This window comes from Methylocella sp. (assembly GCA_037200525.1).
Lineage (GTDB): Bacteria > Pseudomonadota > Alphaproteobacteria > Rhizobiales > Beijerinckiaceae > Methylocapsa.
Genome location: JBBCGG010000001.1, coordinates 4,067,870 through 4,522,461, shown reverse-complemented (window position 1 = coordinate 4,522,461; position 454,592 = coordinate 4,067,870). Strand labels below are relative to the sequence as shown.

Sequence of the window (454,592 nt, the reverse complement as noted above, 5' to 3'; positions counted from 1 at the left end):
CGCGCTCGAGCGGGTGTTCGGCTTCGCCGAATTTCGTCCTGGCCAAAGAGAAGTTCTCGAGGCGGTTTTCGCCGGCGAAGATATTCTGGCGGTGATGCCGACAGGCTCCGGTAAATCGCTGTGCTATCAATTGCCGGCAATCGTGCGCCCTGGCCTCACCATCGTCGTCTCGCCGTTGATCGCTTTGATGCGCGATCAGGTGCAGCAATTGCAAAATCGCGGCGTCGCCGCCGCCGCCTTGAATTCATCGAACACCGGAGCGGATAACGCCGCGATTGAGCGGGGCCTTCGGCAACGCCGTTATCGCCTCGTCTATGTTGCGCCGGAGCGGCTAGTGCGGCCGGATACGCAAGCGCTGTTGCGCGAGGCGGGAGCTAGCGCGCTCGCGATTGACGAAGCTCATTGCGTCTCACAATGGGGTCATGATTTTCGGCCCGAATATCTCGGCCTTGCGCAAGTCGCCAAAGCGATCGGCGATATGCAGCTCATCGCAGTCACCGCAACCGCCGACGCGCCGACCCGCGCGGAAATCATTCGCAAGCTGTTTCCATCCGAGCCCCGCGTTTTCGTCCGCTCTTTCGACCGGCCAAACATTCATCTCTCCATGCGGCGTAAGGGCGATGTCGCGCAACAGATCAAAGCGATGGTCGCGAGCCATAAGGGCCAAAGCGGCATCGTCTATTGCGCCTCCCGCAAGGGAGTCGAAAAGCTCAGCCAGTCGCTGAGCGCGGCCGGCATTGCGGCGCTGCCTTATCATGCCGGATTGGACGCCGGGATTAGATCGGCGCATCAAGACGGGTTCTTGCGCAATGACGGCGTCGTCATCGTCGCGACCATCGCGTTCGGCATGGGGATCGACAAACCCAATGTGCGTTTCGTTTGCCACGCCGATCTGCCGCAAAGCGTCGAGGCCTATTATCAGGAAATCGGCCGCGCCGGCCGCGCCGGTCTGCCGGCCAAGGCGCTGACCCTATTCAGCGACGGCGACGTCAGGTTGCGCGAGCGCCAGATCGCGGACAGCGACGCCGGGCCGGAGCGCAAGCGCGTCGATCGGCGCAAGCTCCACGCCCTGATCGCCTTATGCGAAACGCCGCGCTGCCGCCGCCAGACCCTTCTGGCGGCTTTCGGCGAAGCCTCGAAGCCTTGCGGCAATTGCGATATTTGCGATGGCAAATGGCCGTTCTTCAATGGCGTCATCGCGGCGCAGAAAGTGATGTCGGCGATCCATCGCACCTCGGGGCGGTTTTTCTCCGGCCATCTCGCCAACATTCTTATCGGCAATGCGACGGCGGCGATCACGCGGCATGGCCACGACCTGTTGCCGACCTTCGGCGTCGGCAAAGAGTTTAAGCCGGGCGAGTGGCGCAGCATTTTCTACCAGTTGCACGCCGCGGATCTGATCGCGCAGGATCCAGAGGATCGCGACCGTTGGATATTTACCGAGTCGGGCAGGGCTGTGCTCGCGGGCGAGGCCGATCTAACTTTGCGCGGCGAGATCACATTGCCGAGCGGCCGCGCCGCCGATGTCAGGAAGGCTCTGGGAGAGATTCAGCGCGCTGAGGCGGATGACCCATATGTCGCCGCAACCGGCTTTGAAGCCAAGGCTTCGTCTCGCTCCAAAGGCGCGGGCCTTACGGCGACGCAGAACAGCCTGATGGCGGCGCTAAAAGCCAAACGTCTTGAAATCGCCAGGGCGCAGAGCCATGCGGCGTTCGTTGTCTTTCCAGACAGCGTCCTGATCGAGATCGCTAAAAAGCCTCCCCGGACGCTGCAAGAGTTGCGGCTCATACCGGGCGTCGGACCGATCAAGCTCGAACGTTATGGCGCGATCTTTCTCGAGGTCGTCGCCGCCCATGAGCGCGCCTCGTGAAACTGGGGGGGCGCCCTTCCGGCTCGAAGCCGCCGCGCCATGGCCCTCGCGCTGCTTTGTCTCTTTGCTCCATTCGCGTGCCGCGCCGATTCCTTCCCGCAGCTTGAGTCCGCGCCGATCCTGTCGCAAGCTGGGCGAGTTCTGCCTGTGCTGGCGGAACATGGAATGGTGGTCGCACAGGAAGGAACCGCGGCGAAAGTCGGCGTCGATATTTTGCGCCGCGGCGGTAATGCGGTGGATGCGGCGGTTGCTGTCGCATTGGCCCTGGCGGTCACGCTGCCCCGCGCGGGAAACCTCGGCGGCGGCGGTTTCATGCTGGTGCATCTTGCCAAGTCAAAGCAAACCATCGCCATCGACTATCGCGAGACCGCTCCAAACGATACCCCAAGCGATGTCTTTCTGGATGCATCCGGCGAAGCGAGCCCCGTCAAATCACAGGACACTGGCCTGGCGGTTGGCGTGCCGGGAACCGTCGCCGGGCTCTCTCTCGCCCTCCGCCGTTATGGCTCGGGGAAGTTAACGCTGGCGGCACCCGCCGTGCGCCTTGCCCGCGAAGGCATAGAGGTGCAGCAGGATCTCGCCGATTCATTGCCGCAAGCGCGCGAAAGGCTTGGACGTTGGCCCTCGAGCGCCGAGATCTTCCTGCATCCGGACGGAACGCCGTTGGGCCGCCGCGACCTGTTGAGGCAAGCCGATCTGGCTAAAGTGATCGAGGCGTTCGGCCGCGACGGCGAGCGCGCCTTCTATGAGGGCGAAGTCGCCGAAAAAATTGTCGCGAGCGTCCGCGCCGCCGGCGGCCGCATGACCTTGGTGGACATGAAATCCTATCGCGCAGTCGAGCGCGAACCGGTGCGCGGCTTCTATCGCGGCCATGAAATCGTCTCCATGCCGCCGCCATCATCCGGCGGGGTCCATGTCATCGAGCTTGTCAATATGCTCGAAGGCTTTCCTCTGGCTGACCAAGGCGCGAATTCAGCGGCCGCCATCCATCTTTTGGCCGAAGCGATGAAGCTCGCTTACGCCGATCGCGCGCGCTACCTTGGCGATCCCGACCAGGTTTCCGTTCCGCTACGCGCTCTCGTTTCCAAAGCTTACGCGGCGCTACTGCGGGCGCAAATCTCGACCGAGAAGGCGACGCCCGCCAGCGAGAGCAAGCGGCCCGACCCGATCCCTTATGAGAGCGACCAGACTACGCATTTCTCTATTATCGACGCCGACGGCAATGCCGTCGGCAACACTTACACTTTGAATTTCTCCTATGGCGTCGGGCTCGTCGCGGCAGGGACCGGCGTGCTGCTTAACAATGAGCTCGATGATTTTTCGGCAAAACCCGGCGCGCCCTATGCCTTCGGCCTTCTTGGCGGCGTCGCCAACGCCCCCGCGTCCCGCAAGCGGCCGCTCTCCTCTATGGCCCCGACCATGATGTTTCGCGATGGCGAGCTGGAGCTCGTCACCGGGGCGGCGGGCGGCTCGCGGATCATCACCATCGTCACGCAGATCATTCTCGACCTCGTCGATTTTCACATGAATCCCGCGGAGGCGACTGCGGCGGAGCGCGTTCATCATCAGGGCGCGCCCGACATATTGCAGGCAGAGCGCGGTATCTCCATCGACACGATCCGCCTGCTCGAAGTTCTGGGACACAAGGTCGTCCAGCTTGACGCCTGGGGTTCGGCGCAAAGTATTTTGCGCGCTAACGGCGTCTTGATGGGGGCAGCCGACTCCCGGCAGCGCGGGACGCTTGCGACAGGATATTGAATCGGTTGCTTTCCGGTCAGTCGGCGTCGCACATGCGGCCGTAAGTGACGCCAAGATCCTTCATGATCATCGCAAGCAGCGTACTAGTGCGCTTGTCGTAAGCCTCCTCCAGACATTTGGCGTCCCCCTCGCAGGCGTCGCGCGTTTGCGCGATCCATTGCGCCTGATCATGACGCAGATTGTCGCGAAACTCGCGGTAGGCCATGCCGGCGAACGCGGGATTGACCGTCTCGAGGATCTGGTAATAGGCCGACAGCTTGACGTCCTTGGCGCCGAGGGACGGAGCCTGACAGATGGCGGCTTCGGTCGGACTCTCCGCTTTGGCGCAATCAAAGCTCGCAACCTGAGCGGAAGCCGCAGCGCCCGAGCCAATCAGCCAGGCTGAAACGCAAAATATCCGTAACGCGCGCATGGGAAGTCGCCTCAAGAGGGTAAATGACCGGTCGAAATTGAGAAGATGCAGACAATCCCCTCGGATAGCAACGGACGCAAGGGGTCTGGGGCGAATGTTGCGCGCATTCATCATCGGTTTAAATCAGCGCTATAAAATTCAGCCTGACGCAAGGCTCGCCAGCTAAAGATCTCCGTCAGGTTGTCGGCGGCATGAGGTGAGCCTTGGCGTTTCTAATCGGCATGATCGTCGCGCTCGGATGCATGCTTGGCGGATTTTCCGCGATGGGAGGGCATATAGCGGTTATTTTTCAACCCTATGAATTCATCATCATACTCGGCGTTTCGCTTGGAACGTTCATTATCGCGAACTCGCTGACGACGATCAAGGATACTGGCGGCGCCATCGTAGAGGCGGTCCTTGGCCGCGGACCGACCCAGCGCGACTACCTCGATGTTCTCGGCGTCCTCTACACCTTGATGCGCGAATTGCGCGGCAAGGCGAGGAGCGAGGTCGAGCAGCACGTCGACAATCCTAATGAGTCGACCATCTTCAAGAACTTTCCCAAGGTATTGGCCGATCTCGAGCTGACGAGCTTCATTTGCGATTATTGCCGGCTGATCATTATCGGCAATGCGCGGACGCATGAGATAGAGGCTCTGATGGATGAAGAAATCCAGACGGTTTCCGTCTTTGTTATCTTGCGTGCTTGCAGTGAAGGAGCGAAACGCAGTTCGATGTCGCGGCTTTTTTTGCCAGATGACGAGGGCGTCGGTCAGCCGTTCCGGCGAATCCTCATCAGGCGGATTGAGGTCGGCGTCAAAATATCCGCGAGGAGCCGTATCCGGGCGCCTTGTTCGGACCGATCATAAAGCTGACATTCGATTATAAACGCGTTGTGGCGGTTGAGGATGTTACCGGATCGCGGGCGTGGTCGGAGCCGCCGCATCGATCGCCGCCCGCCGCCATTCGCGGTCTCGATTACACAATAGGTGAATTCAAGCCTCGCTTCACCTTGTCATGGCGATCGACCTTGGCGGCTTGGACAAACAGGTCGCGTATGGCGATATCTTGGCGCACTGGGTCGTCCAAAGCAGAGCTAATTGGCTAGAGCGAACTTCGGTGAAGACGCAAACTCTTCTGATTGGATGACGCCTCGAAGCGCGCCATAGAGCGCATGGTCAATCTAATGTGAGGCGATGAGGCTTTAGGCGACAGATCTTCGCCGCCGCACAATGGAGTCTCACACGACGCTAGCGCATTTGAACGAAATTTAGATGCAAGTTTTGTTGATATAATGCCGCCGTCAGGACGGTGGCGATATCGTCGCGAGGGGAAGCGAGCGTTGACGCGATAGACTAGACACTTATAGTAGCGTTCGAAATGACGCCGGATCAAACCGGATCAAAGGGGCAAGAGCATGGACAAACTCGCAGGCAAAGTCGCGGTCGTGACGGGATCGTCGAAGGGCATCGGAGCGGCCATTACAAAAGCATTGGCGGCGGAGGGCGCTGCTGTTGCGGTGAACTACGCCTCTAGTAAGGAAGGCGCTGACCGTGTGGTCGCCGAGATTGCGGGTAAGGGCGGCAAAGCAATCGCGGTGCAGGGCGATGTTGCGAAGGCCGCCGATGTGCTGCGGATCTTTGCGGAATCGAAGAAGGCGTTTGGACGCCTGGACATATTGGTAAACAACGCAGGCGTCTATAAGTTTGCGGCGCTCGAAGCGGTTACGGAAGAGGAGTTCCATCGCCAATTCAACACCAATGTCCTCGGGCTCATTCTGGCCACGCAGGAGGCGGTGAAGCAGTTCGGCCCCGAGGGCGGCAGCGTCATTAACATCGGCTCGACCGCGAGCCAGGTAAATTTCCCGGAGACGGTCGTCTACACCGCGACCAAGAGTGCGGTTGACGCTGTGACGCATGTGCTCGCCAAAGAACTGGGGCCGCGCAAGATCCGCGTGAATTCGATCAATCCGGGCGGCGTAGAGACCGAGGGCGTCCATACGCTGGGGATTATGGGAACCGATTTCGAAAAGCAGATGGTCGCGCAGACGCCGCTGGGGCGCCTAGGCCAGCCGACAGACATAGCGCCCATCGCAGTCTTTTTGGCCTCGGAAGACTCGGGTTGGCTGACCGGCGAGACGCTGCTGGTCTCGGGCGGCATGCGGTAAGGACGCTAGCCTGGCGGGTATGGCTTAGCGGCGGAGGAGCGCGGACAGAAGCGACGAGCGTTCTCCGCCGTGCGGAGTTTGGATAAACGGCGCCCTCGATGCGGAATATGCTCCCGGAGGATCAGGTTCACCTGATCGCGAAGGCGCTTGCGGATCGACGACGCTACGAGGTCCTGAAGCAGCTCTGCGAGTGCGGGGTGATCTTGGCGTGCGGAACAGTCCGCGATTGCATGGCGATCAGCCCAGCGACGTTCTCCCACCATATGAAGGAGTTGGCGGCGGCGGGCTTGGTCGAGAGGTCCACACGGACGCCAAATTCGTCAGTTTAGGGGCTGCGGCGCGAGGCGCTGGAGGCATCTCTCGACGGTCTTAAGCCGGATTTGCTCTAGTAGGCTTTTTGGCACGATCCGATCAGAATAGCCCGCAGCTCAAAGCGCGCGCCCATATGGTTTCCACTGGCGTCCGCCGAGACCGTACATTCTGGGATAAGCTGCGGTGCTTCGCACCCATTCGACCCGTGGTTCGACCTTCGCCAAGGCGACATAGCCCCAATGATCGCGGCATATGCTTCTCGGCGTTTACCGGCGATAATCGTAAAGAGAATTGTCGCCGCGCCTTGAAGGAAAAATCATGACCTTAATGCGTCAAGTCTATTTTGATGGCCCAGGCGGACCGGAGGTCATCCGCATCGGGGAAGCGCAAATGCCGAGGCCTGGTCGAGGCCAAGCATTGATTGAGGTCGCCGCCGCCGGGGTCAACCGGCCAGATTGCTTGCAGCGCGCGGGCGTATATCCGCCGCCGCCGGGCGAATCCGACATTCCGGGACTGGAGATCGCCGGGCGAGTCATCGAGTTAGGGGCGGGCGTGACCGCGCTGCGCGAGGGCGACGAGATATGCGCGCTCGTCGGCTCGGGCGGCTATGCCGAATACGCCCTGGCCGAAGCGCTGCTGTGTTTGCCGCTTCCCAAAGCTCTGAGCGTCATCGAAGCGGCTGGCGTCCCAGAAACCTTTTTCACCGTCCACGACAATGTGTTTACGCGCGGGGCCCTCAAAGCGGGCGAGACTTTGCTCGTCCATGGAGGCTCGAGCGGGATCGGCTCGACGGCGATTCAGCTTGCCAAACAATTCGGCGCGACCGTAATCGTCACGGCTGGCTCGGACGACAAATGCGCTTTCTGCAGGACGCTGGGCGCCGATCTCGCCATCAATTACAAAAGCCACGACTTCGTCGCAGAGATTGCGCGGTTCACCGGCAAGCGTGGCGTCGATGTCATTCTCGACATGGTCGCTGGTTCCTATTTTCCCAAAAACATATCAATTCTAGCTGTCGAGGGGCGGCTGGTGCAGATTGCCGTGCTAGAGTCGGGCAAGATCGAAAACTTCGATCTGCGGCGGATCATGGTCCGCCGGCTGACCGTAACCGGGTCAACCCTGCGGCCGCGAACTGTGGAGCAGAAAGCGGAGGTCGCCGCGGCCTTGCGCGAAAAAGTCTGGCCGTTGCTTGATAGCGGCGCAGTAAAACCGATCATCCACGCCACTTTCCCGTTGGAGGATGCGAGGCAGGCGCATGAAATGATGGAATCATCTTCCCATCTTGGCAAAATCGTGCTCGTGACGGGGAAATAACAGAGCCCGCGATTGGCTCACAAGGCTCATAAGGGAACGACCATGGACGTGATCATCTATCATAACGTCGCCTGCCGCACGTCGCGAACCACCCTTGGCCTTATTCGCAACGCGGGCGTCGAGCCGCATATCATCGAATATCTCAAGACTCCGCCGACGCGGCTGATGCTGCGCCAGCTCGCGACGCGCACGGGGGAGCCGCTGCGCCATCTTTTGCGCAGCAAGGAAGCGGTTTTCCGCGATCGTGGCCTTGATGACCCGGCTCTGTCCGATGACGCCCTGCTGGACGCCATCGAAGCGCATCCGATCCTGCTCAATCGGCCGATTGTGGTCAGTCCGAAGGGCGTAAGACTATGCCGTCCGGCCGAGCTTGTGCTTGAACTCTTGCCGCCGCAGCAAGGCGAGTTCTTTGGAGAGGACGGCGAGCGCATCATTGACGAGCGCGGCCGACAAGTCGCAACGGCCTGAGGCTTGCGGCTCTCCGGAGCGCCGGTAGCTTGACCCGTCGCCGAAACTCCTCTAACCAAGCCCTCTTGCTGCGTCCCTTGGGCGCGGCGGATTCTTGCGACGGGTTAGTTCCGTCGAAAACGCACCCGCGGCGCCTCCTTCCTAAGACATCGGGTCGCTATGGCTTTACGCCATTGACGGCTTTTTGTTGAAGTTGGCGCCTGTCGGCTCGGCCCCATTTGGGGCTGGGCAGAGGAGGGCGCGTTCCTCCCCCCAAAGCTGGCGGGAGGACGCGGTTTTGCGCGAGCGCTACGCCTCCAGGCGTCGGCGCCTTGCTTCCGCGTCCTCTTCCCCGCGCAATTTTTTAGAGGATACGCGATGACAAAACGCTTGGAAGCCAAGTATAAAATCGACCGCCGCCTAGGCCAGAATATCTGGGGCCGTCCGAAGAGTCCGGTCAACCGGCGCGAATATGGGCCCGGCCAACATGGTCAGCGGCGCAAAGGCAAGCTCTCCGATTACGGCACGCAGCTCAAGGCCAAGCAGAAGCTGAAAGGCTATTACGGCAATATTTCGGAAAGGCAGTTCCGTAAATATTACGCCGAAGCCATTCGCTTGAGGGGCGATTCCGGCGCCCATCTGATCGGGCTTTTGGAGCGTCGCCTCGATGCTGTCGTCTATCGCGCCAAGTTCGTGCCGACGGTTTTCGCCTCGCGCCAATTCATCAACCACGGCCATGTCAAGGTCAACGGCAAACGCGTCAATATCGCGTCCTACCTGGTGAAGGTCGGCGACGTGATCGAGGTGAAGGAATCCTCGCGCGAAATGATCCTCGTCCTCGAGGCTAAAAATCTCGCCGAGCGCGATGTGCCTGATTATTATGAGGTGGATCATAACAAGATGACCGCCAAAATCACTCGGATTCCTGCGCCGGCGGATGTGCCCTATCCGGTCATCATGGAGCCCAATCTGGTGATCGAGTTTTACTCGCGTTGAAACTTCGCGCGCCGCGCCGACCCGAGTTGGGAGCGCGGGCTTAGAAATTGCATCTCCACGGTATGGGTTTCTGCGCCCACCCGTCAGAATCGGAACCAGACAGTTACAACTGTCTGGTTTTTTTATGGGTCGCCTCGGCGGCGACCGGGTCTTTTTCCGCCCGAGGCGACTTGTAGTCTTAGGCCGTGGTGACGAATTCGGCGTTTGGGGGATTCTCGCGAGGATCTTTCCATGATTCAAGGCTGATTTTTGGAGATCAGCCTTGATGATTCGGGATGTCGATGCGCTGCGAGACGATCAATGGGAGCGGCTTTGTGATCTTGTGCCAGGCGGAAGAGCCGGCCAGCGCGTGCCGCGCTGCGACAATCGACGCTTCGTCGACGCGCTGTTATGGATGGCCCGCTCGGGCGGCCGCTGGCGCGATCTGCCCGAACGCTTCGGCGACCATCAGGCGGTGAAACGCCGCTACTATCGCTGGATCGAGCGCGGCGCCTTGGACGGATTTCTTGAGGCATTCACCGCCGAGGCCGATCTCGAATGGCTGATGATCGACTCAACAATCGTGCGCGCCCATCAGCACGCGGCCGGCGCAAGGATCGCCAAAGGGGGGCGGATGCCCAAGGCCTGGGCCGCTCTCGCGGTGGTTTGAGCACCAAAATCCACGCCGCGACAGACGCGCTCGGCAACCCCGTTCGGCTCCTTCTCGGACCTGGGCAGCGCAACGACATCACAAAAGCGCACGCCCTGATCGAAGGCTTTGCGGCCGATGCGATCATCGCCGATAAAGGTTATGACGCCAATCACTTGCGCAAGGCTGTTCTTATGCGTGAGGCTGAGCCGGTGATCCCATCAAAATCCAATCGCCGCGCGCCGCTCCCCTACGACAAGGCGCTCTACAAGGAGCGCAATCTCGTCGAGCGTTTCTTCAATAAACTGAAGCAGTTCCGGCGCGTCGCAACCCGATACGACAAGCTCCTCGCAAACTACCGAGGCTTCGTATTGCTCGCCGCTATTGCTATCATGCTCAGGTAATTCGTCACTACTGCCTAGTATAGTTTCCATTTATTTATTGATTTTAGTCTTGCAAAGTCTCCAGATGTACACAACTATATTTGCACCGAGGCTAAGCGCATTCTTTAAATTATTATAGATATAAAACATCTTTCTTGCAAACAACGCCATTGTCATTTTAAATAGTTATCCGTCCTGAGAACGAGGAGGATAGTATGTGTGACATTAGAATAGAAAGATTTAGAATAAATAAAATATTGAATCAGGCGATTGAAGATGGCTTCGGTCATTGGGCGATGAAGTCCGATGAATTGGTCCACCACTGCTTTCTTGCGCTGCAATATTATTATCATGGCCTATGCGTCGACGAATGCTTGCGCGTCAAGGCGGAGGAGTTCGTCGACTCTTATCTCGCGAGCCGTAAAACGGACGAGGCGGCGGCGACCCTGCGCCGCTCAAAGGCCGCCTGAACCACAACTCTTCGTCAGCGCCGACAAACGGAAGCTCACATGGCCGAGCACCAAAGACCCGCACCGGATATCGCCGCCATTCATGCCGACGCGCCCGCGGAGCACCTGTTTTTCGCCCAATATCGTCATTGGATGGCGGGATACGCGACGCGAGACATGTTCTTTTGGGATTGCGCCTGGGATGCTCTATTGCGCTTCCTCCCGCCAGAATCCGCAAAGGCGCTTTATAGCGAATTTCATCTTTTTACGCGGATTTTGAACCAGCGGACGCAACGCGCGATTGGTTGGCGCCCCGATGTTTGCCGCTGCCTGTGTCACGATGAGTATTGCGTGTTGAAGCTCGTGACGGCGTCCCAGCGGAGCGATGCCGAAAGGGAGTTCTTGGCCGCAGTGGAGATGCTTGGAATAAACGAAGCTCCCGCCCTGTTGAACGCCAGCCGGTCGCTCGCCCAGGCTCTCGAGGCAAGAAATTTCCTGCTGACGCCGGTCGCGCGTTTGTCGAAACTGACGGTTGCGCCTTGCGTTCCGCATACCGTCACTTTGCATTAATTCAACCGGCTTGCGCCTCGGCCTGACTGGTCAGCTCCAGCCATTCTTCCTCAGCCAGAGTCAGCGCCTTCTCCAATTCGCCGCGCTGCGCGGAGAGCTGGGCGGCTTTCGCCTGATCCTTGGCGAAAGTCGCGGGATTGGCGAGAGCCTTGTCGATGCGCTCGACCAGATCCTGGAACTTGCGCATCTTTTCCTCGATCGCCCAGATCCGCTTCTTCAGAGGCGCGGAGTCCTTGCGTCCTTGGCCGTTCTCGCGCGCCGCCGCGCGCTCGGCCTCGACGGCGCGGTCTTTTTTGGCCGCCTTGCCGTTGCCGCCGCCGGCGTGATCGAGAACGTATTTTTTGTAATCATCCATATCGCCTTCGAAGGCCTTGACCGTGCCGTCCTCGACAAGCCAAAGACGGTCGGCGCAAGCCTCCAGCAAATGCCGGTCGTGCGAGACAAGAATGATCGCGCCTTCATATTCATCGATGGCCTCGATCAATGCGGCCCTGCTGTCGATGTCGAGATGGTTCGTCGGCTCGTCGAGAATCATGAGATGAGGGCCGTGGAAGCTCGCAAGCCCCATGAGCAGGCGCGCTTTTTCGCCGCCCGATAATTGCGCGATTCTTGTGTCGGCTTTTATATTTGGGAAGCCGAACTGGGCGCATTTGCCCCGGATCTTCGCTTCGTTCGCATCGCGCATGAGTTCCGCGACGCATTGGTAGGGCGTCGCTTTTTCGTCGAGATCGTCGACTTGATGTTGGGCGAAAAATCCCACTTCCATCTTTGAAGATCGCCGCACCGCGCCCCCCTGCGCCGTGAGGCGTCCGGCGACCAGTTTGGCGAAGGTCGATTTGCCATTGCCGTTCGAGCCGAGGAGACCGATGCGATCATCGTCCGAAATATTCAGCGAGAGCCGCTTCAACACCGGCTTCTCGCCATAGCCGATGCTCGCGTCGTCCATCGCGACGATCGGCGGGCTCAGGGGCTTGGCGGGCGAGGGCAGATGGAACGGCAGGATGTGGCCGTCGACGATGGCGGAGATGGGCTCCATCTTGGCGAGCATTTTGAGGCGCGACTGCGCTTGCGCCGCTTTTGTCGCTTTGGCGCGGAAACGGTCGACGAATGACTGCAGGTGCTTGCGCTGATCGTCCTGCTTTTTCTTGTGCTTCACCAATATGGCTTGCTGCTCGCGTCGCTGCCGCTCAAAGCTGGAATAATTGCCGCGCCAAAGGGTGAGCTTGGACTGATCAAGATGCAGGATGTGATCGGAGACCGCATCGAGCAGATCGCGATCATGGCTAATGACGAAGATGGTCGCCGGATAGCGCTGCAAATAATCAATCAGCCACAGCGTGCCCTCGAGATCGAGATAGTTGGTTGGCTCATCGAGCAGAAGCAGGTCGGGCCCGGAAAACAGCACCGCAGCAAGCGCGACGCGCATTCGCCAACCGCCGGAAAATTCCGAGAGCGACCGGTTCTGCGCCGCCTCGTCAAAGCCAAGACCGGATAGGATGCCTGCGGCGCGCGAGGGCGCGGCGTGCGCGCCGATGTCAACCAGCCGCATCTGAATGTCAGCGATGCGGGCGGGGTCGGTTGCGGTCTCGCTCTCCCGGATCAGCGCGGCCCGCTCAAGGTCCGCCTCAAGAACGAAATCGATCAATTTTTGAGGTCCGCCCGGCGCCTCCTGCTCGACGCGGCCAAGGCGCATCTGGCGCGGGTAGGAGACCGTGCCCGATTCAGGCGCAAGCTCGCCGGAGATTATGCGGAAGAGCGTCGTCTTGCCGGCGCCATTGCGTCCGACGAAGCCGACCCGCGAATTGTCCGGCAGGGCGGCCGTAGCTTTGTCGAAAAGGACCCGGGGCCCGAGCCTGATCGTAATATCGTTGATATGGAGCATGAGGGCTTGTCGCTTGCCTTGTGCTGCATTGCAAGAGACGCCGCGCTCGGAAACGGCAGAAAATCAAGCCGATTGTGCCCCGCACCATTCTTATGCCGCGACGCAATGCCGCGTGGAGCAAGGGAAGCTCAGCGCGTACGCTGATCACATCAGTTAGAAGAATTCTAACCCGTCCGCTTTGCGCAATTCTAGCAGAGGCATATTGTGGACATTGTGCGTTTCCATAGTATCGACCCTCAAACGCGAGGCCGTCGATGGTACTGTTTTGCCGCCTAAGCCTCAATCATAGGCATAGGCTATGGTTTCGATCTATATAATCAATTAGATATCCGGCATATGTCTTTGTATTTCTTGGATCTCAGTCGGATAGGCTGTTAAAGGAGAGTATAAATGGCTGGAATTGGATCGAAAATCCCGAGCTTCTCTGTCACCGGCGTCAAGCCCGGCTTCGAGCATCATGAAGAAAACGGCGTAAGCGCTTTCGAGACGCTCACCGAAAATAGCTTTCCTGGCAAGTGGAAGGTCATTTTCTTCTATCCCAAAGATTTCACCTTCGTTTGCCCGACCGAGATCGCCGAATTCGCCCGGCTGAGCAGCGAATTCGAGGATCGCGACGCCGTCGTGCTTGGCGGCTCGACCGACAATGAATTCGTCAAGCTCGCTTGGCGCCGCGACCACAAGGATCTCGCCAAGCTTCCGATCTGGCAGTTTGGCGACACCAACGGCTCCCTGATCGATGGTCTTGGCGTTAGGTCCCCCGATGGGGTCGCTTATCGCTATACGTTCATCGTCGACCCGGACAACGTCATTCAGCACATCTATGCCAACAATCTCAACGTCGGCCGCGCTCCGAAAGATACGCTGCGCGTTCTCGACGCCTTGCAGACGGATGAATTGTGCCCCTGCAACCGTGAAGTTGGCGGCGACGTCCTCAAGGCCGCGTGAGTTCTCCATGTCGATCGATAGTTTGAAAGCCAAGCTGCCCGATTTCGCCAAGGATGTGCGGCTGAACCTCGGCTCGCTCGCCAATGACGAGAGTCTGGGAACACAGGCCAAATATGGCCTGCTTCTCGCCTGCGCGCTCGCCACGCGGAACGCCGAAGTCGTCGAGGCCTTCGATCGCGAGGCGACGCCGCATCTCTCGCCGGAAGCCCGCGACGCTGCGCGCGCGGCGGCGACCATCATGGCGATGAACAATGTCTATTATCGCTTTGTTCATCTAACCTCGAATCCGACATACCGGACGCTGCCGGCCAAACTCCGCATGTCGGTGATCGGCAATCCCGGCGTCCCAAAGGTCGATTTCGAGCTTTGGTGCCTGGCGGTGTCAGCCATTAACGGCTGCGGCGCCTGCATTGATGCGCATGAAAAGGTCTTGATGGAGGCTGGCGTCACCGAGGAAGCCATTCAGACGGCGGTGCGTTTTGCCGCCATCGTGCAGTCGACGGCCGTCGCGCTTGAGGCGGCGGCGCTCCCCGCCCTCGCTTAAAAAAATAGGATCATCCCGGAGGCTTGTGCAGAGCCTCCGGAATGCACGCTCGGATGAGTTTCGTCAACGCTTCGATCGCCGCGCGGCGCGGATGAGTCGGCCGCGAAATCATGCGAATCAATCGCGACGTATGTGGCCCGCGCAGCCGGCGCGAGATCAGGTCGCCCGGCAACGGATGCTCATCGAGAAGCGCCAGGCCCGGCATCAAGGTGATTCCATAACCGGCGGCGGCCATATGCAGCAAAGTTTGGAGACTCGTCGCGCGCATATCGGCCATGCCGTCTTCGCGCAGATTGGCATGCTGGCATAATTCGAGCGCCTGATCGCGCAGGCAATGCCCGTCGGCCAGCAGCAGAAGCTGATGCGGATCGATTTCGTCGGCATCGACGACAGCAACCTCGCGCAAGGGATGATCGTTCGGCAGAACCAGAAAAAACGGTTCGTCGAACAGCGGCGCAATGTCGAGCGCATCGTTTTCCGGGTCTGAGGCGATGATGGCGGCGTCGAGCTGGCCTTGCAGCACGGGTTCGATCAGCCGGTCGGTCAGATCCTCGACCAGGGCCAGCGGCGTCAGCGGCATCGCGCGCCGCGCCTCTGGCAGAACGAATGGCATGAGATAGGGCGCTAGCGTCGGAATGACGCCAACGCGCAGCGGCCCGAGCATGGGATCGCGACTCGCCTTGGCGCAGATAAGGATATCATCGGCCGCCGCCACCGCGCGTCGCGCGTGAGCCAAAATCATTTCGCCCGCAGCGGTCGTCGTCAGGGATTTCCCGACCCGCTCGAAAATCGCGACGCCGAGTTCTTCCTCCAATTTCAGAATCTGTCCGCTGAGGGTCGGCTGGCTCACGTGGCACGCCGTAGCGGCGCGGCCGAAATGTTTGAGATCGGCAACTTTGATGATGTAACGAAGATCGCGCAAATTCATAGCATAGCAATATCAAGCCTGTTCAAGGAAGCAATCGGCGCTCTACATTAAGGGATTGAGGCGTGAGCGTCGCGGCGGCTTGCCCGCCCGCGTCGAGGCCTCTATAAGCGGCGCACCTCTAGCAATTTCGCATTGAAGGATGACCGCGCCATGGCGATCGAACGCACTTTCTCAATTCTCAAGCCGGACGCAACGCGGCGCAATCTCACCGGCGCGATCAACGCCCTGATCGAGAAGGCTGGCCTGCGCATTGTTGCGCAAAAGCGGGTTCGCATCACGCGCGCCCAGGCTGAAACTTTTTATGCCGTGCACAGCGCGCGTCCGTTCTTCGGCGAGCTCGTCGAGACGATGATCAGCGGCCCCGTCGTCGTGCAGGTGCTTGAAGGCGAAGACGCCATTAAGAAATATCGCGATGTGCTGGGGGCGACGGACCCCGCCAAAGCCGCTCCCGGCACGATCCGCAAGGAATTCGCGCTTTCGGTGGGCGAGAATTCGGGACACGGCTCCGATGCGTCGGAGACCGCGGCGATCGAGATCGCGCAATGGTTTTCCGGCAACGAAATCGTCGGTTAAGGAACTCGCTTGGACGCGGCGCATATTTGCGCCGCGACAATTCTGAACGGATACGCGAAGATATATCTGTAACGCTTTGGTCTTCACCTGAAACTCCGCTTCTTAACGCGGCCTCTCAGGTAACAAGATCGGGCAGAAACTACTCGCCAAGCAGCCGGTCGAGGATGCTTTCCTCGAGCTTCGCCAGCTCCGCCGATCCGCGCCGACGCGGGCGCGGCAGATCTACGATAAGGTCGAGCGAGATGCGGCCGTCCTCGATCATCAAAACGCGATCCGCCAGAGTCAGAGCCTCCATCACGTCATGCGTGACGAGGATGGCGGTGAAACTGTCGCGCAGCCAGATCCGCTCCAAAAGACGCTGCATCTCGATCCGCGTCAGCGCGTCGAGCGCGCCAAGCGGTTCATCGAAAGCCAGCAGGCGCGGCCGGCTGATCAGCGCGCGGGCCAGCGCCACGCGTTGTTTTTGGCCGCCGGACAGCACCGAAGGCCACTCGTCCGCGCGCTCTGCGAGGCCAACGGCCTTAAGCGTTTCAAGCACACGTTGACGCGTCTGCGGCGAGCTGCTGGCCGCGCCAAGCCCAATCTCGACATTGGCCGCGATGCGCGCCCAAGGCAGCAGCCGCGGCTCTTGAAACATGACGCGCACGAGGCTTTGGCTGGTATCTGCCGCAGACCCGTCATCAAAGCGCAACCGCCCTTCGCTCGGCTCGTCGAGGCCGGCGATGAGGCGAAGCAAAGTGCTCTTGCCGCTGCCGCTGCGCCCGACGATGGCGATGAATTGACCGGCCGGCACATCGAGATCGAGGCTGCGCAGGACTTGCGTCGCGCCAAAGCTTTTACCAAGGCCGCGAACGGTCAACGACGCTCCGCCAAAGGATCCTTCGGCCGCTATCGCGCGATCTGGAGAGAGGATAGGCGATGACAAAGCGATCTCAGTCCTGGAAAGCCGGGTGCCAGGCGAGGCATCTCGTTTCAATGAGGCGAGCCGTCGAATCCGCGAGCTTGCCCAGCGCCGCATAGATCAGGATCGAAAAGACGACGATATCGGTCTGCATGAACTCGCGCGCCTGCATCGCCATATAGCCGATGCCAGATTGCGCGGCGATGGTTTCGGCGACGATCAAGGTTAGCCACATGATGCCCAGACCATAACGGAGGCCAACGAGGATCGAGGGCAGGGCGCCGGGAAAAATGACTCGGCGCAGCAGCGCGGGCGTCGTCAGGCCATAGTTGCGGCCCATTTCCACGAGTTGAGGGTCAACATTGCGTATGCCGTGCAGCGTATTGATATAAATCGGGAAAAATACCCCAAGGGCGACGAGGAACAGCTTGGCTTGCTCCTCGATGCCAAACCACAGGATGACCAGAGGGATCAGCGCCAGATGGGGAATGTTGCGCGCCATCTGCAATGTCGTGTCGGTAAGTTTTTCGCTTAGTCTTGATAGACCGTTGGCGAGCCCGAAGGCGAATCCAATCCCGCCGCCAACGACAAGGCCCGCCATCGCGCGCAAAAAACTGATTCCGACGTTTTTGGCGAGCTCTCCCGAGACCGCGAGCTTCCATCCGGCCAACACCACCGCCGCCGGAGCCGGCAGAATATTATTCGCCAGAAAGCCCAATGAAGCGCTCGCCTGCCAGAACGCGAGAAGCAACGCGGGAAGCGCCCAGGCCAACGCGTTGGAACGGCGCAAGCGCGCAAAAAGCTGCGCGCTCTTTCGGGACAGAAAAAGCGGACGGGCTGCCTCGAGGGAGGAAGGCGGATAGCTCATGGTCAGCCGGCTTTCAAACTCGGAGTCCAATTCCAGACGATGTCACGCACAGTGAGCTGGTTCGGGATGAGCCCAAGCTTGTAGAAGCGATCGGCGACTGTCTGCTGGTTGGCGATGATGGCGTCGTTGAGCGGAACGATTGTCAGGCTCGAGCGCTGCTCCGCCTGGAGCAGCGCGTCGAGATCGACGCCGGTCGCCTCGTGGATCGCCTGCGCCAGTTCCGCGCGATGTCCGCGCGCCCATTCGAGTTCCTGCGCGAAAGCGTCGTTGAGTTGCGTCACGAGGTCTGGATGCGATTGCGTGAAACTCTTGCCGGCGAGGAAGAAGCCATTTGGTCGTTCTACGTCAGTATCATAGGCGATGACGCGCACCTTGCCTTTCTGGGCGAGGGCGAGGTAGGGGTCCCATACCGTCCAGGCGTCGATGCTGCCGCGCGCGAAGGCGGCGACCGCGTCGGCGGGCGGCAGGTAGACCGGATTGATGTCACGAAATGAGAGACCCGCCTTTTCGAGCGCCGCAGCCGTGGTGTTATGGGCGCTCGATGCTTTCGCGAGGCCGACCTTCTTGCCTTTCAGGTCGGCGATGGTTTGAATGCTTGAGTCTTCGTGAACAACGATCCCTTCCGCCGCATGATCAGGCAGCGCCGCGACATAGAGCAGATTGGCGCCCGCCGCCTGAGCGAAGATCGGCGGCGCGTCGCCGGTGTAGCCGAAGTCCACATTGCCCGTGGCGATACCTTCGAGGATCGGCGGCCCAAAGGCGAACTCAATCCATTTGATGGCGATATTTTGCGCTTTGAACGCGGCTTCCAAGGTTCCGCGCCGCTTTACGGCGGGAAATATGCCGGACTTTTGGTAGCCTATGCGGATTTCCGTCAGCGCCGCCGCGCTGGCTGCGTTCGCGATGGGAAGGAGGCTTGCGGCGGCGGCGCCGACCACGCTCTTTAGGAAATATCTGCGCCGCATGCTGTGATCCTCGGTCAACGCCCTGCGCACGGCGAACAAAACCCGAAGGATCGAACCCGCACCACGGATTATATTTCTGTTAGTACATAAATCTTGTCAAGTTCTTGGGTGGCTGAACCGGCAGCCGCGAAATTTACGCAGGCGGATTGCGCAATGGGGAAAGCGCGATGGCCGGCTCGTCCGAAAAGACCCGGTTCCCCTGGATGTGCAGGAGGCCGCTGGCGAGGCGTTCGAGCGCCGCGGGATAGATGAGATGTTCCTGCTCCAACACGCGGCGCCCCAGCGAATCCGGGGTGTCGGCGTCCTGCACCGCCACGGCGGCTTGCGCCACGATTGGTCCCTCGTCCATGGCGGGAACGACGAAATGAACTGTGCAGCCGTGAATTTTCACTCCGTCGGCCAAAGCGCGCGCATGAGTATCAAGACCCCGATAGGCGGGAAGGAGAGCCGGGTGGATGTTCAGCATCCGGCCTCGCCATTCGCCGATGAACCAGGGGGTCAGCAAGCGCATGAAGCCGGCGAGGCAGATATACTCGATCCGATGCAGCTCGAGCAGAGCTTGCATCGAGCGCTCGAAATCTTCGCGTCCGGCGTGAATCTTATGATCGACTGCGGCGCAGGCGATGCCGTTTTCGCGCGCAAACGCCAACCCCTGCGCTTCCGGCCGGTTTGATAGGACGAGGGCGATTTCGGCGGGGAAAGTCGGAACCCGCGCGCGCTCGACCAAGGCTTGCATGTTGGAGCCGCGCCCGGAGATCAAAACCGCCGTGCGCTTGCGCCTGAAAGTCACAGGGCTAGCCGCCCAATATAGCTCACTCGCTCGGCCTCGCTCCCTTTGACGATGCGGCCAAGCGCCACCGGTTCTTCGCCGGCGTCGCGCAGAACTTTGACGACTGCGTCGGCGCTCGCGGCGCTGGCGATCAGAATCATGCCGATGCCGCAATTGAATGTGCGCAGCATCTCCGCCTCGCGGACCCCGCCTGTGGCGGCGAGCCAGCTGAACACAGATGGAACTGGGATGGCGGAGAGATCGATTTCCGCGCAAACGTCCGGCGGCAAGACGCGCGGCGCGTTCTCGGGAAATCCGCCTCCGGTGACATGCGCCAAAGCTTTGACGCCATCGCCCGCGGCCAGAACGGCAAGAACCGGCTTCACGTAAATCCGGGTTGGCGTCATTAGCGCCTCGCCAAGGCTCTTGCCTTGCGTAAAGGGCGCCGCCGCGCCCCAGTGGAGGGAGCTGATCTCGACAATTTTGCGGACCAGCGAAAATCCGTTCGAATGCACGCCGGAGGATCGCAATCCAATCAGGCGATCGCCCTCGATGACGTCGGCTCGCGGCAGCACTTTGTCGCGCTCTACGGCGCCGACGGCAAAGCCGGCGAGATCATAATCGGCGCCGGCATAAAGGCCCGGCATTTGGGCGGTTTCGCCGCCGATCAAGGCCGCGCCGGCCTCGATGCAGCCTCGCGCAATGCCTTTGACGACCGTGGCGGCCACGGCGCCGTCCAACTTGCCGCTGGCGTAATAATCGAGGAAAAACAGCGGCTCGGCGCCTTGCACGATGAGATCGTTGACGCACATGGCGACGAGATCGATGCCGATCGTATCGTGAATGCCGGTCTCGACGGCAATCCTGACTTTGGTTCCGACCCCATCATTGGCGGCGACGAGAATGGGATCGACGAAACCCGCCGCTTTGAGGTCGAATAATCCGCCAAAGCCGCCGATTTCGGCGTCGGCTCCGCGCCGCCGCGTCGCGCGCACAAGCGGCTTGATGCTTTCGACCAAGGCGTTGCTGACGTCGATGTCAACGCCCGCATCGGCGTAGGTGAGGCTGCTCTTTTCGGTCATGTTTGTCCCAGCAATAAGACGCCAGGGCTAGCGCCTCTCGCGCGGCAAAGCAAGATCTGCGGCCGGATCGCAGCATCGACGTCAGTTTTTGTCCTGCTGTTTCGCCCTGCGCCTCCGATTTCGCGGCATGCAACGAGCAAGGCCAGCGCTTCGCAAACTTCCCGGCTTTGGCCGCCTGGACGACCGACCAAGGCGAACCCGCCAGCTATGGATTAGGCCTCGCCCATGCTAATTTGACGTGATTCGGAGGCCTCGGACGCAGTAACCCCATCAAAATGGAATGAATTTCTCCCAATATGGCAGTCTTCCGAATCTGATCACGCTGGGGCGTCTTGCGCTCGTCCCGGTCATTATCGCGTTGATCGCCTCGCAACGCTGGAAAGAGGCCTGCGTCTGCTTCATCATCGCCGGGATATCCGACGGTCTCGACGGCTGGATCGCGAAAACCTTCGATCTTCGCACGCAGCTTGGCGCTTATCTCGACCCTTTGGCCGACAAGGCGTTGCTCGTCTCCATTTATGTGGCGCTGGCCATCGTCGGGGTTCTGCCGGCGACGATCGCCATCATCGTCGTCGCGCGCGACATGGTGATCGTTGCCGCCTTCATGATGTCGTGGTTTCTGGACAAGCCGCTGGAGGTCAGGCCGCTGTTGATATCGAAGCTGAACACTTTGGTGCAAATTATTTTCGCGGGCCTCGTTCTCTGCGTCAAAGCCTTCGATTTTCCGATGGGGACATGGTTCGAGATTTCGCTTTACGTCGTCGCCGGGCTGGCGCTGGCGTCGATCGGGGCCTATTTCGGCGAGTGGCTGCGGCACATGAGCGTTTGATTTCAATGCGCGATCTCATCTGGCATGATTTCATCCGGCATGATCTCTTCTGAAAAGCCCGCAACGTTTCAGCATAATGCTTCGGCGCTTTTCCGCTTGGGATTTGCTATGAAAAGCCGAACCGGATCGGCGTCGCCGCGCAAACCTGTTCGGGGCTCGGCCATCGATCCCGCGTTGCGACGAAGCGCCCGATAAAGAGGGAAACGACAAAGATGCGGCTTGAGTGGCAGATCGTCTTCTGGATCGGCGCGCTTCTCTTGCTTGTCCTCGCGCTTTGGCTGGTGAGCGGCGTGCTTTTGCCTTTCGCCGCCGCTGTGGCGCTGTGCTATTTGCTGAACCCAGTCGCCGACCGACTTGAGCATCTGGGGCTCAACAGGCTCGGGGCGACGCTGCTCATCATGGCGGCCTTCATTCTCATTCTTGCCTTGATCGTCATTCTGGTGATCCCAATTCTTTGGCACCAGCTCGCCAGTTTCATCCAGGCCCTGCCGGCCTATGTCGTCAAAATCGAGGAATTGGTCACGAAACTGAGCGAGCGACTGCCGCAAGACAATGGCGCCACGCTTCTGGAAAGGTTTGGTTTCGGCAAAGACGCGTCGGCGGATCTGCGCAATTCCACCAGCGAACTCGTCAATCAGGCGGCGCAATGGGCGGGAACTTTCCTGAAGTCGGTCTGGACCAGCGGGGCGGCGTTGATCGGCGTGCTGTCTTTGCTCGTCGTGACGCCCGTCGTCGCCTTTTACATGCTGCTCGACTGGCGAAAGATGATCGCGACGATCGATGGCCTCGTTCCGCTGCGTTATCGCCAGACCGTGCGGGAGCTTGCGCGCGAAATCGATGCCGCCCTGGCTGGGTTTTTGCGCGGCCAATCGCTCGTTTGCCTGTTTCTTGGCATCTGGTATGGCGCGGGGCTGTCGCTGATCGGGCTCAATTTTGGGCTTCTGATCGGCATTTCGGGCGGCCTGCTCAGCTTTATTCCCTATGTCGGATCGCTGACCGCGCTCGTCCTGTCGGCGACGGTCGCGATCGTGCAGGGCTGGCCGGAATGGAGGTTGCTGGCTCTCGCGCTCGGCGTCGTCCTCAGCGGCCAATTTCTGGAAGGCAATGTATTGTCGCCAAAGCTCGTCGGCGGATCGGTCGGGCTGCACCCGGTCTGGCTCATTTTCGCGCTGCTGGCGTTTGGCAGTCTGTTTGGCTTCACAGGGCTCATCGCCGCCGTTCCGCTCGCCGCTGCCGCGGGCGTGCTTTTGCGATTCGCCGTCAGGCGCTATCGCGAAAGCCATTTTTACTCGGAATTAGGTCAGCCGGGTTCGAAAATACTGATCGAAGCTGCGGCGATTCCCACCGATGAGCGGCGCTGAAATGGCGGGCCAGCGTTCCGGCGATGCGTCGTCCGCCCATCAATTGACCTTGGAGCTGGCTCACCCGCCGGGCTATGGGGCCGAGGATTTCTTCGTCTCCGACTCGAATGAACAGGCCTATGCGATGATCGAGCTTTGGCCGGCATGGCCGGATCAGGTTCTGCTCATTCTGGGGCCGCCCGGTTCGGGCAAAAGCCATCTTGGCGCGATCTGGGCCGCGAGGGCGAAGGCAGGCGTCATGTCCGCCGCGTCGCTCTTCGGCGCGGACATCGAGGCTCTGGCGGGCGCCGGGCCGCTCCTTCTCGAAGATGTCGAGGCGATCGGCGATGCGCAGACGCAGCTTTTCCACCTCATCAATCTAATGCGCGAGCGACGAGCGACGCTCGTTCTCACCGCGCGGCGGCCGCCAGATGTCTGGGGGCTGACGACCGCCGATCTCTTGTCGCGGCTTCGCCTTGCGCCCCGGGTCGAGATCGGCGCGCCGGATGATGCCCTGATGCGCGCGGTTTTGGTCAAGCTTCTGATTGACCGCCAACTCGTCGTCGATATCAATGTCGTGGACTACGCGGCCTTGCGCCTCGATCGTTCGCTCGATGCGGCGCGCTGCTTCATCGATGCGCTCGATCGCGAGGCGCTGTCGCGCCAAAGTCGCATCACGCGATCCATCGCGGCGGATGTGCTGCGCGCCCTATCGGACGAGGGCTTGGCAGATGGCGACGAGCGGGAATAGGCGCGGGTCCAGAATGCGCGTCATTCCTGACGCGCTCCAGAACTGGACGGATTACGGGCCGACGTAGCGGATGTGGCGGCCTTTGGGATCGGTGATGATCGATCCCTCAGAAATGGCGGGGTCGGCGACAGACCGGCCGATGACGACGTCATCCGCGTTAGCTTTCGGCTCGCCCGTCGCCGAAAGATGCGCGTCGAGCGCGACGAGGGCTGCGCGCTGGCGGTTGGATATCCCCTTGATCTCGGACAGTTTGGCGAAATCATCAGCATTGTGATGGCTGCTGCTGGAAAAGCCGGTGAAGATTCGGATGCCATTCTCCGTCATCACAGCATCGCCATTATGCAGACTGTCGTCGTCCATGAAGTCCAGGCCCAAATGAGGCGCGGAAGGGTGGGCTTTCGCCACATCGGTTTTGCGATGCAGCGCGACTGGCCTTGGCTTGTGTTTATGGTAGCCAAACCCACGCGGCATAAATGGGCGCGGGTAGGCGGGAGCCGGCTGAGGAGCAAGCTGCGGAAAAAGGAAGTCGAAAAACCCGGCGTTGGCCGCACTAAGGGGGAAAGTCAGGGCGACGCACGCCGCCGCCGCAACGCTGACATGACGCGCGAAGCCAAGCATCAAGTCCGAACGACATTTCATGACAGGCCCCCAGCGCGCTGTTTCGAAATCCGCGCTTTGTTCGAACGACGCCACAATAATACCGCAATGTTGCATCCTAGGGCAAGGAGAGTTCCGCCTTTTCAGGCTTGCGCCGCCAATCGGTCATATTCGGCCCGCACCACGGCGACGCCATAAAAGCGTTCGAGGCGACGAACCGTGAAATGGCCGCGCGCCAAAGTCTGGAAATGGTCGACGAATGCGTAATTGATCGCCGCGCCGCAGGCCCCGCCGATCACCGGGATGCTTTGCGCCGCGAGCTTTTGCGAGACGACCAGACCAAAACGAGAGCTGATTTGGGCAATCAAACGCACCATGATCGGAGCGGCTTCTTCGGCAAGACCGCGATCGAAAAGATAGCGGGCGGCTTCGCTCACTGATTTCGCCAGAAGGCCGCGCACCGCGAAATAGCCGGTTTCGAGAAAATCTCCTGTCCGAACCGCGCCAGCGGCGTTGGTTGCGCCACCGAGCGCAAAAACCTCGAGGCAGGCCAGGGCCGCGTCAGGCCGCGATAAATCCTCGCCCTCGCCCTGGGCGATGTCGGCGATGGATCGCAACATGATCGTGGTCGTAAAGGGTAGTTCGATCGGCAGGGCGGCAAAACCAAAAGCGCCGCCGGCCGCTCCGGCGAACACGGCGACCGACTTATGCAAACGGCGCCGATCGCGAACGGGCTTGCCCGCCAGGCTGCGCAACGCCATGCGCATCGCGCTCTTGATAGCGGCCTCCGCCGTCTTGGTTATGGCGGCCGAGACTTGAGTCGGAACGATCACCCCAACCATGCCGATCTGACGCCCGATGACGGAAGTAAGGCGCATGGCGAGACTGGAAGTCTCCAGTTCGCGGATCGCTCGTCGCAAAGCGACCTGATCATCCGGCGAAAGGCTCATGGTTTCGGTCGGGACCAACTCGCCGCCTGAAGGGGGTGGTTCAACGTTTATGACAGAGCGCAAAACGCCACCTCGTTAACGATGCTTCAACTAATGGTCCGGAACAGCGCCGACTTGCGATTGACCCTGCGCGCCTCCGCCATTAACGAACTAGAAACGATTTGGGCGGGATTGGGTTCGGCGCTTTTCGCACTCTGGGCTAAATGGAGCTTTCGCGAACAACCCGCGAGCGATCGAAGAAAAAATCCTTAAAGGTGGAACGATTCCTTTAGGAAAAGGGTTAAGCACAAGTTACTCGGTGCCGTTCGATCGCCCCAAACGGTAAATTCCAGTCTTTCTACTTAAGCGCGCGACAAAATCTCGCTGCGACGATTGCCTACGCGAAATGTTGGAGTCGGAAACATGAACGGTAGGGTTTCAGGGGAGGCGCTGACTTCAAGCAACATCGCGTCGTGGGTGGTTTCATTCTGTATCGCCGCGGCTTGCCTCGCGCCTCTACCTGCCGCGGCGGCACGCCTGTTGACAGCGTCTTACGCTACCGTTGGCGATGCAACCACCGTGCCTTACGGATGGGTTGATTTCTGCCGGCGCTATGATGGCGAATGCAATGGAGCAGCTCTCGTCCCGCTGGACATCGTTACGACCTCAAAGACGATTAAAGAGATCGAACGGGTTAACAAGTGGGTCAACACTCACGTCGAGGCGGTTTCCGATAAGGAGCATTGGGGCGTCACCGATCAATGGGATTATCCGATAGACGCTAAGGGCGATTGCGAAGATTATGCGCTGCTGAAACGCAGGATGCTTCTGGAAGAAGGGTTTCCGCGCCAGGCTTTGTTGATGACTGTCGTCAAAGACACAAAAAATGAAGGCCACGCAATACTCACGGTAAAGACGAGCAGCGGCGAGTTTGTGCTCGACAATCTGGTCAATGAAGTAAAGCCGTGGGATCAGACTGGATATCGCTTCGTCAAACGCCAGTCGCAAAGCGATCAAAACGTTTGGGTGCAACTGGGCGACCCGACCCCCGCCCCGGATTACGTGTCTGGACGCTGACCCTCGTCAGTACTGAGGCCTAAACGCCTGTTTCTGGGAGCAATTCGATCCGGAAAGTCCGCGCTTTTCGGATCGCGCTTTTAGCTGGCCCACAATTCGCGCGCAAAGCGGGACCCGGCATTTTCATATTGCGGGACTCGTCCCCGGGGCGCCGGCGAAATGTCGCCAAACCGAATCGACGACGCGAGACGTGCTGCGCGGCGCGGAAAACTAGCCGACGCGAGTTGGTTCGGCGATGCCGTCTTTGTCTTCAGTCTCTTTGACTGTCTTGAGCTTGACCGGACGCAAGAGGAACATGGGAACATGGTCGCCCATGCCGACGACAGGCGCATCGTCCCGGTCGTGGCGATGCGGTTGGCGTTGCTGAGCGGGCGGCGTCGTGACTTTCGCGGGGGGCGAGACCGGATGATCTTCGCTGCGGCGGCGGGAGCGCGGCGGTCTGGCGCTCCTTTCCCGCACATCCTCGCCGGCGTCCTCCGCTGGCCGCGTTTCGGGGCGCGAGGGTTGTTCTGCGCGAGGCGCAGCATGATGCGAGGAAGCGCCGCGACCGCGCCGCGGCGCCGACTCCTCGGCGTCATCTCCTTCTGTCAGATTGGCGAGCGTCTCATCGCCGATCCAATCGATTTTCCGGGCGATCAGCTTTTCGATCTCGACGAGATGTTTCTGATCGGCCCTGGTGACGATCGAAATGGCGACGCCGCTCTTGCCGGCGCGCCCGGTTCGGCCGATGCGGTGGACATAATCCTCCGCATGGGTCGGAACGTCGAAATTGAAGACATGGCTGACATCTGGAATGTCGAGACCGCGCGCGGCTACGTCCGAACAGACGATAAGCGCCACCTCGCCGGACTTGAAAGCGTCAAGCGATGTCGTGCGCGCGCGTTGATCCATGTCGCCGTGCAGCGCGCCCGCATTAAATCCGTGTTTTTGCAGCGATTTATGCAGCAGCGCGACATCGCGCTTGCGATTGCAGAAGATGATGGCGTTCTTGAAGTCCGCCGCGTCGCGGATGAGCCGGCGCAAAGTTTCGCGCTTGGCCGGCCCTGGCGATGAGGCGACGAGTCCTTGCGTGATTGTGGTTGCGGTGGAGGCGGCTCGCGCGACCTCGATCCGCACCGGATTATGCAGGAAGGTCTCGGTAAGGCGGGTGATTTCGGGCGGCATGGTGGCGGAGAAAAACAACGTCTGCCGCGTGAATGGCACCAGCTTGCAGATGCGTTCGATGTCGGGGATGAAACCCATGTCGAGCATGCGGTCGGCTTCGTCGATGACGAGGATTTCGATCGCATTGAGCAGCAGCTTGCCGCGTTCGGAGAAATCGAGGAGACGGCCGGGCGTTGCTATCAGCACATCTGCGCCGCGGGTAATTTTGGTTTCCTGATCGCCAAACGAGACGCCGCCGATCAGGAGAGCGACGTTTATCTTATGATTGACGCCGTAGCGCGCGAAACTCTCCTCGACTTGAGCGGCGAGTTCGCGCGTCGGCTCGAGAATGAGGGTGCGGGGCATGCGCGCCCTGGCGCGGCCTTGCTCGAGTCGCGACAGCATCGGCAATGTGAAGGCGGCGGTCTTGCCCGTGCCGGTCTGGGCGATGCCGAGAATATCGCGGCCGGCGAGGGCATGGGGAATGGCCTGAGCTTGGATGGGCGTCGGCGTCGTATAGCCGGAGGCTTCGACCGCTTGCAAAACCTTCTCGCTGAGACCGAGATCGTTGAATGTCATTCTTATCCTGAAATGGGCTTTGACGCTGGCAATGAAACCGGTCGACGCCTCAAACTCGCCAGCGAGAGGGAGAGGCTACGCCATCAGGCGACGCATTTTGTTTTCGCCGCGATGCTTATGAGACAGAAGCATGAAACGCGCATTGCCCGACGGCGGATTTCCACTTGGGGAGGCTGCGCGACACGACAATAATTCAGGCGATGTCCTGATCACTCTTGCCCGAAAAGCTAGCCAGAAGCAATGAAATTGCAAGGTCCGCGTCATCCACGGTCGGCCAAATCACTAGCTTTCATGCGTTAAATTGCCGCGTCCGCCAGCAAATGGCCGAATTAGCGATAGCAAAAACTTCTATCTGAACGGTCCCTCGTCGCGTCTGTTGCAATGCAATACGCTGTTCGGAAATGTCGCAACGTTCGGGATCGTGCTCTAGTTGGTGGCGAGTCGCGGATTTTGCTTCGCTGGCGGCGACAAAACCTTCATCAAGCCGAACATCACAAGAAGCGTGCCGAGATAGGCGAGAAGCTGCAGTTCCGTTGGCCGGTCGGTATAGCCAAGCAGCGTATGCAAGACCCGGCCCGGAATGCTATTGTCGGGAAGGATCGCCGACGTGTTCCATACGGTCCGGCTAAGGCTTGTTGCAATATCCGCCTGTTCGAGAAGGGCGATGCATTGCGCCGCCATGCCCGCGGCCACGAATGCGATGAGAATGCTGGTGACTTTGAACAGGTGACGCGCCGGGATAGTTACAAGGCCGGTATAGGTTAAGAGGCAGATGGCCGCTCCAAGCAAAAGACCCAAAACGCCGCCAACAAGCAGGCTCAGTCCAGAGTCGTGGCTTGAGATCACCACGCCATAGAGAAACAGAACGACTTCCGAGCCCTCGCGCAGCACCGCGACGCCAATGACCACCGCCAGCGCCATAAGCGAGCGCGAGCCGTTGGTGACCTCGCCGCCGACGCGGCGCAATTCGTCGCTGAGCTCGCGGCCATGACGCGCCATCCACACATTGTGCCAAGTCAGCATGATGACGGCGAGCCCGAGTATGGAGGCGTTGAAGATTTCTTGTCCGACGCCTTCAAATGCATTCGATAAAGCGCCCGCGAAAACTGCGACCAGCGCCGCGCCGAGAAGGCCGGCGGCCAGGCCGCCCCAAATGAAGGGCGTGCGCTGGGGCATTGTCTTGGTTACGGCCAGCACGATGCCGACGATGAGCCCGGCTTCGATTACTTCGCGTAGAACAATGATGAGGGCGCCGATCACGCTGAGCTCCTTCACGTCCCCACAGCCGCCGGGCGCGCTGGGAGGACGCCGTCGTCATGGGCGCTCGCCATTTCGAGCGGCTCGAAAGCTGCCGCGTGATGCGCATCGGCTTCGGCAGTGCGGCTGTACACCACAAAATGACGGCGATCAATCAAGGCCGCATTTTTTAGAACGATTTTAATGAAGATTGGAGATCTGTTCAGCCAGAAAACTCGACTCTATTCGAAACGACGAGTAAAAAGAGAGCCTTTTATTTCAAATAAGCCGGATCTATACCACGAAGGCAAGATAGAGCGCCGCCTCGTCCGCTTTGACCCGGCTTACTTTGACCTCGCGCCGCTATCGCGTTCGCGCAGGGCGACCCAGTACCGCCGGCGGTCGGAGCGACGCAAAACGTCGAGGGGGACAACGCTATTCACCTTCTCGGCGTCAAGAAGACGCACGAGGTCCCCAGCTCCGGTGATCGGCGCGCCGTCGATGGCGAGCACGATGTCGCCGGTGAGCAGGCCGGCATGATCGGCGGGGCTCCCCGCCTCCACCGAGCTGATGACCGCGCCGAATGTTTGCGTGAGGCCGAGCCGCAGCGCGATTCTCCGCGGCAAGGGAATCGTCCCGGCGCCAATGCCGAGATAGGCGCGGCGGACGCGACCGTGCGCCACGAGTTCGCCGAGGACGAAACGGGCGGTATTCGCCGCCACGGCGAAGCAAATGCCCTGCGCGCCGGCGATGATCGCGGTGTTGATTCCGATGACGTCGCCGTTTGATGAAACCAGCGGGCCGCCCGAATTGCCGGGATTGAGCGCTGCGTCGGTCTGGATCACGTCATCGATCAGGCGGCCGTTGTTCGACTGCAAGGACCGGCCAAGAGCCGAGATGACGCCCGCCGTGACCGTGGAATCAAAGCCGAGCGGATTGCCGATCGCGATGGCGATTTCACCCGGCTTCAACCTTTTCGAATCGCCGAGTCGAGCCGCAGGAAGCGTCGCGCTTTCATCAACCCGCACCAAAGCCAAATCAGTATCGGGATCGTCGCCGAGAACGCGCGCAAATAGATTGCGTCCGTCGAGAGTAATCACTTCAGCGCGCTTTGCGCCCTGGACGACGTGGCTATTGGTCAAGATGAGGCCGTCCGGCGAGACAATGACGCCAGATCCGGATCCTGCTTTTTTGCCATCGCCGCGGCGGATGTCGAGGCGCACCACGCTCGGTCCGACCTGCTCGACGACCTTTGTCACGCTTCTTGAATAGGCGTCGAGCAGCGACTCGTCGTTCTGAGTCTCTTGACGGGAATCGTGGCGAAGCCCGGCGTCATCCGCGCCGCGATCCGTCTCGTCGAGAACAAAAGAAGAGAAAGGCTCCAGCATTTGTGAAAATCCTTGAAGGTTCCCATTCATATGGGACCGGATTTTCGAGCCTTAAAGGGGCGAGGGACGAATGGCGGCGCTAAGAGCCCGAGAAGCTGCGGCCGCGATTAACTCGATAAGCTCGGGCTGGCGATCATTCGCCTCGATATTGAGGATTTGGCGAGAAGAATATTATCGAGGAACTGCCGCGCGCTATTCGCCCAAGTGAATGTCAGCGCATGCGCCCTGGCTTTCTCGCGAGGAATGTCGAGCGCTCTGAGGCAAGCCGCGCGCAAATCTTCGTCTAGAACGCCAGCGCCGCTGGAGCCGATGACGTCAAGGGGACCCGGCACGGGCAGGGCGGCGACCGGCAGGCCGCAGGCGAGCGCCTCGAGGATCACCATGCCGAACGTATCGGTGCGGCTCGGAAATACGAAAACATCCGACGAAGCGTAATGAACAGCCAGAGCGTCGCTGGTTTGCGAGCCGAGGAAATGGGCGTCCGGATAGGCCGCCTGCAGGCTGCGGCGCGATGGCCCATCGCCGACGATCACTTTCGAGCCGGGCAGGTTGAGCGCAAGAAAACTTTCGACATTCTTTTCGGGGGCCAAACGGCCGGCGTAGAGGAAGATTGGCCTTGGCAGATTCATCACCGAGGCTTTGGATGGCGCAAATTGGCTGTGATCGACGCCGCGCGACCAATGCATCAACCGTTCAAAACCTCGATTTTGCAGGTCGTTCGCGATTGAGGCAGTCGACACCATGACGCCCGAACCGGCATTATGGAAACGGCGCAGCACCGCATAAGTGACGGCTTCAGGAATGCGCGTCCGGGCCGAAATATATTCGGGAAAGCGGGTGTGATAGCTCGTCGTGAAAGGACGCTTCGAGCGCAGGCAATAGCGCCGCGCGGCATAGCCGACGGGTCCTTCGGTTGCGATGTGAATATGGTCGTAGGAGACGCCTTCGAGCCGTCGGCGGACAGCTCCGGCGGTCGCCAAAGCAAGCTTTATTTCGCTGTAGGTCGGCAGCGGGATGGAAGCAAAGCCTTGGGGAGTTAAAAACTCGATTTCCGCGCCAAATTCGCGCAACGCTTTAGCCACGGACTCGAGCGAGCGGACGACGCCGTTGACCTGAGGCTTCCATGCGTCGGTTGCGATCAGAATCCGCATCAGGCGACGGCCTTCGGAATCATGCGCATCTCGGCCTCAGCGGCGGCCCGACGCTCCGCAGCGGTCAACTGCCAATGCAGGATCTCAAGCCGACCGTCCTGTTGTTCGCCGATGGCGGTGCAAGATTCGACGAAATCGCCGCAATTTACGTACATGACGCCGTCCACATCCCGGATCGCGGCGTGGTGAATATGGCCGCAGACCACGCCATCAGCTTGGTGCCGCCGGGCCGCCTCGGTCAAGGCCTCTTCGAAGGCTCCGATGAAACTTACGGCGTTTTTGACCTTGAGCTTGGCCCAGGCCGACAGCGACCAGTAGGAAAATCCCATCGAGCGCCTAGCCTTGTTGAACCAAAGGTTCGCCCACAGCGCAAATTCATAGGCCCAATCGCCAAGGAAGGCGAGCCAGCGCGCATGTTTCACTACAATATCAAACTGATCGCCGTGGACGATCAGCAAGCGCTTGCCATCGGCGGTCTGATGGTAGGCGTGATCGACGACCTCGACGCCGCCGAAAACGGTCCCGATGAAATCGCGCGCGAATTCATCGTGGTTTCCCGGCACAAAGTACATCTTGGTTCCTTTGCGGACCTGCCGCAGAAGCTTTTGCACGACATCATTATGCGTCTGTGGCCAATACCACCCGCTTTTCAGCCGCCAGCCATCTATGATGTCGCCGACCAGGTAAATCGTATCGGCTTCGTTGTATTTCAGGAAGTCGAGCAGAAGATCGGCCTGGCATCCCCGCGTGCCGAGATGGACGTCGGACAGGAAAAGCGTGCGATAATGGGTCGGTTCTTGATCGTGGCTCACCGTCGCGCCCCCGGCTGAACTTTCCAACTACCTTTGAGATCAAAGCAGAAACAGATTCTCATGGCTTTTGGATGACACCCAACCCCTGCTTAAGGCATTTGCGCCGGTCGCGTCAAACTATCGTTCGATATTCCAAACGAAATCGGCTAGTTTTCCCACACGCAGAATCGCTTTTAGCAGGATCATCGTAGATGGGTGTCGAAGGACGAGACAAGGTCAAGGTTCTGGAGGCCGGCGCGCTCGCGCTGTCGGGCCAGCTTGGCAAGACGGTGCAGCGCTTGCGCAAGGGCTATAATTTATCGCTGTCCGAACTATCGGAACAATCGGGCGTCGCCAAATCGATCATCAGTCAGATCGAGCGCAATGAGACTAATCCCACGCTCGCGACGATTTGGCGTCTTTCGCAGGCGCTTGACGTCTCGATCGAGCGGGTGCTGCAGGCCGCCGACGATGAGCCGTTTCTGGAAAAATCCTCGCGCGGCGATACCCCGATCCTCGTTTCGGACGATGGCAAGTGTCGCCTCGCCATTGTCGGCTGGATAAAGACGGTTGAATGGCTGCAATGGTATGAGTTTGCCGCCCAGCCTGGCGGCGTGCTCGAATCGGAAGCGCATCAGCGCGGCTCGGTCGAGAGCCTTTCGATCAGCGAGGGCGAACTCGAGGTCGAAGTCTGCGGCGCGATCGATCGCGCGAAGGCCGGCGAGACCTTGCGCTACCGCTGCGATCGTCCGCATATCATCCGCAACGTATCGGAAGCGCCGGCGAGCGCCATGATGGTTTGCATTCTCAAGGCGGCGGCGATGGAGTGAGGCCTCGCCGCTTGCCGCATATTTGCAGCTGAACAAGCGGCGGCGTTGCTTTTACGGCTATTCGAGCCATAGGCTGTCTTGTTGGCGTATATCGGTTTCTGCCAGCGGTTTTTCGGCGCGAGGCGGAGTGGAGCGTGGCCCTGGCGAGACCCCGATGGATCGGCGATGAGGCGCGCGACCCGACCGCCTTGCATTTATCGATGCTCGCCGCGCTTTTATTTCTGCCTCTCGGACTTCACTTGCCTTATTTCTCGGTGTGGCTCGCGGCGCGGGGGCTAACGGACGCTCAGATCGCCGCGACCCTCGCGACTCCGCTGGTTTTGCGAGTCGTCACGACGCCGCTCATTGCCGCTATGGCGGACAAACGCGGGATTGGCCTCATTCTGGCGATTTGCGCGGCGATGCTGCTCGCCGGCTATTGCAGCCTCGCTCTCGTCAATGGTTTTGCGCCGATTTTCGCTGGCGCGCTTGTCGTTGCGCTGGCCATGGGCTCGATGCCGTCGCTCGCCGACGCGCTGACTCTGAATGAGGCGCGCCGCGCCGAATTGGCCGGCTCGCGCCGCATCGCCTACGGCCACATCAGGGTTTGGACTTCGATTGGCGTCCTGGCGATGATGCTTCTGTCCGGACGCATCGTTGAAATATTCTCTGGCGATCGCATCATTTTCGCGCTCGCTATCGCGGCGGTCCCATCCTTGTGCGTCGCTGTTCTGACCGCCGCTAAAATGGGCGGGACCGAGATTCATCATAAGCTCAAAGGGAGCGGATTGACCGCCGATCCAGCCCGGCTGCGGCTCGCCATCGTTGGCATTTGCGCGGCGGCGCTGATTCAGTCGAGCCATGCCGAGGTCTATTCCTTCGCAACCATCAATTGGCGGAAGGCAGGCTTCCCGCCCGATCTGATCAGCATCGCATGGGCGCTTGGGGTTGTGTCGGAAAGCGTGGTTTTCGTGGTCGTGGGGCGGTTCTTCCGGACGGACAAAAATGCGATCGCCTTTCTCGTTATCGGCGCGGCGGGGGCTGCGCTGCGGTGGATCGCCATGAGTTTCGATCCGGGCGCTTTTAGCGTCCTTGCGCTGCAAACGATGCATGGCTTGAGCTTCGGCGCGACTACATATGGCGGTGTGCTGCTGCTCGGCGGCCTCGCCCTGCCGACGCATCGGGCGCGGATGCAAGGCTGGCTCGCCGCCGCTTCGTCTTTGAGCCTCGCCGCAGCGACATTCGTCAGCGGCAAATTGACCGGCCAATTCGGCGAAAGGGCCTATCTCGCCATGGCTGGCCTCGCCGGGGCGGGCCTGCTGCTTGCCTTGGCTGCGGGCGCCCTCAAACGGCGCCTGCCAAGCTCCTCATTCGGCGGCTGAGCGATCGGCGGCAAGACCCGGCGGGGGCAGAAACCTGAGCTTTCGCAGCTTGTCCTTTTCATTGGCTTTATTATGGTCCCGCGCGATCAGCGTATACATCGCGGGCGTGACGAAGAGCGTGAAAATCGTGCCGATGCTCATCCCCGACGCGATGACGACGCCGATCGCAAAACGGCTGCGCGCCCCGGCTCCCTCCGCAAGGATCAACGGGATCATGCCGACGACCATGGCCGCCGTTGTCATCAGAATGGGACGCAGCCGGACGCCGGCGGCGTGTTCGATGGCTTCGCGACGGGTCATGCCTTCGCCCTTCTGCATTCGGTTGGCGAATTCCACCATCATGATGCCGTGCTTGGAGATGAGGCCGATGAGGGTGACGAGGCCGATCTGCGAATAGATGTTCATGCTCGCCGCGCCGACGACCCCGAGAATGTTCAAAGGCAACAGCGCGCCGAACATCGAGGTCGGCAATGCGATCAGAATGATCAACGGATCGCGGAAGCTTTCGAACTGCGCCGCAAGCACCAGGAAAATGACGATAAGGGCGAAGACGAAGGTCAGCAGCAGCGTATTGCCTTCCTGAACGAATTGCCGGCTCTCGCCCTGATAGTCGATGGTATAGCCGGAGGGCAGAATCTCATTCGCTTTCCGTTGCAGAAATCCGATCGCCTCTCCGAGCGTATGGCCGGGGAAAGGCACGGCCTGCAGCGTCGCCGAATTCAATTGCTGGAAGGTCGGCAAACCATTCGGCTGCACGCTGTTCGAGATGCTGGCGACAGTGGCCAGCGACACCAATTCGCCGGTGGCGGTGCGCAGCTGGTAGCGGGTCAGCCAATCGGGCGTCAGCCTGAAATCGCGCGGCGCCTGCGCGATGACATGATAGCTGCGCCCGTCCAGATTGAACTGGTTGATGAAATTGCCGCCGAGCAGGGTGGCGAGCGAGGAGCCGATTTCCTGCATGCTGACGCCAAGGCGGTTCGCCTTGTCGGCGTCGATTTTGTATTCGATCTGCGGCAAATCGAATTTGAGATCGCTGTCGGTGAAGATGAACAAGCCGCTTTCGCGCGCGGCAGCCTCCAGCTTCGCCATGACGTCGGCGATCTGCTTGTAGTCGCCGATGCTGCGGATCACGAACTGGACAGGCGGACCGCCCGTCGAGCCGGGCAGCGACGGCGGCGAGAAAGCGATGATTTGGGCGCCGGTGACCGCCGAGAGCTTTGGCTGCAGCTCGGTGATGATCTGTTTCTGATTGCGTTGTCGGTCGCCCCACGGCTTCAAGATTATGCCGCCAAATCCCTGATGCACGCCGGCTGAGCCATTGATGAGGAAGACATGATCTTTCTCGGGGATCTGATCGGCCGCAAGCTGCACTTGCCCGGTGGCCTTCTCCATATAGTCCAGGTTGGCGTATTGCGGCGATTTGATAAGAGCGAAGATCGCGCCTTGATCTTCTTCCGGGGCCAGCTCCTTCGGCGTCGACATGAACATCACGGCGGTGAGCGCAAGGACCCCAATCAGGATCAACACCGTCAGGGCGCGAAAATTCAGGGTTTTATGCAACCGGCTCTGGTAGACGCGACGCAATCCGCCGAACATCCTGTCGAGGAAAGCCGGAAAGCCGCGCGGCGTCGGCGAAGGCGGCTTCAAAAGCAGCGAACACATCATCGGCGACAAGGTGAGGGCGATAACGCCCGACACCACAACCGCGCCGGCGAGAGCGAAGGCAAATTCGCGAAACAGCGCCCCCGTCAGTCCGGAAACGAAACCGATCGGCGCATAAACCGCGGCGAGCGTGATCGTCATCGAAATGACCGGGCCAGTAATTTCGCGTGCGCCTTGCAATGCGGCGCCTCGCGCCGGCATCCCGTCCTCCATATGGCGGTAGATGTTTTCGACGACGACGATGGCGTCGTCGACGACGAGGCCGATCGCGAGCACGAGCGCGAGCAAGGTTAGAAGGTTCAGCGAATAGCCTAACGCCAGAAGAACGATCATCACGCCGACGAGAGACAGCGGGATGGTGACGATCGGGATGATCGTTGAGCGGAAATTGCCGAGGAACAGAAAGATCACGATAACGACGACGATCGCCGCTTCCGCCAGCGTCTTCTCGACCTCGCGGATCGAGGCGCGGATGAACTCGGTCGCGTCATAGGCGATTGAGGCCTCAAGGCCGACAGGGAGCTGCGCCCGCAGCTCCGGAAACGCTGCGCGGACGTCATTGATCACGCTTAGCGGGTTGGCGGTTGGCGTCGGATAAATGCCGATGAAGACGGCTTTGAGACCATCGAAAGCGGAGGAGGAGTCAACCGACTCGGGTCCAAGTTCGATATCGGCTATGGCCCCGAGGCGCGTTAAAGCGTCGCCTCGCGCGGAGACGACCAATTGGCCGAAGGCCTTGGCCGAGTTGAGCGAGGTCTGAGCGTCGATTGAGGTTTGAACGAAGTCGCCTTTGATCTGGCCCGCCGCCGCAGTGAAATTATTTGCCGCCAGAGCCACTCTGACGTCATTGGGCGTCACGCCTTGCGCCGCCATCTTGTTCGGATCGAGCCAAACCCGCATCGCGAATGTCTGGCCGCCAAGGATCTGCGCATTGGCGACGCCATCGATGGTCTGAAGCTTGGGCTGAACGACCCTGGTCAGATAATCGGTGATCTGCGAGGCCGTCATGATTTTCGAATTGAACGACATATAGAGCAGGGCGGTCGCATCGCCGGTCTGCTTCACGACAATAGGGTCCAGCGCGTCGCGAGGAAGCAGATATTTGACCTGATTTACCTTCGAGAGAACATCGGCCACCGCCCGATCGGGATTGGCGTTCAAGAGAAGATTGAGGGTGATCGTCGAGGCGTTCTGCTGCGAGTCCGAAACCAGCGTATCGATGCCTTCGGCGCTTGCGACGGCCTGCGCGATCGGCGTCGTGATGAAACCTTTGACCACATCCGCATTGGCGCCAGGATAGGATGTCATAATGGTGATCGTGGTCGAGGAGAGCTCAGGATATTGACGGACCTGCAGCTTGAATGCGGATTGCAGGCCGACAAGCAGAATCATCAGGCTGACGACGCTGGCGAGAACTGGTCGACGAATAAAAATATCAGTGAATGACATTTTTATTCCTTCGGCCGAACGGCGGGCGGCGTTAGCTTCGCAGTCGGATCGATGCGCACGCGCGCGTCCGGTTGCAGCTTGACCTGGCCTTCGCTGACTACCTTTTCACCTGCTTTCAAGCCTTCGAGAATTGCAACCCGATCGTCGCGCGTGTCGCCGACGCGCACAAAGCGGCGCTCCACCTTTAACGGCGCATCGCCGCCTGCGGGGGCCGCCTGCGCCTCGCCCTCGCCAGCGGACGCGGCCGGGACCACCACAAAAACATTATCGCCATAGAGCGAATAATTGATCGCCGTGCGGGGAAGGGTCACCACCTCGGCAGGATTGCCCGCGATGACGTTCACATTGGCGAACATGCCGGGCAATAATTGCTTATTCTTGTTGTCGAATTGGCCGCGCACCAGAATGTTGCGGCTGTCAGGCGAGATCCGCGCGTCGATGGTGGCGATCACGCCGCGAAAAACCTTGCCGGGATAGGCGTCAACCTGCACCTCTATAGTCTGGCCGGGTTTCAGGACATCCAGCCATTTTTCCGGCGCGGGAAAATCGACGTAAATCGGATCCAATTGCTGCAAAGTGATGAGGCTCGTTCCCGGCGAAACATATTGGCCGAGGTCCATTTTGCGAATGCCGACGCGGCCGGCAAAGGGCGCGGCGATCTTCTTCTCCGTGATGATCGCGCGCACCCGCTCGACGGCGGCGGCGGCGGAATCGCGCGCGGCCTCCGCCGCATCGAAACTGGATTTCGCGGTATTGCCGGTCACCGTCAATTGGCGCTGCCGCTCAAGCACAAAATCGGCGTTCTTCAAGGTCGCCAGATTACTTTTGAGATCGGCTTGCTCGACAAAATTGTCGACCTCGAACAAAGGCTGGCCCTTTTCAACGTCCTGGCCGGACGCGACATTGACCGCAACTAGCGCCCCGCCGATCTGAGGCGCGACATCTATGCCCTCGAATGCCCGGAAGCTGCCGATGGCCGGCAACTTTGGCTCCCAGATATCGGCGGAGGCTTCGGCGACCGCCACGGTGGCGGGCGGCGGCGCGGCCTGAGCGATGAATTGCTTGATCATCTGCGGCTTGATGACGAACTGAAAAAAGCCGAGACCGCCGCTGAGCCCGACCAGAACCAGGAAGACGGCGATTAAAATTATGGCGCGCTTCAATGTGTCGACCAGATCCAGCTCGAGTTGAAACAAATCACCGCATTGCAAAGGCCGATTTTAAAAAAGCTTGCGGCGTCTCGCCGCTAAAAAGTCTGCGACAGTTAAATGCATTTGAAAAAAAAGGACAGTCCACGAAATGGGGATAGAAGCGCTACCCGAGGCGCCTTTCCGGCGCCTTTCTGTCGTCGATCGAAGCCTTGAGTCCTTGGCGAAACTGCGAGAAGCGTTGGCGGTAAACTCATCAATCGACGCGTTGCCAATACAGCGACGCGGGCCTTGCGCTTATGCGAACGATTTCCCGGAAATCAAAATTTTACGAGAAATGCGGCGCTCAACAGAACGCAATAATTATAGCCCGCATTGGCCTCATTTTTCAAGGCAGGCGCACAAAGACAAAGCTTTCAGGCGCCCCGCAATCGCGGAGCGCCTCGCAGAAATCTTGCGTTTTGCGAAGACCAGATTGCAAAGATCAAGGCAGTCCGTCAGGTCAGGACGCCATAGGTCTTGAACCAGGCTTGCATCCTGTTCCAAGCGTCTTTCGCCGCCTCAGGTTGATAAGACTGGCGATGGTCCGCGAAAAAGCCGTGCCCGGCGTTAGGATAGATCTTGAATTCAACGGTTTTGCCCGCGGCTTTCAGCCTTTCCTCCATTTGCTTGACCTGAGCCGGGGGAATGCCCTGATCGTCCGCGCCGTAAAGCCCGAGCACCGGCGACTTAACCTCTTCGGCCAGTTCGAAAGCATTCTTCGGCATCGCCGCGCTCGCCGGATCCATCAGGGTGCCGTAGAAAGCGACCGCCGCCTTGAGGTTCGGATTATGCGTTGAATAAAGCCAAACCGTGCGTCCGCCCCGGCAAAAGCCCACGATGCCGAGACGGTTGAGGTCGCCGCCCTGCGATTTGGCCCAAGCGGCCGTCGCATCGAGATCCGAAAACAACTCCGTATCCGGCTTGGCGTTCACCAAGGGCATCAATTGCTGGATATCCGGGATTTGGGTCAGGTCGCCTTTGCGGAAGTAATAATCCGGGGCGACCGCGAAGGCGCCGAGCTTGGCGAGCCGCCGGGTCACGTCCTTGATGTATTCATGCAGCCCGAAGACCTCGATCGCGACGAGAATGACCGGCGGGTTGGCGACGCCCTTGGGTTTGGCGAAATAGATCGGCATCTCGCCGTCGCTCACCTTCACCTTGGCGTCGCCGACGGTGAGGCCCTCGGCATCGGTCTTGATGGCGTCGGCGAACACAGGACCGGCGGCGAGCGTATATCCCGCCGCCGCGGCGGCCGAGGTCGCCATCATAACGCGGCGCGAGAGGGGCGGCGGCGTGGTCAGTCCTATGACATCGGACATCAGTATTTTGGCGGGCATCGAAATTTCCTTTGCATCTATCTGCGTGGCGGCCACCCTGTACACGAAATTTCGCGACCCTGCAGAGCGCTGCACGCTCCAGGCAAAAATAAGACTATCTCAAGCGTGCCGTAAAGACGGCCCGAAGGCGCCAGCCTATGCGGCTGGGCCGCGCGCCGCCATGCAGATGCAGAGGTCGAAACGCAAGCCTCGATTGGCCTTCCCGCATGCATTAGAGGCGTCGTCCATAATTTTTACATAATGCTATGCATGCCCCGCGATGCTACGTTGCAGGTGGGACGAGGCTTGCGAAGGGGGCGCGTCTTCTCGCCACCCGACGCCGTGCTAACGCCCGATGATTTTTCACAGAGGAATGTTCATCCATCAGAATCTGACAGAGGGGGGTAGCCATGAAAAAATGCTTTTCGCTTATTGGCTTAGCTCTGCTTGCGACGCCGGCTATGGCGTTCGATCAAGGATCGCTGCCTTGCGATATTCCCGATGCGACAGTTTCTAAAATTCAAAAGCAGCTCGCCATCGTCGTTGCATTGCCTGATGCGAACGGCGGCATATTCAAGCCAAATTTGATGTGGTCGGCGATCGTCGATCGCAGGGGGCAGATTTGTTCGGTCATTAGCATCGGCGACGCCTGGCCGGGCAGCCGCGCGATCGCCATCGCCAAAGCCAGCACGGCGAATAGCTTCAGCAACGACAAACTGGCGCTCTCGACTGCAAATTTATACGGCCCTACCCAGCCGGGCGGCTCGCTTTACGGCCTCAATAACTCAAACCCGTTCAATCCGGATTTTCTCGCGCAAAATTCGTTCTCGCCCAGTTATCAGACCGCCGACAACGGCAACAATTGGAGCAATGGGCAAACGCCCAAGGTCCCGGGCGGCATTATCACCTTCGGCGGAGGGGTGGCGCTCTACGTGGGCGGCAAGGTCATCGGCGGACTTGGAGTCAGCGGCGATAGCTCCTGTGCGGACCATGCAATCGCCTATCGGATGCGCAGGAACGCAGGATTTGATAAAATTCCCGCCGGCGTCGCTCCCGGAAACACCGATAATATAATTTATGCGGCCACGGGCACGCCTCCGACCGGCTTCCAGCAACCGCATTGTTTCCCAAGCGACATAACGCCATAAAACAAAAGAGCGGCGCGCTTCCATCGAAACGCGCCGCTTCGCTTCAATTGAAGCGCATGATCTTGAGTTTAGCGCTTGACGCTGTCTGCGACCTTGCGGCCCGCGTCCTTCACATCGCCAACTGACTGGCGGATGGCTCCCTCCGCCTTATCGGCCTTGCCTTCGGCTTCCAGCTTCTTGTTGCCCGTGACGTGACCGGCCGCTTCCTTCACAGATCCTTTGATTTTATCGGCGGCGCCTTTGATATGCTCTTTGTCGACCATTGTGGACTCCCGTTCCGTGTTGGTGTCGCGAGCGGAACGTCGAACCGGCGCCTAGGTTCCCGGCGAAATCCGGGGAGATTCAATCAGATCGCCAAGGTTGAGCCATGAGCCCGCGCGATCATTCCGCCGTTTCGGGGCCTGAAGTCGCCTTGGAAGGCCTGCGTTGACTGACGCGCCTCAAACTGGTCTACATCGCCGCGCATCAAAGACCCAACCATGTCGAGACCGGTTCCGCCGAATGAACGTGCTGACGCCTTTTGAAAACGCCTGGCATTATCGCGAATTGATCAGGGCAGTGGTGCGGCGCGAATTGGCGGTGCGGTTTCGCGGGTCGATTCTTGGCTGGCTTTGGGCCATCTTCGGCCCGCTCTTGATGCTCTCGGCCTATACCGTGATCTTCTCAAACGCGGTTGGCCTTCCGCCTTCCGCCCGCGGCGTCGGGGTCGGCGGCTACGCTTTGTCGATCTTCACCGGATTGATCGTGTTCAATCTTTTCAGCGAACTCGCCTATCGCTCGCCGGGGATGCTCCACGAACAGGCGGCCGTAATCAAAAAATCGATCTTTCCGAGCGAAACCTTGGCCTGGACGGCGTCGATCCGCGCCTCGGTCTATGCCTTGATCAGCCTGGCGGTCCTGATTGTTTTCAAGCTGGCGGTGAGCCGCTGGCTGCCGCCGACGGCTTTGCTCTTGCCTTTTGTCGTCTTTCCCTTCTTCCTGTTTCTGCTCGGCGTGTCCTGGTTTTTGATGGCGCTTGGATCATTCACGCGAGATGTCGCCCATCTCATGATCTCGATTGTGCCGGTATTCATGTTTGCGACGCCGATCTTCTATTCCATCGACGACGTGCCGCCGCACCTGCGTCTTTATGTGCATTTCAATCCGATCGGCAACTATGTTGAAATGATTCGCGACGTTCTCTTGTTCGACCGGCTGCCGAACGCGCTGCTGTATTGCGCGACGGTCGCCGGTTCGCTGCTGGTTTTCTACTTCGCCTATCGTTTTTTCATGCAATACAAGGCCGTGTTCGTCGATGTCATCTGATCTTGTCATCAGTTGCGATAATGTCGGGAAGGCGTTCCAGCTCTATCTGCGCCGGAATGACCAGCTCAAGCAGGCGATTTTCGGTCATTGGAAACAATTCTACCACAAGCATTGGGTGCTGCGGGACGTCACCTTTAAGATCAAACGCGGCGAGCGCGTCGGCATCATTGGCCGCAACGGCGCCGGCAAGACAACTCTACTCCAGATCATCTGCGGCATTTCCCGCCCGACGCAAGGCAGCGTCAACGTCGTTGGGCGGGTGGCGCCGATCCTCGCGCTTGGATCAGGCTTCGATCATGAGTTGACGGGCCGTGAAAACGCGCTGATCGGCGGCGCAATTCTCGGCATGCGCCGGTCGGTCATCGAACAGCGTCTCGATTCCATCGCCGCCTTCGCGGAGATCGGCGAATTTTTCTATCAGCCGCTGAAAATGTATTCGACCGGCATGGCCGCGCGGCTGGCTTTTGCGGTCTGCGCCCATGCCGACGCCGATATTCTGATCGTCGACGAAGCGCTCTCTGTCGGGGACGCCGAGTTTGGCGCCAAATGCGATGCTTTCATTCAAGATTTTGCGAAGAAAGGCACAATTCTCGTCGTCTCGCATGATCTCGAGGCTCTGGCGACCATCTGCGACCGCGTCATCTGGATCGAGGACGGAGCAGTGCGCGAATTTGGAGCGCCAAAAGAGGTGATTGCGGATTATCGCACGGCGATAGAGGGCAAGGCCTTGGCTGCTCAAGCGGCGACGCTTTGAGCCTCAAGGGCGGTCAGCCGCCTCACCCCTCAATAAAGGCGCGCACAACAGCCTTGCGGCGACGTTAAAATCATGAATGAAAGCCTCGCGCGTGGCGCTCGCATACTTCAGCCCGTTCGCTGTCGCATGCAGCGTTCGCGCTAACTGCTCCGCCGTAAGATTTTGGAGGCCGTAGGCGCTGGCCAGACGAGACTCCGCGATTGCGGCGGCGATCGCTTTCGCGAACTGAGCTTCATAGTCGCAGACGATGGGGCCGAGCAGAGTTTTGCTGGCCTCGATCAGATCCGTGGCGTCCGCGCCGATCATCCCAATATGCCGGCCATACCATTGGTCAAATGCGCGAACGAGCCTCAAATCGAGCGGCTGCGTCGCATCGCCAAGAGCTGATCGGGCGCTCCGCAATCCGCCTTCGAGGACGTTGAGGACTACGGCCCGAAGCAACGCCTCCTTGGTGGCGTAGTGCAGATAGAGGCCCTGCCGCGAGATCTGCGCTGCCCGCGCCACTTCCTCCATCGACGTTTTGCGAAATCCATAACGTGCGAACACCCCTAGCGCGGCGTCGAGCAGGGCGTGGCGGCGCGCATCGTCCCCAGGTCTGGCGTCCTCCAAAGCGGCTCTCCTAGTCAGTCAGACTTCTTTAATCAAAATTGACAATAAATGTATATTCTGTCAAGTTTGCGCCCGGCATTACATTAGATGAAACCGATAACGCCTAACTCAAATCGAGAAGGATTTCACCATGTCGCTTCCAGCGTTGTTGAAAGGCAAAGGCCCGAGCGGTTTTGAATATGGGCCCACTGCGGAGCAGGTGACGGCGGGGCTTGATCTCACCGGCCGCACGATTCTGGTGACCGGGGCCAACTCGGGTCTTGGGCTGGAGACCGTCCGCGTTCTTTCCAAGCGAGGCGCCCGCATCATCGCCGCGGCGCGTACGGTCGAAAAAGCGCGCGCCGCTTGCGGCGCGATGGGAGGAGACATCGTTCCGGTCGCGTGCCATCTCTCCGACCCCGCCTCTGTGCGGGCATGCGTTGCGACGGTGAAGGCAAGCGGCGCGAAGCTCGACGCCATCATCTGCAATGCCGGCATCATGGCCTTGTCGAAGCTTGAGCAGGCCCATGGCTATGAGCTGCAGTTCTTCACCAATCACATCGGTCATTTCATTCTAGTCACTGGCCTTATTGACCACCTCGCAGATAAAGGGGTCGTCATGCTCTCGAGTTCAGGGCACCAGTTCGCCCCAAAAGTCGGCATCGAATTCGACAATCTCTCCGGGCAGCGCGGCTACGGACCCTGGCGCGCCTACGGCCAATCCAAGCTGGCCAATCTACTGTTCGCCAAACAACTGGCCAAGCGCCTCGCCGGGACCGGCAAGACCGCCAACGCGCTGCATCCGGGCGGCATCATGACCAATCTCGGCCGCAATCTAGGGCCCAGACCCATAAAATGGTTGGCGTGAGAGGCGGGTTGTGATTCACAGCTTCCGAAAGGAAGCGACTATGAATCGGGATCAATTCTGGCTGACGGACGCGCAGTTCGCGAAGATCGCGCCGCATCTTCCCACGGACACGCGCGGCAAGGCGCGCGTCGATGATCGCCGGGTGATCAGCGGGATCATTCATGTGCTGAAATCTGGCGGACGCTGGATTGACGCGCCGCTGGAGTACGGGCCAAAGAAGACTCTCTACAATCGCTACGTTCGCTGGGCTGCTAAGGGCGTTTGGATCGATCTGTTCCACGCGCTTGCGCAAGCAGGCGGGCCGCCGGCGCAGGTCCTCATCGACTCCTCGGCGGTCAAGGCGCATCGCTCGGCCAGTGGCGGCAAAGGGGGGAGAAGAATCAGGCCATCGGCCGTTCGCGCGGCGGGCGCACAACCAAAATCCACGCATTGACCGATGCGGACTGCCGCCCGCTGTCTTTCATGCTCACCGGCGGCCAAATCGCCGATTGCTCGGCGGGCGCGGAGCTTATCGCGCGACTTCCTCCTTGCGAAATCCTCCATGGCGACAAGGGCTACGACGCAAATGCGATCCGTCGGCAGGTCGAGGAGCGCGGAGCTATGCCGAATATCCCGCCCAAGGCCAATCGCAGGTGGAAGAACTGCTTCTCGCCCTTCCTCTATCGAAACCGCAACGCCATCGAACGCATGTTCTGCCGCCTGAAAGACTTCAGGCGCGTGGCTACGCGCTACGACCGAAACGCCATAAACTTCCTCGCGACAGTCTGCATCGCCGTTACCGTCAGCTACTGGTTGTGAGTCTGGACCCTAAGCGCGCCGCTGCAATTGGTCGGAGCAATCCTCAGCCCTCTTCTCCTGAAGACGATTCCGCAGGGGACAGCGACGCAATGTTATGTTGCAACTCATCCCTCTCTCGATGCCGTCAGCGGCGAATATTTCGCCGATTGCAACATCGCTAAATCGAGCCCTATTTCGCACGATCCCGCCTTGGCGGCGCGGCTGTGGGATGAATCCGAGCGCATCGTGGCGAAGCTTTAGGCCAAAGAATCTAGCCGGCCAGCGCGGCGGCGTGTCCGGCTGTCGTCTTGATCCTGGGAAATCTGGCGTACTGCCGCTGGATCAGGAAAAGGGCGACAATGAACTCCGTAAGAATCGCAAGGCCGACAACAATCACGAGGCGGGGATCCTGACGCACCAGCGTTTCCGCGCAGACGAGGATGCCGACATGGGTCAGCGGGATGATGAGGATGGTCGATGTCGTCGCCGCCGAGCCTCGGCCAGTCGCCGCCGACACAGTCAAAACGAGGCCGATCGCCAGCAGCGTATGCGCGAGCGCCAGTAAAGGGATCGCGAAGCGTTTGGTTCCCTCGCTCACCCATTCCGCGAAGCGGGCGGGGCCATCGACGTTGGCCGGGCGTCCCGCGAAAAACTCGCCCATCGGCAATTCGAAGACGCCGCGCCAATCGCGCTTAGGCAACGCGCCGTTGCCCTGCATATCGACCGGGATGACATATTGATCGAAATTCGCGCTGCGCATGGAGGAGCCTCCTTCCGGGAGCGTCTCGATCGAGCCGTGGTTTAAAATAATGACGACGCCTTGCTGGTCGCGGCGGAACTCCGCTTCATTGGCGTTGATGACTTCTTCTTCGTTCTTGTCGGTCGAGAACTGGTGGATGAACATGCCCGACACGACATCGGCGGACTGCCAGCGCTGAAAGTACATGCTTCGCGCGCCTTTCTCGAAGGTGTAGAAATGCGCCGGCTCCAGCATGCGATGATTGAGCGAATTGCGGATCACATAGAGCACGTCATGCATCTGGCCGACATAGGACGGCGCGAAATAGCACGAAAGCCAATAGCCCGCTCCGACAGCGAGCGTCGCGACGAGAAGCGCCGGAACGCAGATCGACCAGACCGAAAGGCGCAGAGAATAGAGCACTGCGATCATGCCCTCCGACGACATGCGGGCGAATTCGAGCGCGATGGCGACGCCGACCGCCATCGGCAAGGCTATGTAGAGCACAGTCGGCAAGGTCCCAAGCAGGGCGGGGATGAGAAGTCCGCCGCGCAGGGCGGCAGGGGGAAGGTCGTGCAACAGGGAGGTCATAACGAGAGGGACGCATAGCGTCGTCTCGATCAGCAGAGCGGTCAGCGCCATCCGTTTGGCGAGATAAAAGTTAAGCAGCCGAGGCATCAGGTTTTCATGCGCGCTTGAGCCTGTTTCGCATATTCGTGCCAGGCTTTGTCGAAAACGCGGCGGCCGGGCAGCGACACGGCGCCGGCCCAATGCGCGAAGAAAATGCGATTGCCCGCGCCATCGAGCGGCTTGCCGTCGGCATCGAAACTGACATCCTTGGCTTTATAGAAGCTTTCATCCGAGCCGCCCGCGACGCATTCGGTGAGGGAGGCGATCTTCAAACCGCGCCGATGCGTCACGAAATTGCTCAAGGGCTGGGCGAACAGCATGCCATGTTTGCGCACGTCATGGAAAATCGCTTCATCCTGCGCGATCACATCGAAGAAATCCTGCAGCGACAGGATCTTGTTCGAAGTGAGAAAGAAGCCGTCGTTGAACAGTCTTACATCGCGCAGAAAATCGTATTTCGCGCGCTTTTTGTTGTAAACATATTCCTCGCTTGTCGAAGCCATGATGAAATCAACGCTGCCGGGCTTAAGCTTGCCGAAAACCTCGCGAACATCGCGAAAAAGAATCGTGTCGACATCAATATAGAGAACTTCATCGAGCGGCAGCGCGAGGGAGAGAAATTTGCGCAAGCGGAGGCGATGGCCCGGGAACAAAGGATAGAGCTTGCTGGCCAAGGCGTCGAGTTCGCGCGAATCTTCGGTGACGAGGTGAACGCCGTAAATCTCAGCCGCGCGCCGCGTCAAAGCGAGATTGTCGTCATATGGAATAAGATAGAGCGGCGTTTGCTCATTGGTCGCGCGGTAACTCTCCAGAAATGGCAGCAGCCAGTCGGAAATGCGGTCATTGGCGACCACGGCGACGCCGTATGTCTTGGAGGTTTGAGGGACCTTGGACGCTTCTGAAATCTTCAAGACTTCGGAAGCGTCGGCGACCGCAGGCGGATTTGGCGTCATGCCAGTCATATGATTCAGTTCGGACATCGGCTGATTTGGTCGTTCTCGGATTAAACAGACGTGAGCGGTTCAATGAAGATCCGCGCAGCCGGGCGAAGGGCGGTCTCGGCGCAGGAGAGAATGGCGGCGGCTCGGTTTATTCTCGCGGCGGCGGGCTTGATCGGGAGCGTCCTGCGTTATTAATCCCGCCTTGCGGCTCCCATAGCGCAACAATGACGCTCTGTAAAATTCGCCGCGCGAAGACAACTCGCTCGGGCGTCGAAACAGCGCCCGGCTTCGGTGCAATTATCACTTTACGCGCTCAACACAGTTGAGATAGCCGCAGCGTCGCAGAGTTTCGCCTGCGTGACTAAGAAAAACTTTCGCGACCTCCGGCGGCATTTCGTCCTTGTGACTTCCGACCACGCCGCGGCGGAAGAAAAACGGCCCTCCGATAGCGTGGTCAGCGCGGCCGAAGCCCATTTGAGCCTCTTTCTCGCGCAGATTGCGGAATGAGTTGGTTTCCGCCACAGCGAGCAAATGCTCCGCATCCCTAACGATCCCGGCAAAGAGGCAGAAGCGTTCCAGCTGCTTCACTGGTTCGTGGACAAGGTCTTCATATTTGATCAGCAGAATGCGCGCCGCATGGGGGTTCTTGGCCCACGCATCGGCATGCTCGCCCCAATGGCAGGGAAACAAATCGGTCTCAGGACTGACAAATTTGAGAAAGTCTATTTTCGTCTTATCGATCGCCTCGCGATAACGGTGATAGGAAACCATGACGTCGCGGCCATCGCGCAATAGATAAACCACGCGGCGATAATCCGGGCATGGAAGCGCATGCGACTTGAACAACATTGTCGTCGCATAGCGCCGATAATATGCATTGTAATGAACGTCTGGAGTGAGTTCATGCGTCAGCGCAGGGGGGCTGAACTTTGTATTCACTCCGTAAACGACGCCGGCGATCAGATTTTGAAACCAAGTCGCGCCCGATTTTGGGTAACTGACGATGAAGATGTCTTCCGCCTGAAATTGACTTATAGGGCTCCAACCGTCAAAAATCGCTTTCTGCCGCATTCCACGCCAGGATGCGCCGATTCTTCCAAAACGCGACATAACCCAGCTGCCCCCCGGTTGGCCGGTCTTAAGGACTGGCGCCGAGTCGGCGCCTCGTTTAGCTCAAACACTTGCGTTATCGACGCTGTTACTATGCTTTCGCGTATACTTATGGGCAAGATGGATCAAGAGCACCTAGACAACGCCGCGACCAGTCGAACGACGCGAGCATCCAGCATAAGCCAGAGTTTTATCGGCTCGCCGCTCAATGGCGAAACCGTTCTTCTGGTGCACCCGGCTTGGCATTCATGCGGCAGTCATCAAGTTTTCGTGTCGCAGGCGCGGGCCTATCGCAGCCTCGGCGCAAGGGTCTTAACTCTGGCTATCGCCGACGCCCCGGGAGCGACGGAAAACTCGCGCGCCCATAAAACCTACGCTGCGGCGACGCAAGACCTTGAAGCCGAGGCGCGCTTTTATTCGGGCATGCCGTTGTTTTCAGTTTTAAATCCCGATTTTCTGCGGTCGGCGTGGCGATGGCTGCATGGGGATTTTGCCGCCATTCTGGTCGAGAGCGCCAAGTTTGCGCCAATTCCAGCCGGACTCGCCTCGACGCCGCAAATTGATCTCATCCATTGCAATCACTTCTTTTGCATGCCTGCCGCGATGCGTCTGCGCGATAGGCACGGCTGTCCGGTCCTGCTCGACACGCATGATCTGCAAGCGCGCCAATATGCGTTGCGCAATGAGGCGGGCTGGAGCTTGCCGCCGACGGCGCGCTTCGAGGACATGCTGGAGATCGAACTCGCCGCCCTGCGGCAGGCGGACGTGCTGCTGCATCTCAATGACGAAGAAGAGGTGAGTTTCAAACTCCTTCTGCCCGGCAAGCGTCATGAACTGACCTATCCGGCCGTCGCGCCCGTCGCGACTGGCCCTGGCGGATCCGACATCATCATCGTCGCCAGCGCCAATTACGCGAATTATCTGGGAATCGTCTGGTTTCTTGAGGAGGTGCTGCCATTGGCTCCCGGCGTCGAGGTCAAGATCATCGGCAATATCGACGGCGAATTTCGCGCTCGCAATCCCTCGCTGCTGAAGCAGCACGCCCGGCTGTTCCAAGGCCGGATCGCGGATCTTGACGCCGCCTACGCTAAAGCCGCCGCCATCCTGTTGCCGACGACGCAAGGGCACGGCATTTCGATCAAGACTATTGAGGCGATGTCGAGCGGCGCGCCTTTGATCGCCACGCAGCACGCTTTTCGGGGCCTTGGCCTTGATCCGGCGCAGTTGAAAAATGTCGCGCTCGCTGCGGACGCGCCGAGCTTCGCCGCCGCCTTGCGTCGAGCGGACGCTGTCCGGCGTTTGCCGCCGGTCGATCGTCAAAACGCCGATACGCGGCGGATTTATGAGAAATTCTTCGCTTTTGACGCCTATCGCGCGGCGCTTGCGGAGTTGGCCGCCTCGGTTGCGAAGCCGCGGCAGTCCATATAAAGACTTGCTTATATCTTTATTGCGTTTGCCGCGCTGGCCTGTTATAGAGCCGCAATCTCAATTCGGAGCGCCAAGAGGCCATGACCCAATCGTTCAACGACTACGCCATCACTGATATCGGGCTCGCCGCCTGGGGCCGCAAGGAGCTTGCGATCGCCGAAACCGAAATGCCGGGCTTGATGGCGACTCGCGCCGAATTTGGGCCGAGCCAGCCGCTGAAAGGCGCGCGGATCGCCGGATCGCTGCATATGACGATCCAGACGGCGGTGTTGATCGAGACCTTGAAGGCGCTTGGAGCCGACATCCGTTGGGCCTCGTGCAATATTTATTCGACCCAGGATCACGCCGCCGCAGCCATCGCCGCCGCCGGCATCCCGGTCTTCGCCCGCAAGGGAGAGAGCCTTTACGATTATTGGGAATATACCCACAAAATCTTCGAATGGGGCGACGGCGGCGCGCCGAACCTCATCCTCGATGATGGCGGCGACGCCACTATGCTGGTGCATCTTGGCATGCGCGCCGAAGCGGGCGACGCGGCGTTTCTCGATATGCCCGGCAATGAAGAGGAAGAGGTGTTTTTCGCCGCGATCAAGCGACGCCTCGTCTCGCATCCCGGCATCTACACGAAATACGGCAACGCCATCAAAGGCGTCAGCGAAGAGACGACCACGGGCGTGCACCGGCTCTATTTGATGGAGCGCGACGGCAAGCTGCTTTGGCCGGCGATCAACGTCAACGACTCCGTCACCAAGTCGAAGTTCGACAATCTCTACGGCTGCCGCGAATCGCTGGTCGACGGCATTCGCCGCGGCACCGATGTGATGATGTCCGGCAAGGTCGCGATGGTCGCGGGTTTTGGCGATGTCGGCAAAGGTTCGGCCGCGTCCCTGCGCAACGCCGGGGCCCGCGTGCTGGTGTCGGAGGTCGATCCGATCTGCGCCTTGCAGGCGGCGATGGAAGGCTATGAAGTCACGACCATGGAAGACGCGGCCAAGCGCGCCGATATTTTCGTGACCTGCACCGGCAATGTCGACGTCATCACCGTTGATCATATGCGCGTGATGAAAGACCGCGCCATCGTCTGCAACATAGGCCATTTCGACTCTGAAATTCAGGTCGCTGGCTTGCGCAATTTCAAATGGCACAATGTGAAGCCGCAGGTTGACGAGATCGAGTTTCCCGACGGCAAGAGAATCATTCTTTTGTCTGAGGGGCGCCTCGTCAATCTCGGCAATGCGACGGGCCATCCCTCCTTCGTGATGTCGGCCTCGTTCACCAATCAGACCTTGGCGCAGATCGAGCTTTGGACCAAGCAGGGCAAGTATGAGCGCAAGGTTTATACGCTGCCAAAGCATCTCGACGAAAAAGTCGCGATGCTCCATCTCGCCAAGATAGGCGTCAAACTGAGCAAGCTCACCCCGGCGCAGGCGACTTACCTTAACCTGCCGCAGAGCGGGCCGTTCAAGCCGGATCATTATCGGTATTGATGGTTTTGCGCTCGCTCGCTGGTTGCGAGCGAGCGCATCCTCAATGTCTGAATGCGCGGCCGCTCACTTTAAACCCCGCCTTCCGCGCAAATAATTTTCCATTCCGCATCGCTCACCGGCTGCACCGATAGCCGCGAATTATTGACGAGCACCATGTCTTTGAGGCGTGGGTCGGCTTTGATCGCCTCCAAGGTGATGGGGCGCTTCAGAGGCTTGACGGCGCGCACGTCGACCATGCCGAATTTGCCGGTCGGATCGCTCGGATCGGGATAATAAGGCTTTATGATCTCGACGATGCCGACGATCTCCTTGCCTTCGTTCGAGTGATAGAAAAAAGCCTCTTCGCCGACCTTCATCGCCATCAGATTCTGCTTGGCTTGATGATTTCGGACGCCATTCCAGAATGTGCCCTTTTTGCCCGCCGCGACTTGGTCGGTCCAGGACCACGCGTCCGGCTCACTTTTGATCAGAAAATGGGCCATAGCTTTCATCCCCCAAAATAGCTGCAACGGTAATGCGACCGCCCCAAACGCCTCGCTCGCCGAGAGTCTGTTCTCACGCCGGTCCTACCGGGGCGACGCAGACCTTGCAACTTCGCGACCGATCAACCAACCAAGCCATATCATATGGACAGCCCGTTATTTATGCCTCTCTCCCGCCGGTCGCGCGCGCATCGCCGCCGCCGGGCGATTGCGACCGAGCCGCCAGAAGGTCTCGAATTTCCGTAAGGATCTTAACGTCGGCGGGGGGCTCGGCGGCTGCTTCGCTGCGCAGCTTCAATTTGTTCAGACTTCGCACGACGAAGAAGAGCACGATCGCGATAATGATGAAATTGATCGCCACGGTAATGAAATTGCCCCAGCCGAGAACGGCGCCCTGCTTTTTTGCATCGGCATAGGCAAGCCCTTTCTGGACCGCGCCAGACAGCGGGGCGTAATGTCGAGAAATCAAGGCCGCCCGTCACGGCTCCGATCAAGGGCATGAAAATATCGCCGACGATGGATTCGACAATTCGGCCGAAAGCCGCGCCGATGATCACGCCGATGGCTAAATCGACCACGTTGCCCCGCAACGCGAATTTTTTGAACTCCTCCCACATAATGATCCCCCTTTTGCGCCTTGGTCGAGCGGCGGATTCACTATGACAGATCGCATTATGCGCCAGCCGCCGCTGGAGCTGGCGTTGCGAGGGCGAAAAAAGGGCGTCTCCACGTTGATGCGGAAACGCCCTGGCCTGAAACTTTCCGCCAAGATCCAAATGAGCGGCGGATTTAATCGATGACCTGCACGATCCGGCGGGTCAGGGGATCTACCAACACAGCGTGGTCGTTCACGATGGTGTAGCGCAGGTGCGGGTCAACGCCATATTCACGGGGGACCTCATAATAGGTGATCCCGCTTAGCGGTAGACGAGCGCCGGGACGCAACTGCTCGTCATAGCGGTAGGACGAGCGATGCTCGCGGAGCGCGAAATCGTTAAAGCGACGGCTATCGTCGCCGCCCAGCACGGCTCCAACGCCTCCGGCGACGCCGCCGACTACCCCGCCCACAACGCCGCCGACCGGGCCTGCTACCGCGCTGCCTTCATCCGCGCCATTTTGCGCGCCGCCCACGATGCCCTGGGCGTGAACCGAAAAAGGCGCAGCGAGCAAGGCCGCCACCACGGCGATTCCAAATTTCTTTTGCATCGTCATGTCTCCGTCTGCTGTTGAGCGATGGCGACCTAACGCCGCTACTTTGGGGGAAGTTCCCTTGCGCGTTTCCAGTCGAAACGCGGATTTTTGCAGCCTGAAGTGCGGCCGGGGAGGCCACTTTGGCAGACCAGCGCCCTTGCCTAAGCCGCCGATGAATGCTAGGCGCGCCAGATGAAATATCTCCGATCTTTTCGTGGATTTCCCGCGAAGCAGCCAATAGGCCCCGCGCGATGACCATCCGGCTGCATGCAGGCGATCTCCCCGACAACGCCGATTTCGGCGATAGCGTCGCGATCGACACCGAAACCCTCGGCCTCTTGCCGCATCGCGACCGGCTCTGCGTGGTGCAACTGTCGCGAGGAGACGGTTCGGCCGATATCGTGCAGATTGCGCCGGGGCAGCAGCGGGCCCCCAACATCGAGCGGCTGCTCGCCGATCGAAATGTCACCAAACTGTTCCATTTCGCCCGCTTCGATATAGCGGTTTTATTTAACGCCTTCGGCGTGATGGCGGAGCCGATTTACTGCACCAAAATCGCCTCCAAGCTGGCGAGGACCTACACCGATCGGCACGGCTTGAAAGATCTTGTTCGCGAACTTTTGAACGTCGAAATCTCGAAGCAGCAGCAATCCTCGGATTGGGGCGCCGCCACCCTTTCCGAGGCGCAGCTTGCCTACGCCGCCTCCGACGTCCTGCATCTGCACGCGCTGCGCGTCCGGCTCGACGCCATGCTGAAGCGAGAGGGGCGATTTGAGGTGGCGCAGGCCTGCTTTGGGTTTCTTCCCGCCCGCGCCCGCCTCGATTTGCTGGGCTGGGCCGACGTGGACATTTTCTCGCACCAATAGCGCCGGCGTTAACCTCGCCTTGACTTCGCCTTGCTTGCTTGCTGTTGAATAGGATCGCTGCGGCTGTGAACTAGGCCGGTCTCTTTAATTTAGAAACGAAGCCCTCCGAATGACCGAAGTCTCAGGCAATGCGGATTGGTCGGCCGGGACCCCGATCGGGGGCGCTGGGCCTGATGCGACGCCTGAGGGATCGGGGGGCGCCCTTGATGATCTGCTGGGAGCCGGGCGATCGCCTTGGCGCGGCGCGTTCAAAGCGGCTGGCCGGCATTCGGCCCGCGTCCGATTTCTGCGCCGCGCGATCGTCATTGGCTGCGTGATCGCAGTCGCCGTGGTCGGGATCGTCGCCGCGTTCGATCCTTTCCGGCGTCTGCCGCGCAATATTTCGATCGGAGAAGTTCACGTCGACGGCACAAGGATTATGGTGGATTCGCCGAATATCGTCGGTTTTCAGAACAACGGTCGCCCTTATGAAGTCAAGGCGCGGTCCGGCATTCAGGACACCACGACGCCCGATATTGTTGAGCTGCTCGACATTGACGCAAAAATCGGCATGGCGGACGCCTCCACGCTTCAGCTGACCTCGACCCACGGCGTTTATGACAGTCTCCATGACAAATTAGCCCTCGACGGCGCCGCGCGGATCAAAAACGAAGTCGGTTATGATATTTTCATGAAAACGGCGCGCTTGAACTTCAAGACCGGGGACCTTGTAACCGAGGATCCGGTAAACGTTATTCTGAAGAATGGCACTGTCGCCGCGAATCAGATGAACATCAGCGACAATGGCGACAAAATTTCATTCGAGGGCGCTGTCAAATCCATTATCGAGACCGCCGAGAGCGAGAAGGAAACATCGAGCGCGCCGGTGATCGCGGAGTAATGGTTTTGTCGCTGCGGGCTCCATTCGCGCAGGCTCCGGCGTTCGCCTGTCTAGCTCTAACTTTGCTGGGCGTTGGGCTGACGTCGGCGGGTTATTCGCCTGCCCTGGCGCAGAAGACGGCTCCGTCGAGCCCCGCCGCCCCATCGGCAAGCGCTCCCGCTCCCCAGAAAACGCCTGCAACGGGGGCCGTCCTGCCGGGCGGCAATTCCAAAGAGCCAGTCAATATCGAGGCCAGCAAGCTCGATTATTACGATAAAGAACAGAAGATGATCTATACCGGCAATGTCATTGCGACGCAGGGCGAGAGCAAGCTCAAGGCGACGGTATTGGTCATTTTCCTGACGCCGAAAGATGCCGACGCGCCTGGCGGCGTCCCCTCGAACTCGAGCCAGGTGCGCCGCATGGAAGCCACCGGTCCCGTTACCGTCACGTCCAAGGATCAAATTGGAACCGGCGATAACGGATATTATGAAAAATCCGAAAATAAGGTCTATTTGATTGGCAATGTGACATTGACGCAGGGGCCGAATGTCACAAAAGGCGATAAACTGATCTACGATCTGACCACCAGCCAGGCGGCGGTCACGGGCCGAGTTAGAAGCATGTTCCTTCCCAATAGCAGCGCTCCGAACGGGGGATCGGACGACGCCAAAGGGAGGAAGCCGGCGAAAACGCAGTGACGATCGGCAGTCAATGGCTTAAGCTTGTGCGGTCGGAGGCTCCACCGTGCGAAAAAGTTTTAGACCTCGACTTGCTTGTGTGGCAAAAGCCTAGCTCTTTCATCGTGTTTGCTGAAAGCGATGGATCGGTCTGATCTCATGCCAGTTGGGCCATGCGCCAATCGAGAGGCATGCGGCATCAGAATGAAGCCGGAAGCTTCACGGCGACAATTCGACGAAGGATTTCCGTGCTTGTACGCTCGCCTCGCTTTTTTCCGTCGGCGTTCATGATCGGGCTGCGCGGTTTGTTCCAGCGCGGGGCGACTCGCCGGGCGGCGGCGGGACCCGCCGGCTTCAGCGCATTGTTGATCAAAGAGGAGAGCTCCACGACCCTCGCCGATTGGAATGCGGCGGAGTTGGCGCCGACGCCGCGGCAAGCGGCATTAAACCCGCAGAACATGATGTCCGACCTCGAAAGGGAGCCCGAGTCGGCCGCGTTCGCCTCCAAAGCGGCTTTGGACGGCGTTCTCGCTGTTCGTCATTTGCGCAAAGCCTATAAGATGCGCCGCGTCATCGAAGATGTGAGCATGATCGTGCGCCGCGGCGAGGCGGTCGGCCTGCTTGGGCCGAACGGCGCTGGCAAGACGACCCTTTTCTATATGGTCACGGGGCTGATCCGGCCGGACGGCGGCAGCATCGAGCTTGACGGCCACGATGTGACGCGGCTTCCGATGTATCGGCGCGCACGTCTTGGGATCGGTTATTTGCCGCAGGAAGCCTCTATTTTCAGGGGGCTTAGCGTCGAGGACAATATTCGGGCCGTTCTGGAGATTACGCAGCCCGACAAGCGCAAGCGCGTTGTCGAGCTCGAAGCGCTGCTCGAAGAATTTGACATCAAGTCCTTGCGCAAATCGCCGTCGATCGCCCTTTCGGGCGGCGAGCGGCGCCGTTGCGAAATAGCGCGCGCCCTGGCCAGCCGGCCGTCCTTTATCCTGCTCGACGAGCCTTTCGCGGGAATCGACCCGATTGCCGTCGCCGATATTCAAATTCTCGTCCAGCATCTGAAACGGCGCGGCATCGGCGTCCTTATCACTGACCACAATGTTCGCGAAACCTTAGGACTGATCGATCGCGCCTATATCATACACGCGGGCAAGGTGCTGACCCAGGGAACGCCGAGCGACATTGTCGCGGACCCGGACGTCCGCCGGTTCTATCTTGGTGAAGATTTTCAGCTCTGATTGGATGCTTCGTCGAGGGGCTGACATTGGGGCTTCCATCCCTCAATCGCCGCGTGCGCCCGAAAATAGTTGCATCGCTGAGATACAACCACATAACTTGTGCTATAAGCAAGAAACGGGCCGCCATGGCCGTCTGGCGCTCTTGCGATAGCCGATATGGTTCAAAGTCGAGTTTATGATGGCGCTCAGCACCAAGCTCATTATGCGCCAGGGCCAGTCCCTGGTCATGACGCCGCAGCTTTTGCAGGCGATCAAGCTTCTCCAATTCTCCAATATGGAGCTGACCGCCTTCGTCCAGGAAGAACTTGAGCGCAACCCTTTGCTTGAACGCGCCGATGACGCGCCTGACCGGCATGAGCTGATCGCCGGCATTGAAGGCATCGAGACGGCGGAGGCGTCCAGTCAGGATTTTAACGAAGCTGCCGAAGGCGATTGGAATTCGGAGTCCTTCGCGACGGACCGAGGCGCCCTAGAGGCGAGCCTTGGCACCGAATTATCCAATGCTTTCGATGATGACCGGGTGAAGGCTCCGCTTGAGCCTGTCGACCGCCTCGAGGGCTTGGGCCTTTCGGCGACCTCCTGGTCCGGATCGTCTGCGAGCGGCGGGGGCGGCGGCGATGGTGACGCGCCTAATCTCGAAGCCTATGTGGCGGCGGAAATCAATCTCAAGGATCACCTGACGGCGCAGTTGACGCTCGCCACGACGGATCAAATTGACCGCCTGATTGGCCAAATCCTTATCGATTCCATCGACGATGCCGGATATTACGCCGATTCTCTCTCCGAGACGGCCGCGCGCCTGCATACGCCCATCGAGCGCGTCGAGGGGGTTTTGACGCTGATTCAGGCGTTCGATCCCCCAGGCGTCGGCGCGCGCGATCTCGCGGAGTGCCTCGCCATTCAATTGCGCGAGCGCGATCGGTTCGATCCGGCCATGAAGGCGTTGGTCGCCAATCTTGGCCTTTTGGCGAAACGCGATTTTCTTGCCCTGCGCAAGATCTGCAATGTCGATGAAGAAGACGTCGCTGACATGTTTGCTGAGATCCGGCGGCTCAATCCGAAGCCGGGACGGGCCTTCAGCGGCGGCTCGATCCAGCCTCTTGTGCCTGATGTCGTTGTGCGCGCCTTGCCTGACGGCTCATGGCATGTCGAGCTAAACACCGAAGTTTTGCCGCGTCTTCTCGTCAATCATGCTTATGCGACGCGGGTGACTAAAGGCAAACCCAATGATGCAGACAAGACCTTTATGTCAAACTGCCTGCAAACCGCCAACTGGTTGACGAAGAGCCTTGAGCAAAGAGCGCGCACGATCCTTAAAGTCTCAAGCGAGATCGTGCGGCAGCAGGATGCGTTTTTCGTTCGCGGCGTCGAACATCTGCGGCCGCTCAATCTGAAAACCATCGCGGACGCGATTGGCATGCATGAATCGACAGTCTCGCGCGTCACCTCGAATAAATATATGGCGACGCCCCGCGGCCTATTTGAGCTCAAATATTTTTTCACGGCTTCGATCGCCTCGCAGAATGGCGGCGACGCCCATTCCGCCGAATCGGTGCGATTTCGCATCCGGCATATGATCGATCGGGAAAGTCCGAACAGCGTTCTTTCCGACGATGCGATCGTCGCTAAACTCAGGGAAGTCAATGTCGATATCGCGCGCCGCACGGTCGCCAAATATCGTGAAAGTCTGAAAATCCCATCGTCCGTAGAAAGGCGCCGCGAGAAAGCGTAAGTTTCCGCGAGCGGTCGAGACGTTTTGACGCGCGAGCCATCGCAGCAACATGGAATCATTCCAAGTGATGGCGGCAGCGCTGCAATAAAAAAGCGTGAGTAAATGCCCTAAGCCAAGATGGCGCCGCCTCGCTTAAAGTTGAATCGATTGCGCTTTCTATCTATTTGTTTTAACGGGTGATCTCGCTGCGAAGTCTTTCCGTTTTTTCAGCCTCGCGCTCCAAGACTTGGCCGCATGAAAGCAATGTGCGGGACACGAGATTCTTGACTTTGCATCAAGAGACTCTTAACCGTTTGGTAATCGCTACAAAGAGGTGAGGCTCAAAAAATTGCTGTTGCCGCAAAGCGGGGAATGGCTAGGGACATTGCGCGTCTCAGGCAAGAATCGGGGCACCGGCGAGGAGCCTCGCGCCCATGTTCAGGCGCGGATCGAGTCGACCATCTCAAAATATGCGACCGGTCAGATCGTCGCCCAGCGCCCGATCGAGTCAGAAAATTCCGCATTTCCCAATGATCGCACCTTGCGGCGGTCATCGTCGAATACGCTTCATCGTTTAAAGAGATGACTGTTTCCAGCGCCGTCATGGAGCTAGAATTGACACATTCGCCCTTAGTAATTTTTGGCCATGCCAGCGATGGCCGGACCGATGTCGCGCATCGCCGTCACAACGGATGGATCGATCCTCGCCGGGCGTAAGGTCGCGCGAAGACAGCAATAATGGATTGCCGATAGACGCCCGCCATCGATCAACCCAAATTGCCGAATAGCCTAAATTCCCAAGCGGGCGCAGATCAGATTGCTTGAACTTATGTTGTTGACTGAATTGATCAGCCCAGAGGCGATCATCCCCTCGCTCAAAGCGAGCTCGAAGAAGCAGGCGCTGCAGGAACTGAGCGAGAAAGCTGCGGCTCTTTCGCATCTTCCCGCGAGGGAGATCCTTGATGCGCTGGTTCAGCGCGAGCGTCTTGGCTCAACCGGTACCGGCGATGGAATAGCCATTCCTCACGCCAAGCTGGCGAGAGCCAAATCGATTTTCGGAATATTCGCGAGGGTTGCGCGCCCAATTGATTTTGAAGCATTGGATGGGGCCCCCGTCGATCTCATCTTCCTGCTGATCGCCCCGGAATCAGCTGGCGCCGATCATTTGAAAGCGCTGGCGCGCCTTGCGCGCATGCTGCGCGATCCAGCGGTTACGGCCAAGCTTAGAGCCGCCCGCGACGCCAATGCGCTCTATGCGGTCTTGACTGAAGAGACGGCGACCCACGCAGCTTAAACCGTTCAAGATCCGCGACATCGCCGCGCGGCAAACTCATCTCCAGGCGCGCTGGCCATAATCAACGATATAAGCGCTCGGCGCGGCGGCTATAGCCGCCATGCCGGAAAGCACCACATCGTCGGCCACGATCAGGCGGGCGGGAATGCCTCGCATCATCTCGCCGAAGGGCGCCTTATCTTCGAAGCGGGCGCGAAATTTCTGGGGCTCCAGGAAGGCGATGAGCCGCGGCAAAATCCCGCCCGAGAAAGTCACGCCGCCTGTGGCCAGCAAATCAATAGCGAGATCGCCGGCCCGCCTTGCGGCGAGGCTCCAGATCAGCCGCAGCGTTCGCGCTGCTTCGCCATCTGGCTGCGCATGAGCTTGCGCGATCAGCGCAATTTCATCCAATGAGGGCTTAGCTTGACCGGCTGTCGCGCAACGTGCGCGGTGAAGCCGGACGAGACCTTGACCGGACAGAATCGTTTCGGCGCTGACGCGACCGTGCGCCGCTATGTCGATATGAGGCCAGATCGCGGTCTCCTCGGCTCCGACCGGGCCGAAATCGACATGTCCGGGCTCCATCGGCAACGCTAGGTGGCGTCCCTCTACCTCGATCAAGGCGGCTCCGCCGAGCCCAGTCCCGATCCCAATGATAAGCTGGAGGCCGGCCAGCGCGTCTACGGGAGCGCCGATTGGCGTCGTCCAGCCGGGCTGAAGCGCGGGCAAAGCCAGGGCCTGCGCCTCGAAATCATTCAGCAGCAGACCTTGAGCGAGCCCCAGCTCCGCCGCCACATTCGGGCCATCGATAGACCAATTTGCGTTAGTCAGCTTTGTGCTGCGTCCCGCGACGCGCCCGGCGGCGCAGGCGATAAGCGAGCGCGGTTTAGCGCCAAAGCTGGCGAACGCGACAGCCAGCGCGGCCTCGAAGCTCGGATAGGCTGCGGTTTTGAGACGCGGCCCCGGCTGTAGCTTCGCGCCGGGCTCGGGCGCAAGGGCGAAACGCGCATTGGTGCCGCCGATGTCACAAAGGAGAACCGGAAAGGGGAAATCCAAACGATCAGTCTTTCGTGCGTGAGGGCAAGGCGCGAGCCGCGTCCGCGAAAAGGGGAGGACGCGCCGGGCTTGCAAAGGTTTCCTTGGACAGGGGGCCGCCGGCATCTAAAATATCCGATGATTGATGCATGAGGCCAGCAAGATGACGTTCCAATATCACTCGCCGTTCCCGCTCGGCAAGGACAAGACCCCTTTCCGCAAGCTCGCCTGCAATGGCGTGCGGCTTGAATCCTTTGGACTGCGCGAAATTCTCGTGGTTGAGCGAGAAGCGATCCGCGCTCTCGCCGAAGCGGCGATGATCGACATCAATCATTTGCTGCGGCCGGCCCATCTCGCGCAGCTCGCTAAAATTCTCGACGATCCCGAGGCGAGTTCGAACGATAAATTCGTCGCCTATGATCTTCTGAAGAATGCCAATATTGCCGCAGGCGGCGTTTTGCCCATGTGCCAGGATACTGGTACCGCTATCGTCATGGGCAAGAAGGGCAGGCTGGTGTTTACCGACGGCGATGACGCCAGCGCGATCGCCGAGGGCATCAGGGACGCTTATGACAAGAAGAATCTGCGTTATTCGCAGCTGGCTCCCCTCAGCATGTTCGAGGAAATCAACACCAAGACCAATTTGCCGGCGCAGATCGAGATCTATGCCGAGGGCGAAGACGCATATAAATTCCTCTTTGTCGCCAAGGGAGGCGGCTCGGCCAACAAGACCTATTTGTTCCAGGGAACGCCCTCGCTTTTGACGCGGGACCGCCTGCTGGAGTTTCTAAAAGAAAAGGTCCTGACCTTGGGGACGGCCGCGTGCCCGCCCTATCACCTTGCGATCGTCATTGGCGGCACATCGGCTGAGCTGAACCTGAAGACCGTCAAGCTGGCCTCAACGCATTATCTCGATGAATTGCCGACGCAAGGCGGCGAAGACGGCCACGCCTTCCGCGATCTGGAGATGGAGGCCGAAATTTTGCGGATGACCCAGGACTTGCGCGTCGGCGCGCAGTTCGGCGGCAAATATTTTTGCCACGACGTGCGGGTGATCCGCTTGCCGCGCCATGGCGCATCGCTGCCGATCGGATTGGGCGTTTCTTGTTCTGCCGATCGTCAGGCGCTCGGCGAGATCAACCGGCATGGCGTCTTTCTCGAAGAACTCGAACATGATCCGGCGCGCTTCCTGCCGCCGGTTGACGAGGCTGCGTTCGGCGGCTCGGTCGTCGAAGTCGATTTGACCCGGCCAATGCCTGAAATTCTCGCTGAATTGTCGAAACATCCGATCAAGACGCGGCTTTCGCTAACCGGCCCGATGGTCGTCGCTCGCGATCTCGCCCATACCAAAATCCGCGAAAGGCTAGAGCGCGGCGAGGCTCTGCCGGCCTATTTCAAAGATCACCCCGTTTACTACGCCGGCCCTGCGAAAACGCCGCAAGGCTTCGCCTCGGGCTCCTTCGGCCCGACGACGGCCGGCCGCATGGATTCCTACGTCGAGCAGTTTCAAAGCGCCGGCGGCTCGATGGTGATGCTCGCCAAGGGCAACAGATCTGCCCAGGTGCGAAATGCCTGCGCCAAACATCACGGCTTTTACCTCGGCTCGATCGGCGGCGCGGCGGCGCGGCTGGCGCAGGATTGCATCAAGAAGGTCGAGGTTCTGGAATATCCCGAACTCGGGATGGAAGCGGTTTGGCGGATCGAAGTCGAGAAATTTCCGGCCTTCATCGTCATCGACGACAAAGGCAACGACTTTTTCAAAGAGCTGAATTTGGGGTGAAGTCTTAAGGCGTCTCTCTGATCTCTCCTCAAGCGGATCAATATTCGATCTTCACCACTTCGATCCACTCGACGCCTTTAGGCGTGCGCACCTCGACGATATCGCCTTCTTCGGCTTTCAATAGCGCCTTGGCGATCGGAGAGATCCAGCTGACTTCGCCAAGTTCCGACCGCGCTTCATCAATGCCGACGATGCGCAGCGTCTTGGCCTCATTTTGCGATGTCAGATAATCGACTTTGGCGCCGAAAAAGATCCGGTCGCGCGTTTTCTGGCGGGCGGGGTCGACGACTTCGGCGATCTCCATCCGTTTGCGGAGAAAACGCATCCGGCGGTCGATTTCGCGCAGCCGGCGCTTGCCGTAAATATAATCGCCATTTTCGGATCGATCGCCGTTGCCTGCCGCCCAAGACACGGTTTCTACGATTTTGGGCCGCTCGATCTGATGCAATTGATTGAATTCATCGGTCAGCCGCTGCAGACCCTCGGGCGTGATGTAATTCTTGACCCCGACGGGGAGCTCGGGGATCTCATCCTCAAACTCGACTTCGGTCTCGGTCTCCTTGGTGAAAGCTTTGCTCATCAGAGCAAGATGGGCCGCAATTATCGAGGTTTCAATGCTCGGCTTGGGCGACCGAGGAGACCCCGGCCGGCGCATTTCCCATAGCGCCAGTGAGGGGCTTGTCGGCGGCAGGTTCCGTCTGCGGCTTGACGGTCGTCCCGGCAGCCGCCGAGCCTGAAACAGCTGCCTGCGGCTTGGCGGCGAGGCCAACAACGTCGCCGCGGCGAGGCGGCAAAGGCACATCGGCGAATTGGGGAACCAGAGGTTCGTTGATGGCGATGACTGGCGCCGGCGCCTGGTCGACCGCCTTTTCAGCCGGCTTCTCGCCGAAGAAGCGGCTGAAAATGGAGGTTTGCGGCTTTGCCGGCTCCGCGATGGCTCCGGTCACATCCGCAGGATCGCCCTGGTTGCCGTTGATGTCAGGCGCAGCCGGGTTTGGGTTGGCTTTCAGCGCCGCCATTTGCGCCAGCGCCGATGTCTTGCCCTTCTTGCTCTTGTCGTCGCTGGCCTTGCCTTCGTCGAGCGCAATTTCAACCGGGGGGTGCGCCAGAGCTTCGGGGCGGCTTGAAAAGGCCGAGAGCGAGGCAAAACTTGGATGTTGACCGCCATCGACGTAAATCGTGTGCACTGGCCGCACGCCCTGCGCCGCGAGTTCGGCGACTTTGACTTCGTCGCGTTTTTCCTTCTCGGCCACCAGGCCGCGCACTTCGTCGTCGCGTTTCAGTCCAGGGCAGGCGCCCGTGGGGTCGAAACGTTCGCCAGCAACGGGAACTGCGTTGAAGACATAATGCTTGTCGCAAACGCCGACTTTGACTTCTTGCTGCGTCACCTCGAAATTGTCGGATCCCTCCTTCAATTGCTTCCAGAAGGCGATGTTCTGATCAAGCCGGTATTTTGCGAGGTTTTCGGCGGTCATGCGGAACGGATAAGACTGCATCTGGATCTCGCGCTGGCCGCCCGAGAATCCCTCCCGCGTGAGCGCGTAGATCTCGCCGATTTGCGGGTCGGTCATCGAGAAACAGCCGGCCGACGAACAAATGCCATGCACCATGATCGAACCGCCGTCGCGTCCAAGGGCGCGGTCATAGGCATTGGGATAGCCGACGTTGAACGACAGATAATAGGCTGAATTGGGGTTCATCTGCGCCGGCGTGATCGAATAAAAGCCTTCCGGCACCTGGCGATCGCCTTCGTGCGTCTTGGGTCCAAGCTGGCCCGACCAGCGGCACATCGGATAGGTTTTCAAAAGCGCGTAGCGCCCATCCGCCTTCATTTTCCAGATTTCGAGTTCTGACTCTTTCTTATAGGTGCGGATCAGCACCGGGGCGTTCTTCGTCGTGCCTATCTGCTCCATCAGAGCCAAAGTCTGGGGGGCGATGGGCGCGTTGGCTCGCGCGCTGGTCGCGCCGCCGCCAACGCTATCCTCGTTGCAGCCGGCCAGAAACAAAGCCGCGGACGCGAGGAGCGCAAACGCGCCAAAACACCGGCTGGAAGCGCCAAAATGGCGGACGAAAGAAGTGCAGCGCATCTGTTTCTGGCCCGTTGAGCGAAGGGATTTTCGCGACGTCCCTCGCTGGGTTACTAGCGGCAACCTTATCAGCACGTTACCTTAAGCCCGACTTATGTCCGGATTATGCAAACTTTTATCTTAAAATTTAGTGTTGGCGGGAAGCTTGCCCGGGGCCTGCGGACCCGCCCGTTTTTATATCTTTCGCCCCATATTCAAGAACTTATAGGATCGGGACGATCTCAGTTCGTCGACCGACAGATGTCCAAGATCTTTTAGCGCTTCTTCGATCGCATCTCCAACTGTCGCCGCCATCGCGTCTGAATCGCGGTGGGCGCCGCCGACGGGTTCGGTAATGATTCTATCTATGATCCCGAATTTAAGCAGATCTTGGGCAGTGATTTTCATATTTGTCGCCGCGTCTTCGGCCCGCGCGGAATCGCGCCACAGGATCGACGCCGACGCCTCTGGCGACGCCACGGTGTAGATCGCATTCTCGAGCATCAGAACGCGGTTGCAGGTGGCGATGGCGATTGCGCCGCCAGATCCGCCTTCGCCGACGATGACGGCGATATTCGGCACGCCGAGCGCCAATGACGCGTCGGTCGCCCGCGCGATGGCCTCGGCCTGACCGCGCTCCTCGGCGTCGATGCCGGGAAAAGCGCCGGGCGTATCGACGAGCGAGATCACCGGCAGATTGAAACGCTCGGCGAGCAGCATGATGCGAACGGCCTTGCGATAGCCTTCGGGCCGCGCCATGCCAAAATTATGCTTTATGCGCGCCGCGGTGTCCGTGCCCTTCTCCTGGCCCATGATGCAGACGGAGCGCCCGCGAAACCACCCGAAACCGCAAATGATCGCCGCGTCCTCGCCAAATTGGCGATCGCCGGACAAAGGCGTGAAATCGGTGATGAGGGCTTTGACGTAATCGCTGAAATGCGGCCGCTGCGGATGCCGCGCAACCTGGGTTTTCTGCCAGGGCGTCAGATTCGCATAGAGATCGGACAGCGCTTTCTCCGCTTTTCCTTCGAGTCGCGCCAATTCGTCGCCGATGGCGACGGCATCGCCATGCGCCGCGAGAGCGCGCAGTTCTTGGACCTTCGCTTCGAGTTCAGCGACGGGTTTTTCAAAATCGAGATAACTTCGCATCTGCGCCGGATAGGTTAAAGGAGGCCGGAAACTGGCCATTCTGGCGTCTGAAGTCAAGGAACCCTCGCCGGCGGTTCAGCCTTGCGTCAGAGTCGGGTCTCCGCTGCGGGATCTGAGAGGCCCGGAAACACCCGCCGCTGCTGCCGCTTCAACCATAGCCTGAATTCGTCAAGATAGAGATAGAGAATCGGCGTTGTGTAAAGCGTCAAAAGCTGACTGACGATCAGGCCGCCGACGATGGCGATGCCGAGCGGACGCCGGATCTCGCCGCCGTCGCCGAAACTCAGGGCGAGCGGCACGGCCCCAAGCAACGCGGCGGACGTCGTCATCATGATCGGACGGAACCTCAGCATGCAAGCGCGAAAGATCGCGTCATGCGGAGAAAGCCCCTCGCCGCGCTCCGCCTCCAGCGCGAAGTCGATCATCATGATCGCGTTCTTTTTGACGATGCCGATGAGCAATATCACCCCGATGAGAGCGATGATGCTGAATTCGACATGAAACAGCATAAGCGCCATCACCGCCCCGACCCCTGCGGAAGGCAATGTGGAGAGGATCGTGATTGGGTGAATGTAGCTCTCGTAAAGAACGCCCAGAACGATATAGACCGTCGCCAGCGCGGCCAGGATCAGAAAACCTTGGTTGGCGAGCGAGTCCTCAAAAGCCCGCGCATTGCCTTGCATGGTGCCGTGCATCGTGGCTGGCATGTCGATGGCCCGAATTGCGCGCTGGATTTCTGCGGTCGCATCGCTCAGCGAGGCGCCGGGCTGCAGATTGAAAGAAATGGTGCTCGCGACAAAGAGGCCCTGATGGTTGACCGCCAAAGGCGTATGGCCCGGTCCATAATGGGTGAAGGCTGCGAGAGGGACCATTGTTTCTTCGCTGGTGCTGACCGCGGCGCCGGAGGAGGCGCTGCCATGGCCCGTATTGGCCAAAGAGTTCGTCGTCGCATTGCGCGCCGAGTCGCTCGCTCCGGCGGTGGTTGCGGCTTGCACAGCTGTGGCGACAACCGTGCCGCCCGGCGCATTGGTTGTCGCCGTGCCGCTGGGGCTTTGGCCCGAGGTGCTGACGTAGATATCCTTCAGAATCGCCGGATCTTGCCAATAGCGCGGCGCGACTTCCATCACGACATGGTATTGATTGATCGCGCTATAGATGGTTGAGACTTGGCGCTGCCCAAATGCGTCATAGAGCGTATTGTCGATCTGGCTCGCCGTGATCCCAAGGCGGTAGGCGGTGTCGCGATCGATGATAATCTCCGTCTCCAGGCCTTTCTGCTGCTGATCGGAATTGACGTCGGCCAGTACGGGACTGTGCTGCAACGCCTCGACGAGTTTGGGCGTATAGGCGTAGACGTCGCTCGTCGTATCGCCCTGCAGGGTGAACTGATATTGAGCGTTGCTCTGGCGGCCGCCGATGCGAATATCCTGCACGGCCTGCAGGAAGAGCTGTCCGCCCGGCACTTGCGCAAGCTTGCGGCGCAAGCGCGCAATGACCTCGTCGGCGGTTACGTCGCGTCGCTCCGTCGGCTTCAGGCTGACATAGATCGATCCAGTATTTGTCTGCGAGCCGCCGCCGCCGCCGGTGAAGCCGACTACGCTGTCCACCGCCGGGTCGCTGTTCACAATCGACATCAGCTGCGCAAGCTTTTGCCGCATCGATTGAAACGAGATGCTCTGATCGGCCTGAATGCTGCCTGTTATGCGGCCGGTGTCCTGCTGCGGGAAGAAGCCTTTCGGCACGACCCAAAATAGCGCGACGTTGAGGCAAATAGTGGCGAAGAGGACCAGCATTACAATGCTGCCATGGTCCAGCGCCCAGCCAAGGCTTCGCTCATAACCGCGCAGAAGAGCGGCGAATGGGTCGAAGCGGCGCCTCCCTGTTTCCGCGTGCGGCTTCGGCCTCAGAAAAAGCGCACACATCATTGGCGTCAGGGTCAATGATAGCATGAGCGAAACGAGGATGGAGAGCGAGAGCGTGATGACGAACTCGCGAAACAACCTGCCAAGAATTCCGCCCATGAAGAGGATCGGAATGAAGACGGCGATGAGCGAAATGCTGATCGACACCACCGTAAATCCGACCTCGCCGGCGCCGCGCAACGCTGCTTCGACCCGATTCATGCCCCCCTCGACGTGGCGGGTGATATTTTCGAGAACCACAATCGCGTCGTCGACCACGAAGCCTGTGGCGATGGTCAGCGCCATCAAGGACAAATTGTTCAGGCTGAAATCCAGCAAATACATTCCGGCGAACGTGCCGATGATGGAGAGCGGCACCGCAATGCACGGAATGATTGTGGCTCGGATATCGCGCAGAAACAAAAAGACGATGAGCGTGACGAGGATGACCGCGATCACCAAGGTCTTTTCAGTGTCATGCAAGGATGCCCGGATCGTATTGCTGCGATCAGAGGCGAGGGTGATTTCCATATCGCTCGGCATCGCCGCTTGGAGATGCGGCAGCTCGGCTTTCACGCGGTCGACGGCGTCGATGATGTTGGCGCCCGGCGTGCGAAACAAGATGACCAGCACGGATTTTTCGCCGTTGGCCAAGCCTTCATTGCGCAGGTCTTCGACCGAATCCACCACGTCGGCGATGTCGGTAAGGCGGACAGGGGCGCCATTGCGATAAGCGACGACGAGAGGAATATAGTCAGCGGCATGAGCCGCTTGATCATTGGTGTAAATCTGGAAGTGTTTCTGGTCGTTTTCTATCGCGCCTTTCGGGCTGTTGGCGTTGGCGGACGCAAGCGCCGCCCGCACGTCCTCGAGCCCGATGCCATATTTGGACAGCGCATTGGGGTTGATCTCGACGCGGACGCCGGGTAGGGCGGAACCGCCGATGATGACCTGACCAATGCCGTCGAGCTGCGAGATCCTTTGCTGGAGAACATTGCTCGCCGCATCATACATCTGCCCGCGCGTGAGCGTTTTGGACGTGAGCGCGAGGATAAGGATCGGCGCATCGGCCGGATTGACCTTGCGATATGTTGGATTGGTGACGAGATCCGCCGGCAGATCGGCGCGGGCCGCGTTTATCGCCGCCTGAACGTCGCGCGCCGCGCCGTCGATGTCGCGATCAAGATCGAACTGCAGCGTGATGCGCGTCTGGCCGACGCCGCTCTGCGAGGTCATTTCGGTGATGTGGGCGATCTGGCCGAGATGGCGCTCCAGCGGGCTGGCGACGCTCGTCGCCACTGTCTCAGGGCTGGCTCCAGGGAGCGTCGCCTGCACCGAAATCGTGGGAAAATCGACTTGCGGCAACGGCGAAACGGGCAATCTCATGAAAGCGAGACAGCCCGCCAAGGCAATCCCGATCGTAAGCAGCGACGTCGCCACCGGCCGCTTTATGAAAGGGGCGGAAAGGTTCATTCGGCGCTCTCGCCTGCGGCAAGCGGATGGGCGGCCGATCGTCCGAGCAGCCGCATCGCGAGACGATCGAAATACAAATAGATCACCGGCGTCGTGAACAAGGTCAGCACCTGGCTCACGATCAGGCCGCCGACGATGGCGACGCCGAGGGGATGACGCAGCTCTGAGCCGGTTCCGGTTCCAATCATCAAAGGCAAGGCTCCGAGCAGCGCCGCCATGGTCGTCATCAGGATCGGACGAAACCGCAGCAGGCACGCCTGGTAAATGGCTTCCTCGGGCGGAAGTCCCTCGTTGCGCTCAGCGTCGAGCGCAAAATCGATCATCATGATCGCGTTCTTCTTGACGATGCCGATGAGCAAGATGATGCCGATAACGGCGACGACGTCGAGTTCGCCGCCAAAGACCATCAAGGCGAGCAAGGCGCCGACGCCCGCCGAAGGCAGCGTCGAGAGAATCGTAATCGGATGGATGAAGCTCTCGTACAAAACGCCAAGCACGATATACATGGTGACCACGGCGGCGATGATGAGGAAGAGTTCATTCGACATCGACGAGTGGAACGCGGCGGCGGCGCCTTGGAACGAGGTGACGAAGCTCTCCGGCAGGGCGATGTCGACCTTGGCTTGCTCAATGGCGTCGACGGCCGCGCCGAGGGAATAGCCGGGCGCGACGTTGAACGAGATGTTCGTCGCCGGAAACTGGCCAAGATGGCTGATCAACAAAGGACCGGGGCGTTGTTCGACGTGGATGATCGCGGAAAGCGGCACTTGTCCGTTGGTGGCGGACGATGATGACGGCAGATAAAAAGCGGAAAGATTGTCGATCTCGCGCTGCAGGTCTGGAGTCGCCTCCATGATGACGCGATATTGGTTTGATTGCGTGTAGATGGTCGAGACGATGCGCTGACCGAATGCGTCATAAAGCGCATTATCCACGCTGGCCGGCGTTATGCCGAAGCGGGCGGCGGTGGCGCGATCGATGACGAGATCCACGGCTTGGCCTTGCGCCTGCGTGTTGCTTGCAACGTCGGCGAGCGCTGGCATCTGGCGCAGCCGCTCCAGAAGGCGCGGCGTCCAAGTCTCGAATTCGCCAGGATTGGCGTTCTGCAAAATAAAATTATATTGGGCGCGGCTGATATTGGAATCGATCGTCAGGTCCTGCACCGGTTGCATGTAGAGCTCCACGCCGGGGATTCCGGAGACCTCTTTTTGCAGGCGGCGGATGACCTCGGTCGCGCTGACGCCGCGCTCTTCGCGCGGCTCGAGATTGATCAGAAAGCGGCCGCTGTTCAGCGTCGTATTATCACCATCGACGCCGATGAAAGAGCTCAGGCTGACGACCGATTTATCCGCCAGAATAGCGTCGCCGAGCTTATGCTGCAGGGTCGCCATGGCTTCGAAGGAGATGCTTTGCGACGCCTGCGAAATCGCCTGGATCATGCCGGTGTCCTGCACCGGGAAGAAGCCTTTCGGAATGACGACATAAAGCGCAATCGTCACGCCAAGCGTCGCGATTGCAATGAAGAGCGTGAACGGCTGGTGACGCAGCACGACTCGCAGCGCTTTGCCATAGCCGGCCACGATGGAGTCGAAGATGCGCTCAGCGACAATGTCGAAGCGCGTCCGCTGGGACTCCGGGCGATGATGGATCAATCGCGCGCAAAGCATCGGCACGAGGGTCAGCGAGACGATCGCCGAAATCACGATGGTGACGGCCAGAGTGATGGCGAATTCGTGAAACAGACGGCCGATGACATCGCCCATGAAGAGCAGCGGAATCAGCACCGCCAGCAATGAGACGGTGAGCGAAATGATGGTGAATCCGATTTGCTCGGAGCCCTTCAGCGCCGCTTCCAAGGGCGGGTCGCCGTCCTCGACATAGCGGCTGATGTTTTCAATCATGACGATTGCGTCGTCGACGACGAAACCTGTCGAAATGGTCAGCGCCATCAACGAAAGATTGTCGAGGCTGAAGCCCAAAAGATACATGGCGACCAGCGTGCCAACCAGCGACAAAGGCACTGAGAGACTGGGAATGATCGTCGCCGGCAGATTGCGCAGGAACAGGAAAATCACCACGACGACGAGCGCGATGGCGAGCGCAAGCTCAAATTCGACGTCGGCGACGGATGCGCGAATGGTGACGGTGCGATCGCTCAGCACGTTGATGTCGACGGCGGCGGGTAGGCTCGCCTCGAGCGTTGGCAACAGCTTCTTGATGCCGTCCACGACGGCGATCACATTGGCGCCCGGCTGGCGGCGGATGTTGAGGATGATCGCCGGCGCATCGTTCGCCCACGCGCGCAGCTTTGTGTTCTCCGGGCCGTTGATGATCGTCGCTACATCCGACATCCGCACCGGGCCGCTGTCGCGATAAGCGACAATCAAATCGCCATAATCCTTGATGCTGGTGATCTGGTCGTTGGCGTTGATCGTCGAGGCCTGGGCGGGACCGTCGAAATTGCCTTTGGGCGAATTGACGTTGGCGTTGCCGATAATTGTCCGAAGATCGTCGATGTTGAGGCCATAGGCGGCGAGGGCCTGCGGATTGAACTGAATGCGCACGGCGGGCCTCTGGCCGCCGCTGATGTCGACGGCCCCGACGCCCGGCTGCTGCGAAATTTTTTGCGCCAGCCGAGTCTCGCTGAGATCCTCGAGATCGGTCAAAGGCAAGGTCTTCGACGTCACCGAGAGCGTCATGATCGGGGCGTCCGCCGGATTCACCTTGGCGTAGACCGGCGGCGTCGGCAGGTCGGCGGGCAGAAGATTATTCGCGGCGTTGATTGCGGCCTGCACCTCCTGTTCGGCGACATCGAGGCTGAGGTCCAAGCTGAATTGCAGGGTGATGACCGAGGCTCCGCCCGAGCTTGACGAGGTCATCTGGTTGAGGCCCGGCATTTGGCCTAATTGACGCTCCAGCGGCGCCGTCACCGAAGAGGTCATCACTTCCGGACTTGCTCCAGGAAGAAACGTTCGCACCTCGATCGTCGGATAATCTACTTCCGGCAGTGCGGATAGCGGCAGGAATCCATAAGCGACGCCGCCGCCGAGCAGGATCGCCACCATTAACAGCGTCGTCGCGACTGGCCGCAGAATGAACAGCTTTGAGGGATTCATTTAGCCAATCCTGGACCCAACCTTGGACGCAAAGGCGTCGCGCCTGCGATCATGGCGCGCTTTGTTGGCGGGCGCGATCGCCGCGGCGGCCCTTTTCCGGCTTGGCCTCAGCGGGCGCGCCTTGAGCGGAAGCCGCCGCGTCGCCGTTGGCGGCGGGGACGGAGACCTTCGCGCCATCGCGCAGGCGATCGGCGCCATCGACGACGACGCGGTCGCCGGGGACCAATCCCGAGGTAACGGCGGTCATGGCTCCATCCTGTGGGCCGAGCTGGACCGGCCGCACGGAGACTGTGCCGTCAGCGTTGATGAGGTAGACGAAAGTTCCGGGCGCGCCGCGCTGAATGGCGGTCGCTGGGGCCGTAACGACGTTGTTCAAGGTTTTGATCAACAGACGCGCGTTGACGAACTGGTTGGGGAACAGCGCATCGTCGAGATTGTCGAATTCGGCGCGAAGCTTAACTGTGCCGGTCGTCGTGTCGATTTGATTGTCCAGATTCGTGACTTTTCCGACCGCGAGGCGGTTTATATTGGCGCGATCATAAATCGTCACTTCAAGGGACTGCCCGGCTTTCATCTGCGCCATGATCTCCGGCAAGTAATCCTCTGGAACGGTGAAAATCACCGAAATCGGATGCAGCTGGGTCACCACCGCGAGACCGGCATCGGTCGTCTGCACATAATTGCCGGCGTCGACCAAACGCAGCCCGACGCGCCCATCTATTGGCGAGACGATCCGTGCATAGATGAGATTTAGCTTCTGGGTGTCGATTTGGGCCTGATCGCTTTTGACGGAGCCTTCAGATTGCTTCACCAGGAAAGCCTGATCCTCGGCCTGCTGCCGCGCAATCGATTCCTGTTTGACGAGAGTTTGGAAGCGCGTCAGATCCAGTTGCGCCTGATCCAGCAGGCCCTGATCGTGCACGAGCTGCCCTTCCAGCTGCCGCTCGGACAATTGGAATGGGCGCGGATCGATTTGCGCCAGGAAATCGCCTTTCTTAACGATCTGGCCTTCCTTGAATCCGACTTCGAGGAGCTGACCATTGACCTGGGTCTTCACCGTGATGTTGGCAAGCGGGGTCACTGTGCCGAGCTGATTCACGACAACATTTATGTCGCCTTGTCCTATGGTCGCCGCGCCGACGGGCAGAGCCGCGCTGTGCTGCAGAGCGCGAGTCGATTCAGGGGGCGCATGGGGGCTGGTTACAAGACGATAAGTTGCGTAAGCGATCAGAGCCGCGATGATAAGCAAAAGCATCGGCCGCAGCCGTGATTTTGGCCGGGAAGTGGGATTGATCTGCGGGTCGTGCGGCGCAAGCTTCTCGCCAGGCGTGTATTTCTCGCGAAAAGAAAACTCGTTTGTAGCCTCGTTTTCTGTCGTGCGGGGGCGATCATCCATGGTTTTTGGTCCAGTGCCTGCTTCGCTGCGCTTTGGGAGAGTTATCCCAACCAATTATCGCTCAAAACGGATTGCCGTCCGCTTTCCGAGGCATGAGGATTTCGCAACATTGCGTCCAGCCTAAGATCGAAGCGCCGATCAATCATATCGCCAACTGAATGTGATTCAATCTATGCGACAGAAAGGGGCATTTTTTCGAATCAATTCTCCGTTGATTGGAAACTTATTCAATCAGCGGCAAATATGCGTAACTTCTAAACCTAGGGAGCGAGCCCAGGCATCGAAAAATGTCTTTAAAAATGCGGTATCAAGGGATTGGCGACCTCCAATTCCCGGCTGCTCGGCAACTCCTTGACCTCCCAGCCGCCGCCGAGCGCTTCGATCAAGCTCACAGCCGCGAGGAAACGGTCTTGCCTGATCGTCAGCGCCGTCTCCTGGTCAGACAGCAGAGTGGCTTGGGCGACGACGACCGAGGTGAAGGCGACGGTGCCGGCTTGATATTGATTAAGAAAAACGTCGACCTCTGTTTGCGCCGCTTTCACCGCTTGGTCTTCGACCCTGATTTCCTTCGCCAGAATTCGAATGGCCGCAAGCTGGTCCTCCACCTGCTGAAATGCCGTAAGCACAGTCTGTCGGTAATTGGCCACCGCTTGATCATAGGTTGCGCGCGCCGCGTCGACCTCGGCGCTGCGCAATCCTCCATCGAAAACGATTTGCGACGCGGAGACGCCCGCCGACCAAACTTCGTTGGCGAGCGAGATCGCCAGCGGACCGAGGCCTGCGAAACCATATGACGCCGAAAGCGTGACGGCGGGGTAATAGGCGGCGATGGCGACGCCAATCAGAGCGTTCTCCTGCTGCATCTGGCGCTCCGCCGCCGCGATGTCCGGGCGGCGTTCGAGCAGGGTCGAAGGCACGCTAACCGGGATAGTTGGCGGATTAAACGGCAGCGACGTTGGCGGAATCGTCAGCTCGGCCGGCGGTTTGCCGATCAGGGCCGCAATCGCGTGTTCGAATTGCGCGCGGGATACTTGAATGCTGAGCGCGGAAGCTTGCGTGTTGTAAACTTGAGCCTGCGCCGTGGCGACATCCGCTCTCGATGCTGTGCCCGCCTTAAATTGATTCTCAGTGATCACCAGCGTTCGCTTGAAGATCACGACGGTCTGATCGAGCAAGGTCTTGAGTGAGTCAGCCGCCCGAAGATTGAAATAGGCGGTGGCGAGCAAGGACTGAGTGGACAGTTTGGCGTTGGCGAGGTCAGCTGCGGAGACCTGCGCGCCCGCGATATTGCTCTCGATGGAGCGGCGAATTTGCCCCCAAATGTCGAGTTGCCAACTGGCGTTGCCGGACAAATTGGACGTGAAGACCGTGCTCGAGATCCCGCCTCCACTTCCCGACGTCGCGCTGCCATTATGGGTTCCGGTCCCGCTGTAGCTCACATTTACGGTTGGAAACAGGCCGGCCTGCGCCTCCTTGACCGCCGCTTGCGCGAGACGATAGGCGGCCTCGGCGCCAATGACAGTCTGGTTGGAGATGTCTACTTGGCTTTCAAGCCAATCTAGCTTGGGGTCTTTGAATACCGACCACCAGGCGCCGCGGTCGAGGGCATCGCTTGGCGTTGCGACTTTCCAGCCTTTCAGCTCCTTGTATTTCGTCGGCTCTGGCGCCGATGGCCGCTCATAATCTGGACCTACCGTGCAGGCAGCCAGTCCCAAGGCCATAAGCAGCGCCGAAAAGAATCCCCAGGTTCTCACTCTACGTTCGCTCATTGATCCCACGCGAAGCCATCGCCAGCTCAAGTGTAGAGCGCTTGTGTTATATAGCGCTGGGCTTAACCGATGCTGCTCGTTAGCAATTTAAGGAGGTGCTAACAAGGCAATGCGGCGGGATCAAAGCGAGCAAAATGGACGGCGTTACCGTGTTTTGGCGCGGCGCTCTCGGCAGAAAGCTATTTTAACGACAAAACATCACGAGTCAAAAGGGTGTGATGGCGCGCAAACCCCGGCGGACGATGTCATTACGACTTGCCGTGAGCTCGCCGCGCCGGTCGCTATATTTCGAAGCTTCATCCAAATGGCTCGCGGGCGGGGTCTTCATCGAATCGTCGCGGCAGGCATCCATGCTTGAGGAGATGACGCGCGGCTCTCTCCGCCGCCAGAGGATCGGTGAAGCTCTGTCCCTCCATCACGTCGAAAGATTGCGACGCGGCAAAAAAATTGAAGCTGACATCGCGTCCGTCGCGAGCGACGATTCCGGCCGTCCGGCCGCTGATTTGGATGACATAGGCGTCAGGCATCACCAATCTCTCTCCCATCGGCGCGAATGTCTATTTAGTATATAGAATATATATTTTATTGTGCCAAGGGCAATCCGCGAATTTGTGGCTGTTCCGAAAGTCGCCTGCGTTGATAACGCCATGGATGTCGCTTCGATCATCGTCCGAACTTGCGCAAATGACACGCGAAACTGGCGCCAGTCTGATGCTCAACTTTCAATCGAGCCAGCCTGATCGCGTCGCAAAATGCGCGGCGGCGCCGTTGGTTCCAGCTGGTTTGATCTCCAACAGGGCAGGGGCAGTTTCCGGCCTTCACGCGGCACGGGATTTGGGCGCGGCTTTTGGCGAATCAGCGCGAGGATGGGCGGCCCTCTCGAATCGCGAGCGCGACGCAGTGACTGAAGAGAACTCTAAACGCCGATTCGGGTGCCTTCTTGAGGCCGGCGCTGAGCAACAATTTACTCATCGGAAAAACGGGAAGCTTTTCCGATAAGACCACGCCTCAAAATAAAATGAGCGGAGAGCTTTTTATAAGCGGACGAATGAGAAATTTGGAGGCGTTCTCAGGCCTCATTGATCCCCATTTTCAGGAACGCCTTGTTCGTTGCCATAATATTTATAAGGCAGGAACTTCCCTGACATGGAGAGTCTGACGCGATCGCCTTTGGGATTGGCCTCGCGATTGATTTCGAGGTCGAAATCGATGGCGGACATGATTCCGTCGCCGAACTCTTCTTCGATAAGCGCTTTCCACGCCGGGCCGTTGACCATCACCAGTTCATAGAAGCGGTACAGCAACGGGTCCGTTGGCGGCATTGGGCTTCCCCTATAAGGGACCTCGTTGAGCATTCTCTCTTCCACTTCGGAGAGATCGAAGACTTTAGCGGCTGTTTTAGCGAGAGCCTTGGGGAGCCTCATCTGGCCCAGCAATGCTCCAACAATGAGAACCTCAGACAGGCCGCCGATTTCCCCGGTGATGTATTTCCAGGTCCAGCCTCTTTACACGCTTGATGTCGAGAATCTTTTCGGTGAGTTCTTCGCGTTTCATAGTCGATGCTTCCTTGGGCGTTGATCATAAAAAATATGCAGATATTTCGATTAGATCATTGCGTGAAACAATGGCGCCCCATCGTCACCTTGCGCAGCTGTCTATACTATTTAGAAACTCGGCCGCCAATGACAGAAAAAGGCGGCAACCAAATTGCCGCGTGGGGACGTCAGCGTTACGCCGAGGCCTTTAGTCGAACAGGCTTGAAACGCTTTCTTCCTTAGCGATTCGCGCGATGGCTTCGCCGATCAACGGCGCAATCGACACGACGCGAATGTTTTTGGAGACGCGAATGGCTTCTGTCGACCGGATCGTATCGGTGAGCACCAGCTCCTTGAGCTGCGAGGCGGCTATGCGCGCCGCCGCGCCCCCGGACAACACGCCATGGGTGATATAGGCGTAGACCTCGCTGGCGCCTTCGCTGCGCAACGCGTCCGCCGCATTGCATAAAGTGCCGCCGGAATCGACGATGTCGTCGATCAGTATGCAGGTTTTGCCGGCGACATCGCCGATGATGTTCATGACCTCTGACTCGCCAGCGCGTTCGCGACGCTTGTCGACGATGGCGAGCGGCGCGTCGATGCGTTTCGCGAGGGCGCGCGCGCGAACCACGCCGCCGACGTCTGGAGAGACCACCATGAGATTGCCGAGCGGCAGCCGCTCCTTGATGTCGCGCACCATGACCGGCGCCGAAAACAAATTATCGGTCGGAATATCGAAGAAACCTTGAATTTGGCCCGCGTGAAGGTCCACGGTGAGCACACGGTCGGCCCCTGCGCGGGTGATCAGATTGGCGACCAATTTGGCTGAAATCGGCGTGCGCGGACCGGGCTTGCGATCCTGCCGAGCGTAGCCGAAATAGGGAATCACCGCTGTGATCCGCCGCGCCGAAGCGCGCCGCAACGCGTCGGTCATGATCAGCATTTCCATCAAGTGATCATTGGTCGGGTAAGACGTCGACTGGACGATAAACGTGTCCTGGCCGCGGACATTCTCTAAAATCTCGACAAAGATCTCCATGTCCGCAAAACGACGAACCTGGCATTTTGTGAGGGGAACGCCGAGATAGGCGGCAATAGCCTCAGTAAGAGGGTGGTTGGAGTTGCCCGCCAAAATCTTCATTGCACCGATTTCCCATTCGCCGTTCCGATAACGGCGCCGACTATTAACAGCGCCGCCGGGGCGGGACAATCATGCGGGGGCAGATAGTTGGAGTGCGCCTCGTCCGAATGCAACTTTAAATGCATCCGCGTTCGAAGAGGCGCGAAAGTCGAGGCGAGACGCCTTATGCTATTTTACGCGGGTCCAAGTCTCTGAGCCGCAAACCCCGCCATTGGCGCCGCAGCCCTTGATCTGCAAACTCTGATTGCCTTCCTGAGTGACGGTTGCGTTATAAAGCAGCCCATCTTCGGCGTTGTATGTCGTGCCTGTCCAGACATTGTCGCCGGTTGGCCGCAGGTTGATCAAAACCTCGATCCCGATGACCGAACGTCCGCGCTTGCTGGGATCTGGATTCCTTACATCTTTGCCCGGCGCCGTCCGCGTCGTTGCGACGAAGCCACATAGAGCCGCGCCGCATTTTGCGATTCGCACTGTGGCGGTGCCATCGGCGACCCGCCATTCGCCGGTTGGTTCGGCGCTGGCTTGACCAATTGATAGTGCGGTGAGCGCGAATGCGGTTAGGATGATGCGTTTCATAATTCCTCCGGGTGGATTATCAAAATAAGTTTCACGCCTTCCTCATAGCGCCGGCACAGCGGGTGTCGAGCTTTGGCTCAAAACATCTTTGCGTGATTTACGGCGGCGCTTTTCCTCAGTGCAGTGCGGCGATGTTGAGATCGCTCGCCTTTGGCGCGGAAACCGATAGCGTTGGCGATTTCTTTTGAATGGTCGTTTGGCCTTCATCCGGAGCGGATCGCGGCGCGGTTTGGTTTGAAGTGGTCGATGCAAATTGGGCTTCCGCCAGCGCCTCCGGCGTCGTGGCTAGAAAAGCGGCGAGGTCGTCGGCGCTTTTCGCGGCGAGATTGCTGATCGCCGCAGGATCAACGCTCGACCATGGATCGGCGGCCGCCGCGCTCTTGACGACGAAACTGTCCTCGAGCCTCTGGGCGCGGTTCTTTTTCGCGTCGAAAATATCGTAGACTAAGCTGACTTCGGTCCCGGTTTCAGTTGGGTAGGCCGTCACGTAACCTCGGACGAGGTAATTGGCTTTGTTTGCTTCGGCGAGGGTGATGTCGCGCGCGGCCGCTTCTTTAGTGAAGGCGTCCATCATGCGATCTTCTACGGGCTGCGGAACTCCGTTCAAACTCGCCATAGCGACGCTGGCCCCGCGTGGGCTCACGCTATTCTGGGCTACGCGCCCTGAGGTGGAGACTTGTGGCGCTTCGGCTTGAGGAGCCGAGGAGTCGACGCATCCGCTAGCAAGACCAGCCAGCGCAATGCCCCATAGAGCTCCGGCGAGACGCGCCCGAGATTGGCGTTGAGATCTACGCCAGTCGATCGCTGGATCCATTGCTCTTTTCGCCTCTCCAGCTGACCGCTCTCACAGGAGTGCGACCAGTTCGTTTAGCCGATGCGCCGCCCGCGACCGGCAGGGAAACCAATGCGCAAAGTTAACGGACCCCGTAACAATCGCGCAGAGCTAAACTGATTTTTAACCAACGTCCAGAGCATTTTAAGTGTCGCAATGCGGTGGTGAGCATCATCGATCAAAGTGGAAGGGGAGTAGGGCTCAGGAGAGCCTGATAGGCGTGGCCACAGGGTGCGGAGAAATCAGGACCGATTTGAGGCGCGTCAAACTCGATTGAAGCCGGGATGGCAGGCTATTGAGCCCAACGCGACAACATTGCCTTTGGTCAGCCAAGAATCGGTCGGAGAACAAAAAGAATTGGCAACAGTCGGGCAACAATCGAAATCATTCTGCGGGATTTAAGAGAACATTTCGAACGCCATTGACGTAACATCGCCGCGATTAAGGCCTCATCGGCGGAGCGTGGCGTGCGTCAGGCAGCGCCACGACTGCCTGCGCGATTTACTACCTCACATGCAACGTCCGGGAAGACTGGCCATGGCTAGGAGAAGAAGCCCAGCTTTTGCGGAGGCCCGCCAGCACAACTGACGTCTTACTTGAGAGAACTCCTAGGACGTAGCCGAACTGAAGACTCGCAATTAGGACGATGATTTCAAGACAAGCCCGCGCCAAGCTCTGGCCCCCGAGGCCAGGCTGGGCGAGAGCGAGCACGATCGCGGCCCCGCATGCGGGAATGAGAATGTAAACTTTGAAGAATCGCCCAAGGATAGTCCCGAAAAGGACTCCTCCAATCATCAGAATACCCATTTCGATGCCTCCCAATACCTTTATCTTGTTTTATTTTTCTTACGCGGTGCTTTTTTTTTAGTTCGATTTGATGCGATACGCTAAAAATCGCAAACGTTATCTGGTGAAGCAAGCACTAAGTGGTTGTATCGCAGCATCCAAACCAGACAGTTTGACGACGCCATCAATTTCGGTTTTGCCCTCGGAGATTTGAACGAATAACTCGCGAGCTCGCCGCCATGAATTTGTCGCCTTATCCATTGCATCGATGGGCACGCGGACGCCGACGCCAGTTAAAGTCGAGCGGCCTTCAAAATAAGACTCTTGTCCGTCCGCGCGCAAGGTAATTTTCGGGCGCGCCTCAGGGGGAAATGGCTCGATAAGAACGATGATGGTTTCGATGCCCGCGTCGCCGCATCGCAGCATTAAGCCAGCCAACAGAGGGTCCGACCGCTCGAAATCGGCGGTGTGCATAATGGATAAAGCGTCAGGTTTGCCGACGCCGCCAGGCGTTCGCACGAGCCGCCACGCATTCGTCGCGTCAGCCGAGCCCGATGGCGGCTCGCCTGCTTGTGCGGCGCACGCATGGAAACGATCCAAGCCCTCAAAACCGCTTGCAATGAAGACGAGCGCAAGCAGCGCGGACGGGCGAATAAATCTGTTATTAAATGAACAATGTGACAGAAAAGGCACACTTATAAACCGATGATTTGACGCTTCGGCGAAACTGATCGGCCGCATGCGTCAATCATCATGACTTCAAATCCCGCTAGCGGCGGCTGATGCGGCGCACCCGCACGGGCTCCAAACGCCAATTATGAATAAGACTGGAAACCATCCCGGCCATGACAAAAGCGGCCGCAAGCAGAGCGAAAATTCGCATGGAACTCCATCCTTCCCCGGAAAAGACGCATCGCGACGGATCCCGATGCGCATACCTTCCCAACGCCGCGTCGCGGCCAAGGTTCCAATTTAATCGTCAACCCAATGCTTTGCGCGGCGTCGCTCAGAGTCCGTCGAACAATGCGGTAGACAAATAGCGCTCGGCGAATGAAGGTATAATAATGACGATGTTCTTGCCGTCATTCTCCGGCCGCAGACCGACCTCGATGGCGGCTGCGACAGCGGCGCCCGATGAGATGCCGCCGGGAATTCCCTCGAGCCGCGCCAAAAGCCGCGCCGTATCGAAAGATGTCTGATTGCCGACGGTGACCACTTCATCGATCAATGAGCGGTCAAGAACGGCGGGAATGAAGCCCGCGCCTATGCCCTGGATTTTATGTGGGCCAGGTTGCCCGCCGGAGAGCACCGGGGAGTCCTCCGGTTCGACCGCGATGAGCTTCAGGCCCGGACGACGGGGCTTCAGGACTTGCCCGACGCCGGTGATCGTCCCACCGGTGCCAACGCCGGAGACGAAAATGTCGATTTCCCCGGCCGTATCGTTCCAGATCTCTTCGGCTGTGGTGAGGCGATGAATTTCCGGATTGGCGAGATTTTCAAACTGCCTTGGAATAGCGGAGTCCGGGGTCGCCTCAGCAAGTTCCTGCGCCTTGGCAATGGAGCCTTTCATGCCCAGCGGCGCGGGCGTCAAGACAAGCTCCGCGCCGAGCAGCGCAAGCATCTTGCGCCGTTCGAGCGACATTGACTCCGGCATGACGAGAATCAGCTTGTAGCCGCGAGCGGCGGCCACAAACGCCAGGGCGATGCCCGTATTGCCCGATGTCGGCTCGATCAGCGTGGTCTTGCCGGGCGTGATTTTACCAGCAGCCTCCAGCGACGTGATCATATGCTCGCCGATGCGGTCCTTGACGCTGGCCAGCGGGTTGAAGAATTCGAGCTTGGCGAGGAGATTGGCTTTGACGCCTTTCTCTTTCTCGATTTTCCGCAAACGCACGAGCGGCGTATTGCCGATTGTGTCGGTGATCGAATCGTAGATGCGCCCGCGTCCCGGCGCTTGCTTGGGAGCCAAGCCTTTGGCTTGTTGTGCTGCTGTCTGCCCCATGATCCATGCTCCGATTGGTTTGAACCGCGCCGCCGCAGCCCGGGTGTGCAATGTGTTAAGAGACTTGTACGATGCTTTAGGACAACCGTTTTATGGCCGCATGACGAATCCGCGCCGCCATCATCGCCTGCCGGAGGCCGCGCCTTGCTCGTCCGACCTCTGCGACAGACCCTAACCTTCCTTGAACGCGCTCACTCTTGCGGCTGCGGAACAAGTCGCAAATAGGGACGCTGCGCCGTCCATCCTTCCGGATATTTCTTCTTCGCGTCCTCATCGGAAACGGAGGGAGTGATGATGACGTCTTCGCCCGTCTTCCAATTCACAGGCGTCACCACTTGATGTCGCGAGGTCAGCTGCAGGGAATCGACGACCCGCAGCACTTCGTCGAAGTTGCGGCCCGTGCTGGCTGGATAGGTCAGGGTAAGCTTGATCTTCTTGTCTGGCCCAATGACGAAGACCGAACGGACCGTCAGCGTGTCGCTCGCATGGGGATGGATCATGCCATAAAGCTCGGCGACCTTGCGATCTGGATCGGCGATCAGCGGAAAGTTGAGCGCATGGCCCTGCGTTTCCTTGATGTCGTATTCCCATTCGCCGTGCCTCGACAGCTCATCGACGCTGAGGCCGATGGCCTTGACGTTTCGTTTGTCGAACTCAGGTTTCAACTTGGCGGCGTAGCCGAGTTCGGTCGTGCACACGGGAGTGAAATTTTTAGGGTGAGAAAAAAGGATTACCCAGGAATCTCCAGCCCATTGATGGAAACGAATGCGGCCTTTGGTGGTGTCCGCCTCAAAGTCCGGAGCAATATCGCTAAGCTGAAGCGCCATTTCTCGTCTTTCCTCAAACGAGCGTCTGTTCGGCTAGCTGAGAAACTGAACGCCGCTCTGACCGCAAAGTATAAAGTCTAGGCTTTCTGTCAACAATCAAAAACAGAGCGCCGCATCATCGCCGCCCTGTTTAGGGCGCGATTGTTTCCGTATGATTTCAGAATTGAACCGATTAGCGTTCAACATTGATCGCGCAGGACTTGTCACGGCTCAGGCGGCGCGGGCGAGCCCGGTCGCCGCAGCCAGAGCTTGATCGAGGTCCGCGATAATGTCGTCGATATGCTCGATGCCGATGGAGAGGCGCACGTAGCCGGGCGATACGCCGGTCGCGAGCTGCTCTTCGGCCGATAGCTGCGAATGGGTCGTGGTCGCCGGGTGGATCGCGAGGCTGCGCGAGTCTCCGATATTGGCGACATGGTAGAAAAGTTCGAGGCGATCGATGAATTTGCGCCCCGCTTCCGCGTTGGCGAGCTCGAACCCGACGAGGCCGCCATAGCCGCCGGTCAGATATTTATCGGCGCGCTCGCGCGTAACCCCGGTCTGCAGCGAGGGATAAAAGACTTTCGTCACTCCCGGCTTTTGCGTCAGATAATTGACCACCGCCTCGGCGTTCTTGACGTGGCGTTCGATCCTGAGCGCAATGGTCTCGATTCCCTGCAAGAGAAGAAAGGCGTTGAAGGGCGATAGGCACGAGCCGACATCCCGCAAAAGAGTCGTGCGCGCCTTGACGATATAGGCGACCGGACCCAAAGGCTTCACGGCTTCCGTCCAGATCGCGCCGTGATAGCTGGGGTCGGGCGTATTCAGCGCCGGCTGCCGCTCCTTATGCTGCGCCCAATCGAAATTGCCGCCATCGACGATAAGGCCGCCGATCGAGTTGCCGTGGCCGCCGAGATATTTTGTGGCCGAATAGACGACGATCGCGGCGCCATGATCGAGCGGGCGCGAAAGGATCGGCGCAGCCGTATTGTCGACGATGAGCGGGATGCCGAACGCGCGGCCGATGGCGGCGACTTCGGAGATCGGAAAAACCGCGAGCTTCGGATTGGGAAGCGTCTCGGAATAATAGGCGCGCGTGCGCCCGTCTGTGGCCCGGCGAAAGTTCTCCGGATCGATCGGATCGACGAAACGAACTTCGATGCCTTGGTCCTTCAGCGTATTGGCGAAGAGGTTCCAGGTGCCGCCGTAAAGATCCGTGGCGCTGACGATGTTATCGCCGGCGCGCGCGAGATTTTGCACCGCGATGGCCGAAGCGGCCTGACCCGATGCGAGCGCCAATGCTGCGACTCCGCCTTCCAACGCGGCCACGCGTTGCTCCAGCACGTCGGTCGTCGGATTGCCTATGCGCGTATAAATATTGCCGAGCTCTTTCAGCGCGAACAGATCGGCCGCGTGCTGCGTGTCGTGAAATTGAAAGGAAGTCGTCTGATAGATCGGGACGGCGACGGCGCCGGTCGCCGGATCGGCGCGCCACCCGGCGTGGAGGGCGAGGGTCTCCGGCTTTCTCGTTTGCGCCGACATTTGCGTTCTCCCAGTGTTTCGTTGAGCCGGCTATGGGCGCCGGCAGCGTTGCATCAGATCATATAGGTAAATGAATCATAGGCGAGCTGGCTCAGAATCTGATTCATATCGCGCGCGGGCTCGGCGGAGCCGGTGGTTCCAACCGGGCGAGCGGGAACCCCGGCCATAGTGGTGTTTGGCGGAACGTCGCGCAACACGACTGAGCCGGCGGCGATCAGCGAGCGGGCGCCGATTTCGATATTGCCGAGGATTTTCGCTCCCGCACCGATCATGACGCCGCGCCGCACTTTCGGGTGCCGGTCGCCGCGCTCTTTGCCGGTGCCGCCGAGCGTCACGTCCTGCAAAATCGATACGTCATCCTCAATGATGGCGGTCGAACCGACGACGAGCCCGGTGGCGTGATCCAGAAAAACGCCCTTGCCAATGCTCGCCGCAGGATTGATGTCGGTCTGGAACAATTCGGACGAGCGGCTTTGCAAGTAGAGCGCGAAATCAGGCCGGTCATGGTGCCAGAGCCAGTGCGCCAGCCGATGCGTCTCAATGGCGTTAAAGCCCTTGTAGTAAAGGAGAGGTTCGATCAACCGTTCGCTCGCAGGGTCGCGCTCCAGCACCGCCAGAATATCGGCCCGGAATGCGTCCCCGATGCTGGGATCCTCAGTGATCGCCTGCCCGAACGCATCGCTGATCAGATAGGCCGGAACCGTCTCATTGCCGAGCCGCCCCGCGACGCGATGAATGACGGCGTCCTCGAACGACGAACGGTTTAGAATCGAATTGACGAACAGCGGCGCTAGAGTGCGCTCGCGGGCGAACGCTTCTTCGGCTTCCTGGCGCAAGCGCGTCCAAAGCGCGAGAGACGAGGTCTCCGGCGGCATCGCTGCTTCAGAGGGCGCCTCATTGGTAACCAGCGTCATGCGTCCGATCGTCCGTCGGTTCATAGGCAAACACATATATAAGAAATGCACGTGACGCGCGGTCGTTCAAGGCGAAACTCTTCGGCTGCGCCGCCAATAGGCCGGCCTCTCTAGATTCGATCAGCTGACAAATATGGAGAAAATGGATTTGTCGACAGGGAGCGTCGCGGACAATGCGCTGGATTCGGCTCCGAGCCGCATATGCCTCGAGGAATGCCCGTTTCCAGGGTAGCGGTCGCTGGGGCGGAAGCTCAGCTTCGGGCAGGATTTGCGAATAGTCTTTGCGAAGTCGCGGAATTTTCGCGCGGCCCGGGCTTATGACAGTCCAGGCGCCCTCTCAAGCAGACTTTGCTAAAACAGAAATTCCAGCTTCCGGAACACGAAGAAGAGGGTCGCCGACAATGCGATGGCGCAGGGCAAGGTCAGCACCCAGGCGAGGGCAAGGCTGCGGATGGTTGACATCTGCACGCCGGAGCCATTGGCGGCCATCGTCCCTGCGACGCCGGATGAAAGCACATGAGTCGTCGAGACCGGGAGGCCGAAGCTGTCAGCGGCGGCGATCGTGCCCATAGCGACGAGTTCGGCAGCGGCGCCCTGGCCATAAGTCAGGTGCTGCTTGCCGATTTTTTCGCCGACGGTGACGACAATGCGCTTCCATCCGATCATGGTCCCGAGTCCCAGCGCGAGCGCGACCGACACCTTGACCCAGTTGGGAATGAATTTCGTCGCAGCGTCGAGCCCCTTCTTATAGGCCGTGAGCGTTGCGATCTGCGCGCCCGTGAGATCGGCGCCTTTGTCTTTTACGAGGAAGCGGAGGGCCTCAGACGTCAGATACATATCGTTGCGGGCGTTGCCGACGGTCGAGGCCGGCATTTTTGCAATCGAACCATAGGATTTGATCTGGTTTGCGACGTCGCGGATCAGCGCCGCGAGGGCCGGAAACGTTTCTTCGTTGAGTTGATGCGTGGTCACGTAATTGGTGACGATCGGGCGAGGATCGCCGGTGAAATCAGCGCCGCCCGCCTTGGCTTCAATGATTTTGGAGGCGGCGAGCGAATTTTGAACGAAGCTGTCCACTTGCGCGTCCGGCATCGCCCGGTTCAATGCGTAAGTGGTCGGCACCGTGCCAATCAGGATGAGCATGATGAGGCCCATGCCCTTTTGTCCATCGTTCGACCCATGAGCGAAGGAGACGCCGGCCGAAGTGAAGATGAGCAGCCCGCGGATCCAGGCCGGAGGAGCTTTGTTGCCTTTCGGCTCGGAGTAGAGTTCTGGTCTCTTGATCAAGAATTTCATGATCAAGAGCAGACCGGCGGCGCAAAAGAAACCAACCAGCGGCGACAGCAAAAGCGCATAGCCGATCTCGGTCGCCTTGCTCCAGTCGACGCCCGAAGTTCCGTCGCGTCCGCGCATGAGCGCATTGGCGACGCCGACGCCGATGATGGAGCCAATCAGAGTATGCGAGCTCGATGCCGGCAGGCCAAGCCACCACGTGCCAAGGTTCCAGATGATCGCGGCGATCAGCATCGCGAAGACCATGGCGAAACCGGCTTCGGAGCCGACCTGAAGGATTAATTCAACGGGCAAAAGCGAAACGATGCCGAAGGCCACAGCGCCAGTCGAGAAAAGAACGCCGAGGAAATTGAAGCAGCCCGACCAGACCACGGCGACCGGCGGAGCCAGCGAGTGGGTGTAGATGACGGTGGCGACGGCGTTGGCCGTGTCGTGGAAGCCATTTACAAACTCGAAGCCGAGCGCGATGAGCAAGGCCAGGCCGAGCAGAAGGAAAGGCAACACGCCTGGGGAGGCTCCACCGGCGGCGCTCACGTCCCGAAAAATGCTGAAGGCGGTAAAAAACAGGCCAAGCGCGATGACCGCGAAGAAGATCAGTATTGTCCGCAGGCTCATCGGCTGATTGAGATTCGGTTTTGAGTCCTTGCTGGGCGTCGCCAGAATGTCCGGTGAAGACAAGACTGTCATGGATACTCTCCACTGCTTGCGGATACGCGAAGGTCGAGGCTGGCGAAAAGACGAAATCGGGCTCTTTCCACCTATATTCCGCACACGACAGTCTCATGACGAAAGCAGCGACAAGCCCAATAAATGAGAGCTGGTGATGACTGCGAGAAGGTCATATTTGACAGTCGGTTAGGGCATTGCCGGGGCGCCTGACGTTTGTGCGGGTTGCCCCGCCGCTCTAATTCTTGCGGCCGAACGGCGCTTGATTTTCGCCGCGCGAATGTGAAAAGCTCGGACCTCATCAGCAGGAGCAGGGACTCATATGGAAGATTTGGTCGCACGCGTTTCCGCTTCTGCTGGAATTGAACCCGAGACCGCTCAGAAAGCGATTGGCATCATTTTGGCCTTCCTTCGCAAAGAGGGACCAAAGGCGGAAGTCGATGAATTATTCGCGACCATGCCCGGCGCTGCGGAGGCGGCCGCCGCGGCGGAAGAAACAGGCGGCGGCATGTTGAGCGGTTTGATGGGAATGATGGGCGGCGGATTGATGGGTCTTGCCGGACGGTTGACCGGCCTTGGCCTCGGCATGGGACAAATGCAGGCCGTCGGGCGCGGACTCTTCGAATATGTCCGGGAGAAAGCCGGGGATGAACGCGTTGGTCAAGTTGCCGCTGCGATCCCGGGTCTTAGCCAGTTCCTTTGATCGAAGGACGACCTGGCGATTTCGCGATGTGCTATAACTCACATGCCGGATGCATCGCGCGTGTACAAACTTGTAATTTGCTAGATTGATTTACCTCATTTTCGATCGATTTTTGAAACTTTATCAAGATTAGCGCGGTAGTTTCGCGATAGGCGGACAAATCGGGCCCAGCTGGCGACATCATTCGGAGGCAAAGCCGATGGGGGAAGTCTTAGCATTCAGAGTGCCGGAGAAGAACAGGCGTGTGAGCAGGCGGAGCGAACCTGGCGCGGTGGTTATTTTCACAGGCGTCCGGCGCGAGTTGATAGCCGAAGTGTCAGGGACGCCGCCGCGGCGACCGACAAAAAAGCCATCCGGCTTGAAGCGGCGGAAATCGGCGGCGGCTTTCCTAAATGATGCGCTTTAACGGATGATCTCCGAAGAGCGTTTCGCTTTTCGAGATCGTGGTCCAAGCGCTCCTTGGGCGCCGTCCTATTCCTGCGAAACTTCCGGCTCGCATGAGATGGCTTTGACCCGCTGCTCCGCATCCTGTCTTTCGCTCGGGAATGCGCTCAACGCATTGATGAGGACAAACCCTCTTCTCGTCGGGGCGAGGAGCCGCAATTCTTGCGGCGGCTCGTCATCGTCGTCTTCCTCGGCTTGCAGGCTTTCGAGCTGTTCTGGAGTTAGGATCAGCACATCGATCTTGCCGTGCTGCGCCGCTCGGTCCGTCATTGAATAGAAGATTTCCCCGGTGGGCGTGCGAAAGGAAAGGGTCAGCATAGCGTCGCCCTCAATCTCGCCGTGAAGACGCAAGGGATTTTGCGACAGGTCGAACAGGCAGACGCCCTGCGCCAGGGCTGGATCCGAAAAAGGCATGAACGCCTTGCCGGGGCTTGGTCGCGGCAGAAGCGTCAACTCGGCAGGTTTCGCCAAAGCCGAGAGCCGGACAAAGGCGTCTTTTCCTTCAAAGTCAGGCAGCGCGAAAATCGACACGATATGGACGATCCCCGCCGCGAAAATGATCCCAAGCAGCCAGAGCAGGCCGACGAGAAGGCGATCAAGCCGGTTCATCATCGGCAGGCGCCTTTGATGATTGTCGGCAGATTCGCCGCGTCAAGCGCGACTGTGGCGGGGCTCAGTTCCGTCTCATAAAGTCGAAGATCGAGGATGAATGTTTTGGCGGCTCCGATGGGCAGCCAATTGCCGGGCCGGGCGGAGCGCGACAGCGATATTGTAAAGCCGCCGTCGGCCGAGCGGAGAATTTCGCTGGAGGTGAAACCGTTTCGATCCGCGGCGTTGGCCAGCAGAGCGCCTCCCGGAGAGAGCAAAGTTAGCGTCCAGTGGCGGGCTTTCGGCGTCTCGCCGCTCACTGTGTAGTCGCAATTGGCGTCGAAGGCCGCCCCGGCGCTATCGTCGTGAGCAATAAAGCTGACTCCCTCCGACGCGCCCATGGGCAGCTCGCCCGAATGCGCCAGCCCGGCGCGAGCGTAAGGGTCGAAATTCCCCGCGCCGCTCTTTGGCCAAGCGGTCCAGGGGCCCGCCGTCACCGCCCCAAAGCCAAAACCATGCTGGAGCGTCGCAAAAGTGATGCAGAGACCAAGAAGAACGCCAGCGCAGCCGACCAACAGGAATTTGCCGATAAGCGCCACGCTTTCCCGCAATCCGGTTTTGCGATTTTCTCTGCTTGTTTTCGCGTCCTGGCGCGGAAATGACGACAGTTCAACCACCGCCCTGACCTGGCGTAACTGGAGTCTGCCGCGCATCCGACGCGGCGCTAGCCCCGGCGACGGCGTCCGCTCGCTGCTTTTGGGCCGCCGTCATCTCGACCTCGATTGCGCGCAAGGCTTCAGCGGCCCGCGTCGATAGGGTCGCCGGTCGCTGCGGCGCCTCAGTGGAGGCGACGCTCGCGTCGGGCGCGGCTTCTGCGGGAGATGCAACCTCAGGAACCGGGCGTCCCGGCAACGGCTTCAGCTCGATGCCCTGATGTGCGTAGGTCATGACCTCATGCCAGGTCGAGGCGGGTAGGGTGCCCCCGGTCATATTGTCCATAGACGTGTCATCATCATTGCCGAACCAGACCGCGCCGACATAATTGCCGGTGAAGCCGATGAACCAGGCGTCCTTATAGCCGTTCGTCGTGCCGGTCTTGCCGGCGACCTCGATATTGTCGAGCTGCGCGCGGCGGCCGGTGCCGGCGAGAACGACTTGCATCAGCATCCCATCCATCGTTGCGATGGTTTCCGCCGGAATGATCTGGCGCAGCGGCGGCTCATCGCGGTCATGCCTGTAGATCACTTCGCCGCGGCTGTTGCTGATTTCGACCGCGGAATAGGGCGGCGCGCGGAGGCCGCCGTTGGCGAAGGTGCAATAGGCCGAAGCCATATCGATGACGGTGACTTCCGCCGCGCCGATCGGCAGCGAAACCGTATCAGCCAGAGGCGTCGTCAGCCCCATCCGCCGCGCGGTGTCGATGATTTTTGCGCGGCCGGCCTTCGGATTGCCATCGCCGATGGCGATCGACAGCCTCACGGCAACCGTATTCAGCGAATGCGCCAGGGCCGTCACCAGCGGCAGCGAACCGGCGTAGCTGTTCTTATAATTATGCGGGCACCAATTGCCGATGCAGATCGGCGCATCGACCACAATGGTCGTCGGCTTGAATTTTCCGGTCATCAGTGCCGTTAGATAAACGAATGGCTTGAACGATGAGCCAGGTTGACGCAAAGCGTCGGTCGCTCGGTTAAACTGGCTCGCGCCATAATCGCGGCCGCCGCTGATCGCCCGCAAGGCGCCCGTCGGCTCCAGAATCACCATTGCGCTTTGTTTGGCATGATAGCTGGAGCCATATTGGCGCAACTGATCCTCGATTGTCGCGTCAACGCGCCTTTGCAGGTTGGAGTCGAGCGCTGTGCGCACCGTGAGCACGCGGTCATCGCCAATCTTCTTCGCGTCGCTGAGTTTTTTCACCTCATCATAGGCATAATCGAGATACCAATCGGGGCTGACATCCTTGTTGCGATCGACCGCGGTCGCCGGATTGCGCAGCGCCGCGTAGATCTGCCCTTCGGTTAGGTAGCCCGCGTCGACCATATTGTTCAGAACGTCATTGGCTCGCGCCCGCGCGGCCGGCAGATTGACGTGCGGCGCGTATTTCGTCGGCGCCTTAAACAGGCCAGCCATCATAGCGGCTTCGGCAAGCGAGAGATCCCGCACCGATTTGCCGAAATAAAACTCCGACGCGGCCTGCACTCCAAAGGCGCCGCCGCCGAGATAGGCGCGATCGAGATAAAGCCGCAGGATCTCGCGTTTGGACAAACGGAATTCGAGCCAGACCGCAAGATAGGCCTCCTTGATCTTGCGCTCTAAGGTCCGTTTGTTGGACAGGAAGATGTTCTTGGCCAGTTGCTGGGTGATCGACGAGCCGCCTTGCACCACGGTATTGGCGCGGGCGTTGACCGTCAGAGCCCGCAAAGTGCCGATCACGTCGATGCCGAAATGATCGAAGAAGCGCCGATCCTCAGTCGCCAGAACCGCCTCGATCAGATATTCGGGCAGCTGATCGAACGTCACCGAATCATCATGCTTGATGCCGCGTCGCCCAACTTCCTGACCATAACGGTCGAGAAACGTCACGGCGAGGTCTTGTTTCTTCAGCCAATCGTCAGAGGTCTCCTGGAAGGCCGGGACCGCCAGAGTAAGCGCCACGAGGCCGAAGGCGATCGTGATGGTTATTGACTCGCAGGCGATTTCATTGAGGGCGCGACGCCAGCCGGCGATGTGGAACCTGTCCATGAAGGTGGAAAAGGCGGCGTAGCGCTCCTTGGTCCGTTCGCCGCTCGCATAGAGGGAGGAATCGACGAAAGCGTCAAAGGCGAGCAAGGCTCGCGCTATTTTCCGCCAAAGCTGCGTCCTGCGCAGACCGTCGAACACGATTCGATGCTCCAAAGAGATCCGACCCGTATGTCGGAGTCGGCTGCAGTCTAGCAAGGCCCTTGACGATTGTCATAGGGAGGCGCAAGCCCTGCGCGCAACCTTGAGAAGAGGCGTTCCGAGCCTATGGCTCAGTCCTTTCCAAACACTGACAGCATCGCCGCGGGCGGGGGCGAAATTTTGACTGAAGCCAAGGCTAAAGCCAAACCGGTGAAAAGCGCCCGCAAAAATCCATTTTGGAAGGCAAAATCCCTCGAAGCCATGAATGTGGACGAGTGGGAGAGTCTTTGCGACGGTTGCGGCCGCTGTTGCCTCGTTAAACTTGAGGACGAGGATACCGGCCAGATTCACTTCACTGACGTCGCCTGCAAACTTTTCGACGCCGGAACCTGTCGCTGCGCCGATTACGCACATCGCCGCCGCAAAGTGCATGACTGCATCAAATTATCGCCGGAGGCGGTGCGAACCCTCAACTGGCTGCCGCCGTCCTGCGCCTATCGGCTGGTCGCCGAAGGGCGCGACCTCGCGTGGTGGCATCCGCTGATCTCCGGATCGCCCCAAAGCGTGCATGAGGCGGGCGTATCGGCGCGCGGGCGCGTCTCCGCGTTGGAGACCGAGGTTCCCCTCGATGACTATCCGGATCATATTGTCGCATGGCCGGGCAAGCGACCGCGTCCGGCTCAACCGAAAGCGGGCAAGGTCGAGCCCAGTCAGGGCTGAGCTTGCGCCGCTGAGCGTCTCAGGACGCGCTGGCGCGTCGATCTTCCGGCGCGAAGGCATTGCCGACGATCTCGCCAAAGGGGCCGCGATGCGCTGACGCCACCCGCGGCGTAAGAGTTGTGCTGGCGAGCGGCAAGAGCGGCAGCACAAGTTCGGCGAAGCGATAGGCCTCTTCAAGATGCGGATATCCCGAAAGGATGAACGTATCGATGCCGGCGGCCATATATTCGCGCATCCGCTCGGCGACCGTCTCGGGATCGCCGACGAGCGCCGTTCCCGCTCCGCCGCGCACGAGGCCAACGCCCGCCCAAAGATTGGGGCTGATCTCGAGATTGCCGCGCTGGCCTTGATGGAGCGCCGCCATTCTTTGCTGCCCAACTGAATCCATCCGAGCGAAGGCTTTTTGCGCTTCGGCTATCGTCGCGTCATCGACGTGTTCGATCAGCTTGGCGGCGGCGGCCCAGGCCTCGTCCGCGCTCTCGCGTACGATGACATGGAGGCGAATGCCGAAACTGACAGTCCGGCCGACCGCGGCGGCGCGGCTGCGCATGGCGGCGGTTTTTTCTGCGACCTGCGCCGGGGGCTCACCCCAGGTGAGATATTTCTCGATGCTGCGCGCGGCGATGGCCTGACCTGCGGGCGAGGAACCGCCGAAATATAGCGGCGGCCCGCCCTGCTGGATCGGCGGAAACAGCAGTTTGCCCCCCTCGACCTGCAGATGCGCGCCTTTGAACGTGACCTCCTCGCCCGCCAGAAGGCGAGAGTAGATCTGGAGGAATTCGTCGGTAATCTCGTAGCGTTCGTCGTGGCTGAGGAAAATTCCGTCGCCCTTATTCTCGATGGGATCGCCGCCGGTGACGACATTGATCAGCAGTCGTCCCTCTGAGATGCGATCAAGCGTCGCAGTCATCCGAGCGGCGAGGGTCGGCGATTGCAGACCGGGACGCACGGCCACGAGAAAGCGCAGGCGGCGCGTCAGAGGCGCCAGCGCGGAGGCGACGACCCAGGAATCCTCGCAGGAGCGGCCGGTTGGCAAAAGGACACCGAAATATCCGAGTTCATCGGCGGCCTGCGCGATCTGGGCGAGATAGCGCAAGCTGACCTCTCGGGCGCCATGCGAGGTGCCGAGATATCGGCCATCGCCATGGGTCGGCAAAAACCACAAGACATTCGCGGTTGGCTGAAGCGCGGTTTTGGCGGAAGTCTCGCTCATATGCGTCTTTCTTATTTGATGTCGGATCAACTGGTGATCAGGCCGGCGACAGGCTTTCGCAGCCCTCTAAAGTTCATTCATTTTATGGATTGTATATGCTTATGAGTCAATTTTGAAGGTCCCGACCTTGCCGCGATTGCTGAATTGCAACAAGCGATAAACTTGCAACAGCCTAAATAAGATCTATAAACAAAATAGAATTATTCCGTTGGATATGATGAGCGAACCGAAAACCCTGGACTCGATCGACAAACAAATTCTTCGCATCGTCCAAAGGGACGCTTCGCTGTCGATCAATGAAATTGCTGCGCAGGTCGGGCTATCGCAGACGCCGTGTTGGAAAAGGCTGCGGCGGCTCGAGGCCGCGGGCGTGATCCGACGACGCATCGCCCTGTTGGACCCGGCCAAACTCGGCTTGAACGTCACTGTTTTTGTAGAGATCCGGGTCGGCGAACATTCGGGAAAGGCATTGGCGCGATTCGCCAGCGATCTGGCGGCCATGGAAGAGGTCGTGGATCTTTATCGCACCGCCGGCGATGTTGATTACGTCCTGAGGGTCGTCGCGGCCGACGCCTCCGCTTTCGATGAGTTCTATAAACGGTTGATCGAGCTAATTCCGTTGAAGAGCGTGATCTCGCGTTTTGTTCTCGAAGACATCAAGTCGGAGACCGCGTTTCCGATCGCTGGCTGACGCGCCGGTTCGCCAGCTGCAAGAAACGACGCGGCCAAGCCGGCTTCTGTAACTTGCTCTTTTCATTGGCCTTGAATTTCGGCAAATTCATTTTTAATGAAGTGCATAGGGTTTTTCCGAGTCGGCGGGTAGGCGTGGACCATTTATTCAAGATTTTTTTTGACCGATTGATCCGCGCAGGGTCGATCGAGGTAGAGACCGCGGCCGGACATCGGTTCGTCGTTGGCGATGGCGCCGGAAAGACGGTGGTGATACGCTTTGCCGACAGAGCCGCCCAGATTTCGCTCATGCTCGACCCGGAACTTCATTTCGGCGAATTGTTCATGGACGGCCGCATCGAGGTGACGCAAGGCTCTGTCTACGACGTGCTGATGCTCGCCGCCGACAATCTGATGCAGCCGAAAGGTTGGGTGCGCCTGCTGCAAGAGGCGCGTTTGCTCGTGCGTCGCTTTAGCCAGGTTAACGACAAGGTGCGGGCGCGCAACAATGTCGCGCATCACTACGATCTCGATGCCGGCATTTACACGCTGTTCCTCGATTCAGACCTGCAATATTCCTGCGCCTATTTCGAATTTGACGGCCAAAGCCTTGAAGACGCGCAGCTCGCCAAAAAGCGTCACATCGCGGCGAAACTCCTGGTCGAGCCCGGCCAGCGGGTGCTCGACATCGGGAGCGGCTTTGGCGGAACGGCAATTTATCTGGCGCGGTTTTGCGAGGCTTCGGTCACCGGCCTCACTTTATCAAAGGCTCAATTCGCCATCGCCGAAAAGCGCGCCGCCGACCTTGGATTATCGGCGGCGGTCGATTTCCGTCTGCTCGATTATCGCGAGATCGACGAGCGGTTTGATCGCATCGTCTCGACTGGAATGTTCGAGCATGTCGGCCTGCCGAATTACGATGCCTATTTCCAGAAGATCGCGCAGATGCTCGATGAGGATGGGGTGGCTTTCGTGCACACCATCGGTCGAGGGCCGGGACCGGCGGCGACCAACCCGTGGATCGCCAAATATATATTTCCAGGAGGCTATATCCCGGCCTTGTCGGAAATTCTGCCGGCGATAGAACGCGCGGGCCTCATCGTCACGGACATAGAGATGCTGCGGCTTCATTACGCCGAGACCTTGAGGATCTGGCGCGAGCGCTTTATGGCCCGACGCAAAGAGGCCAAAGCGATCTATGACGAACGCTTCTGCCGCATGTGGGAATTTTATCTCGCGGGGTCGGAAACGGCGTTCAGGCGGCAGGGCATCCTCATCTTTCAAATCCAGCTCGCAAAGAAGCTCGATGCGGCTGTCCCGTATACGCGGGACTACATCAGCCGCCGCGAAGCCGATTTGCGGCAGAAGGAAGAGTCTGTAGCGGCGCCGGTTTGATGGGTTTTTCTCCCACGCCGGCGCCGCTTCTAAAACTCAAAGATAGGCGTTCTTGAGCGCCGCTTCCGGGTAGCGTTCGCCAGCGGCGGCGTCGCGAGGAATCATCGTCGCGAGTTCCTCCATTTCGGCGCTGTCCAGTTCGACCGCGAGAGCGCCAATGTTCTCCATGAGCCGCTCTATCTTCTTCGTTCCGGGGATTGGCGTAACGTCGTCGCCTTGCGCCAAAATGAAGGCGAGCGCGAGCTGCGCCGTCGTGCATCCCTTCGCCTTGGCCATCGCTGCGACCCGGTCGGCAAGCCGCCGGTTATGCGCGAAGTTCTCGATATCAAAGCGTGGATGCTCGGCTCGCCGGTCACCGGCGACGTCCTCAGTTGATTGGATCGCGCCAGTGAGAAGACCGCGCCCGAGCGGCGAATAGGCGACGAAGGCGATGCCAAGTTCACGCGTGGTGGCGAGCACTTCCTCCGCTTCGGTTCGATAGAGCAGCGAATATTCCATCTGCACCGCCGTCAGCGGATAGATTTTGTGCGCGCGACGGATGGTTTCCGGTCTTGCCTCCGAGAGGCCGATCGCCCGCACCTTGCCTTTTTTCACCAATTGAGCCATCGCGTCGACCGTCTCGTCGATCGGCACCTGCGGATCGACGCGGTGCTGGTAATAAAGATCGATGTGGTCGACCTTGAGCCTTTGCAAACTGGCGTCGCAGGCGGAGAACACATAATCCGGCCTTCCATTGATGACCGTCTTCCCAGCGGGCGTGCGAACGTGGCCGAACTTCGTCGCGAGAAAAATATCGCGGTTCAGTCCGGCGATCGCAGCGCCGACAAGGCTTTCATTGTGCCCCCAGCCGTACATATCGGCGGTGTCGAAAAAATTTATCCCGGCGTCCAAAGCCGCCTTGATGACCGATGCGCCGTCAACGTCCTCGCACGGCCCATAAACGCCGGAAAACGACATGCAGCCAAGCCCTAGCGCTGAGACGTTGAGATCGCTGGTCCCGAGGCGATGGAAACGGGTTACGGACGGCGAAGACGATTTACCCAATGCGATGCCTTTCAATTGCGTAAGCGTGAGGAGGCATCTCCTATCATATTCGTCGCGGAATTGCTCAGGCTCGGAGCGGCGGCCGAGCGAGCTTCAACATGCAATCAAGTTGACTGGAGAGAGAGATTTCGTTCATGTCGAAGCGTTGAGGATGTCCACGAATGAGCTTCAGTTGACCAAACGTCTTTTGGACGACTCCCGCAGCGATGCGGCGGCGATCGTTCGTCTGCCTCTGGTGAGCGTCGTCGTGGTCAATTTCAACTATGGCCGTTTTCTCCACGCCGCCGTGGATTCGGTCTTTGGGCAAACCTATCCAAATATCGAATGCGTCATTGTGGACAACGCCTCGACCGACGAAAGTCCAGAGGTTCTTCGTGCGATCGAGACGCGCCATCCCGCGGCCAAGATCATCCGCCGCGTTGCAAATGACGGCCAGACAGCCGCCGCTTTAGACGGTCTCGCGGCGTCTTGCGGGCCTTACGTCATATTTCTGGACGCCGACGACATGCTGTTGCTGCATGGCGTCGAAACCCATATTTTTGTCCATCTGTCGCTACGCGTTCATGTCGGCTTCACGTCGGGCGACATGCTCCAGGTCGTCGGCGATCAGGTGGTGCTTGGTTCCGAAGAGGCGTTCAACCGCGTGATTAGCGCCAAGCGCGGCGCCAAAGCGAATGCCGTGCGCCCATATCGCCATGCTTCCGGCGATTCCTGGCCGCCGGACAATTTCGATCGCGGTATCCTTGATCGAATTCGCTTCGTGGAGCCGATGACGAATGAATGGGTCTGGTCGCCGACCTCGGGCAATTGCTTTCGCCGCGATGCGCTCGATCTATTTTCAGCCAATTCGGCGCTCGCCGGCCTCAGGACCGGAACCGATCTCTATTTCTGCCTCGGCGTCAACGCCATCAGCGGCAGCGTCCTCATTGACGATGCGCTCGCGGTGTATCGCCTGCATGGCGGCAATATGTTTTCAAAACGGGCGCAATTGCACAAAGTGCTGTCCTACCAGCCGGGCGGCTCGGGAGACAGCAATGCGCAAGCCAAAGCCATTCTGATCGATCATCTGATTGAGCGCGCTGGATTCTTTTTAGAGCGCGGCTGGACCGCCTTCGATTACGCCCGACTGCTGAGGCGGCTCGATTGCTCGGACCCTGCCGCGAACGCGCGCGCGCCGCGATGGTCGCGCCGATCGCGCGTCGCCAATCAACTCGTCAAGCGCTTCAAAACCATCGCGCCGGTTCTCGGGCCGCTGCACGCGAAGGGCTTGATGTTTGTCAGCGGCGTTCCCTGGAGCGCTATTCTTTTCGCCGGCGCGAACAAGGAAGATGTTTAGCGCGGTCGCATCAGCGTAAAACGATCATGCTTCCATAGCCTTGTCGCAATCGATCGTGGGAACCCTGATGAACGAATTTATAACTAACCGCCGCGACCTCTTGGCGGCGCCCTTGCTGGCTGCTGCGGCCGCGTCCTTCGGCATCGGCTCAGCGCAAGCGGCGGGCGTCGACCCATCAATGACCATCGTCACGCCGCCAGACCAGATACCCTGGCAACCGCTCTATAATTTTCCGCCGGGGATGGCCGAACAGGCGCCGATGTTTGGCGCCATCGGCGAGCCGGGCCAGTATTTCGTGCTGATCCGCTGGCATCCTGGTTATATGAGCGCTCCGCATTATTATGAGACCGACCGCCTGTGCGTCGTTCTTTCCGGCACATGGTATGTGGCCAGCGGCGAGGACTTCGCGCCTGATGCGACTGTGCCGGTCTCGGCGGGGTCCTTTGTGCGGCGCGTCGCCAAGACGGCGCATTATGATGGCGTCAAGAAAGGCGTCGCCGAGCCGGCCATCATCGCCATCACAGGCTTAGGGCCGATCCATTATCATCTGACCGACCCAAGCAAGCCGGGCTGGCGGGAGGTCTGAGAGGCCGCGCCGGCGGCGTTGAGTTGCGGGCGGCGCGGATCTCGCGAACTCCGCCCGCGCTTAGGATCCGGACTTGAAATCCGCGATGCCGCCATGCTCGGCTGACCATTGCGCGGGTTCATTCAAGAATTTCTCAACTTCATCGAGCGTTTCCCGCTTGAAATACTCGTTTTTTCGCGCTGCGGCGAGGATATCCCGCCAGGTGACGAGATAATGCAGGGTGACGCCGAGGTCCGACATGATCGCTTTTGTCTGCGGAAAAATGCCGTAGAAGAAAAAGACGAAGGCATGGTCGCAGCTTTGTCCCGCCTCGCGCAGGGCGTTGCAGAAACTCACTTTGCTGCGCCCGTCGGTGGCGAGATCCTCGACCAGAAGCGCCCGGCCGCCCTCATGCAGGTCGCCCTCGATTCGCGCGTTGCGGCCGAAACCTTTCGGCTTTTTGCGGATATATTGCATCGGCAGCATCAGGCGATCCGCCAGCCATGCGGCGTAAGGAATGCCCGCGGTCTCTCCTCCCGCGATGACGTCGAGGCGCTCATAGCCGATCTCGCGCTCGATCGTCGTCACGGCGAAATCGACGAGGCGCGTGCGCAAACGCGGGTAGGAAATAATTTTGCGCATGTCGGTGTAGACCGGGCTCGCCCAGCCCGAGGTGAAGATGAAGGGCGTTTCCGAATTGAACAGAATCGCCTCGACCTCGATCAGCATTTTTGCAGTTTCGCGGGCGATGATTTCCTTTTCGGGTGAAGGTTCCGTCATCAAAGTCCCATGTCCCTTCCGTCCCATTGCGTCAGATCGCGCCTCGATCCGTCCTGTCCTAATTAATCTGCGCGGATTGGCAAGAGCGCAGCAACTTGCGCTGGCACCATTAGGCGCGGCGTCGCAGCTCATTGCGGCAAGATCACGTGTTGGAACAAATAGTTAGAAACTGTGATCGGCAAAAAGTCATGGACTTTTCGGCTGAAATTATGTGTTGAGTTAAATAGGATTGAAACTCGGCGGCGCTCGCGGGAAGCAGGCGCAGCCTGCTCTCAAAGCCTCAGCCTATCCGCCGAGCCGCCCACGCGCCTCGATCGGTGCCTTCCTCGGCATGAGGATCGAGTTTCGCGGCGGGATTTGCCGAAAACTCTGGCGCGAGGGTATATGGGTGACAGCTTTGCGCTTCGAAAGGTGCTTTTGACGTGGCTGACTTGAACGGCTCTTTGCCCTGGTGGCTCCCGCTTTCGGTTCTAGCCTGCCTCGGCCAGATGGTCATTTATCACTGCGTCGGGCTGGTTTTCGAATGGTGCGACCGCACGGGACGGCTGCGCTCCTTCAAGGTTCGACCGGTCGACCGGCTCGGCTATTTCGAGCTTTTGCCGCGCGTGCTCGCCAATCAGTTTTTCATTATGTTGCCGGCGATGGCGTTGCTGCAGTTTGCCGGGCTCGCTTTCGTCGGCGCGCCGCATATGGGAGCATTGCATTTTCTGATCGCCCTCGCGTTCATGGGCGTCGGGCACGACGTCGTGCAATATGCCTCGCACCGTTTTTTGCTGCACCGGCCGGGCTTGATCCGCAAATTGGGTCATAGCGTGCATCATTCGACAAGCGCCAGCAGGAGCATTAGCGCCTGCTATATGAGCGCCGCCGATTTCTTTCTCGAGATCGTTTTGCCCTATCTCGTTCCGCTGATCCTCGTCGGCGCCGGGGCGGACATTGGGTTTCACCTGCTCGTCGCCGGTCTTGGCGCATTCGGCGGCCTCTACGAACATTCGGGCTATGATTTCTCGGTTCGCCTGCCGCGCGGCGCGACCGGGTTGAAGGGACGCATCATCGGCGCGCTCGCCGCGCTCTTGACCAGCAAGGCGCACGCCGAGCATCACCGCCGCAGCAATGTCAGTTTCAGCGATGGGTTCGGCAGTCCCGGCCTCTGCGACACGGCTTTTTCGACGCGTTGGGATAAGGTCGGCGACCGCGGACAGGCGCGGGCGAAAGCCGGCGCGGTTTCGAACAAGATCGCGCGTTGAGGCGGCCAAAACAATTGTGCGCGAAATATTTTGTCGAATGACAGATGAGCAAAACACCGCCATTTTTTAAAACAAGTTGGCGATGAATTTGTTTGTACTCCGCCGCCCTCTGGAAGCTGAAAGGCTTTGATTGGAACGGACGGCGAATCCGTGAATGACCTAGCTATTGCTTTGCTTCCTACGATTGGATGGCCACCCTACGATATTCGTTTATTGATGTTGTTAGTCTCAATCCTATCGTCATTCATCAGTCAGAACTCTACAAAATAGCTGAGAAATATTATGACGGTACTTCGGAAGCTTTAGTTCAATGCCCATCCTTAGCGCTGAAATAAATAGAGATTCCAAAAAATAATCTTGATTCTCTCGTGCAAAGCGGCAAAGAGACTTGCGGAGGATCGTTTCTTGCAGCCGTAACGTTCGATCAGGGCCCAACTCTTTCGGGCCAGCTTCGGCAAGTAGCATTAGGTGAGGTGCAGATTCCATTTGCTGTATTTTTCCTTACTTCATTTGGCACATCGATCCTTTATTATTTTGGTATTTTTTGTATTTTGATAGGATGTCGTATGTATAGAGTTACAAATATTGTATTTAGTACTTCTTATCTTAAAAGTGATAAATATCAATTTACATTTATATGTTCTATTTTATTTGTTGTAGCAGAGTTAATACGTGTTATTATATTAAATATTTGAGGAAATTTGTGATAAATAAAAATACTTTCACGAGATGTTCTCACTCCAACGACGCCGAGTTGAAGATTCTTCGTGCTGTGGTTTGATGAATATGCCCCGCTTTGCGCGAAGCCTTGGGCTCTTCTGTCTTGTCGTCGTTGTCCTTGTGTCAGCTGTATTGGGGTCCTTCGCAATATGGTTCCAGATGCCGGGCCCCGCAGTCCTGCGAATCGGCGTTGCCGTTCTGCTGGATCTTCTGGCTGTTCTGGCCCTCGTCGGCCTGGGACGGCGCTGGCGCTTGGGCTTTGCCTATGCGCTGGCCTTCGCCACGCTCCTCATTTGGTGGGGAACGATCAAGCCGAGCAATGACCGCGACTGGGCGCCCGACGTCGCTCATGGCGTCACAGGCATAGCGCGCGGCAATGAACTCGCGCTGAAGAATGTGCGCAATTTCAAATGGCGATCGCGCGCGGACTTTACGGAAAATTGGGAAGACCGCAGCTATGATCTTTCGAAAGTAAAATCCGTCGATTTCTATCTCGTGTATTTTATGGGTCCGCTGGTCGCCCACTCGATGGTCAGCTTTGGCTTCGAGGATGGCCGCTATCTTATGTTTTCAATCGAGATCCGAAAAGAAAGAGACGAGGCTTTTTCGGCGATCGCAGGATTTTTCAAGCGGTACGAGCTCGTTTTCCTCGCCGCCGATGAACGCGATTTTCTCTTTTTGCGAAAGGCCGATCACGAGGACGTGCGGCTCTATCGGATTCGAACGACGCCCGAGGCTGCGCGGGGGCTTCTTCTGGAATATATCCAGCAGGCCAGCGATCTCGCCGATCATCCGCAATTCTACAATACTCTCACGACAAACTGCACGACGACCATTTTTGTGATGTTGCGCGCCCTCAGCCCAACGTTCCCGGTGGACTGGCGTGTCGTGCTCAACGGCTTTCTGCCTTCCTATGCCTATGAGAACGGTCTCGTTGATACGTCGCTTCCGCTGGCCAAGCTTATCGAACGATCGGCTGTTTCGGATCGCATCGAAATGGGATTGAGCGAAATAGAATTTGGCGAGAGGATGCGGGCCGGCTTGCCAGCGCCGCATTGAGGCGCTCACTCAGGGACGGAGCAGCGCTATCCTTGTGAATGCACAGCTTTAAAGCAGTCCCTTCACATTTCTGGGATCACTCTCTATTCGCCTTACGAGCTAGCCTCGATCGTTTGAATGACTTCAAACCCTTCAAATTCCGGATGACCGAGCGTCATGGGTTTGCGATCGCCGGCTTGCTTGTGAGAGGCGCGAAATTGTTCGGATTTTGTCCAGGCGAGGAAATCCTCCTGCGTCGCCCAGACCGTATGCGAAGAATAGAGCACGTGATCCTCGCGCTCCGGCCCGCGCAACATATGGAAGGCGACGAAACCCTTGACCTCGTCGAGCCGTGAATCTCGCGTCAGCCAGATATTCTCGAACGCCTTTTGTTCATCCTTGATGACTTTGAAACGGTTCATGGCGATGAACATGGGCTGTCCTCTCGGCTGGGGCGGGATCTCTAATGGAAGCCCGCGACCTATCAAGTCGCGGGCCTTGGAGCTAGGCGAAAGGGGTCAGCCCCACGCGGACGCGTCCTTGACGACGATGGCGAAAAAATCCGCGAGTTCTGTCAAGGCCGTCTGCCGAACGGTTTCGGCTTCGACCACTCCCCCGAGTGGATTTGGCAGATCTCGCGCCGCAGTTGCATCGCCAACAACGGTGACGCGGTAGCCGTATTGCTCAGCGGCCGATCGCGCCGTGGCCGAAACGCAGACATGGGTCATATTTCCCACAATGATCAATTCCTGTCGGCCGGTGGGCCGGATCAACTGATCGAGATCCGTCTTGATGAAGCAATTCGCATGGGGTTTTACGACAACAGTCTCCGAGGCCAAGGGCGCTACTTCCGGAAGGAAAGCGTAGTAAGGGCCGTTTGGGTCAAACACCGGTCCGCCGGGACCGGTCGAGTGCGCGATATGGAAAACCGGGACGTTATGGCGGCGCGCGAGTTCCAGCACTTTTGCGGCCTCGGCCGCGGCTTCATGCACGCGCGCCAAAGGCACGGCGCCGTCGGAATATTCGCGCTGAATATCGATGAGAATGAGCGCCGAGCGCTCAAGCGGTGAAGGATGCGCCGGCGCGCCGACCATTTGCAGGAGCGATTTGGGTGGGCTCATCGATAAACTCCAAGGGTTGCGCACGGGTTTGCGGCGGATGTTCGGAATGGGAAGCTCGTGTTGCGCCCCAGATACAATGATTGGCCGAATTGAGGAAGATACCATTGCAGATCGCGGAAAAACATGCCTGCGAGGCGTCACAGTCCCATCAGGGAGAAGACCGCCTGGCTGACCTCGCTATCGGCCCGGGTCAGTTGCTCGGGCTCTTGGAAATGGTTGGCGTTGAACACGACGGTGCGGTTCGCCAGCCGCCCCATGCCCCTCAGCGCGTCGGCGAAAACGTCTGATTGGCGCTTGAATTCGGGGCTGTCCTGATCGGCGTTGAGGACGGCGACCGGGCAGTTGATGCGGTCCAAATGCCGTATCGGGCTAAACTCCGTCGCCTCTTTCTCCGTGAGATGCAGGAAGCTCCTGCGCGACGAAAGAAGCACCGGATAAAGATCATACATGCCGCTCATTAAGAAAGCGCCTTTGATGAGGTCGGCTGGCAGGCCGCGGGCGGTCCAGTCGGTGGCGAGCGCGCAGGCCGCAAGGTGAGCGCCGGAGGAGTGGCCGGCGAGAAAGATTCGGGTAGCATCGCCGCCGAAGCTGGCGGCATTGCGCGCCGTCCATTCCAGGGCGAGGCGGCATGACTCCACCATCTCCGGCAGGCGCGAAGTCTTGAGGCTCCCGAAATCGGGCGCGAGATAGGCGGCGCCGCGACCGGTCAGGGTAGGGGCCGGATATGAGGCGTCCAGCCTTGTATTGCGGATCCAGGCGCCGCCGTGGATGTAGACGAAGATCGGCGCGTCATGCGCTCCGACCGGCGCGAAAATGTCGATCAGATCGGCCGCATTCGGCCCGTATTGTTCCGTCGAGGGCGGCATCGCTCGGCGCACCGCGACGCTCGCCGCGCTGTCGGTTGCTTCGGACTCCTTCATCTGCGGCGCCCAAAAGGATTGGTCGTAAGCTTTGTCGAGCTGCTCCTGGTCGTAGCCCAAAAATATGGCAGGGGACGCGGCAAACGACTTTGATGCGATTGCAGAGCAAAGAGTCGCGGTTGCGGCGAGGAAAGATCTACGTTTCATGGTTCGACGAACCTTCTACGAATGACATCGAAATTGCGCGCTTCGGACGAGGCGAGCGTTCAGTCGCTGCGCTTTCTAAATGTTTGGCAAGCTCGAATCGCAGCGCGCCGGACCGGCTTCCCTCTGAAGGATCAACGCCGAGCGGCGCGGCCACTGGGGCAAGTAAGGCACCTCTTGTCGATACGCCTCGAACTGGTCCCCGAATAAGCGCTTGAAGCGGGCCTCCTTGAACATCGGTCCGATCAGACAATAGGCCGTCAGAGCCGTCGCAACGACCAGCTGATCCGGCGTCACGGTCGGCGTTGTCCAAAGCGTCAACGCAAACGAAACATAGATAGGCTGTCTGCAAATGCGGAAAAGACCGAGCTTTGGCATCGGAGGATATTTGGGCGCGACATCCTTCGCGACAGCCCGCCAACCCAGCAAGCCGACCTGCATTGCAAAGCCGGCGTCGATGATCGATCTCAAAAGAAGCAGCCAAGCGGTCGCGTAAAGGGAGCTGATAGCGGCTAGCGCGAGACCGCTCGCTTGCCACCATATGATTCCCGAGGGAGACCACAAGACAAACAGCAGCCCCACCTGCACCGACGCAATGAACGCATATGTCGTCGTGGTAAGCCGATCGCCGAGAGCGAACGGGGCCAGACGGCTCAGGAGCGAGCGCCCCGGTCGCGATAGCAGCCATGAATGCAGAATGGGAAATTGGATCAGGAGAAATCCATTGGCCGCAAAACTCCATGGCGCCGAAAGCGCGCCGAGCGAGCGGCTCATGCCGAAGAACATCGCAGCCATCATTGCTCCGACGCCGAGCGCGAAGGCGGCGTGGCAGCAAAGGCCATAGATGATCGCGATCGCCGCGCGCGTCGAACGGGTCGTCACCTTTGAGCGGACCTTTTCGCGAGCAATGCAATCCCCACCAAGCCGATGAGAGAAAAGGCGGCTAGCAGAAGCCAGGCTTCGTTTGCGCTCATCACGAAAGCGCCTCTTTCGACAAAGGGCCGCACATAGGCTTCAGTCGCCGCGTCGATAGGCGCCCCGGCTTTCTGCGCAACTCTGCTTGGCGAAAGTCCGACCGCGAGCGCGGCCGATGCATCGCCCGCCATGAGGCCGACTTTCAACGCCTCGGCATGGATCGGGATGCGTCCATAAAGGACGGTGTCGACAAGGGCGAGGCCGATCGCCCCTCCGAGATTCCGCATCAGATTGAACAGTCCGCTTGCGTCAGGAACTTGCTTTGGCGAAAGGTTGCCGAGCGCGATGCGGGTTGGCGGAAGCAGGCAGAACATGATCGCGACGCCGCGTATGATTTGGGGCCACAACATCTCATCGAAGTCGGCGTCGATCGTGTCGAACGCGGAGGCTCCAAGACCCAGCGCGAACAGGGCAAAGCCCAGCGCCGTCAATAGGCGAGCGTCGATCTTGGTTTCGAGAAAGACTGCAAGCGGCGCCGTCGCCAGTTGGGCCAAGCCGGTCACCAGCATGACCGTGCCGATCTCCAACGAGTCGTGACCGCGGACATAGGCGAGAAACACAGGCATCAGATAGACAGAGCCAAACAGCCCGACGCCAAGACAGAGGCTGAGAACGCAGCCAATCGCAAAAGAGAGGTTTTTCAACGTGGCGAGATCGACGATCTTTTGAGCCGCCCTCAAGGTTTTCTTCGCGAAAAAGGCCCCGGCGAGGACGCTTGCGCCAAGCAGACCCAATGTCGATGCGGCCGTCCAACCCGCCTCCGGCGCCTGCTTCAATCCGATCTCAAGACATGCCAAGGCGATGATCAGCAGGATGAGCGAAAGCCAATCGAGAGTCCTTGCATGGCGTAAATCCGGCCTATCGCGCGGCAGCAACGCCGGGGTCAAGCCGACTGCGATCAGTCCCGGAGCGACATTGATGAGAAACAGCCAGTGCCATGAATAGGTCTCGGTGATCCAGCCGCCGACAATTGGTCCGACGGTTGGGCCAAGCATGGCGAGGACGCCCGCGAGCGTCGTCGCGAGGCCTTCTTGCCGCTTGGGAAACAAGAGAAAGACGGCCGAGAAAACCAAAGGGATCAGGGTTCCGCCCGAAAATCCTTGGATGACGCGGAACGCGACAAGACTCGAGAAGCCGCTGCTGAAGGCGCAGCAGATCGACGCGAAGGTGAAAGCGGCGGTCGCCCCGACGAACAGCCAGCGCATGGTGAACACGCGCATCAGTCCGCCGGTCAGCGGGATCGCAACCACCTCCGCCGTTAAATAGGCTGTTTGAATCCAGCTCATCGCGTCGGGCTTGATGTTGAGTGCGCCCTGAATATTGGGCAGCGATGTCGCCACGACTTGGACGTCGAGGATCGCCATGAACATGCCAAGGCACATCAGGCCGAATCCAAACCATGTGCCGATGCGGGCTCTTTCGAAGGATTGCGCTTCGATATAGGGCGCGCTCTCGGAGGTCATGACCTGACGGACGGAAACAAAGATGAGTTCGCCGCCAGGGCGCGATTCTCGATTGTTATTCGGACGGCGAGGACGAGAGCGTTAAGGATGGAAAACGTGACGGCCACCCAAGGCAGGCCGAAGACCATCGGGAAGACGGCAATTTCCGCGCAGACGACGATGTAATTGGGATGCGATATGAAACGATATGGACCGCTTTTCACGAGATCTGCGCCAGGCAGCACGATGATCCGCGTCGTCCAGCGGCCAGCGAGCGTCGCAATGACCCACGCCCGCAAAACCTGCAGACAGCAAAACAAGGCAAGCCAGAAGAACTGGACCGGTTGGCCGACCCCCAACGCCCAGATCGTCAGCAACCAGGCGGCATGCATGGCGACGAGATAGGGATAATGGGACTTGCCGATTTCGATCGCGCCCCGCGCCACGAGGCGCGCGGTATTGCGCCGCGACAGAAGCAGCTCGCCGACCCGCTGCGCGGTCACCAACGCCAATATGATGGCGGAGAGGCTCATGCGGCCCGCCGCAGGGAGACGCAGCTGGCGGTAAATCCTGGTCCGAGCGCGGTCATAACGGCTCGATTCGGCATTTTGCTCTTCAACATCCGTTCAAGGACGAACAAAACCGTTGGGGCGGACATATTGCCGTGATCGGCCAGAACGCTTCGCTCGTGATCGAGCGAGCCTTGACCCAACGACAACGCAGCCTCAAGCGCCTTGACCACGCGGGCGCCGCCGGGATGACAGATAAATCGTTCGACATCGTCGATTGAGAGGTCGAAGCGCGCTAAAATGTCGCTGACCGCGGTGCGCATATTTTCGTGGACAAACGCAGGAATGGAGCTCTGGAAGATCACGCCAAATCCCTCCGGATCGACGCTCCAGCCCATGATGTCCAACGTGTCCGGCCACAGATACTCGCCTGCGCCCTCGACGAGAACATCGCCGCCATCGCCCGCGCGAACAATGCAGGCGGCGGCGCCGTCGCCGAACAAGCTCGTGGCCACGATATTGGCGGGAGTCAATTCGTCGAGACGAAGCGCCAAGGTGCAGAGTTCGACGGCGACGAACAAAACATTCGTGCCTGGTTGCGCCTGCGCCAAACGCGAAGCGATCGAAAGTCCCGTGACCCCGCCTGCGCAGCCGAGGCCAAAAATAGGAACGCGCGAGATATTTCGCCGGAATCCGACATGAGCCGCCGCGCGCGCTTCGAGGCTCGGCGTCGCAATCCCCGTCGATGAGACAGCGACGACCGTATCGATCTGCGCAGCGGTCAGCCCAGCGCGGCTGAGCGCAAGTTCAGTCGCGGCGACGAATAGATCGCGCGCCCCTTCAAGATAGGCTTGCGTCCGTTCGGGCCAGGCCCGCGGCTCGAGATACCATTCAACGGGTTTCACGCCCTGGCGCTGGACAATGCCGGTGTTCAAAAAGACGCGCGAAAGTCGCTCGAAGTCCGGATAGCGTTCGCCAAAAAGGCTGCGGGCGAGCGAGGCAACATCTCGCTGAAAGAAATTATGCGGGGGCGAGGCGGTTGCGACGGACACCAGCGCGGTTGCATCGTTCATAAAGAGCCTTTCGCGCAAGCCCATGGCGGCGTCAGCGACTAAGAAGGGAGCAGAAATTTGGACAGATGTATAAATTTTATGCAACTATTATCATAGCGCATGAGCGTTGACCGCACTAATCACAATCGATTGCAATGGATCATCATTAAACTCTTCTTATTGAGTGGCTCGTTAGGCATCCGTTGCGCAAGAAGATGTCCTAATGGGCAGGATTTGTATGATTTTATCCTTTAGAAAATTAGCCTGAACTCTCGGACATCGATAAACCTATTCAGTCGGCGGACCTTCGGCTGGGAAATCATCAATCTGCTCTTAAACATGGATCGCAATCGCGCGCAACGATCGTGACTTTGTTGAGCGACCCGCGCCCAAGTTGATAAAAGCTGGGATGATTTCGCTCGGCTAAGCGGGTGCTTATAGCGCGTCTGCGAGACTTACGGCAAGACCAGGTCTCGACCCGCCTGCGCTCCGTATTTTTGGACGCGGATCAACGCCGATTGAAGCTCGCGACGCGGCTTAGGAATGGGATGGCCAAGTCCCGCCGCCGAAGCGGCTTCCGGCCCGCGCATCGCTCGTGCGAAAGGATGGCGGCGGAGAGATGGCCATCGGCTGCTCATAATTGTAAATTTTTAGGTGCTGAAATAGTAGCTCAGGGCTAGCGGACATCATCTTCCGGCGATGTGCGAAATTGCACGCCGGGCTAGCTGACCGCCTCCTGCAAGAAGGCGCGGTCGGCTCCCTGGATCAGAACGTGACTTTCACCCCGGCGTAGAACGATATGGGTTGGGCGACGGTGACGGCTCGAGCGTTGCCGACGCCGCCATTGTCGGGATTGTTGTTGAACAGGGTCTGATTGACGTTGCCAGCGCTTGTTCCGGTATCGAAAAAAGTTCCGAACGTTGCATATTGACGATTGAGCACGTTGTTGATCAGGCCGAACACTTGGACGTGATCATTGACCTGATACGAGCTGTGCAGATTGATGACGTAGTAGAAGGGCAACTGCGGGTTCTGGTTGGCGTCGTCGCCGACGAAATACTGGCTGCCGACGAAGATCGCATCGGCCCCAAACTTCCAATTCGGCGTCAAAGCGTAATCGAAGCCGACTTTGCCGAGGTTTTGCGGAATCCCCGGAATGTGATCGCCGGGATGCACGAAGATGTTTCCGTTCGCGTCGGCAAATGGGTTCATCGGCGAGGAGAACGTCGCGGAGAACTGGTAGGTCGCATCGACGTGGGCGTAGTTGCCGTAAAAACTGAACGCGCCGTAATTATATTGGGCGCCGAACTCGACGCCTTGCCGCAGGGTCTCGGGAACGTTGGTGAAGAACCCCTGTCCCGAGATCTCGCTCGCCTCGCTCACAATGTCGTTCGTGCTGGTGGTGTGGTAGAATCCAACCTTATAGGCCAGCGAGCCGTAGTTGCTCGGCATGGCGAAGGTTCCGCGAACGCCGCCTTCAAAGGTGTGCGAGACGACCTGCTGCAGCGGAGGGTCGGAGACCAGCGCCGTTTCGAGAACGCAGGGCAGGGCGGGATTGGAGCATTGGCTTTCGAGCGGCGTCGGCGCCCTATTCGCCTCGGAGTAGCCGCCATAGAAGGTCAGGGCAGGCGAGACGGTATAGGTGAGGCCGACGACCGGATTGATGCGGCTGTAGGAATTGGTCGAGTTGAGATCTGGGGCCGTGCCGCTGAGATCCTGGAGGTCGATGTTGGCGACGTTGTATCGCGCGCCGGCGGTGATCGCGAGCTCCTTCGTTATGTTGAGGGTATCGAGCGCGAAGACGCCGAAATAGGTGGCTGTCGAATGGACGTAGACCGGCGCGAAACCGACCTGGCCTTCCGTCGCTAGGATCGAGTCCGAGCCGGGGAAGCCGCTGAAGACGTTTTGGAAATTGGGATTGAGTTGGCCGAGCACGGTTGAGGATGAGAAATTGGTCGAGCTGGTGTCGACGCTGCCGCCCATGACGAAATAATTGTCATGGTCGAAGTAGCGATCCTTGTTCGTCGCCTGGATTTGCGTGCCGAAAGTATTGGTGTGCGTCGCGGTATAGGCGGTTGTTCCATAAGGGAAGCTGTCGCCGAGGAAGGGAATCGGCTGCCCGTGGTTGGTAAACTGGAAATCGTTCGGATTGCCGGTAAACGAGCCGCTGGCGGGCAAGCAGGCGTTTCCGGGGGCGCCCCCCTGATCGCCGCAATCTTCGATGTCGGCGTCGTTGCCGTCGACGTGATATTGATCGAATTGGCGGTAGTAGAAGTTGCTCGCGACTGACCATTTCGGCGAAAGGTCGAAGCGGGCCGTGATCTGCGCGAGGCCGGCCTGGTTGTTGGTTGTCTGCGGCGTCGTGAAAACGGCATTATATTGCCGATCGACGAGCGGCTGCGGCGTCACTCCTTGAACGCCGAGCCAGGAGCGGCCGAACGAAGCGATGGCGTGGAACTCAGAGTCTTGCGTGCGGTAGCCGAGATCGGCGTAGGCTCGTTGCAGATTCGAGGATCCGAAGGGGCGGTATCCATCGTCGCGCAGCGCGTCGGCGGCGAAATAGATGCTGTAGTCGCCGATTTGCTTTCCGTATTGGAAATTGCCCCAGACGCGGCCGAAGGATCCGGCGAGCAGCGAGGCCTCGCCGCCTTGATAGGTGAAGCCGTTCTTCATCGTGAAGTTGATTGCGCCGCCCAGAGCATTGAGCCCGAAGATCGGGTTGTTGGTGTAGACGTCGGCGTGATCCACCGCGATCGGCGGCACGAGATCGAGATTGACGCTGTCGCCGAAGGCTTCGTTGATGCGCACGCCGTTTTGGTAGATCGCCAACCCCTGCGCGGTTCCCGATATGCGCGAGGCGTCGAAGCCGCGGTAGAAGAGGTCGGGCGAGAGATCAGTGCCGTCGACGTTGATGGCGATCGCCGCGGGAACATGCGACGTCAATGCATCCGTTACGGCCGGCGAATATCTATCGGCGAATTCCTGCGCCGTTACTGTGGATAGGAAGGCCGGGACCTTGTCGGCGTCGATTGTGCCGCCGCCAGGCACCGGCGTCGGCGACAGGACGACGATCTCAGGCAGGGCGAGAGCGCCGCCGGGATCCTGCGCCAGCGCCGCCGGCCCAAATGCGACGCCCGCCAAAGCCGCACCAGCCACAATCGGCCAAGCCGTTCTTATCCTCATGAAATCCCCCCTCCAGAGCGGCAACCAGATAGAGCGTCGAATCGGCTAGCCGATCTTTGCCGCCGCCGATTCCAATCTTCTGGCGTCTACATTAAGAACGCTATTGGAGAGGGCAATAAACAAAGATACTCTTTAGTAAGAAACTGCCTTCCCGTGGCTCTTATGTTACATAACTGCTCTGGAAAAGGAATTTCATTACTTGAAGAATGAACTTTTCTATCTCTAATCTGATTTTATCATTCGTTTTTGGGGTTTCATGTCACCGGATGGGAGGCCAATCCCCTTCAAACTTCGGGAATTTTTTGCGGCCTCGTCCGCCGTTGATTCCCGAAACGATCCGGTCTCTTTGGGCTTGATTCAAAGAGATTGAGGGCGCGTGCGATTCAAGTTGAAGCAATGGCGCTCTAGCGTCGAAAGGTCACGACAAGCACATCGCGATAGGCCGGGCGCGAGGGGTCGGATGCCTCGACCGGCGTCACGCCGTGATAGACGCGGCTATCATCGACCAGGGCGGCGTCGAGCGGCCGGGTCAGCGTAAAACTGCCGATGGTCTGCCTGTCATTGTCAGCGATGGTCGTCATGCCGCTCGCGATATTTTCCCGCGCCACCAGCAATACGAGCACCCAGTCGACGCCGTCGCGATGAAGGCCCTCTGGCGTTGGAAGTCCCTTCCGCCCCGGACCAGCTTCAATCCGAAACTGATGGACTTCGACATGCCATGCCGGCGGTCTTTGGGTTGCTGGCGTCAGGCCATCAAACAACTCGAAACACATGCTCAATATGGCTTGCATTGCCGGATGGTTCGCAATTGCATCCGTGATCGGGGCGAACCACCGCTCAAGACCGCCGTTCAGCGCATTATAGTCGCGACTTTGATAATGCGGTTGATGCGGCTTCCTCGAAACGCCGGCAGCGGCGCTCGCGAAGGCGGCATGACGGCGCCGCCGGTAGCGGCCGCCATCCGCCATGTAGGTGTCGAGCCCGAGGTCATTCCAGCTTTGCGCAAAGCTATCCCATTCGGCGAGGCCCGACTCTCGCAGCGCGATCTCCATCGTCTGCGCATCGACGAAGGCGAAACCACCTCGCTTAAGCGACTCGGCGATGGGGGGAAGGAATTGGTTCATTTTAAAAATGCTCTCTGCGAGAATGGCTCATATAAGCCTCGTCCGCCGGCCGCCGCTTTATATGTTGCGTTTTTATATGGCCGTTTCAACGCGCAATCCTATCGGAAAAGTTGGCGACTTTCCGGGATCATGCTTTAGCGGAGGTCGGCGGACGGCGGCTCAAGCAGGCCTCGCACGAAGATCCTTACCGCCTCGCGCGCCCGGCGATCGAGCGCTTCCGGCTCCATATGGACGCCAAGCAGCGCTATTCGGGACACGCGGCCGAGAACGATGCTGAGAAAGAGATCCGCGGCAAGCGATAAATCATCGATTGCATAGCGATGCGCGCCGGAAAAGCGGATCAGGATTTTTTCGACGATCTTGATTTGCCGATACAATCCTTCCTGAATGGCAAGCTTGCCGAGTTCAGGAAATCGCGTCCCTTGAGCGGCGAGAATGCGAAAAAGGGCGATAGTGGAGGGGGCCACGCTAAGGTCGGTCATCCGACGCGCCACGATCAGCAAGGTCGCTTCGAGGCCCTTGCCTTTCAGGCCTTTTTCGAATTCCGCCTCCAGCGGCTCATAGATCAGAAGGATGCGCCGGCGCAAAACGTCGGCGAAAAGGGCCGCCTTGTCGGCATAGCGGGCATAGAGCGTCGCCTTCCCAATCATGGCGGTCTCGGCGAGCCGGTCCATCGACGTCGCATCGAAGCCATGCTCCATGAACATCTCGGCCGCGATTTCGAGAAGACGCTCGTCGCGCAGCGCCGCCGCCGCCTTGGTTGGACGGCCGCCGCGCGTCTTCGGCCGCAGCTCCTTCGGCCTGTCCTCGAGGGTCTCGTTCATCGTCTGCCTCAAAATTTTAGCTTGCCATTCAGCGACGCTGAGTATAGAACAGTACCGTTCTGTTTCATAATGGTCGAAAAATGGACGCTTCAGCAAGATCTCATGCTCATCAAACCGGCGCAATGAGCGAAGGCGTGATCGCCAGCGAGACGATCGTTCGTCTCCGTGGGGACGAGCCTCCCGCCGCGAGATTGAGTCCCCCAAAAGCGCCCGATGCTGGAGCTCGCGCTGAAAAGGCGGCCTCGCGATTCTCGCGCAAGCGGGCCATTATCGCGATTGTCGCCTTGCTCGCGGTCGGAGCGGCGGGCCGCTTTGGCTGGCATTGGTGGACGGATGGCCGTTTCGAAGAGACGACCGACAACGCCTACCTGCAGGCCGACAAGGTTGTCGTGGCGCCAAAGGTCGGCGGCTTTATCGCGGAGGTTTTCGCGGGCGACAACCAGCCTGTGAAAGCCGGGCAGGTTCTGGCGCGGATCGATGACCGGGATTTACGGGTCGCGCTTCTCCAGTCCCAGGCCGATCTCGATAAGGCGCGCGCCAGTCTCGATGGCGTTGCAGCCGCGCTCATTCAGCAGCAGGCGAAGATCGAAGAAGCTAAGGCGGATGTGGCCAATGCGGCCGCCTCTCTCGACTTCGCGGCCGAAGAGCAGCAACGTTATGGCAATCTTCTCATCCGCGGCGCGGGGACTGTCCAGCGGTCGCATCAGGCGAGTTCGGATCTCCTCGTTAAGCAGGCGACGCTCGATAAGGCCAACGCGACCTATGACGCCGCGCAAAAGCAGACGGATGGTCTGCTCTCCCTCGAGGGCGCCGCGCGCGCCAGCCTGCAGCGAGCCGAGATCAACCTCGATCAGGCAAAGCTCAATCTCGAGTACACGACGATTTCAGCTCCAATCGATGGGGTGGTCGGCGACAGGGCGTTGCGCAAGGGCCAATTCGTTCAGCCGGGCACGAGCCTTTTGACGATCGTGCCGATGGGAAAGGCTATTTATCTCGTCGCCAACTTTAAAGAGACGCAGCTTGGCTCGATGACCGAAGGGCAAGCCGCCACTTTCACCGTCGACGCTTTCGGCGATCACCTCTTCCACGGCGAGATCGAAAGCTTCGCTCCCGGCACGGGATCGCAATTCGCTCTGCTGCCGCCGGAGAATGCGACGGGCAATTTCACCAAAGTGGTGCAGCGCGTTCCGGTCAAAATCATTTTGGACGATCGTGATCCGCTGATCGCGCGGTTGCGGCCGGGCCTGTCTGCGGAGGCGGCGATCGACACGCGAGGCCGTCCCAAAGAACAGTCCGCCGAGGCAATTCAGCTTGGCGCTCTGAGCTCGCAATGACGATCGGCGAACCCGAAGCGAAAGCCTCCCTCGCCGATTGGCTGGCGGTCGCCGGCGCCATTCTCGGCGCTTTCACCGCCATCCTCGACATTCAGATAACCAACTCCTCGCTCGCCAATATTGAAGGCGCCATCGGCGCCTCGGCGGAGCAGGGGAGCTGGATCTCCACCGCCTATCTGATGGCAGAGATCGTCGTGATCCCGCTGACCGGCTGGCTTGGATCGATCTTTGGCCTCCGCCGCTATCTGTCGGTCAACACCGGCTTGTTCATCGCCTTCTCGATCGCTTGCGCGCTGTCGACGTCGCTGACCCAACTCATCATTTTTCGGGCGGGGCAGGGGTTCACCGGCGGCGTCTTGATCCCGACCGCCGTGACCATCATCCGCACGCGCCTGCCGAAATCACAGCAAGGATTGGGCATCACCTTCTTCGGCTTGACGGCGACGTTTGCTCCAGCCATCGGCCCGACGATAGGAGGCTGGCTCACCGACAATTTCTCCTGGCACTACATTTTCTACCTGAACCTCATTCCAGGCCCGATCGCCGCGATCATTCAATTGATGGCCTTGCCGAAGCAATCTGCGCGATGGGCCGAGCTTCCGAAGGGCGATTGGATCGGGATTGCGGCGATGGCGATCGGCCTCTCCAGCCTGACCTACGTGCTTGAGGAAGGGCAGCGGAAGGAATGGTTCGAGTCGAGCTCAATCAGCCAATTCGCAGTTGTCGCGACGATTGGAATCTTCTGCTTCATCCTGCGCGAGTTCACCGCCGCAAAGCCGTTCATCAATCTGCGCGTCCTTGGCAACAGAACGATCGGCGCGTCCTGCGCGCTGATGACGGTGCTCGGCGCCGTGTCGCTCGGATCGACCTATGTGATTCCGCTCTATGCGCGCAGATCCAAGGCTATAACGCCGAGCAGATCGGCTATGTCGTCATGTGGAGCGGCCTGCCGCAGCTCGTGCTGTTTCCGGCCATGCCCTTTCTCATGAAGCGGTTCGATCCCCGCATTCTCGTGGTTATCGGCACCTTGCTCTTTGCATCGAGCTGCTTCATCAATGTGAACCTGACGCATGACGTTGGCATGGACCAGCTGATCCTGCCGCAGCTTTTGCGCGCGGCGGGTCAACCCCTCTTCTCAATCCCATTGTCGCAACTCGCCACCGCGGGCCTTACCCCGCGCGACACGGCGGACGCATCGGCGCTGTCGAATATGATGCGCAATCTCGGCGGCTCCGTCGGCATCGCAATGCTGGCGACCGTCATCGAGCGGCGCGAGCATTTCCACTTCTCGATGCTGGCCGAAGCCATGACGCAGAACGCCACGCGGACGCAGGAGCGGCTCGCCATGCTCATAGCTGGATTGCGCAACGGCCTCGCTGACCCGGCCATGGCCAAAGCGCAGGCCCTTATGTCGCTGGCGGCTCAGGTCCGGCGGGAGGCTTATGTGTCAGCCTATTCCGACGCCTTCTGGATCGTTGGCGTCGGGCTGATCATCAGCCTTTCCGCAATCGTGTTGCTGAGAAGGCCTCGGCGGAGCGCCGCGCCAGTTGAGGCGCATTAGAGCGTGAACGTCGGGGAGGCGAGTCACGGCAGCGACGATCAGCCGCAATAGACTAAAGTCTCGACTCGATCGACGCCAAAACGCCGTCGCCTATGCTGGGCGAGAGGCAAGCGATCGCCGTGGATGCGGCATCGGCCGGCCGCATCGCGCGAGAAACGAGACCGGGGAAGCATCGTCCTCTGCTTGACGAAGGCCGCCTTTCGCCCGAGACAACCCAACGTCAGTCGCTGGTTTCAGTCTCGCGCGCCAAGGCGGGGTCGTGATCCACAGCCAAAATATGACGTTTCGAATCAACACAAATACCTAGAGGACGCTCGATCCAAATAGGAGCAAGCGCTTGCTAGAGCGGGAAGACATTAAATGCTGAAGGCTTTATCGACGCTCTTCATCTGCCTCGTGGTGGGCAATGCGATTGCGCGGCTGACTGGCTTGCCGTTGCCGGGGCCCGTGATTGGCCTGCTCATCCTGCTCGCGTTGTTGGCGCGGCAAGGCGGGCCGGACCATTCTCTCAGAATGACGGGCGGAACGTTGCTGCAAAACATGTCGATCCTTTTCGTTCCGGCGGGCGTTGGCCTGATCAACGCTCTGCCCATATTGGCGCGGGATGCTTTGCCGATCAGCATATCGATTGTCGTCTCCACTGTTCTTGGCATGATCGTGACGGCAAGCGTGATGCATTATCTCACCCGCGAAAGACAAAGCTGATGGAGACCTCTGGGATCATCGACGCCGCCTTTGTGTCGGACGCCTCCGTCGGTTTGGTCGGCACGCTTTTGGCATATCGGTTCGGCATCTGGATTCAGCGCCGTTGCGGCGGATTCGCGCTCCTCAACCCAGTCCTCGTCTCCGTCGTGATTTTGGTGCTTGCGCTGAAGCTGACTCACGTCTCCTACGCAAACTACATGAAGGGCGGCCAGTTCGTCGGCTTCCTGCTGGGGCCGGCGACCGTCGCCTTGGCGTTGCCCCTCTATGACAATCTTCGCTCGATCCACAAGGCCGTCCATGCCATTCTGCCCGCCGTGATCGCAGGAGCCGTGACAACCTCGTTGACTGCTATGCTGATCAGCCGCGCCATGGGAGCCTCCAAGATCGTCGTCCTTTCGCTTGCGCCGCACTCAGCGACAACGCCCGTCGCAATGGGCATAGCGGATCAGATCGGCGGCAATTCCTCGCTTGCTGCGGCATTTACGCTTATGACAGGCATCGTCGGCGTCATAATTGTGATTCCATTGATGCGGCTGATCCGCGTCAAGGATATGCGCGCGCAAGGGCTCGCGGCGGGCGCGACTGCGCATGGGCTCGCGACCGCGCGGATGATGGAGATCAATGAGACGGCGGGAGCCTATAGTGGAATCGCGATCGGATTGAGCGCTGTCCTCACCGCCATAATAGCGCCGCTGCTGCTGCGTTTGGGCGTTGCGCCCTGAATGACGCGGCCGGCGGCAGGCGCCGAGCCTCGCCACGCGAAACATACGGAGATCATCATATGAGCCAAGATAAAACGGCCTTTGGCCGGTTCGATCTGAACAAAATCGCGAAATCCTTTCCAGAGACGGCCAAGACGCTGTTGCTCGACACCTATTTAACCAATGAGGAGTCGGCCAGCGCGCGCGTCTTCCGCGTCTATCGGGCGACGCCGCCGCACTATCATGCGACATGCGACGAATATCTTTATGTGCTCTCCGGCAAAGGTTCGTTCTGGATGGGGGAGGCCGCCAATGGCGGAGATTTCGCGCCGGGTCATCTTCTGTTCTTCAAACGCGGCACCGTGCACGCGCTCCCCGATATTTATGAAACGCCGGTCGTGTTCCTGTCGCTCGATATCCCGAGACGAGATCCCAAAGACATCATCTTCGTTAATCCCGAGGACGGCACGGCCGAGAGCTTCATACAGGCTGTGAAAAAGTAATCAGCAAAGTTCGTGGGCTGCTTCGCGCGCGATTTCGGGCCGAGCGCAACGGATTAAGATTCTGCGCTGGCCGCGGCGCTTTTCGGGGCTAGGCAACGGGAAAGCGCGGCCATGATTTCGGAGGATGCAAGGGGGCGACGCACGACTTCTGAGATGCCGGCGTTCGCCAGCTCGTCGACGCTGATGTGCTCGGTTGAAGCGGTCGCTAACAAGATAGGCAGACTCGGCGCAATCTCGTGCAGAAAAGCCGCGAGATCGAGCGCCGGCATGTCGAACATCAGATGGCCAATCAACAGCGCCTCGAACCGCTCCGGCGCCGCTCGGCACGCAGCCAATGCATCGGCTGCGCTCGAGAAACCGACCGGCTCATATCCGAGCGCGGCCAGCATGTCCTCATCGGCGAGCAAGCGCTTGCGATCGTCGTCCACGACAAGCAACGTCTCGCCGCGGCCGAGCTGCGGCGTCGGGTCATCTTCTCTCGGCGTCGCCTCCGTCGAAGCGATGCTAGGCAGCCAAACCTCGAAGCGGCTGCCAACGCCTACTTTGCTCGATACGTTAATGGCTCCAGCGTGCTCCTGTATGATCTCGCGGACAGTAGCAAGGCCCAAACCATTGCCTGCCAGGCGCGTTGTGAAAAATGGTTCGAAGATGCGGCCAAGAGACCTCTCGTCCATGCCGCGGCCGGCGTCGCTTACCGTAACGCGCACATAGCGGCCCGACCCAAGCTCGCCATGAGTGAGCGATCTAACTGACTCTATTTCCTGCATCTTCACTTCGATCTCGATGCATCCCTCTTCTTCCATCGCCTGCGCCGCATTGTAGCAAAGGTTGAGGATAACCTGCTGCAGTTGCGCGCCCTCCCCGGACACCACGGCCGCTTGGGGTATGTCCCGGACCACGAGGTCGAGGCGCGAGGGTAACGAGGGACGAAGCAAGGCGGCCGATTCCGAAATCAAGGCTTGCATGCTCACGGGTCTCCGCCGCGAATCACGGCGCCGACCGAATGTGAGAATCTGGTCTACGAGATCGCTCGCCCGTTCCGCGGCGAGGCGGATTGCTTCGATGTGGCGCCTCGGCCGGCTGCCGGGTACGACTTGCTCCTCCGCCATCTCCACATGGCCGAGGATGGCGCCGATAATATTGTTGAAATTATGCGCGATGCCGCTGGCGAGGGCGCCTACGGTTTCCATGCGTCGCGCTTGCTGCAGTCTCGTTTCAAGGCGCGTCCGTTCCTGCTCGAGAACCTCCCGCGCCGCCGCATTGGCGACGGTATCGACGGCGAAGCGAAGTAGGCCTAGCCCTTCCACCTTGTGCGGACGCGGCCTGAGCGCATCGAAACCGAGAACGCCGCTGATGCCGTTCTCGTCTATTGTCGAGACGCATGCCCAACTGCTGACGCCGGCGGCGACAAGCGCGTCTCTGTCGCGACTGGGCGGCAAGCGATCCACAGCCGGAATGTAAACAATTCCGTCCTTGCCCGGCGGAAACCGTGCTGCGAGCGCCGACGCTTGATCTGGCCAGTTTGGCGGGCAGGTGACCATCTGCCGAGACCATGCATGGACCCGGATTGGTTTGCCCGCGAGGACAAAATAGGCGCGGTCTGCGTCGAGAATCTCCGCGAGTTCGCCGAGCGCCTGCTGGAAATAGGCCCCGATTTCGTGCGGCCGCGCGTTGATGAAACGCGTCGAAATTTTGGCGACGACATGTTCGAACGCTGCGCGCCGCTGCATCGCCAACGCCCCCCGACGGACGCGCAATCCAAGATGGACCAACACTCCGAGCAAGAGCACTGATGTCGCGTACAGTAAAACGCGGAAGCGCCGCGCTGTTTCTCTCGAGGCGCTCTGGTGCGTCAGGATCATGGACCGGACGACTTTCCGCTGCGATCCGGTCGGCAGGGCGAACAGCGTCTTCACCAGATTATCAGTTTTCGGCAGCAGATCCTGCAGCAGCCTCCCATGCGCCGACAACGCCTGAATCGCCGGGCCGTCGCCTGTTGGAATGAACTGGCCAGCGAGTCCGTCCAATCGATTTTCGACTTCGCGCACGGCCCTCGCCGACGTGTCAAGAGTGAGGCTGAGCATGGCTGCGGCAAGCGCGCTGACTGCTGTCGCCAAAGGCCCATCCCGCTCGGAAGATCCAAGACGGGAGCTGAACAAGCTAAAATAGGCAAGGGAGTTCTGCAGGAGAGCGTTATCGCTCTTGAACTGCTCCACCAATTCATTCTCTCGACTAACCGACGCGGCGAGTTGGTCGATTGCTTTTGCCGTCTCTGAATCCACGACAGCAGTTTCGCGTAATTGATTGACGCTTTCGGATAGCGCGTTTACCTCCCGCACCAATGGATCGTAGTTTCGCAACATGCCGGTGCGCGCCATGAGGATATCCCGACGCTGCGCATTTTCAGACATCGCAAAACGATCGAGCGCCTCCAGAGCGCGATCGAACGACTCTGCGTCCGGGTTGACGGCTCGCAGCGACAGCCAAGTGAGCAGAAAGAGAAGAAGCGGCACTGCGGCTGCAGCCGGCGTTATTCTCATCGCATTGCGCCGGTCGTTACGGGATGGCCCTGATAGGTTCCAGTCAATGTAGTCAAGAAGGCGACGATCGCCGCGATGTCGGCCTTCGAGAGCGTCCAATCGAGCTGAGCGTTAGCCATCTTCTCCACTGCTTCTTCGAGCGTCGTGGTGCTGCCGTCGTGGAAGTAAGGCGGCGTCGTCGCTACGTTGCGCAGACTCGGCACCCGCAAAATCTCGGTCGTCTGTGAGCCAAGCGGATGAAAGATGCCGCGGCGTTCGAATAAATTGCCGCCGACATTCACGCCTTGATGGCAGGAGATGCAGCCGAGCGACTTGAACAGCTGAAAGCCGTTCTGCTCCTCGGCCGAGAGCGCCGCGCTGTCGCCGCTGAGCCAGCGGTCGAACCGGCTGTCGGGCGTCACAAGAGAGCGCTCATAGGTCGCGATGGCGTCAAGCAGGCTCGCGCGGTCCGGCGCACGGCCGTAGGCCTGGCGAAATTGATCGACCTCACCCGTATCGGCGCTCAGCCTTGCGAGCGCCTCGTCGACGCCTCCTCCCATGATGGCCGGACTTTCCAATGAAGCCTCGGCTTGCGCCTCGAGAGTATGAAACTTGCCTTCCCAATTGAACCGAAAGCTGAGCGCAGCATTGAAGACGGTATTGGTGTTGAACCGAAGCTCCGAGCCATCGGACGCCTTGTTGCGCTGATTCCCGTCTGCTCCGTTGGAGCCGATATTGTGGCAGGACGAGCAGGCCCTCGCTCCATCATACGACAGGCGCGAGTCTTGAAAGAGGCGCTCGCCAAGCGCAAGCTTCAGAGGGTCGAGTGCAGGCGGCGGCGGAATGGGGGTTATACGGTCCTCCGCCGTGGGAATCTCAGCCGCCGGGTATGGGGCCTCCGGAGCCTGCGCAGACGCTCCGCTGACGAGAGGCAGCAGCATGAGGCAACGCCAGACCCAGCGACGATATGATTGGCTATATGATCGTCCGCCGGCAGGCGGCGCGGAATTGGGCGTCAAGCTGAACCTCATTGCGTCGTCGGAGGGGGCGGGCCTCATCGTCGATGCTTGCCCGCTCGCCGCCGGTTGCGCTCGTTGCTGTCCGGGTGAGCAAGCTAGTTTAGATCATCGCCCAAAAGCTTCGCAAATCCGTTCCGGCGCTTAAGCCTAGCGCAGATGGATATATCTTCCAACATTGTTGGGCCATTCAGTTGGGAGCGCTTTCGTCGTGATCCATGTGCTCCCGGTGCGATTTGAGGCAAATTCCGTGGTAGGCTCCGGCGTGTTTCGCAAATCCGTCGAGGCACAAATCCAGCAGGTGGCGCATTGCGACGCCAGCTAAATTCAGAAATCGATGGCCTTGCCGATATCTGTGCGCCTTAGACAGATCAGCATCGATATCAGGGTCCCCGGATGCCAGTTGCGACGGGCCATCGCTCCGAAGGACGAAAAGGAGCGGCTCCTCGCAGGGGTCGCTCGTTCTCCGCCTCTGAGGTTTGATCACAATTTTTAGCCTCCATTGCTGGAATGGAGGCTTTCAAATTCGCATTACGACAGCGCTTCACGGCGAGGCGAACAGGTTACATCCGCAATACAAGATCTTTATATCGCGCGCGATTTTGCCGCACGCCATGGAGCTAGGCGTGGATTCCGCTCAAGCGCTTTCGTCAGAGCCGCTCAACTGTGAGCGCAAACACATAGCCGACGCTGCGCTCGGTCTGGATGATGCGCGGCGCGCTTGGGTCAATCTCCAGTTTGCGGCGGAGCCGCAGGATTTGCACGTCGATGCTGCGGTCGAATATGTCCTCGTGCATGCGCGTGGCCTGAAGGAGGTGTTCGCGCGTCAGCGGTCGCTGCGGCGCGTCCAGAAAGGCGATCAGCAGCGCATATTCGCCTTTGGTCAGCCCGACGGCCTCCCCATTCGGGCTGGTGAGACGCCGGATGCGGCGATCAAGCTGCCAACCGCCGAACGTGCAGCGGCTCCACTCAGGATCCCGATGAAGGATCGCGCGCCCGGTTTCCCATCGCCGAAGCACGGCCCGGATCCGCGCCAGCAATTCCCGCAGGCTGAACGGCTTGGTGAGGTAATCATCGGCGCCGAGCTCGAGCCCGACAACCCGGTCGATTTCATCGCGGCGATGGCCGGTGGCGATGATCACAGGAACGTCGGAGCGCGCGCGGATCTCGCGCAGCAGCTCGAGCCCATCCTCTCGCCCGAGCCGGAGATCCAGCACCACAAGGTCGGGTTCGCCCATGGCGAAATGACGAATCATGTCCTGCCGTCCCGAGGCCGAGATGACGCGCAGGTTATGCTGCTCGAGATAATTGACGATCAACTGCCGTATGGCGGGGTCATCGTCGACGACGAGAACGCGCATCGACGCGGCGCATTGATTTGGCTCGGCTTGATCTTGGGGCGTCATGCTCTTAGCGCGTCTCTGGCCTCATCCGGGGCGCAGCCTCTCAGCAAAAAGGGCGAGACCGCCGATGGGATGCTTGCAACCTTAGTAAAACTATTCATATAGGGCGCTCCCCACTGTTGAGTCTGCCGAGAAAGCCCAACGGCCGTGCTCGTTCTTCGAATGAAGAAACGAGAGAAGTGCATCGTCATTTGTATGCAACTGTCGCTCGCAAGAGCTATTCCAATTATTACAAATCGCCATTTCGCAGGATGCTCCGACGCAGTGCGTTATTTATTCGTGTTCTTATGAACTGTGGCGAGGCATCCGTCGAGAGAGCTAAATTTGTAGGAGAGGGGCTAAAGACATCTGGCCATTTCAAGATCATCAATAAGGCGAAAAGGCGTTTACTTGACGATCAACGCGCAACTCGGGCTGCGTGGGATCTAGGCGCGTTCCTGTGGTCACGATTGCGGGCATCACAGCAGAGGCTCCAGATATTGCTCGAGGCTTGGCGCCGATGACTGCCTCATAGAGCCGTTTGCTTCTTCTTCCAGAGAGCATTCGGGTTTATCGCGTTTCTGCAAGCGATATCCGCCGGGCAGCGTCGCAAGTCCTTCACAATTGATGCCAGGGCATTGAGCAGCGGACGGAGCGTGACCGCTCCCCCCATCGGCTCGCGCGGGCGACGTTGGCGATCATCTCGCGGGTCAATTTCAAATCCGGCGTCGCTCGCTTTCCTCGGAGCGTCGAGACAGGCCGCAAAGGGCTCGCCGGCGGGTGGCGCTTTCATAGGCCGCAGCTCGGGAACCAGCACATCGACCGGCGACTTGTCGCCCGGTTTGGCGCCTCCGATCCCAATCGGAGATCCACGGGATCAAGATAGAACGTCGTGAGGTTTGAACGAAGGCGTGCGCCCATCGAAGCGGCGCAGTTGAGATTGTAGGTCGGCCATGAGCGTCTTCGTCGCGCTCATGGCCGTCATGATGGCGCGCCTACTCTCCGGTTTCGCCTGATGGAGGCGAGTTCTCGCCGAGCAGTACGCCGTTCACCAGCTGGCCATACATCGACATCGGCGTGTCGTGATATTTGGCGCGGGTTTGTTCGACCGATCCGATGAAGCGTGGATCTTGCGGCCGCTCATGACTGTCCATGAACATGGCCACGTCCCAGGCCTCCTGGTCTGTCAGCGTATTGCCCTGGCCGAGCGGCATGTTGGCTTTGATGAACTCGGCCGCATTCTTGACCGACCCCATGCCCGCGCCCCAGTTGAAGGAATCCTTTCCCCACAGCGAGGGAAAGACGGTTTGGCCGTTCGAGGATTGGCCTTCTCCGTTCGCGCCGTGGCAGAGGGCGCATTTCTGCTGATAAATAAGATCGCCCCGAGCAAAGTCAGCCTTTTGCGCGGGTTTCGCAAGTTCAGGATATCCCCGCCCTGGCAATGAGGCGCCGATCGGCGCCCCCTTCGAAAGGAAATAGGAATAGCTCTCCAACGCCACGAGGACGGGATCGCCGAGCGGTGGCGCCTTGCCGTTCATGCTAAACCGGAAGCAGCCCTGGAGACGCTCCTGAAAGGAGTTTACGTGTCCGTTCTTGCTTCGATAGGCGGGGTATTCGCCATAAGCCCCCCACATTGGCGATGCATTGGCGAGCCTGCCGGCTTCAAGGTGGCAATTCGAGCAGCGAAGCGTGTTGCCGACATACTGGCCGGCGTGCGCCACCGGATCGGTGAAGATCGCCTCGCCGGCGCGGACCGCCTTGCCGAACTCATTGTTCGGGATCGCGCTGTCTGGAGGAGGGGTGAACGAGGCCGACGGGGCAGAGGCCGCCGTCACTGACATTTCCGCAACGAGTTGCGGGGCGCCCCGGTCGCCCGCGCCGCTCTGTCGCGGCGCATCGGAACCGGCGATCGCGATCGTCACGGTGACGGCGGCCAGCGCGGTCAGCGCGAACAAGACTGATAAGCGCCCTTTCATTGGACCACCTTCCCATCTGTAGGCGATTTCGACGTAGCGGATGCGTTGGGCGGCCCGGATTGGGCCGAAAGCATCGCGTAATAGGCAGCGACATCTGCAATCTGCGCGTCTGAAAGACGCGTCGCAATGCCATGCATCAACCCCATTGGATCGTTATGTCGCGAACCGTCGCGCCATGCATTGAATTGGCTGACAATATAGGAGGACGGCTGGCCAGCGAGCGGCGGAAAGGATGCGCCGACCCCTTGTCCCTGCGCCCCATGGCACGAGGCGCAAGGCGGTACGCCGACGCCCCAGGCTCCCCGCTGCGCCAGCTCTTGACCGGCCGCATTTACCGGCGTCATCGACGTCGCGAGCTTCGGCGCTGGCAGAGCGGCATAATATTTTGCGACTGCATCGCGATCCGCCGCCGTCAAGTTCGTGACGATGAACTTCATTGTATCGTTGGACCGGCTGCCGTCTTCAAAACTGGCGAACTGTCGCGCGATATAGGCGGCGTCGAGCCCCGCGAGCCGGGGAATCCCCGCCCCATCCTGGCCCTCGCCATTCGCGCCGTGGCAGGCGGAGCAGGCCGGCGCGCCCTTGTTGGTACCCGACGTTGCGATCTGCGCGCCGAGGCCGCCGGCCGCCGGCGCGTCATCCGCCCGAGCTGATCCGCATACGAAGGCCAAGCCGAGCAACGCCAGCCAAGCAAGCGATCCTGCCTCCCGCCGTCCTTGGAGCGTTTGCGACTTTTGCAAGCGAGTCATCGTTGATGTCATGCGGCTCTCCTGCTCGGCGTCGCTTCGTTGATCATTGCCAAAAGGGCTTCGGCGGCGTTGCTCGAAAACCGCTCGCGGTGTCGCAGAACGCGAAATACCCGCTCGGGTAAATCGAGCGCGAGGTGATGCAGCAATCCCGACTCAATGCTGGGCGCAGCGACCGAAGCCGAAAGGGCACCCGCTGCGGCGCCGGCCTCCACCGCAGCGCGTACAGCTTCGTTAGACGGGAGCTCCAATGCGACGCGGAGTTGGCTCGGCGCGAGGCCAAATCCTTCGATCGCCGCCTCGAACGAAGACCTGGTTCCAGAACCCGGTTCTCGCATGATCCAGTCGGACTGAGACAGGTCCTCCGGCTCTATCTTCGCGCGTTCAGCCCATGGGTGCTGCTGACCGACGACGATAATCAGTCGGTCGCGCGCAAGGTCTGTCGCGCTAAGCGCCGAGTCATCGAAGTCGCCTTCGACGAAACTCAGCTCAGCCAGTCCTTCAACGACGGATCTTGCGACTTGCAACGTGTTGCCGACGGACAAGCGGATATCGATCTGCGGATGGGCGCCGTGGAATGCGATCAAGTGGCGCGGCAGCCAGTAGCTCGCGATCGTTTGGCTCGCCTGAATCGAGAGAACGCCTCGCCGCAAGGCCCCCAACTCCGTGAGGGCGAGCTCCGCCATCGCCGCTCGCGCCAGCACGGCTCGGGCTTCTTCCAAAAATATCCGACCCGCAACGGTGAGCTCGATGCCGCGGCCGACCCGATTGAAAAGGCGCGTGTCGTGCTGAGCTTCCAACGCGGCGATGGCGGCGCTCGCCGCGGACTGCGCAAGGTTGAGAGCACGCGCGGCCTGCGTGACATGCTGCCGCTCAGCAACAGCGACGAAAATGCGAAGCTGTTCGAGCGTCATCGCGATTTCCTGCTCAATTCGTAACGAGCGCGGGGAGGGGTGGAGCAGGCGCCGCTCCTCCCGGCGGCGGATCGGCGCGTCTTGCGCCGTTTTTCCAGAATCATGCCAACCGCCAAAAATCTTTCCATTGGATCTTTGATTCTACCTAATCTGAAATCCGCCGGATAGTGGCCAGCCCTCAGCGATGCCTCGGGCAGCTCAACGAAGGGTCTTGGATTGCGAGAGATCTGCCCAGATCTGACCAGGCAGATCTCTCAAGTAACTTCAGTTCTCAGAATTATAAGGTTTGAAGCCATAGCGCTCGAAGATGCTCAGCGCCTCGGGGGAGTGGATGAAGTCGAGCCATGCTTTCGCGGCCTCGGGATGCGCCGCCCCCTTCACTGCGGCGCCGGCGTAGATGGCGGTGGAGTTCTCGGCGACGGGAATATCCACATGCGCGATCGGATGGCCAGCCTGTTCCTGGAACAACGCCTCCGACTGCCAAGTCACGCCGGCGTCGGCGATCCCCTGCATTAGAAACAGCGGCGTTTGGCGATGGTGAATATGCGTCAGAATGGAGCTGCCATCCTTGACCTTGGTCTCGTAGACCGCGCGGACGAGGGACTCGCCGCCGGCCTTTTCAAGCGATGCCTTGATCTGCCGGACGATCCCCTCGAACTCGGGATTGGGCATCGCCAATTTCACGCTCGGCTTGCCAAGATCCGCGAGACCGGTAATGCCCGCCGGATTGCCTTTTGGCACCATGATGGTCAGGGTATTGGTCACGTAGGGCACGGCCGGGCCGGTCAACAGCCCTTGCTCGATCAACTGGTTGACCTTCATCAGCCCGGCGAAATATGCGTCGGGTTTGACGGTCCATGTCATGTTGCCTGACGTGACGGTGCCGCCGGCTTCCATCTGCTTCACCAAGAGCCCTGGCGGTATCGTCTCCCAGAAGATCCGGCCCTTGTACTCTGGGCGCCGCGCCTCAAAAGCCTGCGTCAACGGCGCCATCGCGAAGAAGTAATTGCCGCCGACATAGAGCACCAGCTTAGGATCGGTGAGGTCGCCATGAAAATCGGCAAGGTCGTCCACCTCGGGCACGGTGAACTCGAGGCCGCGGTTTAGCGCGTCATTATTTTGACCATGCTGCCACGGGGGAAAGATATCTTCTTTGTATCGAGGCGCCTCGGCCTTGCCGCTCCATCCCTGATCCTCCGCGAACGTTGTCGCAGATCCCGCCAGAACGGCGGCGGCGAAGATCGCGGACCGTAGCGCAGCACGATATCTGAAATTATGCCGCATTATGATTTCTCTCATTTAGCATAATGGAAGCCGGCCTGCTGCAACTCGGGCGCGGTCCCAACCGCACCAGGAGTGAGCACTACGCCTGGGATCAGATGGTTGGTCAATTCCGCGACCAATGCTTCGTGCGAAAGCTTGTCGGGGTTGACCTCGCTCTCGATCAGCTTGGCGGCCTGTTCCCAGATTGCATTGTGACATGACATAAATACGACGCCGCGGCGCTGCAATGCGGGGATCGAATTGGCGCGCGGGGAGAATGCGCCCTCTGGATCTTCATAATTGGCGGGATCCGAAGAAGCCGCTTTCGGCTCGTTGATCAACGTATTGGTCTTGAACTTGTCGCCGGCAAGCTTGGTAAGTTGGTATTTGTCCCACATTTCTTGATCGTAGAGCGCCAATTGCGGCTGCCATGCGTATTCGAGACCGCCAGAAACTCCGCATGCTTGAACGACCAGATCTGAGCGTTCATGGAGTTGCGCATCAGATTCAGCCAGGGTCCGCCGATGTCGGTATTGTCCCATACCTGTTTCGGAAACGGCTGATATGCGATCACTTCCGAGAGGGCTTCATGATCCCATTGATCTGGCGTCGTCAGGATCATAGGCACGGTCTTGAAATCGCGCCGCCGCGGCGCCTGTGCGAGCCGGTCGGTTAACTCCTGAAGCCGGGTGGCGCCCTTCGGCAGCAAGGAGGTCGAGGCAGTCGGCGCAGCGCTTGCTCCGCCTGCACTCAAGGCCGCGAGGCCGGCGGCGATCCCAAAGCCTTTCAAAGCATTCCGTCGATCAGACAACCCCACCATAATATTTCTCCTTTCGAGTTTTATGCCTTCGAGTATTTAGCGGAGTCGAAACGGCTCTTCCAATTGATTGATGCGTTTAAATCAATTGGAATTAGAGATCGGTCCGTAAATTGCCTAAGGGTTTGCTCGATCAGCATCGCGTTCACCGAAGAAGCGCTGCCGCGTTGCGGTAGAGCATATAGCCGGCAGTCGCCAAAACCACCACTCCGAATATCCGCTTCAACGCCTCGTTCCGCGAGGCGAGGTGGACGCCGAGCCACATCCCGAGAAATCCGCCGAGAACGCCGCCTGAGAGGCATTCGGCGGCGACCTACCAGTCAATCAATCCCGACATGCCGTAGTTCACGGCGGTGACGAGGCCGAAGGCTCCGACAGCCAACAGAGAGGAGCCAATGGCGCAGATCATCGGCGCGCCGGTCGAGAACAGCAGGCTCGGCACGATCAAAAAGCCGCCGCCGATCCCAAAGAAACCGGACAGGCCTCCCACCCCGAGCGCCGTGCCTATCACGAGCAGGTCGCCGTGTCTCGTCGCCGCCGCCTCTGGACCGAAGGCGCTCGTCCTATGGTGGTTGCGCCGCAGCATCAGCGCGCCGACGAAAGCCATGAGGATCGCGAACAGGAAGAGCAGCCGCTGGCCGTCAACGGTCTTGCCGAGCGTCGAGCCGAGCGCTGCGCCGACGATGCCAACGACTGCGAACTCTACCGCGCTGCGCCAGCGCACATTGCCGGCCCGCGCATAGCCGCCAAAATTGACAAAAGCATTGGCGGAAACAGCAAGGGCGCTCGTGCCGATGGCGACATGCGGCTGCAAGCCAACGACGTAGAGCAGCAGCGGCGTCGCGATGATTGACCCCCCGCTCCCGATCAGACCGAGGGTGAAGCCGACGAGGCCGCCAGCCAACACGGCCAGGGTGGAATGCGCCAAGTCCAAGACAAACTCCTATGTCGGCGTCGGGTCTAGCATGGAGAAATAAGGCGAGGCAACGCGACGCCGGATCAGCATGCAGCTCCTATTGAATTCAAAGAACAAAGGGCTTGACGTACCGCCTCCAATAAACATGCTTCACCATCATTCTCTCGCATGAAGCCTCTACCATAATGATTATTCGCACAATTGAGCTTATGGGTAATCCCGTTCTTGCGGCGCGGGCGGCCACGGTCGCCGATCCGACAGCGTCCGAAATCCGCTCGCTCGCAGAGGATATGATTGCGACTATGCGTGACGCGGGCGGGATTGGCATTGCGGCGCCGCAGGTCGACGAGAGTCTCCGCCTGGTCGTGGCGCTGCCGATCGCCTCGCGCGAAGAGGGGCGCGATATCGCCCCCTTAGTGCTCGTAAATCCTGTGCTGGAGCCGATCGGCGGCGAGCGTGAGGACGGCGTCGAGGGCTGTCTCTCGATTCCAGGCATCCGCGGGATCGTGCCGCGCTGGTCGAAGGTCGCTTGGCGCGCGCAAGATCTCGATGGGCAAGCGATCGGCGGCGAAGCGCGAGGACTCTTCGCGCGCGTCCTTCAGCGTGAGGTGGATCACCTCGATGGCGTTCTTTTCCTGAGCCGCATGCCGGACATCACGCTCTTGGCCATGGACGCCGAGGCGCGCCATTTGATGGAGACGATCGGCAATGCTGAAGACGACGCATGACCGCCGTCGTCATCGGCGATGAGTTCCACGCCGGCGGCGACTTCGTCGCGCGTTCTACGTTTCCAAGCGCTGCGAAGCTTCGCGGATCGATCTCAGCACGTTGCGCTGAAGGGCGATGAAAGCCTCGCTCTCGATGATATCAGGGCTTCTGGGGCGAGGCAGATCGACAAGAAATGTCTCCCGGATGCGACCAGGGCCAATTCCCATGACGACGATCTTATCCGATAAAAAGACCGCCTCCTCGACGTCATGCGTGACGAAGAGCACCGTCAGCTTGTGCTCCTCCCAAATCTGCGTGAGCAAATCTTGCATCTGCTGACGCGTCAGCGCGTCGAGCGCGCCGAAAGGCTCATCCATCAGCAATACTTTCGGCCGATACGAAAGCGCGCGGGCGATCGCGACGCGCTGCTTCATGCCGCCGGATAGTTCGCTGGGATAGGCGTCGGCGAATCTCTCAAGTTTGACGAGCTCAATATGCTCGTTGGCGATCCGTTTGCGGGCGGCCGCGTCGTACCCGGCGGCGCGCAGCGCGAATTCCACGTTCTGCCGCGCAGTCAGCCACGGCAGCAGGGTATAGGTCTGGAAGACGACGCCGCGATCAAGCCCTGGACCAAGGATCGCTTCGCCGTCGATCTTCACCGGCGCGTAATCGAAATCCTCGGAAGTCGGGTCGTCGAATGTTTCAAGTCCAGCGACGATGGAAAGCAGGGTGCTCTTGCCGCATCCGGATGTGCCGACCAGCGATACGAATTCATTATTCGCGAGGTCGAGATTGATGTTGCGCAAGATTTCGACCTGACGCGGCCCGCTGCCAAAGCTTTTGTTCAGATGACGAATCTCAAGCTTGGGCGGCGGAGGCTCGCGAACCGGATACGCTGAGGAGAGAGGCGCGATCATTGCGGCCTCGACGAATAGCGAAAGAGCACATTGGCGATGCCCTTCATGATCTGATCGGTGACCAAACCGAGAAAGCCCAAAAGAAGGATGTAGCCGAAGATTGTGTTGGTCTGGAAAAAGCGCTGCGCGACAACAATGCGATAACCAAGGCCCGAGGTCGCGGCGACGAGTTCCGCTACGACGAGCCAAGTCCAGGCCCAGCCGAGGCTGATGCGAAGAGTGTCCCAGATGCCAGGCATTGCGCTGGGAAGAACGATGCGCATAAGGATCTGCCGATCGCTGAGGCCGAGCGTGCGGCCGAGTCCGATGAAGTCGGAAGGCACGCGCTTTACATTGTCCATGATCAACAGCACCTGCTGGAAGAAGGTGCCGATCCAAATGATCAGGAACTTCTGTCCGTCGCCGGTGCCAACCCATAGAATCGAAAGCGGAACGAACGCGACGACAGGCATGTAGCGGATGAAATCGACGAGAGGCTCGATGGCGGCCTCCCAGGTCCGGTAGCTGCCGACGAGCGCTCCGATTGGAATGGCCATGATGGATGCAAGCGCGAAACCGACCACGATCCGATAGACGCTGACCGTGAGATCGGACCAGAGCGTCCCATTGGCGGCGAGCTTGCCGAGCTGCGCCATCACGCTTGACGGAGACGGAAGAAAGATCGGCCGAACCAGATTGGCTTCGCTCGCCGCGAACCATAATACGCCGAGGGCGATGAAAACGAGCGCCGCGAGGCCCAGAAATTGAGAGCGCTCAAGTGGAGCGCCCATGCCGCCGCGCCGTCGTCTCTTGCGGCGGCGCGGGCCTGAATGGATTGCAGAGGCACGCGCCGTCTCAGTGACATTCATAATCTGACCTCGGCGGCGACGGCGCCATTTGGATGTGACTAACGGGCGTTGATAAAGTCCGAGACGATGATGTCCGCGGATGCGACCGGCTTCTCCAGAAGACCCGCCTTCTGCGCTGCATCTCCCACGTCTTTGAGCGTCTTGGTCGAGAAGCTGGTGGTCAAAGTTTCGCGGTTCTGCGCGAGCGAATAGAACTCGACGCCGTCAAACGCGGTCTTCAGTTCTTCTACTGTCGCGCCGACGCCCTTTGCAATGATGTCTCTATCGACGGACATGTTTGCCTTGTAATCCTTAAGCGCCTCATCCCACGCCTTAATCAACGCAAGCACCTGGCCTGGCTTCTTGGCGAGAATATCCTCGCGCACGACCAGAACGTCGCTGATGACGCCCGGGTTGACGCCGGCGGTGTAAAGCAGCTTGATCTTGGAATCTTGCGCCTCCGCGGCGCTGATATACGGTTCGTAGGTCACCGCGACCGGCACCTGTCCCGCGATCAGCGCCGACCCGGCGTTGGCGGCCGGCATCGGCACCTGCTCGATGTCCGCGATCGTCATGCCGTTGGCCTGCAAAGCGTAGTTCAGCAATACGTCGCTCGTGGCGCCTTGCTCGAAAGCGACCTTCTTTCCCTTGAGATCTTTGATGGTCTTGATGTCTGGGCCGCTGATGATAGCGTCCGCCGCCATCGAGAAATCGAGCAGGGCGACGATCTTGATCGGCAGCCCGGCCGCCTTCATGCTGAGCGCCGTGTTCGTTGGCAGGGAAGCGACATCAAGCGAGCCGCTCGCCATCGCGGCATTGATGTCCTTCTGCTCGACGAAGTTCTGGATCTTCACGTCCTGCAAGCCGACCTTCTTGAAGATGCCCTTCGCCTCCGCGACGTACCACTGACCGTAACCGAGCCACGGTTGCACGCCGATCGACACGGAGCCGGATTCAGGCTGCGATGGGATTTCTCCTGCGGATGCAGAAAGAAGAGGTGAAGCAAGAGCGATGAATGCGCCGAGGAGTCCGGCTTTCAGCGTATGGGAAGCAATCATGTAAAGCGCTCCTTGATGCGCAGCGGGCGAGGCCGCCGCGTTGAATGTTCAAAAAGGGAACTGGCGTTGACCCATCTGGATCGTGATCCATTTCTGCTCGGTCAGCTCTTCCCAAGAGGACTGGCCGCCCTCCCGGCCAAAGCCGCTGTTCTTGACGCCCCCGAAGGGCACGTGCGGCTCATCGGAAATCGTGCAGTCGTTTACGTGGACCATTCCGGACTCGAGCCGGAGCGACAGATCGAAAGCCTTCTGCAGATCGTTAGTGATGACTGCAGCCGAGAGCCCATATTGAGTGTCGTTGGCGACTTCGAGCGCTTCTTCGGCGTCTTCGACGCGGATCAACGAAACGACAGGGCCGAAGCTCTCTTCGTGATAGATGCGCATGTCGCGCGTGACATTAGTGAGGACGGTCGGCTGGAAGTAGCGGCCCTTATGGGCGCCTCCGGTCAATACCTTGGCCCCCTTGGTTTTGGCTTCCTCGATTTGTCCGTCGATGAAGGCGCATTGGCTCTCGCGGATCAGCGGTCCGATGACGCTCGCGGACTCTCGCGGGTGCCCGACCGGAATGGTCCTCGCTTTCGCCGTGAAGCGCTCGCAGAATGCATCATAGAGCGGCGCTTCGACGATGACCTTGGAATTGGCCATGCAGACTTGGCCTTGGTGCAGGAACACGCCGAATGCCGCGGCGTTCACTGCATAATCAAGGTCAGCGTCTTTCAGCACAATCAGCGGACTCTTGCCCCCCATTTCGAGCGTGAATTTTTTGAGATGCTTTGCAGCTTCGACGGCAAGATGCCGTCCCGTGCGAGTCGAGCCCGTGAAAGTGATAAGGCGAACGCGGGGATCCGAAATGAGCAGGCTTCCGACTTCGGCTGGAACGCCGGGCGTCACATTCAACACGCCAGCGGGGAGGCCGGCCTCCTCAAACAAATCGGCGATGAGCGCCCCGGATACCGGCGTCTCTTCGGACGGTTTCAGGATGAAGGTGTTGCCGGCGGCGAGGGCAAACGCGATCTTCTTCATCGAAAGGAGAAAGGGTGAGTTGAATGGCGCGATGCCCGCGACGACGCCGAGCGGACGACGCACCGACATTGAGATCTGCCCCGGTTGCGTGACCGGCATCGTCTCGCCCATGACGTGGCGGACATCGCCGGCGGCGCTACGCAGACAATCCGTGACGTATTCAATCTCCCAGAGCGCCTTATTGAAGACCGAACCGCATTCGTCGATGAGCATGTCGCGGATCTCGGGCGTCCGCCGCTCGATGACGCCGCAGGTCTTGAGAAGCATCTTCTCGCGCTCGCTGGCGAGCGATGAGCCCCAACTTGCAAAGGCGCGATGCGCGGCGTCAATCGCGCGCAGAACCTCGTCGGAGCCTGCCTGTTGCACGCGGGCGAAGATGTCTCCATCGGCTGGATTGATGCTATCGGCCGTAATGTTGCGCGAGGAGTTCACCCAAGCGCCATCGATAAACAGCTTATAGGTGCGAACGCTGTCTATGACCTCGTAGGAGGCGGGATTCATGCTTCGGCTCCGTGGAGTTGTGGCTGTCGGCGCGCCGTGCGGCACGCGAGATCGCGCGCGATCAGGTCGGCGGCGCGTTCGCCGATGAGCACGCATGGAGCCATTGTATTCCCGCCGGTGATGGCCGGCATGATCGATCCGTCCGCGACGCGCAGGCCTGCAACGCCATAAACTTTGAGCGATGCGTCGACGACCGACATGCGGTCGTGGCCCATCTTCGCTGTGCAGGTCTCGTGGAAATATGTCCCTGCCGCATTGCGCAGGAACTGCGCCATGGCTTCGCCGTTGAGCGGACCTGGCATGAGCTCGCGCTTCACGAATGGGCGCAGCGCTTCGGAATGCCCGATCTCGCGGCAGATATCGATCGCTCGCAAGAGCGCCTTCACATCCGCTTCGTCGCTGAGAAAATTGGCTTGAATTTTGACAGGGTCTTCTGGCCGACCGCCGGTCAGCTCGACATGGCCGCGGCTTTTGGGACGAATAAGGCCGGGGGCCAAGGTGAAGGCGGCGGCGGGATCGATCGGCAGATCATAGGCCGGCCGGGTGACCTCCGACCCGAACGCGCATTCCTCGAGGATCGGCTGCAGATCGGGCGCGATAAGGCTTGGATCGCTCTTGCAAAAGAAGGTGAACTCGGCCGAATTGTTCCTCGGCAGCTCAGGCGTCCGATATTCGAAGACGCAACCTGCTACAAGAATGTGGTCTTGGAAGTTCTGGCCGACGCCCGGCAGGTGTTGGACGAGCGCAATTTTGTGTCGTTTCAGTTGCGCTTCTTCCCCTATTCCGGACAGCATCAACACCTTTGGCGTGTTGATCGCGCCAAGCGAAAGGACGACCTCGTGCCTCGCCGCAATTGTGCGGATGGCTCCGCCGTATTCGACTTCAACGCCGATTGCGCGGCCGCGTTCGATCAACAGACGGCGCACCTTGGCGCGCGTCAGCACGGTGAGATTCGGTTGACCTGCGCGGGGCGCAAGGTAGGCCGTGGCGGTCGAGATGCGCGTCCCGTCGCGCGCGATATTGATGTTTGTCACCGAGCAGCAGCCATCGCCCGCCGCCGCCTCGGCATTGTGATCTTCAACTTGAGGAATGCCGTGCTGCGACGTTGCTTCGAGCAGGCCCGCGACGACCGGGACCGGATTTTCAGGCAAGGCAATGCGCATTGGACCGCCGCGCCCGCGCAGCGGCGACGGAGGGCCATCCCAATCCTCAACCCGCTTGTAGATTTCGATCGCGGCGGCGTAACCCCAGGCGGGATCGCCGCTCTCCTTTTCCCAAAGGTCGAAATCGGTCTTGTGACCCCTCGCCCAGACAAGACCGTTGATGCTCGATCCGCCTCCGAGCACGCAGCCCATCGGCAACGGCGCGCGTCTGCCGTTTAAAGCCTCGCCGGGCTCCGCCTCAAAGCGCCAGTCGCGCTCCGAGCCGATGTTGTGCATCCATAATTTGGCGTTTCGGATTTCCCGGACGTCATCGCCGCCGCCCGCTTCAAGCAGAAGAACCTTGAGATCCGGATCGGCGGCAAGCTTGCCGGCGATAACGCAGCCAGCCGTTCCGCCGCCGCAGATGACGACATCGTAGTCCCGGTCGAGATCAGACGCGCTTTGCATCATTCGTCCTCAAGAGATCTCTGTGGCGTTCCAACCAATCGTCAGCATACCGCCGACCTGCCATTCACGTTCTATGCCAAGTGGGCTGCGGACTTCTCCGTTGCGCCGGCGCTCATTGGATGCCGACGCTTCGGCAGCGTAGACGATCGCGGCGTAATTCCGTTCCCCGACTGGAATCCATTGGATAATTCATTTGCCGGAGGTAATCGCGCCGGGGATTCAGCAGTTCGAGAGGGTTGTTTCTACCTCGAAGTATGAATCTCCTCGATCAAGGCAGCGACAATCCGCCGCCATTAGACCTTGCTGTTCAGGCCGCGATCGCGTCCGGGATCAGCGGAGAGTCGCTGTCATAACGAACGCCGCCGCGCAGGCAGAAGACCGGACGTATCAATCTGTCCGTGACCACTTCGACCCCGCTGTTGTCCAAAAGTTTGAAACGTCCTTCGGCGATTTCAAGAACGCTGACATCCGCCTCGCGGCCGACTTGGAGAGACCCGATGCTATCTCCCATGCCCACCATTTGCGCTGCATTGGCGGTGACGGTCGCGACGATTTCGGGCAGAGGGAGGCCGAGCGTCATAAGTTCGGTCATGGCGACAGTCAGGCTGAAAGGCGCGATCCCGGAAAATGGATTCGTCTCGCGGTCGCGGGAGCGTTCGCCGGAGGGAACGCGAACATTGTAGCCATGCAGATCGGCTCCAAGCGTAAAAGGCCGAATGCCGGAATCGAGCACTTTCTTCGCGACTTCAAAGCTGAAATGCGAGCCGTGCCCGACATCGACCCGGACGCCCCGCGCGATGGCCTCGAACACGATCGGATGGACTTCGCCCTCACTCGAGACAAAGCCGCCCGGATGGCGCGTGAACGGATGGGCCATCACGTCGCCCGGACGCATGATCGGGCAGAGCTGGCGAATGAGTTCATCGGCATCGGGGACGGGCCCTTCCTCCACGCTTGGCCAAAGCTGGCCAAGATGAATATAGAGCGGAAGCCCTGCAGCGTCGGCAATTTGACGGCCGATCTTGATAACTTCTAGCCCCCAGCGCGACTGGCCGCCAATTTCGGCGTGAGCTTTGATGCCGCGAACGATGTCGAGGTTCTCTTTGGCCACGCGCACCGTATGCTCGGCGTTGACGCCGTTAGGGCCGTAGAGATCGGGGTAGAGATGCCCTTCGAGGCCGCCGACGAGATAGCAGGAGATGAAGCAAAGAAGCCGGGTTTTTGCGGTATCGACAAGGTAATGGCGAAAGCCTCCGAGCGTCATGCAGCTCGGGCCGCCTTGATCAATTAGCGTCGTGACCCCAGAGCGTACGCCGACCATATCGGGGTTGAGGCCGAACCGCCCCGTGACGTGCTCATACACATGGGCGTGGGTGTCGATCATCCCGGCAGAGACGATCATGCCGGAGACATCGGTCTTTTCGCGCGCGGGCGATTGGCCAAGATCAGGCGCGATCGCGGCAATCTTGCCGCCAAGGATTCCAATGTCGTAGCGACCGTTGAGATTCGTGGCCGCATCGATCACTGTGCCGCCGGTTAGGATGAGATCATAAGGAAATTCAAGCGCGCTCATTTATGCGTTCCAGTTTCCGATTGCCGAAGGTCGCGTTCAGCGAGCGAGTCTATCATTCTCTGGCTCATTCGGATATCGTCAGTATAATGACGAATTGTGCAAAGACGAGTGTTCAAATGTCGATCATCGCTGCACGAAGTTGAGGCACGATGCCCGCCGGCGGGACTCTGCGGCGTTGTTGTAAATGCATGCGCGTCGCGTCGCGCAATCGCGAACGTCGGTTTTTTGCAAAGGATTGGACGCGATGTCTCCAATGTCTCCAAACCTGTCGGATAAAACGACCCCGCAGGGGGGCCATGATCGTTTCGGCGCCTTCATGCCGATTGACGTCGAAGCCCTGCCGCGACAAGCCTCGGAGGGACCGCTCTGCGGGCTTGGGTGTGCAGTCAAAGACCTGTTCGATATTGCCGGTTTGGTCACGACGGCAGGGCAGCCGCAATGGGCCGCGGACCATCCGATTCCAGAACGGAGCGCGACCGCCGTCGAGCGCGTTCTCGCCGCCGGCGCCAAGCTTGTCGGCAAGACCGTAACCGACGAACTCGCCTGGAGTTTGAATGGAGAGAACGCGCATTACGGCGCGCCCATCAATCCAAACGCGCCAGGCAGGATAACGGGCGGCTCGTCCGCCGGCTCCGCCGCCGCCGTCGCAGGAAATCTCGCGGATTTCGCACTCGGGACCGACACAGGCGGTTCGGTGCGTCTCCCCGCAAGTTTCTGCGGGATCTGGGGCATGCGGCCTACCCACGGACGCATATCGGTCGAGGGGGTCGTACCCCTCGCGCCAAGCTTTGACGCCGTCGGGTGGTTCGCCTCCGACGCCGTGACCTTGCGCGACGTTGGAATGGTCCTTTTGAACGGCGTGCGAAACGCCGCGGTCCCCCCGCGCCGCATGTTCATTGCAACTGACGCATTCGCGAATGCGGGAGCACAGGTCGAGGAGGCCCTCAAAGCATCGCTTGATTTTCTTCGCGCCCGGTTTTCCTTTGTCGAAGTGGTCGCAATCGGCCCGGACAGCTTAGATGCTTGGCGCACCTGCTTTACGATCTTGCAGGCAGGGGAGGCCTGGGCGGCGCACGGAGCCTGGATCATCAAAGCCCAGCCAGATTTGGGCGTGGGCGTTCGCGAACGCTTCCAAGCTGCGTCGCGGATCGACGCCGCAACGCTTGCATCCGCCGCAGCCGTCCGGCGTTTAATCCGCGAGCGAATGGATTATCTTCTGGGCGATGACGCCTTTCTCGTATTGCCGACTGCGCCTGGCATCGCGCCTTTGCGGGGCGAAAGAGAAAAGGAAAGAGAAGAGTTCCGCAGGCGCGCCCTCAACGGGCTCTGTCCGGCCGGTCTTGCCGGCCTGCCGCAGATCGCGATGCCGCTCGGCGAAATGCAGGGGTGTCCGCTTGGGCTCTCGATCATCGCGCCGCGTTTTCAGGACGAGCGCCTGTTGACGTTCGCGATGACGCTTGAGGGTTTATCATGAGCGCCGAGATCAACCGCGCCGATATCGTCCGCGAAGTCTCAGAAGCGTTTGCGCGCTACGAGGCGGCGCTGGTCTCAAATGACGTCGCAGTGCTCGACGAACTCTTCTGGAACAGCCCGCACGCCATCCGCTATGGCGTGACCGAAAACCTCTATGGCTACGACGAGATCGCCGCCTTTCGCGCGGGGAGACCGGCTGTCGGACTGGCGCGCGATCTGGCGCACCTCGATCATCACCTTCGGGACGGAGTTTGCCGTGGCGAATACGCTTTTCACCCGTAAGGACGGGAGTCGCGTCGGTCGGCAAAGTCAGGCCTGGGCAAGACTGGAGGCCGGCTGGCGCATCGTCGCGGCCCATGTGTCGCTGACCGGCTAGGGCGCGCTCACGGATCCGTCGAGGTCGGGCCAAGGCGCGAGGCCTTGACCGATCAGGCCCTTTTCGCCGCTGGCGTCGAGCATTCCGAGAATGATTCCGCGCGCTGTCCAAGGTCGCGCGAGATCCAGGCCGAGCCGGAGCGCCGGCCCGAATGAGGGGTGCGCCGCCAGGAAGGGCTGAGATGCGCGGTCGTCAAAAAACGCTTCAGAGCAATGGCCTCTCAAGGCGCTGGTGAGATCGGGAGAAGCCCGAACGGCGGCCGCGCCGAAACCGCAGGCGTCGATGACGACGCTATCGCCAATCGCCGGCAGCGCAGGGGCGGTTTCGCATCCCGGCCGACGCGGCCCGCGGGGCGCCTCCGCTGGCGTCGTAATCCACGCGTCGGGAGATCCCGCCACGCTCCAACCGAGCCGCACTCCATTTGCGCCCGCTCGCGTCACCATGCGGCTTCCGGGGATTCCTTCTCCCGCGCCGATCATCATGGCGCAGGCGCTCATCAATGCGTTGAGCACAAAATGCGATGCGCCTGCGACATGATCGCGTGCATCGCCCACGAGTCGAGGGATCAAACAATTCGCCAGAGCGCGGTTTGCGGCGCCGACCCGGCCATGCAGATCGTCGCCGCCCGCGAGACCCGTTTGCATAATCGGCAGCAGAGGAATCGGTCGAGCGAGCGCAGCGTCAAGGGCTGAGCCGATCGACGCCAGCCGCCGCAGCCGTTCGAGCCGACCTTCGCTTTCGTCGCCGAACCGCAGCGCGCCGGGCATCGTTCCATCATTCACGGGCGAGAAGCGCGGGCTTGCAACGCCATTGCGATCTTCGACGCGCAGCACCGGGATTTGCGGCGAGACGACGAAAGCCAGCGGCGTGACGACGCCAAAGTCCTGCGCGGGCCGCAAAATGATGCGGCCGGAGAGGATCATGTCGATGGCTTCCTGTCTCGAGTCGGCCCATTCCTCAAAGAGCGCAGCGGCAACTGCGGAATTGAGCATGGAGGCTGGTAGTTCCTCAGGACCCGCGTAAGGCGGCCCTGCATGGAGCAGCAGCATGCCGGAACTTGCCGGCAGGAGGGCGCCCAATGGTCCGCAGGCGCTCAGCAGCGGCTCCGTAGCGAGCAGGCGCAGAACGGACAGCCAAGTCGGGTCGGTGGACGCAATCGAGTTCATCAGTATACTATCTATTGTGATAAAACATTCCTGTGAAGCCGCAATCTGCCCCCGCTTTGTCAGAGTCGTCAGTCTGAGCGATCTGCCTGACGGAAAAAATCTTGCGCGTCGAGGTGGAAGGGCATGGCGTCGTTCTGGCGCGGACCGGATCCGAGGTCCATGCCTGCGAGGGCCTCTGCCCGCATGAGAAGGCCGACCTCTCGTCCGGGCGGGTCGATAGCGGGCGGCTTGTTTGCCCGCGCCACTTGGCTTCATTCAGTCTGCGCGAAGGCTCCGTCTCCGCAGGATGGAAGGTTGAGGCTCTCCGCCTCTACCCGGTTCGCATCGTCGACGGGGAGATCGCGATTGATGCCGAAGCCGTCGGTCGTAGTCCGCCGGGCGGTGCCAAGATGGTGTGGGATTTCACTTGATCCGGCTGATCGGCGAACGGCTGAGTTCATTGTTGGCCCGAACAAGCTGCCGCATTTGATCGACGAATCGCTCGCGCTGATCCGCCGGCAGCGCTTCGATTGTGCGTTCATGGGCTCGCGCGGCTCCCGCCTCGACCTGCGCAAGCAGCCTCCTTCCGGCTTCGGTGAGAGCGGCAATTTTCGTGCGCCTGTCCTTCGGAGCCACGCGCCGCTTCACAAATTTGCGCCGTTCGAGCCGAGCGATCACATCGGCGATGTTTGTCCTGTCTAGACCTACCGCGCGCGACAAGGCGACTTGTTCGGATGGTCCCATCTGCTCCAGCGCCGTCAGCACGCTGTACTGGACCGGCGTAATGTTTTCGCTCGCGCATTCTTCCGTGAAAAGGGCGACGTGGATTTGGTGAAGGCGGCGAATGAGGAAGCCTGGCCTCTCCTGCAGTCCGCGAAGGCGCCAGTCGTCGGCGGACGAGCCCGTCTCGCCGGAGTCGTCTGGAACAAGTTTTTCATGGACTCTTGATGGCGCAATCGCCGTCATCTTATTCGTCATGGGCGTTACCGATCGCTGCGGCCGACTAGCCGACCGAGGCTTGAAAAGACGGCTCGAAAGACTAGTCCGACTCGTCGATCCGCTTCGCGACCTAGATCGTCAGACGCCTGTCGGCGCCTCGATCGACCGCCTGTGCTGAGTTTCTGCCTACCACGCGCCCGCCGCGCGCGGAAGGAGCAGAATCAACGTCGCGGCCTCGTCAGTCGGTCTCGTTTTAAGGGATTGCTGCTGTCCGAAACCTACAGATTGCGCTTGACCCCACGTTGCAATTCAGATGAATTCACAGCCGTCTCCATTTTAGGATTCCTTTTGGGATCCCAATTATATTGCTCCAAGTGCGGCCCTCTCGATCATGACTGACCACATTGAACAGCTGAACATTGCGGGATTAGCCGCGGCGCTCGCGCCGGGCGGCGAGCGGAGCACATTGGCGAAGGAAGTCTATGAGCGGCTAAAGCTCGATATTTTCGAATTCCGCATGCCGCCGGGCCAGCGCTATTCTGAGCACGAACTCGCGGCCATGCTTCAAGTCTCCCGAACGCCGCTGCGCCTTGCCTTGCATGTCCTCGCCCATGAGGGATTTCTACAGCACGTCAACGGCCACTCCGGCTGGCAGGTCCGTCCTCTGGATCTCAGCTACTACGAGGACCTCTATGATTTCCGCATTGAAATCGAGGCGGTGGCCATCCGACGCCTCTGTGCGAAAAGCGCCAAAATTGACCTGTCTCAACTGATCGCTTTCTGGTGCGCGCCGGCGTCGGAGCAGTCGAGAGATGGCGAGGCGGCGGCGCGCGAGGACGAAGTCTTCCACCGCACGCTTGTCGGCCTCGCCGGCAATGCCGAGATGCTGCGCTGCTATGATCGGCTCGCCGACCGGATTCGCATAATCCGCCGCCTTGATTTTGTCAGCCCCGCGCGGATCGTCGCGACATATGAAGAGCATGGCGCGATTCTGCGCGCCCTTGAGGCGCGCCGGGGAGAGGACGCAGAGCGACTCGTCCGCGCGCATATCGAGACGTCGCGCGTCGAGATTCGCCGGATCACATTCCATCAAATGGCGCTCGCGACCTCAGCCGCCGAGGCTGCGGTCCAGGGGAAATGATCGCGATCCATCGGTCAAGGAGATGAGGCCATGAATTACGTCAAGCCAACCATACCAGCCATTGATGGCTGCCAGGACAGCGTGCTTCTCAACGACTGGCACGTCGTTGGCTTCTCCGAGGATGTAATGCCCGGCGCTCTCGTGCTGGTGACTCTGCTTGAGCGCGATCTGGTCGCATGGCGCGACGCAAACGGCGCGCTCCATGTGTGGGAGGACCTTTGCATCCACCGCGGCGCGCGATTGTCTAAGGGGTCAATTCAGAACGACCGTGTTATTTGTCCTTATCACGGCTGGAATTACGATGGCGCAGGACAATGCGTGCTGATACCGGCCGCCCCCACTGAGCCGCCGATGAAAAAGGCGAAAGCCCTCGTGCATCACGTGCAGGAGCGTTATGGCTTTATCTGGGTTTGCATCGGCGTCCCGGCGCGCGGCGTCCCTGCATTCCCAGAATGGGATGATCAGAGCTACAAGAAGGTCTCTTGCGGGCCCTATAAATTCAGATCAGGCTATCGGGCCGTCGAGAATTTCATTGATCCCAGCCACTTTCCATTTGTCCATGCCGGGGTTAACGGCGTTCTGGATTCGCCAGACCCGATCACTGCTTACGAGGTGCAGGAGAGCGAGGATGGCCTGGCGTCGACCGAAGTGCGCGTGACCCAACCTTACGGGGACCCCCGCGAAGTGCCGGTGATCGCCTTTTACGCCTACAAATGCCTTCGCCCGCTCGTCGCCTATTTCAAAAAGCGCGTCATTATCGCCGATCCCGCCCGCCAATCGGAAGGCAGCGAGAATGATCGGTTCTGCACCTTTCTGACGGCCCAGCTCGTCGATGAGGTGACGAGCATCGTGCGCATCAGTTGCGCGATGAATTTTTCGCCGTCGCCTTCGGACGCCGACGTGCGTCGTCGACAGGATTTAGTTTATGCCCAGGATAGCGCCATCGTCGACACGCAACGTCCTGAGCGCATTCCAGTCGATCTGCGTCAGGAGCTGCACCACCGCAGCGATCTCATGGGCCAGAAATATCGAAGCTGGCTGAAGACGCAAGGCGTGACCTATGGCACGCATTGAAGCTGGTCGCGCGGACGAAAGGATCCTCGTTCGCTTGATGGGCGTCACCTATGGCGCGGCTGATGCGCTGCTCTTTGAGCTGGAGAGGCCCGACGGCAGTCCGCTTCCCGGCGCAAAACCGGGCGCGCACATCGATTTACATCTGCCGATAGGACTAATCCGGCAATATTCGCTGCTTACGCCGCTCGCTACGGCGACCAGCTACGTCATCGCCGTCAAGCGCGAAGCCGACGGCCGCGGCGGCTCCCAGTGGCTTCACGACCAGGCGCGCGTTGGGATGACCTTCACCATCAGCGCTCCGCGCAACGCCTTTCCGTTGAACGAGCGCGCAGCTGCAACTCTGCTGTTGGCCGGCGGCATCGGCATCACGCCGATCTACGCAATGTTCGAGCGGCTGTGCGACCTGGGGCGAGAGGTAAGGCTGATTTACTGGTGCCGTTCCGAAAGTCATGCCTTGTTCCATAAGCAACTCAGCGGCCGGCCGGGCGTGACGCTGCATTATCGAGACGAACCAGGGCGGAAAAGCAGGCCGTCCATCGCCGACGCCCTAAGCTCGGCCTCCCTTGAGACTGAGATTTATTGTTGCGGACCGGATCGGATGGTCGCCGAACTTGAGGCGAACGTCGGCAGCTTGCCGCCGGCTCTGATCCACGTCGAGCGCTTCAAAGGGAACGCCGGCGAACCGTCTGCTGGCGCGTTCACCGTCAAGCTGGCGCGCTCAGGCATCGAGCTCAGCGTGCAGAGCGGCGAGACCATTCTGAACACGCTAATCGCGGCCGGCATCGATGCGCCCTATTCCTGCGAGCAGGGCATTTGCGGGGCTTGCGAGACAATAGTGAAGGCGGGCAGGCCGCTGCACCAGGACGCGGTGCGAAGCCCCGAGGAGCATGACCGGCGCCAGACGATGATGATCTGTTGCTCAGGCAGCCGGTCTGAAACGTTGGTCCTCGATCTTTAAAGCTCTGTCCAGCGGACTGCGCAGAAAGACGATTCGAGAGCGTTCACGCTGCACGCTACGCGCCCCCGCTGGAATCGACGGCGGAAGCGGCAACAGCCCAGCGGAGCGGCGCCTTGTTCGGCAAGGGCGTCGCTTTGAGGCCGCGTCCTATTCGACATATCCGTATTTGGAATAATACTTCCGGTAATAATGATTGCCGTGATAGCGCTCGTATCGACTCTGGGCCGCAGTATCAACCTTGTTGAGGACGACGCCGAGCATGCGATCATATATCCCTTGAGCTTCGGACAACCCGCGCTCTATCACGTCGACCTTCGTCTTTCCCCATTCGATCACATAGACATAAGTATCAATGATATGACCCGTCGCGCGAACGTCAACGATTGGAGCCACGGGCGACAGGTCGACAATGATGTAGTCATATTTGACCCGAAGGGAATCGATGAGATTTTTCATCGCGGCCGATGCGAGGATCTCGTTCGTATGAGGCAACTTCGCCGTCGCGCCCGCCGCCAAAAAGTTCAATCTGGTGGAGGGAAGGGTGGTGACGGCCGCATCGAGCGAAATATTGCCTATCACGACATCGATCAGGCCCGGCGCATCTGAGGCGAGCCAACGCGATAGGGAGGGACTGCGCAGATCGGCGTCAACAAGGATCACATTGCCGCCGGCGTCAGCAATAAGATGCGCGAGATTGGCCGAGAGCGTAGATTTGCCCTCGTTCGGCAGAGTTGACGTAATGCCGATAACCTTGTGCGATTTCAGCGCGCCGTTGAGATCGGCGGCGATCTTGACCGAACGAATGGCCTCGGCGTAACGCGAGAAGGGTGAATCAACTACAAAACGCAGAAAATCAACGTCTGTCGGCGCCATTTTACCTTCGGCGTCGGCGGCTTTGGCCTCGCCTCGGCTCGAAGCGATTTTGAGCGCGGGGGCCATAGCCAAACAATTTACATTCAGGGTGCTCTCGACTTGATCGCTGGTGCGCAGAACGCCATCGGACACTTCCCGCAGATAGGCGATCGCAAAACTCAATATCCCGCCGCCAGCCAACGCCAGCAGCAAAGTGAGAGCTCCTTTGGGCGAGCTTTTCTTCAAGGGGGGATTAGCCGGGCTGATCATGCGGGTTTCGCTGATCGGAACCGTGTCCTGCTGCTGCACCGCTTCCATATAACGCTGCAGGAAGGTGTCATAGAGCGTACGCGCTGCATCCGCGTTGGCCGTGAGCTCCCTCAATTGCGCCCGGGCAGGACCAATGGCTTGCGATTCGGTGACGGCGTTGGCCAGGCTATTTTTGAGGCTTTGTTCGCGCGCGCGGGCGATTTCGTAGTCGCTCTTATAGCTTTCCGCTATCTTGCGCATTTCATCGCTGATGCTGTGTTTGACCTCCTGCATTTGCGTGCGCAAATTAACCGTCGCCAAATGGTTGACGCCATATTTTTGTGCGAAAATCGCTTCGCGTTGAGCGAGATCCAGATATTGCTGCCGCAATTTGACGATTACTTCATTCTTCAGAGCGTCCGCCAATGAGGCGTCCGCAACATCTTGCGACATCACGGTGGTGATGCGGTCAAGGCGCGCTTTTGCTTCCGCGGTCGCCGCGCTGGCGAGGATCAACTGGCTACTGACCTCGGAAAGCTGCTGATCGTTGATCATTCTGGCGGCGTTTGCCGGGCCATTCGCAATGGGGCCAGTATCGACCAGATTGTTTTGCTGCTTGAAATCAATGACGGCGCGCTCGGCCGCCGACGCTTGCGCCCGCAATTCCTTGATGCGTTCGAGCAACCAATTGCCTGCGCGCCGGGCGGCCTGATATTTGGCGTCGAGTTGATCTTCTATGAAGGACTCGACCAGCGTGTTGACGATCCGGGCGGACTTTTCTGCGTTCAGCGACGTGAACCCGAGATCGATGACATAAGTCAGGCCCTCGCGACTGACCGTGAGCCCCCCTTGAAAGGCGGCTAACGCGATTTGCTCGCGTTCGGATTCAGACATTGGCCTTGAAGTCGCCGAAGGGAACAGAAAGCTAAAAAGACCTTTCGTTGGCCCGTTGGCAGGAGGGACGAACTCGGGATCATCAATCAAATGAAGCTTTCGAATGACCGATAGAGCTACATTTTCCGACTTCAACACCTCAACTTGAGTTTGAACCGTCGATGCGTCGATCTGGACGTCGCCTAGCACCGACTGCTGCTGCTGCAGTATTTGAACTTTACGGGTATCGATGACCATCGACCCGGTCGCCGTGAATTTGGGCGGGGTTATGAACAGATAAAGTGCGGCGAGAGCCAGACAACAAAATATAATTACCGATACGATCGGAAGTTGCCGTCTGATAATTCTGGCTGAATTATTAAGCACATCAAGGAACGGAGCCACGTTTTTTTGAGAATCGTGGTTGGAAATGGAAGCCCGTTTGTTGATCTGCAGCATTTTGGTCAACTCACTTAACGGCTTGATCGGATAAATAATGTCCGATATCACATTTACGATTCTAGCATCAAGACACCCAAGCTTTTATCTCGATTGAGATGTGCGATTTAGCACTTAAGCGCTTAAGCTTGCCGCAGCCTGGCCGCGTATGATCAATGTATATTGCATATTGCTTTTGTCGGCAGGACGAAGAGCGCTATTGCCCCCAATCCTTCCCTAAGAATTTCGTTGAAGCCGGAGCGGAGCTAATACGCATGAACACATGTTGAAGAACGGTTTGATGCGCAGTCGAAGTACATAACAGTTCTATGGAATAATTATCAGAAACACATGCGTTCAGAGATAACTCCAAAGAATCTGATTTATTTAATGCCAATTCATGTGACTGGCATTTATTTATTAGGGCAAACTCAAATTAAATAATTTATTTACATCCAATATACTAAAGCAGTGCGCTACCCGCTCGGGTCGGCGGCGATAAATCTCAGCAAAAGCGCATCGGAGATGCAATGTCTCCGAGACAAATTCAAGCATCAAGAAGAATTGAATCCTTCTTGATGCTTGAATCGCTCAATTCAATACCGAGCTGAAACAGGCGATCCGCAGACCCATGTCTGTTCGAGGCGGGGGCCGTCGGGCGTATATACCGGATGAATTTCGTAGCATTCAGCCGGCGGCCGACGATAGACAAATCCGTAAGGGTAGGGGATGCCCCAGAAAGGCATTCCGTCAACCGTTCCAAGTGAGTTGGCATTGCCTGCGCCTGGTAAAGCGACAGCGCCCAAGCACAGTCCCACTACGGCTAGAATAAGCTTGTTGGAGAACATGTCCTGATTACCGCATCTTGAATGAGAACATATAACTCATCGCATAATTCATGCCGTCGAGCAAGCAAATTGGCCGAGTTGCAGCGCTCGAATGTCCAGGAAATAGGCTATGGGGACCATGCGCGTCGGTTGAGCAATGCGCCTAAAAATAGCGCCGTCGCGGCTAAGCCCGTTGCCTATCGATCTCTAGCAGAGCGGCGCCGCACTTGAAGATCTTTCCGTCTCGCCATCTGGGCGAGAAGCGAGCGGGCCTCGGCGACGCATCGCAAAAATTCCTACGTCTCTGAAAACGTAAGATTATTGAGCCGGAGACGGCCTTTCTTGAAGGGGCGCTGGCGTTGCGATGTCCCCATGTTGCTCGGATTGGCGCCGGAATTGCTTTGGTTAGCTAGGTCCAATGACAGGCCCCCGACTTTAGTAACGCCGCAGTCATCCTGCGTCCTTCGGGTCGTATGCGATGCGCGGCGTTTTTTTGTGGGGATGTGGCAGACGGCGCCGAGGATGGCATTCAAACCCTGGCCTCCCTCCATACCGCGCAGCCGCCGCGCCGGACGCGTTGGAACCCAAGGCGTGATTGAGGCGGCGATAAAAGCTGGCTTCAGTGATGTCGGCGCAATCGGCCTCAGAGCTCGTTCCAATGCGGCTCATGCATTCCGGAATTGAAGCGAATGCGGGTGGCTCGTCTCGTCATTGCTTGACGCTTGAAGGCGGATGCGAAACTCTGCCTTTATTCGGATTCGGCGTCTTGCGAGTCGACGGAACGGATACCGCGCTATCTAATCGGCGAGCGCCATTCGCCATGAGGACTCAATGCCGCTGAACATCGCCATTCTCTACGGATCCGTCAGAACGGCGCGTCAGGGCATCAAAGCCGCGCGCTTTATTGAAACGCAGATTACCGCCCGCGGCCATGTGGCGACTTTGATCGACCCGATGGTCTATCAATTGCCTTTGCTCGACCGCATGTACAAGGAGTATGGCGACGACGCGCCGTCCAATTTAAAGGAGCTCGCGGGAATCTACCGAAAAGCCGACGCCTTTGTAATTGTCAGCGGCGAATATAACAACGGCATCCCTCCCGCCTTGAAAAACCTGCTCGATCACTTTCTGGAGGAGTATTTTTGGCGTCCATCCGCGATTCTTTGCTATTCGGCTGGCCCCTACGGCGGCGTCCGGGCGGCGATGCAATTGCGGATGACGCTGAGCGAGCTTGGAATGCCAAGCATCCCAAGCATCCTGCCGGCGCCCAACGTCGGCAATGCGTTTGATGATGAGGGGCATGCTCGAGACCCGGCGTTTGCGCCGCGGGCGGCGCGTTTTCTCGGAGAGCTCGAATGGTATGCGCGCGCCCTCGGCGCGGAGCGCGCCAAAGGCACGCCCTATTGAGCCGCCTCCGCTCGGAGGCCTGGATTGAATGAATTGCTTTTGTTGGAATTACCTATGTGAGCCGCTCCCTCATTAAGCGCGCCGTCCCGCCAATGTTTGTCGCAGGTGGAGAGCCTCTCCGCGATTTCCTTCATCTCGCCGAACAACATTGTGGGGCGTTGGCGCTCTAAAAATTCGGCCGTGGCGTAGCCCCAGGTAACTGCGCCGGAGGCCAATCCCGCGCCAGACGCAGCTTCGATGTCGCGAGCCTCATCGCCAATGCAGATAACTTCCGAGTTGGCGGCTCTTGTCTGCCTGAGCACGCGTCGAAATTTGGACTTCTTGCCGAAGACCGAAGCGCCGCATTCGTAACAGCCAATGAGGGCAGCGCAGTCGCCGCCAAGAATCCGACGCACATTATCCTCGGAGTTGGAACTGACCAGGGCGACCGCGATGCCGCGTTCAACCAGAGACCGAAGCATGGCCTCCGTTCCCTCAAAGAGGGGGATGAAGGGCGTTTCCTCAGCCATTTGACGGCGCATATCTTTGACGATGAACGGCAGCTTCCAAGCGCGAATGCCCAGATACCGCAGCACCGCACGAGTGTCCTGGCCTCTTAGCATCGCGATCTCTTCATCGCTCACGCTGCGAAAGCCGTAGCGAGCGGCCAGCCGATTCAGCGCGCGGGCCGCCCACTCGCCACTGTCGGCCAAGGTGCCGTCAAAATCAAAAATGACGAGCCTGTACATCTTGCGCCTCCGTTGCCAAGCATAGTGGGAGCGGCCGCGTTACGTCGTGGTTACGCCGCATGGCAAGTTTGTTATGATTGTAACAACACCCGCGAGCCCTGAGCGGCAAGCGCTTTAGCGCCAGACGCCGTCCGAGGTGTTTTTAGACTGCGAGGGCGCGCCGCGCGTCAAAGGCGAGCGCTATGGGGCTGAGCCGCGAGAATCAGCGTCGATCATGAGATCCGGCGGCGATCTCGTCCCGCAAAAGGTGCCCAGCCATGGCTTGGACAACTGCTCTGAAGGGTCCGTGATCGCGTTCTTCGCGGAGGTCTGCGGCATAAGCTTCGAGCCAATCCGACACCGCATTAGCGCCCTGGAAATGGTTGGGCGCGAGATCGTCTATGATTACGAGCGAAGGCATCAGGTGAGGGGTCACGGCTGCCGTGTCGCCCTTGTTCCATGCATCTATTGCTTGCCGGACCCGCGCTATGGCATCGTCCTTGTCGGACGCCAGCGCAGGGCTGATTGCGGTGATTATCATGCAAAGTAAAACGAAAACGACGCGCAACATATCAGTCTCCGAAAATGGCCGCGGAACAGCTCGCACATAGCTGACGAACGGTGCGGCCGTTGCCCAGTCGAAAGGCGCTTGGCCGAGGCGCAATCGCGCCGGCCTACTCAGCGATACGCCGATCCTCCTAAACGGGAGCCGCCGGCCCAGAGAGCGGCGGGGGCAGCCAACATCAAAAGCTACCGGATCACGATCGTTGGGCCTTGGACCAAGGGAATTAGTCGATCTGCTCCAAGGGGGTGGCGAAACGGCCGGCTCCCGCGCGGAATGGGGTCCCGCGTCTTTTTGACCGATGAGCCAGGATGCTGCCGGCCAAAATTGTCTATGGAGAGAATCTACGCGCCGCTTGTTACGCGGCGATTTCATCGCGGAGGAAACTTGTTGCGGACGTAGCCCGCACGGTCATGATGACGCCGCGCTCGGCGGAGATGACGCGGGGCGTCGCCACGCGCGCTAGCGGCAGTTGCTGCAGATGCTATTGTCTATGCGTTTGTCTTCGTCGGCGATGTCCCGATCGAGAGGGGTCTCCGCCGAGCCCTGGGGAACGCCCGGATGAGGCACTGTTGCGCCTGTGGCGGTCAGGTAGTCCTGGTTCAACAAAGCTGCGTTTGGATCGGCAGGCGGGGTTGCGGAGTCTTCGCCGGCCGTCTGAGCGTATGCGGATGCGCCCGAAATGACGGCAAATGCGAACAAAGCCGCTGAAATGCGTTTAACCACTGCCATCCCCTCCAGTTGATCAGTCCGAAAGCAACTAAACCTTTTGGCCAGGGTAGACAATGGGGGACGACTTTAGCGTGATCAAGTAGCGTCGCATGCGGTTTTGTGACGCCCTTCCGCCGGGTCGGCCTTGCGTCCATGCGTTACCATTGCCCGGCTTCAGCCCCATTTCGCGCTTAACAAAGTAAACGTTCGGTAATGGGGCGGCGGGGGAGTCAGATGGCGATACAAACCTGGGTAGTAGAGATATATGATGACCTCGAAGCGACGCCGAAATCGAGATTTGGCCCTCTTGATTTCATCAGCGCGACCAAGGCCGTCGAAGAAACTCTGAAGGAAAGAACGGGGGATACTATCAAAGTAAGAGCTCCCCTAAACGCCAAGGACGAAGAATTGAAAGCGCTCCGGGACCTCGGCGCGCTTATAATTTTGCCTCCTGAGTGATGCGAGAATCCGACCCTTGCGGCCGTGAGTTCAAGGGATGCCGGGCGGCGACTTGAGAAACGAAAACGCCGCGACGGAGAACGGGCCGCGCCGGTCTTAAGCCGGACGAAGGCGGACTGAGTTAGCCGCAACATGTTCCCGATATCTATCGACGACGAGAGCAACGGTCCCGCCGGACAGTAGCGTCTCGCGGGCTTCAACAGCGGCGTCGATTTTTTCGCGAAGCATTAGACCGAACTCGTCCCCCGCATCGCTGCCGCCACTCGCCAGCTTAATGAGGCGCAGGCCAATCACGCCATTCGATTCGATCGCAAGCATCATAACTGTGTGCCAGGGGAAAAACATGGGCGCTGCCTCTCAACAGCGTCATGCTGCAGATTTGAAATGTACAGTTCTCGGTAAAGTTCCAGTTGCCGCGGACACAACTGATTCGAGCGGTCGGGATGCCAGCGATCAGTCCGAGGGGAAGTATTCCGCTTATTGTTGCGCCTGCGCCACCGTCCCGACCACCTCGCGTTTTAATGCGGGCATACGTCGGCGACCCGACAAACAGGAAGCGTTTATTGTGCTATGATACATTTGAGTTTTTGACGAACCGGCCAAAGACTCTATCAAGGCGTAATAAGAACCAGGCTCGAAAGCCTGGTCCAAGTCAGAAGAAATCGGAATCGTGCCGTCAGGTAGCCTGATCGGGGAATCCTCTGCTAACTACGACCGCGCAACGGTCCCCACCAGCGCAGTCATAGTCTCAGTTACGGCCACGGTCCCCACTGTGGCTGTAGCCCGCAGTGAGGCCTCACTGCGGTGAGGATTACGTTACCATAATTGTCAATCGTCACAAGTGTCGCAGCTTCCTTCGGTCGGAGGAGGAGCCTCGGATTTCGTGGTTGGGCTTTAGCGCCGGCATTTGGCCGGACGGGGCGCGGCTTAATCCTCTATCGTCGATCTTGACGATGGAACGATTTCCCTCTTACCAGCATCGCTTTCCGCCGTGGCCTCCGATGGGGCCCGCAGCCCATCTATGTGTGCAACCACGATGATGCCAATGGCGGCCATGACCTGACCGATGGCCGCCGAACCCATGTCTCTGGGTTGATGCCTGCGATGACGAAAGCATCGTCAGGCAAAATAGCGCGGCCAAAAATGTAATAAGGAATTTACGCATCAATCCTCCCGTTTTCGTTTTTTAACTACGAGACCATGCTGCGCAATCTGAAGGGCGCAATCAAGAGCTTTGCAAAGCGCCGTTTGGCTGTGCGGTGGGCTTTCCCTTCGCGTCCGGCGCGGCAGAGCGCGCTCGAATCTCGGCGTCATCTGATGCGTCGCGTCGAAAAACAGCGCATGATCGCGATGTGATTACTCCATGCGGAGGCTCGCTGATGAAAGCCATCCTGATCCCGGTCGAGGAGCATGCGCTGATGGACGCGGTCATGGAAACCGCCTTGCTTCTGGCCAGGGAGTTCAACAGCTATGTGGAGGGGGCGGCGATTGGCCCGGACATCGCCGAATTTGTAGCCGCCGATTTCGCTTTGAGCGGAGTTATCCTCGACGATCGAACCCGCCGCGATGTGCTCGACCATAGCCGCCGGGCATTGGAGGCGTTCATGATCGCTCACGGCGTTAGGCGCCATCGAGAGGATGCGGAATCCCCGTCGTTCGGTTGGACGGGGGAAGCGCTCGTGTCAGATAATGGAATCGGCGAATATGGCCGCGTCTTCGATGTCACGGTAGTCGGACGACCGGGATCAGGCCCGCGCCAGCCGCGCAAGTCGACGCTTGAAGCAGCATTGTTCGAAAGCGGCAGGCCAGTCTTGATCGCGCCGCTAAATCCGCCCCAAACGCTTGGCGCGCGCATCGTTATCGCCTGGAACGGAACCACGGATACGGCGCGAACCATAGCTTTCGCCATGCCGCTGCTGGTCCGCGCGGAGGACGTCATTATCTTGACGGTTCCAGGACCGCGGTTGCCGGGCCCGAGCGACGAACAAGTGGCGAAGAGTTTACGGCGCCATGGCGCGCCCGCCCGGGTTGGTCTCGTCGGCCCGACGTCAAACTCTCCCGCAGCCGCGCTGCTTGATGCCGCGGCGACGCTCGGAGCCGATCTCCTCATCAAGGGCGGATATACGCGAAGCCGGTTGCGCCAACTCATCTTTGGCAAGGTGACGAGCGAGATATTGGCCGACGCCAATCTCCCGGTGTTCATGGCCCATTGAGGCCGCATCGGCAACGCGCCAAAGCGGCCTCGAAGCGCTAGAACGTAATCTTGGCGGTCACGATGGCGGATCTGCCGGGGCCTGGCGTCGCGGCGCCAAAGCCTGAAATCGTTTCGAAATTCTTCGTATCGGCGAGATTGATGATATTCGCCTGCAACAAGAAATGCTCGTCGACTCGATAGTATCCGAGCAAATCGAAGCGCCAGTAACCTGGGACGCGGCCAAGATCGGTCGAATTTGTATAGCGCGAACTAACGTAAAAGGCGCTGCCGCCGACGGTCAACGCAGGCGTGATTGCATAAGTGTTAGTCAGCGCGAAGGTGTTGTTCGGCACGTTCTGCAGCTGATTGCCAGGCGTGCTGACGAAAATGCCGGCGTTGTTCGCGCTGGCGAGCACCTTGCCGACCATATAAGTGTAACCGCCGAAGACGCTCCAGGCTTCCGTAACCTTGCCGGCGATCCCGATTTCCGCTCCTCGCACGCGCGTCTGACCGACTTCCGCAAAGAGCCCCTCCGCCGCGTTGATGGTCTCAATGGCGTTGTTCTGAGTGACCTGGAACAAGGCGCTGGTCAGGCTGAGACGACTTTCGAGAAGATCAATCTTACCGCCCAATTCATAATTCTTGTTGGTCGTCGGTTGGAGATCCTGCTGGCCGCCGGTGAGGGTCAGGAACTCGCTCGAGGGATCAAAGGACGTGCCATAGGTGAAATAGACGCTGGCGTTTGGAACCGGATGGAACACGCCGCCGGCGCGCCAGCTGAGGAAATTGGTGTTGCTGGTGGTGTTAAAGGGCGTCGCCGCATTGATCTGAGATACAAACACCTTCTCGCCGGTCGGCACGTTTCCGAAGGATTGCCAGACTTTGAAGAGATCGTAACGCAAGCCGGCGAGGACTTCGAAATACTGATTCAGCTTGATTTGGTCGTTCGCGTAAACGCCGATGGTGCGGCCAAGATCGCCCTGATCGCTGCTGATGGGATTGAGCATTCCCGGATTTTGCGGGAAAGGATTGGGGAAGGCGATATTGACGCGATCGGCGTTGATGATGTTGGTTCGATATTGATCGCGAGTCTCTTGCGAGAGCTCCATCCCCGCCAGCAGAGTATGTTGCAGGAAGCCGGTGTCGAAATGACCGACGAGATCGGTCTGGTTGGTCAGAAGAGAATTCTGCGTGTGATTTTGGAAGTTCTCGGCGCTTTGATAGAAGAGGTTGGTCAGCGGGAACCCAAGTAGTTGAGCGTTCGTAAGCGGAACGCCGCCCACGGCTTGTCCGAACGGCGTTCCATTGTTGGTTTGAACATCGCGGACCCGCACGAAACGATCAATATACGAAAAACGCGTAACGTTGCTGACGTTCCAATTGGCATTGAACTCGTGATCGATCCTCGCCGTTATGATATGCGCCTCAACGTTTTCCTGATCGGAGAAACCTGAATTGACCCTGCCGTAAAACGTATCCTTGTTTACTGGCGCGGGTAGGCCGAAGGTGGTGCCGGTAAAGGCGCCCGGCAATAATGGAATGCCGTAATCGGGTATGTTCTGATCTTTTTGATAGATATAGCTGAGCGTGACCTTCGTGTCGGGCGTCATGTTCATGGCGATCGAAGGAGCGATGCCCGCGCGCTTCGTGTTGGCGAAATCCCGGCCGGCGACGTCGGTATCGTTGCCAAGCAGAACGATGCGAGCCGCCGTATCGCCGAATGTCCTGTTGATGTCCGCCGTCACGCGGCCGCCCGGCGCAGTGTAGCCGGACATTTCGATGGTCGTGAAATTCGCGAAGACCGGCAATTTGCTGGTCATGTTGATGACGCCGCCGGTCGAGCCGCGTCCGAACAGGAACGAGGATGGCCCCTTCAACACTTCTATTTCCTGTATGCTGAAGGTGTCGCGCGTGTACCAACCCGGATCGCGAACCCCGTCGCGATAGAAATCATTGCGGGCCGAATAGCCGTGGATGGCGATATTGTCGCCTTGCGTGCCGCCTTCGCCGCCAAAAAAGGTGACGCCCGGGACATTGTGCAGAGCCTCGACTACTGTCGAGTCTTTCTGATCTTGGATCAGTTGCTGAGGCACCACCGTGATGCTTTGCGCCGTATCGAGGATCGGCGTCGCAATGCGCTGTAGTCCGAGCGTTCGAGGATTGTAGTCGGAGCCTTGATCCTTGCCTTGGCCTTGACTATCGACGTCGATCTGGTCGAGGGCGATAGTAGCATCGTCCGGCGCGGATGCGTCTTTCGCGGCTGCGACGTCGGCGAGCATCACCGAAGCTATGCTGACCGCCGCCCGCGCCATCGGACTTCGAGCCTTGCCTAGAATGAATCTAGAAGCACAGCGGCGCGGAGACTTGAACTCGCTGACCAATACTCCCCCCATTGATGTCTCAACCATAAAATAATTCCCCCATGCGCCTAGTTTATATTTAGTCTAAATAGTATTTAGAAGTTTCAATACTACATGACGGGCTAATTATAGGCAATCGCCTTGAATAATATTCAAATTAGAACAATTATAAACTATCTTTTGCTTGATTTCGGCATCTGGAAGCTGGTAGGGAAGCGCCGTGCTGGTTTTCTAGCGTCGGGCGATATGCGCGTTTCTCATTTCACTTTTAGCCGACGGATATGGCGTCAAATCCACCTCTGGATCGGGCTTGGCTTGGGTATTCTGCTCGTCCCGATGGGCCTTACTGGCGTCACGCTCGTTTTCGGCGGCGAACTCGACAGATTGTTTGCCCCTTCGCGCTATGCCGTAACGGGCAGCGCGGTCGAGCAGCCAGCCGGCGTCTATCTCGCCAATGCGGCGGCGGCGGCCCAAGGCTCGCGCGCGATCGCGCTGCGTTGGCCGCGGGAGACAGGCGCGCCGGTGACTATTGTGTTGCGCGGCGGCGCGGCGCCGGATCAGGCGCGCGTCGCTTATCTCGATCCGCCGACCGGCCGCGTTCTCGACGTCGCCGATCAGCGCGGCGGCTTTGTCGGCATCGCGCATTCGCTGCATGCCAATCTGCTGAGCGCGGATGTCGGCCGGCAGATCGTGGGTTGGATCGGGGTCGGCCTTCTGACGATGGTTTTGACCGGCTTATGGCTATGGTGGCGGCGCTCCGTCAGCCTGCACAAGCTGCTGCGTTGGCGGCGCGGTCCGCAGCTCAGCTTCAATCTGCATCATATGGCAGGCTTCTGGATCGCGGGCCCATTGGCGGTCATGGCTGTGACCGGCATTATTCAAAGCTTTCCGCAGCAGGCGCGCGCGGTGATCGGGTTTTTCGCCGAGGTCTCGCCGCAGCCGGCGCGTCAAGCCTCCGCCGGCGGCGGGATGCGCCAGCCGGCGCTGGATCCGCAGCGCGCTGTTGATCTAGCGTTGCAGAGCGGCGAAGGATTGCAGCCGGTTTCGCTGACGCCGCCAGCGGGGCAGGCGCGGGTCTGGCGCGTTCAAATGGCGAAGCCCGACGGCCAATCGCAGACGGCGCTCATTGACGATGCGACTTCGGCGCTGACCGTTGCGCCCGTCGCCTCCGGCGATGCCTTCACCATCTGGCTGCGCCGCATTCATGAAGGCAAAGATCACGGCCCGCTATGGCGCGCCATCGTTGTTGTCTGCGGGTTCTCGCCGACTCTGTTCTTTCTGACCGGCCTGCTGATATGGCTGCGCCGCCGCCATGGCCTCAAGACATCGGCTTTGCGGTCTCCGACGATGCGAGCAGACCCTCAAACCTTGAGGCAGTTATGATCGTTCACATACCTGATGTCCTCGACAAAGATCAGCTCGCCAAATGCCGCGAGGCGATGCAGCGAGCCGCCTGGGTCGATGGCCGCGCGACGGCCGGGCATCAATCCAAGCAGGTGAAGAACAATTTACAGTTGCCGGAGGGCGGCCCAGAACACCGCAAATTGGGCGAAATGATCGTCCGCGCCTTGCTACGCTCCCCTTTGTTTATTTCAGCGGTTCTGCCCCACACGGTCTTTCCGCCTCTATTCAATCGATATGAGATGGGAATGGGATTTGGGCTGCATGTCGACAATGCCATCCGTCAATCGTTTGATGGGGCGATCCGCATCCGAACCGATGTCTCGGCGACTTTATTCCTCAGCGATCCCGCTGAATATGATGGCGGCGAATTGACCGTCGAGGACACTTACGGTAGCCATTCGGTCAAATTGCCGGCTGGAGATCTTGTGATCTATCCGGCGGACAGTCGGCATGAGGTCGCCCCGATTACGCGGGGCGCGCGCTTGGCGTCGTTTTTTTGGATTCAGAGCCTCGTCGCAGACAAGACCCGGCGCGCCCTGCTGTTTGAGCTCGACGCCGCGATCATGCAATTGACGCGAGATGTTCCAGGAAATCCAGCGCTGGTTTCGCTGACGGCGACTTATCATAATTTGCTGAGGCAATGGGGTCAGGTCTGAATTCGCTCGCATGGGCGGACAAGGAATAGGTGAACCGGCCTTCCTGTTATATTATAACGCCTCCGACAGAACCTGCTGGCTGGGAAAACTGCCCTCTTGAGCCAGCCTTGAGCTAGATGACTTATTGGAAAGGCCTCTTCTATGACGCGCGCGGAAAATGATGTTATGGCCAATCGGCCGGGCGGTCTTGGCGGAACTATCGCCGCGAAAATTCTTGCGGCTGCCGCATTGAGCTTCTGCCTATGCGCGGCTCCGGCGCTGGCGCAGGCCCCCGCAGAGACATCAGTCCCCGTGGCGGCCGCGCCAAATTCCGCTCCGGCCGCCGACGCGCAGGCCATTTCGCCCGCGCCAGCCAATCCAGAGCCGGATGCGATCAAGCCGCCCTCGAACGCCGATGGTTTTCTTCCCTCCGATCTGCCGCACGATCTGTCGCCGTGGGGCATGTTCCTCCACGCAAATCCAATCGTGAAAGCAGTCATGGTGGGATTGGCTTTCGCGTCGTTTGTGACTTGGACTATCTGGCTCGCCAAAAGCCTTGAGCTTTGGGGAGCTCAGCAAGCAGCGCGGCGCGGCCTCAGGCTGCTCGCCGAGGCGCCAAGTCTCCGCGCCGCGGCGGACGCCTTTGGGAAATCGCGCGCGCCAGTGGCGCGTTTGACCGCGGCTGCGGTCGGCGAAGCCGATCGTTCAGCCGGCCTGCCCGCCGATGGCGTCAAGGAGCGCGTCGCGGCTTTATTGTCTCGCATCGAGGCTCATGCTGGTAGAACCATGACGCGGGGGATCGGCACGCTTGCAACGATTGGCTCAACAGCCCCCTTCGTCGGCTTGTTCGGGACCGTCTGGGGCATCATGGACAGCTTCATCGGCATCTCGAAAAGCCATACGACCAATCTCGCCGTTGTGGCGCCGGGCATCGCGGAAGCCTTGCTGGCGACGGCGACGGGCCTTGTCGCGGCCATTCCCGCCGTGATGATCTACAATATGTTCGCCCGCTCCATCGCCGGGTATCGCGCCCGGCTCGGCGACGCCTCGGCCGAGGTGCTTCGCCATATCTCTCGTGACCTCGATCGCGAGGCGATGCCCCGCCGCAAGGATGACGGGCATATCGTCGCGATGCGCAAACCTGCGGAGTGACCGGCGATGGCTGTTCGGCTCTCCTCCGGCGAAGATGATCTCGAGGTCAATCACGAGATCAACGTCACGCCGTTCATCGACGTCATTCTCGTCTTGTTGATTATTTTCATGGTCGCCGCGCCGCTGTCGACCGTCGACGTCAATGTCGACCTTCCGGCTTCTACGGCGCAGCCGGCTCAGCGGCCGGACAAGCCGCTGTTTCTGACGATAAAAGCGGACCGCTCTTTGGCGCTTGGCGAAGACGCGATCAGTCGCGAAGGTCTTGGCGGCGCGCTCGATGCGGCGACGCAGAACGACAAGGAGCAGCGCGTATTCGTTCGGGCCGACAAAACTGTCTCCTATGGCGACGTAATGGAGACGATGAACCTGCTTCGCAGCGCGGGCTATCTGAAAATCGGCCTCGTCGGCCTCGAAGCGGCGGACGCCAAGGCGCCGGATCATCCATGAACGCGAACGTTCATACGATTCTGCCGGACAGTTCAGCGCCATCCTGGCGTCACTGGCTTCCGGCCATCGTCATCGTGCTGCTCATTCATGCCGGACTTCTCTTTTGGCTGATTCACAAGTCGGACACGACGACATCCGCCGGAGCGCCGGAGCCCGTCGTAATGATGGAGCTTCCGCCGCTGGCGGTTGCGCAGCCGCAAGAGAGCGTCGCCGAAGTGACGCCGGGGCCGCAGCAGACGGAGGCCCAGCCCGAGCAGGAGATCGAGCCGCCGCAGGAGATGGCCGTTCCAGATCTGCCGCCGGCGCCGAAGCCTGAAGCTGTCCTCATCGCGGTGCCAAAGCCGAAACCGATCCCAGTGAAGAAAACCGTCAAAGAAGTTCCAAAGCCGGTGGTGAAGAAGGACCGCCAGCCGCCGGCCCCGCGCACCACCGCGCCGCCGCGCCAAGTCGCTGGCGCTCGCGCGGCGGCCCCGGCGCAAGGCGCCTCGGGGGCGGCGTCGGCTTCGAATTGGGGCAGTCTCGTTTCGGCGCAACTCAACCGGAACAAGCGCTATCCTGAATCGGCGCAGGGACAGCAAGGCACCGCTGCGGTCAGCTTCTCGGTCGATCGGGGCGGTCGCGTCGTTTCTGTCCGGCTCGTCCGCAGCTCCGGTTCCTCGGCGCTGGATCAGGAGGCAGTCGCCATGGTGCACCGTTCGAGCCCATTTCCTCCGCCGCCTCCCGAGGTCGCGGGCAATCTAACGGTGCCGGTCAACTTCCGCCCGAGATAGACTTGCGGGCTGGATAGACTTGCAGGCGAGATAGATTTGCAGGAACGGACGGGAATAATTCTATGGAGCCCATGAATTATTTCCTAATACATGGATTAATTATTTTTTGTCCTGTGCGTTATGTAGAATTTTGAGGCGTTTTGGGCTATAATCTAAGCTCTGTTGTCACGGAGTCTCATTATGCTGGACCGTTGTTCGTCTATGGGTAAAATTGGCTTCTATGGCGTTTTGGCTGCGGGGCTGCTGTTGCATTCGGCCCCTGCTGCTTTGGCTGCATCCGACGCGATTTCCGCTTTCGACACGGACGACGACAAAACTCTCGATCTCAACGAGGTCAAGGCGGCCGCTGGAGCCGAATTCGACAAACTTAACAAAGACAGCGACCAGACCCTCGACGCCAAAGAGGTTCAGGGCCGCATTGGCGGTAAGGAATTCAAGGCGGCCGATCCCGATAATGACGGCACCTTGAGCAAAGACGAATATCTGAGCATCGTCGAAAAACTGTTCAATGCAGCTGACGTCGACCACGATGGAACGCTCAACGCCAAAGAGCTTCATCATTCGACTGCAGGGCGCGCGCTGTTGCGGCTGATGCGCTAATTCAATCTCGCTTTTTCGCAGTCGCCGCGCGGATTCATGCATGACCGTTCTAAGTTGGATCGGTCATGCGTTCATCCGACGGTTTTGAATCCGGCTGGTCTGAACGCGCGTCCGCGCGTCTCCAAAATTCTCGCCGGCTTTGGAAACGGAATTTCAAATCTTTTTCTTTAAATCGGAATCGAAGCCGCGATGATCGGCGGAGATCTGAGACGTGAACGCAGGAGTCGCCATCAACGCCCAGCCGCCGGTCTCGCCGGCGGCCTTGATGGCGTGGCTTTTGGGCGACAGCGTTATTCTGTGGGTTGCGCTCCTCTGTCTGGCCGCTGCGCTCGGCTTCATATGCGCCCGCATGGCGTCCAGAGGCGCCCTGTCCACCCTCATTGACGAACGCGAGGCCTTGCGGGACGAAGTCTGGGAACTGAAGGAAGCGGCCGCCTCGGCTGAACGCGCGGAGACGGCGGAGGCGAAAAAGCCCGGCTATGAGATCCTTCTTGCTGAAGACAATGACATCAACGCTTTGCTGACGACGCGACATCTTGAGAGGCTGGGCGGCAGAGTCACGCGCGCCGCCGACGGCCTGACCGCCGTGGCGCGGGCCGAGCGGGCGTTATCGCCATTGGGTGCGAAATTCGATATTATTTTTCTCGATATCAGAATGCCGGGCATCGACGGCATGGAGGCGGCGCGGCGAATCAGGGCGGCGGAGACCGCAACTGGGGCTGTCCCCGTCCGGCTGATTGCGCTGACCGCAAACGCCTTCGACGAACACCGCCGCGCCGCCGAAGCGGTGGGCTTTGACGATTTTCTGACCAAGCCAGTTGATTTCGAGCGCATCCGCCGGGCGTTGCAGTTCGATCTTCAGGCGGAGCCGGAGCATAATCACGAAAAGAGGCAAGGCCTTCGAGCAAAGATTATGCCTTAAATCAGGGCCGTAACCTACTGAAATTGGCTTAAATCGTGCTTTCCGGAATCCATCGCGACTTTGGGCGCAAATGACCTCTGCCCCGAGTCCGAGCGCGACATTGGCGCGGATTTGATTTAAGCTGCCAGCGTTTGGCCTCGAAAACATTCGTCGCTGCAACAATACCGCCGCAGGCGCGTTGGACCGAAAAATCTCAACCTCTGTTCTTGTTCGATCGGATCGACCCATGCCGTCCAAGCTGGACCAATTGAAAGCCATGACCACCGTCGTCGCCGACACAGGCGACATGGAGGCGATTCGCGCCTTCGCTCCGGTGGACGCCACGACAAACCCGACCTTGATTTTGAAAGCCGCGCAATTGCAGACCTATGCGCCGCTGGTTTCCGAAGCGATCGTTTGGGGGCGAAGTCACGACCGTTTGACCAGCGAAGTCGCGGAGCGGCTGGCCGTCAACTTTGGTGAAGAGCTGACCAAAATCGTGCCGGGCCGGGTTTCGACTGAGGTCGACGCTGACCTGTCTTTCGATGTTGATGGAACCGTCGCCAAGGCTCGCTCGATCATCGCCGAATATGAAAGACGCGGCGTCTCCCGCAAGCGCATCCTGATTAAGATCGCCGCGACCTGGGAAGGCGTTCGCGCCGCAGAAATTCTCCAGGGCGAGGGGATAGACTGCAATATGACGTTGGTTTTTTCGCTGGCTCAGGCAGCGGCCAGCGCCGATGCGGGCGCCTTTCTGATTTCGCCTTTCGTCGGCCGCATTCTCGATTGGCACGTCAAAGCGGAAGGCAAAACTTACACGCCGGAAACCGACCCCGGCGTCCTCTCCGTGCGTCAAATCTATGATTATTATAAAGCGTTCGAGATCAAGACCGTGGTCATGGGCGCCTCTTTCCGCAACACGGGCGAGATCGAGGCGCTCGCCGGCTGCGACCGGCTGACCATTTCGCCGCAATTGCTCGACGATCTCGCCAAGGATAACGGCGATTTGCCGCGCCGGCTCGATCCCGCATCAGCGGCGCCCCGCGCCCCGGCGCGCCTGTCTCTCGACGAGAAAACCTTCCGTTTCCTTCTCAACGAGGACGCAATGGCGACCGAAAAGCTCTCCGAGGGGATCAGGTTTTTCGCCCGCGACATACGCGCGCTGCGTGAACTCGTGTCGCAGCGGCTTTTGGCGGCGGCCTGAGCGCGACGCTCATCTCCGAGGCCGCCATCCGCAACTTGCTGGTGCGGTCGCCGGACGCGGCGCGCAGAGCTGATTCTGGCGCGCGGATTATTTATATTTTCGCCTGATGACCGGCGCGCTGTTTCGCAGATCCATCTGACCGGATCAGATCATCGGCTTTACTGCGATCTCCATCAGGCTAAGTCGTTACGCGGGAAACTCGATATCCCCGCGTAAATCCTTACGCTTCCTTGGTCTTCGGCGTAAAAATCTGGCGGCCGCGATACATACCGGTCTTCAGATCGACGTGATGCGGACGGCGCAGCTCGCCGGAATCCTTGTCTTCAACATAGGTCGGAGCCTTCACCGCATCGGCGGAGCGGCGAAATCCGCGCTTCATGGGGGAGGTTTTGCGTTTCGGAACAGCCATATCGATGATCTCAATCAAGAGTTCTCGCGAGGCCTCTCGGCGCCGCGACTTCAAACGTGAACCGGCCTCTTACAATGAAAACTTCGCTCTGGCTAGTTAAAGCGCCTTCGCCTTAGCAAATAAGGGCTTTATCGCGTGCAAGATGTCTCGACGCCTCTCGCGCGAGCCATGATCGTCGCGGCATGCCCCGCGAGCCGCCGCCCTGGCCGCGCTGGATTGCGCAGGCGGGGGTTGGGGAGGGCCGCCGCCAGCAAAGCCGCCTCCCTTGGGTCGAGATGCTCGGCGCTTTTCCGGAAATAGCGCTGTGCGGCCGCCTCGGCCCCAAACATGCCGTCCCCCCATTCCGCAATGTTCAGATAGATTTCAAGAATGCGGCGCTTTGGCCAGGCGAAGTCGATCAGCAGCGCGAGAGGGATTTCGATGCCTTTGCGAATGACCGAACGCGAGGGCCAAAGGAACAGATTTTTGGCGGTCTGCATCGCAATGGTCGAAGCGCCGCGCGAGGGGCCATCTTCATCCGCCGTATCAATCACTTCCCGCAAAGCGCCCCAATCGACGCCATTGTGGCGGCAGAACTGGGCATCTTCCGAAGCAATCACAGCCTCGCGCAGATTGGGCGAAATTCTGTCCAACGGAACATAAAGGCGCTCGACCGATTCGCCCTTGATCCAGCGCGCCAGCATCAGGGTCGAGACAGGACTGATGAAGCGATAGACGAGGATGAGGGCGACGACTGCGAACGCCAGCGCCATGCCAAGGACGAAAATTGCGTGCAGGAGTTTGCCGACGAAACCAGCTCGGCCGGAGCGCGATGACATCAGCGAGCCTTGACCGATCTCGCCCAATCGGGCAAGCCGGGCCTGAACTTTAACGATCACGCTCGGCCCGTCCGCGTCGAGCGACAAGGAATATGCGATTATGACGCAGGGGGCGCCCGGAGCCGAATTCGAGACCCGTTTGAAAACAGTCGCCGAGGCGACCGAGGCCATTCTTGATCGCTTGCTGAGCGCATCGCCTCTTTCGGGCGAGACGGCGCGGCCGCCGCGCTTGCTCGAAGCCATGCGATATTCGACCCTCGGGGGCGGCAAAAGACTGCGCCCATTCCTTCTGATCGAGACGGCGCGGCTATTCGGCCGCGAGGGCGAGGGCATTTTCCGCGCCGCGGCTGCCGTTGAGATGATCCATTGCTATTCGCTCGTACACGATGATCTTCCCGCCCTGGACAATGATGATCTGCGCCGCGGACGGCCGACGACGCATAAGGCTTACGACGAGGCTACCGCGATTCTGGTCGGCGATGGGCTGCTCACCTATGCGTTCGATGTCTCGGCTGATCCTTTGACGCATGAAGACCCGGCGATTCGGGCCGAACTTGTGCTGGCGCTCGCGCGGGCCGCGGGTTTCGGCGGCATGATTGGCGGCCAGGTGCTGGACCTCGAGGCTGAGCGCGCGCAAGGCCGGCATAGCGCCGAAAGCGTCATCAAACTGCAGTCCATGAAAACTGGCGCGCTATTGCATTTCTCGGTCATTGCCGGCGCGCTCCTTGGCGGAGCAGACGCCAAAGCCAAGGGCGCCTTGTCGAATTATGGCCGTGCTTTGGGCGCGGCGTTTCAGGTCGCCGATGATATTCTCGATGTCGAGGCCGACGAAGCCGTGCTTGGCAAGCGGGCCGGCAAGGACGCAGATCGCAATAAAGCAACGCTCGTGGCGGCGTTGGGCCTCGAGGCCGCGCGCGAGCGTCGCGACCGGCTGGCGGCGCAGGCGGTCGCGGCCCTGGATTCATTCCCGGAAGGGGCTGAAGCGACGATTTTGAAGGAAGCCGCGCGCTTTGTAGCCCTGCGCAAAAACTGAAAGCGCGGGGATCCGCCGAGCCGGGACGCAACATGTCTATGATCGGTTATCCCTACCGCACGGTTCTTGGCCATCCGCGCCTCTTTTCGGGTTTGTTCTTCGCTATCGTCGTGGGCTTTTTTCTGCCCCCTGAGGTGCGCCTCGTCACGCGGCTTTTGATTGCGTGGAATGCCGGGACCTGGCTGTATTTTATCCTGGCGGCTTGGCTGATCATCAGAGCGGATGAAGCATCGATGCGGCGGCGCGCCAAGGCGAGCGATGAAGGGAGGCTGCTCGTCCTTGTGCTCACCAGCTTCGCCGCAGTTGCTTCTATCGGCGCGATTGTCGCCGAACTCGCAAGCGTGAAGGACCTGACCGGGTTCCCCAAAGCGGTGCATATCGGGCTCGCCAACGCAACGATCGTCAGCGCCTGGTTTTTCATTCATCTGACCTATGCATTGCATTACGCGCATGAATATTTCGATGAGCTTGACGCTGAACCGGACAAGCCGGCTAAAGTGGCGGGCGGCTTGACGTTTCCTGCAACGCCTCAGCCCGACTATTCTGATTTTCTCTATTTTTCCTTCATTATCGGCGTCGCCTCGCAGACCGCTGACGTGAAAATTACCGCACGGGAAATGCGCCGCGTTTCATTGGCGCACTCCATCCTGGCATTTTTTTTCAATAGCGCTGTTCTGGCGCTGACCATCAATATTGCCGCCGGGCTGATTTAGACAAAACCGGTTGCCGCAGCGCGCCCATGGGGCTTCGGGAGCCGACGCACCTTTGATGAGAAAATCTCCTCTCGAAGCCTAAAACGAGAGAGAGGCGTCGTTATTTCTCGCATTATCGCCGTCAATTCTTGAGAATTTTCGTCAAACGGACAAATGGCCGCTGGCTGAATGTCTGCCGTGCTTCTTGCCCGTTTTTGCGGCGTCCCTGGCACAGACTCTTCCTTACTGCTCACGCGCGTCTGCCGTGTGCTGGCTCTTTTTTACTCAAAAACACGTATGGTTCACATTTTTGACCGGAGTTAAGATCGGAAATTGATCGAGTTCAACGAAAGACTCGGCTCGATTGGCTCTTGCCGGAACGCAAAGCGCGTTGTTCACTGGAGGTTCATTGCAAGCGTACCTAAATAAGAAAGCGTGATGAGTTTGAGGACGGGGGCTTCGGTGTGACTGGCGGACTTTTTTGGCGATCAGTTTTGGGAATTGAACGCCTGAACCGGGCAGGTTCGCATTTTGGCGTCAACTCCGAACCGGCGCTTGTTCCGGGTCGATTGATTGAAGCCGCGAAGGATCTTCAAAAAGGCGGCGAAGGGGGCGGCGCCGGTTTGGGAACAGCCGTCATCACGCGGACGAAAACGCAGACCCGGCGTCCGAGCATGTACCGGGTTCTATTGTTGAATGATGACTACACGCCAATGGAGTTCGTGGTCGCTGTGTTGAAGAAATACTTCAACAAAGGCCCCGAGGAAGCTACCCGCATTATGCTTCATGTGCATCAGCATGGGGTCGGCGAATGCGGCGTCTTTACCTACGAAGTCGCCGAGACCAAGGTAACGCAGGTCATGGATTACGCTCGTAAACACCAGCACCCCCTGCAGTGCATCATGGAAAAGAAATGAGAGGTTGGAGCCTATGCCGTCCTTCTCCCGCAATCTCGAACAATCGCTCCATCGCGCCCTCGCTGTCGCAAACGAGCGCCACCATGAATATGCCACGCTCGAGCACTTGCTGCTGAGCTTGACGGATGATGGCGACGCAGCGGCGGTCCTGCGCGCATGCTCGGTCGACCTCGATCATTTGAAGAAAAATCTTCGCGAATATATTGACCAGGAACTCGATAATCTGGTCAGCGACGGCCGCGAAGACGCCAAGCCCACGGCAGGTTTCCAGCGCGTCATCCAGCGCGCCGTGATCCATGTGCAATCGTCCGGCCGCGAGGAAGTCACCGGGGCCAATGTGCTGGTGGCGATCTTCGCCGAACGCGAGAGCCATGCCGCCTACTTCCTGCAAGAGCAGGATATGACCCGCTACGACGCGGTCAATTACATCAGCCACGGCATCGCCAAACGTCCGGGTCTCTCCGACTCCTCAAAGCCGCCGCGCGGCGTCGACGACGAGTCCGAGGCGCGCGACGCCAAGGAAGGCAAGGACGCGGGCGAATCCCGGAAAAAGGAAGGCGCGCTCGATGCTTATTGCGTCAACCTCAACAAAAAAGCGCGCGAAGGCCGCATCGATCCGCTGATTGGCCGCGAGGCCGAGGTCCAGCGCACGATCCAGGTTCTGTGCCGTCGGCACAAGAACAATCCGCTGTTGGTCGGCGATCCGGGCGTTGGCAAAACAGCCATCGCCGAAGGGCTCGCGCGCAAGATCGTCAAAAGCGAAGTGCCCGAAGTTCTGGCTGAAGCGACGGTCTTTGCGCTCGACATGGGCACCTTGCTCGCCGGCACCCGCTACCGGGGCGACTTTGAAGAGCGCCTGAAGCAGGTCATGAAGGAAATCGAGAACCATAAGAGCGCGATCCTCTTCATCGACGAAATCCACACGGTGATTGGCGCTGGCGCAACCTCCGGCGGAGCTATGGACGCCTCAAATCTTCTGAAGCCGGCTCTGGCGCAGGGCACGCTGCGTTGCATCGGTTCGACGACCTATAAGGAATATCGACAATATTTCGAGAAGGATCGCGCCCTGGTGCGACGCTTCCAAAAGATCGACGTCAACGAACCCTCGGTCCCCGATGCGATCGAAATCATGAAAGGGTTGAAGCCCTATTTCGAGGAATTCCACAAGATCCGCTACACCAATGAAGCGATCAAGGCCGCGGTTGAGCTTTCGGCGCGCTATATTCATGATCGCAAATTGCCCGACAAGGCGATCGACGTGATCGACGAGACGGGCGCCAGCCAAATGCTGCTGCCGGAAAACAAGCGGAAAAAGACGATCGGCATCAAGGAAGTCGAGGCGACCATAGCGACGATGGCGCGGATTCCTCCCAAAACCGTCTCAAAGGACGATGCCGAAGTTCTCGAACATTTGACCGAGACGCTCGGCCGCGTCGTTTACGGCCAGAACAGCGCCATCGCGGCTTTGACTGCGGCGATCAAGCTTGCGAGGGCTGGCTTGCGCGACGGCGAAAAGCCGATCGGCAGCTATTTGTTCTCGGGTCCGACCGGCGTTGGCAAGACGGAGGTTGCGCGTCAGCTCGCCGTCAGCTTGGGCGTCGAGTTGGTCCGTTTCGACATGTCCGAATATATGGAGCGTCACACAGTCTCACGGTTGATCGGCGCGCCTCCCGGCTATGTGGGCTTCGATCAAGGCGGGTTGCTGACGGATTCGATCGATCAGCATCCCCATTGCGTGCTGCTTCTCGACGAAATCGAGAAGGCTCATCCTGACCTCTACAATATCTTGTTGCAGGTGATGGATCACGGCAAGCTGACCGACCATAGCGGCAAGCAGGTCGACTTCCGCAACGTCATCTTGATCATGACGACCAATGCCGGCGCAGCCGACATGCAGCGCGCATCGTTCGGGTTCACCCGGGGCAAGCGCGAAGGCGAGGATGTCGAGGCGATCAATCGCATGTTCGCTCCAGAATTCCGCAATCGTCTCGACGCCGTCGTGACCTTCGGCCATCTGCCGGCCGACGTGATCGTCAAAGTGGTCGATAAGTTCATCATGCAGCTTGAGGCTCAGCTCGCCGATCGCAATGTCACGATTGAACTGAGCGATGAGGCTCGCCATTGGCTGGTTGAGAACGGCTATGACGAGCAGATGGGCGCGCGGCCGATGGCGCGAGTCATCCAGCAGACCATCAAGACGCCGCTGGCCGATGAAGTCTTGTTCGGCCGTCTGAAAAATGGCGGAGCGGTGCGGGTCGTCGTGACGACGGAGGAAGACGGCGTCAAGAAACTCGGCTTCGTTTTCCCCGAAGGTCCGATCCTGCCCCGGCCGGAGCGAGACATTGTCGAGGCGAGCAAAAAGCGCGTCAGGGCGGAGCCGGAAGTGCGCCGCGCCAACAAATCCCGTCGCAAAGCGGGCGAGGATGGTGAAGGCGGTCCGGAAGTGGACACGGAAGATGATGACGCCGAAGGCGTCGCCGGCGCTGAAGAGCCCGACGTAAAGCTGTGAAGCTTTAGCTTCAAGGGCTTCGGATCAGATTGGGAGAGCCGCGGCTATGTCGTGGCTCTTTTCTTTTGGGATGGCGGAGGCGGGTCAAATCCTCGCACTCGATCGAAGTCAATCAACCGGATGCGAGCGCCCCGCAGGACGACGGACGGATTTATCCGACGCCGGGCTTATTCTGCAGCGCTTTTGGTCCCGCCGAATCGGCGTTCGATATAGTTCTCGACGATGGTCTTGAATTCGGCGGCTATGCCTTCGCCGCGCAAGGTCATCGCCTTTTGCCCATCGATGAACACCGGTGCCGCCGGCGTCTCGCCGGTGCCAGGGAGGGAGATCCCGATATCGGCGTGCTTCGATTCGCCCGGCCCATTGACGATGCAGCCCATCACGGCGACGTTGAGCGTTTCGACGCCCGGATAGCGGCCGCGCCAAATTGGCAACTCGTCGCGGATGTATGTCTGGATGTCGCGCGCGAGCTCCTGAAACACTGTTGAAGTCGTGCGGCCGCAGCCGGGGCAGGCGGCGACGAGCGGCACGAAGGTGCGAAAGCCCATGGTCTGCAGGAGTTCCTGGCCGACTTGCACCTCGAGCGTGCGGTCGCCGCCGGGCTCGGGGGTGAGCGAGACGCGGATGGTATCGCCAATGCCGTCCTGCAACAGAATGCCCATGGCGGCGGCCGAAGCGACGATGCCCTTCGAACCCATGCCAGCCTCTGTCAGACCAAGATGCAGCGTATAATCGCTGCGGCGCGCCAGCGTCCGATAGACCGCGATGAGCTGTTGCACGGCGGAAACTTTGGCGGACAAAATGATTTTGTCCCGCGGCAGCCCGATTTCCTCGGCGCGCGCGGCCGACAGAAGCGCTGATTGCACCATGGCCTCGCGCGTCACGGCGCCGGTGGAGGCGGGTTCGGCGGAGCGCGCGTTTTCATCCATCAGCGCGGTGAGCAGCTCTTGATCCAAGGAGCCCCAATTGGCGCCGATCCTGACCGCTTTTTGATGTTTGATAGCCATTTCGACGATGGCGGAAAATTGCCGGTCTTTTTTGTCCTTGAACCCGACATTTCCAGGATTGATCCGGTATTTGGCGAGCGCCTCGGCGCAGCCCGGATGATCGGCAAGGAGCTTGTGGCCAATATAGTGAAAATCGCCGATGAGCGGGACAAAACAACCCCGCCGGGCAAGCTTGTCCCGGATATGCGGCACGGCCGCCGCAGCTTCATCGCGGTCGACGGTGATGCGCACCATTTCTGAGCCGGCGCGGGCCAATGCGGCCACCTGGGCGACCGTGCCGTCAATATCGGCGGTATCCGTGTTGGTCATCGACTGGACGACGATGGGCGCCCCGCCGCCGACCTTGACGGCTCCTTTGCCGGACCCGACTTGAACGCCGACGGAGCGGCGGCGCGGCGAGGGCCCAGCCAATTCGGAATCGGCGAGGTCAAGAGAAGCCGGCGTCTTTTGAGCGATGGTCATGCGCGGTGGTTTTCCGAAGCTTTGAAAATGCCCTTGACCGCAGCGTCCACGGAGCAAGGCGCGATCTTGACCTTATAGGTCGCAATAGTCGTGGCCAAAAACCCGTTTCGCGTCAAGTCGCGATGGGGGACCGAAAGACATGTGGATCAGAGGCCGGAATTCGCACCTCACGCTTCCGCACACGCCTCGCAAACGCCCGTCACTTCGATGACTTGGGCGCGCGGTGAAAATTTCGCTTTCGCCGCAAGGTCGCGGAGACTGGTGCGCAATGCCTCTGAGGTCGTCTCCGTGACGTCGCCGCAAATCTCGCAAATCAGGAATGCAATGGGGATTTCCGGGGCGTGACCGTGGTCGCAAGCGAGAAAGGCGTTGCAGGAGGCGAGGCGGTGAATAAGGCTGTTCTCGAGCAGAAAATCGAGCGCCCGGTAGATCGAAATTGGAGCAGGGCGCTTGCCCGTGGCCTCGCCCACGCGTTCGATCAGCTCATAAGCGCCGAGCGGGCGACCTTCGCGGGAGAGAATCTCGAGAATGCGGCTGCGGCTCGGGGTCAGGGCGATCCCGCCTTCCCGACATAGATTCAATGCTGCCGTGAATGCTGTTTCGCCGTCGGGGTCAGCCGCATGGCCGTGATCGTGAGGTTTTTCCGGACGCGATGCACGTGAATCTGTCATGAGGATATACTATCCCATTTGAAGCGCCAAGGCGATGCCTTGCGGAGGTGAACCTTCGCTGCAGTTTCATGTTTCTTCAGCTAAGTGTAGCATCAATTCGCAGCGCTTGGCTTCCCGCCAGCCTCATTCGCGTCCAAGATCTACGGAGCACAGCATGACCCTTAAAACCCGCAACGCTATCGTAACCGGTTCGACCAGCGGCATCGGGCTCGCAATCGCTCGCGCTTTCGCCAAGGAAGGCGCCAACGTCACGATCAATGGCCTCGGCGATCTCGCGGCGATCGAAGCGGACCGGGCGGGGATCGAGAAAGAGTTTGGCGTCAAGGCTTTCTATTCGCCCGCCAATATGACGAAACCCGACGAAATCCGGGCAATGGTGAAGGAAGCCGAGGCAAAGCTCGGCAGCGTCGATATCCTCGTCAATAACGCCGGAATCCAGCACGTCGCTCCGATCGAAGAATTTCCGATCGAGACCTGGAATTTGATCATCGCCATCAACCTCTCGGCCGCTTTCCATGCGACCGCCGCGGCAATCCCAGGGATGAAAGCGCGTAAATGGGGACGCATCATCAACACCGCATCGGCGCACTCGAAGGTCGCCTCGCCGTTCAAATCGGCTTATGTGTCGGCAAAGCATGGCATCGACGGATTGACCAAGACCGCCGCGCTCGAACTCGCCAAATTCGGCGTCACGGCCAATTGCATTTCGCCCGGCTATGTCTGGACGCCGCTTGTCGAGAAGCAGATTCCAGATACGATGGCGGCGCGGCATATGACTCGCGAACAAGTGATCGACGATGTCCTGCTCACGGCGCAGCCGACCAAGGAATTCGTGACGACGGACCAGGTTGCTGCGCTGGTCGCCTTCCTTTGCACTGACGCCGCGGCGCAGATCACCGGCTCGAATATTTCGATCGACGGCGGCTGGACCGCTGAGTGACCTCATCCAAGGATAACTCATGAACGACGCCAGCGCGCCAATTGATCGGGACGGTCCGAAGAAGATCAGCCTCGCCCTGCAGGGCGGCGGCTCGCACGGCGCCTTCACCTGGGGCGTGCTGGACGCTATCCTTGAGGATCAGCGACTAGATATTGAGGCGATTACGGGAACGAGCGCCGGCGCGATGAACGCCGTCGTTCTTGCGGAAGGCTATCTCGAAGGGGGACGCGAAGGCGCCCGCAAATGCCTCGAGAGATTCTGGCGCTCGATCAGCAATGAAGGGTCGCTAACGACTGAGCAGCAGAAATTCGTCCACGCGTTCTTCGCTGGCTGGCCGTTGCAACGGAGGTTCGCTTATTGGTGGGCGGATTTCCTAACCCACTATGCGAGTCCCTACGACTTTAATCCGCTGGACCTCAATCCCTTGCGTGACCATCTCGTGAAGATGATCGACTTCACGAAAGTGCGCGCATTGACCGAATTCAAATTATTTGTTGCGGCGACGAATGTGCATACCGGGATGGTCAAGGTTTTCGAAGGACCGCAACTCACCGCCGATCATGTGATGGCCTCGGCCTGTCTGCCGTTTTTGTTTCGGGCCGTGGAAATTGAAGGCCTGCCCTATTGGGATGGCGGCTACATGGGCAATCCAGCGCTTTTTCCGTTGTTCTACAAGACCGGTTGTTCCGACATCGTGCTCGTTCAGGTCAATCCCATCGAACGCGACGACACGCCTCATAAAGCGCGCGACATTCAAGACCGGCTCAACGAAGTGACATTCAATGGCGCGCTGATGGGCGAGTTGCGGGCCATGGATTTTGTCAACCGGCTGATCGACTCAGGCAAATTATCGCGTGACGAATATATGCGCACGCGGATGCACAGGATTGACGGCGGACCTTTCCTCGCCTCGTTTTCGGCAGCCTCGAAGCTTGATGCGTCCTGGACCATGATCAAGCAATTGCATGATTTCGGACGCAAGGCCGCGAAACAATGGTTAGACGAGAATTACGACATGATCGGCGTCGAAGGCACGCTTAACTTGCGCATGGCTTATTCCTGAGTCACGGATTCAACGCGGCGATGGCGACGTTTAACGTCATCGCGTAACAAACCCAGACAAGATATGGAATGAGCAGAATTGCGGCGAGACGGTCGGTCTTCGCGCTTTGCAGTATCGTCGCCGCGACGAGGACCACAAGCGCGAGGATAATCGCCAGCCCCGCCGAGATTGCGTGCAGGCCGAAGAAAATGGGCGACCACATCGCATTGAGCGCCAGCTGCGCCATAAAAAGACTAAGCGCTCGCCTGCGCGGGATGGACGGCGTTGCGCGATCCCATAAGCGCCACAGCGATAGGGCCATCAAGAAATAGAGGATGCTCCAGGCGATCGGAAAGACGGAGTTCGGCGGCGTCCAGGGAGGCTTCGCCAAGCCGGCGTACCACCCTCCGATCTGCGGGACGGTCGCAAGGCCGCCGATGGCGGCGACGCCGGCGCAAAGAACGAGACAGGCGCCAAGGCGCGGGATTGATCGCCGCGCATGATTTAAATCGCCGTGGTTCGCCATCAAGCCGGACCCACTTCCCACAGCCGCTGCTGGATCACAGCCGCCGCGCCGCTGCAGCGAAAAGCTCTTGATCGGCGAGGTAGCTATATTTCGCCAACATACCGAATTGGACTTTGAGCACGGATCGCCCCGCCGATCTACGCGGCTTTTGGCGCGTCTGCTTGGGCGAGCGGATGCGCAGCGCTGAACGCCTTCTGCTTCATGCAACGATCGTGGATCGCGGCTATGGTCGGATAGGCGCTGAGCGTTCCGCCAAATAGCTGCTGACCGACGGCGAGGCTGATGACTGAAATATCTGCGATGGTAACGTTGTCGCCGTGGCAGAACAGGCCGGTTTCCGGTTCGCGAGTCAGGTGGTCCTCGATCGCTTGCAGGCCCAAAGCGAGCCAATGGCGCGCCCATTTGATTTGGCCCGCCTCGTCGACGCCGAACTCCGACCCGAGAAATCCCCGCACGCGAGGCGTGAAGAGCGAATGAGCGTCGCTTGCCGCAATATGGGCGAGCGCCCTAACCCTCGCGCGCCCGCGCGGATCCTTGGGCAAAAACGGCGGCTCGGGATGCGTTTCGTCGAGATATTCGAGGATGGCGAGCGACTGCACGAGGGGCGTTCCCTCGCCATCGATCAATGTGGGCAGAACGGCCTGCGGATTGATCGATTTATACGCGTCAGCGTACTGTTGGCCGCAGGGCAGATCGATAAAAACCTGCTCGGCGGCGAGGCCTTTGAGGTTCAACCCGATGCGGACGCGGAAACTCGCCAGTGAACGCCAGAACGTGAACAGCTTCATCAAGAAAATCTCCGCCACAAGGCCTCCATGCTGTCACGAAACAGCATGGATCTCCAGTGGCGCCCTGTCCGCCTGCGACCTTCAGCGGGCCGAGGACGGCGCGCGTCGCGACGGTTCAGATGGCGATCAGGCTGGACGCGAGGCGTCTTGATCCCCGCGGCGACGGTCGCCTTGGGGTTTACCCGCGTTAAGGCGCGGCCCGCTGCGGCGATCCCGCATTTGAGCCCGGCGCGCCGCCTCGTGCTCCAAAACCACGCTCTTGCGAGCGCGGATTGGCGGAATGGTTCGGGCGGCGATTTTGTTGCGGCCGGGGAGCCGGTTCAGTGCGCGCCGGCGCGCGGGACTCGGGCGAGCCGGGAGCTGCGCGCCGATCTTCTGACGGCAAACGCAGACGGGTCAGCTTTTCGATGTTGCGCAACAAATCGCGCTCGGCGCCGTCGCAGAGCGAGATTGCATTCCCCTCGGCCCCAGCCCGCGCCGTGCGTCCGATGCGGTGAACATAGGCTTCGGCCACTTCCGGGAGGTCAAAATTAACGACGTGAGTGACGCCGTCAACATCGATGCCGCGCGCCGCGATATCGGTCGCGACCAAGGCGCGGACATGGCCGGCGCGGAAGGCGGCGAGCGAACGCTCACGCTGGCTTTGGCTCTTGTTGCCGTGGATCGCCAAAGCGGCGATGCCGGCGCCATCGAGATGCTGCGTGACCTTGTCGGCGCCGCGCTTGGTGCGCGTAAAAATGATCGTGCGCGTCATTTCGACGTTGGCGAAGAGTTCGACCAGAACATCGCGCTTGCGGTGCGTCTCGACGAACAGAACCTGCTGGTTTACGCGATCGGCGGTCTTCGCGATCGGGGTGACGGACACCTGAACCGGATTGACGAGAAGATCGGAGGCGAGCTTGGCAATTTCAGTCGGCATCGTCGCCGAGAAAAACAGATTCTGGCGGCGCTTCGGCAGCTCGCCGACGACGCGGCGGATCGCCTTGACGAAACCAAGATCGAGCATCTGATCGACCTCGTCGAGGACGAAGAATTCGGTCTTGCCGAGATGGGCGACGCGGGAGTCGAGATGATCGACGAGACGGCCGGGCGTTGCGACGAGAACGTCGAGGCCGCGTCCCAGCGCCTTGATTTGCGCGCCATGCGGCACGCCGCCGAAGACTACGGCGACGGATAGTTGCATTTCCGAGCCAAGGCTGCGGAAGCTCTCGGCGATCTGGCTCGCCAGTTCACGCGTCGGGCTCAAGACCAGAACGCGGCAGCCGCCGCGCGGGGCTGCTTGCGGATGCGTTGCGAGATAGTGGAGGATTGGCAGGGCGAAAGCGGCGGTCTTGCCGGTGCCGGTTTGAGCGATGCCGACGAGATCGCGGCCCGCCATAATGTTGGGGATGGCTTGCGCCTGGATTGGGGTGGGGGTGGCATAGCCAAGCTTGTTCAGGGCAGCGAGAAGGGGCGCGGCAAGGCCGAGTCCGGAGAATTCTTGCAATTTGGGATCTTTCGATAAGCCTGCTTCTTACCGGATGATCCGGTACGGCGGCTATAATAGGTTGGACGCCCTGCGTGGCCTGGGCTGTCGAGCGAAGTGTGCCAGCAGGCTCGACAGGAGGACGGTAGAACCGTCCTTCACGCAATCGAAGCGCTAACATCCACATTAAAGCAGATAGAACTACATCGTGACTTTACAGAAGAAAGTCAAGCGAAATCCCTTTATAGAGCGGGAGGAGCGCCTGCCGGGCGGATGGAATGGGCGGCCAACGCGAGGGCTCTTTGTCGAGGCGCAAGCACGGCGGTAATGATGGATGATGTCAGAAAATACGATGGAAATCATTTTTCTAGACAATGGGTTGATCGGCAAAGGGGAGCATAGTTACGGACTCGTCAAGAAAGTCGGCGAGGCGTTGTCGGCGCGCGGCCTCCCTCATCGCGTGTTCGGAATGGCCTCCGTCGAGGCGGCGATCATTGCGGAGATCGGCGCGATTCCGCATTTCCGCCGGTCGCTTTACGAAAGCGAAAGCCCAACGCCCAACGAGCGGCGCCTGCTGACCTTTGCGGCGATGATTCGGGGCGCCTCATTCGATCGCTCGCTTCCTTCGGAGCGCACGAGCGGCAGAGTTCTTAATACATCCTTCGAACAGGATCTCCGCGCTCTGCCTTCCGACGTTTGGAATGCGGACAATCTCATTGTCGCGCCCGGCGTTTCGCAAAATCAAATTCTTGGGCTAATCCGCCATTTGTTCGCAAAGCCGGCCGACGAGCGGCCGCGGGTGGTCTGTCAATTGATGTTCGCACCGAGCTGGACGCCGTGGGGGCGCAACGCAAACCTCGGCGACTGGCTGTACAAACGAGCGTTTCACCTCGCAGTCCCGCTCCGAAAAACCTTGTTCTTCACGGCGGAAAACGAAGCGATCGCTGAGATTTATCGCGAACGATACCGGATTGAGCCGGCAATTTTGCCGGTTCCATTTGGAGGAGCTGCGCCCGCCGTCATCCGCGACGGACGGCCCCGGCTGGGGTTTTTCGGCTATTCCAAATGTGACAAGGGATTTCATCTTTTGCCAAATGCAATCGAACTCTGCCGGCAGAAGGGGATTGAGGCCGATTTCACCATTCAAGTGCAGCACGGCGGCTGGGAGGCGGGCGCCATCGCGGCCGAGCGCGATTTGAGAAAAATGGAGAGCGTTCGCTTGATCGAGGGCGTCCTCGACGATCGTGATTATACGGCGGAAACAAGCTGCATCGACGTGATGCTGCTGCCATATGATCCGGTGCTTTTTGGCTTGCGCGGCTCCGGCATTTTTACCCAATCCGTCGCGGCGGGGCGTCCGGTCGTCGCTTCCGCCGGGACATTTGCGGGCCGATGCGTCACGCTAGGGGAGGCGGAGGGCGAGGTTTTTTCGCCCTATGACGCAGCCGCGCTGGCGGAGGCCATCGCTCGCCTCCTGCCGCGTCTCGCCGAGAGCCAAACCCGCGCCGCCGCGCGCGCAAAAACCTTTGCGCAAAGTCATAGCGCCGACGCTTATGTCGATGTGCTTCTCGCCCACGCCAAGCGCTAGATCCAAACGGCGGGACGACAAGTGGCCGGACGACATCCGGCCACCCTATCGATAGCCGATCAGACGTCGGAGCTGCCGTCGTCCGAGTCGTCATCCGAACTGTAATCGGAGGCGTCCTGCGCGTCGTCCTGGTCCTGGTCCGCGTCCTGCTGAGCGTCCGCTTGGCGCACGGCGTCGTCGCCGTAGTAATTGTTGACGACTGTCTCGCGGTCGCCGCCGAGCCCGGTCTGATCGACCCCTGGCACGCCGGCGCCGATTCCTAGCGCATTGGCATGGCCGCCGCCGAAGAGACCCTTGATCGAGTCGGCGAGGAGGACGCCGCCCGCAACGCCAGCCGCGGCGCCAAGCGCCCCTTTGAGGAAACCGCCGCCTTGGCCGCCGATTGGACCACCCATCGGGCCGCCCATGGGACCTCCCTGCGGAGCCCCCCAGGGCCCCGGCTGAGGCTGGCCATAAGGTTGCTGGCCGTAATTCTGCTGCGGCGGTTGCTGCCAACCGCCCTGCTGCGGCGAAGTATTCCAGCCAGGCGACGGGGCGGGGCCGCGCCCTGGAGCAGGAGGCGTTGGGCTGCCGCCTCCAAACAGCGAGCCAAGGCCGCCGAGAAAGCCGCCGCTCCCTTGCTGCTGCTGCGTCGACTGCTGAAGGTCGCGGACTTGGCCTTCGAGCTGCTGCAGGCGATCATTGGCGGCGCGGAGCGCCTGATCCTGGACGATGACGGTTTGGGCCAGGAGATAAGGCGCATAGGGCAGCGCCCTTACGGCATCCTGGATGAAGGCCTCGGCTTCTTTGTCGCGCGGATTGGCGGCCGCGCTTTGGATGCGCTCAAACAGGCCTGTGAGCAACTGGCGTTCCTCGGGTGACATTGCCTTCTCCGGTGCAAGATAGGCGAATCCATTTCGCCGCGTAGAACATAAGGCTTTCGCGGCGCGATCCAAGGGGAGAGTAATCGTCGATTCATCTTTCAGCGTCGCTTGCTGCTTCGCCTCCGCCCTCGTAAGAAGCAAGCTTGTTATGAGGCTGTCCAGATGAATGATGACAAGAAGATTACGCAGCGGGCCGGCGCGAGGTTGCCGCGCGGTTTTGGCGACCGCGGCCCGGCTGAGATCGCCGCGACCGAAAAAATGCTCGCAGCGATCAAGCAATCCTATGAGCTTTATGGGTTCGAGGCGGTCGAGACGCCCTTCATCGAATTTACCGAGGCGCTGGGGAAATTTCTGCCCGATCTCGACCGGCCCAATGAGGGCGTCTTCTCGTTCAAAGACGACGACGAAAGCTGGCTGTCGCTGCGCTATGATCTGACGGCGCCGCTCGCGCGCTATGTAGCCGAAAACTTTGATCAATTGCCAAAGCCCTACCGCAGCTATCGCGCTGGCTACGTTTTCCGCAATGAGAAGCCGGGCCCGGGCCGGTTCCGCCAGTTCATGCAATTTGACGCCGATACGGTTGGCGCAAGCTCGGTCGCGGCCGACGCCGAGATGTGCATGATGGCGGCGGACACTTTGGAGAGGCTCGGCGTCCAGCGCGGCGATTACGTGATCAAGGTCAATAACCGCAAAGTGCTCGATGGCGTGATGGAGGCGATTGGCCTCGGTGGCGAAGAGAACGCCGGGCGAAGGCTGACGGTGCTGCGGGCGATAGACAAGCTGGATAAATTCGGCCCGGAAGGCGTTGCGCTTTTGCTGGGGGCGGGGCGCAAGGACGAGAGCGGCGATTTTACTAAAGGCGCAGGTCTTTCAGACGACGCTATCAATAAGGTGTTGAGCTATACTGCTGCGCAAGGCGTCAATACGCAGCAAACCCTCGATATTCTCCGCAGCGCGGTGGCGGGGCAGGCTGTTGGCGAGGAGGGCGTCATCGAGCTTGAGCAAATAGCGAACCTCATTGACGCCGCTGGCTTCAGCGACCGCATTCGCATCGACCCATCCGTCGTCCGCGGCCTCGAATATTACACCGGGCCTGTCTTCGAGGCCGAACTGACTTTTGAAGTTGCCGGCGACGACGGCAAGCCGATCCGCTTCGGTTCGGTCGGCGGGGGCGGGCGCTATGATGGCCTCGTCGGGCGCTTTCGCGGCGAAAATGTCCCGGCGACGGGATTTTCGATCGGCGTCTCGCGGCTTTATTCGGCTTTGAAGGCTATTAGCTCGCCGATTGTCGCCTCTAAGGCGCAGCGCGGGCCGGTGGTCGTGCTCGTGCTCGATAAGCCTCAGCTCGCCCGCTACCAGGAATTTGTCGCGCAATTGCGAGAGGCCGGCGTCAGGGCCGAACTCTATCTTGGCTCCTCCGGCATGAATGCGCAGCTGAAATATGCCGATAAGCGCGGCTCGATCTGCGCCGTCATTCAGGGCTCCAACGAGCGCGATCATGCGGATGGGCCGCAGGTCATGATCCGGGATCTTGTGCTTGGGGCTGAACTGGCGGGCTCCAGCAAGGACCGCGCGGATTACCTTGAACTTCGCGCGAAGGCGCAGTTTGCAGCGCCGGAATCCGGGCTTGTGGCCGCCGTGCAAGAGGTTTTGGCGCGCCACCGGTGAGGGGGCCAAATTCACCTTTTCGGGCGAAACCTGTCGCGGGCTGCGCTTTCGCCTGCTAAACAGCTTCTCGCTTCCTTAAAAGAAGCAAGTTGCATCATTTTGTGGGTTTCGCTTTGTCTCCGGTCGATCCTTCCAACGCCGTCGCCGCGCATTTGATCCGAGCGGGATATGCGCGGTGCGAGCCGCCGATCCTACAGCCGGCCTCGATCTTCTTCGATTCCGGCGAGGATTTGCGCGGGCAGCTTTATCTGACCAGCGATATTTCCGGCGCGGAATATTGCCTACGGCCGGAATATACAATTCCTGTTTCGCTGCATTATCTCGCCTCGAGCGCAGCCGGGGAAACCGCCGCTTTCTCCTACTGCGGCCGCGTGTTTCGCTTCGCCGCCGGACAGAGTAGCGAGTTCACACAGGCAGGAATCGAGAATTTCGGCCGGCTTGACCGCGAGGCCGCGGACGCCGAAATCTTCACCCTTGCGATCGAGGCCGCGCAAGCTGGCCACAACCTCGATCTCAGCGTGCGGATCGGCGACGCTGGGCTATTTTCGCAACTCCTCAAAGCGCTTGATCTTGCCCCGCAATGGCGTCGCCGCATTGCGAGCGGCCATACGCAAGGCAAGTCGGTAGCCGCAATCCTCAACGCGACCTTGAACGGCTCCAGCCGAGATCATTCCGGCGTGCTCGGCATGCTGGAAGGGGCCGACAAGCAAGGGGCGCGCGCGTTCGTCGAGGATCTTTTGTCGATCGCCGGCATAACTTCCGTCGGCGGCCGCACGCCGGCCGAGATCGCCGATCGTTTTCTGGAGCAGGCCGCGCTCAGGGCGGGAGCAGGCATTTCGGCCGAGAAGGTCGCGATCATCGAGCGATTCTTGAGCGTCGAGGGCAATCCTGATCAGGCCTCCACGCAATTGCGTAAGCTCGCGGCGGAAGCCAATCTCGATCTCTCGGCGATCCTCGATCGCTTTGATATGAGGCTCGGCTTTATCGCGGCTCTCGGCTTTGAAATAGCCGAACTCGGCTTTGAGGCCAGCTTCACCCGCAATCTCGATTATTACACCGGCTTCGTTTTCGAGGCGCATGATCGGGCTCGTCCGGACCAGAAGCCAGTCGCGGGCGGCGGACGCTACGACCTTCTGTTGCAGACGCTTGGCGCCGGTTGCGCCATCCCCGCCGTCGGCGCGGCCATCTGGACCGATCGCCTGCGCCCGGCAGTTGGCGGAGTTTCGGCATGAGCGAAGGGCCCTTGGTTCTTGCGGTCCCCTCGAAAGGACGGCTGCAGCAAAACGCCGCCGCCTTCTTCGCGCGGGCTGGTCTTGATATCGTGCAGAGCGGGGGGGCGCGGGACTATCGCGGCTCCGTCGCGGGCTTGAAGAATATCGAGATCGCGTTTCTCTCTGCGTCCGATATCGTGGCGCAACTCGCCAGCGGATCCGTCCATATGGGCGTTACCGGCGAGGATCTCATTCGCGAGACCTTGGTCGACGCCGACGCCAAAGTCGCATTGCTGACGCCGCTCGGATTTGGCGGCGCCAATGTCGTCGTCGCCGCGCCGCGCGCCTGGATCGACGTCAAGACCATGGCCGATCTCGAGGATGTCGCCGCAAGCTTTCGCGCAAGGCGCGGCGAGCGGATGCGCGTCGCGACGAAATACGTCAATCTGACCCGCCGTTTTTTCGCCGAGCGGCATGTCAGCGATTATCGCATCGTCGAAAGTTCGGGCGCGACCGAAGGCGCTCCCGCTGCGGGGCAGGCCGAACTCATCGTCGACATCACGACGACGGGGGCGACGCTCGCAGCCAATGCGCTAAAAATTTTGGATGATGGCGTCATTCTGCGTTCGCAAGCCAATCTTGTCGCCTCCCTCGCCGCCGATTGGAATTCCGCCGCGCGTGAAAGCGCTCGCGTCATTCTCTCGCGCATCGCCGCCGAGGAAGAAGCGCGCACCACGCGGGAGGTGTCGACCGCGCTCGCCAATCCGGGGGCGGCTTTGCTCGCGGAGGCGGAGGCGCTTTTCTCCGCTAGATTGCGGTTCCAGTCGGGCGATGGCCGGCTAACGCTAAACTGCCCGAACGATAAGGTTGCGCCGCTCGCCGATTGGCTGATCTTGCATGGCGCAGACCATGTTACAGTCGCCGCGCTCGACTATGTATTTTCGGCGGTCAATCCGCTTTACGAAAAACTGATCGGAAGACTGTCCTAGGCCGTGGTGACGAATTCGGCGTTTGGGGGATTCTCGCGAGGATCTTTCCATGATTCAAGGCTGATTTTTGGAGATCAGCCTTGATGATTCGGGATGTCGATGCGCTGCGAGACGATCAATGGGAGCGGCTTTGTGATCTTGTGCCAGGCGGAAGAGCCGGCCAGCGCGGGCCGCGCTGCGACAATCGACGCTTCGTCGACGCGCTGTTATGGATGGCCCGCTCGGGCGGCCGCTGGCGCGATCTGCCCGAACGCTTCGGCGACCATCAGGCGGTGAAACGCCGCTACTATCGCTGGATCGAGCGCGGCGCCTTGGACGGATTTCTTGAGGCATTCACCGCCGAGGCCGATCTCGAATGGCTGATGATCGACTCAACAATCGTGCGCGCCCATCAGCACGCGGCCGGCGCAAGGATCGCCAAAGGGGGGCGGATGCCCAAGGCCTGGGCCGCTCTCGCGGTGGTTTGAGCACCAAAATCCACGCCGCGACAGACGCGCTCGGCAACCCCGTTCGGCTCCTTCTCGGACCTGGGCAGCGCAACGACATCACAAAAGCGCACGCCCTGATCGAAGGCTTTGCGGCCGATGCGATCATCGCCGATAAAGGTTATGACGCCAATCACTTGCGCAAGGCTGTTCTTATGCGTGAGGCTGAGCCGGTGATCCCATCAAAATCCAATCGCCGCGCGCCGCTCCCCTACGACAAGGCGCTCTACAAGGAGCGCAATCTCGTCGAGCGTTTCTTCAATAAACTGAAGCAGTTCCGGCGCGTCGCAACCCGATACGACAAGCTCCTCGCAAACTACCGAGGCTTCGTATTGCTCGCCGCTATTGCTATCATGCTCAGGTAATTCGTCACTACTGCCTAGAGCGGAAAAATCTGCAACCCAGATCAATGTCGCCGTCGGCGACGATATGACGGAGAAACGCGATGCCAGCGCGAATGGTAGTGGATCTGTCGGATGGAAATATTCTCCTGTTCGGGGGCTTCCCCGTGCAGGACGCGCCGGACGCTGGAGTATCGGACGGTTTCACAAGGGCGACGAGCGAGACGTTCAAGGCCGCCCTCAGCTCGATCGGCGATCTTGTGAAAACGCTGGAGGCCTCGATTGAGGCCATGCCGAAACGGCCGGAAAAAATCGAAATCGAATTCGGCGCCACCCTAGCCGCGAATGCGACCTGTGGATTGTCTCGCCGGATGACTCTCCCGAGTTCAAGATCAGGCTTGCCTGGGGCAAAGGGGATTAACAGTCGCGGCGCCTTCGATGAAGCGCCGCGCGACCGCCGGATCGCCCGCCTGACGCTCGCCAATGCGGACAACGCCAATATTCCGGGACAAACTACCCGCGAAGCGGGAGATGCTTCTTTGTGGAAACATCTCTCGCGCGCTCTAAGCCGCGACGACTTTCTCCACGGGCGTGAAAACGCCGTCGCCGGAGGGCTGCATTTCGATCTGGCGCTCGTGCATCGCCCTGAGGCTTGAGCGATGGCCGATCGAAACGATGGTCGTGGTGTGCAACTGCTTGAATAGGATCTCATAGATCCGGCGTTCCAGAGCCTCGTCCATCGCCGTGGTCGCTTCATCGAGGAACAACCAATCGGGTTTGGCCAAAAGCGCGCGGGCGATCGCCAGGCGCTGTTGTTCGCCGCCGGAAAGCCGTTGGCCCCAATTGTCATCAATATGCAGCTGCCCAACCAGGTCGGGAAGGTTTGCCGCCAACAGCGCGGCGCGCACGTCCGCCTCTTCAAAGCTGCCCGGGGTGGCGGGATAGGTCACCGCCGCGAGCAGAGTGCCGATCGGAATATAGGGCTTTTGCGGCAGCAGCATTACTTTTGCATCGGTCGGCACGCTGACGGCGCCTTCGCCGAGCGGCCATATGCCGGAAATCGCCCGGAACAAGGTGGATTTTCCGGAACCCGACGGCCCTGTGAGGAGGGTCGGCTGCTGGGCGGCGAACCGCACGTTCGCATTCTTTATGATGACGCGGCCATCGGGACACCTCAGCGTCAGCGCGTTGAGGTCGATGTCCTGGCGGGCGCCGGGCGCGGCGATCGGGCGGGTTAGCTGGTTGGGAGTCGCCGCGTTCTCGATCGAGGTATCAAAGGAGATCAAACGATCGAGCACGGCTTTGAAGTCGGCGAGCGAGACGTAATAGGTCACGAAAAACGTCAAGGCTTCATTGACGCTGCCGAAAGCCCGCGCGGTCTGCGTCATAACGCCAAGGGTGATCTTGCCGGCAAAATAGAAAGGGGCCGCGACGATATAGGGGATGATCGGGCTGAGCTGACCGTAGGACGCTGTGAAGCCGATCAGATTTTTGCGGACGGCGACGATCTGGAAGTAATTGTTGATGATCGCGCCAAAGCGCGCCTTGAGCGAACCCTTCTCGGCATTTTCGCCGGAGAGCAGCGCGACTTGCTCGGCATATTCGCGCAATCTCGCCAGCGAAAAGCGGAAATCGGCTTCATAGCGTTGGCGGGCGAAGGAGAGCCTGACGAGCGAGCGCCCGATAAGATGCGTCACGAGAGTGCCGATCGCGGCGTAGATCAAGGCGACCCAGAAAAGGAAGCCCGGCACGGCGATCGTCGTATAGGGCAAGGTGAAATTGGCCGAAAGTTCCCAAAGCAGGATTGCAAAAGAGACGAGCGAGCTCAAATTCGAGATCAGCAGGATTGAGAACGTATAGATGCCGTAGCCTTCCTGGCCGCCATTGATGAAGCGGTTGACGTCCTCCGAGATGCGCTGATCCGGGTTATCGGCGACGCCGCCTTCGAGCGAAATGCGATAATGCGTGTGGCGGTCGAGCCAGCGGCTGACATAACTGTCGGTGAGCCAGCGCCTCCAGCGGATGATCAAGGTCGAGGCGACGACGAATTCAAGTATCGCGGAGGCGATATAGACAAAGGCCCAGGGCGTGAAGACGGTGAACAACTGCGACCAGAAAGCGGCCTGATCCTTGTTTTGGATCGCATTGAACCAATCGCGCGAAAAGAACGACAGCCGGACCTGCATGCCGACCTGCGCCTGATTGATGACGACGAGGAAAATGACCATCGCCACCGCGAGCTTGCGCTCGTTTACGCCAAATGAAGGGAAGGGCCAGATGCGCGCCCGGGTCAGCCCGGCCGCGTCGAAATAGCGATCGCCGATGCGGGTCATCGATCGCACGACGGGGATAAAGGAAATCCCGTAGACGAGAATGGCGAAGATTGAGACGGTCAGCGGCAGGCTTTCCGGCAGGGCGTAATCTTCGAGAGAGGCTGGCCAAAGGTCGATCTGCGCGATCAGGAAAATAACGCCGAAGACGACGGTCTCGACCGCGAATATGGCCGCGAAGATTTGCAGAAAGCTCGAGATTTTTGGACTTTGATAGGTCGTGTAGGCGCAAATCAATCCGGTCGCGGCGAGCAGCAAGACCGTCGGGTCTTCATGCTTCAGCCCAATGACTGCGGTGACGAGTGAGAAAACGGCGACGATGGCGGCGAGAAAATGCATGGCTTGCCTTATGTGTCCGGTCGCTGAACCGCGAGTGTGGAAAGCTTCGAACGGAGATTAGATAGATTTCTGCCGGCGTGAAATAAGCGGAGCATTAATTGGAACGCCGCCGGCGTCTTCCGGACTGCTTGAGGGCGGAGGACGCTTTTGCGCAGGATTGCTCGAACTTCAATCGACCTTCATCTCCTATATGCAGTTTTGACGCTATCTCATCTTAAAAGTCTGTAACTTTCCGATCCGCGCGCTTTCAGCGCATAGAAAATCTGTCGCGTTCAGGCGATTTCCTGGCGCGCTCGCCGAGCCTTGATGCCGCGAATGTGATTTATCCGGGCGATGGTCGATCGGTTCAGGGCCTGGAGAAATGCGTCTATTCACCCGTTTCCGGGTCCTCCGCGACCATGCCGTTGACGCAAGCCGCAAGGACAGGCGAGGGCTTGAAGGTAAGCACGCGGCGCGATTTGATCGGCGCCTCGACGCCAGTGCGGGGATTTCGCCCAACCCGCTCGCGTTTGCAGCGAACGGCGAAGAGGCCGAAAGAGCGAAGCTTGACGCTTTCGCCTCGGACCAGGGCGTCGGAAATTTCCTCCAGCGCCATTTCGAAAATGTCACGGGCTTGGGCGCGCGACAGCCCTGGGCAGGCAGCGTAAACAGCATCAAGAAGAGCTGCCCTCGTTGCGGTTCTCCGCATAATGGCCGGATCCGATTGCGGCACTGTTGCTCGTCGCGCCTCCATGGTTCTCCCCTCGCGATCACTCTTTGGTGATCAGCTTAGAGCATTTTCGAAGCTATTGGAAAGATAGGCGGCAAAGGTTTTGCGCAATAACGGGCATTGAGTCGCCAATGCTCCTTTCGACCATGAAAAAAAGGCCTCGGATTTCTCCGAGGCCTTCCAATATAAACGACAGAGCGGGATTTCTTTAGAAATCCATACCGCCCATGCCGCCCATTCCGCCGCCGCCCGGCATAGCCGGCGCGTCTTTCTTCGGCTGCTCGACGACGATCGCCTCGGTGGTGATGATGAGGCCAGCGACCGAGGCCGCGTCCTGCAACGCCGTGCGCACAACCTTGGTCGGATCGATAATGCCGAGCTTGACGAGATCGCCATACTCGCCGGCCTGGGCGTTATAGCCGTAAGCGTAGAGCGAGTTTTCGATCAGCTTGCCGACAATTACTGCGCCGTCGGCGCCGGAGTTGTCGACGATCTGCCGCGCCGGAGTCTGGATCGCCTTGCGGACGATGTCGACGCCGGTCTTCTGATCGGGATTGTCGACCTTGACGTTGTCGAGGGCCGGAATCGCGCGCAGCAGAGCAACGCCGCCGCCGGGAGAAATGCCTTCCTCGACAGCCGCGCGGGTCGCGTTGAGCGCGTCGTCGACGCGATCCTTCTTTTCTTTCACTTCGACTTCCGAAGCGCCACCGACGCGGATAACCGCGACGCCGCCCGCGAGCTTCGCCAGACGCTCCTGGAGCTTCTCGCGGTCATAGTCAGAGGTCGTCTCGGCAACCTGCGCCTTGATCTGGGCGATGCGACCCTCGATCTCGGACTTGGCGCCCGCGCCGTCGATGATCGTGGTCGATTCTTTGTCGATGCGGATCCGCTTGGCGCGGCCGAGCATCTGAAGCGTCACGTTTTCGAGCTTGATGCCGATTTCTTCCGAAATCAGCTGGCCGTTGGTCAGGATCGCGATGTCTTCCAGCATGGCCTTGCGGCGATCGCCGAAGCCCGGAGCCTTTACGGCCGCGACCTTGAGGCCGCCGCGCAGCTTGTTGACGACGAGGGTGGCGAGCGCTTCGCCTTCAACGTCTTCGGCGATGATGACGAGCGGCTTGCCGGCTTGCACCACGGCTTCGAGAACGGGAAGCAGCGCCTGCAGCGAGGAAAGCTTCTTCTCGTGCACGAGAATATAGGGATCCTCGAGCTCGGCGACCATCTTCTCGGCGTTGGTGATGAAGTAGGGCGAGAGATAGCCGCGATCGAACTGCATGCCTTCGACGACGTCGAGTTCGGTCTCGAGGCTCTTGGCCTCTTCAACCGTGATGACGCCTTCATTGCCGACCTTCTGCATCGCGGTCGAGATCATTTCGCCGACCGACTTGTCGCCGTTCGAGGAAATGGTGCCGACCTGGGCGACTTCCCCGTTCGAGGTGACCTTCTTCGAATTAGCCTTGAGATCGGCGACGACGGCCAACACGGCGAGATCGATGCCGCGCTTCAGATCCATCGGGTTAAGGCCCGCTGCGACGGCCTTGATGCCTTCGCGTACGATAGAGGCGGCAAGGATCGTGGCGGTGGTCGTGCCATCGCCCGCGGCGTCGTTCTGCTTGGAGGCGACTTCGCGGATCAGCTGAGCGCCGAGGTTCTCGAACTTGTCGGACAGTTCGATTTCCTTGGCGACCGTCACGCCGTCCTTGGTGATGCGCGGAGCGCCGAAGGACTTTTCGATGACGACGTTGCGGCCTTTGGGACCGAGGGTGACTTTCACCGCATTATTGAGAACGTCGATGCCGCGAAGCATACGGTCGCGGGCATCGGACGAGAAGCGGACGTCTTTGGCTGCCATGTTGCAACTCCTGAAACGATTATAAAAAGGATTAGGCTTCGGCTGCTACGCGACGATGCCCAATATGTCGCTTTCCTTCATGATGAGCAGATCTTGCCCGTCAATCTTGACTTCGGTGCCGGACCATTTGCCGAACAAAACTTTGTCGCCAGCCTTGACGTCGAGGGGCGTCAGCTTGCCGCTGTCGTCGCGGCCGCCGGGGCCAACGGCGACGATCTGGCCTTCCTGGGGCTTCTCCTTGGCGGTATCGGGAATGATGATTCCACCCTTGGTCTTTTCCTCACCTTCGAGACGTCTGACCACGACGCGGTCGTGCAAAGGACGAAAGCTCATGTCTGTTTCCTTGATAGGCCGTCGGGAGCAGCGCCTCGCCGCGCGGGGGACGCCTCCCATGGGGCGGCTGGTTTGAAAACGGCGCTCTGTTAGCAGTCTCATGCATTGAGTGCTAAGAGCGCTTCCTGAATAGGCAAGTCGCCGCCCTCTGTCAAGCGATCTGAGCCTATCAGGGTCGTTAAATGACGACACCGACAAGAAAGCGTGACTGATTGAATTTTCAAGCGCTTTGCGCCGGGAAGGCGCTGCGGCGGCGCAGGACGAGAAGCAAGGGCGCCCGCAATATAATCAAAAAGCTTACGAAAACTGAGCGATGCGATGGTTTGCGCATCGCTCAAAGGAAAGGCGTCAAAATAAATAATCAGGCGGCCAAGGGCGGAATTCTCAGCACCTGTCCCGGGTAGATTTTGTCGGGGTCGGATAGCAAAGGCTTATTGGCCTCAAAGATTGCCGCATATTTGGCGCCGTGGCCGTGGCCATATTCGGTTTCGGCGATCTTCCAAAGCGTATCGCCGGATTTGACCGTATAGAATTTGGACTCTGGCGCGGCCTTGGCCGTGGTCAGATTGTTCTGGACGGTGGAGACGCCGATGGAATTGCCGACAGCGAGGGCGATTTTTTCGGCTTCTTCAGTTGAACCGGCGGAGCCGGAAAGCACGACCTTGTCGCCCTCGACCTTGACGTCAACGTTGGAAACGTCGAGGCCATGCTTCTTCGCATGTTCTTTCAATTCCTCGGCGGGGGCGGCTTTGGCTTCCGACGCGCCGAAAATATGTGAGCCGACGGATTTGGCGAAGTTTAAAAGGCCCATGTCATATCCTCCTCTTCGTAGTGTTTTCGAAATCAGGGGTTCGAAATTTTCTTCGTAGAGCAGTCGGGACAGGACATCGGATGAAGCCGCGGCCCGATCCTTGTCCAGCCAAAACAAAACGCGACGCCGCTTTTGTCGGCTGGTCTGACGCCTTACCGGCGTCGGAAAACTACTGTTTCAATATGCAATGGTCATAACAAGGTAAGCGCAACGCTATGATCAGCGGATCAGAGTCTCGAATTTCGCCCGTGGCTCTCGTCACGGGAGCCGGCAAGCGGATCGGATTGCGAATATCCGAACATCTCGCGCGCGCCGGCTATGCCGTCGTCCTCCATTGCAGCCTGTCAGGCGGCGCGGAGGCCAAGGCCGAAGCCGCGAGGATAGCCTCAAAAGGCGGAAAAGTCGCCGCGCTAAGTCTCGACCTTGCCGATATGGCGGCGCTCCAATGCCTAATCGAAAGGTCGAGATCGATCTTTGGGCCGCTTACGCTCCTTGTCAACAACGCTGCGATTTTCAACGAGGATGAAGCCGGCGATTTCGATTATGACCAGTGGGAGCGGCATTTTGCGGTGAATCTCCGAGCGCCGGCGATCCTCTCGCGCGATTTTGTCCGCCAAGCGCCGGCGGACGCCAACGCCTCCATCGTCAATATCGTCGATCAGAGGGTTTTGCGTCCGACGCCGCAATTCTTCTCTTACAGCTTGAGCAAGGCGGCGTTGTGGACCGCGACCTTGACGATGGCGCAAGCGTTCGCGCCGCGCGGTATTCGGGTCAATGCGGTCGGGCCCGGCCCCGTGCTGCCCAATGACAGCCAGGGCGAAGTGGGATTTGCGCGAGAGGTGGAAGGACTTCCGCTCCGGCGCTCGGTCGATCTCGACGACATCGCCGAGGCGGTGCTCTATCTCGCTAAGGCGCGCAACGTGACCGGCCAGATGATCGCCGTTGACGCCGGTCAGCATCTTGCGTGGCGAACGCCCGATATTGTCGGCTAGACCATCGAGACCGGAGCGGGACCCGGCGCCGCGAACGCAGTTGCATCAGATATTCGTGACCAGCGTAACAAACTAGCGCTTTCTCTCGTATCTGCGGATAGGACATTGCTCGAGCATGTCTGATTGGGAGGTTTGCATCATGATGACAAGGCGATTTCTTCTGGCGGGCGGCGCAGTCGGCCTCGCTGCGGCGGCCGGCTCACCGTGGCTGCTTTCGGCGGCGCGGGCGGCGGAAGCCTTCGAGGTCACTCATAGCGACGAGGAATGGCGCAAGCTCCTGACGCCCGATCAATATACGGTGCTGCGGCGCGAGGGGACAGAACGCCCCTTCACCAGCGCGCTGCTTCATGAGGAACGGCGCGGCAATTTCGCCTGTGCGGGCTGCGATCTCGACCTGTTCTCCTCCGCCACAAAATTCGATAGCCACACCGGTTGGCCAAGTTTCTGGGATCCGTTGGAGAAAGCGGTCGGCTCGACGCGGGATTCCACCTTCGGGATGGTGAGGACGGCCGTCCATTGCAGCCGTTGCGGCGGCCATCTCGGCCACGTCTTCGAAGACGGTCCGAAACCGACCGGGCTTCGCTACTGCATGAACGGCGTTGCGATGACATTTAAGCCCGTAACCGCCTGAAAATAGAAAGTTTTAGGGAATGTTCCTTTTTCTGCTGGCCTATCTTGGCGGCGTTCTGACCATCGTCAGCCCTTGCATTCTGCCGGTTCTGCCTTTCGTGTTCGCCCGCGCGGATCGCCCGTTCATTCGCAGCGGGCTGCCGATGCTCGTCGGCATGGCGGCCAGCTTCGTCGTTATCGCCACATTGGCGGCTGTCGGCGGCGGCTGGGCCGTTGAAGCGAATCAATATGGCCGCCTGGCCGCGATTGCGCTTCTGGCAGTATTCGGCATCACGCTTCTGTTTCCCGAGCTTTCCGATCGGTTGATGAGGCCGCTTGTTTCGCTGGGCGCGCGGCTTTCGCAATCCGCCGACGAAGGCGCCAAGACGAACGGCTCGTCGATCGCTCCGTCGTTCCTGCTCGGCATCGCGACCGGCTTGCTTTGGGCGCCATGCGCAGGTCCGGTGTTAGGGCTTATTCTGACCGGGGCGGCTCTTCAGGGCGCAAACGTCCAGACTTCACTGCTCTTGGCCGCCTACGCGGCGGGCGCCGCCACATCGCTCGCGCTAGCTCTCCTCGTTGGCGGCCGCGTCTTTGCTGTGATGAAGCGCTCTCTTGGCGTTAGCGCATGGGTCCGGCGCGGCTTGGGCGTCGCTGTGCTTTTGGCCGTCGTCGCCATTGCGCTCGGGCTTGACACCGGCTTCCTTACGCGCGTATCTCTGGCGAGCACAGCATCCGTCGAGCAGAACTTGCTCGATAAATTTCATCCTTCGCCAAGCGCCGCCGATGGGCGCCCGTCGTCTTCCGTCGTTATGACGGGCGATTCCACCAAGATGACTGGCGATTCCATGGCGATGAACGGCAATCCGTCGATGATGATGCAGACGAAGCAGGCGCCCCAGGTCTTGGACCTGCCAGTTGAAGATGACATGCCCTCGCTCTCGGGCGCGGTCGAATGGCTGAACTCGCCTCCTCTGACGGCGGAAGGGCTGAAGGGGAAGGTCGTTCTCGTCGACTTCTGGACCTACTCCTGCATCAACTGTCTGCGCGCGATCCCTTATGTCCGAGCCTGGGCTGAAAAGTACAAGGATCAGGGACTGGTCGTGATCGGCGTGCATTCACCCGAATTCGCCTTCGAGAAGAACGTCGACAATGTGAAGAAAGCCGTCGCCGACCTTAAGATCGGCTACCCTGTGGCTATCGACAATGATTACGCGATCTGGCGCGCCTTCAGCAATCAGTATTGGCCGGCGCATTATTTCATCGACGCTCAGGGCCATATCCGCCACCATCATTTCGGCGAAGGCGAATATGACGAATCCGAGCGGGTGATCCAACAGCTTCTCGCGGAAGCCGGCAAGACCGACGTGACGGGCGCCCTGGTTAAAGTGAACGCCTCCGGCGCCGAGGCGGCTCCCGACATGAACGACGTTCAATCGTCGGAGACATATGTCGGCTATGAGAGGGCGGAAAACTTCATCTCGCCGGGAGGCGCGGTTAAAGACGCCCAGCACGTCTATGCGGCGGCGACGCCAAAGCTTAACGAATGGGGATTGTCGGGAGATTGGACGATAGGCGGGGAACATGCCGTTCTGAATGATGCAGGCGGCAGCATCTTCTTCAGGTTCCACGCCCGCGACCTGCACCTCGTGCTCGGACCGTCGCCGGACGGCAAACCGGTCCGGTTCCGCGTCACGATCGACGGCGGGGCCCCCGGCGACAGCCATGGCGCAGACGTCGATGCGGCGGGCGAGGGCGTTGTTACCGGGCAGCAGCTCTACCAACTGATCCGGCAAAGCGGCGCCATCGTCGACCGCACCTTTAAGATCGAGTTCCTCGATCCCGGCGTTGAGGCGTTCGCATTCACTTTCGGCTAATAAGGATTCGGCCCTTAACGTAGCCCAACGGAGCCGAACCTTCGCGTTGATCAACCCATTGATTCTCCTTTACTTTTCGGCACGGATAGGTTAAAAGTTAGGCTGCGTTATAACGCGGCCTATCGGCTCGGAAGCTAACCCAGAAATAGGCCGGGGTTATCTTTAAGGAGGCGATAGTGCGCGCGAAGATGCTGACGGCCCTGGTCGTCAAGAACACCCAGCCCGACCCCCTGAGGCGGCTCGAGATCCCCGACGCAGGCTGCCGAGGGCTGCTGCTCCTGGTCCACCCGAGCGGCAAGAAATCCTGGATCATGCGATTTCGGGGTTCCGACCAAAAGATGGCGAAGCTGACGCTCGGGCCGGTCGACCTCGGGCCGGGGGTGGCCGAGCCCAAGATTGGCGGACCGCTGACGCTGGCGACGGCCCGCAAGCTCGCGGCCGAAGTGCAGCACAAGCGGGCGCAGGGCCTGGACCCCGTCCGCGAGAAGCGCCAGGCGCGCGCGGCTGCCGGGTCGGCCCACACCGCGGAGGCGGCCAGCAGCTTCGGCGTCCTCGCCCGGCTCTTTATTCAGGATTATGCCCGACCGCGAAATCGGCGCTGGGAGCAGACCGCCAAGCTCCTCGGCCTGGACGCGAACCTCGCTCCGATCCCGGATGGGCTCGCCGAGCGCTGGGCCTCCAAGCCGGTCTCCGACATCACCAAGCGCGACATCATAGCGCTGCTCGACGAGTGCCGATTTAACACGTTCCCCGGCGCGATTCGGCAGAGGCCGGGGGGCATGGTCTCCGATGGCATGAGCCGGACCATGTTCGCCGTGCTCTCGACGTTCTTTAAATGGCTCGCGGGCAGCGACCTCGTGGAGCGCTCTCCGATGGCTGGTCTGTCGCGTCCCCCGGCTCCGGCATCGCGGGACAGGTTCCTCAGCGACCAAGAGATTCGGGCATTCTGGACCGCCTGCGGAGAGATCGGCGAGCCCTTCGGCCCCGCCCTGAAGCTGCTACTTTTGACGGGGCAGCGGCTAAACGAGATTGCCGGAATGCGGTGGCCGGAGATCGAAGACGACGGCGCGACGCTCCGTCTCTCGAGGGAAAGAACGAAGAAGGACCGCGCGCACTTCGTCCCTCTCGGCCCGATGGCGCGAGAGATCATTGGCTCCGTGAGCCGCAAGGCGGGGAGCCCATACGTCTTTACGTCGAACGGTCGCGTGGCGATCGCCGGCTTCGCGAACATCAAGCGGCTGCTCGACGCCTCGATGGGCGCGTCGGACTGGCGGCTGCACGATCTGCGACGGACCTTCGCCGAGAGGATGGGGAAGATCGGGGTGGCGATCCACGTCACCGAGAAGATCCTCAACCACGTCTCCGGGACCATGGGAAGCATCGTCGGGGTTTATCAGCGCTACAACTACGCAGACGAGCGGCGGGCTGCGCTGGAGGCCTACGAGGCCTATCTGCGGACCGTGCTGGAGCCGGGGCAGGCGAGGGAGAGGGCTGCGGCTTAGACGCAGAACAAATCGTGAACTTATGGGAGGTCGAACAGATGACGGACTACCGAAACGACACGGGCAGGAACCCTCGCGCCGCGACGCTGAGGCGGGGCGACTATCTCGACGATCCGCAGGCGCGCAGGATCAACAAGGCACTGCTCGCGCGGCGCAGCATGACGCTGGTCGAGATAGGCTTCGGCGAGCACGTGGTGGCGCTGATGCCGCGAAGCGACGCAATGGATGGCCCGAACGGAACTTCGCTGGCCCATTTATATGACGACCATCATCTGAAAGGATAGCACGATGAAGAAGCTCTTGTTGATCCTGATGCTCGGCGCTTCGACCTGGACACGCGCAGTGGTCTGCCCCCTGAAAAGTGATCCTCCGTGAAGTATGGGCTTATGAGCCTGATGGAGGACTGCGCAATGCCGAGGAAAAGACACAAGGCGGAAGAGATCGTCGCGAAGCTACGGCAAGTCGAAGTGCTTAGCGCGCAAGGGCGACCGGTCGCGGAGGCGATCCGCTCGATAGGGGTGACGGAAGTTACATACTATCGATGGCGGTCGGAATACGGCGGCCTGAAGGGCGATCAGGTGAAGCGGCTGAAGGAGCTGGAGGCGGAGAATACGCGGCTCCGTCGAGCGGTGTCCGATTTGACGCTTGAGAAGCTGATCCTGAAAGAGGCTGCCTCGGGAAACTTCTGAGCTCCGCGCGTCGTCGCGCCTGCGTGGAGCATGTGATCGCCGAACATGGCGTTTCCGAGCGGTTCGCTTGCCGGGTTCTCGGTCAGCATCGCTCCACGCAGCGCAAGGTTCCGACCAAGCCCGATGACGAAGCGGCATTGATCGCCGGACATCACGGCGCTCGCCATCCAGTACGGCCGCTATGGCTACCGCCGCATCACGGCGATGTTGTGGGAGCGAGGCTGGAAGGTCAACGTCAAACGGGTCGAGCGGATCTGGCGACGCGAGGGGCTGAAAGTTCCGGCCAGACAACCCAAGCGCGGGCGTCTCTGGCTCAATGACGGCTCGTGCGTCCGGCTGCGCCCGCAATGCCCCAACCACGTCTGGTCCTATGACTTCGTCGAGGACCGCACTCATGATGGCAGGAAATATCGCATGCTGAATATCATCGACGAATTTACCCGCGAATGCATCGCGATCAGGATTAACCGGAAGCTGAAGGCAGCGGACGTCATCGACGTTCTCTCGGACCTCTTCATCTTGCGAGGGGTTCCGATCCACATTCGTTCCGACAACGGCCCGGAGTTCATCGCCAAGGCGTTGCGTGACTGGATTGCCGCCGTCGGCGCGAAGACCGCCTACATCATGCCGGGCAGTCCCTGGGAGAACGGCTATTGCGAGAGCTTCAACTCGAAGCTGCGCGACGAGCTTTTGAATGGTGAAATCTTCTACACTCTCAAGGAGGCGAAGGTCGTCATTGAGCGATGGCGACGCCACTACAACACCGTGCGCCCGCACTCATCGCTGGGCTACAAGCCGCCAGCCCCGGAGACCCTGCAATGGCCGGCTTCGCAATCCGGACCAGCTTCGCCCGCCACGCCAGCAATAGCGCCAGGGCCGACAATGCACTAACATTCAAACTGGATCACCCCATGGGGGCAGGCCACTTACGCTTCCGCGAACGAGTTTGGAGAAATATTGGGTCCCATCGCCTGGGGTCGCCCTAATCGGGTTGTTCCGCTACAGACCGCCGACCTGGTCGCACACGAAATAAGCGTAGATGGGAGGCGGGCGGAATATGACATGCCTACTTGGGCAACGCTCGGACCAAGGCGATTGTTATCCAATTCTGTTGGATTTAACGGAATGACTGTCGGCGGCCGATTCGACCGCTTTGGCGCTCGCGATTTGCCGGTTTTCTGAGACCGGCCCATTCTATGATGACGATTCGGGGGAACAATTTTCTGGTCGAGCCGGCCCTCCGCCAAATGTCGAGGAACTCCCGGCTCTGCCTGTGATTACACTTGGGAGCCAGTGCTCGCGGCCCGCCCCAACTCCGAAGGCTTCTCAGATGCTTACCGAATCGAGACCGATAGAAATCGCCAAGATCGAGAGCCTGGCGGAGCGCCTGTTCCAGGGCGAACTCGATCTGTTCATAACGCGCCGCGATGGCTGGGGTCTCCCCCCGGCCGAGCTTCGCAGGCTCTATAAGGAGGCCAGAGCCGAGGCGAAGGCGAAGAAAACTTGGGAGCACTGCGCTCACTTGGCGTTCGTGATCGTATGGGCCGAGGAGTCCGACCTCGAAGGCGGAACCCAGCGACGGGCCAGGCCGGCTGCTGCGGCCCTCTCGGCCGCCAGATTAGCTAACCCCAGGGATGACCCAGACCCGAAAATGCTGCGGCTCGCGAATACTTAAGACGTTGTTATCGCTCGAGTTTGCCGCCACGAACAAGCGATTATGCGCTAACGGCTAAATCGTCGATTAAACGCATGAAGCGGAGGGGGCGATGTTCAGTCGCTCCCCGTCTAGCGGTCAGGGCCGGCCTCGGGTGCGTTTCAGCCGTGATTAATCGACTAAAACGATTGTGATGATATAAATAATGCGTTTGATAGATTAGTCGCCGCAGCCGCATAAAGCCCAGACGAATTGGAGCTCGGCGATGAACGCAATCACCCGCAACGAATAAAGTTTCTTTCCTTTGAGGATGAGCCGCGCCTTCAAAAGGAAAAGGGCCGGCGCAAGCTCGGCGCCGGCATTTGGCCTAGGTTCTGATGACGGCGACGATCGCCGCCGCATCCTTCGTTCTGCGCGAGGCTCCGGGATTCTCAGAGTTCGGTCCGATGATCTTGGCGATCGTGATGGGAATTGCCTTCCATAATCTGGTCGCGACGCCCGCGCGAGCCAAAGCCGGGGTGACGTCCTCGCTTCGCACATCGCAGTGCCGCAAAGACCAAAACCCTAATCGTCGCGGCGACGACCTTCCTGTGATCGATGGGTCTTGCCGCGATGGGACTCGAAACCGACATCCGGAGGCTTCGCGCCAAAGCGTTAGCCCGTTGATCCTCGGGTGTACGGCGTTCCTTTCATCGCCAGCTTCAGCTTGATGCTGGTGAAGATGACGAGCCGAAAAGCGCGACCGATTTCGGTCTTGCGGCTCATGCTCGCTGTCGAGGTGCGCCATCTGAGCGTTCGCCGGCGGCGGCGCCTTTTGGAACGGCGCGCTCAATCGCGGCCAGAGATCCTCTTTCATCAAGGCGACATCCAGCGCTCCCAACGCCTCAGCGAGTTGATCGCGGCGGCGGGAACCGATGAGCGGTACAATGTCGTCGCCTTGCGCGGCGACCCAGGCGATGGCGATCTGCGCCACGCTGACGTTCCGGGCTTGCGCCAACTCCCTTAGAGCCTCCACGAGCGCGAGGTTTCGATCGACATTCTCAGCTTGGAAGCGCGGGCTATAAGCGCGGAAATCGCCTGCGCCGGCTGCGTCCCTGCGCCAATGCCCGCTGATCAGGCCGCGCGAGAGCACGCCGTAAGGCGTGAGCCCGATCCCGAGCTCGCGGCACGCCGGCAAGATGGCGGCCTCGATCCCACGCGAGATCAGCGAATATTCAATTTGCAAGTCGCAGATCGGATGGACCGCCGCCGCGCGACGGATGGTTTCCACGCCGACCTCCGATAGACCGATGTAGCGCACATATCCCGCCTTCACCATGTCAGCGATGGCGCCAATGGTGTCCTCGATCGGCACATTGGGATCAAGCCGCGCCGGCCGATAGATGTCGATATGGTCGACGCCGAGGCGTTGCAGCGAATAGGCCAGGAAATTCCTCACCGCCTCCGGACGGCAATCAGGGCCCGACCATCCGCCAGTCGGATCGCGCATTGCGCCGAATTTGACGCTGATGATCGCGTGATCTCGGTTCCGGCCTTTCATAGCCTCCGCGATCAGCATCTCATTGTAGCCCATGCCATAGAAATCGCCGGTGTCGAGCAGGGTGACGCCGGCGTCGAGGGCTGCATGGATCGTGGCGATGCTTTCGGCTCTGTCGGCGGGGCCATACATGCCGGACATTCCCATGCAGCCAAGGCCGAGGGCGGAAACGCGCGGGCCGGCGCCCAATTGCAGGTGTCGCATATCAGCTCTCCTTATAGCGGGCGCCGGCGATCAGGGTATTGCGCGTCCCAAATGCGTGAAGGATTAGAGAGCGCCCAAATAGTCAGTCTTGCCGATTTCGAGGCCTTTGTGACGCAGCAGACCGTATGCGGTGGTGACGTGGAAGTAGAAGTTGGGAAGGACGAAGTCGATGACAAAAGACCGGCCATCTAACGACACGGGGCGATCGCGCATCTTAAAATCGACGCGGCGATCCTCCGCCCCTTCGAGCTGCTTTGCAGATATGGGCCGGAGAAGGCCGACCGTCGCGTCGATCCGGGTCTTCAGCTCGGGAAAACTGGTCTCGGTATCGGGAAGGCTGACGTTCTCGATGACGCTAAGGCGCACCATGCAACCCTTTGCGATATCGCTTGCGCGCTGCACCTGAGCGGTCAGCGGAGCCATATCCGGCGCTAGGCGCGCTTCCAAGAATGTCTTTGGATCAAGTCCTGTCGCCTTCGCGTGAGCCTCGGCCTTCGCAAGGATCGCTGCAAGATTCGTAAAGCCTCGAATGAACGCCGGAACGGTGACTTCATAAATCGAGAGTGACATTTTGTGGCGGTTACCTGTTGATGGAAAGCGATCAAACCCGCGGCGGCCCTCTGATTGAGGCAAGGCCGCCGCGGCCGATCGAATCAGCTGGCCTTGGCGGCCGCTTTGCCTTGCTCGTCTAGCACGCGGAACTCTTCGTCGGACAAAGAGATCGACGCAGCCGCGACATTCTCTTCAAGATGCTTGACGCTGCTGGTTCCTGGGATTGGAAGCATAACGGGGCTGCGCTTGAGAACCCAGGCGAGCGCGACCTGGCTCGGGCTTGCGTTCTTCTTGTGCGCAATAGCGTCAAGGATAGAGCCGGGCTTTGCCAGACTGCCCGCCGCCAGCGGAAACCACGGAATGAAGCCGATGCCATTCTTTGTACAATGGTCGAGCACGCCTTCGCTGGTCCGGTTAACGAGGTTGTAGAGGTTTTGCACCGACACCACGCGGAAGAATTTTCCGGCCGCTTCAACCTCCTCAACGCTTACCTCGCTGAGGCCAAGGTGGCGGATGAGTCCCTCTTTCTGCATGTCGCGCATGACGCCAAACTGCTCGTCGCGCGGCACTTTCGGATCGATCCGGTGCAACTGCCAGAGACCGATTTGTTCGACCTTCAGGCGGCGCAAGCTCATCAATACGCATTGACGCAAATATTCCGGCCGTCCGAGCGGCGGCCAGACGTCCGGTCCACGACGGGTGAGCCCGCCTTTGGTTGCGATCAAAGCGCCCTTATACGGATAGAGCGCCTCGGCGATAAGGTCTTCGCTGACGAACGGGCCGTAGCTGTCGGCCGTGTCGATAAAGTTGACCCCAAGTTCGGGGAGGCGGCGCAGCGTGCGCAGACTTTCGGCGCGATCGGCGGGCTCACCCCAAATCCCTTTGCCGGTGATGCGCATGGCGCCGAAGCCCAAACGATGGATTGTGATGTCGCCCAGGACAAAACTGCCTGATGCGGAGGCATTATCATTGCTCATGATCATTCTCGCGGGATGATGCCTGGATTGGCGATGGAGGCGACAGCCTCCAGTTCACGCGACGCGCGGGGCCGCGTTTCCGCGCGTGCCGAGCGTCGATGCCGCATACTTAATATGGCTGGAGATGGCCGGTCAAATTGGCGCGGCGAAGGAGCCCGGCGGATTTCATGCTTCACGGCGCCCCTCGCCACATTTTGACTTGAATCTATTTGCCATCAATATTTTGGGAGCGATCGCTTACGTCTAAGCTTGTTTTGCCGCCGTCAGCCAAAGGGGAAATCGACATGGTCCAGATTTTCAATGGCCGTTATACTGCGCGCTCCGATAAACCTCTCGTTTTGTTCTTGATCGGCATGCGCGTGAATAAGCTGTGGGCGGTGCATAAATGGCTGCCGGTGTTTCTAGCCATGCCGCGCATGCTTGCCGAACTCGCCCGCAAGCCTGAGGCCGGACTATTATCCCATCGGCTGTATTTCTCTGGGCGAATTATCATGGTCCAGCAATATTGGGACTCTTTCGACAAGCTGGTCGCCTATGCGCATGAAGCGACGGGCGAACATTTTCCGGCCTGGGGCGCCTTCAATCGCAGCGTTGGGCAAAGCGGCGTCGTCGGCATTTGGCACGAAACCTACTGCGTCGAACCCGGCAAATTTGAAACCATCTACGCCAATATGCCGATCTTCGGCATCGCCGCCGCGACGACGCATGTGCGAGCGGAAGGCGGCCTCGCCAAAGCCAGGGATCGTCTGCGCGCCGATTAGAACGCGCGATCAGGAATCCCTTAGAAAGTAGAAACCTCCAAGGTGGGTCGCCTTTCCCGCGCGCTCGTGCTAGCTGACGGGGTTCAGGCCCGAAGATCCATCAGCTTAGGCGAAGCCCAAGAGACGCGAATGACTGATTTTTTCCGTGAAGTCGACGAGGACTACCGCCGCGACCGGGCGGTCCAGATCTGGACCAAATATCAATATTGGTTCATTGCCCTTGCGGTTCTGATCGTCGCCGGAACGGCGGCTTGGCGGATCTACCAACATGTTCACAACAGCGCGGCCGAAGCTGCCGGCGCGCAATATGAAGCCGCATTGCTATTATCGAGCGAGGGCAAATCGGCTGAGGCCGAAGCTGCGTTCGGGGCGCTCGCCAAGACCGCGCCCAAGGGCTACGCCGCGCTAGCCAGTCTGCGCGCTGTGGATGAAATCGCCACCCGCGACCCAGCCGCCGCGATCAAGGCCTATGCCGCACTCGGCGCCGACCAGAATTATGATCAAGCCTTCAGGGATGTGGCGCTAGCGCGGGAGGCAATTCTCGGCGTTGACAGCATGGATTCCAAAGAATTCGAGCAAAAATTCGCCTCGCTCGCCGCGCCGGCCTTCACTTACTATAACACCGTGCGCGAATTGCTCGCGCTCGCCGCGCTGAAACGAAATGATTTCGACGCCGCCGGGCGCTGGTTCGATATGATTATCGGCGATCCGCGCGCTCCGCAATCGATGCGCCAGCGGACCGAAGGTTTCCTCGGCCTCGTGCAAGCTGGAAAGTCGGACCCCGAAAAGGCGCCGGCGCAGAAAGCCTCGCCTGATCAGAAAACGCCGGATCCGAAAGCATCTGGAGAAAACCCGCCTGTCGAAACAGCGCCCGGACAAGCGCCGACGGCGGTCGCCGCTCCGGAGTCGGCCGCCCCGGTAGACGCTCCCGCGGAAAATTCGCCAGTTACGGAAGCCGATCCTGAAAAGGCCCCGGTCGACGCCGCCCCCGATAACGTCGCGCCTGAGAAAGCTCCGGCGGCGGAACCATCGGCTGAAGAAGCGCCAGCGAAGTGACGTTCACGATAGCCATCATAGGGCGGCCGAACGTTGGCAAGTCCACCTTGTTCAATCGGCTTGTCGGCAAGAAACTCGCTCTCGTCGATGATCGTCCAGGCGTCACGCGGGACCGGCGCGAGGGCGACGCCAAGCTCGGAGATTTGAACTTCAAGATCATCGACACGGCGGGCCTCGAGGAGGGCGACGACGCGTCTTTGCAGGGGCGGATGCGCGCGCAGACGGAGATGGCGATCGATCTCGCCGACGCAATTTTCTTCGTATTCGATTCGCGCATCGGCTTGACCCCGGATGATCGTTTCTTCGCCAATCTGGTGCGCCGCGCGGACAAGCCTTTAATCCTCATCGCCAACAAGGCGGAGGGGCGGGCGGGCCTTGCTGGCGCCGTTGAAGGGTATGATCTTGGCCTTGGCGATCCGCTGCCGCTTTCGGCCGAACATGGCGAGGGTTTCGCTGAACTCTACGCCGCCGTTCGCGAGGCGCTTCCCGCGCAGACCGAATTACCTTCGGACGATGATGAAGCCGAGACGCGGATCGTTCTAGGCGAGGACGAGGATGGCTCAGAACTCGACATTACGAAGCCGCTGCGCATCGCCGTGATCGGCCGCCCAAACGCCGGCAAGTCGACGTTGCTGAACAGCATCATCGGGCAGAATCGGCTGCTCACTGGCCCGGAGCCAGGGCTGACGCGCGATACGATCGGACTTGATTTCATATGGCGCGATCGCAAGATCAAAATGTTCGATACCGCTGGTCTGCGGCGTCGGGCGAAGGTTGAGGACAAACTCGAAAAGCTCGCAGGGCACGATGCTTTGCGCGCGGCGAAATTCGCCGAAGTCGTGGTGCTGTTGCTGGATGCGACGATCCCTTTCGAGAAGCAGGATTTGACCCTCGCCGATCTTGTCGAACGCGAAGGCAGGGCGCTGGTCATCGGCCTCAACAAATGGGACCTTGTTGAGCATAAGGGAGCGAAGCTGTCCGAATTGCGCGAGGAGGCGTTGCGCCTGTTGCCGCAGGTGAAAGGCGCCCCAGTCGTTCCGCTATCCGGCGCAACGGGCGAAGGCATCGAAAAATTGATGGATGCGATTTTCCGCGTCCACGAAATTTGGAACAAGCGCATTTCAACGGCGCGGCTCAATCGCTGGCTCGCGACGGCGCTTGAGCAAAACCCGCCTCCGGCTATTTCGGGTCGGCGCGTCAAAATCCGCTACATGACGCAACTGCGCGCGCGGCCGCCCTATTTCATCTTGTTCGGCAATCAGCTTGACGCATTGCCCGTTAGCTACGAACGATTTCTGGTCAATGGCCTGCGCCAGACTTTTGACCTGCCGGGCATCCCGATCCGGCTATCGAAAAAGACCAGCGAAAACCCTTTTGCAGGCAGGAAATCACGGCAACGGTAGCCGGATGACGATCCGGCAGGGGAAGATCCGTGCGTGAAAAATGGAGCCGGATAGAAGCAAGGCTCGAACCGAAATCATCGAGCGTCGAGGCTCTCGCGCAACGCGCTTTTCCCGGCGCGAAGATCATCGCGGTCGAGAGCGTCTTAGGCGGTCTCGTCAATACCAATTTTAGGCTGGATCTTTCCACTGCGTTAGGAAGGCGCCAAGTCCTGCTCCGCTACTGGCAGCGAAACGGCGAGCAGGCGGCCAAGGAAACGGCGCTTCTCAATCTCGTCGCAACGCGCGTTCCGGTTCCCATGGTCCTCGCGTCTGGGGACGCCGACCCCGACTTCGGATTGCCTTATGCATTCATTGAATGGATTGCAGGCGAGCGGCTGGAGCTTGTCGCGCAGCGCATTGAAGGCCCCTCGCTCATGGCCCTCGGCCGCGAGGTCGGCGCCGCGTTGGCCGCGATCCATGGGTTCCGCTTCGACAAGCAAGGTTTTTTCGGAGCCGATTTCGTTGTGCCGACCGTCCTCGACACCTCTCTTGAAGGGCTGCTCGAATGGCTCGATAAATGCCTGCGCCAGGGACCGGGAGGCGAACGTATCGGCGCTGCACTCACGGATGAATTATTCACTTTCGTCGAGCGCGAAGGGCATCTCATGAACAGCGCGTGGTCGACGCAACCTTGCTTGACGCATTCCGATTTCAACGGCTCGAATATTCTGGTGCAGGAAGAGGCGGGCGGGGCGTGGCGGGTCGCCGCCATTCTTGATTGGGAGTATGCTTTCGCGGGAGGACCCTCTTACGACTTCGGCAATTTGTTGCGACCGCCGCTCGGCGATCTCGCCGCCTTCATATCGGGCGTTACTGACGGCTATCAATCGAGCGGAGGCGACCTTCCGAAAGGATGGCGCGAGGCCTCGCGCGTTGCCGATCTATTCTCGTGGGTCGATTTTCTATCCCAACCCCATTGCGGGGAGGAGGTGATCAAGTCGGCCCGCTCGATGATCACGCGGCTGATCAAGGGCGACGCGGGAACTCCGTGATTTTGCAGCGGCTCGCATCAGGCTCGTCTGCTATGCTAGGCTTTCGGTATGCTTGGCCTCTGACTGAGATAGGCGCATTCATGTCCCCGAGCGAATCCAACAAAAACCACGTCTTGCGCCGCGTTCTTTTGCTGATCGCTGAGGCGCTGATCGTCGTCTATGTCACTCTCGACGCGCTCGTCACGCCGCTGTTTCGCCCCCTCGTTCGCTGGTTTGCGAAACTTCGTTTCGTCATTCATCTGCAAGAGATCGTCGCGCGTCTGCCGCCGTATGGAATTCTGACGCTTCTGGCGATTCCTTTCGCGATTGCCGAGCCGGCCAAGGTCTATGCCGTTTTTCTATTCGCCACAGGCCATGAGACCATGGGCCTCATTATTTTCGTCGGGGCTTATTTTATCAGCATCGTCGTCATGGAGCGGATCTACAGCACAGGCAGAGACAAGCTGCGCACAATTACTTGGTTCGCCAAGCTGATGGATTTCCTGTTCGCGTTCCGCGATCGGCTCATTGCATGGGCGAAAGCGACGCCAGTCTGGATTTTCACCGCGAGGATCAAGCAACGCGCGGGGGCCATGATCAAACAGCTTCGGCTTCGCTTTGGGCTTGGCTAGATCGGGTTTTGGCTCGCAAACGCGAGTTAACTGATGCTCATATTGCCATCAAATTTTGGCTTGACGCTTTGCTTGTGGCTTTGACGCGCCGCGCCTATGTTGCCGGCCATGACTGGATCATACATCAATAACGGCTCTTCCGGCCCTCGCTACGACCACCGCGCCGAGGCGCCGCCGCTGGGCGACGAGGCGAGCGAGTTCGAGTATCCGCCGCCGCGCAAGCGCCGCTTTCGCGCCGTGCCGCTTCGCGTCATTCTGCCCAATCTCGTCACCTTGTTGGCGCTATGCATGGGCCTCACCGCGATCCGCTTTGCAATCGAGGGCCAGTTTGAGACGGCGATCATCGCCGTAATCGCCGCCGCAATTCTCGATGGCCTGGACGGGCGCATCGCGCGCGCCTTGCGCGGTACCTCGCGTTTTGGCGCCGAACTTGATTCCTTAGCTGATTTCGTCGATTTCGGCGTCGCCCCCGCGTTGATCCTCTATTTCTGGAGCCTGCACGAAATCAAAAGCATCGGCTGGTTCACCGTCCTGGTGTTTGCGATTGCCGCGGCCCTTCGCTTGGCGCGGTTCAACGTGATGGTCGAGGATCCCAACCGTCCGGCTTGGAATGCGCATTTTTTCACCGGAATGCCGGCTCCGGCCGGCGCCATCGTCAGCCTCCTGCCGCTCTACCTCAATCTCTCCGTCCTCGAAGTGCCGAACGCTCGCTTCATGGTTCCTTTCGAGATTATCTATGTGCTGATCGTGGCTTTGCTGATGGCCAGCCGGATTCCGCATTTTTCCGGCAAGAGGATTGGCCGCGTTCCGCGCGAATATGTAATCGTGGTGCTGTTTGGCTTCGTCGCGGGCATTCTTTTGCTGGCCACGTTTCCGATGGAGATGTTGGTCTTCCTCGCTTTGCTTTATCTGGGGACTATCCCTTTTGCGATTCGTCGGTACAAGGCCTATGAGGCGGCCGACGCTGCGTGCGCCAAAGCCGAGGCGCCTTCGCTTTTGCGCCGATGAGGACTGTTTTCGGCGTGGATTTAAGCGAAAACACAGCGCCTGTTCACAAATGCTTGGTTCTCCAGTAGGGTCCGCGCCAATGCTTCCGCTGGATCTTGTAGGGTCTTGCAAAACTTTGCAGGATTTTCGTCTCCCGACGTGCGGGGGGCGCGAAATTCCGTAAGGGGAGTACGTAGTTTTTTTATAATAGACACACCATCACGCGGCAGGGGCCAAGCGACGGCGGCTTAAGTACAAGGAAAGAAATGTCGAAAGAAGAATTGCTTGAATTTCCGGGCGTTGTCGTCGAATTGCTCCCGAATGCGACTTTTCGCGTCAAGCTCGAGAACGAGCACGAGATTATTGCCCATACGGCCGGAAAAATGCGCAAAAACCGCATCCGCGTCCTCACCGGCGATAAGGTTCTGGTGGAGATGACTCCCTACGACCTGACCAAGGGCCGCATCACTTATCGATTTAAGTGAGCCAAACCTTGACGATGGCGAGGCTTGATAAAGGATTGCGGTCGTGACGGGCGAAGACAAGGCGTGGCGCCCAAGGCTGGTTCTGGCTTCAGCGTCGCCGCGTCGCCTCGAATTGCTGCAACAGATCGGCATCGAGCCGGACGCGCTGCTGCCCTGCGATCTTGATGAAACCCCTGGCAAGAATGAATTGCCCCGCGCCCTTGCGGCGCGCCTCGCGCGGGAAAAGGCGCGCGCCGCCGCGAAGGTCGCTGCGGCGAGACCCGAATTGGCCGATTCTTATATTATCGGCGCGGATACGGTCGTCAGCGTCGGGCGGCGCATTCTCCCAAAATGCGAATTGGTGGCCGAGGCGGTGCAATGCTTGCGGCTTTTGTCGGGGCGCGCCCACAGGGTTCACACGGGACTCTATTTGATAACGCCGAAAGGCCACGAGCGGCATAAGCTTGTCGAGACGAGGCTTCGCTTCAAACGCCTGTCGTCAGGCGAAATCGAGGCCTATCTCGGCTCCGGCGAGTGGCGCGGCAAGGCCGGCGGTTACGCGATTCAGGGCCTTGCCGGGGCGTTTGCCTTAAAACTCATCGGCTCTTATTCTTGCGTCGTCGGGCTGCCGCTTTACGAGACAATGGCGCTGCTTGCTGGGGAGGGCTATCCGGCGCAGCTGTCCTGGTTGAACCGAGTTTGAGACAGTCTCCAACACGCCCCGGCTTTTTGGGCGAGACTGACGTTGAAACTGACACGACGGCGTGAAACTTCTCGCCGCAACGTTTTGGGGTTTTTGAACGCTCGATGCACCTAAATAACAGCGAAGATGGCGCGGCGAGTCCGCCCTCCGAAAAGTCCGCGCGGTCTTGTCCCATTTGCGGCAAGCCTTCGATTGCGGCGACGAGGCCGTTCTGTTCAAAGCGTTGCGCCGACGTCGATCTGCATCGTTGGCTCGCGGGCGTTTACGCCATTCCCGTGGCGCCGGATCCCGACGATGAGTTGGATTCAATTGATCGGCGCGAAGATGAAAATGAGGCCTGACTTGACGCTGTGGGCGGCTGAGTTAAGAGCGCCGCCTTTCTGACGCCCCTCCGTTAACAGGCGACCGATGTTTTTTCCTGTCTCCAAGATTTTCTGGTTCATTGTCGAGCCGGTCTCCTTCCTGCTCATTCTCGGCATCTTGGGGGTTTTTCTCGGGTTCACCCGCTTTACGCGGGTGGGACGAGCGCTCGCCGTCGGCGCCATGCTCGCGCTGGCTCTCGGCCTTTATACGCCAATGGCCGTGGCGTTGCTGCGGCCGCTGGAAAACAGATTTCCGCAGCCGCCGGCTGATCTTCCTGCGCCGGCTGGCGTCATCGTGCTCGGCGGCGGCCTCGATCCCCTCAGATCCGAGGCGCGGGGGCAGTCGATCTTGAGCGAGGATGGCGTCCGGCTCACCGCGGCTCTAGAGCTCGCCCGGCGTTATCCCACGGCGCGACTGATCTTTACCGGCGGATCAGGCAATTTTCCTGAGGACGCGGCGTCGGAGGCAACTGGCGTTCGTAAATTCTGGCTTTCCCTTGGCGTCCCGGAAGATCGGATGAGCTTTGAGGGCAAATCCCGCAACACCTGGGAAAACGCCTTGTTTACGCGCGATCTCCTCGCGCCGAAGCCGGGCGAGAAATGGCTGCTTGTGACCTCGGCGTGGCATATGCCGCGCTCCATGGGCATATTCCGGCGCCTTGGGTTTGATGTGATTCCTTACCCGGTCGCCTATCGCAGCTATGGCGATGCGCGGGATTGGACCACGCTCGCCCCATTCCCGGAGCGCGTGTTTGAACTGGATTTCAGCATTCGCGAATGGATCGGTCTTCTCGCTTATCGCCTGACGGGCAAGACGGACGCGCTGTTTCCGGCCCCTTGACCGCGCCTTCGGGGCTTAAGATTCGTCATGCGTCAACGCGCGTCGCGCGACTGAAAAATACTGCCGCCGCACGATGATCAAGAAAATGCAGCTGGTCGTCGCCATCAAGATGAAGGGGCTGAGGAACCAGCCGAGATAGGCGAAGGAAAAGTAAAACGTCCGCAAACCCTTCGCGAAATGGCGCCCAGCTTCAATGGTCATCCGTCCGGCCTGTCGGGCCGCCAGCATGCGGGCGTCGACATCTGGAGACTCGGGACCCGGCGTCGCGCCAAGGAGAATCGCGGCATAGATGAAAAGGCGGTAGGACCAAGCGAATTTGAAGAATGCATAGCCAAAGATGGCGGCAAGACCGAGGACCTTGAGCTCCCAGGTTCCTCGCGCCACCGTCAAGCCGAAGGGCAGGTCGGCGACCGTCCTCAGAACATCGTCAGTCGCCCGCACCATGGCCGCGGCGCCGCCCAGGGCGATCAGCGACGTCGAGGCGAAAAAGGCTGCGCCGTTCTGAAGGCTCGACATGATGCTTGCATCGGCGATCCGCGTGTCGCGAGCGCTCATTGATTGCATCCACGCCATTCGGTGCTCGTTCATGATGACCGATAGGCTTTTGGCTCCTTTGTATCCGTGTTCGTTGAGATGCTGGTAGAAAAACCAGACGCCCAAGAAGAAGGCGACTCCGATGCAATCGGCTATGGAAAGATCAAGCATTCATCCTCACGGTCTGTTTCATCGCGCGCTCTCGAGAGAATCCTCTCGAATGGCGCGCATTCAGCATATCAACTTGCCGGTTGGCCACCGATCGTTTAGTCGCAGTTTGTCTAGCGGTTCCGGGCGTCTGCCGCACAGTGGGACCGCCGCTTCCTAACCTGACTGGTTCGCCGTGACATTTACGCTCATCATCGCCAATAAAGCCTATTCATCCTGGTCGTTTCGGGCGTGGATTTTGATGCGGCATTTCGGCATTTTCTTCGACGAAATAACGGTGCCTCTAGGGCAGGAATCCACCAGGGCGGAAATTCTGCGTTACTCTCCGGCGGCAAAATGCCCCTGTCTTCGCCATGGCGACATTCTGGTTTGGGATTCTTTGGCGATCATCGAATATCTCGCCGAAGCATTTCCGGATCGCGCGATCTGGCCAAGGGCGAGAGCGGCGCGGGCGCAGGCGCGCTCGCTGGCCGCTGAGATGCATTCCGGCTTCACGGGGCTTCGCGCCCATCTGCCGATGAACATGCGCCGACCGGTTCGCAAGCGCGCTCTGACGCCGGAGGCGACGACGGATATCGCCCGCATCGAGGAGGCTTTCGCAGAGGCTCGCGCCTCTTTTGGAGGCGGCGGCGACTTTCTCTTCGGCGATTTCTCAGCCGCCGACGCGATGTTCGCGCCGATCGTCAATCGGTTGCATATATATGATGCGCCGGTCACGCCGGGCACGCGCGCCTATATGGGTGCAATGATGGCGCTGCCGGCGTGGCGCGATTGGAGCGCAGGAGCCTTTGCAGAAAACTGGACAATTGAAAAATACGATTTAATTTGACGGTTTGCAGCCGTGAGGATCATGTGGATCGTTCAGTGGGCAGGGGCGCAGTCGCTGGATCGAAGCCGAGCGCGAGACCTGATATTGACGTCTTTCTCGACGCTGTCGCCAAGCGACCTGCGCCGGTCGCCTCGACGCGGGGAAGGCTGATTTTCGCGCTTGACGCCACAATGAGCCGGCAGCCGACCTGGGATTTGGCGCAAAGCGTCCAGGGCAAAATGTTCGAGGCTGCCGCGGCGCATGGCGGCCTTGAGGTTCAACTCGTCTTTTACCGCGGTTTCGGCGAGTGTAAGGCGTCGCGTTTCATGTCTGGCAGCGAGGGTCTTGGCGGTCTGATGGCAAAAATTTCCGTCGTCGCCGGCGAAACGCAGATCGCGAAAGTATTGCGTCATGTTCTTGATGAAACGCGCAAATCTCCCGTTCGGGCGGTGGTCTTCATCGGCGACGCCATGGAGGAGCGCGTCGACGAAATCGGCAAGCTCGCCGGTGAGATCGGGCTTTTGGGGGCGAAAGCCTTTGTGTTCCAGGAAGGGCGCGACAAAGTCGCGGAGAAAGCTTTCCGCCAGATCGCCTTGCTCACCGGAGGCGCCTATGCGACATTCGATGCATCCGCCCCGCAACGCCTTATAGCGCTGCTGTCGGCGGTGGCGGCATATGCCGCCGGAGGGCGCCCGGCGCTGGAGTCTGAGGCGCGTGCGCGCGGCTCAGCGGCGGACCTTCTTCTAGCGCAAATGCGCTGAAGGGCGGCGCGGAATGCTTTATCTTCTTGTTGGATTTTTGATGTTTTGGCTTGGGATCGCCGCGCTCAAGGCTTTCGCTCGGGCCAATCCGGCGGCGCTCGCGCGGCTGATCAAGCGCTGGGGCGGCGCTGCGGCCCTAGTGCTCGCAGTGTTTTTGATGCTGCGCGGGAGCTTTGCCGTAGCGATTGGACTGGCTGGACTTGGGGCGTGGCTTCTCAGCAAAGACAAGAAGTCGCTGTTTCTCAGTATGTTTAAACGGCCGCCGACCGCTGGAGTCGGCCGGGTCTCCTGCGTCAGATCGGCCATGATCGAGATGGAGCTCGATCATGAAACAGGCAAGCTGCGCGGCATGATTCTGGCGGGTCCGGACGAAGGCAAATCGCTAGACTCGCTGACGCGCCCACAATGCGGGGTCCTCTATGATCTTTGCTGTCGAGACGATCCCGAAGGAGCCCGGCTTCTGGAAGCTTATCTCGACCGCCGGTTTTCCGGATGGCATCCGGCAGGACAAGGCCAGGGCGAGGCGGGGGCCGCTGAGGCGCGGCGACGATCCTCTGGTGCCATGTCCAAAGATGAAGCGTATGAGGTTCTGGGGCTTCAAAAAGGAGCGTCGCGCGAAGAAGTGGTTCGCTCGCATCGTTCTTTGATGAAAAAGCTTCATCCAGATCACGGCGGGACCACGGACCTGGCGGCCCGGGTGAATGAAGCGAAAGAGGTCCTGATGCGGCGTCATCCGTAGCGTCCAGAGGTTTGCGCGCTTTGGCGAATCAGTGGGATTTGCCGAAAATAATTATGCGCGCAAATCCATTAGTTTTTAGTTGCGAAGCATGAAAATCCGGATCGTTTCAGGGTTTTGCACGCGAGTTCAGCGCTATCCTCCTCGAGGCCGGCAAAGCGGGCCCGATAAAGCGTCTCCGATCCTTTTTGCACCTTCTCGGTGAAGGGTTGCGCGGTTGTCAGGATGCGGGCGCCTTCGGATTTGGCCCTGGTCAAAAGCGCGGTTGCTTTGGCGACGTCATCGGTCGCGCCGATTTGAATCATCCAGCCGCTGCGGGCGGCGGGCGGGCGCCGCCCTTCGATGTTTTTGGCGTTGTCGCTTGTGGCGGCTTCGGTCTTTAAGGACGCCATTTTGGCCGAGATCTTGTCGACGCCGCGATCTTTGGCCGGGGCAGGTCCGGTAACCCAACGCATCGTCGACGGCGTCGCGCTCGCGTCAGCCGCGGCGGCCCGGACGGCATGGTTTGTGGAGCCATCGATCGCGGCGTTTTTGGCTGAGGGGTCTTGCGCGGGAATGTCTTTGGCGGCGGCGCGCGCATCGCTGACAGGCTGCGGTTTGGGCGTGCCCGAAACAAAGGCCGGACGCGGCTTGTCGAGTGGAACCTCCGGGTTGATGGAGGCGACGCGAACCGGATCCACCGCCGCTTTAGGGACCACCACGGCCGAAAGGTCGAGCTTAGGCGTCAATCTCGGTCCTTGCAGGGGCGTGGAATCGACATAGGCCAAAGCAGGCCGCGTCGCCTCCTTCTCCGCCGGGCGCTCCTTCTCCTGCGCTTGCTCTTGCTCGCGATGCGGCAGATCGGAGGCCTCGTCTTGCCGCTTGGCGTCTTTGTCCTGCGCCCGCAGCGGCAAATCGGGGGGGGCGTTTTCCGAGATCGCGGAGGCGGTGCGGGTGGTCGCGCCATTGTCGATCTGGTCTTCGATCAAGCCGGCCATGATCCGATCGCGCGAGGCGGCGCTGACGCCTCCGAGAACCGCCGCGACAATATAATGTCCGTTGCGTTTCACCGAGGTCAGAAGATTGAATCCAGAGGAGCGCGTGTAGCCGGTCTTGATCCCATCCATTCCCTCGACGCGATCGAGAAGATGGTTGTGGTTCACGATCGTCTTACCCGCATAATAGAAGGCGTGCGTCGCGAAATAACGATAGTAGCGCGGGAAGCGGTCCTGAATGGCGCGACCGAGAATGGTTAGATCGCGAGCGGTCGTCACCTGGGCGTCGTCCGGCAGCCCCGAGGCATTGACGTAACGGGTGCGGCTCATTCCCAACGCATGCGCCTTCCGGGTCATCAGTTCGGCAAAATGATCTTCATCGCCGCCGATCGCCTCGGCGATGGTGACCGCCATATCATTGGCCGAACGCGTGACGACGGCCTTGATGGCGTCATCGACGCTGATCGTCGCGCCAGGTCTGAGGCCGAGTTTGGTCGGCTTCTGGCTGGCTGCATGGGCTGAGACGCGCAGATTGCTGTCGAGCCGCAAACGGCCCTGTTCAAGCTGTTCGAACAGGAGATAGAGCGTCATGACTTTGGTGATCGAGGCCGGATGCCGCAATTCATTTTCGTTGCGCGCATAAAGGATCTCGCCCGAATTGCCGTCAACGACGATCGCTGCGAAATTCCGGCTCGGCGCGCCGGCGCGCATATATCGAATGGAGCGCACATGGCGCACATGCTCGAAATGGGAGCTTCTGGCGAAATGGCGCCAGTGAGACCGGTGGCGCGCTTCCGCCGGAGGTGCGACGAAGCTCGTCACCGTCACCGCCAACGCAATAGTAAGCCCCATTGGAGCAATGGCGATCTTAAGGCGACGATATATCGCGCGAGACGTCAGCATGTCTGGGTTCCCGGTCTTCAAAAGAAGCGAACTCCCTCTAACGCTAGTTCCGCTCGGTTACCGGCTGGTTAAGGGGAAGGTTCGAAGCAAAAGTGATTATGGTGCGGTGCAATATCAACTTGATTTGATTTGTGCAATGCACTATAAGTATTCTCGCGGGAGGAAGTAAAAGACTCGCGCATTGGGCCGCCTCTCACCGGGAGTCGGCGCACGCTCGATAAAGGAAAGAGCAATGGCTAATAATTTCGAAGATTTTCAGAAATTCGGCAAAGAGCAGCTCGAAACCGCGACCTCGGCGTCGACTACCTTCGCCAAGAGCCTGCAAACGATATCCGCGGAAGCCGCCGATTATTCAAAGAAGTCTCTGGAAAGCAATTCTGCGTTTTTTGAGAAGCTGCTTGGAGCAAAGTCGCTCGACACCGCACTCCAGCTCCAGACGGAATATGCCAAGTCCTCATATGCAAGCTTTGTTGCTCAGGCGACGAAGATGGGCGAGCTCTATACCAATCTCGCCAAAGAGATCTTCAAGCCAATCGAAGCAGCGATGTCCAAAGTGCAGGCCATCAAACTGCAGACCGTTAAGGACTAATTGAAGCTCAACTTAAGCGCCGCGTGCTTCGCGGCCCGCGCCATCAAGTTTGGCGCTCTGCGCTTGGGCGAGTATCTCGAACCAGGCAGGTCGAAGGGTGGTGCAAATCATCCTTCGAGACAAAGCTAGGTCGATGCGCGCTGCGGCGCTGTCGCGCCAATGATCCCCAGCCCTTACTGAGTCAGATAAACGCCGGCGCGACTTAGGCGGGTTCGATCGCCGCGGCGATTTTCTTGGCGAAAGCCGCCAGCACTTTATTCTTTTCCATTACGCCGCTATGGGGCCGCAACGTCACATCGTCCCAGCGCGGAAGAATGTGGAAATGCAGGTGAAAAACAATCTGACCGCCGGCGGATTCGTTGAATTGCTGAATCGTTAGCCCCTCTGCGGCAACCGCCGTTTTGACCCCTCTTGCGACCTTTTGCACGCGCAGCATCAGCGCGCTGAGGACGTGCGGATCGACGTCGAGGATGTTTCGCGCGAACGCCTTTGGGATCACCAACACATGGCCGTCGGCGCGCGGCATGATATCCATGAAGGCCAGCGCAACGTCGTCCTCATAAACTTTGTGGCAAGGCAATTCGCCGCGCAGAATTTTCGCGAAAATATTCGACTGGTCATAAACAGGCGCAGACATTGCCTCAACTCCTTAAAAGGTGACGCTGGCTTTCGCAAAGCTCGCAGCGACGGTCAAGGCCCGACGCTTAAGGCCCCTTCCTGAATGGAGTCAGCTCGGCATAATCTTCCCGCGCCTCAACCATATGAATGCGCTCGCGTTGCAGATATTCATCAATGGCGCGCGCGAAGCGCGGATCGGCTATTTCATGCGCCGAATAGGTCGCGACCGGCCCATAGCCGCGGGAAAGCTTATGTTCGCCCTGAGCGCCTGCCTCGACGCGGGAGAGGCCGCGCGCGATCGCAAATTCGATCGCCTGATAATAACAGACCTCGAAATGCAGGAATGGATGATCCTCGATGGCGCCCCAATTGCGCCCATAGAGGGCGTCCTTGCCGATAAAATTAAGCGCTCCCGCGATGTAGCGGCCTTCGCGCTTCGCCATGACCAGCAGAATATGGTCGGCCATGGTCGCGCCGACGCTCGAGAAAAACGCGCGGGCGAGATAGGGCGTCCCCCATTTGCGCGACCCGGTGTCGGTGTAGAACAGGAAAAACATGTCCCAATGATTTTCCTTGATGGCGGAGCCGGTCAAAACTTCGATCTCGATGCCGTTAGCCAGCGCCTCTTTGCGTTCGCGCCGGATCATCTTGCGCTTGCGGGAGGCGAGATCATCCAGAAAGGCCTCGAAGTCCGCATAGCCCTTATTGACGAAATGGAACTGCTGCCCGGTGCGCTGCAAAAAACCGGCCGAGCCGAGCATCTCCCATTCGGCTTCGGTCGGAAAGGTAATGTGTATCGATGAGGCTTCGATTTTCTCGCGCCATGCGCGGAGCCCGGCGATCAGCATCTGCCGCGCCGCCTCGCCGTGACGCGGCGCGATCAACAGACGGCGGCCTGTGGCGGGCGTAAACGGCACCGCGACCTGAAGCTTTGGGTAATAATTGAGCCCGGCGCGGTCATAGGCGTCGGCCCAGCCAAAGTCGAACACATATTCGCCCATGGAATGGGTTTTCAAATAGGCTGGAGCCGCCGCCGTCAAACGCCCCTCGGCGTCCTTGACGACGATATGAGTGCTCGTCCACCCAGCTTGCGGCGATACCGATTTCGAGGTCTCAAGCGCATTCAGGAAAGCGTGGGTCAGGAATGGGTTGAAACGTTCGCCATCATGAGTCTTGCACCCCGTCGCGTCCCTGCTTGGAAGGATCTGGCCCAACTTTTCCGGGCTGCCAAAATCGGCCTGCGCCTGAGCTTGAGGATTGGCGCAGGCATCCCATTGCGCCGCGTCGATATCCTTGATGGACGTGACGATGCTGACCGTATTGGACGTGGGCATGGAAGACCCCGGTTGCTGTCTGATCGCTCTTCGCAGACGCAACAAAACACTCTGGACCAGGCTTTGGTCAAGGCGCGCCGGCTCACGGTCTTTGCGGGCGCAGCGCGAAAAACTGTTCGGCTGCGTCAATGCCCGAAAGATAGGCGCCGTGAGCCGTCGAAAAGCTATTCGGCGAGCAGGCCTCACCCGCGAAAAATAATCTTCCATCGACTGGGGCCGCGAGCTTCTGTCGCGCATCGACATGGCCCGGCATAGCATGGGAATACGAGCCGCGCGTCAGCGGATCGGCCGCCCAGCCGGTTTCGGCGAGCGGGCGCAGACGCGGAGCTATGGCCGCCCCAAACAGCTGGACCAATTCGCGGGACGCAAAATCAAGAAATGCGCCTGGGCCGGCCGCTTCCAGATCATGAGCGAGACGCCCGCCAAAAAAGCCTTCGATCAGCGGCCGCCCAAACGGGCGCAGGTGATAGCTTCCCGTCGCGGTCTTGCCAGGATCGCCGAAAAGATGGCCATCGATCGGCAAAATCTCCGGCGCGTCGATCGCCATGACGAGCTTGTCCGCAATGCCCAGCGGCAGCAGTTCGGCGGCGTCGATCTTGTCCGGGAGAGCCGGCAGGAATGCGATCGTTTCGGCTGCGATAAGGGTCGGCGGTATGGTCAGGATGACGGCGTCCGCGCTAAAACTTCCATGCGAGGTTTCGACCTTGATGCGTTTTTCGCGGTGGTCGATGCGAGTAACGGCGCAGTTGAGGCGAATGGGCAGCCCGGAGCCATAGGCCTTAATCATCGCGCCATAACCCTCCGTCACGCGCCAATTGACGTGGCTATCGGCATAGCGGTTGAAATCTTGCGCGGAGACGCGGTCCCATTCGACGCCATTTATATAACTGCTCTCGGCGTTGAGCAGGGCGTTCCAGCTGGAGCCGGGAGCAAGGAGCTCCGCCGCCGGAAAATCGCCGGCATCCGGATCAACTGCGCTAAGGCGCGCGTGGAACTGCTCCGAGGCTGCCGCGAAGGACGCCTGATCCTCGCGACTGAACCCGAGATCGAGGCTTTGCGCGGTCCAACCCGGGGCCGTCTTATCGATGGTGAACCCGGTCTCGGCGGCGATCTTGGTCCAAGGGTTGCGGTCGGCCGAATGCAGCCAGCCACAACCGAGATCAAGCGGAAAACCGCCTTCCATTCGCGTCAGCGCCCGGCCGCCAATGCGGTCGCGAGCTTCGAGAACGGCGATGGAAATTCCTTGCGCCGACAGCCGTTTGGCAGCAGCCAGTCCTGCGGCGCCGGCGCCGATGACGATGACTTCAAAATCGCTAGCTAGGTTGGTCATTTGAATTCCGGTTTCGAATATTGTTTGAAGTCTTTTGCGCGAGGCTTGTAACGTGCGACAAAGATTTGGTGACGCGGCCCTTGGTCGTCAGCCGCACAAAGAGGTGAAGATGTCGAGCATTTGGAGACGTAAATCGATAGACGCGCTCAAAATTGAGGCGCATGAGGCGGAGTTTGGAACGACCTCCGGGGCGACTGGGTTGCATAGGACGCTTTCGCTGGCAAGCCTCATTTCGCTCGGCATAGGCGGAGTCATCGGCGCCGGCATTTTCGTGCTGACGGGGCATGCCGCCGCGGCCTATGCCGGCCCGGCGATCTCTTTGTCTTTCATGCTCGCGGGGCTCGTCTCCGCGCTCGCTGGACTTTGCTACGCGGAAATGGCTTCGACGGTTCCCGTCGCGGGCAGCGCCTATACCTACGCCTACGCCACAATGGGCGAGTTCATCGCCTGGATCATCGGTTGGGACCTCATTCTCGAATATGCGTTTGGCGCGACGACCGTCGCCATCGGCTGGTCTGGGTACGTCACCAGCTTTTTGCGCGATCTCCAAATCAATGTCCCCGCCGCTTTCGCCAGCGCGCCGATTGCTTTCGATCCGGCGAGCGGAGATTGGATGCCCACCGGCGCGCTGATCAACGCTCCGGCGGTATTGATCATCTTGGCGTTGACCATATTGCTCGTCGCCGGGATCAGTGAATCGGCGAAGGTGAACAACGTCATCGTCGCCATCAAGCTGGCGATCATCGTCATTTTCATTCTCGCCGGAGTCTGGTCCTTCAGCACCTCGAATTGGGTGACCTCGAGCAATCCCGCCGGGGCCTTTATCCCGCCCAATGCCGGACCCGGCCAATATGGCTGGAGCGGAATCATTCGCGGCGCGGGGGTCATCTTCTTCGCCTACATTGGATTTGACGCCGTTTCGACAGCGGCGCAGGAGGCGAGAAACCCCCAGCGCGATATGCCGATGGGCATTTTAGGATCGCTGCTCATCTGCACCGTTCTCTATGTGCTGGTCAGCCTCGTCATCACCGGGATCATTCCATTCGATCAGCTAAGCGTTCCAGATCCAATCGCGCGCGGCGTCGACGCGATCGGGCTTGGCTGGCTCGCGACGGCGATCAAATTCGGCGCCATTCTCGGCCTTAGCTCAGTGATATTGGTTCTGCTGCTCGGCCAATCGCGCGTTTTCTATTCGATGTCGCGCGATGGCCTTCTGCCCCCGATCGCCGCAAAAGTGCACCCGCGCTTTCGCACGCCCTACATCACGACGCTGGTGACGGGGTCCGTTGTCGCCATCATGGCCGGAATCCTGCCGATCGGCCTCGTCGGCGAATTGGTCAGCATTGGCACTCTATTCGCCTTCACGGTGGTTTGCATCGGCGTGCTGGTTTTGCGCATCACTCATCCCGAGATCTATCGTCCGTTCAAGACGCCTTTGGTCTTTGTCGTCGCGCCTCTCGGCGCCGCTTCGGCAATTTTTCTCATGTTCGGTTTGCCGCCGGATACCTGGGTGCGCCTTGCCGTATGGCTGGCGATTGGCCTTGCGATCTATTTTTGCTATGGGCGCCGCCGCAGCCATGTGGCGCAGCGATTCGCGGAAAGTTGACGCGCGGGGAGGCCTCCGACGTCGGCGACAGATCCGTCACGCGGAAGCGTTGAGCCAGCGGAGCCGGTCCAACGCGCCTTGCAGGATATAGGCGGCCGCCATTTTATCGACGACCTCAGCGCGTTTGGCGCGAGAGGCGTCCTGCAGGATCAACGATCGCGTCACCGCGGCTGTGGAAAGGCGTTCGTCCCAATAAACGCATGGCCGCAGGGTCAGAACGCCAAGATTGCGCACGAAGGCGCGGGTGGCCTGCACGCGCGGGCCTTCCGATCCATCCATGTTTAGCGGCAGGCCGATGATAAGCGCTGCGACGTCAAATTGGTCCGCGAGCTCGATCAGCCGGCCCGCGTCCTTGGTGAATTTCGTCCGGCGGATGGTCTCAAGCGGCGTTGCAATGCTGCGCTCTACGTCCGAGAGCGCGAGGCCGATGGTCTTTGTGCCGAGATCGACGCCGATAAGGCGCTGGCGCGCGCCGATGCGAGCCCGCAATTCGAGGATATCCAAAACTTCGGCCGCCATCAGATCCTGTCCCACACTCTTTCGTGAAGCCGCGTCGAGACCTGTTCATGGCGTCGGCTTCGTCCTAAAAGTCCGTTTGGAAACTCGACCCTCAAGATGAGGGCGGCCAAAGCCTGCGTCGGAAAGACGCCCCTATCGCTTCGAGACGGCATGCGGGTTCGCCTTCGTGTAAGAGTTCCCAAACAGCTCTTAACCCTTTTTGATAGTTCACAGGAGAATATGCATATGAAATTGACCTGGCTTGGCCACTCGGCCTTCCGGATCGAGCTTCCCGGCGCGGTCATCCTGATCGACCCGTTCCTCAGCGGAAATCCGAAATTCACCGGTACGGTGGCGCAAGCGTCGGAAGGGGCGACCCATATCGTCCTCACTCATGGCCATGACGACCATGTCGGCGACACTGTCGAGATCGCCAAGGCGACAGGCGCGCAACTCGTTGCGAACGTCGAAGTCTGCCTGTTCCTCAACGCGCAAGGCGTAAGCAACGTCAACTACGGCAATACCGGCGGCTCAATCGATTGCGGCGCGTTCACGGCGAGCTTCACCCAGGCCATTCATTCATCGAGCACCTTCGTCAACGGCCAGTCGATCTATCTTGGCAACCCGAATGGGATCGTCATCAAGCCGAAATCCGGACCGACCGTCTACGCCATGGGCGACACCGACATTTTCTCGGATATGGCGCTGATCGCGGAAATCCATCAGCCGAAGATTGGCCTCGTCCCGGTCGGCGATCACTTCACCATGGGCGGCAAGACGGCGGCTTTGGCGATGAAGCGCTTCTTCAAATTCGAGACGGTTGTGCCCTGCCATTATGGCACGTTTGATGCGCTGGCCCAGGATCCGAGCGCTTTCGTCGACGCCATGAAGGGCGAACCGACGCGAGTGGCCGTGCCGAAAATCGGCGAGGCGCTGACCTTCTAGAGCGCGGTCAAAGAAAAGTTTAGAGGCTTTTCGGACAAGAGCATGCGCTGAAAGCAGACCATGACCCCGAAGAGCGGAAGACTTTTTTGATAACTGCGCTATATAACAAAGACATAGAGCGCGCGATCGATTCCGTTGGAGATCGCGCTCTCAAGCGTCATCGAACTCGATCTGGTCAAGCTCGGCGCGCGAGCCTATATGAATTTCATCAGCTTTATGCGCCGCAGCTACGCGCCTCGAAGAGAGATCGGCCGCAACATTGCCCACTGCGGCGCGGCGGTGCTATAGGCACAATCTTCGCTTAAACTTCAAAATTCCGAGGAAAACTGATGTCCGTCGATCAGGCGACCGTGCGGCGCATCGCGCATCTTGCGCGGATCAAGGTCAATGATGAAGACGTTCCACACCTGCAAAGCGAGCTCAACGCCATTTTGAGCTTCGTCGAGGAGCTGGCCAGCGTCGATGTCGCCGGGGTCGAGCCGATGACTTCGGTCATGCCGATGCCGATGAAGAAACGCGCCGATGTCGTGACCGACGGCGACATCGCCGACGCCATAATCGCCAACGCGCCGGTAAGCGAGGATCATTTCTTCATAGTGCCGAAAGTCGTCGAATAACGCGGCGCCAACCGCTTCAATCCTTCGAAAACCTTGTCTGGAACGGACGCGACTTTGACTGAACTCACCGACCTCACCCTCGCCGAAGCGCGCGACGCGCTTTTAAAAAAGCAGGCCTCGGCCGTCGAACTCGCCGAGGCGCAGATCGCCGAGATCGAAAAAGCGCGGGCGCTGAACGCCTTCATCACGGAGACCCCCGATAAGGCGCTGGCCATGGCGGCGGCCTCGGACGCGCGGATCGCTCGGGGCGAGGCCGGCGCGCTTGAAGGCATTCCGCTCGGGATCAAGGATCTTTACTGCACCGAAGGCGTGCAGACGACGGCGGCGAGCCATATTCTTGAAGGCTTCACGCCGGCCTATGAATCGACTGTCGGCGCCAATCTCTGGCGCGATGGCGCGGTCATGGTCGGCAAGCTCAATCTCGATGAATTTGCGATGGGCTCCTCAAACGAGACCTCTTATTTCGGCCCGGTGATTTCGCCCTGGCGGCGCAATGGATCTGATGCGCCATTGGTTCCCGGCGGCTCGTCGGGGGGCTCGGCTGCGGCGGTGGCGGCGAAGCTTTGCTTTGGCGCGACGGCGACCGACACCGGCGGTTCGATCCGCCAGCCAGCGGCTTTCACAGGCACCGTTGGCATCAAGCCGACCTATGGCCGCTGCTCGCGTTGGGGGATCGTCGCCTTCGCCTCCTCGCTCGATCAGGCCGGTCCGATCGCGCGGACGGTCCGCGATGCGGCGATCCTTTTGCGCTCGATGGCGGGTCATGATCCAAAGGACACGACCTCGGTCGATGCGCCCGTGCCGAACTATGAGGCCGCAGTTGGACGGTCGATCAAAGGCATGAAGATTGGCATCCCGAAAGAATACCGGCTGGATCGCATGCCGGCCGAAATCGACACTCTATGGCGTCAGGGCGTCGAATGGCTGAAGGCGGCGGGCGCCGTCATCGTCGACATCTCGCTGCCGAACACGCGCTACGCTTTGCCTGCTTATTATATAGTGGCTCCGGCGGAGGCCTCATCGAACCTCGCCCGTTATGATGGCGTTCGCTATGGCCTGCGGGTTCCCGGCAAAGACATCGCCGATATGTATGAGAGCACCCGGGCGGCGGGCTTTGGCAAGGAAGTGCGCCGACGCATCATGATCGGGACCTATGTGCTTTCGGCCGGCTATTACGACGCCTATTATGTGCGGGCGCAAAAAATCCGGACCCTGATCAAGCAGGATTTTGAACGGGCCTATGCAGACGGCATCGATGCGATCCTGACGCCCGCGACGCCTTCAGCCGCGTTTGGCCTCGGCGAGAAAGGCTCCAGCGATCCGATTGAAATGTACCTTAACGACGTCTTCACCGTTACGGTGAACATGGCGGGTCTGCCCGGCATCGCCGTTCCGGCCGGAACGTCGAGCGAGGGCCTGCCGCTTGGCCTGCAGGTGATCGGGCGGCCTTTCGATGAAGAGACCTTGTTCGCGGTTGCGAGCGCAATCGAGCAGGCTGCGCCAAAGGTCGAGCCGCCGCGGAAGTGGTGGGCCAAAACCGAATTGGGCATGGACTAGCTGAGGCGTAAAGGACGGTCATGAACACGCACGCAAAACCATCCAAACTCATCAAGGGCGCAACCGGCGATTGGGAAGTTGTGATCGGGATGGAGATCCATGCCCAGGTCACGTCGCGCTCGAAACTTTTCTCCGGCGCCTCGACTTTGTTCGGCAATGAGCCCAACGCCAACGTCTCGCTCGTCGACGCCGCCATGCCGGGCATGCTGCCGGTCATCAATGAGGAATGCGTGGCGCAGGCGGTGAGGACCGGACTCGGCCTCAAGGCGCAGATCAACCTGCGCTCGGTGTTTGATCGCAAGAATTATTTCTACCCCGATCTGCCGCAGGGATATCAGATCTCGCAGTACAAAAGCCCCATCGTCGGCGAAGGGATCGTCGCCGTCGACATCTCGCCGACCGAGCAGATCGAGGTCGGCATCGAGCGTTTGCATCTGGAGCAGGACGCCGGCAAGTCGCTGCACGACCAGTCGGCGACGGAATCCTTCGTCGATCTCAACCGCTCCGGCGTCGCGCTGATGGAGATCGTGTCGAAGCCTGACATGCGCTCGGCGGAAGAGGCGCGGGCCTATGTCACCAAGCTGCGCACCATTTTGCGCTACATCGGTTCTTGCGACGGCAACATGGAGCAGGGGTCGCTGCGCGCCGACGTCAACGTCTCGGTCCGGCGTCCGGGCGAGCCGCTGGGCACGCGATGCGAAATCAAGAACGTCAACTCGATCCGTTTCATCGGACAGGTGATCGAGGTCGAGGCGCGCCGCCAGATAGGCATCATCGAGGACGGCGGAACGATCGATCAGGAGACGCGGCTGTTTGATCCCGGCCGCGGCGAGACGCGCTCGATGCGCTCCAAGGAGGAAGCGCACGACTATCGCTATTTCCCCGATCCCGATCTGCTGCCGCTCGAATTCGACCAGGCTTATGTCGATGGGCTCAAGGCCGAACTGCCTGAGCTGCCCGACGCCAAGAAGGCGCGCTTCATCAAGGATTACGGGCTGCCGCCCTATGATGCGGGCGTACTCGTCGCCGATAAGGAAACCGCTGACTACTACGAGGCGACGGTTGGCTACGCTGGCGGCCCCCGCGACGCCAAGCTCGTCGCGAACTGGATCAGCGGCGATGTGGCGGCCTACGCCAATTCAGTCGGCCTGCCGCTGCCGCAGACCCATATCAAGCCGCATCAGATCGCCGCGCTCGTCGATCTCATCGCCGACGGCACGATCTCGGGCAAGATCGCCAAGGACATTCTCGCGATCATTATCGCCGAGGATAAGGACGGCGATCCTCGCGCTATCGTCGAAGCGCGGGGCCTGAAGCAGGTCACCGACGTCGGCGCCATCGCGGCCGCAGTCGACGCAATCATCAAGGCCAATCCGGATAAGGTCGCGCAGGCGCAGGCCAAGCCCTCGATGCTTGGCTGGTTCGTCGGGCAGGTGATGAAGCAGACCGGCGGCAAGGCCAATCCGCAAGCCGTCAACGACGAACTGAAATCCAAGCTCGGCATCTAGGGTCGTTTTCGACCAGCCGTTGAATGGCTTTCGGGCGCTCTGCGGCTTTCGTCGGCGGCCGCGCGAGGCTCGTTTGAGGGACGTCAACACGCGCTTGCAATGGCGACGACTCGCGAATCAAATTGGGTGATTCGCGAATCAGATGCGCGATTGAAGCGCTGGCCATGCCGCTGCGCCGCTTTTTTTTCATCATGCACGAATTTTTTTTTGCGTTGAATGCGCGCATGAACTGGCGTCGCGCGTTTTGCTTTTTCATGCCCCGATGCGCGTCCCGATGCTGTGCGCGAACATCATCGATCGATGCGGATGACTGACGTTCGAAACGCTACGAGATCGCGCGAACGGAACAGCGTTTCTTCTCGATGCTCAACATCGCAAAGCGCTCTCAAAGGAGAGTAGAGCCTATAAAAAACAACGGCTTTCGAATCAAACGCGGCTATCGAAGAAGACCCGTAGCGAACGCTTGGCGCATGACGGCTCGTAAGGCGCAGGCATACTTGCATCAAGCAAGAGAGACATCGCTGCGACCTTGATCAAGCCTGATGCGCTGATCATTTCTTGATGTCGATGGACGATCTCGGCAACCATTTCGAACGCAATCTCGTTGCTTTGTTGGCGCTCCATTGTGAATGCGTTGAAGCAACGCCTCTTGCGCGTCTTGTTAACAACGCTACGCTATGTATGCCTCTCGTCGCCGCAATAAATCGGCAGACGAATTTATTGGAGGGGAGTTAAGTCATGGTGAAGGCAACCACCAAGAAAGCGCCAGCGAAGAAGACCGCTGCGAAAAAGACGGTGACGAAGAAGAGCGCGTCGAAAAAGAGCGCCGCGCCGAAGACTGCAGCGCGCAAGGCGGTCACCAAGAAGACCGCTACGAAGAAGACCGCTACAAAGAAGACTGTGACCAAGAAGGCGACGGCGAAGAAAACCGTTGCGAGAAAGGGCGTAGTCAAAAAGGCTGCTGCGAAAAAGTCCACCGCAAAGAAGGCCGTGCGCAGGGCCCCAGTTAAAACCGCAAGCGTCAAGAAAGTCGTCCGCAAGGCCGTTCCCCGGAAGCCCAGGCCATCTGCGCCTGCATCTCCCGAGACTGTCTGACGAACGCTGGCGATGGGCGCGGAAGCAATGGAGACGGCTGGCCTCGCCCTTTCCCGCACTGTTTAAGCGGGGAGGTTTTGTTGAGCCTGGCTGTCCGTTTCCAACTCCCGGCGCGCAGCGCGCGGCAGGCGCTGCGGCGGCGCGAGTCGACGTTCGAACTCGTCGCTGCACCGGCTTCGTCGGCTGTCGTTGAAGCGCGCCGAGGCGATGCCTTGGGCCGTGCTGTTTAGCTGACAGGGGTGCCGAAGTCGGCGATCAAGACCGCTGCGATGGGCGAGCAGCATCCGAGAAGGCTGCGGACATCTCCGATAGCGTCGGCGCCCGGCGATCTATTCGGCGAGACAGACTTGCGCGAAGTCACGCCAGGTTTTGTTCTTCGCCGCTCCCGACAGCTTCATCTTTTGCCACTCGAGTCCGCACGCATGCATCCGTTCGCGCGACGCTGACGGTAATAGATTTGCAGGAGCAGCCGCATTTGCAGCGGAACCCGGCGTTGCGGCGGCAGGCGACGACAAGGCTGGTGGGGCTGGCGTGTCGACGGTCGCGCGGTTGCCGTCGAATTCTGGCGGACGCACCGGCGGCAGCGGCGTGGCGAATGACGGCTTCGGCTTGCCGGACGCTTCTTGTTGAGCGAACGCCGCAGGAGCCAACATGATGCCGAGCCCAAGCGCCAAGCCGACGCAGGCGAGGACTCGACTCGCGCTCGACGGTGGGCACAGGCTTTTAGTTTCCATGATTTGTTCAGTCACATTGACGGCGCATTACATCCGCGTTCGGCGCAGCGTTCCAGCTTAGCCGAGATGCCGGCAAGATCGTCCAATTAAGAAAGTGCGGCAAGAGTCCTCCAAGTGCGGCGAACCCACTTATGGCTTAGCCGGAACCGATTTAGGAATTGCTTGCGTTCTGGTAAAAACGTCCGTCTTGCAGAGAATTTTTAGGATGCACCCTTCGATCTCGGCTTTATCGCCGGGAGTTTTGTCGGTGATGGTTTTGAAGGTGATGTCGTAGGTTTTCCCATCTTCAGGGTTATAGGCCTTGCCGCGCCAATGGTCCTTTTCCGGCGCAAGGTCGATCAACAGCTCGATCCCGATCATCGGCTGTCCGCGCTTGGCCGGATCCTCGTTGTATTTATCGGATCTTGGCTTGCCGTCGGGGTCGTTTGGCTCCTTCAGCCAAACCAGCGCGCCGCAATAAAAGGCGGCGCAGGGGGCAATCTTGATGATCGACCCATTGTTCTTGGTGAACCACAGTCCGGAAGGATCATCGGGCGTCGCCGCCGCCGGCGTGGCGAGCGCCGGCGCAGCGTTTGAGCTGGCGCAAGCGAAGGAAAGGGCGATCGCAGCCATGGCCGAAGCTAGATCGATTCGGCGACGTGACCGTTCGAAACGTGAAGGCGGGAAATGGGTCAGCGGCATCGTGACAATCTCTCATTGGCCGAGAATGGGGCGGCTTCGAATCGAAGGGATCATGGTCCCGATCTGTTTGTTCAATTCAAGATCTTATTCGAAAAGTCGCCAACTCCAGCAAGATCATGAATCACTGTCCACCGGCCGACGGATGTGGCGCGTTACTTTTTGACGGCCTCATAAGTCGATTGGCTGAGGAAAAATCCACCAAAGCAGAATCGTAACTATTTGAAATAGTAGGATATTTGTCCCGGTTGTCGCGTTTCTTCCGCAGTGAGCCGACCAGCGCCAGCAAATTTGTGACTAATGTGGGCGCGAGAGTTCCTTTGGAGCCCAAATATGCCAAGGGCGTTCACTCGGGCCTAGCCGCAGCAATCATGGCGTCAGCCTTGCCGCTCTGCAAGGAGGCTGATTCCGGGGCCTTCAAAGCGCTTTGCCAGCCTGGCGGTTTATCAATCTCGCGCCGAGAATAGTCGACGGCGCATGATGAAATGCAAACCAAATATGTCGCAAGGCTGTGGCCGGGCGCGGGGCGCGTCCATCGCCGCCTCGATGGTTTTGTAAAGATCGAGGCCGCGAACAGCCATGTGGGAAAGCCCACATGGGCATTGGCCGATTGTGCGTAGCTTCCTCTTCGAAAGCTTCACGCTTTTCGTTCGCACGAAGCGAACAAGAGGCCTTTCCACGGAGATTCGAAGATGAAAATGGTCAAACTTACTCTCGTCGCCCTGGGTCTTTTCCTATCTGCCTCAGCCCTTACGGAGGCCCACGCGGCTCTCCCTGCCTCGGTTGGAAGCGTTTTCCCTAACAATGATACAAAGGACTTAATGACCAATCTTGTTCAGCAGAATGAAGGAATCCCCAACCCGGATAGCCGCGGCCGTTGCGAGGTGTTAAATCGCCCGGTCGCTGGCGTTCACGGCAAATTCCTCGGCTATCAGACTGTCACCGCCTGCCGCTGAACCTAGCCGAGCGGCCCTTACTGGGGCCTGCGGAGCATCGACCAGCAGGCAGGACCGCTCTTGACCTTCCACTCATGCGTGACGGCAAAACCGAGCGAGGCGTAAAAGGGAAGATTGGATTCTTCGGCCGTCTCGAGATATGCGGGAACGCCATCGGCGTCGGAGCGGGCGAGTCCCGCCCGAACGACGGCGCTCCCAAAGCCTTTGCGTTGGGCGGAGGGCAGGCATCCCGCCATGTGAAGATACCAATGCGGCTCCGTCGGATGATTATTGTCGCTGGCTGCGCTGAAAGCGAGCGCGCGGCCAATCGCTGTGCCGGAGGCTGCCAGCCACGACCATCCATCCATCATTATCTCCAAAAACGAATGGCGTTCATGACCAGGTGGTCGCCAAATTGCTGCGGCCTCGCCGTTGACCGTCATGAACCGAGCGCCCTTTGGACCGTTGGTGTCGAAGACGACGCCAAAAAATCTTGGAAGCCGCACTCGGCGCACCTCCGGGTCGGGGAAGACAAAGGTCGCTGCCGGGTGTTCTGGAACGCCGCCCCAAGCACGGCCGAAACGCGAGCTTTATCCGCGTCGGCGCATTCCCTTACATCTGGCATGATGTTTCACCCGACGCTCTGATTGTCGAAGTATCGTAGCAATGACAAATCATGTTTCCATGTCGCAATTTCAGCGCAAAACAAAGATGCTACGCCTGTCGCTTCGCGCAAACCGGCGCGCCCTGATCGGCTGGAGCATGCGAGACTTGCTTGATGATCCGCAGAATCTCGCCTCGCGTGTCGATGCTGGCGAACTCCTTGGCCATAGTTGAAGCGCGCGAACGATACTCTGGTTTGTCCAACACGGTGCGGACGGCATCGCGCAGCGCCTCCGGCGTCGGTTCATTGGTCGCAAGATCAATTCCAACCCCAGACCAGCCGACGCGAGCGGTCACTTCCGCCTTGTCTTCGCTCAGTCCCGCAGTGACAAGAGGGACTCCAAAGCTCAGAGCCTGATTGACGCTGCCATAGCCGCCGTTGGTGACCAGGACATCCGCCTTTGGCAGCACCCATTCGAACGGCAAATAACTGGCCGCGCGCGCATTGCCGGGGATCGGACCGGGTATCGCGTCGATGGAGCGGCCGCCCGTCGTGACGATCACCAGCACGCCCGGCTGATTTGCCAGCGCCGCCAGGGTCGGGACGACCAACTTGCCGAAATCGAAATTGGATACGGTCCCTTGGGTCACCAGAACAATCTTGCGCGAGCCATCCAACTCGTGCGCCCACGAAGGCAGCGGGGCTTGTTTCGGGATAATTGGAAGAGTCCCCACGAAATGCACAGAGCTTGGCAATTTCAGGCGCGGATATTCAAAGCTTGGAACTGTCAACTGAAGGTAGGCGTCCGGAAGGGTTACAAGGGCGTCGAGCAAATCGGTTGACGGTGACTGAACGCCAAAGCGAGCGAGGCGCGCATTTAGATAGCGATGGACCGGCGCGGAAAGCGCCGTTTCCATCTTTTGAAAGTGGGCGGCGTATTCCTCGCGCTGCGCGTCATTGGTCGCGGGCGGCAGGCCAAGGCGGTGCGGAGCTCCATCGTCTCGGCGGCAATGCAAATACATCGTGCCGCATAGAATAATGGGAGGCCGCTCCGATCGCGGCCCGAGCAACATTGGAAGAACGCCAAAAAGGAAATTGTCGCCTAGGATGACGTCGGCATCAAAATCGCGCAAAACCTCTTTCAGGCCTTCATATTGGGCGGGAAGAGGATCAATGAACGCTCGCTCTAAGCTATAGCGCGATTGTTCGGGACCAAGAGGGATGTGCTTTCGTTCCGGAAACAGCGCATCCACATCTCGGAAGTCCAAGTCCGCCCCTGCCGGAAAAGCGCGAAACTTGGCTCCGGATGCTTCGATGGGGACCGCATGACGTTCGCCGACAGACCGACAACTTCGTGGCCCGCTTCGACCAGAATGCTCGCAATCGAGAACATCGGATTGATGTGCCCCGTCGCAGGCGTCGAGGCGATTAGAACTTTCATGCGATCCTGCCGCTCAAGGTTGTCGAAAAGCGCAGCGATTACCGTGGCGACTCCCTGGTCGGCTTAATTTCAGCACAAGACGAAGCTGTTACTTTTGCAATGTTGGGTGCGCGGTTGATCGCTTGGCCGAGTCGATGTCGTGATCCGGCCGCGTGGGGCAACTTGCCCAGGACCCGAAGGAATTCGGATCGCGCGTCGATGCCTCTACCGGGGCGTCCATACCCATGTGGCGATGCGCCAATTCTGACGCGCCCTATCGAGGATCACGGTAATGATGCCGTGCGAGACGTTGCTCTGTCCGTTTTGCTCGACCGTCCACTCCCCTGGAACGGCAACGTAAGCGCGCGCGCCCTTTATCTCAACAGTTTGAGGCTCCAGGAAATGTAACGAGGCCTTAGCTCCTTCGCTGCCCTTTGGTTGAGCGTCGCGATAGGCCTTTATCCAGTTTGCTACAGCGTTCCGTCCTTGGAAGAGGTAGGGCGGGGTATCGTCGACGATCGTCAATGAAGGTTCAAAAAAGGCGGCTCCAGGAATATTTCCATGGTCCCAAGCATCGGCGACCCCATGGATGACAGACAACACCCGTTCTTTTTCTTGCTCGGCAGCCCGGGCCGCCGCGCCCGTAAGAAAGAAGCAGGTCAAAAATAAACCTGCCAACGCTGAATTTCTCTGGACCGACATGCAAACCTCATTACTGATTTTTCTTATTCCGGGATTCTCCGGATGATTGATATTGCTGCTCCCTATGTCGGAGTAATTTCAGCACGAAGCAAAGACGTTACGCCGGTAACGCGGTGCGCGCCGGTGTGGAACACGATTTCGCGCTGCCGCTAGGCTGGCGCGCTGCCTCGCCTGCGGACAAGCGCGCCTATCAGCAGGCTGGCCATGCTCGCGAGAAAGCAACCGATGCTGCCTTTGTCGTGTCGAAAGGTTGGGAATAGGCCTTGCTGGAAGCGAAACTCTCCCAAAATAATAGGATAAAATCCATAATTGGGGAGAATAACTGCAAATTCCTATAGAATAATAACTATATGGCATCTGCCTGGCGTCCGTAAGGAATTGATCTCGCCGGTCGGCATCCGCTTCAGTTTGGATGGCAAAACGGCGTTCGTTGCGCTCGGCCGCGCCAACCGGGTCGCCGTCATCGATGTCGCCGCCCTCAAGGTCGTAAGGTCGGTGACGGTCGGGCGTTTGCCTTGGGGTCTTGTGATCAAACCCTGATCAAGCCTACGCTTGATCTCCGCAACATCGGTCAAGACGCGTGCATTTCTACGGCGAGGCGAATCAGATCGCTGGTGCGCTGTACGAGAAGCTTATGCTTTATTCCGGTGCAGGCGTTGGCGACCGTCTTGTACGAAATGCCGAGCGTATCGGCGATCCCGGAAAGGCTCTTGACTTTCGCCAATAACCGCATGATGGCGAGCTCGCGCGCCGAAAAAGTCTTGCCTGGATCGTCGGAGCCAAAGACGTTCAGCGCAAGATCTGCGGCAAGCTCCCGCTCGACATAGCGGCCGCCGCCCATCACCTGGTGAATCGCTTCTACAAGCTCCTCGGCGCTCGCGCTCTTGCTGATGTAGCCTTTTGCGCCTGTCTGAAGCGCGCGAGCAACGTAAAGCGCCGTCGTGTGCATTGAGAAAACCAACACGCGCACGCGCGGGTCCTCGATCAGCAGGCGCTTCAGAAGATCAAGGCCGCCCGCGCCCGGCAAATTGAGGTCTAGGATGACGACGTCGGGATGTTCGGCGCGAAACACCGACAGCGCCTCGAGGATGGTTGCAGCCTCTAGAAAAACGACCGCATCGACGAAGACGGACAGGAGACGCCGCACGCCTTCGCGTACGACCATGTGATCATCGACAAGCAGAATTTTCTTGTCAGAACACTCATCTTACATGGAGCGGCCAGCGATGGTTTGGACGGCAGCGGCAGAATCGCCTCGACGACGACCCCCCGCTGCGGCGATCGGTTGCGGACGCTCACGATGCCGCCAACCGATTGGACGCGCTCCTTCATCCCGGCAAGCCCAAAACCATTTGGCGCGCGGTCCTCTGGAAAGCCGGTTCCGTCATCCTCGATGATAATCGACGCCTGCCACCCTGTCACTGTAATGCAGACGTCGATTGCGGTGGGCGCTCCATGCCGGATTGCGTTGCTGAAGCTTTCCTGAACAACGCGAAATACGACGGCGTCGATTGGCGGATCTATGGGGACTTTGGCGACATTCATGCTGAAAGACACATCGGGCTTTCGGACTTTCCAGAAGGCGATGAGATTGTCGATGGCGCCGGTGAGACCGAGGTCCAAAAGAGCGCCAGGCGCCAGGCGACGCAAAATATTCCGTAGATGCTTCTGCATGTGGCGAACTGCGTCGGATATCGCTTCAGCGCGGGCGCTGACTTTATCGCTCGCTCCCGTCTGGAGAAATTGCCGGATCATTGCGGCGTCCGCCCCAACCGCAAAAAGAAAGGGCGCGACATCATCGTGCAAGTCGCGCGCGAGTTCTGCGCGCTCTTCTTCCTGCAGGCTCAGGACTTGTTCGTGCAGCGCGCGGTTTTGCGCGCCCATCTCTTCAAGCCGCGCCGCCATGCTGTTGAAGCCATAGCGAAGCGGCTCAAGTTCTTTATAGAGCATGGGCGCGATGCGCGTGGCGTAATCGCCTGCGCCGATCCCGGAGAACGCGTCGCACACATCGCGCAGGGGCCGCAGCGCACTTCGGATTGTCCAGAAGACGAGCGCAAGCACCATGCCGAAGAAAACCGCCATGATCGTAAGCGTGAGGCGCAGATCGCTCCAAGCGTCAGCGATCTCATTGTGCGGATCGGCTTCGAGCGTCATTGTCCCGACGGAGCGAAACGCCGCGGGTAAATCGAGATCCGCTTGTAACGGCGGAGCGGCGGCGACAAGACGATAGAACCAGTCAGGCGCTGGATCCTCAGGCGGAAGCAACTGCGATTGCGCGAGGATTTGTCCGTCAGATCTTCGATTGTGTCGGACCTGTCGTATGCTTCTGCGAACGGCTTCCGAAAGGGCGCTGATCAGTCGCCGCCGTCACGCATCACGCCGCGCTTCCATACTCCAAAATGCCCGCCTTCATACAAAGGCTTCGCGCGGCGCCGAGGTCGAGAGTTCTTCGGGAGCTAAGGTGACGAGTGAGGTCTCCGTTCCAGACGGGATCGATACGTTCATCATCGTCGGCGGTCTCGGGATGAAAGATTGCAAGGCGTCGTCCGATACGATCGACTTCATTCGCGCCGCGGCGGCTGCCTCGCGCCGTACCGCCGGCGTCTGCATGGGGGCTTTTCTGCTTGCAGCGAGCGGGCTCCTGGATGGCCGGCGCGCTACGACACATTGGCGTTTTGCCACTAGGGTCCAGACTCACAACCAGTAGCAAACGGTAGCGGCGATGCAGACTGTGGCGAGGAAGTTTAATGCGTTTCGGTCGTAGCGGGTAGCCACGCGCCTGAAGTCTTTCAGGCGGCAGAACATGCGTTCGATGGCGTTGCGGTTTCGATAGAGGAAGGGCGAGAAGCAGTTCTTCCACCTGCGATTGGCCTTGGGCGGGATATTCGGCATAGCTCCGCGCTCCTCGACCTGCCGACGGATCGCATTTGCGTCGTAGCCCTTGTCGCCATGGAGGATTTCGCAAGGAGGAAGTCGCGCGATAAGCTCCGCGCCCGCCGAGCAATCGGCGATTTGGCCGCCGGTGAGCATGAAAGACAGCGGGCGGCAGTCCGCATCGGTCAATGCGTGGATTTTGGTTGTGCGCCCGCCGCGCGAACGGCCGATGGCCTGATTCTTCTCCCCCCTTTGCCGCCACTGGCCGAGCGATGCGCCTTGACCGCCGAGGAGTCGATGAGGACCTGCGCCGGCGGCCCGCCTGCTTGCGCAAGCGCGTGGAACAGATCGATCCAAACGCCCTTAGCAGCCCAGCGAACGTAGCGATTGTAGAGAGTCTTCTTTGGCCCGTACTCCAGCGGCGCGTCAATCCAGCGTCCGCCAGATTTCAGCACATGAATGATCCCGCTGATCACCCGGCGATCATCGACGCGCGCCTTGCCGCGCGTGTCCGTGGGAAGATGCGGCGCGATCTTCGCGAACTGCGCGTCCGTCAGCCAGAATTGATCCCGATTCATAGTCGCTTCCTTTCGGAAGCTGTGAATCACAACCCGCCTCTCACGCCAACCATTTTATGGGTCTGGGCCCTAGGCTCAGGACTCATTGATTGAGATAGAAGAGGACGGCGGCTGCGATGCAGATGGCGGAGAAGAAGGTGTGGGCGCATCGATCATAGCGGGTTGCGATGCGCCGCCAGTCCTTGAGCTTGGCGAACATGTTCTCGATTTTGTGACGCTGGCGGTAGAGCGTCTTGTCATAGGCAATGGGAAGCTTGCGGCTTCTGGTTGGCGGGATGCAGGGCTCGACGCCCCTGGCCTTCAGCGCGGCGCGGAACCAGTTGCTGTCGTAGCCCCTGTCGGCGATCAACATTGAAGCGGGCGGTAAAGCCTTGAGCATCAGCCGCGCGCCCTTGTGGTCGCTCATCTGGCCCTCCGAGAGCAACATGACGAGGGGCTTGCCGGCGCCGTCGCAAACGACGTGGAGCTTCGAGTTCAGTCCGCCTTTCGTGCGCCCGATACGGCGGGGAAGAGCCCCTTTTTGAGCAGGCTCGCCGCTGTGCGATGCGCCTTCAGATGCGTGGCGTCGATCATGATGCGCTCGGGCTTTGGACCTTCGCCAGCGAGCGCGGCGAATATGCGGTCGAAGACGCCGAGCCGGCTCCAGCGGATGAAGCGATTGTAAAGCGTCTTGTGCGGCCCGTAATCCTTGGGCGCATCTTTCCATTGCAGGCCGTTGCGGATCACATAGACGATTCCGCTGACCACCCGACGGTCGTCAACCCGCGGAACGCCATGCGACAGAGGAAAATGCGGCGCAAGCCGCGCCATCTGCCGCTCGCCCAACAAAAACAAATCACTCATCCCAGCCTCCCCATGCGGAGACCAGGAATCACATCTCAGGCAAATTTAATAGGTCCTGAGCCTAGACTGCAGGCAATGTATCCAGCGGTGCGGGTCGAGGGCGATCGAATCTTCCTCAATGAAGGCGGCATTTGGACGTCGGCCGGTATGACGGCAGGCATAGATATGGCGCTGGCAATGATTGAGGAGGATCTCGGCCGAGAGAGATCCCGCGCCGTAGCTCGGTTGCTTGTGGTGTATTATCGGCGCCCTGGCGGCCAGACGCAGTACTCGTCACTTCTCGAACTTGATCCTGGATCGGATCGAATCCGAACGGCGCTCATCTTCGCGCGCGAACATTTGTCCGAACCGTGTCAGTCGAGCAATTAGCCGAAGTGGGTAACCTAAGCGTCCGGCAATTTAGCCGCGCTTTTGTTGCTGGCACGGGAATGACGCCCGCAAAGGCGGTCGAGCGCTTGAGAGTAGAAACTGCGCGTCCGCGCGTAGAGGATGGCCAAGAGACGATCGAGGCAATAGCGCTGGCCGTGGGGTTCGCAGACTCTGAACGCATGCGTCAGAGCTTCATTCGAATTCTTGGCTACCCGCCACGTCAATTGCGTCGCACCGCGCGAAAGGCGGAGTCGCAAGAATAGCTATGCGCGTGAGCGCGAGCCGCTGGATGCAGCCACGCACGGCGATCATGCCGCCCGAAAGCACGACTCGGCGGCATTGCTCGAACACCTTGGTCCAGACCAACAGATTGGCGATGCCGCCTTTGTACTTGAGCGTGATGAATATCACGCCCTTGGCGCTGCCGGGACGCTGTCGGACGAGGACGAAGCCGGCGGCCGTCGCGCGCCTCGATGGCCTATGTGCAGGTGACGATGCGGCGCGGCCTCAAGTCCGCAGATAGACTTTACAGATTACCTGTCGATATGATAGGCCGTTCGGCATGGCCACTGCACGGGACGACCAGCACGTCATGCGCGCCTCAACCTTGGCGCAAGACCTCCGCGCTTTGCTCGGCAAGCTGAAGCGCCGGCTGCGCGAACAGGCGCATGTCGGGGACCTGACGCCTTCCCAAGCGTCGGTGCTGCTTCGTCTGGAGAAGGACGGCCCCGCCACGGCGTCGAACCTCGCTCGAGCCGAGGGGATGCGGCCGCAGTCGATAGCTCCGGTCATCGCCGCGCTGGAGAGCGCTGGCCTGGTAAGCGGAGCGCCAGACCCAGCGGATGGGCGGCAGACCCTCCTTTCGCTCACGGACGCCTGTCGCAAATGGGTCGAGGAAGGGCGCGCGGCGCGCCAGGACTGGCTGACCCGTACTCTCCAGGAGCGTCTGTCGCCGGATGAACAGGACACGCTTGCGGAGGCCGTGGAGCTGCTCAAGCGGCTCGTCGACGATTAACGGAAGTTTGTGAGGCTCACGCCCGATCGAACCCATCTTAAATTTCGAGAGGAGAATCCATGGCGCTGACCACGCTCGATCCGAATACCGCCCTGATTATCGTCGACCTGCAGAAGGGCATCATCGGTCTTCCCGCTATCCACCCGATTGGCGACATCATCGCGCGGGCTCGGGCGCTCGCCGACGCTTTCCGCGAGCGCGACCTGCCGGTGGCGCTCGTCAACGTCGCCGGCGGCGCCCCAGGCCGGACGGAACAGCCTCGTCAAACGAGTCCCCGTCCGGAAGGGTGGACCGACCTCACCCCGGAGCTGAATCAACAACCCAGGGACATTGTGGTGACGAAGGGGACCTGGGGCGCCTTCGCCAGCACGGATCTCGAAGCTCTGTTGAAAGCGCGGGACGTCACCCAGGTGGTGATCGCGGGCGTTTCGACGGGAACCGGCGTCGAGGCGACGGCGCGCCAAGCCTATGAGGCGGGTTTCAATGTCACTCTCGCCCTCGACGCCATTACCGACGTACGTCCAGAGGCCCACGATTATAGCATCAGAAACATCTTTCCGCGGCTGGGCGAGACGGGCTCGAGCCGAGAAATCATCGATCTCCTACTCTCGAGGAGCGCCTGAGATGCCCTGGCTTTCGCTCCTGTCTTACTTCTTCGGCGGCGCCTTCCTGGCGAACGCTATTCCCCATCTCTTCAGCGGCATGATGGGCAGGCCGTTTCAGAGCCCGTTCGCCAAGCCGCCGGGTCAGGGACTCTCGTCGTCGACCGTCAATGTGCTCTGGGGCTTTTTCAATATCGTCGTCGGCTATGTCCTCGTCTGCCGCATCGGCGATTTTGAATTAAGGAACACAGGCGACGTACTTGCATGCGGCGCTGGTGCGCTTCTGATCGCACTTTTTTCCGCTCGGCACTTTGGCCGCTTCCACGGCGGCAATCAGCCGGAGCATCCATGAAGGCTCCCTTTGCGCGTGTCTTTCGGTCTCTGCGAGGGTTCAATTATCGAGTCTGGGTCGTCGGCGCCTTCGTCTCCAATGTCGGCACCTGGGTGCAGCGGACGGCCCAGGATTGGTTGGTGCTGACCCAGCTTACACATCACGACGCTTCCGCCGTTGGCTTGGTCATGGCGCTGCAATTCGGACCGCAGCTCCTCCTGCTGCCCTGGACAGGGTTCGCAGCCGACCACTTCAATCAGCGCAAGCTTCTGATCGCCACCCAGGCGACCATGGGCGCGCTCGCGCTGATGCTGGGGCTTCTCACCGTCGCCGGCGTCGTCCAGCTTTGGCACGTCTACATCTTCGCCTTCCTGTTCGGCAGCGCGGTGGCGTTCGATGCGCCGGTGCGTCAGACCTTCGTCGCGGAACTGGTCGGCGATGAAGACTTGCACAACGCGGTGGCGCTCAACTCCACCTCGTTCAATGCTGCACGGATGATCGGGCCAGCCGTCTCCGGCGTGGTCATCGCCGCGATCGGCGCCGGCTGGGCCTTCTTGATCAATGGCGCCTCCTTCGTCGCGGTGCTGATCTCCCTTGCGTTTCTGCGCGGCGCCGAGCTTCGTCCGAATGCCAGGGCGCACCGGGCCAGGGGCAGCTTCACCGAGGGGTTCCGCTATGTCTGGGGTCGCCCTGATCTCAAAGTAATCCTGGTTATGCTGTTCCTGATCGGGACCTTCGGCCTGAACTTCCCAATTTTCATCTTGACCATGGCCGTCGGCGTCTTCCACACAGACGCCCGCGGATACGGCCTTTTGTCGTCGATAATGGCGATCGGCACGGTGGCGGGCGCGCTTCTGGGCGCTCGCCGTGAGAAGCCCCGGTTCCCGTTGTTGCTGACCGGCGCCGCAGTCTTCGGGCTCGGCTGCACGCTGGCCGCCATCGCGCCGGGCTACTGGTTCTTCGCCGCCGCGCTCGTCGTCATCGGCGCGGCGGCGCTCACCTTCACCAATACGACAAACAGCCTGATGCAGCTTTCGACCGAGCCGGCCATGCGCGGGCGGGTGATGGCGCTCCGCGTCGGCATCGCGCTCGGAGGCACGCCGATCGGCGCGCCGATTGTCGGCTGGGTGGCCAACCATTGCGGGCCACGCTGGGCGCTTGGCGTCGGCGCGGCTTCAGGCTTCGCTGCGGCGATCGTGGCCATTTACGCCTTGGCTTGCCCAAGACCACGACCTTCGGTGTGATCTTCCGCGCTTCGGATTCGAACGTCTGCTATCGGACACGCGCAGTTGTTCGAGATCGGCGATCAACCCAGGTCTAGTCGGTTCCCATCCGAACTTCTCCCGCGTCTGCGTGCTGGACGCGGGCATATGCCGCAAACATGCCGAGCCTGCCAAAAAAGGCCTGGACCTCAAGACGCCGGCGCGTTTCGCGGGCCCGCATATTGATGCCAAAAAAACCGGGTAAATTTGCAACAGTCTCCGAGAAATTCATATTCGCGCGCGCGCGATCTGAGCGCCCAGCGTTCGCTTTTGCTCGGCAGCCGGCTGGTCGACAGGATTCTTTGAAGATGGCCCCACCAAGCGTTTTTTCATATTGCATCTTAAGCGAACACGCTATGGTGGAGCTATATAAAAGATTGCGAGATATGTCATGCCCACGAAAGTTCCACTGAATTACGATAAGGCGATTGGTCAGACCGGGGTAGGCCGCCGAATCTACTCTATTTACAGGAGTGGGAGACCGCAGAAAATAGCTTTACGCGTCAGCGCGGCCTTCGGCGCCTTGTTGTTCGCGAGCGATCTGGCGCAGGCGCAGCAGGCGGATGCTGGAGTGGTCCCACTGGCGCCGGTCAACGTCAGCGGCGGCGCGCCCCAGGCGGCGCCCTCCGCGCCCCCTGCTTATGCCTCAGAGGCGCAGACCCATACGGAGAAGGCAAATTTCGGCCCGCTCGGCAACCGCAGCATCCTCGATACGCCCGAGTCGATCACGGTCGTGCCGGAGGACGTGATCGTCAACCAGCAGGCGCAGCAGGTCAACGACATCCTAAAATATCTCCCCTGCGTAGAGATCCGAGATCAGCAAGGTTTTGACATCTCGCGGCCACAGTGCCGCGGCTTCCAGGGGACGGTCGTTCAGAACACCCGGATGGACGGCCTCAACATCATCGGCACGACAGCGATCGCCGCGGAAAACCTCCAAAGCGTCGAGGTCCTGGGCGGTCTCGCCGGCGCGTTATACGGGCCTCAAACGCCAGCGGGCGTCTTCAACTATATCCTAAAGCGTCCGACTGACGTGCCGATCTTCCGCTACATCGAGAGCTTTGATTCGCAGGGCATCTTCACGGAGCAAGTCGACGCCGGAGGGACCTTCGGCCCCGACAACAGGATAGGCTATCGCATCAACCTCGCCCATGGCCAGGGCGAGAGCTATGCGCAGGATTCCTATGTCAATCGCACGCTCGCCAGCATCGCCCTCGATTATCACATCGATAATCAGACTGTCATCGAGACGAACTTCGATCATTACGCCACCGACGGGACCGGGCTGCCCGGCAGCATCGTATACGATAGCGGCAAGAGCACGATCCTTCCGCAAGCCCCCAGCGCGCTGCAGACCGGCCTAGGCCAGCCAGGGGCGGGCGTGAACTTGCGATCCGACACCGGCCTCGCCAAATTCAAACATGATTTCGACGGTGACTGGCATCTGGAAATCGGCGGCCTCTATGAAAATGCCGTGCGAAATCTTTATGGCATCACCAATGCGCTGACCAACAATAACGGCAACTTTACCGTCACCAAAAACTTCACCGCCGTTCCCCGCTTCACGATCTGGAGCAACAGCGCCTATCTTAACGGACACGTTACGTTCCTTGGCTTCGTAAACGACGTGACCATCGGCACGAACGGCTTCTACAATGGCATGTACAGCTATCGCAATAACATTGCGCAGGTGCTCGGCACGTCGAGCCTCGCCAATTCAATCATCTTCCCGCTGCCTCCGGTTCCGGCGAACGGCGGTCAATTCCTGTCCGGCTATCTGTTCAACCAATCGATCATCACCGGCGATACTATTCACTTTAACGAACAATGGGCGCTCCAAGGCGTCCTCAGCACCTCGTTCTTTAATTCGAAAAGCTACGCGGCGAGCGGCGCCATCACAAGCGCAAATTCAGAAAACGCGGCCCTCAGCCCAACTGTCAGCCTGATCTATAAGCCGATCCCACAGATCACGACCTACTTCACTTACGCCAACAGCGTCGAACAAGGCGACGTCGCCCCGACCAACGCAGCTAATCCCAACTTCATCTTGGCGCCTTATCACGACACCATGTATGAGATTGGCGCAAAATATGCCGTGACCGACAATCTATTGGTGACTCTCGATGCGTTCCGCATGACGCGCCCCTTGGCGATAACGGATCCCGTCACCGAGATTTTCGGGGTCGCGGGCCTGCAACGCAATTACGGCGTCGAGCTCTTCGCGCAAGGCAGCGTGAGGCCAGACCTCAGCGTGCTCGGCGGCATCACCTGGATCGACGCGCGCCTCGCTGGAACGGACAATGCTCTAACCAACGACAAACTGGTGGTCGGCGTCCCACAATTCAAAAGCGACTTCCTCGCCGACTATCATCCGGCCTTTTTCCAGGGCGGCGCTTTGACGGCGGCGGTGCACTACGAAAGCTCCCGCGCCGCGACGAACACGAATAATTCCTTCGCAGATCCCTACGCCACCTTCGATCTCGGCGCGCGTTACTCGACGAGCTTCCAGGGTCATCACGCGACCTTCCGGTTTCAAGTCATCAACGTCGCCAACGCTCAATATTACGTCTCGGTCGCGGATGGCACGATCGTCGGCAGTCCCGGCGCCAACACGGCTTATCTCGGCACTCCCCGGACGTTCGAAGCGAGCCTCGAACTCGATTTCTGACGCTTTGATCCAGTCATATCGGGGCTCGAACGCTTCGCCAGCGCGGGCTCCGTTGCGGCTTACGTTCGGCCGATGTTACGCTTGAGACTGATATGGGAGTAATATGCAAAAAGGGAGTATTCGGATGGAAGCACCTCGATCGAATGCAAAAGCTCGGTCGCGCCTTTGGTTGTCTCTGACGATTGCGGCGGTTGGCGGCGTCGCAATCATCGCTTCCGCCCGAGCTGAAACAATCAGCGTCTATTCCGCCGGCAGTCTCCGGACCGCTGTCGCGGCGTTGATAAAAGAGGCCGGGCTTCCTTCCGACGTCGAGGTTAAGCCGACGTTCGGCGGATCGGGACTGTTGCGTCAGCGCATCGAGGGAGGCGAAAGCGCCGATCTCTTCTTGTCCGCCGACATGGGATCGCCGCGCATGCTCGCCGATGCCAGACGTGCGGTCGCGCCTGCGATTGCTTTCGCGCGGAACGAGATGTGTCTTATTGCGGGGAAATCGGTTGGGGTGACGCAGGACAATCTGGTCGACCGCCTGCTGACGAAGGACCTTCGTCTCGCCGCGTCAACCCCGGTGCAGGACCCGGCGGGAGACTATGCAGTCGCGATTTTCGATCGCATTGATGCTGTGCGCCCCGGCGCTGGGGCTACGCTCCGCGCCAAGGCGCAGCATCTGACGGCAGGGCAAAATCCCGTCCCCCCGGCGCCGGGGCGCGGGGTAGCCGCGTCCCTGTTTCTGAACGACCAGACTGATTTGATGATCTCTTATTGCAGCGGCGCCGCGGCGATCGAAAAAGAAGCGCCGGACGTTGCGGCGATCGAGTTTCCCGCAAGTCTTGATGTTCATCCAATCTACGGCATGGTTGTTTTGTCGATGAACCCTAATGCGCTCCGTCTTGCGCTGTTCATCCTTTCGGAGAAAGGGCAGGCGATTCTCAAGGAATCCGGCTTGCTGCCCGTTCTTGCGATTTCGCAATAGAGCGCGAGGTGGACGTGCTTGGGAGTTGAGAGAGGGCGGCGGGAGCCATAGCTCCGATAAGCGCCAGCATGCGATGTCAACCTCAATCAAGAAGACGGCGGCGTATCGTAGCACAGAAGAAATCACTTTTGCCGTCGCGATCTTTCCGGCCTTGCTTGGCATGACCGCTGCTCAGAAGCATGCCAATGGGGGATCGGTTCGCCTCTGATGCTTTTTGTCGCGCATCCACATCGCAAGCATGGCCAGTTTCGATAGTGTCCAAGGGCGCGTATGTCGATGATAACAAAGGACATTTGCTGAGGCCCCGACATGGATTTGAATTTATTCTAATTGTGGGCGGCCCGTTTCTCAGATAAATTGATATGTTATTGGTCACGAGGCTGAGGTGCGGAGTTTGGCGTTTTCAAGGGAAAGCCGATTTGTGGAAAGCCGATTTGTGAAGGACTCCTCTATGAACGAACAGCGCATGATTCGAAGGCGCGACATGCTTCGCGGAATAACTACCGCTGGCGTCGCGGCGACCGCGATTGCGGCCCCGCTGAGGCCGACCGTGGCCCATGCGGAGTCTCCCATCAATAAGCGGAGAGCGATGTACGAGCCCAATTCGGCCGAAGTGCAGACGTTTTATCGCGTCAATCGTTATCCGACGAAGTGAGGAAGCGATAAATGCTGATCAAGCGGTCGGAACGTCAAGCCCGTCGCAGCCCGCTCGCGGGCTCCTTCGCCAGTCAAATTGACAGCGGCCCCGATCGCCGTAGCTTTCTGCGGCGTTCCGGGCTCGCGGCCGGAGGCTTGGCGGCGCTTGGAGCATTGCCGCTCGGGAGAATACAAAAGGCCGCGGCCGGCCCCCCTCCCGCTCCGGGCGCCAACGTCGAAAAGCGCAAGAATATGTGCACCCATTGCTCCGTCGGCTGCTCGGTTATAGCCGAGGTCTCAAACGGAGTGTGGATCGGCCAGGAACCGGACTTTGACAGCCCGATCAATCGCGGGTCGCATTGCTGCAAAGGCGCCGCGGTCCGCGACGACGTGCTCAACGACCGCAGGCTTCGTTATCCGGTAAAACTTGTTGACGGCCAATGGACCCGGATCTCCTGGGATCAGGCGATCGACGAGATCGGCGACAAATTGCTGGATATCCGCGAGAAGGCGGGGCCGGAGTCTGTCTACTGGCTTGGCTCGGCCAAGTTCACTAATGAGGCCGCTTATCTCAACCGCAAGTTCGCCGCCTTCTGGGGCACGAACAATTCCGATCATCAGGCCCGCATCTGTCACTCCACCACCGTCACCGGCGTCGCCAACACCTGGGGCTATGGCGCGATGACGAACAGCTATAACGACATTCGCAACGCGAAAACCATTCTGGTGATGGGCGGCAATCCAGCCGAAGCGCATCCGGTATCGCTACAGCATATCCTTGAGGGAAAAGAGCTTAACCGCGCCAATATGATCGTCATCGATCCCCGGATGACGCGCACCGCCGCGCACGCGACGGAATACGTCCGGGTGCGTCCTGGGACGCATATTCCGACGATTTATGGGATGCTTTGGCACATTTTCCAGAACGGTTGGGAAGACAGAGAATTCATTCACCAGCGCGTCTACGGCCTTGAGGATGTGCGCAAAGAGATCGACAAATGGACGCCGCAAGAGGTCGAGCGCGTAACCGGCCTTCCCGAGGCGCAGGTGAAGCGCGTTGCCGAGATTTTCGCGACACAGCGGCCGGCGACGTTGATTTGGGCGATGGGGCAGACCCAGTCGACGACAGGAACGGCGAATGTCCGCGCCAGCTGCATTCTTCTGCTCGCCACTGGAAATATGGGCAATTTTGGCAATGGCGCGAATATCTTCCGCGGCCACACCAATGTCCAGGGCGCGACCGATGTCGGCCTCGATGTAACGACCCTGCCGCTTTACTACGGCCTTTCCAAAGAAGCTTGGCAGCATTGGTGCCGGGTCTGGGAAGTCGACTACGACTGGATGCGCTCGCGCTTCGTTAGCGAGACGTTCATGCAGACTCCCGGCATTCCCAGCACGCGTTGGTTTGACGCCACTTTGTTGCCGAAGGAGCAAGTCAGTCAGCCCGACAATGTGAAGGCCATGTTCGTCATGGGACATGGCGCCAACACGATCACCAGAATGCCGGTGTCGGTGAAGGGCATCGAAAAGCTCGATCTCCTCGTTGTTTGCGATCCTTATCCAACCACCTGGTCGGTGCTCTCCGGGCGGAAAGACGGCACTTATTTATTGCCGGCCTGCACCAGTTTCGAAATGCACGGATCGCGCACCGCCTCCAACCGCTCGCTGCAATGGGGCGAGCAGGTGGTGCCGCCGGCCTTCGAATCGAAGAACGACTACGACACGATGTACATGCTGGCTCGCAAACTCGGCTTCGCGGACAAGCTGTTCAAAAACATCAAAGTCGAAAATGGCGCGGTCTCGGCCGAAGACATTCTGCGCGAGATCAATCGCGGCGGCTGGTCGACCGGCTACTGCGGTCAATCGCCGGAGCGGCTCCAGGCTCATATGAGAAACCAGTCGAAATTCGATGTGGTTACAATGCGAGCCCCGAAAGACGCTCCGGAGGTAGGCGGCGAATACTACGGTCTGCCTTGGCCGTGCTGGGGGACGCCAGAATTCAAGCATCCGGGTACGCCTGTGCTTTACAACACCAATCTATCCGTGAAAGAGGGCGGCGGCACCTTCCGCGCCCGCTTCGGCGTCGAGCGTGTGGTCAAACGCAAAGTGATGGTGGATGGAAATGAGGTCGAGCAGGAGATGCATGAGAATCTGCTCTCCGACGGGTCCTATTCGGTCGGTTCGGAAATAAAAGACGGCTATCCCGAGTTCACGCTCGGCGTGCTCAAAAAGCTCAGCTGGGATGGCGACCTCCGCGCAGAGGAATTGGCCACCATCCAGAAAGTGAACGCCGCCAACCCCGATTCCGTTTCCTGGGCGACGGATCTCTCGGGTGGCATTCAGCGCGTTGCGATCGAGCATGGCTGCGTACCCTACGGCAATGGCAAGGCGCGTATGAACGCCTGGAACTTGCCCGATCCCATACCGGTGCACCGCGAGCCAATCTATACGCCGCGTCCCGATCTTGTCGCTCAATTCCCGACGCCGCCGGACGCCCGGCAGTTCCGGATGCCCAATATGGGATTCACTGTGCAACATGCAGCCGTCGACAAAGGCATCGTGAAGAGTTTCCCGCTGATCCTCAGCTCCGGCCGGCTGGTTGAATATGAGGGCGGCGGGGAGGAAACGCGCTCCAACCGCTGGCTGGCTGAATTGAAACAAGACATGTATGTCGAGATCAATCCGGCGGATGCGAGCGAGCGCGGCATCATCAACAACGCTTGGGTATGGGTTACCGGACCTGAAAATAGTTCGAAAGCGCGGATGAAGGCGTTGGTGACGGAGCGGGTCGGCAAGGGCGTAACCTGGATGCCATTCCATTTCGCAGGCTGGTTCCAAGGCGTTGACCAGCGCGACAAATATCCGAAGGGCTCTGATCCGATCGTGCTCGGCGAGAGCATCAATACGCTCTCAACCTACGGTTACGATCCGGCGACGGGCATGCAGGAGCCGAAGGCCACCCTCTGTCAGATCAGAGCAGCGTAAGAGGACGGATTATGGCCCGGATGAAATTTCTCTGCGACGCCGACCGCTGCATCGATTGCAACGCCTGCGCCACCGCCTGCAAGAACGAGAACGAAGTGCCCTGGGGCATCAACCGCCGGCGCGTCGTCACGATCAATGACGGCAAGCCGGGCGAGCGGTCGGTGTCCATGGCTTGCATGCATTGCACCGATTCGCCTTGCGCGGCGGTGTGTCCGGTGACCTGCATATTTCCTACCGAAGAAGGCGTCGTGCTTCACGACAAGGATCTGTGCATCGGCTGCGGCTATTGCTTTTACGCATGCCCATTTGGAGCGCCGCAATATCCGAGCATCGGCAATTTTGGGTCGCGCGGCAAAATGGACAAATGTACGTTCTGCGCGGGTGGCGGGGGAGACGAAGTCACCGGCAGCGCGGAGGAATATGAGAAATATGGCGCCAATCGCCTCGCCGAAGGCAAGTTGCCGCTCTGCGCCGAGATGTGCTCTACGAAATCATTGCTCGCCGGCGACGGCGAGATCATCGCCGAAATCTATAAGCAGCGTGTGCTGACGCGCGGTTATGGTTCTGGCGCGTGGGGTTGGATGACGGCTTATCATGCGGGGGTTTCGGTCCTCGTCGCCGACGCCCTTCATCCTGAAGGAGAAAGACCATGACGCGGGCCCTCGCGCGTCTGCGCGGCGCTCTTGGCGCATTGGCGATTCTAGTCGCGTTCGCCGCCGCGATGCCGGCGTTCGCGCAGCAGCGCAATCCCGACGGTTCGCCTGATCCGACCGCGAGCGTCTCGAGCGAACACACGCTGCTGCAAGAGTTCCCGCGCATCCAGGGCCGCATCGACATTCCCGATCAAAGGGCGAGCGTATTGATGCAGCCGGCAGGGCGTGTGTGGCAATATTTCCACGAAGTCCTCCTGCACTGGCTGGGCGCGATCGTGATCCTCGGCATGATCGCGGTGTTAGCCCTTGGCTATTTGATCCGGGGACAGATCCGGATCGAAAATGGGCGCTCAGGAATAAAGGTGCGCCGCTTCGACGCTTTTGAGCGCTTCGCCCATTGGTTGACGGCGGGGTCGTTCGTGATTCTCGGTTTGACCGGACTGAATATCACCTTCGGCAAGCTGGTGCTGCGCCCGCTTATTGGCCCGGAGGCATTCACCAGCATTGCGGAAGTCGCCAAATACGTCCACAATTTCATCAGCTTCTCGTTCGTAGCCGGCCTCGTTCTGATCATCGCAATGTGGGTCAAGGACAATATTCCGGGCAAGATCGACATCGAGTGGGTGAAGCAGGGCGGGGGCATGCTCAAGTCGAAGCATGCGTCGGCAGGGCGCTTCAACGCTGGCGAAAAAATGGTGTTCTGGTTCGCCTTCTGGGCGGGCATAGCCGTGAGCGTTTCGGGCTATTTGCTGTTGTTCCCGTTTTACGTGACGAATATTTTCGGGATGCAGATCGCGCAGGGCGTGCACGCTGTCGTCGCCGTATTTTTCATCGCCGTGATCCTAGCCCATATCTATATTGGTACGCTTGGGATCGAAGGCGCTTTCGAAGCGATGGGGACAGGCGAAGTCGATCTCAATTGGGCGAAAGAGCATCACGACGTTTGGCTTGACGACCAGCTTGCGAAAGAGCGCCTTGCGAAAGAGCGCGCCGCTATGCCGCCCGGGCAGCCATCCGCCGGTCCGGCGGAGTAAGGGCCGACGCAAGCGATCACGCTCTAGCCTCTGCTTTTCTCGATCCTTTCTTGCTCCTCGCGCTCGCGTAAATAATCATCTGTTGTGCGCGCAAGGGGTCGAGGCGTCCCATAAGGATCGAAGCCTTCTTCGGAAACGAAGCCGACCCGGCAATCGTCGCACATTTTGATGACATCGAGGCGCTTGCTGTCTTTGTACATCCAGTGCTTGCCTTCGAGCTTCGCCACCACGCGCTCGATGGTGCTCTTAACGCCAAACGGCTTGCCGCAGCTGATGCAGCAAAATGGCGGCTCTTCCTTCAGAATGCGCGGCGAGGCCGTGACGGCGCGAAAGTCGATCTGCGGCTTCAGCGTGATGACGTTTTCCGGGCAAGTCTTCTCGCACAGCCCGCACTGCACGCAGGCGTCCTCCGTGAAGCGCAGCATTGGCCGGTCGGGGTTGTCGCTGAGCGCTCCGGTGGGACACGCCGAAACGCAGGACAGGCATAAGGTGCAGCCTCCGACATCGATCTCCACTGACCCGAAAGGCGCGAGTTTGGGCAGCGGCACGATCTCGACAGGTTCTGGCGAGGCCTGATGAAGTTCCGCCAGCGCGAAACGCATTACGCCGCGCTTGGCGCCGGCAGGACGGAACTTTGCCGGACGCGGAGCGGCCTCCATCGGCGCAATTGCGCGCAGCGCGTAGCTGAGCGCGTCGGGATCGTCCGTCTCGATGGCCGCGATCCGCTCGCCGTCGAAGCCGAGGCCTTTGAGAATAGGCTTGGCGAGTGCAAACGTTCCGGTGAGCCCTTGCACATCGTGGCGCGACCGCGCGCGTAAAAGAAAGCGCATCGCCGATGCGCCATAAGCGAAGGCGGCGGCGATGACCTCGAGCCCGACTTGCGTCACCTCGTTCACGGCGAGCGGCAGAACATGCGCAGGCAACCCATCGCCGAAGCGCGCCAGCGCGTCGATCAGCGGCGTCCCATGAACCTCGTCGTGGATGAGCACGATCCCACGCGCGCCGCCCGCCTCGTGATAACCGAGCAGTAAGGCGCGAAGCTTCCGCATCAGCGCATCGGATGGGGGCAGGGCATAGGAAGCGGCTCCTGTGGGGCAGGCGGCGGCGCATTGACCGCAGCCGGCGCAAATGTTCGGATCGATGGCAACATGATCGCCGGCGGGAGCGATGGCGCCGGCGGGGCAAAGATCGAGGCACCGCGTGCAGCCGATGATTTTGGAGCGGGAGTGGGCGCAGAGATGCTCGGTGAAAGCGATATAACGCGGCTTGTCGAAGACGCCGACGAGATCCCGCGCTTTCAATATAGCCCGTAGCATAGCCGCCGGATCGCCGGGATCGGCGCGAAGATAGCCATCGCGAAGATCCTGCGCGGAGAACAGCGCGCCGCCGTTGGAAAGATCGAGGATGATATCGCAACGCGACAGCGCCCCGTTGCGCGAAGGCCCGAACGAAAGCGCGTCGCGCGACGAGGGCGCAGCCTGCGCAAAATCATCGACCACGATCTCGAAGGCGCCAAGATGCCCTTTGGCCGAGCGAACGAGGCCTTTCGCCAAAGGAAAATCATTGACGCGCTGAGGGGCGACATTCGCCGGCGGCTTGATAAGCACCGTGACGTCGAGATGGTCCTTGAGCAGATTGCCTGCTTCGATCGCTTGCTCGTCGCGCCCATAAATGAGAATGACGCCATTGCTTTCCAAAGCGACGGAGGGCGGCGGCGGCATGGGTTCGGCTGCGGCTGCGAGCAGCGCCGCCATCTTCGGCCCCGCCTCGGCGGCTTCGTTGGACCAGCCGGCGCTTTCGCGAATATTGGCATATGCAATGGCCGCGCGCCCGGCCTCGGCCGCCACCTCGGAGAACAGCGCCGCTTCCTGCGTACAGCTCACCACCAGGGGGGCGGGATCCGCTGCGATCGCCTTGAACAATCCCAGTTCCGAGCGGCAAAGATGGCGCGCCGACGTTACCCTCGCGCTGCGGCAGGCGCGACCAACCGCCTCGCGATCGAGCGGCATTGTGTCTTCACAGGAACATATCAAGATGTTCCCGGGGAATTCGGGCATTGGCTATAGGGCTCCTTTGAGGGCTTAAGCGTTGGAGTAGGGGGCGATTTGCGGTTGGATATCAAATGCCCATGAGATTTAAATTAGTCGCAACCTACGCTGCGGGCACGTTCAACTCCACAAGCCCGTTTGCCGCCTCGCAGTGGAAGGTTATAGTCGGTCTAAATTGAAACTGCCAACATTTGGAGGTCGTTTGCCTATTGAGGCTATCAGCCGCACGCGCAAATCTGCTTCGTCTACGCTTGATCTTCCGCCGCCTTTTCGTCTCGTGCCTCTCAGGGAGACAGGAGACGCCTTCGCCCACGCCAGAACCATCGCGGCGGAAGAAGGCGCAGGCGCGCTGATCCGCGTCGGCCGCTTCGATGTCGTTGAATTCGCTGTGGTGCTCGAGCCGGAAGAGCCGTTGCGGCTTGCGCGCCGCGCTTTTTACGCCGGAGTGGTCGCGCTCATGAACGCGTTGGCGGGTTCTGCGCCGCCCCAGCGCCCGATCAGTCTCGTCTGGCCCGACGCCATCCATATCGATGGTCTGCTGATTGGGGGCGCTCGTCTTGCATGGCCGCCGCAGTCCGATGAAGAAGACGCGCCGGAACGGCTCGTCTTCGGCGCCATGCTGCGTAGAGTAGCCATGGCCGAGAGGAAAATGCAGCAAGGCGAGGAGTCCAGCCTCTCGTTCGCCGCATCGCTGGAAGATCAAGGCTTCGAGGAGCCGGGCTCAGATCGGCTCGTCGAGAGTTTTGCGCGCCACCTGATGGCGATCATCGATGCCTGGCAGGCCAATGGATTTGAGATTGTGGCGCAGAACTATCTTACCTATCTGATGCGTGAGAAAAGCGCCTGGCCGACAATCGATGGCAACGGCGATCTCATGCTCCGCTGGATCGGCAAAGAGCAGCCGGATCGCCATTCTTTGGCGCAAGCGCTGGAGCAGCCGACTTGGCTCGATCCCGCAACGGGAGGACCGCGCGGGTGAAACTGCTGCAAACAATCCGGGTCGATCCTTCCGACACTTTCATATTCGAGACGGCGGCGGCGCCCGGCGAATGGGCCGTCTCCGGAGGGTTCATGTTTGCTGGCCAAGATCCGGCGACGTTCGCGGGCAAAGCCCGCGCGGCTTTTCGCGGCGGTTTTCTTGGGCTCGGCTCGTTCGGGTGGTCGACGCTCGTTCAGATCGTGGACGCGAGCGAGGCGGACCGCGCAGCGGCGGTTGAACTGCTCGCCTTGCGCCTTGTCGAACGTTTCGGCGCGCCTGATCTTGCGACCGCGCGTCCCGCCGCGGAAGAGGAGATCGCCTTTGCCGCCTCGCTTTGCGATCACCCGATAGGGAGGCTGGCTGCGGTCTCGCGTCGCGTTGAAGATGGTTCGATCCGCGAGCAGTTCCGCACCCTGCGGCCCGGTCCTTCGCGGGAGCCAACCCGCGTCTTCAGCCTTATTGAGGCGCCGGACGAAGAGGACGCGCCAATGGAGCGCATCGACTTTGCCGCACTGGCCAAGGGGGAGCGCCCGTGAACGCGCCGCGCGACTTCTGGCTCTCTTGCGGCCATCATTTGCTCGATCGCGACGCCGATGGCTGGCTGACGGTGACGGATGAGTTTTTGAAGGCCTATCTCGCGCGTCCCGAGATCGCGCCGCCGGCGGAAGCCTGCGCCGCCGAGCTTGCGTTGCACGCCGCCATGCTTGCCGATCCGCGCCGCCCGGTCTCCCTTGCGCAAATCGCAGCCATCGCCGATCCAGACGCGCGTGAGAACTGGGAGCTGATGATCGGCTGGCGCGATCATCTCGACGAGCATGAGACGCTTGAGGGCGCTTATCTCGACATTGTTCGGCGCGGTCTCAAATTCCCGCATCTCTTCATCAATCAATTGGCGCAGGCGATTTTGCGCAATGCGCTGGACGGCTGCGATGATGCTTTCATGCTTCGCGCGGCTGAAATGCTCTTCCGCCCGCAAAAGTTGACGTTGCATGAAGGCTCCCTCGTTGCCGCAGACGAAGAAGTGATTGCGGGGTTTGGCGCAAAGCCTCTATCGCCGCTTGTTTCGATTCTGGGATTGCCGGCGGCCGCAGAGATTGATGTGCTGAACGAGGACAATGCGCAGGCTTATTTCGAACGCAGCGATTTGTTCGATATCGCGCTCGATCTTACCGCCGGGCGGCGCGGGCTCGCCGCGCTCGGCGATGTCATGGCGCGCTGGATTTTGCATCTGCTCGGAATCGATGTCGAGATCGAGCCTTTGACGGAGCTGCGCGATGCGCCGCTGACTTGGTACGTCGGGCTCGATGTTGAAGCGACGCGCATCGGCGATGCGCTTTGGAATGGCGACGATCTTGATGATTCTACGCGGGGCCGTCTTGTCGGTCTCTATCACCTGACCTTTCGCAACCCTACTTCGGCGCTCGAGAAAATCAGGGGCAAGCCCGTCTATCTGATGAGCGCCATGACGAGCGACAAAATGCTGCGTTTGAAGCCGCAGAACCTCGTGACCGGCTTGCCGGTCCGAAGCCAGGAGACCATAAGTTGAGTGCGACAGCGCTGGTGAGCATTCCGGTCGGCGTCATCGTCGAACGGCGCAAGGCGAAGAGCCCTTGGCTCGATTTCGTCTGGCGCCCGCTTCTCGTGCTCCCCGGCGCGCCCTCGGCGGCGCCCTGGACGCCGATCAGCTCGGAAGGCGAGGCGACGACATTTTACGCAGGAGAGGCGCTGGTCGAGTTGCATCGGACCGAGACGGCGAACTATCGCGACAACATCGCCTCGCGCTCCCCGAGCCTATGGGTGATCCTGCGACCGACCGGTGGGGAGCCGGCGTTCGCTCTCTTGAGCGTCACGGCGGATCCGGCGGAAGGGGAGGCTTTGACGAGCGCAGGCAATGATCTTGTCGAGGCCGTGGCGATGCCGACTGTGATCCGCGAAACCGTCGAGGCCTTCATCGCCAAGCATCATGTCGAGCAATCGCACTTCAAGCGCCAGCGCGACCGCGCCGATCCGCCGACATTGGGACGCGGCCGCAACGGCCCGGAGACCGAGACATGAGCCAGTCCGAAAATTTTGCCGCGCGTTGGTCGCGGTTAAAGCGCCGATCCGAGCGAGAACCCGCGGTCGACCCGGTCGAGCTTCCCGCCGACCCGGCGGGCGCCGATGCCGTCGTGAGCGACGCCTCGTCTCAACCCGTCTTTGATCCGGCAACCTTGCCGCCGATCGACTCGATCACGATCGGCAAGGACATTCGCGCATTCCTGCAATCAGGAGTTCCGGCGGAATTGACCCGGGCGGCGCTGCGCCGCGCCTGGACGAGCGATCCATCCATTCGCGATTTCATTGGGATTGCCGAAAATCAGTGGAATTTTAACGACCCCGCTTCGATTCCAGGCTTTGGTCTGTTTGGGCCCGGCGAAGATGTGAGCGTCCTCGTCGCCGACGCGCTCGGAGCGCTGGACAATGCGGCCGAGCGTGCGGCGAAATTGTCGAATCTTGTCGATCAAGCCGGATCTGCGGTCGCTTATCCGCAGGCCGGGGAGTCCGTCGATGCTCCAACGGAAACATTGTCTGCGGCCGCCGTTGAGCCTGCGGCTGAGGAGAAGACAGCGGATGATGAGGCTGTGCGAGAAGAACCCGCGCAAGCAAGATCTCCCGCGGAGAGCAATCGTCGCACCCATGGAGGCGCTTTACCTCAGTAGTCCAGCATCTCAAGGCGCTCGGCTGTTGACTATTTCATTGCTCGAGCGGTAACTCCTGACAACCGCACGCGAAACGATTGAATAGATGCAAGACGCCGATCCTTTCGATGCAGAGACCGCGAAACGCGTCGTGGATGAGCTGGATCGCGCAAGAGCTGCGGAATATTCGTTGCTCTCGACGCTGCTTGCCGGCAGCCCCGACGCTCAATTGATTGGCCGGATCGCTGGCCTTGGCGAGGATTTAAGCCCACTCGGTCGCGCCCATGCAGCGCTCGGCAAAGCCGCAGCTAGAGCCGACGCCGACAGCGTGGCGAGAGAGTATTTCGATCTCTTCATCGGAGTCGGGCGCGGCGAGCTGCTCCCTTACGCATCCTATTATCAGACGGGCTTTCTCCATTCCCGCCCGCTCGCACGGGTTCGCGAGGCGCTCGCCCGCATCGGCGTTGCGCGCGCGGATGGCGAAACGGAGCCCGAAGATCACGCCGCCATTCTTTTCGAGGTCATGGCGGGGCTCGTGGGAGGCAATATCTCCGCCCCGGCCGGAACCGATCGTGAAATCTTCGAGACCCATCTTGCGCCGTGGATCGGGCGTTTTTTCGCGGATCTCGAGCGCGCGCAGTCGGGTGAATTTTACGCTCGCGTTGGCGCGCTTGGCCGCGTTTTCGTGGAGATCGAAAGCGAAGCTTTCGCGCTTCCAGCATGAGGCTTTTCAAAGCGCGAGACGCCAGCATCCATGTATATAATGCTGACGAACTGGAGATTATTTATGCGCCCTTTCATTACCGCATGCTGCGTCGCAATCATCCTGGCGATTGCCTCCGCGGCCATTCTGATCAATAGCGTGCAGGAGCCGGTCGCCGAGGCGTTCGCCACATCCGGCGTGCGGCTTTAGAGTTGACGTCCTAGCCTTATCGGCTGGCAAGCTCTCCCAATTCCCAAAACTCCAGCTTGCTAATTGCGGTTTGGTCTAAGCCCGCCTGAGAGTTACAGTGGGTATCTCCCAGATCCTTCCGGAAAATCCCTGAGTTCAAATTCCGCGCTGTCAGCGTTCCACGCTCTGAGGCCAGCACCGCGGCGGAACAAAGAGAGCGGCAAGGGCGCCGTTTCCTTTCACTCTTTTCGATCCCCGACGTATTGAAGCAATCGCTGGCGGCCGCGCGCTCACAATCAATGCCGTCGTGCCGGAGCGCCTGTATTTCCTGGCAGCGGCGTGGTCTCATTCCATCCTGCTATGATCCGGCGACCACAGCATCAATGACGCCGTAGCTGGCGTTTCAGTCTGTGCGCATGCTGGAGCTCTGGAACAAGGTGCTCGAAAGGCCGGCGTAACTGGACCGCGAGATGAAGTTGACCTATGTTTGGGCGTGCAGCATATTGGCCGCGTGAATCACTCGCCCGCCAACCCCCGGGTGCAGCGTCTTACCCCATTGACCGATGCGCTCTCGCTCCTGTCCGTGATGGTAGGGCGGTGTCGGACGACAGAATGCTCCCTGACGGACGCCGTTGGTTTCGTGCTCGGCTCCGATCTTAGGGCGTCGGCAAACTTGCCCACGCAGGCAATTGCCCATGCGGACGGCTGGGCGGTGAGCGCCGACGCGGTGCTCGGCGCCAGCGTCTACGGGACCGTGCCGCTAATTCCACCGCCCCCACGGGTCGATGCTGGCGATCCAATGCCGATCGGAGACGCGGTACTGATGCCGGATATTGTGACCTTCGTCGCGCCGGGCGTCGCCGAGGCAATAGGTTCGGCTGTTTCTGGAGAGGGCGTTCGCAGGCGTGGCCAAGACATCGCCGCCGGGGTTAGGATCCTGCCGGAAGGGACGCGTCTGGAACCGCGCCATCTGGGTATCCTCAAAGCGTGCGGGTTCGAGACGGTCCCTGTCCGCGTTCCTCGGATTCGGCTTGTCGTCACAAGCACAGCCGCTGCGGCCCATTCGGACATGGTTCGGGCATGGCTCAACGCGTTCGGCGCCGACGTCACGGAAATCTCGCCGGCGCCCGGGAACCGGGCGGAACTCGCTCTGTGCTTCCGCCGTAGTGCAGACGCGGACCTCATCATTTCCCTCGGCGGCACGGGTCAAGGGCGGAAGGATTGCACCGTGGCGGCGCTCGGGGACGTCGGATCCATCGCTCTTCATGGAGTTGCGTTGCGCCCAGGCGCGGGAATCGCATTCGGGCAGGTTGGGACTACGCCGGTGATGTTGTTTCCCGGCGAGATCGACGGCCTCTTGGCGGCCTTCCTAGTGGTGGCTGTTGAGGCCCTCGGCCTACTAGCAGGAATCCGACCGGGGGTTGCTTCCGCTCCAGTTCGGCTTACCGAGAAGGCGAGCTCCACTGTCGGGTTCCATGAACTCTTCCTCGGCATCCCCGACAACGATGCGATTCGCCCGATACCGCTTGCGGAGGCAGGTTTCGAAGCGTTGGCGCGTGCGACCGGATGGTTTCTCGTTCCGCCCGCATCCGAGGGACTCGCCGCAGGCGAGATCGTACATTTGCGGCTATTTGGGGCTAAATAGGATCTCATGAGCACCCCCTCCGTTCTTGAAAAGATCCGCGGCGCGTCGCGACAGGAGCAGTTCCTCGACGTGGTCTCCCGGGACGAGGCTGAACGGCGTTTCCGCGCTGCAGCGCCGCACCAAGCCCTGGCTACCGAGTGGATCTCCCTGGCGGAGGCGTGCGGCCGGATCATGGCCGAGAATCTTGCTGCGCCGATCGATCTTCCACCCTTCGATCGCTCCTCAGTGGACGGCTTTGCCGTGCGGGCCGCGGATACGGTGGGGGCAACAGACCAATCCAGGCTGCGTCTGCGCCTTAACGCCGAGGTGCTTGCTTGTGGCACGGCCCCTACGATCACGGTGGAGGCCCGCACCGCGACCGTCATTTCCACTGGAGGCGTCGTGCCGCGCGGCGCTGACGCGGTGGTAATGATCGAACAGACCACCTTCGGGGAGGATACGGACGGTCCCTATGTCGATATCCACCGGCCGGTGTCGGGCGGTAGCTTCATCGCCTTCGCCGGGTCGGACATCGGCCGCGGCGAAATCGTGCTGCGGCAGGGCGTGGAACTGACGTCCCGCGAGGTCGGAATTCTCGCCGCATGCGGCTTCTCGCGCGTTCCGGTGGTCCGCCGTCCGCGGGTAGGCATCATCTCGACGGGAGATGAACTGGTTCCACTCGGTTCGGATCTGCCATATGGAGGCATCTACGATTCCAACCACGCGATCCTCGCTGCGGCCGTGCAGGAGAACGGTGGCGTCCCCGTTCCTTTCGGCATCTCGATGGATGACGAACGGGCGATCTCGGCGCTCGTTGAGCGAGCTATCGCTGAAACCGATGTCGTGCTTATGTCCGGCGGCACCTCCAAAGGCGCGGGAGACGTGTCGTATCGCATCCTCTCGGGCCTCGGGCCGCCAGGTATCGTCGTCCATGGTGTTGCCCTTAAGCCGGGCAAGCCCGTTTGCCTGGCGGTCGCGCGCGATAGGCCCGTTATCGTGCTGCCCGGCTTTCCGACCTCGGCGATCTTCACGTTCCACACTTTTGTCGCCCCGCTCATCCGGGCGATGGCGGGCTTGCCGCCGCACGGCAGGGATCTCGTTCAGGCGGGACTTCCGGTTCGCGTGCCGTCTGAGCTCGGCCGCACGGAATACGTGATGGTCTCGCTCAGCGAGGGTAATGCCGGCCTGGCGGCATTCCCGCTTGGCCGTGGCTCCGGCTCCGTCACGGCCTTCTCCCAGGCAGACGGTTTCTTCGCCATCGACGCCCTGACGGATGCTGCGGATGCAGGCTCGCGACAGGATGTCCAATTGATTACCCGGGATCTGCGTTTGCCCGATCTCGTGCTGGCCGGAAGCCAGGACATCGGCCTCGATTCCATCGTCGGCATCCTCGCCCGGCAGGGCCTCGCGGTCCGCACCCTCGCCATCGGCAGCACGGGAGGCCTCGCGGCCCTGAAGCGCGGCGAGTGCGATCTCGCGCCCGCGCATCTGCTGGATCCGACGACCGGCGCCTACAACGTTCCGTTCCTCACGGAGGGTATTTCGCTTGTCCCCGGCTGGCGGCGGCGGCAGGGGGTCGTCTTTCGCAAAGGGGATGCCCGCTTCCAGAAACGGACGGCCAGGGAGGCCATCGCTTCCGTCGTGGCTGATCCCAACGCGGTCCTCGTCAATCGCAATGCCGGATCCGGCACCCGGATCCTGCTGGAGGGCCTGCTCAGTGGCGCCCGCCCCGTGGGCTATGCGAACCAGCCCAAGTCGCACAACGCGGTAGCAGCGGCGGTCGCGCAGGGTCGGGCGGATTGGGGCATGGCAATCGAGAACGTCGCGCGCCTCTACGGCCTCGATTTCCTGCCGATCGCGGATGAACACTACGATTTCTTCCTAGCCGACGCGAGGCGGGACCGTCCTGCGGTTAAGGCGTTCATTGCGGCGCTGATGAGTGCGGAGGCCCGTCACCTCCTGGTGGAACTGGGCTTCTCGCCCAGCTCCGTTCTCTCGAACGAGTGAACGAATGGCGCGGCAAGGCCGCGACGGCGCTTCGCTCCGCCGCGCGGGCGTCGAGCGGATCGATTCCCCGAGCGATTGACCCGCGCATCGTCTTGGCGATCTCTCTCGCTTCGGCGAGCCCCACTGAATTAACCGATCCAAGGCCAGCCTCGCGCTGGCGACCGTCGCGCGCATAGAAAAAAACCCAGCGCTTGGCGCCGATGGGTCGACTCTCACATAAGATTGCCGCCATCTGCGTGGCGACCTGGCTTTGCGAGAGTTGCGACGGCCCGAGCGGTTAACCTGTTGATTCGATTAACCACCGTTTTACGGCAAACAATGAAAAACGGGAAAGCCGACAACGGGTTGATTTCTAACCCGTTTTTTGACTATTCCAAACTGTGACAAACAGGGTGCTGGCGGAGACGGAGTCCGCCGAATTAGCGTTCAAGGCAGTTCAAGGTCATCCACGTTGCCCTCTATGAATCAGCTGGTTACGAGATAAACCGTCTTCCTTCGTCCAGCTTAGTTTGCTACAATTTAGTTTCGCGATTGGGGCCGGAGTTGGGGCCAAGGAGTTGGGCTGAACATGGCGAGACAGCTTCGGAAGCTCTCAGCGCGGACGGTGGCGAGTTTGATGACGCCCGGAAAGCATGGCGATGGCGGCGGTCTCTATTTGGACATCGATAAAGACGGTCGCCGGCGTTGGATCTTTCTTGCCATCGCGAATGGCAAGCGGCGTGAAATGGGCCTCGGCGGCTCCCCCGCCGTCTCGCTCGCCGACGCGCGTGCCAAGGCCGACGAAGCGCGCAAGCTCGTCGCCGCGGGCGTCGATCCGATTGAAGCGCGGCGCGAGGCCGGAAAGCCTGAGGCCGGGAAGCCGACGTTCGGCGAGTACGCTGATAAATTCGTTGAAGCCAAGTCAGCTGAGTGGCGCAACGACAAGCATCGCGCCCAATGGAAAATGACGCTGGAAAAATATGCCGCGCCCCTGCGCCCGCGGCCCGTCGACGAAATAGACACGGCTGCGGTGCTGCCGGTCTTGCGGCCATTGTGGCAGACACGCCCCGAAACTGCCTCGCGGCTTCGAGGACGCATTGAATCGGTTCTCGATGCGGCGAAGGCGGAAGGTCATCGATCGGGAGAGAATCCCGCGCGCTGGAAAGGTCACCTCGATAAGCTCCTGGCAAAGCGTCAGCAGCTCACCCGCGGGCATCACGCCGCCATGCCGTACGCTGACGTACCGAGGTTCATTAGCGAGCTCCGCGCGATGAACGCAATGGCTGCAAAGGCCCTCGAGTTCCTGATTCTGACAGCAGCGCGGTCGGGCGAAGTGCTCGGCGCTCGATGGGATGAAATAGACCTTGAGGCCAAAGTTTGGACGGTTCCGGCGACACGGATGAAAGCCGGGCGCGAACACCGCGTCCCGCTATCCATCCGTGCGATCGAGATCCTTGAAGAACTTGCCCAAGGCAAAACGGGCGATTTCGTCTTTCCAGGGCAGCGATCCGGGCGCCAGCTCTCCAATATGGCAATGGAAATGGCGCTCCGTCGCATGAAAATGGACGCGACCACGCATGGTTTTCGAAGCAGCTTCCGGGATTGGGCGGGCGAAGAGACGCACTTTCCCCGCGAAGTCGCCGAGGCGGCGTTGGCCCATGTCATCGGCGATAAGGCCGAGCAAGCCTATCGGCGCGGCGATGCCTTAGAAAAGCGGCGGGCCTTAATGCAGGCATGGGCGGATTATTGCGCGCCGCGCGCAGACTCGAATGTGGTGCGGTCAGAGATCGCAAGATGACAACATCGAGGAAGCGTCGCAGCTCCACCAAACCTGAGGTGACAAAGGCCGATCATTCGGCCTTCGCGAAAGAAGTCGAGCGTGCTTATAGAATCGCCCGTGGCCTCCAATCGCTGGAAGCCGGCGGCCAGCCCGAAGAGGACGCCAGGCGTGTTGGAACCGGGCTAGCGCTGATTAACGAATTACTCGACGCATATGCGGCGAAAATGAAGCTCAGCGGGGAGCTGCCTGGATCGGGCTTAAGAGACGCCTACGGTATTGTAGAACATCTGACCACAGGCAGAGATCATCCCATCGCGCGGCATATCTTAGGCATTAAGACCGACCAGTTTCGCAGGGGGAAGATGAGACCAACAGGTGAAACTCGGCTTGCACAAATTGTTGCCGTCGCTGCGGTGCGGGGTTACGCGATGAAGGCCGGCGGTCAGCAAGCTCCCGCCCGGCGGGCCGTCATAGCGCAAGCCGCTCTTTACAAGATTGTTTTGACCGCGACCGATCTCAAGAACTGGCACGACGCTTTCCAGGTGGAAAAAGATATCGGCCCGGATGTCTTTGCAAATGAGCTCGTGAACGGATGCAGCGACGCGCAACAGGTTCTTGAACTGGGGGCGACTTGGATCTGGAAATTTTGGGCCGTCCCGTCCCTGCCGGACAAAAAGATAATTAGCCCCCTATCTGGTTAGCGGGCTACCCGAGGTCTTCTCCTGCACGTCCAACGACGTGCAGGAGAAACCGCACAATGTTAGCCGCCGAACCAAACCGCGCCGAACGACGCAAAGCAGCAGTCGCAACAAGGCTTGCCCGAGATCCGTTGCCGCTCGATATCGGCGGAAACTATCCAATCCCGCAGGCGGCCAGAATTATCGGCGTCTCAAGATCCACCATCTACAATCTGATGGCCGCGGAAAAGCTTCGTTCCGTGAAAATCGCTGGTCGCAGGCTGATCACAGCCGACGCAATTCGCGCCCTAATTTCGGGAGGCGAATGAGATGCATCGCCCAAACGAAAACCCCGACCGCGCTGGCGGCGCGGCGGGGTCTATCGAGGTCGTTAGCTGCCAGGCGCGCGACACGGAAAAGATAGCACCGCCTCGCGCTCAATTCAATAACCCCCTCATACCCTCACTGCGCCTGCGTCGGTGCGCCGAGACCATGCATCAGCTCGGGCCGCTCGCGCTCGCGTATTTTGTTGCCGAAGTTCGGGCCGGTGCAGATGTCGACGCGGCGCTCGAGCAATACGTCGCGCTGCCTGCGGATCTCATCGCGGCCTATGGCGCCGATCGAGACACGCCGAGCCTGTTCGCCATTGATGGAGGGCGGTCCTGATGAGCCAGCTCTCTGAACTGGCGCGCGCGCTCGGCGGCAAGGTCCTTGGCGCGCAAGTTCTTTGCCCTGGGCCCGGACACTCGGCGAAGGATCGCTCCCTTTCCGTGCGGCCATCCATGATGTCAGACGACGGATTTGTGGTCTTCTCACATGCAGGCGACGATCCAATCATTTGCAAAAATTTTGTGAGAGCAAAGCTTGGGCGCCCAAACTGGAAAGCCGGCCGCCGCGACGCCAGGCTCGAGAAGCTGATCGCTCGCCGCGACGACAAGCCGGTCCTCGATGAGATTGTCGCGAAGAAAAGGCGGGTGCTGGCGCTCTGGAACGAAGGCCGAGATCCGCGCGGGACGGTCGTCGAAGCCTATCTCCGCTCGCGCCAGCTGGATCTGCCTGGCGACGTGGCAGGCGAAGTCCTTCGCTTTCATCCCGTCTGTCCGTGGATGGATGAGCAATCGGGCGAGATCGTTCGCGTCCCGGCAATGATCGCCGCGATGAGAAATATCTGCACGGACGAGATAACCGGCGCTCACGTTACCGCCTTAACCACAGACGCCAAGAAAATCGATCGCCGGATGCGCGGGATCGCGGCTGGCGCTGCCATAAAACTTACAGCCGACGAAAATGTGACGCTTGGTCTTCATATTGGCGAAGGGATCGAGACTTGCCTCACCGCGCTCCAGATCGGCTTTGTGCCTGTTTGGGCGATGGCCAGCGTCGGGGGCATCGCATCATTTCCGGCCCTCGACGGAATCGAATGTCTGACCATTTTGGCTGAAGCCGGCGAGGCCAGCCGAAAGGCAATCCAGGCCTGCGGTAAGCGCTGGAAGGACGCCGGACGCGAAGTCCTCGTGTGCCGACCTCGAGCTGGTTCGGATCTGAATGACGCGCTCCGGGAGATTGGCAAGTGAACGAGCACAACGTGCCTCGATTCGGGCTACCCGGGCGCAATATGTTTTCCGCGGCGCCATCGCCAGAGGAACAACTCGCTCCTCTCGCGGAAACTTATGAGTTTGAAACAGAGCCCGTGACAATGGACAGCCTTGCAGCGCCACCCGATGATGGATACTCGCCGCCGGGCAAGCCCGTAATGCAGACGCCTGCGCGCCGTGCCCTCAAGATCTTCAGCGGCGCAGACTTTGCCCGCTCACCGCCGCCCGAGCGCCGTTGGCTTGTGAGGGATATGATACCCCAAGGGAAAGTAACTTTGCTTTACGGCAACGGCGGCGATGGAAAGTCGCTGCTCGAATTGCAACTGGCGATCGCCGTCGCCACCGGAAGTGACTGGGTTGGCAAAATGCCGGAACGAGGTCGCGCTCTCATACTTTCCGCAGAAGACGACCACGAAGAAATTCATCGTCGTCACACGGATATCATCGCCGGTCGCGGCGACGATCTAGACCTCGACGATCTCTCTAATTTGATAGTCATCGATCTGGCGGGGGAAGACGCGCTTTTGGCGGCTCCCGACGGCCGAAGCAGCCTGCTCAAGACCTCGCCTCTGTTTGAAGATGTTGAGCGCCTGGTTGAGACGCATCGGCCTATCATGCTCGGGATCGACACGCTTGCGGACGTGTACGGCGGCGATGAAAACGTCAGGCCGCAAGTCCGACAGTTCATCGGTTTTCTTGGCCGCCTAGGCTCAGGACTCATTGATTGAGATAGAAGAGGACGGCGGCTGCGATGCAGATGGCGGAGAAGAAGGTGTGGGCGCATCGATCATAGCGGGTTGCGATGCGCCGCCAGTCCTTGAGCTTGGCGAACATGTTCTCGATTTTGTGACGCTGGCGGTAGAGCGTCTTGTCATAGGCAATGGGAAGCTTGCGGCTTCTGGTTGGCGGGATGCAGGGCTCGACGCCCCTGGCCTTCAGCGCGGCGCGGAACCAGTTGCTGTCGTAGCCCCTGTCGGCGATCAACATTGAAGCGGGCGGTAAAGCCTTGAGCATCAGCCGCGCGCCCTTGTGGTCGCTCATCTGGCCCTCCGAGAGCAACATGACGAGGGGCTTGCCGGCGCCGTCGCAAACGACGTGGAGCTTCGAGTTCAGTCCGCCTTTCGTGCGCCCGATACGGCGGGGAAGAGCCCCTTTTTGAGCAGGCTCGCCGCTGTGCGATGCGCCTTCAGATGCGTGGCGTCGATCATGATGCGCTCGGGCTTTGGACCTTCGCCAGCGAGCGCGGCGAATATGCGGTCGAAGACGCCGAGCCGGCTCCAGCGGATGAAGCGATTGTAAAGCGTCTTGTGCGGCCCGTAATCCTTGGGCGCATCTTTCCATTGCAGGCCGTTGCGGATCACATAGACGATTCCGCTGACCACCCGACGGTCGTCAACCCGCGGAACGCCATGCGACAGAGGAAAATGCGGCGCAAGCCGCGCCATCTGCCGCTCGCCCAACAAAAACAAATCACTCATCCCAGCCTCCCCATGCGGAGACCAGGAATCACATCTCAGGCAAATTTAATAGGTCCTGAGCCTAGCTCTCCGCTATGACATGGCCGTGGTCGTCTTGGCGCACCCCAGCCTCTCCGGAATAATGAGCGGCGCTGGCACAGGCGGCTCGACCGCGTGGCACAATTCTGTCCGCTCCCGGCTCTATCTCGCGCCAGTGAAAGGCCTCGAAGGTGACAGACCTGATCCTGCTCTGAAACAGTTGACGGTTATGAAGGCGAACTATGGACCTACCGGTGAGACGCTCGCACTTCGATGGGACCATGGCCGTTTCGTGCTTGCGGGGCCCGGCAACAAGACGATGAGCTCCGGCGCGGAAATCGATCAGATCTTCATCGACCTTTTGAAGCAATTCGCCCAAGAGGGACGCAACGTCACCGCTAAGAAAGGCCCGTCATTCGCCCCATCCGAATTCGGCTCGCACGCCGACGCAAAAGGCATCAGCAAGCAGGCTTTCCGACAGGCGATGGATCGTCTTCTCAAGGCCGGCAAAATCAGAGAAGAAACATACGGGCCACCGTCGCGGCTCCGGTCACGGCTGACGGTCACGGACGACTAAAATAGAGGCCTTCCAGCCGTAATTCCGATTGGAAAAAGCGCCCTTCCAACTGAGACTTCCAACCGCTTCCAACTCTGAAAATATGCCTTCCAACCGCTTCCAACAGGGTGTGTGTCCTCCCCCCCATACCCCCCGGTGAGTTGGAACTCACCCCGGTTGGAAGCCGGGCTCGTTCCATCACCTCAACGGCTGCGACCGAAAGGCGGCAACCAGTCGACGCTTCATCCTCGCGGCAAGACACTGACGTTGAAGGCATCGTCCACATGCACGCGCGTGGAGGCTAAAATGGACGCTCCCGAGATCGGATTGGCGACCAAAGGTCATGGATTGCGCGCACGCGGGACATCTCCCAGCATTTCAGCAGCGGCGAGATCGCAAGGGGCAATCGAGGAAGGCTATTGCAACGCTTGTGCTCATCCAGACCAGTCGCATCGCACGCTGAACCGACCTTTAGCGGATGCCCTTTCCGCCGCACTCTCCTCTAGGATCAAGCGATTTCACGCGCCGGCCCCAATCTCTGGCCCCAATTGCTCAGCCGGTAGGATCTCCTCGCCGCGCGGATCTCCGGTCGTCGCCGGCGCGCGCATTTGGAAAGGGCTCCCCCGAGGTCGTGAATTTGGCGCGATCGCCTGATGAGGGGGGTACCCGGAAAAACCAAGTCTAGGCAGTAAGCTCCAGGCTCAGCCGCGCGCCTTACCCCTCAAAATCACGCCAACCCAAATTTTTTCAATGGCTGATGATCTCGACGGCAACCCGAGCGGAAACGCGTTGTCCGCCGTTACTGTTGTAGCCCTAGCCATGGCTTTGATCCTCAAGCGCCCTTGCGCAAGGGATAAGTCGTTCCCGACCCCACGTGGAACAGAGATGCAATCACGACCAATGCTACTGATCCGATCAGGACCGGCACGATAATAAAATCAAATCCGGGATGAGTCGCAAAGACCACGATGGGGTCGGCCCCGGCTGGCGGATGCGTGACCCGAAAGGCTCCCATCAGTGAGATTGCAAGGCCGACGGCAAATGCGGCACCCCACCATGTGTCGGGAAGGTACTGGCGCAGCAAGAGGCCGACGAACGTTGCGAGTAGGTGGCCGCCAACAACATTCACCGGCTGGGAGAGCGGACTGTTGGGAACGTAGAAAAGCAAAACGCAGCTCGCCCCGAACGGCGCCATCACGAGTGGCTGTCCCGTGTGGTAGGCGATAAAGCTTAGGAGACCGATCGCGACAGCGCCGCCGCTCCCAGCGAGTAACACGTGGCGAAGCCCACCTGGCGATTGATGTAGGGAGAAATAATGGCGCATAACTAATCCGTTCTGCTAAAAGTGGCGTGCGTCGAGCCGACGCAACAAGATCAAGTCGTCCGCGACATAGCCGAGCATAAATCGTCTTTCCGCGTCACTTCGCGTAAACCGGCGCGTCCCGATCAGCTGGAAGATGCGAGACCTCTGTGAGAATCCGCAGGATTTCGGATCGCGTGTCGATGGCTGCAAATTCCTTGCCCAGGGACGATGCTCGCGCACGGAAATTCGGTTCGTCCAGCACGGCCCGGATGGCCTCGCGGAGGGCTGACGGCGTCGGCTCATTGGTCTTGAGGTCAATGCCGACCCCGGACCATGAGACACGAGCGTTCACGGCAGCTTTATCTTCGCTGATCCCTGCGGTGACGAGCGGAACGCCGAAGCTCAGCGCTTGGTTGACGCTGCCGTAGCCGCCATTGGTGACAAATACATCGGCCTTGGCGAGCGCCCATTCGAACGGCAAATAGCTGGCCACCCGCGCGTTAGCGGGGATTGGGCCAGCTATGGCGTCGACCGGTCGGCCTCCCGCCGTGACCACCACGAGCACATCAGGCTCGTTGGCCAGCGCCGCAAGCGTCGGGGCGACCAACTGGCCGAAATTGAAGTTGGCCACCGTTCCTTGGGTGACGAGAACAACCTTGCGCGAGCCGTCCAACTCGTGCGCCCAGCTCGGCAGCGGAGCTTGGTTTGGTACGATCGAGGGGGCGCCCACAAAATGCACGGAAGGCGGCAGGTCGCGTCGGGGAAATTCGAAGCTCTGAACCGTCAGCTGCAGATAAGCATCCGGGAGATCTACGACGGCGTCAAAAAGAGCCATTGACAGCGACGGGGAGCCAACGCTCGACAAACGTCGATTGAGGTGACGAGTCGCGGGCTCAAAAGCGATCGCGTCGACTTCTTTTGAGATTGCGGCGTATTTTTCGCGCTCGGCGTCATTTTGCGCCGGAGCGAAACCGGTGAGGGCTGGCGCTCCGTCGTCGCGATGCCAAACCAAAACGGAACTGCCCAAAAAGATGATGGGCGGACGCTCTGACCGCGGTCCGAGCAGCATCGGGAAAGTGCCGAAAAGTAGATTGTCAGTGATGACGATGTCGGCTGGAAACTCCCGCAGAACCTGCCGTAGGCCTTCATGCTGCGCTGGCATCGGATCGACGAACACATGCTCGATGTCGAAGCGAACCTGTAGCGGCCCCGCCGGGATACCCTTGCGTTCGGGAAAAGCTGCATCAACATCTCGCAGATCGTGATCAGCTCCTTCCGGAAATGGACGGAATGGGACGCCAATGCCTTCAATGCGGTCGCGCATAATGCTGCCCGACAAGCCGATGACTTCGTGGCCTTCAGCGATCAATATCCGAGCAATCGCGAGCAGCGGATTGAGGTGGCCCGTCGCTGGCGTTGAGGCGATTAGAATTTTCATGCGATTCTGCCACTCACAATTTCGAAAAAGAACAGCGATTCCCATGGCACGTTCTCGTGTCGGCATAATTGCGAAGTTGTTGCATCCGTCATCTCTGACATGAGGTCATCCGGTCAGGCCCCTAGTGGGGCGGTGAGAGTGGCAGCCTTTGACTTCGCGTCATAAATATGCTAGCGATGGCGGGTCGCTAAGTTATGAAGGATCGAACACGATGTCTCTTCCCCCCGGCCATATTCCGCCGCCCGGCTATAAAATCGTGTCCCCCGAACCGATTGCAGAGGTGGATGTTCTTGGCGCGCCGATCGTGAAGTATGATTTCTCGCTACCGGTGGGCTGGGACGCTGCGAGCCCTGCTGACAAGCGCGCCTATCAGCTCGAGCAGCAAAAACAGGCCTCCCATGCTCGCGAGAAGGCGGCCGATGCCGCGTTCATAACGCCCCCCGGATGGGACAAGGCGAGCCCTGAAGCGCGGCTGACCTATCGTCGCCAGTGGGATCGCGACCAGGCGGCGCAGAAGCGCTAATGCCCCGGCGCATCGTCTCACGGCAGCAGAAAGAAGCCTGGCTCGATCGGGGGACGCCGTACCGCTATTTCGATGAGGTGGAGACGTGCATTGTCCCCACGCCGATGGGCGGCGAAATGCTGGCGCCGGCTGGTGAAGTGACGCCGGCCGTCACGATCAAATGGGCTGTCTTAGATACGGATTGCAGCTTCAAGGGCCCAAGCCTTGGCCATGGGGAAAGTCGGCCCGCCTATCGTTCGCGGGCTCTTCCTGTGGGCCGCCGGCGTGACGCATAAGGAATGGATCGATGGCATCCGACGAAAAGGTCAAAGCATATTATCGGGACGCCGCCGCTGGCACTTCCGAGCTGGTTTACATGGATCCGTTTGATTACCGCGACGCGAAAAAGAAATGGCCGGATCAGTGGTCGCTCGAGCCGTTTGTCGGCCTAAAGCAAATCACAGCGCATCGGCATTTCGGAGAGGTTTATGGCTACGCTGAGCAGGTCGAACCTGGCGGTGCGTATATTCTCAAGCACGCCGATGGTCGCGCCCAGCAAATCGATCCTCTAACTGGCGCGGCTGTTGGCCCGAAAGCGTCGCCGCCGATCCCGCCGATTGCTGTGGAGCCACAGAGAAGAGATGCGGAAGGAGTGCGTCCGGGAAAGGCCACGGGCGCGGCCTTCGATATCGAATTGGGACACATTCATCGGTCCCGAGGACGGCTTCGCGAACTAATTCAGAATCCGCCTTTGCCTATTTACTTCCTGCCGGCTGGCTTGTGGCAAGGCGGCGCACCTGGCGCAGGGCGATTATTCGCGGTCGTCATGATCTGTTTGACAGCCTCGGTGTTGGCGGTTGTGAGGGCGGTTTTCAGCGCGGGTGTTAGAGCTGGCGTGGGTGCCTGGTACTTGGTCATTTGAAGCTCCTACGGGGTGAGAGGTGATTTGATTGCAGTCCTATTTCTTCGTCGTGTAACAGTTAGGGCCGCCACCAAACATTCGCCGCGAACGCTCGGCTTGATCTGTCAGGGGGTGGTCGATATGAGGCCAAATGTTTGCTTCCAACTGCGCCAGGTGTTCCTCCTGCTCGAGACGATAGCGCACTTCGTCGGAGGCGATTGTTTCGTGTTTCGACGTAACTGAATTGGGTTTCATGGTCATCATTTTTTCCTTTGGTTGCGATTGCTAATGCGGCAAACTTTGTCGGAACGGATGGCCCCGCAAACTAACTGACGCGAGAGTCCACCGTCGACACGGCGATCGTGGCCCGCTTGGCTTTCTCCGCCGCATTCCGCCGGGCTAATCTGCGGCGATACATATCGAAGGATTCGCGCTCTCGCGATCCCATTCGCATGCGGCGCGCTTCGATATCATCGGCCAGCTTCTTTGCCCTTGCTTCAGCCCATGCTTCAGCCCTTGCAGCGGCGGCCGCTGCCCTCTTTTCTTTCTTCGCGTCCTCCTTTGCTTTTCGCTCCTCGGGAGTCATTTGCAGGGCGTCCCAAACCTTGCGGCGGCGGGCGATATCGGAGGGCGCGGTGTAGGCGATGACTCGCTGCGTTGCGGGATATGGCAGGCATTTCACGACCTGAAATTTTAGGCCAAGCGCCGGTAGCAGTGAATCGAGAGAAAGAGGCCCCAAACCTTTCATACCGGCCTCGATCTTTGCCAAATAGCCCTGCTGCAAACCTGCGATTTCCTCGATTTCCAAGCTGACCAAGCCGAGCTCTTTGCGACGATCTCTAATCGCGCAAACGATGCCCCTGTACGAATCGACAATATCCGCTCCATCGTCCACATCTGGCGTGAGATCGTTCATTGATCGGGTCTCCTTGTCCTGATCACAAATCCGGGCGTAATCGGTTTTGGGCGTGGGGCGACTCCGTCCAAAGAGAGGGGAAGGATATCATCGAAGGTCGGCCGCGGGCGGTTGCGCTGCCAATCTTCGATGGCGTTGTTGAATGCAACGATGAATGCCGGGCTCTTTTTCAGGGCTCGAGCGGCGTGGCGCGTATATCCGACAAAGCGCGCGGCGTCATAGATGGTGTAGGGCGTCCCGCTTGGATCAGACGGCGATCCATTGATCATCAGGTCGATCATCCGCAGCATTCGGCGATTGATCTTGATGTGATCGTCGGCGACCATCTTCCGAATCTCGGCTTCGCGATCCGGCAATTTCCAGTAATCGGTCAGGTTGTCGCTCATGGCGTTAAAGTGATCCTGTTCCGGCCGGAATTGAATTAATGAAGCTGTTCTGTTGGCGCATCGCCGTGAAATCGGCATTTGCCTTCGCCTGCGCCCTCGCGGGATCGGCGACCCATCGATATGCGTTGCCGCTCGGCGCAGTCAGCACGCTCCTGCGGGCATCATTGCCCTGCACGACAACGCGATAGGACGGCGGTTTGCCAGAGCCCATTTCCGCCTGCGTCTGCTGATCCGGAACAAGAGCATAAGGGGCGCGCTGCAATTGCAACTGCGTTTCGCGCTCTTGTGTGCTCTGGACGATCATTTGATGCACGTCATCAGCGAGTTGGCTCTTGATCCAAGACTTGTCGCCATTTATTTCCGGAAGCGCTGGACTGCGCTCTGGCGGATAGGCCATGACCCGGCCGCCGTTGGCGTCTGACATTCCCCACTTCAGGCCAATGCGCTCCATCGCGTATTTGTCGGCCGCGCCGGTATCGGACGTTTTCGCGAACTGGTCGCGATAGGCCTTAGTATAATCATCAAGCAATGAGCCTATGATGTAACCTGGGGCTTCCCCTTCAGGCGTGTAATCTGAGCCGAAGGGGTTCCAGCGCTGCCAGAACGACGCGAATTTGTTGACGATATCCCGGCCAGTGACGTTTTTTAGGCTTTCGTCGGCCTGATCACGCAAGGCTTCCTTGGCCTTGATCGTACCTGGGTCATTCGCCGTCATCGCGTCTTTGGCGATCTTGTCTGGCGGGTCGAAGCTGATTTTATCCTGCCATGCGCGCAAGTCGCTCAGAGCTTCTTTGCCGAACGTTCCGTCGAACGTCATCGGGTTTTGCCGCTGCACCTGGTCCATGAACGAATAGGCGCTCGACATTTTCACCGGATCGCCGGACTTTGCCATGCCGAGAATGCCGTCTTAACCTCTGGCGTGTTGAGCGTTGCCTGCATCTGATCGGGCGGGAGCTGGCCGACGCTCTGAAGGAATGCGGCGGAAGCCTGCGGCGGCCCCATGGCGAGGCCGGTTTTCACAGCGTCGGTTTCGTTCGGAGCGACTACCGATTGCGGCACGCCAGTCTGGACAGATAGGGCAGAAGCGGCGGCGCTGCGCGCCGAGAGGGCGGCGGCGACAGCATCCGGGGCCTGCGTGAAGTCGAGCGGAGGAACAGGGGCCGCTATGCCGCGCTTGGCCGCATATTGAAATGGATTGTTTTTGAACTCGTCTTGGCTCTTCTTAAAGATCTCGTTTGCCGTGCTCGCGATTTGCATATGTGTCAGATCGGCGCCCTGCTGAGCTCGTGAATAATCATCGAGGAAAGCCTGTCCTTCCGCCTGCGGCATTGATGACGCGATCTGCGCGACATGAGCTGCCGCGACCGTCTGTAAGTGCTCCTGGTAATGCTGTTGGATCGTTGGATCAGTGCTTGTGCGTCCGAGTTGGTCGATCTGCGCGAAGACCTGCGGCGACGGAGTATTGCCATTTTTGATCTGGGCATCGGCCTGCGTGAGCAAATTCGCGTAGAGATTCGAACGCATCTTTTGATCGCTCGCGACCTGGCGCAGCGCTTCCGAGCCAAGGAACGGGTTAGCGGCTAACTCTTGCGGCGTGAATGGGACGCCATTGACGCTCGCCGGCGCGCCGCCGGCGAGCCGGCCCGTCACATCAGCTACATAGGAGGATGTGGTTTTTCCTGTCGGATCGGCGCTGTTCCGGATATATGGCGTAGGGCTGCCAACCGGCGCAACGTTCGCCGGCCCCGAGAAATAGGCCACAGCCACGCGCGCAGCGTCACCGTTATAGCGCGTGTAATAGTCGTGAATGATCCGCTTGCTGACCGCAAGATTATCGGCTGGATTGTTGATGTTTTCGCCGGGGTTCGCATATTGGGCAAAGGTCGCGGGCTCGATTTGCCCAATCCCCTTGGCTCCCGTCGAGCTGGTCGCAGCATTCGGGTTCCCGCCCGATTCCTGTCCGATGATTGCGCCGTGAACCTGTTCAAGCGACGGCGCACCGCCGACGCCCATTTGCGCCGCCTGCTGGTTCGGCGTCAGACCGGGCATGGCCCGATGAAATCGGTTCACCTGTTCGAGGGCATTGAATTGCTGAACGGCCGCGGGATCGCCGGTATTCTTGGCCGACTGGCGCATATCGTCCCAAACGGGACCGGGCAGCGTCCCGCCGGCTGCGATGACATCTCGCGCCTGCTGCATCTTTTGCGAATTGGCTTGGATGGCGACCGAGTTTTGGTTCGTCAGGAAGCTGATTCGAGCGTCCACCATCCTTTTTGCAACGGCGCGATCAGCGTCTGAAAATCCGCTGATCTTGTCGATTGAATCATAGGCATCTTTCTGCGCCATGATCATGCCGCGCGACTGAGCGACTGCATCGACATGACCGATAATTGCATCGCCGGAGATCGCGTTGGTCGCCTCCGTGCGCAGATTATCGACCACGGCTTTCGGCATTTGGTATAGAGAATTGACCTCAAGCGCGTCGTGGAGCGAAGCGAGCTGCGCCTTTTTCTGCTCGAAAACTGGCCCACTGGTCACTCCGGAAGAGGCCATCTGGCTTAGGTCGGTTATCGTCGCCTGTCTTTGCGCGAGGAGATCGTCTTTCGCGTTCGAAACGTCAACTCTCGCTTTTTGATCAACGAGACTGTGGTAGTTCTGGTCGAAAAGTGAATCCGCATTGGCAAGTAGCGTCTGACCGATCGCGCTAGGCCCATAGGCCGCCTGAGAGGCTGCGCGGTAGCTTGCGTAAGCTGCTTTGAAGGCGGCAGGATCGCCGTCATGCTGGGCGCGCATATCAGCCAGATCGGTGGATGTATTGAGTTGGCCGCGGGCTACAGTACCGGCCAAAACAGCATGCTCATATTCGTCACCAGCCTTACCCAGGATGACGCTGGTCTGCGGCGTCAATATTTGGATTTGGCCGCTCGGATCGCGGGTGACAGAGGCGTTCTGCGCATCTTCCCGGCCCGCTTGTTCAGCCAGCGGAACGGCAACATCCTCTAGGCCAGCCCCGAGCTGTTCAGCGCCCTGCGCAACGAAGCTAGCCGACCGCGCCACATCGCCGCCGGACACACGCGAGGTCGGATCTTCCGCAGTAATGTCGCCCTGCTGTGGAATATTTACGAGAGCCATCGGGGAATCCTATTCAATGAAAAGCCGGGCGTGGCGCGCCGAGTTCATGCAGACAATCCTCCACGGCGCCTATGAGCCTGACGCGCTCGGATTCCGCGAAGGGTCCGCACATAATCAGTGCATCATGGTCGGCGCGCGTAAGAGCTGCGTCGTCGGTCTCCAGAAACATCGCACGCGCGGTGCTGGCCATTATGATATCGAGGGTCTTTGCGATGAATGCCGCGTCGTCAGCGTTGCGCGCGGCCTCGGTGTAGCCTTGGCGCGGGTCCGCAACCTTTTGATCGAGCAACTTCCGTCGCTCTTCGCGCGCCGCTATCCCCTGCCATCTGTTCATCATCAGACTGTGAGCAAGTTCCATCATAGTGGATTCGATGAAATCGAGCCGCAAGGCCTGCGTATAACCCCAGCGTTGGTGCGAAGTGGTTTCGAGAGCCATCGGGGAATCCTATAGCAGACCGAGGAGGGCCGGGGCTGCGGACGCCAAGCCGCCGAGAGCCTTGCCAGCGCCGCCGAGGAACCCGCCAAGCAACGCGTTATTCGCGCTTTGCGTGTAGAACGCCGCGGCGTCCTGGTCCTGCTGTGACTGCGCGTCGATGTTCTGCACCTTTTGCGAGATCTGTTGCTGGCCAGTCGTACGGACATTGTTTTCGATCGCCTCGCCAGTCGGGCTATTGCCTTCGACGTTGGCGGACGCGCGCACGGCCTGGATATTGTCGATCGACGTTTGCAAGTTCCGCGACATGAAGGTCGAAGTCTGCAACGCCTTGATCTGGCCGAACTGTGACGCGCGCTCCGCTTGCTGCGCCTGAAACTCAGCACCCTGGGCATTTGCATTGCCCTGCTGGATGGCTCCGAAAACGCCTAGACCAGTCGATAGAAGGGAGAGGGCTGAGGCTCCCGGTCCGGCTAATCCAGAGAGCGTGCCTAGATTCCCGAGTGATGATGGCAACGCCATATTATATGCTCCGCTTGCCGAGGGCTTCGACGCAGAGTGATACTCGGCCGGATAGCCGACGCACTCAACGCACCGGGTGCGTAAACTGGATTTAGCGCCGCTTTAGCGGGTCACGAACTCGGCTGACGCCATCGACCTGGGTAAGAGCCGCGTTCTTTTCGACCGCCGGCTCGGGATGCGCAGTGTGCTCCGCGGGCGCTGCGGCGCCAGCCTTGGCCGGCTTCTTCTTGCCCTTCCGCAACCGCACGCCAGGCCCCCCGCCATTCTCCGCGATGAACTCCACGCCGGCGGCCTCAAGAGCCCGGCCTAGCGCCTCTCGCGTAGCGTTTATGGGTGAACTCTTGCCGAGTTCGAAATTGGCAATCGTGGCCTTACTGACGCCAGACGCCTCCACCAGCGAGTCTTGAGACCAATTTACTAGCGCCCGCGCCGCTCGACACTGCTCTGGACTGATTGACATTTTGATATAGTCCTACGTTTTTGATATTGACGCCACACCGCTTCAGACTCTATATCATTAGTGTAGTCTAATATCAAACGTATGGAGCTAACATAATGCCGAACAGCACAATTCCGGCGACCGATACCGGCTCGCCATGTCTTAATCGTCGCTCAGCCCTTGCGAACATCGGGGTGGGGCTCGCCGGAAGCGCCTCGCTCGCCACCCTCTCCGCCGCCAAGGCCCAGAGCGTGTCGACATCGCCCGAGCTTTTTCGCCTGATCGAAGCGCATCGTGCTGCAAATATGGCGCTCCTACAGTCCGCACAGCGGATCAATGTTGCGGAGAAATCCTATAACGCCGCGCGCCCACGGAGCATTCCACTAAAATCGGGCTCAGGAAGGTTCATCGAGTCAGCTGAAAGTGCATCTCTGAAATTGTCGCTCGACGCGGCCTATCGAGACTTTGACTCTGTGAGCGACGTTGAGAGCGAAGCGCTGATGCCCGTGTGCTCCTATCGCTGCGCGACGCTCCAGGAGGCGCGCGCAAAGGCGCGATATCTGTCCACTCTCGATGACCTAGACATGCGCCCCCAGTTTCTCACCGCGTTTGTTCAGTCTTTTTGCTATGGGGATGGGAGTGACATGACCTGATCCCTGCGGTCTTACCCCGCGATGGCGTCAGTCAGGTATCTTTGGCCTGCTTGGCTTCTTGCGACTCGTCCATATGTCCCTTTCTGGCCCGTCTAGCATCGGCCTGGGACCGTCGAGGTTCCAGTGCTTATCGAAGAACTTCTTGACAGCATATTTGTATCTTCTGCCGACAACGAAATCCATTTTCGGCATGCCCTTGCGCTCGTAGTAGAGCGAGAATTGCTTCCAATCCTTCGCATATTTCCGGCCTAGGATCGCGATTGCGAGGTCCTCCTCGGTCGGAAAGAGCGGCAGCGACTCGAATGGAATGTATTTCGGTTCGGTCATATTTGCCCAATCCCAGTTCGCTCGCGGAAGGCCCGGAAGCCTGTCACCAGGGCGGCAAGTTATCATCGAAGTCGACGGGTCACTGCTGGACTTTGCGCGCTCCGGCGTCCTCAATCGTCCATGGTTGACTGTGGCGAGCTAGATTTAAGATTGGGGCCAGGGTTGGGGCCGACCGGTCACTCTGACTGGAATTGGCTTATAAAACAGCCACTTACGCTGTATAACTGGCGGAGAGGGAGGGATTCGAACCCCCGATAGGCTTGCACCTATGCCGCATTTCGAGTGCGGTGCATTCGACCACTCTGCCACCTCTCCGTCCACCGCGGCTGCTCAAAACATTGTCGGGCGAGCCGAATCAATGTGAAGCTCGAGAGCGCGCTCAGGTCCATGCCGGACGAAAAGCGCTCCCTGCGCCGCCGCGGAAGGTCGACGGCGCAGATAGCATGGCGCCGGCCTCCATACAAGCGCCTCTCCGTCCTTTACTTGCTCGCTTCTTCCTTGGCGGGGGCATCCGCCTTGCAGTCGTCCGGGTGCGGCATTGAAATGATGTTGTAGCCCGAATCGACGTAATGAATCTCGCCGGTGACGCCGCTCGATAAATCGGACAAAAGGTAAAGCGCGGCTCCTCCAACATCAGCAATGGTGACGGTGCGTCGCAGCGGCGCATGGGACTTTTGGAAGTTGAACATGAAGCGCGCGTCGGTGATCCCGGCTCCAGCCAACGTCCGCACCGGACCAGCGGAAATCGCGTTGACGCGAATGCCTTGCGGGCCAAAATCGGCGGCGAGGTATCGCACGCTCGCCTCCAGCGCCGCTTTGGCGACGCCCATCACATTATAATTCGGCATAACCCGCGTCGCGCCGCCGAAGGTTAGAGTCACCATGGCTCCCCCGGCGTGCATCATCGCCGCCGCGCGGTTGGCGATTTCCGTGAACGAGAATGCCGAAATCAACATCGTGCGCAGAAAGTTGTCCCGCGTCGTGTCGGCGTAACGGCCCTTCAGCCCCGCCTTGTCGGAAAAGGCGATGCAATGCACGACAAAATCAAGACCGCCCCAGAGGTCCTTGATCGCTGCGAAGGTCGCATCGACGGATGCAATGTCTTCGACATCGCAGGGCAGCACAAGGTTTGAGCCAAGCTTTCCGGCCAGCGGTTTGACGCGCTTGCCGAGCGCTTCGCCTTGATAGGTGAAAGCGAGTTCGGCTCCCTGATCTGTAAGCGCCTTGGCGATGCCGAAGGCGATCGAGTGATCATTGGCGACACCCATGACAAGGCCCCGCTTGCCGGCCATCAGCGACCCTTGCGCTGAGGCGTGGGGCTCAGGCGTCGACATGTTTCAGGACGATGCTGGCGTTGGTGCCGCCGAAGCCGAAGGAGTTCGACAAGACGGCGCGCAAATGCATGCCGTCGCGGCGCTTGCGCACAATGTCCATGTCGGCGAAGGCGGGATCGATCTCGTCGATATGAGCGCTTTCGCAAATGAAGCCGTTTTGTATCATCAAAACCGAATAGATCGCCTCCTGAACGCCAGTCGCGCCGAGCGAATGGCCGGTCAGCGATTTGGTCCCTGCGATTGGCGGGCATTTCTCGCCCGAGCCAAAAACGGTTCGGATCGCCTCGATCTCCTTCAAATCGCCGATTCCGGTCGAGGTCGCGTGCGGATTGATGTAATCAATCGGCATCTTGACGTTCTCAAGCGCCATGCGCATGCAGCGGACAGCCCCTTCGCCTGAAGGCGCAACCATGTCATGGCCATCAGAACTCAGGCCATAACCGATGATTTCTGCATAAATCTTCGCGCCCCGGGCCTTGGCGCGCTCATATTCCTCAAGAACCACGACGCCCGCGCCGCCGGCGATGACGAACCCATCCCGGTTTTTGTCGTAGGCTCTCGAGGCGACGCTCGGCCGATCATTATAGGATGACGACAAGGCTCCCATCGCATCGAAAAAAACCGAGAGCGTCCAATCAAGCTCCTCGCTGCCGCCTGCGAACACCACATCCTGTTTGCCGTATTGAATCATCTCATAGGCGTTGCCGATGCAATGATTGGAGGTGGCGCAGGCCGACGAGATTGAATAATTCACGCCCTTGATCTTGAACCATGTCGCAAGCGTCGCCGAAGCGGTGGAGGACATGGCCTTGGGCACGGCGAACGGCCCAACCTTTTTGGGTCCCTTGGAGCGCGCGATGTCGGCTCCGTTGACGATGGTGCTCAGCGAGGCCCCGCCTGAACCCATGATGATGCCGGTCCGCTCATGCGAAACTTCGGACGGTCCAAGGCCCGAATCGAGGATCGCCTGATCCATGGCGATATGATTCCAAGCCCCTCCGTCAGCAAGGAAGCGCATGGCGCGACGATCGATCATTCCAGTGAAGTCGAGGGTCGGCGCGCCATGAACTTGGCTGCGAAATCCCAACTCGGCGTATCGCTCGGCCCTGACGATGCCGGATTTGGCTTCGCGCAGCGACGCAAGCACCTCCTGGGTGTTGTTCCCGATCGAGGAGACGATTCCCATTCCGGTGACGACGACTCGTCTCATACAAATACTCCTCGACCGCATCGCAGCCTTCCCGCCGCGCCGATTCTATTGAGCCCAAAACTTAAGTGAAAGCGCCAAAATACAGCCTTTTGCGCTCAGGCCACGGCTCCCATCGGCGTTTGGGCTGACGCTTGGAATAGGCCGACTTTCAGATCCTTGGCCTCATATATGCGCTCGCCATCAGCTTCCAACCAGCCGTCGGCGATGCCAAGGACGAGTTTTGTCTTGAAAACGCGCTTCAGATCGACGCCATAAATGATCCGCTTGACGGTTGGCAATACCTGGTTCGCAAATTTGACCTCGCCGACGCCGAGCGCCCGGCCGCGCCCCGGCAGATCGAGCCAGCCGAGATAAAAACCAAGCAACTGCCATAAAGCGTCAAGGCCAAGGCATCCTGGCATCACCGGATCGCCCTTGAAGTGACAGCCAAAAAACCAAAGGTCGGGTTTAATTGCAAATTCCGCTCGAATGAAGCCTTTGCCATTCGGGCCGCCGGCTTCCGAAATCTCGGCGATCCGGTCAAACATCAACAATGGCGGCAGCGGCAATTGCGGATTGCCCTGCCCAAACAATTCGCCGCGCCCGCAAGCAATGAGGTCTTCATAAGCGAAACTCTGGCGCCGCTGACTTGTATCAGTCACTTTCGCGTCTCCTTGCTGCAGCCGGGCGGCTCAAACCGGCGAATTTGGCGGTTTCTAACACAGGCCCTGGTACGCCGAAAGCGCTACTATGGCCGACTGATTTTGGCGGATGGCGGGTGCGGCGACGCCCCCCGTGCCTAGTGAGATAATCCGTGGACAACCGTCTCGAAGCTCGGCGTCCATGGATTGGTGCGGAAATCAGAGCGATTCGTTAAACGGGGACTGGGGCGCGATCAAGTTCTGTGTTTTATCCAAACTCTTCCTATATACCTTTCGTGGGAGGCATGCGCCTCGACAACGGCAGGGTCGATTCATGGCGATGCGCCACAAAACCTTGATTTTATTACTCGCGGCAACGCTTGCGATGGGCTTTTCGGCCGACGCTTTCGCGCGCCCCGGCGGCGGCGGTTCGTTCGGCAGCCGTGGGGGACGCACTTTTAGCGCGCCCTCAGCTACGGCCACTGCGCCAAACGGCGCGTCGCCTCTGCAGCGTTCGATGACATCTCCGAACGATAGTATTTTCCGTCGGGCTCCCTCTGGCGCGCCGGGCGGTTTTTTCGGCGGCAGCGGCGCCTTTGGTCGCGGCCTGCTCGGCGGCCTTGTTGGCGCTGGACTGATCGGCCTGCTGTTTGGACATGGATTTGGCGGCGGCCTCGGCGGCGGCATGTCAATCATCGGTCTGCTGCTGCAAATCGGGCTTTTGTACCTCTTGTTCAGGTTCGTGATGGGCTTTATCCGCAACCGCCGTCCTGCGGTTCAGGGCAGCGCCTTTGACTCAAGCCCCGCGCAAGGCGGCCCAAATCCTTTCGGAGCGAATAGCCGAGCCGGATTCGGCGGAGTTGCGCCGGGGGGGACCCCGCTTGAGGTTGCTCCGGCCGATTTCAGCGCCTTCGAACAGCGGCTGGCCGCGATCCAGAAAGCCTATAGCGATGAAGATTTCAACGCCCTGAGGCAGATGGTGACGCCTGAAATGGCTTCCTATTTCGCGGAGGAGCTCGCCTCCAGCGCCAAGCAAGGTCAAGTCAACAAGCTGTCCAATGTGACCTTTGTGCAAGGCGACTTGTCGGAAGCTTGGCGCGAGCCAACCGCTGAATTCGCCAGCGTCGCCATGCGGTTTTCCTTGATCGACGTGATGTTGGATCGCGCGACAGGCAGGATCGTCTCCGGCGATCCGACGACGCCGCAGCAGGCGACGGAGATCTGGACCTTTACGCGCCGCGTCGGCGGCGGTCCCGGCGATTGGAAATTGTCCGCCATTCAACAGGCGTAGGGCGTTTTGGCGATGGTTGGCGGTCCAATGGATTTGGTCGCTAAACCGTCGCCATTCGTGTGTTATGGGGAGCGGAGCTTGGCGCGGGTCCGCAATTCATTGCATCGAAAGTCATGACCTCGGCGTTCCCCACCTTCATTTTCGATCTTGGCGGCGTTCTCGTCCGCCACGACGACGAGCTGCTTTATGGTCGGCTGGCCGCGCGCTGCGCCGACCCGCAAGCCGCGCAACCGCAAATGGAAGCCTGCCTCAGCGATAAAGATATTGGCTCTGGCCGGCTAGGCGTCGAAGTTCTGCACGCTCGACTGGCCGCCGACCATGGCTTTGGCGAAAGCTATGCGCATTTCCTTGAGCTTTGGAGCAGCCATTTCAGCCCAGAGCCGGGGATGGAGCCGCTGGTTCGGAGCCTGGCGGAACGGCACCGCGTCGTGATTTTTTCCAACACCAACGCGGCTCATGCGGACCATATCCGGGAGCGTTATCCGGTGCTTGGTCACGCCCACGCTACCTACATGTCATATGAACTCGGTCTGCTGAAGCCCGACGCTGCGGCGTTCCGCCGCGTGCTCGAGCTCGAAGGTCGCCAGCCGGAAGACTGCGTCTTCATCGATGATCGCGCGGAAAATACCGCCGCCGCCGCAGCGCTCGGCATCAGGACGGTGACCTTTACTGGCCGCGCCGCCTTTATCGAGGCGATGGCCGGATTTGGCGTCACAATCGAACTTTAACTTATGGATCTTCAAAAAACGCGCTGATTTATCGCCCGGCAAGCGCCATAGGCTCGTACGATTACAGTCGCCGAAGATATTGCGGCGGCATGACGCACACTAAAGGGCGGGTTCATTGGGCAAAATACACGCTAACGTGAATGGCTAAACAGGATACGTCGAGTAATAACGCTAACTGTACGCTGGCATAGTCGAGCGAGGGTTTGAGCCCAAACGCGGCTGGCTAAAGTGGCTGGGCGCAGGTGTGAGATCGGTTCGTCGGCGGCGATAGAGATCGCGATGCTTCTAGAAGCCTGCTCTCGCCAGCGCGATCCGGGGGCATCTCATTGGCCAATGTATTCTGAGGAATTAATCGGTTTGACGCCCATCGGAGGTCGAGAGTTGCCCGATGCGCCGCTCAAAGGCGGGGTCGCCCGCTATACGACGGTCGCCATTGCATTGCATTGGATCGTCGCGGTTCTGATGCTCGTCAATATTGCGCTTGGCTTGTCTGCGGATGTGGTGCCTGACGGCTATGTGCGATCTGTGGTCGATATGCACAAGTCGGTTGGCATAACGGTCCTTGGACTGGCCATCCTGCGCATTCTGTGGCGAGCCTCGCACAAGCCGCCGCCCCTGCCGGCGAGCTATTCGCCCCTGGAGCGTCTATCCGCCCATGCTGCGCATGGCCTGCTCTATCTGCTGATTCTGGCGCTGCCTATTTCGGGATGGATGCATGATTCAGCCTGGAGCGCCGCCGCAACCCATCCGATGTCGCTCTACGGCCTCATACCTTGGGCGCGCATCGGCTGGATCGAAAATGTCGAACCGATCCAGAAAGAGCATCTCCACACCGTTTTTTTTAACGCCCACGTATATTTTGGCTACGCGCTCTATTTGCTTCTCGCTTTGCACATTATCGGCGCGCTGAAGCATCAGTTTTGGGATCGCGAGGCCGAACTCCAGCGCATGCTGCCGGGCGGTCAGACAGGAGTCTCGGCCGAGTAAGGTTCGGATCATCGCGATGTGCGTATGATCGACCGCCACCTCACGCGTCCCTGATCTTAGGGTCCGACCGCCATTCATGGCGGAGACACATAGTCCGAGAACGCCGTAACTCCCATGCTCCAGAAAGAGCGCAACGCAGGCAATCGCGGCAAGGAACGAACTGTGCGCCCAATAGCAAAACTGGACATTGCGCTCGCCTTGGCCTCGCCGCGCCTCGCGCCGCCGCCAACGCCGTGGCCGAGCCTATTGATCCACGGCGCCGTCATCGCGATCTGGTTTGTTCTGCTGGAGCGCGCCTTTGCGCCGGACAACCTTTTCGCCTGGTCCGCCGGCCTCCTTTACATTGCCTATGATACGGTGCTGATCGGCTTTGTGTTCGTGCAGACGCTGCCGCTCCTCAAGCCGGAGCCCGCGCTGGCGCCAATGACGACGCGTTCTACGCTCGGCGTGTTGGTCGCCGCCCACAATGAGGCGGCCGCTCTGCCGATTACGCTGCGGGCCTTGTTCGCGCAGTCGGATCCCGCCGACCTGATCCTCATAGCCGACGATGGCTCGGACGATGGCACGGCGGCGCTGCTCGAGAGCGAGTTCGGCCTGAGGACGCCGGCGCTTGGATGCATGAGCGAGCCGAGCGCCAAATACAAATACAAGAGTCTCCGCTGGCTGAGGTTGCCGCATGCCAGCAAAGCGCGCGCGCTCAACGCGGCGATCGCCGCTGTCGATACGGACCTTGTGCTGACCGTCGATGGCGATACGCTGCTTGATCCGCAGGCGACGGGCGCCATGCGGGCGGCGTTCGCGGCCAATCCGGCTTTGGTCGCCGCAACGGGCGTTTTGACGCCGGTCTGCGACCGCACGCTTAGCGGGCGTTTCTACCAATGGTTCCAGACCTATGAATATATCCGCAACTTCCTCTCGCGCTATGCCTGGGCGCGGAACGACTCGCTGCTGTTGATTTCCGGCGCGTTCGCGGGATTCCGACGCGCTCCCGTTCTGACGGTCGGCGGCTTCGATCCAGCCTGCATGGTCGAAGATTATGAATTGATCCATCGTCTTCGCCGTTACGGGGTGCTGCATGGGCGCGGCTGGACGACGGGCGTCGTCGGCAAAGCGAAGGCGATCACCGATGCGCCGAGCACGACGGCCGCGTTCCTTCGCCAACGTCGCCGCTGGTTTGGCGGCTTCCTGCAGACGCAATATTGGTATCGCGACATGGTTGGGAATCCCCGCTACGGCCGGCTCGGCCTCATGATGCTGCCAGTCAAGGCGCTCGATACGTTGCAGCCGATCTACGGCTTGACCGCTTTCGCGCTGCTTGCGTTCTATCTCGTCACGGGGCGTTTCGCGCTGCTCGCGCCGATCGGCGGCGTGATCTTGGCGAAGATCGCGGTCGACTTCGCTTTTCATGTCTGGTCGATCCATCTATATCGCCGCTGGGTTGATCCGAGCACATCGGCCCGGATCGACCGCGCGATCCTCGCATCGCTCGCTGAACCTTTCACGTTTCAGATTATGCGCCACGTGGGTGCGGCGATCGGCTGGTTCGACTTTCTCACCGGTCAAAGCCAGTGGGGCAAGCAAAGCCGGCGCGGGCTGGTGGATGCGCAAAAGGCGCCCGACGAAAAAGCTTAATCATGACCTTACAAAAATTGGGGACTATGCCGATAACATCATGATCGTGCGATAAAGCGAAGACATAATGGGCAAGTCGGTGCAATATGAACCGATCCGGCGGGAAACAACGCCGGGAAACGGAGGGTCCGATGCATAAGTTTTTGGTCCTTTGCGCCGCGGCAATACTTGGCGCGGCGGTTCTCACCTCTACTGAAGCATCCGCGCGCGGGTGGCATGGCGGCCATCATGGCGGCTGGCATCACGGCGGCGGCTGGCATCGGGGTGGCTGGCACGGTCGCGGTTGGCACGGCGGTGGGTGGCATGGTGGCGGCTGGCATGGCGGCGGCTGGCGCGGCGGCGGCTGCACGCGCAGATGGGTTCCCGGCCCCTATGGCTGGCATTGGGTTCGACGCTGCTGGTGAGAACTAGCGCTGAGCCGAGAGAATGCTCATCTTTCGAGGGGCGGGCCTTTCCTGCCCCTCATTTTGCGGGCGCATCTCGCCTTGTGACGTTGATGCGGCGCAAGGCTTTCCGTGCGGCGTTGCGTCAGGTAAGCGTCAGCTTGAGTTTCAGCCGATTCGGACCTTTGCTATGCGCTTCAGACTGACCCCGCCGGGGCTTCCCGTGTTTTTTGTGTCTCTTGTCCTTGCGATCGCTGCGGTGGCGACGCTCTACACTCATGTTCCGGTGGTTGGCCATTACGTCAGCGCGCATCGATTCTGGGTTCTCGTGGCGGCTTACGTCGTCTTGGTTTTGGGCGTTGTCATGGATGGGCTTTAGTTTCTGCGCTTGACCCTTATGACCATCGCCAACTCTTTCCTATGCGCCCGACTCGTCCCATATTGGGAGCATGTCGAAAACTCCCCCCGTTAAATCGCTGGCGCGCGGACAAAAGCAGAAAACGCCGCGCTCAAAGGCCTCAAAACCAGAGGTCAGGCCGCTTGGCGAGCATCTTGCCGCGCTGCTGAACCCCGCTCTGAATGAGCGCAGGCAGGGGTTTTCCGAGGCGGCCGGAGCCGAATATGACGCCGGACCGATCTCGCGCGTCGACGCCAAGCTGGCGGCCTCGCTTGGCCTTGGCGTCGAGAGCAAGCCTTCCGCTCCGTCCGCCCCTTTGCATCAGCCGCAAGGCATGACCGGGGCTGCGGCGACCGTGGACTCGTTGAAGGATCTTCTCGAGCGGGGCGATCCGAACCTGCGCGAGAAAAAACCATGGACGCCGCACCGGCCTACGCGGCCAGAAAAATCGGAGGGCGGCCAGCCGTTCAAAATCGAATCGGAATTTGAGCCCAAAGGCGATCAGCCCGCCGCCATTGAGGAACTCGTTAAAGGCGTCGCTGCGCATGAGCGGGATCAGGTGCTGCTCGGCGTCACGGGCTCGGGCAAGACCTTCACCATGGCGCAGGTGATCGCGCGGACCAATCGGCCAGCGCTGATCCTCGCGCCGAACAAGACTTTGGCGGCGCAGCTTTACGGAGAGTTCAAAAGCTTTTTTCCAAATAACGCCGTGGAATATTTTGTCTCTTACTATGATTACTATCAGCCGGAAGCCTATGTGCCGCGCTCCGACACTTATATCGAGAAGGAAAGCTCGATCAACGAGCAGATCGACCGCATGCGCCACGCCGCGACGCGAGCCCTGCTGGAGCGCGACGACGTCATCATCGTCGCCTCGGTCTCATGCATTTATGGCATAGGCTCGGTCGAGACCTATACGGCGATGACCTTTACCGTCAATCTCGGCGAGAGGATCGATCAGCGCCAGCTCATCGCCGATCTCGTGGCGCTGCAATACAAGCGCTCGGGCGGCGATTTCTCGCGCGGCGTTTTTCGCGTGCGCGGCGATACGATCGAGCTGTTCCCCGCCCACTACGAAGATCGCGCCTGGCGCATCGGATTTTTCGGCGACACGATCGAAACCATTTCCGAATTCGATCCTTTGACGGGCAAGAAAACGCAGGATCTCGAATTCGTAAAGGTCTACGCCAATTCGCATTATGTGACGCCACGCCCCACCTTGCTGCAATCGATCAAGGGCATCAAGGCTGAGTTGAAACAGCGTCTTGTCGAGCTCAATGGGGCAGGGCGGCTGCTCGAAGCGCAACGGCTCGAACAGCGCACCTTATTCGATCTTGAAATGCTCGAGGCGGCGGGGTCTTGCGCCGGCATCGAGAATTATTCGCGCTATCTGACCGGCCGCCGTCCGGGCGAGCCGCCGCCGACCCTGTTCGAATATTTGCCCGACAACGCCCTTGTCTTCGCGGATGAATCGCATGTCACCGTGCCGCAGATCGGGGCGATGTATCGCGGCGACTTTCGGCGTAAGGCGACGCTCGCGGAATATGGTTTCCGGCTGCCGTCCTGCCTCGACAACCGCCCTTTGCGCTTTGAGGAATGGGAGGCGATGCGGCCGCAGACCGTGCATGTTTCGGCGACTCCAGGGTCATGGGAAATGGAGCGCACTGGCGGCGTCTTCATCGAACAGGTGATTCGCCCGACGGGTTTGATCGACCCGCCGGTCGAAATCCGTCCGGCGCGCACGCAAGTCGATGATCTGCTCGGCGAAGTGCGCGAAGTTGCGGCAAAAGGTTATCGCAGCCTCATCACCGTTCTGACCAAGCGCATGGCGGAGGACCTGACCGAATATCTGCACGAACATGGCGTGCGCGTGCGTTATATGCATTCCGATATTGATACGATCGAACGGATCGAGATCATTCGCGATCTGCGCCTTGGCGCCTTTGATGCGCTGGTCGGAATCAATCTGCTGCGCGAAGGATTGGACATTCCCGAATGCAGCCTCGTCGCCATTCTCGACGCGGACAAGGAAGGGTTCTTGCGCAGCGAAACCTCATTGGTTCAAACCATTGGCCGCGCCGCTAGAAATGTCGACGGCAAAGTGATTCTCTACGCCGATCGGGAGACCGGCTCAATGAGCCGTGCGATCGCCGAGACCAGCCGCCGACGCGAGAAGCAAGAGACCTATAATTTTGTAAACGGCATCACGCCGGCGTCGATCAAACGCGGCATTCAGGACATTCTTGGATCGGTCTATGAGCAGGATCATGTGACGGTCGACGCCGGGCTCGGCGCGCCGGAAATTCTCGCCGGTCATAATTTTAAGGCGACCATCGCCGATCTCGAAAAGCGCATGCGGGCCGCCGCCGCCAATCTCGACTTCGAGGAGGCGGCGCGATTCCGCGACGAGCTGAAACGTCTGCAGGCCGTTGAACTCGCCATCGCCGATGATCCAATGGCGCATCAGCGCGATGTCGAATCGGAGGCCGGCGCCTATAAGGGCGAGCGCAAATATGGCGCTTCGGCGAACCTGCCGGCGAGCCGCCCGCACAAGCCGACCGACTCCGAAATGGGGCCGCATAATTTCGGCGGCGGCGAGGCCAAGCCCCGCAGTTCAGCAGGGAAGGGCGGCACGCGAGTTTTTAGGGGCAAGTCACGGTGATGGCCTCGACGCTATTTCCGTTCACCCGGATTTTATTTCCCAAGAGGCGTTGAAGGTCAGAGGCTTGTTGCCGCGTTTAGTTCTGAGCGCCGTGGGGCCTGCGGCTCAGTTGCTGGGTTTGTGGTTGTTTCAGTTGGCGAAATAGCTCTTGGAGAGGCGTGCAACTTAACGCTTTTATGCGCCTTTATCGAATAAAGAAGAAATTCGGCGATAGCGAAGGTTCTCATGAAATTCTTTATCAAGCCCCGCCTATGTCTGGTTGCGCTAGCCGGCGCATTGTTTGCTTGCGCGCCGATCGCCGGCAGCCAAGCCGCGCAGCAGCTCATCGCAACGCCTTACCCAGAAATGCTCGGCGGGAGCGCTAATCTCGGCGGCGGCGCGCCCGTCCACAGTTCGCATCAACATTTGATTGACGATCCGGTCCCGCAAAGCCTCGGTCCAACCGCGCTCGGCAATCCGCACTCAGTCGCCCATCATCACGGACATCAGCATCTGTTGCGGACTCCCTATTGGCGGCAATTTCATCAGTTCCCGCGCAATTGACGCCGCCCTTCGAAGCGCGATTCCGACGCTCGCAGGCAGACGCTCCCAAGCATGAGAACTGCTATCTTTTGACATGAAGAGCGCAACTCTTCACAACTCTTTATGCACGAGAATCGAGTGCGCCGAATCTCGCAGGGATGGTGAGCGGGGGCTCGCCTGGCGCAAAAAGGCGCGGAGGGGGGATAGATGACTAAAGGTGGTCAATTCAGGACAGTCGCCGTCGCGGCACTGATGGCGCTCGTATCCATGTCCGGCGAAGCCGGGGCCGCGCAATGCGGCAATTCATCGGCCGGGTTTCAGGCGTGGAAGACCCAGTTCGCCGCAGAGGCGAAGGCGAGGGGCGTTGGGGCCGCCGGGATTTCCGCCGTCATGGGAACGAATTATTCGTCGGCGACGATCGGGGCCGACCGCGGCCAGCATGGCTTCCATGTGTCGCTCGACCAGTTTCTCGCCAAACGCGGCGGCTCGGCTATCGCCGCGCGCGGGCGGGCGCACAAGCAGTCCAATGCGGCGTTGTTCGCCTCGATCGAACAACGTTATGGCGTTCCGCCGGGACCGCTCCTTGCCATATGGGGCTTTGAGACCGGTTTCGGCAGCGTCTCGGGCAATCAGAACGCGTTGTCGGCGGTAGCCACGCTCGCCTATGACTGTCGCCGGTCCGCTTATTTTACCGATCAGCTCTACGCATTTCTGACCTTGATCGATCGCGGTAGCCTTTCGGCGAACGCGCGCGGCTCCATGCACGGCGAAATCGGCCAAACGCAGTTCTTGCCGAAGACCATTTTGGATTACGGCGCGGGCGGCAGTCTAGAGACCCCGGCCGGGGCGCTGACTTCAACGGCGAATTTTCTCAAAGCCCATGGCTGGAGTCCAGGGGCCGGATACCAGCCGGGCGAGCCCAATTTCGCGGCGATCCAGGCATGGAATGCTGCTTCCGTCTATGAGCAGGCCATCGCGATTGTTGGCAAGCAGATTGACGGCGCGCGCTGAAGGAAGCGCCGTCGTGCCGATCCGCGTTTGAGTCGCGAATCAGCGCCCTAGGCAGTAGTGACGAATTACCTGAGCATGATAGCAATAGCGGCGAGCAATACGAAGCCTCGGTAGTTTGCGAGGAGCTTGTCGTATCGGGTTGCGACGCGCCGGAACTGCTTCAGTTTATTGAAGAAACGCTCGACGAGATTGCGCTCCTTGTAGAGCGCCTTGTCGTAGGGGAGCGGCGCGCGGCGATTGGATTTTGATGGGATCACCGGCTCAGCCTCACGCATAAGAACAGCCTTGCGCAAGTGATTGGCGTCATAACCTTTATCGGCGATGATCGCATCGGCCGCAAAGCCTTCGATCAGGGCGTGCGCTTTTGTGATGTCGTTGCGCTGCCCAGGTCCGAGAAGGAGCCGAACGGGGTTGCCGAGTGCGTCTGTCGCGGCGTGGATTTTGGTGCTCAAACCACCGCGAGAGCGGCCCAGGCCTTGGGCATCCGCCCCCCTTTGGCGATCCTTGCGCCGGCCGCGTGCTGATGGGCGCGCACGATTGTTGAGTCGATCATCAGCCATTCGAGATCGGCCTCGGCGGTGAATGCCTCAAGAAATCCGTCCAAGGCGCCGCGCTCGATCCAGCGATAGTAGCGGCGTTTCACCGCCTGATGGTCGCCGAAGCGTTCGGGCAGATCGCGCCAGCGGCCGCCCGAGCGGGCCATCCATAACAGCGCGTCGACGAAGCGTCGATTGTCGCAGCGCGGCCCGCGCTGGCCGGCTCTTCCGCCTGGCACAAGATCACAAAGCCGCTCCCATTGATCGTCTCGCAGCGCATCGACATCCCGAATCATCAAGGCTGATCTCCAAAAATCAGCCTTGAATCATGGAAAGATCCTCGCGAGAATCCCCCAAACGCCGAATTCGTCACCACGGCCTAGTTCGTCACTGCGAGCTTGGTGGCGAACAGGGCGATCGTGCGGGAATAGACGTCCGCTTTATTCCATTGCTGGATGACGGCGAAGTTGGGTTGTCCCGGCTCCCAGCCGGCTCCGCGTTGCCAGCCATATTCGTGCAGATAATTCGCTGTCGAGGCGAGAACGTCGGGGGCGCTGCGGATGAGGTTTCGCCCCCCGACGGCGAATTTCAGATAAGACGACGGCATGAACTGGGTTTGGCCAAGTTCGCCCGCCCAGGCACCCCGCATGGCGGAGGGAGTAAGGTCGCCGCGCTCGATGAGACGCAAGGCGTCGAGCAGTTCCGCCTGAAACTTCTCGGTGCGCCGGCAATCGAAGGCGAGCGTCGCCAGGGCCTGCAGCGTTGGGGTATTGCCATTGACGGCCCCGAAATCCGTCTCTAGTCCCCAAATCGCAACCAGCACCGGGCCAGGAACGCCATAGGTCTCCTCAATCCGGCTCAAGATAGAGGCATATTGCTTAAGCAGCAGGGCCCCTTTGTGCAAACGGGAGGGACTGACCATGCGGCCCGAGAACTGTTCGAAGCTCTGATCAAAGACGCCCTGTCCATGGTCGCGCGAGATGATGTTCGGATCATAACTTACATCGTCCAGGGCGTTGATCGCCGACGCCGAAATGCCTTGCGCGGCGGCTTCTTTCTTCATGCTGGCGATAAATGCGCCGAAACCGCCAGGATCCCGGCAGGTCGCCGCCTCGGCCGCCAGCAGGCCTGCGATCAGCGTGAGCGAGGATAGGCAAAAAGCCAAAATAAAAGAGCGCATTGTGGATGACATGCGATCGACTCCGCTGGGGAAGTTAGTGTGGGGATTCGCGACGACATCGATGGACAGTAGTGCATTTTTTTTGTCAAGGCTCGCGTTCTAGCTCGGAAATTGCTACAAGCTAGGAACGGTTAGGCAGACTTTTTTGTCTGAAGCCTTGCTTGGCGGACGAAGCACGCGATTGCGGCCGAGATCGCCAATGTTCGAGGAGCTAACGCCGTCGGCTGAGGCTTGGCCAGGCCGGTTTGCTGGAGAGGACGACATGAAGCGTCTTGCATTCTTTGCCCTCTTCGGGATCGCGGCGGCGCTGCCAGCCTTGGGCGACGATGTCCCGTTTGCGGAGCCGTCGCCCCCTATGCCAGGGGCCGCGACCGCCTATCCGGCTAGCCTGAGCGACATTATGACAGGCGCCCAACTGCGGCATATCAAGCTCTGGGAAGCGATTAAGGCCAAGAATTGGGATCTTGCAAATTTCGAAATGAAACAGATTCAAGCCAACTTGGCCAAGGCGGCCATGCTCTATAGCAATATTCCTATGGAGTTTGTAGATTCAGCCATGAAACCGCTTATCGGCTTGCAGCAAGCAGTCGCGAGCAAGGATGAGACGAGGGCTGCGCGTAGTTTTGCGGATCTTACGGACGCGTGCAACATGTGCCATGAGGCCGCAGGAATCGGCTTTGTCGTCATTCACACGCCGACGGCGTCTCCATTCAGCAACCAAAAATTTGCGCCAAATTGAGAATAGCGGCCCTAGGCAAAAGTCGGCGAATCGTCACGCGCCGAGGGATCTCATGATCCGTCCGAGTCCACCTCTGTATAGACATAGGTGATGCGGCTATTGCCCATCTTGTTAACCTGCGACCAGACGAAGTAGGCCTTCCCGAGGACGCCGCGCCATGTAATGGTCGGTCTTGCGCAAGCTGATCGCGAGTAAGATCGCGGCAATCGCATTTCGACCGCGCCGTCGTCCGAGGCTCGAATCGGAGCGCTTTCGAGCTTTTTTCGGAACGGTCGCCCTCCTTTGCGTTATAACGGCCAGCGGTATAACAGCGATCGATCGAAGATCGAGCGAAGGGTTAGCAATGACGGAGGAGGGCAAACGCGCGGCCAATATCGGAGTGGTCACGGTCTCCGACCGCGCCAGCCTCGGCGTCTACGAAGACCTGAGCGGCCCCGCGATCACGGCGTATCTGACCCGCGTTCTGACCAGTCCCTTTCACACCATCAGGCGGATCATACCCGACGGCTTCGAATCAGTGCGCGATGAGCTGATCGATCTTGCCGATAACGCTCATTGCGATCTGATCCTGACCACGGGCGGCACCGGGCCTGCCCCGCGCGATCTGACGCCCGAGGCGACGGAAGCCGCCGCGCCCCGCGTTCTGCCGGGATTTGGCGAGCTTATGCGGCAAGAAAGCCTGAAGCAGGTTCCAACGGCGATCCTGTCGCGTCAGATCGCCGCGCACAGGGGGGCTTGCCTCGTCATCAATCTGCCTGGAAAGCCGGCTTCAATCGAAGCTTGCCTCAACGCGGTGTTTGCGGCGGTGCCTTATTGTCTCGATCTCATCGGCGCCGCAAGGCTCGAAACCGATCCCGCGATCATCAAATCGTTTCGGCCAAAGCCATAGGTAAAAAATGAGCGCCAGCGCCGCGCCCCAGACTAAGACAGATTTGACCGCGGCCGAGCGTCTCGACGAATTCATCGCCGACTATAAACCGCTGCCCGGCATCCCCGACGAATTCATCGGCGCCGACGGTCGCCCGCGCGCGCATTGGCTGCGCTATCTGAATTCGCTGACCAATCTTGGCGCGGAAGACGTCGGCCGGCGTTTTGCGGCGGCGGACAGGCATATTCGCGACGCAGGCGTTTCCTATCGAATCTATGGCGATGCGCGCGAACGCGCGTGGCCGCTGTCGCACGTCCCGCTCCTCATCGAGGCGAATGAATGGCGCGAGATCGCGCAAGGCATAAACCAGCGCGTTGAGCTCATGGAGCGCGTCCTCGCCGATATCTATGGCGAGGGCAAATTGATCGCCGCCGGCGATCTCCCGGCCTCCGCAGTTGCCGGCGCAGCCGATTTTCTGCATCCCTTGCACGGCGTGACGCCGCCAGGCGGCAAATTCCTGCATATTTACGCGGCCGACATCGGGCGCGGCCCGGATGGGCGTTGGTGGGTCATCGGCGATCGCGCTCAGGCGCCCTCCGGCGCCGGCTACGCCCTCACCAATCGCCTCGTTCTCTCGCGCGCTTTTCCAGCTCTCTATCGCGACATGAATGTCGAGCGGCTGGCGCCGTTCTTTCAGGCGCTTCGCTCCGGCCTGACGGCGATGGCTGATCGTTCCGATCCGCGCATCTGCCTGTGGACGCCAGGACCGCTCAGCGAAACCTATTTCGAACAAGCCTACCTTGCTCGCTATCTCGGCTTTCTTCTGGTCGAGGGCGGCGATCTTATGATGCGCGAGGGGAAAGTTCATGTGCGCACCATAACAGGGTTGAAGCGCGCGGATGTGATCTGGCGCCGCATCGATAGCGATTTCGCCGATCCGCTCGAACTCAACGCCCATTCCCGCCTCGGCGTGCCGGGTCTCGTCGAGGCCCTGCGGGAGGGAGGGGTCGTGCTCGCCAATGCGCTCGGGTCAGGCGTTCTCGAAGCGCCGGCCATGATGAGCTTCATGCCGAAACTGTGTCGCAAACTGCTCGGCGAGGATTTGCGCCTGCCCAACATCGCGACCTGGTGGTGCGGCCAGAAAAAAGAGCGCAAATCGGTCATCGCCAATATGGACGAGTTGGCGATTGCCGGGGCTTTCGGTAACGCAGTCTTGCGCTTTCCGCAGAATCAGCCCGTCATAGCGGGGTTGCTCACCTCGGAAGAGAAAGCCCGGCTCGTCGCCGCGATCCACGAGCGCGGCGTGGATTATGTCGGGCAGGAAGTCGTCAATCTGTCGACAACCCCCGTGTGGAACGACGGCCGGTTGACGCCGCGTCCATTTGTCTTGCGAGTCTATGCGGCGCGAACGCCAGATGGGTGGAAGATCATGCCGGGCGGATTCTGCCGCATTTCCGATCGCGCCGACGCGCGCGCCGTGTCGATGGGCGAAGGCGTGCAATCGGCCGATGTGTGGGTGCTCGCCGACAAGCCGGTGGAAATGGTCACGCTGTTGCCATCCGACGAAACGGTGCGCATCCGCCGCCTCATGGGCAATTTGCCGAGCCGGGCGGCCGATAATCTTTTCTGGCTGGGGCGCTACCTTGAGCGCGTCGAAGCGACATTGCGGCTGATCCGCTGCCTCGCTGGCCGGATGATCGATACCGACTCCCAGACCGCGGGGGCGGAATCGACCGTCTCGAAACTAACCAGCCTTCTGGTTTCGTGGCATGCCGCCCCGAAGAAGGCGGCCGCCGATCCGATGGAGCTGGCCGCGATCGCCTTGCATGGCGAGGACGATTACGGCTCGGCTTTGTCGCTTGTGCGCGATGCGCGCCGCGCGGCTTCGTTCATTCGCGAACGCCTCTCGGGCGATACATGGCGGCTTATCGGCGATCTGCATCAAAACCTCGCCATCGACTACAAAGGCTTGCTGACGGAAGCGGAGGCGTTTGATCAGGCTGACGCGGCATTGCGCACCATCGCTGCGATTTCGGGGCTTGCCCAGGAAAACATGAATCGCGGCGCCGGATGGCGTCTGTTCGAGATCGGGCGTCGCGTCGAGCGCGGCATCAACGGCTGCCGATTCGCGCGTCATTTCGCTGGCCGCGACGCCCCCGCCGATGATCTCGACGTTTTGCTCGATCTCATCGATTCGCAGATCACCTATCGCTCGCGCTATCTGATGGGCGTTGGCGTCTCGGCGGTTCGCGACATGGTCTTGCTCGATCCGTTCAATCCGCGCTCGGTCGCGTTCCAGATCGAACGCGTCGCCGCGCATCTCGAAAATCTGCCTTCGCTTAGCGATGACGGAATGCTGGAGGCGCCGCGCCGCCTGGTCTTGAAACTTGCTGCGGAAGTTGCGACCTCAGTGGCGGCGAATCTCGACAACGAGCAAATTCTCGGTTTTGAGACGAGTCTTCTCAATCTGGCCGACGCCATCGCCTCCCGCTATTTTCTCCAGGGTCCGCAAAGCGCGCGGGCAGACAAATCGAACGGTTTCGCGTGATCTACGACATTCGCCACGTGACCACCTACGAATATGGCTCGACCGTAAGGTTCGCCCATTGCGCGCTGCGCCTTCTGCCGAATGACTCGCCGGGGCAAAAGGTGATCACGAGCAAGCTCAGCATCGATCCGGCCCCCGCGCAAATGATCGAGCGCATCTGTTTCTTCGGCAATCTCGTGACTTCGCTGACGATCGAGACCGAACATCGCGATTTGATCGTCGAGGTGCTTTCCAGCATCGAAATCAATCGCGATAAGGCGCCGACGCCGAGCGCAACGGCGCCTTTCGAAATGGTGCGGGAAGAAGCCTTCGATAGCGACTCCCTCGACAAGGACTCGCCCGTCCATTTCCTGCATCCGAGCCGTTTTGTGCCGCGATTTGCGCTGGCCGCCGACTATGCGCGCGCAAGCTTTTCGCCGGGTCGCCCGGTTCTCGAAGGCGCCGTCGAGCTGATGCAGCGCATTCGGGCCGATTTCAAATATGACACCAAAGCCACAGTCGTCTCGACGCCGATTTGGGAAGCGTTCGAAAAACGGCGCGGCGTTTGTCAGGATTTCGCTCACATCATGATCGCCGGCCTCCGCGGGCTCGGCCTTCCGGCGCGCTACATAAGCGGCTATATCCGCACCATTCCGCCGCCCGGCAAAAAGCGCCTCGAAGGGGCCGACGCCATGCACGCCTGGGTCTCGCTTTGGTGCGGCGAGGATGTTGGCTGGGTAGACCTCGATCCGACCAATTCGATGATGATCGGCAACGACCATATTACGCTGGCGAAAGGGCGCGACTACGCCGATATCTCTCCTGTCGCCGGCATCATACTCGGCGCGCGCGAACAGGATGTCGACGTTGAGGTTGATGTTGTGCCGAGGGAATAGGCGCGGACTCGAGCGCGGGCGCGGGTGCGTTTCGGCGTGAACGGCCAGCCAATGGCGGCGGTCACATCTGGAAACAATATAATAAATTTTCACGACAACTGCCTGCCGCGTCGAAGAAACTCAAATTGAACGCGAAGGAGCTTACCTATTCCGGCATCTGTCGCGCTATTGAAGCATGGCTTAAAGACAACGCGTGATATCGCGACGCGACCGAAGGCCGGCGTCAATGCTCCGCCGCAGCTCGCCTCGGGGCCGGCGTCCTTAACGAATTATTCACCCCGACTTGGGAAGCCTTCCTCAGGCGGGATCGCCGCTCGACCTGCCGGATTGCCCGAACGGCCTCGCCTCCGTCTCCCCAAACCTCCCGAACACGAAGCTGAATGATCTCACTGTATCATCATCCGCTCTGCCCGCATTCGCGTTTCGTCAGGCTTCTCCTTGGGGAATATGGCATCGAACCCGAACTGATCGAGGAAAACGTCTTTGAACGCCGCCGCGATTTTCTGATCCTCGATCCGGCCGGGCAGACGCCGGTTCTAGTCGAACATCCGGGCATCGTGGTTTCGGGTCCCGCAACCATCGCCGAATATTTCGACGAGACGCGCGGCCTCGCTCTAGGCAAGCATCGGCTTCTGCCGGAGGACCCTCTTTCCCGTGCGGAAGTGCGCCGTTTGGTCGATTGGTTTGGCCAAAAATTCTTCAACGAGGTCACCAATTGGCTGGTGACCGAAAAGGTCTATAAGCGGTACATGCTGCGGGAGCGCGGCGGCGGGCCGCCGGATATGGATCTGGTGCGCGCGGCGCGCGCCAATATCCGCACCCATATGCGTTATATTAGCTATCTGGCCGGCAGCCGAAAATGGCTCGCGGGAAACACTCTCTCGCATGCCGATCTCGCCGCCGCAGCGCAATTGTCCTGCGTCGATTTTTTGGGCGATGTTCCATGGGAAGAGAACGAAGCGGCGAAGCTCTGGTACTCCAGGGTCAAGTCGCGTCCGGCGTTCCGCTCTTTGCTGGCGGACAGGCTGCCGGGCCTCAGCCCCGCGCCAATTTACGCGGACCTCGATTTCTGACGCCGGCTTTCGAGGCGCAACTGCAAGCCAAAGCGCAAGAGCTCGGCTTCGATATTTGCAAGATCACCAATCCCGACGCTTTCGCCGCCGCCAATCCGCAAGCGGGGGAGCGGTTTTCCGCGTGGCTCGCCTCGGGAGCCGCCGGCGACATGGATTGGCTCGAGACGACGCAGGCGCGGCGATCCGATCCAAGGCGGCTTTGGCCGCAGGCGCTGAGCGTTCTCATGCTGGGAGCAAATTATGCTCCTCCTGGCGATCCATTGGCCGGGCTCGCCCAAAAATCCGCTGGCAATATTTCCGTCTACGCCCGAAACCGGGATTACCATGATCTCGTCAAGGGTCGCCTCAAGCAATTTGCCTCCTGGCTCGCCGCCGCCGCGCGGAAAGCCGGATTTGAGGCGCCGGAGTTCAAGGTTTTCGTCGATACGGCCCCAGTGATGGAAAAGCCTCTGGCGCAGGCGGCCGGACTCGGCTGGCAGGGCAAGCACACCAATCTCGTCTCGCGGGAGTGGGGCTCCTGGCTTTTTCTGGGTTCGATCTTCACGACCTTGCCGCTGGAGCCGGGCGCGCCCGAAGAAGATCATTGCGGGCGATGCAGCGCTTGCCTCGATATTTGCCCAACCAAGGCTTTTCCGCAGCCTTATGTGCTCGATGCGCGGCGCTGCATTTCCTATCTGACGATTGAGCATAAGGGCCATATAGCGGCGGAGCTTCGGCCGCTGATCGGCAATCGCATTTATGGCTGCGACGACTGTCTCGCCGTCTGTCCGTGGAATAAATTCGCGCAGACGGCCAAGGACATCAAGCTGCTGCCGCGCGAAGAACTGTGCGCGCCCTCGCTCGCCCAACTGCTTTGCCTCGACGACGCCGCTTTTCGGTTGTTGTTTGCCGGCAGTCCGGTCAAGCGAATCGGTTTGGCGCGCTTTACGCGCAATGTTTTGATTGCGGCGGGCAATTCCGGCGATGCAGCGCTGGCCGCGCCCGCGGCGGAAAAACTCCAAGCCGAGTCGCCGCTTGTCCGGGCGATGGCGGTTTGGGCCCTCGGGCGGCTCATATCGCAGAGAATGCCGGAGCTCGCGCAACGCTGGCGCCCGAGCGAGAAAGATCCCGAAGTCGACCGGGAGTGGGTCGCGGCGCTCGCTGCGCCGGCGGTTTCTATGAAAGAAGGTCGGCCGTTATGAAGCTTTTTGCTTTTGGTCTGGGTTATTGCGCCCAGGATTTTATTGCCCGTTTTGGCGATTTGTTCGAGTCCATTGCGGGCACCGTGCGGAGCGCCGATAAGGCGCAGGAACTCGCCAGCGAAACGGTCGAGACGTTGGTGTTTGGTCCTGATCGTCAAGACGAGGACATTGCGGCGAGACTCCTTAGCGCCGATGTGCTGCTCGTCTCGGTTCCGCCAGCGGTCTCGGTCGATCCGGTGCTGGCGCGGTTTGGCCACCGCATCGCCACCTTGCGCCGCGAGCAGATCATTATTTATCTCTCGACGATCGGCGTCTATGGGGATCGTCAGGGCGAATGGGTGGATGAGGCGCAGGCTGCGGCGCCGACGTCGGAGCGCTCGCGGACGCGCCTGCAGGCGGAAAAAGCTTGGACGGCGATCGGCAAGAGCAAGGACAAGACGGTGCATATTTTGCGCCTGGCCGGAATCTACGGGCCGGGCCGCAATGCGCTGCTCAATCTCAAGGAGGGAAAGGCGCATCGCCTGGTCAAGCCGGATCAGGTGTTCAACCGCATCCATGTCGAGGACATCAGCCGCGCCATCGCCGCTGCGATAGCGTTTGACGGGCCGGGCTCCGTCTGGAATGTCGCGGATGACGCGCCGGCCCCGCCGCAGGATGTGGTGGCCTACGCCGCCATGCTCATGGGAGTCGAGCCGCCGCCGGAAGAGGATATCGAGACGGCGGAAGGCATCCCACCGATGACGCGCAGTTTTTACGCGGAAAATAAGCGCGTCTCGAACCGGAAGTTAAAGGAAGAACTGAAAGTTGAGCTTGCGTACCCGACCTATCGCGTGGGGCTTGAGGCGCTTTGGGAGGCGGGCGAAGGACGCTAACAGCGAGTTGGCGAAATATCTCCTCAACGCTTCGGCTCGCGGGTGCCTGGCGAAGCGCCCGCGGTCTGGCGCGAGGCGATCATGCGCGGTCCAGCGGCGTCGACTTCGCTGGACCGTTATTACCCGTTTGGCTGTCGGGCACCGCACGCAGTTTTGGGGTGACGCGGGCCGCCGTCGCGGCCCCTTTTGCTTCGGTATCCTGGTCCTCGGCGATCGAGTTACGCGCGAGCAAATCAAAAAGCTTACGGTTCGATGCTTCGAGGTTTCCAATGTGGTCGAGATGGCGTCGCAAATCCTCGCGCAGGCGCTGATTGGTTCGAGTGAGGAAATCGATCTTTGAATCCAGGGCCGACCGCTTGATCTCGGAATCGTAGAATTGCTTTTCCTTCACTGAGAGAGCGGCTGTTAAGGCTCTCTCACGTTCCTCGGCCTGTTCAGTCTGCGCAGCGCTATCTTTTCGAAATTGATTGAACTCGGTCTGCAGCGAATCGAGAGCCGCTTTCGCCCGACTGTTGCCCTCGAGCTCCGCCGCATATTTGTCGGCTACAGACTTCGATTCCAGCTCCGAGCGCTCAAAGTCGCTGGCTACGGAAACAGTCTCGGATTTAAGCTGCGCGGTCTCGCGCAACAGCGATTGTATGGTGAACTCGTGCTCATTCAGCTTCTGAGCAAGCGCAACGTTCTCTTCGGTTGCGCGCTGACGAGCCATCTCGGCGGAAGACTTTTTCTGGAATAGATCGTTGGAGGCGCTTTGCGCCTTCGCGTAGTCGGTTTCAAGAGCGACAAATTTGCGATCAGTTTCTGCGAGGCGATTGCGCGCGATGCGAAGATCGCTCTCCAACTTGACCGCGAGAGGCTGATAGAGCGCAAGGTCGCGTTCGGCCTCCGATAGCCTTTGCTTGTACTCATCATTCGAGAGCGTCAGGAGACCGACCGAGGCTTCGCTCTTACTGGCCGCCTCCATCATCTTGGCGAGAAGGGGCTCGATGGTCGAAAGACGATTTGTCAATACGTCAAAGTTTAATGACAGATTCGAAACGACTTTTGCATGCTCGCAGCGGAGTTCGACGGCTTGATCTCGTACAGCCGACATGAGTGACGCTATATCCATATCGTCCTCCACAGTTGTCGCTCCGCCCTTCAATGAAGCGCTGTTCTGGCCAGGCGTGGGCGGGCTTGTCGCTTTGACTTCCTTGGATTTACGAACCGGGGCGGCGGTTGAGATGAGATGGGCGTTTTTGCGGGCGCGCTTTCGCAGCGGCCGAATGATCACAAAGTACGTCAGGCCGACAATCAGAGCGAAATAAATCAGGGCGATCAGATCCATCTTTCCGCCGACTACGCTGATGACCTGGGCGAAAGCCGGTGTAAACATGTCCGTCTTGCCTCAAACACGCGCCATTCGTCTCAGATTGCAATTGTAACGTTTGGGACCATCAAAGCAAGCAAACGTAGCGCAACCAATGGCTTAGCTAGAGCCGGCTCGTTGCGCCGGGGCCAGCGTTTCGATCGATTCTCTAGGGGCCAGCGCCGGCAATATCCATTGCTTCGACCGATGCGCAAAAGCTGCCGATCCGCTAAAGTGTCCCGCGCAAATAGGACGGAGTCCCGGCATGATCCAGACAATCCCAAGCAAAAATCCGCTGCTCGAACCCTGGACCGGCCCGCTCAAGACGCCGCCTTTTGACCGCGTGACGCCGGAGCACTTTGCGCCTGCCTTCGAAGCGGCGCTCAAAGAGGCGCGGGCTGAAATCGACGCTATCGCGGCCGATCCGACGACGCCGACCTTCGCTAACACGATCGAGGCGCTGGAGCGCAGCGGTCGGGCGTTGGATCGGGTCTCATCCGTCTTCTTCAATCTTGTCGGAACCGACGCGAATGAGGCGCTGGAGGCGATCGAGCGAAACATTGCGCCGGTCTTGTCGCGCCATCGCAGCGAGACCTTCTTGAATGAGGCTTTGTTCGCCAGAGTGGCGCGGCTCTATGCCGAGCGGGAGCGGCTCGGCCTCAGCGCCGAACAGCTGCGCGTGTTGGAGCGCTATCATCTCAATTTTGCTCGTAACGGCGCCGGCTTGCCGCCGGAAAGCAAGAAGCGCCTCGCCGAGATCGGGGAGCGTCTTGCGACGCTCGGCGCGCAATTCGGCCAAAATGTTCTCGCCGATGAAAAAGCCTATCTGCTGGTGCTCGATGTCGAGGATCTTGGCGGACTTCCCGCCTCGCTCATCGCCAGCGCGGCGCGCACGGCGGTTGAGCGCGGCCACCCTGGCAAATATGGCATTACCCTGTCGCGCTCAAGCATCGAGCCTTTCCTGCAATTCTCAGAACGGCGCGATCTCCGGGAAAAAGCCTTTCGCGCCTGGGCCGCGCGCGGCGAAAGCGGCGGCCTCAGCGACAATAGCGCGATCGCCGCGGAGATGGTGAAACTGCGGGCTGAGCGGGCGCGTCTGCTTGGCTTTGAGAGTTTCGCGCATTTCCGTCTGGCCGATACGATGGCCAAGGCGCCGCAGGCAGCGCTCGATCTTTTGCATTCGGTGTGGACGCCAGCGCTGGCGCGCGCGAAAGACGAGGAAGCGGCGCTCCAAAAGATCGCAGCCTCCGAGGGCGGGAATTTCGAGATCGCGCCGTGGGATTGGCGCTATTACGCCGAAAAGCAGCGAAAGCTCGAGTTTGATCTCGACGAGGGCGAGATAAAGCCCTTTCTGCAATTGGGCAAAGTCATCGATGCGGCCTTCTACGCGGCGAACCGCCTGTTCGGCGTTAGTTTCGTGGAGCGCTTAGACATAGCCCTTTACCACCAAGATGCCCGCGCGTGGACGGTGATTGGCCGCGATGGCGCGCCGGTCGCGCTCTTCATCGGCGATTATTTCGCGCGCCCCTCGAAGCGGAGCGGGGCCTGGATGACCGATTTCCGCGGCCAGCACAAGCTGGATGACGAGGGGCTGCCGATCATCGTCAATGTCATGAATTTCGCCAAAGGGGGCGAAGACGGGGCGAGCCTTCTCAGTTTTGACGATGCGCGAACTCTCTTTCACGAGTTCGGCCACGGGCTGCATGGCATGTTGTCGAATGTGACTTATCCGATGATCTCGGGCACGAATGTCGCTCGCGATTTTGTTGAGTTTCCCTCGCAGCTTTATGAGCATTGGCTGGAGCAGCCGGAAATCCTGCGTCGTTTCGCGATCCATTACGAGACGGGCGAGCCGATGCCGGAAGCGCTGCTGCAACGGCTGCTCAGCGCGCGGCGATTCAACCAGGGTTTCGCCACAGTCGAATATGCCGCTTCGGCCCTCATCGACCTTGGCCTCCATCTGGAGCCATCAAGCGATGCGATCGATGTGCTCGCTTTTGAGAAGAAGGAGCTGGCGCGGCTCGGCATGCCGCAGGCTATAGCGATGCGGCACCGCACGCCGCATTTCCAGCATGTTTTCTCGGGCGAATCCTATTCTTCCGGCTATTACAGCTACCTTTGGTCGGAAATCCTCGATGCTGATGGGTTTGAGGCGTTCCAGGAAAGCGGCGACATTTTCGATTCCGCCATGGCCGCAAAGCTGCATGAATTTGTCTACGCCGCCGGGGACAGCCGCGATCCCGAGGCCGCCTACCGGAATTTTAGAGGCAGAGCGCCGACGCCAGAGGCGCTTTTGCGAAAGCGCGGGCTCAAAGCATAATCCCGAAAAGTTGCAGACTTTTCGGCTGAGATTATGCGCTGAAACGAAAGCATAATCCCGAAAAGTTGCAGACTTTTCGGCTGAGATTATGCGTTGAAACGAAAGCATAATCCCGAAAAGTTGCAGACTTTTCGGCTGAGATTATGCGTTGAAGGAGAACATGACCCCGAAAAGTTGCGGACTTTTCGGGTAAGACCGTGCGCTAGTTGAAATCGTCCGGCAGGCGGGGAATCGGCATAATCTTGACGCCGTCGTCGATCAGGGCGCGGGCTTCCTCGGGACTAGCTTGGCCATGGATGGCGCGGTCCGGGACGATGCCATCGTGGATCTTGCGCGCTTCTTCGGCAAAAGCGGTTCCCACATCTTCGGTATGCTCGAGTATCCGGTTTCGGATGTCCTCGATCATTGTCCGCAGTTGCCTGTCGTGGTTATCGATCAAAGCGACATTGGCGCCCCGCTCGGCGGGGGATGGCCCCTGCGCAGGCAAAAGCTTGTCCCGGCCGTGAAGCGCCACGGCCGGCGCCATGATCGATTTCACCACGCTCGAGGTCTGACAGACGGGGCAGAGGACAAGGCCAGATTGGACCTGATCGTCGTAGGAGGCTCCGCTCCGGAACCAGCTCTCGAATTCGTGTCCGCTCCCGCACACCAAGGAGAATTTGATCATTGAACCTTGTCGGCCAGTAGCCGATCGAGTTTGCCGTCGTATTCAAGCTCGTAAAGATCGTCGCAACCGCCGATGTGCTTGTCGTCGAAGAAAATCTGCGGGACGCTTGTGCGACCGGAGCGCTGGATCATCGCCCGACGCGCCGCCGGGTCGTTATCTACGGCAATTTCAGTGAACTCTACGTTCTTTTTTGCCAACAGCTGCTTCGCGCGGCGGCAATACGGACAAGTTTCCGTGGTGTAGATCGTGATCTGCGGCATCGACTATCCCTTTCACACACCTATATGGGAAAATATTGGCGATGTCACAAGGCTCCGATTTTGGGCGGGCGAGGCGTGACCGCCGTGCGCTGGGCGTCGGGCTTCGCCAAGGTTGCCGCCAGGTGATGAATATCTTATGAATAAACGATCCCCGTGGACTGCCGCGGGACGGCGCAAAGGTCGCGGAAAGCCATGGGTTCGTGCCAGCCAGTGTTGAAACGCTCATTGAAGTCGAGCCGCGGCGCGAGGACGCCGCTCGGCGCGCTGAGGGGCTGCCCATTCCATGAATTGCGCATGAAACTAGCCGCCGCCGGACTGCGGCCGACGCGGCAGAGGATAGCGCTCGGCTGGTTGCTTTTTTCCAAGGGCGATCGGCATCTCACGGCTGAGAATCTGCACGATGAGGCGCAGGCCTCCAATGTGTCGATTTCGCTCGCGACAATCTACAACAGCCTGCATCAATTCACTGAAGCCGGATTGTTGCGCGGCATCGCAGTCGATGGATCGAGAACTTATTTTGACACGAATGCGGCGATCCATCACCATTACTTGGTCGAAGGCTCGAATGTCCTGATCGACATTCCTCAGGTCGCCATCGACCTTTTGAAATTGCCGCCGCCGCCGTCGGGAAAGTTGGTGGCGCAAGTCGATGTCATCGTTCGTCTGCGCGACGCGCCGGCGCTCAGCGAGTAGAGCGATCGGCTTTTGGCTCCGTCCTAAAGCGTCGCCTAGCGTCGACCGTCACTCTGACAGGCATTCCAATTCATGTCGCAATCTCCTGTTTTTTCGGACGAGGATGCCTCCGCGGCTACTGGCAAGATTGGCGTTGTTCTCGTCAATCTCGGAACGCCCGATGCGCTCGGCTATTGGCCGGTGCGCCGCTACCTGAAGGAGTTTTTGTCGGACCCTCGGGTGGTGGATACGCCGCGGATCATTTGGTGGCCGATTCTGAATCTCGTTATTCTTTCCTTGCGACCGCAACGCAGCAGCAAAAACTACGAGACGGTCTGGAACCGCGAGCGTAACGAAAGTCCGCTGAAGACCATTACGCGGTCGCAAGCCGAGAAGCTTGCGACTTGGATTGGCGGCGGCGGCTTTGGCGGGGGAGATGCCCAGATCGAAGTCGAATGGGCCATGCGTTATGGCCAGCCGTCCATTATCGGCGCCTTCGAGAAACTGAAACGGAACGGATGCAAGCGATTGCTGATCGCGCCGCTTTATCCGCAATACGCCGGAGCGACGACGGCGAGCGTCGCCGATAAAGTCGAGCAATCTTTGGCTAAGATGCATTGGCGCCCGGAGTTGCGGAGCGCGGTCCCGTATTACAATGACCCAGTTTATATCGACGCTCTCGCGACCTCTTTGCGCGAAGGACTAGCTAGGCTCGATTTTACGCCAGAGATCATTCTTGTCTCATATCACGGCATTCCCAAAGCCTATGTCGAGGCTGGCGATCCTTATTACGATCAATGCCTCGAAACTTGGCGCCTTCTTCGCGAGCGTCTCGGGCTCAGCGCGGAACGCTGTCCGGTCAGCTTTCAATCGCGCTTTGGTCGGGCGCAATGGCTGGAGCCCTATACCGATGCGACCGTCAAGGAGCTCGCCCGCAAGGGAGTCAAGAACATGGTCGTGATAACGCCCGGATTCTCTTCGGATTGTCTTGAAACCATTTCCGAAATAGGCGTCGAGAATCGCGAATTCTTTGAAGAGAACGGCGGCGAGAAATTCGCGCTGATTCCTTGCCTCAACGATAGCGCCGACGGAATGCGGGTGATTGAACATATAGTTGCGCGCGAACTCAAAGGCTGGATCTAGCGCGTTCTGCGGGCCAACACGGCGGCGTGGCGCGCCCCATCGTTATCATGGCGCAGTCAGCTCCAGCGATGGCCGGATAGCGCGATCTTGAAATCGCTGATGTCGGCGGCTGTTTTCGCAGGCGCGGACCAGCAAGAACCAATCGGTAGATTGTCAAGGACGACCGCCCACGGTCAGAACCTTGATTCGCCTCGCTTAAACGGCGACGTTTCGATATCGTAGAATAAACATGAATCTGAAGTTTCAATGCGGCCAAGAGCACGTCGCGATGGTCGAACTCCCTTTGTCTAAGCCGAGTTGGAGTCGCGAGATTTCGCTTCGATCAGTGGAGGCGTCTGCTGATCTGGGCGCTTATTACAGCTGCAAGACGATACCCGTTCCCCCAGTCAGTGCGTCCGCTGGTTTCTCGGACAAATGTTGATTATGATTAAACCACAGTTCATTCGACAAGTTTTTCTGGGACTCACAAATGACGAAGCGCATTCGCAAGGCGGTTTTTCCTGTCGCGGGCCTGGGGACGCGGTTTCTTCCCGCCACCAAGTCTATCCCCAAAGAGATGTTGACAATCGTCGACCGCCCGGTTCTCCAGCATGTCGTCGATGAAGCGCGAGAGGCCGGGATCGAACATCTGATTTTCGTCACCGGTCGCAACAAGGCGGTCATCGAAGACCATTTCGACATTGCCTATGAACTTGAAGATACGTTGCAAAAGCGAGGCAAGCTTAAAGAACTAAAAGCCCTGACGGAACAGCTTCCGGCTGCCGGCGCTGCGAGTTTTACGCGCCAGCAAGCGCCGCTCGGGCTTGGCCACGCGATCTGGTGCGCGCGCGAACTCGTCGGCGACGAGCCGTTTGCGGTTCTGCTTCCCGATATGGTGACTATGGGCGCAGCGCAGAAGGGCGGCCGGTGCCTAGCCCAATGCATTGAAGCCTACGAAAAACACGGTGGCAACATTATCGCTGTGGAGGAAGTGCCGATGGAGGAGACCCACCAATACGGGATCGTATCCGTGGGCAAGGATTTCGGACGCACCTTCGAGATAACCGGGATGGTTGAAAAGCCAGCCAAGGGGACAGCTCCCTCAAATCTCATCATTTCCGGACGCTACGTGCTCGGGCCGGAAATTTTCTCGATTCTGGAAACGGTCGAAAAAGGCGCTGGAGGCGAAATTCAGCTGACCGACGGGATGAAAAATCTGGCCAAAACTCAAGCCTTTCATGGCGTGCGCTTTGACGGGAAAACCTACGACTGCGGCTCAAAGCTTGGTTTTCTGTCGGCCAACTTTGCTTTCGCAATGGCCAATCCTGAAATCGCCGGATCACTCAAAGCCGAGCTTAAAAAGCTTCTCGGAGGGTTTTGAGCGACTGCTCTAAAAGCCGCTCTTATACTCATATCGAAAGAGCCGATCTCAGCTCGCGCTGAGGTCGGCTTTTATTAATCGTCGGGTCGAATCTGCTCGATTTTAAAAAGTACGCTTGTAGCGCAAGAAAAAAGCGGCGCGGTCAATCGGTGGAATTGCGCTTTTGCCGGATATGCTGGGTCCCGAAGACATAGTCCCACCAGGGCGCGCTGACGCCGAAACCCCGCGTCGGGTCGCGGAAATGATGCATCAGATGCAGCCGCCGCAAGGTGAGGCCAATGCGGGTCGTCGGCTCGGCATGGTGGGTATAATAATGCACCATGTCATAGGCGAGATAGCCTATGATGAACCCCATCAGAACTGGGTAGCCAAAAGGCAGGCCGAACAAAATCCGCACGACCAAAAGAGCGATCAGCATGATCGGTCCGCTAAGCAGCACCGGCATGACAAGGCGGAGCGGATCACTGGGATGATCGTGATGGACGCCATGGACCAGGAAATGGATCCTCGCGCCGAATTTGCTCGGATGCTTATAATGGAACGGGTAACGATGCCCGAAATATTCGGTCAAGGTCCAGATCAGATAACCGACCATGGTGGAAATCAAGACGACAGCGAAACTGAAGGCTTGAAAACTCCACACCCCCAGCAAAACGATTATCGGAATATAAACGAACAGCGGCGTCGACCAGTGCACGCGGGACAATTTGTCGAGCAGCGGATTATCGAATAGCCGCGGCGAAGCGCGCAGTCTATCGACCGGGCGCTCGATGCTATCGTCGAAACTGTCTTTGGTCGGCGTCATCGTGAAAAAATTCCGAAAAACCTTGAGAATTCTTTCTTAAAGCATTTCCGCCGGAACCGGAAATCGGCGTGGCGCCCCCGGAATCGGGACAGGAGCGCGCCACCCTGAGCGTCGCGCCGCTGCTAGGGAGCAACCATTAGTTCATGCAGGCTGAACAGATCGTCGGGGTCGGTCCAGACTTGGCGCGGCAGCCATCCAGCGCATGCCGCCAGGTCCTGGAACTGCGGAATCGAATATTTGTAGGAATTTTCGGTGTGAATGCTTTCACCCGCCGCGAAATCGAAATGGAGCCCCGCAATTTCCACCTGCTGGGGCTCGATGCTGACGAGATGCATTTCGATCCGCCCCTCGGCCTCGTTGAAAATCGCGCGATGAGCGAAGCGGCCGACGTTGAAATTGGCGCCCATCTCGCGATTCAATCGAAGCAAAAGATTGAGATTGAAATCGGCCGTGACGCCCGCTGCGTCATTATAGGCGGGAACAAGGATCGACAAATCCTTGCGCAAGTCCACCCCGATGACGAGCCTCCCTCCTAATCCCAAACTCTGCGCCATGCCGGAAAGGAGATCACGCGCCTCGACGGGCGCAAAATTGCCGATAGTCGAACCTGGAAAAAAGCCAAGGCGCGGCCTCTTTGCAAGGCTCTGCGGCAAAATCAGCGATTGGGTGAAATCGCCCACGCTCGGAATGATGCGGAGCGTCGGAAAGCGCAAAGACAGCCGTTCGAACGCATCATCGAGCGCGCTTTGCGACACGTCGATCGGGACATAGCCGGCAAGACTCGGCAAAGCTTGCAGCAGAATCTCAGTCTTTCGACTCGAGCCGGAACCAAACTCCACGAGCAGGCTGCCGGGCGGCGTATGAGCGGCGATATCGCTTGCGGCGATCTTCAGAATCGCCGCTTCCGTGCGGGTTGGATAATATTCTGGCTGTTGGGTGATCTGCTCGAAAAGCGCGCTGCCCTTCGCATCATAAAAAAGAAAGCAGGGAAGAGTCTTTTGCGGAGTCGACAATCCCGCAATCACCGCGCGCGCCAGATCTTCCTCTGAATCGGGGAGCGCGCCCGACGTATGTTTCTCAGCGATCTGTGACATTACGCCTCGTCGGCTAGGCGCAGACCGCAGAACTGCCAGCGCTGGTGGGGATAGAAGAAATTGCGATAGGTTTTCCGCGCATGCTCATTTGGGGTGACGCAAGAGGCTCCGCGCAAAACCAGCTGGCTGCACATGAACTTGCCATTATATTCGCCGAGCGCGCCGCCTCCCGCGCGATAGCCCGGAAAGGGCGCGTAGGCGCTCTGCGTCCATTCCCAAACATCGCCAAACATTTGCGAGGGGCTGTCGGATGGCTCCGGCGCCGCAAGCGGGCGAAGCGCATCTTGACAGAGCATGTTTCCGGAAACCGGGACGCCTTCAGCTGCGACTTCCCACTCGAATTCTGTCGGCAATCGTTTGCCGGCCCAGCGAGCGAAAGCCTCAGCTTCGTAAAAACTGACGTGACAGACGGGTGCGGCTCGATCGATGGCCTGACGGCCCCAAAGCGTCATCTGCAACCATTGTCCGCCGACTTCTTCCCAATAGAGCGGCGCCCGCCAGCCGTCTTTTGTGATCTTCGCCCATCCATCCGCGAGCCACAAAGAAGGGCTCCGATATCCGCCATCCGACATGAAGTCTAGCCACTCGGCGTTGGTGACGAGGCGATTGGCGAGTTTGAACGGGCGCAAAAGGATTTCGTGACGAGGACCTTCATTGTCGAAGGCGAAACCGTGGCCCGCGTGACCGATTGCCTGTTGGCCTCCTGAGAACGCCGTCCAGGTCAGGGGCTGCGTGTCCTGATGCGCGCGAAGCTGCGCGCCATCGCGATAGGCAGGGCGCAGCGGATTCAGCGCAAACAAACTCAAAATATCGGTCAACAGCAGCTCCTGATGCTGCTGTTCATGATTGACGCCAATCTCGATCCGGCTCGCGACGTCCTCCGCCTCCGCGAAGCTGCCGGCGAACAGGCTTTGCAGCGCCTCATCGACATGCGCGCGGTAGTCGAGCACTTCAAGACAGGTGGGTCTTGTTAAGAGGCCGCGAAGCGCCCGGGGCTGACGCTCTCCCTGCGCTTCGTAATAGGAATTGAAGCAATAATTGAAATTTGCGTCAAATATCCGATAGCCGGGCAGGTAAGGCTGCAGCACGAAGGTTTCGAAAAACCACGTCGTATGCGCCAAATGCCATTTGGTGGGACTTGCGTCCTCGTTGGCCTGCGCCGCTTGATCCTCGGCTCCGAGGGGGGAGGCAAGAGATAGGGTCTGGCGACGTGTCCGAAATAGCTTTTCCGGAAGGTCCGCGCTATCCTGACGCGGCGGTCGTTGGGATATTAGAACCGCTGGCGCCGTCATTTGCGTCTCCGTACCCCAACATGAGCCAAAAAGCCATCTTGAACGGTTTGGCTCGGCTAGGGTTCCACCTCCCGCCGGGCTCACGCTAGTTTATCGCGTGAGCATATTGGCGCGCAACGCCGCTTTGTGCATCAGAGCGGGCGCTGTTTCAAGCCTCCTGCTTTCGCCCGATGGCCGTGGACATGACGCCCACGCTTTCGGTTGCGAGCAATGTGGCGCGGCGATCAACGGACTTACGATTTTGGGGGCATCGCCGATGCGGGCGAGGCTTCGCTTGAAGCTGGGTTGGACTTCGATGGAGCGGCGAATGCTCGCTCCCGCTGCGCCACCACCCAGCCTTCATAGCCGCCATCAAGGCTAAAGACCTCGCGAAACTGGCAATCGATGAAAGCTCTGGTGAAAATCTGACTTGAATTGCCATGGTAGCAAGAGATCAGGACCGGTTTTTCTCTCGGCGCGCTGGACAGCAAATCGAAAAGATTGGCCTCGTTGGCGTAATTTGGCGCCGCAACATGGCCGCGTTCGGATGAGGCGTCGTCGCGCGCGTCGATAATCAGCGCGTCGCGCCGGTCGATGCTCTTCTGGGTTGAGCTGGCGTCAATTCGGCGAAGGGTCCCATCTTCAGCCATGCTCAAACCCCTTGGAGTTATCCGTCCGCATGATATCCATCGAAGTCTGGATCTTTTCGAAGACCAATTATTGCAATTGTCATCAAGATCATAGACCGGTCTGAAATGGAAGTCCCGCGTGCAGCGCCACGGCTTGGGTTGCGCGCCGAACGGATACGATCTCCAGCTCCTGGTCCAAAGAGGTCTCAACCCGAAGTCGTGCTCGCCAAGCGGCGCGGCCCTGGCCAATTGGGGCTCAGCGCCTCGATCTACGTAACGCCCGGCCAAGCAGAACCAGCGCCCGGGCGTTGATGGCTGGCGTTTCTCCGCCAAAACCGAACCAGCGGCGAGGCGCATGCCGCTCGACCTGAAGCAGATCGGCTCCGACCGAAATCAAGATTTCCGGCGGGGCGCTCGAAAGGCCGGGAACAATGGCGTCGAGATCGATCGGGCGCCCAGCATAGGTTCGCGCCCGACATTTGATCAAAGAGCGCGCGGTGCGCGCGGCTTGTGTTTGCAAGGCGGCAAGTTGCGCTTCGGCGGGGTGGTTCGTATCTGCATCGCGGTTTCTCCGGGTTGACCGGACCGCATATAGGGTATTTCTACCTATTTATAGGTAACTATACCTAAGAACAGGAGCGATCTTACCGCTATCTCCGGCGCCATTGACCGAATCGAACGACTCCCTGAATCTGCGCCGCCCATTCGATTTTCACGCCTCGGATCGGCGCTGCGTTGTGGCTCTCGAGGTCGAACGTTCCCGCCAGCGAGCCGCGCTGGATGCGCTTCAAATAGCGTTTGCCGTCGGCGGTCCGAACCGCGGCTTCCCATCCGACCACTTCATCGGCATTAGCGCCCTCGCGCCAACAAATGATCACGTCGCCGGGATCATAGCGGGGCCACATGCTGTCGCCCTCGACCTGGAACGCGATCGCGTCTGACGCAATGGGAAAAGGCACCTCAATTTCATAGATCCCATCAGCAGGAATTTGCTCAAATTCGGGGAGAATTTCGGCTCCGGCCCCGATTCGTCCGACGACTCGAATCCGATTGCCCGGCATCGCCTCGCCAACCCCCTCCAATAGCCAGGCCGCTGTCGTCTTCAGCACCGGCGCGAGCGCGATCAGGGTCTCCGTGGTGACGCCGCGCCGGTCGCCGCTCTTCACCGCGCGCTTGAGGTTGCGAATCGCGTCCGGTTTTTTCGCCGCAAGCGAGGCGGCATGAGCCGAGAGGCCCAAAGCGGCCAGTCGGTTCTGAATGCGGGTGAGTACGTCTTCGCGTTCCATAACGGTAGAATAACCGCACAACCTCGTGATGGCATCCGGTAAAATAACCGTTATGTATAGGTATTTTTACCTTATGCTCGCGGCGCTGTCGGGGAGCTGCGGCTTTCGACGACGCATGAGAGATAACGAAGGGAAGGTCCCATGATAATTCGCACGGAAATCCGGAAATCCCGCTGGACGGGAGATCGCATCGCGCGGCTCGGCTTTTTGCTCGGCATGGGCTGGGACGCAAGGCGGATCGCCGAAGATCCGCTCATCGCCTCGACGCCGAACAATGTGCACAGACAGGCCCAGCGGTTCGGCCTTGCTTTTCGGGCCGCCGCCGCGGCTCTCGCGTTGCGCCTGCCGCCGCACGCCACCCACCTCTACGACGCCGCGGCCGCCAAACGCAGCCTTACCCGTGAAGCCATGATCCGGCTGCTGCTCCTCGTTGTCGCCGCCGATCCAGCTCTCCTCGACAATATTCTCGACGACGGAGTTTGAGCATGGACGCCGATTTGAAAGTCAATGCGCTCGAGCAGCCCCTTCAGTCCGATCGCAATGGCCTGCCGCCGCAATGGGATGCAGAGCAAGTGAGTAAACGACTGATCAAGGCCTTTGTCACGCTCGACCGCCTTCCGCGCGTGCGCGGACCGAGCGAACCGGGCGGTCATTGGCCGCGCCACTCCGTGGAATGGGCGGATCAATTGGCGCAGGCGGAGCTTGACGATGGCGAACGCCGGATCCGCGATCAAGCAAGCAACAGAACGAATCTGCGGCCGACCGCCGCCGAGATCGCTCAGATGGAAACAGCCCTTGATTGGCTGCGTGAATTACGCGCCGAAGATTCGGGCATGGCTTTGGTGACGAGTCTATGGGCTCTCCGTTCAGCGCGCGGACGGTCGGTCAAGGCGCTTTGCAGCGAGAAAAAATGGGCGCCGCACACCTTCTATTGTAAGCGAGCGAAGGCCCTCAATCATCTAGCTGTCTGGCTCAACGCCAGGTGCGTTCCGGTCTTTTAGCGAATTTTTACGAACCATCCCTCGGCGCTTGTCTGCGGTTCAACAAGCGCCGAGCGACCAGAGACGGCTCTCGCGCTTTCTTGTCCTCAAACAAATATCCGCTGTTTCGCAATGTAAGAACGCCGCAATCGTCGCGGCGCCGATGCGTTGAAGGTCCACAACGTTACACATGTCTTGCCGGCGGCACACGTTCGGGAAAGACGTTTCTCATCGTTCGCGCCATCATCGTTCGCGCGCTTAAGGCCGAAGGGTCTCGCCATGCCATCCTGCGGTTTCATGCTAATGCGGTGCGCGCCTCTATCGCTCTGGATACGCTTCCGCAAGTCATGCAATTGTGCTTCCCCGAAACGCCTTTGAAAGAGCGTCGTCAGGACGGCTATTTCGAGCTGGAAAATGGATCCCGCATTTGGATCGGCGGTCTCGATGATAAGGATCGCGTCGAAAAGATTCTTGGCCTCGAATATTCGATGGTTTTCCTGAATGAGGCCTCGCAAATTCCTTATTCATCTGCGTTGATCGTCTTAACGCGCCTGGCGCAGGTCGCGCCTAAAATTCGCCAACGCGCCTTCGTCGATCTCAATCCAGTCGGCAAGACGCATTGGACCAATCAGCTTTTTGGCGACAAGCGCGATCCTGTTTCAATGCAGCCGCTCAAAGATCCAGAAAATTATGCTCGCGCTTTCCTGAATCCGCCTGACAACTTAGCGAATCTTTCGTCCGATTTCCTGACAAGCCTCGCCAATCTTCCGGAAAAGTAGCGCAAGAGATTCTATGAGGGCGTTTATGTCGATGAGGTCGACGGAGCGCTCTGGACCTATGGCGTGATTGAAGCCAACCGCTGCGCCCACGAGGACATCCCCGTAGACAAGCGCGCCGCAGTGGTCATCGCAGTCGATCCGTCGGGGGCGGCGGGACGCGATGATCTTGGCGCAGATGAAATCGGCATCATAGTCGCCGCGAAAGGCTGCGACGGCGATGCCTACATTCTTGACGATCGCTCGTGTCGCGAAGCGCCCGTGGTTTGGGGCCGGCGCGCCGTGATCGCCTTTCATGAATATCGAGCCGACTGCATTGTCGCGGAAAGCAATTTCGGCGGCGAGATGGTGCGCGCGACGATACAGGCCGCCGATTGCAATGTTCCGGTGCGTCTCGTGACTGCAAGCAGAGGCAAGGCCGTGAGGGCCGAGCCGATTTCGGTGCGTTACGCGCAAGGGCAAGTTCATCACGTCGGCCGCTTCGACAAGCTCGAGGATCAGCTCTGCGCCTTTTCCGGCGCCGGCTACAGCGGCAGTCCCGATCATGCGGACGCTGCAATATGGGCGTTGACGCATCTCTTTGGCGGCGAGGATGGCACAGGCATCATCGAATTCTACCGGCGGGAATCGGAAGGCCGCAGCCGAACTTAATTCGACGATATTCTTCCAGCGCAACACAGTAATCTCCACGAGACAAAGGAGCCAGCATGGTTTATCGCAACGCGGGGAGAAGAAGCTGGAGGTCTCGCGATGCGCTGGCTCGCGCCGCGATCCTTGATTGGCTTAAAGAGCCAAATGTTAATGTCACGCTTGTCGAGGTCGCTTATGGCGCCCGCGACTACGTATTGTCAGACCTTGCGCATCACCCTCGCGTTACGCATGTGCCCGTCCGCGCGGCGACAACGGCGTGGTCCAAAGAAAATTGCCTGAATATCGGCGTCGCGCATTTGCCGCAATGCGCAAAATATGTCGGTACATTCGACGCCGACATTCACTTTCGGAAGGCTGGCTGGGCCGGCGAGACGGTTCATGCCCTACAGCTCTATCCGGTCATCCAACCCTGGAAGACGGCGCTCGACCTCGGCCCGAATGATGAGCTGATTCAGACCCACACGAGCTTCGCCAGCATTTCCATGGGGGCGGTCCCGTCGCGCCGCGGGGACCCTCGTTCTGGAAATTCGACGGCGGCCCGTATGACTATCCGCACAGTGGATTCGCGTGGGCCTGGACGCGCGACATGCTCGACCGAATCGGGGGTCTCCTAGGCTCAGGACTCATTGATTGAGATAGAAGAGGACGGCGGCTGCGATGCAGATGGCGGAGAAGAAGGTGTGGGCGCATCGATCATAGCGGGTTGCGATGCGCCGCCAGTCCTTGAGCTTGGCGAACATGTTCTCGATTTTGTGACGCTGGCGGTAGAGCGTCTTGTCATAGGCAATGGGAAGCTTGCGGCTTCTGGTTGGCGGGATGCAGGGCTCGACGCCCCTGGCCTTCAGCGCGGCGCGGAACCAGTTGCTGTCGTAGCCCCTGTCGGCGATCAACATTGAAGCGGGCGGTAAAGCCTTGAGCATCAGCCGCGCGCCCTTGTGGTCGCTCATCTGGCCCTCCGAGAGCAACATGACGAGGGGCTTGCCGGCGCCGTCGCAAACGACGTGGAGCTTCGAGTTCAGTCCGCCTTTCGTGCGCCCGATACGGCGGGGAAGAGCCCCTTTTTGAGCAGGCTCGCCGCTGTGCGATGCGCCTTCAGATGCGTGGCGTCGATCATGATGCGCTCGGGCTTTGGACCTTCGCCAGCGAGCGCGGCGAATATGCGGTCGAAGACGCCGAGCCGGCTCCAGCGGATGAAGCGATTGTAAAGCGTCTTGTGCGGCCCGTAATCCTTGGGCGCATCTTTCCATTGCAGGCCGTTGCGGATCACATAGACGATTCCGCTGACCACCCGACGGTCGTCAACCCGCGGAACGCCATGCGACAGAGGAAAATGCGGCGCAAGCCGCGCCATCTGCCGCTCGCCCAACAAAAACAAATCACTCATCCCAGCCTCCCCATGCGGAGACCAGGAATCACATCTCAGGCAAATTTAATAGGTCCTGAGCCTAGAGATCGGGGGCATGGGTTCCGGCGATCACCACATGGCGCTGGGCCTCGCCGGCCAAGCCGATAAATCAATGCCGGACGGAACCAGCAGCGCCTATCGCGACGCGGTGAAACTCTGGGAGCAGCGCGCCGTGACGCATGTGAATGGCAAGATCGGTTATGTTCCGGGCGTCATCGAGCATCGATTCCATGGCCGCAAGTCTGACCGCGGCTACGTGTCCCGTTGGGACATGTTCGTCGAACATCAGTTTAATCCAAACACAGACCTCAAACGAAATTCTTACGGCGTCTTGGAGTTCGCCGGCAACAAGCCGGATTTGGAGCGGGGGTTCGATCGCTACATGCGCAGCCGCAACGAGGATATCAATTCGCTCTGATATTTCGCCAAAGATCGCCGTTGGTTTCGCCCGCCTCGCGCGGGCTTTTTATTGGCTGGAGAACGCTCATGGCAAAAGGCAACTTCCCAACGTGTCTCGCCTTCACGCTGAAGCAGGAAGGCGGGTTCAGCGACGATCCCGCTGATCCCGGCGGCCACACGATGCGCGGCATCATTCAAAAGACCTACGACGCATGGCGTGCGAGGCACGCTTTGCCGCCCAGCGATGTGGCGCAAATCACGAGCGCTGAGGCGGAAGCGATATACCGGAGCGCTTATTGGGACGCCATCAAAGCAGATGATCTCGCGCCTGGGGTCGATTTGTGCTCGTTTGACTATGCCGTCAACAGCGGCCCTCAAAAAGCGCTTGCAGAGCTGGCTAAAGCGACGCTCGGCAATCCGCCAACGGAACAGATCATCAATACGATCTCTTCCGATCGCCTCTCATTTCTGCATGCGCTCGGCGCATGGTCGCGCTTTGGTGCGGGCTGGGGCAAACGCGTAGCCGCATGCGAGGCGCTTGCGTTGGTTTTGGCCAACGCCTCTCTTGTTCCGGCTGCCGCCAAAGCAAAAGAGAAGCAGGACGAATGCCATGCCAAGATCGCGGGAACAGCCGCTGTCGGCGCGCTCGCGGTTTATCAATCTTCGGTTAGCCTATGGGGTGTTGGCGTCCTCGCTGCATTTGCGATCGCAGTCGTGGCCCTCTACGCTTTCGTGGCCTGGCGTCAAGGTCAGCGCCGCGATGCGCTCGATGCGGGGCTCGCGGATATGGCGGCCAAGAAACGCGCCCTTGATGCATCAAGGCTCGCCGAAACCACCCTAAAGGCCGCCGTCGAAGCGAACATCGCCAAACAACGGCAGCAGATCAAGACAGCCGAGCAGGCAGAGGCGGCGCTGACTGATTCAGCGCCGGTATCCGCGTCCCCGGTGAAATCCTCTTCCGCCGCGCCTGAAGACCACTGACTCAAAATTTGCGCAGCAAGCTTGCGGTGGTCGGCTGCGCGATGCCCCTCGACCATCATCACCGCTAATAGAGGTTTGCATGTCTAATTTTTTGGCATCCTGGAAAACCACTCTGGCCGGCCTTGCGCCGCTGGCGGTCATAGTTGTCGATAATGCCGACGCCGCCCTGCATGGTGACGCGGTCAATTGGACCAATGTCCTTTTGTCTCTCGCCGTCAGCGCGATCGGCGTTTTGTCGAAAGACTTCAACGTCAGCGGCAGCGCCGCGACGGCGTCGAAGTGAGCTTCCTCAGCAATTTCTTCGGAGCGCTCTTCCCGAGCGCTCCGTCTGCGCCCGCGGCGGTTCCGGCGCCATCGCCAGAAGTCGCGGCAATTTCCAACGTTCTCGCCTTCTTGAGGCCTATCGGCGCAGACTTCGAGGCCCTGCATACCGCCTGGATAGAGAATAATCTTCAAGCCGAACTCGCCGCCGGTCTCCCAATTGTCGAAGCGTTGCTCAAAATCGTTACTATGGTCTATCCCCCGGCGGCTGTGGCCGAAAATGGAATTGCGATCTTTGGCGCCGTATTGCCTGTCGTCATTCCGGCGCTGATCGAATTTGGCGAAGGTCTTGTCCCAGACGGGAGAGGCGGACTTGTGACGCCGCAATGGATCGCCGCCCATCAACTCGATCCTGAGGGCGATTTCGAAACCTGAGCGAAGGTAAGATGCGGATGATCGCCTATAGATTGCTGTGCTCGGCGATGACGTCCCAGGCGCTGGCGGCGAGCGCGGCATTTTTGACGCAATCCGCCGGGATGCGTCGCCAAATGAATGCGCCATTAGCGAGATTAAATGCTCGGATGGCGCGCTGGCTTACGATTCAATGGATGCATAACGCATTTAAAGCTTTTCTGCGGCCGCCGCTTGCATGGAGGGAGCGTGATTGTTGGAGCCCAATGAGAACGATCTCTTTGGAGCCGTGGTGTCAGGCAACGTCGGACAACTGCTTGGCGTTGGAAGCCTTGGCGCTATCCTCGGCTCACTCGCGATTATCATCGCGGCCTTGATCAGAAGACAATCGTCGATGGCCGCATTGATCGACGCTCGCATTCGAACGTTGATCGAAGTGTATGAAAGACGCATCAATGATTTACAGCGCGAAATCGAGAAGCTTGAGAGCAAAGTCGACATTCTTAGCGAGGCGCTCGAGAAGGCTCGCAACCAACCGCCGGGAGGCGCAACTTACGGCCCGGCAGGCAAAAGCCCGCATACTCAAGATTAGTGAGCCGCCGCCGCCAAAAGCAAGTCAAGGTCACGTCCGCCCCTGTCCCGCTTTTGTGGGGCAGGGGCTTTTTTTTGTTTTTCGCGTCCGGGAAAGATCGCATCGACCCTCTCGAGCAGAGCCAATTCGCATTCGTGCGAAAGGCATTGCGCGACTGACCCGCGGTGATCGGCTCGCGCAGCGGCGCCGTAAAATGAGCGCGTGGTCGCATCGACCGCATTGGGTTATTGTTTTCGGCAAGGCAACTATCACTTAAGTTAGCGGGAGCGTTGCTTTGGTTTGACGACAATGCCTGGGCTCGAGGATGGATATGGCCACAGTCTATGACTTTACTGCGAAGACCTTGGAAGGAAGGGATAGGACGCTTGCGGATTTTGCAGGACAAGTGTTGCTCATTGTCAATACGGCCAGCAAATGCGGATTTACCCCGCAATATGAAGGGCTTGAGGCCCTATTTCTCGAATATGGCGCGCGCGGCTTCGCCGTCCTAGGATTTCCGTGCAATCAATTTGGCGCTCAAGAGCCGGGCGATGCGAACGCAATCGCACAATTTTGCTCGCGAACTTACGATGTGACGTTTCCCATGTTCGATAAGATCGACGTTAACGGCCCTGAGACACACCCGCTCTTCCGGTTTCTCAAAAGCAATGCGAAAGGAGTGCTCGGCAGCGAAGCGATCAAATGGAATTTCACAAAGTTCCTCGTTAATCGGAAAGGCGAAGTCGCCGCCCGTTTTGCGCCGATTACCCCGCCGGGCAGCCTCGCGCGCGAGATCGGCAAATTGCTATAAACAGTTATTGATTGCTTGAGCTATGCGTTAAAAGCTCGCCAAAAGGGCGCTCGCGGGCGCGATCCGTCGCCTCGATCGCCGCCGCCGCAATGAAGCTGGGGCGCGTCCAAGACATTGCCAGCCCGCGCCGAGACAGCTAACAGGAGCCGACGTTGACGCTTTGGATGTGTGAGGAGACGATATGCCGTTGAGGCTGGATGCGCGGAGCCCGGATTTCGCCACTTCATTCAGAGCGCTCCTGTCCATGAAAAGAGAGGCGGCGGCAGACGTCGATCAGGCGGCGCAAGCAATCATCGCGGAGGTCCGCGCGACAGGCGACGCCGCCCTTATCGGTTATTCGAGAAAATTTGATAGAGTTGATCTGGAAAAGCTCGGTTTGCGCGTTGAGCCGGCGGAAATTGACGCAGCGCTCGGCCTCTGCCAGCCGGAGGCCCTTGCAGCGCTCAAATTGGCGCATCAACGAATCGTGACGTTTCACGAAAGACAACGCCCGCGCGATGAGCGCTTTGTCGATGCGCTTGGGGTTGAACTTGGCTGGCGGTGGAGTTCCGTCGAATCGGTCGGCCTCTACGTTCCCGGCGGTACGGCGAGCTATCCGTCCTCGGTGCTCATGAACGCGACGCCAGCCAAAGTCGCGGGGGTCGATCGCGTTGTCATGGTGGTGCCGGTGCCCGACGGCAAAATCAATCCGCTGGTTTTTGCTGCGGCGAAAATAGCGGGCGTCGATGAAATCTATCGCGTCGGCGGCGCTCAGGCGATCGCGGCGCTGGCTTATGGAACGCAAACAATCGCTCCGGTCGTCAAAATCGTCGGCCCGGGCAACGCCTATGTCGCTGCCGCCAAGCGGCGGGTTTTTGGGGCCGTTGGAATCGATATGATCGCGGGACCTTCTGAAGTTCTGATTATAGCAGACAAAGACGCAAACCCCGACTGGCTCGCCGCTGATCTTCTTGCGCAGGCGGAACACGATGTCGCGGCGCAGTCGATTCTCATTACCGACGACGAAGGGGTCGCCGACGCCGTCGAGGCGGCCGTCGAGCGGCAATTATCGAGACTTCCGCGCAAGGAGATCGCTGAAGCGAGCTGGCGAGACTTCGGGGCGATCATTCTTGTGCCGGAGCTTCTAGACAGCATAGAGCTGGCTAACCGACTGGCACCTGAGCACCTCGAGATCGTTACGGCAAATGCCGACGCTTTGAGTCAGGGCATTCGAAATGCGGGCGCTATTTTTATTGGCGCTTACACGCCTGAGGCCATCGGCGATTATGTCGGCGGATCAAATCACGTCTTGCCGACGGCGCGATCCGCGCGATTTTCATCCGGTCTCAATGTGCTCGACTTCATGAAAAAAACATCGATTCTAAAGTGCACCGTCGAAAGTCTGGCGACGCTCGGACCTGCCGCGGTGACGCTGGGGCAGGCTGAAGGATTGGACGCGCATGCGCGCTCCGTGGCGTTTCGGCTCGATAATCGTTCGTCATGAGCGAACCAGATCCAGACCCTCGCAACCGTCTTGTGTCGGTGACCCTGGACGAGGCGTCGATCGGCCGCAGCACGGCTGACAAAGAGCATGAACGCCAGATCGCGATCTATGATCTGCTCGAGGAAAACTGCTTTGGTTTGCCGGGGCATGACTCCGGTCCTTATGCATTAAAGATTGCCCTGCAGGATGCCAAGCTCGTCTTGGAAATCGCGGATGAAAACAACACGCCGCTGATCGCGCATATTCTGTCGTTGACGCCGTTGCGAGGCCTCCTCAAAGACTATTTCTTTATTTGCGAGAGCTATTACGCCGCGATCAGAACGGCCATGCCCGGCCAGATCGAGGCCATCGACATGGGGCGCCGGGCCCTCCACAACGAAGGAGCGCAAATTCTCGTCGAGCGGCTGCAAGGCAAGATCGATTGCGACATCGATACGGCGCGGCGCATTTTTACGCTTGTCGCCGCATTGCATTGGAAGGGCTAGGATCCATGCCTTTGCTAGGGGACGCCGAGGCGCCGCCGAGATGAAGGCCGGGGTTAAGGACCGCCCGCAATCCGTACTCTTTGCCTGTACGCACAATTCGGTGCGCTCCCCGATAGCGGAGGCTCTGGGAAAGCATTTTTTCGGAACTGACGTTTATTTCGCGTCGGCTGGAGTTAAACGCGGCGAGAGCGACGCTTTCGCCATCGCGTCGATGGACGAGCTAGGCATCGACATGACCAGGCATCGCGCGCACACCTTCGAGGATTTAGAAGACGCTTCTTTCGATCTCATCATCACCTTGTCCCCGGAAGCCCATCATAAGGCGCTGGAATTTACCCGCACGCTAGCGGTCGATGTCGTGTATTGGCCAACCCTCGATCCGACGGCGGTGGAGGGTTCGCGCGAGCGCGTTCTTGAAGCCTATCGAAATGTCCGTGATGGATTGTTGCAGCGGATAGAGAAACTGCTGGACTACCGGCCGATGGGGAATTTGTGAGGCCTGGACCAGGGCGAGACTCCCTCCCTCGTCCGAAAGGCGACGACAAAAAATCCGGCTCGGAGCGTTCGCCGCTTTGGGGTCGCCATTTCTTCAACGCGCTCGCGCTCTCGCGCCTTCGCCGTTAAGATCAGGCATGAGCGAATCGCTGGCCTCCCAAAACCGCATTTTTCTTGGCGTCGAGCGCTCTGTCCTCGGACGCCCGTGGCGGGATCGGCTTGATGAGGGCGGTCAGGCGCGCGCGCTGGCGATTGCGCAATTGCATGGCCATGGCGATCTTCTGTCGCGCGTTCTCGCCGGGCGAGGGATAAGCCCCGAGACGTCGGAAGGCCACCTCAATCCGACCCTGCGGCGGCTCCTCCCCGACCCCAATGCAATGAAGGATATGGACGCCGCAGCGGCAAGGATTGCGGACGCAGTCCAACGCGGCGATACGATCGCGATTTTCGGTGATTATGACGTCGATGGCGCGGCCTCCGCCGCGCTGCTCGCCGATTATTTCGCTGCTTGCGGCGCTCCATGCCTCATTCATATTCCGGATCGGATTTTTGAAGGCTATGGGCCTAATGTCGAAGCGATCCGAAACCTCGCCGCGGCGGGCGCCAAACTTCTGATTACGGTCGATTGCGGCACGATGAGTCACGCGCCGCTCGCCGAAGCGCGACGGCTTGGCCTCGACCCAATCGTGCTCGACCATCATCAGGCGCCGGAAATTCTCCCCGAAGCCATTGTCGTCAATCCGAACCGCCAGGATGATCTTTCGGGTCTTGGCCAACTTTGCGCCGCCGGCGTTGTATTCATGACCCTCGTCGCGCTCAATCGCGTTCTGAGGCAACGCGACTTTTTCTCGAGCTTGCGGCCGCCGCCCGATTTTCTTGCAGGGCTCGATCTGGTGGCGCTGGCGACGATCGCCGATGTCGCCCCCCTGACCGGGTTGAATCGCGCTTTCGTCACCAAAGGGCTTGCGGTTATGCGCGGGCGCGGGCGGCCGGGACTGACGGCGCTGTTTGACATCGCCAAGGCGGATGGGCCCCCAAAACCCTATCATCTCGGTTTTTTGATTGGTCCCCGCATCAATGCGGGCGGTCGCATTGGCGACGCTGCGCTCGGCGCCCGGCTGCTCAGCCTCAAAGACCCTCTCGAGGCGCGCCGTATAGCCGAAGAACTCGACCGTCTCAATCGCGATCGTCAAACGTTGGAGAGCGGGACGCTCGAGGAGGCGGAGGCGCAAGCCTTGGCGAGCCTTGGCTTCGATGAGGTTGGCGCCGTCGTCACGGTGGCGGCGGAGGGCTGGCACCCCGGCGTAGTCGGGCTTGTCGCCTCGCGGCTAAAGGATAAATTTCACCGCCCCGCCTTTGCGATTGCTTTTTCCGATGTGGGAGGGATCGGGACGGGATCGGGGCGTTCGATCCCTGGCGTAGACATTGGACGCGTCGTGCGAGCGGCGGTGGAAGCGGGCATTCTCATCAAAGGCGGGGGCCATGCGATGGCGGCCGGCATTACGATTCTACCCAAGAGAGTCGATGATTTCCGCGCCTTTCTTGAAGCAAGGCTTGCCGAGGCGGTCGCCGGAAGCCGCGCGGGGCAATCCTTGTTGATCGACGCAGCGCTCACCGCAGCGGGCGCGAATCCAGCCTTAATGGCGGCGTTGGAGCGGGCGGGTCCCTATGGCGCGGGTAACGCCGAACCCGTTTTCGTTCTGCCGGCGCACCGCCTGGTCGATGTTTCGGAAGTTGGCAATGGCCATGTGCGGCTGCGCGGGCACGCGGGTGATGGCGCAAAAATCGATGGAATAGCTTTTCGGGCAGCGGCCCAGCCTTTGGGGAAAGCGCTCCAAGCCAGCCGGGGAGCTATGGTTCATCTTGCCGGAACCTTGGCTTTGGACAATTGGGGCGGCAAAGAACGCGTGCAATTGCGTCTGCTCGACCTCGCCCGCCCCGTGGGCCAGCGTCCGATATGAAAACTGATTGGGGAACTTGCCAGTGCGGCGATCGCCCTTTATACGTCCGACGGCTGGGGCGGCGATATTTGAAAAAAAACGAGTTTCCAGCACTTGCGCCCATCGTCTAGCGGTCTAGGACGTCGCCCTTTCACGGCGAAAACAGGGGTTCGATTCCCCTTGGGCGCGCCAACGAAAACAGGGGGTTAGCCCCGAATTTCGCTCCCCTTGGCAAATCGTTGTTGTAATCGTTGCGGGGGTTAAGCGTGGAAAAACCACCGTTTAAAACAAACGCCGGCGATCCGGTGCCGGGCGAAGCACTGAAGCGAGCAAGCCGTGGCCTCTTCTGCCCTTCCGACCTTGAAGCTGCAATCAAGCGCCTCGCCACGGAGTTTGACCTTCAGCCGGAGCGGGTTTGGTTAGCCGTCAAACGCAAGACCGAGGCGGGGAAATTACTCGTGGCGCTGCTGGGCGCGACGGAGTTGCTCGCAGCCAAGAGGCCCCGCAATCCAGGGCGGGAAGACGCGATCATCAACGCGGTAGACAGCTTTCTGGTCAGTTATGGTGAAGACGATCCTGGCGAACTTCCGCCGGGGGTGTGGGAGGCCGCGGCAGTAAAACTCAGCAAGCAAAACCCGCCGATTTTGGGTAACGGCAGAACCCCTAAACCTATGACCCCAGAGTCGGTGCGAAGAGCATACAAAAAGGCGCGGGCTGTGGCCGGTCCGCGACAAGCCATACGTTTTTTCGAACCCATAGAAGATTAGAAAGGGCTGAGGCCCCGGCGTTTCCGAGTCGAGCAAAAAGTACGCCCTATTTTCCAGCTCTTTTTGCTCGTCCATCGCATTTAGACTCTCGCTCAGTACCAATCAAACGGTCTAGCGAGAAACAAACATGACTCACGCCTTTGCACATTATAAAGCCGCGCCGGCTCCGCAGCCCGGCGTCTTGGCAGTTGAAGAAACAGCATTTTACCTCCGCATCTCGAAAGCGGGCGTTTGGCGGTTGCTACGAGACGGGAAGCTCCCGCGTACTCGCATCGGCGGCCGCACCTTAATCCGAAAAGTTGATGTGGACGCGTTCCTGGCAAAATGCGCGGGCGCATCATCGTGACCGCCTTTGCCGGCTCGGGAGCCGCGGCGCTCGCTGATCGGCGCGTGCAATGAGCCGCCGCAACGATCTCCTCCGCAGCATTTCGCTGCACGCCGCCGAGCTTGCCGGCGACTTTCGCCTTCGAGACAAAATATTTCGCCGCGAAGCGCTTTCGCCGGAAGACATCTCGAAATTCGAGACAGCCTTTGCGAAGGCATCCGACCTGCTCGTAACGGCAATCGAGCGTAGCCGCGTCATCTCCAAAGGAGGCGTTCATGCGTCCGAATAGCCTCTGCGACAATTCTGCGCCGCGATGCGAGCCGTTGCCGGAAGTGCAAAGCCTCGCGGTAAAGACGGGCGTTTCGGAAGCGCCAATGCTAAGTGCCACTGCGCGGGCGATTGCATCAATGTCGGTCGGCCATATCCATGGCGCCTTTGTTGTCTGCACAAAACCAGATGGGTCGTACGTGCGTTCGACAGACTTGCCCGGGGGCGGATCCCGTCGTCTGCGGGGCAAAATGCCGCCGCTGCCCAGCGCAAGGCGTGTGCGGCGCGTGGCCGAAGCCGCGGCGAGGAAGCTGAAATGAGCGTCTCGGCGCTGACTTTTGCCGACACGACGGCGGCGCCATGAGCAGGCCGCGTCGATATTCAGAGCCTTGGCGCAAATTGGTTCTGCCGCTGGCCGTGCAGCGCATCGAAGAGGCGCCGGAGCCAATCGACGCGTTACTAACTGAGCCGGCCTTAACGGAATGGGCGACCGTAAATCTAGAGAAGATAGGCGTTCCCCTTACAGGGGACTCGCAGGCCGACGGATTTCTCCTGGCTTCCATGAAGTTTGCGCTTCTCGGAAGCGTCGATTTCCTAAGCAGCCGAAAGACGCGCCGCCGCGGCCGGCCGCGTGCGCCGTTCTTCGAGCGCTCTGTCCTAGCAGCCCTGTTCCATGCTGAAGGTGGGATGGGCGGCGCGGGCGTCAGCGAACGTGAAGCAGCTCTGCGCGTGTTCGATCGGCTCGGCGGTGTCGTGTCCGTGGATAAAATCCGCAAGACGAAGCGTTGGCTTCTCGAGACGCATGTAGGGCTGCTGCGCAGCACCTATCTTGCGGAGAGGGCGCAGTGCGTCATGACCGCTCTGTGCGAGGCGCCGCTCGAGGAGCGGGAACTCGGGCAGCCGTCAAATCGAAAGACGATGAAATGAACACACACGGTATACCCCGAAACGATGATGGCAGCAAGAATTTCGGTGATTATCTCGCCGAGCGAATGGGCGCCGCGCCGGCCTCTGTCGAGCCGGTCCCATCGCGCAGGGACCCATCCTCGCATGTCCGCCTAACAGAGCCTCAGGCGACAGCGCTGAGTGCATTCTTCATCGCTAAGCGCAAGCTCATGGATGGCGACGACAACGGCGCAAAAAACATGGTTATCGCCGAAACCATCGGTCTTTCCAAATCCTGCGTTCAAGCCGCGCTCAAGGGCTGGCCAGTCACGTTAGAAGCCCGCAACGCGCTGGTCGCATTGTCCTCAGGCACTCTGGATGGGAATAAGCCCGAGCCCGGGCCCGAACGGGCCGCGGCTTTAGATGGCGTACAGGCGGTAAGCGACGATCCAGAGACTGCCTCGCCGAGCAGCCGGGCACCGGTGGCGAAACACCCAATGCCGGCGTCAGCAGCGCACAGATACGCGATGCCTGACAAGGTCACAGTCACGATCGGCACACACGTGGGTGTGACAACGTCTTGGCACGTCGCCAAAGAGGTTACCCTGTTCGAGCTTTATGAGCTCCTGTCGGAACACCAGCGCGGCGAAAAGAAAGGAAGCTGCATTGCTCTTGGCGCGTTTGGCATGACCGAAGTCGAAGACAAAAAAACACGCTCCAAAACGCTCGAACATCGGTTGTTTGCCGAGGCTATGGAGACCCTCAGCTGCCTGAGCTACGATCTCGATGAAGGCGAATTGACGTTCGAAGAAATCGTCGAGAGCCTAGAGAAGAACGGTTTGGGCGGCGTCGTCTGCACGACCTACAACCACATGCTAGAGAAGAAAGGCAAGACCTGCGCTAGGTTCCGTGTTGTGATCCCGCTAGCGAAGCCCTGGTCGAGAGCCGACCATCGAGGGCTAGCTACAGCAACAGTCGCGTGGAAGCGCGCGTATCGCGCCACAGCTGCAATGCTCGGCTTCAATTATGATAAAGCCTGCGAAAACCTCAACCGTTTCTTCTATCTGCCGCGCCGCCCTGAAGCCGGCCCGCAGCCTCTCTCGCGCGTGATAGAGGGCGAGCCCTGTGATCCATGGGCCTCAGACCCGCTGCCTGTCTACGCCGACATTGACGCCAGTGACGCCGCGCACGCCGACCCCACCGATGCCAGAGATGCTGACACGGCCGATATGGACCTGCTCGACGAAATCATGGCGATGCTCCCAAACGACGGGCAGTTTCCAGACTACGAAGACTTTCGCAATATCGTCTTCGCGGTAAAGGGTGCCTACGCCGAAGACCCGGCTCGCGGCTTAGATGCCGTCGAGAAATGGGCCGATCGCTGGCCAGGAGCTCAAAAGCCTGGTTTCGTTGAACATGTGTGGGATAGCGTGCAAAAACCTATCCTCGGCGCCAGCTACGTTTTAAAAATGGTGAAAAAGCACTGCGGCGAGGCAGGCGCGAGTATGAACGCGCGCCATCACTTCGGACCGACTGATAAAGACGTTTTTATCGAAAAGCTTTCGGAGCAGATCGGCAGCGGCATCGAAAGGGCCAGCATCCGCGAGGTGTTCAAAGATTTCGACGTTACAGCGAAAATTTCAGAGGCCGCAAAGGTTGATTGTTCGAAGTCCGAGGCTGTGCTCGACGAGACCGAGAGAGCCGTTGCAGAACTCAATGAAAGGCACGCCGTCGTCCGTAATGGGGGAAAAACCATGCTCCTTACCGAGGACCGCGACGCCGACGGGCGTGTCGTCGCCTCGGATTTCGGGGACGAACTGAGCTTTCATCGTTGGTACGCCAATAGAAAGCTGCTCATCGGCGGCCGTCATATCTCCGTTTCGAAACATTGGATGGAACACCCTTCGCGTCGCGGATATGTAAAAGTCGATTTCAATCCGAGGGGAGCGCCAGACACGGTGTACAATCTTTGGCATGGGTTTGCCGTCGAACCCGACCCGCATGCGAGTTGCGAGCTCCTACTCTGGCATTTGGAGAACATTGTTTGTCGGGGCGACAGCGAGCTGTTCAAATGGCTAATTGGGTGGTTTGCCCATTTGATCCAAAGGCCGTGGGAGAAGCCTGGCACCGCAGTCGTCCTTCAGGGCGGAAAGGGCGATGGCAAGTCGATCGTGGGTGAGACCATCGGCGCACTGTTCCCCGCTTACCACGTGAAGCTCGCAAGGCCGGATCATCTGACTGGACGATTTAACGCGCACTTGAAACAAGCGCTACTTGTCCAGGCGGAGGAAGCCTTTTGGGCCGGGGACAAGAGAGCCGACGGCGTGATCAAAGACCTGATTACAGCGCCCACTATTAGGATTGAGCAAAAAGGCATCGACACCTATGAGGTCCCGAGTTGCACGCGGGTGCTCATGACCTCGAATAGCAATTGGATTGTGCCCGCGACGCCCGGAGAACGCCGCTACGCCGTTTTCGAACTAAGCGGTGCGAAGAGGCAAGATACCGCATATTTCTCGGCGCTCGCTGCCGAACGAGATAGGAAAGGCGGTTTGGGCGCGCTCATGCACCACTTGATGCAAGTCGATCTTAGGGCCGTCGACGTGCGCGAAGCGCCTAAGACCGAAGCAGGGCGCGACCAGATAATGGAGGGCCTCGAAAGCCACGAAGCCTTTTGGCGCCAGTGTCTGGATGCCGGTCGGATCGACCACTTCAATGATTGGCAGCCGGAAATTGCAAAACCAGACTTGATCGACGCCTACCGTCAATACGCCCGAAAAGAACACGTCCAATATCCGGCGAAAGATAACGCCTTTTGGAAAGCTATAAAGAGAATGGCGCCCGGCTTGCTCGAGGTACGGGAGAGCCAGGGCGTCCGGCGACGGATGCTTCGATTGGGTTCGTTGGACGACCGTCGGACCGAGTTCGATAAATTTATCGGCCAGAAAGTGGATTGGCACGACAATCCGTCTTGAAGGTCGGACTACCCGGACGGACCTCGGACGGAATATCTATAACGAAATCAACGTTGTCCAAGGTGTCCAATCTGTCCGATCAAAATAAGAGAATACTGAATAATAGGTTTTCTAATGCGATTTTAGAACGATACCGGAAAAAACACGCAGACACACACGTAAATAGGAAATGACCAAAAATGCCTGTCCACCCTGGACGCCCGGACAGGCCAGTTTTTGGCACTTGCAGCAAACCCGAATGCAGAGAGCGATGGCTCGCTGACGATCAGCAAATAAGTCCGGGTTTTCTTTTCTCTAGAATAGCAGCGGGGCGCGCACGTGGCATTTTCAGGTAGGACGGATCAGCTTCTCGCACACAGCCGCTCGCCGGCCTGGCGAAAGCGCTGCTCAGAGCTCATGAAGAAAATCAATGCCGAGCGGGTAGCCTCCGGCGCGCGTTGCGGCGCCCGCCGCAGGAGCGACGGCGAGCCTTGCCAACAGATCGTTTTATTTCCCAACGGCCGGTGCCGCCTCCATGGTGGAAAGACGCCTAAAGGGAAAGACTGGCACAAGGTCCAATATCCGGGGCCAGGGACGCCGATAGAAGCTGCGATGCGCAAAGAGCGCGTTGTTGCAAAGCGCCAGAAGAAACGGGCCTTAGCCCGCGCGGAAAAACTTGCTGCGATGACGCCGGAGCAACGCGCGCGATACGATCATCAATTCGCAAAGCGCGTCATGACGCCCGGACCAGCGGCGCCGCGCATTCGGACTCGCAAAGCGCGAGAGCAAGCCAAATGGGTCCAGGAATTGATAGCGCCGCCGGCGGAGCCACAGAAGACGAAAAACCCTATCCGTGCGCCCAAAGCGGAGCTCCTTGCTTCAGCGGAGTCCGCTAACCCTTCTAAACCCGTCCCGATTTCCACCGCCAAACTGAGAGAGTTATTCCCATGACAAAGAGACCATCCCACACTTCGCCGGCTGAGGCCTTATCCGATCTCCGCCAGCTCATTCGCCGCGAAGGCGCCGAAGAGGCCTTCGCCGCCTTGCGCTCCGTCTGCAATGATCCAAAAGCCCCGGCGCCGGCGCGCGCGACTGCCGCGACATCAATTTTCAGGGCGGCGGGACTGTTCGACAAGACCGACGCCGCGGCCGATGACAAGCCTTTGTCGGAATTAACTGCGGAGGAACTAAACCGGATTGTCCGTCGCCATCAAAGGGCGCCGACAACCTCCAGCGCTCCGCGGGCCGAGCGCGGCGCGCCGGACGAGGATGAGGTCGACGCGTTTGAGTGAGGGAGCTACCGATGGGCGCGCGCGCTAATTGGGAGCGAGGCGGCGCGAACAGCATTGGGGATCGCCTCCCTCGCCGCCGCGGATATGAGGTTTGAGGCGCGAAGACTTATACCGCCGCGCTAGTGGTGAAAACCTGGCGCTTGGTATCCTGGCGCAGCCGAGCTGGAAGCGTAATCAGTGTGGGAAATCGAACGGACTCTACCAGGCGATCGGCTCTGCTGATATAACTTGGGAATGTTGAAGCTCTCCTGCCTTTGCGGCCAGGTCCGCATCGAAATCCCAAAGCGACCGGACTTCATCAACGAGTGCAACTGCACTCTTTGTAGAAAGTCGGGCGCCCGCTGGGCCTATTTCCATCCCTCGGAAGTCAGCGTCGTGGGAACGACGAAGGGATATAGCCGGGAAGACAAGGAAGACCCGGCTGCAGAAATCCATTTCTGTGCAGATTGTGGTTCAACGACACATTTCACTTTAACCGCAAGCGCCATATCGAAGTTCGGGAACAGCCAGATGGGCGTCAATGTGCGCCTTGCGGATGAGAAGGCCCTCGCCGGAACAGAATTGCGCTATCCTGACGGACGGGCTTGGTCGGGCAAGGGCGCCTTCGGCTATGTGCAGGAGGCTCGGATCCTTGGCTGATGTGCGGGTTCGGAATGACCGCTTTGTACCGAGTGCCGGTCGGTCTTGAACGGCCGCGAATTGAGCGCGAGCGAACATCTCGCCCTTGGATACAATGTCAGATTTTGGCCACTAGACCGATCCGCGATGGTAGCCAAGCATTTGGCGGATTATCGCTTACTTCATGGCGCCGGTGAACCCAAGCCCCGATCGGCCCTGGCGCGTCCAACCCCAATCCGCTCGCAATCTTCGATGTCAACCGCGCCGGCGTCACGCTGCCGGTAAGTGTCATATTAGGGCATGCCCTCTCGCGACGTGACAAAAACACGGAAAAACGTCGCATTAGGATTGACTATGAGCATATGCGACGATATGTGATGGTTACACCATCCTAATGCGACGAGAGACGCCATGAGCCAGACCATCCTTTACGCCCGTGTGAGCACAAGCGATCAGACCGTTTGCTTGCAACGCCAGCAAGCCGAGCAAGCTGGCTTCAAGATCGACCGAACGATCGAAGACGAGGGCGTCTCGGGCGTGAACACGCTCTTTGCAGACCGTCCGGGAGGGCGCCGCGTCCTCGATGTATTGCGCCCCGGAGACGTGCTGATTGTGCGTTGGATTGACCGGCTCGGGAGGAACTATGCGGACGTGACTAAAACGATCCGCGAGCTCTTGGCGCGGGGTGTTATCGTCAAAACCGTGATCAACAGCATGACTTTCGACGGGGTGATTACGGACCCAATGCAGAAAGCCGTGCGCGATGCGCTGATCGGTTTCATGGCCGCGATGGGCGAAGCCCAGGCAGAAGCGACGAGGGAAGCCCAGCGCGCGGGAATTGCGCACGCAAAGGCCAATGATCCTTCGAAGTATCGGGGACGGCCAGCGACGACCGACGCCGATCGGGCGAAGCAGATGAAGGCCGAGGGCATGGGGGCCAGCGCTATCGCAAAAGCTCTCGGGATTTCGAGGCAACACGTCTACCGGCTGATGTGAGCGGCACACAGTCCGCCGCGAGGAAGCGCGAAGCCCTCGCAACTCAACCGCCTGTCAGCGAGGCAATAAGCATCACGGCGCGCCCGAACGGCGCGTTCAGGTCGCCGAAGGCTTGAACTGGAGCGAAAGGAGCAACGGCAACAAATAAATTTAGGAGAAAATAATGTAGGTCAACTGTAGGCGGAGTGTAGGTCTCACAGGTAGGCGCTAAAATCACTTCATTATGCACATCAATAGCATAAAATCTTCTAGAGTGAACAACGTAGGCCAACCTACAACCAAAATGTAGGTTGGTGGTAGGTTTCGTTTGACCGTAAATTGCCATTTTAAAAACAACTAGGCTTGACATTCTAATATTTCGCTTAAAGTATTGAGATCTACCAGCACGAGGATAGCTAAAAATGAGCAGAGCTGAGTATCAACTGCGTGACTATTGGGCATTGATGACTGAAATTAAGAGCGTCAAATACGCCGCCAAATCCTATGAACGGTTCTGCGTGCGGAATGAGCTGCAGTCTCTATTCGAGGGCCCACCCTGGATGCTCGCCGCCCCGAGGCTTGCTAAATTGTGTCGTGACGCCTTTGACGCTACTTTTGTTCAAGAGTTTGGCGTCGACGGGGCGGCGGCCGGGCGTGCCGAGCATGAGCGCCTAGACGCCGAGCTCCTTACTGCAATGGAGGACGAGGGCCGAGAGGACCGCGCATGTAAAGCATGGCGAAGGCAGTTTGCGCTGATGGACAAACGCCGCGCTCGCGCCGCCTGAGGGCGGCAATGGTGCGTGGGAGCGCCGTCGCCCGTAGGCGCGTCCAACCTCCGCCGGCGATCGAGTCGCTTGCCACGCGGCGGCCGCGAGGGCCAGGCCACCCTCCGCCCACGGTCCGACAAGGCCGGCGAATTCCGCTGGGCGCGCGGGAAGAAAATTTCGCCGAGCTGGAAACTGCCCCTTCATTCAAGCCTGAGCGCACGCTCGGGCTTTTTATTTGCCTCGGGCCTTGCGCTTGACTTTTCGCCTATCCAAACGTACGCTCAGTACGCGAGCGACCACAGGAAAGAGGCGCAAATGGACAGTTCAATGCACACCCCCTTCATGCGCGCTCTGACGCGGGCGCTTAATCTCAACGAGGGGCAGCGGCTCACGAAGGCGAAGCTCGAAGCAGTCCAAGGCTGCGCGACGCCGATTGAGGCATTCGCTGAAGCGGTCGACGCGATCATCGAGCATTCAGCGGGGCCGCGCATCCCTCAGGACGCCTCCGACCGAAAAGTGGGCGAGCACACCGATTACGAAGAAATCATCGAACTGCTCGGCAGGATACGGCCAGTTGTCGCGGCGGAACTTGACGAGAGCTACGAGCCAGCGCTCGAGTCCGGCTTCGCCAATCTCAAAGCGCTTGTTCTTTGCTGGACGCACTTCATCGGAGGTCCCGCCGCTCCCGCTTATCACGAATATAGCGCGTACGACCTGGCGGCCAACGAGCGCATTTGTCGGATGGCGGAGGCGACGTATCCGCATAGTTTGGCGCTCGTGAAAGTGCTCCGCGCCCAACTGGAAGTCATCATTAATGCGCGGCTGGCGGTCCGCCTAAATTCGAAACTCAAACTCGCTGCCGCGCAGGCTGAGCTCGACCGCCGGCAGTGGAACGACCGATACCCGGATATGAAGCTCCTTTGGGCGCAGCGACAAACCCCTCCGAAGCTATCGCCGTTCATGCAAAGTCTCATGGACGCGCTTGGCCTTAACGATTGTAAGGCGGCCATAAAATGAAACTTGAAATTGATCTGCCTCAAGCCGTCTACGACGTCGCGCTAAAAATGCGTGCGCGGGACTTCGAAGAGCTCGAAGCCGTATCGCACATGAACACGCGAGAATGGTCTGCCCCCTGAAAAGTGATCCTCCGTGAAGTATGGGCTTATGAGCCTGATGGAGGACTGCGCAATGCCGAGGAAAAGACACAAGGCGGAAGAGATCGTCGCGAAGCTACGGCAAGTCGAAGTGCTTAGCGCGCAAGGGCGACCGGTCGCGGAGGCGATCCGCTCGATAGGGGTGACGGAAGTTACATACTATCGATGGCGGTCGGAATACGGCGGCCTGAAGGGCGATCAGGTGAAGCGGCTGAAGGAGCTGGAGGCGGAGAATACGCGGCTCCGTCGAGCGGTGTCCGATTTGACGCTTGAGAAGCTGATCCTGAAAGAGGCTGCCTCGGGAAACTTCTGAGCTCCGCGCGTCGTCGCGCCTGCGTGGAGCATGTGATCGCCGAACATGGCGTTTCCGAGCGGTTCGCTTGCCGGGTTCTCGGTCAGCATCGCTCCACGCAGCGCAAGGTTCCGACCAAGCCCGATGACGAAGCGGCATTGATCGCCGACATCACGGCGCTCGCCATCCAGTACGGCCGCTATGGCTACCGCCGCATCACGGCGATGTTGTGGGAGCGAGGCTGGAAGGTCAACGTCAAACGGGTCGAGCGGATCTGGCGACGCGAGGGGCTGAAAGTTCCGGCCAGACAACCCAAGCGCGGGCGTCTCTGGCTCAATGACGGCTCGTGCGTCCGGCTGCGCCCGCAATGCCCCAACCACGTCTGGTCCTATGACTTCGTCGAGGACCGCACTCATGATGGCAGGAAATATCGCATGCTGAATATCATCGACGAATTTACCCGCGAATGCATCGCGATCAGGATTAACCGGCAGCTGAAGGCAGCGGACGTCATCGACGTTCTCTCGGACCTCTTCATCTTGCGAGGGGTTCCGGTCCACATTCGTTCCGACAACGGCCCGGAGTTCATCGCCAAGGCGTTGCGTGACTGGATTGCCGCCGTCGGCGCGAAGACCGCCTACATCATGCCGGGCAGTCCCTGGGAGAACGGCTATTGCGAGAGCTTCAACTCGAAGCTGCGCGACGAGCTTTTGAATGGTGAAATCTTCTACACTCTCAAGGAGGCGAAGGTCGTCATTGAGCGATGGCGACGCCACTACAACACCGTGCGCCCGCACTCATCGCTGGGCTACAAGCCGCCAGCCCCGGAGACCCTGCAATGGCCGGCTTCGCAATCCGGACCAGCTTCGCCCGCCACGCCAGCAATAGCGCCAGGGCCGACAATGCACTAACATTCAAACTGGATCACCCCATGGGGGCAGGCCATAAGGGGCCAGCGTCGAAACGCATCATCACGGCCTATGGCTTCTGGATCTTCCTTCTCTCCGACTTCATCCTGTTCTCTGGCTTCTACGCAGCATACGCCGTGCTTTCGCATGCCACAGCGGGCGGTCCGACGCCGGAAAAGCTCTTCGACACGAGATTCGTCGGGTTTGAAACCGCCTTTCTCCTGCTCTCGAGTTTCGCCTGCGGCATGGCCACGCTTGCGAGCAAAGTGAGCAACATAGTCTGGACCCAGGTTGGCTATTTAGTCACCGGGCTTCTGGGACTGGGTTTCCTCGGGCTTGAAGTCAACGAGTTCGCGAGAATGCTGGCGGAAGGCGCGGGTCCTGATCGCAGCGGCTTTCTTTCGGCATTTTTCGCTCTGGTCGGTCTCCATGGACTGCACGTGACGATTGGCCTGCTGTGGCTAGGAACGATGATGGCGCAGTTTTGGGCCAAAGGATTCCGCGCCGATATCATGCGGCGGGGCCTCTGCTTCGGGCTGTTTTGGCACGCGCTCGACATCATATGGGTCGGCATCTTCACCAACGTCTATCTTTTGGGGACGGTCACATGAGTGAACATGGTCACGCGCAGGACTGGGACGTCGATGCGGCCCCGGGCGATCCCGGCGAGCATACCATCGCGGAGGGCGTGCGAAATTATCTTATCGGGCTTCTGCTCGCTGCCGGACTCACAATAGGCTCGTTCTGGGTCGCGAGCGGCACAAGCCTCCTCTATGCGCCGGGCGTCCAGATGGCGCTTGCGGCGCTGGCAATCGCGCAGATGGGCGTGCATCTCGCCTTCTTCCTGCACATCACCACTGGGCCGGACAACGCCAATAATGCGCTAGCGCTCGCCTTCGGCGTACTGATCGTCGGAATAGTCATCGCGGGCTCGTCGTGGATCATGTACCACCTTAATGTGAATATGATGATTCCGAGCGACATGATGGATATGCACTCGCAGCCGTGATGGCGTGTCTTGACTCAGTCTCCTTGCGGCTGCAGCCATGTTGGCGCGCGTGAAGCCCGTCCTCACAAAATTAGCCCGGGGTTCAACGGCGGCTTTTGGCCGATTCCGGCCCGATGGAGCGTCGAAAGTTGAAGCTCGCAACCTCGCGGAATGCCGCCAGATTGTTCGCAGTCGCCGCGCTCGCGGCCCTCAGCACCGAGGCAAGGGCGATGCTGGTCTATTCCTATTATTCGAGCCAGATCATCGTAACGACAGACGAGCGCCGCAGCGGTCCGGTCGATCTTGCGCCGGAAGTCGGACCTTCGATCGCGGCTTGCTGGCGAGCGCCGCAACACGGTGATCAAGTCACCGTCCAGTTGAGTTTTAGACGCGACGGTTCGATCTTCGGCAAGCCGAGGGTCAACTATGTGAAGCCAACGAACAATTCGAGCGCTGAGGCGATCGCCGAGTCCATCTTTAAGGCGCTCGATGCCTGCCTGCCGCTCCAATTCACGCCGCGCTTGGCGGCCAACATCGCGGGACAGGTCTTCGTCATCCGCTTCGTCGCGCCGTAATCGTAAGGAGCGAGCGACAACCGTTTGCGCCCTAACGCGCGAGCGTCGGATGACCTTGCGCGCGGGGACGTCAATCTTCGCCCCTGACTACTTTCTCTGCCCGCTGTACTCTTTCGGCGATGAAGCTCTCTCTGAGATGCATTGACCCGTTGCAGCTCAGGGGCGGATTTGTCCGGCAAGTTCTTCCAACTGAGTTAGACAAGCGCCCCATCCCTGGAAGAATCCCATTTCTTCGTGCTTTGCCCGATCCTGCTCGCTCTTATGGCGCACGAGCGCGCGATAGAGCGCGCCATTAGTCGCCGGCTCCATCGTGATTTCCGCGGTCATGAAGGCTTCGGCGTTCGGCCGGAACAACGGACCGAGGCCATCAGTCCAGATCAAGCGGCGTTGCGGCTCCACGACAAGGATGCACCCGGGCTTTTCCGGAAATGCGTTCCCCTCCGGCGAACGCATCACAATGTTGAACTCGCCGCCCGTTACAAGATTGATTACGGCCTTGGCCACGCCATACGGCTTGGGCGCGAACCATTGTTTCAGCAACTCAGGTTCTGTCCATGCGCGCCAGAGTTGGGCCGGACTGGCCCTTACAGTGCGCTCAAGGAGGAGATCGAGATCGTCGCTTTTGTTCATCTGTATTTTCCTTTGCGGCAAGCGTTTCGACGAAGGAATCCAGTTGATTGAGGCGCGTTTCCCAAACGCGACGCTTCCTCTCAATCCAGCCTTGCGCCGCTGTGAGCGCATTAGGGCGCAGCTGGCACATGCGAACGCGACCAACCTTGCGGGACGTGACCATCTTGCTCGCTTCAAGCACGCGGATATGCTTCATGAAGCTGGGCAGGGCCATGCGATGACGCCGCGCAAGCTCGCCGACGCTGGCTGGGCCGTTAGCAAGCTGCGCTATGACCGCACGGCGGGTGCCATCCGACAGGGAGTGAAAGACGCTATCAAGGTTAGCCATTTAGCTAACTGACTGCATATCTCATCCTTTGTCAAGTTAGTAAGCCATTCGGCTAAGTGATCTCGAGATTGCTAGACCAAGCTTGATATATTATTGTATATGCAACATTAGTTTTATCGTGATGAAGAATAAGGGACCGGTTGGGCGTGAGAACGTAATCGCCGAGATAAGCGGCGCCTGCATGCTTATGCGAACGCGCCTGATCTCGAGAGTCCTCACAGCCATTTACGACGAAGAGCTTCGGCCGTTTGGAATCGCTTCGCCTCAGTTCGCATCGCTCGTGATCATCTCGGAAATAGAACCTGCAACCCGTGCGGACATTGGGCGCTATCACCGCCGGGATCGATCGACCCTGACCCGAAACCTCAAGATCATTCTTTCCGAAGGCTGGGTAGAGGAGATTCAGGATAAAAAAAATGGCCGACGAAGGCCAATTGTCTTGACGCAGGCGGGCAAGGATTTGCTCCTCAAAGCGGCGCCGGCATGACGGGTCGCGCAAGCGCAAGCCAAGGCGTTGCTCGGCAAGGACGGCGTGGTCGCCGTAACGGAGATCGCGAACCGGATCATGAATCCGAAGCCGACAGCATAAGCATTTATCCGCAATGTTGCCTATGGAGTTTAGAGCTAGGAGAGCGCGACATGACGCAAGTTTCAGCAAAATCGAGAAGCGATAACGTCCCGGACGGTCAATCATCCTTCGTCGAGCATTATGTCCCGCGAGAGCAGGGAAGAGTTTACGCGCGTGACTACAAAGGCGCTGGCCCTGCCTTCGTGCTCATGCACGGCTTCCCCGACAATCTGCACATATGGGACGATCTGGTTCCCTATTTGCTCGTCAGCGGACGGCGCGTGGTGACGTTCGATTTCCTCGGCTTCGGCGACTCGGATAAGCCCGCGGGCGCGACCTATGGTTTCGACCAGCAACTGGGTGACCTTGAAGCGGTGGTCGACAGTCTGGACCTGGCGAAGATCGTCCCGGTCGCTCACGATTCTTCGGGGATGGCGACGCTCAACTACGCGCTCGCCCATCCCGACCGCGTCGCTTCCGTGGTCATGCTCAACTCGGCCTATCGCGAGGACTCAACGGTGCTGTGGCCCGAGATGATCACGCTCTTTGCGACTCGGAGCATGCAGGCGTTGGCGATAGCGATCGCTCAGAGCTCTGAACAGTTTGGCTGGCTGCTGCAATGGCAGCAGAGGAAATTCCTGGATCCTTTACCCGAAGCGCAAAAACCCCATTTCAGTGGTTTCATCGGTCCGCTGATTAGTAAAAATTTCATCGCTCAGCCCAGCGCTGGTCCGGCCTTCGTGCAGCTGGCGGCGCAATTCTTCGATGAACACGCCCGGAACGCCAAGCATCTGACGGTGCTCAAGACCTTGGATATCCCGGTCAAGTTGATCTGGGGACAATTCGATCCCTACATCACGGTGGCCGTGGCTGAGCGGCGCCGGTCTCAGCTGAAAAATGCAGCCCTCACCGTCATACCAGCAGGCCATTGGCTACAAGCGGATGAGCCCGCGCAAGTGGCCAAGGCGATGCTGTCATGAGCTCCCGCATTCAGCTCGCTTTTAGCGCGGCCCTCTGCTCGCAGTTTTCGGACCGCGCACAGTGTTTGACTCGCCGCCGACCGCGACGACCTGAAGCCCGGGATCCATCAAAATAATTCTTGACGATGGAGAAGGGCGTCGGCACAAAGTCATGCAAAGCAAGCGGCAAATCGTCGCTTTCGTAGGTCACGCAGAATGGACATGGCTAAAAAGTCGCCGATGTCAGGCGACAGATTCACGCGCAACGGGTGGAGCGGGCGGGAGGCCGCCGTCCGAGACTGGATAGCGGCTCCGGGGCCGGCGTTGCTGGATGTGTTCACCGATCGGATGCAGCTCGTCATGCCGCCGAAGATCGGACTTGATCAGGCCTTTGGAACTGCGCTTTACTCAGCCAAGGCTGTGCTCGCTGGTCGCATCGACGATGTCTGGGAACTTGTAACCGACAATCTGACCTGACTAAGCGGCTGGCGCGATTCGGCGCGCCGGCTGCGCGCGAGGCTTGCCGGAGGAGGGGAACGGATGATCCGATGCGTCAGGATGTGGACAGGCCCGGATGGCGATTCGCTGTTCGAGGAAGGAACGATCGCGCTCGCCGAAGGGACGCGCGGCGATTTCGTCGGCAAAGGGGTCGCGGCGAAGCAGGTCTCCTTCCAGGAGACGAAATCCGGCGGCTCCTTCACGTGGCACCAGGACCCGGTGCCGCGCTATGTCATCACCCTATCGGGCACGCTGGAATTCGAAACGAAATCCGGCGCGACCTTCACAATCCGCCCTGGCGATATCTTGCTGGCTCAGGACAATAGCGGCAGCGGCCACAAGTGGCGCCTCGTCGGCGATGAGCCCTGGCGCCGCGCCTACGTGGTCTATGATGACGGCGCCGACCTCCAGTTCACGCCCGCGCACAAGAACAATTGAGCTGACAGGAGAGACGATGGCGCTTCTTCCGAATGACAATCGCGATGTCGTCCTAATCGGAGCCGGCATCATGAGCGCGACGCTTGGCTCTGTCTTAAAGGAACTCGACCCATCGCTGACGGTCGCGATGTTCGAAACGCTCGAGGATTGCGCTCAGGAAAGCTCGGAGGCCTGGAATAATGCCGGAACAGGCCACGCGGCCAATTGCGAGCTGAACTATACGCCGCAACGGTCGGACGGCAGCGTCGACATCTCGAAGGCGCTGGAGGTCAATACGGAGTTCGATATCTCGCGCCAGCTCTGGTCACATCTGGTCCGAAAGGGCGCGATCCCCGACCCGCGCGCCTTCATCCATCCTTGCCCACACATGAGCTTCGTATGGGGCGACGACAACGTTGCCTTTCTGCGCGCGCGCTACAAGGAGATGTCGGCGCACCATTGCTACCACGGCATGGAGTACAGCGAGGATCGGGCGACGATCTCGGGGTGGGCCCCGCTGATCATGGAAGGCCGTGATGCAGCCCAGCCGGTCGCGGCGACGCGGATCATCACCGGAACGGACGTCGATTACGGCGCGCTTACGCATCTCCTGGTGGCGCAGCTCGCCGCCCAGACGGGCTTTGAGGTCCACTATAATCGGCAGGTCGTGGCGCTGGATCGTCAAGCGGACGGGCGCTGGCTGGTGACGGTCGCCGACACTTATGAAGGGACTCTCGACTCCGTCCTGGCAAAGTTCGTCTTCATCGGGGCAGGGGGAGCCTCGATCGACCTGCTCCAGAAATCCGGGATCCCGGAAGGAAGCGGCTATGGCGGCTTCCCGGTCAGCGGCATCTGGCTGCGCTGCGACGTCGATGCGGTCGCCAGCAGGCATCACGCCAAGGTGTACGGCAAGGCGGCGAGCGGCTCCCCGCCCATGTCTGTGCCGCACCTCGACACGCGCGTGATCGGAGGCAAGACGTCGCTCCTGTTCGGACCCTATGCGGGCTTCTCGTCGAAGTTCCTCAAGCACGGCTCGCAGACCGACCTGTTCAAATCGATCACGCCGCACAACATCGTGCCGCTGCTCGAGGTGGCGAAGGACAACGTTACGCTGACGGAATACCTTGTCGGGCAAGTATTGCAGAGCGCGCATCACCAGTTCGCGATGCTGCAGCAATTCTTCCCAACCGCGCGACATGCGAACTGGAAGGAAGCGGTGGCCGGCCAACGGGTCCAGATCATCAAGCCCGACCCAGATAAGGGCGGGGTCCTCGAATTCGGCACTGAACTCGTCTCTGCCGGCGACCGGTCGCTCGTCGCGCTGCTCGGAGCCTCGCCAGGGGCCTCAACTGCGGCTTTCATCGCCATGGAGGTGCTCCAGCGCTGCTTCGCGGACAGGCTAACCGAGGGTGGCTGGCTGCCCGCCCTCAAGCGAATGATCCCGACTTACGGGATCGACCTCAAGACGGATGCGGACGCTTGCCGGCGCACCCGTGCTGAGACCGCCCCCGTGCTGAAGATCGAGAACGTCTGAGCACAAGGCGGGGGCTGCGAACGCGGCTCGCCCCGGGGCGCAAACCTCGTCCAAAGGATCGTTGCGCGCCGCAGCGGCGGAGCGGACGCCAGTATTGACATTTTCTCGCAGCGGCGTTTGTAGCCTGGTATCTTTGGAACCTCCGCGACGCGCACGGTCGGTTAAAAACAGCGATGCCGCCTTCGTCGTGTCCGACGTCCCGAGGCCGGTTTCCAACAATCCGATGGGGCTGACGGGCGTCGGGTATCGGCGAAGCGACGCCATGTCGGCCAAATATGCCAAAGCCCGAAAAGCGAGAGCGCTGTTGCGACCGTTGCGAGATCGGCGGCGCGCTCATTTCCTGTGATCTTCGCTACGACGACATGAATGTCAGCGCTGAGCCCCAAAGCCAGAAACACGGTCGCGCCCCACAGAAGGCGATCAGCAATATGGTAGAATGCGGGAACATTCGCGCCGTCGTAAACAATCCGGCGGTAAGCGGCCGGCGTCACCAGGAGGATCATGGAACGTCGGCGGGGCGGAGAGCCGCGCCATGTAAAAACTTTTCCACCGCGCGAGCGCGGCGAGCGCCTACTGGAACCTGAACAGCTGGCGCATCGCGTCCTGGCTGCGGATCATTGAATATTGCACACGGCCTCACGAAATCGTGTCTAAGCGCGCTCGTCAATTGGGCGAAGATGGCGTTTGCGTCGCGCCTAAAGGCGGTTAGCCTGACGTCTGAATTTCACGCACTTGCACTCGCCAGTGAGGCTGACATGACGATCCAATACTGGATTGTCGATATTTATGACGCGTTGCGAACGGAGCCGCGGTTGGAGGCTCAAACGCTTGAGTTCGGCGCGGCGCTGAAGGTCGTCGCAACCGCCAAGCAGCGCGGCGACAATGAGAGAATAAAAGTAAAAGCGCCGCTTGACGCAGACTGGTCGGAGGTCGAACAGTTGCTTGCCTTGGGCGCGGACGTGACCTCAGGCCCAAGCTGAGGGCGAAAGCCAAGCGCCGCCTGCCGGTTATCAAGCGCCGCCTGCCGGTTATGATGGGCAAAAAGAGTCGGGCCGTAAAGCGCCGAGTTCAAGAAGCCCACTCGCGTCCGGGGAGCCAAACAATTGTTAGCGGCTCCGACGCCACGCCCGCTATTATCCGGCGCTATTTTTTGTAAGGATTTGCCGTGGCTCCGCTCTTTGAGCCGGGTTTTCCTTCCACGCCCGGCGCTCCGGCCGCCGCACCGCTGCTTTCGGAGCGGCCCTGATCCTTTTGAACGGCGGTGCTTGGGTTGACGTTTTTACCGCTCGCCGAGCGCGAGGTGTCGCCCGCGCCGGTGTTTTGGGCTATCGCAACTCCGCCGAAAAACAGCGTAGCGACCGCGACCGCGGTTAATCTGCGCATCTTCATTTTCGGTCCTCCCTTTTTGGTTTGGGGACCCTTAACCCGGTTTCAGCGATTTGGTTGCCGTTCTTTTAGGCAATCGTTGGCGGGCCGAAGCACATAGCGCGGAGACTGAGCTAGATTCGGAACCGGCGCCGGTTCAGGGCGTTTGTGGACAATCATCGCCGGAGGCTGAAGTGGTGGCTGATAAGCTGTTCGCCGACCTGTCCAGCAAAGTCGCGAAAGCTAGCGGCCGTCCGCTCACGATTGTCGTAAGCGCAATTTTCGTCATCGTATGGGCTTGCGCGGGTCCCTTTTTCCGATTTTCTGACACTTGGCAGCTGATCATGAATACCGTCAGCAGCACCGTCACGTTTTTGATGGTGTTCCTGATCGAGAACACGCAAGCTCGCAATGGCCAAGCCGTTCAAGCAAAGCTCGACGAGATCATTAAGGCGCTGGACAAAGCGGACAATCGTTACATGCAAATCGAACGCTTGCCCGATGAGGCCATCGAGCGGTTTCGCGAGCAGCACAATCGCCCCGAAGCACCTAAGCAGCCGCCGTCCCCGGCGCTCGCGATCGATTAACGCAAGCCCTACGGCTTCTTGGTCGCGAGATGCAGCTTCGCCGTCCCGGACGGAGCTATATTCGTTCGCTCCACCGCATCGCGGCTGCCTCTCAGCACCTCGAAGTTCGTCTCCTTGCCGTTCCGCCAAAAGCGGATATCGAAGCGCCGTCGCCCAAGCCGCAGATCGGTCAACGTCACGTCCGGCAGCCAGTCCGGCAGTGCTGGATCGACATACAGCTTGCCCCGCGGCGCGTCCTGCTGCAGCCCAAGCATCGCCTGCAACAATATGAATGGCGTGCCCGCCGCCCAAGCCTGCGGCACGTTGGCGCCGAGATATTGCACCGGGAAGTTTGTCGGATCGCGCTGCAACCCGCCATACAGCTCCGGCAACTGATTCAATAGAAAATGGCTCGCGGCGCGGCTGATGTCGCGCGCTACGGCGGCTGCTTCGGCGGCAAACCCGTAACGCCGCATCCCCATCGCGATCAGCGAATTGTCATGCGGCCACACCGCGCCAGTCTGGTAGTCGTAGGGATTGAAAGAGGGATGGTCGGCGGACAGCGTGCGAATGCCCCAACCGCTCCACATGTCCTTGCGCATCAGCCGCTTCACCACAACTCCGGCGCGCTCCGGCGCGATGATTCCGGACCAGAGGCACTGCCCGACATTGGACGCCACCGACAACACCTTCTTCTTCTCGCCGTCTAGCGCATAGGCGTAGAAGCCAGATTCCTCATCCCAGAAATCCTCGTTGAATTTCTCGAACAGCGCCTCGGCCTTCTGGCGGAGCGCATTGGCGCGCCGCTTGTTACCCAGCTCATCGTAGATTTCGGCCATGCGCAGCCATGCGTCATAGACATAGCCCTGCAATTCGCACAGCGCCTTCGGTCCGCGCACCAGCGCGCCTTCGGGATAGACCACGGAATCCCCGGAATCTTTCCACGCCATGTTCTCGTAACCGGCAGTCGAGCGCGTCTGGTATTCTTGGAATCCGTCGCCATCGCGGTCGCCATATTTATCGATCCAGGTCAGGCAGGCCTCGGCATTCGGCAAGCGCCGCTCGATCAGCGCGCGGTCTCCCGTGGCCCGCCACGCGGCGTGCAGCGCCACGAGATATAGCGGCGTCGCGTCCGCAGTGCCGTAATACGGCGTATGCGGGATTAATTTGAAATGAGCCAACTCTCCGTAGCGCAGCTCGTGGAGAATCTTGCCCGGCTCGGCATCGCGGTAATCGTCGCGCTCCGTCGCCTGATACCGACCTAACACCTCCAGCGCGCCGGTGGCGAATTCCGGATAGACAATCATCGTCTGCAACGAGGCGATCAGCGTATCGCGACCGAACAGCGCCACGAACCAAGGCAGCCCCGCGGCGGGCACGAACACCATGCGATCCATGCCTTTCAGCGGCAGCCGCAGGGAAGCCATGTCCTGCACGCCCTGATTATAGCAGCGATAGAATTCCTCGTTGCTGGTTGTGATCTTCAGCACCGTGCGCTGCCATTCATCCATCTTTTTGGCATGGTCCGATGTCTCGCTGGAATGGGTGCATTCCCGCGGCGCCAGGATGCGCTTCTCGCCATCCACTAAATCGTAGATCAAGCAGCGATGCCAGGCTTGCCCGGGCTTCAGCGCGATGTCGAAGCTTAGTCTCCCGTTGGTATTAACCGCCGGCTCGCCATCGCCGTCGCCGGTGCGAACAATCGCCTCGCGGACGAAATCCTTATTGCGATAGCTGATGCGCAGCGCCTGCCGTTTGTCCGACCACGACGTGGTAATGCGGCCTCGTCGCACGATCTGGCCGCTCTTGACTTCGAAGATGTCGGCGAAATCGGCGCGGATCGCGATCTCCAGGTTGAAGCGCACCGCGGTTTGGCTGTTGTTGGTGATGTCGATGTCTTCGTGCATCCCGCGATCGATGTGGCGGCCGATCGTCAGGCCGAGCGTCCGCGCCGCGATCGGGCCATCCTCGCTCGCGAAGGCGCGGTTTGTCAGAAAGATGCGCGCCGCGTGATGGTTAATCGCGCCGCCGTTCAGGAGGTCCCACGGCTCGCCGTTGGCATAGATAGACCAGGTGCTGATTACTCTGGTGTCGCGGAAATACAGCCCGCGTTCGCCGGGCCACTTTACCTGCCCGTCGGGCTCAGTTACCAGCACCGTCTGCCCTTGATGGATGGCGATCTGCGCCGGGCCAACCTGAACCTTGAACGCCATCCGCAAATCCTTTTTCTAGCCGGCCGAATGCGACATTCTTGGTTCGCAGCGCTCGTAAGGGTCCGTCACCCGCGCGAGCGTCGGCCAACGCTACGCCGACGGCGCCGTTCTGACTAATGGGCCCCGCGGCGGCGCGCAACCGATGCGGCCGCTTCTGCAGTTATTGAAGATCGGGATCAACTCGCCGCCGCCTCGGCCGTTTAATCAGCCATGCGAACGGCTTGATGGTTCAATATTATGTGTTCCTTTGCAAGGCGATGCCGGCGGCCGCTTGGCTGCGCCTAGATCTGAGCAGCTTGCTAGCTCTCGACCCCACAATGAACCAATCTGCGGCGAGTTCGTTAGGGCTGTGGTCGCCGCCCAGCCGGCGGAGCCGGCGTTCTTTTGTGGTTAAGGCTGACTCTCCGAGCCGGGCGCACTCTCCCGGCGTAGAGGGCTACATTGTTGGGCCACGGAGGAAGCATGACGGATCAAGATCACGTCGGACGGATTACTGCTCTTGGCAGAACGAGAAGCGGGCGGGCGGGGCGCGACGACGCGGAGCGTATTCATGAGCATTGCCGTAGGCAAGAAAGAGAGCGCCTCGCCGGGCGAGCGTTCCGTCGATGAGCTTTGCATCAACACGATCCGCACCTTGGCCATGGATGCGGTGCAGCAGGCGGATTCCGGCCATCCTGGCACGCCGATGGCTTTGGCGCCGGTGGTTTATACGCTGTGGCAGAGCTTTCTCCGCTTTGATCCGGCCGATCCGATTTGGCCAAATCGAGACCGCTTCGTGCTGTCTAATGGACATGCTTCGATGCTCCTTTACGCGCTGCTGCATCTTACCGGTGTAAAAGCGGTCAACGTCGATTATGAGAGCGTCGGTCAGCTCTCGGTCACGCTTGACGATATCAAGCGCTTTCGAGAGGTCGACAGCAAATGCCCGGGGCATCCCGAATACCGCCTGACCACGGGCGTCGAGACGACAACCGGGCCGCTGGGCCAGGGTTGCGCGACGAGCGTCGGCATGGCGATCGCTGGGCGCTGGTTGGCGCAGCATTTCAACAAGCCCGACTTCGCGGTGTTCGACTACGATGTTTATGCGGTATGCGGCGACGGCGACATGATGGAGGGCGTTACGAGCGAAGCCGCCTCGCTCGCGGGCCACCTGATGCTCGGCAACCTCTGCTGGATCTACGACAGCAACCGCATAACGATCGAAGGCCACACGGACCTTGCCTTCAGCGACGACGTTGCGGCGCGATTCCTCGCTTACGGCTGGAACGTGAAGCGGGTCGGCGACGCCAATGACGTGAATCGGATCGCGCAGGCGATCGAAGCATTTCGAGGCGCTCACGATGTGCCGATGCTGATCATCGTCGAGAGCCATATCGGCTACGGCGCTCCGCATAAGCAAGACACCAGCGCCGCCCATGGCGAGCCGCTTGGAGCCGAAGAGATTCGTTTGGCCAAGCGCAGCTATGGTTGGCCGGAGGACGCCAAATTCCTGGTGCCGAATGGCGTGCGCGAGCATTTCCGCGCCGGCATCGGCCAGCGTGGCGAGCAACTCCGGGCGGCTTGGCTGGAGCGGTTCGAAGCGTACCGCTACAAACACCCGGACCTTGCCGACCAGCTTGAGCGGATGCAAAAGCGCGCCCTGCCCGAAGGCTGGGACGTTGATCTCGCCGCCTTCCCTCCCGATTCCAAAGGCCTTGCGACGCGCGATTCATCCGCCAAGGCGCTGAACTCCATCGCCCGGCATTATCCTTGGTTGATCGGCGGCGCGGCGGACCTCGCGCCGTCGACCAAGACGCGTCTAACCTTTGAGGCGGCTGGGGACTTCGAGGCCGGCGCGTACGGCGGTCGTAATTTGCATTTCGGCATTCGTGAACACGCCATGGGAGCAATCCTGAACGGGCTCGCGTTGTCGAAGATTCGCGCTTTCGGCTCGGGCTTCCTTATCTTTTCCGACTATATGAAGCCGCCCATCCGCTTGAGTGCGTTGATGGAGCTCCCGGTCATTTACATCTTCACGCATGATTCGATCGGCCTCGGTCAGGATGGCCCAACGCACCAGCCGGTCGAGCAGCTTATCGCGCTGCGCGCTGTCCCTGGCCTCATCACGCTGCGCCCTGGCGACGCTAACGAGGTGGTCGAGGCGTGGCGCGTCATAATCGGGCTGAAGCATCAGCCCGCCTGTCTCGTGTTGAGCCGTCAACCGCTGCCAACTTTCGATCGCACGCGCTACGCGTCGGCCAAGGGCGTTGCGCGCGGGGCATATGTCATGGCGGACGCCGGAAATGGCAGGCCGGCAGTGATTTTGATCGGAACGGGCAGTGAGGTCGCGCTTTGCGTCGAGGTTTATGAGACGCTGAAGCAGGAAGGCATTTTAGCGCGCATCGTCAGCATGCCGTCTTGGGAACTGTTCGAACAGCAGGATCATGCATATCGCGACAGCGTGCTGCCGCCGGATGTCACGGCGCGCGTATCGGTTGAAGAGGGCTCGGTGATCGGCTGGGACCGTTACGTGGGCGCCTCGGGCGCCAAGATCGGCATGCACACCTTTGGCTCGTCGGCTCCGATCAAGGATCTGCTGACGAAGTTCGGCTTTACTCCGGAGAAGGTGCTAGCCGCCGCCAAGGAGCAGATTGCGAAGCCGAGGGGGCAGATGGCATGAATCCGCTGAAGCAGCTCGAAGCATGCGGCCAATCCCCCTGGCTGGATTATCTGAAGCGAAGCCTGATCGAGAGCGGTGAGTTGCGCGCTCTGATCGAGCGCGATGGGCTGAAGGGAGTCACCTCGAACCCATCGATCTTCGAGAAAGCGATTGCCGAATCCCATGAATACGCGGCTGGGCTAAAGCAGTTCCAAGGGCTGGCCGATCATAGCGTCTCGGCGATCTACGAGCGCTTGGCGATTGCCGATATCCGCGCCGCGGCCGATGTGTTGCGGCCGGTCTACGATCAGACCCAGGGTCGGGACGGCTACATCAGCCTCGAATGCTCGCCCTACTTGGCCAATGACGCAGAGGCAACGATGGCCGAGGCTCTGCGATTGTGGAGCGCGGTTGAGCGCCTCAATTTGATGGTGAAGGTTCCGGCGACCCCAGCCGGCATTCCTGCGATTCGCCGGTTAATCGGCCAGGGGCTTAACATCAACATCACCTTGCTCTTCTCTGTGAGCGTCTACGAGCAAGTGGTGGAAGCCTATATCTCGGGGCTTGAGGATCTCGCGCGGGCGGGCGGCGATATCTCCAAGAGCGGCAGCGTCGCCAGCTTTTTCGTCAGTCGCATCGACACGGCCGTAGATAAACGGTTGGACAAGCTCAAAGACAAGCCGACAGCAGATCGGTTACGCGGCAAGGCGGCGATCGCTAACGCGAAGCTCGCCTACGCCCGTTACAATGCGCTATTCTCAGGCCCGCGTTGGCAGTCTCTGGCTGCATCGGGAGCGAAGACGCAGCGCCTGCTCTGGGCTTCAACCAGCACCAAAAGTCCGGTCTATAAGGACACCATGTATGTCGAGGCGCTGGTCGGTCGCGATACTGTCGACACCATCCCGCCGGCGACCATGGACGCGTTCCGCGACCACGGCGAAGCGCGGCCCGACGCCATAGAACAGGATCTAGCAGGCGCCCACGCGATGCTCGCCGAACTGGGCGCGCACGATATCTCGCTGGAAGAGGTCTCGGAAGAACTGGTCAAGGACGGCGTGCAGCAGTTCGCGGACGCGTTCGACAAGCTCTTCGGCGCCCTCGCGCGGCAACGACGCATGTTGATGGAGGGCGATCACGCCAGCCTTGAGATAGGGCCGGGCTCGGCGGAGATGAAGGCGGCTGTCCAAGATGAAATGGAAGTCTGGCGCAGGGAAGGGCGCATACGGCGGCTTTGGGCCGGCGAAAAGTCGCTCTGGACCGGGACGGACGAGGACAAGTGGCTCGGCTGGCTGGAAGCCGTCGAGCTTGAACTGGCTGATCTCGACCGGCTGCAGGGTTTCGCGAAGGAGGTAAGGCAGAGCGGATTCTCCGACCTCGTCCTGCTGGGTATGGGCGGGTCGAGCCTCGGTCCGGAAGTGCTGGGCGAAACATTCGGGCCGCAGCCCGGCTGGCCGCGATTCCATATGCTGGACAGCACCGATCCAGCGCAGATCAATACGATCGAAAGGTCGGTCGATCTCGCCAAGACCCTGTTCATCGTGTCCTCGAAATCTGGCGGCACGCTTGAACCCAACATTTTCATGGAATATTTCTTCGATCGCGTCGGCGCGGCGCGAGGCGAGGATAAAGCCGGCGAACGCTTCGTCGCGGTGACCGATCCCGGATCTTCGCTGGAGCAGCGGGCCAAGCAGTTGCGCTTCGCCTATATCTTCTTTGGCGTAGCTTCTATCGGCGGACGCTACTCTGTCCTGTCGAAGTTTGGGCTCGCTCCGGCCGCCGCCATGGGTCTTGACATCAAACGTCTGCTAGAGATCGCCCGGCAGATGGAGCGAGCCTGCGGCCTCGACGTACCGCCCGCGGAGAATCCAGGCGTACAGCTTGGCGTCGCCCTTGGCGTAGCGGCGACGCGCTTCGGCCGAGACAAGGTGACGATCATCGCCTCACCGCGGATTGCGGGTGTCGGCGCGTGGCTGGAACAGCTCCTGGCGGAGAGCACCGGCAAGCGCGGACGCGGGCTGATCCCGCTAGCGGGGGAGCCGCTTGCTGCTCCCGAGCATTACGGCGACGACCGGTTCTTCGCCTACCTGGAACTGGAGGGGCAGTTCGATCCGTCGCAGCGCCAGGCGGTGACGGCGCTGGAAAGCGCAGGCCATCCGGTCGCGCGGATCAATGTCAAGGATGTCTGGCATATCGGCCAGGAATTCTTCCGCTGGGAGATCGCCACCGCAGTGGCCGGCGCGATCATCGGCATTAATCCGTTCGACCAATCGGATGTCGAGGCGAGCAAGAACAAGACGCGGGCGCTGACCGAAGAATATGAAAAGTCGCACAGTCTCCCGAAGGAGGAGCCGATCTTCCGTGAAAACGGCGTGGCGCTTTATGCCGATCCGCGCAACGCGGGCGAACTCGGGCGGCACAACACGCTGTCCGGTTATCTGAAGCGTCATTTCGGCCGTGTGCATGCCAATGATTACGTTGCTTTGCTGGCCTACATTGAGCGAAAGGACGCCCACACGCAGGCGCTCGCCGCGATGCGCGTGCGCATCCGCGACAATACCCGCGCCGCGACCTGCCTCGGCTTTGGACCCCGCTTCCAGCATTCGACCGGCCAAGCATACAAGGGCGGTCCGAATTCCGGCGTGTTCCTACAGATCACTTGCGATGATCCCGCCGACATCGACGCACCCGGACATTCTTACAGCTTCGGCATAGTGAAGGCGGCGCAGGCGCGCGGCGATCTCGAGGTGCTGGTGGAGCGCGGTCGGCGCACGCTGCGCGTCCACCTCAAGGATGTTGATGCGGGGCTGGCGGAGCTTGCTCGCGCAATAGATGCGGCGCTTCAGTAGCGGCCTTCTTCTAAGGAGTGGAAATAAATGCAGATTGGCGTGATCGGACTCGGCCGCATGGGCGGCAACATCTCTCGCCGCCTGATGAAGGCGGGCCACCGTTGTGTGGTGTTCGACTCCAATGCCCAGCCACGCGAGGCGCTGGCGAAGGAAGGAGCCGTAGCCGTCGGGTCGCTTGCGGAGCTGGTCAAGGCGCTCGGGGAAAAGCCGCGCGCCGTCTGGGTTATGCTCCCCGCCGGCCCGATAACCGAGGAGACGATCGAGCGCCTCGGCGATCTGCTGCAGCCGGAAGACATTATCATCGATGGCGGCAATTCTTTTTACAAAGATGACGTTCGCCGCGCCAAAAAATTAGCCGAGAAGCGCATTCGTTACGTCGATTGCGGCACGTCCGGCGGCGTCTGGGGCATCGATCGCGGCTATTGCATGATGATCGGCGGCCCAAAGGACGCTGTGGATCTCCTCGATCCGATCTTCGCAGCGCTCGCTCCTGGGCTGGGCGATATTCCGCGGACGCCGGGACGGCAAGGGCGCGATCCGCGAGTCGAACTCGGCTATATCCATGCCGGCCCGTCGGGGGCCGGGCATTTCGTCAAGATGGTGCATAATGGCATCGAGTACGGATTGATGCAGGCCTACGCCGAGGGCCTCGACATTCTGCGCAACAAGGACTCGAAGGATCTGCCTGAAGACGAGCGCTTCGAGTTGAACATGCCCGATATCGCAGAGGTCTGGCGGCGCGGCAGCGTCATCTCATCCTGGCTGCTCGATCTCGGCGCCGCTGCGCTGGCGAAAGATCCACAGCTGGAGAATTTCTCCGGCTTCGTCCAGGATTCCGGCGAGGGTCGTTGGACCGTTGAGGCCGCGATTGAGGAAGCAGTCCCCGCGGACGTGCTCTCGACGGCGCTCTACGCGCGATTCCGCTCGCGGCAGCAGCACACCTTCGGAGAAAAGGTGCTGTCGGCCATGCGCTTGGGCTTCGGCGGCCACATCGAGGGTAGCGAGCCCATCGATCCCGAACCGAAGCCGACACAAAAAGCCGCGGAGTAGCGTTATGCTGGACAATCAAGCGATCCGGGGGGCTCAGGCCGATCAGGCAACTCAGTCCCCGCCGCGACGCCAGATCAAGCCCGCAGACCCCTGCGCGATGGTGCTCTTTGGCGCCACCGGCGACCTGGCCAAGCGGCTGGTGATGCCGGCGCTCTACAATCTCTCGCGCACCAAGGCGCTGCCGGAGAAATTCGCGCTGATCGGCGTGGCCCGGGCGAAGGAAACCGCGGAAAGCTGGCGCGATCACCTTTATGAAATGCTGAAGAGCTTTATCGGCAACGCCGCTGCGGAGTTCGACGTCAGCCAGATCGACGAGGCGGCATGGAAGCGGCTCGCCGAGAAGATGTCATATGTCCGAGGAGACCTGACCGACCCCAATTTATATGAGAAGCTTCGCGACGCTCTTGGCGAAGCGGAAAAAACCCATGGCACAGAGGGCAACGCCATCTTCTACCTCGCCGTCGCCGATCGGTTCTTCGGCCCGGTGGTGGAGCAACTCGGTAAGGCGAAGCTCACCGACCACAACGAGGATCAGAACGGGAAGCCTCGGTTCTGGCGCCGCGCGGTGATCGAGAAACCGTTCGGCCATAGCCTTGATTCGGCGCGCGAGTTGGACGCCAGCATTCGGCGCTGGCTGCGCGAGGATCAAATCTTTCGGATCGACCACTTTCTCGGAAAAGACACCGTCCAAAACATCATGGCGTTTCGTTTCGCCAATGGTCTGTTTGAGCCTATCTGGAACCGCGACCGGATCGATCACGTCCAGATTACGGCGGCGGAAACAGTGGGCGTCGAACAGCGCGGCGACTTCTACGAAGCGACAGGAGCGTTGCGCGACATGGTTCCGAACCACGTCCTTGCGCTCCTTTCGATGGTCGCCATGGAGCCGCCTGTCGGCTTCGACGATGCTTCGATCCGAACAAAGAAGGCGGATGTCTTCGCCGCGATGCCCGCGGTGAAGCCGGCGCAGGCGGTGCGCGGCCAGTACGGGACTGGCGCCGTGCTCGGCAAAACGGTGAAGGCCTATCGGCAGGAGCCCAATGTAGCGCCGGACTCGAATGTCGAGACCTATGTCGCGATGCAATTCGAAATCGACAACTGGCGCTGGGCCGGCGTGCCCTTCTACGTCCGCACCGGCAAGCACATGTCGGCGCGAAACACCGAGATCGCCATTTGCTTCAAGCAGGCTCCCTACACGGCTTTCCAAGACACGCCCGTCGAGACGCTGCGACCCAATTGGCTGGTGCTGCGCATCGCGCCCGACGAGGGAATCTCCCTGCAATTCGAGGTCAAGCGTCGAGGGCCGGTGGTGGAGCTCGCCGCTGTGAAAATGGACTTTCATTATAATGATTGGTTCCCCAAGGAGCCGAATGTCGGCTACGAGACGCTCATCTATGATGTGATGATCGGCGACCCAACGCTATTCATGCGCGCCGACATGGTGAAGCAGGCTTGGCGGATCGTGCAGCCGGCGCTCGACGCCTGGGCGGCGGACAAAAGCGATATCCACATCTATGACTCCGGGAGCGATGGTCCAAAGGCGGCCGATGATTTGTTGGCGCGTGACGGCGATCGGGCCTGGAGACCCGTAAGCCCGCTATCGGTACAAAAGCCATGAGCGCGCGAGAGTACATCCGCCTTCTCTTGGCGGACGTAGACGGCACGCTGGTCACCGGGGAAAAGGTGCTGACTGATATGGCGAAGGCGGCGGCGCGGGAACTACATCACGCCGGCATTGCGCTCGCCGTCACCAGCGGCCGCCCGCCGCGCGGCATGAGCATGTTGATCGAGCCGCTCGATCTGAAGTGCGCCATCGCCGGCTTCAACGGCGGCGTCTTCGTTCATCCGGACCTTTCCGTCATTGAGAGCCATATGCTCGATCCCGCAACGGCCGAACAGACCCTAAAACTGATCCTCGATCATGGGCTGGACGCTTGGGTCTACACTGAGGATGAGTGGTTGATCCGCGATGCAACCGCGCCGCATGTTGCGCGCGAGGCATGGACGGTGAAGTTCGACGCCAAGATCGTGGCGTCGTTCACGGATGCGCACTTGGCCCATGCGGTGAAGATCGTTGGCGTCTCCGACGATTTCGATCTCGTCGCCGCCTGCGAAAAGGCAGCGCAGAACGCTCTGGGCGATAAGGCGAGCGCGACGCGCTCGCAGCCTTACTATCTCGACGTAACCCATCCGCAAGCCAACAAGGGAACAGTCGTGATGACCTTGTCTAAGCTTCTGAACATCCCGCCGAGCCAGATCGCCACCATCGGAGACATGCCGAATGACGCGCTCATGTTCCGCAAGAGCGGCTTTTCCATCGCCATGGGCAACGCTAGCGATGAGGTGAAAGCGCAGGCGAGCGCGGTGACCGACATCAATGACAATGAGGGTTTCGCCAAGGCCGTGCGTAAATTCGTTCTCCGATCGGTCCCTGCATGAGACTGCCTTGCGAGGATGACCGCATTGCGCTCCGGCTGACATCGGCGTGCGGGCCGGGAGAAACTGATGTTGGGAAGTGATCCGCGGCCGCCGCACGCCTGGTCCCCGGCCCTCGCGCATACCATCGCCATGCCAGTGATCGTCGTCGTCATGGGCGTCTCGGGATCAGGCAAGACCACAATTTCCGCCCTGCTCGCCGCTGCGCTCGGCTGTCAGTTCCAGGAGGGCGACGAGCTGCATCCGCCCGAGAACATTGAGAAGATGCGTAGCGGCGCGCCGCTGACGGACGCGGACCGGATGCCGTGGCTTGATATGATCGCGAAGGAAATCGATGGCTGGCGCTCGCGGGGGGAGTCCGGCGTGCTGAGCTGCTCAGCGCTGAAACGATCCTACAGAGACATCATCATCGGCGATCGCCAGGACGTGACGCTGGTCTACCTTGCAGGATCGTATGAACTCATTTGCCGGCGCATGGCTGCGCGCCACGAACATTTCATGCCGGTCGCCTTGCTTGATAGCCAGTTTGCGAGCTTGCAGGAGCCAACGCCCGACGAACATCCAATTACTGTCGATATCGGCGCCCGGCCAGCCGATATCGCCGAGACGATCGTGCGTGAGCTGGAGAACCGCTCTCGGCAACAGGCACAGCGATGCGGCGGAAGCCGAAGCGGATCTAGAGTTTTGACGGGAGAACGACGATGACGCCGCGCGTGAAGGAAATTCTGAGCTGGTACGGCGCGGATAACGCCGGAACATTGACAAACCTCGCTCGGTTATTGAACCACGGGCGCCTGGGGGGAACCGGCAAGCTGGTGATTCTGCCAGTCGATCAGGGTTTTGAACACGGACCGGCGCGCTCGTTCGCTCCAAATCCGCCGGCTTACAATCCGCACTATCATTTCGAACTCGCGATCGAGGCCGGTTGTAACGCCTATGCTGCTCCGCTGGGTTTCCTCGAAGCGGGAGCCCGCGATTTCGCGGGGGAAATTCCGCTCATCCTCAAAACCAACGACAATGACGTGCTGCGGGAAGAGAAAGATCCGAACCAGGCGCTGACGGCCAGCGTGCGGGACGCGCTTCGTCTGGGTTGCTGCGCGATCGGCTTTACGATCTACCCCGGATCGGCGCATCAGCTTGAAATGTTCGGTCAGCTCCGCGCTTGCGCCGAGGAGGCGAAACGCAATGGGCTCGCGGTCGTCGTCTGGTCCTACCCTCGCGGGTCAAGTCTGAGCGCGGAAGGCGAAACGGCGATCGATGTCGTCGGCTATGGCGCCCAGATCGCGGCTCAGCTCGGGGCGCACATCATCAAGGTGAAGTTGCCGACAGCCCATGTCGAACAGGAAGCGGCGCGCAAGATCTACGACGAGCGCCGCATTCCGATTGCGACCCAGGCGGAGCGTATCCGTCATGTGCTTGATTGCGCGTTCGCCGGGCGCCGCATCGTCATCTTTTCGGGCGGCGCCGCCCTATTCGATGACGACAAATTCCTTGAGGAGATCCGCGCGATCCATGCTGGTGGAGGGTTCGGCTCGATCATCGGCCGCAACTCATTTCAGCGGCCGAAGAAAGAGGCGCTTCGGATGCTGCAGGGCGTCATGGAAATTTATGCGGCGCCGCTTGGCGGAGATCCAACGCGTTGAGCGCCGCGTCCGCCATGCGGGATGCCGGATCGATCATCGTCGCGCCATGGATCTTGTCGGGCAGTCAAGATCCGCGATTGCGCCAGCTCTGTCATGCGCGCGGTCTCAATCGAGTGATTAAGGTTGACGGGGGACAGAATTGCGAAAACGCTGGAAAGGTAATCGAGGCCGGCGCGGACGCTATCTTAGCCGGTAGCGCTATATTTGGATCGTTCGATTATGCTGTTGCAATCGCGGCCATCCGCGACGCTCACCGACCATCGGCCAGAAAGGCGCGCTCATGACGAACCCGTCCAAAGCCAGACTAGAGATTCTCCCCGATGCGGGCGCTCTGGCGCGCCGCGTCGCGGATTGGTTGCTCGCGGCGGCGATGGCGAAGGATGGCGTCTTTTCCATCGCTTTATCCGGCGGCTCGACGCCACAACGACTCTACGAGCTTCTGGCTGACGTCCCTTATCGCGATGAGTTTCCCTGGTCGCGCACGCATTGGTTCTGGGGCGATGAGCGATTCGTGCCTCATGATGACGCGTTGAGCAACTACCACATGGTGCGAGAAGCGCTTTTGTCGCGCGCGCTGATTCCTGCAATCAACATCCACCCCATTCCCACTACAGATATGAGTCCCGAAGCAGCAGCGTCCGCTTATGAGCGCGAGCTCAAATCCTTCTACGGTGCGGAGCGCCTCGATCCGGCTCGGCCGCTCTTCGATGTGACCCTTCTGGGACTGGGGCCGGATGGACATACGGCCTCTCTCTTTCCCGGCGCGCCCGTGCTTGCGGAGCGCGACCGATGGGTCGCCGCTGTGGTCGGGACCAAGCCCGAAGCGCGCATCACGCTGACCTATCCGGCGCTTGAGAGCAGCCGATGCGCAGCCTTTCTGGTCGCGGGAGCGGAGAAGCGAGCGATCTTCGATCGGCTTCGGCGCGGCGACGACAGCCTACCAGCGGCCCGCCTCGATCCGGCCGGCGAGTTATGGTTCTTTAGCGATGCCGCGGCGGTGGGTGAGACAATCGCTTGATACATCGCGGCTGCAATGAAGCAGCGTCGCTCTCGGGCATTGCTGATGTATTGATGGGTTCGCCAAGTCGGCAATCTGAATGGATCGTCGAAGCGCCCAACTTTGGATGCGCTAGCTTTGAGCCGAGTTCGCGATTTAAAGCGAAGATTATCTGCATTGAAGCTCAATTAGCGAAGATCCTCTGTGTTGGTTCCGCGGTCTGACCCTTCGCAAGCGCGGCCGTGCTCGAGTCGCGCCCCGGCCTGATGGCAATGAGCGGCAGTTTCGCAAACAATTAGTTTTGGAGTTTTTGCGAACCTTTTCCATTGAGCTCCGTTGGGCGTGAGACTCCCTCGCATAGGAAGGAGCCGCCATGCAGGAAAGCAGAGTCAATTCGGATGTTATCGCAAAGTCTGAGACCTCAAGCCTCATCGCCTCGAGCAAAGTCGAAGGCACGCCGGTTTATAATAGTCGCGGAGATTCCCTTGGGTCGATTTGTGACCTTATGATCGACAAGCGCACCGGCAAGGTCGCCTATGTACGCATGTCTTTCGGCGGATTTCTGGGGCTTGGCCAGAACTACCATTCGCTGCAATGGGAAGGCCTTGAATATGATTGGCGCCAGGGCGGCTATGTTGTTAACGCCGAAACCGAGCGCTTACTCTCTGGGGCTTCACAGAGTGCAGGCGAGTATGATCTTGGGCGTAAAATCGATGCTTACTTTGGCATTGATAGGAACCCGAGCCATTAGTTTTCGCATTTCCGGTCCGTCGGTTTCCGGGATAACTCGACGTCAGCTCGTCACCTTAATGTCAGCGCGCATTGCAGAGACCAATCACGCTGGAGCGCGTTTGCCGCTCAGTTTGCAGATGCGCAGGAGACAATGCAAATGCTTAGGATTAGCGTAACAGTCACCTTTGTCGCAGCAGTTCTAATGAGTGCAGCCGCGTCGGCTCAAACGGACGCGACGGCCCCAGCCAATCCGGGCGCTGATGGGTTGAATCAGAATAATCTGACTTCGACCGGGGCCGCCGCGCCACACCCAGGCGTCGTTTCGGAGGATCCGTCTCCCGCAACGCTTACTGGCCGCTCCATCCGCGATAACAACGATCATGGGGTAGAAAAAAGCATCTGCGCCAACTGCTCTCAGCCGTGAACGGAGCTGCGGCGTTATTTCAGAAATATCTCTGCGAACTGGCAAAGAAAGCCGGCGGCGATGAGGTACAGCGCCAAGCGCAATGAGCCTTTAAATATGATCATCATCCCTGCCGTGCCGAGAGCGAAAGACGCGACGTCGACCGCTCCCGCTAGCGTCACGGCGTCGGGGCTTTCGCTCTCGGCACGGCCCTTCTTCACTGCCATTCCCACAAATGGCTAAAGCCTTCCGCAATGATTTGCTCGCGCGCGGGCGTCCCCTTGAGCAAGCCTCTCATCTTGGCGAAGCGGATCATTCCTGAGAGCGCCTCGTCTGAAATCTCTGGCGTATAGTAGGGCAGATCGCGCGCGATAATGGCCCCGATGAGCTCGGCCTCTGCGGGGGGAAACAGCTCGCGTCCAACAAGAGTTGCGAGACCGATGTCGGCTCGGAGCGCCTGCTGCGCCGCAAGCACCGCGCGCAAACCGCTTGCCGCCAATTCGGGATCCGCTCCGATCACACGATCGCTCGTGGCGAGCACGGACATCGTATAGTGAACGGCTGAAGCCGGCCCAAGGCCCCGCCTCACGTCGAGAATGATTTGGCCAGCCCCGCTACGGACTGCATTCTCGGCTCCCATCGCATTTGCCCAGAACCCATCAAGAGCGCCGACCTCCAACGCTTTGGCGGCGGCGACGCCGAAGGAGGCGCCAGGGTCGCGAGCGCCCGGGACTTCGACGAATTTCACTCCATCGGCCTCTAAGTCGATGCCGGCGTCGACAAGAAGTTGCTTCAATGCGAGGTCAACCATAGGCGCCGCGCCAATTCGTCGGCCTTTGACTGCGTTCACATCACCTGGTGTCGCCTCAAGATCGGAGCGCATGACAAGCAGCCAAGGCATGCCCTGCGCCAGCGCTGCGAGCAGCTTCACTCCGCGCCATTCCGGAAACACGGGCAAAAGAGCGTGAGCGGGGCCCGCTACGAAATCCACATCTCCGTCGCGGAGCGCTTCAAAGGTTTTGGAGCTCGGAAAAATGACTTCCTGTCGAATGTCGAGCCCTTCTTTTCGAAAGCAATCGAGCGCCACAGCGGCGATCGCCGGAAAGTAGGAGTTAGAGACCAAATCCGGCACTGCTATCCGCGCGATCTTCACTGAACTCTCCGGTCTTATTGGTGGAATGCCGCGCATAGCGTCATGAGGATGTGCCGGGCATTTCTTCGCGCCCCCGCCTCGACTGCGCTCATGCGGGCAGCGGCTTTCCTTTTGTTTCGGGCAGAAAAAACACGGCGACAATGCCGACGGCGAAGAAACCTGAGAGGATCGTCGCCGCTTCGCCGTAGCCGCCGAAGAAGGCGATCAGACTAGATGACAGAATGGGGCCAAGCATTGCGAGAAAGCGGGCCAAGTTGAAGATGATGCTGATAGCGCTGGAACGGATGCTTGTTGGAAAGAGCTCCGGCGGATGGACCGCATACCATCCGTAAAGGCCGCCGGTGAGGAAACCGTTCAGGATCTGCAACGCAACGAAGGTCGTTGCATCATGTACGAGCAGGAATATAATCGGAGTGATGATGATCGAGCCGGCGAGATAGAATATGAGCGTGCCGCGTCGTCCCCAAATCTCGGCGAACAGTCCGAAGCCGATGCAGCCCAAAATCTCGCCGATCGCAAAGATGAGGCCGGCCCAGCCAGCGTAGTAGACCGCACTTTGCGGGTCATGCGTCATGGTCGCCACATATGTTGGCACCCATGACGAGATCGCCCAAAAACCGATGGTGATCGACGCGGAAACGACGACGGCGATGACTAGATTGCGTAGATTGGCTTTCAACGTCGCGCCGATCGTCTGCGCGGCGTGACTGGCTTTCGCCCAACGTTCCGATTCAGGAATGAAGCGGCCTACCAGCGCAACAAAAATAGCTGGAATGACGCCGACGACATACATCCAGCGCCAGGATCCGCCAAATGCGCCGCCAAGGATTATCCACAATAGCGACGCTACGACGAAGCCGCCAGAAAACGCCGCTTGCAAAACGCCGGCTGCTTTCGTTCGCAGCTTGTCCGGCCACATTTCCTGAAGCAGCGACGTGCCGACGCCCCATTCGGCGCCGAGTCCGATGCCTGTGAGGAAACGAGTTAGCGCCAATATCTGCCAGCTGGGCGAAAGCGCGCTAGTGCCCGTGAAAATGCTGTAGAGGATTACCGAGCTTATCATCGTGCGACGGCGGCCGATGTGGTCTCCGATCACGCCGCCGACCACGCCGCCAATGGCCCAGCCAAACAGGGTGATGGAGATAAGATAAGCGGCAAACCGCGGCAGATCGTGAAGGGCGCTCGCCGGCAGGAGTTCATGCAGCGACGGACCGATCGTTAGAAGCAGGGCGTAAGTCTCGTAGCCATCGAACATCCAGAGCAACATGGTGACGCCAAGGACGATCCAATGGCGTCGGCTCAAACCGCCAGCGAGCGGCGCGTTGATGGTCGTCGCGACGCCAATCATTTCTTGCATCGGTGCTCTCTTTTCCGAAAAGGTCCGCGCTTGGCTGAAAGGTTTAAACAGAGCCCAGCGGTCATGTTTCCAAGCTGTTTAATCTTAGTCGATAGAATTTATTAGGCAATGGCAGGACCGGAACCCATTCGATCAGATCGACGCGGCGAGCCATCCTTGCGCCGACTTGTGCGGCATTATGACCGAGAAGCATTTGCCCGCTTCCTGTCGCGGGATTAGACCAGCGCGCCATAGCCGCCGCCGCCCGGCGTCTCGATCACCATGACGTCGCCCGCCGCCATTTCGGCGCGATCAGCGGCGCCGAGTTCGGTGCGGCCGCCGTCGGCGCGATCCACCCATTGGCGTCCCGCGGCGCCATCATGCCCGCCTTTGAGCCCGAACGGCGCGACCTTCCGGCGCGAAGCGACGATCACGGCGGTCATCGGTTCGAGAAAGGCGATGCGCCGCACCGCGCCATCGCCGCCGCGCCATCGCCCGAGGCCTCCCGACCCACGTCGGATGGAGAAGTCGACGAGACGGACGGGATAACGCAGCTCCAGGATTTCTGGGTCCGTCATCCGCGTATTCGTCATGTGGACCTGGACGGCCGAAGCGCCATTGAATCCGCGGCCATCCGGCATAATTCCGGCACCGGCGCCGCCGCAGATCGTCTCGTAATACTGGTAAGAGTCGTTGCCAAACAAAAAGTTGTTCATTGTGCCTTGGCTGCAAGCAAGGACGCCGAGCGCGCCGAATAAAGCGTTGCAAATCGCCTGGCTCACTTCCGTATTGCCAGCCACTACCGCGGCTCCGGGCGCAGGCGACAAAAAGGTCCCGGGCGGAACAATGATGTCTATGGGCTTGAGACAGCCGTCGTTGAGTGGGACATCGTCGCCGATAAGGCAGCGAAAGACATAGAGCACTACGGCGCGGGTAACCGCCTGTGGCGCGTTAAAGTTATCGGTCCGCTGAAGCCCCGTGCCGGTGAAATCGACCACCGCCGCGCGTGCTTTCCGATCCACCGAGATTCGCACGCGCAACGCCGAGCCGTTGTCCAATGTGTCGCTAAATTCGCAGTCGTCGATGCTTGCGATCACCCTTCGGACATGCTCTTCGGCATTGTCCATGACGTGACCCATGTAGGCGGCGACAACGTCCCATTCCCACAGCGCAACCACGCGATTCAATTCCTGGACGCCTGCTTCATTAGCGGCGACCTGCGCCTTGATGTCGGCAACGTTGACATCGGGGCTCCGCGCAGGATAGCGCGCCTGCGCCAGCATAGCGCGGAACTCGGCTTCCCGGAATTCGCCGCGGTCCATGAGCAGGAAGTCGTCGATCACGACGCCTTCCTCTTCGAGGTTCCGCGAATTGGGCGGGGTAGAGCCGGGCGTGATGCCGCCGATATCGGCGTGATGGCCGCGGCTGCCGACGAAGAACAGGATCGTGCTTCCGTCCTTATCAAACACCGGAGTAATGACGGTAATGTCGGGCAGATGGGTGCCCCCGTTAAAGGGGTTGTTAAGCGCGATTACGTCTCCTGGCCGCAGCGTGGCGCCGCGTCGCCGCAACACGGTTCGTACGCTTTCGCCCATCGCCCCGAGATGAACGGGGACATGCGGCGCATTGGCGACCAGATTGCCGGCGGCGTCGAAAATCGCGCAGGAAAAATCGAGCCTTTCTTTTATGTTGACGCTCATCGAGGTGTTCTGCAGCACTATTCCAGTCTGTTCAGCAACGTTCATGAATAGATTATTGAACAATTCGAGAAGCACGGGGTCGGCGGTCTGCTTGGCCGCGGCCAACGCTGGCGAGATGCGCGATGCGCGCGGCGCCATGCGTCGCAGCAGCATATGATCCTTCGACGTCATTTCGGCCGCCCAGCCGGGCTCGACTACCGTCGTCGCGGCCGCTTCGCGTATCAGCGCCGGACCGGCTAGGCGGTCGCCGGCGCGCAGGTCGGCGCGGTCATAAACTGGAGCCTGATGCGCACAACCGTCGCTCCAGATTTGCGCGTGGCCGATGGGAACAAGCGGTTCGCCCGCACGGTGCGCAAGGTTCATCTCGCGCACTGGCTCGCCTCGGCAGGTCGCCTCGATCGACACGGTTTCGACGATCAGCGGGCGACCCGGAGTGGTGAAACCGAACCGCTTCCGATGGGCTTCGCTGAAGGCGCGGACGACCTCCTCATGCGGTGCAAACGGGACGGCGAGCGCGGCCTCGGTTCCGGCGTAGCGCAGGTGCAGTTTTCGTCCGGTCTCAATGCTGGCGGAGGTTGCGCCCTGGGCGACTAGCGCCTCCGTCGCCGATTGCGTCAAGGCATCCGCGCATTGTGCGAGTTGCGCGAGCGCTTCCGCCGTGAATGGCAGCTCGACAGCCTGTTCGCGCATGATCGTCTGGTCGGCGAGGCCCATGCCGTAGGCGGACAGAACGCCCGCATAGGGATGGATGAATACCGTATCCATGCTCAGCTCATCGGCTACCAGACACGCATGCTGACCGCCCGCGCCGCCGAAACATTGCAGAGCAAAGCGAGTGACGTCATGTCCCTTTTGCACCGAGATATGCTTGATCGCGTTCGCCATATTGGCGACGGCGATGCGCAGGAAGCCCTCGGCGATATCGCGGGGGTCACGCCGCTCGCCCGTCGACGCGTTAATGCGTTCGGCCAGAACGTCAAATCGCTCGCGGACGATGTCGGCGTCTAACGGCTCATTCCCGTTTGGTCCGAAGATCGCCGGAAAATGTCGCGGCTGGATCTTGCCCACGCAGACATTGGCGTCGGTGACTGTGAGCGGACCGTCGCGGCGATAGCTGGCGGGGCCGGGATTGGCGCCCGCCGAGTCGGGCCCTACCCGAAAACGGGCCCCATCGAAATGTAGGATCGAACCTCCGCCGGCCGCCACGGTGTGAATCGCCATCATCGGCGCGCGGATGCGCGCGCCGGCGACCTCGGTGTCGAAGGCATGCTGGAAGGAGCCAGCGTAGAGCGCGACGTCCGTCGACGTGCCGCCCATGTCAAAGCTGATGATCTCATCGAGCCCGGCCGCAGCAGCGGTGCGCGCGGCGCCGACGATTCCGCCCGCCGGCCCGGACAGGATCGCATCCTTGCCCTGGAACCGCGGCGCATCGATCAGGCCGCCGTTCGACTGAATGAAATAGAGCTTGGCGTCGCCAAGCTCGGCGGCGACCTGGTTTACATAGCGGCGCAGGATAGGCGAAAGATACGCGTCCACCACAGTGGTATGGCCGCGGGGGACGAAGCGCAGCAGCGGGCTCACTTCGTGGCTCGCGGAAATCTGAGTGAATCCTTCCGTGCGGGCAAGCGCCGCGACCCTGCGCTCATGGTCGGCATATTTCCATGCATGCATGAGCACGATAGCGCAGCAGACAAAGCCGTCCGCGCGCGCTTGCCTCAGCGCAGCGCGCGCGCTCTCCTCATCCATCGACTCGATCTCCTCGCCATCGCGATCGACGCGACCGGCGATTTCGATCACCTGCTCATAGAGCGGCGAGGGCCGCACAATATTGAGGTCGAACAATCGGGGCCGCGCCTGATCGCCGATCTCCAAAGCATCCTTGAAGCCGCGATTGACGATCAGCAGCGTCCGTTCGCCTTTGCGTTCAAGCAAAGCGTTGGTTGCAACTGTGGTGCCCATCTTGACGGTATCGACGAGTCCGTTCGGGATCGGCCGATCAAGCGGAATGGCCAGAATTTGCTTGATCCCGGCAATAGTGGCGTCGGCATAGAGCGCAGATGCCTCGCTCAAGAGCTTATGGGTGGAGAGAACGCCGCTGGGGTTGCGGGCGACGATATCGGTGAAGGTGCCGCCGCGATCGACCCAAAATTGCCAGCCACCTTCCATAAACGGTCGTCCTCACAATTTTAGATGCGGAAAAAGAAGTATGTTTGCCGAGCGATACATTGTCGATAAAAAATGTCAACTTCTCCTTGATAAATTATCGATAAAATGCCAGTTTGGCCAAATATAAGGATCCATGGGATGTCCGCTGATCACGATAAAGCGCTGCATGACAAGCTGGGACAGCCGATAGTGTCGTCGGCGCATCTGGCGGCGGGAGGTTCGCCGGCCCTGTCAGAATTCGAGTTCGGACTCATTCTCGCGGTGCATGGATTCGATCGTTGGATCGTCGGCTGCATGGCTGCGTCCGGCATCGCCAATCTCTCGAAGATCGAAGTGTTGATCCTGCATATCGTTCGGCATCGCGATCGGCCGAAGCGATTTGCCGATATAGCGCTCATCCTGGATATCGAAGAGGCGCATGTCATCGCCTATGCCTTGCGCAAGCTTGAGGCTGCGAAGCTTGTAAGCACCAAGCGCGAGGGCAAGGAAAAGCTGGTCGTCGTGACGCGCCAGGGCATAGAGGTCTGCGCGCGCTACGCGGCCGTGCGTGAGCAGTTGCTGGTGAAGCCGCTGCGCTCATCTGGTCCATCGGAGAGCGTGCTGTCGGACCTGGGCGAGAAGCTTCGCGCCCTTTCCGGCTACTACAATCAAGCCGCTCGCTCGGCCGCGACCGTCTAACAGGGCGTCGCTTCATAACAGCGTTAAGAGGAATGAAAGCCCGAAGCCGCTACGCGCCGGGCTGCGGGCGGATGGCTGATTGGTGCTGGGGAGTTCGGATGTGATTGCGTCGCAGGAAAATGTGCATCTCGATACCGATGTGCTGGTCATCGGCTCTGGCGCCGCGGGCATGGCCGCCAGCCTGTCCGCCGCCGGCAAGGGCGTCCGAGTGATGCTTGCGGACCGCAGTCTGATCGGTCGCAGCGGCGCGACGATCATGGCGCAGATGACCGTGGCGGCGGCGCTTGGCGAAGAAGCGCCGGACCATTGGGAGCATCATCTTGCCGACACGTTGACCGCAGGCCGCGGCTTGTGCGACGCCGATTTGGCGCAACTGGTGTGCGAGCGGGGACCCGCCGCCATCCGTCAGCTTGATGAATGGCGCGTTGGCTGGGCGCGGGGGGCCGACGGCCGCATGCGGCAGACCCAGGCTCCCGGCCACGACCGGCCGCGCTGCGTCTACGTCGATTTCCTCTCGACGGGGCCCGCCGTAGCAAAAACCCTACGGGGCCGGGTGCTGAGGCAGGATCAAATCATCCGGGTGGGCGATCTCTGCATTACCGATTTGATTGTCAGCGACGGCGTCGCAAGCGGAGCGGTGGGTTTTTCGGTGGCTGATGGTCGGCCGGTCTCGGTCGCCGCCGGGGCTGTCGTTCTGGCTACCGGGGGATTAACGCGGCTTTACCGACGCAATAGCGCATCCGCCAATATGGGCGGAGACGGCCATGCCCTCGCGCTGCGCGCCGGCGCCGAGTTGATGGATATGGAGTTCGTGCAATTTTTTCCGATCGGCCATCTGGCGCCTCGCCTCGTCGGAATGGATCCGATCATGTGGGATCCGTTCCGCTATAAGCTTGGCGGACGATTGCTCAATGCCGAAATGCGCGAATTCATGAATGATTACGGCAATGAGGAAACCGGTCGTTATGTCGTTACCCGCGATAAGGCGACCCACGCCATTCTCAAGGAAGTGCAGGCGGGCCGTGGATCGCCTGCCGGCGGCGCTTATTTGAGCTTCCAGCACATTCCCGAGGAAAGGCTGCGCGAGGCTTTCGGTCCGGTGATCAACCGGCTGGCCGCAAACGGCATCGATCTCGCCAAGATGCCGGTCGAGGTGGCGCCTATCGCGCACTATCACATGGGTGGAGTGCGCGTCGATCGGATGATGGAGACGCGGGCGCCTAACCTCTTCGCCGCAGGCGAGTTGGTCGCGGGTGCGAACGGCGCCAATCGGCTGTCGGGCAACGCGATCACCGAGGCGCTTGTGTTCGGCCAGCAGGCCGGCGAGGCGGCCGCCAGCCGCGCCGCCGATCCAAAAGCGCGATCTGGCTGGCAAATAGTGGCTGCGGGCGAGGCGCTCGACCTCGTCAACGCGGCATCGGCCGATGCGGATATCAACTCGGCCGGCTCCATTGCCGATCTGCAAGCTCTGATGGCGGATTTCGTCGGGCCCTTTCGCACGCGCGAGGGACTGGATTACGCGCTCGCGAGGCTAGCTGCTCTAGGAGCTGGCGTCGGAAGCAAGCCGCCCGGCCGCCCCGGCCCGTACAACATGGCGCGCCTCGACTGGTTTGATCTGCGCTCCATGCTTCTCGTCGCCGAAACCATCACGCGCGCGGCGCTGGCCCGCGAAGAGAGCCGCGGCGCGCACCAACGGGAGGATTTTCCCGGCATGGAAAAGAGCTGGACCCTACACCAGACCGCCGCTCTTGCGGGGGAAGCGCTCGTTTTCGGCCGCGCGCCGGTCTATGGCGCGCCGATTTCTGAGGTCGCTTGATGAGCATAACAGCAAAACTGATCGTCCGACGCGGCGAATCCGGCGAGGTTTCGTCCGTCAGCCGCTACGAAGTGCCCTATGCGCCGGGTCAGTCGGTGCTCGACGGGCTGCGCTTCGTGCGCGCGCACCTTGATCCGACGCTAAGCGTTCGACATTCCTGCATCAACGCGAATAGTTGCAAGGAATGCATGATCGTCATTGACGGAAAGGTTGACTATGCGTGCACGGTTCGTCTCGAGCCGCGCGATATGGTCCTTGAGCCGCTTCCCAACAAGGAACACCGGCGCGACCTCGTCACTGAGATTGCGCCGCCGGATGAGCGCCTAGCCCACGCCATCAAGCGCGGCGAGGCGTAAGCGCCAACGCATTCCGAGATCCCCGACCAGGGCCGCCCGTGATAAGATAGGTCATCATTTGACAGGCTTTCGCAGGCCCATCTTTTCAAGGCGAGGAAGAACGTTCTCAGCGAAAAACTCGAGGTCGGGGCCGTAGTCGTAGAAGCCGATCTGCACGCCGTTCAATCCGGCCTTGCGCAGCTCGCCGATCGCCTTCGCGACATCGTCAGGGTCGCCGATGATCTGGATATGGCCGCCAAGCACTCGGTCCGCCGCCACATGCTTCGGCCAGCCGTGCGCATCGCCCTTGGAATGGCGATTCTCATAGGCCGCGATCGACGCAAGATCCGCCTGCTCGACGATCGCGTCGCGATAGGCGTAGGCCTCGGCGCGCGTCGGCTTGCAAACGATCATCGGGAAAATGATGGCTTTTCCCGTCCGTCCGGTTTTCGCGTAGGCGTCGTGGATTTGTCCGACATGCGCCGGCAGCGCGGCAATCGCCTTTTCGAATTCGGCGCCGGCGGGACTGGACGTGAACACGACGTCCGAATGTCGCGCTGCGTAGGCGAACCCTGCCGGCGAGGCGCTAGCGGAGACGAGGATCGGGCGCTCGAAAAGCGGGCGCGGCGAAACATAGGCTCCATCGAGCTGGTAGAACTGGCCGTCATAGGTCAGATTATCTATGCCGACCCACAGATCCTCCATGATGGAAGTGAATTCATCGGCTTGTTCGTACCGCTTGTCATGATCGATCCGGTTCATGCCAAACATCAGCGGTTCGCGAGCGTCATAGCCCGTGACGATATTCAGTCCGAACCGGCCGCCTGAGATATGGTCGGCCGTCGCAGCGAAACGCGCAAGATGCAGTGGATGCCAATTGCCGTAGAGGATGTGAACCGTCGATATGGTGACGATGGATGTAGTGACCGCACCGAGGGCCACCGTCGAAATGAACGGATCAAGGAAGTTTTCCCTATAGTTCATCTCGCCGCCAAAACCTCCCTTCGGAGTCCATTGCTGGAGGCCGAACACAAAATCGAATCCGTGAGCCTCAGCAGCCAGCGTGAGCTTCTTATTATATTCGAAATCCCAACGGATCCCTCTATGCAGCTTTGATTGCGAGAATCCGCCCGTCTGCGTTGGCAAGAAAAGCCCAATCATCATGGGCTGCGCGGCGATTTTCGCAAATGGACTGTCAGCGCGAGCCAATAGCGATAGCCCGTGGTGAAGTGTTTTGAATTCGTCCGTTGCGGTCATTAGCGTCATTTCCGTCCTGCTGGGATCGTTTCGAGAGGGAGCCGTGTTTTGTCAATTACAGGGGCGATCGACCAACCCGTGAACGCGCCGAGGTAGCCGTTGCGGCGGCTTGCGCTATAGACTCCGATGCGCCAAGGGCAGTCACAAGAGAAGTCATGCTTGCCGGCCACCGTGAGACGTCAAACGGGCGAATTGCCGCGCGGATTTGGTTGCCGCGATGGGCAAGCTGGCGAGTCAAAAATCTGGGCAAAAGCTGGCGTTCCTTGACCCTTCGCACTGCGCCATCCGAGAATCTAGGCGATTCGTATACCTACTAGAAAAGGCGATAAAGCCGGGGACGGGAGAGGCTGATCACTTTTAGTGTATAATTTATCGAATTAGAAAGATCTAGAAAAGCTTAAGCCCCTTCATAGCGGCTGGGCATAGAGGGTCGCGCGGTCGTCGTGTATTGCGGTTGCGGCATCGGCGACGCACGACATTTTCACACGATGTCATCGGCTATTTGCGGCGCCTTTCCCCGGATGCTCATCGGGCCTGCAGCGCTGATCCAGCCCGGCCATCGCGGTTGATGACATGCAGGAGCCAAGGGGCGCGTTTAAACGCGGCTCGTTGCAGCCCCGACAGTCATTCGCGCGCTGCGACAATATGTAAGTCCGGCAAGGCACAGAAAAGAATATTATTTCCATTGAATTTGTATACTTGTAGCGCCGTAAGCTTCACAGGCGCCGGCGTTCGGGAGCGCAGGCACCGCCAACCGCGTGAGCGCGAGCAATGCCGAAGCCGCCGCTAACGCACCGATCGCAAGGCGAATTCGACGCTCGGGCAGCGGCTCAAAAAAAGCACGTAAGAATAACAAGTGGAAGACAGATTTAATGGCCGGCAACAATCTTAAACGCATCTTATTTGCACTGTCCCTTGCGGCTCTATCGGCCTGCGCTAACCCCGCATCCGCGGCGTCATGGACGCCGCCCGGCGTGACCATGGGAATTCCGCTAGGCGCGGCGTATCTGCCTGGGCTTTATTTTTCCGATCTTGCCCACTACGGCTCCAGCCCGAACAAGACAATCACGGCAGACATTCCCAGCATGACCTGGTCTCCCGGTTGGCAGTTTCTTGGCGCTTCCTATCAGGCATCGATCATCCTCGAAGGCATCGTGCTCTGGGTTCCGCCCCGGACGTTCAAGCGCGATGTCTTCAACCCCCTTTTGATCCCGCTGTCGCTGTCGTGGAATCTCGGACAGGGCTTTTTTGTATCGTTCAGCCAGGGATTTTATCCGCCAGTCGCGACCAGCACCGCCCTAACGACTCCGGGCGTTGCGAGCGGCGCGGCGTTCGAGGAGCGCGTGGCGCTCAGCTATCTTCGGGACGGCTGGATCCTTTCAGCGAATTCGATTTTCGGCATTACGACGCCTGACGCGGTGGGATTGAAACAGCCGAATTACTTCAACGTCGACTGGACCGCCGCGCACGCCTTTGGAAGATGGGAGATTGGTTTCGTCGGCTACGGGGCATGGGATGTCGAAAGGACCCCGGCGAACGCCGTTATAGGGTCGGGGCGCACGGTCGCCGTTGGCGGCATGGTCGGCTACGATTTCGGCGGCCCGACGCTCCGCGTTGAAGCCACACACGCCATCGTGCAGGGTGGCGATACGAATTACGGCAAAGACGATACCCACGTCTTTGCGCGGCTGACGATCCCGATTTTGAGTTTTGCGCCCCCTGTGGAGGAGCAAGTCGTCGTCACGAAATAGACCAGGGTTGTCCTGACCGCGTAGCATCGCGTGGCTATGGTGCGGCGCTGGCGCCTCAAGACAAACTTTACGGTCGACGCGCGGCCTACCGCACGAGGCGGCAAATCAGGAGCTAAAAAAGTGACGGTCCCTTGGACCGTCACTCTGTTGTGTCGATAGGCTCCGAGATTGTCTCAGGGATATATCAGGACCTTATCCCAAAAATCGCATTTATGATTTGCGGAGAATTGCACGTCAGTGAAGGTCGACGAGACGGGAATGTTTTCGGAGAACCAGACAGGCTTGTTCGGCTTGCTCTTGTAACGTGGCCAGGGGCTGTCTCCCTGCCCATTCGGGTTGCCCGTCCAAGCGAAGTTCGTCCAGGCCGCCACAAGCTGATCTGACAGGTTTTCCTGCTTCTTATTGAGTTCGTGCTGTATTCCTAAAGGCCCGCCATGCCAGAGCGTGAAGAGGAACTGGATGTCGGATGTATGATAGGCCAAAGCCTGAAACCCTGGCATTTTGGGGAAGTAATAAGGCGCTGTCCGTTCGTCGAACTCATAGGCGTAGTAGGGCACTTGGGGAGCTATAATTTGGCTGTAGTGCCGCGTGGTGCAGGCGCCCGGGTCCGTTTGAACAGCATCCAACGCGAGTTGCGCTGAAGCATATGCATTGAGCGGATAGTGCGCCAAAACCTTGTCGACCGTACCCGCCGGGTAAGCGGGCGGCGTGTTAACGGGTCCGGCATTGCCTGTGTAGGTTGTCGTAACGAACGTTGTGAAATCGGCATCCGTGAACGCCACGCGAGGGTCTTTAAAGAATTCCGTGATGCCAAGGCTGAAATTGGCTTCGTCCTGCACGCGCCCGTTCATCATCGGCATATGATTAAACTGGCCGCTCTCCCAGGCCGCGCTCGGCTGTATTGGAATAATTACGCCATCTTGAAGCGGGCCGGTGATGTATGGGCCATTTGCGCTCTGCGTGCCCGATAGCGTCTCGATCTGCTGAACGCTCAGGCTGCGCAGACATTTGGCGGTGGCGGCGTCCGCGCCGGAGCCGCAACCTGCGGCCACAGCGAACGCAACGCCCTTCGCCTCGGCGGCCGCCAATGTCGGCACCGCGCTCGGGACGCTGCTTTCGTAAATGGCGCGTTGGAACATGCCTGAGAACAGCGGCGATATGACCGCCATACCGGTGTCCTGCGCGCCTGCGGATTGGCCGCCGACAGTGATATTGTTCTTGTCGCCGCCGAATTGCTCGATGTTCTGCTTCACCCATTTGAGCGCGCGATGCTGATCGAGGATGCCGTAGTTACCGAAGTTATGGCCTTCGGCGTCCAACGCCGGATGCGCTAAAAAGCCCATCAGATTGAGACGGTAGTTGATGGTGACGACGACCGTGTGGCCTTGGGCGGCCAGCTTGCTCGCGTCATAATCATTGCTCTCGCCGTCGACGTTGCCGCCGCCGTGAATCCAAAGAATGACCGGCAGACTTTCTTTCGCCGCAGGATCGACGTTCGGCGTGAAGACGTTGAGATAAAGGCAATCTTCGTTGTTATTGGCCGGACCAGCGAAGACGCCGAGAGTCGTGATCTGGGCGCAGGTTGGGCCAAAGGCCTTTGTCTGCAAAATGTTGGTCCAGGACGCATGCGCCTGCGGCGGCTTCCAGCGCAGCGCGCCGACCGGCGGCGCGGCGTATGGAATGCCGAGAAACTCAGCGACGCCATTGCTCAAGAATCCTTCGACGCGCCCTTCCTGCGTCGTGACTATGAGCGGTTTTGCGGCGTATGCTTGCATCGGCGCCGCCAGCGCGCCGGCTCCAAAAATCAGGCCCAGCGCAACGCCGACTCTGCCTTTGGTCGATGGCCTCGCTCTTGTTGCGCGCGAACGCGCAGTCGACCGCAGCTTTGAAAGCTTGGACATATTTCCCCCATTGCTTTTGCTTAACTGCCACCTGGATATCCGGTGACATTGTCGAGGCATAGCAATGTCAGGGCGCCTAATCTTCCATGAAGTTCCGCTCCCTATCATGATTTGGATATTCGGTTGGCGCGGAAGCTACAGATACGCAGGATATGGGAGCCTTCCTACCGGCGGTCTTCCGCAACCAATTCAACGCGGCCGATCCTTCGCGCAATCGGCGATAAAATCGTAGCTTGGCGAATGATCGCCGCATGCTCAGCAAACGCTGCACCGTTCAGCTGATCGGCTCAGGGGATGGGTTTTTAGGGCGAGTGCGCTTTGCCCTGCTGCGCTTCAGCCCGATAGTGAGCCGGAGTTATGCCGACGATGCGACGAAAATAATCGTTCAAATGGCTCTGGCTGTTGAATCCCACTGTGAGCGCAACATCTATCAGGGACAATGAGGGATCGCGCAATAGCGTCTTCGCTCGCTCGACGCGCTGTTCGATCTGAAATTGATGCGGCGGCCTTCCCAAGGCCTGCTTAAACGCTCCGCAAAAATATCGCGGAGTGAGTTCGACGAGGCCCGCGAGCTCCGATAGCGGGATATTGCGATAGAGATTACTCTCGATATATTCGACAACCATTCGTAGCTTTGCGTCGCAAAGAGCGCGCGTCGGCTCGAAGCGCGGGGCGGCGTTGTCCAAGAAGTAAGCCAATTGCGTGATGAATATCGTTGCTGCGTTTTCAAGGAACATCGGGCCGCGAGGGAAGCCATTCGCACATTCCTTCCTGATTTCAGACGCAAGCATCCACGACAAACGGTCTTTGGTCCATGAGCAATCTATCGTCGCTCGTTTTATGAAGGATTTGACTCTTTTATCGTCGATGATCGAGTCCGGGTCGATGAACAGCCATAGCCCTTGTCCGCTTCCTTGGCAGCGGCTTTGAAATTCGCAACCGGGCGGAAGAATAACCATGTCGCGCGATCCGATCGCCGACGGCCATGCTTTAGCCAACACGGGCTTGCCGTCGAGACGCCAAGTTACTTCGCTGCCGGGATTCTGAAAGAGGATGCCTATCGCGAGGTCGTTGCGTTGGAAGTCGCGTTGACAGCGGCTGTCCGCAGCCTGCGTCTTCATCAGCGCCGAGCCGCTCGTCCAAGAAAGCTGCTGCTCTACGTCGGCATTGCTTAAAGGGACGTCGTCTCGCGTCGCGAGTTTTTGAGAATCGCTCATGATGTTTCCCCCGTTGATGTTTTTTTGCTTGTTTTTTGGACCGAAGGTAGACAAGGGCGACGCGGGTAGCAATAGTCGATGCAGCAATAATCGACTCAAGCCATCGTTGTTGCGTGCAGGACGGACCGCTCTGATAGCTAGTCCTGAGAACGCTTGTCCGCTGCACGGGGAAATTGCCGTATATGTCGCTGGACGAGGCGGGCGTGTCCTGCGGTTCAGACGAGCGGTGCGCCTGGATTGCGATCACGGGCGTGCACGAATATGCTGTGAGGCGCAGCGGGCGCACCTACGTCAATCTCGTCATGACTGTGGTATCTCTGGCGCAGATGAACCTGATGTATCTGCGCCGCGCGAATTTCACTTTTGTCGAAGGAGGGTGGCCCTAGAGCCAGCGAGATTCTTCCTTTTGGCGCGACTGGAAGACGACGGGTTATCGGTTTGCTACGATCCGGTCGCCGCTTTTGTTATGCCCCGCGCGCGTGAGCCGGAGGGTTATGCAGCTGAAAAGCATAAGGGCAATCTCCGCGTCCTTGCGGACGCATCGCGCGAAACCGTCACGACCCATCTCCGCTACGTCGATCGAATCGTAGCGACCGATCTCGCTCGATCAATCATCTCACAGCACACAAAGGGAGCCTGACATGGCAGGGCGCATCGCCGTCATCGGCAGCAACATGATTGATCTCGTCACATATGTGGCGCGCATGCCGGGCAAAGGCGAGACCGTCGAAGCTCTGTCCTTTGAGATGGGCCACGGCGGCAAGGGGGCGAACCAAGCCGTTGCAGCAGCCAAGCTTGGCGGCGACGTCCTAATGATCACCAAGGTCGGCGACGACATGTTCGCCGATGATACGATCAAGAATCTCGAAAGCTTTGGAATCGGCACACGCCACGTCGGCAAAGCGCCGGGTCGGTCGAGCGGCGTTGCGTCCATTATGGTGGAGCCGTCGGGTGAGAATTCGATCCTCATTGTCAAGGGCGCAAAATGCCGACCTTTTGCCGGCCGATATCGAGCGGGCCGCCGACGACCTCAAATCCTGCCGCCTGATCCTGCTGCAATTGGAGATTCCGGTTGAGACGGTCTATTCAGCCATTGAGTTCGGCCATCGCAACGGCATCAAGACCCTGCTCAATCCTGCGCCTGCGGTCGGCGCGCTCGATCTCGAGAAGATCAGGCATGCGACTTTTCTCGCGCCGAATGAGAGTGAACTCCGCACGCTCTCGGGCCAGCCCGTCGACAGCTTGGCCGAAGTCGAGGCCGCGGCTCGCAGCCTTATTGCGAAAGGGATCGGGACAGTGATCGTCACCCTCGGCGCACGCGGAGCCCTACTGGTTACGGAGACCGACGTTGTTCCCATCGCTTCGCCAGGCCCGGTTACGCCGGTCGACACGACGGGGGCCGGCGACGCCTTCATGGGCTGCTTCGCCCGCTATTACGTCGAAACCGGCGATCTCCTCGGCTCTCTCGGCAAAGCGGTTCGCTATGCGGCCGACTCAATCACCCGGCGAGGAGCGCAAAAGGCCTACGCGTTCGAAGATGAGTTCAAGAATCTGGGTCTAAACGGCCTGCGCGGTGGACGATGCGGCGCGGACGGCGAGAGGCAGTTGTCCTAGCGCCGGTTGGCTTAGATGGAGCGTTCAACTGATAAGGTTTTGCGGGATCTTGCAGGCGGAGGTCGCCAAATTATTCAGGGCGAAACCTGCAGAGCTGCTGACTTATTGGCATCATTGCGCCACAAGGCCCTCGCCGCAGCGCGAATGGGCGCGCAGCGCCGCGCCCGGCGATTCTGCCGCCGGCCGCGCTTTTGGTAGCATCGCGAAAACGGAGCGAGTGCAAGGGTGCGCACACAGCTGTTGATAGGCGAGCTGGAAAGCGACAGCACGGAGCCTGGGTCTCGGCATCATGTCGCGCAGGCTTGAGTTGTGCATCCCTCTGGATTTGTTTGCCTCAAAGCGGCGTCTTAGTCGTCGTCAGGGGGTTGTCTCGGCCACCGAACGATTTGCGCCCTTTGACAGAGCCTCCTTTTGATCAGGCCCGATTTGCGAAGGTCTGCCTAAATTATTGGCGTCAAGCGCGGTTTCTCTCACGACGCACATATCAATCGCGTGTTTGCGCGCCTCCTTGGTCGCCGTCGAATATTCCGGCCCGTCGTAGGCGCGGTGGCATCTATCGGAAATTGCCTGCTGGCTCCGATGCACGACCGATCCGCACATTTCGGACTGGTAAGCCATCTCCGGTTGAGCGCGTTGGACGCAAGGCCATTTATCCCGCCCGCAATCGGGATAAGCGGGCTCTTGGGCAAGCTGCGGCTGGCTTGCCTTCGCCAAAGGAAGCTGCGACTCGGCGAGGGCCGGAGCGGCAAAGATGCAAAGGCTAAGGATGGTGGTGCGAATAATCATTGGGTAGTTCCTGACGGAGGCCGCGGCGCTATTTGCCAAATCTATAAAATTCGAAATTTCGAAAGTTGTGTCGAACAAGCGATGCCCGCGCTGTGCGTCGCAGCACACGCCAGGACACAGCAAGGCTTCGGTTTGCGAGCCCCGGCCGCAGGATAGGGACTGATCGCCATCGTCACTGCTCCGAATGGCGAAGGAATGCAGCTGTCCTCTTACGCGTCTTTGCGGGTAATGAGTCGGACGATGTCCAGGCAAACGCGATGGCCCATATGATGGCCGAAACGAGGATGTAAATCGCAGAGATCAGTGTCTTCCAGTGCATTGCCTTTATCCTTTAAGGAAAAGCCTAAAATGATTTTGCAAATTGTACATAACCCATTTGATTATCGACGCTTCGGGGGCGGGTCGCTTCAACCGGCGGAACCGCGCCGCGCGATCGTGAGACAGCGCGCAGAGCCGCTAAAATAAAAACCCGGCCAGTTGGCCGGGTTTTCATTGGCTTTCGTCCTGAAAGTTGAAGCCGGGAGGCTATGCCTCAGTATTTGGCCACAACCGGAACCGGCGGGGGCAGCATATCGAACTTGTAGCTGAAGCCGACCTGCACCTGGTTCTCGACGACGTGACGGTTGAAGAAAGCGCCAGCGCTGCCAAGGATCGGATCGTTGAACGAATTGCTCGCGAAGATCGTCGAATGGCCGAAATCGGAATAGCGATATTCCACCCGGATCGACCAATTGTTGGTGACGGCATATTCGAGGCCGCCGCCGACGGTCCAGCCAACCCGCGTCGACGAAGCGCTGTCGAAGCCGCCGAATCCATCTGCGAAATTGCTCTGAATGTTGCCGTCGACGCCAGCGAAGGCGACGCCGCCTGTTGCGTACAACAGGACGCGGTCCCAAGCGTAGCCGACGCGGCCGCGGATCGAACCCTGAACGCCCGAGTTGACGTTGATGTTGACGTTGCCGGGAAGCGCCCCGCCAAAGAACGTGTTGCTGCTGTTGAAGGATTTGCTGAGGCTGGTGCCGTCGACGCTGCCTTCGATACCGATGACGAACTGGCTCAGCTGCAGGTTATAGCCGACGTGAGCGCCGCCGATGACGCCTTGAGCGCTATTGCTGAACTGAGCGAAATCGCCAAAATTGTCGCCAAAATTGGTGTTCTGGTTGCCCCAAGCGTAGCCGATCTGGCCGCCGATATAGATGCCGGTCCAGGTGAAGATCGGCGCCGGCGGCAGATAGACCGGCGGCGGAGCCCGCGAGGGCAGGTCGGCCGCAACAGCCGATCCAGCCAGCGCGATGACGCCAGCCGAAGCCATGAGAATACGACGAAACGTAACACGTCCCCCCTTTTTTTAGGTTAATGCTCCTTAAACTGAGCCCATCTCCGTCAATCTACAATGGCTCAAGCTCCAGAATGGCCATTGAAATGCCTTTTTTTGGCGCATGTGGCCTGCTAGGGTCCAGACTCACAACCAGTAGCAAACGGTAGCGGCGATGCAGACTGTGGCGAGGAAGTTTAATGCGTTTCGGTCGTAGCGGGTAGCCACGCGCCTGAAGTCTTTCAGGCGGCAGAACATGCGTTCGATGGCGTTGCGGTTTCGATAGAGGAAGGGCGAGAAGCAGTTCTTCCACCTGCGATTGGCCTTGGGCGGGATATTCGGCATAGCTCCGCGCTCCTCGACCTGCCGACGGATCGCATTTGCGTCGTAGCCCTTGTCGCCATGGAGGATTTCGCAAGGAGGAAGTCGCGCGATAAGCTCCGCGCCCGCCGAGCAATCGGCGATTTGGCCGCCGGTGAGCATGAAAGACAGCGGGCGGCAGTCCGCATCGGTCAATGCGTGGATTTTGGTTGTGCGCCCGCCGCGCGAACGGCCGATGGCCTGATTCTTCTCCCCCCTTTGCCGCCACTGGCCGAGCGATGCGCCTTGACCGCCGAGGAGTCGATGAGGACCTGCGCCGGCGGCCCGCCTGCTTGCGCAAGCGCGTGGAACAGATCGATCCAAACGCCCTTAGCAGCCCAGCGAACGTAGCGATTGTAGAGAGTCTTCTTTGGCCCGTACTCCAGCGGCGCGTCAATCCAGCGTCCGCCAGATTTCAGCACATGAATGATCCCGCTGATCACCCGGCGATCATCGACGCGCGCCTTGCCGCGCGTGTCCGTGGGAAGATGCGGCGCGATCTTCGCGAACTGCGCGTCCGTCAGCCAGAATTGATCCCGATTCATAGTCGCTTCCTTTCGGAAGCTGTGAATCACAATCCGCCTGTCACGCCAACCATTTTATGGGTCTGGGCCCTAAGCCTACTCGCGTTGGGCCAAGATCACTACAATTGAAAAAATTTTTACGTAAATGAAACATATGTTAGATAATGAATGTATACTGCCACAAAACACGAGACTATGCAAGAAGAAGAATGTCCCGGGAGTTCCGATAATAAGTAATGTTTTTCATTTTATAACAGCATTAAATCGTTAAGCATCAACATAGCGAGGCTGAGTATTGTCAGCCTTTCTCGGCCGGGAAGATTCGCTTCGAGCAAAGAATTTTCCCCACCTGATGGCAAGATCTCTGGCGTGGAAGCCGGTTGAGGCAGATAAGGGACGCTGATCTTTTGATATGGCGGATTTGGAGGTAGTTGACAATTATGTTAACTCCCACTTCGCCGCAGCAGAAGGCCTTGCTGCGGCAATGTCTGTTGTTGTGACCGTGTTGGTGGGGACCTTAGCGCGGTCATCGTGAACAGACAGGCGTCCCCGATCAGGCTACCTGACGGCAACGACTCCGATATCATCTGACTTATGACCAGGCTTTTACGCCTGGTTCCTTTTTCTACTGGCGGCAGCACGGTTCCATATGGTCAGCCGAGGCCGCTGAAGATCGCCAAGCGACATGTTGCGCCATTTGGCGTTACAGGCTCATATGACTTCGCGTCGCAGCACGCTTGCGCGACTTCCAATGAAGACGAATCGGCAGCTGACCGCTCCGTTTAATCTCCGCCCGTCATCCGTAGTTGTCGAATAAGTTCGAGCCGCCGCCCAGTCTTTCCTCTAATGCTTGGATTGAAGGAGCTGACGCAGGGCGGCGTAATGGGCGTCATGAATTGACGGATTGAATAAGGACCATTTTTCAGCGTTGCCGATGATGACTGGAACTCCGGCCCGCATCAGGCGATTGTAGGTCCTGTATTCGTTGGCCGCGTCATTGTATTTTCCATCGGCCGCGTCGACATCTATCCGCCGGAGGTTTAGCACGATCTCCTTAAGAGCCATGCGAGCAAGATTGCGCTCCTTCTCCCCGCCAGACACAGTCGAATCTCTCCGGTCCGGAATGTGCTCCGTTAAATCGCGCAACTCGCCGCCAACCGTATCCACCACGAGCCCGATAATTTCGTTGTCATGCGCCGGAATCGCCGTGTCCAACACGCTCACGAAGCTGGCGATCTCCTGGAGTTTGGCGCCTGAACCCTCGCGTTCATACGCCCGCACGCCATCGCCGATAGCTATCAAATATGCAACAAGATCCTTCTTGTCCTGCGCCGAAAGTCCAAGGCTGAATTCGCCATCAAAGTGATCCACCACTTGGTCGTAGGTGTCGAAACGCCCGTCGTGGAAGTAAGGAGCGTTGAAATCCGCGTTCAATAAGGTAGGCGTCTTATATAATCCGCCCGATCCCACATCGTGTTGCTTGTGATCAAGAAACGCGCCCGACGGAAGGTGACAGCCTGCGCAGCTGAGATTTTGATCGTGCGGGAAAGGTTTATTGAAGAGCGCCTCTCCCCGCCGCTCGGCGTCGCTAGCGTCTGAATTCAATTTCCCGCTTGGACCAAGACTCGGGTTCGGCAGAAAATCGATGTCCTGGATATAGGCAACCAACCCATCGAGAATTGCCGGAGACGGCTCGGGACCGGCGAACTCGACGACGATCACATTGCGGATAAAATCCCGCAATGATTCTGTGCGTCCATCGTTTCCATAGGGCGCGAGATAACGCGCGCCGCGCAAACTTGGAATTCGCACCGGGTCGAGAACGAGATTGTTGGCTTTTGGATTAAACAACGGGCCGGAGGTATCAAAATTGCCGGGCCGCGTCGACATTCCCGAAACAAAGAGCTTCGGATTCGACGCGCCATTAACGTGGCACGCGCCGCAACTGACGCCCGCCTGTCGCGCTGCGCCGCCCAGAATATCGGGCGCATTAAAAGCCATGTCTCCGAGATTCACCAGATATGACTTGCGGCCTCCGATTACTTCAGAATGAAACACCTCGCGCGGAAGGTCGATCGCGTCTTCATTCAACTCGGTTCCGACAGGTAGAGTTGTTTGCCCGCCGTCCACCGGAAAGGCGACGGCTTTCTGAAGAACCAAAGCCGCGACGAGGCCAACCGCAACCAATGAAAGCGTCCGAACGATCATCGAGTGATCCTCAATTTGCGACGTGATGGGATTTGTGAGCGGCCCGACATGCTGACCATCGCGTCAACGAAAGCGTTCGAGGCCAAGGCCCATCAGATGCCAGTGGAGACGTCACGATTATGGGCTTGATTCCAGCGTCGGTCGTACGAGCCCAATTTTAGGCGCGGCATTCTGGAGCGTGACCACGAATTCTTCGGTCGCCCGCCGGAGTTTGGGGGCATCAACCTTGTCGAGGCTCGATACGTCGAGCAAAGCTTTCAACTGTCCGATCTGGCTTCGAGCGGCGTCCGCAAGCTTCGGATCGATCGCTTCGATCTGAGATGAGAAAACGACGTTGTAGGCAATCTCAATGCCGGCGACGTTATTGCGCATATCATCGAGCGAGGTGCCGCTGATGCGCGACTCCCCGCCGTCCGACTTGTTCTCGCCGACTTCATATGCAAGTTGCGCGGTTCCGTTCAAAAGTCCTTGCGGCGTCAACCGAATCTCGCGAGCTTCTGCGTGTAGGTGGGTCAAGCGCGCGACAAGGTCGTTCGCGTCAGCCTCGACATCCGTATGATTTGCGCCGAACAGTCTTGCCTCAATTGCATGAAAGCCCGTTGTCGCGTTCGGCCAAGTATCGATCTTCTGATCAAGATCGGGCACAAATCCGCCCGTGAATACTTCGGATCGCTCCCAGCCGGCGCGCGCAGAGATCCACGCCTCCTTCGCCCCTTGGACATCCTTTGCCGCCACGCGCCCTTGTAGCGCCTGCGCACCGCTGAGAGCCTGGCCGATGCCCTCGATGAGATAAGGGCGATATTGCTCGGCGGCTTCATCAAGAGGGCCCGCGCTCGCGTAGGATGCGGCGTCAATCGCGGCCAGAAAGCAAATTGTTGTGGTCAGAAGCCGCGAAATTTTTGAGCGAAAGCGCTGTTTCAATCCGGTCGCGTGACGTCGCGGCGAACGCGTGTCTGGCGATGCTGAAATATTTTCGGCGGAGATAAGGCCGGTCGTATGGATCGCTGTCGCCCTGCGTGTCGCTTCAATCATTAGAGCTGAGATCATTTCATCTGTGTTACAGTGTTGTGACAGCTGTACGCGCTATGCGCGTCTACCGTCACAATGATGTTGGCGCCGCCCAGGCAGTAAGCCCGACCGGCGCCAATTTTACTTCGCTCTTTGCAATACTCGATCAGCGCTCGTTAGAACTGATTTCCGTTGTGATGATTATCGCCGCCGCCTTGATCATGGCCATCGCCATCATGGTCATGCCGATCCTCAGCATGGTCGAAATCGAACATATCAAAGAGATCGCCGATCGCGGGCATGTTCACCGGCACCCACGGGTTGGCTTCATCCATGATTGGATTCGGCAGGTTGTCGCGGCTGCGATTTGAAATCTTGCCGAGACCCCAGTTTCGTTCGATGAACTTCAAGACCGACGCCTGATCGTAATAGGTATGCACAACGCGTCCGCCGGTGGAGTATGGCGAAATCACGAAAGTCGCGATGCGCGGTCCGTCGCCGAAGAAGTCGAGCGGTTGAATGAAGCCGCTGTCGTACAAGCCGCCGCTTTCGTCGAAGGTGAGGATGATCGCGGTCTCAGCAAACAGCTTGGGATTGGCTTTTACCCGGTCGACGATGTCCTGGACGAATTCCTCCAGAAGACTGACCTTGCCGCTGCCGGGATGCCCTTCAAGGCCGCCGTCCATTTTGACGAAGGCGACCGACGGCAAAGCGTCGTTCGCGATGTCGTCGAAGAGATTATCGGTGACATCCTTGATGTGCGTCGTCCGTTGCGTCGGGTCGCCCATGATCTGCTTCGAGTATCCGAACGGATTGGCAAGCTTGTCATAGCCGGCGTTGAACACCTGATCGACGATATCCGTGGCCCCGTTGGCGACAGCGACCGCCGAGTCATAGCCGCCGCTATACCAGATCCACGGAATGTTCTTGGCGCTCAACACGTCGCCGATTTGTCGCTGCGTCGACGGCGGCATGGTCGTCGTTGAAGCTGCGGCGAGCGAGCCATTGGCGTTGTAGGGCGGACTGGCGTCGCGCGTGGCGTAATAAGCGTTTGGAGCGCAGTGTGCGCCGACGAAATAGTGAAGCGAGCCGAGGTAGTTCTGGAGCTCGGCGACGCCGGGCTGATTCCGGTCGCTGCAGTTAACCCAGGTGCCGTTGGATTGATAGGTGTTGACCGTGCCGGCAATAGGATCGGGATCCATGATGCTGCCCGGCGGGACCAGCGGATTGCCGTTACTGTCGCTGTAGAAGAGATTGTCGGCGTAGATGATTCCGAACGCGCCGGTGACCGATCCACCCATGATCGCCTGATGGAAATTGTCTAGGAGCGTGTAATTGTCGGCGATCGACTTGAAGATCGGCGCATCGCCCGCATTCATGTCGAAGAACGCCATGTCCTGACCGCCGTCGGTCGGCGTCTGGGTCGGCAAAGTGCCGTTGGTCGTCGCGACGAAAGGATAGAGATCGTGCAAGCAGCCCGTGGGGTTTTCCCGCGTCGCATTCTTCATGCTGCAGTCGCTCTGCTGCCACATCTGGAACATTTGATGGATCGTGTCGCCTTCATACGCGTCGTAGGGAAGCGTTGGGCCGGTCTGCCTGAACGGTCCTGCGGGCAACTGATTCACGCCGGGAATGCGGGTATCGGCGCCATTCTTTGGAATGGATCCGGTGCCGCCGGTTGCGAGCGTGATTTGATCATTGAGCGGAATTTCAGGATCGCCTTCCGGAAATGCGGCGGTCGGCATGCCGGACGCATTCACGATGCCGAATTCAAGGCCGACGCCTTCGGGCTGCGCGGACGCGATGGTAGGCACCGGCAGGAACGTGTAAGGGGCTTTGGTCTGTGGGCTGAGAGCGAACCGGCCATTGGTCGATGTCGCCTGGTTTTGCCGTCCCTTGGCGAAATTCCTGCCAGGAGTTCCATCGGCGTTGACGATGCCCTGCGACAGCAGATTCCAGATCTTCTGCCCGTGTTTGGGCTGGTACGTGCCGTAGATATTATCGAAGCTGCGATTTTCGCCAACGATATAAATCACGTGTTTGATCGGCGACTCGGTCGCTATCTGCTCTGGCTTCACCGGCTTCGGGGCCGGCCGCGTCGCAGTCGCGGCGAAGGCGCCGCGGTCCGCGCCATGCGGGAGCGTCGCGACTCCCAAACCCATTAGCGCTGTCATGGAAACGCCGGCGACTATCTTGAGCCGGCTTTTTCGACGAATCGGAGTGTGCGATGGCATGCTTCTTCTTTCTAAAGCGGAAATGCGAGGCAACGCTTAGTCGCGCTGCATGACGGAACCAATACAGATTCATGTAGGCTTTGCGACGAGCGATGGCCGGCGATGAATTTGCGACGAACCAAGCTCGAAAAGCCGGAAGAGCGGCAAAACGACGCCTTCTCGATGTCGATGAAGTTATGGGGAGGCGCGGCGCGCCGATCGCGCCACCCTTTAGCGGAATGAACGAATGGCGCCGCAAGGCCTTCGCTTGATCGGCGCCATCGCAATCATCTCGACCAAATCGCGCATTCCCTATGCCGGAGCTGGTTACGCGCGATTCTAAGCGTCTCTACTCGCTGTAGGGCTGATTGTTCGGAGCAGCGTCGAAGTCGAACGCGTCGAACAAATCATCAAGCGCCGGTGGGTTGGTCGGAACGTAGGGATTGTCCTTCGTAGCCGTCGGGTTCGGCAGATTGTCGCGGCTGCGATCGCTGATCGGCTTCAGCTTCCAGTTGCGCTCGATGAACTTCAGCAGCGAGACATGGTCGCCATAGCTGTGGTTGACAATGCCGCCCGTGGAATAGGGCGAAAGGATCAACAGCGGAATGCGCGGCCCGTCGCCGAAGAAGTCGATCGGCTGAATGTAGCCGGAGTCATAGAAGCCGCCAGCTTCGTCCCAGGTGATGATCACGGCCGTCGTCGCCTTCAGCTTCGGATTGGCTTCGAGAGCGTCGAGGATTTTCTGCGTATAGGCCTCAAAGAGATCGATTTTCGAGGTCTGGGGATGGCCGTCGAGCAGACTATCCGGTTTAGCGAACGAGACCGAAGGAAGCGTGTTGTTCTGAATGTCGGCGATCAGATCAACAGTGTCCTTGAGATGCTCGGTCCTAACCGCCGGATTGGCCATGATCGACGTTGCATATTCGAACGGGTTGCACTGCTGGCAATAGGCGACGCCAAGGGCATGCGCCGGATCGCTGACGGCCGCCACGTCTATATTGGGGCTCGTCGGATTGGCGGCTACCGCCTCGTTCGAGAGAGCGACAGCGTCATTGTAGGCTCCGCCAAAATAGGCCCAGGAAATATTGCTCTCGATCAGCTCATCGCCAATAGTTCTGAGAGGCGAAGGCGGAACGTTGCCCGCGCCCGAAAGCGCGCCGTTTGGCAGGAAGCCCGGGTTGATGTCGTTGAACTCGTAATAATGACCCTCCTTACAATTCGGCTCAGCCGCATAGGGGAGAGAGTTGAGGTAATCGACGATCGGCTTGACGCCAGGCTGGGTCGTGTCCGAGCAATTGGTGAAGTTGTTATTGGCGATATAGAGATTGTTGGTCCCAGGGACCGGATTCGGATTCGAAATTTGCGAGGCCGGCGGCGTGATCGCGTTGCCATTGCCGTCGGTCCAGAAGATCGCGTCGCCGGTGCCGAGCGTGATGTGGTTCGCGTTGGTCCCGCCGATCCTCGATTGATGGAAGTTGTCGCTCAAGGTGAATCGATCAGCGAGGGCCTTCAGCATCGAGGCCTGTTCCTGCTCGGCGTTGAGGAATCCCATGTCAGCGCCGACGTTGTTATTCGACCCTCCAAACGTCGACCCTGCGAAGGGGTAAAGGTCGCTGAGACAGCCTGACGGATTCTCCTTGGTCGCCGAGGAGAGTTTGCAATCCATCATCTGATACATCGGGAAAAACTTGTGCGTTTGATCGCCGGTGTAATCATCGTCGCTGAGGTTGGCTCCAAGCAACGGGTAGGGACCGTTTAGAGCGCCTGCGCCGGGGACGCGCGTATCCAAGACGCCATGCGGCAGTCCGGTAGCGCCGGTCGTCAGCAAACCAAGGTCCTGCGGTTCGATATCATTTTCAAGCGGCGCAATGATCGAAACGCTGGTGAAGGGCGCGTCGTTCGTCATTTGCGCAGTTGGGGCCGAAGCGGTATTGGGCTGCGGCATCAGATTGGCGGAGCCGTAAGGAGTCTTATCGGCCTTTTTCGCGCTGATGAAATAGGTCTTCTGAGGCGAAACCGAGAACTGCTGAGCGAGGGCGAAATTCGGCCCCGGTTTCCCGTTTTCCTTGACGATGCCCTTGGACAGAAGGTTCGAGATTGTCTGACCTTTACCCTTCGGCTTATAGACGCCGAACGTATGGTCAAGACCGCGATTTTCACCGATCAGGATGATGACATGCTTGATCGGGCTCTTGGTGGCGACGGACGCCGCGGCGTCTTTTTCGGCGGCGTAGCCGGTGCTCGACGCGAACGTCGACAATACGCACAACGCCGCGGTGAACCGCGACATTCTGCGAGCATGGATGTTAGGTTGCATAACTACTCCAAAATCGTCTGAATTATCTTAACCAGACGGAAGCGGAGCCTTAAGAGATATACATGACAGCCGTATTTCGAATCAGATCTGATTTGGAAAAATTCCAATTAAAAATTGAACGCCGCCCATCGCCGCAAATGTGACTGGTGCGCTCGGCAGGACTTGAACCTGCAACCCTCAGATTCGAAGTCTGATGCTCTATCCAGTTGAGCTACGAGCGCTTTAATCCGGGACTACGCGATTTCGCGCGGTTGGAGAGGCGAAATTAGCTCTTATTCGCGCGCTGCACAACAGCGTTGAAGGCTGCAGGCGCTCCGGAAGCGGGTCGGGGCCGTTGGCGCATTGCAGCGCCCGCAACCCGAGCAGAGCGCTTGTGACATATGACGTCGAACTCGCGCTGACTATGCTAAATCAGCCCTTCGGCCTGCCAGCGTTTCCGATAGGCCGCGATAATGGCGTCCAGCCTTTCCTTGTTGAAACTCGGATCATGTCCCGCGTGCGCTGCCGATATCGGAAGCGATTCCAGCAGCGCGAATGAACGCATATACGCGCCGATATCCATGCCGCGCCCTTGATAGAGCAGTGGGCCGTCATAGATCACATCGCCGGCGAATAGAATGCCGGTCGCTTCCTCAAACAGCGCGATGCTGCCTGGCGAATGGCCCGGCACAAACAGGACCCTGAACCGTCTGTCTCCGAGGTCGACGACCTCGCCCTCCAGAATCTGCCGGGTCGCGGAGGCGCCCCGCAGCACGTAGCTCGCGGGATCGTAGCCCGCGTGCGGAAGAGCGTGAATCAAGTAACGCCCGAGCGGCGGATAGCCGGCTGCAATGAACAAGCGTCTGAGCTCCGGGTCGATCCGATCGCAGATCAAGGTTCCGCCGCGGGGATGCAAAAGTGAGTCAGCCTCGATTGGATGGACCCATCGATGTTCGAATTCGTGGATCGCGCCGATATGATCCATGTGCGTATGTGTTGCGAGCGCAATCGTCTCGCGGCCCTCAAACAAGTCGGGAAAAGTGGGTCGCAGCGGCACAACTCCCATGCCGCTGTCGATCAGGAGATCGCGGTCGCGCCCGCGGACGTGCCAGATGTTGGCCTGTTCAAGAACGTCGACATGGGGCTCGATGATCAAGGTGACGCCGCCGCCGATATCGGTTCTGCGGTACCACGATGCGGCGATGGGCATCGCGTCAGCCACGGATTGGCTGGCGATGCTAGGATTGCTTATCGCTTCCATAATGTCCTTGCTTTTTAAAAACAGGCAATTCTCAGTTTTGGCTCCGGGAAGCTTGGGCCGGTTGCCGAACTGGGCGGTAGCGAAAAAGGCGCCATCGCCAATAAGCGCGCGCCTGCGTGCGGCGCCGGCCTACGTCGCCGGCGTGTTTCCACATGAAGAGCGGATTGGCGTTCAAAGAGATGCCGGAGCGACCTCGCCCGATCGTCGACGTCGCCGTGGGCAATCGGGAAGGTTCAGAAGTTTAATTTCATGCCCAAATCCAGTTCGTTTCCGGGAGAACTGGGCGTTTGTCCCTGGTTCCTTCTCACTGAATCGATCGCTTCAGTCGTCGATAACGGATTGAGGTGGGGATCATTGGCCGCCGACCAGTGAAGACCGAGACCGAGAGGAAGTTCGTCCGCAGCCGCCTTGCCCTTACTGGGACTTGCGTTCGGCTTGAGATCTGGAAGGGCCGCGTTGGTGACCAAAGACGGAGAGTTTTCAAGGCCGACTTTGCCAACCGGTTCTTGTTTTTTGACGGTTGCGCTTCGGGTTTCTTTTCCGCTTGGTTTTGCCGGGGACTTTTTGGCCGCAGGCGCGCTAGGGGCGCCGGCTGGCGCGGCATAAGGGTCGCTGAACAATGGCGCGGGACTTTGCTGAGGCGCCGTTTCGCCGGCGTGGGCGGAATTGCCGATCAGCCAGGGAAACATCAGAGACGCGAGGAGGACGAGCTTAAAACGAGACATTGCGGACCGTTGTCTGTCGCGAGGGCTTTGGTTCAAGCAAAGCGATAATGCGCTCTATTAATTTGTTTCTAGGCAGAACCTTCTGCAATTTTTCGAGATCACGATTTACCTCTCGCGGAGGTTGAATTGATAAGTCAATCAACGCGCGCCGGAAGCAATTTGAAATCAGAATGTTGCTAATTTTATGGAAGAGGGGCTAGCGCGAATTCGTCAATGGATTCGATTTGGAGGATCGCCGAGGTGCGATGCGGCGCCCCATTCATGCTGCGGCGCTAGATGACTCACGAGGGTTTTTATGTAAGCTTGCGTCAATCCCAACATAGCTGAGGCTTCGATGCCGCTGCTCACCTTTGAAATCATTCGCTTCGGCGAGGCTCCGGTCCTTGCGGATATCGCGTCCCTGGCCGACGAGCGCTTTGTGTGGCGGCATGTTGAGGGGCTGGCCCTTCGCACCAAAGACCGCAATCACGCCCTCATCCGGGTCAAAAACTCCGAAGGCCAAATAGTCGTGCTCGCTGGCGTTGCTATTGCGTTGGCTTCAATTCGAAACTGCGGTCGCGCGGATACTCAACTAGAAAGCGATATTGAGACGCTTGGCGATCTCGACCAGGCGCCGCGTTCATACGAAGCGCACTGACAGCGGATCGCTTGCAGAGTGATTGTCTCTCGTGCGGCCACGCGCGCCAAATCCATCAACGCAGGATTGCAATCTTTCTGGGTTCGCGCGCGTGCGTCCGCGAAATCCTCAAGCGGTTGCAAAAATGGCGGCTGAGGCTTTGCCTTCGCTTTGAAGCGATTATTTCTGGTCGAGGAGGCCATCGAAATCATGGCCGCCGCTGGGCTTGAGGGGGAGCCGCTTGGCGAAAACCACCGCGTCCATAGGCAGCGGCGCATAAAGGTGAGGAAACAGCGCTCCGCCGCGCGCGGGCTCGAAGCGCAAGTTCTCGCCGAGCCGTTTTGGGTCAACCGCAATGAGCAGCAAATTAGCGTGACCGCTGAAATATTTCTCGGCGGTCTCTTCAGCTTGCGCGGCTGTCGAGAAATGGATGAACCCATCCTCAAGATCGACCGGAGCGCCGTCGAACCGTCCCTTGTCCTCAGCTTGTCGCCACAGAGCGGCGGGAGCAATTTTATAGATCAGATCCATGATGAAACCTTCGCTGGCTTGAGCGCGCGCCGCGCCGACCTATTTTTGGGCCAGAAAATCGGCATGTTTGCGAATAAGATCGCCGGCCAGCGCGTCGGCGATCAATTTCCGCGTCTCGTCTATCCCGTAGAGGGCAACGAATGAGCCAAAGCGCGGGCCGCGGCTCTCGCCGAGCAGCACGGCGTACAGCATATTGAACCAGTCGTTCGAGACGCCTGGCCGCTCCGGCGTCGCCGTTTTGGACTTGAGGTCCTGATAACGCGGGATCGGGCGGCCGACATCGTAAAGGGCCGATTGGACGGCCTCAGCGCTGGCGTCCTTGGGAAGAGCGGCGAGCGCGTCGGCGAGTTTGCCGAGAGCCTCGCGTTCGACGTCATCGGGCGCGCGATAGATTTTCGCCGGCCGCACGAAATCGCGGAAATAGCGCACCGCATAGGAGACGAGCTTGTCCAGCGTTGGGTGGTTAGCGGCGGACACATCCGGAGAATAGCGGCGCAGAAAGGCCCAGAGGACCTGAGGGTCCTCGCTGTTGGCGACAGCGGCGAGATTGAGCAGCATGCCGAATGTAATCGCCGTGCGATGCTCGCTGCTCCCCAGCAGTTCGGGAGCGGGCGGTTCGCCCGAGTGAATGTGCCAGACGGGATTGCCGAGACGCTCCTTCAACGGCTGCTTCGGGTAGGCCTCGAGGAAGCTCAGATATTCGTCTGCGGCGCGAGGAATCACATCGAAAAAGAGACGCTTGGCGGCCGTCGGCTTTTGATACATGAAAAGCGACAGGCTCTCCTGGCTGGCGTAGGCGAGCCATTCATCGATCGTCAGGCCGTTGCCCTTCGACTTCGAGATTTTCTGGCCTTTGTCGTCGAGGAACAATTCGTAATTGAAACCTTCGGGCGGGCGGCCGCCGAGCGCGAGGCAGATCCTGCTGGAGAGCTTGACCGACTCGATCAAGTCCTTGCCCGCCATTTCGTAATCGATGCCGAGCGCAAACCAGCGCATCGCCCAATCGGCCTTCCACTGACATTTTACGCGGCCGCCGGTGACTTCCGTTTCGACTTTTTCATTGGTTTCCGGGTCGATGTAGACGATCGTCCCCCGCGCTAGATTGCGCTCGACCATCGGCACCTGGAGAACTTTGCCGCTGCGCGGGCTGATCGGAAGGAACGGAGAATAAGTCGCGCGGCGGTCAGGTCCTAAGGTCGGGAGGATGATATCCATGACGGGGTCATAGGCCGCCAGCATCCGCAGCAGCGTTTCGTCAAATCGGCCGGACGCATAATAGTCCGTCGAGCTCGCAAACTCGTAATCGAATCCGAAGCGGTCGAGGAAAGCGCGGAGCCTCGCATTATTCGCCGCTCCAAAGGAAGGGTATTCGTTCGAGAACGGATCCGGGACGCGGGTGAGCGGCATGCCGATGTAGGTGGCGAGCATCTCCTTGTTCGGCACGTTGTCCGGCACCTTGCGCAGCGCGTCCATATCGTCGGAAAAGGCCAGGAGACGGGTCTTGATCTTATCTTCGGTCAGGACCCGGAAGGCATGGCGGACCATGGATGTGCGCGCGACCTCGCCGAAGGTTCCAATATGCGGCAGGCCGGACGGACCATAGCCGGTTTCGAAAATAACTTCGGTCTGGCCGGATGCGGCGACTCTCTGCGCGAGCTTGCGGGCTTCCTCAAAGGGCCAAGCTTGGGCCTGCTGCGCGCCTTGCCAAAGCGATGCAGGCTCTACGGGCGCGATGGTCCGCGACGGAGGATCAAAATCGGCGCCGGCAGGCATTTGCGTATCCTTGAAGGAGCGGAGGTTGCGCCGATCAATCGATCAAGGCGAGTTTGTTCCGCTTTGCTGCCAGATTGGAAGCCATCCGGCAAGCGCGATGCGTATTTTGCGCACGCAAAGACCGCGCGTCGTAAGCGCGCTCTAACCCAAGAAGCGCGAAGTCTAAGGTCTTAGTGCGGCCCGAGCTTCGCCCAGATTCGTTTTTTCACGGCGTAGAGAAGTCCCGCGAAGATGGCGAGATAGATCAGCACGGCGAAACCGAGGCTTTTGCGGTCCTCAAGTTTAGGCTCGGCCGCCCACATCAGAAAGGCCGAGATGTCCTTGGCGTATTGAGGGACAGTTTTGGGCGAGCCATCGGTATAATTGACGAGGCCGTCGCTCAGGGGAGACGGCATTGCGATGTGGTGGCCTGGGAAGAACTCGTTCCAGTTCGAATCATCGGCTTTCGTGTAACCGTTCAGAAGAGCGTAAATATAATCGACGCCTTGCTCCTGATATTGCGTGAAGGCGTCGAGCACGAAGAGCGGAAATCCGCGTCTGAAGTCGCGCGCCTTGGCGAGCAGCGACATATCCGGCGGCGCTGCGCCGAGAGCGGCGCTGGCGGCCTCAGGGTTTGGGAAGGGCGAAGGAAAATAGTCCGAGGGCCGGCCAGGCCGCTCGAACATTTCGCCGGCCTGGTTGGGACCGTCCTTGACTTTGAAGGTGGCGGCCAGCGCCTTGACCTGCGCTTCCGAAAAAGCCGGGCCGCTGGATTCAGCCAAATCGCGGAAGGCGACAAGCTTCATCGAATGACAATTGGCGCAGACTTGGCGATAGACCTGATAGCCGCGCTGCAACTGAGGCCGATTAAATTTACCAAAGGGACCAGCGAAGCTCCAGTTCTGCAGCTCCGGCTTCGGCGCTTCGGTCATGCCTCCGGACGCCTGCTCCTCAGCGGCGAAGGCGCGCGTCCCGCTAAAGGTTAATGCAAAGGCCAAGACGCCGACGACTGCAGCTCCAGCGCTCGCGGCGAACATACTGCGAAGCCTCATGAGTTCGTTCCTTTTGGACATCAGCCGTCGCGATTTTGGGTTCTAAGGGCTTGCCTGCGCCGCATCGGTTTTGGTCGGCGCTCCAAGCACTGCGTCAGCGATGGAGGCGGGCAATGGCCGCGTCCTCTCGAAATGGCTGAGCAGAGGCAGGATCACCAGAAAATGGATGAAATAATAGGCCGTCAAGAAGCGACCGGCGATTATATAGCCGCCTTCGGGAGGCTGCGAGCCGATATAGCCAAGCAAGATCGCGCAGGCGACGAAGATCCAGAAAAAGATCTTGAAGATCGGACGATAGGTCGCCGATTTGACGCGCGACGTATCGAGCCAGGGCAGGAAGGCGATGATGGCCACCGCGGCGAACATCGCGGCGGCGCCGCCGAGTTTGGATGGGATCGACCGCAGGATCGCGTAGAAGGGCAGATAATACCACTCAGGCACGATGTGGGCCGGCGTCTTTAACGGGTTCGCCTCGATGTAATTGTCGGCGTGGCCGAGATAGTTCGGGATGTAGAACGCGAACCAGCCGAAAAAGATGAGGAAGCAAACCAGCGCGAAACTATCCTTGATGGTGAAATAGGGATGGAAGGGCAGGGTGTCCTTTTCGCTCTTTGGCTCAACTCCGGTCGGATTGTTCGAGCCTGGAACATGCAAGGCCCAAACATGCAGCATGACCACGCCAAGGATCATGAAAGGCAGCAGATAGTGCAGCGAGAAGAAGCGGTTGAGAGTGGCGTTGTCGACCGCATAGCCGCCCCAAAGCCATGTGGTGATCGCCTTTCCGATGAGGGGGATCGCCGAAAACAGGCTGGTGATGACCGTCGCGCCCCAAAAGCTCATCTGACCCCACGGCAGCACATAGCCCATGAAGGCGGTGGCTATGGCCAGGAAGTAGATGATAAAGCCGAGCAGCCACAATACTTCGCGCGGCGCCTTATAGGACCCGTAATACATGCCGCGAAGAATATGAATGAACATGGCGATGAAGAACATCGAGGCGCCGTTGGCGTGCGCATAACGGAGCAGCCAACCGAAGTTGACGTCCCGCATGATGTGCTCAACTGAGTTGAACGCCAGATTTGCGTTTGGCGTATAATGCATCGCGAGCACGACGCCGGTGACGATCTGCGCGACCAGCATGAAGGACAAAATGCCGCCGAAGGTCCACCAATAGTTCAGATTGCGTGGGTTTGGAAAAACCACAAACGAGGAGTGGATCAGTCCAAAGATAGGCAAACGGCTTTCCAGCCATTTTGCGGCCGGGCTTTTGGGGACGTAGGTCGATTGTCCGCTCATGCTCTCGTCTCTGCCTTATGTGCGTCGAGTGGGACCTCGGAAGGGGCTTTAGGACGTGATCTCTAGGAGGCGTTCGATTCATCAAACGCGCATGAAAAACCAGCGCGGGAGGGGCCTAGCCTATGCTAATTTTGGTGTCGCTGAGGAATTTATAGGGAGGGAGAGCCAGATTGCTTGGCGCCGGCCCTTGCCGGATGCGGCCGGACGGATCGTAGACGGATCCGTGGCAGGGGCAGAAGAATCCGTGGTAAGGGCCTTCGTTGCCTAGAGGAACGCAGCCAAGGTGCGTGCAGATGCCGATGACGACGAGCCATTCCGGCTTTTCCACTCGCGATTGATCGGTGGCTGGATCCTTGAGCTCATCTAAGGGAACCGCGCGAACCGCTGCGATCTCTTCTGGAGTTCGGTGCGATATGAAGACGGGCTTGCCGCGCCATTTTACGGTCAGGATCTGACCGACTGCTATGCCGCTGATGTCGACCTCGACATTGGCCGCCGCCAATGTCGTCGCGTCGGGGCTCATCTGACTGATGAGCGGCCAGATCGCGGCTGCAGCTCCGACGCCGCCGACGGCGCTGGTCGCTATATAAAGGAAATCCCTCCGCGTCGGTTCGTCCACCGCCGTGCTAACTGACATGGCATCCTCGAACTGCGGGCGTTCTTCGAATTGGAACACCTCTCACGCTAGGGCTTAATCAAGCGCCGTAAAAGAATCAATATCTGAGGTCTAGGCTCAGGACCTATTAAATTTGCCTGAGATGTGATTCCTGGTCTCCGCATGGGGAGGCTGGGATGAGTGATTTGTTTTTGTTGGGCGAGCGGCAGATGGCGCGGCTTGCGCCGCATTTTCCTCTGTCGCATGGCGTTCCGCGGGTTGACGACCGTCGGGTGGTCAGCGGAATCGTCTATGTGATCCGCAACGGCCTGCAATGGAAAGATGCGCCCAAGGATTACGGGCCGCACAAGACGCTTTACAATCGCTTCATCCGCTGGAGCCGGCTCGGCGTCTTCGACCGCATATTCGCCGCGCTCGCTGGCGAAGGTCCAAAGCCCGAGCGCATCATGATCGACGCCACGCATCTGAAGGCGCATCGCACAGCGGCGAGCCTGCTCAAAAAGGGGCTCTTCCCCGCCGTATCGGGCGCACGAAAGGCGGACTGAACTCGAAGCTCCACGTCGTTTGCGACGGCGCCGGCAAGCCCCTCGTCATGTTGCTCTCGGAGGGCCAGATGAGCGACCACAAGGGCGCGCGGCTGATGCTCAAGGCTTTACCGCCCGCTTCAATGTTGATCGCCGACAGGGGCTACGACAGCAACTGGTTCCGCGCCGCGCTGAAGGCCAGGGGCGTCGAGCCCTGCATCCCGCCAACCAGAAGCCGCAAGCTTCCCATTGCCTATGACAAGACGCTCTACCGCCAGCGTCACAAAATCGAGAACATGTTCGCCAAGCTCAAGGACTGGCGGCGCATCGCAACCCGCTATGATCGATGCGCCCACACCTTCTTCTCCGCCATCTGCATCGCAGCCGCCGTCCTCTTCTATCTCAATCAATGAGTCCTGAGCCTAGGTGTGGCCCTTCGTCGCCATCTTTTTTTTGAAATATTGGACGACGTCGCCTTTTCGGCTATGGCGGACCTCGCTCTGTCTTGTTCAAACCGCCGTCGCAGGATTTTTTTCCGATGAAATCGCGCCCCAGCAATGTCGCTTGATTCTCCCGCGCAATTGACGCTCGCGCTTTACCAACCCGACATACCGCAAAATACCGGGACGATTCTGCGCATGTGCGCTTGCCTCGGCTTTGACGCCGCGATTATCGAACCGGCCGGCTTTCCGGTCAGCGACAGGCATTTTCGCCGCGCCGGACTGGATTATCTCGACCATGTGGAGATCGCCCGGCATTCATCCTGGAGCGCTTTCGACGCTTGGCGGCGCGCCGCCGGATCGCGCCTCATCCTGCTCTCGACCAAAGCCAGCCTCGCCTACACGGACTTTCGCTTTGAACCGGGAGATATATTGCTGCTTGGCCGCGAATCGACTGGGGTCCCGGATGAAGTCCATGAAAACGTCGACGCCCGCATTCTGATCCCGCTGCAAAACTCGATGCGCGCGCTCAACGTCGCCGTCGCGGCGGCCATGGTTGCGGGCGAGGCTGTGCGGCAGATGCGCCTCCTTTGAACGCCGCCGCAACCCTCGGGCTCGCGTAAAAATGAATCAGCGAGGGGACGCGAATCCGTCGGCCGCTCATTGATTTAATTCAGTTAATGACTATTGACTGAATCCTGTCGAGGCGACGAAACGTCATTTGGCGACGCTGGATTTTTCGAAGGTCTATGGAAATGGCCGATACTCATATTCGCGATCGCCGCAAAAAAGAGACGCGCGCCTGGTTTGAGGGGCTGCAGCAGAAGATCATCGCCACCTTTGAGCTCTTGGAGCGGGACGCCCCTGGCCCTTTTGCCCACCCGGAAATGGCCCCCGGCAAGTTTGAGATGAAGCCTTGGCGCCGCGCGGAAGAGATTGATGGCGGGGGCGGCCTCATGGCGACCCTTCACGGCCGCGTCTTCGAGAAGATGTGCGTTCATACGTCGACCGTTTTCGGCGTTTTTACGCCGGAGTTTGCGAAACAAATCCCAGGCGCTGCGGCCGATCCACATTTCTGGGCCTCCGGCGTCTCGCTGATCGCCCACCCGTGGAATCCCAATGTCCCGGCCGTCCATATGAACACCCGCTTCGTCGAGACCAGCAAAGCTTGGTTCGGCGGCGGCGCGGATCTGACCCCGCTGCTCGATCGGCGCAGGTTGCAAACGGATCCCGACTCGCGAGATTTCCACGCCGCGATGGAGTGCGCCTGCACTGAGGGAAAGCCCGTCGCCGATTATGCGAAATTCAAGCAGTGGTGCGACGATTACTTTTATCTAAAACACCGCGACGAGTCGCGAGGGATAGGCGGAATTTTCTACGATTACCTCGATTGTCCGGTCAGCGAGGAAGATGCGTTCGTCGCCAGTTTTGCGTTCACCCGCGCAGTGGGAGCGAGTTTCATCGACATTTATCCAAAGCTTGTGCGCCGCAATTATAATCTCGCTTGGACGCCGGAAGATCGAAAAGAACAATTGATCCGACGCGGCCGTTACGTCGAATTCAATCTAATATATGATCGGGGCACGATTTTCGGGTTGAAGACCGGCGGCAATGTAGAGGCGATTCTGTCATCCTTGCCTCCGCTCGTCGAATGGCCCTGAACTCGCGCGGCGGTTGTCACGCCAGCGACACGAGACGATCCTAAGGCATCGAGAGCCTGGCGTCGTATTGCGCCGATTTGGAGCCCGCGCGCTAAACGTGCGACGAGACCGAAAACCAAAAGAGGGACCATGACTGAATCCAGCAGCCAGACGATAAAATTCGAGCCCGGCGACATCGTTCAACTGAAGTCTTTCGGACCGGCCATGACGGTCATCGCCACGGAAGCCGACGGCGTGCGTGTCCTTTGGTACGCCGAGTCGAATGACGAAGTGAGGACGCAGGTCATTCCCGCGATCGCGCTTGAGAAAATTACCGTTCTCGACGACGACGGCGAGGGTGAAGACGACGATGATGACGACGAAGACGATGATCACAAAGGCCGGAAGCATCGCGGCAAGAAGAAGCGCCAAGACGAGAATTGACGCTAACGGCTGCCCCGCTTGATCCGCCGCGGCCCTTCCCGGGAAGCGTAGGCGTCGCCTGAGAAATATCGTTCACCTTAGGGCGAAAGTCGCGGCGTATCGCGCGGAAACCTCGACGGCCCCGAGGCGAACCTGCGCAAGTTCCGGCGCAAAGCATCGGGGCTCGGGTTTGATCGCGACGCCAAGCGGCGTCCGATGAACGCAAAAATCCTTCAAATGGCTTGAAATCCCAACGCCGAAGGCTTTGAGGACGGCTTCCTTGCAGGTCCAGATCTCGTAGAAGGCCGTTAGCTGCGCGTCGCCCTCGAGCGTTGCGAGGAAGCGGTGCTCCTGTTCACAGAAGAAATGCCGCGCCAGCGCCAATTCGTCGATATTTTCGCGCATCAGCTCGATGTCGACGCCGATCGGACGTTCCGCCGAGATCCCAATCAGCGCGAACGATCCGGAATGCGACACGTTGAATTGGAGGTCGGGCCGATCAGCGAGAAAGGGCTTTCCGTATGGCCCGACCGAAAACGCGAGTTTTTCGGGCGGAGCGCTCACGGCTTGCCCGAGCAAATGACGCAGGGCGGCTCTCGCCAGAATAAATCTCGTGCGGTCCCCCCCGCGAACGAATCGATCGGCGCGGGCCATCTCTTCGGCCGAAAGCGGATTTGATCCCTCGCGAGGAAGCAAGGCTTGGTCGGCGACGTCGATGACCCAGAGGTTTGCCGCATCGCCTAAAATCTCGATCCGTCGCAATGGAAACCCTTCTCAAGCCCTTTGGCTTCCGCCTCATTCCGCATCGCAGGCGACGCCAGTGTCCGTCAAGCCGCATCGCGCTCAGGCGGGCTTAGCCTTGCGCAGCCCCTTCAAACGATGTTCCAAACTCGGGGGAGTGTTGTAGGACCATGAATTTTATAATAAATCGAGCGGGCTGATGCCCCCAAGGAGTTTCGAGCATCTCAATGGACGGGCGTCAATCCAATTTAACGACGGTTTTCGGCGCGCTTGTGCGGCCGTTGCTTTCCCATCTCGATCCCGAGACGGCGCATGGCATGACGATCAAGGCGCTGGCGCATCTGCCGCTGTCTTCCGGCTGGGCTGACGATCCGCGCCTCGCCGTTCGCGCTTTCGGCCTTGATTTTCCGAACCCGCTTGGGCTAGCGGCCGGTTTCGATAAGAATGGCGAGGTTGTCGACGCCATTTTGCGGCTTGGCTTCGGCTTTACCGAAGTCGGCACCATCACGCCGCTGCCGCAGCCCGGAAATCCGCGCCCGCGCCTTTTTCGGCTTCCGCATGACCAGGCGGTGATTAATCGGTTTGGCTTCAATAGCCAAGGTCACGTTGTTGTCGCCGCGCGGCTGGCGGCTCGGTCCGCAAGGGCCGGTTTGGTCGGCGTCAATATCGGCGCCAACAAGGACTCGCCCGATCGCTCCGGCGATTATGTCAGGGGAGTCGCCGCTTTCGCCGATGTCGCGGATTATTTCACCATCAATGTTTCGTCGCCGAACACGCCGGGCCTGCGCGATCTGCAGCAATTCGATGCGCTTGACGATCTGCTCGCCCGCGTCATCGCCGCGCGCGACGCGGCGATGACGAAATCTGGCCGCAAGCCCGTGCTTTTGAAGATCGCCCCCGATCTTTCGCTTGAGGCGCTCGACGCCATCGTCGCTTGCGCCCGCGCCCGCGCCATCGATGGCCTGATCATTTCCAATACGACGCTGTCGCGGCCGCCGACGCTTCAAGACGCGGCGGTGGCTAGGCAGCAGGGGGGACTTTCGGGGCGTCCGCTGTTCACGCTTTCGACGCAGATGCTGGCCGCCGCATATCTGCGCGTCGAGAATCAGTTTCCGCTGATCGGGGTCGGCGGCGTCGACAGCGCCGCGCGCGCTCTCGCCAAAATCGAAGCCGGGGCGAGCCTCGTGCAATTCTATTCAGCGCTGGCGTTCAAAGGCCCTCTGCTGCCACGGGCGACCAAGCGCGGCCTCATCGAGCTTTTGGAGCGGAAATCCTATGCCCGACTCGCCGACGCGATCGGTCGAGGCGCGCAAGATTGGGCCGCCGGAAGGATCGCCGCCGAAGATTTCTGACGGGCTGGGCCTAGGGCGCATTGCGCATGTTGAGCAGCCGCAGCGCCAGCCAGATCGGAACGACGATCGCGGCTCCGACGAGAACATAATCCGCGACCTCGCGGATAGCGTCGAAACCGAGCGCCCAGATGCGGTCGAAGAGTTGCGTAATCCCGCGAAATACATCGATGGGCCTGATGTCGAGCCACATGAACAAGGCGCCGACGATCAATGAAACGAAAAACAGGCGCAGAAAGACGCTTCCGGGAGAACCGCCGAGAAAACGGGTCAGGGCGCTTTCATTATGCGCCAATTGCGGAGCGGCCGGTCCGCGCTGCTCCCTTGTCCACCCGGGGGGCGCCTCGGGCGCCGAACGCTGATTGTCGCTCATGCAAAACCTCTGGACTTTTGGAGGGACATTACATCTTGACGCATAGTTCTTCGCGCCAGTCTACATCGAGGACGCATTCGATCGCTAGGCTCAGGACCTATTAAATTTGCCTGAGATGTGATTCCTGGTCTCCGCATGGGGAGGCTGGGATGAGTGATTTGTTTTTGTTGGGCGAGCGGCAGATGGCGCGGCTTGCGCCGCATTTTCCTCTGTCGCATGGCGTTCCGCGGGTTGACGACCGTCGGGTGGTCAGCGGAATCGTCTATGTGATCCGCAACGGCCTGCAATGGAAAGATGCGCCCAAGGATTACGGGCCGCACAAGACGCTTTACAATCGCTTCATCCGCTGGAGCCGGCTCGGCGTCTTCGACCGCATATTCGCCGCGCTCGCTGGCGAAGGTCCAAAGCCCGAGCGCATCATGATCGACGCCACGCATCTGAAGGCGCATCGCACAGCGGCGAGCCTGCTCAAAAAGGGGCTCTTCCCCGCCGTATCGGGCGCACGAAAGGCGGACTGAACTCGAAGCTCCACGTCGTTTGCGACGGCGCCGGCAAGCCCCTCGTCATGTTGCTCTCGGAGGGCCAGATGAGCGACCACAAGGGCGCGCGGCTGATGCTCAAGGCTTTACCGCCCGCTTCAATGTTGATCGCCGACAGGGGCTACGACAGCAACTGGTTCCGCGCCGCGCTGAAGGCCAGGGGCGTCGAGCCCTGCATCCCGCCAACCAGAAGCCGCAAGCTTCCCATTGCCTATGACAAGACGCTCTACCGCCAGCGTCACAAAATCGAGAACATGTTCGCCAAGCTCAAGGACTGGCGGCGCATCGCAACCCGCTATGATCGATGCGCCCACACCTTCTTCTCCGCCATCTGCATCGCAGCCGCCGTCCTCTTCTATCTCAATCAATGAGTCCTGAGCCTAGGGTTGCGTCCGCCAGACATATCGGCGTGAAAGCTGCATGAATAACAGAATCTGCCTCCTCTTACCGGCTCGCCAGCTTGGCGTTATGCATCTATCCTATCAAGCGGCGGCGAGACTGCGCCCTAAAGCCAGGTTTCGTCTTAGGCTAAAATGTTTTAGAGCCTGTTGTGCGAACCGCGCGGCTCAAGCCAATGCGGCGCTTGAGCCAAGGCGGAGCAAATCCGGATCGATGCGGGCGCTGATCGAAACAGGTCGAGCGGCGCCGTCGTTCGATGCCCAAACTAGGATGAGATATGGACCGCATTCTCGTGCTCGTGCGTCATGGTCAAAGCGAATGGAATCTGAAAAACCTGTTCACTGGCTGGAAGGATCCGGGTCTAACTCAAAAAGGCGTTGAAGAGGCGAAAGCCGCTGGGCGCGTTCTGAAGGCGAAAGGCCTTGGCTTTGACCGCGCCTTCACCTCCGATCTGGTGCGGGCGCAACATACTTTGAAATTGCTGCTGGCTGAATTTGGCGCCTCGGACGTGCCGACTGAGCGGAATTTCGCTCTGAACGAGCGCGATTATGGCGAGCTGAGCGGCCTCAATAAAGATGACGCGCGCGCGAAATGGGGCGATGAGCAAGTCCATATTTGGCGTCGATCTTACGATATTCAGCCGCCCGGCGGCGAAAGCTTGAGAGACACCGTGGCGCGGGTGCTTCCTTATTATTGCCAGACCATTCTGCCGGCGGTCCTCGCCGGAGAGCGCGTCGTCGTCGTCGCGCACGGCAATTCGCTGCGCTCCCTTGCTATGGTGCTCGACGAATTGACGCCGCAGACGATTCCCTCAATGGAGCTGGCGACCGGCGTTCCGATGGTCTATCGGCTAAAACCCGATTCGAGGGTGGAGAGCAAAGAGATTTTGACGCCCTAGAGCTTAGCTCGGATCAAAGCAGGTTGAAGCGAGCGGGTAGGGGAGCCATATCGCCAAGAATGATGGATGATTTGTTCGGCGTTCCTGGCGCCGCTGAGCCGGTGTTTTTGGCGCCGGGGCTGATCTTTGCGCAAGGCTATTTTGACGCGGCGCGACAGCAGGCGCTGGCTGCGGAGGTCGCCGCGCTCGCCGCGCGCGCGCCCTGGTATATGCCGCGCATGCCGCGCACTGGCCATCCCTTCTCGGTCAAAATGACCAATTGCGGGCCGCTAGGCTGGGTCTCAGACGTCGATGGCTATCGTTATCAGCCGCTGCATCCTGTAACGGGGGAGCCTTGGCCGCCGATCCCCGCTTTAGCGTTGCAAGCCTGGCGGGAATTGTCCGCTTATCCGCACCCGCCGCAAGCGTGCCTCGTGAATTTCTACAACTCGTCGGCGCGCATGGGTCTCCACCAGGACAGCGGCGAGGGGGATTTTTCGGCGCCCGTCGTCTCGATCTCGCTCGGCGATTCATGCGTGTTTCGCTACGGCGGATTGAAGCGCGGCGATCCGACCAAAAGTCTGAAGCTCCATTCGGGCGATGTTATCGTGCTCGGCGGCGCATCGCGGCTTGCATTTCACGGCGTCGATCGAATTTTGGCCGGGACATCGCAGCTGCTGCCGGGTGGAGGACGAGTCAATTTAACGCTGCGGGGAGTCTCCCAGCCGAAGCCTTGATCGACTTTGAGATTTTGATTGTAGCAATCCCGCCAACATCAGCCCATCGCCAGGAGGCATCATGAAAATCTCCCTGATCCAGATGAATTCGATCAGCGACAAGGCCGCAAATATTCGCGCCGCGACGCAATTGATCGAACAGGCCGTTGCGGAGGAGCGGCCGGACTGGATCAGCCTGCCCGAATGCTTCGATTTCCTCGGCGACGATCGCGCGGCCAAATTCGCGGCGGCGGAAGCCTTTCCGGGTGGGCCGGCCTATGCCGCGATGCAGTCGCTCGCCAAAAAGCACGGAGTGTTCATTCACGCCGGCTCAATCCTCGAGAAGGCCGAGGGCGGAGAGCGCATTCACAACACCACAGTGGCTTTCGATCGCGGCGGCGGCGAAATCGCGCGGTACCGCAAGATCCATATGTTCGACATCACGGCGCCGGACGGAATGCAGTATCGCGAAAGCGCATCCTTCGCGCCGGGCGACGCCATCGTTACCTATCCTTGCGAGGATATGATTGTCGGCTGTTCGATTTGCTATGATTTGCGGTTCCCTGACCTGTTTCAAAGGCTGGTCGCCGAAGGCGCGCAGATGATCGCTCTGCCCGCAGCCTTCACCCTGCAAACCGGCAAGGATCATTGGGAGGCGCTGTGCCGCGCGCGCGCGATCGAGACGCAGACTTATTTCTGCGCCGCGGCGCAGACGGGAGCTCATGTCGCCGGCAATGAAACGCGCCAGACCTATGGTCATTCGCTCATCGTCGACCCATGGGGCCACGTCATCGCAAAGGCGTCGGATGGCGTCGGCGTCGTCTCGGCGCGGATCGATCTCGCGCGCGTCAACAAAGTGCGCGGACAAATCCCCGTCGCGCAGCATAAAGTCCGCTTTGCTCCTCAATGAGAGTTGCAGCTGCGCCAAAATCCTTTAACGCGATGGCCGAACGGATCATAATGCCAGCCATTGCCGCTAATGCATTTCGCGTTGGGGAAATAATATTGGCGGATGACGGTAACAGCATATCCTGTTCTGGGTTGCATCCTGCCTTCGGACCGCATCCTGACGCAGCGCCGGTAAGGGCCAAAAACGTAAAAGCCCCATCGATTGTAATGCCAGCCGTACTCGTGGGCGCAACGCTTCAGGACAGGATTGTATCCGCCCGCCACGGTGGTTTCAAAGGCCGATCCCGACGTCGTAGCGTCCAGCCATAAGGCGCAACTCGAAACAACAATTAGCGCACAGAATTGCAGTCGACGCATAAAGTTTTCCCTGAAGGCAGCAAGAGCATTAGAAATACATTCTGAATTGTTGTGCTTGATAGGGTGATGCGGGGCACAAAAACAAGCATGGCGCGAGTCGATTGGGCCCGCGCGACGATTATCTCGCCGCTTGGTTTTTGGACGATGATTCTCATGGCCTTCGTCGTCCTCGTCGCACCGGCGCACGCGGATATGGTTTGGCGCCGCGGCGCGCTCGCCGATCCTGGCTCGCTCGATCCGCATAAGGCGACGACTTTAGCCGAGAGCAATGTCCTCGCGGAATTGTTCGAGGGACTCCTCAGCCGGAACGCTCGCGGCGAACTCGTTCCGGGAGTCGCCGAAAGCTGGAGCGCCAACAAGGACGCAACTGTCTATACGTTTCAATTTCGCCGCGACGCGAAATGGTCGAATGGCGATAGGGTTACGCCCGATGATTTCGTCTTCGCTTTTCGGCGCTTGCTCGCGCCTGCGACAGGGGCGCCCTACGCTAACCTGTTTTATACGCTGAAAAACGCCGAAAAGGTCAATAAGCGCCAGGCGCCGCCGGAGGCTTTGGGCGTCCGCGCAGTGGGCGATGCGACGCTCGAAATCGCGCTCGAACAGCCGACGCCCTATATCCTTGATGAGCTTGCTCTGCCCGGCGCCAGGCCGCTGCATCGCAAGTCGGTCGAGGCTTTTGGCTCGGATTTCGTGCACCCGGCGCATATGGTGACGAACGGACCCTTCATGCTGAAGGAATTCACTCCGAACGACCGCATCGTCCTCGTCAAGAACCCGTTCTATGGCGATGCGGCGCAGGTGGCTCTCGACGCTGAAATCTTCATCTCGCTGGAAGATCGCTCAGCGGCGCTGCGCAGATTCATGGCCGGCGAGATCGACTCTTATGACGAAGCGCCGATCGAGCAGATCGCCTTCGTGCGCAAGCATTTGGGCTCGGCGCTGCGGGTATCGCCCAGTCTCGGCGGCTATTATTACGCCTTCGATGTGCGCCGGAAACCCTTCGACGACCCAAAAATTCGTCGGGCTTTGTCGATGGCGGTCGACCGCGAGTTTTTGGCCAATCGCATCTGGGGTGGGGCGATGGCGCCGAGCTACGGTTTCGTTCCGCCCGGCATCGCCGGCTATGGCGCGCCCTCGGAGGTCGCCTGGAAGGGAATGAGCCTTATCGAGCGTGAAGATGAGGCGAAGCGCTTGCTGACTGAAGCGGGCTTTGGCCAAGGCGGCGCGAAGCTCGAGGTCGAAATACGCTTCAACGAATCGGGCAACAATCGAGCGACGGCTGTCGCGATCGCCGACATGTGGAAAACGCTTGGCGTCGAAACTCGCCTTATGAGCACGGACGCCGCCACGCATTATGCGTTTTTGCGGGAGAAAACGCCCTTCGACGTCGCGCGAACGACTTGGTACGCCGACTATCCCGATGCGCAGAATTTTCTATTCTTGGCGGAGAGCGACAACAAAGGCCTGAATGTTCCAAGCTTCGCCAACGCCGATTATGACGCGTTGATGCGTTCGGCCGCGGCGGAGAGGGAGCCGGAACGGCGCTCGGCTATTTTTTGCATGAGGCGGAGGCGTTGCTTCTCAAGGAGCAGCCCTACCTTGTGCTGATGACTTATCTCTCGAGCAATCTCGTGTCGCCGAAACTGCGCGGATGGGAGCCCAACCCGCTCGATATCCATCCGGGCCGCTATATCTCGGTCGATGCGTCACCGATTTTGGCCGGGCACCCATAGAATATCGCCTTCGCCTTTGCGATTCACATAGCGCGCCGCGACGAACAGGAAATCGGATAGGCGGTTGACATATTTGAGCGCCGGTTCGCCGATTCCTTCCCCTGGGGTGCGGCTCAGGGAGACAAGGCGCCGCTCAGCCCGGCGGGTGATCGTGCGGGCGAGATGCAGGGCGGCGGCCGCCGGCGATCCGCCGGGCAGCACGAAAGACAGCAAAGGGGTAAGCTCCGCATTCAATTCATCGATCTTGCGTTCGAGCCGATCGACTTGCGCCTGGACGATGCGCAGCGCCTCGTAATCTCGCTTTTGCCCTGTTTCCGGCATGCAAAGGTCGGCGCCGAGATCGAACAGATCGTTTTGGATGCAAAGCAGCATGGCGTCGACCCTCGCGCACTGCGGATCGGTCGAGGTCGAAACGCGCGCGAGACCGATGGCGCAATTGGCTTCGTCGATGCTGCCGTAGGCTTCTATGCGAAGATCGTTCTTTGGGCGGCGCTCGCCGGTTCCGAGCGCGGTTAAGCCTGCGTCTCCGGTGCGAGTGTAAATGCGGTTCAAAACGACCATGGTTTTCCCATCAAGCTTATGCTGCGCATTCACATGTGACACTCTGCCGCATTAGTCAACTGCGAAACCATAGAACGCCGATGATGACGATGATGGCGACGAACTGCAAACCAACGCGCCAGCGCATGAGTTTCTGCGACACATTGGGGCTGCCCCCGCGCATCATATTGACGAAACCCATGAGGAGGACGACGAAGACCGCGCCTATGGCGACGGCGACGAGAAGATTGCCTAAGGCGTGCATGTCGAAGCTTCCCTGGATCGAGTTGGGAAAGGCTGAAGCGTCATTTGGAAAATTGCAGGCTTTTCGGATTGGATCGGAAGCTAACGCATCCCCGCTCCAAATCGAATCGATGAGGCGATTGTCTTTTCGTCTCGCCTCATGATGCTATCCGAAAACCCGCAACTTTTCAGCGTCAGGTTCTAATAGCGCCGCAGCAGACGCTCGAGATAATCGATCTCGTCGCGAGAACGCGAGGGTTCCCCAAGGCGACGGCGCAATTCCTCGAGCACGCGCTGAGCGCGCTGCGCCGCCGGAACCCCCAGCGGATCGTAACGGGCGCTCGGGTTGAACCCGCGATCGCCTCCGGTCGGACGGCCAAGCGGATCGGCGCCGCCTTCGCCGAACTGGCCTTTGGCGCCTTGACCGCCATCGCCCTCTCCTTGCCCCTCGCCTTCTCCCTCCTGGTCGGAAGGCTCGCCCTGGCCTTTGCCTTGCATGGATTCAGCGAGCTTTTGGGCGCCCTCGCGCATCGCGTCTATGGCGCGTCCTTGCGCGTCCACCGCTTGATCATTGCCGCGCGATCCCTGTTCCAGCGCCTTTTCCGCCTCGCCCATCGCCTTTTTTGCATCATCAAGGCCGGGTTCGCCTTGTCCGGCTTGGTCGAGGCGTTTCTGAAGCTTATCAAGGCGATCGCGGAGGGCTTGCTGGCGCTTTTGCAGATTGGCCTGGTTGGCCTGGTCCTGGCCTTTCGGGCTGGCGTCGCCAGCTCTGCTGTCTTGATCCTGATCTTGATCTTCGTCGTCGGGCGAGTCGCCGAGGCTCGGGTCTTCTTGCTGTCCCATCTGGCCGCGTTGCTGGCGCTTGCCGGCGTCGGCGCTCTGATGGGTCTCGTCGCGCAGGTCCTGCTGCTCCTGGCTCATCTGGCCCAATTCATTAATGGCGTGGGCCATTTCGCGCGCCCTGGGGTCGACTTTGCGCGGCCGCGCCATTTTCAGATTTTCGAGGATATTCTGCAGTTGATCGAGCATCTTTTGCGCATCGGTCGTGTCTCCCGAGCGCGCCATGTCCTGCATCTTGTCGAGCATGGCTTGCAGATCTTTCGGACTGACCGACCGGCTGTTCCCTTTTTCTGCGCCGGGGTCGCTTTGACCCATGTTTTCCTGCTGCTTTTCAGCGAACTCGCGCAGGAATTTATCCATCACCGCGCGTAGATCGTCGCTGAGCTTCTTGATTTCGTCCGGCGGCGCATTGCGCTGCAAGGCTTCTCGCAATTTCTGTTGGGCGGCGCGCAGATCGCGTTCGGTTTCAGATAGATCGCCATTTTCGATCCGAAGAGCCATCGCCCAAAGATAGTCGGCGACTTCGACCAAATCGCTGTCCTTGGCCGCGGACGAAAGCCTTTCCGACGCCGCCTTCAACCCAAGGTAGACGCCGGCGCTGACGCCGAACGCATCCGGCGCAATCATCAGAGCTTCGAGCGCGGTCGCGACGCGCCCCTTATTGTCTGGTTCAAGCACAAGGTTGCGTCTTTGCTCGACGAGCGCGCGGGCGAGCGGCTTGATGAAAGGCTTTTGCGGCAGCGTCACCACCAAAGATTCGCTTTTGCCCGCATTGCCGCCGTCATCGCGGGCGATCAATGTCATCTCAACGCGTGCGCCAGCCCAGGGATGGTCAGAGAGATCGATGGTCGTTTCGGCCTCCCCGGAAAGATCGCCCGGCGGCGGCAGCAGGAGCGGCGCGTGCGGCGCATGGACGAGAGGGCGCTTGGCCGGCCTGCCGCTGGCCGTCGCCGGATTGGCGAAGGTCGCTTCGGCGCTGGTCGCGCCGTAATCGTCGGTGATCTTATATCTCAGCGCGAGCGTGCCGCGCGCATTGGCTTTCGGCGCGTCCGTCAACGCGATCATGGGCGGCGTATCGGGGGTCGCGGCGATTTCGAATGCGCCAAGAGAGCCGACCGTCAGCTTGGCGTTGCCCCGCAGGACAAGGCGCGTTTCGTTGTCGCTGTCGGTTTTGGGCGCCGCCGGCTTGTTCGCCGCCGCGGCGGAGCCATCCGGCTTTTCTTTGGCGGCATCTTCCAAGGCCCCTTCGGCCTCGAAGCTTGCTTTGCCCCCGGAGGTGCGAATGATGACGATCGAGCCCGTCGGTGCCTCGATTTTTTGCGGCGCGCCGGAGTTTGCGCCATGAAGACCGAGGACGATCGGCGCCCGGCCCGTGTAGGCAGGCGGATCGATCCAGGCGTCGACCCGCTGTTCTTGGCGCCCGAGCCCCGCGAAGGGCCAGTCGAAAGCCGCCGCGACGCGGGCGTATTTTTCGGGACCGGCGATGAAAGCCGTCGCGACTAGTCCAACGAGAACGATGGCGCGGAAGGCGTAGCGATCGAGGTCGACGAGGCGCGGCGAGGGGGCGCCAGCGCGGAGCAAGGCGATCGACTGTTCGGCGCGACGCCGGTGCAGGTTCCACAGGGCGCGCGTCGCCGGGTCGTCGCCGGGGTTTCCGAGCCGGTCTTCGAGCACCGCCGCCGGGCGCTGGCGCAAACCCGAGACGCGATCGATTCTCGCCAGAGCGTCGGCGCGCGTCGGTAGGGAGAAGCGGCGAAGCGGCAGCAGGCTATAGATGAGGCCGAGCGCCAGAGCGCCAACGCCAAGGATGCGCGTCCAATGTGGCGCTTCGAGCCAGAGCCCGGTCCATGAGACGCAAAGGAAAAACCCGATAACCACCAGCGCCGGGGCCAAAAGCCGCCACATCCGCTCGAATAAGAGGACCGCGCGCGCCTGCGAAATAAGCCTTTCGAGGCGCGGATTTCGGGCCGTCTCCGCAGGCTGAAGCGCCGCGTCGCGGGGTTCGCGGGAGGAGTTTTGCCCTGAAGGCGTTGAGGAGCGACCCAGTCTCAGCAAACCGATCTCCGGAAGCGCGATCGGCATGATCCGACGCATCCCCTAGAGAAATCTAGCACGATGTCGCCGGCTCGCCAGTAGCGCGGGCGAGAATATCTAGCGCAACCAAGCCGGAATTGCGTCGAGGCCGATCAAATCCTCGTAGGTTTTGCGCGGGCGCACGACCGCGTATTCCGGGCCCCGGACGAGAATTTCGGGGGCGAGCAACCTCGAATTATACGTGCCGGCCTGCACCGCGCCATAGGCGCCAGCCGACATCACCGCCAGAAGATCGCCGGGCCGAGGCTCGGCCATTTGTCGGGCCAGCGCCAGATAATCGCCGGTTTCGCACACCGGCCCAACGATATCGGCGGTGATTTGCGGCGCCTGCGGCGGCGGCGTTTGGATAAATTTGATGTCGTGATGGGCGTCGTAAAGCGTCGGCCGTATCAAATCGTTCATGGCGGCGTCGACGATCACGAAAGTTTTGGCCTCGCCCCGCTTCACGTAAATTACGCGCGTCACCAGAATCCCGGCGTTGCCGACGATGAGCCGGCCCGGCTCGAAAATCAGCCGGCAGCCCAGGTTGCCAAGCCGGGCCCTGACGATTTTGGCATAGCGGTCGGGGTGATAGCTGTCCGGATCTTCCGTTTCGCGGTAGGGAATGCCAAGGCCGCCGCCCGCATCGAGATGGTCGATGTCGTGTCCGTCCGCGCGCAACGCCCGCACGAAATCGGCGGTGAGTTCGAAGGCGCGGTCAAATGGGGCGAGATCGGTGATCTGCGAGCCAATATGAATGTCGACGCCAGTGACTTTGAGTCCCGGCAGGCGAGCGGCTTCCGCAAACGCCGCGCGGGCGTGGCTGATTGGAATGCCGAACTTGTTCTCGGCCTTGCCGGTCGAGATTTTCGCATGGGTTTTGGCGTCGACGTCGGGATTGATCCGAAGCGCGATCGGCGCCAAGCGGCCTTTGGCACTGGCCAGCGCCGACAAGGCATGCAGTTCCGGCTCCGATTCGACGTTGAAGCAAAGAATGCCGGCATCCAGCGCAAAGGCCATCTCGGCTTCGGTCTTGCCTATGCCGGAAAAGGTGATTTTGTCTGCGGAGGCCCCGGCTGCGAGCGCGCGCCGCAATTCGCCTCCGGATACGACATCCATGCCCGCGTCAAGCCGCGCCAGGGTCGTGAGAACGGCCTGGTTCGAATTGGCTTTCACGGCGTAGCAAACGAGATTGTCGAGATCGCCGAACGCCGCCTTGAACACTTGGTAATGGCGGGTCAAGGTGGCGCTGGAATAGCAGTAGAATGGGGTTCCGACCTCGGCTGCGAGGCGGGAAAGGTCGACATCTTCGGCGTGCATGACGCCGTTCTTCATCACAAAATGGTGCATGGGCCGGAAAGGGTCAGAGCAAGGGATCAAGCGGGGAGGGCCGGGGCGGAGCCTTTGACTGCTGCGGCGCCGCCGACGCCGGGGGGGCTGCCGGAGCCGGAACATTGGGCGCCTGGGTCGCCGGCGTATTGGCGCCCACGCTGCCGCCGGAGGTCTGCGGGACGAAGCCCGGCACTTCGGCGGCGCTTCGCGGAGCGTCATTTTGGTCTGGGGTCCCGCTCAGCGGCGCGTTTATCGGGGTGGCGCCAGGGGGCGGTTCGAGCGGCCCGCGCCGTCCGCAGCCCTGCAAAGACAGCGCGAGGGCGACGAGACAAATGGCGGCGCAGAGGTTTGGGCGAAAACAAATCACGAAGCGGCTCCAGGCTGGAGCGACACTATAGACCATGATCGTTGCAAATCTAATCGATCGTGCGTTTCCGACGCCGACGTCGCCAAATCCGCCATTTTAGACCCCAAGGCTGACTGCTTTGGGGTGTCGCCTATCTTCGCGCTCCAACACAATTTCAAAGCCGGGCTCGCCGACTCTGAATGCTTATGCGCTGACCACGGCTCCAGACTGAGTCGGTCGCCGTTGGCGATCAGCCTCCCGGACGGCGCCGCCGCCCTGCGCTATTTTTTCTTGTCGGCCGAGCCGCCCTTCAAGAGCGTCGGCGTCGCCGCGACGTCCTTCGGCTTCTCTTTTTTGGGCTTTTTGGCTTCTCGATTGCTGCGAAGTTGACCTTTTGCCATCTCAATTCTCCTTCAAGGAGGCTCGCTCGCCGCCGGCACAATATCGCCCGATCATAGGGCGTTTTGAATCAGTTCATCCAGTTTCCGGGCTAAGACCCGCATGGAAGAGGCATCGCTCACAAACCGGATCGACGGGCGTGGCAAAAGATCCCTGCGTCAGCTTGACCTAGCCCGATTGTCCGGCTTGAGCGTTATACAAGGAGTTCTGAAGCAAATAGCTCCAGCTCGGCCCCGATGCCTGCTTTAGCATATTCCATCGGTGCCCTCCGGGCATCACAAATCTTAGATGCCACCTCTTCTGCTCCGCTTTTTGTGATCATCGCAAGGGCGATTTTGCGCCGCAAACGGGCCTTTCGCACTTGCGAACAATCCATGCGCCATCCATATACCATCCATGTGGATGGAGAAAGGTCATGAGCGCCGAAATTTATCACCTGCGGGACAGGATAAACGAGAGCGAGAAGATCACCATAAACGTCGGCTACGTTGACCTTGGCCATATTGACCTTCTCGTGCGCGAGGGATTCTATTCCAATCGCACTGACTTGATCAGAACGGCGATTCGCAATCAGCTCGCCATCCACGCCGATGCGGTCAAACAGACCATCATCCGGCAGACGCTGGAGATAGGGCTTCGTCACTATAGTCGCGCAGATCTCGATGCGGTGAAGGCCGCCGGAGAGATGCTGCGCATTCAGGTAGTGGGACTGGCGATCATCGCCGAAGACGTTCCGCCCGAACTCGCCCGCGAGACAATCGAGGCGATAACCATCATGGGCGCTCTGCAGGCCAGCAGAGCGGTGAAAACCGCGCTAGGCGACCGCATCCGCTAATCACATTCAGTTTCGCACAGTTTTTTCATGCGGGATTGCTTCGCGTGGCGATATCCGGGCTGCGCCTCGAACAAAGGACTCAAGGATGAACACTATCTTCAACGCCGCCATGCGAAGGGCCGCGCAATTGACATCGCGGGAGAATCTCATGGAAGCGACGCGGATCATCCAGGACGCGCTAGGCGGAAAGAGTCAGGGCGAAGAAGATCGCGTTGAAGGTGGCGCGCTGGAGAAGCGCGCCCATGCGCCGAAAGAATCATCGTCGAAAAAGGCGCCGGCGCTTGAACTGAAAAGCGATGCGAAAGCGTCGGCGAAATTCGGCGCGCCATGGGAAGCAGCCAGCCTTGCCGATGATGGTCTGTTTTCGCGCGATGCCGTCTTTAAGTCAGTTCGCGCGGTTAGGCCCATGGGAGAGGTTCTGGAGCTGCTGCGCCACGGCGGCATGCCTAGCTTTGGGTTTGACCCGAGGCCAGCGCCTGCCGCGCCGGAGGCTCCGACTCAGGATGAGGCTCGCTTTCTAACCCGCTCCTTCACCTGCGAGGCGGGTTCGCGCGATTATAAGCTCTACGTTCCAAGCAAGACGGACCGTCGCAAGCTGCCCCTCGTCGTCATGTTGCATGGCTGCAAGCAGGACCCGGATGACTTCGCGGTTGGAACTGGAATGAACCAGCTTGCGAACGAACATGGCTTCATCGTCGCCTATCCCAAACAAACCAGCAGCGCCAATCAGATGGGCTGCTGGAACTGGTTCAATCAAAAGGATCAAATGCGGGATAGCGGCGAGCCGAGCATCATCGCGGGGATCACCCGCGAGATCATGGCGGAGTTTCGCATCGACGCCGATCGCGTCTATGTCGCGGGCCTTTCGGCCGGTGGGGCGATGGCCGCGACCATGGCCGCTACTTATCCCGATTTGTTCGCCGCCGCCGGCATCCATTCAGGATTGCCCCACGGCGCGGCGAATGATGTGGTGTCGGCGTTCGCCGCTATGCGCAGCGGGCCGAGCCCAGCCGCAACCTCGAAGTCTCCGCCTCGAGATGCAAACGTTCGCACCATCGTGTTCCACGGCGCCTCGGATCGGACGGTGCACCCGGCCAACGCCGAGCAGATCGTCGCCGCCGCGCGCGCAGGACTCAAAGGCGTTGCCGGCGAGGAGAAGCAGGAGGGCGAATTAGCAGGCGCCGCTTATGCGCGCACGATCATCCGGGACGCGAAAGGCGCGGCGCGGGTGGAACATTGGGAGATCAGCGGCCTCGGACACGCGTGGTCCGGCGGCCACCCCGGCGGCTCATTCACTGAGCAGGGGGGCCCCGACGCCTCGTGCGAAATGCTGCGGTTTTTTCTGGAGAGCCCGGCGCGGCGCCGGTGAAGGTCAGCGCCGAGCGATCATTTATCCCGCTGCGCGAATAAAGCGTCGAGCGCTTCGTCGAGCCCCCGAACCGGCACCGCGAGAGAAAGTGGTTCCCCCGCGGCGTCCTTGATCGTGAGCCGCCCTGATTTCGTCCTGGAATGGAAGCCCCGGAGCTGGTCGGCCGTCAGGTTGACGTCCGCCAGGCATGCGTCATTCAGGCAAGACTTAAATGTAAGAATGACCCCGGCCTTGTCGGGCTCGCTCGCGATCTCGACGCCGGGCTCAAGGGTCAGATTGGCGACGATGATCGCAACAAGCCGCGAGGGCTGGTCTTTCGCTCCGCGCACGAAGGCGACCTTCGCGACGGGCGGGGATTGGGTGTCGGCCCTAAGCGTCGCGTCAATTTCGCAGATTTCCTCACTGGATCCGGGAGCCGCGCCGCAGATCAGCGCCCATTCGCCGAATATTTTGGCTTTGCCGCCCGATCCGCTCGGCGGCGTCTCGGCTGGTTTCGACGCGGCGTCGGCTTGCGCGATTTGCAGCGTTTGGGACTGCGCATGCGCAATTGACGAACCAAGAAGCGGAAGAACGATGGCGGCTACAAGGCTACGGGACATCTACATCCAATCCGAAAAAACGATGGCTGCGCGATCGCCAGGGCTCGAGTCGGGTGAACCCATGGGTCTGTTTTAAAGCACGAAGTTCTCCGCAAAGTCTGCAATTTTCTGGAAGGCAAGGTCCCATTGGCGAACGCTTGGCGGCAAAGGCGCGCGCCGATCAGTCTTCGCCGGATCGCCGGCCGAAGTCCGGCTTGGCGGTTTCCTGACCTTGTTCGATGATGCCGCGCCGAATCGCCCGCGTGCGGGTGAAGAGATCGGCGAGGCCCTCGCCGTCGCCTCGCCTCACCATGCGTTGCAAGGCGGTGAGATCCTCGTTGAACCGTCCGAGCATTTCGAGCACGGCCTCTTTGTTATTGAGAAAGACATCGCGCCACATGATCGGATCCGACGAGGCGATGCGCGTAAAATCGCGGAAGCCGCCGGCGGAAAATTTGATCACTTCGGATCGCGTTACGGCTTCAAGGTCGGCGGCGGTGCCGACAATATTGTAAGCGATGAGATGCGGCACATGGCTGGTGATCGCCAGCACCAGATCATGATGGGCGGGCGTCATCGTTTCGACATTGGCTCCTGTGCTGGTCCAAAACGCGGCCAATTTCGCCGCCGCAACCGGATCGGCGTCGTCCAATGGCGTCAGAATCGTCCAGCGGTTGAGAAACACTGCGGCAAATCCGGCGTCGGGACCTGAATATTCGGTGCCGGCCACCGGATGAGCCGGAATGAAATGCACGGTCGGCGGCAGATGCGGCGTCACCGCTGCGACGATCGAGGCCTTGACCGAACCGACATCGGAGAGGATTGCGCCTGGCCTCAGATGCGCGCCGATCTCAGCTGCGATCTCGCCCATCGCGCCGACCGGCGCGCAAAGGATGACGAGATCGGCTCCAGCGACGGCCGCCGCGGCGGTATCTGCGACCTGATCGGCCATGGCGAGTTCGCGCACGCGTTTGCGCACGGCGGCAGAGGCGTCGGAGGCGATAATTTCTCGCGCCAACCCCTTGCGGCGAATGACCCGCGCCAAAGAGGAGCCAATGAGGCCAATGCCGATCAGCGCGGCGCGTTCGAAGAGAGGCTCGCTCAGCGGAGCCCCAAGACCATCAGGCACGCGCGGCGCTTCCTTGGCTGAGGAACTCTCCGAGCGTCGCCGTGACGAGACGGTTGGCTTCCTCGGTTCCGACGGTGAGGCGCAGGCAGCTCGGCAATCCATAGGCGCCGACCGCGCGGAGAATGAGGCCGCGGCTGGTCAGGAACTGGTCAGCCGCACGAGCCCTGGCATCGCTTTCGAAATCCAACAGGAGGAAATTTGCGGCGCTCGGCGTCACTTTCAATCCCATCGCGCCAATCTCTCGCGTCAGCCAGTCGCGCCATTTTGCGTTGTGGGCGATCGCCTTGTCGATGTGAGCGACATCGGCCAGCGAGGCGATCCCCGCCGCCATGGCTGCGCTGTTAGTATTGAATGGGGGGCGAATGCGGTTAAGCGCATCGCAGATCTGCGCCGGCGCATAACACCAACCAAGCCTGATCCCGGCGAGGCCGTGGATTTTCGAGAAGGTGCGGGTCACCACCACATTCTCGCGCGCCGTCACGAGGGCTTCGCCAGTCGCATAATCCGACTGCGTAGCATATTCCGAATAGGCGGCGTCGATGACGAGGAGCACATGGCTCGGCAGGCTATTGGCGAGCCGCTCGACTTCGGAGATCGGCAGATAGGTGCCTGTCGGATTGTTTGGATTGGCGATGAAGACAATTTTTGTTCGAGGGCCGACCCTGGCCAAGATGGCGTCGACATCGGCGGCGAGGTTCAATTCCGGCGCAACGATAGGAACGCCGCCAGCGGTGAGAATGGCGATCTTGTAGAAAAGAAATCCGTGCTCCGTGTAAATGCCTTCGTCGCCCGCGTCGATATAGGCGACGGCGAGAAGGTGAAGCAGATCATCTGACCCGGCCCCGCAAACGATGCGCGCCGGATCAAGGCCAAAGCGCGCGCCGATCGCCGTGCGCAAAGCTGTGGCCGAACCATCCGGATAGGTTTCGAGGCGATCGACAGCGGCTTGAAAAGCCTCCTTGGCCCGAGGAGAGGGGCCAAGCGGCGTCTCGTTTGAGGATAATTTGTAAACCTTGGCGACGCCGGGGGCCGAGCTTTTGCCCGGAACGTAGGGATCGATCCTGAAAACGCCGGGAAGCGGGCGGGGGGCCGCGGCTTCGTTCTTCGTCATGAACGCCAACTCCAAAAACAGTTCATTGCGCCGCCTCCGGGGGCGTCTGCTGACGCAGCGCTTCGGACGCATCGAAACGCGCCGCATGGCTGCCGATTTCGGCGATGTGCGGCTCCGGCGCGCCGGCGCGGATCAACGCTTCCCGCAGCGCTTCAAGGGACGCCTCGCCCGTCGTCGCTATGAGGAGGGAAAGGCCCAAGTCGTCTTTGGCGCTATCGATGATTTCGGCGGCGATCCCGTCAAAGCTGAGCGTATGACGGCTGAAAGGCGGGTCGCCCGCAATCTGTCCGAAGGTTGCGGCATAAAGCACGACATCGCGCACGGCTGCTTCGGCAAGCGGCTGCGCGATCACGAAAAGCGGCATTCCCGCTGGATGATCCGGCCGCTCCACGAAAGGAAGCCGGGCGATGATTTTCGGCGCTTGCGGATCGATGAGCCTTCGCCACCATGCCCCGGACAACGCGCCGCCCTTGACGCGCACCATGCCAAGGTCGCCGCGCGACTTGGCCACTGCGTCGATGACGCCGCCAGCATCCTGATGCACGACGTAAGGAACGGTAAAGCCGAAATGGAAACGGGCGCAATCGCGCATTTTGGCGTCGCCGCCTGAAATATCGGCGTGAACGCTATAATTCGACTGCACATAGGTGAAAGTCGAGATGATGATCCGCCAGATGCTCTCGACGGTGTCGAGCGGCAACAGCCCCTGATGGCGGGAGACGAGGACCCGCATCATGTCGGCCTCGCGGCCGGGCCGAAACGCCGAGCCGCCGCCCTGCCGCGCTTTGGCTTCGATGAGCCGATGAATGATCTCGCCGCGCTTGATCAATAGCTGATGCAGCTCGGAATCGATGCAATCGATCTCGACTCTGAGGTCAGCCAAGGTCTCCAAACGGGCGGGATGGGTCATGATCACACTGGCTCGACGGCTAATCAGCCTCTCTTAGAGCATTTTTCGACGAAGAGGAAAGAGAGCCGTCAAATCTCGCGCGGCTGCAAAAATCCGAGCTCGACCGCAGTCCAGACGATGGCGGCGGCCAGCGCGGCGTCGAGAGCTGCGACATACCAGAACGATAGGTCTTCGCTGACTCGCGGCTGCAACCAATGCGCTGCGCCGGCGAACAACGCCGCCAAAGGCACCAGCCCCGCGAGGCCGGATGGCAGGTTTCGCGCGCGGAGGCGCTTGGCGCTCAGATTGTAGAAGCTGATCCCGATGAACAGCACCGCGAAGGAATAGAAAAGAAGATAGACAAAGGTCGCGAATGTCTTCCAATCGAATAGTCGAGATCCCGCTGAGAGCTCGCGGTGGGCGTTTGGCTCCAAAAAGAGCCAAATCGCGGTAAGCGCGGCGAACAAGACGAGAAGCAGCGCCGCGCCGTCGCGCCACGTCCTGGCGTCAATTCGCCCCTGGTCGGTGCGAAACTCGAAGCGCGCCCAAGACGCCGACAGCGGCCCGCCCATCAATCCCTCAGCAATTCATTGATCGCGGTCTTCGATCGCGTCTGCGCATCAACGGTTTTTACGATGACGGCGCAATAGAGCGAGGGGCCGGGCGAGCCGTCGGGCAGGGGTTTGCCGGGCAGATTGCCGGAAACCACGACAGAATAGGGCGGAACATAGCCGATGAAGATCTTGCCGGTTGCGCGATCGATGATTTTTGTTGAGGCGGAAATAAACGTCCCCATCGAGACGACGGAGCCTTGGCCGATGATCACGCCCTCGACGATCTCCGAGCGCGCGCCGATGAAGCAATCATCCTCGATGATCGTCGGATTGGCCTGGAGAGGCTCCAGCACGCCGCCGATGCCGACGCCGCCCGAGAGATGGACATTTTTGCCGATCTGAGCGCAGGAGCCGACCGTCACCCAAGTATCGACCATCGAATTGCTGTCGACGTAAGCGCCAAGGTTCACGAAGGAGGGCATCAGGACGACGCCGGGCGCAATATAGGAGGAGCGCCGCACGATGCAATTCGGCACGGAGCGAAACCCAGCCGCCGCGTGTTGCTTTGGTCCCCAGCCCGCGAATTTTGACGGGACTTTGTCCCACCAGGTCGCGCCGTTCGGGGCGCCCGAAATCTCAGCCATGTCGTTGAGACGGAATGACAGCAGCACCGCCTTCTTCAACCATTGGTGGACGAACCAGGACTTGGGACCCTCCACGCCTTCGATCTTTGCGGCGACGCGGAGCTCTCCGGCGTCGAGCAGGCTGAGAGCTTCGTCCACGGCGTCGCGGACTTCGCCTTTTGTCTGCGCGTTGACATTGGCTCGATCCTCGAAGGCGGCGTTGATGATCTTTTCGAGGTCTTGCTTCGACATTTGTCCTGGTCTTTCGATAAAAGGGAAGTTGCTGAAGGCCTTACAAGTTTCGCTCGACCTGTTCAACGCCGCATTGCCGCCGCCCGGGCGCGGTTTACGTCTACGGTTTGCGGAGCCGGGCTTTCCGGTCCCGGCGTCGGCGACGATCTTGACCAGAAAGCCTTCAAGATCGCTGGTCACGAAGTCAATATGGGCGGGGACGACTTCACTCGTAACCTCGAACGCCTCGCGGTGATCCATCTGGCCATATTTTGGCACGACGAGGGCTGTGGTCATTCCTCTTGCATGGGGCACAATGAGATTGCGCGCGAGATCCTCGAACATCACGGAACGCGTCGGGTCGACATCGTGCTTCTCGAAGAAGCGCTCATATGTCGCCGCCTCGGGTTTTGGCGTGAAATCGGCGGCGACGATGTCGAAAATATCCTCGAACATCGCGTCGAGGCCGAGCGCCTTGGCCGTGCGCAGGGCATGGTCGCGCGAGCCGTTGGTCAGGATCAGCTTGCGGCCGGGCAGGGCGGTGATGGCGGTCGCCAGCGAGTGATTGGGAACAAGGCCGGACCGGTCGACGTCATGCGTGAAGGTGAGATAGTCCTCGGCGCTGATCGCATGCTCCTCCATCAGGCCGCGCAACGTCGTGCCATAGCGTTCATAATAATATTTCTGCAAGGCGCGCGACGACATCCCGTCGAGGCCGAAAAGATGCGCCAGAAACAGGGTGATGCGCGCATCGATCTTGGGCCAGAGATCGCTGTCCGCCGGATAGAGGGTATTGTCGAGATCGAACACCCAAATATCTTTGCCGGTAAAGGCGGCGGCCTCCGGAGCGGCGACCTTTGCCGCCCCCCCGGAATCGACGCCGTCTGGCTTTAAGCGGTTCGTTTTGCTCACCTCGTAATCAGCGTTCCCGCGCCAAGGTCAGTCAGAAGCTCGACCAGCACGGCATGGGGCGTCTTCCCGTCGAGAATGACGACGCCTTCGACGCCTTGCTCCAGGGCGTAGATGCAGGTCTCCACTTTGGGGATCATGCCGCCGGTGATCGTGCCGTCGGCGATGAGGGCGTGAATCTGATTGACGCGCAATTCCTTGATCAAAGTCTTGTTCTTGTCGAGAACGCCTGGCACGTCGGTCAGGAACAGCAGCCTTTTGGCTTTCAAGGCTCCCGCAATGGCGCCGGCGAAGGTGTCGGCGTTGACGTTAAAGGTCTCGCCATGGGCGCCCTGCGCGATCGGGGCGAGGACCGGGATGAGTTCGCGGCCGAGCACCTGGTCGAGCACGGTTGTGTCGACCTTGGAAGGTTCGCCCACAAAACCAAGATCGATCGCTTCGCTGGTCGGCGGGGCTTTGCGGGCGATCACCATATTGCCGTCCTTGCCGCAAAGGCCGATCGCCCGGCCGCCCTCGGCATTGATGAAGCCGACGATCTGCTTGTTGATCGAGCCTGCAAGGACCATTTCGACGATCTCGACCGTCGCTTTGTCGGTGATCCGCAACCCATCGGAAAATCCCGATTTAATGCCGAGTTTGTTGAGCATGGCGCCGATTTGTGGCCCACCGCCATGCACGACGACAGGATTGACGCCGGATTGCTCGAGCAAAACCATGTCGCGGGCAAAGTCGCGGGCGACCTTGTCATCGCCCATAGCGTGGCCGCCATATTTCACTACGACGATCGCTTCGTCGTAATGCAACATGTGCGGCAGGGCCTGCATCAAGATTTCGGCTTGTTCCTGAGCTTTTTCTTCTGCGCTCGCCTTGATCGTTTCGGTCATCGGTCCTCATCCGCGTCATGCCGTTGAAGCGTTCTATTCGCTTGTCGCGATAAGCTCAACGCAGGCGCGGCGTTCAGAGGCCGCGCTCGGCGAGTAATCTGGCGATTGCCGCGCGAAGCTCGGGGATGCCTTCAAAGCTCTGCGACGAGGTGAAGATCACCTCGGGAAAGGCGGCCGGGCGCTTGCCGAGCGCCTGGAGCGTGTCGGCGATCCGCTTGCTCTGGTCGGCGCCGCTGACCTCGTCCCGTTTGGTCAAAACGATCTGGTAGGACATGGCGCAACGGTCGAGCAGATCCATCATCTCGAGATCGACCTGCTTCAGGCCGTGGCGCCCGTCAACCAGCACGAAGACCCGCAGCAGCGGCGCGCGACCGCGCAGAAAATCCTGCATCAGGCCGGTCCATGAAGCGATTTTCTGCTTCGAGGCTGCGGCAAAGCCATAGCCCGGCATATCGACCAGCCGAAGCTTTGATTCTTTAACGTCGCCGCCAAGCGCAAAGAAATTAAGCTCGCGCGTGCGGCCTGGCGTGTTCGAGGTTCGCGCCAGCGTTTTGCGATTGGTCAGCGCATTCAGGAGCGAGGACTTGCCGACGTTGGATCGCCCGGCGAAGGCTATCTCGGCGGCGCCGGGAGGCGGCAATCGATCGGCCGCCGCCGCCGCCCAGATGAAATCGCATTCGAGGGCGAACAGCTTTCGGCCGATTTCGTGGAAATCGGGCGCGGCCTCCACAACCGTCGCCTCGTTATCCTGCATCAGCTAGTGGCCTTTTTTCTGAACATTCCGGCGAGATTGTCGAAGAGTTCGATTTTGACGCCGGCTCTTTTCATGATCAGGGTTTGCTGGATGATCGAGAGCGTATTGTTCCAGGTCCAGTAGATGACGAGGCCGGCGGGGAAGCTTCCGAGCGTAAAGGTGAAGATCACCGGCATCCAGGTGAAGATCTGCTTTTGCATCGGGTCGGCCGGCTCGGGATTGGCCTTCATCTGCACGAACATCGAGACGCCCATGATCAGCGGCCAGATGCCGAGCGCCAAAAAATGGCCGATCAGCGGAAGCTGCGTCGGGTCATAAGGCAAAAGCCCGAATAAAGTGAACACATTGGTCGGATCGGGGGCGGACAGATCCTTGATCCAGCCGAAAAATGGCGCATGCCGCATCTCGATCGTCACAAACAGCACTTTATACAGCGCGAAAAACACCGGGATCTGGATCAGCATCGGCAGACAGCCCGAGACCGGATTGATCTTCTCGCGCTTATACAGCGCCATCGTCTCTTGCTGCTGCTTCATCTTGTCGTCGGGATATTTCTCCCGCAGCGCGGCGATCTGCGGCGCGACCCCCTTCATCTTCGCCATCGACATGTAGCTCTTATTGGCGAGCGGGAAGAACACCCCCTTGACGATCACCGTGATGATCAGGATGGCGACGCCAAAATTGCCGGTGAGCGTATAGAGAAAATGCAGCAGCTGGAACATCGGCTTGGTGATGAAGTAGAACCAGCCCCAATCGATCAGCAGATCGAATTTCTCGATGCCGAGATCGGCCTGATATTTGTCGAGCGTCCCGGTTTCCTTGGCCCCGGCGAACACCCGGCTCGTCGTCTCGAGCAAGGCCCCGGGGGCGATCGTCTGCGCCGCGCCGACGAAATCGGCGCGATAGATGCGCGCGGCCCCCTGCGGCGCGGCGGCCGCCGAAAAGCTCGCCTCAATCGGCGCGCTCTGGTCCGGGATGACCGTGGTCGCCCAATATTTGTCGGTAAAGCCGAGCCAGCCGCCGGTTCCCTTGAAGGTTTTGGTGGCGCGCTCTTCTTTCTCGATCTTGTCATATTTGATTTCCTGCACGCCGCCATCGCCGATGACGCCGACGAAGCCTTCGTGCAGAACCGCATAATTCACCGTCGGCGGCAGGCCGTGGCGCGCCGTCAGCGCATAGGGCGCCAGCGCCACCGGTCTGTCCGAGGCGTTCTCGACGCTGTCCTTGATGGTGAACATATAGCGGTCGTCGACCGCGATCTGGCGGTGGAAGACGAGGCCCTGGCCATTGTCGAAGCTGAGCGTCACCGGGGTCTGCGGCGTCAAGGTCTCGCGATCGGCGCGCCAGAGCGTATCGGGGCGGGGCAGGACGAGGCTTTCGCCGGCGGGGGCGAGGAATCCGGCCTCGGCGTAATAGGCGTCGGGGGCGCCGGCCGGCGACAGCAGCACGATGTTCGGGCTGTTGGGGTCGACGGTCTCGCGATAGGCTTTGAGCGAAACGTCGTCGAGGCGCGCCCCTTTCAGGGCGATCGAGCCGAACAGCGCCGGGGTGTCGAGTTTGATGCGCGGGCTTGCGGCCAGGGCCTCAGCGCGGGTTTTGGGCGCAACGGCGAGTTCGCCGGGGGCGGCGAGGCTTTGCGCGCCGGGAGCGGCCGAAGGCGCATTCGGCGCTTGCGCCGCCTGCTGCAGGCCTTGCGTCTGCGCCAACTGCCGGTCTCCCGGCTTCGGCGCGAAAAAATAACTCCAGCCAACGATCACAAGGCAAGACAGCCCAATCGCCAGATAAAGATTCTTCGTGTCGCTATTCATCCGCCGCGCGCCTAATCCGTCGTCTGTCGCCGCGCCAATGCCGCCGCGGCAGCGGGTTAGTCCTGCTCTTCGGACCGTCGTCCAGTCTCGCCGCCTTCGGGCGGAGCGCCTCGACGCCGTTTGTCTTCCGGCATGTCTTTCTTGGATTTGACTGCGTCGATTTTGCCAAGGGCGCGAACAAGCTCCGCCTGCACCGCGGAAAACGCCATGCCGAGCGCCTCAATCCTCGCCACTAGCACATAATCATAGCCGCGGCGCGCGGGAAGAGGGGCAAGCCGCCGCACGGCTTCTTTGAGGCGGCGGCGAATTCGGTTGCGCAACACCGCGCCGCCGATTTTTTTTGTGACCGTGAAGCCAAAGCGTGACGGCTCGAAAGCGGGCTGTTCAATGGCGGAGGCTGCGATTCGGTCAGCCTCGTCGCGCCGCAGCGCCGCCTGCAAGGTAAAGCCGCGCGCATGAAAGCGCTTGCCTTTAGCCGCGTGGAGAAACTCCGCCCGCCGCTTCAGACGTTCCGGCGCCGCCGAGGGCTGAGGATCTTCCAAAAATCTGCCTATCCGCTGCTTCTCGCGCAAAACTCAGGCTGAAAGGCGCTTCCGGCCGCGGGCGCGACGCGCCGCAATGACCCGGCGTCCGCCAACCGTCGCCATCCGCGCGCGAAACCCATGCCGGCGCTTGCGCACGAGCTTACTCGGTTGATATGTCCGCTTCACCGTTCAATTCCTCTTAAAAATCGCTTGTGCGGCGATGAGTTGGAGTTTGCGCGCCAAAAACCCCTCGGCCCGCTTTCAACTGATTGCTTCCGCAACTCTGAGTTTACAGCAAGTGAACGTCAATCGAATCCGGAGGGGTCGGGTCTTATAATGGCCCCTGACGAACGAAGTCAATTTCGTAAGTCGCACCTAGCGTCGATTTCAATGTCGGCGCTTGCCCGCGCCGGAAATCAGCTCCTCAAGCGGCGTCGCGGCGCAGCTTTCCGGCGGCGGCTGCGCGGATCGCCGCTATATTCTCGGCATAGTGGTCCGGCCCGCCCTTAAAGATGGCCGAGCCGGCGACCAGCGTGTCGGCCCCCGCCGCCGCGACCAAAGCCGCGGTCTGCGGGTTGATCCCGCCATCGACCTCAATTCGGATCGGCCGGTCGCCGATCATGGCTTTGAGATCGGCGATTTTATCGACCGCCGAAGCAATGAACGCCTGCCCGCCAAAGCCCGGATTGACCGACATTACGAGAACAAGATCGATGAGATCGAGCACATGTTTGATGCTCGACGCCGGCGTCGCGGGGTTGAGGACGACGCCAGCCTTTTTGCCAAGACCGCGAATTGCCTGCAGCGAGCGGTGCAGATGCGGACCCGCCTCGACATGGATTGAGATGAGATCGGCCCCCGCTTCGGCGAAAGCGGCGAGATATGGATCGCAGGGCGCGATCATCAGATGCACATCGAACGGAAGCGTCGTGTGCGGCCGCAAGGCGGCGACGACAGCCGGCCCGATTGTGATGTTGGGCACAAAATGACCATCCATGACGTCGACGTGGATCCAGTCGGCGCCTGCCTCTGCGACGGCGCGAACTTCTTCGCCGAGCTTGGCGAAATCGGCGGAGAGAATCGAGGGCGAGATGACGAGAGAGGTCATTTTCAGTCCTCCTTTCCTGTGAGCTGATCGATGCCGAAAACACGGCTGGAGAGAACGTCCGGCGCATCGATGGTCATGAGATCCTCGATCTGGACCGGACCCTCTTGTTCGAAATATCGATTGGCGTGGCGCAGCCGCGCCCTGTCGAGCGCATTGCGGATGGAGCGCGCGTTGGAGAACAGGGGTTGCCGCCGGCGCGCCGCAATATAGCTTTCAAAAGCCTCCGCGCCCGCGGCGCTGAATTTATAATTTTGCGCCGTCAGCATGGTGTTGGCGATCGACATCAATTCGCCGTCGCTGTAATCGGGAAAGTCGATGTGGTGCGCGATGCGCGAGCGAAAGCCGGGGTTCGAGCGGAAGAACTGATCCATGCGGCCGGCGTAGCCGGCAAGGATCACGACGAGATCGTCGCGCTGGTTTTCCATCACCTGCAGCAGGATCTCGATTGCTTCCTGGCCGTAGTCGCGCTCGTTTTCCTGGCGGTAGAGGTAATAGGCCTCGTCGATGAACAAGACGCCGCCCATGGCTTTCTTCAGCACCTCTTTCGTTTTAGGCGCCGTATGGCCGATGTACTGCCCGACAAGATCATCGCGCGTCACCGAGACGAGATGGCCTTTGCGGACATAGCCAAGCTTGTGCAGGATCGCCGCCATGCGCAGCGCCACCGTGGTCTTGCCCGTGCCGGGGTTGCCGGTGAACGACATATGCAGCGTTGGCGTTTCCGAAACGAGGCCAAGGCGCCGCCTCACGCGATCGACGACAAGAAGCGACGAAATCTGCCGGATGCGGGCTTTGACCGGCGCAAGGCCGACAAGCTCGCGGTCGAGCTGATCCAGCACTTCTTCCGCGTGGGTCTCCTGCAATTCCCGGCGAAGATCGATGCTTTCGGGGGGCGTCAGGGGATGTTGATCCGTCGCCATGTCGCTCGCCGCCATGCCCAGCTCCCGTCATTTGCATTATTTACAGCATCGGCTCATCCAGAAGATGGGCGACGCTTCCGAAGAATCGAGGGGGAACCTATTCCGTCATCCTCAAGAAGTCCGTGTCGCGAAGGATGAAGCGCTTTAACTTCCCAAAGCCTCTCAGTAGCGCTCGCCTTCCGGCTTATCGACTGCATAGGCTTGCGTCGAGTAGATCTGCCTTCGGCCAGGACCCTCCTGGCGGACGAGCCGAAACCCCGGCTCTTCTTTTGGCCGATTGACGATGAAGGATATGCGCACGCTCTCCCAGCCATGCGAGGAGTCAAAACCCGACAGGCGGATATAATGGCGATCGGCATGGGCCTTGCGGCAAGCGTTGAGCTCGAACATCACGCCGGCGGCGTCCTTGATGTCGAACATCGGCAAATCCCACATTTCCCAATAGGTGTTGCGGGGGTGGGGATCGTCCGTATATTCGATATTCACCGCCCAGCCTTTATCGATGCAATATTGCACCTGCGACTTGATCTGATCGTCGGTCAAATCCGGAAGAAACGAAAAGCAACCCTGGGTGATGCGCATCGACTAGCCTCCTTATTCGGCCGGGGTCACGGACGGGACGAAATCAGGCGAGTCCGTCGAGGCATAGTTGAAGGAGACGTCCTTCCATACATCGAGCGCTTGCTTCAGGGGCGTGCAGGTCTTGGCGGCGTCTTCAAGAATTTGTTGACCCTCAGCCAAGGTGTCGCGGCCGCAGTTGCGCGCGAAGATCATCGCTTCGAGCGCGACTCGATTGGCGGTTGCGCCCGCCGCAATGCCCATCGGATGGCCTATCGTGCCGCCGCCGAACTGGAGCACGACATCTTCACCGAGAAGATCGAGCAGCTGATGCATCTGGCCGGCGTGAATGCCGCCCGAGGCGACCGGCATGACTTTGTTCATCGAGGCCCAATGCTGATCGAAGAAAGTGCCATGTTCGAGTTGCCGCGGATTATAGTCTTCGCGGCAGATGTCGTAATATCCCTTGGTCGTCGCGGGATCGCCTTCGAGTTTGCCGACGACGGTGCCGGCATGGATGTGATCGACGCCCGCAAGGCGCATCCATTTGGCGATGACGCGGAATGAAACGCCGTGGCTCTTCTGCCGCGTATAGGTCGAGTGGCCGGCGCGGTGGAGATGCAGGATCATGTCGTGCTTGCGGCACCATTTGGCCATCGACTGGATCGCCGTGTAGCCGATCACAAGATCGATCATGACGATGACGGAGCCGAGATCCTTGGCGAATTCGGCGCGCTCGTACATATCCTCCATGGTCGCGGCGGTGATGTTGAGATAGGTGCCTTTGATCTCGCCGGTCGCCGCCTGCGCGCGGTTCACCGCCTCCATGCAGTAGAGGAAACGCTCGCGCCAATGCATGAAGGGCTGCGAGTTGATGTTCTCGTCGTCCTTGGTGAAGTCGAGGCCGCCCTTCAGCGCCTCATAGACGACGCGGCCATAGTTGCGGCCGGAGAGGCCGAGTTTCGGCTTCACGGTCGCGCCCAAAAGAGGACGGCCGAATTTGTCGAGCCGCTCGCGTTCGACGACGATGCCGGTGGCCGGGCCCTGGAAGGTTTTCACATAGGCGACCGGAAAGCGCATGTCTTCGAGGCGAAGCGCCTTTAGCGGCTTGAAGCCGAATACATTGCCGATGATCGAGGCGGAAAGATTGGCGATTGAGCCGGGCTCGAACAGGTCGAGTTCATAAGCGATGAACGCGAAATAAGAGCCGGGCGCATTCGGCACCGGATCGACGCGGTAGCATTTCGCCCGGTACTTGTCGCAAGCGGTCAGGCGGTCTGTCCAAACCACCGTCCAGGTGGCGGTGGAGGATTCGCCCGCCACAGCCGCGGAGGCCTCGATCGGATCGACGCCATCCTGCGGCGTGACGCGGAAACACGCGATGATGTCGGTGGCGCCGGGAACGTAATCGGGCTGCCAATAGCCCATCTTACGATATTCCATGACACCCGCGGCATAACGGTTGCGCGGCTGGCCGTCATCTGTCGCGGTTGTCATATCCGGCTCTCCTTTATTCGGCGGCGGTTCGTTGCAACTCCACACGCGGATTGAGGCTGCCCGATGCATAGCGCTTCGCCATCGCCGACATCGGAAGCACCTTGATCTTTGAAGCGTTGCCGGCTGTGCCGAACTGCTCGAGACGTTGCTGGCAAACGGCGCGCATCGCGTCCATCGCGGGCTTCAGGAATTTGCGGGGATCGAATTCGTCCGGCGATGTGGTTGCGACGCGGCGGATTTCGGAAGTTATCGCAAGCCGGCAATCGGTGTCGATATTGATCTTGCGCACGCCATGCTTGATGCCGCGCACGATCTCTTCGACCGGCACTCCGAAGGTCGGGCGCATCGCGCCGCCGTTGGCGTTGAAGATGTCCTGCAACTCCTGCGGAACCGACGACGATCCATGCATCACGAGATGCGTATTGGGCAGCTTCGCGTGGATCGCCTCGACGACTTTCATCGAAAGAATCTCGCCGTCGGGCTTGCGCGAAAATTTATAGGCTCCGTGCGACGTTCCCATCGCAATGGCCAGGGCGTCGACCTTTGTGCGGGTGACGAAATCGACCGCCTGATCCGGGTCGGTCAGCATTTGCTCGCGGCTGAGTTTGCCTTCCGCGCCATGGCCGTCTTCTTGTTCGCCGCCGCCGTGTTCGAGCGAGCCCAGAACGCCAAGCTCGCCCTCAATGGAGGCGCCGACGAGATGCGCGAACTCAGCGACCTTGGCGGTGATGGCGACGTTATAGTCGTAGGAGGCGGGGGTCTTCGCATCCGCCTCGAGCGAACCATCCATCATCACCGATGAAAATCCATACTGGATCGCCGTGAGGCAGGTTGCTTCGTTGTTGCCATGGTCCTGATGCATGCAGATCGGAATATCCGGATACATTTCGATCAAGGCTTCGATCATCTTGGCGAGCATGATGTCATTGGCGTAGGAGCGCGCGCCGCGACTGGCCTGGATGATCACCGGAGCATCGACCGCGGAGGCCGCGGCCATGATCGCGAGACCCTGCTCCATATTGTTGATGTTGAACGCCGGGACGCCATATTGATGTTCAGCTGCGTGGTCGAGCAACTGACGAAGCGTGATGCGAGCCATGAACTATACCCCGTCACAGATTAAAGATAACGACTTTCAAGCCGGCCCTGTCCCGGCTTGCAGCCAATTCAAAAAAGCCCCGCCGCCTGTCGCGAGGCGACATTGCGACGATTCTGGCCGACGCTCCGCGTTTGTGGAATGCCGGTCATAAGCGCTAGGTTCCCTTGCGCTTCAACTGTACGCGCACCTCTGCGATAATCGCCTCGACGGTGATGCCGAACTTTTTATAGAGTTCGCCGGCAGGAGCGCTGGCGCCAAATGACGACATGCCTATGAAGCCATCGTCCGGGCTCAGCACGATATCCCAACTTTGACGAATGGCCGCTTCGACCGCAACGCGCGGGGCTTTGCCTACCACGCTTTGGCAGTAGGCCGCGGGCGCTGCGGCGAATAACGCGAAACAAGGCATCGAGACCACAGCGGCCCTGACGCCTTCGCCGGCAAGACGCTCGGCCGCCTCAACCGCAAGCGAGACTTCGGATCCCGATGCAAACAAAGTGACGTCGCGTTCGCCTTCCGGCTCCCGCAACACATAGCCGCCGGCCGCCGAAAGATTCTGGGCGGTGTGCGCGCGCCGGACGATCGGCAGGTTTTGCCGCGAAAGCGCGAGCGCCGAAGGCGCCTTTTCGCTGTTTAAGGCGAGCTCCCAGGCCTCGGCCGTCTCCACCGCATCGGCTGGACGAAACACGCGGAGATTGGGAATGGCGCGGAGCGCAGCAAGTTGCTCGACCGGCTGATGCGTCGGCCCATCTTCGCCAAGGCCAATCGAATCATGGGTGAGGACATGAATGACGCGAATCCCCATCAAAGCCGCAAGGCGGATCGCAGGACGGCTGTAGTCGGAGAAAACTAGGAATGTGCCGCCAAACGGAATGAAGCCGCCATGCAACGCGATTCCATTCATGGCCGCCGCCATGCCGAACTCGCGAATGCCGTAGTGAATATAGCGGCCGGAAAAATCGTCTGGCGTCACGCCTTTCACGTCGGCGGCTTTGGTATTGTTGGAGCCGGTGAGATCCGCCGACCCGCCGAGGAGATTGGGCTGCGCCGGGCTGAGTTGATCGAGCAGTTTCTGAGAGGAGATGCGCGTTGCCTGCGCCGCTCCGCCTTCGCTCGCCGCCCGCTTGAAAGCTTCGACGGCGGCGCCGACCGCAGGCTTGATCTTCCCGGAGAGATCCGCGTCGTAACGCTGCTTGACTGCGGCGTCGAGCTTGCCGTACCGCGCGATCCAGGGCGCGCGTTCGCTCGCCGCGTGAACAGCGGCCTCAGCCCAGGCTGCCTTGATATTGTCAGGTATTTCGAAAGGGGCCGCCGTCCAGCCAAGTTTGGCGCGCGCCCCGGCGATCTCATCCTTGCCCAGCGCTGCGCCATGAGCGGCGTGCGTGCCCGCCTTGGTCGGCGCGCCGTAACCAATCGTCGTCTTACAGGCGATCAACACCGGACGGTCGGAGGTTTGAGCCGCCTCAATCGCGGCGGCGACGGCTTCGGGGTCCTGGCCATCGACGCGAGAAGCCGTCCATCCAGCGGCTTCAAAGCGCGCTAATTGGTTGACCGAGTCGGCGAGCGAGACCTTGCCGTCGATGGTGATGCGGTTGTCATCCCAAAACACGATCAGCTTGGACAATTTGAGATGGCCGGCGAGCGCGATGGCTTCATGGCTGACGCCTTCCATGAGGCAGCCATCGCCTGCAACTACGTAAGTGCGGTGATCGACGATCGACGCGCCATATCGCGCGGCCAACAGCTTTTCGGCGATGGCCATTCCGACCGCCGCCGCTAGTCCCTGTCCAAGCGGACCCGTGGTGGTTTCAACGCCTACCGTGTGGCCATATTCAGGATGGCCGGGGGTCTTCGAATCGATCTGGCGGAAGCGCTCGATCTGCGCAATGTCCATCTCAGGGTAGCCCAGGAGATAGAGCAGGGAATAAAGCAGCATCGACCCATGGCCGGCCGAAAGCACGAAACGGTCGCGATCGGGCCAAGCCGGGTCGGCCGGATCGAATTTGAGGAAGCGCGTAAACAGAACCGTAGCGACATCGGCCATGCCCATTGGCATGCCTGGGTGACCGGAATTGGCCTTCTCCACGGCATCCATGGAAAGCGCGCGGATGGCGTTGGCCATCTCCGCATGCGTTGCGTTCTTTGGGCGTCTGGCGGACATATTCATTGCGTTCGTTCCGTTAGCCGTGGCGCCTGCGCCGCTCCACGAGCTGGAGGATGAAGGGGGTCAAAATCAGTTGCATCGCGAGATCGAGCTTGTTGCCGGGAATGACGATCGAATTCGCTCGCGACATAAAGCTGTCGTGGATCATCAGATGCAGATAGGGGAAATCAATGCCGCTTGGCTTGGCGAAACGGATGATGACCATCGACTCGTCTGCGGTCGGGATCCAGCGCGCCGTGAAGGGGTTTGAGGTGTCGACCAAAGGCACGCGCTGAAAATTGATGTCGGTCTCGGTGAATTGCGGGCAAATGTAATAGGTGTAATCGGGCATCCGCCGCAAAATCGTGTCCATCACGGCTTCGGTCGTATAGCCACGATCGGCGCGGTCGCGATGGATTTTTTGAATCCATTCGAGATTGATCACCGGGACGACGCCGATCTTTAAATCCGCATGCTTGGCGATATTCACCTTGTCGGTGACCACTGCGCCGTGCAGGCCTTCATAGAAGAGAAGCTCGGTGTTTTCCGGCAGCGGCGCCCAATCGGTGAAGACGCCGGGCGGGCAGCGGTAAAGCTCGGCCTCGCGCTCATCATGGACATAATGACGGGTCTTGGCCGTGCCGGTCGCGCTATAGTGGCGGAACACTGTTTCGAGTTCTTCAAGCAAATTGGCGCTCGGCCCGAAATGGCTGAAATGCCGATTGCCGTTGGCCTCCTCGTCGGCCATCACCTGGCGCATCTCAGCGCGATCATAACGATGGAACGCGTCGCCCTCGATATAGGCCGCGTTGATGCCTTCGCGGTGGAAAATCTGCTCAAAGGTGCGCTTCACAGAGGTGGTGCCAGCCCCCGACGAGCCAGTGACGGATATGATCGGATGTCTTGCCGACATGGTGTGCTTCTCTAACCGCGCATCGGCTTTTAACCGCGAATGAGGCCGCGGCGGCCAAACAGGGGAGCGCGTTCGGCGGAGACTTGAGGATCGTTGCGATAGCGCGCGATCAAACGCACGGCGTCGCATGAGCCAAAGATGAGCGGCGTGCGCGCATGAATGGCGGCCGGCACGACGTCGAGAATCGGCTTGTCGCCATCGGTCGCAAGGCCGCCCGCGCGCTCGACGATGAGGGCGATGGGGCTCCCTTCATAGAGAAGACGCAGCCGGCCCTCGGCGTAGCCGGGACGCTGATCGCCGGGATAAAGGAACACGCCCCCGCGCAGAAGGATGCGATAGGTTTCGGCGACGAGCGACGCGACCCAGCGCATATTATGATTGCGTTTCATCGGCCCTTCGACGCCCTGCGCGCAATCATCGATGAAGGCGCGAATGTAGGGCTCCCAATGCCGATAATTCGAGGAATTGATCGCGTATTCCGCCGATTCTTTTGGAATGGCCGGGCCGGACACAGCCTGGTAAAACCGGCCGTCGCTTCGATCCAGCGTGAAAATCTCAGTGACGCCATCGCCCAGCACAAAGATGATCGATGTCTGCGGACCATAAATGACGTATCCCGCCGCGACTTGCGCACGCCCGGGTTGCAGAAAATGCGCGTGAATGTCGCTTGCGTCCGGCAATGCCGGAAGGATCGAGAAGATTGTACCGATCGACACATTGGCGTCGATGTTCGATGAGCCATCGAGCGGATCGATCGCGACGACGAGATCCGCAGTCGGGTCAAGACTGAGGGGCTCGCTCATCTCTTCCGACACCATGCCCAGAACGGGCGATCGCCGAAAAGCCCTGACGAAGATGTCGTTGGCTAGAACGTCCAATTCTTTCTGGACATCGCCATCCGTATTGGTGCTGGAGCGGCTCGCGCCGAGGCGACCGTATAGTTGGCCAAGACTAATGAGATCCGACATTTCGACGGCGGTCGCGGCGATCTCGCGAAGCACTTCCGCAGCGCTTTCCAAGCGTTGGTCGGCGGCGACGCGATGGTCCAAATAGGCCTCGAAATGCTGCGCCCCGGAGATCCTCGGCATATCGACCCTTTTCATTGTCTTGCGTTTTGGCTTTATCGCCCAAAGCAGGGGGAAATAAAAGTGAATATTGTTGGGATTAAACTCAGGAAAGCTTAGGGTAACACATGCGGCGCCTCACTCTAAAACATCTTGAGACCATCGTTGCTGTGGCCAAAAGCGGCACGATCGCGGCTGCGGCCGACAATTTGAGGGTCACGGCTGCAGCGCTGACGTCGCGGATCAAACTTCTCGAGGATGAGGCGGGCGTCGCCTTGTTTGATCGCGCCGGCGGAAGGCTTCATTTGACGGGCGCCGGCCAAGATGTGGTCAATGCCGCAATGCGCATAGACCTCGCCATGGCGGAACTGAAAACCACACTGTCGGCGCACCGCGACATGCACGCCGGACGGGTGACGATCGGCGTCGTCTCCACGGCTAAATATTTTGCGCCGCGTCTGATTGCAGCATTTGCGCGGCAGAATCCACGCATCGAGATTTCCATCTCAGTCGGCAATCGCGCCACGATTATAGCGGCGCTGCGCGATTATGCGATTGACGTCGCGCTCATGGGCCGGCCCCCTTCGGACTTTCCGGTGGTCAGCGAAAGCGTTGGACCGCATCCCCAGGTCGTCATCGCCCCACCGGACCACATTATGGCAAAGCGCGTCGGCATAAACAAGACCGAGCTTGGCCTTGAGAGCTTCATCATACGCGAGGAGGGGTCCGGCACGCGCAACGTATTCGACTATTTTTTCGATGGCGTCGTCATCCATGCGCCGCGAGTCCACGTCGAAATCGGGTCGAACGAGACGATCAAGCAAGCGGTCATGGCGGGTCTTGGCCTGACCTTGATCTCCGCGCATACCATCGAGGCCGAAGTATCGGATGGACGACTTGCAATCCTTGATGTGATCGGCCTGCCGATCATGCGTCAATGGTTCGCGGTTCACCACGGCAATCGCATGCTGTCGCCTGCGGCTCGCACGATGTGGAATTTTGTTGTGGCCGAGGGGCGAAGCTTTCTGCCAAAGATCGCGCTGCCCGGGGAACCGCGCTGAGTCTTTGCGGCATCAGGCTTGAGCCGACGTCTCTTTCTTCAGCCGGGCGAGCCAGCGCTTGGCTTGCGCCTTCACATTGGCTGGCGCGGCGCCGCCGTAGCTGGTGCGGCTGCGCACCGATTTTTCGACGCCGAGGACAGCGAAAACATCCGCCGCGATGCGCGGCTCCGCAGTCTGCATTTCAGCCAGGGTCAGTTTTTCCAGCGGGATTTTCTGCGCGGCGGCCATCGCGACCAGCCGGCCAGTGACATGGTGCGCCTCGCGGAACGGCAGCGCCAAGGTTTTCACCAGCCAATCGGCGAGGTCCGTCGCCGTCGCATAGCCAGAGCCCGCCGCCACCTTCATGCGCTTTTGATCGGGCTCAAGATCGGCGACCATGCCAGTCATCGCGGCAAGGCATAGAGAAAGCGACTGCAACGCGTCGAACGTGCCTTCCTTGTCTTCCTGCATGTCCTTGGAATAGGTCAGCGGCAGGCCTTTCATGACGATGAGCAGGCCGGTGAGCGCGCCGATAATCCGGCCCGCCTTGCCGCGCACCAGTTCGGCGGCGTCCGGATTGCGCTTTTGCGGCATGATCGACGAGCCGGTCGAGAATTTATCGGACAGCGCCGCAAATCCGAATTGCGGCGTCGCCCACAGCACGATTTCCTCGGCGAAGCGGGAGAGGTGAACGGCGCAGATCGAAGCCGCGCTCAAGATCTCAAGCACGAAATCGCGGTCGGATACGCTGTCCAGCGAATTGGCGGTCGGGCGATCGAAGCCAAGCGCGCGCGCGGTGGCGTCGCGATCGATCGGGAAGGAGGTTCCGGCCAAGGCGGCCGCTCCGAGTGGACATTCGTTGAGGCGCGCGCGCGCGTCGCGCAGACGCGAACGATCGCGGGCGAGCATTTCCACATAGGCTAGAAGGTGATGGCCGAAGGTGACCGGCTGCGCCGACTGCATATGGGTGAAGCCAGGCATGACGCTCGCCGCATGCGCGAGGGCTTTTTCCGCCAGCGCCTGTTGCAGATCGTGAATCTGGCGATCGAGCGCGTCGATGGTATCGCGCACCCAGAGCCGGAAATCGAGCGCAACCTGATCATTGCGCGAGCGCGCGGTGTGCAACCGCCCCGCCGCCGGACCGATCAGGGCGGCGAGCCGCGATTCGATGTTCATATGAATGTCTTCGAGCGCGCGCGAAAATGTGAACGTCCCGCTCTCGATTTCGCCTCTGATTGCGGTTAGTCCCTCGGAAATCGCTGCGGCATCCTCCGCCTTTATGATCCCGGTTTGGGCCAGCATGGCGACATGCGCCTTCGATCCTTCTATATCCTGCAGCGCGAGCCTATAATCGAAGCCGATCGAGGCATTGATTTCTTCCATGATAGCGTCCGGGCCGCTGGCGAACCGGCCGCCCCACATCTTGTTGCTCATCTTGTCGCGCTCTTTGAAAAAGTAATCGCATGACGCAAAATGTTCCGAAACAGGACCGCCGCCCTCATTTTACGCGCCGACTCGTCATTGCGTCGGTGCTTGTCGCCGCGGCGGTTCTGGTTGTAGTCCTTTACGCGATCAAAGCGCCGGACGGCAAGGAAGCTGCGGCGAGCGTCGCCTGTCCAGGCGCGCAAGCTGAAGCTCGCGCGATGCAGTCTCTGGTCCACGGGGAGATCGCGGCCCTCGGCCTGTCGACCCAGTCAAAACCGATGCCTCAGCTGAAATTTGCCGGGCCCGACGGGGCGCAGGTGAGTCTTGCGGACTTTAAAGGCCGCACGGTGCTGCTCAATCTCTGGGCGACCTGGTGCGTGCCTTGTCGGCAGGAAATGCCGGCGCTCGATCGTCTGCAGGCCAAGCTCGGCTCGAATGATTTCGCCGTTGTCGCGGTGAATATCGACACCGCGCGGCTGGAGCGGCCAAAAGCCTTCCTCAACGAAATCGGCGTCAAAAACCTTGGATTTTATGCCGACAATACCGCCGAAGTGTTTCAGGCTCTGAAAGCCGATGGCAAGGCTCTTGGCCTTCCAACCACCATTCTCGTCGGCAAAGATGGCTGCGACCTCGGCGTCATGGCCGGGCCCGCGCAATGGGATTCGCCGGAAGCCGTGGCGCTAGTGACGGCCGCGCAAGGCGGGTAACTCCCCGGCGAGCGACGGACGCCTGAGCCTCGGCGGATGCAGGCTCAGGCCTCAAAAGGCGAAGAACTGCGTCGGAGCGGGGCGCTCAGGCCTTCGCCGGCTGCTTGCAGTCGATGCCTTTACCGCTCAAGTAAGTCGCCAATTCGCCGGTTTGGAACATTTCACGGACGATATCGCAGCCGCCGATGAATTCGCCCTTGACGTAAAGCTGCGGAATCGTCGGCCAGTTGGAGAAATCCTTGATGCCCTGGCGGATTTCATTGGTCTCAAGGCAATTGACAACCTTGTAGTTAACGTCGAGATAGCCGAGAATCTGCACGAGTTGGCCCGAAAATCCGCATTGCGGAAAGTTCGCGGTCCCCTTCATGAACAAAACGACGTCGTTTTCATCGATCGTCGACTGGATGATTTCCTTGATGGCCATGGCCGTATCCTTTCAGGTAGTCGTCTGCTTACGCCGAAGCTAATCTGGACCTGAGCCCTACTTCGGCGCGTGGGTCGTGAGCTGAAGGGCGTGAAGCACCCCACCCATATGGCTGCCGAGCGCCTTATAGACAATCTGATGCTGCTGCAGCTTGGTCTTGCCGGTAAATTCCGAAGAGGTCACGATCGCCGCCCAATGGTCTTTATCGCCGACGAGATCGGTCAGCTCGACCTTGGCGTCCGGGATGCCGGCCTTGATGAGCTTCTCGATTTCGGATGGTTCCATCGCCATTATTCGTCCTCGTTGCGGCAGAGCAATAGCGCCGCACGCCCTTTATATTGCACCGGCCATATAATCAGGCAACCACTCTTCGTGGTTGCCGACCAAGTCGCTCAACAGTATGGCGGCCTCGCCGTTTAGGGTCAATGTCGCCCCTCCCGTCACGCCGATGATTTCGCAGACGACGCCGGCGGCCTGCGCCGCAACCCGAATCGCTTCAGCCTTTACCGGAGCCGCAGTGACGATATAGCGCGCCTGATCTTCGCCAAACCAGAAGGCGTGCGCGGGCAACGATGCGGGGGCCACGACGGTTGCGCCAATTCCGCCTGCCATCGCCATCTCGGCGAGCGCCACGACGAGGCCGCCGTCCGAAACATCATGCACGGCGCTTACCGCTCCCTCGGCGATGAGCCCGCGCACGAAATCGCCGCTGCGCTTTTCCAACGCCAGATCGACGGGAGGCGGGGCGCCTTCCTCGCGCCCGCAAATCTCGCGCAAATAGAGCGATTGGCCGAGCCATCCCTCTGTTGGGCCGACAACCAGAATTTTGTCGTCCGGCTGCTTGAATGAAATCGTCGCAGTCCGGCTCACCTCTTCTACAAGGCCAACGCCGCCGATCGAGGGAGTGGGCAGAATGGCCCGCCCACTACTCTCATTATAGAGCGAGACATTGCCGGAGACGATCGGGAAGTCGAGCGCGCGGCAGGCATCGCCAACGCCATTGAGGCAACCGACGAACTGGCCCATGATCTCGGGCTTTTCCGGATTGCCGAAGTTGAGATTATCCGTCACCGCGCGCGGGATCGCCCCGACGGCGGTGAGATTGCGCCAGGCTTCGGCCACCGCCTGCTTGCCGCCTTCATAAGGGTCGGCCTCGCAATAGCGTGGGGTCACGTCCGTTGTCAGCGCCAAGCCTTTGGGGCCCTCGCCAATGCGGATCACGGCCGCGTCGCCGCCCGGCGTCTGCACGCTATTGCCGAGAATGAGATGATCATATTGCTCGTAAATCCAACGTTTCGAGCAAAGGTCCGGAGCGGCCATCAGGCGCAACAGGGCTTCGGCGTTGGAGATAGGCGCCAAGATTTCCGCCGCATTGAGCCGCGGCCGTTTCGGCGGCGCTACATGCGGGCGATCATAGAGCGGGGCGGCGTCGCCAAGCTGCTTGATCGGCAGATCGGCTTTGATCGCGCCGCCGTGTTTGACGACAAATCGCAACGTATCCGTCGTCTTGCCGATAATTGCGAAATCGAGCCCCCATTTGACGAAAACCGCTTTGGCCTCCGCCTCCTTGGCGGGGTCGAGCACCATCAACATGCGCTCCTGGCTTTCCGAAAGCAGCATCTCATAGGCGCTCATGCCGGTCTCGCGACAGGGCACGGCGTCAAGATCGAGCTCGACGCCAAGATCGCCTTTGGCTCCCATCTCAACCGCCGAGGAGGTCAATCCTGCCGCGCCCATATCCTGAATTGCGATGACGGCGCCGGTGCGCATCAGTTCGAGGCAGGCTTCGAGCAACAGCTTTTCGGTGAATGGATCGCCCACCTGCACCGTCGGGCGTTTGGTCTCGGCATCCTCCTCGAAGGAGGCCGAGGCCATGGTCGCGCCGTGTATGCCGTCGCGCCCCGTCTTTGAGCCGAGATAGACGATCGGATTGCCGATTCCGGTCGCCTTCGCATAGAAGATCTCATCCGCGCGGGCGATGCCGACCGCCATGGCGTTGACGAGAATATTGCCATCGTAGCGCGTATGGAACGCCGTCGCGCCGCCAACGGTCGGAACGCCAAAACTATTGCCGTAACCCCCGATGCCGGCGACAACGCCAGCGACAAGATGCCGCGTGCGCGGATGCTCGGGAGCGCCGAAGCGGAGCAGATTGAGACAAGCGACCGGACGCGCGCCCATAGTGAAGACATCGCGTAAAATGCCGCCGACGCCGGTAGCCGCGCCCTGAAACGGCTCGATGTAGGAGGGATGGTTGTGGCTTTCCATCTTGAAGACGCAGGCGTCTCCATCTCCGATGTCGATGACGCCGGCGTTTTCGCCCGGTCCTTGAATCACCCAGGGCGCTTTGGTCGGCAGCCCGCGCAAATGCAACCGCGACGATTTATAGGAACAATGCTCGTTCCACATGGCCGAAAAAATGCCGAGCTCCGTGAAGGTTGGAACCCGTCCGATCAGAGCGAGGATTTTTTCATACTCGTCCGGCTTCAGGCCATGAGCTGCGACGAGTTCGGGGGTGATGGCGGGTTCTTCGGTCTGGCTCGACATGTGCCGCTTTTTATATCCCAAAATTCCGGAAGAGAGGGCGCCAGAGGTTGGCGGAGAGGTGAGTGCACGAGATTCTGGTAATTACGGAGGCGCCTGCTTAAACGGCGCCGGACGCCGGAACAAGTCGGCCGGCCGGCGCTGATGCGGCTTGAGGCGGCGCGGCGGTGAATTCGGCCAAGCTTTTGAACAGGCCGCGTCCGTCGATGCCGCCGACCAGCGGATCGATCAGGTTTTCGGCGTGCGGCATCAGGCCCAGCACATTGAACTCTTCCGAGTAGATTCCGGCGATAGCGTTGGTTGAGCCGTTTGGATTGGCGGTTCGGTTGAGCTTGCCGTGGGCGTCGCAATAGCGGAAGGCGACGCGGCCATCGCCTTCGAGGCGAGCAATGGTCTCAGCGTCGGCCGTGTAATTGCCCTCGCCATGGGCGATGGCGACCTTGACCGCCTGGCCTTGGCGATAATTGGCGGTGAAGGCCGTATCGGAGCGCTCAACCCTTATGTGCTGCATGCGGCAAATGAAACGCAGCTGCGCATTGCGCATCAGTATGCCGGGCAGCAGTCCGCATTCGACGAGGATCTGAAATCCGTTGCAAATGCCGATGACCAAGCCGCCCCGGGCGGCATGTGCGCGGACCGCCGCCATGATTGGCGAACGCGCCGCAATCGAGCCGCAGCGCAGATAATCGCCATAGGAAAATCCGCCGGGAAGCACGACGAGGTCGGTCCGCAGCGGCAGCTCGGTCTCGCCGTGCCAGACTATTGACGGTTCGCCATAGGCTGAAAGAGCGCGAAAAACATCGCCCTCGCGATTGGAGCCGGGAAATAGAACAATCGCGGCGTTCATTGCGTCGATGAACTCCTTTTGGACCTTTTTTGGAGCCAACTGCCGCCTCGCGAGACGGCGAAGCGTTGTTCAGAGAATCTCCACCCGGAAATCCTCGACGACCTGATTGGCAAGAAGCCTTTCACAGGCCTCGCGAAGCAGACTTTCCGCGGCTCCGCGATTGTCCGATGCGAGCTCGATGTCGAAAATCTTGCCTTGCCGCACGCTCTCGACCCCGCTGATATGGAGCGACTTAAGCGCGCCTTCAATGGCTTTGCCCTGCGGATCGAGGATTCCATTTCTGAGAGTGACGACGACGCGGGCTTTCATTGCGTGCGCGTCCGGTTGATTCGCCAAGGCATCGCGACAAAATCCTTCAAAAGAAAACGGAGGCCTGAGCCTCCGCATAGTTCGATTTGCGGTTCATCGCAAATCTCGCCCTTCGGTTGTGAACGCCGCACCCAGAAGTCGTGCGCGGCGCCCCGCCAATGGCGCTTTCGCAAGAGACCGCTCTCGCAAAAGGGCTTTGAATTCCTTCGCCAAAGCGTTGCAGTCGGCTCCGCTTTTGCGGGGCCGGCCAGATTCCTACTGAACCAGCTTTGGCCCGCTTCCGCGCGGCTGCTCGTTTTCCTGGAGAATGCCAAGACGCCGCGCGACTTCGGTATAGGCCTCGACGAGGCCGCCGAGATCGCGGCGGAAACGATCCTTGTCGAGCTTGTCGTTCGACTTGATGTCCCAAAGGCGGCATGAATCCGGCGAAATCTCGTCGGCTACGGCGATGCGCATCATGTCGCCTTCCCAGAGGCGGCCGCACTCCATCTTGAAATCAACGAGGCGGATTCCGACGCCGAGGAACAGACCGGAGAGGAAATCATTGACCCTGATGGCGAGGGCCATGATGTCGTCGATTTCTTGCGGGCTGGCCCAGCCGAAAGCGGTGATATGCTCTTCCGACACCATCGGGTCGTTAAGTTCGTCGTTTTTATAATAGAACTCGATGATGGAGCGCGGCAGCTGGGTGCCTTCCTCGATGCCGAGGCGGGTCGAGAGAGAGCCGGCGGCGACGTTGCGCACGACCACTTCGAGCGGCACGATCTCCACTTCTCGAATCAATTGCTCGCGCATGTTGAGACGCCGGATGAAATGCGTCGGCACGCCGATGTCATTGAGGTTCTGGAAGATGAACTCGGAGATCCGATTGTTCAGAACCCCCTTGCCATCAATGACCTCATGCTTCTTGGCGTTAAAAGCGGTTGCGTCGTCCTTAAAGTGCTGGATGAGCGTACCGGGTTCTGGCCCTTCATAGAGGACTTTTGCCTTGCCTTCATAGATGCGCCGGCGGCGATTCATTGGGATTAACCGTGGCTTGAGAGGATCCATAGGGGGGTGTGGCTCCTGTGAACGACCTAGCCTAGTCCGAACAGCTAAGTATAGTGCGCTGTTCAGTCGGGGCAGGCGTAGGGTAGGCGTCGAGTCATTGCGCAGTTTCGCGAGGTCTTAAGCCTTTTTCGGTCCCGGAGACAACGCGGCCGAAAGACCCATCGAAATGCGAAATTTCACGCAAGGCTGGGACAACGCATTGAGAACGCTGGAATTGATTCCCTCACATACGAGCAACTTCGGCGTTCTAGCAGAGATCAATCGCCAAATACAGAGAAGAAATCGAGCTCTCAATACGCCCCCGATATCTTCAATTTGGCGCCCAACAATGTCCTTTTTAGGAAACCCTGTTAGGATGATTCGCTCAACCGAACGCTGGAATTTAGATCCTTCTTGATGGGGAGCCTAATGACTACTTTCGACAAGCGCGAACAGGCTTTCGAAGCGAAGCTTGCGCACGACCACGAACTCCGGTTCAGGGCCCTCGTACGGCGCAACAAGTTGCTTGGGCTTTGGGCCGCCGAAAAGCTTGGCAAGGCCGCAGCCGAGGCTGAGGCTTACGCGGCATCGCTTGTCGCCGCAGATGTCGAGGAAGGCGGCGAGGACAAGATCTTCGCAAGAATCCGCTCCGACTTGGAGCAGGCGGGGGTTTCGCAATCGGACCATCAGATTCGCCGCAAGATGGAAGAATTTCTCGCCGCCGCCGTGGCGGAGGTGAAGGCAGGGGCCGGAGGCGCGAGGTCAAGGCCGCTCGGGCATTGATTTTCGGTCCAGCAATGAGTTGTTAAGGCGGCCGGCGCGAGAGTAACCCAATGCTCCGCTTAAATCCCGATGGCCATGCGCCGACCCCGCTCCCGTTATTCGCTGCGGCTGACCCCGAGCTTGCAACGCTCGCCAGCGCCTGGGTCGGGCATTTGTCCGGCGAGCGTCGCGTCGCGTCGCATACTCTGGAATCTTACGCGCGCGACCTCCGCCAGTTCCTCGCTTTTGCGGCCATTCACTTCGGCGGCCCTCCATCGCTGACGACGCTTCAGGAACTCGCGCCGGCCGACCTTCGCGCTTTCATGGCGGCGCGCCGGGCCGGAGGCGCGGGCAGCCGCTCGCTGCTGCGCCAGCTCGCAGGACTGCGCTCCTTCATGCGTTATCTCGAGCGGAATGGGAAAGCCAAGAGCGCGGCTTTTTCCAGTGTGCGCGCGCCCAAAGCAGCGCGCCGGCTGCCAAAACCCTTGAGCGCGGAATCCGCGCGGGAGGTCGTCAGCGCCGACGCGCGCGCCGGCGAGAATCGTCCCGCGTGGATTTTGGCGCGCGACGCCGCCGTGCTTGGCCTTTTGTATGGCGCCGGATTGCGCATTTCCGAGGCTCTGGCGATCAAACGGTCGGAGGCGCCGGTGGGAGCGATGGACGCCCTGACCGTGACGGGAAAAGGACAAAAGACCCGCGCCGTGCCGGTCATCGCCCCGGTGCGTCGAGGCATCGAGGCCTATCTCGCGCTCTGTCCTTATACTCTCCCGCCGGAACGGCATTTATTCGTCGGCGCGAAAGGCGGTCCGCTCTCGCCGCGCATCATCCAACTCGCGGTGGAGCGGTTGCGCGGCGCGCTCGGCCTGCCGGACAGCGCGACGCCGCACGCGCTGCGCCATTCCTTCGCCACTCATCTGCTTGGACGCGGCGGCGATCTGCGCACAATCCAGGAGCTTTTGGGGCATGCCTCGCTGTCCACGACGCAGATCTATACGGCTGTGGACAGCGCCCGCTTGATCGAAGCTTATCGATCCGCGCATCCGCGTGGGGGTTGATCCGTAACGGTTCACCTTTCCTTCATGCTCCGCGCCTGCTATCTCGCTGGCATGGCAACCCATTCTCTCGACAACATCCGCAATTTCTCGATTGTCGCTCATATTGACCATGGCAAATCGACTCTGGCCGACAGGCTGATCCAGACAACAGGGGCAGTAGCGGCGCGCGACATGGTCGAACAGGTGCTCGATTCGATGGACATCGAACGCGAGCGCGGCATCACCATCAAGGCGCAAACCGTCCGTCTCGAATATAAGGCGCTGGACGGCAAGACCTACATTCTGAACCTGATGGATACGCCTGGACACGTTGACTTTGCTTATGAGGTGTCGCGTTCGCTCGCCGCCTGCGAGGGTTCTTTGCTCGTCGTCGACGCCAGTCAGGGAGTCGAGGCGCAGACCCTCGCCAATGTCTACCACGCTCTCGACGCCGGCCATGAGATCGTGCCGGTATTGAACAAGATCGATCTGCCCGCCGCCGAGCCGGATCGGATCAAGCAGCAGATCGAAGACGTGATCGGGCTCGACGCCTCCGAGGCCGTGCTGATTTCGGCGAAAACCGGAATCGGCATCGATCTCGTGCTGGAGGCGATCGTCAACCGTCTGCCGCCCCCCAAAGGCGACGAGAGCGCGCCGTTGAAAGCCCTTCTCGTCGATTCTTGGTACGACACCTATCTTGGCGTCGTCGTGCTGGTGCGGATCATCGATGGCACGATAAAAAAACACCAGAGAATCAAGATGATGGGCACTGACGCCCATTACGAGATCGACAATGTCGGCGTGTTTCGGCCGAAGTTGCAGGATGTCGCGCAGCTTGGGCCCGGCGAAATCGGCTTTATCACCGCCCAGATCAAGCAAGTCGCCGATACCCGCGTCGGCGACACCATTACCGATGAGCGCAAACCCTGCGCCGAAGCGTTGCCGGGGTTCAAGCCGGCGCAGCCGGTCGTCTTCTGCGGATTGTTCCCGGTCGACGCCGCGGACTTCGAGGATTTGCGCGCCGCCATGGGCCGCTTGCGGCTAAATGACGCCAGCTTCTCTTTTGAAATGGAGAGTTCGGCCGCGCTCGGCTTTGGCTTTCGCTGCGGCTTTCTTGGGCTGTTGCATCTCGAGATCATTCAGGAGCGGCTGGAGCGCGAGTTCAATCTCGATCTCATCGCGACCGCTCCTTCCGTCGTCTATAGAATCGTGCAGCGCGACGGCGAAATCCTCGAACTGCACAATCCGGCGGATATGCCTGATCCGACCAGGATCGAGACCATTGAGGAGCCCTGGATCAGGGCGACGATTCTAACCCCCGACGATTATCTCGGCGCGGTGCTGAAGCTTTGTCAGGAGCGGCGCGGGACGCAAGTCGATCTCAACTACGTCGGCAAACGCGCGATGGCGGTCTACGATTTGCCGCTGAACGAAGTTGTGTTCGATTTCTACGATCGTCTGAAGTCGATCTCCAAAGGCTATGCGAGCTTTGACTATGCGGTCACGGATTATCGTCCCGGCGATCTCGTAAAAATGTCGATTCTCGTCAACGCCGAGCCGGTCGACGCGCTGTCGATGCTGGTGCACCGCGATCGCGCCGATATGCGTGGCCGCCTCATGGTGGAGAAGCTGAAAGAGCTGATCCCGCAGCATATGTTCCAGATCCCGATTCAGGCGGCTATCGGCGGCAAGATTATCGCCCGCGAAACGGTGAAAGCCATGCGCAAGGATGTCACCGCAAAGTGCTATGGCGGTGACGCGACGCGCAAACGCAAGCTGCTGGAAAGGCAGAAGGCCGGTAAGAAAAAAATGCGCCAGTTCGGCAAGGTCGAGATTCCGCAGGAGGCCTTCATCGCCGCGCTGAAGATGGATAGTTGAGGGCGCGACCTAGCCTTGATCGGAGCCCGCTATACACGGGCCGATTGACTTCTAGCTATTCATTGCAACCAACCAGCGCCTGAACTCGCGTCGGCGGGTTGGCGATTACTTAACAGCGGAACTATCGACCATAATCGAGCGTTGCGGCTTGTGGGCGCCTTGCGTTGAGCTATAGGCGCTAAAAGGAGTCTGCGATGAGACGCTTTGGTGCAATAGCGAGTGTTGCGGCGATCTGCGCCGCGCTTGTTGCCAGCGGTCCAGCTTCGGCGCGGGGGGGATTTGGCGGCTTCCACGGAGGCGGATTCGGCGGCGGCTTCCATGGCGGCGGCTTCCACGGCGGGGGCTTCCGTTCGGCGGGTTTCCACGGCGGCGGCTGGAACGGCGGCTGGCATGGAGGCGGCTGGCATGGCGGCGGTTGGCGCGGGGCCGGTTGGAACGGCGGCGGCTGGCGGGGCGGCTGGAACCGTGGCTGCTGGGGCTGCGTCGCGGGGGCGGGCCTGCTCGGCTTTGGCCTCGGCTACGGCTTGGGCAGCGATTGGGGCTATGACTACCCCGATTACGCCCTCGGCTACGGCGATCCCTATGGATATGGATACGGATACAATTACGGATATCCGGGATATGCTTACTCAACAGCCGCGGTCGCGGCCCCTGTGACGACAGGGCGCAGCGTCGCGACCGGAGGCATCGGCAATTATTGCGCGACGCCCGTCAAGACGTGCGAACTCTACCATGCGTCATATGTCGGTGTTGGGTGCTCGTGCAAAGTCAGCGGCGGCCGCGCCCGCGGCACGGTTGCGCCCTAATTCAGTCTGTCTCTGAGCTTCGCTGCGTCGACGGCTTGGAGATTGAGGGGCACATCCATGGAGCGGGAGCCACCGCTTCATGGGTTTCTGGCGCTTGAGCACGAATGGTTGATCTCCAAGCGCCGGAACTCTCCCTGCAACTGAAGCGTTGCCTTTCCGATTGCCCTGCGGTTTAGCAGTAAGGGCAAAAGGAGTAGTAGGTAATGAGACGCTTTGGTGTATTGGCGGCCGTTGCGGCTGTGGGCGTGGCGCTTGCCAGCAGCAGTCCAGCTTCGGCGCGAGGCGGATTTGGCGGGCATGGGGGCGGCGGTTTCCATGGCGGCGGCTTCCACGGTGGCGGTTTCCACGGTGGTTTTGGCGGTTTTCACGGCCGCCGCTTCTTTGGCGGGGGTTGTTTTGGCTGTTTTGCCGGAGCCGGCCTGTTTGGTTACGGGCTAGCCGGCGATTGGGGATATGATTACGGCTATCCTTATCCCTCTGATTACTATGGCTATCAGCCTTATTCTGGGTATGACTATCCCCAGGGTCCCCAGGCTCCCCAGGGCGGTTATGCGGCCTATCCCCCGGCCTATGCCCCAGCCCCCGCCGCGGGGGTCAGCGCGCCCAGCGCAAGACTTGGCAATTACTGCTCGACGCAGGTTAAGACTTGCCAGATTCGCCACCCGTATTACGTCGGCGGCGGTTGTTCCTGCAAAGTCGGCAGCGGTCAAGCCTACGGTACGGTCGTTCCCTGATTCAATCGGGTTTTGAGCTCTTCGATGCGGCGGCCGGGATTCTCCCGGCCGTTTTTCGTTCGCCTCGGAGGCCGAATAGGAGCAATGCCGGCGCCAAGCGCAAGATCCCGAGGAAGTGATGATCCTGATCCAAGACGGCTCGCCACGCGAAAAGCTGAAGAATCCGGCGCCGCATATGAGCAGCGCGCGCATCGCTCAAGCGTGCGACACTGAAACGATTTGACGCTCCGCTAGAACCTCACTAAATCAAATCAACCGAAGATCGAAATTTCCTCCTGTGTTCTTGGGGTAATCGCTACGCCCCAAAATTAGGGGTGGCGCCGCATTGAATCCGCGTTATCCCGCCGGGATCGTCAGTCGCTTGAAGGAAGCTCATTGAAACGCATGAAAGCGTCCAGGCGAATTTCCTTCTCATAATCGAGCCTCGAGCGGGGGTTTTCCGCCCATCCAGACGTTTTGGTTTGGATCATTGGGGAATATTTATATGGATTATCGGCGCTTCTTCGATGATGCGATCACGAAGTTGAAGGGCGAGAGGCGCTATCGCGTCTTCGCCGATCTCGCGCGAGACGCCGCAGCTTACCCTCGCGCAGTATGGCGCCGGGGCGAGGAAGCGCAGCATAGCGCCGTCGATGTCGTCGTCTGGTGCTCCAACGATTATCTTTGCATGGGCCGTCATCCCCAGGTGATCGAGGCGATGACCTGCGCCGCAGCAGCGCATGGGGTCGGCTCCGGCGGAACCCGCAATATTTCCGGCAATAATCATCCCTTGGTGGAGCTGGAAGCTGAACTGGCCGATCTGCATGGCAAGGAAGCGGGCCTCGTCTTCACTTCGGGCTGGATCTCCAATCTCGCGACCATCTCGACGATCGGCGATGTTCTGCCCGATTGCCTCATCCTCTCCGATCAGCTGAACCACAATTCGATGATCGAGGGCGTCCGCCGGTCGAAGGCGGAGCGCAAGATTTTCCGGCACAATGATCTTGCTCATCTCGAACAGCTTTTGGCCGAAGCCGGTGATCAGCGCGCCAAGCTGATTGTTTTCGAGAGCCTTTATTCAATGAGCGGAGACATCGCTCCGATCAGCCAAATCGCCGATCTCGCCAAGCGCTACAACGCGATGACTTATATGGACGAAGTCCATGCGGTTGGCCTCTATGGCGCCCATGGCGGCGGCATTGGCGAGCGCGACGGCGTCATGGACAGAATCGACGTGATCGAGGGCACGCTCGCCAAGGGATTTGGCGCCTTGGGCGGCTATATCGCCGCCGATAGGTCGATCGTCGATGCGGTGCGCTCCTATGCCCCGTCTTTCATCTTCACCACCTCGTTGCCTCCCTCGGTCGCCGCCGCGGCCAAGACCGCCGTGCATCTCTTGAAGCAGGGCGAGGGCGTCGAGCTTCGGGTTATGCATCAGCGGCAGTCGATGCTGACCAAACATGCCTTAAGCGCCGCCGGCCTCCCGGTTATGGCGAACCGTTCCCACATCGTGCCGGTTCTCGTCGGCGACGCCGAGCTCTGCAAGGCCGCGACGGACATGCTGCTTGAGCGCCACTCGATCTATATTCAGCCGATCAACTATCCGACCGTCGCCAAGGGGACGGAGAGACTGCGCATCACGCCAAGCCCGCTGCACACCGATGCGCATATCGCGGATCTCGTCGAGGCCCTGGTCGACGTCTGGGAGAGCCTGAAACTTCCCTTCGTCGAACAGCCAAAAGTCCTCGAATTCAAGCGCGAGCCGGTTGCCGACCCGCATTGCACCTATCCTGAATTCAAGCGCGCGGCGGAATAGTTTTTCGCGACGCCGGCGCGATAGACCTGGGACGATGTCGTCCCCGCAGACGCTTGGCCTTATCCCAAGGATGGGGCCGGGCGCGAAGCTAAGCCCCGAGCCCATGCTGCTCGGCGAGCTGCGCCAGATCCGTCTGCGGCCGCGCGCCAATGTGCTGGATAATCTCCGCTGCAGCCAGCGCGCCCAGTCGCGCGCAACTCAAAAGATCCTTGTCCCTGGTGAGGCCGGCGAGAAAACCGGCCGCGAAGAGATCGCCGGCGCCGGTGGTGTCGACGACGCGATCAACCGGGAACGCCGGCGCCGTCAGAACCTCATTGCGCGTCGCGACGACCGAGCCCTGTTCTGAACGGGTAATGACGCCAAGGATATTCTCGCTCCGCAGCTGCGCGAGAGCGGTGTCGAAATCCGAAGTTTGGTAGAGCGAATGCAATTCGCTCTCGTTGGCGAAGACGATTTGCACTGCCTGCGAGCGAATCAACTCAAGGAATTCGTCGCGATATCGATCGACGCAAAACGAGTCGGACAGCGACAATGCGACTTTCCGCCCGGCGGCGCGGGCGATCTTCGACGCCTTGAGGAAGGCGGCTTTGGCGGCGGGCGGATCCCAGAGATAGCCTTCAAGATAGATAATGGCGGATTGCTTGACGAGATCTTCGTCGACATCCGCCTCGCTGAGATCCTGGCAAGCCCCCAGAAACGTGTTCATCGTGCGCTGGCCGTCCGGCGTGACGAAGATGAGGCATCTTGCGCTAGCCGATCCAACATCGGCGGGCGCGGTCGAAAATCCAACCTTGGCGGCGCGGATATCATGGGCGAAAATCGCGCCAAGTTCGTCCGCTTTGACTTTGCCGATAAAGGCGGCTTTGCAGCCAAGGCCAGCCAGTCCGATGATCGTATTGGCCGCCGAGCCTCCGGAAACAACCGTCGCCGGCCCCATGGCTTCGTAAAGGCTTTTAGCGCGAGCCTCGTCAATCAGCGTCATCCCGCCTTTGTGCAGGCCATGAGCGATCAGGAAAGCGTCATCGGTTTGGCCGATGACATCGACGATGGCGTTTCCGAAACCAAGCACATCATACCGGCAAGACGACATTCTCGTTTTCTCCGCCCATCAGCGCCCGAGCATCAAGCCGGCGGCTCCCCGCAGCGCTCCGGCTTAGTTACTGCAGCCTCGCGCTATTGGCAAACAAGCCTCTGCCACTTGGAGCCAAGCGCGCTTTTCATGCGAGCAGAACGCGGGCCTGCTTCATGGGGCTCTCTGAGAGGATCGGATTAAGCTGGATCGCTGCTTGCAGACCGACTTGCTTTTTGCTTGTGGGTAGAAAATATGCAGGCTCCGCACCCGGCGATTGCTCCGGTCGCGATCCGCCGCAAGGACACATCGCATGCTGCAAACGCGCTTCTGGGCCGAGATGACATGGACCGACTTCCAGAACGCCGAGATGGGCGATGTCATCGCCGTTTTGCCGGTCGCCGCCATCGAGCAGCATGGTCCGCACCTGCCGCTTGGCGTCGACGCCTTCATCATGGATGGTTACATTGCGCGCGTCGCGGCGCGCTTGCCGCGTGAGTTGCCGGTCTTGTTCCTGCCGGTGCAGAGCTGCGGCTGTTCAATCGAGCATACCGATTTTCCCGGCGCTTTGAGCCTCTCGGCGACGACTGCGATCCGCGCTTGGACGGAGCTCGCCGAATGCGTCTTTCGCGCTGGCTGCCGCAAGCTGGTTCTGCTCAATTCGCACGGCGGCAATGTCGGCATTCTCGACATTATCGCGCATGATCTTCGCGCGAGGCTAGGCATGTTTGTGGTGATGGCTTCCTGGCATCGTTTCGGTGCGCCGGACGGCCTTTTTTCCGACGAGGAAAAGACGCATGGCGTTCACGCCGGCGACATGGAGACATCGCTCATGCTGAGTTTTCGTCCCGACCTCGTGCGTCCTGAGGAAGCGGCCGATTTTGCGCCGGAGAGCATCGCGATCGAAAGCGATTTCAATTGGCTTCGCGTCGGTCGTCCGACCGGCTTTGGTTGGATGAGCCAGGATCTTTCTGAATCAGGCGCGATGGGCGACGCCAGCGCCGCGACTGCGCGCAAGGGCGAGGCCTACGCCGATTATGGCGCGACGGCTTTTATCGAATTGCTGCAGGACATTGAGGGGTTTGATCTCGCGCGGCTCAAGCAGAGGCCGGGCGAATGAGCCTGCGCCCCCTCGACGCTCCGCGCTTGAGATTCAGCTCCTTTTCGAAGCGCAAGGCGCTGCCGCCGTCTTCGTAATAGTCGTCGATGGCCGCAAAATTCCGGTAGCCGCTTTTCTCATAGAGCGCGATTGCGACGGCATTGTCGGTGCGAACCTCAAGACGCATGACCAAGGCGCCGCGGGCGCTGGCCGCCTGCTCGCTTGCATTGAGCAGAAATCGGCCGAGACCGCGCCCCTGTTTTGCGGGATCCAGCGCAACCGAATAGAGCCGCGCGAGGAGGGATCCCTTGCGGAAGGCGACAAGGCTGTAGCCAGCGACGCTCTTGTCGGCGATGAGAACGAGCAGGAGACAAGTCTTCGCGGTCAGGAAGTAGCGCAGACTGCGGCGCGACAGCCGGTCTCCTTCAAATACAGTATTCTCAATGTTTTCGATGGCGTCGAGATCTGCGGGCTTCGCCGCTCGGACGAGGGGTTCCTGCCCGCGCACGCCTATTCCGCTCGCCATGGGAACGTCCAGGTCTCGGTCAGCGCCTTCGATCCCGTGCGGAGAAAAGCGCGCAGGTCAGTGGACTGGCCAGGGTCGAGCTGAACGTCGATCACCGCGCGAAAGCCTTTAATGTGGCTGTTTGGAACAATGAAAGACCTCAGGATCTTGCCCTGGCTGGTCGAGGGGACGACCTCGACCAGTTGCGGATCCGAGGCGTAATGGGCGAGGTCGCCGCCGTTGAAATCGATGATGAAGCGCCGCGATCCGGACGGCGTCGGATCGGCGGAGCCGAGCGCCGCCGCCGTCGTTTGATAGGTATTGAGCGCGCGCCCATTGGGGGAGAGCCGGGTCAGATCGAGGCTGGCGGAGAGACGATAGCCGTAGCTGAAAGGTTTGTTCGGCTCCGGCGCGTCCTTGGGCGCGAAAGAAGCGACGATATTATCATTGGTCTCGTGTTCGGTCGGCAATTCGACGAGATCGATGTGGCCTTCGCCCCAGCTGTCCCTCGGTTCAACGAAATAACCCGGCCGCATTTCGTAAGCGAGGTCGAGATCCTGATAATGGCCGAAGTCGCGGTCGCGCTGGAGCAATCCAAAGCCGCGAATGTCGCGGTCCAAGAACGAAGATATCTCGGGCTTTGGCGGATTGCGCAAAGGGCGCCAGATCCACTCGCCGGTGGCGGAATGGATCAGCAACCCGTCCGAATCATGCAGTTCCGGACGGAAGTCTTCATTGGAGCGGCGTTCATTTTCGCCAAGAAAAAACATCGAGGTGAGAGGGGCCAAGCCGAATTTGACGTCGGCCTTGCGCGGGAACAGCGTTGCGGAGACTTCGATCGTCGTCTCAGCGCCCGGATAGAGATCGAAGCGGAAGGCGCCCGTCGTCAATTGGCTGTCGAGCAGCCCATAAATCGTCGCCCGGTCGGCGTCTTCCGGCATATCGATCCAGAACTCGCGAAAGAACGGAAATTCTTCCGAGTCGCTTCCAGGCTGAATGGCGAGCGCGCGCGCCGACATGCCGTAGCGTTGATCGCGGCCAAGCACGCGGAAATAGCTGGCGCCAAGAAATGCGATCGTCTCGTCAAAAATTTTCGGCGAGTTCAACGGATAATGCAGCCGAAACCCGGCGAACCCGAGATTGACCGGCAAAGGCTTGTCGAGCTTGGTGCGGCCATAGTCGAAAAGACTAGCGGTATAGGGGATCGGAGTTGGAATGTCGTCGCGGATCGTATTGATTGTCACCGGCCGGTTATAGAGATGGCCGAGATGGAAAAGCTGAAGTCTAAACAGGCTTCCGTTGCCGGCGAGGAAAGCCTTCTCTGGACGAAACCGGATGTCGCGCCAGGCGTCGAAGTCAAGCTTGCTCACAGCTTCGGGCAGAGCCGGATTTCCGGCCTCGAAATGGGCGGTCGCGAGGTCGCGCGCTCTGCGCACGACGTCGTCAAAGTCGAATCTCGGCGGCGCTGACGCCGTCTGCGCAGCTACAGATCTCATATTTGAGGTCAAAGCGCTGGAGGCGAGAAGACCCTTAACGAGCGTGCGGCGATTCAGATCGATCATGAGCATGCTGAATTGAGTGTGGCGCCGCCCCCCGAAGGGGTAAGCTTGAGCTTACGGGGTAGTGACCTTTTGGGATGGCGGCAAGGGTTATAGCGCAAATCCCGCTAGAATTTTGCAACCCAGAAAGCTCCGTGGACCATCAAAGGGCGATGGATTGACGCAGGAATCGGTTTTGCGCCGCCCATTTGCGTCAAGAGCCGCATATTTTTCCAAAAAAAGCTTGTATTCGGCGCGAATCCCCTTATTTGTGACATCGCCCTATTTCGCACGTGCCTGTGGTCGTGTGTCGGTTGGCGGGGATCCGGACAAGAGGCCGGTTAGCCGCCTATTAAGGACCGACAGCCGGAGGCGAACCGGCGAACCCCGCCAAACGGGGGACGCGACTTAAAGCAACGACGGACCGGGCTTTTTCGTCTCTGTCAGCCTCCAAAGCTGACGTACCGAAGAGGCTTGTCTATCTTGCCGGGCGTGCGGAGAGGTATTTCCACTCCAAGCGAAGGCCATGATCGCTTCAGGCGGCGCATTCGCGTTCGTCTGCGGTGAAAGTGTCCACGGCGCAGCATCAGACCGCTTGTGTTCTGCGAGGTTTCCTTCGCGGAAGCGCAATCGGTCGCGACTGGCGGGTCAACTGAAACGGTCGCGTCTCCATAGCGCGGACGGTTTTTCAGCATCGCCTTTCACCCCGAAGCTTATTCGTTCCGGTGCGGGAGACCCGCGCCCTTCGAAGGGATGCCGCGATGACCGATCGCATTTTGGAGTTTCTCCGCAACCGCCGCGAAGACGGGCCGTGCCTCGTGCTCGACCTCGATGTCGTGCGCGACAATTATAATTCATTCATTGACGCCATGCCTGATACCCGCGTGTTCTACGCGGTGAAGGCCAATCCCGACCCGCGCGTTCTCGAGCTGCTGGCCCGTCTTGGCTCCTGCTTCGACACGGCTTCGGTCGGCGAGATCGAGCAGGTCCTGGCGAGCGGCGCGAGCCCCGATCGCATCAGCTATGGCAACACGATCAAGAAGGAGCGCGATATTCTGCGCGCCTATCAGCTTGGCGTGCGCCTGTTTGCGGTGGATTGCGAGGCGGAAGTCGAGAAGATCGCGCGCGTTGCTCCGGGGGCCAAGGTATTCTGCCGCTTGCTCTGCGACGGCGCTGGCGCGGAATGGCCGCTGTCGCGCAAATTCGGCTGCGACGCGGAGCTGGCCCCACGGGTGCTCGAGCGCGCGCATCGGCTTGGCCTCGTTGCTTTCGGCTTGTCGTTTCACGTCGGATCGCAACAGCGCAATCCCGGCATGTGGGATGGCGCGTTGAAGGCCGCCTCGACCATTTTCCGCGATCTCGCGGAGCGCGGCATTGCGCTTCAAATGGTCAATCTCGGCGGCGGGTTTCCGACCAAATATCTGAAGAACGTTCCGGCGGTAAAGGCCTACGCGCAGTCGATCATGCGCTCGCTGCATAGGCATTTCGGCAATCATATTCCCGAGACGATAATCGAGCCGGGTCGCGGCATGGTCGGCAACGCCGGGATCATCGAGGCGGAAGTGGTGCTGATCTCGAAGAAGTCTTCGGACGACGCTGTGAGATGGGTCTATCTCGACATAGGAAAGTTTAACGGTCTCGCAGAGACGATGGACGAGATGATCCGCTATCCGATCAGAACGGCGTTTGACGGCGATGAGACCGAGCCTTGCGTTCTCGCCGGGCCGAGCTGCGATTCTGTCGATGTTCTCTATGAGAAGGAGCCCTATTTCCTTCCCATCAGTCTCGAGATCGGCTCGAAGGTGCTCATCGAGGGAACAGGCGCCTATACGACGACCTATTCCACGGTTGGCTTTAACGGCTTCCCGCCGCTGAAGTCCTATGTGATCTGAGCAGCGCGCTGCTTGAAACGCCTGGCGGCGGACGCGTTTTCTTCCCGCACATGCCGCTTTCCTTGTCCCGTACGGCCGGCAAAGGCTCAGTTTTGAGCCTTTGTACGGTGCGAGGGTCGTCACGCAATCCCGGTTTTGCGCCGGCGGAGGCTCTGATGACCTCGATCTCGACCCAAATCGATCGGCAGGCTCCCTTTTTCATCGGAGATGTCAGCGAACCTGATATCTATATCGGCGACGAAGAGCCGCCCGATTTTTTTGCCCGCGAAGCCTTGCTTGACGAGGCTTTCGGCGTGGCGCGTTGCGAGAAAACCGCCGAACGCTTGCGCGAAGGCAGATTGCCGGCGGCTGGGCTTTCGCTGGCGATGAAGACTGCGGATGCGTTGATCGGCACTCTACGCATGTGGCATGTCGAGGCGGGCGGCGTCGACGGTTTGCTGCTCGGCCCGCTTGCGGTCGCGACAGCCTATCGCTCGCGAGGTTTTGGCCGCAGGCTCATGGCTGAGGCTTTGTTCCGGGCTTTCGTCGCAGGTTATGAAGCGTTATTGCTGGTTGGAGATGCGCCTTATTATGAACCATTCGGTTTTTCCCGGCGCCACACGCTTGATCTGGTTTTGCCCGGCCCGGTCGATGATGCCCGTTTTCTCGCGCTTGAGCTCAAGGCGGGTGCGTTAAAAGGGGCCAAGGGTCTCGTCAAGGCGACCGGGCTCCGCGATTTTTCTCGGGATTTGGCGCAATTCCGCCAAGCCGCCTGATCGGTTTTTTCGGTGGCGATGACGATGCGGACCAGGCGCCGGGCTTGGTTCCGCGCACGCAATGAAATTGACGTCCCGGACTCGGCGTCCTTGAGCTGATGTTGCTGCCTTGCAAACTCAAGGCAGGCTTTTTCCCGTGGACTGCGGGACCATTCCTCGATTCGACTTTTGGGAGATACAAGAATGGCGAATTGGCCCGTGCATGGCTCGATTACTGGCCCGATCGTGATGATCGGTTTCGGTTCGATCG

At 59.8% G+C, this 454,592-nt stretch carries 442 protein-coding genes, 3 tRNA genes and 17 pseudogenes (2 of these 462 running past the window's edge); 243 read left to right on the top strand and 219 right to left on the bottom strand.

Features of this window, described 5'->3' with window-relative positions:
* Together recQ and ggt are read left to right on the top strand one after the other, a co-directional pair.
* On the top strand, positions 1-1,870 hold the 3' portion of the coding sequence (gene recQ, locus WDN46_22250) for a DNA helicase RecQ (protein ID MEJ0096030.1). Its footprint begins 62 nt before the window's first position; only the last 1,870 of its 1,932 coding nucleotides appear in the window; its start codon lies off the left edge, out of view; it ends in the stop codon at positions 1,868-1,870.
* 39 nt (positions 1,871-1,909) lie between these two features.
* Positions 1,910-3,628, top strand: a complete 1,719-nt coding sequence (gene ggt / locus WDN46_22245; GenBank protein MEJ0096029.1) for a gamma-glutamyltransferase — start codon at positions 1,910-1,912, stop codon at positions 3,626-3,628.
* A 16-nt stretch (positions 3,629-3,644) separates the two neighbouring features.
* Here ggt and WDN46_22240 read toward each other — a convergent pair whose 3' ends face one another.
* On the bottom strand, positions 3,645-4,040 hold the full coding sequence (locus WDN46_22240; GenBank protein ID MEJ0096028.1) for a lysozyme inhibitor LprI family protein: 396 nt from the start codon (positions 4,038-4,040) through the stop codon (positions 3,645-3,647).
* Between the two features lie 203 nt (positions 4,041-4,243).
* On the opposite strand from WDN46_22240, the pseudogene WDN46_22235 reads away from it, so the two are divergent.
* The 9 genes and pseudogenes from WDN46_22235 to WDN46_22195 all read left to right on the top strand — a co-directional run bounded on the left by WDN46_22235 (position 4,244) and on the right by WDN46_22195 (position 11,288).
* Positions 4,244-4,708 (top strand): annotated as a pseudogene (locus WDN46_22235) (motility-associated protein).
* A gap of 731 nt (positions 4,709-5,439) precedes the next feature.
* Positions 5,440-6,189, top strand: a complete 750-nt coding sequence (locus WDN46_22230) for a glucose 1-dehydrogenase (protein ID MEJ0096027.1) — start codon at positions 5,440-5,442, stop codon at positions 6,187-6,189.
* Between the two features lie 98 nt (positions 6,190-6,287).
* Positions 6,288-6,518: a helix-turn-helix domain-containing protein gene (locus tag WDN46_22225; GenBank protein ID MEJ0096026.1), complete on the top strand. Its 231-nt coding sequence runs from the start codon at positions 6,288-6,290 to the stop codon at positions 6,516-6,518.
* Between the two features lie 301 nt (positions 6,519-6,819).
* On the top strand, positions 6,820-7,815 hold the full coding sequence (locus tag WDN46_22220; GenBank protein MEJ0096025.1) for an NAD(P)H-quinone oxidoreductase: 996 nt from the start codon (positions 6,820-6,822) through the stop codon (positions 7,813-7,815).
* Positions 7,816-7,857: 42 nt separating this feature from the next.
* Complete coding sequence (gene arsC / locus WDN46_22215; protein ID MEJ0096024.1) at positions 7,858-8,283, top strand: arsenate reductase (glutaredoxin); 426 nt, start codon at positions 7,858-7,860, stop codon at positions 8,281-8,283.
* A gap of 357 nt (positions 8,284-8,640) precedes the next feature.
* Positions 8,641-9,258: a 30S ribosomal protein S4 gene (rpsD, locus tag WDN46_22210; protein ID MEJ0096023.1), complete on the top strand. Its 618-nt coding sequence runs from the start codon at positions 8,641-8,643 to the stop codon at positions 9,256-9,258.
* A 265-nt stretch (positions 9,259-9,523) separates the two neighbouring features.
* Positions 9,524-10,290, top strand: a pseudogene (locus tag WDN46_22205) (IS5 family transposase).
* A gap of 194 nt (positions 10,291-10,484) precedes the next feature.
* Positions 10,485-10,739, top strand: coding sequence for a hypothetical protein (locus WDN46_22200; protein MEJ0096022.1), 255 nt, complete (start codon positions 10,485-10,487; stop codon positions 10,737-10,739).
* A 39-nt stretch (positions 10,740-10,778) separates the two neighbouring features.
* A complete protein-coding gene (locus WDN46_22195) occupies positions 10,779-11,288 on the top strand; it encodes a hypothetical protein (protein MEJ0096021.1) in 510 nt (169 codons plus the stop codon).
* 1 nt (position 11,289) lies between these two features.
* Here WDN46_22195 and WDN46_22190 read toward each other — a convergent pair whose 3' ends face one another.
* Positions 11,290-13,170 (bottom strand): ABC-F family ATP-binding cassette domain-containing protein, encoded by a 1,881-nt coding sequence (locus WDN46_22190; protein ID MEJ0096020.1) that lies wholly within the window; start codon positions 13,168-13,170, stop codon positions 11,290-11,292.
* Positions 13,171-13,560: 390 nt separating this feature from the next.
* On the opposite strand from WDN46_22190, the gene WDN46_22185 reads away from it, so the two are divergent.
* The gene (locus WDN46_22185; GenBank protein ID MEJ0096019.1) at positions 13,561-14,115 is read left to right on the top strand and encodes a peroxiredoxin; all 555 of its coding nucleotides are present in this window, start codon (positions 13,561-13,563) and stop codon (positions 14,113-14,115) included.
* A gap of 7 nt (positions 14,116-14,122) precedes the next feature.
* On the top strand, positions 14,123-14,659 hold the full coding sequence (locus WDN46_22180; protein MEJ0096018.1) for a carboxymuconolactone decarboxylase family protein: 537 nt from the start codon (positions 14,123-14,125) through the stop codon (positions 14,657-14,659).
* A 10-nt stretch (positions 14,660-14,669) separates the two neighbouring features.
* Here the strand turns inward: WDN46_22180 and WDN46_22175 are convergent, their stop codons facing one another.
* Positions 14,670-15,587 carry a LysR substrate-binding domain-containing protein gene (locus WDN46_22175; protein ID MEJ0096017.1) on the bottom strand — a complete coding sequence of 306 codons (918 nt, stop codon included), beginning with the start codon at positions 15,585-15,587 and terminating at the stop codon, positions 14,670-14,672.
* 150 nt (positions 15,588-15,737) lie between these two features.
* Here WDN46_22175 and ndk point away from each other — a divergent pair, with 150 nt between their 5' ends.
* Positions 15,738-16,160 (top strand): nucleoside-diphosphate kinase, encoded by a 423-nt coding sequence (gene ndk, locus WDN46_22170; protein MEJ0096016.1) that lies wholly within the window; start codon positions 15,738-15,740, stop codon positions 16,158-16,160.
* A gap of 139 nt (positions 16,161-16,299) precedes the next feature.
* Here the strand turns inward: ndk and WDN46_22165 are convergent, their stop codons facing one another.
* The 5 genes from WDN46_22165 to purM form a co-directional block, all read right to left on the bottom strand.
* On the bottom strand, positions 16,300-17,073 hold the full coding sequence (locus tag WDN46_22165) for an ATP-binding cassette domain-containing protein (GenBank protein MEJ0096015.1): 774 nt from the start codon (positions 17,071-17,073) through the stop codon (positions 16,300-16,302).
* 19 nt (positions 17,074-17,092) lie between these two features.
* A complete protein-coding gene (locus WDN46_22160) occupies positions 17,093-17,929 on the bottom strand; it encodes an ABC transporter permease subunit (GenBank protein ID MEJ0096014.1) in 837 nt (278 codons plus the stop codon).
* A gap of 2 nt (positions 17,930-17,931) precedes the next feature.
* Positions 17,932-18,894 carry an aliphatic sulfonate ABC transporter substrate-binding protein gene (locus tag WDN46_22155; protein ID MEJ0096013.1) on the bottom strand — a complete coding sequence of 321 codons (963 nt, stop codon included), beginning with the start codon at positions 18,892-18,894 and terminating at the stop codon, positions 17,932-17,934.
* 133 nt (positions 18,895-19,027) lie between these two features.
* Positions 19,028-19,684 (bottom strand): phosphoribosylglycinamide formyltransferase, encoded by a 657-nt coding sequence (gene purN, locus WDN46_22150; GenBank protein ID MEJ0096012.1) that lies wholly within the window; start codon positions 19,682-19,684, stop codon positions 19,028-19,030.
* Positions 19,681-20,745 (bottom strand): phosphoribosylformylglycinamidine cyclo-ligase, encoded by a 1,065-nt coding sequence (gene purM / locus WDN46_22145; protein ID MEJ0096011.1) that lies wholly within the window; start codon positions 20,743-20,745, stop codon positions 19,681-19,683. Before purM ends, purN begins: the two co-directional genes overlap by 4 nt.
* A 280-nt stretch (positions 20,746-21,025) precedes the next feature.
* Between purM and WDN46_22140 the strand changes: the two genes are divergently transcribed.
* The 3 genes from WDN46_22140 to WDN46_22130 all read left to right on the top strand — a co-directional run bounded on the left by WDN46_22140 (position 21,026) and on the right by WDN46_22130 (position 23,665).
* A complete protein-coding gene (locus tag WDN46_22140) occupies positions 21,026-21,574 on the top strand; it encodes a CDP-alcohol phosphatidyltransferase family protein (GenBank protein ID MEJ0096010.1) in 549 nt (182 codons plus the stop codon).
* Positions 21,575-21,786: 212 nt separating this feature from the next.
* Positions 21,787-22,935 (top strand): AI-2E family transporter, encoded by a 1,149-nt coding sequence (locus tag WDN46_22135; GenBank protein ID MEJ0096009.1) that lies wholly within the window; start codon positions 21,787-21,789, stop codon positions 22,933-22,935.
* The gene (locus tag WDN46_22130; GenBank protein ID MEJ0096008.1) at positions 22,922-23,665 is read left to right on the top strand and encodes a DnaA/Hda family protein; all 744 of its coding nucleotides are present in this window, start codon (positions 22,922-22,924) and stop codon (positions 23,663-23,665) included. Before WDN46_22135 ends, WDN46_22130 begins: the two co-directional genes overlap by 14 nt.
* A gap of 51 nt (positions 23,666-23,716) precedes the next feature.
* Here WDN46_22130 and WDN46_22125 read toward each other — a convergent pair whose 3' ends face one another.
* Both WDN46_22125 and WDN46_22120 read right to left on the bottom strand, forming a co-directional pair.
* Positions 23,717-24,304 carry a hypothetical protein gene (locus tag WDN46_22125; GenBank protein MEJ0096007.1) on the bottom strand — a complete coding sequence of 196 codons (588 nt, stop codon included), beginning with the start codon at positions 24,302-24,304 and terminating at the stop codon, positions 23,717-23,719.
* A gap of 101 nt (positions 24,305-24,405) precedes the next feature.
* Positions 24,406-25,212, bottom strand: a complete 807-nt coding sequence (locus WDN46_22120) for an EcsC family protein (protein MEJ0096006.1) — start codon at positions 25,210-25,212, stop codon at positions 24,406-24,408.
* 519 nt (positions 25,213-25,731) lie between these two features.
* On the opposite strand from WDN46_22120, the gene WDN46_22115 reads away from it, so the two are divergent.
* Positions 25,732-26,268 (top strand): transglutaminase-like cysteine peptidase, encoded by a 537-nt coding sequence (locus WDN46_22115; GenBank protein ID MEJ0096005.1) that lies wholly within the window; start codon positions 25,732-25,734, stop codon positions 26,266-26,268.
* 210 nt (positions 26,269-26,478) lie between these two features.
* Here WDN46_22115 and WDN46_22110 read toward each other — a convergent pair whose 3' ends face one another.
* The 6 genes from WDN46_22110 to WDN46_22085 form a co-directional block, all read right to left on the bottom strand.
* Positions 26,479-27,990: a DEAD/DEAH box helicase gene (locus WDN46_22110; protein MEJ0096004.1), complete on the bottom strand. Its 1,512-nt coding sequence runs from the start codon at positions 27,988-27,990 to the stop codon at positions 26,479-26,481.
* A 426-nt stretch (positions 27,991-28,416) separates the two neighbouring features.
* Positions 28,417-29,250: an FTR1 family protein gene (locus WDN46_22105; GenBank protein MEJ0096003.1), complete on the bottom strand. Its 834-nt coding sequence runs from the start codon at positions 29,248-29,250 to the stop codon at positions 28,417-28,419.
* Positions 29,251-29,261: 11 nt separating this feature from the next.
* Entirely contained in the window at positions 29,262-29,405 is a 144-nt protein-coding gene (locus tag WDN46_22100; protein MEJ0096002.1) for a hypothetical protein, read from the bottom strand.
* 165 nt (positions 29,406-29,570) lie between these two features.
* On the bottom strand, positions 29,571-30,614 hold the full coding sequence (locus WDN46_22095) for a trypsin-like peptidase domain-containing protein (GenBank protein MEJ0096001.1): 1,044 nt from the start codon (positions 30,612-30,614) through the stop codon (positions 29,571-29,573).
* A 107-nt stretch (positions 30,615-30,721) separates the two neighbouring features.
* Positions 30,722-31,765: a glycosyltransferase family 1 protein gene (locus tag WDN46_22090; protein MEJ0096000.1), complete on the bottom strand. Its 1,044-nt coding sequence runs from the start codon at positions 31,763-31,765 to the stop codon at positions 30,722-30,724.
* Positions 31,765-32,577: a UDP-2,3-diacylglucosamine diphosphatase gene (locus WDN46_22085; GenBank protein MEJ0095999.1), complete on the bottom strand. Its 813-nt coding sequence runs from the start codon at positions 32,575-32,577 to the stop codon at positions 31,765-31,767. The genes WDN46_22090 and WDN46_22085 overlap by 1 nt, the downstream gene beginning before the upstream one ends.
* Positions 32,578-32,768: 191 nt before the next feature.
* Between WDN46_22085 and WDN46_22080 the strand changes: the two genes are divergently transcribed.
* Complete coding sequence (locus WDN46_22080; GenBank protein ID MEJ0095998.1) at positions 32,769-33,386, top strand: XRE family transcriptional regulator; 618 nt, start codon at positions 32,769-32,771, stop codon at positions 33,384-33,386.
* A gap of 134 nt (positions 33,387-33,520) precedes the next feature.
* Positions 33,521-34,747: an MFS transporter gene (locus WDN46_22075; GenBank protein ID MEJ0095997.1), complete on the top strand. Its 1,227-nt coding sequence runs from the start codon at positions 33,521-33,523 to the stop codon at positions 34,745-34,747.
* On the opposite strand, the gene WDN46_22070 is transcribed toward WDN46_22075, so the two are convergent.
* The 3 genes from WDN46_22070 to WDN46_22060 form a co-directional block, all read right to left on the bottom strand.
* Complete coding sequence (locus WDN46_22070; GenBank protein ID MEJ0095996.1) at positions 34,733-37,858, bottom strand: efflux RND transporter permease subunit; 3,126 nt, start codon at positions 37,856-37,858, stop codon at positions 34,733-34,735. The genes WDN46_22075 and WDN46_22070 overlap by 15 nt on opposite strands.
* Positions 37,859-37,860: 2 nt before the next feature.
* Positions 37,861-39,054, bottom strand: a complete 1,194-nt coding sequence (locus tag WDN46_22065; protein ID MEJ0095995.1) for an efflux RND transporter periplasmic adaptor subunit — start codon at positions 39,052-39,054, stop codon at positions 37,861-37,863.
* 449 nt (positions 39,055-39,503) lie between these two features.
* Entirely contained in the window at positions 39,504-40,313 is an 810-nt protein-coding gene (locus WDN46_22060; GenBank protein MEJ0095994.1) for a dienelactone hydrolase family protein, read from the bottom strand.
* Positions 40,314-40,825: 512 nt separating this feature from the next.
* Between WDN46_22060 and WDN46_22055 the strand changes: the two genes are divergently transcribed.
* Positions 40,826-41,512, top strand: coding sequence for a heme-binding protein (locus WDN46_22055; GenBank protein ID MEJ0095993.1), 687 nt, complete (start codon positions 40,826-40,828; stop codon positions 41,510-41,512).
* 68 nt (positions 41,513-41,580) lie between these two features.
* Here WDN46_22055 and WDN46_22050 read toward each other — a convergent pair whose 3' ends face one another.
* Entirely contained in the window at positions 41,581-41,775 is a 195-nt protein-coding gene (locus WDN46_22050; protein MEJ0095992.1) for a CsbD family protein, read from the bottom strand.
* Between the two features lie 238 nt (positions 41,776-42,013).
* Here WDN46_22050 and WDN46_22045 point away from each other — a divergent pair, with 238 nt between their 5' ends.
* Both WDN46_22045 and WDN46_22040 read left to right on the top strand, forming a co-directional pair.
* Entirely contained in the window at positions 42,014-42,817 is an 804-nt protein-coding gene (locus WDN46_22045) for an ABC transporter permease (protein ID MEJ0095991.1), read from the top strand.
* A complete protein-coding gene (locus tag WDN46_22040) occupies positions 42,807-43,571 on the top strand; it encodes an ABC transporter ATP-binding protein (GenBank protein MEJ0095990.1) in 765 nt (254 codons plus the stop codon). Before WDN46_22045 ends, WDN46_22040 begins: the two co-directional genes overlap by 11 nt.
* Before the next feature lie 3 nt (positions 43,572-43,574).
* Here WDN46_22040 and WDN46_22035 read toward each other — a convergent pair whose 3' ends face one another.
* On the bottom strand, positions 43,575-44,180 hold the full coding sequence (locus tag WDN46_22035) for a helix-turn-helix domain-containing protein (protein MEJ0095989.1): 606 nt from the start codon (positions 44,178-44,180) through the stop codon (positions 43,575-43,577).
* Between the two features lie 130 nt (positions 44,181-44,310).
* On the opposite strand from WDN46_22035, the gene WDN46_22030 reads away from it, so the two are divergent.
* The 3 genes from WDN46_22030 (at position 44,311) to WDN46_22020 (ending at position 46,065) form a co-directional block, all read left to right on the top strand.
* A complete protein-coding gene (locus tag WDN46_22030; GenBank protein ID MEJ0095988.1) occupies positions 44,311-45,027 on the top strand; it encodes an SDR family NAD(P)-dependent oxidoreductase in 717 nt (238 codons plus the stop codon).
* Positions 45,028-45,067: 40 nt separating this feature from the next.
* Positions 45,068-45,825 (top strand): IS5 family transposase gene (locus WDN46_22025; GenBank protein ID MEJ0095987.1). Its coding sequence is split into 2 segments (ribosomal slippage): positions 45,068-45,407 and positions 45,407-45,825, totalling 759 coding nucleotides; the frame shifts between segments, so codons are not numbered across the junction.
* Between the two features lie 27 nt (positions 45,826-45,852).
* A complete protein-coding gene (locus WDN46_22020) occupies positions 45,853-46,065 on the top strand; it encodes a hypothetical protein (GenBank protein ID MEJ0095986.1) in 213 nt (70 codons plus the stop codon).
* Between the two features lie 10 nt (positions 46,066-46,075).
* Here the strand turns inward: WDN46_22020 and WDN46_22015 are convergent, their stop codons facing one another.
* From WDN46_22015 to WDN46_22005, 3 genes are all read right to left on the bottom strand, one after another.
* On the bottom strand, positions 46,076-47,221 hold the full coding sequence (locus tag WDN46_22015; GenBank protein MEJ0095985.1) for an LptF/LptG family permease: 1,146 nt from the start codon (positions 47,219-47,221) through the stop codon (positions 46,076-46,078).
* Positions 47,221-48,153: a hypothetical protein gene (locus tag WDN46_22010; GenBank protein MEJ0095984.1), complete on the bottom strand. Its 933-nt coding sequence runs from the start codon at positions 48,151-48,153 to the stop codon at positions 47,221-47,223. Before WDN46_22010 ends, WDN46_22015 begins: the two co-directional genes overlap by 1 nt.
* 261 nt (positions 48,154-48,414) lie before the next feature.
* The gene (locus tag WDN46_22005) at positions 48,415-49,185 is read right to left on the bottom strand and encodes a sulfotransferase domain-containing protein (protein ID MEJ0095983.1); all 771 of its coding nucleotides are present in this window, start codon (positions 49,183-49,185) and stop codon (positions 48,415-48,417) included.
* A gap of 132 nt (positions 49,186-49,317) precedes the next feature.
* On the opposite strand from WDN46_22005, the gene WDN46_22000 reads away from it, so the two are divergent.
* Both WDN46_22000 and ahcY read left to right on the top strand, forming a co-directional pair.
* The gene (locus tag WDN46_22000; protein ID MEJ0095982.1) at positions 49,318-50,652 is read left to right on the top strand and encodes a glycosyltransferase; all 1,335 of its coding nucleotides are present in this window, start codon (positions 49,318-49,320) and stop codon (positions 50,650-50,652) included.
* Positions 50,653-50,732: 80 nt separating this feature from the next.
* A complete protein-coding gene (gene ahcY / locus WDN46_21995) occupies positions 50,733-52,139 on the top strand; it encodes an adenosylhomocysteinase (GenBank protein ID MEJ0095981.1) in 1,407 nt (468 codons plus the stop codon).
* Positions 52,140-52,207: 68 nt separating this feature from the next.
* Here ahcY and WDN46_21990 read toward each other — a convergent pair whose 3' ends face one another.
* From WDN46_21990 to WDN46_21980, 3 genes and pseudogenes are all read right to left on the bottom strand, one after another.
* A complete protein-coding gene (locus tag WDN46_21990) occupies positions 52,208-52,621 on the bottom strand; it encodes an EVE domain-containing protein (protein MEJ0095980.1) in 414 nt (137 codons plus the stop codon).
* 160 nt (positions 52,622-52,781) lie between these two features.
* Positions 52,782-53,238, bottom strand: a pseudogene (gene mscL / locus WDN46_21985) (large conductance mechanosensitive channel protein MscL).
* A 172-nt stretch (positions 53,239-53,410) separates the two neighbouring features.
* Positions 53,411-53,827: a DUF1236 domain-containing protein gene (locus tag WDN46_21980; GenBank protein ID MEJ0095979.1), complete on the bottom strand. Its 417-nt coding sequence runs from the start codon at positions 53,825-53,827 to the stop codon at positions 53,411-53,413.
* A gap of 236 nt (positions 53,828-54,063) precedes the next feature.
* Between WDN46_21980 and WDN46_21975 the strand changes: the two genes are divergently transcribed.
* From WDN46_21975 to ptsN, 6 genes are all read left to right on the top strand, one after another.
* Positions 54,064-54,678 (top strand): ribonuclease D, encoded by a 615-nt coding sequence (locus WDN46_21975; GenBank protein ID MEJ0095978.1) that lies wholly within the window; start codon positions 54,064-54,066, stop codon positions 54,676-54,678.
* A gap of 109 nt (positions 54,679-54,787) precedes the next feature.
* Entirely contained in the window at positions 54,788-55,558 is a 771-nt protein-coding gene (gene lptC, locus WDN46_21970) for an LPS export ABC transporter periplasmic protein LptC (GenBank protein MEJ0095977.1), read from the top strand.
* Positions 55,558-56,238: an LptA/OstA family protein gene (locus WDN46_21965; GenBank protein ID MEJ0095976.1), complete on the top strand. Its 681-nt coding sequence runs from the start codon at positions 55,558-55,560 to the stop codon at positions 56,236-56,238. The genes lptC and WDN46_21965 overlap by 1 nt, the downstream gene beginning before the upstream one ends.
* Before the next feature lie 266 nt (positions 56,239-56,504).
* On the top strand, positions 56,505-57,458 hold the full coding sequence (gene lptB, locus WDN46_21960) for an LPS export ABC transporter ATP-binding protein (GenBank protein ID MEJ0095975.1): 954 nt from the start codon (positions 56,505-56,507) through the stop codon (positions 57,456-57,458).
* A gap of 178 nt (positions 57,459-57,636) precedes the next feature.
* Entirely contained in the window at positions 57,637-59,190 is a 1,554-nt protein-coding gene (rpoN, locus tag WDN46_21955) for an RNA polymerase factor sigma-54 (GenBank protein MEJ0095974.1), read from the top strand.
* 808 nt (positions 59,191-59,998) lie between these two features.
* Entirely contained in the window at positions 59,999-60,463 is a 465-nt protein-coding gene (gene ptsN / locus WDN46_21950) for a PTS IIA-like nitrogen regulatory protein PtsN (GenBank protein MEJ0095973.1), read from the top strand.
* Positions 60,464-60,499: 36 nt separating this feature from the next.
* Here ptsN and WDN46_21945 read toward each other — a convergent pair whose 3' ends face one another.
* On the bottom strand, positions 60,500-61,498 hold the full coding sequence (locus tag WDN46_21945; protein ID MEJ0095972.1) for a glucokinase: 999 nt from the start codon (positions 61,496-61,498) through the stop codon (positions 60,500-60,502).
* Between the two features lie 142 nt (positions 61,499-61,640).
* Between WDN46_21945 and WDN46_21940 the strand changes: the two genes are divergently transcribed.
* Positions 61,641-63,257: a fumarate hydratase gene (locus WDN46_21940; GenBank protein ID MEJ0095971.1), complete on the top strand. Its 1,617-nt coding sequence runs from the start codon at positions 61,641-61,643 to the stop codon at positions 63,255-63,257.
* Positions 63,258-63,294: 37 nt separating this feature from the next.
* Here the strand turns inward: WDN46_21940 and greB are convergent, their stop codons facing one another.
* From greB to WDN46_21850, 18 genes and pseudogenes are all read right to left on the bottom strand, one after another.
* Positions 63,295-63,837 carry a transcription elongation factor GreB gene (gene greB, locus WDN46_21935; GenBank protein MEJ0095970.1) on the bottom strand — a complete coding sequence of 181 codons (543 nt, stop codon included), beginning with the start codon at positions 63,835-63,837 and terminating at the stop codon, positions 63,295-63,297.
* Positions 63,838-63,868: 31 nt separating this feature from the next.
* Positions 63,869-65,263 carry a murein L,D-transpeptidase family protein gene (locus WDN46_21930; GenBank protein MEJ0095969.1) on the bottom strand — a complete coding sequence of 465 codons (1,395 nt, stop codon included), beginning with the start codon at positions 65,261-65,263 and terminating at the stop codon, positions 63,869-63,871.
* Positions 65,264-65,518: 255 nt separating this feature from the next.
* A complete protein-coding gene (locus WDN46_21925; GenBank protein MEJ0095968.1) occupies positions 65,519-66,472 on the bottom strand; it encodes an acetyl-CoA carboxylase carboxyltransferase subunit alpha in 954 nt (317 codons plus the stop codon).
* Positions 66,473-66,558: 86 nt separating this feature from the next.
* On the bottom strand, positions 66,559-69,846 hold the full coding sequence (locus tag WDN46_21920) for an efflux RND transporter permease subunit (GenBank protein MEJ0095967.1): 3,288 nt from the start codon (positions 69,844-69,846) through the stop codon (positions 66,559-66,561).
* A complete protein-coding gene (locus WDN46_21915; GenBank protein MEJ0095966.1) occupies positions 69,843-72,962 on the bottom strand; it encodes an MdtB/MuxB family multidrug efflux RND transporter permease subunit in 3,120 nt (1,039 codons plus the stop codon). Before WDN46_21915 ends, WDN46_21920 begins: the two co-directional genes overlap by 4 nt.
* A gap of 49 nt (positions 72,963-73,011) precedes the next feature.
* Positions 73,012-74,358 (bottom strand): efflux RND transporter periplasmic adaptor subunit, encoded by a 1,347-nt coding sequence (locus tag WDN46_21910; GenBank protein ID MEJ0095965.1) that lies wholly within the window; start codon positions 74,356-74,358, stop codon positions 73,012-73,014.
* 293 nt (positions 74,359-74,651) lie between these two features.
* Positions 74,652-76,127, bottom strand: coding sequence for an efflux transporter outer membrane subunit (locus tag WDN46_21905; GenBank protein ID MEJ0095964.1), 1,476 nt, complete (start codon positions 76,125-76,127; stop codon positions 74,652-74,654).
* 296 nt (positions 76,128-76,423) lie between these two features.
* The gene (locus tag WDN46_21900) at positions 76,424-76,654 is read right to left on the bottom strand and encodes a hypothetical protein (protein ID MEJ0095963.1); all 231 of its coding nucleotides are present in this window, start codon (positions 76,652-76,654) and stop codon (positions 76,424-76,426) included.
* A 549-nt stretch (positions 76,655-77,203) separates the two neighbouring features.
* A pseudogene (cynS, locus tag WDN46_21895) lies at positions 77,204-77,681 on the bottom strand (cyanase).
* Positions 77,682-77,870: 189 nt separating this feature from the next.
* A complete protein-coding gene (locus WDN46_21890; GenBank protein MEJ0095962.1) occupies positions 77,871-78,803 on the bottom strand; it encodes a ribose-phosphate pyrophosphokinase in 933 nt (310 codons plus the stop codon).
* A gap of 168 nt (positions 78,804-78,971) precedes the next feature.
* Positions 78,972-79,379 carry a DUF2147 domain-containing protein gene (locus WDN46_21885; protein MEJ0095961.1) on the bottom strand — a complete coding sequence of 136 codons (408 nt, stop codon included), beginning with the start codon at positions 79,377-79,379 and terminating at the stop codon, positions 78,972-78,974.
* A 115-nt stretch (positions 79,380-79,494) separates the two neighbouring features.
* A complete protein-coding gene (locus WDN46_21880; GenBank protein ID MEJ0095960.1) occupies positions 79,495-80,193 on the bottom strand; it encodes a hypothetical protein in 699 nt (232 codons plus the stop codon).
* A gap of 921 nt (positions 80,194-81,114) precedes the next feature.
* On the bottom strand, positions 81,115-81,597 hold the full coding sequence (locus WDN46_21875) for a hypothetical protein (GenBank protein MEJ0095959.1): 483 nt from the start codon (positions 81,595-81,597) through the stop codon (positions 81,115-81,117).
* Positions 81,598-82,003: 406 nt separating this feature from the next.
* A complete protein-coding gene (gene cysK, locus WDN46_21870; protein ID MEJ0095958.1) occupies positions 82,004-82,999 on the bottom strand; it encodes a cysteine synthase A in 996 nt (331 codons plus the stop codon).
* Positions 83,000-83,190: 191 nt separating this feature from the next.
* Positions 83,191-83,826, bottom strand: coding sequence for a peroxiredoxin (locus WDN46_21865; GenBank protein ID MEJ0095957.1), 636 nt, complete (start codon positions 83,824-83,826; stop codon positions 83,191-83,193).
* Positions 83,827-84,036: 210 nt separating this feature from the next.
* Positions 84,037-85,347, bottom strand: a complete 1,311-nt coding sequence (locus WDN46_21860; protein ID MEJ0095956.1) for a PLP-dependent transferase — start codon at positions 85,345-85,347, stop codon at positions 84,037-84,039.
* Between the two features lie 53 nt (positions 85,348-85,400).
* The gene (gene cysE, locus WDN46_21855; GenBank protein ID MEJ0095955.1) at positions 85,401-86,222 is read right to left on the bottom strand and encodes a serine O-acetyltransferase; all 822 of its coding nucleotides are present in this window, start codon (positions 86,220-86,222) and stop codon (positions 85,401-85,403) included.
* A 390-nt stretch (positions 86,223-86,612) separates the two neighbouring features.
* Positions 86,613-88,241 carry an inorganic phosphate transporter gene (locus tag WDN46_21850; GenBank protein ID MEJ0095954.1) on the bottom strand — a complete coding sequence of 543 codons (1,629 nt, stop codon included), beginning with the start codon at positions 88,239-88,241 and terminating at the stop codon, positions 86,613-86,615.
* 301 nt (positions 88,242-88,542) lie between these two features.
* Between WDN46_21850 and WDN46_21845 the strand changes: the two genes are divergently transcribed.
* Positions 88,543-88,923 carry a DUF2267 domain-containing protein gene (locus WDN46_21845; GenBank protein MEJ0095953.1) on the top strand — a complete coding sequence of 127 codons (381 nt, stop codon included), beginning with the start codon at positions 88,543-88,545 and terminating at the stop codon, positions 88,921-88,923.
* A gap of 471 nt (positions 88,924-89,394) precedes the next feature.
* Here the strand turns inward: WDN46_21845 and WDN46_21840 are convergent, their stop codons facing one another.
* The 3 genes from WDN46_21840 to WDN46_21830 are packed head-to-tail and all read right to left on the bottom strand — an operon-like array spanning position 89,395 to position 92,835.
* Positions 89,395-89,979: a hypothetical protein gene (locus WDN46_21840; protein ID MEJ0095952.1), complete on the bottom strand. Its 585-nt coding sequence runs from the start codon at positions 89,977-89,979 to the stop codon at positions 89,395-89,397.
* Positions 89,976-90,668: a DUF1214 domain-containing protein gene (locus WDN46_21835; protein ID MEJ0095951.1), complete on the bottom strand. Its 693-nt coding sequence runs from the start codon at positions 90,666-90,668 to the stop codon at positions 89,976-89,978. Before WDN46_21835 ends, WDN46_21840 begins: the two co-directional genes overlap by 4 nt.
* Positions 90,625-92,835, bottom strand: a complete 2,211-nt coding sequence (locus WDN46_21830) for a PBP1A family penicillin-binding protein (GenBank protein MEJ0095950.1) — start codon at positions 92,833-92,835, stop codon at positions 90,625-90,627. The genes WDN46_21835 and WDN46_21830 overlap by 44 nt, the downstream gene beginning before the upstream one ends.
* Positions 92,836-92,961: 126 nt before the next feature.
* Between WDN46_21830 and WDN46_21825 the strand changes: the two genes are divergently transcribed.
* Positions 92,962-93,555, top strand: a complete 594-nt coding sequence (locus WDN46_21825) for a YcgN family cysteine cluster protein (GenBank protein ID MEJ0095949.1) — start codon at positions 92,962-92,964, stop codon at positions 93,553-93,555.
* 19 nt (positions 93,556-93,574) lie between these two features.
* Here the strand turns inward: WDN46_21825 and ssuD are convergent, their stop codons facing one another.
* Entirely contained in the window at positions 93,575-94,768 is a 1,194-nt protein-coding gene (gene ssuD / locus WDN46_21820; GenBank protein MEJ0095948.1) for an FMNH2-dependent alkanesulfonate monooxygenase, read from the bottom strand.
* Positions 94,769-94,985: 217 nt separating this feature from the next.
* On the opposite strand from ssuD, the gene WDN46_21815 reads away from it, so the two are divergent.
* Entirely contained in the window at positions 94,986-95,459 is a 474-nt protein-coding gene (locus WDN46_21815) for an Lrp/AsnC family transcriptional regulator (protein MEJ0095947.1), read from the top strand.
* A 134-nt stretch (positions 95,460-95,593) separates the two neighbouring features.
* Positions 95,594-96,832, top strand: coding sequence for a cyclopropane-fatty-acyl-phospholipid synthase family protein (locus WDN46_21810; GenBank protein ID MEJ0095946.1), 1,239 nt, complete (start codon positions 95,594-95,596; stop codon positions 96,830-96,832).
* Positions 96,833-96,868: 36 nt separating this feature from the next.
* Here WDN46_21810 and WDN46_21805 read toward each other — a convergent pair whose 3' ends face one another.
* Positions 96,869-97,876 (bottom strand): aldo/keto reductase, encoded by a 1,008-nt coding sequence (locus WDN46_21805; GenBank protein MEJ0095945.1) that lies wholly within the window; start codon positions 97,874-97,876, stop codon positions 96,869-96,871.
* Between the two features lie 151 nt (positions 97,877-98,027).
* On the opposite strand from WDN46_21805, the gene WDN46_21800 reads away from it, so the two are divergent.
* A complete protein-coding gene (locus tag WDN46_21800) occupies positions 98,028-99,212 on the top strand; it encodes a glycosyltransferase family 2 protein (protein ID MEJ0095944.1) in 1,185 nt (394 codons plus the stop codon).
* A gap of 67 nt (positions 99,213-99,279) precedes the next feature.
* A complete protein-coding gene (locus tag WDN46_21795; protein ID MEJ0095943.1) occupies positions 99,280-99,798 on the top strand; it encodes a cupin domain-containing protein in 519 nt (172 codons plus the stop codon).
* A 60-nt stretch (positions 99,799-99,858) separates the two neighbouring features.
* Here the strand turns inward: WDN46_21795 and WDN46_21790 are convergent, their stop codons facing one another.
* Positions 99,859-100,557, bottom strand: coding sequence for an orotate phosphoribosyltransferase (locus WDN46_21790; GenBank protein MEJ0095942.1), 699 nt, complete (start codon positions 100,555-100,557; stop codon positions 99,859-99,861).
* A gap of 422 nt (positions 100,558-100,979) precedes the next feature.
* Between WDN46_21790 and WDN46_21785 the strand changes: the two genes are divergently transcribed.
* Together WDN46_21785 and WDN46_21780 are read left to right on the top strand one after the other, a co-directional pair.
* Positions 100,980-101,804, top strand: a complete 825-nt coding sequence (locus tag WDN46_21785) for a sterol desaturase family protein (protein ID MEJ0095941.1) — start codon at positions 100,980-100,982, stop codon at positions 101,802-101,804.
* 879 nt (positions 101,805-102,683) lie between these two features.
* Positions 102,684-103,583: a DUF4105 domain-containing protein gene (locus tag WDN46_21780; protein MEJ0095940.1), complete on the top strand. Its 900-nt coding sequence runs from the start codon at positions 102,684-102,686 to the stop codon at positions 103,581-103,583.
* A gap of 92 nt (positions 103,584-103,675) precedes the next feature.
* Here WDN46_21780 and WDN46_21775 read toward each other — a convergent pair whose 3' ends face one another.
* From WDN46_21775 to WDN46_21730, 10 genes are all read right to left on the bottom strand, one after another.
* Complete coding sequence (locus WDN46_21775) at positions 103,676-103,996, bottom strand: antibiotic biosynthesis monooxygenase (protein ID MEJ0095939.1); 321 nt, start codon at positions 103,994-103,996, stop codon at positions 103,676-103,678.
* An 84-nt stretch (positions 103,997-104,080) separates the two neighbouring features.
* Complete coding sequence (locus WDN46_21770; GenBank protein MEJ0095938.1) at positions 104,081-104,683, bottom strand: cysteine hydrolase family protein; 603 nt, start codon at positions 104,681-104,683, stop codon at positions 104,081-104,083.
* Positions 104,684-104,820: 137 nt separating this feature from the next.
* On the bottom strand, positions 104,821-105,750 hold the full coding sequence (locus tag WDN46_21765) for an alpha/beta hydrolase (GenBank protein ID MEJ0095937.1): 930 nt from the start codon (positions 105,748-105,750) through the stop codon (positions 104,821-104,823).
* 75 nt (positions 105,751-105,825) lie between these two features.
* The gene (locus WDN46_21760) at positions 105,826-106,629 is read right to left on the bottom strand and encodes an isoprenylcysteine carboxylmethyltransferase family protein (protein MEJ0095936.1); all 804 of its coding nucleotides are present in this window, start codon (positions 106,627-106,629) and stop codon (positions 105,826-105,828) included.
* Positions 106,626-108,104 (bottom strand): DHA2 family efflux MFS transporter permease subunit, encoded by a 1,479-nt coding sequence (locus WDN46_21755; GenBank protein MEJ0095935.1) that lies wholly within the window; start codon positions 108,102-108,104, stop codon positions 106,626-106,628. Before WDN46_21755 ends, WDN46_21760 begins: the two co-directional genes overlap by 4 nt.
* Before the next feature lie 77 nt (positions 108,105-108,181).
* Positions 108,182-108,697 (bottom strand): isoprenylcysteine carboxylmethyltransferase family protein, encoded by a 516-nt coding sequence (locus WDN46_21750; protein MEJ0095934.1) that lies wholly within the window; start codon positions 108,695-108,697, stop codon positions 108,182-108,184.
* Positions 108,694-109,746: a type III polyketide synthase gene (locus WDN46_21745; GenBank protein MEJ0095933.1), complete on the bottom strand. Its 1,053-nt coding sequence runs from the start codon at positions 109,744-109,746 to the stop codon at positions 108,694-108,696. Before WDN46_21745 ends, WDN46_21750 begins: the two co-directional genes overlap by 4 nt.
* Before the next feature lie 744 nt (positions 109,747-110,490).
* Entirely contained in the window at positions 110,491-112,908 is a 2,418-nt protein-coding gene (locus tag WDN46_21740; GenBank protein MEJ0095932.1) for a TonB-dependent receptor, read from the bottom strand.
* Between the two features lie 404 nt (positions 112,909-113,312).
* Positions 113,313-114,032, bottom strand: a complete 720-nt coding sequence (locus WDN46_21735) for a 2OG-Fe dioxygenase family protein (GenBank protein ID MEJ0095931.1) — start codon at positions 114,030-114,032, stop codon at positions 113,313-113,315.
* A 134-nt stretch (positions 114,033-114,166) separates the two neighbouring features.
* The gene (locus tag WDN46_21730; protein ID MEJ0095930.1) at positions 114,167-114,856 is read right to left on the bottom strand and encodes a TetR/AcrR family transcriptional regulator; all 690 of its coding nucleotides are present in this window, start codon (positions 114,854-114,856) and stop codon (positions 114,167-114,169) included.
* 122 nt (positions 114,857-114,978) lie between these two features.
* Between WDN46_21730 and WDN46_21725 the strand changes: the two genes are divergently transcribed.
* From WDN46_21725 to WDN46_21700, 6 genes are all read left to right on the top strand, one after another.
* Positions 114,979-116,190, top strand: a complete 1,212-nt coding sequence (locus WDN46_21725; protein ID MEJ0095929.1) for an HlyD family secretion protein — start codon at positions 114,979-114,981, stop codon at positions 116,188-116,190.
* Positions 116,187-117,179 carry a DHA2 family efflux MFS transporter permease subunit gene (locus tag WDN46_21720; protein MEJ0095928.1) on the top strand — a complete coding sequence of 331 codons (993 nt, stop codon included), beginning with the start codon at positions 116,187-116,189 and terminating at the stop codon, positions 117,177-117,179. The genes WDN46_21725 and WDN46_21720 overlap by 4 nt, the downstream gene beginning before the upstream one ends.
* A complete protein-coding gene (locus tag WDN46_21715) occupies positions 117,176-117,751 on the top strand; it encodes a hypothetical protein (GenBank protein ID MEJ0095927.1) in 576 nt (191 codons plus the stop codon). The genes WDN46_21720 and WDN46_21715 overlap by 4 nt, the downstream gene beginning before the upstream one ends.
* Before the next feature lie 360 nt (positions 117,752-118,111).
* A complete protein-coding gene (locus WDN46_21710; protein ID MEJ0095926.1) occupies positions 118,112-118,456 on the top strand; it encodes a CidA/LrgA family protein in 345 nt (114 codons plus the stop codon).
* The gene (locus WDN46_21705) at positions 118,456-119,178 is read left to right on the top strand and encodes an LrgB family protein (protein MEJ0095925.1); all 723 of its coding nucleotides are present in this window, start codon (positions 118,456-118,458) and stop codon (positions 119,176-119,178) included. Before WDN46_21710 ends, WDN46_21705 begins: the two co-directional genes overlap by 1 nt.
* 59 nt (positions 119,179-119,237) lie before the next feature.
* A complete protein-coding gene (locus WDN46_21700; GenBank protein MEJ0095924.1) occupies positions 119,238-119,660 on the top strand; it encodes a cupin domain-containing protein in 423 nt (140 codons plus the stop codon).
* 53 nt (positions 119,661-119,713) lie between these two features.
* On the opposite strand, the gene WDN46_21695 is transcribed toward WDN46_21700, so the two are convergent.
* The 10 genes and pseudogenes from WDN46_21695 to WDN46_21650 all read right to left on the bottom strand — a co-directional run bounded on the left by WDN46_21695 (position 119,714) and on the right by WDN46_21650 (position 131,221).
* Positions 119,714-122,200, bottom strand: coding sequence for a two-component system VirA-like sensor kinase (locus tag WDN46_21695; protein MEJ0095923.1), 2,487 nt, complete (start codon positions 122,198-122,200; stop codon positions 119,714-119,716).
* Positions 122,197-123,120 (bottom strand): cytochrome c peroxidase, encoded by a 924-nt coding sequence (locus WDN46_21690; protein MEJ0095922.1) that lies wholly within the window; start codon positions 123,118-123,120, stop codon positions 122,197-122,199. Before WDN46_21690 ends, WDN46_21695 begins: the two co-directional genes overlap by 4 nt.
* A gap of 725 nt (positions 123,121-123,845) precedes the next feature.
* Entirely contained in the window at positions 123,846-124,601 is a 756-nt protein-coding gene (locus WDN46_21685; GenBank protein MEJ0095921.1) for a response regulator, read from the bottom strand.
* A 971-nt stretch (positions 124,602-125,572) separates the two neighbouring features.
* The gene (locus WDN46_21680) at positions 125,573-126,553 is read right to left on the bottom strand and encodes a c-type cytochrome (protein MEJ0095920.1); all 981 of its coding nucleotides are present in this window, start codon (positions 126,551-126,553) and stop codon (positions 125,573-125,575) included.
* The gene (locus tag WDN46_21675) at positions 126,550-127,314 is read right to left on the bottom strand and encodes a c-type cytochrome (GenBank protein ID MEJ0095919.1); all 765 of its coding nucleotides are present in this window, start codon (positions 127,312-127,314) and stop codon (positions 126,550-126,552) included. Before WDN46_21675 ends, WDN46_21680 begins: the two co-directional genes overlap by 4 nt.
* Positions 127,311-128,213 (bottom strand): LysR substrate-binding domain-containing protein, encoded by a 903-nt coding sequence (locus WDN46_21670; GenBank protein ID MEJ0095918.1) that lies wholly within the window; start codon positions 128,211-128,213, stop codon positions 127,311-127,313. Before WDN46_21670 ends, WDN46_21675 begins: the two co-directional genes overlap by 4 nt.
* 264 nt (positions 128,214-128,477) lie before the next feature.
* A complete protein-coding gene (locus WDN46_21665) occupies positions 128,478-129,497 on the bottom strand; it encodes a substrate-binding domain-containing protein (GenBank protein MEJ0095917.1) in 1,020 nt (339 codons plus the stop codon).
* A gap of 11 nt (positions 129,498-129,508) precedes the next feature.
* Positions 129,509-129,895 carry a hypothetical protein gene (locus WDN46_21660; protein ID MEJ0095916.1) on the bottom strand — a complete coding sequence of 129 codons (387 nt, stop codon included), beginning with the start codon at positions 129,893-129,895 and terminating at the stop codon, positions 129,509-129,511.
* Complete coding sequence (locus WDN46_21655; GenBank protein MEJ0095915.1) at positions 129,814-130,185, bottom strand: hypothetical protein; 372 nt, start codon at positions 130,183-130,185, stop codon at positions 129,814-129,816. Before WDN46_21655 ends, WDN46_21660 begins: the two co-directional genes overlap by 82 nt.
* A gap of 253 nt (positions 130,186-130,438) precedes the next feature.
* Positions 130,439-131,221, bottom strand: a pseudogene (locus WDN46_21650) (sulfite exporter TauE/SafE family protein).
* A gap of 173 nt (positions 131,222-131,394) precedes the next feature.
* Between WDN46_21650 and def the strand changes: the two are divergent.
* A complete protein-coding gene (gene def / locus WDN46_21645; GenBank protein ID MEJ0095914.1) occupies positions 131,395-131,937 on the top strand; it encodes a peptide deformylase in 543 nt (180 codons plus the stop codon).
* 54 nt (positions 131,938-131,991) lie between these two features.
* Here the strand turns inward: def and WDN46_21640 are convergent, their stop codons facing one another.
* From WDN46_21640 to WDN46_21615, 6 genes are all read right to left on the bottom strand, one after another.
* Positions 131,992-132,834 carry an ABC transporter ATP-binding protein gene (locus WDN46_21640; GenBank protein ID MEJ0095913.1) on the bottom strand — a complete coding sequence of 281 codons (843 nt, stop codon included), beginning with the start codon at positions 132,832-132,834 and terminating at the stop codon, positions 131,992-131,994.
* Positions 132,831-133,604, bottom strand: coding sequence for an ABC transporter permease (locus WDN46_21635; protein ID MEJ0095912.1), 774 nt, complete (start codon positions 133,602-133,604; stop codon positions 132,831-132,833). The genes WDN46_21640 and WDN46_21635 overlap by 4 nt, the downstream gene beginning before the upstream one ends.
* Positions 133,605-133,720: 116 nt before the next feature.
* Positions 133,721-134,719: an ABC transporter substrate-binding protein gene (locus WDN46_21630; GenBank protein MEJ0095911.1), complete on the bottom strand. Its 999-nt coding sequence runs from the start codon at positions 134,717-134,719 to the stop codon at positions 133,721-133,723.
* Between the two features lie 48 nt (positions 134,720-134,767).
* A complete protein-coding gene (locus WDN46_21625) occupies positions 134,768-136,243 on the bottom strand; it encodes an aldehyde dehydrogenase family protein (protein ID MEJ0095910.1) in 1,476 nt (491 codons plus the stop codon).
* Positions 136,240-137,856: a GMC family oxidoreductase N-terminal domain-containing protein gene (locus WDN46_21620; GenBank protein MEJ0095909.1), complete on the bottom strand. Its 1,617-nt coding sequence runs from the start codon at positions 137,854-137,856 to the stop codon at positions 136,240-136,242. Before WDN46_21620 ends, WDN46_21625 begins: the two co-directional genes overlap by 4 nt.
* 304 nt (positions 137,857-138,160) lie before the next feature.
* Positions 138,161-139,426, bottom strand: coding sequence for an amidohydrolase/deacetylase family metallohydrolase (locus WDN46_21615; GenBank protein ID MEJ0095908.1), 1,266 nt, complete (start codon positions 139,424-139,426; stop codon positions 138,161-138,163).
* Between the two features lie 253 nt (positions 139,427-139,679).
* Between WDN46_21615 and WDN46_21610 the strand changes: the two genes are divergently transcribed.
* Positions 139,680-140,900, top strand: a complete 1,221-nt coding sequence (locus WDN46_21610) for an amidase (protein MEJ0095907.1) — start codon at positions 139,680-139,682, stop codon at positions 140,898-140,900.
* Positions 140,897-141,275, top strand: a pseudogene (gene hpxZ / locus WDN46_21605) (oxalurate catabolism protein HpxZ). The gene WDN46_21610 and the pseudogene hpxZ overlap by 4 nt, the downstream one beginning before the upstream one ends.
* On the opposite strand, the gene WDN46_21600 reads toward hpxZ, so the two are convergent.
* The gene (locus tag WDN46_21600) at positions 141,272-142,441 is read right to left on the bottom strand and encodes a DUF1116 domain-containing protein (GenBank protein MEJ0095906.1); all 1,170 of its coding nucleotides are present in this window, start codon (positions 142,439-142,441) and stop codon (positions 141,272-141,274) included. The pseudogene hpxZ and the gene WDN46_21600 overlap by 4 nt on opposite strands.
* A 101-nt stretch (positions 142,442-142,542) precedes the next feature.
* Here WDN46_21600 and WDN46_21595 point away from each other — a divergent pair, with 101 nt between their 5' ends.
* On the top strand, positions 142,543-142,851 hold the full coding sequence (locus tag WDN46_21595) for a Rieske 2Fe-2S domain-containing protein (protein ID MEJ0095905.1): 309 nt from the start codon (positions 142,543-142,545) through the stop codon (positions 142,849-142,851).
* Here the strand turns inward: WDN46_21595 and WDN46_21590 are convergent.
* Positions 142,844-143,398, bottom strand: coding sequence for a MarR family winged helix-turn-helix transcriptional regulator (locus WDN46_21590; GenBank protein ID MEJ0095904.1), 555 nt, complete (start codon positions 143,396-143,398; stop codon positions 142,844-142,846). The two genes, WDN46_21595 and WDN46_21590, sit on opposite strands and share 8 nt — an antisense overlap.
* Positions 143,399-143,750: 352 nt before the next feature.
* Here WDN46_21590 and WDN46_21585 point away from each other — a divergent pair, with 352 nt between their 5' ends.
* From WDN46_21585 to WDN46_21575, 3 genes are read left to right on the top strand one after another with little or no spacing between them, the layout of a single operon-like run.
* A complete protein-coding gene (locus WDN46_21585; protein ID MEJ0095903.1) occupies positions 143,751-144,500 on the top strand; it encodes a GntR family transcriptional regulator in 750 nt (249 codons plus the stop codon).
* A 30-nt stretch (positions 144,501-144,530) separates the two neighbouring features.
* Positions 144,531-145,574 (top strand): aromatic ring-hydroxylating dioxygenase subunit alpha, encoded by a 1,044-nt coding sequence (locus tag WDN46_21580; GenBank protein ID MEJ0095902.1) that lies wholly within the window; start codon positions 144,531-144,533, stop codon positions 145,572-145,574.
* A complete protein-coding gene (locus WDN46_21575) occupies positions 145,561-146,532 on the top strand; it encodes a PDR/VanB family oxidoreductase (GenBank protein ID MEJ0095901.1) in 972 nt (323 codons plus the stop codon). The genes WDN46_21580 and WDN46_21575 overlap by 14 nt, the downstream gene beginning before the upstream one ends.
* 147 nt (positions 146,533-146,679) lie before the next feature.
* Here the strand turns inward: WDN46_21575 and WDN46_21570 are convergent, their stop codons facing one another.
* Positions 146,680-148,965 carry a polysaccharide biosynthesis tyrosine autokinase gene (locus tag WDN46_21570; GenBank protein ID MEJ0095900.1) on the bottom strand — a complete coding sequence of 762 codons (2,286 nt, stop codon included), beginning with the start codon at positions 148,963-148,965 and terminating at the stop codon, positions 146,680-146,682.
* A gap of 1,637 nt (positions 148,966-150,602) precedes the next feature.
* On the opposite strand from WDN46_21570, the gene WDN46_21565 reads away from it, so the two are divergent.
* On the top strand, positions 150,603-151,178 hold the full coding sequence (locus WDN46_21565; GenBank protein ID MEJ0095899.1) for an NADPH-dependent FMN reductase: 576 nt from the start codon (positions 150,603-150,605) through the stop codon (positions 151,176-151,178).
* Here the strand turns inward: WDN46_21565 and WDN46_21560 are convergent.
* From WDN46_21560 to WDN46_21550, 3 genes are all read right to left on the bottom strand, one after another.
* Positions 151,172-151,906, bottom strand: a complete 735-nt coding sequence (locus WDN46_21560) for an HAD hydrolase-like protein (GenBank protein ID MEJ0095898.1) — start codon at positions 151,904-151,906, stop codon at positions 151,172-151,174. The two genes, WDN46_21565 and WDN46_21560, sit on opposite strands and share 7 nt — an antisense overlap.
* A 202-nt stretch (positions 151,907-152,108) precedes the next feature.
* Complete coding sequence (locus tag WDN46_21555; GenBank protein MEJ0095897.1) at positions 152,109-152,426, bottom strand: hypothetical protein; 318 nt, start codon at positions 152,424-152,426, stop codon at positions 152,109-152,111.
* 483 nt (positions 152,427-152,909) lie between these two features.
* Positions 152,910-153,179: a hypothetical protein gene (locus WDN46_21550; GenBank protein ID MEJ0095896.1), complete on the bottom strand. Its 270-nt coding sequence runs from the start codon at positions 153,177-153,179 to the stop codon at positions 152,910-152,912.
* A 213-nt stretch (positions 153,180-153,392) separates the two neighbouring features.
* On the opposite strand from WDN46_21550, the gene WDN46_21545 reads away from it, so the two are divergent.
* On the top strand, positions 153,393-153,617 hold the full coding sequence (locus WDN46_21545; protein MEJ0095895.1) for a hypothetical protein: 225 nt from the start codon (positions 153,393-153,395) through the stop codon (positions 153,615-153,617).
* A gap of 96 nt (positions 153,618-153,713) precedes the next feature.
* Here WDN46_21545 and WDN46_21540 read toward each other — a convergent pair whose 3' ends face one another.
* A complete protein-coding gene (locus WDN46_21540) occupies positions 153,714-153,938 on the bottom strand; it encodes a hypothetical protein (protein ID MEJ0095894.1) in 225 nt (74 codons plus the stop codon).
* Positions 153,939-154,996: 1,058 nt separating this feature from the next.
* On the opposite strand from WDN46_21540, the gene WDN46_21535 reads away from it, so the two are divergent.
* On the top strand, positions 154,997-155,830 hold the full coding sequence (locus WDN46_21535) for a universal stress protein (protein ID MEJ0095893.1): 834 nt from the start codon (positions 154,997-154,999) through the stop codon (positions 155,828-155,830).
* 37 nt (positions 155,831-155,867) lie between these two features.
* Here WDN46_21535 and WDN46_21530 read toward each other — a convergent pair whose 3' ends face one another.
* Entirely contained in the window at positions 155,868-158,123 is a 2,256-nt protein-coding gene (locus WDN46_21530; GenBank protein MEJ0095892.1) for a TonB-dependent siderophore receptor, read from the bottom strand.
* A gap of 189 nt (positions 158,124-158,312) precedes the next feature.
* On the opposite strand from WDN46_21530, the gene WDN46_21525 reads away from it, so the two are divergent.
* The 8 genes from WDN46_21525 to tal all read left to right on the top strand — a co-directional run bounded on the left by WDN46_21525 (position 158,313) and on the right by tal (position 165,284).
* Complete coding sequence (locus tag WDN46_21525) at positions 158,313-159,554, top strand: PepSY-associated TM helix domain-containing protein (protein ID MEJ0095891.1); 1,242 nt, start codon at positions 158,313-158,315, stop codon at positions 159,552-159,554.
* Positions 159,551-160,231 carry a Fe2+-dependent dioxygenase gene (locus WDN46_21520; protein MEJ0095890.1) on the top strand — a complete coding sequence of 227 codons (681 nt, stop codon included), beginning with the start codon at positions 159,551-159,553 and terminating at the stop codon, positions 160,229-160,231. The genes WDN46_21525 and WDN46_21520 overlap by 4 nt, the downstream gene beginning before the upstream one ends.
* Positions 160,232-160,372: 141 nt before the next feature.
* A complete protein-coding gene (exbB, locus tag WDN46_21515; GenBank protein MEJ0095889.1) occupies positions 160,373-161,362 on the top strand; it encodes a tonB-system energizer ExbB in 990 nt (329 codons plus the stop codon).
* Between the two features lie 6 nt (positions 161,363-161,368).
* On the top strand, positions 161,369-161,809 hold the full coding sequence (gene exbD, locus WDN46_21510; GenBank protein ID MEJ0095888.1) for a TonB system transport protein ExbD: 441 nt from the start codon (positions 161,369-161,371) through the stop codon (positions 161,807-161,809).
* A complete protein-coding gene (locus WDN46_21505) occupies positions 161,806-162,579 on the top strand; it encodes an energy transducer TonB (GenBank protein ID MEJ0095887.1) in 774 nt (257 codons plus the stop codon). The genes exbD and WDN46_21505 overlap by 4 nt, the downstream gene beginning before the upstream one ends.
* A 180-nt stretch (positions 162,580-162,759) precedes the next feature.
* Positions 162,760-163,179, top strand: coding sequence for an EF-hand domain-containing protein (locus tag WDN46_21500; GenBank protein MEJ0095886.1), 420 nt, complete (start codon positions 162,760-162,762; stop codon positions 163,177-163,179).
* A gap of 211 nt (positions 163,180-163,390) precedes the next feature.
* Complete coding sequence (locus WDN46_21495) at positions 163,391-164,101, top strand: response regulator (GenBank protein ID MEJ0095885.1); 711 nt, start codon at positions 163,391-163,393, stop codon at positions 164,099-164,101.
* A 226-nt stretch (positions 164,102-164,327) separates the two neighbouring features.
* Positions 164,328-165,284 (top strand): transaldolase, encoded by a 957-nt coding sequence (tal, locus tag WDN46_21490; protein ID MEJ0095884.1) that lies wholly within the window; start codon positions 164,328-164,330, stop codon positions 165,282-165,284.
* Positions 165,285-165,504: 220 nt separating this feature from the next.
* On the opposite strand, the gene rpmF is transcribed toward tal, so the two are convergent.
* Together rpmF and mtgA are read right to left on the bottom strand one after the other, a co-directional pair.
* A complete protein-coding gene (rpmF, locus tag WDN46_21485; GenBank protein ID MEJ0095883.1) occupies positions 165,505-165,693 on the bottom strand; it encodes a 50S ribosomal protein L32 in 189 nt (62 codons plus the stop codon).
* A gap of 128 nt (positions 165,694-165,821) precedes the next feature.
* On the bottom strand, positions 165,822-166,571 hold the full coding sequence (gene mtgA, locus WDN46_21480) for a monofunctional biosynthetic peptidoglycan transglycosylase (protein MEJ0095882.1): 750 nt from the start codon (positions 166,569-166,571) through the stop codon (positions 165,822-165,824).
* Between the two features lie 40 nt (positions 166,572-166,611).
* Between mtgA and WDN46_21475 the strand changes: the two genes are divergently transcribed.
* The 4 genes from WDN46_21475 (at position 166,612) to clpA (ending at position 171,662) form a co-directional block, all read left to right on the top strand.
* Entirely contained in the window at positions 166,612-167,544 is a 933-nt protein-coding gene (locus WDN46_21475; protein ID MEJ0095881.1) for a polyprenyl synthetase family protein, read from the top strand.
* A 32-nt stretch (positions 167,545-167,576) separates the two neighbouring features.
* Positions 167,577-168,257, top strand: coding sequence for a DUF1345 domain-containing protein (locus WDN46_21470; GenBank protein MEJ0095880.1), 681 nt, complete (start codon positions 167,577-167,579; stop codon positions 168,255-168,257).
* Between the two features lie 548 nt (positions 168,258-168,805).
* On the top strand, positions 168,806-169,153 hold the full coding sequence (clpS, locus tag WDN46_21465; protein ID MEJ0095879.1) for an ATP-dependent Clp protease adapter ClpS: 348 nt from the start codon (positions 168,806-168,808) through the stop codon (positions 169,151-169,153).
* A gap of 13 nt (positions 169,154-169,166) precedes the next feature.
* A complete protein-coding gene (clpA, locus tag WDN46_21460) occupies positions 169,167-171,662 on the top strand; it encodes an ATP-dependent Clp protease ATP-binding subunit ClpA (protein ID MEJ0095878.1) in 2,496 nt (831 codons plus the stop codon).
* Positions 171,663-171,829: 167 nt separating this feature from the next.
* On the opposite strand, the gene ispG is transcribed toward clpA, so the two are convergent.
* On the bottom strand, positions 171,830-173,131 hold the full coding sequence (ispG, locus tag WDN46_21455; protein MEJ0095877.1) for a flavodoxin-dependent (E)-4-hydroxy-3-methylbut-2-enyl-diphosphate synthase: 1,302 nt from the start codon (positions 173,129-173,131) through the stop codon (positions 171,830-171,832).
* Between the two features lie 167 nt (positions 173,132-173,298).
* Positions 173,299-173,802 (bottom strand): transcriptional repressor, encoded by a 504-nt coding sequence (locus WDN46_21450; protein MEJ0095876.1) that lies wholly within the window; start codon positions 173,800-173,802, stop codon positions 173,299-173,301.
* 154 nt (positions 173,803-173,956) lie between these two features.
* On the opposite strand from WDN46_21450, the gene WDN46_21445 reads away from it, so the two are divergent.
* Together WDN46_21445 and WDN46_21440 are read left to right on the top strand one after the other, a co-directional pair.
* Complete coding sequence (locus tag WDN46_21445) at positions 173,957-174,742, top strand: 3-hydroxybutyrate dehydrogenase (GenBank protein MEJ0095875.1); 786 nt, start codon at positions 173,957-173,959, stop codon at positions 174,740-174,742.
* Between the two features lie 19 nt (positions 174,743-174,761).
* On the top strand, positions 174,762-175,805 hold the full coding sequence (locus WDN46_21440) for a patatin-like phospholipase family protein (protein ID MEJ0095874.1): 1,044 nt from the start codon (positions 174,762-174,764) through the stop codon (positions 175,803-175,805).
* A gap of 1 nt (position 175,806) precedes the next feature.
* Here WDN46_21440 and WDN46_21435 read toward each other — a convergent pair whose 3' ends face one another.
* The 3 genes from WDN46_21435 to WDN46_21425 all read right to left on the bottom strand — a co-directional run bounded on the left by WDN46_21435 (position 175,807) and on the right by WDN46_21425 (position 178,584).
* Positions 175,807-176,310, bottom strand: a complete 504-nt coding sequence (locus WDN46_21435) for a TspO/MBR family protein (protein ID MEJ0095873.1) — start codon at positions 176,308-176,310, stop codon at positions 175,807-175,809.
* 137 nt (positions 176,311-176,447) lie between these two features.
* A complete protein-coding gene (maiA, locus tag WDN46_21430) occupies positions 176,448-177,116 on the bottom strand; it encodes a maleylacetoacetate isomerase (protein MEJ0095872.1) in 669 nt (222 codons plus the stop codon).
* Positions 177,117-177,285: 169 nt separating this feature from the next.
* The gene (locus WDN46_21425; GenBank protein ID MEJ0095871.1) at positions 177,286-178,584 is read right to left on the bottom strand and encodes a DEAD/DEAH box helicase; all 1,299 of its coding nucleotides are present in this window, start codon (positions 178,582-178,584) and stop codon (positions 177,286-177,288) included.
* A 313-nt stretch (positions 178,585-178,897) separates the two neighbouring features.
* On the opposite strand from WDN46_21425, the gene WDN46_21420 reads away from it, so the two are divergent.
* Positions 178,898-180,151 (top strand): glycosyltransferase, encoded by a 1,254-nt coding sequence (locus tag WDN46_21420; GenBank protein ID MEJ0095870.1) that lies wholly within the window; start codon positions 178,898-178,900, stop codon positions 180,149-180,151.
* 59 nt (positions 180,152-180,210) lie between these two features.
* On the opposite strand, the gene WDN46_21415 is transcribed toward WDN46_21420, so the two are convergent.
* Positions 180,211-181,014 carry a DUF2076 domain-containing protein gene (locus tag WDN46_21415; protein MEJ0095869.1) on the bottom strand — a complete coding sequence of 268 codons (804 nt, stop codon included), beginning with the start codon at positions 181,012-181,014 and terminating at the stop codon, positions 180,211-180,213.
* Between the two features lie 162 nt (positions 181,015-181,176).
* On the opposite strand from WDN46_21415, the gene hisS reads away from it, so the two are divergent.
* The 5 genes and pseudogenes from hisS (at position 181,177) to WDN46_21390 (ending at position 186,364) form a co-directional block, all read left to right on the top strand.
* Complete coding sequence (hisS, locus tag WDN46_21410; protein ID MEJ0095868.1) at positions 181,177-182,682, top strand: histidine--tRNA ligase; 1,506 nt, start codon at positions 181,177-181,179, stop codon at positions 182,680-182,682.
* Between the two features lie 89 nt (positions 182,683-182,771).
* Positions 182,772-183,914, top strand: coding sequence for an ATP phosphoribosyltransferase regulatory subunit (locus tag WDN46_21405; GenBank protein MEJ0095867.1), 1,143 nt, complete (start codon positions 182,772-182,774; stop codon positions 183,912-183,914).
* On the top strand, positions 183,911-184,882 hold the full coding sequence (gene hisG / locus WDN46_21400; GenBank protein MEJ0095866.1) for an ATP phosphoribosyltransferase: 972 nt from the start codon (positions 183,911-183,913) through the stop codon (positions 184,880-184,882). Before WDN46_21405 ends, hisG begins: the two co-directional genes overlap by 4 nt.
* Before the next feature lie 83 nt (positions 184,883-184,965).
* A pseudogene (locus WDN46_21395) lies at positions 184,966-185,732 on the top strand (IS5 family transposase).
* Positions 185,733-185,812: 80 nt separating this feature from the next.
* Complete coding sequence (locus WDN46_21390) at positions 185,813-186,364, top strand: CU044_2847 family protein (GenBank protein MEJ0095865.1); 552 nt, start codon at positions 185,813-185,815, stop codon at positions 186,362-186,364.
* Here WDN46_21390 and WDN46_21385 read toward each other — a convergent pair.
* From WDN46_21385 to lysM, 6 genes are all read right to left on the bottom strand, one after another.
* On the bottom strand, positions 186,272-188,377 hold the full coding sequence (locus WDN46_21385; GenBank protein MEJ0095864.1) for an ABC transporter ATP-binding protein/permease: 2,106 nt from the start codon (positions 188,375-188,377) through the stop codon (positions 186,272-186,274). The two genes, WDN46_21390 and WDN46_21385, sit on opposite strands and share 93 nt — an antisense overlap.
* Positions 188,378-188,744: 367 nt before the next feature.
* Positions 188,745-189,110 carry an integration host factor subunit alpha gene (locus tag WDN46_21380; protein ID MEJ0095863.1) on the bottom strand — a complete coding sequence of 122 codons (366 nt, stop codon included), beginning with the start codon at positions 189,108-189,110 and terminating at the stop codon, positions 188,745-188,747.
* Positions 189,111-189,294: 184 nt separating this feature from the next.
* A complete protein-coding gene (gene groL / locus WDN46_21375; protein ID MEJ0095862.1) occupies positions 189,295-190,938 on the bottom strand; it encodes a chaperonin GroEL in 1,644 nt (547 codons plus the stop codon).
* A gap of 45 nt (positions 190,939-190,983) precedes the next feature.
* Positions 190,984-191,271 carry a co-chaperone GroES gene (gene groES, locus WDN46_21370; GenBank protein MEJ0095861.1) on the bottom strand — a complete coding sequence of 96 codons (288 nt, stop codon included), beginning with the start codon at positions 191,269-191,271 and terminating at the stop codon, positions 190,984-190,986.
* Positions 191,272-191,369: 98 nt separating this feature from the next.
* Positions 191,370-191,609 (bottom strand): hypothetical protein, encoded by a 240-nt coding sequence (locus WDN46_21365; GenBank protein ID MEJ0095860.1) that lies wholly within the window; start codon positions 191,607-191,609, stop codon positions 191,370-191,372.
* A 23-nt stretch (positions 191,610-191,632) separates the two neighbouring features.
* Complete coding sequence (lysM, locus tag WDN46_21360; GenBank protein ID MEJ0095859.1) at positions 191,633-192,082, bottom strand: peptidoglycan-binding protein LysM; 450 nt, start codon at positions 192,080-192,082, stop codon at positions 191,633-191,635.
* A 215-nt stretch (positions 192,083-192,297) separates the two neighbouring features.
* Here lysM and WDN46_21355 point away from each other — a divergent pair, with 215 nt between their 5' ends.
* The 7 genes and pseudogenes from WDN46_21355 (at position 192,298) to WDN46_21325 (ending at position 199,426) form a co-directional block, all read left to right on the top strand.
* Complete coding sequence (locus tag WDN46_21355; GenBank protein MEJ0095858.1) at positions 192,298-193,074, top strand: SDR family oxidoreductase; 777 nt, start codon at positions 192,298-192,300, stop codon at positions 193,072-193,074.
* A 139-nt stretch (positions 193,075-193,213) separates the two neighbouring features.
* Positions 193,214-193,705, top strand: coding sequence for a peptide-methionine (R)-S-oxide reductase MsrB (gene msrB / locus WDN46_21350; protein MEJ0095857.1), 492 nt, complete (start codon positions 193,214-193,216; stop codon positions 193,703-193,705).
* Between the two features lie 19 nt (positions 193,706-193,724).
* The gene (locus tag WDN46_21345) at positions 193,725-195,560 is read left to right on the top strand and encodes a cytochrome c biogenesis protein DipZ (protein MEJ0095856.1); all 1,836 of its coding nucleotides are present in this window, start codon (positions 193,725-193,727) and stop codon (positions 195,558-195,560) included.
* Between the two features lie 176 nt (positions 195,561-195,736).
* Entirely contained in the window at positions 195,737-197,062 is a 1,326-nt protein-coding gene (locus WDN46_21340) for a site-specific integrase (GenBank protein MEJ0095855.1), read from the top strand.
* A gap of 38 nt (positions 197,063-197,100) precedes the next feature.
* On the top strand, positions 197,101-197,346 hold the full coding sequence (locus tag WDN46_21335; protein MEJ0095854.1) for a hypothetical protein: 246 nt from the start codon (positions 197,101-197,103) through the stop codon (positions 197,344-197,346).
* 126 nt (positions 197,347-197,472) lie between these two features.
* Positions 197,473-198,642 (top strand): annotated as a pseudogene (locus WDN46_21330) (IS3 family transposase).
* A 439-nt stretch (positions 198,643-199,081) separates the two neighbouring features.
* On the top strand, positions 199,082-199,426 hold the full coding sequence (locus WDN46_21325; protein ID MEJ0095853.1) for a hypothetical protein: 345 nt from the start codon (positions 199,082-199,084) through the stop codon (positions 199,424-199,426).
* A 346-nt stretch (positions 199,427-199,772) separates the two neighbouring features.
* Here the strand turns inward: WDN46_21325 and WDN46_21320 are convergent, their stop codons facing one another.
* The 4 genes and pseudogenes from WDN46_21320 to WDN46_21305 all read right to left on the bottom strand — a co-directional run bounded on the left by WDN46_21320 (position 199,773) and on the right by WDN46_21305 (position 202,675).
* Positions 199,773-199,958, bottom strand: a complete 186-nt coding sequence (locus WDN46_21320) for a hypothetical protein (GenBank protein MEJ0095852.1) — start codon at positions 199,956-199,958, stop codon at positions 199,773-199,775.
* 238 nt (positions 199,959-200,196) lie between these two features.
* Positions 200,197-201,146 (bottom strand): annotated as a pseudogene (locus tag WDN46_21315) (aldo/keto reductase).
* A gap of 63 nt (positions 201,147-201,209) precedes the next feature.
* The gene (locus WDN46_21310; GenBank protein ID MEJ0095851.1) at positions 201,210-201,716 is read right to left on the bottom strand and encodes a DUF1993 domain-containing protein; all 507 of its coding nucleotides are present in this window, start codon (positions 201,714-201,716) and stop codon (positions 201,210-201,212) included.
* A gap of 83 nt (positions 201,717-201,799) precedes the next feature.
* Entirely contained in the window at positions 201,800-202,675 is an 876-nt protein-coding gene (locus WDN46_21305) for an aldo/keto reductase (GenBank protein MEJ0095850.1), read from the bottom strand.
* A gap of 284 nt (positions 202,676-202,959) precedes the next feature.
* On the opposite strand from WDN46_21305, the gene WDN46_21300 reads away from it, so the two are divergent.
* From WDN46_21300 to WDN46_21255, 10 genes are all read left to right on the top strand, one after another.
* Positions 202,960-203,436, top strand: coding sequence for a DUF4188 domain-containing protein (locus WDN46_21300; protein ID MEJ0095849.1), 477 nt, complete (start codon positions 202,960-202,962; stop codon positions 203,434-203,436).
* Between the two features lie 129 nt (positions 203,437-203,565).
* Positions 203,566-204,492, top strand: coding sequence for a tetratricopeptide repeat protein (locus WDN46_21295; GenBank protein MEJ0095848.1), 927 nt, complete (start codon positions 203,566-203,568; stop codon positions 204,490-204,492).
* Positions 204,489-205,895: a ribosome biogenesis GTPase Der gene (der, locus tag WDN46_21290; GenBank protein ID MEJ0095847.1), complete on the top strand. Its 1,407-nt coding sequence runs from the start codon at positions 204,489-204,491 to the stop codon at positions 205,893-205,895. Before WDN46_21295 ends, der begins: the two co-directional genes overlap by 4 nt.
* Positions 205,896-205,924: 29 nt before the next feature.
* Positions 205,925-206,926, top strand: a complete 1,002-nt coding sequence (locus tag WDN46_21285; GenBank protein MEJ0095846.1) for an aminoglycoside phosphotransferase family protein — start codon at positions 205,925-205,927, stop codon at positions 206,924-206,926.
* An 80-nt stretch (positions 206,927-207,006) separates the two neighbouring features.
* A complete protein-coding gene (locus WDN46_21280) occupies positions 207,007-207,537 on the top strand; it encodes a hypothetical protein (protein MEJ0095845.1) in 531 nt (176 codons plus the stop codon).
* Positions 207,538-207,645: 108 nt separating this feature from the next.
* Positions 207,646-208,545, top strand: coding sequence for a CDP-diacylglycerol--serine O-phosphatidyltransferase (gene pssA, locus WDN46_21275; protein MEJ0095844.1), 900 nt, complete (start codon positions 207,646-207,648; stop codon positions 208,543-208,545).
* Positions 208,546-208,790: 245 nt separating this feature from the next.
* Positions 208,791-209,009, top strand: a complete 219-nt coding sequence (infA, locus tag WDN46_21270; GenBank protein ID MEJ0095843.1) for a translation initiation factor IF-1 — start codon at positions 208,791-208,793, stop codon at positions 209,007-209,009.
* Positions 209,010-209,052: 43 nt separating this feature from the next.
* Entirely contained in the window at positions 209,053-209,691 is a 639-nt protein-coding gene (locus WDN46_21265) for a Maf-like protein (protein ID MEJ0095842.1), read from the top strand.
* Between the two features lie 104 nt (positions 209,692-209,795).
* Positions 209,796-210,032 (top strand): DNA gyrase inhibitor YacG, encoded by a 237-nt coding sequence (yacG, locus tag WDN46_21260; protein MEJ0095841.1) that lies wholly within the window; start codon positions 209,796-209,798, stop codon positions 210,030-210,032.
* Between the two features lie 67 nt (positions 210,033-210,099).
* Positions 210,100-210,894, top strand: coding sequence for an ElyC/SanA/YdcF family protein (locus WDN46_21255; protein ID MEJ0095840.1), 795 nt, complete (start codon positions 210,100-210,102; stop codon positions 210,892-210,894).
* Between the two features lie 15 nt (positions 210,895-210,909).
* On the opposite strand, the gene WDN46_21250 is transcribed toward WDN46_21255, so the two are convergent.
* Positions 210,910-211,599 carry a DUF599 family protein gene (locus WDN46_21250; GenBank protein MEJ0095839.1) on the bottom strand — a complete coding sequence of 230 codons (690 nt, stop codon included), beginning with the start codon at positions 211,597-211,599 and terminating at the stop codon, positions 210,910-210,912.
* A 172-nt stretch (positions 211,600-211,771) separates the two neighbouring features.
* On the opposite strand from WDN46_21250, the gene WDN46_21245 reads away from it, so the two are divergent.
* The 3 genes from WDN46_21245 to WDN46_21235 are packed head-to-tail and all read left to right on the top strand — an operon-like array spanning position 211,772 to position 213,904.
* On the top strand, positions 211,772-212,425 hold the full coding sequence (locus WDN46_21245; protein MEJ0095838.1) for a glutathione S-transferase: 654 nt from the start codon (positions 211,772-211,774) through the stop codon (positions 212,423-212,425).
* Positions 212,426-212,460: 35 nt separating this feature from the next.
* The gene (locus WDN46_21240) at positions 212,461-213,165 is read left to right on the top strand and encodes a VWA domain-containing protein (protein ID MEJ0095837.1); all 705 of its coding nucleotides are present in this window, start codon (positions 212,461-212,463) and stop codon (positions 213,163-213,165) included.
* 13 nt (positions 213,166-213,178) lie between these two features.
* A complete protein-coding gene (locus tag WDN46_21235; GenBank protein ID MEJ0095836.1) occupies positions 213,179-213,904 on the top strand; it encodes a DnaJ domain-containing protein in 726 nt (241 codons plus the stop codon).
* 68 nt (positions 213,905-213,972) lie between these two features.
* Here the strand turns inward: WDN46_21235 and WDN46_21230 are convergent, their stop codons facing one another.
* Positions 213,973-215,778: a serine hydrolase gene (locus tag WDN46_21230; protein ID MEJ0095835.1), complete on the bottom strand. Its 1,806-nt coding sequence runs from the start codon at positions 215,776-215,778 to the stop codon at positions 213,973-213,975.
* Positions 215,779-216,010: 232 nt separating this feature from the next.
* Here WDN46_21230 and WDN46_21225 point away from each other — a divergent pair, with 232 nt between their 5' ends.
* Positions 216,011-216,367, top strand: a complete 357-nt coding sequence (locus tag WDN46_21225; protein ID MEJ0095834.1) for a phasin family protein — start codon at positions 216,011-216,013, stop codon at positions 216,365-216,367.
* 202 nt (positions 216,368-216,569) lie between these two features.
* Here the strand turns inward: WDN46_21225 and WDN46_21220 are convergent, their stop codons facing one another.
* From WDN46_21220 to WDN46_21210, 3 genes are all read right to left on the bottom strand, one after another.
* Positions 216,570-217,004 (bottom strand): HIT family protein, encoded by a 435-nt coding sequence (locus tag WDN46_21220; protein MEJ0095833.1) that lies wholly within the window; start codon positions 217,002-217,004, stop codon positions 216,570-216,572.
* Between the two features lie 67 nt (positions 217,005-217,071).
* Positions 217,072-218,319, bottom strand: a complete 1,248-nt coding sequence (locus WDN46_21215) for a GNAT family N-acetyltransferase (GenBank protein ID MEJ0095832.1) — start codon at positions 218,317-218,319, stop codon at positions 217,072-217,074.
* Positions 218,320-218,401: 82 nt separating this feature from the next.
* On the bottom strand, positions 218,402-219,649 hold the full coding sequence (locus WDN46_21210) for an NAD(P)/FAD-dependent oxidoreductase (GenBank protein MEJ0095831.1): 1,248 nt from the start codon (positions 219,647-219,649) through the stop codon (positions 218,402-218,404).
* A 109-nt stretch (positions 219,650-219,758) separates the two neighbouring features.
* On the opposite strand from WDN46_21210, the gene WDN46_21205 reads away from it, so the two are divergent.
* Positions 219,759-221,255 (top strand): amino acid permease, encoded by a 1,497-nt coding sequence (locus WDN46_21205; protein ID MEJ0095830.1) that lies wholly within the window; start codon positions 219,759-219,761, stop codon positions 221,253-221,255.
* A 36-nt stretch (positions 221,256-221,291) separates the two neighbouring features.
* On the opposite strand, the gene ruvX is transcribed toward WDN46_21205, so the two are convergent.
* Positions 221,292-221,774: a Holliday junction resolvase RuvX gene (ruvX, locus tag WDN46_21200; protein ID MEJ0095829.1), complete on the bottom strand. Its 483-nt coding sequence runs from the start codon at positions 221,772-221,774 to the stop codon at positions 221,292-221,294.
* A gap of 225 nt (positions 221,775-221,999) precedes the next feature.
* Here ruvX and WDN46_21195 point away from each other — a divergent pair, with 225 nt between their 5' ends.
* The 5 genes from WDN46_21195 to gatB all read left to right on the top strand — a co-directional run bounded on the left by WDN46_21195 (position 222,000) and on the right by gatB (position 226,380).
* Positions 222,000-222,698: a metal-dependent hydrolase gene (locus WDN46_21195; protein ID MEJ0095828.1), complete on the top strand. Its 699-nt coding sequence runs from the start codon at positions 222,000-222,002 to the stop codon at positions 222,696-222,698.
* 135 nt (positions 222,699-222,833) lie between these two features.
* Positions 222,834-222,986, top strand: a complete 153-nt coding sequence (locus tag WDN46_21190; GenBank protein MEJ0095827.1) for a hypothetical protein — start codon at positions 222,834-222,836, stop codon at positions 222,984-222,986.
* Positions 222,987-223,027: 41 nt separating this feature from the next.
* Positions 223,028-223,315, top strand: a complete 288-nt coding sequence (gene gatC / locus WDN46_21185) for an Asp-tRNA(Asn)/Glu-tRNA(Gln) amidotransferase subunit GatC (GenBank protein ID MEJ0095826.1) — start codon at positions 223,028-223,030, stop codon at positions 223,313-223,315.
* Positions 223,316-223,369: 54 nt separating this feature from the next.
* Entirely contained in the window at positions 223,370-224,872 is a 1,503-nt protein-coding gene (gatA, locus tag WDN46_21180) for an Asp-tRNA(Asn)/Glu-tRNA(Gln) amidotransferase subunit GatA (GenBank protein ID MEJ0095825.1), read from the top strand.
* Positions 224,873-224,892: 20 nt separating this feature from the next.
* Positions 224,893-226,380 (top strand): Asp-tRNA(Asn)/Glu-tRNA(Gln) amidotransferase subunit GatB, encoded by a 1,488-nt coding sequence (gene gatB / locus WDN46_21175; GenBank protein MEJ0095824.1) that lies wholly within the window; start codon positions 224,893-224,895, stop codon positions 226,378-226,380.
* A gap of 426 nt (positions 226,381-226,806) precedes the next feature.
* On the opposite strand, the gene WDN46_21170 is transcribed toward gatB, so the two are convergent.
* Positions 226,807-227,004, bottom strand: a complete 198-nt coding sequence (locus WDN46_21170) for a hypothetical protein (GenBank protein MEJ0095823.1) — start codon at positions 227,002-227,004, stop codon at positions 226,807-226,809.
* Positions 227,005-227,118: 114 nt separating this feature from the next.
* Here WDN46_21170 and WDN46_21165 point away from each other — a divergent pair, with 114 nt between their 5' ends.
* Entirely contained in the window at positions 227,119-227,475 is a 357-nt protein-coding gene (locus WDN46_21165; protein MEJ0095822.1) for a histone H1-like repetitive region-containing protein, read from the top strand.
* 329 nt (positions 227,476-227,804) lie between these two features.
* Here WDN46_21165 and WDN46_21160 read toward each other — a convergent pair whose 3' ends face one another.
* Positions 227,805-228,209 (bottom strand): hypothetical protein, encoded by a 405-nt coding sequence (locus WDN46_21160; GenBank protein MEJ0095821.1) that lies wholly within the window; start codon positions 228,207-228,209, stop codon positions 227,805-227,807.
* Positions 228,210-228,338: 129 nt separating this feature from the next.
* On the bottom strand, positions 228,339-228,821 hold the full coding sequence (locus WDN46_21155) for a DUF2147 domain-containing protein (GenBank protein MEJ0095820.1): 483 nt from the start codon (positions 228,819-228,821) through the stop codon (positions 228,339-228,341).
* 551 nt (positions 228,822-229,372) lie between these two features.
* On the opposite strand from WDN46_21155, the gene WDN46_21150 reads away from it, so the two are divergent.
* Complete coding sequence (locus tag WDN46_21150; protein ID MEJ0095819.1) at positions 229,373-229,507, top strand: hypothetical protein; 135 nt, start codon at positions 229,373-229,375, stop codon at positions 229,505-229,507.
* 353 nt (positions 229,508-229,860) lie between these two features.
* On the opposite strand, the gene WDN46_21145 is transcribed toward WDN46_21150, so the two are convergent.
* The 3 genes from WDN46_21145 to WDN46_21135 form a co-directional block, all read right to left on the bottom strand.
* On the bottom strand, positions 229,861-230,328 hold the full coding sequence (locus WDN46_21145; GenBank protein ID MEJ0095818.1) for a GNAT family N-acetyltransferase: 468 nt from the start codon (positions 230,326-230,328) through the stop codon (positions 229,861-229,863).
* A 208-nt stretch (positions 230,329-230,536) separates the two neighbouring features.
* On the bottom strand, positions 230,537-231,694 hold the full coding sequence (locus WDN46_21140; GenBank protein MEJ0095817.1) for a nucleotide disphospho-sugar-binding domain-containing protein: 1,158 nt from the start codon (positions 231,692-231,694) through the stop codon (positions 230,537-230,539).
* Positions 231,695-232,071: 377 nt separating this feature from the next.
* A complete protein-coding gene (locus WDN46_21135; protein MEJ0095816.1) occupies positions 232,072-232,449 on the bottom strand; it encodes a hypothetical protein in 378 nt (125 codons plus the stop codon).
* Here WDN46_21135 and WDN46_21130 point away from each other — a divergent pair.
* Both WDN46_21130 and WDN46_21125 read left to right on the top strand, forming a co-directional pair.
* Entirely contained in the window at positions 232,436-232,594 is a 159-nt protein-coding gene (locus WDN46_21130) for a hypothetical protein (protein ID MEJ0095815.1), read from the top strand. The genes WDN46_21135 and WDN46_21130 overlap by 14 nt on opposite strands.
* Before the next feature lie 305 nt (positions 232,595-232,899).
* Positions 232,900-233,088, top strand: a pseudogene (locus WDN46_21125) (hypothetical protein).
* Positions 233,089-233,119: 31 nt separating this feature from the next.
* Here the strand turns inward: WDN46_21125 and WDN46_21120 are convergent.
* Complete coding sequence (locus WDN46_21120; protein ID MEJ0095814.1) at positions 233,120-233,713, bottom strand: response regulator transcription factor; 594 nt, start codon at positions 233,711-233,713, stop codon at positions 233,120-233,122.
* On the bottom strand, positions 233,650-234,813 hold the full coding sequence (locus WDN46_21115) for an ATP-binding protein (protein ID MEJ0095813.1): 1,164 nt from the start codon (positions 234,811-234,813) through the stop codon (positions 233,650-233,652). Before WDN46_21115 ends, WDN46_21120 begins: the two co-directional genes overlap by 64 nt.
* A 55-nt stretch (positions 234,814-234,868) precedes the next feature.
* Here WDN46_21115 and WDN46_21110 point away from each other — a divergent pair, with 55 nt between their 5' ends.
* The gene (locus WDN46_21110; GenBank protein MEJ0095812.1) at positions 234,869-235,255 is read left to right on the top strand and encodes a DJ-1/PfpI family protein; all 387 of its coding nucleotides are present in this window, start codon (positions 234,869-234,871) and stop codon (positions 235,253-235,255) included.
* Here the strand turns inward: WDN46_21110 and WDN46_21105 are convergent.
* The 3 genes and pseudogenes from WDN46_21105 to WDN46_21095 all read right to left on the bottom strand — a co-directional run bounded on the left by WDN46_21105 (position 235,243) and on the right by WDN46_21095 (position 236,810).
* Positions 235,243-236,000, bottom strand: a protein-coding gene (locus WDN46_21105) for an IS5 family transposase (protein MEJ0095811.1) whose coding sequence is annotated in 2 segments (ribosomal slippage) — positions 235,243-235,661 and positions 235,661-236,000 — 759 coding nt in all. Because the reading frame shifts where the segments join, the coding sequence is not laid out codon by codon here. The two genes, WDN46_21110 and WDN46_21105, sit on opposite strands and share 13 nt — an antisense overlap.
* Positions 236,001-236,082: 82 nt before the next feature.
* Complete coding sequence (locus WDN46_21100) at positions 236,083-236,706, bottom strand: IS5 family transposase (GenBank protein MEJ0095810.1); 624 nt, start codon at positions 236,704-236,706, stop codon at positions 236,083-236,085.
* Positions 236,673-236,810 (bottom strand): annotated as a pseudogene (locus WDN46_21095) (transposase). The gene WDN46_21100 and the pseudogene WDN46_21095 overlap by 34 nt, the downstream one beginning before the upstream one ends.
* Before the next feature lie 383 nt (positions 236,811-237,193).
* Between WDN46_21095 and WDN46_21090 the strand changes: the two are divergent.
* Positions 237,194-237,475, top strand: a complete 282-nt coding sequence (locus WDN46_21090) for a helix-turn-helix domain-containing protein (protein MEJ0095809.1) — start codon at positions 237,194-237,196, stop codon at positions 237,473-237,475.
* On the opposite strand, the gene WDN46_21085 is transcribed toward WDN46_21090, so the two are convergent.
* A complete protein-coding gene (locus WDN46_21085) occupies positions 237,405-237,623 on the bottom strand; it encodes a hypothetical protein (protein ID MEJ0095808.1) in 219 nt (72 codons plus the stop codon). The two genes, WDN46_21090 and WDN46_21085, sit on opposite strands and share 71 nt — an antisense overlap.
* Before the next feature lie 151 nt (positions 237,624-237,774).
* Here WDN46_21085 and WDN46_21080 point away from each other — a divergent pair, with 151 nt between their 5' ends.
* The 6 genes from WDN46_21080 (at position 237,775) to WDN46_21055 (ending at position 244,060) form a co-directional block, all read left to right on the top strand.
* Positions 237,775-238,227 carry a MarR family transcriptional regulator gene (locus WDN46_21080; GenBank protein ID MEJ0095807.1) on the top strand — a complete coding sequence of 151 codons (453 nt, stop codon included), beginning with the start codon at positions 237,775-237,777 and terminating at the stop codon, positions 238,225-238,227.
* Between the two features lie 59 nt (positions 238,228-238,286).
* On the top strand, positions 238,287-238,850 hold the full coding sequence (locus WDN46_21075; protein ID MEJ0095806.1) for an isochorismatase family protein: 564 nt from the start codon (positions 238,287-238,289) through the stop codon (positions 238,848-238,850).
* Position 238,851: 1 nt separating this feature from the next.
* Positions 238,852-239,181 carry a hypothetical protein gene (locus tag WDN46_21070; protein ID MEJ0095805.1) on the top strand — a complete coding sequence of 110 codons (330 nt, stop codon included), beginning with the start codon at positions 238,852-238,854 and terminating at the stop codon, positions 239,179-239,181.
* The gene (locus tag WDN46_21065; GenBank protein ID MEJ0095804.1) at positions 239,178-240,404 is read left to right on the top strand and encodes an MFS transporter; all 1,227 of its coding nucleotides are present in this window, start codon (positions 239,178-239,180) and stop codon (positions 240,402-240,404) included. The genes WDN46_21070 and WDN46_21065 overlap by 4 nt, the downstream gene beginning before the upstream one ends.
* 409 nt (positions 240,405-240,813) lie before the next feature.
* Positions 240,814-243,090, top strand: coding sequence for a TonB-dependent receptor (locus WDN46_21060; protein ID MEJ0095803.1), 2,277 nt, complete (start codon positions 240,814-240,816; stop codon positions 243,088-243,090).
* A gap of 169 nt (positions 243,091-243,259) precedes the next feature.
* Positions 243,260-244,060 (top strand): extracellular solute-binding protein, encoded by an 801-nt coding sequence (locus WDN46_21055; GenBank protein MEJ0095802.1) that lies wholly within the window; start codon positions 243,260-243,262, stop codon positions 244,058-244,060.
* Between the two features lie 82 nt (positions 244,061-244,142).
* On the opposite strand, the gene WDN46_21050 is transcribed toward WDN46_21055, so the two are convergent.
* The gene (locus WDN46_21050) at positions 244,143-244,322 is read right to left on the bottom strand and encodes a hypothetical protein (protein ID MEJ0095801.1); all 180 of its coding nucleotides are present in this window, start codon (positions 244,320-244,322) and stop codon (positions 244,143-244,145) included.
* A 189-nt stretch (positions 244,323-244,511) separates the two neighbouring features.
* Here WDN46_21050 and WDN46_21045 point away from each other — a divergent pair, with 189 nt between their 5' ends.
* The 4 genes from WDN46_21045 to WDN46_21030 are packed head-to-tail and all read left to right on the top strand — an operon-like array spanning position 244,512 to position 249,368.
* Positions 244,512-244,715 (top strand): formate dehydrogenase, encoded by a 204-nt coding sequence (locus tag WDN46_21045; protein MEJ0095800.1) that lies wholly within the window; start codon positions 244,512-244,514, stop codon positions 244,713-244,715.
* 11 nt (positions 244,716-244,726) lie between these two features.
* On the top strand, positions 244,727-247,681 hold the full coding sequence (locus tag WDN46_21040; protein ID MEJ0095799.1) for a formate dehydrogenase subunit alpha: 2,955 nt from the start codon (positions 244,727-244,729) through the stop codon (positions 247,679-247,681).
* A gap of 11 nt (positions 247,682-247,692) precedes the next feature.
* Positions 247,693-248,334 carry a formate dehydrogenase FDH3 subunit beta gene (fdh3B, locus tag WDN46_21035; protein ID MEJ0095798.1) on the top strand — a complete coding sequence of 214 codons (642 nt, stop codon included), beginning with the start codon at positions 247,693-247,695 and terminating at the stop codon, positions 248,332-248,334.
* Positions 248,331-249,368, top strand: coding sequence for a formate dehydrogenase subunit gamma (locus WDN46_21030; GenBank protein ID MEJ0095797.1), 1,038 nt, complete (start codon positions 248,331-248,333; stop codon positions 249,366-249,368). Before fdh3B ends, WDN46_21030 begins: the two co-directional genes overlap by 4 nt.
* Before the next feature lie 23 nt (positions 249,369-249,391).
* On the opposite strand, the gene WDN46_21025 is transcribed toward WDN46_21030, so the two are convergent.
* Positions 249,392-251,377 carry a 4Fe-4S dicluster domain-containing protein gene (locus WDN46_21025; protein ID MEJ0095796.1) on the bottom strand — a complete coding sequence of 662 codons (1,986 nt, stop codon included), beginning with the start codon at positions 251,375-251,377 and terminating at the stop codon, positions 249,392-249,394.
* Between the two features lie 241 nt (positions 251,378-251,618).
* Here WDN46_21025 and WDN46_21020 point away from each other — a divergent pair, with 241 nt between their 5' ends.
* The 15 genes from WDN46_21020 (at position 251,619) to WDN46_20950 (ending at position 264,355) form a co-directional block, all read left to right on the top strand.
* A complete protein-coding gene (locus WDN46_21020) occupies positions 251,619-252,395 on the top strand; it encodes a biotin/lipoate--protein ligase family protein (GenBank protein ID MEJ0095795.1) in 777 nt (258 codons plus the stop codon).
* Complete coding sequence (locus WDN46_21015) at positions 252,392-252,931, top strand: DUF6505 family protein (protein MEJ0095794.1); 540 nt, start codon at positions 252,392-252,394, stop codon at positions 252,929-252,931. The genes WDN46_21020 and WDN46_21015 overlap by 4 nt, the downstream gene beginning before the upstream one ends.
* On the top strand, positions 252,928-253,941 hold the full coding sequence (locus tag WDN46_21010) for a DUF6352 family protein (GenBank protein MEJ0095793.1): 1,014 nt from the start codon (positions 252,928-252,930) through the stop codon (positions 253,939-253,941). The genes WDN46_21015 and WDN46_21010 overlap by 4 nt, the downstream gene beginning before the upstream one ends.
* A gap of 14 nt (positions 253,942-253,955) precedes the next feature.
* The gene (locus WDN46_21005) at positions 253,956-254,450 is read left to right on the top strand and encodes a DUF3305 domain-containing protein (protein ID MEJ0095792.1); all 495 of its coding nucleotides are present in this window, start codon (positions 253,956-253,958) and stop codon (positions 254,448-254,450) included.
* Positions 254,447-255,094, top strand: a complete 648-nt coding sequence (locus WDN46_21000) for a DUF3306 domain-containing protein (protein MEJ0095791.1) — start codon at positions 254,447-254,449, stop codon at positions 255,092-255,094. Before WDN46_21005 ends, WDN46_21000 begins: the two co-directional genes overlap by 4 nt.
* Positions 255,095-255,179: 85 nt before the next feature.
* Positions 255,180-255,797 (top strand): molecular chaperone TorD family protein, encoded by a 618-nt coding sequence (locus tag WDN46_20995; protein MEJ0095790.1) that lies wholly within the window; start codon positions 255,180-255,182, stop codon positions 255,795-255,797.
* A gap of 63 nt (positions 255,798-255,860) precedes the next feature.
* Positions 255,861-255,986 (top strand): hypothetical protein, encoded by a 126-nt coding sequence (locus WDN46_20990; GenBank protein ID MEJ0095789.1) that lies wholly within the window; start codon positions 255,861-255,863, stop codon positions 255,984-255,986.
* A gap of 472 nt (positions 255,987-256,458) precedes the next feature.
* A complete protein-coding gene (locus WDN46_20985) occupies positions 256,459-257,610 on the top strand; it encodes a molybdopterin-binding protein (protein MEJ0095788.1) in 1,152 nt (383 codons plus the stop codon).
* Positions 257,611-257,616: 6 nt separating this feature from the next.
* Positions 257,617-259,596 carry a molybdopterin biosynthesis protein gene (locus WDN46_20980; protein ID MEJ0095787.1) on the top strand — a complete coding sequence of 660 codons (1,980 nt, stop codon included), beginning with the start codon at positions 257,617-257,619 and terminating at the stop codon, positions 259,594-259,596.
* Positions 259,597-260,164: 568 nt separating this feature from the next.
* Positions 260,165-261,373, top strand: coding sequence for an integrase arm-type DNA-binding domain-containing protein (locus WDN46_20975; GenBank protein MEJ0095786.1), 1,209 nt, complete (start codon positions 260,165-260,167; stop codon positions 261,371-261,373).
* Positions 261,370-262,056: a hypothetical protein gene (locus WDN46_20970; protein MEJ0095785.1), complete on the top strand. Its 687-nt coding sequence runs from the start codon at positions 261,370-261,372 to the stop codon at positions 262,054-262,056. The genes WDN46_20975 and WDN46_20970 overlap by 4 nt, the downstream gene beginning before the upstream one ends.
* Before the next feature lie 56 nt (positions 262,057-262,112).
* Positions 262,113-262,361, top strand: a complete 249-nt coding sequence (locus tag WDN46_20965; GenBank protein ID MEJ0095784.1) for a helix-turn-helix domain-containing protein — start codon at positions 262,113-262,115, stop codon at positions 262,359-262,361.
* A 163-nt stretch (positions 262,362-262,524) separates the two neighbouring features.
* Positions 262,525-262,698, top strand: coding sequence for a hypothetical protein (locus WDN46_20960; protein ID MEJ0095783.1), 174 nt, complete (start codon positions 262,525-262,527; stop codon positions 262,696-262,698).
* On the top strand, positions 262,698-263,606 hold the full coding sequence (locus WDN46_20955) for a toprim domain-containing protein (GenBank protein MEJ0095782.1): 909 nt from the start codon (positions 262,698-262,700) through the stop codon (positions 263,604-263,606). The genes WDN46_20960 and WDN46_20955 overlap by 1 nt, the downstream gene beginning before the upstream one ends.
* Before the next feature lie 41 nt (positions 263,607-263,647).
* Complete coding sequence (locus WDN46_20950) at positions 263,648-264,355, top strand: AAA family ATPase (GenBank protein ID MEJ0095781.1); 708 nt, start codon at positions 263,648-263,650, stop codon at positions 264,353-264,355.
* Here the strand turns inward: WDN46_20950 and WDN46_20945 are convergent.
* Both WDN46_20945 and WDN46_20940 read right to left on the bottom strand, forming a co-directional pair.
* Positions 264,345-264,968 (bottom strand): IS5 family transposase, encoded by a 624-nt coding sequence (locus tag WDN46_20945; GenBank protein MEJ0095780.1) that lies wholly within the window; start codon positions 264,966-264,968, stop codon positions 264,345-264,347. The genes WDN46_20950 and WDN46_20945 overlap by 11 nt on opposite strands.
* Positions 264,935-265,072 (bottom strand): annotated as a pseudogene (locus tag WDN46_20940) (transposase). Before WDN46_20940 ends, WDN46_20945 begins: the two are co-directional and overlap by 34 nt.
* Positions 265,073-265,226: 154 nt before the next feature.
* Between WDN46_20940 and WDN46_20935 the strand changes: the two are divergent.
* The gene (locus WDN46_20935; protein ID MEJ0095779.1) at positions 265,227-265,700 is read left to right on the top strand and encodes a hypothetical protein; all 474 of its coding nucleotides are present in this window, start codon (positions 265,227-265,229) and stop codon (positions 265,698-265,700) included.
* An 811-nt stretch (positions 265,701-266,511) separates the two neighbouring features.
* On the opposite strand, the gene WDN46_20930 is transcribed toward WDN46_20935, so the two are convergent.
* Positions 266,512-266,955, bottom strand: coding sequence for an HPP family protein (locus WDN46_20930; GenBank protein MEJ0095778.1), 444 nt, complete (start codon positions 266,953-266,955; stop codon positions 266,512-266,514).
* 142 nt (positions 266,956-267,097) lie between these two features.
* On the bottom strand, positions 267,098-268,420 hold the full coding sequence (locus tag WDN46_20925; protein ID MEJ0095777.1) for a nucleotide disphospho-sugar-binding domain-containing protein: 1,323 nt from the start codon (positions 268,418-268,420) through the stop codon (positions 267,098-267,100).
* 211 nt (positions 268,421-268,631) lie between these two features.
* Between WDN46_20925 and WDN46_20920 the strand changes: the two genes are divergently transcribed.
* From WDN46_20920 to WDN46_20910, 3 genes are read left to right on the top strand one after another with little or no spacing between them, the layout of a single operon-like run.
* Positions 268,632-268,943, top strand: a complete 312-nt coding sequence (locus tag WDN46_20920; GenBank protein ID MEJ0095776.1) for a hypothetical protein — start codon at positions 268,632-268,634, stop codon at positions 268,941-268,943.
* Positions 268,943-269,218: a hypothetical protein gene (locus tag WDN46_20915; GenBank protein ID MEJ0095775.1), complete on the top strand. Its 276-nt coding sequence runs from the start codon at positions 268,943-268,945 to the stop codon at positions 269,216-269,218. The genes WDN46_20920 and WDN46_20915 overlap by 1 nt, the downstream gene beginning before the upstream one ends.
* Positions 269,219-269,229: 11 nt before the next feature.
* Positions 269,230-269,844, top strand: a complete 615-nt coding sequence (locus WDN46_20910; protein MEJ0095774.1) for a hypothetical protein — start codon at positions 269,230-269,232, stop codon at positions 269,842-269,844.
* A gap of 36 nt (positions 269,845-269,880) precedes the next feature.
* Here WDN46_20910 and WDN46_20905 read toward each other — a convergent pair whose 3' ends face one another.
* The 8 genes from WDN46_20905 to WDN46_20870 all read right to left on the bottom strand — a co-directional run bounded on the left by WDN46_20905 (position 269,881) and on the right by WDN46_20870 (position 275,672).
* Positions 269,881-270,087 (bottom strand): hypothetical protein, encoded by a 207-nt coding sequence (locus WDN46_20905; protein MEJ0095773.1) that lies wholly within the window; start codon positions 270,085-270,087, stop codon positions 269,881-269,883.
* A 61-nt stretch (positions 270,088-270,148) separates the two neighbouring features.
* Positions 270,149-270,739 carry a hypothetical protein gene (locus WDN46_20900; protein ID MEJ0095772.1) on the bottom strand — a complete coding sequence of 197 codons (591 nt, stop codon included), beginning with the start codon at positions 270,737-270,739 and terminating at the stop codon, positions 270,149-270,151.
* The gene (locus WDN46_20895) at positions 270,736-271,125 is read right to left on the bottom strand and encodes a hypothetical protein (protein MEJ0095771.1); all 390 of its coding nucleotides are present in this window, start codon (positions 271,123-271,125) and stop codon (positions 270,736-270,738) included. Before WDN46_20895 ends, WDN46_20900 begins: the two co-directional genes overlap by 4 nt.
* A gap of 4 nt (positions 271,126-271,129) precedes the next feature.
* Positions 271,130-271,996 (bottom strand): hypothetical protein, encoded by an 867-nt coding sequence (locus WDN46_20890; protein ID MEJ0095770.1) that lies wholly within the window; start codon positions 271,994-271,996, stop codon positions 271,130-271,132.
* A complete protein-coding gene (locus tag WDN46_20885; GenBank protein ID MEJ0095769.1) occupies positions 271,993-274,257 on the bottom strand; it encodes a lytic transglycosylase domain-containing protein in 2,265 nt (754 codons plus the stop codon). Before WDN46_20885 ends, WDN46_20890 begins: the two co-directional genes overlap by 4 nt.
* Before the next feature lie 13 nt (positions 274,258-274,270).
* Entirely contained in the window at positions 274,271-274,693 is a 423-nt protein-coding gene (locus WDN46_20880) for a hypothetical protein (GenBank protein MEJ0095768.1), read from the bottom strand.
* Positions 274,694-274,702: 9 nt separating this feature from the next.
* Positions 274,703-275,212, bottom strand: coding sequence for a hypothetical protein (locus tag WDN46_20875; protein ID MEJ0095767.1), 510 nt, complete (start codon positions 275,210-275,212; stop codon positions 274,703-274,705).
* Between the two features lie 91 nt (positions 275,213-275,303).
* Complete coding sequence (locus WDN46_20870) at positions 275,304-275,672, bottom strand: helix-turn-helix transcriptional regulator (protein MEJ0095766.1); 369 nt, start codon at positions 275,670-275,672, stop codon at positions 275,304-275,306.
* Positions 275,673-275,767: 95 nt separating this feature from the next.
* Here WDN46_20870 and WDN46_20865 point away from each other — a divergent pair, with 95 nt between their 5' ends.
* The gene (locus WDN46_20865; GenBank protein ID MEJ0095765.1) at positions 275,768-276,304 is read left to right on the top strand and encodes a hypothetical protein; all 537 of its coding nucleotides are present in this window, start codon (positions 275,768-275,770) and stop codon (positions 276,302-276,304) included.
* Positions 276,305-276,331: 27 nt separating this feature from the next.
* Here the strand turns inward: WDN46_20865 and WDN46_20860 are convergent, their stop codons facing one another.
* The 5 genes from WDN46_20860 to fabA form a co-directional block, all read right to left on the bottom strand.
* Positions 276,332-276,631 (bottom strand): hypothetical protein, encoded by a 300-nt coding sequence (locus tag WDN46_20860; protein ID MEJ0095764.1) that lies wholly within the window; start codon positions 276,629-276,631, stop codon positions 276,332-276,334.
* A gap of 225 nt (positions 276,632-276,856) precedes the next feature.
* Positions 276,857-276,946, bottom strand: a tRNA-Ser gene (locus tag WDN46_20855).
* 164 nt (positions 276,947-277,110) lie between these two features.
* Positions 277,111-277,923 (bottom strand): enoyl-ACP reductase FabI, encoded by an 813-nt coding sequence (gene fabI / locus WDN46_20850; protein MEJ0095763.1) that lies wholly within the window; start codon positions 277,921-277,923, stop codon positions 277,111-277,113.
* 28 nt (positions 277,924-277,951) lie between these two features.
* Positions 277,952-279,175 (bottom strand): beta-ketoacyl-ACP synthase I, encoded by a 1,224-nt coding sequence (gene fabB / locus WDN46_20845; GenBank protein ID MEJ0095762.1) that lies wholly within the window; start codon positions 279,173-279,175, stop codon positions 277,952-277,954.
* 95 nt (positions 279,176-279,270) lie between these two features.
* The gene (gene fabA / locus WDN46_20840) at positions 279,271-279,816 is read right to left on the bottom strand and encodes a bifunctional 3-hydroxydecanoyl-ACP dehydratase/trans-2-decenoyl-ACP isomerase (protein MEJ0095761.1); all 546 of its coding nucleotides are present in this window, start codon (positions 279,814-279,816) and stop codon (positions 279,271-279,273) included.
* 334 nt (positions 279,817-280,150) lie between these two features.
* On the opposite strand from fabA, the gene WDN46_20835 reads away from it, so the two are divergent.
* From WDN46_20835 to WDN46_20795, 9 genes are all read left to right on the top strand, one after another.
* The gene (locus WDN46_20835) at positions 280,151-281,086 is read left to right on the top strand and encodes a TIM44-like domain-containing protein (GenBank protein ID MEJ0095760.1); all 936 of its coding nucleotides are present in this window, start codon (positions 280,151-280,153) and stop codon (positions 281,084-281,086) included.
* A gap of 113 nt (positions 281,087-281,199) precedes the next feature.
* Complete coding sequence (locus tag WDN46_20830) at positions 281,200-281,814, top strand: HAD family phosphatase (protein MEJ0095759.1); 615 nt, start codon at positions 281,200-281,202, stop codon at positions 281,812-281,814.
* Positions 281,815-282,171: 357 nt separating this feature from the next.
* On the top strand, positions 282,172-282,801 hold the full coding sequence (locus WDN46_20825; GenBank protein MEJ0095758.1) for a cytochrome b/b6 domain-containing protein: 630 nt from the start codon (positions 282,172-282,174) through the stop codon (positions 282,799-282,801).
* A gap of 114 nt (positions 282,802-282,915) precedes the next feature.
* A complete protein-coding gene (locus WDN46_20820) occupies positions 282,916-284,433 on the top strand; it encodes a glycosyltransferase (protein MEJ0095757.1) in 1,518 nt (505 codons plus the stop codon).
* A 228-nt stretch (positions 284,434-284,661) separates the two neighbouring features.
* Positions 284,662-284,844, top strand: a complete 183-nt coding sequence (locus WDN46_20815) for a hypothetical protein (protein ID MEJ0095756.1) — start codon at positions 284,662-284,664, stop codon at positions 284,842-284,844.
* 162 nt (positions 284,845-285,006) lie between these two features.
* On the top strand, positions 285,007-285,195 hold the full coding sequence (locus WDN46_20810; GenBank protein ID MEJ0095755.1) for a hypothetical protein: 189 nt from the start codon (positions 285,007-285,009) through the stop codon (positions 285,193-285,195).
* 70 nt (positions 285,196-285,265) lie between these two features.
* Positions 285,266-287,875: an excinuclease ABC subunit UvrB gene (gene uvrB, locus WDN46_20805; GenBank protein ID MEJ0095754.1), complete on the top strand. Its 2,610-nt coding sequence runs from the start codon at positions 285,266-285,268 to the stop codon at positions 287,873-287,875.
* A 225-nt stretch (positions 287,876-288,100) separates the two neighbouring features.
* Positions 288,101-288,418: a hypothetical protein gene (locus WDN46_20800; protein ID MEJ0095753.1), complete on the top strand. Its 318-nt coding sequence runs from the start codon at positions 288,101-288,103 to the stop codon at positions 288,416-288,418.
* 186 nt (positions 288,419-288,604) lie between these two features.
* On the top strand, positions 288,605-289,408 hold the full coding sequence (locus WDN46_20795; GenBank protein MEJ0095752.1) for a lytic murein transglycosylase: 804 nt from the start codon (positions 288,605-288,607) through the stop codon (positions 289,406-289,408).
* A gap of 65 nt (positions 289,409-289,473) precedes the next feature.
* Here the strand turns inward: WDN46_20795 and WDN46_20790 are convergent.
* Positions 289,474-290,240, bottom strand: a pseudogene (locus WDN46_20790) (IS5 family transposase).
* Between the two features lie 83 nt (positions 290,241-290,323).
* Positions 290,324-291,136: a lytic murein transglycosylase gene (locus WDN46_20785; GenBank protein ID MEJ0095751.1), complete on the bottom strand. Its 813-nt coding sequence runs from the start codon at positions 291,134-291,136 to the stop codon at positions 290,324-290,326.
* A gap of 250 nt (positions 291,137-291,386) precedes the next feature.
* Here WDN46_20785 and WDN46_20780 point away from each other — a divergent pair, with 250 nt between their 5' ends.
* From WDN46_20780 to WDN46_20750, 7 genes are all read left to right on the top strand, one after another.
* Positions 291,387-291,863: a hypothetical protein gene (locus WDN46_20780; GenBank protein ID MEJ0095750.1), complete on the top strand. Its 477-nt coding sequence runs from the start codon at positions 291,387-291,389 to the stop codon at positions 291,861-291,863.
* A gap of 343 nt (positions 291,864-292,206) precedes the next feature.
* Entirely contained in the window at positions 292,207-292,752 is a 546-nt protein-coding gene (mog, locus tag WDN46_20775; GenBank protein ID MEJ0095749.1) for a molybdopterin adenylyltransferase, read from the top strand.
* Positions 292,753-292,759: 7 nt separating this feature from the next.
* Positions 292,760-295,279 (top strand): circularly permuted type 2 ATP-grasp protein, encoded by a 2,520-nt coding sequence (locus WDN46_20770; protein ID MEJ0095748.1) that lies wholly within the window; start codon positions 292,760-292,762, stop codon positions 295,277-295,279.
* On the top strand, positions 295,276-296,154 hold the full coding sequence (locus WDN46_20765) for a transglutaminase family protein (GenBank protein ID MEJ0095747.1): 879 nt from the start codon (positions 295,276-295,278) through the stop codon (positions 296,152-296,154). Before WDN46_20770 ends, WDN46_20765 begins: the two co-directional genes overlap by 4 nt.
* A 380-nt stretch (positions 296,155-296,534) precedes the next feature.
* Positions 296,535-297,227: a glutathione S-transferase family protein gene (locus WDN46_20760; protein ID MEJ0095746.1), complete on the top strand. Its 693-nt coding sequence runs from the start codon at positions 296,535-296,537 to the stop codon at positions 297,225-297,227.
* Complete coding sequence (gene queG, locus WDN46_20755; GenBank protein MEJ0095745.1) at positions 297,125-298,408, top strand: tRNA epoxyqueuosine(34) reductase QueG; 1,284 nt, start codon at positions 297,125-297,127, stop codon at positions 298,406-298,408. Before WDN46_20760 ends, queG begins: the two co-directional genes overlap by 103 nt.
* The gene (locus WDN46_20750) at positions 298,405-299,280 is read left to right on the top strand and encodes an SDR family oxidoreductase (protein ID MEJ0095744.1); all 876 of its coding nucleotides are present in this window, start codon (positions 298,405-298,407) and stop codon (positions 299,278-299,280) included. The genes queG and WDN46_20750 overlap by 4 nt, the downstream gene beginning before the upstream one ends.
* 79 nt (positions 299,281-299,359) lie before the next feature.
* On the opposite strand, the gene WDN46_20745 is transcribed toward WDN46_20750, so the two are convergent.
* Entirely contained in the window at positions 299,360-300,655 is a 1,296-nt protein-coding gene (locus tag WDN46_20745) for a hypothetical protein (protein ID MEJ0095743.1), read from the bottom strand.
* A 238-nt stretch (positions 300,656-300,893) separates the two neighbouring features.
* Here WDN46_20745 and WDN46_20740 point away from each other — a divergent pair, with 238 nt between their 5' ends.
* The gene (locus WDN46_20740) at positions 300,894-302,948 is read left to right on the top strand and encodes a M3 family metallopeptidase (GenBank protein MEJ0095742.1); all 2,055 of its coding nucleotides are present in this window, start codon (positions 300,894-300,896) and stop codon (positions 302,946-302,948) included.
* Between the two features lie 202 nt (positions 302,949-303,150).
* On the opposite strand, the gene WDN46_20735 is transcribed toward WDN46_20740, so the two are convergent.
* Positions 303,151-303,615, bottom strand: coding sequence for a DUF1178 family protein (locus tag WDN46_20735; protein ID MEJ0095741.1), 465 nt, complete (start codon positions 303,613-303,615; stop codon positions 303,151-303,153).
* Positions 303,612-303,875 carry a glutaredoxin 3 gene (grxC, locus tag WDN46_20730; protein ID MEJ0095740.1) on the bottom strand — a complete coding sequence of 88 codons (264 nt, stop codon included), beginning with the start codon at positions 303,873-303,875 and terminating at the stop codon, positions 303,612-303,614. Before grxC ends, WDN46_20735 begins: the two co-directional genes overlap by 4 nt.
* Before the next feature lie 192 nt (positions 303,876-304,067).
* Here grxC and irrA point away from each other — a divergent pair, with 192 nt between their 5' ends.
* The 3 genes from irrA to galU all read left to right on the top strand — a co-directional run bounded on the left by irrA (position 304,068) and on the right by galU (position 307,050).
* On the top strand, positions 304,068-304,568 hold the full coding sequence (irrA, locus tag WDN46_20725; protein MEJ0095739.1) for an iron response transcriptional regulator IrrA: 501 nt from the start codon (positions 304,068-304,070) through the stop codon (positions 304,566-304,568).
* 72 nt (positions 304,569-304,640) lie between these two features.
* Positions 304,641-305,690 carry a ferrochelatase gene (gene hemH / locus WDN46_20720; GenBank protein MEJ0095738.1) on the top strand — a complete coding sequence of 350 codons (1,050 nt, stop codon included), beginning with the start codon at positions 304,641-304,643 and terminating at the stop codon, positions 305,688-305,690.
* A gap of 469 nt (positions 305,691-306,159) precedes the next feature.
* Entirely contained in the window at positions 306,160-307,050 is an 891-nt protein-coding gene (gene galU, locus WDN46_20715; protein ID MEJ0095737.1) for a UTP--glucose-1-phosphate uridylyltransferase GalU, read from the top strand.
* 142 nt (positions 307,051-307,192) lie between these two features.
* Here galU and WDN46_20710 read toward each other — a convergent pair whose 3' ends face one another.
* From WDN46_20710 to WDN46_20685, 6 genes are all read right to left on the bottom strand, one after another.
* Positions 307,193-307,855: a sterol desaturase family protein gene (locus WDN46_20710; protein MEJ0095736.1), complete on the bottom strand. Its 663-nt coding sequence runs from the start codon at positions 307,853-307,855 to the stop codon at positions 307,193-307,195.
* Positions 307,856-307,977: 122 nt separating this feature from the next.
* The gene (gene egtD, locus WDN46_20705; protein MEJ0095735.1) at positions 307,978-308,949 is read right to left on the bottom strand and encodes an L-histidine N(alpha)-methyltransferase; all 972 of its coding nucleotides are present in this window, start codon (positions 308,947-308,949) and stop codon (positions 307,978-307,980) included.
* The gene (gene egtB, locus WDN46_20700) at positions 308,949-310,241 is read right to left on the bottom strand and encodes an ergothioneine biosynthesis protein EgtB (GenBank protein ID MEJ0095734.1); all 1,293 of its coding nucleotides are present in this window, start codon (positions 310,239-310,241) and stop codon (positions 308,949-308,951) included. The genes egtD and egtB overlap by 1 nt, the downstream gene beginning before the upstream one ends.
* Positions 310,242-310,474: 233 nt before the next feature.
* Positions 310,475-310,870 carry a rhodanese-like domain-containing protein gene (locus WDN46_20695; GenBank protein ID MEJ0095733.1) on the bottom strand — a complete coding sequence of 132 codons (396 nt, stop codon included), beginning with the start codon at positions 310,868-310,870 and terminating at the stop codon, positions 310,475-310,477.
* A 235-nt stretch (positions 310,871-311,105) separates the two neighbouring features.
* A complete protein-coding gene (locus WDN46_20690; GenBank protein ID MEJ0095732.1) occupies positions 311,106-311,369 on the bottom strand; it encodes a hypothetical protein in 264 nt (87 codons plus the stop codon).
* Positions 311,370-311,499: 130 nt separating this feature from the next.
* Positions 311,500-312,135, bottom strand: coding sequence for a S24 family peptidase (locus WDN46_20685; protein MEJ0095731.1), 636 nt, complete (start codon positions 312,133-312,135; stop codon positions 311,500-311,502).
* Between the two features lie 141 nt (positions 312,136-312,276).
* On the opposite strand from WDN46_20685, the gene WDN46_20680 reads away from it, so the two are divergent.
* The 5 genes from WDN46_20680 (at position 312,277) to WDN46_20660 (ending at position 315,156) form a co-directional block, all read left to right on the top strand.
* Positions 312,277-312,618 carry a hypothetical protein gene (locus WDN46_20680; GenBank protein ID MEJ0095730.1) on the top strand — a complete coding sequence of 114 codons (342 nt, stop codon included), beginning with the start codon at positions 312,277-312,279 and terminating at the stop codon, positions 312,616-312,618.
* A 2-nt stretch (positions 312,619-312,620) separates the two neighbouring features.
* A complete protein-coding gene (locus WDN46_20675; protein ID MEJ0095729.1) occupies positions 312,621-313,136 on the top strand; it encodes a hypothetical protein in 516 nt (171 codons plus the stop codon).
* Positions 313,137-313,216: 80 nt separating this feature from the next.
* Positions 313,217-313,894 carry a phage terminase large subunit gene (locus WDN46_20670; protein ID MEJ0095728.1) on the top strand — a complete coding sequence of 226 codons (678 nt, stop codon included), beginning with the start codon at positions 313,217-313,219 and terminating at the stop codon, positions 313,892-313,894.
* A gap of 63 nt (positions 313,895-313,957) precedes the next feature.
* A complete protein-coding gene (locus WDN46_20665; GenBank protein ID MEJ0095727.1) occupies positions 313,958-314,542 on the top strand; it encodes a hypothetical protein in 585 nt (194 codons plus the stop codon).
* A 56-nt stretch (positions 314,543-314,598) separates the two neighbouring features.
* Positions 314,599-315,156, top strand: a complete 558-nt coding sequence (locus WDN46_20660) for a hypothetical protein (GenBank protein MEJ0095726.1) — start codon at positions 314,599-314,601, stop codon at positions 315,154-315,156.
* Between the two features lie 9 nt (positions 315,157-315,165).
* Here WDN46_20660 and WDN46_20655 read toward each other — a convergent pair whose 3' ends face one another.
* Positions 315,166-315,789, bottom strand: coding sequence for an IS5 family transposase (locus tag WDN46_20655; protein ID MEJ0095725.1), 624 nt, complete (start codon positions 315,787-315,789; stop codon positions 315,166-315,168).
* A pseudogene (locus WDN46_20650) lies at positions 315,756-315,893 on the bottom strand (transposase). The gene WDN46_20655 and the pseudogene WDN46_20650 overlap by 34 nt, the downstream one beginning before the upstream one ends.
* A gap of 109 nt (positions 315,894-316,002) precedes the next feature.
* Between WDN46_20650 and WDN46_20645 the strand changes: the two are divergent.
* From WDN46_20645 to WDN46_20560, 18 genes are all read left to right on the top strand, one after another.
* Complete coding sequence (locus WDN46_20645; protein ID MEJ0095724.1) at positions 316,003-316,365, top strand: hypothetical protein; 363 nt, start codon at positions 316,003-316,005, stop codon at positions 316,363-316,365.
* Positions 316,366-316,433: 68 nt separating this feature from the next.
* A complete protein-coding gene (locus tag WDN46_20640; GenBank protein ID MEJ0095723.1) occupies positions 316,434-317,327 on the top strand; it encodes a glycosyl hydrolase 108 family protein in 894 nt (297 codons plus the stop codon).
* 79 nt (positions 317,328-317,406) lie between these two features.
* Positions 317,407-317,610: a hypothetical protein gene (locus WDN46_20635; protein MEJ0095722.1), complete on the top strand. Its 204-nt coding sequence runs from the start codon at positions 317,407-317,409 to the stop codon at positions 317,608-317,610.
* On the top strand, positions 317,607-318,023 hold the full coding sequence (locus WDN46_20630) for a hypothetical protein (protein ID MEJ0095721.1): 417 nt from the start codon (positions 317,607-317,609) through the stop codon (positions 318,021-318,023). Before WDN46_20635 ends, WDN46_20630 begins: the two co-directional genes overlap by 4 nt.
* A 232-nt stretch (positions 318,024-318,255) precedes the next feature.
* Entirely contained in the window at positions 318,256-318,591 is a 336-nt protein-coding gene (locus WDN46_20625) for a hypothetical protein (GenBank protein ID MEJ0095720.1), read from the top strand.
* Positions 318,592-318,901: 310 nt separating this feature from the next.
* A complete protein-coding gene (locus tag WDN46_20620; GenBank protein ID MEJ0095719.1) occupies positions 318,902-319,381 on the top strand; it encodes a glutathione peroxidase in 480 nt (159 codons plus the stop codon).
* Positions 319,382-319,562: 181 nt separating this feature from the next.
* Positions 319,563-320,864, top strand: coding sequence for a histidinol dehydrogenase (gene hisD, locus WDN46_20615; GenBank protein MEJ0095718.1), 1,302 nt, complete (start codon positions 319,563-319,565; stop codon positions 320,862-320,864).
* Positions 320,861-321,349 carry a UPF0262 family protein gene (locus WDN46_20610; protein MEJ0095717.1) on the top strand — a complete coding sequence of 163 codons (489 nt, stop codon included), beginning with the start codon at positions 320,861-320,863 and terminating at the stop codon, positions 321,347-321,349. Before hisD ends, WDN46_20610 begins: the two co-directional genes overlap by 4 nt.
* A 40-nt stretch (positions 321,350-321,389) precedes the next feature.
* Positions 321,390-321,845: an arsenate reductase ArsC gene (locus WDN46_20605; GenBank protein ID MEJ0095716.1), complete on the top strand. Its 456-nt coding sequence runs from the start codon at positions 321,390-321,392 to the stop codon at positions 321,843-321,845.
* A gap of 136 nt (positions 321,846-321,981) precedes the next feature.
* A complete protein-coding gene (gene recJ / locus WDN46_20600) occupies positions 321,982-323,805 on the top strand; it encodes a single-stranded-DNA-specific exonuclease RecJ (protein ID MEJ0095715.1) in 1,824 nt (607 codons plus the stop codon).
* 95 nt (positions 323,806-323,900) lie between these two features.
* A tRNA-Glu gene (locus WDN46_20595) sits at positions 323,901-323,976 on the top strand.
* Positions 323,977-324,050: 74 nt separating this feature from the next.
* Complete coding sequence (locus WDN46_20590) at positions 324,051-324,551, top strand: hypothetical protein (protein ID MEJ0095714.1); 501 nt, start codon at positions 324,051-324,053, stop codon at positions 324,549-324,551.
* Between the two features lie 395 nt (positions 324,552-324,946).
* On the top strand, positions 324,947-325,165 hold the full coding sequence (locus WDN46_20585) for a hypothetical protein (protein MEJ0095713.1): 219 nt from the start codon (positions 324,947-324,949) through the stop codon (positions 325,163-325,165).
* A 338-nt stretch (positions 325,166-325,503) separates the two neighbouring features.
* Positions 325,504-326,070 carry a hypothetical protein gene (locus WDN46_20580; GenBank protein ID MEJ0095712.1) on the top strand — a complete coding sequence of 189 codons (567 nt, stop codon included), beginning with the start codon at positions 325,504-325,506 and terminating at the stop codon, positions 326,068-326,070.
* A 65-nt stretch (positions 326,071-326,135) separates the two neighbouring features.
* A complete protein-coding gene (locus tag WDN46_20575) occupies positions 326,136-329,003 on the top strand; it encodes a primase-helicase family protein (GenBank protein ID MEJ0095711.1) in 2,868 nt (955 codons plus the stop codon).
* 926 nt (positions 329,004-329,929) lie between these two features.
* Positions 329,930-330,274, top strand: a complete 345-nt coding sequence (locus WDN46_20570) for a hypothetical protein (protein MEJ0095710.1) — start codon at positions 329,930-329,932, stop codon at positions 330,272-330,274.
* A 234-nt stretch (positions 330,275-330,508) separates the two neighbouring features.
* Complete coding sequence (locus WDN46_20565) at positions 330,509-330,913, top strand: aldehyde-activating protein (protein MEJ0095709.1); 405 nt, start codon at positions 330,509-330,511, stop codon at positions 330,911-330,913.
* 390 nt (positions 330,914-331,303) lie between these two features.
* Positions 331,304-331,888, top strand: a complete 585-nt coding sequence (locus WDN46_20560) for a recombinase family protein (GenBank protein MEJ0095708.1) — start codon at positions 331,304-331,306, stop codon at positions 331,886-331,888.
* Positions 331,889-331,931: 43 nt separating this feature from the next.
* On the opposite strand, the gene WDN46_20555 is transcribed toward WDN46_20560, so the two are convergent.
* The gene (locus tag WDN46_20555) at positions 331,932-332,237 is read right to left on the bottom strand and encodes a hypothetical protein (protein ID MEJ0095707.1); all 306 of its coding nucleotides are present in this window, start codon (positions 332,235-332,237) and stop codon (positions 331,932-331,934) included.
* Between the two features lie 52 nt (positions 332,238-332,289).
* Between WDN46_20555 and WDN46_20550 the strand changes: the two genes are divergently transcribed.
* The 7 genes from WDN46_20550 to WDN46_20520 all read left to right on the top strand — a co-directional run bounded on the left by WDN46_20550 (position 332,290) and on the right by WDN46_20520 (position 336,551).
* On the top strand, positions 332,290-332,652 hold the full coding sequence (locus tag WDN46_20550) for a hypothetical protein (GenBank protein MEJ0095706.1): 363 nt from the start codon (positions 332,290-332,292) through the stop codon (positions 332,650-332,652).
* Between the two features lie 297 nt (positions 332,653-332,949).
* On the top strand, positions 332,950-333,651 hold the full coding sequence (locus WDN46_20545) for a hypothetical protein (protein MEJ0095705.1): 702 nt from the start codon (positions 332,950-332,952) through the stop codon (positions 333,649-333,651).
* Positions 333,648-333,770, top strand: a complete 123-nt coding sequence (locus WDN46_20540; GenBank protein MEJ0095704.1) for a hypothetical protein — start codon at positions 333,648-333,650, stop codon at positions 333,768-333,770. Before WDN46_20545 ends, WDN46_20540 begins: the two co-directional genes overlap by 4 nt.
* A 52-nt stretch (positions 333,771-333,822) precedes the next feature.
* Positions 333,823-334,991 (top strand): IS3 family transposase gene (locus WDN46_20535; protein MEJ0095703.1). Its coding sequence is split into 2 segments (ribosomal slippage): positions 333,823-334,087 and positions 334,087-334,991, totalling 1,170 coding nucleotides; the frame shifts between segments, so codons are not numbered across the junction.
* Positions 334,992-335,011: 20 nt separating this feature from the next.
* A complete protein-coding gene (locus WDN46_20530; GenBank protein ID MEJ0095702.1) occupies positions 335,012-335,599 on the top strand; it encodes a cytochrome c oxidase subunit 3 in 588 nt (195 codons plus the stop codon).
* Positions 335,596-335,997: a cytochrome o ubiquinol oxidase subunit IV gene (gene cyoD, locus WDN46_20525; protein MEJ0095701.1), complete on the top strand. Its 402-nt coding sequence runs from the start codon at positions 335,596-335,598 to the stop codon at positions 335,995-335,997. The genes WDN46_20530 and cyoD overlap by 4 nt, the downstream gene beginning before the upstream one ends.
* Before the next feature lie 128 nt (positions 335,998-336,125).
* Positions 336,126-336,551: a hypothetical protein gene (locus tag WDN46_20520; GenBank protein ID MEJ0095700.1), complete on the top strand. Its 426-nt coding sequence runs from the start codon at positions 336,126-336,128 to the stop codon at positions 336,549-336,551.
* Between the two features lie 156 nt (positions 336,552-336,707).
* On the opposite strand, the gene WDN46_20515 is transcribed toward WDN46_20520, so the two are convergent.
* Both WDN46_20515 and WDN46_20510 read right to left on the bottom strand, forming a co-directional pair.
* Entirely contained in the window at positions 336,708-337,181 is a 474-nt protein-coding gene (locus WDN46_20515) for an SRPBCC family protein (protein ID MEJ0095699.1), read from the bottom strand.
* Complete coding sequence (locus WDN46_20510; GenBank protein ID MEJ0095698.1) at positions 337,147-337,509, bottom strand: metalloregulator ArsR/SmtB family transcription factor; 363 nt, start codon at positions 337,507-337,509, stop codon at positions 337,147-337,149. Before WDN46_20510 ends, WDN46_20515 begins: the two co-directional genes overlap by 35 nt.
* Before the next feature lie 121 nt (positions 337,510-337,630).
* On the opposite strand from WDN46_20510, the gene WDN46_20505 reads away from it, so the two are divergent.
* From WDN46_20505 to WDN46_20480, 6 genes are all read left to right on the top strand, one after another.
* Positions 337,631-337,996 (top strand): MarR family transcriptional regulator, encoded by a 366-nt coding sequence (locus WDN46_20505; protein MEJ0095697.1) that lies wholly within the window; start codon positions 337,631-337,633, stop codon positions 337,994-337,996.
* Positions 337,993-339,057, top strand: coding sequence for an alpha/beta hydrolase (locus WDN46_20500; GenBank protein MEJ0095696.1), 1,065 nt, complete (start codon positions 337,993-337,995; stop codon positions 339,055-339,057). The genes WDN46_20505 and WDN46_20500 overlap by 4 nt, the downstream gene beginning before the upstream one ends.
* A gap of 201 nt (positions 339,058-339,258) precedes the next feature.
* On the top strand, positions 339,259-339,513 hold the full coding sequence (locus tag WDN46_20495) for a hypothetical protein (GenBank protein ID MEJ0095695.1): 255 nt from the start codon (positions 339,259-339,261) through the stop codon (positions 339,511-339,513).
* Between the two features lie 63 nt (positions 339,514-339,576).
* Positions 339,577-339,972, top strand: coding sequence for a cupin domain-containing protein (locus WDN46_20490; protein MEJ0095694.1), 396 nt, complete (start codon positions 339,577-339,579; stop codon positions 339,970-339,972).
* A gap of 16 nt (positions 339,973-339,988) precedes the next feature.
* On the top strand, positions 339,989-341,485 hold the full coding sequence (gene mqo / locus WDN46_20485) for a malate dehydrogenase (quinone) (GenBank protein ID MEJ0095693.1): 1,497 nt from the start codon (positions 339,989-339,991) through the stop codon (positions 341,483-341,485).
* Positions 341,486-342,240: 755 nt separating this feature from the next.
* The gene (locus WDN46_20480; protein ID MEJ0095692.1) at positions 342,241-342,465 is read left to right on the top strand and encodes a hypothetical protein; all 225 of its coding nucleotides are present in this window, start codon (positions 342,241-342,243) and stop codon (positions 342,463-342,465) included.
* Positions 342,466-342,628: 163 nt separating this feature from the next.
* Here the strand turns inward: WDN46_20480 and WDN46_20475 are convergent, their stop codons facing one another.
* Entirely contained in the window at positions 342,629-342,874 is a 246-nt protein-coding gene (locus WDN46_20475) for a hypothetical protein (protein ID MEJ0095691.1), read from the bottom strand.
* A 170-nt stretch (positions 342,875-343,044) separates the two neighbouring features.
* Here WDN46_20475 and WDN46_20470 point away from each other — a divergent pair, with 170 nt between their 5' ends.
* Positions 343,045-343,437, top strand: coding sequence for a low affinity iron permease family protein (locus WDN46_20470; GenBank protein ID MEJ0095690.1), 393 nt, complete (start codon positions 343,045-343,047; stop codon positions 343,435-343,437).
* Positions 343,438-343,445: 8 nt separating this feature from the next.
* On the opposite strand, the gene WDN46_20465 is transcribed toward WDN46_20470, so the two are convergent.
* Positions 343,446-345,629 carry a glycogen debranching N-terminal domain-containing protein gene (locus tag WDN46_20465; protein MEJ0095689.1) on the bottom strand — a complete coding sequence of 728 codons (2,184 nt, stop codon included), beginning with the start codon at positions 345,627-345,629 and terminating at the stop codon, positions 343,446-343,448.
* A 550-nt stretch (positions 345,630-346,179) separates the two neighbouring features.
* Between WDN46_20465 and tkt (WDN46_20460) the strand changes: the two genes are divergently transcribed.
* From tkt (WDN46_20460) to WDN46_20415, 10 genes are all read left to right on the top strand, one after another.
* A complete protein-coding gene (tkt, locus tag WDN46_20460) occupies positions 346,180-348,288 on the top strand; it encodes a transketolase (protein MEJ0095688.1) in 2,109 nt (702 codons plus the stop codon).
* Positions 348,285-351,113: a bifunctional transaldolase/phosoglucose isomerase gene (locus WDN46_20455; GenBank protein ID MEJ0095687.1), complete on the top strand. Its 2,829-nt coding sequence runs from the start codon at positions 348,285-348,287 to the stop codon at positions 351,111-351,113. The genes tkt (WDN46_20460) and WDN46_20455 overlap by 4 nt, the downstream gene beginning before the upstream one ends.
* A gap of 27 nt (positions 351,114-351,140) precedes the next feature.
* On the top strand, positions 351,141-352,163 hold the full coding sequence (gnd, locus tag WDN46_20450; protein MEJ0095686.1) for a decarboxylating 6-phosphogluconate dehydrogenase: 1,023 nt from the start codon (positions 351,141-351,143) through the stop codon (positions 352,161-352,163).
* 97 nt (positions 352,164-352,260) lie between these two features.
* Entirely contained in the window at positions 352,261-353,781 is a 1,521-nt protein-coding gene (zwf, locus tag WDN46_20445; GenBank protein ID MEJ0095685.1) for a glucose-6-phosphate dehydrogenase, read from the top strand.
* Complete coding sequence (locus WDN46_20440) at positions 353,778-354,602, top strand: Cof-type HAD-IIB family hydrolase (protein MEJ0095684.1); 825 nt, start codon at positions 353,778-353,780, stop codon at positions 354,600-354,602. The genes zwf and WDN46_20440 overlap by 4 nt, the downstream gene beginning before the upstream one ends.
* A gap of 66 nt (positions 354,603-354,668) precedes the next feature.
* Positions 354,669-355,304 (top strand): gluconokinase, encoded by a 636-nt coding sequence (locus WDN46_20435; protein MEJ0095683.1) that lies wholly within the window; start codon positions 354,669-354,671, stop codon positions 355,302-355,304.
* Positions 355,301-356,242 carry a class I fructose-bisphosphate aldolase gene (locus WDN46_20430; GenBank protein MEJ0095682.1) on the top strand — a complete coding sequence of 314 codons (942 nt, stop codon included), beginning with the start codon at positions 355,301-355,303 and terminating at the stop codon, positions 356,240-356,242. The genes WDN46_20435 and WDN46_20430 overlap by 4 nt, the downstream gene beginning before the upstream one ends.
* Before the next feature lie 280 nt (positions 356,243-356,522).
* Positions 356,523-357,260 (top strand): 6-phosphogluconolactonase, encoded by a 738-nt coding sequence (gene pgl / locus WDN46_20425; GenBank protein MEJ0095681.1) that lies wholly within the window; start codon positions 356,523-356,525, stop codon positions 357,258-357,260.
* 352 nt (positions 357,261-357,612) lie between these two features.
* Positions 357,613-357,990, top strand: coding sequence for a PRC-barrel domain-containing protein (locus WDN46_20420; protein ID MEJ0095680.1), 378 nt, complete (start codon positions 357,613-357,615; stop codon positions 357,988-357,990).
* 183 nt (positions 357,991-358,173) lie between these two features.
* Complete coding sequence (locus WDN46_20415) at positions 358,174-358,395, top strand: hypothetical protein (protein ID MEJ0095679.1); 222 nt, start codon at positions 358,174-358,176, stop codon at positions 358,393-358,395.
* A gap of 14 nt (positions 358,396-358,409) precedes the next feature.
* On the opposite strand, the gene WDN46_20410 is transcribed toward WDN46_20415, so the two are convergent.
* The 4 genes from WDN46_20410 to WDN46_20395 all read right to left on the bottom strand — a co-directional run bounded on the left by WDN46_20410 (position 358,410) and on the right by WDN46_20395 (position 364,729).
* Entirely contained in the window at positions 358,410-358,601 is a 192-nt protein-coding gene (locus WDN46_20410; GenBank protein MEJ0095678.1) for a hypothetical protein, read from the bottom strand.
* The gene (locus tag WDN46_20405; protein MEJ0095677.1) at positions 358,592-359,506 is read right to left on the bottom strand and encodes an ABC transporter substrate-binding protein; all 915 of its coding nucleotides are present in this window, start codon (positions 359,504-359,506) and stop codon (positions 358,592-358,594) included. Before WDN46_20405 ends, WDN46_20410 begins: the two co-directional genes overlap by 10 nt.
* A gap of 109 nt (positions 359,507-359,615) precedes the next feature.
* Positions 359,616-360,884 (bottom strand): MFS transporter, encoded by a 1,269-nt coding sequence (locus WDN46_20400; protein MEJ0095676.1) that lies wholly within the window; start codon positions 360,882-360,884, stop codon positions 359,616-359,618.
* A gap of 215 nt (positions 360,885-361,099) precedes the next feature.
* Complete coding sequence (locus WDN46_20395) at positions 361,100-364,729, bottom strand: hydantoinase B/oxoprolinase family protein (GenBank protein MEJ0095675.1); 3,630 nt, start codon at positions 364,727-364,729, stop codon at positions 361,100-361,102.
* Between the two features lie 138 nt (positions 364,730-364,867).
* Between WDN46_20395 and WDN46_20390 the strand changes: the two genes are divergently transcribed.
* The 3 genes from WDN46_20390 to WDN46_20380 all read left to right on the top strand — a co-directional run bounded on the left by WDN46_20390 (position 364,868) and on the right by WDN46_20380 (position 367,579).
* Positions 364,868-365,407, top strand: coding sequence for a winged helix DNA-binding protein (locus tag WDN46_20390; GenBank protein ID MEJ0095674.1), 540 nt, complete (start codon positions 364,868-364,870; stop codon positions 365,405-365,407).
* Between the two features lie 100 nt (positions 365,408-365,507).
* Positions 365,508-367,223 carry an FAD-binding protein gene (locus tag WDN46_20385; protein ID MEJ0095673.1) on the top strand — a complete coding sequence of 572 codons (1,716 nt, stop codon included), beginning with the start codon at positions 365,508-365,510 and terminating at the stop codon, positions 367,221-367,223.
* Positions 367,223-367,579, top strand: coding sequence for a 2Fe-2S iron-sulfur cluster-binding protein (locus WDN46_20380; GenBank protein ID MEJ0095672.1), 357 nt, complete (start codon positions 367,223-367,225; stop codon positions 367,577-367,579). Before WDN46_20385 ends, WDN46_20380 begins: the two co-directional genes overlap by 1 nt.
* A gap of 54 nt (positions 367,580-367,633) precedes the next feature.
* Here the strand turns inward: WDN46_20380 and WDN46_20375 are convergent, their stop codons facing one another.
* Positions 367,634-368,722, bottom strand: a complete 1,089-nt coding sequence (locus tag WDN46_20375) for an LLM class flavin-dependent oxidoreductase (GenBank protein MEJ0095671.1) — start codon at positions 368,720-368,722, stop codon at positions 367,634-367,636.
* Positions 368,723-369,491: 769 nt separating this feature from the next.
* Positions 369,492-369,797 (bottom strand): hypothetical protein, encoded by a 306-nt coding sequence (locus WDN46_20370; protein ID MEJ0095670.1) that lies wholly within the window; start codon positions 369,795-369,797, stop codon positions 369,492-369,494.
* Between WDN46_20370 and WDN46_20365 the strand changes: the two genes are divergently transcribed.
* On the top strand, positions 369,796-370,566 hold the full coding sequence (locus tag WDN46_20365; protein MEJ0095669.1) for a transporter: 771 nt from the start codon (positions 369,796-369,798) through the stop codon (positions 370,564-370,566). The two genes, WDN46_20370 and WDN46_20365, sit on opposite strands and share 2 nt — an antisense overlap.
* A 173-nt stretch (positions 370,567-370,739) precedes the next feature.
* Here WDN46_20365 and WDN46_20360 read toward each other — a convergent pair whose 3' ends face one another.
* Complete coding sequence (locus WDN46_20360; protein MEJ0095668.1) at positions 370,740-372,467, bottom strand: carboxylesterase family protein; 1,728 nt, start codon at positions 372,465-372,467, stop codon at positions 370,740-370,742.
* Between the two features lie 302 nt (positions 372,468-372,769).
* Positions 372,770-373,684: an AraC family transcriptional regulator gene (locus WDN46_20355; protein MEJ0095667.1), complete on the bottom strand. Its 915-nt coding sequence runs from the start codon at positions 373,682-373,684 to the stop codon at positions 372,770-372,772.
* Positions 373,685-373,866: 182 nt separating this feature from the next.
* On the opposite strand from WDN46_20355, the gene WDN46_20350 reads away from it, so the two are divergent.
* From WDN46_20350 to WDN46_20340, 3 genes are all read left to right on the top strand, one after another.
* A complete protein-coding gene (locus WDN46_20350) occupies positions 373,867-374,070 on the top strand; it encodes a hypothetical protein (protein MEJ0095666.1) in 204 nt (67 codons plus the stop codon).
* 255 nt (positions 374,071-374,325) lie between these two features.
* Complete coding sequence (locus WDN46_20345) at positions 374,326-374,760, top strand: PfkB family carbohydrate kinase (protein ID MEJ0095665.1); 435 nt, start codon at positions 374,326-374,328, stop codon at positions 374,758-374,760.
* A complete protein-coding gene (locus WDN46_20340) occupies positions 374,681-375,298 on the top strand; it encodes a PfkB family carbohydrate kinase (GenBank protein ID MEJ0095664.1) in 618 nt (205 codons plus the stop codon). The genes WDN46_20345 and WDN46_20340 overlap by 80 nt, the downstream gene beginning before the upstream one ends.
* Positions 375,299-375,655: 357 nt before the next feature.
* On the opposite strand, the gene WDN46_20335 is transcribed toward WDN46_20340, so the two are convergent.
* From WDN46_20335 to WDN46_20290, 10 genes are all read right to left on the bottom strand, one after another.
* Positions 375,656-376,084, bottom strand: coding sequence for a hypothetical protein (locus tag WDN46_20335; GenBank protein ID MEJ0095663.1), 429 nt, complete (start codon positions 376,082-376,084; stop codon positions 375,656-375,658).
* 532 nt (positions 376,085-376,616) lie between these two features.
* A complete protein-coding gene (locus WDN46_20330) occupies positions 376,617-377,396 on the bottom strand; it encodes an outer membrane protein (GenBank protein MEJ0095662.1) in 780 nt (259 codons plus the stop codon).
* A 150-nt stretch (positions 377,397-377,546) separates the two neighbouring features.
* A protein-coding gene (locus tag WDN46_20325; protein ID MEJ0095661.1) for an IS5 family transposase occupies positions 377,547-378,304 on the bottom strand; the annotation gives its coding sequence in 2 pieces (ribosomal slippage) (positions 377,547-377,965 and positions 377,965-378,304; 759 coding nt in all).
* Positions 378,305-379,126: 822 nt separating this feature from the next.
* Complete coding sequence (locus WDN46_20320) at positions 379,127-380,491, bottom strand: cytochrome c peroxidase (protein MEJ0095660.1); 1,365 nt, start codon at positions 380,489-380,491, stop codon at positions 379,127-379,129.
* 117 nt (positions 380,492-380,608) lie between these two features.
* Positions 380,609-381,523, bottom strand: coding sequence for an EfeM/EfeO family lipoprotein (locus WDN46_20315; GenBank protein ID MEJ0095659.1), 915 nt, complete (start codon positions 381,521-381,523; stop codon positions 380,609-380,611).
* 152 nt (positions 381,524-381,675) lie between these two features.
* Positions 381,676-383,673, bottom strand: a complete 1,998-nt coding sequence (locus WDN46_20310) for an alkaline phosphatase family protein (protein ID MEJ0095658.1) — start codon at positions 383,671-383,673, stop codon at positions 381,676-381,678.
* 388 nt (positions 383,674-384,061) lie between these two features.
* Positions 384,062-386,002, bottom strand: a complete 1,941-nt coding sequence (locus tag WDN46_20305; GenBank protein MEJ0095657.1) for an alkaline phosphatase family protein — start codon at positions 386,000-386,002, stop codon at positions 384,062-384,064.
* Between the two features lie 171 nt (positions 386,003-386,173).
* Positions 386,174-386,250 (bottom strand) — tRNA-Arg (locus WDN46_20300).
* 185 nt (positions 386,251-386,435) lie between these two features.
* Positions 386,436-387,269 carry an MBL fold metallo-hydrolase gene (locus WDN46_20295; GenBank protein ID MEJ0095656.1) on the bottom strand — a complete coding sequence of 278 codons (834 nt, stop codon included), beginning with the start codon at positions 387,267-387,269 and terminating at the stop codon, positions 386,436-386,438.
* A gap of 233 nt (positions 387,270-387,502) precedes the next feature.
* The gene (locus WDN46_20290) at positions 387,503-387,994 is read right to left on the bottom strand and encodes a hypothetical protein (GenBank protein ID MEJ0095655.1); all 492 of its coding nucleotides are present in this window, start codon (positions 387,992-387,994) and stop codon (positions 387,503-387,505) included.
* Between the two features lie 334 nt (positions 387,995-388,328).
* On the opposite strand from WDN46_20290, the gene WDN46_20285 reads away from it, so the two are divergent.
* The gene (locus WDN46_20285; GenBank protein MEJ0095654.1) at positions 388,329-388,631 is read left to right on the top strand and encodes a hypothetical protein; all 303 of its coding nucleotides are present in this window, start codon (positions 388,329-388,331) and stop codon (positions 388,629-388,631) included.
* A gap of 159 nt (positions 388,632-388,790) precedes the next feature.
* On the opposite strand, the gene WDN46_20280 is transcribed toward WDN46_20285, so the two are convergent.
* The 5 genes from WDN46_20280 to petA all read right to left on the bottom strand — a co-directional run bounded on the left by WDN46_20280 (position 388,791) and on the right by petA (position 393,878).
* Positions 388,791-389,141: a DUF952 domain-containing protein gene (locus tag WDN46_20280; protein ID MEJ0095653.1), complete on the bottom strand. Its 351-nt coding sequence runs from the start codon at positions 389,139-389,141 to the stop codon at positions 388,791-388,793.
* Positions 389,142-389,180: 39 nt separating this feature from the next.
* Positions 389,181-390,914 (bottom strand): lysine--tRNA ligase, encoded by a 1,734-nt coding sequence (locus WDN46_20275; protein ID MEJ0095652.1) that lies wholly within the window; start codon positions 390,912-390,914, stop codon positions 389,181-389,183.
* Positions 390,915-391,084: 170 nt separating this feature from the next.
* Positions 391,085-391,945, bottom strand: coding sequence for a cytochrome c1 (locus WDN46_20270; GenBank protein MEJ0095651.1), 861 nt, complete (start codon positions 391,943-391,945; stop codon positions 391,085-391,087).
* A 42-nt stretch (positions 391,946-391,987) separates the two neighbouring features.
* A complete protein-coding gene (locus WDN46_20265) occupies positions 391,988-393,241 on the bottom strand; it encodes a cytochrome b/b6 (GenBank protein MEJ0095650.1) in 1,254 nt (417 codons plus the stop codon).
* Between the two features lie 115 nt (positions 393,242-393,356).
* Positions 393,357-393,878 (bottom strand): ubiquinol-cytochrome c reductase iron-sulfur subunit, encoded by a 522-nt coding sequence (gene petA, locus WDN46_20260; GenBank protein ID MEJ0095649.1) that lies wholly within the window; start codon positions 393,876-393,878, stop codon positions 393,357-393,359.
* Between the two features lie 155 nt (positions 393,879-394,033).
* Here petA and WDN46_20255 point away from each other — a divergent pair.
* The 5 genes and pseudogenes from WDN46_20255 to WDN46_20235 all read left to right on the top strand — a co-directional run bounded on the left by WDN46_20255 (position 394,034) and on the right by WDN46_20235 (position 396,905).
* Positions 394,034-394,204 (top strand): annotated as a pseudogene (locus WDN46_20255) (transposase).
* Positions 394,171-394,794: an IS5 family transposase gene (locus WDN46_20250; GenBank protein MEJ0095648.1), complete on the top strand. Its 624-nt coding sequence runs from the start codon at positions 394,171-394,173 to the stop codon at positions 394,792-394,794. The pseudogene WDN46_20255 and the gene WDN46_20250 overlap by 34 nt, the downstream one beginning before the upstream one ends.
* Before the next feature lie 168 nt (positions 394,795-394,962).
* The gene (locus WDN46_20245; protein ID MEJ0095647.1) at positions 394,963-395,415 is read left to right on the top strand and encodes a TrmH family RNA methyltransferase; all 453 of its coding nucleotides are present in this window, start codon (positions 394,963-394,965) and stop codon (positions 395,413-395,415) included.
* Between the two features lie 161 nt (positions 395,416-395,576).
* The gene (hemF, locus tag WDN46_20240) at positions 395,577-396,482 is read left to right on the top strand and encodes an oxygen-dependent coproporphyrinogen oxidase (GenBank protein ID MEJ0095646.1); all 906 of its coding nucleotides are present in this window, start codon (positions 395,577-395,579) and stop codon (positions 396,480-396,482) included.
* 129 nt (positions 396,483-396,611) lie between these two features.
* Positions 396,612-396,905 (top strand): DUF2158 domain-containing protein, encoded by a 294-nt coding sequence (locus WDN46_20235; GenBank protein MEJ0095645.1) that lies wholly within the window; start codon positions 396,612-396,614, stop codon positions 396,903-396,905.
* 72 nt (positions 396,906-396,977) lie between these two features.
* Here the strand turns inward: WDN46_20235 and WDN46_20230 are convergent, their stop codons facing one another.
* On the bottom strand, positions 396,978-397,646 hold the full coding sequence (locus tag WDN46_20230) for a 4'-phosphopantetheinyl transferase superfamily protein (GenBank protein MEJ0095644.1): 669 nt from the start codon (positions 397,644-397,646) through the stop codon (positions 396,978-396,980).
* 206 nt (positions 397,647-397,852) lie between these two features.
* Here WDN46_20230 and WDN46_20225 point away from each other — a divergent pair, with 206 nt between their 5' ends.
* Positions 397,853-398,977, top strand: coding sequence for a quinone-dependent dihydroorotate dehydrogenase (locus WDN46_20225; protein MEJ0095643.1), 1,125 nt, complete (start codon positions 397,853-397,855; stop codon positions 398,975-398,977).
* Positions 398,978-398,987: 10 nt separating this feature from the next.
* Here the strand turns inward: WDN46_20225 and WDN46_20220 are convergent, their stop codons facing one another.
* Positions 398,988-399,347 carry a DUF6460 domain-containing protein gene (locus WDN46_20220; GenBank protein ID MEJ0095642.1) on the bottom strand — a complete coding sequence of 120 codons (360 nt, stop codon included), beginning with the start codon at positions 399,345-399,347 and terminating at the stop codon, positions 398,988-398,990.
* A 149-nt stretch (positions 399,348-399,496) separates the two neighbouring features.
* Here WDN46_20220 and WDN46_20215 point away from each other — a divergent pair.
* From WDN46_20215 to WDN46_20190, 6 genes and pseudogenes are all read left to right on the top strand, one after another.
* Positions 399,497-399,667 (top strand): annotated as a pseudogene (locus WDN46_20215) (transposase).
* Complete coding sequence (locus WDN46_20210) at positions 399,634-400,257, top strand: IS5 family transposase (protein ID MEJ0095641.1); 624 nt, start codon at positions 399,634-399,636, stop codon at positions 400,255-400,257. The pseudogene WDN46_20215 and the gene WDN46_20210 overlap by 34 nt, the downstream one beginning before the upstream one ends.
* Positions 400,258-400,562: 305 nt before the next feature.
* Positions 400,563-401,183, top strand: coding sequence for a 2,3-bisphosphoglycerate-dependent phosphoglycerate mutase (locus tag WDN46_20205; GenBank protein ID MEJ0095640.1), 621 nt, complete (start codon positions 400,563-400,565; stop codon positions 401,181-401,183).
* A 59-nt stretch (positions 401,184-401,242) separates the two neighbouring features.
* Positions 401,243-401,899, top strand: a complete 657-nt coding sequence (locus tag WDN46_20200; protein ID MEJ0095639.1) for an alpha-ketoglutarate-dependent dioxygenase AlkB — start codon at positions 401,243-401,245, stop codon at positions 401,897-401,899.
* Between the two features lie 61 nt (positions 401,900-401,960).
* Positions 401,961-402,788 (top strand): carbon-nitrogen hydrolase family protein, encoded by an 828-nt coding sequence (locus WDN46_20195; protein MEJ0095638.1) that lies wholly within the window; start codon positions 401,961-401,963, stop codon positions 402,786-402,788.
* Between the two features lie 500 nt (positions 402,789-403,288).
* Positions 403,289-404,752, top strand: coding sequence for a peptide ABC transporter substrate-binding protein (locus tag WDN46_20190; GenBank protein MEJ0095637.1), 1,464 nt, complete (start codon positions 403,289-403,291; stop codon positions 404,750-404,752).
* A gap of 98 nt (positions 404,753-404,850) precedes the next feature.
* On the opposite strand, the gene WDN46_20185 is transcribed toward WDN46_20190, so the two are convergent.
* From WDN46_20185 to WDN46_20165, 5 genes are all read right to left on the bottom strand, one after another.
* On the bottom strand, positions 404,851-405,438 hold the full coding sequence (locus WDN46_20185) for a cob(I)yrinic acid a,c-diamide adenosyltransferase (GenBank protein MEJ0095636.1): 588 nt from the start codon (positions 405,436-405,438) through the stop codon (positions 404,851-404,853).
* A gap of 55 nt (positions 405,439-405,493) precedes the next feature.
* Positions 405,494-405,682, bottom strand: a complete 189-nt coding sequence (locus tag WDN46_20180) for a twin transmembrane helix small protein (protein ID MEJ0095635.1) — start codon at positions 405,680-405,682, stop codon at positions 405,494-405,496.
* Positions 405,683-405,861: 179 nt separating this feature from the next.
* Positions 405,862-408,582: a TIGR02302 family protein gene (locus tag WDN46_20175; GenBank protein MEJ0095634.1), complete on the bottom strand. Its 2,721-nt coding sequence runs from the start codon at positions 408,580-408,582 to the stop codon at positions 405,862-405,864.
* Between the two features lie 69 nt (positions 408,583-408,651).
* Positions 408,652-409,923, bottom strand: coding sequence for a diaminopimelate decarboxylase (gene lysA / locus WDN46_20170; protein MEJ0095633.1), 1,272 nt, complete (start codon positions 409,921-409,923; stop codon positions 408,652-408,654).
* Between the two features lie 13 nt (positions 409,924-409,936).
* The gene (locus tag WDN46_20165; GenBank protein MEJ0095632.1) at positions 409,937-410,308 is read right to left on the bottom strand and encodes a lipoprotein; all 372 of its coding nucleotides are present in this window, start codon (positions 410,306-410,308) and stop codon (positions 409,937-409,939) included.
* A 757-nt stretch (positions 410,309-411,065) separates the two neighbouring features.
* On the opposite strand from WDN46_20165, the gene WDN46_20160 reads away from it, so the two are divergent.
* Entirely contained in the window at positions 411,066-411,485 is a 420-nt protein-coding gene (locus tag WDN46_20160; GenBank protein ID MEJ0095631.1) for a CopG family transcriptional regulator, read from the top strand.
* 85 nt (positions 411,486-411,570) lie between these two features.
* Positions 411,571-412,854: a PHB depolymerase family esterase gene (locus WDN46_20155; protein MEJ0095630.1), complete on the top strand. Its 1,284-nt coding sequence runs from the start codon at positions 411,571-411,573 to the stop codon at positions 412,852-412,854.
* A gap of 17 nt (positions 412,855-412,871) precedes the next feature.
* Here the strand turns inward: WDN46_20155 and WDN46_20150 are convergent, their stop codons facing one another.
* From WDN46_20150 to WDN46_20055, 20 genes and pseudogenes are all read right to left on the bottom strand, one after another.
* Positions 412,872-413,453, bottom strand: coding sequence for an invasion associated locus B family protein (locus WDN46_20150; GenBank protein ID MEJ0095629.1), 582 nt, complete (start codon positions 413,451-413,453; stop codon positions 412,872-412,874).
* A gap of 160 nt (positions 413,454-413,613) precedes the next feature.
* Entirely contained in the window at positions 413,614-414,537 is a 924-nt protein-coding gene (locus WDN46_20145) for a prephenate/arogenate dehydrogenase family protein (GenBank protein ID MEJ0095628.1), read from the bottom strand.
* Positions 414,538-414,553: 16 nt separating this feature from the next.
* Positions 414,554-415,672 carry a histidinol-phosphate transaminase gene (hisC, locus tag WDN46_20140; protein MEJ0095627.1) on the bottom strand — a complete coding sequence of 373 codons (1,119 nt, stop codon included), beginning with the start codon at positions 415,670-415,672 and terminating at the stop codon, positions 414,554-414,556.
* Between the two features lie 22 nt (positions 415,673-415,694).
* A complete protein-coding gene (locus tag WDN46_20135; GenBank protein MEJ0095626.1) occupies positions 415,695-416,582 on the bottom strand; it encodes a chorismate mutase in 888 nt (295 codons plus the stop codon).
* A 68-nt stretch (positions 416,583-416,650) separates the two neighbouring features.
* Positions 416,651-417,133, bottom strand: a complete 483-nt coding sequence (locus WDN46_20130; protein MEJ0095625.1) for a hypothetical protein — start codon at positions 417,131-417,133, stop codon at positions 416,651-416,653.
* A complete protein-coding gene (dapD, locus tag WDN46_20125) occupies positions 417,133-417,990 on the bottom strand; it encodes a 2,3,4,5-tetrahydropyridine-2,6-dicarboxylate N-succinyltransferase (protein ID MEJ0095624.1) in 858 nt (285 codons plus the stop codon). Before dapD ends, WDN46_20130 begins: the two co-directional genes overlap by 1 nt.
* 270 nt (positions 417,991-418,260) lie before the next feature.
* A pseudogene (locus tag WDN46_20120) lies at positions 418,261-418,779 on the bottom strand (pyrimidine 5'-nucleotidase).
* 98 nt (positions 418,780-418,877) lie between these two features.
* Entirely contained in the window at positions 418,878-419,762 is an 885-nt protein-coding gene (gene argB, locus WDN46_20115; protein ID MEJ0095623.1) for an acetylglutamate kinase, read from the bottom strand.
* 73 nt (positions 419,763-419,835) lie between these two features.
* Positions 419,836-420,516, bottom strand: a complete 681-nt coding sequence (yihA, locus tag WDN46_20110; protein ID MEJ0095622.1) for a ribosome biogenesis GTP-binding protein YihA/YsxC — start codon at positions 420,514-420,516, stop codon at positions 419,836-419,838.
* Entirely contained in the window at positions 420,516-422,324 is a 1,809-nt protein-coding gene (gene yidC, locus WDN46_20105; protein MEJ0095621.1) for a membrane protein insertase YidC, read from the bottom strand. Before yidC ends, yihA begins: the two co-directional genes overlap by 1 nt.
* Positions 422,325-422,380: 56 nt before the next feature.
* Complete coding sequence (gene rnpA / locus WDN46_20100; GenBank protein ID MEJ0095620.1) at positions 422,381-422,866, bottom strand: ribonuclease P protein component; 486 nt, start codon at positions 422,864-422,866, stop codon at positions 422,381-422,383.
* Between the two features lie 33 nt (positions 422,867-422,899).
* Positions 422,900-423,034, bottom strand: coding sequence for a 50S ribosomal protein L34 (rpmH, locus tag WDN46_20095; GenBank protein ID MEJ0095619.1), 135 nt, complete (start codon positions 423,032-423,034; stop codon positions 422,900-422,902).
* 238 nt (positions 423,035-423,272) lie between these two features.
* Positions 423,273-423,956, bottom strand: coding sequence for a ribulose-phosphate 3-epimerase (gene rpe / locus WDN46_20090; GenBank protein ID MEJ0095618.1), 684 nt, complete (start codon positions 423,954-423,956; stop codon positions 423,273-423,275).
* Between the two features lie 2 nt (positions 423,957-423,958).
* A complete protein-coding gene (gene cbbX / locus WDN46_20085; protein MEJ0095617.1) occupies positions 423,959-424,876 on the bottom strand; it encodes a CbbX protein in 918 nt (305 codons plus the stop codon).
* A 162-nt stretch (positions 424,877-425,038) separates the two neighbouring features.
* Positions 425,039-425,458 carry a ribulose bisphosphate carboxylase small subunit gene (locus tag WDN46_20080; GenBank protein MEJ0095616.1) on the bottom strand — a complete coding sequence of 140 codons (420 nt, stop codon included), beginning with the start codon at positions 425,456-425,458 and terminating at the stop codon, positions 425,039-425,041.
* Between the two features lie 12 nt (positions 425,459-425,470).
* The gene (locus WDN46_20075) at positions 425,471-426,931 is read right to left on the bottom strand and encodes a form I ribulose bisphosphate carboxylase large subunit (GenBank protein MEJ0095615.1); all 1,461 of its coding nucleotides are present in this window, start codon (positions 426,929-426,931) and stop codon (positions 425,471-425,473) included.
* A 13-nt stretch (positions 426,932-426,944) separates the two neighbouring features.
* Positions 426,945-428,030 (bottom strand): class II fructose-bisphosphate aldolase, encoded by a 1,086-nt coding sequence (fba, locus tag WDN46_20070; GenBank protein MEJ0095614.1) that lies wholly within the window; start codon positions 428,028-428,030, stop codon positions 426,945-426,947.
* Positions 428,031-428,184: 154 nt separating this feature from the next.
* Positions 428,185-430,197, bottom strand: coding sequence for a transketolase (tkt, locus tag WDN46_20065; protein MEJ0095613.1), 2,013 nt, complete (start codon positions 430,195-430,197; stop codon positions 428,185-428,187).
* A 13-nt stretch (positions 430,198-430,210) separates the two neighbouring features.
* Complete coding sequence (locus WDN46_20060) at positions 430,211-431,086, bottom strand: phosphoribulokinase (GenBank protein MEJ0095612.1); 876 nt, start codon at positions 431,084-431,086, stop codon at positions 430,211-430,213.
* Between the two features lie 29 nt (positions 431,087-431,115).
* Positions 431,116-432,189, bottom strand: coding sequence for a class 1 fructose-bisphosphatase (locus WDN46_20055; GenBank protein ID MEJ0095611.1), 1,074 nt, complete (start codon positions 432,187-432,189; stop codon positions 431,116-431,118).
* A gap of 89 nt (positions 432,190-432,278) precedes the next feature.
* Here WDN46_20055 and WDN46_20050 point away from each other — a divergent pair, with 89 nt between their 5' ends.
* Positions 432,279-433,211: a LysR family transcriptional regulator gene (locus tag WDN46_20050; protein MEJ0095610.1), complete on the top strand. Its 933-nt coding sequence runs from the start codon at positions 432,279-432,281 to the stop codon at positions 433,209-433,211.
* Between the two features lie 12 nt (positions 433,212-433,223).
* Here the strand turns inward: WDN46_20050 and argH are convergent, their stop codons facing one another.
* Positions 433,224-434,624, bottom strand: coding sequence for an argininosuccinate lyase (gene argH, locus WDN46_20045; protein MEJ0095609.1), 1,401 nt, complete (start codon positions 434,622-434,624; stop codon positions 433,224-433,226).
* 29 nt (positions 434,625-434,653) lie between these two features.
* Between argH and WDN46_20040 the strand changes: the two genes are divergently transcribed.
* Entirely contained in the window at positions 434,654-435,322 is a 669-nt protein-coding gene (locus WDN46_20040) for a TlpA disulfide reductase family protein (GenBank protein MEJ0095608.1), read from the top strand.
* Positions 435,323-435,407: 85 nt separating this feature from the next.
* On the opposite strand, the gene grxD is transcribed toward WDN46_20040, so the two are convergent.
* The 6 genes from grxD to purC form a co-directional block, all read right to left on the bottom strand.
* Positions 435,408-435,746 carry a Grx4 family monothiol glutaredoxin gene (grxD, locus tag WDN46_20035; GenBank protein MEJ0095607.1) on the bottom strand — a complete coding sequence of 113 codons (339 nt, stop codon included), beginning with the start codon at positions 435,744-435,746 and terminating at the stop codon, positions 435,408-435,410.
* Between the two features lie 57 nt (positions 435,747-435,803).
* The gene (locus tag WDN46_20030; GenBank protein ID MEJ0095606.1) at positions 435,804-436,037 is read right to left on the bottom strand and encodes a BolA/IbaG family iron-sulfur metabolism protein; all 234 of its coding nucleotides are present in this window, start codon (positions 436,035-436,037) and stop codon (positions 435,804-435,806) included.
* 42 nt (positions 436,038-436,079) lie between these two features.
* The gene (purL, locus tag WDN46_20025; protein ID MEJ0095605.1) at positions 436,080-438,293 is read right to left on the bottom strand and encodes a phosphoribosylformylglycinamidine synthase subunit PurL; all 2,214 of its coding nucleotides are present in this window, start codon (positions 438,291-438,293) and stop codon (positions 436,080-436,082) included.
* 97 nt (positions 438,294-438,390) lie between these two features.
* Positions 438,391-439,137 carry a phosphoribosylformylglycinamidine synthase subunit PurQ gene (purQ, locus tag WDN46_20020; protein ID MEJ0095604.1) on the bottom strand — a complete coding sequence of 249 codons (747 nt, stop codon included), beginning with the start codon at positions 439,135-439,137 and terminating at the stop codon, positions 438,391-438,393.
* Between the two features lie 69 nt (positions 439,138-439,206).
* Entirely contained in the window at positions 439,207-439,446 is a 240-nt protein-coding gene (purS, locus tag WDN46_20015) for a phosphoribosylformylglycinamidine synthase subunit PurS (protein ID MEJ0095603.1), read from the bottom strand.
* A 255-nt stretch (positions 439,447-439,701) separates the two neighbouring features.
* Positions 439,702-440,496, bottom strand: a complete 795-nt coding sequence (gene purC, locus WDN46_20010) for a phosphoribosylaminoimidazolesuccinocarboxamide synthase (protein ID MEJ0095602.1) — start codon at positions 440,494-440,496, stop codon at positions 439,702-439,704.
* Between the two features lie 408 nt (positions 440,497-440,904).
* Here purC and WDN46_20005 point away from each other — a divergent pair, with 408 nt between their 5' ends.
* The 6 genes from WDN46_20005 (at position 440,905) to hemA (ending at position 447,484) form a co-directional block, all read left to right on the top strand.
* A complete protein-coding gene (locus WDN46_20005; GenBank protein ID MEJ0095601.1) occupies positions 440,905-441,258 on the top strand; it encodes a DUF1476 domain-containing protein in 354 nt (117 codons plus the stop codon).
* Positions 441,259-441,308: 50 nt separating this feature from the next.
* Positions 441,309-442,292 carry a tyrosine recombinase XerC gene (locus WDN46_20000; protein ID MEJ0095600.1) on the top strand — a complete coding sequence of 328 codons (984 nt, stop codon included), beginning with the start codon at positions 441,309-441,311 and terminating at the stop codon, positions 442,290-442,292.
* A gap of 51 nt (positions 442,293-442,343) precedes the next feature.
* The gene (lepA, locus tag WDN46_19995) at positions 442,344-444,149 is read left to right on the top strand and encodes a translation elongation factor 4 (GenBank protein ID MEJ0095599.1); all 1,806 of its coding nucleotides are present in this window, start codon (positions 442,344-442,346) and stop codon (positions 444,147-444,149) included.
* A gap of 194 nt (positions 444,150-444,343) precedes the next feature.
* Entirely contained in the window at positions 444,344-444,955 is a 612-nt protein-coding gene (locus WDN46_19990) for a hypothetical protein (GenBank protein MEJ0095598.1), read from the top strand.
* 203 nt (positions 444,956-445,158) lie between these two features.
* Positions 445,159-445,689, top strand: coding sequence for a hypothetical protein (locus tag WDN46_19985; GenBank protein MEJ0095597.1), 531 nt, complete (start codon positions 445,159-445,161; stop codon positions 445,687-445,689).
* Between the two features lie 484 nt (positions 445,690-446,173).
* On the top strand, positions 446,174-447,484 hold the full coding sequence (gene hemA / locus WDN46_19980) for a 5-aminolevulinate synthase (GenBank protein ID MEJ0095596.1): 1,311 nt from the start codon (positions 446,174-446,176) through the stop codon (positions 447,482-447,484).
* Positions 447,485-447,572: 88 nt separating this feature from the next.
* Here the strand turns inward: hemA and WDN46_19975 are convergent, their stop codons facing one another.
* Positions 447,573-448,574, bottom strand: coding sequence for an adenosine kinase (locus WDN46_19975; protein ID MEJ0095595.1), 1,002 nt, complete (start codon positions 448,572-448,574; stop codon positions 447,573-447,575).
* A 292-nt stretch (positions 448,575-448,866) separates the two neighbouring features.
* On the opposite strand from WDN46_19975, the gene WDN46_19970 reads away from it, so the two are divergent.
* Complete coding sequence (locus WDN46_19970; GenBank protein ID MEJ0095594.1) at positions 448,867-449,673, top strand: creatininase family protein; 807 nt, start codon at positions 448,867-448,869, stop codon at positions 449,671-449,673.
* Here the strand turns inward: WDN46_19970 and WDN46_19965 are convergent.
* Together WDN46_19965 and WDN46_19960 are read right to left on the bottom strand one after the other, a co-directional pair.
* Entirely contained in the window at positions 449,651-450,178 is a 528-nt protein-coding gene (locus WDN46_19965) for a GNAT family N-acetyltransferase (GenBank protein ID MEJ0095593.1), read from the bottom strand. The genes WDN46_19970 and WDN46_19965 overlap by 23 nt on opposite strands.
* Positions 450,163-451,719: a glucan biosynthesis protein G gene (locus tag WDN46_19960; GenBank protein ID MEJ0095592.1), complete on the bottom strand. Its 1,557-nt coding sequence runs from the start codon at positions 451,717-451,719 to the stop codon at positions 450,163-450,165. The genes WDN46_19965 and WDN46_19960 overlap by 16 nt, the downstream gene beginning before the upstream one ends.
* A gap of 737 nt (positions 451,720-452,456) precedes the next feature.
* Here WDN46_19960 and WDN46_19955 point away from each other — a divergent pair.
* The 3 genes from WDN46_19955 to WDN46_19945 form a co-directional block, all read left to right on the top strand.
* A complete protein-coding gene (locus tag WDN46_19955) occupies positions 452,457-453,587 on the top strand; it encodes a type III PLP-dependent enzyme (GenBank protein MEJ0095591.1) in 1,131 nt (376 codons plus the stop codon).
* A 155-nt stretch (positions 453,588-453,742) separates the two neighbouring features.
* Positions 453,743-454,342 carry an N-acetyltransferase gene (locus tag WDN46_19950; GenBank protein MEJ0095590.1) on the top strand — a complete coding sequence of 200 codons (600 nt, stop codon included), beginning with the start codon at positions 453,743-453,745 and terminating at the stop codon, positions 454,340-454,342.
* 183 nt (positions 454,343-454,525) lie between these two features.
* Positions 454,526-454,592 carry the 5' end (the start) of a saccharopine dehydrogenase C-terminal domain-containing protein gene (locus WDN46_19945; GenBank protein ID MEJ0095589.1) on the top strand. The gene runs 1,367 nt beyond the window's last position, so the window shows 67 of its 1,434 coding nt (coding positions 1-67); it begins with the start codon at positions 454,526-454,528; its stop codon lies beyond the right edge, outside the window.

Bases quoted from the DNA above. Each gene is read 5' to 3' on its own strand.
- arsC (MEJ0096024.1), top strand. From the start codon at position 7,858: ATGGACGTGATCATCTATCATAACGTCGCCTGCCGCACGTCGCGAACC.
- WDN46_21505 (MEJ0095887.1), top strand. From the start codon at position 161,806: ATGAACGCGAACGTTCATACGATTCTGCCGGACAGTTCAGCGCCATCC.
- WDN46_20945 (MEJ0095780.1), bottom strand. From the start codon at position 264,968: ATGGAAAGATGCGCCCAAGGATTACGGGCCGCACAAGACGCTTTACAA.
- lysA (MEJ0095633.1), bottom strand. From the start codon at position 409,923: ATGCACCATTTTGTGATGAAGAACGGCGTCATGCACGCCGAAGATGTC.
- lysM (MEJ0095859.1), bottom strand. From the start codon at position 192,082: ATGGGCCTTTTAAACTTCGCCAAATCCGTCGGCTCACATATTTTCGGC.
- WDN46_21160 (MEJ0095821.1), bottom strand. From the start codon at position 228,209: ATGGAAACTAAAAGCCTGTGCCCACCGTCGAGCGCGAGTCGAGTCCTC.
- WDN46_21850 (MEJ0095954.1), bottom strand. From the start codon at position 88,241: ATGACAGTCTTGTCTTCACCGGACATTCTGGCGACGCCCAGCAAGGAC.
- WDN46_22175 (MEJ0096017.1), bottom strand. From the start codon at position 15,587: ATGAATTTGCGCGATCTTCGTTACATCATCAAAGTTGCCGATCTCAAA.
- yidC (MEJ0095621.1), bottom strand. From the start codon at position 422,324: ATGAATAGCGACACGAAGAATCTTTATCTGGCGATTGGGCTGTCTTGC.
- WDN46_20760 (MEJ0095746.1), top strand. From the start codon at position 296,535: ATGATCTCACTGTATCATCATCCGCTCTGCCCGCATTCGCGTTTCGTC.
- WDN46_20895 (MEJ0095771.1), bottom strand. From the start codon at position 271,125: ATGAGCGACAACCTGACCGATTACTGGAAATTGCCGGATCGCGAAGCC.
- cysK (MEJ0095958.1), bottom strand. From the start codon at position 82,999: ATGGGGCAGACAGCAGCACAACAAGCCAAAGGCTTGGCTCCCAAGCAA.
- WDN46_22000 (MEJ0095982.1), top strand. From the start codon at position 49,318: ATGCTTTCGCGTATACTTATGGGCAAGATGGATCAAGAGCACCTAGAC.
- WDN46_22050 (MEJ0095992.1), bottom strand. From the start codon at position 41,775: ATGGTCGACAAAGAGCATATCAAAGGCGCCGCCGATAAAATCAAAGGA.
- WDN46_21580 (MEJ0095902.1), top strand. From the start codon at position 144,531: ATGAATTACGTCAAGCCAACCATACCAGCCATTGATGGCTGCCAGGAC.
- WDN46_21725 (MEJ0095929.1), top strand. From the start codon at position 114,979: ATGAGCGAAGGCGTGATCGCCAGCGAGACGATCGTTCGTCTCCGTGGG.
- WDN46_21475 (MEJ0095881.1), top strand. From the start codon at position 166,612: ATGACGCAGGGGGCGCCCGGAGCCGAATTCGAGACCCGTTTGAAAACA.
- fabI (MEJ0095763.1), bottom strand. From the start codon at position 277,923: ATGGCCGGCAAGCGGGGCCTTGTCATGGGTGTCGCCAATGATCACTCG.
- WDN46_20585 (MEJ0095713.1), top strand. From the start codon at position 324,947: ATGAGCCGCCGCAACGATCTCCTCCGCAGCATTTCGCTGCACGCCGCC.
- WDN46_21545 (MEJ0095895.1), top strand. From the start codon at position 153,393: ATGGCGATACAAACCTGGGTAGTAGAGATATATGATGACCTCGAAGCG.
- WDN46_20965 (MEJ0095784.1), top strand. From the start codon at position 262,113: ATGTTAGCCGCCGAACCAAACCGCGCCGAACGACGCAAAGCAGCAGTC.
- WDN46_20225 (MEJ0095643.1), top strand. From the start codon at position 397,853: ATGGACGGGCGTCAATCCAATTTAACGACGGTTTTCGGCGCGCTTGTG.
- WDN46_20865 (MEJ0095765.1), top strand. From the start codon at position 275,768: ATGCCGAACAGCACAATTCCGGCGACCGATACCGGCTCGCCATGTCTT.
- WDN46_21740 (MEJ0095932.1), bottom strand. From the start codon at position 112,908: ATGAGGATAAGAACGGCTTGGCCGATTGTGGCTGGTGCGGCTTTGGCG.
- WDN46_20250 (MEJ0095648.1), top strand. From the start codon at position 394,171: ATGGAAAGATGCGCCCAAGGATTACGGGCCGCACAAGACGCTTTACAA.
- WDN46_20620 (MEJ0095719.1), top strand. From the start codon at position 318,902: ATGGCCACAGTCTATGACTTTACTGCGAAGACCTTGGAAGGAAGGGAT.
- WDN46_20570 (MEJ0095710.1), top strand. From the start codon at position 329,930: ATGACAAAGAGACCATCCCACACTTCGCCGGCTGAGGCCTTATCCGAT.
- WDN46_21440 (MEJ0095874.1), top strand. From the start codon at position 174,762: ATGAACGACGCCAGCGCGCCAATTGATCGGGACGGTCCGAAGAAGATC.
- WDN46_21920 (MEJ0095967.1), bottom strand. From the start codon at position 69,846: ATGAACCTTTCCGCCCCTTTCATAAAGCGGCCGGTGGCGACGTCGCTG.
- WDN46_21845 (MEJ0095953.1), top strand. From the start codon at position 88,543: ATGGAAGATTTGGTCGCACGCGTTTCCGCTTCTGCTGGAATTGAACCC.
- msrB (MEJ0095857.1), top strand. From the start codon at position 193,214: ATGATGACAAGGCGATTTCTTCTGGCGGGCGGCGCAGTCGGCCTCGCT.
- fabB (MEJ0095762.1), bottom strand. From the start codon at position 279,175: ATGAGACGAGTCGTCGTCACCGGAATGGGAATCGTCTCCTCGATCGGG.
- WDN46_20910 (MEJ0095774.1), top strand. From the start codon at position 269,230: ATGGCATCCGACGAAAAGGTCAAAGCATATTATCGGGACGCCGCCGCT.
- WDN46_21075 (MEJ0095806.1), top strand. From the start codon at position 238,287: ATGGCGCTGACCACGCTCGATCCGAATACCGCCCTGATTATCGTCGAC.
- WDN46_20750 (MEJ0095744.1), top strand. From the start codon at position 298,405: ATGAAGCTTTTTGCTTTTGGTCTGGGTTATTGCGCCCAGGATTTTATT.
- WDN46_20040 (MEJ0095608.1), top strand. From the start codon at position 434,654: ATGACGCAAAATGTTCCGAAACAGGACCGCCGCCCTCATTTTACGCGC.
- WDN46_21550 (MEJ0095896.1), bottom strand. From the start codon at position 153,179: ATGGCAGTGGTTAAACGCATTTCAGCGGCTTTGTTCGCATTTGCCGTC.
- WDN46_20915 (MEJ0095775.1), top strand. From the start codon at position 268,943: ATGCCCCGGCGCATCGTCTCACGGCAGCAGAAAGAAGCCTGGCTCGAT.
- WDN46_21445 (MEJ0095875.1), top strand. From the start codon at position 173,957: ATGACCCTTAAAACCCGCAACGCTATCGTAACCGGTTCGACCAGCGGC.
- ispG (MEJ0095877.1), bottom strand. From the start codon at position 173,131: ATGACCATCGCTCAAAAGACGCCGGCTTCTCTTGACCTCGCCGATTCC.
- WDN46_21225 (MEJ0095834.1), top strand. From the start codon at position 216,011: ATGGCTAATAATTTCGAAGATTTTCAGAAATTCGGCAAAGAGCAGCTC.
- ssuD (MEJ0095948.1), bottom strand. From the start codon at position 94,768: ATGAGCGAGACTTCCGCCAAAACCGCGCTTCAGCCAACCGCGAATGTC.
- WDN46_19975 (MEJ0095595.1), bottom strand. From the start codon at position 448,574: ATGTCGTCTTGCCGGTATGATGTGCTTGGTTTCGGAAACGCCATCGTC.
- pgl (MEJ0095681.1), top strand. From the start codon at position 356,523: ATGACGAACCCGTCCAAAGCCAGACTAGAGATTCTCCCCGATGCGGGC.
- WDN46_20795 (MEJ0095752.1), top strand. From the start codon at position 288,605: ATGACTAAAGGTGGTCAATTCAGGACAGTCGCCGTCGCGGCACTGATG.
- WDN46_21865 (MEJ0095957.1), bottom strand. From the start codon at position 83,826: ATGGCGCTTCAGCTTAGCGATATTGCTCCGGACTTTGAGGCGGACACC.
- WDN46_21625 (MEJ0095910.1), bottom strand. From the start codon at position 136,243: ATGAATCCCGCCTCCTACGAGGTCATAGACAGCGTTCGCACCTATAAG.
- tal (MEJ0095884.1), top strand. From the start codon at position 164,328: ATGCCGTCCAAGCTGGACCAATTGAAAGCCATGACCACCGTCGTCGCC.
- WDN46_20530 (MEJ0095702.1), top strand. From the start codon at position 335,012: ATGGGGGCAGGCCATAAGGGGCCAGCGTCGAAACGCATCATCACGGCC.
- WDN46_20275 (MEJ0095652.1), bottom strand. From the start codon at position 390,914: ATGCCTGCCGGCGCCGATTTTGATCCTCCGTCGCGGACCATCGCGCCC.
- WDN46_20885 (MEJ0095769.1), bottom strand. From the start codon at position 274,257: ATGGCTCTCGTAAATATTCCACAGCAGGGCGACATTACTGCGGAAGAT.
- WDN46_21705 (MEJ0095925.1), top strand. From the start codon at position 118,456: ATGGAGACCTCTGGGATCATCGACGCCGCCTTTGTGTCGGACGCCTCC.
- hemA (MEJ0095596.1), top strand. From the start codon at position 446,174: ATGGATTATCGGCGCTTCTTCGATGATGCGATCACGAAGTTGAAGGGC.
- WDN46_21250 (MEJ0095839.1), bottom strand. From the start codon at position 211,599: ATGCTTGATCTTTCCATAGCCGATTGCATCGGAGTCGCCTTCTTCTTG.
- WDN46_20710 (MEJ0095736.1), bottom strand. From the start codon at position 307,855: ATGACGCCGACCAAAGACAGTTTCGACGATAGCATCGAGCGCCCGGTC.
- zwf (MEJ0095685.1), top strand. From the start codon at position 352,261: ATGGTGCTCTTTGGCGCCACCGGCGACCTGGCCAAGCGGCTGGTGATG.
- WDN46_22240 (MEJ0096028.1), bottom strand. From the start codon at position 4,040: ATGCGCGCGTTACGGATATTTTGCGTTTCAGCCTGGCTGATTGGCTCG.
- WDN46_20235 (MEJ0095645.1), top strand. From the start codon at position 396,612: ATGACTGAATCCAGCAGCCAGACGATAAAATTCGAGCCCGGCGACATC.
- WDN46_20430 (MEJ0095682.1), top strand. From the start codon at position 355,301: ATGACGCCGCGCGTGAAGGAAATTCTGAGCTGGTACGGCGCGGATAAC.
- WDN46_20280 (MEJ0095653.1), bottom strand. From the start codon at position 389,141: ATGGATCTGATCTATAAAATTGCTCCCGCCGCTCTGTGGCGACAAGCT.
- WDN46_20030 (MEJ0095606.1), bottom strand. From the start codon at position 436,037: ATGGCGATGGAACCATCCGAAATCGAGAAGCTCATCAAGGCCGGCATC.
- WDN46_19965 (MEJ0095593.1), bottom strand. From the start codon at position 450,178: ATGGCGAGCGGAATAGGCGTGCGCGGGCAGGAACCCCTCGTCCGAGCG.
- WDN46_20370 (MEJ0095670.1), bottom strand. From the start codon at position 369,797: ATGGTCACGCCGGGCGGCGTCCATGACGCCGCGGATGCGGGGTTAGCG.
- WDN46_20990 (MEJ0095789.1), top strand. From the start codon at position 255,861: ATGCGCCCTTTCATTACCGCATGCTGCGTCGCAATCATCCTGGCGATT.
- WDN46_20435 (MEJ0095683.1), top strand. From the start codon at position 354,669: ATGTTGGGAAGTGATCCGCGGCCGCCGCACGCCTGGTCCCCGGCCCTC.
- WDN46_21215 (MEJ0095832.1), bottom strand. From the start codon at position 218,319: ATGCCCACGTCCAATACGGTCAGCATCGTCACGTCCATCAAGGATATC.
- WDN46_20740 (MEJ0095742.1), top strand. From the start codon at position 300,894: ATGATCCAGACAATCCCAAGCAAAAATCCGCTGCTCGAACCCTGGACC.
- rpe (MEJ0095618.1), bottom strand. From the start codon at position 423,956: ATGACCTCTCTCGTCATCTCGCCCTCGATTCTCTCCGCCGATTTCGCC.
- WDN46_21675 (MEJ0095919.1), bottom strand. From the start codon at position 127,314: ATGACATCAACGATGACTCGCTTGCAAAAGTCGCAAACGCTCCAAGGA.
- purM (MEJ0096011.1), bottom strand. From the start codon at position 20,745: ATGACCGAAAAGAGCAGCCTCACCTACGCCGATGCGGGCGTTGACATC.
- WDN46_19970 (MEJ0095594.1), top strand. From the start codon at position 448,867: ATGCTGCAAACGCGCTTCTGGGCCGAGATGACATGGACCGACTTCCAG.
- egtD (MEJ0095735.1), bottom strand. From the start codon at position 308,949: ATGTCACAGATCGCTGAGAAACATACGTCGGGCGCGCTCCCCGATTCA.
- WDN46_22135 (MEJ0096009.1), top strand. From the start codon at position 21,787: ATGCGGCTTGAGTGGCAGATCGTCTTCTGGATCGGCGCGCTTCTCTTG.
- WDN46_21925 (MEJ0095968.1), bottom strand. From the start codon at position 66,472: ATGCGAAGTTATCTCGATTTTGAAAAACCCGTCGCTGAACTCGAAGCG.
- WDN46_20000 (MEJ0095600.1), top strand. From the start codon at position 441,309: ATGCTCCGCTTAAATCCCGATGGCCATGCGCCGACCCCGCTCCCGTTA.
- WDN46_20660 (MEJ0095726.1), top strand. From the start codon at position 314,599: ATGGTTTATCGCAACGCGGGGAGAAGAAGCTGGAGGTCTCGCGATGCG.
- WDN46_21880 (MEJ0095960.1), bottom strand. From the start codon at position 80,193: ATGGATCCAGCGATCGACTGGCGTAGATCTCAACGCCAATCTCGGGCG.
- WDN46_20800 (MEJ0095753.1), top strand. From the start codon at position 288,101: ATGAAATTCTTTATCAAGCCCCGCCTATGTCTGGTTGCGCTAGCCGGC.
- WDN46_21700 (MEJ0095924.1), top strand. From the start codon at position 119,238: ATGAGCCAAGATAAAACGGCCTTTGGCCGGTTCGATCTGAACAAAATC.
- WDN46_21080 (MEJ0095807.1), top strand. From the start codon at position 237,775: ATGGCCACTGCACGGGACGACCAGCACGTCATGCGCGCCTCAACCTTG.
- WDN46_20415 (MEJ0095679.1), top strand. From the start codon at position 358,174: ATGAGTGCAGCCGCGTCGGCTCAAACGGACGCGACGGCCCCAGCCAAT.
- WDN46_21790 (MEJ0095942.1), bottom strand. From the start codon at position 100,557: ATGACGGAACCTTCACCCGAAAAGGAAATCATCGCCCGCGAAACTGCA.
- WDN46_21900 (MEJ0095963.1), bottom strand. From the start codon at position 76,654: ATGCCTGACGCCTATGTCATCCAAATCAGCGGCCGGACGGCCGGAATC.
- WDN46_21690 (MEJ0095922.1), bottom strand. From the start codon at position 123,120: ATGCTGCTGCCTCTCGTCAGCGGAGCGTCTGCGCAGGCTCCGGAGGCC.
- argH (MEJ0095609.1), bottom strand. From the start codon at position 434,624: ATGAGCAACAAGATGTGGGGCGGCCGGTTCGCCAGCGGCCCGGACGCT.
- WDN46_21680 (MEJ0095920.1), bottom strand. From the start codon at position 126,553: ATGAAAGGGCGCTTATCAGTCTTGTTCGCGCTGACCGCGCTGGCCGCC.
- WDN46_20565 (MEJ0095709.1), top strand. From the start codon at position 330,509: ATGTTGAAGCTCTCCTGCCTTTGCGGCCAGGTCCGCATCGAAATCCCA.
- WDN46_20185 (MEJ0095636.1), bottom strand. From the start codon at position 405,438: ATGGTCGTTTTGAACCGCATTTACACTCGCACCGGAGACGCAGGCTTA.
- WDN46_20975 (MEJ0095786.1), top strand. From the start codon at position 260,165: ATGGCGAGACAGCTTCGGAAGCTCTCAGCGCGGACGGTGGCGAGTTTG.
- WDN46_20220 (MEJ0095642.1), bottom strand. From the start codon at position 399,347: ATGAGCGACAATCAGCGTTCGGCGCCCGAGGCGCCCCCCGGGTGGACA.
- WDN46_20350 (MEJ0095666.1), top strand. From the start codon at position 373,867: ATGTCGCTGGACGAGGCGGGCGTGTCCTGCGGTTCAGACGAGCGGTGC.
- WDN46_21040 (MEJ0095799.1), top strand. From the start codon at position 244,727: ATGCTGATCAAGCGGTCGGAACGTCAAGCCCGTCGCAGCCCGCTCGCG.
- WDN46_20395 (MEJ0095675.1), bottom strand. From the start codon at position 364,729: ATGGAAGGTGGCTGGCAATTTTGGGTCGATCGCGGCGGCACCTTCACC.
- WDN46_20905 (MEJ0095773.1), bottom strand. From the start codon at position 270,087: ATGATGACCATGAAACCCAATTCAGTTACGTCGAAACACGAAACAATC.
- WDN46_21910 (MEJ0095965.1), bottom strand. From the start codon at position 74,358: ATGGATGATCGCCCCCGCACGACAGAAAACGAGGCTACAAACGAGTTT.
- WDN46_22125 (MEJ0096007.1), bottom strand. From the start codon at position 24,304: ATGAAATGTCGTTCGGACTTGATGCTTGGCTTCGCGCGTCATGTCAGC.
- WDN46_20295 (MEJ0095656.1), bottom strand. From the start codon at position 387,269: ATGGAAGCGATAAGCAATCCTAGCATCGCCAGCCAATCCGTGGCTGAC.
- WDN46_21860 (MEJ0095956.1), bottom strand. From the start codon at position 85,347: ATGTCGGCGCAAACGAGAAAGCCGGAGACCCTCGCCCTCCACGCCGGG.
- WDN46_21905 (MEJ0095964.1), bottom strand. From the start codon at position 76,127: ATGAGCGAACGTAGAGTGAGAACCTGGGGATTCTTTTCGGCGCTGCTT.
- WDN46_20960 (MEJ0095783.1), top strand. From the start codon at position 262,525: ATGCATCAGCTCGGGCCGCTCGCGCTCGCGTATTTTGTTGCCGAAGTT.
- WDN46_22015 (MEJ0095985.1), bottom strand. From the start codon at position 47,221: ATGCCTCGGCTGCTTAACTTTTATCTCGCCAAACGGATGGCGCTGACC.
- WDN46_19990 (MEJ0095598.1), top strand. From the start codon at position 444,344: ATGAGACGCTTTGGTGCAATAGCGAGTGTTGCGGCGATCTGCGCCGCG.
- WDN46_20555 (MEJ0095707.1), bottom strand. From the start codon at position 332,237: ATGTCAAGCCTAGTTGTTTTTAAAATGGCAATTTACGGTCAAACGAAA.
- WDN46_20345 (MEJ0095665.1), top strand. From the start codon at position 374,326: ATGGCAGGGCGCATCGCCGTCATCGGCAGCAACATGATTGATCTCGTC.
- WDN46_21420 (MEJ0095870.1), top strand. From the start codon at position 178,898: ATGATGTCAGAAAATACGATGGAAATCATTTTTCTAGACAATGGGTTG.
- WDN46_20980 (MEJ0095787.1), top strand. From the start codon at position 257,617: ATGAGCACCCCCTCCGTTCTTGAAAAGATCCGCGGCGCGTCGCGACAG.
- WDN46_20465 (MEJ0095689.1), bottom strand. From the start codon at position 345,629: ATGGCGTTCAAGGTTCAGGTTGGCCCGGCGCAGATCGCCATCCATCAA.
- WDN46_21715 (MEJ0095927.1), top strand. From the start codon at position 117,176: ATGAAGCGGTTCGATCCCCGCATTCTCGTGGTTATCGGCACCTTGCTC.
- WDN46_21205 (MEJ0095830.1), top strand. From the start codon at position 219,759: ATGTCGAGCATTTGGAGACGTAAATCGATAGACGCGCTCAAAATTGAG.
- WDN46_20870 (MEJ0095766.1), bottom strand. From the start codon at position 275,672: ATGTCAATCAGTCCAGAGCAGTGTCGAGCGGCGCGGGCGCTAGTAAAT.
- WDN46_21210 (MEJ0095831.1), bottom strand. From the start codon at position 219,649: ATGACCAACCTAGCTAGCGATTTTGAAGTCATCGTCATCGGCGCCGGC.
- WDN46_21800 (MEJ0095944.1), top strand. From the start codon at position 98,028: ATGTCCACGAATGAGCTTCAGTTGACCAAACGTCTTTTGGACGACTCC.
- WDN46_20265 (MEJ0095650.1), bottom strand. From the start codon at position 393,241: ATGAGCGGACAATCGACCTACGTCCCCAAAAGCCCGGCCGCAAAATGG.
- purC (MEJ0095602.1), bottom strand. From the start codon at position 440,496: ATGGATCCTCTCAAGCCACGGTTAATCCCAATGAATCGCCGCCGGCGC.
- gnd (MEJ0095686.1), top strand. From the start codon at position 351,141: ATGCAGATTGGCGTGATCGGACTCGGCCGCATGGGCGGCAACATCTCT.
- WDN46_20440 (MEJ0095684.1), top strand. From the start codon at position 353,778: ATGAGCGCGCGAGAGTACATCCGCCTTCTCTTGGCGGACGTAGACGGC.
- WDN46_21565 (MEJ0095899.1), top strand. From the start codon at position 150,603: ATGCCGCTGAACATCGCCATTCTCTACGGATCCGTCAGAACGGCGCGT.
- rpoN (MEJ0095974.1), top strand. From the start codon at position 57,637: ATGGCGCTCAGCACCAAGCTCATTATGCGCCAGGGCCAGTCCCTGGTC.
- WDN46_21730 (MEJ0095930.1), bottom strand. From the start codon at position 114,856: ATGAACGAGACCCTCGAGGACAGGCCGAAGGAGCTGCGGCCGAAGACG.
- WDN46_20195 (MEJ0095638.1), top strand. From the start codon at position 401,961: ATGAAAATCTCCCTGATCCAGATGAATTCGATCAGCGACAAGGCCGCA.
- WDN46_20210 (MEJ0095641.1), top strand. From the start codon at position 399,634: ATGGAAAGATGCGCCCAAGGATTACGGGCCGCACAAGACGCTTTACAA.
- WDN46_22070 (MEJ0095996.1), bottom strand. From the start codon at position 37,858: ATGTCATTCACTGATATTTTTATTCGTCGACCAGTTCTCGCCAGCGTC.
- WDN46_21305 (MEJ0095850.1), bottom strand. From the start codon at position 202,675: ATGAGCAATGATAATGCCTCCGCATCAGGCAGTTTTGTCCTGGGCGAC.
- WDN46_20830 (MEJ0095759.1), top strand. From the start codon at position 281,200: ATGACCTCGGCGTTCCCCACCTTCATTTTCGATCTTGGCGGCGTTCTC.
- WDN46_20420 (MEJ0095680.1), top strand. From the start codon at position 357,613: ATGCAGGAAAGCAGAGTCAATTCGGATGTTATCGCAAAGTCTGAGACC.
- WDN46_21170 (MEJ0095823.1), bottom strand. From the start codon at position 227,004: ATGGAGCGCCAACAAAGCAACGAGATTGCGTTCGAAATGGTTGCCGAG.
- WDN46_20305 (MEJ0095657.1), bottom strand. From the start codon at position 386,002: ATGTCGCGGTTCACCGCGGCGTTGTGCGTATTGTCGACGTTCGCGTCG.
- WDN46_21695 (MEJ0095923.1), bottom strand. From the start codon at position 122,200: ATGAGAATAACGCCGGCTGCAGCCGCAGTGCCGCTTCTTCTCTTTCTG.
- WDN46_22030 (MEJ0095988.1), top strand. From the start codon at position 44,311: ATGTCGCTTCCAGCGTTGTTGAAAGGCAAAGGCCCGAGCGGTTTTGAA.
- WDN46_21165 (MEJ0095822.1), top strand. From the start codon at position 227,119: ATGGTGAAGGCAACCACCAAGAAAGCGCCAGCGAAGAAGACCGCTGCG.
- lepA (MEJ0095599.1), top strand. From the start codon at position 442,344: ATGGCAACCCATTCTCTCGACAACATCCGCAATTTCTCGATTGTCGCT.
- WDN46_20475 (MEJ0095691.1), bottom strand. From the start codon at position 342,874: ATGAAGATGCGCAGATTAACCGCGGTCGCGGTCGCTACGCTGTTTTTC.
- WDN46_20810 (MEJ0095755.1), top strand. From the start codon at position 285,007: ATGCGCTTCAGACTGACCCCGCCGGGGCTTCCCGTGTTTTTTGTGTCT.
- WDN46_21325 (MEJ0095853.1), top strand. From the start codon at position 199,082: ATGCTTACCGAATCGAGACCGATAGAAATCGCCAAGATCGAGAGCCTG.
- recJ (MEJ0095715.1), top strand. From the start codon at position 321,982: ATGAGCGAATCGCTGGCCTCCCAAAACCGCATTTTTCTTGGCGTCGAG.
- clpA (MEJ0095878.1), top strand. From the start codon at position 169,167: ATGCCGTCCTTCTCCCGCAATCTCGAACAATCGCTCCATCGCGCCCTC.
- WDN46_21110 (MEJ0095812.1), top strand. From the start codon at position 234,869: ATGCTTCTGCGAACGGCTTCCGAAAGGGCGCTGATCAGTCGCCGCCGT.
- WDN46_21585 (MEJ0095903.1), top strand. From the start codon at position 143,751: ATGACTGACCACATTGAACAGCTGAACATTGCGGGATTAGCCGCGGCG.
- WDN46_21530 (MEJ0095892.1), bottom strand. From the start codon at position 158,123: ATGGCGCGGGCGGCGGTCAGCATAGCTTCGGTGATGCTCGCCGACGTC.
- WDN46_20685 (MEJ0095731.1), bottom strand. From the start codon at position 312,135: ATGGAACGCGAAGACGTACTCACCCGCATTCAGAACCGACTGGCCGCT.
- grxD (MEJ0095607.1), bottom strand. From the start codon at position 435,746: ATGGCCATCAAGGAAATCATCCAGTCGACGATCGATGAAAACGACGTC.
- WDN46_22120 (MEJ0096006.1), bottom strand. From the start codon at position 25,212: ATGAGCCTTTCGCCGGATGATCAGGTCGCTTTGCGACGAGCGATCCGC.
- WDN46_20200 (MEJ0095639.1), top strand. From the start codon at position 401,243: ATGATGGATGATTTGTTCGGCGTTCCTGGCGCCGCTGAGCCGGTGTTT.
- WDN46_22040 (MEJ0095990.1), top strand. From the start codon at position 42,807: ATGTCATCTGATCTTGTCATCAGTTGCGATAATGTCGGGAAGGCGTTC.
- WDN46_20160 (MEJ0095631.1), top strand. From the start codon at position 411,066: ATGAGCGCCGAAATTTATCACCTGCGGGACAGGATAAACGAGAGCGAG.
- WDN46_21590 (MEJ0095904.1), bottom strand. From the start codon at position 143,398: ATGACGAATAAGATGACGGCGATTGCGCCATCAAGAGTCCATGAAAAA.
- gatB (MEJ0095824.1), top strand. From the start codon at position 224,893: ATGAACACGCACGCAAAACCATCCAAACTCATCAAGGGCGCAACCGGC.
- WDN46_21540 (MEJ0095894.1), bottom strand. From the start codon at position 153,938: ATGATGCTTGCGATCGAATCGAATGGCGTGATTGGCCTGCGCCTCATT.
- WDN46_21060 (MEJ0095803.1), top strand. From the start codon at position 240,814: ATGCCCACGAAAGTTCCACTGAATTACGATAAGGCGATTGGTCAGACC.
- WDN46_21520 (MEJ0095890.1), top strand. From the start codon at position 159,551: ATGATCGTTCACATACCTGATGTCCTCGACAAAGATCAGCTCGCCAAA.
- groL (MEJ0095862.1), bottom strand. From the start codon at position 190,938: ATGGCAGCCAAAGACGTCCGCTTCTCGTCCGATGCCCGCGACCGTATG.
- WDN46_21300 (MEJ0095849.1), top strand. From the start codon at position 202,960: ATGGTCCAGATTTTCAATGGCCGTTATACTGCGCGCTCCGATAAACCT.
- WDN46_20310 (MEJ0095658.1), bottom strand. From the start codon at position 383,673: ATGACAGCGCTAATGGGTTTGGGAGTCGCGACGCTCCCGCATGGCGCG.
- WDN46_22010 (MEJ0095984.1), bottom strand. From the start codon at position 48,153: ATGTCCGAACTGAATCATATGACTGGCATGACGCCAAATCCGCCTGCG.
- WDN46_20510 (MEJ0095698.1), bottom strand. From the start codon at position 337,509: ATGGCTAACCTTGATAGCGTCTTTCACTCCCTGTCGGATGGCACCCGC.
- WDN46_22140 (MEJ0096010.1), top strand. From the start codon at position 21,026: ATGAATTTCTCCCAATATGGCAGTCTTCCGAATCTGATCACGCTGGGG.
- WDN46_21100 (MEJ0095810.1), bottom strand. From the start codon at position 236,706: ATGGAAAGATGCGCCCAAGGATTACGGGCCGCACAAGACGCTTTACAA.
- WDN46_20560 (MEJ0095708.1), top strand. From the start codon at position 331,304: ATGAGCCAGACCATCCTTTACGCCCGTGTGAGCACAAGCGATCAGACC.
- rpsD (MEJ0096023.1), top strand. From the start codon at position 8,641: ATGACAAAACGCTTGGAAGCCAAGTATAAAATCGACCGCCGCCTAGGC.
- WDN46_21150 (MEJ0095819.1), top strand. From the start codon at position 229,373: ATGCAAACCAAATATGTCGCAAGGCTGTGGCCGGGCGCGGGGCGCGTC.
- WDN46_20335 (MEJ0095663.1), bottom strand. From the start codon at position 376,084: ATGATTATTCGCACCACCATCCTTAGCCTTTGCATCTTTGCCGCTCCG.
- WDN46_20355 (MEJ0095667.1), bottom strand. From the start codon at position 373,684: ATGAGCGATTCTCAAAAACTCGCGACGCGAGACGACGTCCCTTTAAGC.
- WDN46_20165 (MEJ0095632.1), bottom strand. From the start codon at position 410,308: ATGGTCTATAGTGTCGCTCCAGCCTGGAGCCGCTTCGTGATTTGTTTT.
- WDN46_20900 (MEJ0095772.1), bottom strand. From the start codon at position 270,739: ATGAACGATCTCACGCCAGATGTGGACGATGGAGCGGATATTGTCGAT.
- fba (MEJ0095614.1), bottom strand. From the start codon at position 428,030: ATGGCTCGCATCACGCTTCGTCAGTTGCTCGACCACGCAGCTGAACAT.
- WDN46_20575 (MEJ0095711.1), top strand. From the start codon at position 326,136: ATGGGCGCCGCGCCGGCCTCTGTCGAGCCGGTCCCATCGCGCAGGGAC.
- WDN46_21025 (MEJ0095796.1), bottom strand. From the start codon at position 251,377: ATGCCGCTCGATCGCGAGGCGGTTGGTCGCGCCTGCCGCAGCGCGAGG.
- WDN46_22180 (MEJ0096018.1), top strand. From the start codon at position 14,123: ATGTCGATCGATAGTTTGAAAGCCAAGCTGCCCGATTTCGCCAAGGAT.
- WDN46_20920 (MEJ0095776.1), top strand. From the start codon at position 268,632: ATGTCTCTTCCCCCCGGCCATATTCCGCCGCCCGGCTATAAAATCGTG.
- def (MEJ0095914.1), top strand. From the start codon at position 131,395: ATGATTATTCGCACAATTGAGCTTATGGGTAATCCCGTTCTTGCGGCG.
- WDN46_21770 (MEJ0095938.1), bottom strand. From the start codon at position 104,683: ATGAGCCCACCCAAATCGCTCCTGCAAATGGTCGGCGCGCCGGCGCAT.
- yacG (MEJ0095841.1), top strand. From the start codon at position 209,796: ATGCACCTAAATAACAGCGAAGATGGCGCGGCGAGTCCGCCCTCCGAA.
- WDN46_21555 (MEJ0095897.1), bottom strand. From the start codon at position 152,426: ATGATAATCACCGCAATCAGCCCTGCGCTGGCGTCCGACAAGGACGAT.
- WDN46_20695 (MEJ0095733.1), bottom strand. From the start codon at position 310,870: ATGGCTGAAGATGGGACCCTTCGCCGAATTGACGCCAGCTCAACCCAG.
- WDN46_20180 (MEJ0095635.1), bottom strand. From the start codon at position 405,682: ATGCACGCCTTAGGCAATCTTCTCGTCGCCGTCGCCATAGGCGCGGTC.
- WDN46_21310 (MEJ0095851.1), bottom strand. From the start codon at position 201,716: ATGTCACTCTCGATTTATGAAGTCACCGTTCCGGCGTTCATTCGAGGC.
- WDN46_21825 (MEJ0095949.1), top strand. From the start codon at position 92,962: ATGGCTCAGTCCTTTCCAAACACTGACAGCATCGCCGCGGGCGGGGGC.
- WDN46_21735 (MEJ0095931.1), bottom strand. From the start codon at position 114,032: ATGAACCAATTCCTTCCCCCCATCGCCGAGTCGCTTAAGCGAGGTGGT.
- WDN46_21500 (MEJ0095886.1), top strand. From the start codon at position 162,760: ATGCTGGACCGTTGTTCGTCTATGGGTAAAATTGGCTTCTATGGCGTT.
- WDN46_19960 (MEJ0095592.1), bottom strand. From the start codon at position 451,719: ATGATCGATCTGAATCGCCGCACGCTCGTTAAGGGTCTTCTCGCCTCC.
- egtB (MEJ0095734.1), bottom strand. From the start codon at position 310,241: ATGACGGCGCCAGCGGTTCTAATATCCCAACGACCGCCGCGTCAGGAT.
- WDN46_22045 (MEJ0095991.1), top strand. From the start codon at position 42,014: ATGAACGTGCTGACGCCTTTTGAAAACGCCTGGCATTATCGCGAATTG.
- WDN46_21435 (MEJ0095873.1), bottom strand. From the start codon at position 176,310: ATGGCGAACCACGGCGATTTAAATCATGCGCGGCGATCAATCCCGCGC.
- rpmF (MEJ0095883.1), bottom strand. From the start codon at position 165,693: ATGGCTGTTCCGAAACGCAAAACCTCCCCCATGAAGCGCGGATTTCGC.
- galU (MEJ0095737.1), top strand. From the start codon at position 306,160: ATGACGAAGCGCATTCGCAAGGCGGTTTTTCCTGTCGCGGGCCTGGGG.
- WDN46_22090 (MEJ0096000.1), bottom strand. From the start codon at position 31,765: ATGCGGATTCTGATCGCAACCGACGCATGGAAGCCTCAGGTCAACGGC.
- WDN46_20540 (MEJ0095704.1), top strand. From the start codon at position 333,648: ATGAAACTTGAAATTGATCTGCCTCAAGCCGTCTACGACGTCGCGCTA.
- WDN46_22005 (MEJ0095983.1), bottom strand. From the start codon at position 49,185: ATGCGGCAGAAAGCGATTTTTGACGGTTGGAGCCCTATAAGTCAATTT.
- WDN46_21990 (MEJ0095980.1), bottom strand. From the start codon at position 52,621: ATGGCCCATTTTCTGATCAAAAGTGAGCCGGACGCGTGGTCCTGGACC.
- WDN46_21120 (MEJ0095814.1), bottom strand. From the start codon at position 233,713: ATGGTCGTACGCGAAGGCGTGCGGCGTCTCCTGTCCGTCTTCGTCGAT.
- WDN46_20490 (MEJ0095694.1), top strand. From the start codon at position 339,577: ATGATCCGATGCGTCAGGATGTGGACAGGCCCGGATGGCGATTCGCTG.
- WDN46_21710 (MEJ0095926.1), top strand. From the start codon at position 118,112: ATGCTGAAGGCTTTATCGACGCTCTTCATCTGCCTCGTGGTGGGCAAT.
- WDN46_20075 (MEJ0095615.1), bottom strand. From the start codon at position 426,931: ATGACAACCGCGACAGATGACGGCCAGCCGCGCAACCGTTATGCCGCG.
- WDN46_22190 (MEJ0096020.1), bottom strand. From the start codon at position 13,170: ATGCTCCATATCAACGATATTACGATCAGGCTCGGGCCCCGGGTCCTT.
- WDN46_21600 (MEJ0095906.1), bottom strand. From the start codon at position 142,441: ATGAACTCGATTGCGTCCACCGACCCGACTTGGCTGTCCGTTCTGCGC.
- WDN46_22225 (MEJ0096026.1), top strand. From the start codon at position 6,288: ATGCGGAATATGCTCCCGGAGGATCAGGTTCACCTGATCGCGAAGGCG.
- WDN46_20735 (MEJ0095741.1), bottom strand. From the start codon at position 303,615: ATGATCAAATTCTCCTTGGTGTGCGGGAGCGGACACGAATTCGAGAGC.
- WDN46_20290 (MEJ0095655.1), bottom strand. From the start codon at position 387,994: ATGTCTCGTTTTAAGCTCGTCCTCCTCGCGTCTCTGATGTTTCCCTGG.
- WDN46_20515 (MEJ0095699.1), bottom strand. From the start codon at position 337,181: ATGAACAAAAGCGACGATCTCGATCTCCTCCTTGAGCGCACTGTAAGG.
- WDN46_20390 (MEJ0095674.1), top strand. From the start codon at position 364,868: ATGTCCGCTGATCACGATAAAGCGCTGCATGACAAGCTGGGACAGCCG.
- WDN46_20935 (MEJ0095779.1), top strand. From the start codon at position 265,227: ATGAGCGGCGCTGGCACAGGCGGCTCGACCGCGTGGCACAATTCTGTC.
- WDN46_21345 (MEJ0095856.1), top strand. From the start codon at position 193,725: ATGTTCCTTTTTCTGCTGGCCTATCTTGGCGGCGTTCTGACCATCGTC.
- WDN46_21385 (MEJ0095864.1), bottom strand. From the start codon at position 188,377: ATGCATTTTCTCGCCGCCATCGTCGCCGTTTTCTCACTCGTCACCGCA.
- WDN46_20480 (MEJ0095692.1), top strand. From the start codon at position 342,241: ATGACGATCCAATACTGGATTGTCGATATTTATGACGCGTTGCGAACG.
- WDN46_20380 (MEJ0095672.1), top strand. From the start codon at position 367,223: ATGAGCATAACAGCAAAACTGATCGTCCGACGCGGCGAATCCGGCGAG.
- WDN46_21640 (MEJ0095913.1), bottom strand. From the start codon at position 132,834: ATGATCGCGCCTCTCTCCTCAGCGTATCCGGTTCGCGAGCCTCCGCCG.
- WDN46_21840 (MEJ0095952.1), bottom strand. From the start codon at position 89,979: ATGATGAACCGGCTTGATCGCCTTCTCGTCGGCCTGCTCTGGCTGCTT.
- WDN46_21335 (MEJ0095854.1), top strand. From the start codon at position 197,101: ATGACGGACTACCGAAACGACACGGGCAGGAACCCTCGCGCCGCGACG.
- WDN46_20005 (MEJ0095601.1), top strand. From the start codon at position 440,905: ATGACTACTTTCGACAAGCGCGAACAGGCTTTCGAAGCGAAGCTTGCG.
- WDN46_20745 (MEJ0095743.1), bottom strand. From the start codon at position 300,655: ATGTTTACACCGGCTTTCGCCCAGGTCATCAGCGTAGTCGGCGGAAAG.
- yihA (MEJ0095622.1), bottom strand. From the start codon at position 420,516: ATGCAGGATAACGAGGCGACGGTTGTGGAGGCCGCGCCCGATTTCCAC.
- WDN46_22160 (MEJ0096014.1), bottom strand. From the start codon at position 17,929: ATGAGCTATCCGCCTTCCTCCCTCGAGGCAGCCCGTCCGCTTTTTCTG.
- ndk (MEJ0096016.1), top strand. From the start codon at position 15,738: ATGGCGATCGAACGCACTTTCTCAATTCTCAAGCCGGACGCAACGCGG.
- WDN46_21780 (MEJ0095940.1), top strand. From the start codon at position 102,684: ATGCCGGGCCCCGCAGTCCTGCGAATCGGCGTTGCCGTTCTGCTGGAT.
- WDN46_21980 (MEJ0095979.1), bottom strand. From the start codon at position 53,827: ATGCAAAAGAAATTTGGAATCGCCGTGGTGGCGGCCTTGCTCGCTGCG.
- WDN46_20320 (MEJ0095660.1), bottom strand. From the start codon at position 380,491: ATGATCGTTCGGACGCTTTCATTGGTTGCGGTTGGCCTCGTCGCGGCT.
- pssA (MEJ0095844.1), top strand. From the start codon at position 207,646: ATGACTGGATCATACATCAATAACGGCTCTTCCGGCCCTCGCTACGAC.
- WDN46_20645 (MEJ0095724.1), top strand. From the start codon at position 316,003: ATGGGTTCCGGCGATCACCACATGGCGCTGGGCCTCGCCGGCCAAGCC.
- WDN46_22080 (MEJ0095998.1), top strand. From the start codon at position 32,769: ATGGGTGTCGAAGGACGAGACAAGGTCAAGGTTCTGGAGGCCGGCGCG.
- WDN46_21755 (MEJ0095935.1), bottom strand. From the start codon at position 108,104: ATGTGCCTTGGCATGTTCATGGCGATCCTCGACGTCCAAGTCGTGGCG.
- irrA (MEJ0095739.1), top strand. From the start codon at position 304,068: ATGGGTTCGTGCCAGCCAGTGTTGAAACGCTCATTGAAGTCGAGCCGC.
- WDN46_20400 (MEJ0095676.1), bottom strand. From the start codon at position 360,884: ATGCAAGAAATGATTGGCGTCGCGACGACCATCAACGCGCCGCTCGCT.
- WDN46_21470 (MEJ0095880.1), top strand. From the start codon at position 167,577: ATGTCTATGATCGGTTATCCCTACCGCACGGTTCTTGGCCATCCGCGC.
- WDN46_21620 (MEJ0095909.1), bottom strand. From the start codon at position 137,856: ATGATGCAAAGCGCGTCTGATCTCGACCGGGACTACGATGTCGTCATC.
- WDN46_21450 (MEJ0095876.1), bottom strand. From the start codon at position 173,802: ATGACAGATTCACGTGCATCGCGTCCGGAAAAACCTCACGATCACGGC.
- ggt (MEJ0096029.1), top strand. From the start codon at position 1,910: ATGGCCCTCGCGCTGCTTTGTCTCTTTGCTCCATTCGCGTGCCGCGCC.
- WDN46_20675 (MEJ0095729.1), top strand. From the start codon at position 312,621: ATGGACGCCGATTTGAAAGTCAATGCGCTCGAGCAGCCCCTTCAGTCC.
- dapD (MEJ0095624.1), bottom strand. From the start codon at position 417,990: ATGTCGAAGCAAGACCTCGAAAAGATCATCAACGCCGCCTTCGAGGAT.
- WDN46_20050 (MEJ0095610.1), top strand. From the start codon at position 432,279: ATGCGGCGCCTCACTCTAAAACATCTTGAGACCATCGTTGCTGTGGCC.
- WDN46_21560 (MEJ0095898.1), bottom strand. From the start codon at position 151,906: ATGTACAGGCTCGTCATTTTTGATTTTGACGGCACCTTGGCCGACAGT.
- WDN46_22055 (MEJ0095993.1), top strand. From the start codon at position 40,826: ATGGCGTTCGATCAAGGATCGCTGCCTTGCGATATTCCCGATGCGACA.
- tkt (MEJ0095688.1), top strand. From the start codon at position 346,180: ATGAGCATTGCCGTAGGCAAGAAAGAGAGCGCCTCGCCGGGCGAGCGT.
- WDN46_21155 (MEJ0095820.1), bottom strand. From the start codon at position 228,821: ATGGCTGCGATCGCCCTTTCCTTCGCTTGCGCCAGCTCAAACGCTGCG.
- lptC (MEJ0095977.1), top strand. From the start codon at position 54,788: ATGACCGAAGTCTCAGGCAATGCGGATTGGTCGGCCGGGACCCCGATC.
- WDN46_19955 (MEJ0095591.1), top strand. From the start codon at position 452,457: ATGACCGATCGCATTTTGGAGTTTCTCCGCAACCGCCGCGAAGACGGG.
- WDN46_21045 (MEJ0095800.1), top strand. From the start codon at position 244,512: ATGAACGAACAGCGCATGATTCGAAGGCGCGACATGCTTCGCGGAATA.
- WDN46_21380 (MEJ0095863.1), bottom strand. From the start codon at position 189,110: ATGGAGGCGCGACGAGCAACAGTGCCGCAATCGGATCCGGCCATTATG.
- petA (MEJ0095649.1), bottom strand. From the start codon at position 393,878: ATGTCAGTTAGCACGGCGGTGGACGAACCGACGCGGAGGGATTTCCTT.
- WDN46_22110 (MEJ0096004.1), bottom strand. From the start codon at position 27,990: ATGACATTCAACGATCTCGGTCTCAGCGAGAAGGTTTTGCAAGCGGTC.
- WDN46_20130 (MEJ0095625.1), bottom strand. From the start codon at position 417,133: ATGGGCGGGCCGCTGTCGGCGTCTTGGGCGCGCTTCGAGTTTCGCACC.
- WDN46_20875 (MEJ0095767.1), bottom strand. From the start codon at position 275,212: ATGGCGTTGCCATCATCACTCGGGAATCTAGGCACGCTCTCTGGATTA.
- WDN46_20635 (MEJ0095722.1), top strand. From the start codon at position 317,407: ATGTCTAATTTTTTGGCATCCTGGAAAACCACTCTGGCCGGCCTTGCG.
- tkt (MEJ0095613.1), bottom strand. From the start codon at position 430,197: ATGAATATGTCCGCCAGACGCCCAAAGAACGCAACGCATGCGGAGATG.
- WDN46_20680 (MEJ0095730.1), top strand. From the start codon at position 312,277: ATGATAATTCGCACGGAAATCCGGAAATCCCGCTGGACGGGAGATCGC.
- WDN46_22060 (MEJ0095994.1), bottom strand. From the start codon at position 40,313: ATGGCGACCTCGGCCGCCGCGGCGGCGGGATATACGCTCGCCGCCGGT.
- cyoD (MEJ0095701.1), top strand. From the start codon at position 335,596: ATGAGTGAACATGGTCACGCGCAGGACTGGGACGTCGATGCGGCCCCG.
- WDN46_21220 (MEJ0095833.1), bottom strand. From the start codon at position 217,004: ATGTCTGCGCCTGTTTATGACCAGTCGAATATTTTCGCGAAAATTCTG.
- purS (MEJ0095603.1), bottom strand. From the start codon at position 439,446: ATGAAAGCCCGCGTCGTCGTCACTCTCAGAAATGGAATCCTCGATCCG.
- WDN46_20950 (MEJ0095781.1), top strand. From the start codon at position 263,648: ATGTTTTCCGCGGCGCCATCGCCAGAGGAACAACTCGCTCCTCTCGCG.
- WDN46_20135 (MEJ0095626.1), bottom strand. From the start codon at position 416,582: ATGACCCATCCCGCCCGTTTGGAGACCTTGGCTGACCTCAGAGTCGAG.
- WDN46_21975 (MEJ0095978.1), top strand. From the start codon at position 54,064: ATGACCATCCGGCTGCATGCAGGCGATCTCCCCGACAACGCCGATTTC.
- ahcY (MEJ0095981.1), top strand. From the start codon at position 50,733: ATGACCCAATCGTTCAACGACTACGCCATCACTGATATCGGGCTCGCC.
- WDN46_20655 (MEJ0095725.1), bottom strand. From the start codon at position 315,789: ATGGAAAGATGCGCCCAAGGATTACGGGCCGCACAAGACGCTTTACAA.
- groES (MEJ0095861.1), bottom strand. From the start codon at position 191,271: ATGAGCTTTCGTCCTTTGCACGACCGCGTCGTGGTCAGACGTCTCGAA.
- WDN46_21720 (MEJ0095928.1), top strand. From the start codon at position 116,187: ATGACGATCGGCGAACCCGAAGCGAAAGCCTCCCTCGCCGATTGGCTG.
- WDN46_21390 (MEJ0095865.1), top strand. From the start codon at position 185,813: ATGCCAGCGCGAATGGTAGTGGATCTGTCGGATGGAAATATTCTCCTG.
- WDN46_22230 (MEJ0096027.1), top strand. From the start codon at position 5,440: ATGGACAAACTCGCAGGCAAAGTCGCGGTCGTGACGGGATCGTCGAAG.
- WDN46_21630 (MEJ0095911.1), bottom strand. From the start codon at position 134,719: ATGATTGCTTCCCATACGCTGAAAGCCGGACTCCTCGGCGCATTCATC.
- WDN46_21890 (MEJ0095962.1), bottom strand. From the start codon at position 78,803: ATGAAGATTTTGGCGGGCAACTCCAACCACCCTCTTACTGAGGCTATT.
- WDN46_20545 (MEJ0095705.1), top strand. From the start codon at position 332,950: ATGGACAGTTCAATGCACACCCCCTTCATGCGCGCTCTGACGCGGGCG.
- WDN46_20495 (MEJ0095695.1), top strand. From the start codon at position 339,259: ATGGCTAAAAAGTCGCCGATGTCAGGCGACAGATTCACGCGCAACGGG.
- WDN46_20860 (MEJ0095764.1), bottom strand. From the start codon at position 276,631: ATGACCGAACCGAAATACATTCCATTCGAGTCGCTGCCGCTCTTTCCG.
- uvrB (MEJ0095754.1), top strand. From the start codon at position 285,266: ATGTCGAAAACTCCCCCCGTTAAATCGCTGGCGCGCGGACAAAAGCAG.
- WDN46_21885 (MEJ0095961.1), bottom strand. From the start codon at position 79,379: ATGAAACGCATCATCCTAACCGCATTCGCGCTCACCGCACTATCAATT.
- WDN46_22095 (MEJ0096001.1), bottom strand. From the start codon at position 30,614: ATGCTGGAGCCTTTCTCTTCTTTTGTTCTCGACGAGACGGATCGCGGC.
- WDN46_21670 (MEJ0095918.1), bottom strand. From the start codon at position 128,213: ATGACGCTCGAACAGCTTCGCATTTTCGTCGCTGTTGCTGAGCGGCAG.
- WDN46_20780 (MEJ0095750.1), top strand. From the start codon at position 291,387: ATGAAGCGTCTTGCATTCTTTGCCCTCTTCGGGATCGCGGCGGCGCTG.
- fdh3B (MEJ0095798.1), top strand. From the start codon at position 247,693: ATGGCCCGGATGAAATTTCTCTGCGACGCCGACCGCTGCATCGATTGC.
- WDN46_21570 (MEJ0095900.1), bottom strand. From the start codon at position 148,965: ATGCTGCAGATCAACAAACGGGCTTCCATTTCCAACCACGATTCTCAA.
- WDN46_22185 (MEJ0096019.1), top strand. From the start codon at position 13,561: ATGGCTGGAATTGGATCGAAAATCCCGAGCTTCTCTGTCACCGGCGTC.
- WDN46_21280 (MEJ0095845.1), top strand. From the start codon at position 207,007: ATGTCCCCGAGCGAATCCAACAAAAACCACGTCTTGCGCCGCGTTCTT.
- argB (MEJ0095623.1), bottom strand. From the start codon at position 419,762: ATGACCGAAACGATCAAGGCGAGCGCAGAAGAAAAAGCTCAGGAACAA.
- purL (MEJ0095605.1), bottom strand. From the start codon at position 438,293: ATGTCGAGCCAGACCGAAGAACCCGCCATCACCCCCGAACTCGTCGCA.
- WDN46_20770 (MEJ0095748.1), top strand. From the start codon at position 292,760: ATGAGCGCCAGCGCCGCGCCCCAGACTAAGACAGATTTGACCGCGGCC.
- WDN46_20360 (MEJ0095668.1), bottom strand. From the start codon at position 372,467: ATGTCCAAGCTTTCAAAGCTGCGGTCGACTGCGCGTTCGCGCGCAACA.
- WDN46_21610 (MEJ0095907.1), top strand. From the start codon at position 139,680: ATGTCTCCAAACCTGTCGGATAAAACGACCCCGCAGGGGGGCCATGAT.
- WDN46_20330 (MEJ0095662.1), bottom strand. From the start codon at position 377,396: ATGGCTTCGGCTGGCGTCATCGCGCTGGCTGGATCGGCTGTTGCGGCC.
- mog (MEJ0095749.1), top strand. From the start codon at position 292,207: ATGACGGAGGAGGGCAAACGCGCGGCCAATATCGGAGTGGTCACGGTC.
- WDN46_21915 (MEJ0095966.1), bottom strand. From the start codon at position 72,962: ATGAATCCCTCAAAGCTGTTCATTCTGCGGCCAGTCGCGACGACGCTG.
- hisC (MEJ0095627.1), bottom strand. From the start codon at position 415,672: ATGACGAAGAACGAAGCCGCGGCCCCCCGCCCGCTTCCCGGCGTTTTC.
- WDN46_21355 (MEJ0095858.1), top strand. From the start codon at position 192,298: ATGATCAGCGGATCAGAGTCTCGAATTTCGCCCGTGGCTCTCGTCACG.
- hisG (MEJ0095866.1), top strand. From the start codon at position 183,911: ATGAGCGAAGGGCCCTTGGTTCTTGCGGTCCCCTCGAAAGGACGGCTG.
- WDN46_21745 (MEJ0095933.1), bottom strand. From the start codon at position 109,746: ATGAACGATGCAACCGCGCTGGTGTCCGTCGCAACCGCCTCGCCCCCG.
- exbD (MEJ0095888.1), top strand. From the start codon at position 161,369: ATGGCTGTTCGGCTCTCCTCCGGCGAAGATGATCTCGAGGTCAATCAC.
- WDN46_20055 (MEJ0095611.1), bottom strand. From the start codon at position 432,189: ATGAAAAGGGTCGATATGCCGAGGATCTCCGGGGCGCAGCATTTCGAG.
- WDN46_20365 (MEJ0095669.1), top strand. From the start codon at position 369,796: ATGGGAATTCCGCTAGGCGCGGCGTATCTGCCTGGGCTTTATTTTTCC.
- WDN46_20500 (MEJ0095696.1), top strand. From the start codon at position 337,993: ATGACGGGTCGCGCAAGCGCAAGCCAAGGCGTTGCTCGGCAAGGACGG.
- lptB (MEJ0095975.1), top strand. From the start codon at position 56,505: ATGATCGGGCTGCGCGGTTTGTTCCAGCGCGGGGCGACTCGCCGGGCG.
- WDN46_20190 (MEJ0095637.1), top strand. From the start codon at position 403,289: ATGATTCTCATGGCCTTCGTCGTCCTCGTCGCACCGGCGCACGCGGAT.
- WDN46_20270 (MEJ0095651.1), bottom strand. From the start codon at position 391,945: ATGAGGCTTCGCAGTATGTTCGCCGCGAGCGCTGGAGCTGCAGTCGTC.
- WDN46_21835 (MEJ0095951.1), bottom strand. From the start codon at position 90,668: ATGCGCGGCAGACTCCAGTTACGCCAGGTCAGGGCGGTGGTTGAACTG.
- WDN46_21030 (MEJ0095797.1), top strand. From the start codon at position 248,331: ATGACGCGGGCCCTCGCGCGTCTGCGCGGCGCTCTTGGCGCATTGGCG.
- WDN46_20550 (MEJ0095706.1), top strand. From the start codon at position 332,290: ATGAGCAGAGCTGAGTATCAACTGCGTGACTATTGGGCATTGATGACT.
- WDN46_21195 (MEJ0095828.1), top strand. From the start codon at position 222,000: ATGAAATTGACCTGGCTTGGCCACTCGGCCTTCCGGATCGAGCTTCCC.
- WDN46_21940 (MEJ0095971.1), top strand. From the start codon at position 61,641: ATGACGTTCCAATATCACTCGCCGTTCCCGCTCGGCAAGGACAAGACC.
- WDN46_21065 (MEJ0095804.1), top strand. From the start codon at position 239,178: ATGAAGGCTCCCTTTGCGCGTGTCTTTCGGTCTCTGCGAGGGTTCAAT.
- WDN46_20955 (MEJ0095782.1), top strand. From the start codon at position 262,698: ATGAGCCAGCTCTCTGAACTGGCGCGCGCGCTCGGCGGCAAGGTCCTT.
- WDN46_21750 (MEJ0095934.1), bottom strand. From the start codon at position 108,697: ATGAGCCTCTCCGCCATCATATTGGCGTTGGTGACCGCGCAGCGGGTC.
- WDN46_21615 (MEJ0095908.1), bottom strand. From the start codon at position 139,426: ATGAGCGCGCTTGAATTTCCTTATGATCTCATCCTAACCGGCGGCACA.
- hisS (MEJ0095868.1), top strand. From the start codon at position 181,177: ATGAATGATGACAAGAAGATTACGCAGCGGGCCGGCGCGAGGTTGCCG.
- gatC (MEJ0095826.1), top strand. From the start codon at position 223,028: ATGTCCGTCGATCAGGCGACCGTGCGGCGCATCGCGCATCTTGCGCGG.
- WDN46_21815 (MEJ0095947.1), top strand. From the start codon at position 94,986: ATGAGCGAACCGAAAACCCTGGACTCGATCGACAAACAAATTCTTCGC.
- grxC (MEJ0095740.1), bottom strand. From the start codon at position 303,875: ATGCCGCAGATCACGATCTACACCACGGAAACTTGTCCGTATTGCCGC.
- WDN46_22220 (MEJ0096025.1), top strand. From the start codon at position 6,820: ATGACCTTAATGCGTCAAGTCTATTTTGATGGCCCAGGCGGACCGGAG.
- WDN46_20080 (MEJ0095616.1), bottom strand. From the start codon at position 425,458: ATGCGCATCACCCAGGGTTGCTTTTCGTTTCTTCCGGATTTGACCGAC.
- WDN46_20605 (MEJ0095716.1), top strand. From the start codon at position 321,390: ATGAAGGCCGGGGTTAAGGACCGCCCGCAATCCGTACTCTTTGCCTGT.
- WDN46_20205 (MEJ0095640.1), top strand. From the start codon at position 400,563: ATGGACCGCATTCTCGTGCTCGTGCGTCATGGTCAAAGCGAATGGAAT.
- purQ (MEJ0095604.1), bottom strand. From the start codon at position 439,137: ATGAACGCCGCGATTGTTCTATTTCCCGGCTCCAATCGCGAGGGCGAT.
- ptsN (MEJ0095973.1), top strand. From the start codon at position 59,999: ATGTTGTTGACTGAATTGATCAGCCCAGAGGCGATCATCCCCTCGCTC.
- WDN46_20785 (MEJ0095751.1), bottom strand. From the start codon at position 291,136: ATGTCATCCACAATGCGCTCTTTTATTTTGGCTTTTTGCCTATCCTCG.
- WDN46_21235 (MEJ0095836.1), top strand. From the start codon at position 213,179: ATGCTTTATCTTCTTGTTGGATTTTTGATGTTTTGGCTTGGGATCGCC.
- WDN46_20880 (MEJ0095768.1), bottom strand. From the start codon at position 274,693: ATGGCTCTCGAAACCACTTCGCACCAACGCTGGGGTTATACGCAGGCC.
- hisD (MEJ0095718.1), top strand. From the start codon at position 319,563: ATGCCGTTGAGGCTGGATGCGCGGAGCCCGGATTTCGCCACTTCATTC.
- WDN46_20410 (MEJ0095678.1), bottom strand. From the start codon at position 358,601: ATGGCAGTGAAGAAGGGCCGTGCCGAGAGCGAAAGCCCCGACGCCGTG.
- WDN46_21535 (MEJ0095893.1), top strand. From the start codon at position 154,997: ATGAAAGCCATCCTGATCCCGGTCGAGGAGCATGCGCTGATGGACGCG.
- WDN46_21070 (MEJ0095805.1), top strand. From the start codon at position 238,852: ATGCCCTGGCTTTCGCTCCTGTCTTACTTCTTCGGCGGCGCCTTCCTG.
- WDN46_21000 (MEJ0095791.1), top strand. From the start codon at position 254,447: ATGAGCCAGTCCGAAAATTTTGCCGCGCGTTGGTCGCGGTTAAAGCGC.
- WDN46_20925 (MEJ0095777.1), bottom strand. From the start codon at position 268,420: ATGAAAATTCTAATCGCCTCAACGCCAGCGACGGGCCACCTCAATCCG.
- WDN46_20155 (MEJ0095630.1), top strand. From the start codon at position 411,571: ATGAACACTATCTTCAACGCCGCCATGCGAAGGGCCGCGCAATTGACA.
- WDN46_22155 (MEJ0096013.1), bottom strand. From the start codon at position 18,894: ATGCGGCGCAGATATTTCCTAAAGAGCGTGGTCGGCGCCGCCGCCGCA.
- WDN46_20610 (MEJ0095717.1), top strand. From the start codon at position 320,861: ATGAGCGAACCAGATCCAGACCCTCGCAACCGTCTTGTGTCGGTGACC.
- WDN46_20505 (MEJ0095697.1), top strand. From the start codon at position 337,631: ATGAAGAATAAGGGACCGGTTGGGCGTGAGAACGTAATCGCCGAGATA.
- WDN46_21255 (MEJ0095840.1), top strand. From the start codon at position 210,100: ATGTTTTTTCCTGTCTCCAAGATTTTCTGGTTCATTGTCGAGCCGGTC.
- WDN46_21765 (MEJ0095937.1), bottom strand. From the start codon at position 105,750: ATGAAACGTAGATCTTTCCTCGCCGCAACCGCGACTCTTTGCTCTGCA.
- WDN46_21230 (MEJ0095835.1), bottom strand. From the start codon at position 215,778: ATGCTGACGTCTCGCGCGATATATCGTCGCCTTAAGATCGCCATTGCT.
- WDN46_20640 (MEJ0095723.1), top strand. From the start codon at position 316,434: ATGGCAAAAGGCAACTTCCCAACGTGTCTCGCCTTCACGCTGAAGCAG.
- WDN46_22200 (MEJ0096022.1), top strand. From the start codon at position 10,485: ATGTGTGACATTAGAATAGAAAGATTTAGAATAAATAAAATATTGAAT.
- WDN46_20970 (MEJ0095785.1), top strand. From the start codon at position 261,370: ATGACAACATCGAGGAAGCGTCGCAGCTCCACCAAACCTGAGGTGACA.
- WDN46_20375 (MEJ0095671.1), bottom strand. From the start codon at position 368,722: ATGATGATTGGGCTTTTCTTGCCAACGCAGACGGGCGGATTCTCGCAA.
- ruvX (MEJ0095829.1), bottom strand. From the start codon at position 221,774: ATGGCGGCCGAAGTTTTGGATATCCTCGAATTGCGGGCTCGCATCGGC.
- WDN46_21775 (MEJ0095939.1), bottom strand. From the start codon at position 103,996: ATGTTCATCGCCATGAACCGTTTCAAAGTCATCAAGGATGAACAAAAG.
- WDN46_21965 (MEJ0095976.1), top strand. From the start codon at position 55,558: ATGGTTTTGTCGCTGCGGGCTCCATTCGCGCAGGCTCCGGCGTTCGCC.
- cysE (MEJ0095955.1), bottom strand. From the start codon at position 86,222: ATGCCGCCGGAGACCTCGTCTCTCGCGCTTTGGACGCGCTTGCGCCAG.
- WDN46_21130 (MEJ0095815.1), top strand. From the start codon at position 232,436: ATGACAGACAACACCCGTTCTTTTTCTTGCTCGGCAGCCCGGGCCGCC.
- greB (MEJ0095970.1), bottom strand. From the start codon at position 63,837: ATGAGCAAAGCTTTCACCAAGGAGACCGAGACCGAAGTCGAGTTTGAG.
- WDN46_20455 (MEJ0095687.1), top strand. From the start codon at position 348,285: ATGAATCCGCTGAAGCAGCTCGAAGCATGCGGCCAATCCCCCTGGCTG.
- infA (MEJ0095843.1), top strand. From the start codon at position 208,791: ATGTCGAAAGAAGAATTGCTTGAATTTCCGGGCGTTGTCGTCGAATTG.
- WDN46_19950 (MEJ0095590.1), top strand. From the start codon at position 453,743: ATGACCTCGATCTCGACCCAAATCGATCGGCAGGCTCCCTTTTTCATC.
- exbB (MEJ0095889.1), top strand. From the start codon at position 160,373: ATGACGCGCGCGGAAAATGATGTTATGGCCAATCGGCCGGGCGGTCTT.
- WDN46_20315 (MEJ0095659.1), bottom strand. From the start codon at position 381,523: ATGATTGAAGCGACACGCAGGGCGACAGCGATCCATACGACCGGCCTT.
- WDN46_20060 (MEJ0095612.1), bottom strand. From the start codon at position 431,086: ATGTCGGCAAGACATCCGATCATATCCGTCACTGGCTCGTCGGGGGCT.
- WDN46_21795 (MEJ0095943.1), top strand. From the start codon at position 99,280: ATGAACGAATTTATAACTAACCGCCGCGACCTCTTGGCGGCGCCCTTG.
- WDN46_19985 (MEJ0095597.1), top strand. From the start codon at position 445,159: ATGAGACGCTTTGGTGTATTGGCGGCCGTTGCGGCTGTGGGCGTGGCG.
- WDN46_22130 (MEJ0096008.1), top strand. From the start codon at position 22,922: ATGAGCGGCGCTGAAATGGCGGGCCAGCGTTCCGGCGATGCGTCGTCC.
- WDN46_21665 (MEJ0095917.1), bottom strand. From the start codon at position 129,497: ATGCGGCATAATTTCAGATATCGTGCTGCGCTACGGTCCGCGATCTTC.
- WDN46_20995 (MEJ0095790.1), top strand. From the start codon at position 255,180: ATGCAAGACGCCGATCCTTTCGATGCAGAGACCGCGAAACGCGTCGTG.
- cbbX (MEJ0095617.1), bottom strand. From the start codon at position 424,876: ATGGCGACGGATCAACATCCCCTGACGCCCCCCGAAAGCATCGATCTT.
- WDN46_20285 (MEJ0095654.1), top strand. From the start codon at position 388,329: ATGCCGCTGCTCACCTTTGAAATCATTCGCTTCGGCGAGGCTCCGGTC.
- hemF (MEJ0095646.1), top strand. From the start codon at position 395,577: ATGGCCGATACTCATATTCGCGATCGCCGCAAAAAAGAGACGCGCGCC.
- WDN46_22195 (MEJ0096021.1), top strand. From the start codon at position 10,779: ATGGCCGAGCACCAAAGACCCGCACCGGATATCGCCGCCATTCATGCC.
- WDN46_20580 (MEJ0095712.1), top strand. From the start codon at position 325,504: ATGAGCAGGCCGCGTCGATATTCAGAGCCTTGGCGCAAATTGGTTCTG.
- WDN46_21635 (MEJ0095912.1), bottom strand. From the start codon at position 133,604: ATGGGCGCTCCACTTGAGCGCTCTCAATTTCTGGGCCTCGCGGCGCTC.
- hemH (MEJ0095738.1), top strand. From the start codon at position 304,641: ATGTCGCAATCTCCTGTTTTTTCGGACGAGGATGCCTCCGCGGCTACT.
- WDN46_20815 (MEJ0095756.1), top strand. From the start codon at position 284,662: ATGGCGGCTGGCATCACGGCGGCGGCTGGCATCGGGGTGGCTGGCACG.
- WDN46_21575 (MEJ0095901.1), top strand. From the start codon at position 145,561: ATGGCACGCATTGAAGCTGGTCGCGCGGACGAAAGGATCCTCGTTCGC.
- WDN46_21295 (MEJ0095848.1), top strand. From the start codon at position 203,566: ATGACTGATTTTTTCCGTGAAGTCGACGAGGACTACCGCCGCGACCGG.
- WDN46_20175 (MEJ0095634.1), bottom strand. From the start codon at position 408,582: ATGCCGATCGCGCTTCCGGAGATCGGTTTGCTGAGACTGGGTCGCTCC.
- WDN46_20820 (MEJ0095757.1), top strand. From the start codon at position 282,916: ATGCTCCAGAAAGAGCGCAACGCAGGCAATCGCGGCAAGGAACGAACT.
- WDN46_20150 (MEJ0095629.1), bottom strand. From the start codon at position 413,453: ATGTCCCGTAGCCTTGTAGCCGCCATCGTTCTTCCGCTTCTTGGTTCG.
- WDN46_21415 (MEJ0095869.1), bottom strand. From the start codon at position 181,014: ATGTCACCCGAGGAACGCCAGTTGCTCACAGGCCTGTTTGAGCGCATC.
- WDN46_21685 (MEJ0095921.1), bottom strand. From the start codon at position 124,601: ATGACGCCCCAAGATCAAGCCGAGCCAAATCAATGCGCCGCGTCGATG.
- mqo (MEJ0095693.1), top strand. From the start codon at position 339,989: ATGGCGCTTCTTCCGAATGACAATCGCGATGTCGTCCTAATCGGAGCC.